This is a genomic window from Pseudonocardia alaniniphila, assembly GCF_022524485.1.
In the GTDB taxonomy this organism is placed as follows: Bacteria; Actinomycetota; Actinomycetes; order Mycobacteriales; family Pseudonocardiaceae; genus Pseudonocardia; species Pseudonocardia alaniniphila.
Genome location: NZ_JAKXMK010000002.1, coordinates 56315 through 388626 on the forward strand (window position 1 = coordinate 56315; position 332312 = coordinate 388626).

The 332312-nt window shown below is 70.9% G+C and carries 308 protein-coding genes and 2 pseudogenes (1 of these 310 cut by a window edge); 181 read left to right on the top strand and 129 right to left on the bottom strand.

What is annotated here, in order from left to right:
* A protein-coding gene (locus tag MMF94_RS01335) for a class I SAM-dependent methyltransferase (protein WP_241034512.1) crosses the window boundary here: on the top strand, positions 1 to 886 show its 3' portion. 191 nt of this gene lie to the left of the window's left edge; 886 of the gene's 1077 nt are visible here — the last part of the coding sequence; its start codon lies off the left edge, out of view; the stop codon is at positions 884 to 886.
* 21 nt (positions 887 to 907) lie between these two features.
* On the opposite strand, the gene MMF94_RS01340 is transcribed toward MMF94_RS01335, so the two are convergent.
* The gene (locus MMF94_RS01340) at positions 908 to 1492 is read right to left on the bottom strand and encodes a TetR/AcrR family transcriptional regulator (protein ID WP_241034513.1); all 585 of its coding nucleotides are present in this window, start codon (positions 1490 to 1492) and stop codon (positions 908 to 910) included.
* Positions 1493 to 1563: 71 nt separating this feature from the next.
* Here MMF94_RS01340 and MMF94_RS01345 point away from each other — a divergent pair, with 71 nt between their 5' ends.
* A complete protein-coding gene (locus MMF94_RS01345) occupies positions 1564 to 3075 on the top strand; it encodes an MFS transporter (RefSeq protein WP_241034514.1) in 1512 nt (503 codons plus the stop codon).
* Between the two features lie 61 nt (positions 3076 to 3136).
* Here MMF94_RS01345 and MMF94_RS01350 read toward each other — a convergent pair whose 3' ends face one another.
* Positions 3137 to 4324 carry a cytochrome d ubiquinol oxidase subunit II gene (locus MMF94_RS01350; RefSeq protein WP_241034515.1) on the bottom strand — a complete coding sequence of 396 codons (1188 nt, stop codon included), beginning with the start codon at positions 4322 to 4324 and terminating at the stop codon, positions 3137 to 3139.
* Positions 4321 to 5727 carry a cytochrome ubiquinol oxidase subunit I gene (locus MMF94_RS01355; protein ID WP_241034516.1) on the bottom strand — a complete coding sequence of 469 codons (1407 nt, stop codon included), beginning with the start codon at positions 5725 to 5727 and terminating at the stop codon, positions 4321 to 4323. The genes MMF94_RS01350 and MMF94_RS01355 overlap by 4 nt, the downstream gene beginning before the upstream one ends.
* Before the next feature lie 81 nt (positions 5728 to 5808).
* Between MMF94_RS01355 and MMF94_RS01360 the strand changes: the two genes are divergently transcribed.
* The gene (locus MMF94_RS01360) at positions 5809 to 5991 is read left to right on the top strand and encodes a hypothetical protein (protein ID WP_241034517.1); all 183 of its coding nucleotides are present in this window, start codon (positions 5809 to 5811) and stop codon (positions 5989 to 5991) included.
* A 323-nt stretch (positions 5992 to 6314) separates the two neighbouring features.
* A complete protein-coding gene (locus MMF94_RS01365) occupies positions 6315 to 7373 on the top strand; it encodes a glycoside hydrolase family 172 protein (protein WP_241034518.1) in 1059 nt (352 codons plus the stop codon).
* A gap of 19 nt (positions 7374 to 7392) precedes the next feature.
* Here the strand turns inward: MMF94_RS01365 and MMF94_RS01370 are convergent, their stop codons facing one another.
* Entirely contained in the window at positions 7393 to 7977 is a 585-nt protein-coding gene (locus MMF94_RS01370) for a TetR/AcrR family transcriptional regulator (RefSeq protein WP_241034519.1), read from the bottom strand.
* A 250-nt stretch (positions 7978 to 8227) separates the two neighbouring features.
* Between MMF94_RS01370 and MMF94_RS01375 the strand changes: the two genes are divergently transcribed.
* Entirely contained in the window at positions 8228 to 8734 is a 507-nt protein-coding gene (locus tag MMF94_RS01375; protein WP_241034520.1) for a sigma-70 family RNA polymerase sigma factor, read from the top strand.
* Between the two features lie 23 nt (positions 8735 to 8757).
* Here MMF94_RS01375 and MMF94_RS01380 read toward each other — a convergent pair whose 3' ends face one another.
* On the bottom strand, positions 8758 to 9303 hold the full coding sequence (locus tag MMF94_RS01380; protein WP_241034521.1) for a TetR/AcrR family transcriptional regulator: 546 nt from the start codon (positions 9301 to 9303) through the stop codon (positions 8758 to 8760).
* A 132-nt stretch (positions 9304 to 9435) separates the two neighbouring features.
* On the opposite strand from MMF94_RS01380, the gene MMF94_RS01385 reads away from it, so the two are divergent.
* The 4 genes from MMF94_RS01385 to MMF94_RS01400 all read left to right on the top strand — a co-directional run bounded on the left by MMF94_RS01385 (position 9436) and on the right by MMF94_RS01400 (position 14605).
* A complete protein-coding gene (locus MMF94_RS01385) occupies positions 9436 to 10275 on the top strand; it encodes an oxidoreductase (protein ID WP_241034522.1) in 840 nt (279 codons plus the stop codon).
* Positions 10276 to 10604: 329 nt separating this feature from the next.
* Positions 10605 to 12122 (top strand): amidase, encoded by a 1518-nt coding sequence (locus MMF94_RS01390; RefSeq protein ID WP_241034523.1) that lies wholly within the window; start codon positions 10605 to 10607, stop codon positions 12120 to 12122.
* Positions 12123 to 12192: 70 nt separating this feature from the next.
* Positions 12193 to 13530, top strand: a complete 1338-nt coding sequence (locus MMF94_RS01395; RefSeq protein ID WP_241034524.1) for a cytosine permease — start codon at positions 12193 to 12195, stop codon at positions 13528 to 13530.
* A gap of 49 nt (positions 13531 to 13579) precedes the next feature.
* On the top strand, positions 13580 to 14605 hold the full coding sequence (locus tag MMF94_RS01400; protein WP_241034525.1) for a formamidase: 1026 nt from the start codon (positions 13580 to 13582) through the stop codon (positions 14603 to 14605).
* A 9-nt stretch (positions 14606 to 14614) separates the two neighbouring features.
* On the opposite strand, the gene MMF94_RS01405 is transcribed toward MMF94_RS01400, so the two are convergent.
* The 6 genes from MMF94_RS01405 to MMF94_RS01430 all read right to left on the bottom strand — a co-directional run bounded on the left by MMF94_RS01405 (position 14615) and on the right by MMF94_RS01430 (position 20648).
* The gene (locus MMF94_RS01405) at positions 14615 to 15442 is read right to left on the bottom strand and encodes an LLM class F420-dependent oxidoreductase (RefSeq protein ID WP_241034526.1); all 828 of its coding nucleotides are present in this window, start codon (positions 15440 to 15442) and stop codon (positions 14615 to 14617) included.
* Between the two features lie 1160 nt (positions 15443 to 16602).
* Positions 16603 to 17082 carry a Fur family transcriptional regulator gene (locus tag MMF94_RS01410; RefSeq protein WP_241034527.1) on the bottom strand — a complete coding sequence of 160 codons (480 nt, stop codon included), beginning with the start codon at positions 17080 to 17082 and terminating at the stop codon, positions 16603 to 16605.
* Complete coding sequence (locus MMF94_RS01415) at positions 17079 to 17945, bottom strand: metal ABC transporter permease (RefSeq protein WP_338104150.1); 867 nt, start codon at positions 17943 to 17945, stop codon at positions 17079 to 17081. Before MMF94_RS01415 ends, MMF94_RS01410 begins: the two co-directional genes overlap by 4 nt.
* A 5-nt stretch (positions 17946 to 17950) precedes the next feature.
* Complete coding sequence (locus tag MMF94_RS01420; protein WP_241034528.1) at positions 17951 to 18859, bottom strand: metal ABC transporter permease; 909 nt, start codon at positions 18857 to 18859, stop codon at positions 17951 to 17953.
* On the bottom strand, positions 18856 to 19728 hold the full coding sequence (locus tag MMF94_RS01425) for a metal ABC transporter ATP-binding protein (protein ID WP_241034529.1): 873 nt from the start codon (positions 19726 to 19728) through the stop codon (positions 18856 to 18858). Before MMF94_RS01425 ends, MMF94_RS01420 begins: the two co-directional genes overlap by 4 nt.
* Positions 19725 to 20648 carry a metal ABC transporter solute-binding protein, Zn/Mn family gene (locus MMF94_RS01430; protein ID WP_241034530.1) on the bottom strand — a complete coding sequence of 308 codons (924 nt, stop codon included), beginning with the start codon at positions 20646 to 20648 and terminating at the stop codon, positions 19725 to 19727. Before MMF94_RS01430 ends, MMF94_RS01425 begins: the two co-directional genes overlap by 4 nt.
* 375 nt (positions 20649 to 21023) lie before the next feature.
* On the opposite strand from MMF94_RS01430, the gene MMF94_RS01435 reads away from it, so the two are divergent.
* Together MMF94_RS01435 and MMF94_RS01440 are read left to right on the top strand one after the other, a co-directional pair.
* A complete protein-coding gene (locus MMF94_RS01435) occupies positions 21024 to 22574 on the top strand; it encodes an ABC transporter substrate-binding protein (protein WP_241034531.1) in 1551 nt (516 codons plus the stop codon).
* A 34-nt stretch (positions 22575 to 22608) separates the two neighbouring features.
* On the top strand, positions 22609 to 23532 hold the full coding sequence (locus tag MMF94_RS01440) for an SMP-30/gluconolactonase/LRE family protein (RefSeq protein WP_241034532.1): 924 nt from the start codon (positions 22609 to 22611) through the stop codon (positions 23530 to 23532).
* A 12-nt stretch (positions 23533 to 23544) separates the two neighbouring features.
* Here the strand turns inward: MMF94_RS01440 and MMF94_RS01445 are convergent.
* Positions 23545 to 23981: pseudogene (locus tag MMF94_RS01445) on the bottom strand (DUF7737 domain-containing protein); the annotation flags it as partial.
* Positions 23982 to 24025: 44 nt separating this feature from the next.
* Positions 24026 to 25132, bottom strand: a complete 1107-nt coding sequence (locus MMF94_RS01450) for a cobalamin-independent methionine synthase II family protein (RefSeq protein WP_241034533.1) — start codon at positions 25130 to 25132, stop codon at positions 24026 to 24028.
* 200 nt (positions 25133 to 25332) lie between these two features.
* On the opposite strand from MMF94_RS01450, the gene MMF94_RS01455 reads away from it, so the two are divergent.
* Both MMF94_RS01455 and MMF94_RS01460 read left to right on the top strand, forming a co-directional pair.
* Entirely contained in the window at positions 25333 to 25938 is a 606-nt protein-coding gene (locus MMF94_RS01455; protein WP_241034534.1) for a hypothetical protein, read from the top strand.
* 89 nt (positions 25939 to 26027) lie between these two features.
* On the top strand, positions 26028 to 27002 hold the full coding sequence (locus MMF94_RS01460; protein WP_241034535.1) for an amidohydrolase family protein: 975 nt from the start codon (positions 26028 to 26030) through the stop codon (positions 27000 to 27002).
* A 27-nt stretch (positions 27003 to 27029) separates the two neighbouring features.
* Here the strand turns inward: MMF94_RS01460 and MMF94_RS01465 are convergent, their stop codons facing one another.
* From MMF94_RS01465 to MMF94_RS01475, 3 genes are all read right to left on the bottom strand, one after another.
* Complete coding sequence (locus tag MMF94_RS01465) at positions 27030 to 28649, bottom strand: ABC transporter substrate-binding protein (RefSeq protein WP_241034536.1); 1620 nt, start codon at positions 28647 to 28649, stop codon at positions 27030 to 27032.
* A gap of 125 nt (positions 28650 to 28774) precedes the next feature.
* A complete protein-coding gene (locus MMF94_RS01470) occupies positions 28775 to 29299 on the bottom strand; it encodes a VOC family protein (protein WP_241034537.1) in 525 nt (174 codons plus the stop codon).
* Positions 29300 to 29303: 4 nt separating this feature from the next.
* Positions 29304 to 30671, bottom strand: a complete 1368-nt coding sequence (locus tag MMF94_RS01475; protein ID WP_241034538.1) for a Rieske 2Fe-2S domain-containing protein — start codon at positions 30669 to 30671, stop codon at positions 29304 to 29306.
* A gap of 221 nt (positions 30672 to 30892) precedes the next feature.
* Here MMF94_RS01475 and MMF94_RS01480 point away from each other — a divergent pair, with 221 nt between their 5' ends.
* The 7 genes from MMF94_RS01480 (at position 30893) to MMF94_RS01510 (ending at position 38107) form a co-directional block, all read left to right on the top strand.
* Positions 30893 to 31939, top strand: a complete 1047-nt coding sequence (locus MMF94_RS01480; RefSeq protein WP_241034539.1) for a LysR family transcriptional regulator — start codon at positions 30893 to 30895, stop codon at positions 31937 to 31939.
* Between the two features lie 61 nt (positions 31940 to 32000).
* Positions 32001 to 32495: a Rieske (2Fe-2S) protein gene (locus MMF94_RS01485; protein ID WP_241034540.1), complete on the top strand. Its 495-nt coding sequence runs from the start codon at positions 32001 to 32003 to the stop codon at positions 32493 to 32495.
* Positions 32492 to 33607, top strand: coding sequence for an amidohydrolase family protein (locus MMF94_RS01490; RefSeq protein ID WP_241034541.1), 1116 nt, complete (start codon positions 32492 to 32494; stop codon positions 33605 to 33607). Before MMF94_RS01485 ends, MMF94_RS01490 begins: the two co-directional genes overlap by 4 nt.
* Entirely contained in the window at positions 33604 to 34677 is a 1074-nt protein-coding gene (locus MMF94_RS01495) for an amidohydrolase family protein (RefSeq protein ID WP_241034542.1), read from the top strand. The genes MMF94_RS01490 and MMF94_RS01495 overlap by 4 nt, the downstream gene beginning before the upstream one ends.
* Positions 34677 to 35546 (top strand): alpha/beta fold hydrolase, encoded by an 870-nt coding sequence (locus MMF94_RS01500; RefSeq protein ID WP_241034632.1) that lies wholly within the window; start codon positions 34677 to 34679, stop codon positions 35544 to 35546. The genes MMF94_RS01495 and MMF94_RS01500 overlap by 1 nt, the downstream gene beginning before the upstream one ends.
* Positions 35547 to 35618: 72 nt before the next feature.
* Positions 35619 to 36644, top strand: coding sequence for a LysR family transcriptional regulator (locus tag MMF94_RS01505; protein WP_241034543.1), 1026 nt, complete (start codon positions 35619 to 35621; stop codon positions 36642 to 36644).
* On the top strand, positions 36641 to 38107 hold the full coding sequence (locus MMF94_RS01510) for an aldehyde dehydrogenase family protein (RefSeq protein ID WP_241034544.1): 1467 nt from the start codon (positions 36641 to 36643) through the stop codon (positions 38105 to 38107). Before MMF94_RS01505 ends, MMF94_RS01510 begins: the two co-directional genes overlap by 4 nt.
* 46 nt (positions 38108 to 38153) lie before the next feature.
* Here the strand turns inward: MMF94_RS01510 and MMF94_RS01515 are convergent, their stop codons facing one another.
* Positions 38154 to 39458 carry an MFS transporter gene (locus tag MMF94_RS01515; RefSeq protein ID WP_241034545.1) on the bottom strand — a complete coding sequence of 435 codons (1305 nt, stop codon included), beginning with the start codon at positions 39456 to 39458 and terminating at the stop codon, positions 38154 to 38156.
* 330 nt (positions 39459 to 39788) lie between these two features.
* On the opposite strand from MMF94_RS01515, the gene MMF94_RS01520 reads away from it, so the two are divergent.
* Genes MMF94_RS01520 through MMF94_RS01555 form a run of 8 tightly spaced genes read left to right on the top strand, consistent with a single transcriptional unit; the run spans position 39789 to position 48081 of the window.
* Complete coding sequence (locus MMF94_RS01520; RefSeq protein ID WP_241034546.1) at positions 39789 to 40898, top strand: NDMA-dependent alcohol dehydrogenase; 1110 nt, start codon at positions 39789 to 39791, stop codon at positions 40896 to 40898.
* A 5-nt stretch (positions 40899 to 40903) separates the two neighbouring features.
* Positions 40904 to 41893 carry a TIGR03560 family F420-dependent LLM class oxidoreductase gene (locus MMF94_RS01525; protein WP_241034547.1) on the top strand — a complete coding sequence of 330 codons (990 nt, stop codon included), beginning with the start codon at positions 40904 to 40906 and terminating at the stop codon, positions 41891 to 41893.
* Positions 41890 to 43026, top strand: a complete 1137-nt coding sequence (locus MMF94_RS01530) for an NDMA-dependent alcohol dehydrogenase (protein ID WP_241034548.1) — start codon at positions 41890 to 41892, stop codon at positions 43024 to 43026. The genes MMF94_RS01525 and MMF94_RS01530 overlap by 4 nt, the downstream gene beginning before the upstream one ends.
* Before the next feature lie 8 nt (positions 43027 to 43034).
* Positions 43035 to 44324, top strand: a complete 1290-nt coding sequence (locus MMF94_RS01535; protein ID WP_241034549.1) for a phenylacetate--CoA ligase family protein — start codon at positions 43035 to 43037, stop codon at positions 44322 to 44324.
* Positions 44325 to 44338: 14 nt separating this feature from the next.
* Entirely contained in the window at positions 44339 to 44890 is a 552-nt protein-coding gene (locus MMF94_RS01540; protein WP_241034550.1) for a UGSC family (seleno)protein, read from the top strand.
* Complete coding sequence (locus tag MMF94_RS01545) at positions 44887 to 45963, top strand: hypothetical protein (protein ID WP_241034551.1); 1077 nt, start codon at positions 44887 to 44889, stop codon at positions 45961 to 45963. The genes MMF94_RS01540 and MMF94_RS01545 overlap by 4 nt, the downstream gene beginning before the upstream one ends.
* Positions 45963 to 47069 (top strand): zinc-dependent alcohol dehydrogenase, encoded by a 1107-nt coding sequence (locus tag MMF94_RS01550; protein ID WP_241034552.1) that lies wholly within the window; start codon positions 45963 to 45965, stop codon positions 47067 to 47069. Before MMF94_RS01545 ends, MMF94_RS01550 begins: the two co-directional genes overlap by 1 nt.
* Before the next feature lie 10 nt (positions 47070 to 47079).
* Positions 47080 to 48081: an amidohydrolase family protein gene (locus MMF94_RS01555; protein ID WP_241034553.1), complete on the top strand. Its 1002-nt coding sequence runs from the start codon at positions 47080 to 47082 to the stop codon at positions 48079 to 48081.
* Positions 48082 to 48088: 7 nt separating this feature from the next.
* Here the strand turns inward: MMF94_RS01555 and MMF94_RS01560 are convergent, their stop codons facing one another.
* From MMF94_RS01560 to MMF94_RS01570, 3 genes are read right to left on the bottom strand one after another with little or no spacing between them, the layout of a single operon-like run.
* Complete coding sequence (locus MMF94_RS01560; RefSeq protein ID WP_241034554.1) at positions 48089 to 48877, bottom strand: IclR family transcriptional regulator; 789 nt, start codon at positions 48875 to 48877, stop codon at positions 48089 to 48091.
* 54 nt (positions 48878 to 48931) lie between these two features.
* A complete protein-coding gene (locus tag MMF94_RS01565) occupies positions 48932 to 49600 on the bottom strand; it encodes a response regulator (protein WP_379660248.1) in 669 nt (222 codons plus the stop codon).
* Positions 49601 to 49608: 8 nt separating this feature from the next.
* Positions 49609 to 50892, bottom strand: coding sequence for a GAF domain-containing sensor histidine kinase (locus tag MMF94_RS01570; RefSeq protein ID WP_241034633.1), 1284 nt, complete (start codon positions 50890 to 50892; stop codon positions 49609 to 49611).
* Positions 50893 to 51355: 463 nt separating this feature from the next.
* Between MMF94_RS01570 and MMF94_RS01575 the strand changes: the two genes are divergently transcribed.
* From MMF94_RS01575 to MMF94_RS01620, 10 genes are all read left to right on the top strand, one after another.
* Complete coding sequence (locus MMF94_RS01575; protein ID WP_241034556.1) at positions 51356 to 52966, top strand: ABC transporter substrate-binding protein; 1611 nt, start codon at positions 51356 to 51358, stop codon at positions 52964 to 52966.
* Positions 52963 to 53976 carry an ABC transporter permease gene (locus tag MMF94_RS01580; protein ID WP_241034557.1) on the top strand — a complete coding sequence of 338 codons (1014 nt, stop codon included), beginning with the start codon at positions 52963 to 52965 and terminating at the stop codon, positions 53974 to 53976. Before MMF94_RS01575 ends, MMF94_RS01580 begins: the two co-directional genes overlap by 4 nt.
* Positions 53963 to 54838 carry an ABC transporter permease gene (locus tag MMF94_RS01585; RefSeq protein WP_241034558.1) on the top strand — a complete coding sequence of 292 codons (876 nt, stop codon included), beginning with the start codon at positions 53963 to 53965 and terminating at the stop codon, positions 54836 to 54838. The genes MMF94_RS01580 and MMF94_RS01585 overlap by 14 nt, the downstream gene beginning before the upstream one ends.
* Complete coding sequence (locus tag MMF94_RS01590; RefSeq protein WP_241034559.1) at positions 54835 to 55899, top strand: ABC transporter ATP-binding protein; 1065 nt, start codon at positions 54835 to 54837, stop codon at positions 55897 to 55899. Before MMF94_RS01585 ends, MMF94_RS01590 begins: the two co-directional genes overlap by 4 nt.
* Positions 55896 to 56918: an ABC transporter ATP-binding protein gene (locus MMF94_RS01595; RefSeq protein WP_241034560.1), complete on the top strand. Its 1023-nt coding sequence runs from the start codon at positions 55896 to 55898 to the stop codon at positions 56916 to 56918. The genes MMF94_RS01590 and MMF94_RS01595 overlap by 4 nt, the downstream gene beginning before the upstream one ends.
* A 15-nt stretch (positions 56919 to 56933) precedes the next feature.
* Positions 56934 to 58172, top strand: a complete 1239-nt coding sequence (locus MMF94_RS01600) for an acyl-CoA dehydrogenase family protein (protein WP_241034561.1) — start codon at positions 56934 to 56936, stop codon at positions 58170 to 58172.
* Positions 58173 to 58274: 102 nt separating this feature from the next.
* Complete coding sequence (locus tag MMF94_RS01605) at positions 58275 to 59297, top strand: alpha/beta hydrolase (protein WP_241034562.1); 1023 nt, start codon at positions 58275 to 58277, stop codon at positions 59295 to 59297.
* A 216-nt stretch (positions 59298 to 59513) separates the two neighbouring features.
* Entirely contained in the window at positions 59514 to 59789 is a 276-nt protein-coding gene (locus MMF94_RS01610; protein WP_241034563.1) for a muconolactone Delta-isomerase family protein, read from the top strand.
* Between the two features lie 79 nt (positions 59790 to 59868).
* Positions 59869 to 61503 carry an ABC transporter substrate-binding protein gene (locus MMF94_RS01615; RefSeq protein WP_241034564.1) on the top strand — a complete coding sequence of 545 codons (1635 nt, stop codon included), beginning with the start codon at positions 59869 to 59871 and terminating at the stop codon, positions 61501 to 61503.
* A 102-nt stretch (positions 61504 to 61605) separates the two neighbouring features.
* Positions 61606 to 63306, top strand: coding sequence for a GMC family oxidoreductase (locus MMF94_RS01620; RefSeq protein ID WP_241034565.1), 1701 nt, complete (start codon positions 61606 to 61608; stop codon positions 63304 to 63306).
* 6 nt (positions 63307 to 63312) lie between these two features.
* Here MMF94_RS01620 and MMF94_RS01625 read toward each other — a convergent pair whose 3' ends face one another.
* Positions 63313 to 66999 (bottom strand): SpoIIE family protein phosphatase, encoded by a 3687-nt coding sequence (locus tag MMF94_RS01625; RefSeq protein ID WP_241034566.1) that lies wholly within the window; start codon positions 66997 to 66999, stop codon positions 63313 to 63315.
* Positions 67000 to 67178: 179 nt separating this feature from the next.
* Between MMF94_RS01625 and MMF94_RS01630 the strand changes: the two genes are divergently transcribed.
* On the top strand, positions 67179 to 67748 hold the full coding sequence (locus MMF94_RS01630) for a hypothetical protein (RefSeq protein ID WP_241034567.1): 570 nt from the start codon (positions 67179 to 67181) through the stop codon (positions 67746 to 67748).
* A 150-nt stretch (positions 67749 to 67898) separates the two neighbouring features.
* On the top strand, positions 67899 to 69785 hold the full coding sequence (locus tag MMF94_RS01635; protein WP_241034568.1) for a chloride channel protein: 1887 nt from the start codon (positions 67899 to 67901) through the stop codon (positions 69783 to 69785).
* Between the two features lie 54 nt (positions 69786 to 69839).
* On the opposite strand, the gene MMF94_RS01640 is transcribed toward MMF94_RS01635, so the two are convergent.
* The 9 genes from MMF94_RS01640 to MMF94_RS01680 form a co-directional block, all read right to left on the bottom strand.
* A complete protein-coding gene (locus MMF94_RS01640; RefSeq protein ID WP_241034569.1) occupies positions 69840 to 70343 on the bottom strand; it encodes a MarR family winged helix-turn-helix transcriptional regulator in 504 nt (167 codons plus the stop codon).
* A 37-nt stretch (positions 70344 to 70380) separates the two neighbouring features.
* Positions 70381 to 71856, bottom strand: a complete 1476-nt coding sequence (locus MMF94_RS01645) for a xylulokinase (protein WP_241034570.1) — start codon at positions 71854 to 71856, stop codon at positions 70381 to 70383.
* Between the two features lie 43 nt (positions 71857 to 71899).
* Positions 71900 to 72685 carry an indole-3-glycerol phosphate synthase TrpC gene (gene trpC / locus MMF94_RS01650; protein WP_241034571.1) on the bottom strand — a complete coding sequence of 262 codons (786 nt, stop codon included), beginning with the start codon at positions 72683 to 72685 and terminating at the stop codon, positions 71900 to 71902.
* 128 nt (positions 72686 to 72813) lie between these two features.
* On the bottom strand, positions 72814 to 73425 hold the full coding sequence (locus MMF94_RS01655) for a TetR/AcrR family transcriptional regulator (protein ID WP_241034572.1): 612 nt from the start codon (positions 73423 to 73425) through the stop codon (positions 72814 to 72816).
* 24 nt (positions 73426 to 73449) lie between these two features.
* Positions 73450 to 73671, bottom strand: a complete 222-nt coding sequence (locus MMF94_RS01660) for a hypothetical protein (protein WP_241034573.1) — start codon at positions 73669 to 73671, stop codon at positions 73450 to 73452.
* 313 nt (positions 73672 to 73984) lie between these two features.
* Positions 73985 to 75532: an acyl-CoA synthetase gene (locus MMF94_RS01665; protein WP_241034574.1), complete on the bottom strand. Its 1548-nt coding sequence runs from the start codon at positions 75530 to 75532 to the stop codon at positions 73985 to 73987.
* A 175-nt stretch (positions 75533 to 75707) separates the two neighbouring features.
* Positions 75708 to 76904 (bottom strand): FAD-dependent monooxygenase, encoded by a 1197-nt coding sequence (locus tag MMF94_RS01670; protein ID WP_241034575.1) that lies wholly within the window; start codon positions 76902 to 76904, stop codon positions 75708 to 75710.
* A 100-nt stretch (positions 76905 to 77004) separates the two neighbouring features.
* Entirely contained in the window at positions 77005 to 77490 is a 486-nt protein-coding gene (locus MMF94_RS01675) for an SRPBCC family protein (RefSeq protein WP_343962067.1), read from the bottom strand.
* A complete protein-coding gene (locus tag MMF94_RS01680) occupies positions 77465 to 77839 on the bottom strand; it encodes an ArsR/SmtB family transcription factor (RefSeq protein WP_241034577.1) in 375 nt (124 codons plus the stop codon). Before MMF94_RS01680 ends, MMF94_RS01675 begins: the two co-directional genes overlap by 26 nt.
* A 64-nt stretch (positions 77840 to 77903) precedes the next feature.
* Between MMF94_RS01680 and MMF94_RS01685 the strand changes: the two genes are divergently transcribed.
* From MMF94_RS01685 to MMF94_RS01700, 4 genes are all read left to right on the top strand, one after another.
* Positions 77904 to 78839, top strand: a complete 936-nt coding sequence (locus MMF94_RS01685) for a LysR substrate-binding domain-containing protein (RefSeq protein ID WP_241034578.1) — start codon at positions 77904 to 77906, stop codon at positions 78837 to 78839.
* A 91-nt stretch (positions 78840 to 78930) separates the two neighbouring features.
* Positions 78931 to 80316: an MmgE/PrpD family protein gene (locus MMF94_RS01690; RefSeq protein WP_241034579.1), complete on the top strand. Its 1386-nt coding sequence runs from the start codon at positions 78931 to 78933 to the stop codon at positions 80314 to 80316.
* Positions 80317 to 80331: 15 nt separating this feature from the next.
* Entirely contained in the window at positions 80332 to 81042 is a 711-nt protein-coding gene (locus MMF94_RS01695) for an MmgE/PrpD family protein (RefSeq protein ID WP_241034580.1), read from the top strand.
* Positions 81043 to 81092: 50 nt separating this feature from the next.
* The gene (locus MMF94_RS01700; RefSeq protein WP_241034581.1) at positions 81093 to 83813 is read left to right on the top strand and encodes an MFS transporter; all 2721 of its coding nucleotides are present in this window, start codon (positions 81093 to 81095) and stop codon (positions 83811 to 83813) included.
* 15 nt (positions 83814 to 83828) lie between these two features.
* Here MMF94_RS01700 and MMF94_RS01705 read toward each other — a convergent pair whose 3' ends face one another.
* The 6 genes from MMF94_RS01705 to MMF94_RS01730 all read right to left on the bottom strand — a co-directional run bounded on the left by MMF94_RS01705 (position 83829) and on the right by MMF94_RS01730 (position 89239).
* On the bottom strand, positions 83829 to 84185 hold the full coding sequence (locus MMF94_RS01705; protein WP_241034582.1) for a hypothetical protein: 357 nt from the start codon (positions 84183 to 84185) through the stop codon (positions 83829 to 83831).
* A gap of 131 nt (positions 84186 to 84316) precedes the next feature.
* Positions 84317 to 85330, bottom strand: coding sequence for an LLM class flavin-dependent oxidoreductase (locus MMF94_RS01710; RefSeq protein WP_241034583.1), 1014 nt, complete (start codon positions 85328 to 85330; stop codon positions 84317 to 84319).
* A 50-nt stretch (positions 85331 to 85380) separates the two neighbouring features.
* Positions 85381 to 86631 (bottom strand): MFS transporter, encoded by a 1251-nt coding sequence (locus MMF94_RS01715; protein WP_241034584.1) that lies wholly within the window; start codon positions 86629 to 86631, stop codon positions 85381 to 85383.
* A 1-nt stretch (position 86632) separates the two neighbouring features.
* Positions 86633 to 87616, bottom strand: coding sequence for a substrate-binding domain-containing protein (locus tag MMF94_RS01720; protein ID WP_241034585.1), 984 nt, complete (start codon positions 87614 to 87616; stop codon positions 86633 to 86635).
* An 11-nt stretch (positions 87617 to 87627) separates the two neighbouring features.
* The gene (locus tag MMF94_RS01725; RefSeq protein WP_241034586.1) at positions 87628 to 88410 is read right to left on the bottom strand and encodes a GntR family transcriptional regulator; all 783 of its coding nucleotides are present in this window, start codon (positions 88408 to 88410) and stop codon (positions 87628 to 87630) included.
* 4 nt (positions 88411 to 88414) lie between these two features.
* Positions 88415 to 89239 carry a creatininase family protein gene (locus tag MMF94_RS01730; RefSeq protein ID WP_241034587.1) on the bottom strand — a complete coding sequence of 275 codons (825 nt, stop codon included), beginning with the start codon at positions 89237 to 89239 and terminating at the stop codon, positions 88415 to 88417.
* Between the two features lie 74 nt (positions 89240 to 89313).
* Between MMF94_RS01730 and MMF94_RS01735 the strand changes: the two genes are divergently transcribed.
* Both MMF94_RS01735 and MMF94_RS01740 read left to right on the top strand, forming a co-directional pair.
* A complete protein-coding gene (locus MMF94_RS01735) occupies positions 89314 to 90555 on the top strand; it encodes an NRAMP family divalent metal transporter (RefSeq protein WP_241034588.1) in 1242 nt (413 codons plus the stop codon).
* Between the two features lie 9 nt (positions 90556 to 90564).
* Positions 90565 to 91395, top strand: coding sequence for a putative hydro-lyase (locus MMF94_RS01740; protein ID WP_241034589.1), 831 nt, complete (start codon positions 90565 to 90567; stop codon positions 91393 to 91395).
* A 22-nt stretch (positions 91396 to 91417) separates the two neighbouring features.
* Here MMF94_RS01740 and MMF94_RS01745 read toward each other — a convergent pair whose 3' ends face one another.
* From MMF94_RS01745 to MMF94_RS01755, 3 genes are all read right to left on the bottom strand, one after another.
* Positions 91418 to 91798, bottom strand: coding sequence for a hypothetical protein (locus MMF94_RS01745; protein WP_241034590.1), 381 nt, complete (start codon positions 91796 to 91798; stop codon positions 91418 to 91420).
* On the bottom strand, positions 91795 to 92025 hold the full coding sequence (locus MMF94_RS01750; RefSeq protein ID WP_241034591.1) for a hypothetical protein: 231 nt from the start codon (positions 92023 to 92025) through the stop codon (positions 91795 to 91797). The genes MMF94_RS01745 and MMF94_RS01750 overlap by 4 nt, the downstream gene beginning before the upstream one ends.
* A gap of 72 nt (positions 92026 to 92097) precedes the next feature.
* Positions 92098 to 92445, bottom strand: a complete 348-nt coding sequence (locus MMF94_RS01755; protein ID WP_241034592.1) for an ArsR/SmtB family transcription factor — start codon at positions 92443 to 92445, stop codon at positions 92098 to 92100.
* Positions 92446 to 92467: 22 nt separating this feature from the next.
* Here MMF94_RS01755 and MMF94_RS01760 point away from each other — a divergent pair, with 22 nt between their 5' ends.
* Positions 92468 to 93235: an SDR family NAD(P)-dependent oxidoreductase gene (locus MMF94_RS01760; protein WP_241034593.1), complete on the top strand. Its 768-nt coding sequence runs from the start codon at positions 92468 to 92470 to the stop codon at positions 93233 to 93235.
* A gap of 1223 nt (positions 93236 to 94458) precedes the next feature.
* Here MMF94_RS01760 and MMF94_RS01765 read toward each other — a convergent pair.
* The 4 genes from MMF94_RS01765 to MMF94_RS01780 all read right to left on the bottom strand — a co-directional run bounded on the left by MMF94_RS01765 (position 94459) and on the right by MMF94_RS01780 (position 99940).
* Positions 94459 to 95721, bottom strand: coding sequence for an alpha/beta hydrolase family protein (locus tag MMF94_RS01765; RefSeq protein WP_241034594.1), 1263 nt, complete (start codon positions 95719 to 95721; stop codon positions 94459 to 94461).
* A gap of 159 nt (positions 95722 to 95880) precedes the next feature.
* Entirely contained in the window at positions 95881 to 96519 is a 639-nt protein-coding gene (locus MMF94_RS01770) for a hypothetical protein (RefSeq protein ID WP_241034595.1), read from the bottom strand.
* Between the two features lie 602 nt (positions 96520 to 97121).
* Positions 97122 to 97862 carry a beta-ketoacyl-ACP reductase gene (locus tag MMF94_RS01775; protein WP_241034634.1) on the bottom strand — a complete coding sequence of 247 codons (741 nt, stop codon included), beginning with the start codon at positions 97860 to 97862 and terminating at the stop codon, positions 97122 to 97124.
* A 110-nt stretch (positions 97863 to 97972) separates the two neighbouring features.
* The gene (locus MMF94_RS01780; protein WP_241034596.1) at positions 97973 to 99940 is read right to left on the bottom strand and encodes a 3-oxoacyl-[acyl-carrier-protein] synthase III C-terminal domain-containing protein; all 1968 of its coding nucleotides are present in this window, start codon (positions 99938 to 99940) and stop codon (positions 97973 to 97975) included.
* 420 nt (positions 99941 to 100360) lie between these two features.
* Here MMF94_RS01780 and rfbC point away from each other — a divergent pair, with 420 nt between their 5' ends.
* Entirely contained in the window at positions 100361 to 100918 is a 558-nt protein-coding gene (gene rfbC / locus MMF94_RS01785) for a dTDP-4-dehydrorhamnose 3,5-epimerase (RefSeq protein WP_241034597.1), read from the top strand.
* 28 nt (positions 100919 to 100946) lie between these two features.
* Entirely contained in the window at positions 100947 to 102620 is a 1674-nt protein-coding gene (locus MMF94_RS01790) for a choline dehydrogenase (protein WP_241034598.1), read from the top strand.
* A gap of 10 nt (positions 102621 to 102630) precedes the next feature.
* On the opposite strand, the gene MMF94_RS01795 is transcribed toward MMF94_RS01790, so the two are convergent.
* Positions 102631 to 103869, bottom strand: a complete 1239-nt coding sequence (locus MMF94_RS01795) for an FAD-dependent monooxygenase (protein ID WP_241034599.1) — start codon at positions 103867 to 103869, stop codon at positions 102631 to 102633.
* Positions 103870 to 103948: 79 nt separating this feature from the next.
* Positions 103949 to 104710, bottom strand: coding sequence for a class I SAM-dependent methyltransferase (locus MMF94_RS01800; protein WP_241034600.1), 762 nt, complete (start codon positions 104708 to 104710; stop codon positions 103949 to 103951).
* Between the two features lie 153 nt (positions 104711 to 104863).
* Here MMF94_RS01800 and MMF94_RS01805 point away from each other — a divergent pair, with 153 nt between their 5' ends.
* Positions 104864 to 105457 carry a superoxide dismutase family protein gene (locus MMF94_RS01805; RefSeq protein WP_241034601.1) on the top strand — a complete coding sequence of 198 codons (594 nt, stop codon included), beginning with the start codon at positions 104864 to 104866 and terminating at the stop codon, positions 105455 to 105457.
* A gap of 4 nt (positions 105458 to 105461) precedes the next feature.
* Here MMF94_RS01805 and MMF94_RS01810 read toward each other — a convergent pair whose 3' ends face one another.
* Positions 105462 to 106256, bottom strand: a complete 795-nt coding sequence (locus MMF94_RS01810) for an SDR family NAD(P)-dependent oxidoreductase (RefSeq protein ID WP_241034602.1) — start codon at positions 106254 to 106256, stop codon at positions 105462 to 105464.
* A 184-nt stretch (positions 106257 to 106440) separates the two neighbouring features.
* Here MMF94_RS01810 and MMF94_RS01815 point away from each other — a divergent pair, with 184 nt between their 5' ends.
* Entirely contained in the window at positions 106441 to 106620 is a 180-nt protein-coding gene (locus tag MMF94_RS01815) for a hypothetical protein (protein WP_241034603.1), read from the top strand.
* A 203-nt stretch (positions 106621 to 106823) separates the two neighbouring features.
* Positions 106824 to 107993: an acyl-CoA dehydrogenase family protein gene (locus MMF94_RS01820; protein WP_241034604.1), complete on the top strand. Its 1170-nt coding sequence runs from the start codon at positions 106824 to 106826 to the stop codon at positions 107991 to 107993.
* Positions 107994 to 108001: 8 nt separating this feature from the next.
* Here MMF94_RS01820 and MMF94_RS01825 read toward each other — a convergent pair whose 3' ends face one another.
* The 6 genes from MMF94_RS01825 to MMF94_RS01850 all read right to left on the bottom strand — a co-directional run bounded on the left by MMF94_RS01825 (position 108002) and on the right by MMF94_RS01850 (position 114851).
* Positions 108002 to 109174: a hypothetical protein gene (locus tag MMF94_RS01825; protein WP_241034605.1), complete on the bottom strand. Its 1173-nt coding sequence runs from the start codon at positions 109172 to 109174 to the stop codon at positions 108002 to 108004.
* Entirely contained in the window at positions 109171 to 111423 is a 2253-nt protein-coding gene (locus tag MMF94_RS01830) for a xanthine dehydrogenase family protein molybdopterin-binding subunit (RefSeq protein WP_241034606.1), read from the bottom strand. Before MMF94_RS01830 ends, MMF94_RS01825 begins: the two co-directional genes overlap by 4 nt.
* Positions 111420 to 112424, bottom strand: a complete 1005-nt coding sequence (locus MMF94_RS01835; RefSeq protein ID WP_241034607.1) for an FAD binding domain-containing protein — start codon at positions 112422 to 112424, stop codon at positions 111420 to 111422. The genes MMF94_RS01830 and MMF94_RS01835 overlap by 4 nt, the downstream gene beginning before the upstream one ends.
* A gap of 5 nt (positions 112425 to 112429) precedes the next feature.
* Positions 112430 to 112981 carry a (2Fe-2S)-binding protein gene (locus MMF94_RS01840; protein WP_420852411.1) on the bottom strand — a complete coding sequence of 184 codons (552 nt, stop codon included), beginning with the start codon at positions 112979 to 112981 and terminating at the stop codon, positions 112430 to 112432.
* Positions 112982 to 113285: 304 nt separating this feature from the next.
* Positions 113286 to 113939, bottom strand: coding sequence for a DUF998 domain-containing protein (locus MMF94_RS01845; RefSeq protein ID WP_241034609.1), 654 nt, complete (start codon positions 113937 to 113939; stop codon positions 113286 to 113288).
* A gap of 234 nt (positions 113940 to 114173) precedes the next feature.
* Positions 114174 to 114851, bottom strand: a complete 678-nt coding sequence (locus MMF94_RS01850; protein ID WP_241034610.1) for a hemerythrin domain-containing protein — start codon at positions 114849 to 114851, stop codon at positions 114174 to 114176.
* 284 nt (positions 114852 to 115135) lie between these two features.
* On the opposite strand from MMF94_RS01850, the gene MMF94_RS01855 reads away from it, so the two are divergent.
* The 8 genes and pseudogenes from MMF94_RS01855 to MMF94_RS01890 all read left to right on the top strand — a co-directional run bounded on the left by MMF94_RS01855 (position 115136) and on the right by MMF94_RS01890 (position 125981).
* Positions 115136 to 115828 carry a bifunctional 4-hydroxy-2-oxoglutarate aldolase/2-dehydro-3-deoxy-phosphogluconate aldolase gene (locus MMF94_RS01855; RefSeq protein WP_241034611.1) on the top strand — a complete coding sequence of 231 codons (693 nt, stop codon included), beginning with the start codon at positions 115136 to 115138 and terminating at the stop codon, positions 115826 to 115828.
* A gap of 14 nt (positions 115829 to 115842) precedes the next feature.
* Positions 115843 to 116802 (top strand): sugar kinase, encoded by a 960-nt coding sequence (locus tag MMF94_RS01860; RefSeq protein ID WP_241034635.1) that lies wholly within the window; start codon positions 115843 to 115845, stop codon positions 116800 to 116802.
* 951 nt (positions 116803 to 117753) lie between these two features.
* Positions 117754 to 120534: an AAA family ATPase gene (locus MMF94_RS01865; RefSeq protein ID WP_420852412.1), complete on the top strand. Its 2781-nt coding sequence runs from the start codon at positions 117754 to 117756 to the stop codon at positions 120532 to 120534.
* 86 nt (positions 120535 to 120620) lie between these two features.
* A complete protein-coding gene (locus MMF94_RS01870; RefSeq protein ID WP_241034613.1) occupies positions 120621 to 121454 on the top strand; it encodes a GNAT family N-acetyltransferase in 834 nt (277 codons plus the stop codon).
* A gap of 85 nt (positions 121455 to 121539) precedes the next feature.
* Positions 121540 to 121746, top strand: a pseudogene (locus tag MMF94_RS43670) (winged helix-turn-helix transcriptional regulator); the annotation flags it as partial.
* A gap of 312 nt (positions 121747 to 122058) precedes the next feature.
* Entirely contained in the window at positions 122059 to 122565 is a 507-nt protein-coding gene (locus MMF94_RS01880) for an SRPBCC family protein (protein ID WP_241034615.1), read from the top strand.
* A 5-nt stretch (positions 122566 to 122570) separates the two neighbouring features.
* Positions 122571 to 123632, top strand: a complete 1062-nt coding sequence (locus MMF94_RS01885; protein WP_241034616.1) for an LLM class flavin-dependent oxidoreductase — start codon at positions 122571 to 122573, stop codon at positions 123630 to 123632.
* Between the two features lie 18 nt (positions 123633 to 123650).
* Positions 123651 to 125981 carry a molybdopterin-dependent oxidoreductase gene (locus MMF94_RS01890; RefSeq protein ID WP_241034617.1) on the top strand — a complete coding sequence of 777 codons (2331 nt, stop codon included), beginning with the start codon at positions 123651 to 123653 and terminating at the stop codon, positions 125979 to 125981.
* A gap of 18 nt (positions 125982 to 125999) precedes the next feature.
* On the opposite strand, the gene MMF94_RS01895 is transcribed toward MMF94_RS01890, so the two are convergent.
* Positions 126000 to 127211, bottom strand: coding sequence for a GDSL-type esterase/lipase family protein (locus MMF94_RS01895; RefSeq protein ID WP_241034618.1), 1212 nt, complete (start codon positions 127209 to 127211; stop codon positions 126000 to 126002).
* A 52-nt stretch (positions 127212 to 127263) separates the two neighbouring features.
* Positions 127264 to 127701 (bottom strand): STAS domain-containing protein, encoded by a 438-nt coding sequence (locus MMF94_RS01900; RefSeq protein ID WP_241034619.1) that lies wholly within the window; start codon positions 127699 to 127701, stop codon positions 127264 to 127266.
* 138 nt (positions 127702 to 127839) lie between these two features.
* Here MMF94_RS01900 and MMF94_RS01905 point away from each other — a divergent pair, with 138 nt between their 5' ends.
* Positions 127840 to 129003, top strand: coding sequence for an SIS domain-containing protein (locus tag MMF94_RS01905; RefSeq protein WP_241034636.1), 1164 nt, complete (start codon positions 127840 to 127842; stop codon positions 129001 to 129003).
* A gap of 171 nt (positions 129004 to 129174) precedes the next feature.
* On the opposite strand, the gene MMF94_RS01910 is transcribed toward MMF94_RS01905, so the two are convergent.
* Positions 129175 to 129882 (bottom strand): GntR family transcriptional regulator, encoded by a 708-nt coding sequence (locus tag MMF94_RS01910; protein WP_241034620.1) that lies wholly within the window; start codon positions 129880 to 129882, stop codon positions 129175 to 129177.
* Between the two features lie 102 nt (positions 129883 to 129984).
* On the opposite strand from MMF94_RS01910, the gene MMF94_RS01915 reads away from it, so the two are divergent.
* From MMF94_RS01915 to MMF94_RS01970, 12 genes are all read left to right on the top strand, one after another.
* Complete coding sequence (locus MMF94_RS01915; RefSeq protein ID WP_241034621.1) at positions 129985 to 130488, top strand: MarR family winged helix-turn-helix transcriptional regulator; 504 nt, start codon at positions 129985 to 129987, stop codon at positions 130486 to 130488.
* Between the two features lie 27 nt (positions 130489 to 130515).
* Entirely contained in the window at positions 130516 to 131562 is a 1047-nt protein-coding gene (locus tag MMF94_RS01920) for an ABC transporter substrate-binding protein (RefSeq protein WP_241034622.1), read from the top strand.
* Positions 131559 to 132413 (top strand): ABC transporter permease, encoded by an 855-nt coding sequence (locus MMF94_RS01925; protein WP_241034623.1) that lies wholly within the window; start codon positions 131559 to 131561, stop codon positions 132411 to 132413. Before MMF94_RS01920 ends, MMF94_RS01925 begins: the two co-directional genes overlap by 4 nt.
* 13 nt (positions 132414 to 132426) lie before the next feature.
* Positions 132427 to 133236, top strand: coding sequence for an ABC transporter ATP-binding protein (locus MMF94_RS01930; protein ID WP_241034624.1), 810 nt, complete (start codon positions 132427 to 132429; stop codon positions 133234 to 133236).
* A 28-nt stretch (positions 133237 to 133264) separates the two neighbouring features.
* Positions 133265 to 134404 (top strand): M24 family metallopeptidase, encoded by a 1140-nt coding sequence (locus tag MMF94_RS01935; RefSeq protein ID WP_241034625.1) that lies wholly within the window; start codon positions 133265 to 133267, stop codon positions 134402 to 134404.
* Positions 134401 to 135474, top strand: a complete 1074-nt coding sequence (locus tag MMF94_RS01940; RefSeq protein WP_241034626.1) for a hypothetical protein — start codon at positions 134401 to 134403, stop codon at positions 135472 to 135474. Before MMF94_RS01935 ends, MMF94_RS01940 begins: the two co-directional genes overlap by 4 nt.
* Positions 135471 to 136550, top strand: coding sequence for an ornithine cyclodeaminase family protein (locus tag MMF94_RS01945; RefSeq protein ID WP_241034627.1), 1080 nt, complete (start codon positions 135471 to 135473; stop codon positions 136548 to 136550). The genes MMF94_RS01940 and MMF94_RS01945 overlap by 4 nt, the downstream gene beginning before the upstream one ends.
* On the top strand, positions 136547 to 137134 hold the full coding sequence (locus MMF94_RS01950) for a LeuD/DmdB family oxidoreductase small subunit (protein ID WP_338104151.1): 588 nt from the start codon (positions 136547 to 136549) through the stop codon (positions 137132 to 137134). The genes MMF94_RS01945 and MMF94_RS01950 overlap by 4 nt, the downstream gene beginning before the upstream one ends.
* A complete protein-coding gene (locus MMF94_RS01955; RefSeq protein ID WP_241034628.1) occupies positions 137115 to 138389 on the top strand; it encodes an aconitase/3-isopropylmalate dehydratase large subunit family protein in 1275 nt (424 codons plus the stop codon). The genes MMF94_RS01950 and MMF94_RS01955 overlap by 20 nt, the downstream gene beginning before the upstream one ends.
* The gene (locus MMF94_RS01960) at positions 138386 to 139642 is read left to right on the top strand and encodes a 3-isopropylmalate dehydratase large subunit (protein ID WP_241034293.1); all 1257 of its coding nucleotides are present in this window, start codon (positions 138386 to 138388) and stop codon (positions 139640 to 139642) included. The genes MMF94_RS01955 and MMF94_RS01960 overlap by 4 nt, the downstream gene beginning before the upstream one ends.
* Positions 139639 to 140157 (top strand): LeuD/DmdB family oxidoreductase small subunit, encoded by a 519-nt coding sequence (locus MMF94_RS01965; protein ID WP_241034294.1) that lies wholly within the window; start codon positions 139639 to 139641, stop codon positions 140155 to 140157. Before MMF94_RS01960 ends, MMF94_RS01965 begins: the two co-directional genes overlap by 4 nt.
* A gap of 392 nt (positions 140158 to 140549) precedes the next feature.
* Positions 140550 to 142172: an ABC transporter substrate-binding protein gene (locus MMF94_RS01970; RefSeq protein ID WP_241034295.1), complete on the top strand. Its 1623-nt coding sequence runs from the start codon at positions 140550 to 140552 to the stop codon at positions 142170 to 142172.
* 115 nt (positions 142173 to 142287) lie between these two features.
* Here MMF94_RS01970 and MMF94_RS01975 read toward each other — a convergent pair whose 3' ends face one another.
* Positions 142288 to 142701, bottom strand: coding sequence for a nitroreductase family deazaflavin-dependent oxidoreductase (locus MMF94_RS01975; protein WP_241034296.1), 414 nt, complete (start codon positions 142699 to 142701; stop codon positions 142288 to 142290).
* 126 nt (positions 142702 to 142827) lie between these two features.
* On the opposite strand from MMF94_RS01975, the gene MMF94_RS01980 reads away from it, so the two are divergent.
* From MMF94_RS01980 to MMF94_RS02015, 8 genes are all read left to right on the top strand, one after another.
* Positions 142828 to 143214 (top strand): DUF6394 family protein, encoded by a 387-nt coding sequence (locus MMF94_RS01980; protein ID WP_241034297.1) that lies wholly within the window; start codon positions 142828 to 142830, stop codon positions 143212 to 143214.
* Positions 143215 to 143465: 251 nt separating this feature from the next.
* The gene (locus MMF94_RS01985; protein WP_241034298.1) at positions 143466 to 145280 is read left to right on the top strand and encodes a potassium channel family protein; all 1815 of its coding nucleotides are present in this window, start codon (positions 143466 to 143468) and stop codon (positions 145278 to 145280) included.
* A 28-nt stretch (positions 145281 to 145308) separates the two neighbouring features.
* Complete coding sequence (locus tag MMF94_RS01990) at positions 145309 to 146094, top strand: DUF427 domain-containing protein (protein ID WP_241034299.1); 786 nt, start codon at positions 145309 to 145311, stop codon at positions 146092 to 146094.
* A 259-nt stretch (positions 146095 to 146353) separates the two neighbouring features.
* Positions 146354 to 147064: a YoaK family protein gene (locus tag MMF94_RS01995; RefSeq protein WP_241034300.1), complete on the top strand. Its 711-nt coding sequence runs from the start codon at positions 146354 to 146356 to the stop codon at positions 147062 to 147064.
* Between the two features lie 150 nt (positions 147065 to 147214).
* Positions 147215 to 147784 carry a hypothetical protein gene (locus MMF94_RS02000; protein ID WP_241034301.1) on the top strand — a complete coding sequence of 190 codons (570 nt, stop codon included), beginning with the start codon at positions 147215 to 147217 and terminating at the stop codon, positions 147782 to 147784.
* A gap of 193 nt (positions 147785 to 147977) precedes the next feature.
* Complete coding sequence (locus MMF94_RS02005) at positions 147978 to 148118, top strand: hypothetical protein (RefSeq protein WP_241034302.1); 141 nt, start codon at positions 147978 to 147980, stop codon at positions 148116 to 148118.
* 187 nt (positions 148119 to 148305) lie between these two features.
* Positions 148306 to 149586, top strand: coding sequence for an aspartate kinase (locus MMF94_RS02010; RefSeq protein WP_241034303.1), 1281 nt, complete (start codon positions 148306 to 148308; stop codon positions 149584 to 149586).
* Between the two features lie 167 nt (positions 149587 to 149753).
* Positions 149754 to 150587: an alpha/beta fold hydrolase gene (locus MMF94_RS02015; protein ID WP_241034304.1), complete on the top strand. Its 834-nt coding sequence runs from the start codon at positions 149754 to 149756 to the stop codon at positions 150585 to 150587.
* A gap of 300 nt (positions 150588 to 150887) precedes the next feature.
* On the opposite strand, the gene MMF94_RS02020 is transcribed toward MMF94_RS02015, so the two are convergent.
* From MMF94_RS02020 to MMF94_RS02040, 5 genes are all read right to left on the bottom strand, one after another.
* Positions 150888 to 152363, bottom strand: coding sequence for a P-loop NTPase family protein (locus tag MMF94_RS02020; protein ID WP_241034305.1), 1476 nt, complete (start codon positions 152361 to 152363; stop codon positions 150888 to 150890).
* Positions 152364 to 152397: 34 nt separating this feature from the next.
* Complete coding sequence (locus MMF94_RS02025; RefSeq protein ID WP_241034306.1) at positions 152398 to 152550, bottom strand: hypothetical protein; 153 nt, start codon at positions 152548 to 152550, stop codon at positions 152398 to 152400.
* 239 nt (positions 152551 to 152789) lie between these two features.
* Positions 152790 to 152969 (bottom strand): DUF7455 domain-containing protein, encoded by a 180-nt coding sequence (locus MMF94_RS02030; RefSeq protein WP_241034307.1) that lies wholly within the window; start codon positions 152967 to 152969, stop codon positions 152790 to 152792.
* Between the two features lie 5 nt (positions 152970 to 152974).
* Positions 152975 to 153208 carry a hypothetical protein gene (locus tag MMF94_RS02035; protein WP_241034308.1) on the bottom strand — a complete coding sequence of 78 codons (234 nt, stop codon included), beginning with the start codon at positions 153206 to 153208 and terminating at the stop codon, positions 152975 to 152977.
* A 332-nt stretch (positions 153209 to 153540) separates the two neighbouring features.
* A complete protein-coding gene (locus MMF94_RS02040; protein ID WP_241034309.1) occupies positions 153541 to 156012 on the bottom strand; it encodes an Hsp70 family protein in 2472 nt (823 codons plus the stop codon).
* A 213-nt stretch (positions 156013 to 156225) separates the two neighbouring features.
* On the opposite strand from MMF94_RS02040, the gene MMF94_RS02045 reads away from it, so the two are divergent.
* From MMF94_RS02045 to MMF94_RS02080, 8 genes are all read left to right on the top strand, one after another.
* Positions 156226 to 156996, top strand: a complete 771-nt coding sequence (locus tag MMF94_RS02045) for a sensor histidine kinase (RefSeq protein ID WP_241034310.1) — start codon at positions 156226 to 156228, stop codon at positions 156994 to 156996.
* A complete protein-coding gene (locus MMF94_RS02050; RefSeq protein ID WP_241034311.1) occupies positions 156987 to 157652 on the top strand; it encodes a response regulator transcription factor in 666 nt (221 codons plus the stop codon). The genes MMF94_RS02045 and MMF94_RS02050 overlap by 10 nt, the downstream gene beginning before the upstream one ends.
* 76 nt (positions 157653 to 157728) lie before the next feature.
* Positions 157729 to 159078, top strand: a complete 1350-nt coding sequence (locus MMF94_RS02055) for a sensor histidine kinase (RefSeq protein WP_241034312.1) — start codon at positions 157729 to 157731, stop codon at positions 159076 to 159078.
* Positions 159075 to 162692: a sensor histidine kinase gene (locus MMF94_RS02060; protein ID WP_241034313.1), complete on the top strand. Its 3618-nt coding sequence runs from the start codon at positions 159075 to 159077 to the stop codon at positions 162690 to 162692. The genes MMF94_RS02055 and MMF94_RS02060 overlap by 4 nt, the downstream gene beginning before the upstream one ends.
* Positions 162689 to 163624, top strand: coding sequence for a slipin family protein (locus MMF94_RS02065; RefSeq protein ID WP_241034314.1), 936 nt, complete (start codon positions 162689 to 162691; stop codon positions 163622 to 163624). The genes MMF94_RS02060 and MMF94_RS02065 overlap by 4 nt, the downstream gene beginning before the upstream one ends.
* A gap of 49 nt (positions 163625 to 163673) precedes the next feature.
* On the top strand, positions 163674 to 164039 hold the full coding sequence (locus MMF94_RS02070) for a hypothetical protein (RefSeq protein ID WP_241034315.1): 366 nt from the start codon (positions 163674 to 163676) through the stop codon (positions 164037 to 164039).
* Between the two features lie 78 nt (positions 164040 to 164117).
* Entirely contained in the window at positions 164118 to 164537 is a 420-nt protein-coding gene (locus tag MMF94_RS02075; protein ID WP_241034316.1) for a hypothetical protein, read from the top strand.
* The gene (locus MMF94_RS02080; RefSeq protein ID WP_241034317.1) at positions 164534 to 165295 is read left to right on the top strand and encodes an SDR family oxidoreductase; all 762 of its coding nucleotides are present in this window, start codon (positions 164534 to 164536) and stop codon (positions 165293 to 165295) included. Before MMF94_RS02075 ends, MMF94_RS02080 begins: the two co-directional genes overlap by 4 nt.
* Positions 165296 to 165388: 93 nt before the next feature.
* Here the strand turns inward: MMF94_RS02080 and MMF94_RS02085 are convergent, their stop codons facing one another.
* Positions 165389 to 165937, bottom strand: a complete 549-nt coding sequence (locus tag MMF94_RS02085) for a PadR family transcriptional regulator (protein WP_241034318.1) — start codon at positions 165935 to 165937, stop codon at positions 165389 to 165391.
* Between the two features lie 95 nt (positions 165938 to 166032).
* Here MMF94_RS02085 and MMF94_RS02090 point away from each other — a divergent pair, with 95 nt between their 5' ends.
* Positions 166033 to 167391, top strand: coding sequence for a carotenoid oxygenase family protein (locus MMF94_RS02090; protein ID WP_241034319.1), 1359 nt, complete (start codon positions 166033 to 166035; stop codon positions 167389 to 167391).
* Between the two features lie 3 nt (positions 167392 to 167394).
* Here MMF94_RS02090 and MMF94_RS02095 read toward each other — a convergent pair whose 3' ends face one another.
* Positions 167395 to 168399, bottom strand: a complete 1005-nt coding sequence (locus MMF94_RS02095) for a zinc-dependent alcohol dehydrogenase (protein WP_241034320.1) — start codon at positions 168397 to 168399, stop codon at positions 167395 to 167397.
* Between the two features lie 147 nt (positions 168400 to 168546).
* Positions 168547 to 168918, bottom strand: coding sequence for a nuclear transport factor 2 family protein (locus tag MMF94_RS02100; protein WP_241034321.1), 372 nt, complete (start codon positions 168916 to 168918; stop codon positions 168547 to 168549).
* 245 nt (positions 168919 to 169163) lie between these two features.
* On the opposite strand from MMF94_RS02100, the gene MMF94_RS02105 reads away from it, so the two are divergent.
* The 8 genes from MMF94_RS02105 (at position 169164) to MMF94_RS02140 (ending at position 178208) form a co-directional block, all read left to right on the top strand.
* Complete coding sequence (locus MMF94_RS02105; RefSeq protein WP_241034322.1) at positions 169164 to 170210, top strand: helix-turn-helix domain-containing protein; 1047 nt, start codon at positions 169164 to 169166, stop codon at positions 170208 to 170210.
* Positions 170211 to 170312: 102 nt separating this feature from the next.
* Positions 170313 to 171929: an ABC transporter substrate-binding protein gene (locus MMF94_RS02110; RefSeq protein WP_241034323.1), complete on the top strand. Its 1617-nt coding sequence runs from the start codon at positions 170313 to 170315 to the stop codon at positions 171927 to 171929.
* Positions 171930 to 172022: 93 nt separating this feature from the next.
* Positions 172023 to 173354 (top strand): dihydrolipoamide acetyltransferase family protein, encoded by a 1332-nt coding sequence (locus tag MMF94_RS02115; protein WP_241034324.1) that lies wholly within the window; start codon positions 172023 to 172025, stop codon positions 173352 to 173354.
* Positions 173351 to 174220: a sugar phosphate isomerase/epimerase family protein gene (locus tag MMF94_RS02120; protein WP_241034325.1), complete on the top strand. Its 870-nt coding sequence runs from the start codon at positions 173351 to 173353 to the stop codon at positions 174218 to 174220. Before MMF94_RS02115 ends, MMF94_RS02120 begins: the two co-directional genes overlap by 4 nt.
* Positions 174217 to 175239 (top strand): thiamine pyrophosphate-dependent dehydrogenase E1 component subunit alpha, encoded by a 1023-nt coding sequence (locus tag MMF94_RS02125; RefSeq protein ID WP_241034326.1) that lies wholly within the window; start codon positions 174217 to 174219, stop codon positions 175237 to 175239. Before MMF94_RS02120 ends, MMF94_RS02125 begins: the two co-directional genes overlap by 4 nt.
* 14 nt (positions 175240 to 175253) lie before the next feature.
* On the top strand, positions 175254 to 176243 hold the full coding sequence (locus MMF94_RS02130; RefSeq protein ID WP_241034327.1) for an alpha-ketoacid dehydrogenase subunit beta: 990 nt from the start codon (positions 175254 to 175256) through the stop codon (positions 176241 to 176243).
* Between the two features lies 1 nt (position 176244).
* On the top strand, positions 176245 to 177222 hold the full coding sequence (locus tag MMF94_RS02135; RefSeq protein WP_241034328.1) for a thiamine pyrophosphate-dependent dehydrogenase E1 component subunit alpha: 978 nt from the start codon (positions 176245 to 176247) through the stop codon (positions 177220 to 177222).
* Positions 177219 to 178208, top strand: a complete 990-nt coding sequence (locus tag MMF94_RS02140) for an alpha-ketoacid dehydrogenase subunit beta (protein WP_241034329.1) — start codon at positions 177219 to 177221, stop codon at positions 178206 to 178208. Before MMF94_RS02135 ends, MMF94_RS02140 begins: the two co-directional genes overlap by 4 nt.
* Before the next feature lie 3 nt (positions 178209 to 178211).
* Here the strand turns inward: MMF94_RS02140 and MMF94_RS02145 are convergent, their stop codons facing one another.
* Positions 178212 to 179036 carry a transporter substrate-binding domain-containing protein gene (locus MMF94_RS02145; RefSeq protein ID WP_420852414.1) on the bottom strand — a complete coding sequence of 275 codons (825 nt, stop codon included), beginning with the start codon at positions 179034 to 179036 and terminating at the stop codon, positions 178212 to 178214.
* Between the two features lie 317 nt (positions 179037 to 179353).
* On the opposite strand from MMF94_RS02145, the gene MMF94_RS02150 reads away from it, so the two are divergent.
* Entirely contained in the window at positions 179354 to 180949 is a 1596-nt protein-coding gene (locus MMF94_RS02150) for an MDR family MFS transporter (RefSeq protein WP_343961999.1), read from the top strand.
* Here the strand turns inward: MMF94_RS02150 and MMF94_RS02155 are convergent.
* Positions 180880 to 181509 carry a TetR/AcrR family transcriptional regulator gene (locus tag MMF94_RS02155; protein WP_241034331.1) on the bottom strand — a complete coding sequence of 210 codons (630 nt, stop codon included), beginning with the start codon at positions 181507 to 181509 and terminating at the stop codon, positions 180880 to 180882. The genes MMF94_RS02150 and MMF94_RS02155 overlap by 70 nt on opposite strands.
* Positions 181510 to 181595: 86 nt before the next feature.
* On the opposite strand from MMF94_RS02155, the gene MMF94_RS02160 reads away from it, so the two are divergent.
* The 11 genes from MMF94_RS02160 (at position 181596) to MMF94_RS02210 (ending at position 190891) form a co-directional block, all read left to right on the top strand.
* Positions 181596 to 182291: a hemerythrin domain-containing protein gene (locus tag MMF94_RS02160; RefSeq protein WP_241034332.1), complete on the top strand. Its 696-nt coding sequence runs from the start codon at positions 181596 to 181598 to the stop codon at positions 182289 to 182291.
* A 130-nt stretch (positions 182292 to 182421) separates the two neighbouring features.
* The gene (locus tag MMF94_RS02165) at positions 182422 to 183150 is read left to right on the top strand and encodes a GntR family transcriptional regulator (protein WP_241034333.1); all 729 of its coding nucleotides are present in this window, start codon (positions 182422 to 182424) and stop codon (positions 183148 to 183150) included.
* A gap of 46 nt (positions 183151 to 183196) precedes the next feature.
* Complete coding sequence (locus MMF94_RS02170; protein ID WP_241034334.1) at positions 183197 to 184159, top strand: VOC family protein; 963 nt, start codon at positions 183197 to 183199, stop codon at positions 184157 to 184159.
* 120 nt (positions 184160 to 184279) lie between these two features.
* Positions 184280 to 185116: an SDR family NAD(P)-dependent oxidoreductase gene (locus tag MMF94_RS02175; RefSeq protein WP_241034335.1), complete on the top strand. Its 837-nt coding sequence runs from the start codon at positions 184280 to 184282 to the stop codon at positions 185114 to 185116.
* 85 nt (positions 185117 to 185201) lie between these two features.
* On the top strand, positions 185202 to 186536 hold the full coding sequence (locus MMF94_RS02180; RefSeq protein ID WP_241034336.1) for an MFS transporter: 1335 nt from the start codon (positions 185202 to 185204) through the stop codon (positions 186534 to 186536).
* Positions 186533 to 187369: an N-acyl homoserine lactonase family protein gene (locus tag MMF94_RS02185; protein ID WP_241034337.1), complete on the top strand. Its 837-nt coding sequence runs from the start codon at positions 186533 to 186535 to the stop codon at positions 187367 to 187369. Before MMF94_RS02180 ends, MMF94_RS02185 begins: the two co-directional genes overlap by 4 nt.
* 91 nt (positions 187370 to 187460) lie before the next feature.
* Positions 187461 to 188363 carry an NAD(P)-dependent oxidoreductase gene (locus tag MMF94_RS02190; protein WP_241034338.1) on the top strand — a complete coding sequence of 301 codons (903 nt, stop codon included), beginning with the start codon at positions 187461 to 187463 and terminating at the stop codon, positions 188361 to 188363.
* 3 nt (positions 188364 to 188366) lie between these two features.
* On the top strand, positions 188367 to 188777 hold the full coding sequence (locus MMF94_RS02195) for a cupin domain-containing protein (RefSeq protein ID WP_241034339.1): 411 nt from the start codon (positions 188367 to 188369) through the stop codon (positions 188775 to 188777).
* Positions 188774 to 189223 (top strand): 4-carboxymuconolactone decarboxylase, encoded by a 450-nt coding sequence (pcaC, locus tag MMF94_RS02200; RefSeq protein ID WP_241034340.1) that lies wholly within the window; start codon positions 188774 to 188776, stop codon positions 189221 to 189223. Before MMF94_RS02195 ends, pcaC begins: the two co-directional genes overlap by 4 nt.
* Positions 189216 to 190133: an NAD(P)-dependent oxidoreductase gene (locus MMF94_RS02205; RefSeq protein WP_241034341.1), complete on the top strand. Its 918-nt coding sequence runs from the start codon at positions 189216 to 189218 to the stop codon at positions 190131 to 190133. Before pcaC ends, MMF94_RS02205 begins: the two co-directional genes overlap by 8 nt.
* Positions 190130 to 190891 (top strand): carboxymuconolactone decarboxylase family protein, encoded by a 762-nt coding sequence (locus MMF94_RS02210; protein ID WP_241034342.1) that lies wholly within the window; start codon positions 190130 to 190132, stop codon positions 190889 to 190891. Before MMF94_RS02205 ends, MMF94_RS02210 begins: the two co-directional genes overlap by 4 nt.
* A 128-nt stretch (positions 190892 to 191019) precedes the next feature.
* On the opposite strand, the gene MMF94_RS02215 is transcribed toward MMF94_RS02210, so the two are convergent.
* Entirely contained in the window at positions 191020 to 191667 is a 648-nt protein-coding gene (locus MMF94_RS02215) for a DUF1707 SHOCT-like domain-containing protein (RefSeq protein ID WP_241034343.1), read from the bottom strand.
* Between the two features lie 110 nt (positions 191668 to 191777).
* Here MMF94_RS02215 and MMF94_RS02220 point away from each other — a divergent pair, with 110 nt between their 5' ends.
* On the top strand, positions 191778 to 192767 hold the full coding sequence (locus MMF94_RS02220; protein ID WP_241034344.1) for a DMT family transporter: 990 nt from the start codon (positions 191778 to 191780) through the stop codon (positions 192765 to 192767).
* A gap of 683 nt (positions 192768 to 193450) precedes the next feature.
* On the opposite strand, the gene MMF94_RS02225 is transcribed toward MMF94_RS02220, so the two are convergent.
* Positions 193451 to 194374, bottom strand: coding sequence for an LLM class F420-dependent oxidoreductase (locus tag MMF94_RS02225; protein ID WP_241034345.1), 924 nt, complete (start codon positions 194372 to 194374; stop codon positions 193451 to 193453).
* Between the two features lie 288 nt (positions 194375 to 194662).
* On the opposite strand from MMF94_RS02225, the gene MMF94_RS02230 reads away from it, so the two are divergent.
* On the top strand, positions 194663 to 196171 hold the full coding sequence (locus MMF94_RS02230) for a GMC family oxidoreductase (RefSeq protein WP_241034346.1): 1509 nt from the start codon (positions 194663 to 194665) through the stop codon (positions 196169 to 196171).
* Between the two features lie 57 nt (positions 196172 to 196228).
* Here MMF94_RS02230 and tcuA read toward each other — a convergent pair whose 3' ends face one another.
* Complete coding sequence (gene tcuA / locus MMF94_RS02235) at positions 196229 to 197704, bottom strand: FAD-dependent tricarballylate dehydrogenase TcuA (protein WP_241034347.1); 1476 nt, start codon at positions 197702 to 197704, stop codon at positions 196229 to 196231.
* Between the two features lie 126 nt (positions 197705 to 197830).
* Here tcuA and MMF94_RS02240 point away from each other — a divergent pair, with 126 nt between their 5' ends.
* The 8 genes from MMF94_RS02240 to MMF94_RS02275 all read left to right on the top strand — a co-directional run bounded on the left by MMF94_RS02240 (position 197831) and on the right by MMF94_RS02275 (position 205872).
* Complete coding sequence (locus MMF94_RS02240; protein ID WP_241034348.1) at positions 197831 to 198892, top strand: Bug family tripartite tricarboxylate transporter substrate binding protein; 1062 nt, start codon at positions 197831 to 197833, stop codon at positions 198890 to 198892.
* A gap of 144 nt (positions 198893 to 199036) precedes the next feature.
* A complete protein-coding gene (locus MMF94_RS02245) occupies positions 199037 to 199588 on the top strand; it encodes a tripartite tricarboxylate transporter TctB family protein (RefSeq protein WP_241034349.1) in 552 nt (183 codons plus the stop codon).
* Between the two features lies 1 nt (position 199589).
* Positions 199590 to 201110, top strand: coding sequence for a tripartite tricarboxylate transporter permease (locus MMF94_RS02250; RefSeq protein WP_343961985.1), 1521 nt, complete (start codon positions 199590 to 199592; stop codon positions 201108 to 201110).
* Between the two features lie 902 nt (positions 201111 to 202012).
* A complete protein-coding gene (locus MMF94_RS02255) occupies positions 202013 to 202183 on the top strand; it encodes a hypothetical protein (protein ID WP_241034350.1) in 171 nt (56 codons plus the stop codon).
* Positions 202184 to 202369: 186 nt separating this feature from the next.
* On the top strand, positions 202370 to 203242 hold the full coding sequence (locus MMF94_RS02260; RefSeq protein ID WP_241034351.1) for an ABC transporter permease: 873 nt from the start codon (positions 202370 to 202372) through the stop codon (positions 203240 to 203242).
* Positions 203239 to 204081 carry an ABC transporter permease gene (locus MMF94_RS02265; protein WP_241034352.1) on the top strand — a complete coding sequence of 281 codons (843 nt, stop codon included), beginning with the start codon at positions 203239 to 203241 and terminating at the stop codon, positions 204079 to 204081. The genes MMF94_RS02260 and MMF94_RS02265 overlap by 4 nt, the downstream gene beginning before the upstream one ends.
* Positions 204065 to 204847 (top strand): ABC transporter ATP-binding protein, encoded by a 783-nt coding sequence (locus tag MMF94_RS02270; protein ID WP_379660246.1) that lies wholly within the window; start codon positions 204065 to 204067, stop codon positions 204845 to 204847. The genes MMF94_RS02265 and MMF94_RS02270 overlap by 17 nt, the downstream gene beginning before the upstream one ends.
* Positions 204848 to 204903: 56 nt before the next feature.
* Positions 204904 to 205872, top strand: a complete 969-nt coding sequence (locus MMF94_RS02275; RefSeq protein WP_241034353.1) for an ABC transporter substrate-binding protein — start codon at positions 204904 to 204906, stop codon at positions 205870 to 205872.
* A 74-nt stretch (positions 205873 to 205946) separates the two neighbouring features.
* On the opposite strand, the gene MMF94_RS02280 is transcribed toward MMF94_RS02275, so the two are convergent.
* Complete coding sequence (locus MMF94_RS02280) at positions 205947 to 206759, bottom strand: IclR family transcriptional regulator (protein ID WP_241034354.1); 813 nt, start codon at positions 206757 to 206759, stop codon at positions 205947 to 205949.
* A gap of 59 nt (positions 206760 to 206818) precedes the next feature.
* Between MMF94_RS02280 and MMF94_RS02285 the strand changes: the two genes are divergently transcribed.
* Genes MMF94_RS02285 through MMF94_RS02295 form a run of 3 tightly spaced genes read left to right on the top strand, consistent with a single transcriptional unit; the run spans position 206819 to position 210093 of the window.
* Positions 206819 to 208096 carry an FAD-dependent oxidoreductase gene (locus MMF94_RS02285; RefSeq protein ID WP_241034355.1) on the top strand — a complete coding sequence of 426 codons (1278 nt, stop codon included), beginning with the start codon at positions 206819 to 206821 and terminating at the stop codon, positions 208094 to 208096.
* Positions 208093 to 209187: a cupin domain-containing protein gene (locus tag MMF94_RS02290; RefSeq protein ID WP_241034356.1), complete on the top strand. Its 1095-nt coding sequence runs from the start codon at positions 208093 to 208095 to the stop codon at positions 209185 to 209187. The genes MMF94_RS02285 and MMF94_RS02290 overlap by 4 nt, the downstream gene beginning before the upstream one ends.
* A 15-nt stretch (positions 209188 to 209202) precedes the next feature.
* Entirely contained in the window at positions 209203 to 210093 is an 891-nt protein-coding gene (locus tag MMF94_RS02295; RefSeq protein ID WP_241034357.1) for a fumarylacetoacetate hydrolase family protein, read from the top strand.
* Between the two features lie 10 nt (positions 210094 to 210103).
* Here MMF94_RS02295 and MMF94_RS02300 read toward each other — a convergent pair whose 3' ends face one another.
* Genes MMF94_RS02300 through MMF94_RS02320 form a run of 5 tightly spaced genes read right to left on the bottom strand, consistent with a single transcriptional unit; the run spans position 210104 to position 215674 of the window.
* Positions 210104 to 211744, bottom strand: a complete 1641-nt coding sequence (locus tag MMF94_RS02300) for an ABC transporter substrate-binding protein (protein ID WP_241034358.1) — start codon at positions 211742 to 211744, stop codon at positions 210104 to 210106.
* 26 nt (positions 211745 to 211770) lie between these two features.
* Positions 211771 to 212655 carry an ABC transporter permease gene (locus MMF94_RS02305; RefSeq protein ID WP_241034359.1) on the bottom strand — a complete coding sequence of 295 codons (885 nt, stop codon included), beginning with the start codon at positions 212653 to 212655 and terminating at the stop codon, positions 211771 to 211773.
* Positions 212656 to 212674: 19 nt separating this feature from the next.
* Entirely contained in the window at positions 212675 to 213622 is a 948-nt protein-coding gene (locus tag MMF94_RS02310; RefSeq protein WP_241034360.1) for an ABC transporter permease, read from the bottom strand.
* Positions 213615 to 214649: an ABC transporter ATP-binding protein gene (locus MMF94_RS02315; protein WP_241034641.1), complete on the bottom strand. Its 1035-nt coding sequence runs from the start codon at positions 214647 to 214649 to the stop codon at positions 213615 to 213617. The genes MMF94_RS02310 and MMF94_RS02315 overlap by 8 nt, the downstream gene beginning before the upstream one ends.
* Positions 214649 to 215674, bottom strand: coding sequence for an ABC transporter ATP-binding protein (locus MMF94_RS02320; RefSeq protein ID WP_241034361.1), 1026 nt, complete (start codon positions 215672 to 215674; stop codon positions 214649 to 214651). Before MMF94_RS02320 ends, MMF94_RS02315 begins: the two co-directional genes overlap by 1 nt.
* 231 nt (positions 215675 to 215905) lie before the next feature.
* Here MMF94_RS02320 and MMF94_RS02325 point away from each other — a divergent pair, with 231 nt between their 5' ends.
* A complete protein-coding gene (locus tag MMF94_RS02325; protein WP_241034362.1) occupies positions 215906 to 216349 on the top strand; it encodes a pyridoxamine 5'-phosphate oxidase family protein in 444 nt (147 codons plus the stop codon).
* 26 nt (positions 216350 to 216375) lie between these two features.
* On the opposite strand, the gene MMF94_RS02330 is transcribed toward MMF94_RS02325, so the two are convergent.
* The 4 genes from MMF94_RS02330 to MMF94_RS02345 form a co-directional block, all read right to left on the bottom strand.
* Entirely contained in the window at positions 216376 to 217026 is a 651-nt protein-coding gene (locus MMF94_RS02330) for a TetR/AcrR family transcriptional regulator (RefSeq protein ID WP_241034363.1), read from the bottom strand.
* Between the two features lie 90 nt (positions 217027 to 217116).
* Complete coding sequence (locus tag MMF94_RS02335; protein WP_241034364.1) at positions 217117 to 217527, bottom strand: Zn-ribbon domain-containing OB-fold protein; 411 nt, start codon at positions 217525 to 217527, stop codon at positions 217117 to 217119.
* 5 nt (positions 217528 to 217532) lie between these two features.
* A complete protein-coding gene (locus tag MMF94_RS02340) occupies positions 217533 to 218717 on the bottom strand; it encodes a thiolase C-terminal domain-containing protein (protein ID WP_241034365.1) in 1185 nt (394 codons plus the stop codon).
* A gap of 61 nt (positions 218718 to 218778) precedes the next feature.
* Complete coding sequence (locus tag MMF94_RS02345) at positions 218779 to 219627, bottom strand: MaoC/PaaZ C-terminal domain-containing protein (RefSeq protein WP_241034366.1); 849 nt, start codon at positions 219625 to 219627, stop codon at positions 218779 to 218781.
* A gap of 174 nt (positions 219628 to 219801) precedes the next feature.
* Between MMF94_RS02345 and MMF94_RS02350 the strand changes: the two genes are divergently transcribed.
* The 7 genes from MMF94_RS02350 to MMF94_RS02380 are packed head-to-tail and all read left to right on the top strand — an operon-like array spanning position 219802 to position 228301.
* Positions 219802 to 222012, top strand: a complete 2211-nt coding sequence (locus MMF94_RS02350; RefSeq protein ID WP_241034367.1) for an acetate--CoA ligase family protein — start codon at positions 219802 to 219804, stop codon at positions 222010 to 222012.
* Positions 222013 to 222062: 50 nt separating this feature from the next.
* The gene (locus MMF94_RS02355) at positions 222063 to 223301 is read left to right on the top strand and encodes an acyl-CoA dehydrogenase family protein (protein ID WP_241034368.1); all 1239 of its coding nucleotides are present in this window, start codon (positions 222063 to 222065) and stop codon (positions 223299 to 223301) included.
* Positions 223298 to 224197: an SDR family NAD(P)-dependent oxidoreductase gene (locus MMF94_RS02360; protein ID WP_241034369.1), complete on the top strand. Its 900-nt coding sequence runs from the start codon at positions 223298 to 223300 to the stop codon at positions 224195 to 224197. Before MMF94_RS02355 ends, MMF94_RS02360 begins: the two co-directional genes overlap by 4 nt.
* A 5-nt stretch (positions 224198 to 224202) precedes the next feature.
* Positions 224203 to 225318: an acyl-CoA dehydrogenase family protein gene (locus tag MMF94_RS02365; protein ID WP_241034370.1), complete on the top strand. Its 1116-nt coding sequence runs from the start codon at positions 224203 to 224205 to the stop codon at positions 225316 to 225318.
* Complete coding sequence (locus MMF94_RS02370) at positions 225315 to 226835, top strand: MFS transporter (RefSeq protein WP_241034371.1); 1521 nt, start codon at positions 225315 to 225317, stop codon at positions 226833 to 226835. Before MMF94_RS02365 ends, MMF94_RS02370 begins: the two co-directional genes overlap by 4 nt.
* A gap of 12 nt (positions 226836 to 226847) precedes the next feature.
* Positions 226848 to 227654, top strand: coding sequence for an SDR family NAD(P)-dependent oxidoreductase (locus MMF94_RS02375; protein ID WP_241034372.1), 807 nt, complete (start codon positions 226848 to 226850; stop codon positions 227652 to 227654).
* 32 nt (positions 227655 to 227686) lie between these two features.
* Positions 227687 to 228301 (top strand): PHP domain-containing protein, encoded by a 615-nt coding sequence (locus MMF94_RS02380; protein ID WP_241034373.1) that lies wholly within the window; start codon positions 227687 to 227689, stop codon positions 228299 to 228301.
* Between the two features lie 306 nt (positions 228302 to 228607).
* Here MMF94_RS02380 and abc-f read toward each other — a convergent pair whose 3' ends face one another.
* Complete coding sequence (gene abc-f, locus MMF94_RS02385; RefSeq protein ID WP_241034374.1) at positions 228608 to 230242, bottom strand: ribosomal protection-like ABC-F family protein; 1635 nt, start codon at positions 230240 to 230242, stop codon at positions 228608 to 228610.
* Positions 230243 to 230421: 179 nt separating this feature from the next.
* On the opposite strand from abc-f, the gene MMF94_RS02390 reads away from it, so the two are divergent.
* Positions 230422 to 231213, top strand: coding sequence for a TetR/AcrR family transcriptional regulator (locus MMF94_RS02390; protein WP_241034375.1), 792 nt, complete (start codon positions 230422 to 230424; stop codon positions 231211 to 231213).
* A gap of 86 nt (positions 231214 to 231299) precedes the next feature.
* Here the strand turns inward: MMF94_RS02390 and MMF94_RS02395 are convergent, their stop codons facing one another.
* A complete protein-coding gene (locus tag MMF94_RS02395) occupies positions 231300 to 232466 on the bottom strand; it encodes a uroporphyrinogen decarboxylase/cobalamine-independent methonine synthase family protein (protein ID WP_241034376.1) in 1167 nt (388 codons plus the stop codon).
* Between the two features lie 423 nt (positions 232467 to 232889).
* On the opposite strand from MMF94_RS02395, the gene MMF94_RS02400 reads away from it, so the two are divergent.
* From MMF94_RS02400 to hypF, 5 genes are all read left to right on the top strand, one after another.
* A complete protein-coding gene (locus MMF94_RS02400; protein WP_241034377.1) occupies positions 232890 to 233333 on the top strand; it encodes a helix-turn-helix transcriptional regulator in 444 nt (147 codons plus the stop codon).
* A 31-nt stretch (positions 233334 to 233364) separates the two neighbouring features.
* Positions 233365 to 233814 carry a phosphoheptose isomerase gene (locus MMF94_RS02405; RefSeq protein ID WP_241034378.1) on the top strand — a complete coding sequence of 150 codons (450 nt, stop codon included), beginning with the start codon at positions 233365 to 233367 and terminating at the stop codon, positions 233812 to 233814.
* Entirely contained in the window at positions 233811 to 234053 is a 243-nt protein-coding gene (locus MMF94_RS02410; RefSeq protein ID WP_241034379.1) for a HypC/HybG/HupF family hydrogenase formation chaperone, read from the top strand. The genes MMF94_RS02405 and MMF94_RS02410 overlap by 4 nt, the downstream gene beginning before the upstream one ends.
* An 85-nt stretch (positions 234054 to 234138) precedes the next feature.
* Positions 234139 to 234792 carry a D-sedoheptulose-7-phosphate isomerase gene (locus tag MMF94_RS02415; protein ID WP_241034380.1) on the top strand — a complete coding sequence of 218 codons (654 nt, stop codon included), beginning with the start codon at positions 234139 to 234141 and terminating at the stop codon, positions 234790 to 234792.
* Positions 234789 to 237065, top strand: coding sequence for a carbamoyltransferase HypF (gene hypF / locus MMF94_RS02420; RefSeq protein ID WP_241034381.1), 2277 nt, complete (start codon positions 234789 to 234791; stop codon positions 237063 to 237065). Before MMF94_RS02415 ends, hypF begins: the two co-directional genes overlap by 4 nt.
* Before the next feature lie 41 nt (positions 237066 to 237106).
* Here hypF and MMF94_RS02425 read toward each other — a convergent pair whose 3' ends face one another.
* Together MMF94_RS02425 and MMF94_RS02430 are read right to left on the bottom strand one after the other, a co-directional pair.
* Positions 237107 to 237493, bottom strand: coding sequence for a PIN domain-containing protein (locus tag MMF94_RS02425; protein WP_241034382.1), 387 nt, complete (start codon positions 237491 to 237493; stop codon positions 237107 to 237109).
* A 23-nt stretch (positions 237494 to 237516) separates the two neighbouring features.
* The gene (locus tag MMF94_RS02430; RefSeq protein ID WP_241034383.1) at positions 237517 to 237816 is read right to left on the bottom strand and encodes a type II toxin-antitoxin system Phd/YefM family antitoxin; all 300 of its coding nucleotides are present in this window, start codon (positions 237814 to 237816) and stop codon (positions 237517 to 237519) included.
* Between the two features lie 177 nt (positions 237817 to 237993).
* On the opposite strand from MMF94_RS02430, the gene MMF94_RS02435 reads away from it, so the two are divergent.
* From MMF94_RS02435 to MMF94_RS02450, 4 genes are all read left to right on the top strand, one after another.
* Positions 237994 to 238155, top strand: a complete 162-nt coding sequence (locus tag MMF94_RS02435) for a hypothetical protein (protein ID WP_241034384.1) — start codon at positions 237994 to 237996, stop codon at positions 238153 to 238155.
* Between the two features lie 340 nt (positions 238156 to 238495).
* Positions 238496 to 238972 (top strand): hypothetical protein, encoded by a 477-nt coding sequence (locus MMF94_RS02440; protein WP_241034385.1) that lies wholly within the window; start codon positions 238496 to 238498, stop codon positions 238970 to 238972.
* A gap of 532 nt (positions 238973 to 239504) precedes the next feature.
* Positions 239505 to 239948 (top strand): peptidase inhibitor family I36 protein, encoded by a 444-nt coding sequence (locus MMF94_RS02445; RefSeq protein WP_241034642.1) that lies wholly within the window; start codon positions 239505 to 239507, stop codon positions 239946 to 239948.
* A 138-nt stretch (positions 239949 to 240086) separates the two neighbouring features.
* Positions 240087 to 240665, top strand: coding sequence for a dihydrofolate reductase family protein (locus tag MMF94_RS02450; RefSeq protein ID WP_241034386.1), 579 nt, complete (start codon positions 240087 to 240089; stop codon positions 240663 to 240665).
* A 25-nt stretch (positions 240666 to 240690) separates the two neighbouring features.
* Here MMF94_RS02450 and MMF94_RS02455 read toward each other — a convergent pair whose 3' ends face one another.
* The 13 genes from MMF94_RS02455 to MMF94_RS02515 all read right to left on the bottom strand — a co-directional run bounded on the left by MMF94_RS02455 (position 240691) and on the right by MMF94_RS02515 (position 251934).
* Positions 240691 to 241164, bottom strand: coding sequence for a pyridoxamine 5'-phosphate oxidase family protein (locus MMF94_RS02455; RefSeq protein ID WP_241034387.1), 474 nt, complete (start codon positions 241162 to 241164; stop codon positions 240691 to 240693).
* A gap of 98 nt (positions 241165 to 241262) precedes the next feature.
* A complete protein-coding gene (gene hypB / locus MMF94_RS02460) occupies positions 241263 to 242051 on the bottom strand; it encodes a hydrogenase nickel incorporation protein HypB (RefSeq protein ID WP_241034388.1) in 789 nt (262 codons plus the stop codon).
* A gap of 1 nt (position 242052) precedes the next feature.
* Positions 242053 to 242382, bottom strand: a complete 330-nt coding sequence (locus tag MMF94_RS02465; protein ID WP_241034389.1) for a hydrogenase maturation nickel metallochaperone HypA/HybF — start codon at positions 242380 to 242382, stop codon at positions 242053 to 242055.
* A 13-nt stretch (positions 242383 to 242395) separates the two neighbouring features.
* Positions 242396 to 243625, bottom strand: a complete 1230-nt coding sequence (hypE, locus tag MMF94_RS02470; protein ID WP_241034390.1) for a hydrogenase expression/formation protein HypE — start codon at positions 243623 to 243625, stop codon at positions 242396 to 242398.
* Positions 243622 to 244749 carry a hydrogenase formation protein HypD gene (gene hypD / locus MMF94_RS02475; protein WP_241034391.1) on the bottom strand — a complete coding sequence of 376 codons (1128 nt, stop codon included), beginning with the start codon at positions 244747 to 244749 and terminating at the stop codon, positions 243622 to 243624. The genes hypE and hypD overlap by 4 nt, the downstream gene beginning before the upstream one ends.
* 28 nt (positions 244750 to 244777) lie before the next feature.
* Positions 244778 to 245050 carry a HypC/HybG/HupF family hydrogenase formation chaperone gene (locus tag MMF94_RS02480; RefSeq protein WP_241034392.1) on the bottom strand — a complete coding sequence of 91 codons (273 nt, stop codon included), beginning with the start codon at positions 245048 to 245050 and terminating at the stop codon, positions 244778 to 244780.
* Positions 245051 to 245172: 122 nt separating this feature from the next.
* A complete protein-coding gene (locus MMF94_RS02485; protein ID WP_241034393.1) occupies positions 245173 to 245712 on the bottom strand; it encodes a hydrogenase maturation protease in 540 nt (179 codons plus the stop codon).
* The gene (locus tag MMF94_RS02490; protein WP_241034394.1) at positions 245709 to 247169 is read right to left on the bottom strand and encodes a hypothetical protein; all 1461 of its coding nucleotides are present in this window, start codon (positions 247167 to 247169) and stop codon (positions 245709 to 245711) included. Before MMF94_RS02490 ends, MMF94_RS02485 begins: the two co-directional genes overlap by 4 nt.
* Positions 247166 to 247840 (bottom strand): DUF6084 family protein, encoded by a 675-nt coding sequence (locus MMF94_RS02495; protein WP_241034395.1) that lies wholly within the window; start codon positions 247838 to 247840, stop codon positions 247166 to 247168. The genes MMF94_RS02490 and MMF94_RS02495 overlap by 4 nt, the downstream gene beginning before the upstream one ends.
* Position 247841: 1 nt before the next feature.
* Positions 247842 to 248501 carry a DUF5947 family protein gene (locus MMF94_RS02500; protein WP_241034396.1) on the bottom strand — a complete coding sequence of 220 codons (660 nt, stop codon included), beginning with the start codon at positions 248499 to 248501 and terminating at the stop codon, positions 247842 to 247844.
* A complete protein-coding gene (locus tag MMF94_RS02505) occupies positions 248502 to 249041 on the bottom strand; it encodes a NifU family protein (protein ID WP_241034397.1) in 540 nt (179 codons plus the stop codon).
* 9 nt (positions 249042 to 249050) lie between these two features.
* On the bottom strand, positions 249051 to 250859 hold the full coding sequence (locus tag MMF94_RS02510; protein WP_241034398.1) for a nickel-dependent hydrogenase large subunit: 1809 nt from the start codon (positions 250857 to 250859) through the stop codon (positions 249051 to 249053).
* Between the two features lie 13 nt (positions 250860 to 250872).
* Complete coding sequence (locus MMF94_RS02515; RefSeq protein ID WP_241034399.1) at positions 250873 to 251934, bottom strand: NADH-quinone oxidoreductase subunit B family protein; 1062 nt, start codon at positions 251932 to 251934, stop codon at positions 250873 to 250875.
* Between the two features lie 328 nt (positions 251935 to 252262).
* On the opposite strand from MMF94_RS02515, the gene MMF94_RS02520 reads away from it, so the two are divergent.
* Entirely contained in the window at positions 252263 to 253813 is a 1551-nt protein-coding gene (locus MMF94_RS02520; RefSeq protein WP_241034400.1) for a flavin monoamine oxidase family protein, read from the top strand.
* 23 nt (positions 253814 to 253836) lie between these two features.
* Here MMF94_RS02520 and MMF94_RS02525 read toward each other — a convergent pair whose 3' ends face one another.
* Positions 253837 to 254601: an IclR family transcriptional regulator gene (locus MMF94_RS02525; RefSeq protein ID WP_241034401.1), complete on the bottom strand. Its 765-nt coding sequence runs from the start codon at positions 254599 to 254601 to the stop codon at positions 253837 to 253839.
* A complete protein-coding gene (locus tag MMF94_RS02530; RefSeq protein ID WP_241034643.1) occupies positions 254601 to 256136 on the bottom strand; it encodes an APC family permease in 1536 nt (511 codons plus the stop codon). Before MMF94_RS02530 ends, MMF94_RS02525 begins: the two co-directional genes overlap by 1 nt.
* A gap of 254 nt (positions 256137 to 256390) precedes the next feature.
* Here MMF94_RS02530 and MMF94_RS02535 point away from each other — a divergent pair, with 254 nt between their 5' ends.
* The 3 genes from MMF94_RS02535 (at position 256391) to MMF94_RS02545 (ending at position 259945) form a co-directional block, all read left to right on the top strand.
* Positions 256391 to 257941, top strand: a complete 1551-nt coding sequence (locus MMF94_RS02535) for a flavin monoamine oxidase family protein (protein ID WP_241034402.1) — start codon at positions 256391 to 256393, stop codon at positions 257939 to 257941.
* A gap of 110 nt (positions 257942 to 258051) precedes the next feature.
* Positions 258052 to 258738 carry a Rid family hydrolase gene (locus tag MMF94_RS02540; RefSeq protein ID WP_343961943.1) on the top strand — a complete coding sequence of 229 codons (687 nt, stop codon included), beginning with the start codon at positions 258052 to 258054 and terminating at the stop codon, positions 258736 to 258738.
* A 376-nt stretch (positions 258739 to 259114) separates the two neighbouring features.
* Positions 259115 to 259945 (top strand): HD domain-containing protein, encoded by an 831-nt coding sequence (locus tag MMF94_RS02545; protein ID WP_241034403.1) that lies wholly within the window; start codon positions 259115 to 259117, stop codon positions 259943 to 259945.
* 33 nt (positions 259946 to 259978) lie between these two features.
* Here MMF94_RS02545 and MMF94_RS02550 read toward each other — a convergent pair whose 3' ends face one another.
* Positions 259979 to 260431 carry a winged helix-turn-helix transcriptional regulator gene (locus MMF94_RS02550; RefSeq protein WP_241034404.1) on the bottom strand — a complete coding sequence of 151 codons (453 nt, stop codon included), beginning with the start codon at positions 260429 to 260431 and terminating at the stop codon, positions 259979 to 259981.
* A gap of 107 nt (positions 260432 to 260538) precedes the next feature.
* Between MMF94_RS02550 and MMF94_RS02555 the strand changes: the two genes are divergently transcribed.
* Positions 260539 to 261168, top strand: a complete 630-nt coding sequence (locus tag MMF94_RS02555) for a cysteine hydrolase family protein (protein WP_241034405.1) — start codon at positions 260539 to 260541, stop codon at positions 261166 to 261168.
* 117 nt (positions 261169 to 261285) lie between these two features.
* Here MMF94_RS02555 and MMF94_RS02560 read toward each other — a convergent pair whose 3' ends face one another.
* Positions 261286 to 261507 (bottom strand): hypothetical protein, encoded by a 222-nt coding sequence (locus tag MMF94_RS02560; RefSeq protein ID WP_241034406.1) that lies wholly within the window; start codon positions 261505 to 261507, stop codon positions 261286 to 261288.
* A gap of 7 nt (positions 261508 to 261514) precedes the next feature.
* A complete protein-coding gene (locus tag MMF94_RS02565; protein ID WP_241034407.1) occupies positions 261515 to 262570 on the bottom strand; it encodes an aromatic ring-hydroxylating oxygenase subunit alpha in 1056 nt (351 codons plus the stop codon).
* Positions 262571 to 262746: 176 nt separating this feature from the next.
* Here MMF94_RS02565 and MMF94_RS02570 point away from each other — a divergent pair, with 176 nt between their 5' ends.
* Positions 262747 to 263400 carry a TetR/AcrR family transcriptional regulator gene (locus MMF94_RS02570; RefSeq protein WP_241034408.1) on the top strand — a complete coding sequence of 218 codons (654 nt, stop codon included), beginning with the start codon at positions 262747 to 262749 and terminating at the stop codon, positions 263398 to 263400.
* On the opposite strand, the gene MMF94_RS02575 is transcribed toward MMF94_RS02570, so the two are convergent.
* The 7 genes from MMF94_RS02575 to MMF94_RS02605 form a co-directional block, all read right to left on the bottom strand.
* The gene (locus MMF94_RS02575; RefSeq protein WP_241034409.1) at positions 263393 to 264310 is read right to left on the bottom strand and encodes a diacylglycerol/lipid kinase family protein; all 918 of its coding nucleotides are present in this window, start codon (positions 264308 to 264310) and stop codon (positions 263393 to 263395) included. The genes MMF94_RS02570 and MMF94_RS02575 overlap by 8 nt on opposite strands.
* A gap of 48 nt (positions 264311 to 264358) precedes the next feature.
* A complete protein-coding gene (locus MMF94_RS02580; RefSeq protein ID WP_241034410.1) occupies positions 264359 to 264781 on the bottom strand; it encodes a VOC family protein in 423 nt (140 codons plus the stop codon).
* A 10-nt stretch (positions 264782 to 264791) separates the two neighbouring features.
* The gene (locus tag MMF94_RS02585) at positions 264792 to 265211 is read right to left on the bottom strand and encodes a helix-turn-helix domain-containing protein (protein WP_241034645.1); all 420 of its coding nucleotides are present in this window, start codon (positions 265209 to 265211) and stop codon (positions 264792 to 264794) included.
* Between the two features lie 142 nt (positions 265212 to 265353).
* The gene (locus MMF94_RS02590; protein ID WP_241034411.1) at positions 265354 to 268587 is read right to left on the bottom strand and encodes an HAD-IA family hydrolase; all 3234 of its coding nucleotides are present in this window, start codon (positions 268585 to 268587) and stop codon (positions 265354 to 265356) included.
* Positions 268584 to 269627, bottom strand: coding sequence for a carbohydrate kinase family protein (locus MMF94_RS02595; RefSeq protein WP_241034412.1), 1044 nt, complete (start codon positions 269625 to 269627; stop codon positions 268584 to 268586). The genes MMF94_RS02590 and MMF94_RS02595 overlap by 4 nt, the downstream gene beginning before the upstream one ends.
* A 44-nt stretch (positions 269628 to 269671) precedes the next feature.
* Positions 269672 to 271015, bottom strand: coding sequence for an L-fucose:H+ symporter permease (fucP, locus tag MMF94_RS02600; protein ID WP_241034413.1), 1344 nt, complete (start codon positions 271013 to 271015; stop codon positions 269672 to 269674).
* 192 nt (positions 271016 to 271207) lie between these two features.
* Entirely contained in the window at positions 271208 to 271510 is a 303-nt protein-coding gene (locus tag MMF94_RS02605; protein WP_241034414.1) for a putative quinol monooxygenase, read from the bottom strand.
* Positions 271511 to 271649: 139 nt separating this feature from the next.
* Between MMF94_RS02605 and MMF94_RS02610 the strand changes: the two genes are divergently transcribed.
* Positions 271650 to 272111, top strand: coding sequence for a hypothetical protein (locus MMF94_RS02610; RefSeq protein ID WP_241034415.1), 462 nt, complete (start codon positions 271650 to 271652; stop codon positions 272109 to 272111).
* A 103-nt stretch (positions 272112 to 272214) separates the two neighbouring features.
* Here the strand turns inward: MMF94_RS02610 and MMF94_RS02615 are convergent, their stop codons facing one another.
* Positions 272215 to 272685 carry a carboxymuconolactone decarboxylase family protein gene (locus tag MMF94_RS02615; protein ID WP_241034416.1) on the bottom strand — a complete coding sequence of 157 codons (471 nt, stop codon included), beginning with the start codon at positions 272683 to 272685 and terminating at the stop codon, positions 272215 to 272217.
* Positions 272686 to 272908: 223 nt separating this feature from the next.
* On the opposite strand from MMF94_RS02615, the gene MMF94_RS02620 reads away from it, so the two are divergent.
* The 3 genes from MMF94_RS02620 (at position 272909) to MMF94_RS02630 (ending at position 276302) form a co-directional block, all read left to right on the top strand.
* Positions 272909 to 273307, top strand: coding sequence for a MerR family transcriptional regulator (locus tag MMF94_RS02620; protein ID WP_241034646.1), 399 nt, complete (start codon positions 272909 to 272911; stop codon positions 273305 to 273307).
* Positions 273308 to 273538: 231 nt separating this feature from the next.
* Entirely contained in the window at positions 273539 to 274540 is a 1002-nt protein-coding gene (locus tag MMF94_RS02625) for a TIGR03560 family F420-dependent LLM class oxidoreductase (RefSeq protein WP_241034647.1), read from the top strand.
* Positions 274541 to 274661: 121 nt separating this feature from the next.
* The gene (locus MMF94_RS02630) at positions 274662 to 276302 is read left to right on the top strand and encodes a peptide chain release factor 3 (protein WP_241034417.1); all 1641 of its coding nucleotides are present in this window, start codon (positions 274662 to 274664) and stop codon (positions 276300 to 276302) included.
* A 1-nt stretch (position 276303) separates the two neighbouring features.
* Here the strand turns inward: MMF94_RS02630 and MMF94_RS02635 are convergent, their stop codons facing one another.
* A complete protein-coding gene (locus MMF94_RS02635) occupies positions 276304 to 277269 on the bottom strand; it encodes a hypothetical protein (RefSeq protein WP_241034418.1) in 966 nt (321 codons plus the stop codon).
* A 208-nt stretch (positions 277270 to 277477) separates the two neighbouring features.
* Between MMF94_RS02635 and uraD the strand changes: the two genes are divergently transcribed.
* Genes uraD through pucL form a run of 3 tightly spaced genes read left to right on the top strand, consistent with a single transcriptional unit; the run spans position 277478 to position 279143 of the window.
* A complete protein-coding gene (uraD, locus tag MMF94_RS02640) occupies positions 277478 to 277963 on the top strand; it encodes a 2-oxo-4-hydroxy-4-carboxy-5-ureidoimidazoline decarboxylase (RefSeq protein WP_241034419.1) in 486 nt (161 codons plus the stop codon).
* On the top strand, positions 277960 to 278283 hold the full coding sequence (uraH, locus tag MMF94_RS02645; protein WP_241034420.1) for a hydroxyisourate hydrolase: 324 nt from the start codon (positions 277960 to 277962) through the stop codon (positions 278281 to 278283). Before uraD ends, uraH begins: the two co-directional genes overlap by 4 nt.
* Before the next feature lie 5 nt (positions 278284 to 278288).
* Positions 278289 to 279143 (top strand): factor-independent urate hydroxylase, encoded by an 855-nt coding sequence (gene pucL / locus MMF94_RS02650; protein WP_241034421.1) that lies wholly within the window; start codon positions 278289 to 278291, stop codon positions 279141 to 279143.
* A 6-nt stretch (positions 279144 to 279149) separates the two neighbouring features.
* On the opposite strand, the gene MMF94_RS02655 is transcribed toward pucL, so the two are convergent.
* From MMF94_RS02655 to MMF94_RS02665, 3 genes are all read right to left on the bottom strand, one after another.
* The gene (locus MMF94_RS02655) at positions 279150 to 279668 is read right to left on the bottom strand and encodes a GNAT family N-acetyltransferase (RefSeq protein ID WP_241034422.1); all 519 of its coding nucleotides are present in this window, start codon (positions 279666 to 279668) and stop codon (positions 279150 to 279152) included.
* A 121-nt stretch (positions 279669 to 279789) separates the two neighbouring features.
* Positions 279790 to 280374, bottom strand: a complete 585-nt coding sequence (locus MMF94_RS02660; protein ID WP_241034423.1) for a TetR/AcrR family transcriptional regulator — start codon at positions 280372 to 280374, stop codon at positions 279790 to 279792.
* Positions 280375 to 280413: 39 nt separating this feature from the next.
* The gene (locus MMF94_RS02665) at positions 280414 to 281958 is read right to left on the bottom strand and encodes a PucR family transcriptional regulator (RefSeq protein ID WP_241034424.1); all 1545 of its coding nucleotides are present in this window, start codon (positions 281956 to 281958) and stop codon (positions 280414 to 280416) included.
* 92 nt (positions 281959 to 282050) lie between these two features.
* On the opposite strand from MMF94_RS02665, the gene MMF94_RS02670 reads away from it, so the two are divergent.
* The 10 genes from MMF94_RS02670 to MMF94_RS02715 all read left to right on the top strand — a co-directional run bounded on the left by MMF94_RS02670 (position 282051) and on the right by MMF94_RS02715 (position 293140).
* The gene (locus MMF94_RS02670) at positions 282051 to 282926 is read left to right on the top strand and encodes an FAD binding domain-containing protein (RefSeq protein WP_241034425.1); all 876 of its coding nucleotides are present in this window, start codon (positions 282051 to 282053) and stop codon (positions 282924 to 282926) included.
* Position 282927: 1 nt separating this feature from the next.
* Positions 282928 to 283401 carry a (2Fe-2S)-binding protein gene (locus MMF94_RS02675; RefSeq protein ID WP_241034426.1) on the top strand — a complete coding sequence of 158 codons (474 nt, stop codon included), beginning with the start codon at positions 282928 to 282930 and terminating at the stop codon, positions 283399 to 283401.
* Complete coding sequence (locus MMF94_RS02680) at positions 283398 to 284786, top strand: 8-oxoguanine deaminase (RefSeq protein WP_241034427.1); 1389 nt, start codon at positions 283398 to 283400, stop codon at positions 284784 to 284786. The genes MMF94_RS02675 and MMF94_RS02680 overlap by 4 nt, the downstream gene beginning before the upstream one ends.
* A complete protein-coding gene (gene pucD, locus MMF94_RS02685) occupies positions 284783 to 287101 on the top strand; it encodes a xanthine dehydrogenase subunit D (RefSeq protein ID WP_241034428.1) in 2319 nt (772 codons plus the stop codon). The genes MMF94_RS02680 and pucD overlap by 4 nt, the downstream gene beginning before the upstream one ends.
* Before the next feature lie 23 nt (positions 287102 to 287124).
* Positions 287125 to 287502 (top strand): allophanate hydrolase-related protein, encoded by a 378-nt coding sequence (locus MMF94_RS02690; protein WP_241034429.1) that lies wholly within the window; start codon positions 287125 to 287127, stop codon positions 287500 to 287502.
* Positions 287499 to 288821 carry an allantoinase AllB gene (allB, locus tag MMF94_RS02695; protein WP_241034430.1) on the top strand — a complete coding sequence of 441 codons (1323 nt, stop codon included), beginning with the start codon at positions 287499 to 287501 and terminating at the stop codon, positions 288819 to 288821. The genes MMF94_RS02690 and allB overlap by 4 nt, the downstream gene beginning before the upstream one ends.
* 53 nt (positions 288822 to 288874) lie before the next feature.
* Positions 288875 to 289903 (top strand): allantoicase, encoded by a 1029-nt coding sequence (gene alc / locus MMF94_RS02700; protein WP_241034431.1) that lies wholly within the window; start codon positions 288875 to 288877, stop codon positions 289901 to 289903.
* Between the two features lie 159 nt (positions 289904 to 290062).
* Complete coding sequence (locus MMF94_RS02705) at positions 290063 to 290869, top strand: hydroxypyruvate isomerase family protein (protein ID WP_241034432.1); 807 nt, start codon at positions 290063 to 290065, stop codon at positions 290867 to 290869.
* Positions 290870 to 290969: 100 nt separating this feature from the next.
* Positions 290970 to 291872 carry a 2-hydroxy-3-oxopropionate reductase gene (locus MMF94_RS02710; protein WP_241034433.1) on the top strand — a complete coding sequence of 301 codons (903 nt, stop codon included), beginning with the start codon at positions 290970 to 290972 and terminating at the stop codon, positions 291870 to 291872.
* Between the two features lie 125 nt (positions 291873 to 291997).
* Positions 291998 to 293140: a serine hydrolase domain-containing protein gene (locus MMF94_RS02715; RefSeq protein ID WP_241034434.1), complete on the top strand. Its 1143-nt coding sequence runs from the start codon at positions 291998 to 292000 to the stop codon at positions 293138 to 293140.
* A 9-nt stretch (positions 293141 to 293149) separates the two neighbouring features.
* Here the strand turns inward: MMF94_RS02715 and MMF94_RS02720 are convergent, their stop codons facing one another.
* Positions 293150 to 294388 carry an ROK family protein gene (locus MMF94_RS02720; RefSeq protein ID WP_241034648.1) on the bottom strand — a complete coding sequence of 413 codons (1239 nt, stop codon included), beginning with the start codon at positions 294386 to 294388 and terminating at the stop codon, positions 293150 to 293152.
* 112 nt (positions 294389 to 294500) lie between these two features.
* Between MMF94_RS02720 and MMF94_RS02725 the strand changes: the two genes are divergently transcribed.
* The 10 genes from MMF94_RS02725 to MMF94_RS02770 all read left to right on the top strand — a co-directional run bounded on the left by MMF94_RS02725 (position 294501) and on the right by MMF94_RS02770 (position 304903).
* On the top strand, positions 294501 to 296045 hold the full coding sequence (locus tag MMF94_RS02725) for a sugar ABC transporter ATP-binding protein (RefSeq protein WP_241034435.1): 1545 nt from the start codon (positions 294501 to 294503) through the stop codon (positions 296043 to 296045).
* Positions 296038 to 297120 carry an ABC transporter permease gene (locus MMF94_RS02730; RefSeq protein ID WP_241034436.1) on the top strand — a complete coding sequence of 361 codons (1083 nt, stop codon included), beginning with the start codon at positions 296038 to 296040 and terminating at the stop codon, positions 297118 to 297120. The genes MMF94_RS02725 and MMF94_RS02730 overlap by 8 nt, the downstream gene beginning before the upstream one ends.
* 35 nt (positions 297121 to 297155) lie before the next feature.
* Positions 297156 to 298229, top strand: coding sequence for a substrate-binding domain-containing protein (locus tag MMF94_RS02735; protein WP_241034437.1), 1074 nt, complete (start codon positions 297156 to 297158; stop codon positions 298227 to 298229).
* Positions 298230 to 298264: 35 nt separating this feature from the next.
* Positions 298265 to 299407, top strand: coding sequence for a Gfo/Idh/MocA family protein (locus tag MMF94_RS02740; RefSeq protein ID WP_241034649.1), 1143 nt, complete (start codon positions 298265 to 298267; stop codon positions 299405 to 299407).
* 27 nt (positions 299408 to 299434) lie between these two features.
* Complete coding sequence (locus MMF94_RS02745) at positions 299435 to 300442, top strand: sugar phosphate isomerase/epimerase family protein (RefSeq protein ID WP_241034438.1); 1008 nt, start codon at positions 299435 to 299437, stop codon at positions 300440 to 300442.
* A gap of 65 nt (positions 300443 to 300507) precedes the next feature.
* The gene (locus tag MMF94_RS02750) at positions 300508 to 301596 is read left to right on the top strand and encodes a sensor histidine kinase (RefSeq protein WP_379660244.1); all 1089 of its coding nucleotides are present in this window, start codon (positions 300508 to 300510) and stop codon (positions 301594 to 301596) included.
* Positions 301593 to 302390, top strand: coding sequence for a LytR/AlgR family response regulator transcription factor (locus MMF94_RS02755; protein WP_241034439.1), 798 nt, complete (start codon positions 301593 to 301595; stop codon positions 302388 to 302390). The genes MMF94_RS02750 and MMF94_RS02755 overlap by 4 nt, the downstream gene beginning before the upstream one ends.
* Before the next feature lie 13 nt (positions 302391 to 302403).
* Complete coding sequence (locus tag MMF94_RS02760) at positions 302404 to 302784, top strand: hypothetical protein (protein WP_241034440.1); 381 nt, start codon at positions 302404 to 302406, stop codon at positions 302782 to 302784.
* Entirely contained in the window at positions 302781 to 304481 is a 1701-nt protein-coding gene (locus MMF94_RS02765; RefSeq protein WP_241034441.1) for a sodium/solute symporter, read from the top strand. The genes MMF94_RS02760 and MMF94_RS02765 overlap by 4 nt, the downstream gene beginning before the upstream one ends.
* Positions 304482 to 304597: 116 nt before the next feature.
* Positions 304598 to 304903, top strand: coding sequence for a hypothetical protein (locus tag MMF94_RS02770; protein WP_241034442.1), 306 nt, complete (start codon positions 304598 to 304600; stop codon positions 304901 to 304903).
* A gap of 140 nt (positions 304904 to 305043) precedes the next feature.
* Here the strand turns inward: MMF94_RS02770 and MMF94_RS02775 are convergent, their stop codons facing one another.
* From MMF94_RS02775 to MMF94_RS02805, 7 genes are all read right to left on the bottom strand, one after another.
* Positions 305044 to 307218, bottom strand: a complete 2175-nt coding sequence (locus MMF94_RS02775) for a hypothetical protein (protein WP_241034443.1) — start codon at positions 307216 to 307218, stop codon at positions 305044 to 305046.
* Positions 307219 to 307318: 100 nt separating this feature from the next.
* Positions 307319 to 308758 (bottom strand): GH1 family beta-glucosidase, encoded by a 1440-nt coding sequence (locus MMF94_RS02780; protein WP_241034444.1) that lies wholly within the window; start codon positions 308756 to 308758, stop codon positions 307319 to 307321.
* A gap of 46 nt (positions 308759 to 308804) precedes the next feature.
* Positions 308805 to 309692, bottom strand: coding sequence for a carbohydrate ABC transporter permease (locus MMF94_RS02785; protein WP_343961913.1), 888 nt, complete (start codon positions 309690 to 309692; stop codon positions 308805 to 308807).
* Positions 309689 to 310678, bottom strand: a complete 990-nt coding sequence (locus MMF94_RS02790) for a carbohydrate ABC transporter permease (protein ID WP_241034445.1) — start codon at positions 310676 to 310678, stop codon at positions 309689 to 309691. The genes MMF94_RS02785 and MMF94_RS02790 overlap by 4 nt, the downstream gene beginning before the upstream one ends.
* A 4-nt stretch (positions 310679 to 310682) precedes the next feature.
* Positions 310683 to 311984 carry an ABC transporter substrate-binding protein gene (locus MMF94_RS02795; RefSeq protein WP_241034446.1) on the bottom strand — a complete coding sequence of 434 codons (1302 nt, stop codon included), beginning with the start codon at positions 311982 to 311984 and terminating at the stop codon, positions 310683 to 310685.
* A gap of 132 nt (positions 311985 to 312116) precedes the next feature.
* Positions 312117 to 313418, bottom strand: coding sequence for an ABC transporter substrate-binding protein (locus MMF94_RS02800; RefSeq protein ID WP_241034447.1), 1302 nt, complete (start codon positions 313416 to 313418; stop codon positions 312117 to 312119).
* A gap of 131 nt (positions 313419 to 313549) precedes the next feature.
* A complete protein-coding gene (locus MMF94_RS02805) occupies positions 313550 to 314572 on the bottom strand; it encodes a LacI family DNA-binding transcriptional regulator (protein ID WP_241034448.1) in 1023 nt (340 codons plus the stop codon).
* A gap of 281 nt (positions 314573 to 314853) precedes the next feature.
* Between MMF94_RS02805 and MMF94_RS02810 the strand changes: the two genes are divergently transcribed.
* Positions 314854 to 317634, top strand: coding sequence for an ATP-binding protein (locus MMF94_RS02810; protein WP_241034449.1), 2781 nt, complete (start codon positions 314854 to 314856; stop codon positions 317632 to 317634).
* A 13-nt stretch (positions 317635 to 317647) separates the two neighbouring features.
* On the opposite strand, the gene MMF94_RS02815 is transcribed toward MMF94_RS02810, so the two are convergent.
* The 3 genes from MMF94_RS02815 to MMF94_RS02825 all read right to left on the bottom strand — a co-directional run bounded on the left by MMF94_RS02815 (position 317648) and on the right by MMF94_RS02825 (position 320073).
* Complete coding sequence (locus MMF94_RS02815; protein WP_241034450.1) at positions 317648 to 318613, bottom strand: pseudouridine synthase; 966 nt, start codon at positions 318611 to 318613, stop codon at positions 317648 to 317650.
* Positions 318614 to 318653: 40 nt separating this feature from the next.
* A complete protein-coding gene (locus MMF94_RS02820) occupies positions 318654 to 319550 on the bottom strand; it encodes a helix-turn-helix domain-containing protein (RefSeq protein ID WP_241034652.1) in 897 nt (298 codons plus the stop codon).
* Between the two features lie 310 nt (positions 319551 to 319860).
* Positions 319861 to 320073 carry a DUF397 domain-containing protein gene (locus MMF94_RS02825; protein WP_420852409.1) on the bottom strand — a complete coding sequence of 71 codons (213 nt, stop codon included), beginning with the start codon at positions 320071 to 320073 and terminating at the stop codon, positions 319861 to 319863.
* Positions 320074 to 320267: 194 nt separating this feature from the next.
* Between MMF94_RS02825 and MMF94_RS02830 the strand changes: the two genes are divergently transcribed.
* On the top strand, positions 320268 to 320567 hold the full coding sequence (locus MMF94_RS02830) for a hypothetical protein (protein WP_241034451.1): 300 nt from the start codon (positions 320268 to 320270) through the stop codon (positions 320565 to 320567).
* Between the two features lie 52 nt (positions 320568 to 320619).
* Here MMF94_RS02830 and MMF94_RS02835 read toward each other — a convergent pair whose 3' ends face one another.
* Together MMF94_RS02835 and MMF94_RS02840 are read right to left on the bottom strand one after the other, a co-directional pair.
* The gene (locus tag MMF94_RS02835; RefSeq protein ID WP_241034452.1) at positions 320620 to 322968 is read right to left on the bottom strand and encodes a bifunctional salicylyl-CoA 5-hydroxylase/oxidoreductase; all 2349 of its coding nucleotides are present in this window, start codon (positions 322966 to 322968) and stop codon (positions 320620 to 320622) included.
* Between the two features lie 4 nt (positions 322969 to 322972).
* On the bottom strand, positions 322973 to 324628 hold the full coding sequence (locus MMF94_RS02840) for an AMP-binding protein (protein ID WP_241034453.1): 1656 nt from the start codon (positions 324626 to 324628) through the stop codon (positions 322973 to 322975).
* Positions 324629 to 324722: 94 nt separating this feature from the next.
* Here MMF94_RS02840 and MMF94_RS02845 point away from each other — a divergent pair, with 94 nt between their 5' ends.
* Complete coding sequence (locus tag MMF94_RS02845; protein ID WP_241034454.1) at positions 324723 to 325568, top strand: PaaX family transcriptional regulator; 846 nt, start codon at positions 324723 to 324725, stop codon at positions 325566 to 325568.
* Positions 325569 to 325572: 4 nt separating this feature from the next.
* Here MMF94_RS02845 and MMF94_RS02850 read toward each other — a convergent pair whose 3' ends face one another.
* Positions 325573 to 326085 (bottom strand): hypothetical protein, encoded by a 513-nt coding sequence (locus MMF94_RS02850; protein WP_241034455.1) that lies wholly within the window; start codon positions 326083 to 326085, stop codon positions 325573 to 325575.
* Between the two features lie 66 nt (positions 326086 to 326151).
* Between MMF94_RS02850 and MMF94_RS02855 the strand changes: the two genes are divergently transcribed.
* Complete coding sequence (locus MMF94_RS02855; protein WP_241034456.1) at positions 326152 to 326607, top strand: MarR family winged helix-turn-helix transcriptional regulator; 456 nt, start codon at positions 326152 to 326154, stop codon at positions 326605 to 326607.
* A gap of 15 nt (positions 326608 to 326622) precedes the next feature.
* On the opposite strand, the gene MMF94_RS02860 is transcribed toward MMF94_RS02855, so the two are convergent.
* Together MMF94_RS02860 and MMF94_RS02865 are read right to left on the bottom strand one after the other, a co-directional pair.
* Positions 326623 to 327021, bottom strand: a complete 399-nt coding sequence (locus MMF94_RS02860) for a RidA family protein (protein WP_241034654.1) — start codon at positions 327019 to 327021, stop codon at positions 326623 to 326625.
* Between the two features lie 115 nt (positions 327022 to 327136).
* Complete coding sequence (locus tag MMF94_RS02865; RefSeq protein WP_241034457.1) at positions 327137 to 327895, bottom strand: SDR family NAD(P)-dependent oxidoreductase; 759 nt, start codon at positions 327893 to 327895, stop codon at positions 327137 to 327139.
* Between the two features lie 45 nt (positions 327896 to 327940).
* Between MMF94_RS02865 and MMF94_RS02870 the strand changes: the two genes are divergently transcribed.
* The 3 genes from MMF94_RS02870 to MMF94_RS02880 all read left to right on the top strand — a co-directional run bounded on the left by MMF94_RS02870 (position 327941) and on the right by MMF94_RS02880 (position 332127).
* Positions 327941 to 328738, top strand: coding sequence for an enoyl-CoA hydratase-related protein (locus tag MMF94_RS02870; protein ID WP_241034458.1), 798 nt, complete (start codon positions 327941 to 327943; stop codon positions 328736 to 328738).
* 77 nt (positions 328739 to 328815) lie between these two features.
* Positions 328816 to 330354: a GMC family oxidoreductase gene (locus MMF94_RS02875; protein ID WP_241034459.1), complete on the top strand. Its 1539-nt coding sequence runs from the start codon at positions 328816 to 328818 to the stop codon at positions 330352 to 330354.
* A gap of 90 nt (positions 330355 to 330444) precedes the next feature.
* Positions 330445 to 332127, top strand: a complete 1683-nt coding sequence (locus MMF94_RS02880) for a glycoside hydrolase family 13 protein (RefSeq protein WP_241034460.1) — start codon at positions 330445 to 330447, stop codon at positions 332125 to 332127.
* Positions 332128 to 332312 lie beyond the last annotated feature (185 nt).

Below are 332312 nucleotides of genomic sequence, written 5' to 3' on the forward strand. Positions count from 1 at the left end.
TGTGCGTGAATGGCTCGGGTCGATCGTGGCCAACGGGATCATGACCTACGACGCGGCGACGCGCGAATACACCATTCCGGCCGAACACGCAGCAGGCCTCACCGGCAACGGCTCCGCGAACATGGCGCCACTCGCCGGAATGGTCACGAGCCTGGGCAAGCACCTCGGCGAGCTCGAGCACGCGTTCCGGGTGGGCGGCGGCGTCCCGTACTCGGTGTTCCGCCCGGAGTTCACCGACAAGATGGACCAGCTCAGCCGCCGGCCCGTCGACGAGATGCTGCTCGACAGGTGGCTGCCGGCGGCGCCCGGGTTGAGGGAGCGGCTCGCCGCGGGCGTCCGGGTCGCCGACATCGGCACCGGCACCGGGCATGCGCTGGTGGTGCTGGGGAAGGCGTTCCCCGCCTCGACGTTCATCGGCTACGACATCGCCGAGGACGCCCTCGACCGGGGCAGGGCCGAAGCCGCGGAAGCGAAGCTCTCCAACGTCACGTTCGAGGTGGCCGACGTCGCCGAGCTGAAACCGGCGCAGCCGTTCGACGTGATCTTCGCCTTCGACTCGGTGCACGACCAGGCCGCGCCGGCGGCGGTGTTGCGCGCCGTTCACGACGCGCTCGTCCCGGGCGGCACCTTCTTCATGCTGGACCTGGCCCTGTCGAGCAACCTGGAGGACAACGTCGGCAATCCCCACGCGCGGTGGATCTACTCGACCAGCACCCTGCACTGCATGACCGTCTCGCTCGCGGTGGGGGGAGCCGGGCTCGGTGGTGCGTGGGGCGAGCAGACGGCCCGGCGGATGCTCGGCGAGGCCGGGTTCGGCGAGGTCGTCACCCACCCGGCGCCGGGGAACGAGCGGAACATGATCTACGTGACGGGCCGGCCTGCCTGAGGCTCGTCAGGCCGGGGAGCGTCAGTCCTTCTCGGCCGATCCGAGCGGGGCGAGGGCGCGCAGCGCGGCGGCGAGGTCGCGGCCGGACGGCGCGCGCTCCGGGTCGAGCAGTATCTGCAGCACCAGCCCGTTGACCAGCGAGAGGGCCAGGGAGCCGAGCTGTAGCGCCGTCCGTTCGTCGATCTCGTCCTCGGCGACGTCGAGGATCAGCGCGGCGACCGAGCGGCGGCCGCGCTCGTAGGCGTCGGCGATCTGGTCCCGTAGCTCCGGTGTGTGCTCAGCGCGCGCATAGGCCTGCACGCTCGCGACCGCCGTGGACCGGTCCCTGGTCAGCGCGGCCACGACTCCGTCGAGGAACCCCTCCAGCCGGTCGACGGGGTTGTTGCGCGTGCCGGACCGGAGAGCGTGCGCGATCTCGTCGTCCCAGTCGTCGAACGAGTCGATGATCGCGGCGTTGAGCAGGGCGTCCTTCGACCCGAAGTGGTAGCCGATCGACGCCAGGTTGGTGCCGGAGGCCGCGACGATGTCGCGTGCCGTGGTGGCGGCGAAGCCCTTCTCGGCGAGGCAGCGCTTCGCACCGGTGAGCAGGTCCTCGCGGTGTCCCATGGCGCGATCCTAGGGTCCTGGACGGACGTGCGTTCTATACATATGTCTTATACGTACGTATGATCGCCCTCGTGAACGACTCCCGCCGGGCCTGGCTCGGGCTCGCCGTCCTGGTGCTGCCTGCCCTGCTCGCCTCGATGGACCTGTCCGTGCTGTTCATGGCTGCGCCCTGGCTCAGTGCCGACCTCGCCCCCAGCGGCACGCAGCTGTTGTGGATCATGGATGTGTACGGGTTCCTCATCGCCGGACTCCTGATCACGATGGGTTCGCTGGGCGACCGGATCGGGCGGCGCCTGCTGTTGCTGCTCGGCGCGGGGGCGTTCGGTGGGGCGTCCGTCCTCGCCGCGTACGCGTCCACGCCCGAGATGCTGATCGCGGCGCGTGCGCTGCTCGGTGTCGGTGGCGCGGTGCTCGCCCCGTCCACTCTGGCGTTGATCCGCTCGATGTTCCCCGATGACCGCAGCCGTCGCGCCGCGATCGGCATCTGGACCGGAGCGTTCACCGGCGGGGTCGCCATCGGCCCCATCGTGGGCGGGCTGCTGCTCGAGCAGTTCTGGTGGGGTTCGGTGTTCCTGATCAACGTGCCCGTGATGCTGCTGCTGCTCGTGGTGGGGCCGGTGCTGTTGCCGGAGTCGCGTGACCCGCGTCCGGGCGGGTTCGACGTGCTCTCCGCGCTGCTCTCGCTGGCCGCCGTGCTCCCGGTGGTCTACGGGGTGAAGGAGATGGCGGCGCACGCCGTCGGGGTGGCCCCGGCGCTGGCCGTGCTCGGCGGCTGCCTCGTCGCGGTGCTCTTCGTCCGCAGGCAACTCCGGCTGGCTGATCCGATGATCGACATCCGGCTCCTGCGCAGCCGCGGATTCGGCGCCGCTCTCGGTGCCCAGACGATGATCGTCCTCGCCAGTGCCGGGATGGGTTACCTCGCGGTGCAGTTCCTGCAACTCGTGGTGGGGCTGCGTCCGTTCGTCGCCGCGCTGTGGATGCTGCCGACCATCGCGGGCACCGTGATCGGCATCGGGCTGGCCACCGCCCTCGTGCGCACGGTGCGTCCCGCGCTCGTCGTCGGCGCGGGAACCGCGGTGGCGGCCGCGGGGTTCGCGCTGGTCGGCATGGTCGGCACCGAGTCCTCGGTGCTCGCGGTGATGTCCGCGTACACGGTGCTCACCTTCGGCACCGGGATGGTCGCACCACTGGCCATCGACCTGATCGTGACGACCGCTCCGCCGGAGCGCGCCGGTGCGGCCGCAGCCGTCGGCGAGACGGGAGCGGAGTTCGGCGGAGCGGTCGGCATCGCCGTGCTCGGCACGGTCGCCACCGCGGTCTACCGCGACGAGATCACGGGTGCCCTCCCCGCTGCGCTCCCGCCGGACGTGGCGGAGGCGGCGACCGGAACCCTCGGCGGCGCTGTGGCTGTGGCGGGGCAGTTGCCGGACCCAGCGCCTGTGCTGGCGATCGCGGGCGACGCGTTCGTCTCGGGTTTCACCACCGCGGCGATGCTGGCCGCAACACTGCTGACCGTCGTGGCCATCGTGGTCACGGTCCGGCTCTGGGGTGTCCGTCAGGGCGAGACGCCGGTGCCCGTCTGACGGGCTCCGCGCCGGTGGCTCGTCCGATCACGACCGGACGATCGCGGACAAGCCCCGCATCTCATCCGCGGCGGTTCCGCCGGCGCTGCAGTAACTGCCGGACGAGCTCTGTGGCCACCGTCGCGATGAGCACCGTTGCCACGACCTTGTGCTCACGCTGCGCGGGAGCGGGGCTCGCCGGAGCGGTCAGCGGCTCGCCGGCGACGGCCGTGGCCAGGTGGAGGCCCTCGTGCGGCTTGGTCTCATGGAGCCGTCCGTGCTGTTGCAGCCAGTAGAGCCAGCCGAAGGCGGGGAACACGAGCACCACGGCCAGGCCCGTGATGGCGAGTTCGGTCCACAGCGTGGCTGATGGCGCGGCGCCCTGCAGCAGTGTCATCGACCCGGGCAGCAGCCAGGGGTACTGCGCCCATCCCCACCCGGCGACGACCGCGGCGACCGCCAGGCCGGCGCAGATGCGCAGGATGTGGGGGCTGCGACGCAGGACGACCAGGACGAGCGCGGCGACTCCTGCCACCACCGACACGACCAGGAGCGGGAGCGCCGGTCCGACGAGCCGGTCGTAGACGTACGGCGCGCTGGCCTGCATGAGAAGCAGGTTGACCGCGGCGAGCACGCCGGTGACCACGCCGGCGGCGAGTGCGCGGTGGGAGAAGTAACGGGCCATCTCGGGATCGCCGCGGTGTTCGGAGTCGACCACGAGGTAGATCGCTCCGATGTAGGCGCAGGTGGCGACGAACAGCCCGCCGGTCACCAACGCTGTGGTGCTGGTCCAGGCTCCGGGGATCTCCCCGGCCGGTCTCGGGGGGACCGCACCGGTGGTGACCGCGCCGATGACGGCGCCGAGGAAGAACGGTGCCATGAGCGAGGAGATCGCGAAGATGGCGCCGTTGAGTCGTTGCATGTGCAGGCGTTGGGCTTCGTGGCGGAAGGCGAACCCGATGCCGCGGAAGAAGATGCCGAGCAGGGCCAGCGCGATCGGGACGAACAGTGCGGTCATGATCGCGGCGAAGGCGGGTGGGAAGGCGGTCCAGAGGATGACGAGGACGAAGATGCTCCAGACGTGGTTGCCTTCCCAGACCGGTGTCACGGAGATGTCGATGGCCTCACGCGGGCGTGCGCCGCGGGTGTCGCCGCCGGCGAGCAGGTCCCAGATGCCGCCGCCGAAGTCGGCGCCGGCGAACAGGGCGTAGGCCGCGATCGCGACGAAGAGCAGGACCGCGACGGCGAACAGTTCCGGTGACGGGGTCACGACCGGACCTCCCGCTCCTGCTCCTGCTCGTGTTCGGCGGGTGGGCCGTAGGGGGTGGCCTGGTCCTCGATGAGCCGTGGGTCCCCCGCAGAACGCCAGCGGCGTCCCATCTCCCAGGGCACCACGATGCACACGGCCGTGAGCACCAGGTAGATCACGATCGCCAGGGCCAGCGTGATCGGCACGCCGCTGGCCGGGGTGACCGCGTCACGGGTCAGCAGCACCCCGTAGACCGTCCAGGGTTGGCGGCCGACCTCGGTGACGATCCACCCGAGCTCCATCGCGAGCACCGCCCCGACCCCCGCGAGTGCGGCGGGAACGAGGAACCAGCGGGTGCGCGGAATCCGGCGGTGGAACCACCAGACCCAGCCCTGCCACGCCGCCAGCACGACCAGCAGCGTGCCGATCGCGACCATGCCGGTGAAGGACAGGTGGATCAGGTTGGGCAGCGGGGCGCGCAGCTCGGGGGGAAAGTCCTCCCAGCCGATCACCCGCGTGTCCGGGGAGAACCCGACCAGGATCGAATCCAGCGACGGGATCCCGACGCCGAAGTAGACCTGCCCGTTCCAGTAGATCCCGCCCAGCCACTCGGTGACGTGCGTGCCGGTGCGGTCCACCAGTTCCATCGCCGCGAACTTCGCCGGCTGATGCTGGGCCACCATCCGGGCGGCGATGTCACCGACCACGACCTGGATCGGTGCCGCGATCGCGGCGACCGAGAACGGGATCAGGAACCCCAGCCGGTGGTAGCGGTCCCACCGCCCGCGCAGCATCCCCACCGCATACACCCCGGCCACGAGGAACCCGGTGACCATGTACGCGGCCAGGATCATGTGCGGCACCTCGTACGGGGTGGCCCGGTTGAAGATCACCGCCCACGGATCCACCGAGGTGATCTGACCGTTGGTGAGGACGAACCCGCTGGGCTGGTTCATCCACGAGTTCGCTGCCACCACCGACAACGCCCCGAACAACCCCGCCACCACCATCGGCATCCCGCTCCACCAATGCACCCATGGCGAGAGCCCACGCCAGCCGTAGAGGTAGATCGCGGTGAAGATGGCCTCGACGAAGAAGAACACCCCCTCCAGGCTGAACGGGATCCCGAACGCCGCACCGAAACGCCCCATCAGCCCCGGCCACAGCAACCCCAACTCATACGACAGCACGGTGCCCGACACCGCACCGACCGCGAAGATCACCGCCATCACCTTCGACCACCGCCGTGCCAGCACCAGCGCCACCGCATCGCCTCGCCGCAGCCCGAGCCAATGCGCGATCAGGACGACGGCGGGGAAGGCGACCCCGAAGCAGGCGAAGATGATGTGGAACCCCAGCGACGCCCCCATCTGGCTGCGCGCCGGGATGTCGCCATCGGCCAGCACGAGCGCGTAGGAAGTCATGACGGCCCTCCTGCCCGGGGCGATTCGGCGCGCATACTGCGAGAGGGAGAGGGCAACGCAGGAACCGGAGGTGCGGACCTGATGGTCGCAGCGGGGTTGGTGATCTTGTTCGGTGTCGGCATCGGGGCCCTCGGTCTCGTCGAAGACGACCTGTACGTGATCGGTCTCGTGATCATGTTGATCGGCGCGATCGGCGTGCTGGTGCGCATCACCGACTGGCTCAGCAGCGGTGCGTCCGGCCTCGGCAGACGCGCCCCGAGATAGGACGTCCGGCGCGTTCCGCCGCGTCGGCGATCAGCCGGCATGGCGGGACGGGAGGTCGCCTGCGCGCCGCGCCGCCACGCTGCCACTGATCACCGTCCGGCTCTCGTCAGCACCGTTGCTCTGGGCCCGAGTCATCGCATTCACCCTCCTGTCCCGTCTGTTGTGCCGGCGCCCGTGCCGGCTTGCCTCCACCATCAGCCACTGTGCGGGCGTATGGCTCCCTCCAACGGTGGGACGTTCGGCACATTCGGAACAATCCGCGCAAATCGCCGCGTTCTGCGTGGTGATGGCGTCTCTCGTAGCCGATCGGGGAGTGTGTCGTCATGCCTGATCACGACGTCGCCCGTCTCCGCGCGGTCTCCACCCGCTCGATCAGCCCGGAGAACCCCACGGGAGCACCCGGACAGGGTGGTCGAGCCACCGAGGGCACCGGGGCGGTGCCGGGCCGCGAGCTCGGTCAGGGCTGGAAGATCTCGCCGAGCATCGAGATCGGAGCCCACTCCACGATCGACCTCGCCGACATCGAGGGGCCGGGCCGCATCACCCACATCTGGATGACGACCCACCCGGACAACTGGAGAAGCCTGCTCCTGCGCGCCTACTGGGACGGCGCGGCGAGGCCGGCCGTCGAGGTGCCGGTGGGTGACTTCTTCGGCCAGGGCTGGGGACGGTTCGCGCAGCTCAGCTCGTCGATGATCGCGGTGAACCCGCACGGCGGGCTCAACAGCTACTGGCCCATGCCCTTCCGCTCGGCGGCTCGGCTGACCATCGAGAACCTGGCCGCCGCGCCCGCCGTCGTGTACTACCAGGTCACCTTCGACGTCGGGACCGACGAGGACCACAGCGGATACCTGCACGCACAGTGGCGCCGTTCCAACCCGCTGTCGTCAGGTTCGGTCCACCCGCTGCTGAGCGGCGTCCGTGGCTCCGGTCAGTACGTCGGCACCTATCTCGCCTGGGGTGTCAACTCGCGGGGATGGTGGGGGGAGGGGGAGATCAAGTACTACCTCGACGACGACCGTGACTTCCCGACCATCTGCGGTACCGGAACCGAGGACTACTTCGGCGGCGCGTGGAACTTCGACGTCCCCGGTCAGGGGTACACGAGCTACACCACCCCGTACCTGGGCCTGCACCAGATCATCCGGCCCGACGGGCTGTACGAGAGCCAGCAGCGATTCGGGATGTACCGCTGGCATGTGCCCGACCCCATTCGCTTCGCGTCCGCGATACGGGTGGACATCCAGGCGCTGGGATGGCGAGCAGGCCACCGTTACCTGCCCCTGCACGACGACATCGCGTCGACGGCGCTGTTCTATCTCGACGCGCCAGGCGGAACACGGCGGCCGACCCCCACGCTCGACGAACTCGAGACGCTCTGACCGAACGATCCGCACGCAGTCATCCCGTGCTGGGGGCGGGCGAGGCGCCCAGGATCCGCAAACTGAAGGCCGTGTATCGGTCGATGATCTGGTCGAGGGAGAGCGGGCCGCTTCTCCGGAACCATTCGCGCACACCGTTGAGCATGTCGAGCAGGGCCATGGTGGTGAGTGGGATATCGACGATGTGGAATTCCTTGGCGTCATTTCCCTGGCTGATCACGTCCAGAACGGCGTCGTGGTATTCGGTCTGCAGTCTGATCGCGTCGCGCCGCTGCTCCTGGTCGAGGCCGTAGCGGATGGGATTGCCGACGACCAGCTCGGGTCGCCGGTCGTCGCTGATCGTGAGATGTAGCCGCACCGTCTCGCGGATTCGCTCGGTCGGCGTGCGGGATGTGTCCCGGAGCACCACTGTGGTCTCGGCCACGAAGTCTCTCATGAAGTTCACAGCTATCGCGTGCAGCACTTCTTGTTTGTTGGTGAAGTGGTGGTAGAGCGTTGAGGAAGAGATACCGACCGCGTCGGCGATGTCACGGATCGAGGTCGCGGCGAAGCCACGTTCGTAGAACAGCACGCTTGCCCGCTCCATGATCTTGCCGCGCAGCACCGGACCCTCGTCGAGGCTGCGCTTCCTGGCCATGTCCAACTCCTCTTGGTCGTGATCTCTGCGTGTAACGCCCGATTTGCCCTGGTTGACGCTTCAACGAGGCAGGGCCTAGCGTACGTGTCGATCGGCCGATCGACACGAGAGGCCGGGCAGGGGGAAACGGGGGTGGCCCCCTGCGGATCGAGGCCCCAGCGTCGGGCTCCCTCGGTTGTTCTCACTGACGTGGAGAAATCTCGGGAAGGGTGTGGCTATGGCAGGCCGGGGGGCTCGTCGCCGCGCAGACGTTGCGGGCGAGGTGTTGGTCCGCAGGCTGTACGAGCAGCACGGGAAGTCGATTTTGGCCTATGCCATACGACTCACCGGTGACCGTTCCGTTGCAGAAGATGTCGTGCAGGAAACACTGATCCGCGCATGGCGTCACGGTGCCGATACAAGCGGGCAGAGCGTCGGTCGTGCCTGGTTGTTCACGGTCGTGCGGGATGTGGTGGCCGAACGGACCCGGGAAACCGGGCAGGTCCCCGCCGACCGCGCGATGGATTCGATGCAGGTGTTGCAGGCGATGGACTCGCTCTCGCCGGAACGGCGTGCGGTTCTCGCCGATGTGTACATTCACGGCAGCAGCGTCGGAGAAGCGGCGGAGAAGCTCGGCATCCCGCCGGACACGGTGAAGTCGCGCACGTACAACGCGCTGCAGTCCTTGCGCAAGCTGCTCGGAGAGCGTGAACGTGCGGACGGCCTCGTGGTGCACACGCCCTGACGTCCGGACCGCACGTCGCCGGCTCAGTGCCGACCGACCCCGTCGAGGAACGTGGCGACGACGAGGTCGGCGGCCTGCGGCGGATCGAGCCGGGGGAGATCGTGGGCGACCGAGTCGACGAGTTGATCCAGCACCCTGCGGGTCCAGCCCTCCGCTAGGTCGGCGCGGAGCAGCCCCTCCGCGGTCGCCCGCTCCAGGAACACGTCGAGCCGCCGGCTCTGTGTCTCCCGGCGTTCGTTCGCGACGGGATCCGCGCGCATCATCCGCCGCACGTCGAGCGGCCACTCCCGGCTGACCGGCACGATTCCCTCCACGTAGCGGTGCAGCGCCACCGCCACCGGCGCCTCCTCGAGCCGGGCCGCGTCGAGCACCTGCTCCGCGGAGTCGAGCTTGGCCTGGAAGACGGCGGCGAGCAGGGCCTCCCGCGTGGCGAAGCGCCGGTAGACCGTGCGCCGGTCCACCCCCGCCGTCGTGGCGATCGTGGCCATGCTCACCGTCGGATCCTCGGCGAGCAGCCGTGCTCCCGTGCGCAGCACGGCGTTCAGGTTGCGTGTGGCGTCCGCTCTCATGGTCATTCCACCGTACTTGGTGTGCGGCACCTCACCTCTCACTTTCGGCGTCATGGCGGCGGATACCCGTCATAGTGCTACGAGCGTGTGACACTTGCCCGAGATGGTTTCACCCGACGTGAGGAAGAGGACATGACCAGGACCTGGCTGATCACCGGTAGCTCGCGTGGCTTCGGCCGTGAGCTGGCGACGGCGGCGCTGGAGCACGGGGACCAGGTGGTCGCCACCGCCCGCCGGCCCGAGCAGGTCGCCGACCTGGCAGAGAGCTACGGCGACCGCGTGCGCACGTACGCGCTGGACGTCACCGACGCGGAAGCGGCGCGAGCGGCCGTCCGGTTCGCCGTCGACGAGTTCGGCGGTCTGGACGTCGTCGCCAACAACGCGGGCTATGCGAACTCCTCGCCGATCGAGGAGACCTCGGACGAGGACTTCCGTGCGCAGGTCGAAGCCAACTTCTTCGGCGTCGTGAACGTCACGAAGGCCGCTCTCCCGGTGCTGCGCGCGCAGCGCTGCGGCCACTTCGTGCAGTTCTCCTCCGTGGGTGGCCGCGTGGGCGGGTCGCCGGGCGCCGCCGCGTACCAGGCGGCGAAGTTCGCCGTCGAGGGCTTCTCGGAGGTGCTGAACAGCGAGGTCGCGCCGCTCGGCATCAAGGTCACCATCGTCGAGCCCGGAGCGTTCCGCACCGACTGGGCCGGTTCGTCCATGCGGGTCGCGCCGGTCGGGCCGGACTACGAGCAGACCGTCGGTGCGATGAACCGCCGTCGCGCCGGCTTCGACCGGACCGCTCCGGGCGACCCGGCCAGGGCGGCGCGGATCATCGTCGACGTCGTGGACCTGGAGGAGCCGCCGTTGCGCCTGCTGCTCGGTGCCGGTGCGGTGGAGGCGGCCGAGACGTCCTCACGTGCCCGTGCCGCGGAGGCGGAGCGGTGGGCCGACGTGAGCCGCTCGGCCGACTTCCCGCCCGGCGAGTAGCTGCCGGGTTTGCGCACGTAGCGGTGGTACGTCTCGTGGTGGGCGGGTATGTGCCCTCCGCGTCGACCGGTCATCGAGCCGAAACCGAGGGGTACAGGACGGACATCTGCGCTCCGTAGCGTCGTGGACTGCGGAGACCCCGCCGCACCGAGTGCGGAACTTCGCGCGCTCGACCTCGCACCGGCCGACCCGGGCCGACAGGGGCGACGCCCGCCCGGCACCGGTGCCCGGCATCCACCCCAACCACCCCTGCGCGGTCGACGGCCGCCTGCGGTCGGGCGCCGGAGGCTCGGCCTTCCCGACGCCCGCCTGACGAGAGGGAGCCGACCTTGCCCTTCGAGGAACTCACCACCACCGCATTCCACGAGCAGGTGCTCACCGGAACCACGACGAGCGCCGACCTCGTGAGCTGGTACCTGCAACGGATCGCCGACATCGACTCCGCAGGGCCGCGCATCGGCTCCGTCGTCACGGTCAACCCGCTGGCACTCGCGGAGGCCGAGGCGCTCGACGCGGCGTTCGCGGCCACGGGGAAGCTGCAGGGTCCGCTGCACGGCGTTCCCGTGCTCATCAAGGACCAGGCGGAGACGGCCGGGATACCGACGTCGTTCGGGTCGGCGCTGTTCGCCGACTACGTCCCCGAGCGCGATGCCACGGTCGTGACCAGGCTGCGCGAGGCCGGGGCGATCGTGCTCGCCAAGACGACCATGTGCGACTTCGCCGCAGGCTGGTTCTCGTTCTCCTCGCGCAGCGATCACACGAAGAACCCGTACGCCCTCGACCGCGAGGCGGGCGGGTCGAGCGCCGGCACGGGCGCGGCGCTGACCGCGAACCTGGGGCTCGTCGGCGTCGGGGAGGACACGGGCGGCTCCGTCCGCGTGCCCGGCTCCTTCGCCAACCTCTTCGGGCTGCGCCCGACCACCGGGCTCGTGAGCCGCACCGGGTTCTCGCCGCTCGTGCACTTCCAGGACACGCCCGGGCCGATGGGCCGGACGGTGGGCGACGTCGCCGTTCTCCTCGACGCCATGGTCGGGTTCGACCCGGCCGACCCCTTCACCGCCGTGGCGGCTCGGATCCCCGGCAGGCAGGGCAGCTACGTCGCCTCGCTGGAGGGGGCCACGCTCGCCGGAGCACGCGTGGGCGTACTGACGGACGCGTTCGGCTCCTTGCCGGAGTCGGAGGCGGTCTCCGCGCTCGTGCTCGCCGCGACCGACGAACTGCGCGCCGCCGGGGCTGACGTGCACGACCTGGAACTGCCCCATCTGCAGGACTGGATCGAACAGACGGCGTTCTACGCGACGCAGTCCAAAGAGGACATCACCGCGTTCCTCGCGGCCCGTCCCGCGGCTCCGGTGCGCAGCCTCGACGAGATCTTCACCAGCGGGGTGTTCCACCCGCTGACCGATCTGTTGTCCACCGCCGCGGCGGGACCGCGGGTGGCGGCGGACGCCCCGGACTACCACCGGATGCGCGTGCGCCAGGAGGAGTTCCGGCGCGCCCTGCTCCACGCGATGGCCACCGCCGACGTCGACGTCCTCGTCTTCCCGACGGTGCAGGTGCCACCCCCGACGCGACAGGAGCTCGCGGACCGTCGCTGGAGCGCGGAGACGTTCCCCACGAACACCGTGATCGCCTCCCAGAGCGGCCTGCCGGCGATGACCGTGCCGGTGGGGATGACCGACGACGGCCTGCCGGTGGGCATGGACGTGGTCGGGCGCCCGCTCGCCGAGCCCCAGCTGCTGAGGTTCGCCCTGGCCTGGGAGCAGCACGCCCGACCCCGGCGGCCACCGGTGCTGCCCCACGCCGTTTCCGAAGCCCCCGCCGCGGCGACGGCCGGCGCCCGCTGAGTCCCGGCGCCCCCGCACCCGTCCTGACAGTCCACGGCCGAACCGGCCGCATCGATCGGAGGACCGCTCCGTGAGTACCACCAGCCAGCGGGACCAGGAGGTCCCCGAGCACCACGCGCTCGAGTCCGAGTTCGAGCACGAGTCCGTGCCGCTGTCGCACCGGCGGTCGCTCGGTTCCGTCTCGGCCGTGTGGTTCGGCTTCCCGATGATCATCACCAACGCGGTGTTCGGTGGCGCGACGGTCTACGGCCTCGGGTTCTGGCGCGGGATCGGCGCGATCATCGTCGGCAACATCATCCTGATGCTCTACGTCGGCACGCTGAGCTACGTCGCGGGCAAGACCGGCAAGAACTTCGCGCTGACGGCCGCCCAGACGTTCGGCCGCCACGGCGCGACCATCGCCGCGGGCTTCCTGTCCACCGTGGTCATCGGGTGGTTCGCATTCCAGACCGGGCTCACCGGGTCGACCCTGCACACGTCTCTCGGCTGGAACGAGACGTGGATGATCCTGCTCGCCGGTGTGCTCTACATCGCCATCACCTTCATCGGCATCCGGGCGCTGACGGTCATCGGCCTCATCGCCGCGCCGATGTTCGTGGTGCTCGCCGTGGTCGCCCTCGTGCTCGCCGCTCGAGAGGGTGGCCTGTCGGGGATCACCAGCTACCAGGGCGGGGGCCCGGGTGCCACGGTGTTCAGCTTCGGTGCCGCGGTCACGATCACCATCGCAGGCTTCGCCGACTCCGGGACGATGACCGCGGACTTCACCCGCTGGTCGCGCAACGGGCGCGAGGCGGTGATGGCGGCTTTCACCGCCTTCCCGGTGGCCAACTTCATCTCCCTGCTCGTCGGCGGGATCGTCGTCGCCGCGGGCAAGGCCGTGGATCCGGCAACCAACGGCGGTGACTTCCTGCCGGTCCTGACCAGCCACGGCCCCGTGCTCTCCGCGATCGCGGTGGTGTTCGTCTTCGCCAACCTGGGCTCGGTCTGCTGCCACTGCCTCTACAACGGTGCGGTGGGCTGGAGCCAGCTCGTCGGCGGCCGGATGCGGGTGCTCACGGTCGTACTCGGGATCGTGGGGCTCGTGGCCGCACTCGCCGGCGTGTGGAGCTACTTCTCCGACTGGCTGAACCTGCTCGGCATCTTCGTCCCGCCGATCGGAGCGATCCTCATCGTCGATCAGGTACTGCGGCGAGGCTCCAGCCTGCGTGCCGCGCGGCTGTGGCGCCCCGCCCCGTTCGCGGCCTGGGCGATCGCCTCGATCGGCTCGTACGCGGTGCACGTCATGGCCCCTCAGCTCAGCGAGGCCGTCGCCGGGATCGTGCTCGGCGGCGTGGCCTACACGCTGATCGACGCGCTGAGCCCCACGCCGGCCCAGGAGCCGGAGCCCGCGTCCGTCCCGGCCGGCTGATGGACGCGGGCGCAGCTGGGTGGGCTGCCGGGACGGGGAGAGTGATGTCGTGAGTGGGCTCGGTGGCTTGAACCCGTCGCCGGGCGGGATGGTGCTGGGCCTTGTGCAGGCCCCCGTGCCGATCGTCGCGGAGCCGCCGGACGTCGCCGCGGCGGTGGACCGGATCGCCGGCACCGTCATCGGCACGTGCCGCGCGCTTCCCGTCCCCGATCTGCTGGTCTTCCCCGAGTACAGCCTGCACGGGCTGGACCCTGCGACCTGGCTCGATGACCGCCTGCTGTGCGACGTCGAGGGACCGGAGGTTGCGAAGCTGCGCGGGGCATGCGCGGAGGCGAGGATCTGGGGCTGCTTCTCGATCATGGAGCGCAACCCGGGCCGCGCCCCGTTCAACACCGGCATCATCGTGGACGACACCGGCGAGCTGCGGCTGCACTACCGCAAGCTGCACCCGTGGGTACCGGCCGAGCCCTGGCATCCCGGCGACCTCGGGATCCCGGTGTGCGACGGACCCGCAGGCTCCCGGCTCGGCCTGATCATCTGCCACGACGGGATGCTGCCGGAGGTCGCGCGCGAGGCTGCCTACCGTGGTGCGAACGTCATTCTGCGTACCGCCGGCTACACCTACCCGATCCAGCAGGCCTGGCGATTCACCAACCAGGCCAATGCCTTCTGCAACCTCGCCTACACGGCGTCGGTCTGCCTCGCGGGCCCGGACGGGGCGGGGATCCACTCGCAGGGCGAGGCCATGGTCTGCGACGTCGACGGCACAGTGCTCGAGCGAGGCGACGGAACTCCCGGACGGATCGTCACGGCCGAGGTGGTGCCGTCCCGCGCGGACGAGGTCCGGCGTGGCTGGGGCGTGGAGAACAACATCTACCAGCTGGGTCACCGGGGCTACAGCGCCGTCGAAGGAGGCGCCACCGACTGCCCGTACACCTACATGCGGGATCTCGCGGCCGGGAGCTACCGTCTGCCATGGGAGGACGAGGTGCGCCACACCGACGGCACCGGTGCCGGCCTCGGGACCCCCGCCGACGTGCGCGCCGCCGCCCGACCGGCGGGCGGCGACGGCTGAGGCGCTCGCCTAGCCGAGCTTCGCGATGAGCTGGGCGATCTGGTCCAGGTGCCCGAGGGTCTCCCCCTCGGGTGCCGTCGGCAGTTGCAGCGTGACACGTTCGACGCCCAGCTCCTCGTAGCCCGCGAGCTTCTCCGGCTCGTGGGGTCCGATGTGCGTGGCCGAGACCACGACGTCGGCGCCGGCGAGGTCGCGGAGCTTCGCGAGCTGTGGTGCGAGAGCCTCCGGCGAGGGCGAGTTGGGGAGCCACCGGGCGCCGAACCGGGCGATGCGACGGAAGTTGGCCTCACCGCCGCCGACGTAGATCGGCGGATGGGGCTTCTGGACGGGCTTGGGCCAGGAGAAGATCGGGTCGAAGTTCACGAACTCGCCGTGGAACTCGGCCTGCTCCTCGGTCCAGATGCGCTGCATGGCCTCGATGTTCTCGTCCATGCGCCGGCCACGGGTGGTGGGGTCGGTGCCGTGGTTCTCCATCTCCTCGCGGTTCCAGCCCACGCCGACACCGAAGGCGAAGCGGCCGCCGGAGACCAGGTCGAGGGAGGCGACCTCCTTCGCCGTGCTGATCGGGTCGCGCTGGGTCAGCAGGGCGATCCCCGTGCCCAGGACGAGCCGCGAGGTGGCCGCCGCGGCCGCCGTCAACGCGACGAAGGGGTCCAGGGCCCGGTAGTAGACCCTCGGCAGCTCACCTCCGGACGGGTACGGGCTGCGCCGCGAGGCGGGGATGTGGCTGTGCTCGGCCACGAACAGCGCGTCGAGACCGCGCTCTTCGACCGCTCGGCCCAGAGCGCCCGGCGCGATGCCTTCGTCCGTGACGAAGCAGCCGATCCCGAACTTCATGGTGATCCTTCCGGTCGAGGCGTCGGCGGGTTCGTCGCCCGCCGACGGATACGTCCACCTCTACACCCGTCGGCCCGTCCGGTGCGGGCGGCGTGATCAACGTTGCGCACAATGCCGGTGATCTGCATGAACAGGATTTTTTGGGTGAGGTGGGCGGGATCGGGCTCAGGTAGTGGGCCGTGCATCCCTCCCACCGCTCGGTCCTACGATGATCACCGTTTGGGGCCGCGCAGCCGCGTATTGCGCCTTTTTCGACCCCGGTTTGCTGATCATGGTCGGAGCGCTCCGCGGACCCCGAGGATGATCAGCGTTTGGGGCCGCACAGCGGTGTCCAGCACGGTTGCCGCTCCCGATCTGCCGATCATGCACGGCTCGTCGCCAGCGGCCATCGTCGGTGGGGGCCACACCGGCCGCATGCCGCCCGGATGGGCGCGGGCCGCCGCCCGGATGAGACAGGGGCCAGCCGGCTCGCCTGTCCAGTGATGATCGTCATTTGGGGCCTCGTGACCGTGTGTTGCCCGGTTTTCGACCCCGGTTTGCTGATCATGGTCGGGATGGTGGGCCAGCCGCCCGGTACGGCGGGGCCGGCCTCCCCGATGATCAACGTTGGGGGCCGCGCGGCCGCGTCCAGCGGTTGCCGGTCCCAAACTGCTGATCATGCACGGCAAGGGAGTTGTGGCCCGGCGCGGCGCTCGTGCAGTGCTGTTCGGGGCCGCGCTGGTGTGTCGCCGGGTTGGTCTGTGTGGACCTGCAGTCATGGTCGGGTGCGGTTGTCCCGGCTGCTTGGCGGGGCTCCGCCGGCTCTGCGGCATGATCGTCGTTCGGGGACGCGCAGCTGTGTATCGCCCGGTTTTCGACCCCGATTTGCTGATCATGGTCGGGGTGCCGGGTCAGCCGCCCGGTACCGCGGGGCCGGCCTCCCCGATGATCAATGTTTGGGGACGCGCAGCTGTGTGTTGCCCGGTTTTCGACCCCGATTTGCTGATCATGGTCGGGGTGGTGGGCCAGCCGCCCGGTACGGCGGGGCCGGCCCGCCCGGTGATCAACGTTTGGGGGCGCGCGGCCGCGTCCGGCACGGTCGGTGCTCCCAACCTGACGATCATGCGTGGCGAGGGAGTTGTGGCCCGGTGCGGCGCATCCGCCGCCCTCGATCGCGTCGGTCACGGGGCCGGATCACCGTCCTGGGATCGGCACGACCAGCAGATGCCGAGGACCTCGATGGCCGGGTCCACGTCGGTGAACTCGTGCCGTGCCGCGAGCCGCGCCACCCACGCCTCAACGGGGTCGGAGTCGACGGGGACGCTGTAGCCGCAGTCGCGGCAGCGCAGGTAGTGGCGATGATCGGAGTCGGGGCCGTATCGGAAGAGCACCGTCCCGTCCGCAGCGCGTGTCCGGTTGATGTCGCCGAGGTCGGCATAGATCCGGAGGGCGCGGTACACCGTGGTCAGCGCCACCTGGTGGCCGGAGGCGACGAGCCGGTCGTGCAGGGCCTGGGCCGTCAGGAAGGCAGGGCTCTCGGCGAGGGCGGCGAGGATGGCGCGCCGTTGTGCCGTGGCGACCGGCGCGGTCGCAACCCGTCGGTGCCGAGTGCCGGAGAGCCGCTCGGCCCGCGACGGGCCGTCTCGCGCGATGTCTGTCATCGGCGTGAGGCGGTGGCCCGGCCGACCGCTCGACCGGGATCGGGCTTTCGCGGGGCCGTGCGGCACTGGCCGAGCGCCACGGCGAGGAGGTACTCGGCGGCCGCGACCGCCATGATCGTGAAGCTCGGCGGGAACGTGGGCACGGCGTAGGCCAGCGTGATCCCGGCCCATACCGCCGCCACGGCCAGCAGCGCCGAGAGCGCGATGCCCGGCCACGGCCGATCGGTGAGCCGGACGGCCGCTGCCGCCGGCGCGGCCAGCAGGCCGAGCCCGAGGAGTGCGCCCACGATCTGGCTGGTCTCGGCGGTGGTTGCCCCGACGAGGGCCAGGAAGAGCGGGCCGAGCAGGCGCACCGGCACTCCACCGGCCGCGGCGACGGCGGGGTCGATGCTGGTGAACAGCAACGGCCGGGCGATCACGAGGACCGCGACGATCAACCCGGCGGCCAGCAACGCGGCGGTGACGGCAGCGGTCGGGTTGATCCCGAAGATCGATCCGAACAGGACGGCGACGTTGGCGTTGCCGTGAGCGGTGGCGGCACGTTTCGTGAACAGGGTGAGGAAGAGCACGCCGAGACCCAGGACCCATGCCAGACCCGTGCCGATCACCACGTCGTCGGCGCTCGCCCGCCCACCCAGCAGCCCGAGGGCGACGCCGGCGCCGGCGGTCGCCACGAACAGTCCGAGACGCAGGTCGACCCCGGAGGCCAGCGCGGCGAGCGCACCGGTGTAGGCGACGTGCGAGAGCGCGTCACCGGCGAACACCTGCCCACGCAGGACGACGAACCAGCCGATGATCCCGGAGAGGGCGGCGACTGAGGTGCCTGCGACCAGGGCGGTCCGGATGAACGGGTGTGACAGCATGGCGATCACGGCGCGACGCCGGGAAGGGTGCGGCACCGCTCCGGCAGCCCGTGGTGGCCGCGGTGCTCCAGCCCGGCGCGGCAGGCGGTCGCGACCACGTACACCCCGAACGCCAGGGTCGTCACCCAGAACCCGATGGGGTACGGCGAGAAGAACGCGATCGTCTCGCCGCACCAGGTCACCAGGAGCGCGAGGACGATCGAGAGAGCGGCGCCGGCCGCCGGACGGGCGGTCAGCCGGGTCGCCGCCGCGGCGGGAGCCACCAGCAACGCGAAGACGAGCAGGCTGCCCGTGACCTGGCTGGCGCCGGCCGTGGCGATGCCCAGCAGCACGAGGAACGCGACTCCCGCCGCGCGGACCGGGACGCCGTGGACGCGGGCGACGTCGGGGTCGATGGTGGCGAAGAGGAGGGGACGGCCGAGCGCCACGAGCACGACCAGACACACGACACCCGCGACGAGCAGGAGGAGAACCTGTGAGTCGGAGACCGCGGTGATGGTGCCGAACAGCAGGTTGTTCAGGCCGGAGAGGTAACCCCCGTAGAGGCCGACGAACAGGAACCCACATGCCGACGCGAAGGCCTGCACCGTTCCGACGGCGGCGGACTCGTCGCCGTATCCGCCGAGGCCAGAGCCTGGTCGGCTGGTGCTCGGAAGCAGGGCGATGACCAGCGCGCCGGCGACGCAGAACCCGAAGTAGCCGATCGCCGCGCCGGCTCCCAGCCAGACGGCACCTGCCGCACCGGGAAACCCGAGAGTGGCCAGGGTGTGCCCGGCGAAGCTCTGGCGGCGCAGCACCATGAAGTAGCCGACGGCGCCTGCGACCACCGCGACGATCGTGCCGGCACGCAGCGCGTTGAGCATGAAATGGAAGCCGAGCATCTGCTGGACGTCGGCGACGAGGTTCAAGCTCACGGCTCGCCCTCGTGGTGCCCGCGTACCGGCCGGCTGACGAGCAACTGCCCCTCCCGGTCGCGCAGGACGTCGATCCGCGTGCCGTACAGCATCGAGAGGGTGTCGGCGGTGATCACCCGCTCGGGTGGACCCGCCACCGCGCCACCACGGGCGAGATAGACGACCTGGTCGAGGTAGCGCAGCACGGGGTTGACGTCGTGGGTGACCATGAGCGCTGCCACTCCCTCGCGGCGGCAGACCGTGTGGATCAACGTGCTGACGGCTGCCTGATTCGTGACGTCGAGGGAGTCGAGCGGCTCGTCGAGCAGGAGCAGCTCGGGGCGCCGGATCAGGGCCTGGGCGATGAGGAGCCGCTGCTGCTCGCCGCCCGAGCACTGCCCGATCGGCCGTCCCGCGTACGCGCCGGCACCGACGAGCTCGATCACCTCGTCCACGCGCTCCCGCGCCGCGCGGGCGCGTCGTCCGGACAGGAACCGGGGGAGTGGGATCCCCCAGCGGTTGCCGTCCCAGCCCAGGCGGACCACGTCTGAGCCCCTGATCCGGACGCCCGTGTCGAAGGCGCGGCGCTGGGGCAGGTAGCCGATCGCGGCACCTCGGCGCCCCGGCCGGGAACCCAGCACCGTGACCTCCCCCGAGCTGATCGGCGCCATGCCGAGAAGTGCCCTGATCAGCGTGGACTTGCCCGCCCCGTTCGGGCCGAGGACTCCCGCGAACTCACCCGCCCGCACCTGCAGGTCCACGTCGGACCAGATCGTGCGTCCGCCGATGGAGGCGCACGCGCGGCGCAGCGACACCACGACCGGTGCCGCTTCCGGCCTCCCGGTGCGCGCCGCCGGTTCCCGGTCGATCTCGCTCGCCGGGCGGCTCATGCGGCCTTGGCCTGGCGGAGTGCGTTCTCCAGGGCCTGCAGCTGTGCCGACTGCCAGTCCTGGAAGCTCGCGTTCGCCGGGGTGAGCGTCTCGGTCACCTGGACGATCGGGATGCCTGCCCGCCTGGCTTCCTCGACCTGTGCGGCCACGTCGGGCGTGGAGTTCTGGGTGTTGTCGATGTAGACGTCGATCTGCTTCCCGGTGATCTGGTCGTCGATGAGGGACTTGTCCGCGGCCGACGGATCGACTCCTTCGCTGATGTCGTCGAGGAACGCGGTGGGGGTGACCAGGTCGAGGCCGAGGGCCTGAGCGAGCGGGGTGAAGATGCTCTCGCTGGCGCCGACCCGGGTGCCGGAGTACGTGGTCCTGATGTCGTTGACCAGCTGGTGGTACCGGGCCAGGCCGGTGTTCTCGAACATCTGCCGCTGCGCGTCGAAGTAGGCGCTGTCGGACTTGTCGAGCTGCTTCAGGTCCGCGGTGATGGCGTCCGCGACCTTCTCCACGTCGGACGGGGAGTACCAGCGGTGGGGGTTGCCGCCCGGCGGTATCCCGACGAGCTGTCCGACGTCGAGCACGACCCGGCCCGGGTCCGGATCGGCCTCCACGGACCGCTGTGCCCAGGCGTCGTAGCCGATGCCGTTCTCGACGAAGAGCTTCGAGCCGGCGATGACCCGTCCGTCGGCGGGGGTGGGCTCGTAGTCGTGCGGATCGGTGTTCGGGTTGGTGATCAGCGACGTCGCGCTCACATGGGTGCCGCCGAGCTGCGTGAGGATCGAGCCCCACGCGTCGATGCTCGCCGCCACCGGTATCACCGTCCCGTTTCCGGCGGGGGGTGTCGCCGTGGAGGAGGTGGCACAGCCGGCGACACCCGTGGCGAGCGTCGCCGCGACGAGGGGGACAACCAGGGACAGGCGAGACATGCAAGCTCCAGTCGAGATCCGGACTCGGGATCTGCGCCCGGGCACCCGGCGGCCGGGCGCCGTCGACTCAGCGAACATGGAATGAAAACCATTGTCAAATGAGAGCCTGGGCGACTTCGCACGGATCGGCACGTCATCGTGCGCGGAGACGGTGGTTCCGAGCCGCCGGCCGGTCGGAGCATGTGTGATGCGGGCTACACCGCATGTCCTCGGGTCGGCGGCGTACGCCCCGGCGCCGACCCGAGGACGCCGGTCGCGCGTCGGCCTGTCGCCGCCGACTCAACGAGGAGTGAACGATGCGGTTGTCCCTTCGCCGTGCACGGTCGAGCGTCATCGTCACCGCCGTGCTGCTGTGCGCTGCGCTGCTGGCCGCCTGTGGTCAGGCGCCGGGCGCCGGGCGCCGGTCCCGGCGCGCCGCTGACGGTCCGAACGCTCGACCCCTACGGCGGGGACCGGGCCACGGAGGGCTCGCCGCAGACCGGTGGCACCCTCGTCATCGGCAACGACCGGGAGATCATCAGCTTCGACCCGACGCGGCAGAACTCCAACCTCGCCGCCACGATGGTCTACGACTCGCTGTTCAAGCTGATGCCTGACGGCACGGCGCAGCCCTACCTCGCCGCGTCGATGACCAGCCCCGACGGCGGCGTGACATGGCGGATGGGCCTGCGCGACGGGGTGCGGTTCTCCGACGGCACACCGCTCGACGCGAACGCGGTGATCGTCAACACCCAGCGCCACATCGACAAGGCGGCCTCGCCCGCGCACGCGTTCGCGCTGCGGATCATGGCCATGCGCGCGATCGACCCGCTCACGGTGGAGTTCGTCCTCGACGGCCCGATGGGCGACTTTCCCGTGGTGTTCGCCCAGCCGATGTCGCAGGGCACCCTCGGCATGATCGTCTCGCCCGCCGCACTCGCGCAGTACGGCGACGACATCGCGAGCCACCCCGTCGGCGCCGGTCCGTTCATGCTGTCCAACTGGGTGCGCGACAACAAGATGGAGCTCGTCCGCAACCCGGACTACTGGCAGAAAGGCATGCCCTACCTGGACGGCGTCGAGATCCGGCCCTTGCCCGACACCGAGAGCCGCTACGCCACCATGGCCAACGGCGACGTCGACGCGATCAACGGCGGATTCAACACCGAGCTCGTGCGGGCGTTCGCCAACCCGGACCTGCGTGTCTACTTCGGACCGGGCAACGGCGGCGTCCTCAACTACTTCAACTTCGCCAGGGCGCCCTTCGACGACAAGCGGATGCGCGAGGCCGCCGTGGCCGCGATGGATCCCAACGCGCTCGGTGCCGCCTTCTTCAGCAACCAGCTGATCAGGGCCGAGAGCCTGTTCGACGAGACCAGCCCGTACCACACGCAGCAGGCCACCGACGCCTGGCCGAAGTACGACGTCGCACGCGCGAAGCAGCTGGTCGACGAGTACCGGGCGTCAGGCGGAAACCCCGACTTCGTCTACACCACCGACCGCAGCTCGGTGCCGCTCGGTGAGTTCGTGCAGGCGTCGATGGCCGCGGTGGGCGTCAAGGTCGAGGTGCGCTACTTCGACCTCGCGGAGTACGCGGGCCGCGTCCTGCAGGGCGGCGACTTCGACATGGCGAGCCAGATCGCGGCGTTCGACTACCCGTTCCCCGGCATCAGCCGCGTCTACACCACCGGTGGCTCGTCGAACTTCGGGAAGTACCAGAACCCGCAGGTGGACCAGTTGGTGCTGGACGCGAGCGCCACGCAGGACGCCGCGCGGCGTACGTCGGACTACCAGCAGCTCGAGCTGCTGCTCAACCAGGACGTCGCCGTGCAGTGGCTGAGCCGCAGCTACCTCTCGACGATCACGAAGCCGCAGGTGAAGGGGATCGACCGGTACATCACCCGCGACCTCTTCGTGGCCGGCACGTGGATCGACCGTACGCAGTGACAGCCACGACGATGGGACAGGCAAGGAGACAGGAATGACGCTCACCACGGTGGCCGAGGGACTGGAGTTCCCGGAGGGGCCGATCGCGCTCGACGACGGTTCGGTGCTGCTCGTCGAGATCAAGCGCGGCACGCTCACCCGGGTGGCCCCGGACGGCAAGACCTCGGTGGTGGCCGAGACCGGCGGCGGGCCCAACGGTGCCGCGATCGGTCCCGACGGAGCGGTCTACGTGGCCAACAACGGAGGGTTCTCCTGGACCACCCGGCGCGGCCTGACGGCGCCGGGGCCGCAGCCCGCGGAGTACATCGGCGGCCGCATCCAGCGCGTCACCCTGGACGGGGAGGTCAGCGACCTCTACACCCACGTCGACGGCCACGGCCTGCGCGGGCCCAACGACCTCGTGTTCGACGCCCACGGCGGATTCTGGTTCACCGACATGGGCAAGACCCGCACGCGCGAGACCGACCTCGGCGGGCTCTACTACGCCACCGCCGACGGGTCGCGGATCGTCGAGGTGGTCCACCCGCTCAACGCGCCCAACGGCGTGGGCCTGTCCCCGGACGGCTCGCGGGTCTACGTCGCTGAGACCATCACGGGCCGGCTCTGGTGGTGGGACATCGCCGCACCCGGGCAGGTGCGGCCGAACCCGGACTCCTGGGCGCCGCACGGCGGCACGCTGCTGCACGGGTTCCCGGGTCTGCAGTGGCTGGACTCGCTGGCGGTGGACGCCGAGGGCAACGTCTGCGTCGCCACCCTCTACTCCGGCCGCGTGAGCGTGGTCTCGCCGGAGGGTGATCTCCTGGAGACCGTGCCGGTACCGGACGACGACATCTTCGTCACCAACGTCTGCTTCGGCGGCCCGGACCTGCGCACGGCCTACATCACGTCATCGGGGCACGGGATCCTCTACTCGACCCCGTGGCCGCGGCCCGGCCTGCGCCTGAACCACACGGCGTGACCGTCCGGGGCGTCAGGGAACGAGCTGGCCGGTGATCGTCGGATCGGTGATGGCCGTGTCATCGGCCAGCAGGAACGCCTTCGACAGGTTGAGCGACAGCATGCCGCCCCCCTCCTCGAAGGGCAGGAACACCTGCTCGGCCGAGCGGTCGGGCCCGGGCACGATGCAGAGGTAAGCGTCGTTCGGCTCCATGAGGATGTTCCCCGAACCCAGATGGATCTTGTACGTACGCAGTCCGCCCCGCACCCGCAGGAACCGGTCGGCCAGCTCCACCCGGTCGGCGATCGTGAGCCGGGGCAGCAGCCGGGCCAGCGCGTCGCGCCGCGTGCGCGCGGTCTCGGTGAGTAATCCTCGTGCCCGCCGACCGCCACCTCGTCGAGCCCGATCGACGCGACGCCCACGGCGAGGTCGGCGTCGCGCAGCACCTCCGACAGAACTAGCGGCGGCAGTCCGTGCGGATCAATGCATACCAGCCGTCACGCACCGTGGTGCGTCAGTTCTTCCACACCTGATCGGCGGCCTGCACCACGAGCCCGATCTTCGCGGCCTGGACGTCCTCGGTGAGCTCGGGGTGCGCCTCGACCATCGAGGCGAATCCGCACTGGGTGGACACGGCGAGCTGTTCGAGGGGGACGAAGGCGGCCGCCTCCTGGATCCGTTCGACGATCTCGCCCACCGGCTCCACCACGGCCGTCTTCGTGGAGACGAGGCCGAGCACCACGGTCTTGCCGGCGGGCGTGGCCGCGAGCGGTTCGAACGTGCCCGACCGCTCGTCGTCGTACTCGAGCAGGAACCGGTCGAAGCCCGAGCAGCGGCGGAACAGCGCTTCGGCGACGGCGTCGTAGCCGCCTGCCGCCATCCAGCGGCCGTTGCGGTTGCCCCGGCACAGGTGGATCGCGAACGTGACCCCGGGGGCGCCGGCGACGGAGTTGATCAGGTCGAGGCCCTCGGTCAGGATGCGCTCCACCGAGATGCCCTGCTGCTCGTACCACTCCCGGGTCTCCTGCTGCACCAGGGTGGCGATCTCCGGGGCGTCGATCTGCACGTAGGTGCAGCCCAGCCGCACGAGCTCCTGCACCTCGGTGCGGATGATGTCGGCGGCCGCGGCCGCCATCGCGAACACATCGCTGTACGCGGCGGTGGAGTGCCGCGGCGACCAGCGCAGGAGCATCATCAACGGGCTGGGGAGCGTCACCTTCAGGCGGCGCCGTGCGCGGGCGCGGGCATAGCCGAACTCCTCGGTGACCGACGAGCGGCGCAGGCGCAGCGCACCGGTGACGACGAGCGGGAGGTCCTCCTCGATCGGGCCGTCGTCGGTGTACCAGACGCGCTTGACGCCCGGGACGTGCTCGAGGCCCTCGACGGACTCCGTGAGCGGGCCGGTGAAGATCCCCCGCCGCATCTCGCCGTCGGTCAGCACCCCCAGCCCACTGCCCTCCTGCAGCGCGATGGCCTGGTCGACCGCGCGGTCCTCGATCTCCTTGAACTCGGCCGCGCTGATCGTCCCGTCAGCGACGGCCCGCCGGGCGGCGACCAGGTGACGGGGGCGCAGCAGGGACCCGACGACCTCAGCACGGATGTGTTCGGTTCCGTTCGGCACGACATCAACTCCTCGGGGGATTTTCGCCGGCACCTTCGTGGTGCCGCCGCGATCGACGTTAGTCACCACGCATGGGCCGGACATCGGTCGACGCATTGAACGCGAGGCCATCCTGCGGACGTCAGCGGCCGAGCGACACCACGAGGCGCGGCGTCGACGGTTCGAGGTCACAAACCGCACGAGCATTCCGTCGTCATCGCATGCGCATCGAGAAGCTGCTCCGGCCGGCCGGCCTGATCGTGGTGGCGGCCGGCCTGGTCTTTCAGGTCGCCGAGCCCGTGCGTCCCCGGACGATCACCCTGGTCGTCGTGGTCGGGGCCGTCGCACTCGGCCTGGTGTCGCTCGCGCCGGGGCGAGGCCGCCAGCTGGTGATCGCCCGGTGGGTGATGGCGGTGCTGCTCGCGCTCGACTTCGGCGGGGCGGTCGCCGACCGGCTCGGCGTGCTCGGCGGGCCGGGGGTCGTCGGAGTGACCTGGGGCGATTGGGACCACTTCGTGGCGTCCACCGGGCAACTGCTGCCCTGGGCGCCGCGCCCACTGGTCGTCGCCGCCGCGCTGGGCGCCACCGTGGTGGAGTCCGTCCTCACCGTCTGGCTGCTCTCCGGGTGGAGGCGGCGCACGGCCGGAGTGGTCGCCGCCGGGCTGCTCGCCGTCTTCCTCGTGTCGATGCTGTCGACCGTGGGGACGGCGAGGGTGGCGATGAATGCGGTGCCGCTGCTTGTCGGAGGAGCTCTGCTGCTGGCCGCGCAGCAGCCGCTCCACCGGACTTCGCGATCGTCGCGATCGATCTCCTTGAACGCGGGCTGACGCGGTCAATGCGCGGCATCATTCATATGAAGACCATGTCTGGGAGGAGAGATCGCCGTCCACGGCGAACAGGTGAGAAGGAGGAGTCGATGCGACGCGTCGCGCTTGAAGAGGCCTGCTGGTTCAACCAGCTGACCACGCCGTGGCGCTTCACGACCCGGCCATTGTCGCGGCCGAAGATCCTGGACCGATACGTGTCCAGATTGGCGGATTTCACCGAGTTTCGGCTGCCGGAGATGGATCTGAACGGCATCGATGTGCAGGTGCTGTCACTGGGCGCGCCCGGGTTGCAGACCCAGCCCGATACGGACGTCGCCGTCCGGGACGCGCGCCTGGCCAACGATCTGCTGGCCGAGACCGTCGGGAGGCATCCCACCAGATTCGCCGGTCTGGCCGCGGTGGCGTTGCAAGACCCCGACGTCGCCGCCGCGGAACTCCGCCGGGCAGTGCACGAGCTCGGGCTGTGCGGAGTGCTGGTCAACGACCACACGCTGGGGCACTACCTGGACGAGGAACGGTACGGGGGATTCTGGGCCGCGCTGGAGGAGCTCGATGTGCCGCTCTACCTCCATCCGGGGGTCGAACCGGAGTGGTCGATGCTCGACGGGTACCCGGAGCTGAACGGCGCCACCTTCAGCTGGGCGGCCTCGACCGGCGGCCACGCGCTGCGGTTGGTCTACGGTGGCGTTTTCGACCGATTTCCCCGGGCCACGGTGATTCTCGGGCATATGGGCGAGTTTTTGCCGTACCAGCTGACGCGGTTCGACTCGCGCTACCGCTTCTTCGGCGAGAATCGCAGGCTGGAGCGCCGACCGTCGGAATACTTCGGCGAGAACATCAAGATCACCACCTCTGGGGTGTTCTCCCACGCCGCACTCATCGCGGCGATTCAGGCGATCGGTGTGGACAACGTGATGTTCTCCATCGACTACCCCTTCGAGTCGACCGAGGAGGCCGTGCGTTTCCTGGACAGCGCGCCACTGTCACCGACCGACCTGCGGCGCCTCGCCCACGGCAACGCCGACCGTCTGCTCCGGCTGCCGTGCCCGACCTCGAACGCGTAGGACCGCCGGTACCAGCGGCCGTGCCCGTCACTGCGACGGGCGGTCCAGCCACACCCTGGCGTAGAACATGTCTCGCGACGTGTACCGGTCGATGCCCTTCACCTGCGGTTTCGCGATCGTCGCCAGATAGCTGCGGCTGAGCCAGCAGGCCACGAGATCGCGGTTGACCTGCAGCTCCACCTGCTGGTACGCCTTGGTCCGCTCTGCCTCGTCGCTGGTGCTCGCGGCGGTGGCCAGCAGCTTGTCCACCTCGGGGTTGGAGTACTTCCCATAGTTGGTGTTGCCGCCGGTCTGCACCAGCCGGGAGGCGCCGGGGAAGGGCGCGTCGAACGCGCTCACCGTGGTGGTGAGGTCGAAGTCCCCGCTCTGCACCACCTGAGACGAGTACTGGGCCAGGTCGTAGAACTGCAGCTTCACCGTGATGCCGACGGCCGCCATCTGCGCCTGCAGGAACTCGCCGAACTGGGTACGCGCGGTCGTCGTCTTGAGCGTGAAGTCGGGGTTCCCGCCGCTCGCGCGGTACTCCGCGATGAGCTGCTTCGCGCGTTCCGGATCGTAGGTCGGCCACTCCTGCGACGCCGCCTCCGTGTGGTCGGGGCTGTCGGTGTCGAACAGGCTGGTGGCCGTCACGAGCTGGTTGTTGTAAAGGCTCGCGCTCAGCGCCTTCATGTCGAGCGCGCGGACCACCGCCTCACGCATGCGCCGGTCGTCGAACGGTGCGCGGGCGAAGTTGAAGTAGAGGTACTCGCCTGCGCTCCCCGGTCCGTAGTAGACGGAGAGGGCGGGATCCTCGAACGCGCGCACCAACTCCTGGTTGTAGGCCGCGAAGATCAGGTCGACGTCACCGTTCTGGATCGACGCGTAGCGCGACTCGGTGTCGGGGAGCGGGCGGAACTCGAGCTGGTCGAGGTAGGGCTGGTCGGGCTGCCAGTAGTTCGGGTTGCGCTCCAGCACGAGCCGCGAGTCCGGGATCCACTCGACGAATCGGAACGGCCCCGCACCGACGGGGTGGCGGCCGATGTCGTCGCCGTACTGCTGCAGCGCGGCGGGCGAGATGATCACGCCCAGCGTGCCGTAGGTGATCGACTGGGCGAACACCACCGGGAACGAGCCGAGCGGGCTCTTCAGCGTGAACTCGACCGTCAGCGGGTCGAGCGCCCGCATCGAGGCGATCTGCTCCGCGTACGGGTGGGCGGGGGAGGCGGTCTTGTCGATGTGGCGCTGCACGTTGACCAGCACTGCGTCGGCGTCGAGCGGTGTGCCGTCGCTGAACTTCACATCGGGACGCAGCTCCAGCCGCCAGGTCAGCCCGCCGTCCGGGCTGTCCATCGACTTCGCGAGGTAGGGCTGCGCCGTGCCGTCCGGGGTCAGCTTCATGAGGGAGTCGTAGACGGCGAACGTGGCCATGTTCGCGTTCTGGACCGTCGGGTCGAAGCTGACGATCTCCCGGTCCATGCCGAGCCGCAGGGTGCCCCCGTGCTTGGGTGCGCCCTCGCTCGCGATGTCACCGCCCCAGGCGTTGACCGACCGGATGTCGGCCCGCGTGGCCGCCGGATCGGCGGCCCCGCAGCCGGAGGCGACCACGACGATCCCGAGGATCGCCGCGATCGCGCCCACCAGACGTGCGCGACGGCGTTGCCACCGCATGATGTCCCACTCCTCGTCGAGTCGGTGTCGCTCATGGCCCGCGACCGGCGGGTACGGCAGGCGGGTGGCGGCCTGTGGTGAGGGCTTGCGCTGATCAGGGCAGTACCCGATCAGGGCAGTACCGATCAGGGCAGGACAGCAGCGGGCGAGGAGACGCCGACACCCCCTCGCGTGCCGGCCCCGTACCTCGCCTTCTCCTTCTGCAGGTCGAGTGGCACGCCGCGGCGCGTGCGCTGTTCGAACGCCGCGTCGTCGAGCAGGTCGGCCGGCACCAGCCACGCGACCTCGAACTCCAGCCCGTCGGGGTCGCGGGCGTAGATGCTCTTGGTGGTGCCGTGGTCGGTGGCACCGACGTAGGCGCCGATGCTCATCAGGCGCTGGGCGAGCTCCTCGAGCTCGGCCAGCGTGCTGATCTCCCATCCGAGGTGGTACAGGCCCACGGCGCCGCGTCCCGCCGGGTTGTCGGCCGCCTCGCCGATGGCGAACAGACCGATGTCGTGGTCGTTCGTCGAGTCCGGCGCCTGCATGAAGGCGGCCTGCCCCGGTCGCTCCATCTGCACGCTGAAGCCGAGCACGTCCCGGTAGAACGCGACACTGCGGTTGACGTCGCGCACGAACACGACGGCGTGGTTGAGCCTGTTGATCGCCATACGGTCAGTCTCCGGCAGCCGGCTGCGGGCTGCGCTCCTCGCTCGCGCGCAGCGCCTCCTCGGCCTCCTGCACCGCGGGGTCGTCGTCGGTGCCGAGGTAGCGCCAGTCCTCCCCCTCTTCGAGGATCTTGTCGGCGCCCCGGATCTTCCGGAAGTCGGCGTCCGGGCCGGAGAGCGCGAGCAGCGGCGCGTCACTGTTCTCTTCGAGCGACTTCGCGGAGCGGATGAGCTGGTTGCGCATCCGGATGATCGCCTTGTCGATCGTGCCGAGACGCTCCTGCGAGCGGTCGTAGATCGGGCCCATCGACTCGGTGACCATGAGGTCCTGGCTCACGAAGTCCTTCACCCCGCTGAAGGTGGTGGTGCGCTGCACCTCGCGGTCGATGTTGTAGTCGGCCTCGGCGAGGTAGTTGCGCGGGGTGATGCCGCCCACCCGGCGGGTGAAGGGCGTCTCGAAGGGGCCGAAGCTGAACAGCGGCGCTCCGCCGTGCCCCTGGGGGTTGGACGGGACCGTGGCCTCGAAGTTGTAGCGCCAGCAGTTGTTGTCGTCGATCGGCACGACCATCAGGTGGCGGGTGTTGTAGGGGACCGCCGCGATGATCGTGCTGTAGGGGAAGACGTACTCGGTGATCCGGACGTTGGTGTGGCCGTTAGGCGTCTCGCGCAGACCGGCGTAGCGGAAGCCGTACCAGGTCTCCTCGATCTCGAGCTGCGGCGCCCGGTCGTGCATCCAGAACTTCCAGGTCATCTTGTTCGACGGGTAGCCCGGCTTGTCGCTGCCGTCGTCCTCGATGTCGGCGGCGCCGTCCCACGAGTGCAGCCAGGAGATGTGGGCGGTGTCGACGTTGCCCTCCATCGTCTGGATCCAGTTGCAGTACGACTGCAGCTTGGTGGCGAGGTGGTTCTTCTCGGGCAGGGACTCCGTGCCGAAGTCGCGGAAGGGCGTGATGGTCTCCGCCGGGCCCATGTAGGTCCACGCGATGCCGCCGGACTCGTGCACCGGGTAGGCCCTGGCGCGCACGCGGTCCTTGAAGCTGCTGCTCGGCGGCTCGCTCGGCATGTCGACGCACGCGCCGTCGGCGTCGAACTTCCACCCGTGGTACGGGCAGCGCAGCCCGCACTCCTCGTTGCGTCCGAAGTAGAGAGACGCACCGCGGTGCGGGCAGTTCTCCTGGATCAGGCCGATCCGGCCGTTGGTGTCGCGGAACGCGACGAGGTTCTCGCCGAGCAGCCGCACCCGTACCGGGTCGCAGTCGGGCCCGGGCAGCTCGCTCGACAGCAGCGCCGGTGTCCAGTAGCGCCGCAGCACCTCGCCCATCGGGGTGCCCGGGCCGACCCGGGTGAGGATCTCGTTGTCCTGCTGGGACAGCATTGTCCGACCTCCCTGTCCGCGCCGCCGGCCTGCTCCGATTCGCAGTGCCGAGGTGTGCGGGTGCCTTGTTCCGGACCGACTTGTCACGTGGACCGACGTGAGTGCGCTGCTCGTGGGAGCACGCGCACCGAGCCACCGTGGATCGCGTCGCAGCGAGATTAACCACGGTGCTCGACGGGGCGGAAACAACGATTGTTTCTGTCCTCGCATCACCACTGCTGATGGCTGACTCGCTGCGGGGGCTGGTGATCGGCGGGCGCGTGCCCTTCGATGGGGTCGTGAAGTCCGCGACGTCGCGCCTTGCCGGTCTGGACCTCAACCTCCTCATCGTGCTGCGCGAGCTGCTGCGGGAGCGCAACGTCACGCGGGCGGCGGAGCGGGTGGGGGTGACCCAGCCGGCGGCGAGTGCCGCCCTCGCCCGGCTGCGCCGGTATTTCGACGACGACCTGCTGGTCCGCCGGGGCGGCCGCTACGAGCTCTCGGCGCTCGCCGTCCAGCTCGACGCGCAGGTCGAGTCGGTGTACGAGGGTGTCGAGCGGCTGCTCGCCACGGGTTCGCGCTTCGACGCCACCACCTCTCGGCGCGAGTTCACGATCGTGATCTCGGACTACGCGGTGGCGGTGCTCGGCAGGCCGCTCACGGCGGCGATGAGCGCGGAGTCGGAGCACGCGCGGCTGAACGTCGTGCTCGTCCGGGAGTCCCTCGCCGCGAACATCGGGCACACCATCCGTGCTGTTGATTGTGTCGTCTCGCAGCCGACCAGCCGGTTCCGGATCCCCGAGATGCGCTCGGCGCCGCTGTTCACCGACCGTTGGGTGTGCGTCGTGGCCGCGGACAACGGGCGGTTCGGGACGGAGATCGCCGACCTCGACGAGGTGAGGGACGCGACATGGGTGGTGCCCTACCACCACGACTCCGACTTCCCGTCGGTCGTGCCGGTGAGCAGGCAGCTCGCGAGGCTCGGGGTGCGGCCGCAGGTCGCCGTGCGGGTGGACAGCTTCCAGGCGGTGCCCCACCTGGTGGCATCGACCGACCACGTCGCCCTCGTGCAGGAGCGGCTCGCCCGGGACTGCGCGCGGTACCTGCCGCTGCGGATCCTGGCGTGCCCGAAGCCGCTCGAGCCGCTGGAGGTGCGCCTGTGGTGGCACGAGCGGTACGACGAGGACCTCGGGCACCGCTGGTTCCGGCGCCTCGTCATCGAGGCGGCCCGGGGCGGTAGTCCGTCCCCCGGCGCACCGATCGTCGACACAGGGCATCAACACGGTTGATGGCCTGCATGCCGTTTTTCTGTTTCCGCCCGCACGGTGCCGATGCCTAGCGTCAGGAGCCGTGAGGATCGTGGTGTCGCGCGTTGACGAGTTCCCGCCGGGCGAACGCCGGATCGTGCAGGCCGGACGGCGCTCGATCGGTGTGTTCCGGGTCGGTGACCGCTTCTATGCGATCAACAACTACTGCCCCCACCAGGGCGGCCCGCTGTGCCTGGGCCGCACGAAGCCGTGGGTCAGCTCGACCGGCCCCGGCGACTACGCGATGGCCGAGCAGGAGGCACTGGTCGCCTGCCCGTGGCACGGCTGGGAGTACGACCTCGCCACCGGCCAGTCCTTCCTCGGACCGGGGGAACCCCCCGCCCGGACGTACGAGGTGTCGGTCGAGGCGGGCGCCGACGCTGCGCCCGTAGCCGGCGGGACCGGGCCGCCGACCGGGGGGCGGCAGCCCGGTCCCTTCGTCGCCGAGACGTTCCCGGTGCACGTCGAGGACGCCTATGTCGTGGTCGACACGAGCCCGCGCGCGCCGGCGGCGGGCACACCCGGAGGTGCGCGATGACCAGCACGGCACTGCCCGCCCAGGTCGGCCGAACGGCGACCCGGGCCGGGCACACGATCGTCGACAGTGACATCCACCCGCACGCGCCCGCCCCGCAGATCCGCGCGCGGCTCGCGCAGCGGCACCAGGAGCGCTGGGACATGTTCGCCAGCCGCGTGCCCGGACCGCCCGAGATCTATCCGCGCGTCCGCAACTCCGGCTTCCGGCTCGACTCGTGGCCCGAGGGCGGCTTCCCGGGCAGCGACCTGCAGATGGTGCGCGACCAGCTGCTCGACGAGTACGAGGTGGACCACGGGATCCTGATCCCGCTCCAGGGACACAGCTGGGGTGTGGAGGAGCCCGAGTACGCGGCGGCGCTGTGCCACGCGCTGAACGACTGGCAGGCCGACGAGTGGCTCTCTCCCGAGCCGCGCCTGCGCAGCTCGATCGCGATCTCGCACGAGGCCCCCGACCTCGCCGCGGAGGAGATCCGGCTGCGCGCGAGCGACCCGCGGTTCGTCCAGGTGCTGCTGTCGACCGGCGGTGAGCACGGGTTCGGGCGCAGGCACTACTGGCCGATCTACGAAGCGGCAGCTGAGGCCGGGCTGCCGATCGCCGCGCACACCGGCGGCCTGGAGCAGCACCGCGGCGCGGGCTGGCCGTCGTTCTACCTCGAGGAACACGTGTGGAACGGCAACACGATGGCCTCGCTGATCATGAGCATGCTCTGTGAAGGGGCCTTCGAGCGGTTCCCGTCCCTGCAGGTGGCCTGCATCGAAGGCGGGATCGCCTGGGCCGGGCCGCTGATGTGGTCTCTCGACGACGCCTGGACGCAGCTGCGCGCCGACGTGCCGCACCTGCGCAGGCCGCCGTCGGAGTACATCCGCGAGCACTTCTGGTTCACCACCCAGCCCATCGAGGAACCGGACGACCCCACCCACCTGGAGATCGCGCTGGCGCACATCGGGATGAACGACCGGATCATGTTCGCGTCCGACTACCCGCACTGGGACTTCGACTCGCCGCGCCACGCCCCGCGGCTGTTCCCGCCCGCGTTGCGCCGCTCGATCATGGGCTCCAACGCCTGCCGGCTCTACGGCCTGCCCGAGCGGGAGCAGGAGGAGTCGCGATGACCGCCGCACCCGTCACGACGAGCACCGTCGACACCGATGTGCACTGCGCACCCGCCACGCTCGGCGATCTCCTGCCCTACCTCGAGCCGTACTGGCGCACGTACATCCAGGACGGTGGGGTGTTCCTCTCGCCCACCCAAGGTGGTGCGTACCCACCGAAGGCGCCCACCAGCGCCACGCCTGCCGCCCGTGCAGCCGGTGCGTTCCCGGCCACCACGGTGGACGAGCTGCGCACCGGACTGCTCGACCCCGCAGGCGTGCACACCGCGCTGCTGAACTGCACCACCTCGTTCCACTGCAACCGCAACCCGTACTACGAGGCCGCGCTCACACGGGCGATCAACGACTGGCTGGTAGCGGAGTGGCTCGACCGGGACGACCGGCTGCGGGCGAGCATGGTCGTGCCGACGCTCGACACCGAGGCCGCTGTGGCGGAGATCGAGCGGATCGGCAGCCATCCCGGAATCGTGCAGGTCCTGCTGCCCGTCCGCACGGACGTCCCGTGGGGCAACAAGCGCAACCACCCGATGCTGCAGGCGGCCGCCGCCCACGACCTGGTGGTCGGCCTGCACGCGTGGGGCCGGATCGGCAACGCGCCGACCTCGACCGGGATCACGCACACCTACCTCGAGGACTACCTCGGCAACTCCCAGATCATCGTGCAGGCGCAGGTGACGAGCCTGGTCACCGAGGGCGTCTTCGCGCGGGTGCCGCAGCTGCGCGTGGTGCTGGCCGAGTGCGGGTTCTCGTGGCTTCCGACGCTGCTGTGGCGCTTCGACAAGGACTGGAAGGGCGTCTGGCGCGAGGTGCCGTGGCTCGACGAGCGGCCCTCGGAGGTGGTGCGCCGGCACATGCGGCTGACGACGTCCCCCGCGCATCTGCCGCGCGACCCCGGCCAGGTCCGTCAGGCGCTGGACCTGCTCGACGCGGGCACGATGCTCGTGTACGCCAGTGACCACCCGCACGACCACGGCGACGGCGGCGAGCGCCTGCTCGCCGCGCTGACCGACGACGAGCGGGAGCGCGTGCTCGGGGGCAACGCGAGCGACTGGTACCGGCTCGACCGGTGATCTTCGACGGCTGGGCGAGCACCGACGTCACCACCCCGGCGGGCGCGCGCATCCGGGTGCGCACGGCCGGGAGCGGACCGCCGGTGCTGCTGCTGCACGGCTACCCGCAGACCTCGGCCATGTGGCATCGCGTCGCGCCAGGGCTCGCCGAGGACCACACGGTGGTCGCTGCTGATCTGCGCGGCTACGGCGACAGCATCGCGCCGCCCGGCGCGGCGCACGACCCCGCGGCCTTCGGCAAGCGCGCCATGGCCGCCGATCAGCTCGCGGTGATGGCCGCGCTGGGGTTCGCGCGGTTCGCCGTGGTGGGGCACGACCGTGGCGCGCGCTGCGCGTACCGCCTCGCCCTCGACCACCCGGAGGCGGTGACGGCGCTCGCCGTCCTCGACATCCTCCCGACCGCCGACGTGTTCGCGAGCGTCGATGCCGCGTTTGCTCGCTCGGCGTGGCACTGGTTCTTCCTCGCGCAGCCCGGGGACCTGCCCGAGCGTCTCATCGCGGCCGATCCGGACGCCTTCTTCCTCCGCGGCACCGACGGCGTCTTCACCGACGAGGCACGGGCCGCCTACCGCGCGGCGTACCGGCGGCCCGAGGTCGTCCATGCGATGTGCCAGGACTATCGCGCGGGCGCGACCGTCGACGTCGCGGACGACGAGGCCGATCGGGGCAGGCGGCAGGTGGCGTGCCCGACTCTCGTGCTCTGGGGGCGCCGTGGCCCGCTCGGCCGCGTGCCCGACGTGCTCGACGTGTGGCGGCGCTGGGCCCCGCAGGCGGCGGGGGAGCAGCTGGACTGCGGGCACTACCTCCCCGAGGAGCGCCCGGCCGAGACGCTCGCCGCGGTGCGCGACCTGCTGCGGTCGCCGGCCTGATAGGTCATCCGTCGCGTTGACCCGGCGCGGTTCGCCGTCGTTAATGGTGGACGTGGGCAGAGGAGCCGGGCGATGACGCGTGCACCGGTGTCCTTGGCCAACCTCGACCTCAACCTGCTGGTGTTCCTGCGTGAGCTGCTGCGCGAGCGGAACGTGACGCGGGCGGCGCAGCGGATCGGGGTCACCCAGTCCGCGGCGAGCGCCGCACTCTCCCGCCTGCGCCGCCACTTCGGTGACGAGCTGCTCGTGCGCAACCGCGGCGGTTATCTCCTCTCCCCGCTCGCGGTGCAGCTGGCCGACCAGGTCGAGCCGGTGTGCACGAGCATGGAACGGCTGTTCTCCACGAGCCCGGAGTTCCGCCCCGAGGAGTCCGACCGGGAGTTCACGCTGCTCGTGCCCGACTACGTGCTCGCTGCGTTCGGGGAGCGGCTCTCGCGCGAGCTGTATGCGGCGGCGCCGCGGGCCCGCCTGCACGTCCAGGTCGTGAAGCAGGCTCTGCCTGCCGACATCGTGGACACGTTGCGGGTGTTGGACGGGATCGTCTCGGCTCCCGGCATCGCACTGCGCGCCCCCGGCATCCGCAGCATGGAGCTCTTCCGGGACCGCTGGGTGTGTGTGGTCGCGGCCGACAACCCGGTGGCCGACGGATCCGGCGGGAGCCTCGCGCTGGCCGACCTCCAGCGCCTCCCGTGGGTCGTCCCACATCACCCCGACGGCGGTTACCCGGCGACGTTCCCGCTCGCCCCGCTGATCGCCCGGCTGAACGACCCCCCGCGCGTAGCCGTCCGCGTGGACAGCTACCAGGCCACCCCGTACTTCGTCGCGGGCACCGACCGCGTGGCCGTGATGCAACGGCGGCTCGCCGCGCTGTTCGCCGACCGGCCCGACCTGCGTGTGCTGGAGTGCCCGGGCGAACCGCCGGCGATCGTCGAGACGCTGTGGTGGCACGAGAAGCACGACGAGGACGACGCACACCGCTGGTTCCGCGAGGTCACGGCGCGCGCGGCGCGGGAGCCCGAGTCCGCCGTCCGCGCCTCCCGGCCCGACCACTTCACCCTCGAGTCGCCCAGCGCGGCGCCGGAACGGAGGAGCTCGTGACCCAGGTGATCGATCCGACCGCCCACGTGCAGACGGACCTGTACGTGGACGGCGCGACGGTGCCCGCCGAGCAGACGCTGCGCGTGGCAGACCCGGCCCAGCCCTCGACGACGGTCGGGTACGCCGCGGCCGCCACCCGCAGGCAGGCACTCGACGCCGTGGCCGCCGCGGACCGGGCCTTCCCGGCGTGGGCGGCGCGGAGCGCCGGGGAGCGCGCTGAGCTGATCCGCGGCGCGATCCGGGGCCTCGCCGAGCACCGCGGCGCCGACGCGGAGATCCTGACCAGGGAGAACGGGAAGATCCTGCAGGAGTCCACGATCGACCTGATCGTGTTCGACCACCGCGTCGAGCTGGCCGTCGCGGCCGTCGACCAGGTGGGCACGACCTCCAGGCTGTCCGGGCCGCCGTACGACACGGAGGTCGGCTACGTCCCGCTCGGTGTCGTCACGATCATCGTGCCGTTCAACTGGCCGCTGGCGATCCTCGCCGCGTCGCTCCCGCAGGCCCTGCTGGCCGGCAACACGGTCGTCGTCAAGCCGCCGCCGTCCGCGCCGCTCGCGACCACGCGGGTCGTGCAGCGGGTCGCCGCGGCGCTGCCGCCCGGCGTGCTCAACGTGGTGACGGGCGACGACGCGGAGATCGGGGCGGCGCTCGTGAGCGACGAGCGCGTCGCCAAGGTCTGCTTCACGGGCAGCCCTGCCGGTGGCAGGCGGATCATGGCGATGGCGGCGGAGACACTCACGCGGGTGGCGTTGGAGCTGGGCGGCAACGATCCGGCACTGGTGCTCGACGACGCCGTCCTGGACGACGCGGCGCTCGACCGGCTCGTCTCCGGCACGTTCGACTCGACCGGCCAGATCTGCATGGCGATCAAGCGGCTGTACGTGCACAGGTCGCGCTACGCCGAGGTCGTGGAGGGCATGTCGGCCCGGCTCGCGAACCAGGTGCTCGGCCACGGCCTCGACCCGGCCACCACGATGGGCCCGCTGCACACGGCGCGACAGCGCGACTTCGTGGCCGAACTGGTGGCGCAGGCCCGCGTGGCGGGTGCCGAGGTACGAGAGTTCGGCAGCGCCCCGGATGACCGCTTCTCCTACGGGCACTTCCTGCGCCCGAGCCTGGTGCTCGACCCGCCATCGGACGCCCGGGTGGTGACGGAGGAGCAGTTCGGTCCGACCCTGCCGATCATCCCGTTCGACACCGACGACGAGGCGATCGCCGCCGCCAACGAAACGTGGGCGGGGCTCTGCTCGTCGGTGTGGACGTCCGACCGGGACCGTGCCGCCCGGGTGGCCGCCCGCCTGCGCAGCGGCTACACGTTCGTCGACGCGCACGGGGCGCCGTGGCTCGACGAGCGGGCGCCGTTCGGCGGGCTCAAGGGCAGCGGCATGGGACGGGAGATGGGTGTGGAGGGCCTGCGCGAGTTCATGGACACCCACTCGGTGGCGTTCCCCAGCGGGTGAGGGATCCGTGGGGGCCGGCGGCGTCCGGCCCCACGGATCCTTCATCTCAGTCCTGGACCACGCCCGCCGCCGGCTCCGCACCGGCTGCGTCCTGCACCGGAACCCGGATGACCAGCGCCGCCACCAGGCTCGCCGCGCACAGCAGCGCGAGGTAGAGCGCGATCGGCACCCAGGACCCGGTGGCCGCGAGGAGCCCCACGGCCGCGAGCGGGGTGACCGCGCCACCGACCATGCCGCCGAGCTGGTAGGCGATTGACGCCCCGCTGTAGCGCACGCGGGCGTCGAAGAGCTCGGTGAACAGGCCGCCCTGCGCGCCCGCCATGATCGCCTGCACCACGCCCGCCACCATGAACGCCAGGAGCGCCGCGACCGCGCTGCCCGTGTTGACCAGCAGGAAGAGCGGGAAGGCCCATGCCACGGCCGTCGCGGCGCCGATGACGTACACGCGCTTGGCGCCCCACCGGTCGGCGCAGAGCGCCGCGACGTAGATCCCCGCGATCCACAGCACGGTGGAGAGCAGGATCAGCGTGAGGAGGGTGGTGCGGTCGAAGCCGACCACGCTCGTGCCGTAGTTCAGCATGTAGACCATCACCGTGTAGCCGACCGCGGGCGGCGCGATGGCAGCCACGCTCGCCAGCAGCACCGTGCCCGGGCGCTCCCGGAACAGCGTGGCCACGGGCAGCCTGGTGACCTGCTGCTTCTCCTGCACGTTCCGGAACTCCGGGCTCTCGGAGAGCTTGCGGCGCACCACCATCCCGACGATCAGCAGCGCGATGCTGAGCAGGAACGGGATCCGCCAGCCCCATGCGGCGAAGTCCTCGTCAGGCAGACCGGCGATGGCGAGGAAGGCCAGGTTCGACGTCAGCAGACCGATGGGGACGCCGAACTGGGCGAAGCTGCCGAACAGCGCGCGCTGTCTCGGCGAGGCGTGCTCGGTGGCGACGAGGACCGCGCCGCCCCACTCACCGCCGACGCCGAAGCCCTGCACCAGCCGCAGGAGGATCAGCAGGAGCGGGGCCGCCACACCGATCGCCGCGTAGGTGGGGAGCACGCCGATCAGGAACGTGGAGAGTCCGGTCATCATCAGGGTGAGCACCAGCATGGCCTTGCGGCCGATGCGGTCACCGAAATGGCCGATCACGGCACCGCCGAGCGGGCGGGCGATGAACCCGACGGCGAACGTGCCGAACGCCGCGAGCGTGCCGGCGAGGGGGGAGAACGACGGGAAGAAGAGCGCTCCGAACACGAGCGCCGAGGCCGTCCCGAAGATGTAGTAGTCGTACCACTCGATCGAGGTACCGACACAGCTGGCGAGCAGCAGTGATCTCCTGCTGGGGGTCGGGTTGGCCACAATGCACCTTCCGCGCGGGGGTCGAGGATGTCGGTGAGGAGTAAATAGCCCACCGGCGCAGTCGTCGTCGGACCGTTGCCTCCGTACGAATGGGACGGATGTCGCACATCCGGACTGAAGCGGGCAACGGCGGTTTCGTGAGCCGGAAGGGCAGATTACGGACGCGAGATCCCTTCCGGGACGCGAAAGCCGTATGGCCGCTGTCACATCGCGCGGCGCATCGTGAGTGTTCGCAGCGGACGCACGGTCGCGGTGCCTGCGACCACGGCGTCCACTGCGGACACCCGGCTTGCCGCATCGTGCGGCCCCGCGCAGACCCCTGGAGCCGAAATGAGCATGACGACGCGCGCCGCGATCTGCCGCGAGGCGGGCAGACCGTGGGAGATCGCGGAGCTGGAGCTGGACGAGCCACGCGCGAACGAGGTGCGGATCCGCATCGAGGTCGCCGGGCTGTGCCACTCCGACGACCACGTCCAGAAGGGCGCTGCGCGGATGCGCTTCCCGGTGGTCGGCGGCCACGAGGGAGCCGGCGTCGTCGAGGCGGTGGGTGACGGCGTCACGCGGGTCGCCGTGGGGGACCACGTGGTGTGCGCCTTCATCCCGGCGTGTGGCACCTGCCGTTACTGCTCCACCGGCCGCCAGAACCTCTGCGACGCCGGGAAGAACGCGTCCACGGGCGAGTTCGCCGACGGGACCTTCCGGTTCCACCTCGACGGCGAGGACATCGGTGGGATGTGCGTGCTCGGCACGTTCTCCCAGCACCTGGTCGTCTCCGAGTTCTCCTGCATCCCGATCCCGGACGACATCCCGTTCGACGTCGCCGCGCTGGTGGGGTGCGGCGTCCCGACCGGATGGGGATCGGCGGTGCACGCCGCGGGCGTACGGCCGGGGCAGACCGTGGTGATCTACGGCGCGGGCGGCGTCGGCAGCAACGCGGTGCAGGGCGCCCGCTATGCCGGGGCGAAGAACGTGGTGGCCGTGGACCCTGTGGCGTTCAAGCGGGACATGGCCAAGGTGTTCGGGGCCACCCACACCTTCGCCGACGCCGCCGCGGCACGCGAGTTCGTCGTCGAGACCACGTGGGGCGAGCTCGCCGACCACGCGATCATCACGGTCGGCGTGCTGCACGACGAGGTCATCGACCAGGCGATTCAGGTGGTCGGCAAGAGCGGCCAGGTGACGATCACCGCGGTCGGCAACGGATCGATCGACCACAACCCCGGCCCGTTCATCGGCTTCCAGCGGCGGGTGCAGGGCGCGATCTTCGGCGGCTGCAACCCGCTCTTCGACGTCCCCCGGCTGCTGGGGCTCTACCGGTCCGGTGACCTGAAGCTCGACGAGCTGATCACCCGCCGGTACCGGCTCGAGGAGATCAACGAGGGCTACCAGGACATGCTGGACGGCAAGAACGTCCGCGGCGTGATCCTCCTCGAGCACTGAGCACCATGGCCGACCACGACGGGGTGCGGCTGCGCGTGCTGATGGAGCCGCGTCACGGCTCGCGCTACGAGGAGATCCTGGCGCTGGCCCTGGCCACCGAGCACGCGGGGTTCGACGCGTTCTTCCGCTCCGACCACCTGCTCGGCGTCGACCCGAACGACCCCACCTACCGCCCGACCGACTGCTGGACCACGCTCGGCGGCCTGGCCCGCGAGACGTCGCGCGTGCGGCTCGGGGCGCTGGTCGGCGCCGCGACGTTCCGCGCGCCCGGCCTGCTTGCCACGATCGTCGCCTCGGTCGACGAGATGAGCGGCGGCCGGGTGGAGCTGGGCCTGGGCACCGGGTGGTTCGCCCGGGAGCACGCGGCCTTCGGCATCCCGTTCCCGCCGACCGGCGAGCGGTTCGACCGGCTGGAGGAGCAGCTGGCGATCATCACAGGCCTGTGGGGCACGCCGACCGGCGACGACGAGGGGTTCTCCTTCGAGGGCTCGCACTACCGCGTCGAGGCCAACCGCACCCCGCCGCGTCCGCCCCAGGACCCGCATCCGCCGATCATCATCGGCGGCACCGGGCCGCGGCGGACCCCCGCCATCGCCGCGCGCTACGCCGACGAGTTCAACGGGGCGCTGACGATCGGGGACGCCACCGGCGAGCAACTGCGGGAGCGCTTCGCCGTGTTCGCGCGGGCGTGCGAGGCGATCGGCCGTGATCCGGACGAGGCGCGCCGCTCCGCGGTGCTCCCTGTCGCCTGTGGCGAGACGCAGGAGCAGGCGCAGCGGCGGGCTGCCGTGATGGGTTCGGAGCTGATGCGCTCGACCGCCGCCACCGGCTCACCGGCCGAGGTCACCGAGCGGATCGCCGCGCTGGCCGACGCCGGAGCGGACACCGTCTACCTGCACATCTACGACATCCACGACCTGGACCACATCGCACTGATCGGCGCTGAGGTCCTCCCGCACGTCACGAGCACACCGGAGAGGACGGGCGCCCGATGACACCGAGCAACCAGGGCAGCATCACCACCCGCGCCGCCATCGCGCGGCAGCCGCACAGCGGCTGGGAGCTCACCGAGCTGACGCTCGACGCCCCGAAGTCGCACGAGGTCCGCGTCCGCTTCCATGCCGCGGGCCTCTGCCACTCCGACGACCACATCACCCAGGGCGACGCGCCGGTGCGGTTCCCGATCGTCGGCGGCCACGAGGGCGCAGGCGTGGTCGAGTCGGTGGGCCCGGACGTGCGCCGGGTCAAGCCCGGCGACCGGATCGTCTGCTCCTACATCCCGGCGTGCGGCGCGTGCCGACCCTGCTCGACGGGCCACCAGAACATGTGCGTCAAGGGTCTGAACGCCGGCACCGGCATGTTCCTCGACGGCACCTTCCGGTTCCACCGCGGCGAGGAGGACCTGGGCGGGTTCTGCACGGTCGGCTCGTTCTCGCAGTACGCGGTGGTGTCGGAGTTTGCCTGCATCCCGCTGCCGGACGACATCCCGTTCGAGATCGGTGCGCTGGTGGGCTGCGGGGTGCCCACGGGCTGGGGGTCCGCGGTGTACGCGGCGGGTGTGCGGGCGGGGGAGACCGTGGTGATCTACGGCGCGGGCGGCGTCGGGAGCAACGCGGTGCAGGGCGCCCGCTATGCCGGTGCGAAGAACGTGGTGGTCGTGGACCCTGTCGCGTTCAAGCGGGACATGGCGAAGGTCTTCGGCGCCACCCACACGTTCGCCGACGCCCGCGAGGCGCACGACTTCGTGGTGGACACGACGTGGGGGCAGCTCGCCGACCACGCGATCTGCACGCCGGGCGTGCTCACCGCCGAGATCGTGGACGCCGCGATGCAGGTGGTGGGCAAGGCGGGGAAGGTGACGATCACCGCGGCGGGCAAGCTCGGCGAGCGCGCGGTCAAGGTGCACGCCGGCCTCATGATCATGTACCAGCGGCAGGTGCGCGGAGCCCTGTTCGGTGACTGCAACCCGCTCTACGACGTGCCGAGGCTGCTGCGGCTCTACCGGTCCGGTGATCTCAAGCTCGACGAGCTGATCACCCGCCGCTACACGCTGGAGGAGCTGAACGCGGGCTACCAGGACATGAACGACGGCAAGAACATCCGCGGCGTCCTCGTCCACGAGCGCTGAGGAGCACCGTGGTGCCACCGAGCTTCACCACGCCCGAGGACCGCGAGGCCGTCACCGAGGTGCTGCGCGCGCAGCTGGAGGGGCTGGCCGCCCGGTCGCCGTTCTACGCGGACCTGTTCGCTGAGCACGGCGTCACGGCTGCCGCGTTCGCGTCCCTCGACGACCTGCGCAAGCTGCCGTTCACGACCAAGCAGATGCTGCGTGACTCCCAGGCCGCGGCGCCCCCGCTGGGCCGCCACGCGGGCGTGAACATGACCGAGGTCATCCGCGTGCACGCCTCCACCGGCACCACCGGGCGCCCCAGCTGGGTGGGCGTGACCCGGCGGGACGCGGCCGCGTGGACGGACATGGTGGCCCGCGCCTTCCGCACGATGGGCGCAGCGCGTGAGGACGTGGTGCTGCACGCGGCCGGTCTCACGCTCTTCGTCGGCGGCCTCCCGATCCGCGACGCGCTGGAGCGGATCGGGGCCACACTGATCCCGATCGGGACGGGCGCCTCGGAGAAGGCGGTGCTCGCGCTGGAGACCCTCGGGGTCACGGCGCTGCACTCCACGCCGTCCTACGCGCGCTACCTCGCCGACCACCTGCGGGCACAGGGCCGCGACCCGAAGGAGTTCGGGCTGCGCAAGGTCTTCGTCGGCGGCGAGCCGGGCGGGGGAGAGCCCGCGTTCCGGGCGCACGTCGAGCAGGAGTGGGGCGCACCGGTCACCGAGGGCCTGGGCAACGCGGACATGGCTCCGGTGCTCTTCGGCGAGGCACCGGACAGCGGGGGAATGCGGTTCACCGGCGGCCGGCACGTGGTCGTCGAGCTGGTCGATCCCGAGACCGGCGAACCCGTCGACCCGGAACCGGGTGCGACCGGCGAGCTCGTCTACACGTCGGTCGACCGCGAGTGCTGTCCGCTGGTGCGCTTCCGCACCCGCGACCGCGTGGTCGTGACCGGGCTCTCCGGCAGCGGGGAGCCGCTGATCCGCTGCGTCGGGCGCACCGACGACATGCTCATCGTGCTCGGGGTGAACGTGTTCCCCTCCGCCGTGCGCGACCTCGTGCAGACCCTGCACCCGCGCACCACCGGGGCCGTGCAGATCGTGCTCCCGCAGCAGGGCCCGCGTGTCGAGCCCCCGCTGCAGGTGGAGGCCGAGTGGGGCGAGCACGGCTCCGACCACGAGCAGCTCGGCCGGGAGATCGAGTCGCTGATCCGCTCCCGGCTCTCGGTGCGGGCCGCGGTGACGCTCGTCCCGCCCGGGTCGATCGAACGCTCCCAGATGAAGTCCCGCCTGACCCGCCTGGCGAACTGACGACGGAGGCGCACGTGCCGAACGCGATCCTCGACCCCACCGGGCGCGCACCTGCACCCGCGGCCACCTCCGCGGCAGCCCCGCGGGCGGCCCGTCGTCCCGACCTCGCGGGTGCGCGGGTGGGCCTGCTCGAGAACACCAAGCAGAACGCCGCGCTGCTGCTGCAGGAGGTGGCGAACCTGCTCATCGCCGAGCACGGGGCGGCGGGCGTGGTACTGATGCGCACCAAACAGGCCTTCGCCCTGCCCGCGTCCGACGAGCTCGTGGCCGAGTACGCGGCGGCCTGCGACGTGGTGGTCACCGGGGTCGGTGACTGCGGCTCGTGCAGCGCGTCCGCCGTGGCCGACGGGGTGCTCTTCGAGGCCGCAGGCCTGCCCGCGGCCGTGATCTGCAGCGACGCGTTCGTCGCCACCGCGGACGCGATGGCGGCGCTGCGCGGTGCGCCCGGCTACCGGTACGTCACCACCGAGCACCCGGTGGCCGTGCTGACGCCCCAGCAGGTACAGGAGCGCGCGAAGCACGTCGTCTCCGGGGTGGTAGTGATCTTGACGGAGGCGCGCTCGTGAGCAGCGCGAACACTCTTGGGCTGGATCCCGACGCCGCGCAGGCGGCGATCGAGCACTGCTACGAGCAGGGCTGGTCCGACGGGCTGCCACTGGTCCCGGCGTCGCGCCCGCTGGTGGACCGCTTCCTCGCCACCGTCTCGCGGCAGGCGGACGAGGTGATCGGCGTGCTCCCGCAGCTCGACCGCGCGGTAACGGTCGAGCTGGCGGCGATCAACGCGGCGATGGCGGGCTGTCGCCCTGAGTACTTCCCCGTGGTGCTCGCCGCGTGGGACGCCCTGGTGCGCGAGCGCTCCACGGGCGGCGGCGGCTGGCAGTCCACGAGCGGCCCCGCCCCGCTGATCGTCGTGAACGGTCCGGTGCGCGACGAGCTCGGCTTCAACCGCACGGGCGGCGTGTTCGGCCCCGGGTTCCGGGCGAACGCGACGGTCGCGCGGGCGATCGGGCTGATCGTCCGCAACGTCTACGGGATCCACCCGCACGTCCTGGAGCAGGCCACCCAGGGGTTGCCGGGGCGGTGGTCGATCTGCGTGGCCGAGAACGAGGAGGAGAGCCCCTGGGAGCCGCTCTCGGCCGAGGGCGGGATCCCCGCGGGCACCTCGGCCGTGTCGGCCACCCTGCTGCGCACCTGCGAGTTCGTCGACAACCGGCACACGGGCAGCGCGGAGCAACTGCTCGCCGACTTCGCCGACACGATCTCCCGCAGCGGCGCGTGGATCTTCCGCCACGCCTCGGCCGGCATCGTCTTCTGCCCGGAACATGCGCAGCTGCTCGCCGGCGCAGGCTTCGACCGCGCGCAGGTGCGGGCATGGCTCGCCGAGCACTGCGGTCGCACCGTGCGCGACCTCGCCCGCGTCGGAAAGGACGGGCTCGGCGACAACGGCGTACGGCACGCGAGCGGGGAGCGCCCGGAAGGGTTCGACCGCCTGCTGCCCTCCGCCGATCGCGAGCACCTGCTCATCGCGGTGGCCGGCGCCCGCAACGCCGGGATCTCCATGGTCGTGCGGCTCTTCTCGGGCTGGTCAGGGGCTGCGGTGCCGGTGGCGGCGCGCACCCTCGTAGGAAGGAGCAGTTGATGGCTGACACCGTCCGCGCCGCCGTGCAGGTCGGCCCCCGCAACATCGAGATCCGCGAGTTCCCACGCCCCGTGATCGGCCCCGACGACGGGCTCCTGCGCGTGGAGGCCAACGGCATCTGCGGCAGCGACGTCGAGGCCTACCGGGGCCACCTGAGGATGGGCCGCGGTGGTGCGGTGGTGCCGGGGCACGAGCCGCTCGGGATCATCGAGGAGATCGGCGAGCGCGCCGCGGAGCGCTGGGGTGTGCAGCCCGGCGACCGGGTGGCGCTGGAGGTGATCGTGCCGTGCCGGTCCTGCCACGACTGCCTCACCGGGCGCTACCAGGCCTGCCGCAACCGCCGCTTCGGCCACGGGGTCACCGGCGTCGACGTGGCGCCGAGCCTGTGGGGCGGGCTCGCCGAGCACCTCTACCTCACACCGGGTGCGGTGCTGCACAAGGTCGACAAGACGCTGCCCGCCGAGCTCGCGGTGATGTTCAACCCGCTCGGCGCAGGCGTGCGCTGGGCGCTGCACCTCGGCGGCGTCGGCATCGGCGACACCGTGCTCGTGCTCGGCGCAGGCCAGCGGGGGATCGCCGCGGTGGTCGCCGCGCGCGCCGCGGGCGCCGGCACCGTCATCGTCACCGGTCTGGAGGCCGACGCCCACAAGCTCGCCCTCGCCCGCGAGTTCGGGGCCGACCACACGCTCGTCGTCGACGGCGACGGGGCGCAGGACGTCGTCGAACGCGTCCGGGAGATCACCGACGGCGCGATGGCCGACGTCGTGCTGGAGCTGACCCCGATGGCCACCGAGCCCGTGACTCACGCGTTGCAGGCGGTCAAGCACGCCGGGCGGGTCGTGCTCGCCGGGCTCAAGGGCGGGCGTGAGGTGCCGTTGCGGACCGACCTGATCATCAACAAGGCGATCAACGTGGTCGGGGCCTACGGCGTCGACGCCCGCGGCTACGCGGAGGCGATCGCGATCATCGAGTCCCGCCGCTTCCCGCTGGAGAAGCTGCACACCCACACCTTCGGGCTCGACGACACCGCGCTCGCCATGGAGACCCTCGCGGGCGAGGTGCCGGGCGAAGCAGCGGTGCACGTCTCGGTCCACCCCAACTCGTAGGAGAGCTCGCGTGCTCGTCGACGCCCACGCCCACCTGCTGCCCCGCGACTACCCGGCCGATGCCCCGGAGTGCTTCCCGCGGATGGAGCCGATCGACGGCGACACCGTGCGCACACTGCTGTTCGGGGCGGTGCGCTTCCGGGCCCGTGACGTGTTCTTCGACGCCGAGCGGCGCATCGCTGCACAGGACGCGTCGGGCGTCGACGTCGAGGTGGTCACGCCGATGCCGCCGTTGCTGCGCTACGACCTTCCCGCCGCCGAGGGGCTCTCGCTCGCCCGGTACGTCAACGAGTTCGCGGGCACGTTGTGCAGTGCGGACCGCACGCGGCTCGTCGGGTTCGGCATGGTGCCGATGCAGGACCCGGACGCCGCCACGGCGGAGCTGGCGGCGATCCAGGAGCAGGGCCTGCACGGTGTGGAGATCGCCTCGAACGTGCTCGGCGTCTCCATCGGTGACGAGCGGTTCCTGCCGTTCTTCGCCGAGGCGGAGCGCCTCGACCTGCCCGTGTTCGTGCACGCCATGCCCGCCATGACCGACCGGCTGCCGGCCTCGGCGATGGGGACCTACGTCGTGGGCCTCGAAGGGGCGCTGGCCGCCGCGTCGATGATCGCCGGGGGAACCGCAGGCAAGTGCCCGGACCTGCGGATCTCCTTCAGCCACGCGGCGGGTGGGTTCCCGCTGATGCTGCCGCGGGCGCAGTACTTCTGGGGCGGTGCGTGGAACGAGGAGCCCGTCGTGCCCGAACGCGCGATCGCGCACGACGACGGCCCCTCGCCGATCGAGTACGCCCGCCGGTTCTACTACGACTCACTCGTCTTCGACCGCCGCGCGATCCGGTACCTGATCGACCTGCTCGGCCACGACCGGCTGCTGGTCGGCTCCGACTTCCCGGCCATGCCGCGCGAGGACCCCGCGGGCCGGACGCTGCTCGGGATGGACCTGCCGGCAGCGGTCCTGGACGCGATCACCGCCGGAAACGCCCTGCGCTGGCTGGGCCTGCCCCCACCATGAGCACGGGTCAGGCCGTCAGGGACGCCGAGATCGAGCGGGAGGCCTCCGTCAGGACGGCCGCCAGCTCCCTCGGGCGGGCGTCGTCGGCCTCGACCACCACGGAGATCGCGGCGGCGACCTCTCCGCGCCTGCCCAGCACCGGCACCGCGACCACGATGTCGGGAACGGTGATCTGGCCCCTGGCCACCGCCACCCCGGTCTTGCGCACCAGCGCGAGGCGGCGGCGCAGCTCGTCGGGGTCGACGACGGTCAGCGGGCTGAACCGGGTGAGCGGCGAGCTCAGCACCTGCTCCTGCAGCTCGCGGTCGGCGTGGGCGAGCAGCACGAGTCCGGTGCCCGTGGCGTGCATCGGCCAGCGGTCACCGACATGACTGTCGACGGGTTTACGCACGCGCGCCCGGATCGCCTCGATGTAGACGACCTCCAGCCCGTCGCGCACGCCGAGGTGGACGTTGCCCAGGGTGGTCTGGTGCAGGTCCTCGAGGTAGGGGAACGCGGCGTCACGCAGCCCGAGCCCGCGTGGCGCGAGCGCAGAGAGCTCGAGCAGCCGCAGCCCCACGGAGTAGCGACCGGCGTCGTCACGCTCCAGCGCGCCCCAGGTGAGCAGCTCGCGGACCAGCCGGTGCGCGGTCGGCAGTGTCAGCCCGGCGCGGCGGGAGATCTCGCTGAGTGTGAGTGTCCGATGGGCAGGCCCGAACGCGTCCAGGACGGCGAGCACGCGTCCAGCGGCCGTCCTCCGCGCCCCACCGTCGTCGACGGGGGAACGGATGGGCCGATGTTCCCCGGTCACGGTCATGTCGCACCTTCCCCCAGCACACACCACTGTGGACAGACGGGTCGCGAGCTCGCGCTACGAGCTCGGCGGCGGGATAAGCCCCTCCCTGATGGCCACCAGCGCCGCCTGCGTGCGCGAGGAGAGCTGCAGCTTCGTGAGCACGTGGCTCACGTGCGTGCGAGCCGTGCGGTCGCTGATGTAGAGCTCGGCGGCGATCTGCCGGTTGGACAGGCCGCGCGCGACGAGTGCGAGGACCGTGCGTTCGCGGGCGGTGAGGGAGGCCAGCCCGGTGGGCGGGGACACCAGCTGGCGGGTCAGCCGACCGGCCACGGCAGGGTCGAGATGCACCTCGCCCCGGGCGGCCGCGCGGATCGCGGCGGCCACCTCGTCGGGGTCGGCGTCCTTGAGCAGGTAGCCCGCCGCACCGGCCTGCAGCGCCGCGTACACCCGCTCGACCTCGCCGAAGCTCGTCAGCATCACGACCCGGACGTCCGGATAGGACGCGAGGATCTCCCCGATCGCGCTGATCCCGTCCATCTCCGGCATCAGCACGTCCATGAGCACGACCTTCGGCAGCCGGTTCTCCGTCGCCAGCCGCCGGAGCTGGACGAGCGCATCCCGGCCGTTGACCGCCTCCGCGACGGCCTCGATCCCGTCGGCACTCTCCAGATAGGCCGCGAGCCCGCGGCGCACGACGGCGTGGTCGTCGACGACGAGCACGCCGATCACCTCCTGGCCGGCCATGGACGGCATCACAGGGCACCGTCCGGCAGCGCCACGGGAATCATGACCTCGACCCGGCAGCCCGGTGCGGTGTCGCGGATCTCCATGCGTCCTCCCCATCCGCGGGCCCTCGTCTGCATGGAGACCAGCCCGATCGCCCCGGCCCGCGGTGCCCTGCCGTCCAGCCCGATGCCGTCGTCGGCCACCTCCACGAGGAGCCGGTCGCTCCCGGGGTCGCCGGTGGTGCGGACCCGGATCCGCACCCGTGTTGCTCGCGCGTGCTTCACCACGTTGTGCAGTGCCTCCTGAACGATCCGGTACAGGTCCTCCTGCAGCTCGACCGGCAGCATCTCGAGCTTCTCCGCCGTCTCGACGTCGATGTGGAGCCCCGAGAGCGACTGCACCGACGCGGCGTGGTCCCGGACGGCCCCGGCGAGGCCACGCTCGACCAGCTCCACCGGATGCAGCTGGCTGACGAGGCTCCGCAAATCGGCGAGGGCGTTCTGGGCGAGTCCGAGCAGCTCGTCGGCCACCGACTGCACCCGCTCGGGGCTGCTCATCCGGCCGGACGTGACATGGGACCGCAGGGCCTTGGCATGCATCCGCATCGAGAAGACCTGCTGCACCACCGAGTCGTGCAGCTCACGCGCGAGGCGGGCGCGCTCGGCGAGCTGGGCGTCGTGACGGGAGCGGGCGAGCAGCTCGGCGGAGTCGACGGCCATGGCCGCCTGGTCCGCCATCGCGTCGAGGAACTCCAGATCGGCGCAGCCCGGCACCTCGCCGGGCTCGTAGTACGCGTTGAGCACACCGAGGGCCCGCCCGCGGACGACGAGCGGGACCGCGACGAAGCAGTCCCACCGCGGAGCGCCCATGATCGCGTGCAGGGGGGCCCAGGTCGGATCCGCGAGCACCGCCGCCTTGCGGTGGGGGATCATGATGCGCCGGCGCGCCCGGAACGCCTCGACGAACATCATCCGGGCGCCGAGCCTGCGGCATTCCTCCAGCCGGTCGGCGAAGTCCTCGGCGTCGGTGAATCCGGCCTTGCCCACTACTCGCATGGTGCCGCCCTCCACCCGGAGGATCTGCACGGCGGCGATGTGCTCGGCCTGCACGACCTCGCGGGCCACGACGTCGAGGGTGACGCGCAGCGATGCGGTGTCGGCCACGCTCGACGCGGCACGGGCGATCGCCGCCAGCCGCCGTTGCCCCCGGCGGTCGTCCTCCGACGGCCGGTCCTGCAGAGGGTCGCCACAGACGGGACAGCCCGCGGGCCGGACCTCGCGGCCTGTTCCGCACGCGACTGCCTGCTGCATCACGCCGACTCCTTCGTCGAGGCGCTCGTCACCCATTCGGAACCAGTCTCACCAGCGGAGTGAAACGTCACAAGACTCCCGCTCCTGTTCGCAGACGTCGGCCGGGATCGGCACCGTGGACCGAGACAAAAGACGTAGCCTGCCTCACCAGCGGTGGCGCGTTCCGTCGGCCCGCGAGCCCGACGGCGTCGACCGGTCGAACTTTGTCTTTCGCCGAGTGAAAGCCGCCTGCACGAGATCCTGGTCCTCACCGGACGCTGTGTCGGATGTAGTGAGCCCGATCACCCCGACGTCGAAGCCCCATCCCCCGACGCACCGACTCCGACTCATTCACCTCGATCCTGTCGGCCCCGACCAGCCATCCCCGCAGCGATGCCGACGCATCCCGGCGGTGGTTCCCGACCCGTGCCTCGTGAAGCGGCGCCGGGCGGCGCCGAAGCACGCAACGAAGCGGGAGGTCCTTGTGAGACCGAAGTTGCACCACTTGTCCCTCCTTCTCGCCGCGCTCCTGGTCATCGCGGCATGCGGGGGCGGAGGCGGGGCAGCGGGCGGCACAGCCGCGCCGGCCGGGCCACCGCAGCGCGGCGGCGAGCTCACCGTGCTCGAGAGCTCGTCCTTCGCCGGTGGTTGGCCATCCGGGCTCGACCCCGCGACGAACACGACGGGCGGCGCGAACATCTCGCAGATGAGCGCCATCTACGGCGGTCTGTTCCTCCTCACGGCGAACGAGGACGGGTCCGATCCGCGCGTCGTGCCGAACCAGGCCGAGGGCTACGAGCTGCTCGACGAGGGACGCACGGTCCGGATCACACTCCGCGAAGGCATCCGCTTCAGTGACGGCACACCGTTGGACGCTCAGGCCGTGGTCTTCAACCTGCAGCGGGCCATGGCCTCGCCGTGCTCGTGCAAACCGACATGGCCGCTCGCCGACGGCGGGATCACCGCGGAGGACGCACGCACCGTCGTGCTGAGGTTCACCCGCCCCTATGCCGCCGTGATCAACTCGTTCCCGGTGGCGAACACCAACTGGATCGCCTCTCCCACCGCGCTGCAGCAGATGGGCGAGGAGCAGTTCCGGATCACCCCGGTGGGCGCCGGGCCGTTCACGGTGGTGTCCAACCAGCTCAGCTCACTCCTGGTGCTGCAGCGCAACCCCACCTACTTCAAGCCAGACCGGCCCTACCTGGACAAGCTGACCTTCCAGTCCATCGGCGGGGACCAGCCCGCCTACCAGGCGCTTCTCGCCGGGCAGGCGCAGGCCTACGAGGGCCTCGGGACCACTCCACTGCTGGAGCAAGCGCAGTCCGGCGGGCGGCTGACCGTCACGGTCCAGCCCCCGACCTCGCCCTACGTGATCCAGCTCAACACGAAGACTGCCCCGTTCAACGACCAGCGGGCCCGCGAGGCCATCTACCGCGCCACCGACTTCGCGGCCATAGCCAAGGGTCTCTTCCAGGGGCTCTACCCCGTGAGCCAGTCGTTCACCGGGCCCGGCGGCCTCTTCCACACCGAGACCGTGGACGGTTACCCGACATACGACCCCGAGCAGGCCAAGCAGCTCGTGAGCCAGCTCGGCGGCCTGACCGTGGAACTCGGGACGCTGAACGGCTACGTGGCCCAGCAGGTGATGACGGCGCTGCAGACCCAGTGGCAGGCCGCGGGCATCACCGTCAACACCAAGACCTACGAGCTGTCCACGCTGGTCCAGCAGTTCAACTCGGGTCAGTGGCAGTCGATGCTGCAGACCGCGGGAGCGTGGGACCCGGCGTCCGGCGTCGGAGTGGGCTTCCGGTTCGCCTCGACCTCACCCTTCAGCGGCGTGGCCGACCCGCAGCTCGACCAGCTGCTCGACGGGGCCGCGGCCACGGTCGACCCCGCCGAGCGGCAGCGGCTCTACAGCGAGGCCGGGAAGTACATCAGCGACAACGCGTACGCCCCGTTCGGGCTGGCGTTCGCGGCCGCGAACCTCGCCACCCCCGGCGTGTACGGGCCCGGTCTGACCACGAAGATCCCGCCGATCGTCGTCAACGCCGGGATCATCTGGGACGAGGTCTGGCGGGTGCAGCAGCAGTGACGGCATCCGTGGGCGCCGGCCCGCACCGCGCCGGCGCCGGCTTCCTCACCTCGCCGGGGATGCGGCTGGTGGGCAAGCGGCTGCTGCTGGCCGTGCCGATCGTGCTCGGGGTCAGCATCCTGACGTTCTGGGTGCTCAACCTGATCCCGGGCAGCGCGGCGCAGCAGCTGCTCGGGCCGGAGGCCACCCCGGAGCAGGTGCGGGCGCTGGAGCTGGAGCTGGGCCTGGACCGGCCCGCGGTGCTGCGGTACCTGGACTGGCTCGGCGGGGCGGTCACGGGGGACCTCGGGCAGTCCCTCGTGAGCCGGCAGCCGGTGACCGGCCTGCTGGGCGAGCGGCTGGCCGTCAGCGGTGAGCTCGCAGCGCTGGCGTTCCTCATCTCGCTGGGGCTCGCGGTGCCCACCGCCCTGCTGGCCGCGTACCGGCCCAACCGGCTGTTCGACCGGCTCAGCATGGTCGTGAGCATCACGGGGCTCTCGGTGGCCAACTACGTGCTGGCGCTGCTGCTCGTGCTGATCTTCGCGGTGCAGATGGCGGTGTTCCCGGCGATCGGGTTCGTGCCGCTGTCGCAGGGACTGGGGGCGAACCTGCAGTCCATGGCGCTGCCCGCGGCGGCCATCGCGTTCCCCCTGTACTGCTTCTACACGCGGTTCCTGCGCGGCGATCTCGTCGACCAGCTCCAGGGCGAGGACTACGTCACCACGGCACGGGCGAAGGGCATCGGGCCGTGGCAGGTGCTCGTGCGCCATGCGTTCCGCAACTCGGCGTTCGGGCTGATCACCGTGGTCGGCCTGAACCTGGGGACCCTCATCGGCGGGACGGTGATCGTCGAGCAGATCTTCGCCCTCCCGGGGATGGGGCAGCTGATGCTGCAGGCGATCAACACCCGCGACTTCGTCGTCGTGCAGGCGTGCGTGGTGGTGTTCGCGGTGGCGGCCGTGCTGGCCAACCTGCTGGCCGACCTGCTCTACGCCGTACTCGACCCGAGGATCCGCTATGGCAGTCGTTGACGCCGGGCCCGCGCTCGTCGAACACGCGGAGACCCCGGCCGCCCGGACCCGGGGCTGGGTGGGCTCGCTCGGGTTGGTGCTGCCGGCCGCGGTCGTCGCGCTGACCGCGCTGGCCTGCTTCGTGGGCCCACTCGTGCTGCCCATGCCGCCGCCGATAGGGGGCAGCGTGCTGGAGTCCTACCTCCCGGCGTTCTCGCCGGGGCACCTGCTCGGCACCGACCCGAACGGCAACGACATCCTCTCCCGGATCCTGTCCGGGGGGCGCTCGTCGCTGATCGTGGCGGTGGCGGTGAACCTGCTCGGGCTGCTGGTCGGCGGCACGCTCGGCGCCCTGTCCGGCTTCGTGGGCGGCGTGGTGGACACGGTGATCATGCGTGTCCTGGACGTGCTGATCGCGTTCCCGTCGCTGGTGCTCACCCTCGCGGTGGCGCAGAGCCTGGGCCCGAGCCAGACCAACACGATCCTGGCGCTGGCGTTCTTCAGCATCCCGGCGTTCGCGCGGATCTCCCGGGCGGCGACGCTGCGGCTGCGGGAGCTTCCGTTCATGGCGTCCGCAGTGCTCTGCGGCACGCCGGGATGGCGGATCCTGCTGCGGCACGTCGCCCCGAACATCGCCCCGCAGCTGATCACGTTCGGGATGCTCGGGATGGGCATCGTGATCGTGATCGAGGGGGCGCTGAGCTTCCTCGGGCTGGGCATTCCGCCGCCCGCCCCGAGCTGGGGGAACATGATCTCGCAGGGCCAGCAGAGCATCTCCGCCACGCCGATGCTGGTCGTCTGGCCCTCGGCGGTCCTGTTCGTCACGGTGCTGGCGTTCAACCTGCTCGGTGAGAACCTCCGCGCGCGATGGAGCGGCCGATGAGCCTCACGGATGACGACGTCCTCGCCGCGGGGCCCGGAGCGGGGCCGTCCCGTACCGGTCCCGTGCCCGACGGTGAGCCGCTGCTGGAGGTGCAGGACCTGCGGGTGCGCTTCTCCCGCGCCGGGCGCCACGTGCACGCCGTCAACGGCCTGTCCTACCGGCTCGCGCCCGGCCGGATGCTCGCGATCATCGGGGAGTCCGGGTCCGGCAAGAGCGTCAGCTCGCGCGCACTCATGGGGCTGCTGCCCTCCACCGCGGCCGTCACGGGCTCTGCGCGGTTCGCCGGCACCGAGCTCGTCGGGATGCCGGAGGCGCAGATGCGTCGCCGGCGGGGCGCCGACATCGCGATGGTGTTCCAGGACCCTGCCCGCTCGCTCAACCCGACGATGCGGATCGGCACGCAGGTCGTCGAGGCGGTGCGGGCGCATTCCGACATGGACCGCCACGCCGCCCGGCGGCGGGCCGTCGAGCTGCTGTCGCTGGTGCGACTGCCGGTGCCGGAACAGCGGTTCGCCGAGTACCCGCACCAGCTCTCGGGTGGCATGCGGCAGCGGGTGATGATCGCGATCGCGCTCGCGGGCGAACCCCGGCTGCTCATCGCCGACGAGGCGACCACGGCGCTCGACGTGACCACGCAGGCGCAGATCATGGAGCTGCTCGTCGAGCTGCAGCACCGGCTCGGCATGGCAGTGATCATGATCAGCCACGACCTCGGTCTGGCCGCGAGCTATGCCCAGGACGTCCTCGTGATGTACGCGGGGCGGGGCGTCGAGCACGCCTCGGCGGAGACGCTCTTCTCGCACGTCCGGATGCCCTACACCCGCGCGCTGCTGGGAGCGATCCCGCTGCTGGAGCGGGAGTCGCACGCACTGCTGCCGGTGGTGCCCGGCCAGCCGCCCGACCTGTCGGCGCTCCCGGCCGGCTGCCCGTTCGCGCCGCGCTGCGAGTACTCGGACGAGCAGTGCGGCGAGAACCCGCCGTTCGCCGAGCAGGAGCCGGGCCATCGGTGGGCGTGCTGGCACCCGGTGCCCGACCCCGCACCGAGAGGAGAACGGTCGTGACCGCACTCGACGAGCGCCCGGCCCAGGGCGAGCCCCTGCTGCGGGCCCGCGGAATCGTGCAGCAGTTCCCGGTGCGCGGCGCCGGGGGGATCAAGGGCGGCGTCGTGCACGCCGTGTCGGACGTGTCGTTCGAGGTGCGGGCAGGCGAGACGCTCGGCGTCGTGGGGGAGACCGGCTCCGGCAAGTCCACGCTCGCCCGGTCGGTCATCCAGGCGCCGCGCCCCCAGTCCGGGGAGGTGCATTTCCGCGGGACCGACCTGATGCGGCTGCGCCGCCGTGACCTGGTGGAGGCCCGCCGGCACATGCAGATGGTCTTCCAGGACCCGTTCGGCTCGCTGAACCCGCGGTGGCGGGTGACGGATCTGGTCGAGGAGCCCCTCGTCGGCTACGGCGTGCGAGGGTCCGCGCAGCGGGAGGCCCGGGTCCGGGAGCTGCTCGACATGGTCGGGCTCGACCCGTCGGTGTACGGGAAGCGGCGCCCGCACGAGCTGTCGGGCGGGCAATGCCAGCGCGTGGCGATCGCCCGGGCCATCGCGTTGCACCCGGCCCTGGTGATCTGCGACGAAGCTGTGTCGTCGCTCGACGTGCTGATCCAGGCTCAGGTGCTCAACCTGTTCGAGCGGCTGCGCACCGAGCTGGGACTCTCCTACCTGTTCATCTCCCACGACCTGGCGCTGGTCAAGCAGGTGAGCGACCGGGTGGCGGTGATGCACCTCGGGCAGCTCGCCGAGGTCGGGCCGGCGGACGAGCTGTACCGACGACCGCTGCACCCCTACACGGCGGCGCTCCTCGACTCGATCCCCGGCCTCGACCCCGAGACCGGCCGCGCCCGCCGTCCCCGTCCGCTGGAGGGGGAGGCGCCCTCACCGCTCAACCCGCCCAGCGGGTGCCGGTTCCGCACGCGCTGCCCGCTGGCCCAGGCGCGGTGCGCCGAGGAGGAGCCGGCGTTGCGCGAGCACACCTCCGACCACCAGGTCGCCTGCCACTTCCCGCTCGACGCCGCCACGCGGGCCTCCTGATCGCAGAGGAGCACCATGTCCAGCACCACCGCTCTCACCCCGCCCACCGGTGTCGACCCGACGCCGGCGGCGCTGATCCAACGCGTCGTCGAGCTGCGTCCCGCGCTGGTCGCCGCGCAGGCCGAGGTCGAGGAACGCACGTACTACTCGCAGGAGATGCACGAGGCCTTCCTGGAGGCCGGGCTCTACCGCGTGATGCAGCCACGGCGCTACGGCGGCCTGGAATGCGACTACATCACCTTCACCCGGCTGCAGATCGAGATGGCCCGCGGGTGCGTCTCCACGGCGTGGTGCTGGGCGCTGGCCTCCAGCCACGCCGTGCAGATCGCCTCGTACTTCCCGCAGGCGGCGCAGGAGGCCGTCTTCGGTGACGGTGACTTCCGGTGCGCGTCGGTGGCGGCGCCCGACGCCACGGCCGTGCGGCTGGAGTCGGGGTGGCGCCTCGACGGAACCGTCCGCTACTGCTCGGGGATCCCGTACTCCACGCACTTCATGGGGCAGGCACTCATCGCGGGACTGCCGCCTGCGGAGGCGGCCGAGCGGATGCTGCTCTACGTCGCGCCGCGCAGCGAGTGGACCATGCTCGACGACTGGGGCTCCAGCATGGGGCTGCGCGGCAGCGGGTCACACAGCATCCGGCTGGAGGACGCCCGGATCCCGGCGGAGTTCGTGCTCGAGAACACGAACATGATCAGCGTCGACGTCTCCGGCGGAACGCCCGGCCTCGCCCTGCACGGCAACCCGATGTACACCGGGCGGGCGCTCGCGCCGTTCACGATGTCGGTGGCCGCCCAGATGATCGGGGCGGGCTACAACGCGCTCGACGAGTTCGAGCACCAGATGCGCACGCGCAAGACCAGCATGCCCCCGATGGTGCCCCGGCTGACCGACCCCGACCACCAGCGCTGGTACGGCGGAGCGCTCGGAAAGCTCGCGACGGCCGAGGCCGCGGTGCTGCGCTGCGCGGAGGAGCACATGGAGCTGTGCGAGCGCACCGCTGCGGGCGGCAAGCCCTACGGCGAGGAGGAGGAGCAGCGGCTCGGGGTCATCGCGCGCGAGGCGATCGTGCAGGTATGGGAGGCGGTCGACCAGCAGCTGTTCCGCAACGTCGGATCGAGCGCGATGAACGCGGGCCAGCGCTTCGAGCGGCTCTACCGTGACATGGCGATGATCGCGAGCCACCGCAACACCGGCTTCCGCGACCTGATGTTCCGCAGGCTCGCCCAGCTGCACCTCGGGGTCGAGGCGACCTGAGAAGGAGCGAGCGGTGAGCGAGCTTGTGAGCGAATCGATGTCACAGCGCCTGCGCACGGTGACGTCTTCTGATGGGCCGGCCGAGCCCAGCGAGGCCCAGCGATGAGCACCACGTCGGCGGGCTCGGGCCGGGTGGCGGCGGCGCCGGACGGCGAGCTCGTCACGTCCCGGCGCGGGTTCTTCTGGGTGGGAACGGAGCGGGTGCGACACCCGGCGGGCCTCGTGCCGCGCGGGCCGATGTTCGTCGCCTGGGAGGCGCCGGAGCACGTGACCAGGCCGTACCCGCTGGTGCTGGTGCACGGCGGTGGCGGCCAGGGCACCGACTGGATGGGCACCCCCGACGGGCGCAGCGGCTGGTCGACCATGCTGGTTCGCAGCGGCCACGTCGTTTACGTCGTGGACCGGCCCGGCCACGGCCGCTCGCCCTATCACCCCGACGTGCTCGGGGCGATGGGCCCGCCGTTCTCCTACGAGCGGGCGAAGGAGATCTTCGCTCCGGACTCCCACGCGAGCCCGCACACGCAGTGGCCGGGCAGCCGGGATCTCGACGACCCGCTGTTCGACCAGGTACTCGCCCCGACCGGACCGATGCCCGCCGACATGGCGGCCGCCCATCGGCTCGACGCCGACCGTCTCGTGCAGCTGCTCGAACGCGTCGGGCCCGCGGTGCTCGTCACGCACTCCGCGGGTGCGCCCGGCGGGTGGCTGGCCGCCGACGCGCGTCCCGACCTGGTGGTCGCGCTGCTCGCGCTGGAACCGATCGGGCCGCCGTTCCTGAGGCTCCCGGACGGTGGGTCGCTGCTGCCCTGGGGCCTCACGGCGGCGCCGCCGGCCTTCGACCCGCCCGCCGCCGATCCGTCCGAACTCGCCGTGGGGTCCCACCGGCTTCCTGGCCTCGCCCGCGTCCCGATCGGCGTGTTCTCGGCAGGCGCCTCGCCGTTCGACGCCTTCGCAGGCGACGTCGCGGAGTTCCTCCGCGCCGCGGGCTGCCGAGCGGAGTGGGTGCGCCTCGCCGACCACGGCGTACCCGGAAACGGGCACGCCGTGATGTTCGAGCGCAACTCCGCGGAGGCGCTCGCGGTGCTCGTGCGGTGGCTGGACGAGCTGATCGCGCAGCAGCGATGATCGTTCTCGTCGTGCCTGGACCGGGACATCCGACGTACGCCGCCCGGGACCGCCGGCCGGACGGATGAGGTCATCGGCACGGTTCGGCGCGGCTGCCACCCGCCCTAGCGTGAGTTCCGCGGTCCCTGTGGCCGCCGTTCCCCGAGGAGTTCTTGTGACGCGCGTACAGATCGGCCGGTACCCGGCAGTGTGGTCGGCTCCTGCGGGAGGAGCGTGATGGAGTTCCTCGTACACGCCCGCAACAACCTGCCGCGCGACTTCCCCGCCGAGCGCCGCGCCGAGATGCGAACGCTCGAGCGTGCCGTCGCGGGCCGGTGGCGCACCGAGGGGATGCTGCAGCGGCTGTGGCGGGTGCCCGGACGGACCGACTGGGTCGGGCTCTTCACCGCCGACGACGCCACCGTGTTGCACGACGCGCTCACGACGCTCCCGATGTGGCCGTGGCTCGAGATCACCGTGCAACCGCTGGCGACCCACCCCCAGGAACGGTGATCACACCGCCCGAGCCTGACGCGGCGACGGTCTCGGGCAACGACATCGATCCGGCCGACGAGCTCGACGAGGAGATCGTGTGACCACCACCGAGACCCGCCGACCCCGCACCCGTCTGCTGGCGGCGCTCGCGGCGGCGCTGTCCGCACTGGTACTCGCTGCGTGCGGTGCCGCGCCGGGAGCCGACACGGCGGCCGCCTCAGGCGGGATCCGCACCGTCAACCCGTACGGGGGTGACCCCGCCATGGAGGGGACCCCGAAGCGTGGCGGGGTGCTGATCATGGGCACCGACCGCGAGGTCGTCGGGTTCGACCCGACGGTGCAGAACACCAACCAGGCGGCTCTCGCGGTCTACGACTCGCTGATGAAGCTCAAGCCCGACGGCTCGGCCGAGCCGTACATGGCGAAGTCGATGGACAGCACCGACGGCGGGCAGACCTGGCGGATGGGCCTGCGGGAGGGCGTGACCTTCTCCGACGGCACGCCGCTGGACGCGCAGGCCGTGATCGTCAACGTGCAGCGGCACATCGACAAGGCGTCGTCCCCGGGACACCGGTTCACGCAGCCGATCGAGTCGATGACCGCCGTCGACCCGCTCACCGTGGAGTTCCGGCTGAAGTCGCCGTTCGGACTGTTCCCGACGGCGTTCGCGGGCAGCTTCACGACCGGGAGCCTCGGCCAGATCATCTCGCCTGCCGCGCTGCAGAAGTACGGCGATCAGATCGCGAACAACCCTGTCGGCGCCGGTCCGTTCGTCCTCGGGAACTGGACGCGCGACTCCCGGATGGAGCTGACGCGCAACCCGAACTACTGGCAGGAGGGCATGCCCTACCTGGACGGGCTGCAGTTCCGGCCGCTGCCCGACACCGAGAGCCGGTACGCGTCACTGGAGAACGGGGACGTCGACCTGATCTTCGGCGGCTACCACACCGAGCTGCTGCGCGGGTCGGAGAACCCGAACCTGACCGTCTACTACGGATCCGGGCACGGCGCGGAGTGGCTCTACTTCAACCACGAGAAGCCGCCGTTCAACGACCACCGCATGCGTGAGGCCCTGGTGCGCGGGATCGACACCCAGGCGCTCGCGGCCACCCAGTACCGCGGGCGGATGGAACCGGCGCACGGATACTTCGGCGACAACAGCGAGTACCAGACGCCGGAGGCGGCCGCCGCGTACCCGTCCTACGACCCCGAACGCGCGAAGCAGCTCGTGGCCGAGTACGTGGCCGAGGGCGGGAGCACGACGGTGGTCTACAAGACGACCAACGCCCCCAACCGCATGGCGTTCGCCGAGTTCCTGCAGGCGCAGATGGCCGCCATCGGCATCACCGTGCAGCCGCAGTTCTTCGACCTGGCCCAGTACTCCTCGAGCGTTGTGCAGAGCCGTGACTTCCAGCTGGCCGGCACCGTCGGCGGGCCGGTGGACTCGCCGTACCCGGCGGCGCAGAACGTCCTGCGGACCGGTGGCAACCAGAACTACGGCGGCTACACGAACCCCGAGGTGGACGCACTGCTCGACAGGGCCGCCGCCACCACCGACGACGCCGAGCGCACGCGCCTCTACCAGCAGGTGCAGCTGGTGACCAACCAGGACATCTCGATGGCCTACACCAGCCGCGGCTATCTCTCGACGATCGCGAAGCCCGAGGTGAAGGGAGTCGTGCGGTACCTGACCCGTGACATGTTCTTCGCCACCACCTGGCTGGACCGCTGATCGGGACGGTCGCCCGAGGGGCGCAATTCCGGCAGGAATCCCGAATAGCGCGAATCGGAGCACGAGAACACCAAAAATCGAGACAGTCCTCGACCGAGGGTCGTGCGTTATCCTGCTGCCCCGGGCTTAGGCTCGGGGCAGCGCTCTCGTGCGAAGGACATGATGCCCAGTACGGTTCGGACAAGCCTCCGCGATACCCGCGATTTCATTCCCCGGCTGAATGCAGGACCGATGACCCGGCGCAATCTGCTCAAGCTGTTCGGTGTCTCGGCAGGGGCGTTCGGTATCGGTTCTCACATTCCCGCTGGTTCGAACCGCCCGCTCGCGTACGACTACGTCATCGTCGGTGCGGGCTCGGCGGGCTGCACACTGGCCGCGCGGCTTCTCGCGGACTCGCGGGCCAGCGTCCTGCTGATCGAGGCGGGCGGCTCCAACAACCGGCCCGACGTGCGGGACTTCACGAGGTCGGAGAGCCTGACGGCGCCGGGCGCCACGACCGACTGGCCGTTCGAGTCGGAGCCGCAGCGTGCGCTGCTGGGCAGGCGGCAGTCGTTCGCGTGCGGCAGGCTGGAGGGCGGCAGCAGCTCGGTCAACGGGATGGTCTGGGTGCGCGGCAACCCCGCCGACTACGACGGCTGGGCCGCAGGCGGCTGCCCGGGCTGGGATTACCGCAGTGTGCTCCCGTCGCTCGCGGCATTGACCGGGCCGATCCGGCCGTCGAGTGAGCTGACGCGGCGGAACGCCCTGTCCCACGTCGTCGTGGAAGCGGCCGTCGACGCCGGTTATCCGTTCAATGCGGACTACAACGGCAAGAGCCAGTTCGGGGTCGCCTTCACGCAGCTCAACGTGGTGAACGGGATCCGGCAGGACGCGTTCAGCACGTTCCTGACGCCGTATCTGACCGATCCGCGTCTGACGGTGATGACGGACGCGCTCGTCACGCGCCTCGCGTTCGACCGCGGGAAGGCGATCGACCGTGTGCTCATCGACGCGGGCGGCCACGAGATCGCCGTCACCGCGAACCGGGAAGTGATCGTCAGTGCGGGGTCGATCAACACGGCGCGCCTGCTGCAGCTCTCCGGCATCGGCGCGGCGGCCGATCTGGAGCCGCTCGGCATCGCGGTCGTCGAGGATCTGCCGGGTGTCGGGCAGAACCTGCACGACCACCTGATCTCCGTGGTCTCGAAGAGGCTCCGCACCCCCGAGCCACCCAGCCACGTCACGGCGATGGACGTCAACGTGTTCACCGGCAGAGGCAGAGTGCCGGGCGCACCCCGGTTCCAGTTCCAGGTCTACTACACGCGCACGGCGCACGTCCCGTATCCGGCCGAGTCACTGCCGATCGGCGTGATGAACCTGCACCCCACGAGCCGCGGCTACGTCCGGCTCCGATCGGCTGATCCACGGATGCCGCCGATCATCCAGCCCAACTTCCTGCAGACGTCCGAGGACTTCGATACGGCGCTGGAGGGCTACGAGCTGGCGCGTGAGCTGATGAACGCGAAGGCACTGCGCGATCGGGTGGTCGACGACGGTGCCGTGCCGCCGGCGGACCTCAGGACGAAGCAGCAGGTGGTCGCCGCGATGCGGACGTACTCCGAGTCCAACTACCACGCTGTCGGCACCTGCCGCATGGGCACGGACGCCCTCGCGGTGGTCGATCCGCAGCTGCGCGTGCGCGGTGTCACGGGCCTGCGCCTGGCGAGCGCAGCGATCATGCCGGCCATCACCTCGGGCAACACGAACGCGCCGTCGATGATGATCGGCGACCGCTGCGGCCGCCTGATCCTGGGCACCGGCTGACGCGGCTCACGGAGCGGTCGGCGCCGCCGTGACCACGGGCAGTGCGTCAGCGAGGCCGGTGAGTTCCAGCACCCGGGCGGGCGCCGATCCGGAAGCCACGACGATCGAGAGCCCGTCACCGGCGATCGCGCTCGCCTCGGCGAGCACGGCGACACCCGCGCTGCTGAGGTACCCGACGCCGGTGAGGTCGAGGACGAGCGGGCCCGCGAGCCTGGCGGCCTCGAACAGGGCCTCCCCGACCGTTCCCCGGCCGGCCAGGTCGACATCGCCGAGAACGGCGAGCACGCGCTCCCCGTCCGGGCCGTGCCGCTCCTCGACGCTCGCCGGCTCGGGAGCCCGGGCAGTGGAGTACGCCGGGTGCCGGAGCGGACCGGGTGCGGCCGACGGCGGCGGGGCGGGCAACCGGAAGCTCACGCGGGTGCCGCTGTTTCCGCGGTCGATCACGAACTCCTCGACGAGTCCGTCGATGACCCGCAGGCCGTGCCCGCGGTGGCCGTTGTCGGCCGGGACCGGCCGCCAGCGGCCCTGGTCGTCCACGTGCACCTCGACAGCGCCGTCGTCGGCGCGGGCCACGGTGTACTCGAAGTGGCCGCCGCCCTCCGGGTAGGCGTGCTCCGCGGCGTTGGCGCCCGCCTCGCCGACCGCGAGCTCGAGATCCTCGGTGGTCTCCTCGGGGAGCCCGGCCGTGGCCGCCCACTCGCTCACCGAGCGGCGGAGCGGGCTCATGCTGGCGGCCGTGGCCGTCAGCCGCCTGTGCAGCGGTGCCGGAACGGCTCGCACCACGAGCAGTGCGACGTCGTCGGCCGGGCCCTCCTCACCCAGCACGGCCTCGACCAGCCCCCGTGCCAGCTCGTCCGGTCCGTGGTCGGCGAGGCGTTCGGCGGCCTGCTGCAGCCGATCGAGCCCGGCGTCGACCACCTCGTCACGGCGTTCGACGAGCCCGTCGGTGTAGAGGATCACCGACGCGCCGGGCGCCACCATGGCGCTCCGCTCCCGGTAGGGCGGGCGCCCGCGGACGCCGAGCACCGCGCTGGCGCCGGTGTCGAGGAACCGCGCGCCCGCGTCGTCGACGAGCAGGACGGGTGGATGCCCGGCCAGTGCCCAGCGCAGCTCTCCGGTGGCCCAGTCGAACGTGAGGCAGGCGCAGGTGCTGCCGGCCGAGCCCGGGACCCGGTCGGCGAACCGGTCGAGCCGTTCGAGCGCGGCAGCGGGGGAGTGCCCGTCGAGCAGTTGCGTGGCGAGCGCGCTGCGCAGCTGACCCATGACGGCCGCCGCGGCCGGGCCGTGGCCCACGACGTCGCCGACGACCAGCGCGACACGGGTGCCGTCGATCGGAAGCATGTCGTACCAGTCGCCGCCGGAGAGGGAGTGCTCGGCGGCGGGCATGTACTGCGCCGCGGCGGCCAGCCGGGCCAGCGCGGGCAGCTCACGGGGGAGCAGGCTGCGCTGCAGCACGTCGGCGACCTCGTGCTCCGCCTGGTGCAGGCGGGCCCGGTCGAGCGCCTGTGCGCACTGTCCGGCGACGGTGAGCACGGCGCCGCGCTGCTCGGCGGGCAGTTCGGGGACGGCGCCGTCCTTCGAGGGGAGCCACAGCCCGACGGCCCCGATCGTCCGGTCCGACAACACCAAGGGAACGGCGATCGGGCTGCCGCTCCACTCCGCCACGCCCGTGCGGACGACCGTGGCGAGTGCGTCAGGGGCGTCCAGTGCCACCGCGGCCGATGCGATCGCCTCAGGCCCGCGCCCGGCGATCGGCACCAGATGCGCCCCCTCGTGCAGGACGAGGACCGCCGACTCGGCGCCGAGCCCGACCGCGTGGTCGAGCACCACGTCGGCCACCTCGGCGGGCCTGGTGGCCCCCGAGAGCGCAGCCACGATGGAGCTCAGCTCCTCGGCGGCCCGCCGGGCCACCCGTTCGGCGTGCAGCAGGCCTGCGCGGTACAGGGCTTGGGCGCATTGTTCGGCCAGGGACTCGGCGGTGGCCCGCTCGATGGCGCCCAGCACGCGTCCGGGCGGGAGGGCGAGGGTCACGAGACCGAGACAGTGCCCCGCGGTGGACAGCGGCAGACAGGCCAGTGCGTCGAAGCCGAACCGTCCCAGCTCCTGCCGCAGGCCGGGGTCGTGGCCCGCCCATGCGGCGTCCCCGTCCAGCCAGAGCGGCCTGCCGCCGGTGGCGGCGTCGATCACCGGACCGGCGGCGTCGGTGCCCGGCTCGCTCCACCTCCGGACGAGCTCCGGCGGCCAGCCCGCCACGGCGAGCGCTTCGAGGTCGCCGGCTCCGCGCACCTTCCATGCGGCCACCGAACGCCCGCCCACCAGCTGGCTGAGCTGCTCGACGACAGCGGCCCCGACCTGCGCAGGCGTGGCCGCGGCGGAGAGGGCGGCGGTGGCTCGCTGCAGCAACTGCAACTGGCGGTTGGTCTCCTGCTCGCGCCGCAGCAGCCGCTCGCGCTCCGCCTCGGCGCTGCGCCGCTCCGTGATGTCGCGCCCGATCGCCTGCAGCCGCCCGTCCGTCGCCGAGCGCATGCTCAGCTCCACGGGCACCGTGCAGCCGTCCTTGCGGCGCATCTCCCACACCTCGGTGACGGAGGCGCCGGCGTGCAGCTTGGCGACGAGGGCGTCGAGCCGCGGGACGTCCTCGGGACGGACGACGTCCGCCGCGCCGAGGGTGAGCAGCTCCTCCCGGGAGTGGCCGAGCAGCGCGCAGGCGGCTTCGTTGACGTCGATGAAGTGCAGGGTGTCGTCGGTGAGCCAGATCGCGTCGCCCGCCCGCTCGACGATCAGCCGGAAGTGCTCCTCGCTCTCGCGCACCGCGCCGAGGGCGTGCGCGCGCTGCAGCGACTCCCAGCACCGGCCGACGACCGTGGTGAGCAGGTCGATCTCGGAGTCCGACCACAACCGCGGCGTCCGATGCTGCACGGCCATCGCGGCGACGAAACGGCCGGCTTTCTGCAACGGCACCCAGATCACCGCGGTGAAACCGCCGCGGTGGTAGGTCTGGCGCTGCTCGGGCAGCACCCGCGGATCGGTCTCCGCGTCGGCCAGCACGTACGGGACGCCCGCCCGCATGCACCGCAGCGCGTCGGCGCTGAAGTCCGACATGGCCATCCGGCCCGTCAGCTCGGGCAGCCCCCTGGCGTAGCTACCGGTGATCGTGAAGTGGTTCTCGTCGGGCTCGGCCTCGGCGTAGACGCTGCGGTCGACCTCCATGTGCTCGCCGAGGAGCCGCGCGACCGTCGCCATGATCTCGTCGGGATCCTCCAGCGGCTGGAGCGCGCGTTCGAGGCAGGCGAGGAAACGGTCGCGGGACCCGTCGCCGCGCGGTACCGCGGACTCGGCGACGGGATCGATCGCGACGACCGAACCGGTGATCATCCCGTCCTCGACCAAGGGCTCGATCCGGCAGCGGACGTCGACGGTGGTGCCGTCCGGACGGAGGATCTGCTCGTCCGCCGAGTCGAGGGCGGTGCTGGCGGGCCGGAAGGGACAGCTGGGGACCTCGTGGCCTCCGGCCTCGTGCATGACGGCGTGGAGGTCGGCCCCGAGTAGCTCGGGCACGGACCTTCCGAGCAGCGCCGCCGCCGCCGGGTTGACCTCGCGGACGAGCCCCGACTCGTCGAGCGCGACGACCCCGATCGGCACGGCGTGCAGCACTGGGTCCGTGTGATGGCGCCGCCCGCTCAGCTGATCCACCGGGCGGATGGTACCGGCCGGGCAAGGTCGTTCTGGCTCGTGAGGCGCCAGGCGGCAGGTGTCGAGACGTGATTCGCCCGTCCGTGCAGGGCGGGCGCGGGCGCGGGGGCTCATCCGCCGCGGGCGATGCGGCGCCGCGCGCCGGCCGGTCACGGTGGGCCGCGGACGAAGGAGGGTTGATGGGCGAGGCATCGGGAGGTCGTGACGACCTGCGGGCACGCTCGCCCATCGCGGCCTGGATCGTGCGGGCCGCGGCGCTGCACCGGAACCGGTGGTCCGACGAGCACGAGCTCGCCTACGCCATCCACGGCACCGTCGTCGGTGCGGCCGTGATGATGGCGGCGAGCCTGCACGGCACGCTCGGCGACATCCTGGTGGCGGTCCTGGTCACCCTGTTCGTCTACTGGGTGGCCGAGCGGTACGCGCACCTGCTCGCCGCCGGTGTGCGCGGGCGGCAGGAGGGGTGGCGGGCCACCCGTGCGGCCATCGGGCGTGAGCTGCGTGCGGGCTGGCCGATGGTCGAGGCTGCCTACCTGCCCCTGGTGGTCCTGATCGTGGTCGAACTGTTCACCGACTCGCTCGAACTCGCGGTGTACGCCTCACTCGCGACATCGACGGTGCTGCTCGTCGCACTCGGGCATCTCGCGGCCCGGCGGGCAGGAGCGAGCAGCGTCGGTGCGCTCGGGTGGGCCGCGGCCAGCGGCGTTCTCGGCGTCGTCACCATGTGCTTGAAGCTGCTGCTGCACTGAAATCCGTAATGGATAAATCGCCCTGTTCATCCATTTTCTGCCGATCACGACGGTATGCGCGATGCCGTGCTCATCCGGTCGGCCCGGACGAAGTGATTGGCCTAACGCAATCGTTGCGGTACTGCGACGAAATCGCAGACCATGGCCGGTATGGAGCACGAAGCCGGAGCCCGGCGTGACCTACCGACGGTCGTCCGGGGGAGAGCGACCCATCTCGGTGACTTCACGCTGAACCGCCGGGTGCTGGTGACCGCTGCGCTGGCCCTTCCCATCGGCGCGATCGGCGCGGTGGCGGCGTGGGTGCTCCAGATGCTGATCGGGCTGATCACGAACGTGGTCTTCTACCAGCGGGTGGAGACCACCCTTGTAGCTCCGGGAGCCGCGGCGCACCCGGCGATCCTGATCCTCGCCGCGCCCGTCGTCGGCGGTCTCGTGGTCGGTCTCATGGCGCGCTACGGCTCCGAGAAGATCCGTGGGCACGGCATGCCGGAGGCGATCGAGGCCATCGTCATGCGGCGCAGCCGGGTGGAGCCGCGGGTCGCGGTGCTCAAGCCCGTGTCGGCCGCGGTGAGCATCGGCACCGGCGGCCCGTTCGGCGCCGAGGGTCCGATCATCATGACCGGAGGGGCGCTCGGCTCGATCCTCGCCCAGCACCTGCACCTCACCGCCGACGAGCGCAAGGCGTTGATGGTCGGGGGCGCGGCCGCCGGCATGGCGGCCACGTTCAACGCCCCGATGGCCTCGGTCCTCCTGGCGGTGGAGCTGCTGCTGTTCGAATGGCGGCCTCGCAGCTTCGTTCCTGTCGTGGCGGCCGTGGCGGTGGCGACCGTCGTGCGCGCGCCTTTGCTCGGAGGCGGTCCGATCTTCCCGGTCGACGCCCTGACGACGGCCCCGACCCCGCTGACCGACCTGCTCTGCGTCGGCGCCGGGGTGATCGGCGGGCTGCTGGCCGTGGCGCTGACCGCGCTGGTGTACCTGTCCGAGGACGGGTTCATGCGGCTGCCGATCCACTGGATGTGGTGGCCCGCGATCGGTGGCCTCGTGATCGGGATCGGCGGGCTGATCGAGCCCCGGGCGCTCGGCGTCGGCTACGACGTGATCGACGAGCTGTTGACCGGCCGGGCGACGCTGTCGCTCATCGTCGGGATCCTCATTGTGAAGGCGCTGATCTGGGGGCTGTCGCTCGGCTCGGGCACGTCCGGTGGCGTGCTCGCGCCGATCTTCATGATCGGCGGGGCGATCGGTGCACTGGAGGGTCACCTCTTCCCGGCCGTCGGGCCGGGGTTCTGGTCGGTGGTCGGGCTGGCCGCGGTCGTCGGCGGGGTGATGCGCTGCCCGCTGACCGGGGTGGTGTTCGCGCTCGAACTCACCCGGGACTGGCCCGCGCTGCTGCCACTGCTGATCGCCTCGGTGTCGGCCTATGCGGTGTCGGCGCTGATCCTGCGCCGCTCGGTGCTGACGGAGCGGATCGCCCGCCGTGGCTTCCACCTGTCCCGCGAGTACGACGTGGATCCGCTGGCGGTGCTGTTCATCGACGAGGTGATGCACGCGTCCCCGGCGACGTTGCGCCGCGAGGATTCGCTGCCGCTCGCCACTGCGGCGCTCGCTGCCGTGGTGCCCCGCCGCGCGTCGGGCGACCAGCCGGTGGCAGCGCGGGCTCCGCTGCAGCGGCTGTTCCCGATACTCGACGACGGGGGGCGGCTCGTGGGGGTGGCGCCGCGGCAGTCACTGGTCACCCCGGTCGCCGGCGTGCACACGACCGGAGACGTGATGATCGGCACGCCGGTGGTCGTGCACGCCGACGACACGTTGCGCGAGGTCGCCTCGCTGTTCGCGCAGAAGGCCGTCAGTGCGGCGCCCGTGGTCGCTCGGGACGACCCCGGCCGCCTCCTCGGCCTGGTCACCGTCGAACAGCTCCTGGACGGCCGGCTGCGCGACTTCGCCGAGGAACACCACCGGGAACGCTCACTCGGCCTGCGGAGCCGCCGCTCCCGTGAGGTGGTTGCAGGTGGCGCCGGTCGGGACGCCTCGCGATAGGGGCGCGCGGAACAACTCGGCCTCACTGCGGGCGGGGCTGTCGAGCACCCCGCCCTAAGCAGTGGAGGTCGTCCACCCGAGCGCCCAGACGTCGGTCGCCGGTACCTCGCCGCCTGCCGCGGCGAACGACTCCAGCACGGGGGCGAGTGTCCGGCGCTGCTCATCCGGCATACGAGCGAGGATCTCGGCGATCGCGGCCCGCCGGTCGTCCATGACCCGCCGCACGAGGGCGCGGCCGGCCGAGGTGAGATCGAGCGTGAGGTTGCGACGGTCCCCCGGGTCGTCGCGTCGATCCAGCAGCCCGGCGGCGACCAGCCGGTCGCAGGCGCGCGTGGCGTTCGAGGGATGCACGCCGAGCGCACGAGCCACGGCACCGAGGTTCACCGGCCCGGTGCTGGCCACCATCACGAGCACCCGGAACTGGGGGAGCGTGATCTGCCCGTCGAGGCCGGCGACCGATCGCGCGCTGAGCGCGACCAGGACACGGGTGGCCGCCATCACGGCATCGACCTCGTCGGGATGGACGTCCTCCTGCTCCTCTGCCACCCCTTGCGCCATGTGTTCCAGTGTGCCTCAACGTGCGGTTGGGGCTGCGTCAGCCGACCGCCGTGCGCCAGACGTCGAGCGCGGAGTGGATCTCGGCGAGCGCCCGGTGGGAGGCCGTGTAGACCTCGTACAGCGAGTCGAGGCGCCGGGCGTTCGCGGGCATCGGCGTGAAGACCCGATCGGCCTCCACGACCCTGTCCGCCGCCGTCTCGACGTCCGGGTGGATACCGGCCCCCACGGCGCCGAGGAGTGCGGCGCCCAGCACCGCGCTGTCGTGCACGCGCAGCCGCTGGACGGGACGGCCGAGTACGTCCGCGTGGATCTGGGCCCACAGGTCGCTGCGTGCTCCGCCGCCCGAGAGCACGACCCGGGACAAGGGCAGGCCACACGCCTCCTCGACGCCGCCGAACACGTGGCGGGCCGACATCGCGACGCCTTCGAGGACCGCGCGTGACATCTCGTCCCTCGTGGTGGCAGAGCTGAGCCCGAGGAAGCTCCCGCGGACGCTGGCGTCCCACAGCGGTGCCCGTTCGCCCATCAGATGCGGCGTGAAGACCACGCCGGCGGAGCCCGCGGCCGCGCCGGCCGCCTGTGCCAGCACCGTGTCGATGTCCAGGCCGCAGGCCTGGCTCCACCAGCGCAGCGAGTCACCGGCTGCCTGCGTGGGGCCTGCGTGTATGTACAGCCCGGCGCGTGGCGGGAACGTGGCGATGCCGCGCGTGGGGACGGCCCGTGCCGAGGCGCCGGCGGCCACCAGCGAGGTACCGATCGTGATCATGGCCCGGCCGGCCTGTGTGGTCGCGGTGCCGACGATGTCGCCGAAGGTGTCCATAGTGCCGACCACGACGACCGCGGACCCGATCCCCAGCTGCGGATCCGTCACGGGCCCGAGCGGGGCGGTCGACTCGGCGATCGGCGGCAGCCGCTCGGCCAGCCCGTCGACGAGGTCGACCGCCTGCGGCAGGTAACGCGTGCCGCTGCGGTCGGCCAGGCGGACGGCTGCCCGGCCGTCGGTCCGGATCGCACCGGTGAGCTTCGCCGCGACGAAGTCCTTCGGGCTCAGGATCCACCGCGTGCGGGCCCACTCCCGCGGTGCGTTGCGGGAGTACCAGAGCGCCCGGGACGCGGTGAAGGAGGCGTCGAGGGTGATCGGCGCGCCCCAGAGCCGGACCTTCACCGGCGGTGCGAACCGTGCGTCGATCTCCGCGGCGATCTCACTGCCGCGCTGGTCCTGCCAGATGATGGCGGGGGAGAGCGGCTGCAGGTGCTCGTCGACGAAGACGTGGGTGTTGACCTGGCCGACCAATCCGATTGACCGCACCGTCGACCCGGCCGGGAGCGCGGACACCACCGCGCCGATGCCGTCGACGCAGCCGCGCCACCAGCCGAGCGGATCCTGCTCGGCCCACCCCGGCCGGGGCCGTGCGGTGACGCAGCCGGTCCGGTGCCGGCGCAGCAGCGTGCCGTCCGGTCCGAACGCGGCGACCTTGACCGAGGTGGTGCCGATGTCGACGCCGAGGATCACGTCCTCAGCCGCGTGCGACGATTCCGCGTTCGGTGACGTCGGGTCAGCCGGCGGCACTGATGAATTCGCCGACAGCGGAACGCGGGTCACCGGAGCGCACCAGCGCCTCCCCGACCAGCACGACGTCGGCACCCCAGCGGCGGTACTCCGCGACGTCGGCCGCCTCCGCGACGCCCGACTCGGCCACGCGGACGGCCCCGTCGGGCACCTGGGGCACCAGCTTGGCGAACACACCGCGGTCCACGGAAAGCGTGGTGAGGTCGCGGGCGTTGATCCCGATGAGGTCGGCGCCGACCTGCGCAGCCCGCTCGAGCTCCTCCTCGGTGTGCACCTCGACCAGCGGCGTCAGCCGAAGCTCGCGCGCCAGGCCCAGCAGGTCCTCCAGGAGACCGCCCGGCAGCGAGACGACCATGAGCAACGCCAGGTCGGCGCCCCAGGCCCGGGCCTCCCAGAGCTGGTACGGGGTGACGATGAAGTCCTTGCGCAGCACCGGGACGTCCACGGCGGCGCGCACCGCCGCCAGGTCCTCGAGCGAGCCACCGAACCGCCGTCGTTCGGTCAGCACGCTGATCGCCGACGCACCACCTGCGGCGTACTCACCCGCCAGCGACGCCGGGTCCGGGATGTCGGCGAGCGCACCCTTGCTCGGGCTGCTGCGCTTCACCTCGGCGATGATGGAGACCTTCGAGGAACGGAATGCGGGCATCGGGTCCAGCGGGTCGGGCGCGCTGTCCAGTACGCGAGCCTTCAGCTCGTCGAGCGACACCTCCTGCTGCCGCCCGGCAAGGTCCTCCCGAACGCCTTCCAAAATGCCGTCAAGGACGCTCAAAACTACCCCTCTCGCGTTACGCGACGTCAGTTCATTCGAGAGTAGCCATATGATGAGCAGGGAGTGAGCGCGATTTCGTCACACGCGATGATTCTTTGAATCGGTCGATCATCGCCGTACCGCGCGATTCATCGGTTCGGCCGGATCTCGCCCGTCAGGAGACGGAACAGCTCCTTGATCTCCGCGGTGAGCGCGCCCGGTTCGGCCGCGGCGAGCGCGGGGGTCCCGATGACCTTGCGCATCAGCCAGATGCCCGCGATCAGCGAGAGCAGCAGTTCGGAGCGCTCGCCTGCCGCGGCGCCGGTGAGCTGTGCCTCGACCCGGCTGCCGACGTGCCGCTCGATGCCGGCGCGGATGATCTCCGCCGCCCGCGGATTGGGCGCCGACCGCAGCATCAGGAGGAACGGGTCGAGATGCTCGGCCTCGGGAGCGGTCCTGGCGACGAGTTCGGTGGCGGCTCCGTGTGCCAGGCCGGGCCCGTCCTCGACGAGGATCGTCCGCGGCGCGAAAGCGATATCCACCGCTTCGGCGAAGAGTTGCTCCTTGGTGCCGAAGTAGCGGTTGACCATCATCGCCGTCACGCCGGCGGACCCCGCGATCTCCCGGAGGCCGGCCCCGTCGTAACCGGAGCGCGTGAAGGCGCTCACCGCGGACCGCAGGATGGCCTCGCGGGTGGCGGCGCCGTCGCGCCGGTGTGCGCGCGGTCGGTCCTGATCGTCGTCGATCGCGTCGAGAGTCACCTATACGACTGTAGACTTTGCTGGTCACTGCGGTCTACGGCGGGCAACATAGACCGCTCCCGTCAGGCACGTGCCTCGTCGAAGGCAATGGAGACCGCGACGGTGCGCCAGGCGTCGAGCTCGGATGTGGGAGAGCTGCTCCTCGACGCGCGCGACGCAGTCGGCGCCGATCTGCAGGCGCATGGGCTGCTCGGCCGCCTCGGCGACGTCGGCGATCACCTTCGCGGCCTTGACCGGGTCGCCCATCTGCTGGTGGTTGGTTGGTGGTCGCCCCGTCGCGGACCGATCCGACGGTCGGGACGTTGCCCGTTGCCCGTCGCCCGCGGACGCGAGCGCCCGCGTTCCGAGATCTGTGTTTCCGCCTTCCCGAGGGCGCGTGGCCACTTCTCGCGGCGATCTTGAGGCGTTGATCGTTCCGAGATCCGCTTGTACGCCCTGGCGGGGGCAGATCGACGGATCTCGCGGCGATCTTGCGGCTTGCGTAAGTGTGTCCATGTGCTCCGCGACGCACGTTCGCGTCGCGACCCTGGTGCGAGGTTCGCGAAGCTGTCGGGGACCGTCAGGAGACGTGCCGCTTCTGGTGGTTCCAGTGCCGGTCCCGCAGCTGACGCTTGAGGATCTTGCCGGCGCCCGACATCGGCATGGAGTCGACGAACTCGAAACTGCGCGGAACCTTGTAGCCGGCGATGCGTTCCCGCACGTGCCTGCGCAGCTCCTCCTCGGTGGCCCGGACGCCGCCTGCCGGCAGCACCACGGCGTGCACGCGTTCCCCCCACCGCGGATCCGGGACGCCGATGACCGCGCACATCCCGACGCCGGAGTGGGTGGCCAGCGTGTTCTCCACCTCGGTCGAGTACACGTTCTCGCCGCCGGAGATGATCATGTCCTTGACCCGGTCGACCACGAAGAGGTAGCCGTCGTCGTCGAGGTATCCGGCATCGCCGGTGTGCATCCAGCCGTTCGCCAGCGCCTCGGCGGTCTCCTTCGGCCGGTTCCAGTAGCCGAGCATCCGGCCGCCACCACGGGCGACGATCTGGCCTGCGGTGCCGGGCGGCACGTCGTTGTCGTCCTCGTCGACGATCCGCATCTCGACGTGCGGGGCTGCACGCCCTCCCGAGCGCCGCAGGAGCGGATCGTGATGCTCCTCGGGCCCGAGCAGTGTGATCACCGGGGACATCTCGGTCATCGCGTACGCCTGCGTGAGACGGGTGCCGGGCAGCCGGGCGATGGTCCGTTCGATCAGCGCCTCCGACATCGGGGAGCCCCCGTACAGCAGGCGCTGCAGGCTCGACATGTCGGCGTGGGCGGCCTCGGGTGAGTCGACCAGCATCTGGATCATCGTGGGCACGAGGATCGTGTCGGTGATGCGGTGCTCTTCGATCATCCGCGCCACCGCCCCGGCATCGAAGCGGGGTGTGAACACATGGGTGCCGCCGGCGAGGTTCACGGCGACCCATCCGGAGATGTCCGCGGCGTGGAACATCGGAGCGGTGTGCAGGTAAATGGCCCCGGGACGGGTCCAGTGGCCGGAGGCCATCGATCCGAGCGCCGAGACGATCAGGTTGTCATGGCTGAGCATCACGCCCTTGGGCACGCCGGTGGTGCCGCCCGTGTAGAAGATGGCGGCCAGGGCGTCACCACCGCGATGGACCTCCGCCACGGGCTCGCTGCCGGCGATGAGCTCCTCCACGGAGGATGCGTCGTCCGGGCCCGAATCGTCGCCGTCGAACAGGACGTGCTTCAGAACCGGAGCCTGCGTGCGGAGATCGAAAATCGACGAGGCGAAGTTCTCGTCGACGAGCAACACCGCGGTGCCGGAATCCTCCAGCGAGAACGCGATCTCCGCAACGGACCACCGGGTGTTCACGGGAACGAATGCCGCGCCGATCCAGCACGCCGCGAGCATGAACTCGTGGTAGATGTCCGAATTGGCCGAGAGAATCGCCACGCGGTCGCCGGGCTGCACGCCGAGCCCGCGCAGGGCACCGGCCAACCGGGCGATCCGTTCGGCGGACTCGGCCCAGGTCCGCGTCCGTCCCATGAAGACGGTGGCGGGTGCGTCGGGGCCCTGTTGCACTGCGCGCAGCAGCCCTTGGGTGATTTCCATGAGGATCCCCTGTTCGACCGCGGATTTCCTGTGATCCTGCGCGACATCCGCTGCGCCAACCGTACCAGGGCGGCAGGAAAGCTAAACGTTCGACAAATCACCACCGGAGGATCGCTGGAATACCGGAGGAAAGCGTTCAGGTCGGTCGATCGGGCTTTTCCGGCCGGGCGGGATATCAGGTGTGATACAGCCAGTCCACGTGCCGGTAGTCGGTGGGGTCGCGATCGCTCAGGTAGGCGTTGCGCACGGATCGGAAGAGCCCGTCGCAGTGCCACAGCTCGCCCCAGGTGCGAGCGACCCGCTGGACCTGGGCTGTGCGGGCGGTGCGCAGGTCTGCGTAGTCGGTGAGCGCGGCGTCCCAGGCGTTCCGGTCGGAGGTGCCGGCACCGGCGTGCTTGGTGATCCGCCCGGCGAGGCAGTCGGCGTCCTCGAGGGCCTGGCAGGCGCCCTGGGCGAGGTACTGCAGCATCGGGTGGGCGGCGTCGCCGGTGAGGGCGAAGCGGCGGTCGACCCAGCCGCTGATCGGCTCGCGGTCATACATCCGCCACCAGCGATCGCGCCACAGGTCGGGCAGGGCGGCGCGGATGGCCTCGCAGGAGCCGGCGAACGCCGCGTCCAGCTCGTCGGGGGTGCCCCAGTCGGGCTCGCCGGCGAGTGCGCGTGGTGAGCGGAACACCGCCACCTGGTTGAGGATCTCGCCACGACGCAGGGGGTACTGCACGAAGTGGCGTGTCGGCCCGATGTAGACGACGACGTCGTCGAGGGTGTGTGCGCTCGTGTCGGGCAGCGCGTCCACCGGCAGCGTTCCCCGGTAGGCGACGTAGGCGGAGCTCACCGGCTCGTCGTCGCTGAGCAGCCGGCGCAGCCGGGAGTTCAGCCCGTCGGCGGCCAGCACGAGCCGGCCGGTGTCCCGTCGCTCGCCCGACACGGTCGTGGCCTGCTCGTCGTCGATCTCGATGTCGGTGACCGCGGCCTCGGTCACCAGGTCCACCCCCGCGACGCGGCACGCCTCCAGCAGGATCGAATGCAGGTCGCTGCGGTGAATCACCACGTACGGGGCCCCGTAGCGGCGCTCCAGGTCGGCAACGTCCAGGTGGGTCAGCTCCTGTCCGTCGAGGGCATCGCGCAGGACGAGCCGCCGGGGGAGCACGCCGTGGGCGACGACCTGGTCGAGCAGTTCCCACGAGCGCAGGATCCTGGTGGCGTTGGGTGCCATCTGCAGCCCCGCGCCGACCTCCCCGAACTCGGACGCCTGCTCCAGCACCCGCACCTGCAGCCCGGCGCGGGCGAGCGCGAGGGCGCTGCCCAGCCCGCCGATCCCGCCGCCGACGACGACCACGTCGACGTCCGTGCCACCCGAGGACACCGCCATCCGCCCACCTCCGCGTCGAGCATGCCGCTAGCCGCCATGCGAGCGGCACCCCGGTGCCCACGATCTGGACCGAGGTGCCGATCGCACGGTCGAGTGCGGCTCAGCGGAGCGAGACGGCCACCTGCTCCAGGTGGTCCAACGCCTCCTGCATCCCGTCCTCCATGCCGGAGTTGATGTGGCCGTCGCGGTTCTCCTGGTTCTGGTGCTGCACGAGGACCGTGAGGGTGGAGCGCCCGTCCTGCTCGGTGAGCGTGACCGTGTTCACGGCCTCTGCGTCGGGCATGCCCTCGTAGACCTCGGTGGCGACGATGCGCTCGTTCGGGACGATCTCGCGGTACTCGCCGTGGAAGCCGAACTCGGCTCCGTGTGCTCCGAGGACGAAGCGCCAGGCGCCGCCGACCCGCAGGTCGACCTCGGCGACCGTGACCTCGCCTCGGTCCCCACCCCACCAGCGCTTGATCAGTTCGGGCGTGGTGTACGCCCGGAACACCAGATGCCGGGGTGCATCGAATTGCCGGGTGATCAGGATCTGTGTGTCCGTCGGAAGCGTCACCACGGCGCTACGGCTGCTCGTTCCGCTGTTCATCGTCGCCATTGTCCTCATTCTCCAGTCTCTTGAGATCGTCGAGTACGACATCGAGCCGATCGAAACGCTGCGACCACCACTGCTCGTAGTTCTGCACCCAGTCGTGAATGGTTTTGAGGGGGCGGCCGTCGAGCCGGTACATCCGCTGCCGTCCCTCGTCGCGGACGCTGACGAGTCCCACCTCACGCAGTACGCGCAGGTGCTTGGACACGAGCGGTTGTGCCAGGCCGAGCAGCGCGACGAGTTCGTTCACGGAACGCTCGCCGCCGGCGAGGACGTCGAGGATCTGCCGTCGCCGAGGTTCGGCCACTGCGTTGAACGCGTCCGATGTCGTCGGTGCTCGTGCCATGAGGGAATCATATACCCATATGGGAATGCGTCAAGACGCTGCTGCGGCCCGGATACTTCGGTTCATGGACGAGCCGGCCTCCAGCGAGATCACTTTTGCGGATCTCGAGATGTTCGTGAGCTTCGCCGAGCGCGAACACTTCGGGCGCACTGCCGCTGACCTGGGCGTCAGTGTGGCGACCGTCCAACGTGGAGTTCGCGCCCTGGAGCGCAAGCTCGGCATCGCGCTCGTCGAGCAGGCGGGCCGCCAGGTCCGGATGCTCGACGCGGGGCGCGTGCTCGTGCGCGAGGCGCAGGCCGTGCTGCGGGCCCGCCTGGACGCCGTGGACACCACCCGGGCCGAGGCCGGACGCCCGCAACGGCTCCTCCGGATCGCGCACACCTACTCACTGGGGCTCGGCTTCGTACCCGCTGTACTCGCCGAGCTGCTGCAACAGCAGGCAGGGCTGCGGTTCCACTGCCGGCAGAGCTCTGCCAACGAGGTGGTGTCCACGTTGCTGCGGGGCGAGTGCGACGTCGCGTTCACCTCGGTCTCGCCGACCGAGGCCGACCTCGTGGTGGAGCCGCTCTTCACCGAGTACGTGCTCCTCGCGGTCCCGGTCGGCGACCCACTGGCGGAGCGTGACCAGGTGTCGTTGCGCGAGGTGGCGGGTCGGCCGTTCATCTCGATGGAGCTCGGAGCCAGCAGCCGGACCCACATGATCAACGCGTGTGCGCGCGCCGGGTTCGTGCCCCGGTTCGCGATCGAGGTCAGCGATCTGTTCGTCGTGGAGGCGATGGTGGGCGCCGGGATCGGTGTGTCGGTGGTGCCCGAGGGGATGAACGACCATCGGCATCCGCGGGTCGCCCGGATCCGGATCCACGATCCGGACTGGGCCGGGCGCACGATCTTCCTCGCCTACCAGCGGGCGATCGGGCAGCACCCCACCGTCCAGGCCCTCGCCCGCATCGCACGGAGACGGGGCCGGGAGCGCGTCTCGGCTCGTGGCTGCGCAGGGTGAGCGCCGGCCGAGTCGATCATTGCGTCGAGTGCAACGGTTCCGGCCGGGGATGGCGTTGTTCCCTCGCCTTCGCGTTTCTAGCGTCGCTCCCATGCTCCCCGCCGTGTCCGTCGGCTCCACGACGTCCGAGTTCTGCACGCGGCTGGTGGCCGCAGGTGCCACGCCGCTGCCGCCGCAGGTCGCCCGGGCCGCGCGACGCAGCCTGTTCAACGTGCTCGGCACCGCCATCGGCGCAGCCAGGACGGCCGCTGTGGACGTGCTGCTGGCGACGGCGCGGGAGCAGGACAGCGGTGCCGAGAACAACGTCATCGTCGCCGGGCGCGACGACACCGTGGACGCGTACTGGGGCGCCCTGCTCGCGGGCACAGCGGCTCACCTCGACGACTTCGACGACACCCACCTCGCCACGGTGATCCACCCCGGTGCCGCCGTACTCGGGACGCTGCTCGCGCTGGCTCCCGAGCTCGACGTGGACGGGGAGCGCTACCTCAGCGCGTTCGCGCTGGGCTGCGAGTCGCAGCTGCGCATCGGGAACGCCGTGTCCCCGAACCACTACGACCGGGGCTGGCACATCACCGGCACGTGCGGGGTGTTCGGCGCGGCCGTGTCCGCGTCGCTGCTGCTGGGGCTCTCGGCAGAGCAGCTGGAACAGGCGCTCGCCATCGTCTCGACGATGGTGCTCGGGCACCGCGAGGGCTTCGGCTCGATGACCAAGCCGTTCCACCCGGGCAAGGCGGCTGTCAACGGTGTGCTGGCCGCGCGGCTGGCCGCCGCCGGGATGACCGGCGTCGCCGACCCGCTGGGTGACGGGGGAGTGCTCACGGTGTTCGCGGACGTCGTCGACAACGCGGCGCTCGGCGGCAGCTGGGAGCGGGACTGGGAGCTCGAGTACAACGCCTTCAAGCCCTATCCGTGCGGCATCGTGGCGCACCCGGCGATCGATGCCGCCCGGGCCGCGTCCGCCCAGCTCGACGACCCGGCGGCGATCACCGCGGTGGAGCTGATGTGCCACCCGCTGGTGCCGGAGTTGATGGGCAGACGACAGCCACGTGACGGGTTGCAGGCGCGCTTCAGCGCGTACCACGCCGGGGCGGTCGGCCTGCTGGACGGGGAGGTCGGGCTGGTGCAGTTCGGCGACGACCGTGCGGTTGCGCCCGACGTGGAGCGGCTGCGGGAGCTGATCACGCTGCGACCCAGCGAGGACTGCGCGCGAGACGAGGCGACGATCCGGGTGAACCGGGCCGGCCGTGACCCGATCTGCGTCCACGTTCCGCACGCCCGCGGGAGCCTCGATCGGCCGCTGACCGACGAGGAGCTCTTCGAGAAGGTCGACCGGCTGGTAGAGCCGGTTCTCGGCACGGGGGCGGCGCGACGTGTCGCTTCTGCCGTCGATGCCCTCGCCGGGGCGGTGGGGTTCGACGCGGTGATCGCCGCGATCCGCCCGGGCGGGATCTGCGAGGGGGAGAAGAACCAATGAGGGGGAGACACACCAATGATCACCACCACCGAGGTCGTGGACTTCGTCCGGGAGACCGCGCCGCCGCCCGCGGCCCTCGACCGCGCCGTTGCTGAGCTCGGCCGCTTCCGGCAGGCAGCTCGCCGCGGATCCGACACGGCCTCTGTGCGCGCGCTGAAGCAGGTCGCGGTGCGCCCGAGCAGTCTGCTCTGGGCCGCGTGGATCGACGGTGCGGCCGCGGCGGCGGTCCCCGACAGACCGGCATGGGTCGCGGTGTGCGCCGCCGCGAACGCGCTGGCCGCCGACGATGCCGCCGCCGCGGAGGCGATCGCCATCGGTGAGGTGGTGGCCGACCGCATCCGTGCCGATCTCGGTGACGCGCACAACGAGTCGGGCTGGAGTGTGCAGGCCACGGCCGGAGCCATCGGCGCGGCCGCAGCAGCCGGTCGGGCACTCGGCCTGGAGGTCGGCCACCTGCACCACCTGGTCGGCATCTGTGCGACGCAGGCGACGGGCCTCGCCGCCGCCGCCGAGACGGACACCGGACCCGTGCAGATCGGCAAGGCCGCGGCCAACGCGGTGGAGGCCGCGCTGCTGAGCCGCAACGGGTTCACCTCCGCGGCCCAGCCTCTCGAAGGCCGACGGGGCCTGTTCGCGTTGATGTCCACCTTCTCCGGAGCGGAGGAGCAGGACACGGAGAAGGCGCGGCCCGCGCGCCTGGGCGAGGGTTGGCTCGCCATGGGCTGAGCGAGCCCTGCAGGACGACGAGGTCCGCTACCTGATGAAGGGACGACGGCGTGACCCGCAGCGTCGGTGAGGTCGCCGAGCGGCGCCGTAACGCGCTCGGCCTCAGTACCAAGGAGCTGTGTTCCGCACTGTTCGTGTCCGGACGTCGCGGGCCCGACGTCGTCGAGCACGACCTGGGAATGCTGTGCACCAGATTGGCCGGCGGCGTCCTCGATCCCGATGAGATCGCGTTCGCCGTCGGCCCGGGCATCGTGGTCGGCGCGTTGTCCGACGGGAGCAGGCAGCGTGCGGTCGCGTCCGGTGACAGGGGCGCGGCGTTGGTCGCGTCCGGCCGGCCGGATGTCTCCGGACGCCCGCTTCGAGCCCGCGAGCTCGACGCGAGGGAGTGGCCCCGGGGGGACGGCTTCCGAGCCGTTGCGGGGTACGCACCGCTGCACGATGCGGTGCGTACCCACCTCGCGACCTCCGGCGGTCGCGGTGTCGCCGTGGTCCACCGTGGCGTGCTCGTCGCCCAGGACTTCGCGCCGGGATTCGGCCCCGCGGTCCCCACCCGGGGCTGGGAGACGGCCACGACCTTGACAGCTCTGATCGTCGGGCGGCTGGTCCAGTTGGGACTGCTCGACCCCGAGGCCGCCCCCGTCCCGATCCCCGCCTGGCACGGCGACGGCGACGTGCGGGCGGACATCAGCGTCCTCGACCTGATCGGCCTGAAGAGCGGCCTGTCGGTCACGTGCTCCGAGGACGGTTCGGACGACATGCTGACCGACGCCGACGAGTACTTCGCCCCGTACTTCCGGCCGGTCTCTGTTGCCCAGATGGTGGGAGCGGCGCGCAGCGTGACCTCCCCGGGCAAGACGTTCTCCTACAAGAACATCGACCATCTCGCGGTGTCGCTCACGTTGCGCGAGATCCTCGGCCCGGACGTCCACGGCTTCCTCAGCGCCACGGTTCTTCCCGCGCTGGGGCTGTGGCACTCGGTGCTGGAGACCGACGCCGAGGGTGTGCCGCTGCTCTGCGGTGCCTGGTACACCACGCCGGGCGACCTGGCCCGGATGGGCGCGCTGCTGCTGGCACGGGGGCGGCCGGCCGGGGAGCAGGTGCTGCCCGGCGCCTGGGTCGACACGATGCTCACCGAGTCGGAGGCCTCCGGCGCCGGCCGCACGGAGGGGCCTGCTGCCATGTGCCACCCCTACGGCGCCTCGGTGTGGCTCAACCGCGACGCGCATCTCGCCGCCACCGCGCCGCACGTTCTACGCGCTCGGCAGCTTCGGCCAGGCGGTCTTCGTCCTGCCGGAGCAGGACCTGGTGATCGCCCGGACCGGGCTCGATCACACACCGGACCACAACCGACTGATCGGCGCGGTGCTGACCGCGCTGTCCCTCTGCGAGGTGTCACGATGACCGTCACCGCGAGGCTCGACCGCATTCCCTGGTCCTCTTATCAGCGCCGGGTGGCCGGCGTCCTGGCTCTGTGTTTCGCCTTCGAGCTGGCCGACATCAACACGTTCGCCTTCGCCGCTCCCGCTCTGCGCACCTCGCTCGGCATCAGCGTCAGAGAAGTCTCGGTGATCACGTCGGCCGGGTTCCTCGGGATGTTCCTCGGTGCCGCCATCGGGGGCCGCGTGGCCGAGCGGTTCGGCCGCCGCCGGTCGCTCCAGGCCTCGGTGGCGTGGTTCTCCGTCTTCTCGCTGCTGAACGCCGGGGCGTTCGACGCCGCCAGCCTGTTCGTGGCCAGGATCGCGACCGGCATCGGGCTGGGCGCGATGACGATCACCGCCATCACCTACCTGGTCGAGCTCGCACCGGCCACCCAGCGCGGACGACTGCAGTCGATCACACTGGCCATGGGACTGCTGGGCATCCCCGCGATGTCGTTTTTCGCGCGCGCAGTGATCGGAACCAGCCCCGAGGCGTGGCGACTGGTCTTCATCTTCGGAGGGCTCGGGCTGCTGCCGCTCCTGCTGATCCGCACGCTTCCGGAGTCGCCGCTGTGGTTGCTCGCGCGTGGCCGCACCGGAGATGCCGAGCGGGTGGTCGACGGCATCGAGGTCGAGGTGGCGCGCAAGCACACGCTGCCCCCGGTCATCGTGGAGCCTGCGCCGCCAGAGGCGACCGGCCGGACGAGCGTGCGGATTCTGTTCCAGGGCGCGCTGGCACGGCGAACGATCATGCTGATGCTGGTGTGGACGTTCCTCACCACCAGCTATTACGGGTTCGCCTCCTTCGCCCCGACCCTGCTGCACGAACACGGGTTCACCGTCACCGCCAGCGTCGGCTACTCGGCCCTCACCACGCTCGGAGCGGTGCCCGGCGCGCTTCTGGCCTGGCCGGTTGCCGACCGGTTCGGCCTGCGCGGGCCGGTTGCCGTGTTCGGCCTGGCGTTCGCCGCCTGCGGGCTCGCCTACGGGCTGACGTTCGAGCCCGTGGCGATCGTCGTCTTCGGCCTTCTCGTCTCGGCGCTGAACCAGACGCTGGTCGCGCTCATGTACTCCTACACCCCGCGGTTGTTCCCGAGCGGCGTCCGCGCCACCGGCACCGGCTTCTGCTACGGCGTCGGCCGCGTGCTCAACGCAGTGGGTCCCCTGGTGGTGGGGCAGATCTACCTGTCGCTCGGGTACGTGCCGGTCTTCGTGTTCATCGGAGCTTGTGGCGCGATGATCACTCTCTCCGTCGTGCTGCTGGCCCCCGCCCGGCAACGCATCGACATCGACAGAGACACGGACACCGGTACACGCATGCAAGCCGGCCCCGCTCGGCCCGCAACGGCCTGAGCGGGGCGCGCAGTCCTACTCGGCGAACTCGGGGAGTTTCAGCTCGTGAGCGCGCGACCATGTGAAACCGCAGCTCGGGCACCGGTAGTGGGCGTCGAGCCTGCCGCCCGAGACCACGGCCGCGTACGGCGCGGGAATCGGGACGGGGCCTGAGCACTCGACGCACGCGTCGGCGAAGGGGAGGGCGGCGCTCATCTCGCAGACGACCTCGAGCCACCGCGACTGCTCGAGTTCGTCGCCCGCGCGGCGGGACGCCTGGCTCAGCGCGTCGAGCGCCTTGCTCGCCTCCGCGTACTCCGGGAGATGGACGACGGCCGTGTGGTCGAACGTGTCGATTCCCGTGGGGTTCTCGGTGGTGACGCGCGGGGTCATGAGGGGTGGCCTCCAGGCGGGGAGCGTTGGGGGTGCACCTGATCTTTCCGACGCCGCAGCCGGATCGTTACTCGATGTGGGTTACCCGATCGAGGGATATTGCCGATGAACACGAGTCCGGTAGATGCGCATCACGCCCCGGTCGCCACGCGCTCCGCCGCCGCCAGACGCGGGCCGATGATCGTCCCGAAGGCCGTGACGTCGGCCGCCGGCAGGTCGTATCCGGTCTCCGCGGTGTGGGACGGGAAGAAGAACACCCGCTGCACCCCGGACTCCTCGTGGGCGCGCAGGAGTCGGTCGGCGCAGTACTCCGGCGGCCCGAACAGCCCGAAGGCGTCGCACACCCGCGCCGCGAGCTCCGGGGAGAGGTCCTCGGGCCGGTGGTCGGCGGGGATGTCGATCCCGGCGGCGTGCAGCCACCTCAGGTTGGCGACGCTCGGGTAGTCGAGGAACGGCTGGCCGGGGCGGAACCAGCGCCGCGGCCACTCCCGCGCCGTCTCGAAATCCTCGACCGCCGTGGGAACGATGAAGATCTCCTCCACCTCACCGGCCGAGCGACCGGCGCGCGCCGCCCCCGCGCGGACGTGCTGCCGAGCCGCCTCGATCCCGTCGGGGTGCAGCCCGACCAGCATCACGACGCCGTCGGCCACCTCGCCCGCGAGCTCCAGCATCTTCGGGCCAGCGGCCAGGATGAAGATCTTCGGGGCGGGTGCCGCCACGTTGTTCATCCGCAGCTCCTGGCCCTCCACCAGCGCAGGGTGCCCCGAGAGCAACAGCCGCAGAGCGGTCACCACCTCGCCCAGCTGCCGGCGCCGGGCCTGCGGTTTGCCCGCCTTCTCGACCGACAGGAAGCCGGGCGCGAGGGTGAGCATGATCCGTCCGGGCGCGATCTCCACCAGCGAGTTGGCGATCGCGGCGAGCACGAGCGGGTGCCGCGTGACCGTGTTGGTGGTGGCCGGGTAGAGCGTGAGGCGCTCGGTGGCCGCGGCGGCCAGGGTGAGCGCGGCGTACACGTCGCGGCCCGAATGGTGGTGGTCGTGGATGCCGACACCATGGAAGCCCGCGTCCTCGCAGGAGCGGATGAAGTCCATCAGCTCGGGTAGCGGGCGGCCAACGGGTACGCGGATGTCCACCTCTACGGCCATCGTTCTCCTCGTCATTCGTCGTGCCGGTTCGTCGTGATGGGCGAGCGGGGTCACTCGGGGAGCGGCTCGCCCTTGGTCTCGGGCAGGAACAGCACCGCGAGGATGCCGACCAGGTAGATCGGGGCGAAGATGGCCGCGGCCCGGCCGAACCCGCCCAGTGCGGTGGCGAGGCTGCCGGTGAGCACCGCGCCCGCCATCGCGATGTAGCGCGAGCCGCTGAACACCACGCTGATCGCCGTGGCGCGATGCCGTGTGGAGAAGAGCTCGGGTGTGTGCACCGTGTACCAGCTGTAGACGCCGCCGGTGAGGAAGCCCGCCGCCAGCTGGAGCCAGGTCGCGGCCACCGCGTCGTGGACGGCGAGGAACACGACCGGCACGATCACCAGGCATCCGACGAAGTACAGCTGGATGGAGGCCTTGCGTCCCCAGGACTCCGCGAGGAAGCCGAACGCGATGCAACCGACGATCTCGCCTGCGTTGTAGAGCGCGGCTGCCCAGCCGGTGAAGAACGCGATGCGGCTCGGGTCGTGGACGAGTCCGCCCACGAAGCTGGGTAGGTATGAGCTCACCGCCCACCACCCGCCGGTGATCGCGATGGACACCACCAGCGCACCGAGGAAGTTGCGGCGCACGCCGCGCTGGAGCAGATCGGCGATCGATGTCCTCGACCGGCGCCTGGCCCACATCGCGGATTCCGGGATGCGCCGCCGCACCAGCAGCACGAGCACCAGCGGCAGGATGCCGAACAGGTACATCCAGCGCCAGGACAGCTGCAAGGTGGAGCCCATCAGCACCCAGAGCGCCGAGACCAGGAGCCCGCCGACCGAGAAGCCCGCCTGCAGCAGGCCCGCGCCCTTGGCACGCCATCGTTGCGGCCACACCTCCTGAAGCAGGGAGGTGCCGACCCCCCACTCGGCGCCGATGCCCACGCCGGTGAGGAACCGCGCGATCCCGAAGATCCACCAGTTGCCCGCCAGGCCGGACAGCGCGGTGAACACGCTGTACACGACCACCGCGATGATCATCGTGCGCCGCCGGCCCAGCCGGTCGCCGACGATGCCGCCGATGATCCCGCCGGTCGCCCACCCGGCGAGCGTGATGGCCACCAGGTAGCCCTGGTAGGTGGGAAGGTTGTGCAGCTGCTCGACCGGCAGCAGCTCGGTGAGCGTGGGCCGGGCCGTGATCAGCAGGACGAACGTGTCGTAGCCGTCGGCCACCCAGAACACCATGGTCAGCGCGAGCACGCCCCATGCGCGGCGGTCGAGCCCGGCCTTGGGCTCGGCGAGGAGCTGTTCGGTCACGTCAGATCCGGGAGTCGGCGAGTGCGGAGGGTGCGAACAGCTCGGCCATGGCCGGCGGCTCGGACACCAGGCCCTGCTCGGCCAGGTAGCCGGCGAAGGTGTCGAGCGTCTCCCGGTTCGCGGCGTAGCCGTAGGACCACGGGTCATGGCCCAGGATCTCGGCCTGGCGTTCCAGCGCGTCGAGGAGGAAGGGAATCGTGTAGCGCAGGGCCGGGCGGTCCGCCGCCTGCTCGACCGCGATGCGTTTGGCCTCGCTGAACGCCTTGTACACACTGCGCACCACCCACGGATGGGCGCGGTGCACGTCGGCCCGCACCACCATCATGTGCATGATCGGAAAGATCCCGGTGCGGGTGAAGTACTCCGCCTCGCGCGCGGCGTAGTCGGGCCACAGCCGGCGCATCCGGGAACCGACGCGGAACTCCGCTGGCACACGGGCCGTCATCAGCGCGTCGATCGAGCCGTCGACCAGCGCCTGCGAGAGCGGCTGCTCGACGCGCTCGATGCGCACCCACTCGGGCAGTTGCGGCGTCCGGGGCTCCACGCGTCCCGGCTGCTCCAGCCCGCCCGTACACCAGACGATGCCGGAGGTGTCCACGTCGAAGTCGTGGCGCAGCAACGCCCTGGCCCACACCGCGGCGGTCAGCTGGTACTCGGGCACCCCGATGCGTTTCCCCGCGAGGTCACGGGCGTCGGTGATGTCGGAGTCCTTGCGCACGTACAGCGTGGAATGCCGGAAGCTGCGCGAGAGGAACACCGGCACCCCGACGAAGCGGTCGTCCCCGTTCGCGTGGGCGATGGCGTAGCTGGACAGCGACATCTCGGAGGCGTCGAACTCGGCGTTCGTGAGCATCCGCGAGAAACACTCCTCGGGTTCGAGCCTCACGAGGTTGAGGTCGATGCCCTCCGGCCGGACGCGGCCGTCGGCCAGCGGCCACACCCGGTCGTAGTCGCCGCAGGCGAGCGTCAGGGGAACGCGCGTCATGGGGTAGTTCCTCAATCGTCGAGATAGGTACGGATCACCGAGAACCGGAGGTACTCGTCGTTGACGTGCGCCACGGTGACGGCGACGGGCTGCTCGTCGGCACGGATGTGGATGTGCCGCAGCCGCAGCAGCGGATGGGTCGCGGGGACCCGCAAGGTCTCCGCCAGCGCGGGGGAGGGGAGCACGGGTCGTACCTCGGCCACCGAGTAGCAGACCGGCGGCCCGGCGTGGGCCTCGACGAACTCGAAGGTCGACCGGCGGGCGTCCAGGTGATCCGGCTCGTCGCCCAGCAGGTGGGCAGGCACGAGGTCGACGCTGTGCACCGCGGGCTCGCCGTTCGCGTCGAACACCCGCTCGATCCGCACCGCCTGCGCCCCGGCGTCGAGGCACAGCGCCGTCGCGTCGTCCTGATCCAGCTCGACGACCCGCTGGCCCACGACCCGCATCGACGGCTCGTACCCGGCGCGGCCGAGCAGGTCGACGAACGGGCCGGCCTCGGCGAGGTTGGCGCCGACGCCGAGCGCGTACCGGTTGATGAACGTGCCGCGCCCGTGCAGCCGGCGGATGCGTCCTTCCTGCTGCAACGCCTGCAGGGCCGAGCGCAGGGTGGCCCGGCTCACGCCGAGCGCGGCCGAGAGCTCCGCCTCGGACGGCAGCCGGAGCGTGCCGTTCGCGCCCAGCCTGATGACCACCTCGCGCAGCTGGTCGCGCACCTGCCGATAGCAGTCGGTGGTGATGGCCTCGACCTGCAGCAGCTCGGCGAGCGCCGCGTCACCGGTCTTCCTGATGGCCATGGGATCAGCCGTCCGACGGCTTCCCGATCGGTCCGTGGTAGCTCCGCAGCCACTCCACCAGCTCGGCGAGCCTGGTCACGATGTGGTCGTGGTAGCGCTTGCCCTTCTCCTCGGAGAGTCCGAGGGACGAGCTGAAGCTCCCGGTCGGGGTGAAGGCGCGCTGCTCCTCGCCCGACCAGATGATCTCCACGCCGTCCGGGGCGGGACCGAACAGATCGTTGCCCACGAACCCGCCGAACACCTCGTCGAAGTCCACGGAGGCATCGGTGAGGCGATCGGTGCGGATCTTGCCGGGGAAGCGGTAGTGCACGTGGGAGAGCTCGAGCTCACCGGCGTGGTGCTCGTTGGTCTCCTTGATCGTGGGCGCGCTGGAGCGGGCCAGATGCAGGGGATCGGCCACGGCGAAGAGCACCTGCGGCAGCTCCTCGTCGTGCAGCACACGCACCGCGCTGTTCAGAGCGGGAAGGTTCGAGCCCTTGTGCCCGTTGAGCAGGATGATCCGATCGAACCCGTGGCGCGCCAGGCTGCGGGCCACGTCCCGGATGAGCAGGGTGAGTGTGTCCGGGCGGATGGTGATCGTGCCGGGGAAGCCACCGTGGTGCGACGAGTCGCCGTACCAGATCGGGGGCGCCACGAGCACGCCCGTGCGCTCGGCCACGTCCTCTGCCAGCGTGATCGCGACATAGGTGTCGACGCCGAGCACACCGGCAGGCCCGTGTTGCTCGGTGCTGCCCACCGGCACGATCGCGATTCGATCGTGCTGGAGGTAGGAATCCACTTCTTCCCACGTCAGGTCCTGGATCCAGACCGACGGTCGGCTTCCCGTCATGGCACCTCTCACTCTTTAGGCTAGACGTCTGACGTCTAACCTAGACTCGCTCGCAGTCGCGAGCGAGGAGTGTGATGGACGGCTCTACCAGCACGGATGAATCCACCGGGGACGTGCCGCGCCGGGTGCGACTTCGGGTGCCCCCGTTGCTCGGTGCCGCCGTACTGATGGCGATGAGTGCCGCAGGCCCGGGCTTCATCACCCAGACCGCCTCGTTCACGGTGCTCTACGGCGCCTCGTTCGCCTGCGCGGTGGTGGTCTCGATGCTCATCGACATCGCCGTGCAGCTGAACGTGTGGCGGATCCTCGGGATCTCCGGGCAGCGGGCCCAGGATCTCGCCAGCAAGGTCTTCCCCGGCGCGGGCCAGATCCTCAGCGCGTTCGTCGTGCTGGGCGCGATCGTCTTCAACATCGGCAACGTCGCGGGCGCGGGCCTCGGGCTGCACGACCTGCTCGGCATCGATCCCCGGATCGGCACCGCGATCAGCGGCTGCCTCGCCATCGCGATCTTCCTCGGCAAGTCCGTCTTCACCGCGGTCGACCGGGTCATGGTGGTGCTCGGCCTGGTCAAGATCGGGCTGATCATCGCCCTCGTCGCCGTCACGGCTCCGCCCGTGGGTGAGGCGGTCATCGGCACCGTGGACCCGCAGGGCCTGCCGTTCCTGCCGATCCTCACGCTGATCGGCGGCACCGTAGGCGGCTTCATCACCTACTCCGGCGCCCACCGCCTCATCGACAGCGGGATCACCGGGGCCCGGAACGTCTCCCGTATCAACAGCGGGGCTCTCACCGGCATCCTGGTGGCGTGCATCCTGCGGATCGTGCTGTTCCTCGGGTTCTTCGGTGTGGTGGCCACCGGGGTGCATCTCGCCAACCCGAACGACGCGGCAGGCTCGAGCTTCCTGGCCGCGTTCGGCCCCGTCGGACTGCACCTGTTCGGACTGGTGTTCTGGGCGGCCGGGATGACGAGCACGATCGGCAACTCCTACACCACCGCCACCTTCCTGCGGTCCTACGCGGCCCCGATCCGCCGGCACATGAACCGCACGGTGATCGTGCTGATCGCGCTGGCCACCGTCGTGTTCGTCGCCGCGGGGCAGACACCGCAGTCGATGCTGGTGTTCGCCGGTGCGATCAACGGCCTCGTCCTGCCGATCGGGCTCGCCATCATCCTGTGGGTCGCGCTGCGCCGCCGCGACCTGATCGAGCGCTACCGGTATCCCACCGTGCTGCTCACCGCCGGCATCGCCGCCTGGCTGTTCACCGCCTTCGCGGCGGTCGTCTCACTGACTTCCATCGGATCGATCTTTCACTGAGGAAGCGCCATGACCATCCCAGCTCAATCCACTCCGGCACCGGCCCTCCCGGTCCCAGGCCCTGCCGCTTCCACGATCGGCCCCGCCGAGGCTCGTAGCCGCTTCCGCGCCGGCGTGCGGGTGCCGACCGCGGGCTGGGCGCCCGGCTACGCGCAGGCCAACATGATCGTCGTCCCGCGCGAGTACGCCTACGAGACGCTCCTGTTCGGACAGCGCAACCCCAAGCCGTGCCCGATCATCGACGTGACCGAGCCGGGCAGCCCCTACACCGCGCTGGCAGAAGGCGCCGACCTGCGCACCGACCTGCCCGCCTACCGCGTGTGGCGCGACGGCGAGCTGGTGGACGAGCCCGACGAGATCACCCGCTACTGGTCCGACGACCTCGTCGCGTTCCTGATCGGTTGCAGCTTCACCTTCGAGACGCCGATGCTGGCGGCGGGCATCGAGGTGCGCCACATCAGCCGGGGAAGCAACGTCTCGATGTACCGCACCAACCGGCAGTGCCGGCCCGCCGGGCGCCTGAGCGGCCCGCTGGTGGTGTCGATGCGGCCGATTGCCGCCGACCGTGTGGCCGACGCGGTGCGCATCAGCGGCCAGTTCCCCTCCGTGCACGGGGCCCCGGTGCACATCGGCGACCCGGAGGCGCTGGGCATCACGGACCTGTCCGCTCCCGACTTCGGCGACCCGGTCGAGATCCGCGACGGCGAGGTGCCCGTCTTCTGGGCCTGCGGGGTGACCCCCCAGGCCGCGATCATGACGTCCCGGCCGCCGTTCGCGATCACCCACGCGCCCGGGTACATGTTCATCAGCGACGTGCCGGACCACACCTACGCGGTCTGACGCGCCCGGTCGTTCGCTGCTGTCAGGGCAGCTGTTCGAGATCGACGCCGGCCAGGTCGGTGTCGATGTAGCGGCTGGCGTCCCTCGTGACCAGTGGCCACCCGCGATCCCGCGCGCAGAGCAGCGCGTGGGCCTCGAGCAGTTCGCCCCCCGCCCAGCCGACCGTGCGCGCACGCGCGGCGGTGAGGTCGTCGATGACGGCCACCGGTAACTGCAGCAGAACCTCCAGCACCGGACGGTCCTTCTCGTCCAGCAGCGCCCATGCTGCTGCCACCCCCGTGGAGGGGATCGAGAGCACAAGCCCTTCCTCGACGGCGGTCCACACCAGGGCGGCGGAGTACACCGACCTCCCGGAAGCGAACGCGACCACGGCTGAGGCGTCGAGCACACGGCCGCCGATCACGCGGACGCGAGTCCCAGGTCGCGGCGCACGGTGTCGAGCACCTCACGCGGTGGGCGTCCGCCGAGCACGCGCTCGAGCTCGGCCAGTGCGTGGGCCCGCGTCAGCTGGTTGCGCAGGGCGTCGGCGACGAACGCCGACAGGCTCTCTGCTGCGCCTGCGGCCACTGCTTCGCGGGCGCTGCTCAGTACGTCCGGCGGGAGACTTACCGTCACACGCTCAGCAGTCATACTCGGAGCTTACTTCAGTCATACCGCACGGCTTGCAGCGTTCCTCCGTCCGATACCGCGGCGGCGGTCCGCCTACGGCCGCCCGGCGGCGTGGCGGGCCCGCTGCACGCTCACGTCCGCCCCCACCCCGTCCGCCTCGGCCGCGGCCAGCACGCTCGCCAGCAGGCCGGGAAAACGTTCCTCGATCTCATCGCGGCGCAGGCGCACGAAGCAGCGCGTGCCTTCCTTCCGGGTGCAGGTGACTCCGGCGTCACGCAGGAGCTTCAGGTGGTAGCTCAAGGTCGACTTGGCGACCGGGGTGCGCAGGTCGCCCCATCCCTGCTCGGAGCCGTCGGCCAGCGCGCGGACCAACCCGATGCGCGTCGGGTCGCTCAGCGCGGTGAGCACGCGGGGCAACGTCATCTCGCCGGTCTCTTCCATGCGGCGATGCTACCTTCGTTCTATGGTCGACGAACATCGAACGAATTCCTTCGCCGGGCTGGCCGTGATCGTGACGGGGGCGGGTTCGGGTATCGGGCGGGCGGCAGCGCGCGCGCTCGGCGCGGCGGGGGCCGACGTCCTCGTCGTGGGCCGACGCCCCGACGCGCTGGACGCCACGGCGGACGGGCTCCCGTCGGTCGTCCCGTTCGCGGCCGACGTGCGGGCCCCGGACGCGGCCGGAGCGATCGTGGCAGCGGCCGCGGAGCGGTGGGGCCGGATCGACGTCCTGGTCAACAACGCCGGAGTGTTCGCGGCGATGCCGCTGGCCGACGTCACAGCGGAGGGCATCGCCGACCTCGTCGACACCAACATCACCGCACCGAGCCTGCTGGCCGCGGCTGCGCTGCCGTGGTTGCGCGAGAGCCGCGGCGCGATCGTCAACGTGTCGAGCACGTTCGGCCACCTGCCCGCCCCGGGCTTCGCCCACTACGGCGCGTCCAAGGCGGCGCTCGAACACCTCACGCGAAGCTGGGCGCTGGAACTGGCGCCGCACCGCGTGCGGGTGAACGCCGTCGCGCCCGGACCGACCGAGACCGGCGCCCTCACAGCGGCCGGGCTGTCCGAGGCGGTCATCGCCCAGGTCAAGGACGAGGAGGCCGCCCGCATCCCGCTCGGCAGGCGCGGTGAGGCCCACGAGGTGGCCATGTGGATCGTGCAGTTCGCCGACCCGTCGGCTGCGTGGGTCACGGGCCAGGTCCTGTCTGTCGACGGTGGGCTCGGGCTGACGTGACCGGGCCGGCACCGCTGCTGACATGTGGGTCGAGCGGGGTGCCTGGGAGGACGCGCTCGGCTGGCCGGCGCGGGGTGGACGAGCGGCGCGTTGGTTCGGTGGGGCGGGGCGGGGCGCTCGTTCGGCTTGCCGCTTGGTCGGGCGGTGTCATGATCACCGGTTTGGTTCCGGCAACTGTTGATGACACGGTTGCCGCTCCCCGATCGTTGATCATGGGGCCGGGTGGGCTGCTGGGCCGACCGGCCGGCTCGGGAGGTGGATGACGGGTCGGCGGGCCGCTCGTTCGGCTGGCCGCTTGGTCCGGTGGCGTCATGATCACTGGTTCGGGGTCGGTAACCGGTGCTGGCGCGGTTGCTCGTCCCGATCGTTGATCATGAGGCCGGGATGGGGTGCCTGGGAGGACGGCCGCCCGGCTGGCCGGCGCGGGGTGGACGAGTGGCGCGTTGGTGCGGTGGGTCGGGGGCAGGCCCCTCGTTCGGCTTGCCGCTTGGTCGGGCGGTGTCATGATCATCGGTTTGGTCCTGGCAACTGCTGATGACGCGGTTGCCGCTCCCCGATCGTTGATCATGGCGCCGGGGTGGGTGCCTGAGAGGCCGGCCGCGCGGCTGGCCGGCGCGGGGTGGACGAGTGGCGCGTTGGTGCGGTGGGTCGGGGGCGGTCCGCTCGTTCGTCTGGCCGCTCGGTCCGGTGGCGTCATGATCACTGGTTCGGGGTCGGTAACCGGTGCTGGCGCGGTTGCTCGTCCCCGATCATTGATCATGAGGCCGAGGTGGGGTGCCTGAGAGGCTGGCTGCCCGGCTGGCCGGCGCGGGGGTGGACGAGCGGCACGGTCGTGCGGTGGGTCGGGGGCGGGCGGCCGCTTGTCGTCTTCCCGCTCGATCCGGGTCTCATGATCACCGGCTCGGGCGCGGTAACCGCTGTCGACACGGCTGCCCGTTTCCGATCGGTGATCATGAAGCCGGGTACGAGTGCTCGGCCGCTCGTTCGGCTGGCCGCTCGGTCCGGTGGCGTCATGATCACTGGTTCGGGGTCGGTAACCGGTGCTGGCGCGGTTGCTCGTCCCCAATCGTTGATCATGAGGCCGGGATGGGGTGCCTGGGAGGACGGCCGCCCGGCTCGGGAGGTGGGCGAGCGGCCTTTCGTGCGACAGGTGGGGGCGGCGGGCCGGTCGTTCGTCTACCCGGTCGGTCCGGGCGGTCTCATGATCACCGGTCCGGGCTCGGCTACCGGGTTCTCGTGGCGTCCAGGTGCATGGACAGCCAGCTGAAGATCCGTTGGGCGGTCCGGCGGGGTGCGAGGGGCTGGCAGTGGAAGTTCGCCCCGTCGGCCACGCTGAACGGCGCGAGCTCGTGCGGTGCCTTCAGCAGGCCCGCGAGCTGCTTGGACTGGCCTGGCCAGAACTGCTCGTCCTCCGGGTCGGTGATCAGCAGGGGAGTGCGGATCCGGGCGGCGACGTCGCGAAGCTGGTAGGTGCGCACCGCGGTGAACAGGTCGAAGGAGTCGTCGATGCCGTAAGGGCGGGCGCGGAAGGCGAAGGTGCGCTCCAGCGCGGGATCCTGGCCGGCGGCCTCGGCCATGTACGCGTTGAAGGTGTCCTTCTGGCCGTTGTCGAGCAGCGCGATCATCTCCGGTGGCATGTAGCTCATCCAGGAGGCCGACACGTCGACGACGCCCGGATCGGCCACGGCCGCCACGAAGCGATGCTCGAACGCCAGCGCCCGAGGGAGCCAGTACCCGGCCTGGCTGATCCCGTACGCCGTGAGTGCCTGCGCGTCCACGTCAGCACGGTCGACGAGCACGTCCACCACGGGCGTCAGCACGGCCTCCCAGTCGGGCCGGAACGTCACACCGCGTTCGAACAGCAGGGACTGCTGGCCCGGGCCGTCGTACACGAAGGCGTTCCACCCACGCGCGAGTGCTTCGGCCGCGCCGCTCGACCAGAGGCCGGTGAGGGCGCCGTCGCTGCCGTTGGTCATGACGAAGGTCGGACGCGGCGCACCGGAGGAGTCGGGCCGCAGCAGGTAACCCGGCAGCGTCGCTCCCTCGTAGGGGATCTCCACGCGGACGAATCGGCCGCCCGACGAGTCGATCATCGCGTTCCAGCTGCGGCGCGAGCTCCGGAACGTCGGAAGCATGAGGTCCGCGGCCTCCCCAGCGGGCAGTCCGTCCACCGCGGCGAGGGCCCGGGAGTAGGCGGCCGACGCGGACAGGTGCGCCCACATGGCCCCGGGTGGATCGGCGGCGCTCGCGACACCGAGCGCGGCGAACTGGTCGCCCCTGTGCGTCCACGCGGAGAACCAGCCCCGCCAGTCGCCGTCCGCGATGCCGTTGACGGTGGCGAGCACGCTGCCCGGGTCGCCGACGCCGTAGGCGGTGGCACCGAGGGCGAGGCGCGTCTCGAAGTCGAAGTCGGTGTCGGCGAAGAACCCGCCGGTCAGGGCGCGGGAGCCGGTGGCGGCGGGACGGACGGACTGGGAGGTCGTCATTGTCGGTCCTTCCGGGCTGGTTCGGGTCGGCCGTGACGGCCTCCGCGGCTTTCGCCGGACGTGCCGTCACGCGCGCGGAATGCCCCGTGCGCCGCGGCACGAGTCCTCATCGCGGCCGAGCAACTCCATCGGCTGACATGTACGGCGACGTTTCGCTGGTCAGGCGGTCCGCCGGCGGTCCGCCGGGGAAGTGGCGTGCGTCTGAGCCGCCTCGTGCGGGCCCTTGCTGTATCGGATGGTGTAGCTGACCGCCCACCAGATCACCGCGATCGGCAGGATCCAGTTGAAGAACAGGTCGATCGGCCTGCTCGGCACGCCGACGTCGGTCCCCACGGAGATGAACAGGGCCGCCAGGAGGTGACTCGCCGCCATCACGGCGATCGCGACGCCCCAGGCTGCGCTGATGCGGCGGTTGATCGACCGGAACCGGGCGGTGTGCCAGTACTCGCGGGGCACGCTCTCCCGCGCGTACTGCTCGGTGAACGGCATGAACGGCAGCATCGCGAAGATCACGATCGCCAGCGTCCAGGTGGCGAGTGAACGCCCATAGGTGGCGAGGAAGGCGTCCGCCCTCGGATCCACGAGCGCGGCGATCGCGATCGCCGCGAACGCAATTGCTCCGCTCACCTCGAGCACCTTGGGCGACTCGCCGCGGCGAGCGTCCCGAATGATGAACAGCACGGCGACGACGCACGCCAGGAACCCGGCCGTGGCCACGGTGCCCGTGCCCGTTCTGGTGGCGAACAGGCTGAAGACGATCCACGGGATGAACCCGGCAAACACCTTGAGCTTCGACATGTGACGACTGTTACGCCGCTTCGCTGCGGAAAACAGCCCCCGATCTGCTCGTTTTTGCCGGCGATCTCCCGGTTCGGGGGAAATCGATCGCCTCGAACGCGCACAGCTCCGCGGCCGATCGCGGAGCGGGTCGCAACGGTCTCACTCCGGGCGATCACAATGCCGGGTCGGGTGTGTCCGGAGAGTGGTCATCCTCCCGCCATGAACGCGTGGTTCTTGCGTCACCGGATGATCACTATTATTGTTTCGAACACATCATCTGTGTGTTGAGTGTCAATCACAGGTAAAAGATGGGAGTCGATCCGGGAATGGGGGACCGCGTGGCCGACGGCATTTCCGGCGGCGTGCCGACATCGCCTCCCCATTTCCGGCGAGCCGCGAAGGGCCTGGGCCCGGGACGAGGAAACGGTCCGTCCTGCGGTTGTCCGCCCAGCCGGTGGGCGCCGGTCCACCGTGTCCCGCAGGCGGACGGCTGCGCCGGGCGCCCGGTGCGGTTGCGCAAGCCAAGGGTGTGCCGGCAGTCCGCGACGGATGGTCCGGCCGGCGGTGGGGATCGGCGGCGGACGCAGGGCCGGTCGGTCGGCGCTGACCGACCGGATGGTCTACATGTCCATGCCGCCGTTGACCGACACGACGGACCCGGTGATGTACCCGGCCTCGTCGTCGACGAGGAACTGCACCGCGCGGGCGACCTCGTGCGCCTGCGCCAGCCGTCCCACGGGGATGCCGGAGACGATCTTCTCGAGCACCTTCTCCGGCACCGCGGCCACCATCTCGGTCTCGACGTAGCCGGGAGCCACGCAGTTCACGGTGATCCCCTTGCGGGCCACCTCCAGGGCCAGGCTCTGCGTCATGCCGAACAGGCCGGACTTCGACGCCGCGTAGTTGACCTGCCCGATGTTGCCCTTCTGCCCGATCACCGAGCTGATGTTGACGATGCGCCCGGAGCCACGCTCCAGCATGTGGTTCAGCACGGCCTTCGACATGTAGAACGCGCCGGAGAGGTTGATCCGCAGCACCGCGTGCCAGTCGTCCATCGACATCTTCCGCATGGTCTTGTCGACGGTGATGCCGGCGTTGTTGACCAGGTGGTCGACCCGGCCCCGCTCGGTGAGCACCTCGTCGACCACCCGGTGGCAGTCATCGGGTTCGCCCACGTTGCCCTGGTGCACCGACACCGAGCAGCCGTCGGCCTTGAGCTTCTCGGACAGTTCCTCGGCGGCCTGCCGGTTGGTGCTGTACCCCGCAGCCACGTGCACGCCCGAGCGGGCCAGCACGCTGGTGATCGCAGCGCCGATCCCGCGCGCGCCCCCGGTCACGATGGCCACCTTCTGGTCGGTCATGTCGAGCCCCTTTTCGTCGACGTCCACCCGCCCGCGGCCTCCTGGCTCGGGCCACGTATTTCTGGTCTTTCCCGGGGGTGTACCCGGCACATGACTCCGCTCACGTCGCGCTACTGTCCGAACGCGACCCGGACGTCCTCGCTGGTGGGGTTGGGAGGTGTCCGCGGCGCGGGCAGGTCGGCCAGAGCCTCGTCCGGCTCCGGGGCCGCGATCGCAGGGTCCATCGTGAGCACCGCGTACCCGCCGACGGCGCCGGCGCCGAAGCCGGGCGCGAACACCCTGGTCGGACCGGTGATCACGCCGTCGCGCACGGCGTCATACAGCGCGATGGGGATGCTTGCGGCCGAGACGTTGCCGATCTCGGCGATGTTGAAGTAGAGCTGCTCCTCCTTGAGCCCTGCCTTGCGCGCGAGGTCGACGACCATCGTCTTGTTCGCCTGATGGGGGACGATCAGCTCGATGCTCTCCAGCAGGCTCCGGCCGGCGGAGTCAGGGTCGCTCTGCTCCTCGAGCTCGGAGATCATCTGTGCCAGGTAGCGTCGCACCAGCGACTTCACCTCGGGCCCGTACACCGTGATGTCGTTGTCGAACTCCGGGTTCGGCCAGACGATCGAGTTCACCTCGCTGGCCGGGCCGCTGGCGTAGGTCTGCAGTACCTGCACGTCACCGGCCTCGTCCGCCGTGGCAGGCGCGACGACGATCGCGGCGGCGCCATCGCCGAAGATCATCCGGGAGGTCCGGATGCTGCCGATCTTGTCGGAGAACTTCTCCACGCAGACCAGCAGGACCGGGCGTCGCACCTCCTGCAGCTGCCGCACCGCTTCGGCGAGGCCGTAGGGCAGACCCGCGCAGGCCGCGACCAGGTCGACCGACGCGTGCGTCTGCAGGATTCCGAGCTCGCCGGAGAGCCAGCACGCCGTCGACGGGATCAGGCGGTCGCTCGTGCAGGTCGCGACGAGCACGGCGCCGATCTCCTCCGGCGCACGTCCGGCGTGCGCCAGCGCGGCCCGCGCCGCGTCGAGCGCGAGCTGCTCGAGCGGACGTGCCGAGTAACGACGCTGCTCGATGCCGGTCTTCGCGCTGATCTCCGCGGCACTCATCGGCGACCACGAGAAGCACGAGTTCCGGATGACGTCGTCGTTGCTGCAGACGTGCTCGCCTCGGACGACCGACAGCGCCTCCAGCTTCGGCAGCACCGCGAACGCCTCGCCCACGCGGACGGGCGGGTAGGGCCGGATCGGGGGCCGCGCCTCGGTCACCGTCCTTCCCGTCGACCAGAAGGCGACCGGTGCGTCCTCCGCGCCCTGGGCCCGGGCCCGGTCGATGAACGCCGCGACCTCGCGGCTGCGCGGGTGCAGGGCGATCACGAAGTCGTCGTCGCCGATGGTGCTCACCGGACGCAGGGCGGTGTGCTCACGTGCCCAGGGGTACTGGTTGTGCAGCACCATCGCCCACCGCAGGAGCGCCTCCAGTTCGGGCACGTCCTCGTCGGCGTCGATGATCTGGCCGGAGCGGAACACCGGGTAGTCCGGGTCGTGCTGGTGCAGCACGTAGGTCAGCGAGTCCGGCCGCGCCGTCATCTCGGCCACGGTCGGCGGGATCACCGGAAGCTCGGTGGCCTGGTGGCGCTTGTTCCGGAACACGTCGAAGAGCAGGTCGAAGATCCGGCCCTCGGCGTCGGCGTCCCACGCCGCGGGCAGCTCCTTGTAGGCCTGCTCGACGGCGGCCACCTTCCGGTCGGCGTCCTCCCAGGGGTGGAGCAGGGGGAGAAAGACATCGGAGCGGTTCCGTGGCATGTCGCGCCAGCGGGTCGGCCGCTTGTCGAACATCGGCAACGCGTACCGGTTGACCCAATACAGGTTCTGACCGAGGTCGCGCAGCAACGCGAAGCGGTTCGGGTACTCGCCGGAGTTGACCCGGGCGAGGATGTCGGTGCCGGTCGGGGCCTTCGCTTCGAAGTCGCGTCCGATCACGGCTCTGAACTGATCGATTGTGTCGAGTACTGAGAAGTCGAGTGCTCCGAGGACGTTCGCAGGGAAAACGATCCGTCCGTGCCGGTTCACGACAAAGGGCTTCATATCGGGTTACCCCCTCCTGCGGCGGGGCCAACTGAACTCGCCGGAGCCACACGCGCACAACCGACGAGTGGGGGAACCGGATCCGCCGATTGCGCCGATCAAGAAGCGGTACCGTTGGCGAGTCGTTGCCTGCCATTGGTCTTGGTGGGGGATACCCGGCTCGAGCGGAGGTCTCTGTGGTGAACGACACTGCCTACTCTGCGATATGTCAGGACATCCAGCTGGGACGTGTGTTGCTGTGGATCCGCTGAGGGAATAGGTGATCTCGGTGTTTTCTCAGGGTCGCTTCAGGTGGCCTTCCTTACAATCTCGCGTCATGCGCGTAACGAGCTCGCTTTGCCATGGCGTATGCCCGCTTACGGGCGGATTTATCGGGACCGTCGCGATCGCGTCGGGCATTCCGTTTCAGGGGGATCAGACATGATGGTGCGCCGCACCGAACTGGAGGGCGTTCTGCTCTTCGAGCCCACGCCGCACCGTGACACGCGGGGCTTCTTCAGCCGCACCTTCGACGCGGCCGTCGCGGAGTCGGTAGGGCTGCAACCTGCGACGTTCCGGCAGGACTCCCAGTCGCGCTCGCATCGCGGCGTCGTGCGCGGTCTCCACGGCCGGCAGGGATGCGGTGAGGGAAAGTTGGTGCGTTGCTCGTTCGGCGCAGTCCACGACATCGTCGTGGACGCGCGGCCGCAGTCGCCGACCTTCGGACGGTGGATTGCGTTGCGGCTCGATGACCGGGACATGGTTCACGTGTACATCCCGCCCGGGTTCCTGCACGGCTTCCAGGCGCTCTCCGAGGTGGCCGACGTCTGCTACCGGATCGATCGGGAGCACGACCCCGCCGCCGACGTCGCCGTCCGCTACGACGACGCCGTGCTCGGTATCCGCTGGCCCCTCGAGGTCATGGACGTCAGCGCACGGGACCGGAAAGCGGGCAGCTGGTCGGATTTCTGCGAGCTGCTGAGCACCCCCGCCGCATGACCGTTCACGACGAGAGGAGCGGGGTTCGATGACCGCGTCGGGCGGGAGTGACCGCGTGGTCGACTTCGTGATCGTCGGGTCCGGGTCCGCGGGTTCGGTGCTGGCCAACCGGCTCAGCGCCGACCCGGCCAACCGCGTGCTGCTGCTGGAGGCCGGCCGACCCGACCACCTGTGGGACGTCATGGTCCACATGCCCGGCGCGTTGGGCTTCCCGGTCGGTAGCCCGTTCCACGACTGGCGCTATGAGTCCGAGCCCGAGCCGCACATGCACGGCAGGCGTATGCAGCATCCGCGCGGCAAGCTGATCGGCGGCTCCAGCAGCATCAACGCGATGGTCTTCCAGCGCGGGCACCCCCTGGACTACGAGCGGTGGGGCGCCGATCCCGGCATGAGGGACTGGGACTACGCCCACTGCCTGCCCTACTTCAAGCGGCTGGAGACCAGCGCGATCGGGTCGGCCGGGGCCGTCCGCGGCTACGGCGGCCCGCAGCGGCTCGAACGCGGCCCTGTCACCAACCCGCTGTTCGCGGCGCTGTTCAGCGCCGCGCAGCAGGCCGGTCATCGGTTGGCCGAGGACCTCAACGGGACCGACCCGGAGGGGTTCGGCGCGTGGGAGCGCACGATCCACCGCGGCCGTCGGCTCTCGGCGGCCCGGGCGTTCCTGCACCCCGTGGCCGACCGGCCCAACCTGAAGGTTCGCTCGAACGTCCTGGTCACGCAGGTCCGTCTCGAGGGCGACCGCGCAGTCGGCGTGCGCTACGAGGAACGGTCGGGCCGGATGGTCGAGGTCACAGCGGGCGAGGTCGTGCTGGCCGCGGGCGCGTTCAACTCCCCGCAGTTGCTGCAGCTGTCCGGCATCGGCAACGCGAGCGCGCTCGCGGCCGCCGGTGTCCGGGTGGTGCACGACCTGCCGGGCGTCGGGGACAACCTGATGGACCACCTGGTGGCCAAGGTCCAGCACGCGTGCGCGCAGCCGATCTCGATGGGCGAGATGCGGCGCAAGCGCAACTGGCCCGGTATCGGGCTGCAGTGGCTGGCCGGGCGCGGACCTGCGGCGACCAACATCTTCGAGGCCGGCGGGTTCCTGCGCAGCAACCCCGGGGCCACCTACCCGGACCTCATGCTCGGCTTCGCACCCGTCGCGATGCGGTTCCACGACGACGCCCCGGAGCACGGCTACCAGCTGATCATGGCCGGCATGCTGGCCGAGGCCACCGGCACCGTGGCGATCACCTCGCCCGATCCGCACATCCCGCCCGCGATCCGGATGAACTACCTGTCCACCGAGGCCGACCGGCGGTTCTGGGTGGATGCGCTGCGGATCACCCGGGAGATCTTCGCGCAGGACGCGTTCCGTGACCTCGACGCGGGCGAGACCTGGCCCGGCCCGGACGTGGTGAGCGACGAGGACGTCGTGGACTGGGTTCGGCGCACCGGCGAGACCGACATGCATCCGACGTCCACCTGCCGGATGGGCACCGGTCCCGGCTCCGTGCTGGACCCCTCGACGATGCGGGTGCATGGTCTCGACGGCCTGCGCGTGGTGGACGCGTCGGCGATGCCGTACTGCCCGAACAGCGCCACGCACGCGCCGACGATGATGCTCGCGGAGAAGGCGGCCGACCTGATCCTCGGCAACACCCCGCTGCAGGTGGAGCGACCTGCGAGAGTCGGCGGGGCGAGCGGGCGCGGGTCGGGCTGAAGCCCGGCTGTCACGTCGTGGGAGCAGGCCCGCTCCGGGCCAGGCGTTCGGTTCGACGGCGCAGGGTCGCCTGGACGTCGTGCTCGTGGATCCAGGCGATCTCCTGCGGGAGGCGCGCCAGCGCCCGGTTGCGTTCGTCGGCCGCGGCGCCGTCCGGCAGGTGCAGCAGGGCGTTGGTGAGCCACGACAGGCGTTGGATCCGGCGGGTCCGGCCGCGCCGCAGCGCCTGGTAGGTCGCGAACGCGCTGGGCAGCTCGATCGTGTCCGGCACCTGCGCGAGGAGCGCGGCCAGCGTGAAGGCGTCCTCCACGGTCGTGTTCGCGCCCTGGCCCTGGTGGGGCAGCATGGCGTGGGCCGCATCGCCGAGCAGGACGGCACGGCCCCGGTGCCAGCGCGGGAGGGGGCGCACGGCGAACAGGCCCCAGCGCACGGCGTGCGTCACTGCGCCGATCATCGCGGTGGCCGCCGGATGCCACCCGTGGAACGCGCGCAGCGGTTCGTCAGCGGCGACGTCGTCGACCCAGCCGTCGGTGCGGGCCCACGTCCGCGGGCCCTCGACGACCGCGAGGAAGTTGACGCTGTCGCCCGTCGGGCCGATCGGATAGTGCAGCAGGTGCGCGCCGGGACCCGTCCAGAACTGGATGGACTGCGGATCGGGCAGGCCCGGTAGTCGGTCGACGGGCACGATCCCGCGGAAGCCACTGGTGCCCGAGTAGATCTCGTGGTCGTCGCCTGCCACCCAGCGCCGGACGGTGGAGCGGATCCCGTCGGCGCCGACCACGACGTCGGCGTGCGCGGTGTCCCCGGCGGAGAACCCGAGCACGAGCCCATCGGGTCGCTCGGTGAGGCCGACGAGCCGGTACCCCAGGTGCAGTGTGCCGGCGGCGAGCGCGCTGCTGAGGATCACCTGCAACTGCGCCCGACGGATGCCGTGGACGGGCGCCTGGAACCGGTTCCGGTACCACGATCCACTGTGGACCGGGTGTGCGGCGATCCTGGCGCCGTCCCGCCAGTGCCGGTGGATCAGTTCCTCGGGGGTCGTCGACGCCGCCGCGAGCCGGTCGCCCAGGCCGATGCGTTCGAGCTCGCGCGTGGCGTTGGCGGTGAGCGCCACCGCGGCCCCGATCTCGGTCAGTTGTGGTGTCTGCTCGTACACATCCGCCGTGAGTCCGCGCTCGCGCAGCGCGAGAGCAAGGGTCAAGCCGCCGATTCCGCCGCCGATGATCGCCACTCTCAGTGTCGAAGCCATGACGGAACGGTAGATCGGGTTTTTGTCGTTCATCTTCGGTTTCGGGGCACAAACCCGGTGCGCAGGCGCTACCAGTGGCTCAGCCGACCACCCCGACCGCCGACCATGCGACCGCCGTGATCTCGAACGGCGCCGGTGGCTGTAGCTCGGCGCAGTGGGTCCGCAGCGCCTCCCGCCGTTCGTCGTCGAGCCCGGCGATGTAGGTCCCGGCCGGTCCGACGCCGAGCATCATCGGATCCCACCAGTCGTCGAAGGTCGGGTAGGCGACCGTGACGTGGAGCTCCGACGAGCGGATGTCCCGCAGTCCGGCGGCGGCGAACAGCTCGGCCAGCTCGCCCGCGCGTGAGCCGGGACGGTCGGATTCGCCGGGCGCGTCCGGGTCGAGGTCGTACACCGCCCGCCAGAGCGGCGACAGCGGTCCGCGGCCGCCGGGGTGGTCCCAGACGCAGGCGGCGACGACGCCGCCGGAACGCGTGACGCGGGCCATCTCGGCGAGGCCGGCACCGGCGTTCGCCATGAAGTGCACGACGAGATGCGCCGTTGCGACGTCGAACCCGTCGTCCTCGAACGGCAGGTGCTCCGCGACGCCGTGACGGACGTCGACGCCCGGCAGGCGCGACCGCGCGGCGGCCACGAACGGTTCGGACGGGTCGACCGCCGCGACGGCACCGGCTCCCAGGCGCGCGACGAGCACCGCGGTCAGGGCGCCGGGTCCGCAGCCGACATCGAGTGCCCGCTGCCCGGCGCGGAGCCGGAGCTGGTCGGCGAACCCGCCGGCGAGCGGTTCGGAGTAGCGGCCCATGTATCGCTCATAGGCGTCAGGGGGGACGACGAAGCTCATGCAGGCGATCGTGCTCCGTGCGGGCCGCGACGTCACCACGCTGTGTGACGCACCGGCTGCCTACCAGATCGGGCGATCGATCCATACCCCCGATCCGGCTCAATAGCTCGCTGTAGCCTGCCGGAACTCCCCGAGTCCGCCATCCTGCTCGGCATGCGCTCGAGACGACTGCTGATCCTCGGCCTGCTCTGTGTCCCGCTTGCCGCCTGCGGAGGTGGCGGCACGGCTCCGGCGGCGCCCCCGTCTCCCGCTGCGCCGCCGGCCGCCGGCGAGACCATCCGGGCGAGCGGCACGTTTGCGGCGCCGCCTCCGGGAGTGGCGGTGACCTACGACCAGACGCTGGTCCCGGTCGGTTCCACGGCCGTCGTCGACGCCACCGAGGGCGATGGCCGCACCACCGTCACGATGGACGTCACCGGGCTCGAGCCGAACCGGCGCTACGGTGCCCACGCGCACGCGAACCCGTGCGGCGCCACGGGTGCCGATGCCGGACCCCACTTCCAGTTCACACCCGACCCCGTTCAGCCCAGCGTCGACCCGGCCTACGCCAACCCGCAGAACGAGATCTGGCTCGACTTCACCACCGACGCGCAGGGCGCCGCCACGGCGACCTCCACCGTGAACTGGGAGTTCCCGGAGGATCGGCGTGCCCAGTCCGTGGTCATCCACACCATGCCGACCTCCATGGAGCCGGGCAAAGCCGGTACCGCGGGGGATCGCGCGGGCTGCATCACAGTGGGGTTCTAGCCCGTCAGTAGTGGATGGTGCCTCGGCTGCCGCCGCCCACGGGGATGGCGTCGCCGCTGATCGCGACGCTGCGCGGTGAGGCGAGGAAGGTCACGACATCGGCCACCTCCTCGGCGGTGATCAGCCGCCCGATGCTCGTGGAGGCGGCGAAGCGGGCGGTGATCTCCTCCGCTGTCACACCGGCACGCTCGGCCATGCCGGCGTGGAACTCGGAGACGCGCTCGGTGACCGTCATCCCGGGGTGGACGGCCGTGACCGTGATGCCGCTTCGCCCGAGCTCGTCGGCGAGGTTCTTCGTCATCGCGACCACAGCCACGTTGCGGATGGAACCCACGATCGAGCCGGTGAGGCGGGCCGCGAGCCCACTGACGTTGACGATGCGGCCCCAGCCCGCGGCGGTCATGTGCGGAGCGACGGCGCGGGCACAGCGCAGGTAGCCGAGCACCTTCGTCTCGATCTCCACGCGGAGCGCGTCGTCGGTGAGCTCCGCGAGCGGCGGCACGGCTCCGGCCGCGGGTTCTGCCGCAGCGTTGACCAGGATGTCGACTCCGCCCAGTGCGGCGACGACGTCCTCGACCATGGCGCGCACATCGCCGTCGTCGCGTGTGTCCGTGGGGCGGACGAACACGGCGGTGCCGTGCCGCGCGACCTGCTCGGCGGCCTTGTCGAGTGCGACGCGGTCGCGAGCGACCAGCGCGACGGACGATCCTTCTGCGGCGAGCCGGTCGGCGACAGCCAGTCCGATGCCGCGGCTGCCGCCCGTGACCACGGCGCGCTTGCCCTTGAGTTCGAGATCCACTCGGTCCTCTCTACCAGGTGCCGGAAGAGAGGGTTCACATACCACATGGGGGATTGAAGACGTACGCCGGGTACATCACCCTTGCCTGAGGGCTCCGATCGGGTGATGATCTTCTGGCACCGACAGGAGCGCTCCGATCACGGAGAGTGACAAGCGGTGGGTACGGCGGTCAAAGGGGACGTGGATGTCGAGCGATCACGAGTACACCGGTGATTACGGCTACGACCTGCTGCACGAGGTGCGGCGGATGAAGGTCTTCGTCCCGGCCGCCCGGACGCCCCTGCCGGTTCGTGGTGTTCGCGCCTGCGGCAGTGATCTCGACCCGGACGGCGACCTCGGGTACGACCAGGCACACGAGAAGTAATTCGCATCTTTCGAGCGCGAGCGCATTCTCGATTCTCCGCGCTGACTCGAACTGTTAGTGTGAGTGATGCCGTTCCTCGAGGCATCGCGCGGCGCAGCTGTCCTTTTTCGGGTCGTGGAATTTCGGTGTCCGGTTGGTGCTCGTCCCGATCGAGGGCGGAATTCCTGCGGCGATGTCGCCCGCGCCCCGATCGAGGAGTGAGTATGACCACTGCCGCCCGTCCTTCCCCGAAGGACGTGGACCCCCTCGCGCTCCCGGACGTCCTGCGGCCGGCCATCGAAGCTCGGCGCACGGAGATCGAGAGTCAGCGGCGACTGCCATCGGAGCTGGTGGCGACGTTGCGCGCGTCGGGGGCCTTCCGCATTTTCACCCCACGTGAGTACGGCGGTTTCGAGTCCAGCCTGACCGACATGGTGACGGTGCTGGAAGCCATCGGCCGTATCGACGCCTCTGTCGTATGGACGATGTGGAACGGCAACCTGGGTTTCTTCGCCGTATGGCTTCGCGATGCCGGGGTTGCGACGATCTGGGACGCGCATCCCGACCCGATCATCGTCAACTCGACCCGCCTGACGGGCAGTGCCACTCCCGCGGAGAACGGCTACACCTTGTCCGGGCGGTGGGACATCGTCACCGGCGTGGACGCTGCCGACTGGATCGCGCTCTTCGCACTGGTGCCCCCGCCGGGCGGAAGCGACGATTCCGAGCACCCGGAGGTCAGGGTGTTCTGTGTGCCTCGGGACGCCGTCACGGTCCTCGACACCTGGCATGTCGGGGGCATGCGCGGCACGGGGAGCAACAGCGTGGTCGTCGACCAGCTGTTCGTTCCCGCCGAGATGACGAACGACGTGTTCGCCCCGTTCCGGATCGACCGGCCGCTCTATCGCATCCCCGCCTTCACGCTGGCCTCGACCGGTGGTGCGGGCGCGGTGCTGGGCATCGCCAGGGCCGCGGTGGACGAGATCGTGGAGCTGGCCGGCACCAAGGTCACCGAGATCGGGACGCCCCTCGGGCACGGCGAGCACGTCCAGGATGCGATCGGACGGGCGGAGGCCGCTCTGCGGTCAGCGCGGCTGCTGCTGTTCGCCGCGACCGGAACGATCGACGATGCCGCGGCGGCCGGTGCCCCGATCACCGAGGCGATGCGCGCCGAGCTGCGGGCGGCGATGAGCAACGCGGGCGAGATCAGCCGCATCGTGCTGACCAGCATGTACGAGCTGGGCGGATCGTCGTCGCTCTACACGGGGAACCGGGTCGAGCAGCTCTTCCGCGACGGTCTCGCGGGTACGCAGCACGGCATCCTGGGCCGGGCGCAGTTCGCGCTCGCCGGCCGGGTGCGCCTCGGCCTCGATCCGCAGAGCCCGATCTTCTGACGAAGCGATCACGCCGGGGACGGGGCCTCGTCGGGCATGCTGAACGGCCAGCGCCGCCCGATCCCGACGTAGAGGACCACGGAGGTGCCGATGCTGTTGAGTGCGACGTGGCCCACCCAGTCCTGAGGAGTCGCCTTCGTCCAGGACAGGTTGTCGGCGCAGACCGTGAGGACCACATAGAGGGCTGCGGCCAGGAGCACGACGATCAGGAACGAGCCGACCCGGGAGCGGATCCAGCCCTCGAACAGCATCCCGATGACGAGCCCGGCAGCGATGAACGAGCCCGCCCCGGCGGTGATCGCGGCCGAGGGCACACCGGCGAGATCGTGGACGAGGGCGTAGGTCAGCAGACCGCCGCCGATCACGACGATGTTGCCGGCAGCGATGCGCTGCCAGCGCTGCCGCCACTCCGCGAAGGGCCATCCGCGCCAGACGACGAAGAACAGCACCTGCCATGCCCCGATGACGGCGAGGATGGCACCGACCTCGGCTCCCGGCAGCGGTCCGCTGTGGGCGGTGAGGCCGGAGCCCGGGGCCGCGTCGACGTCCACGACGGCGGCGTAGAGGGCGAGGGCGACGACCCACGACACCGCCAGCGCGGCGACTCCCGCTGCGAACCGGCCGAGCCGCCGCAGCGGCCAGCCCTCGCAGACGAGCGTCAGCTGGAGGATCGCGACGAAGGCGGTGCCGGCCAGCGGGAGCGTGGCGGGGTACGTCGTGAAATGCCCCGGCCCCGGCGCCGGATCGAAGATCCCGCGCACGTCCAGGTGGCCCACGACGATCTGGCCGAGCATCGCCAGCAGGATCGCCGCGACGATGACGAGACCGGTGTCGAGCAGCCCGGACCAGCCGGGACGCAGGCTCGACCCCGGCCAGTCCTCCCACCAGAAGGCGATCATGGCCACGGCCGGGAGCGCGAACGTCACCAGCGGGCCGAGCACCAGCGCCGAGGGTTCGGGGCCGCCCGCACCGACCGCGATCAGGACGGCCACGGGGACGACGAGCAACAGACCGGCCAGGCCGAGCGCAGGCTGCCGGGCGAAGCGTCCGCGTCCGGGGTCGGCGGGCGTGCGCCCGCGCGCGGCCGGGTTGCTGATCGTCGGGCGATGGGGCAGAGCGCGTGAGAACCTGCCGACGTCTGCGGGCTGCGCGAGCGGGACCTCGGGCGGGGGAGTGGTCATGCGGGGACGGGTGCCGTGTCCATGACCAGCTCGGCTGCCATGGGTAGCTCCCTGATCCGGTGTCCCGTGGCGTGGAACACGGCGTTGGCGATCGCCGCCGCGACACCGACCTGCCCGATTTCGCCCACGCCCTTCACGCCGAGCGGGTTCACGATGCTGTCGCCGACCTCGACGAAGTCGACGGTCACCTCCGGTGCATCGGCGTTGACGGGCACCAGGTACTCGCCGAGGCTGCTCGCGCCCCAGCGCCCGTACCGTGCATCCATCCTGTTGCCCTCCAGCAGTGCCTGTCCCAGGCCCCAGAGCATTCCGCCCATGAGCTGGCTGCGGGCCAGCTTCGGGTTGAGCACGCGCCCCGGCGCGAACACCCCGACCATCCGCCGGACCCGCACGAGTCCGCTGTCCGGATCGACGGCGACCTCGGCGAACTGGGCACCGAAGGTCAGCAGGCCGTGCGGTGTGTCGAGCGGTGGCGGCGTCCAGCTGCCCGTCGCCTCGATGGTCGCCTGCCGGTTGCGCGCCATGAGCTCGGCGCAGGTCTCGCTGCTTCCGAGGCCGTCCCGGCGCGCGATGCGCCCGTCGCGCACCTCGATCGACGCGGGGTCGGCCCCGTGCAGCGGCGCCCCCGGATCGACGACCTCCAGCGCGAGGACCTGGTCGGACAGCGCCGTCGCCGCGGCGTGCACGGCTGCGCTCACCATGCCCGCTCCCGCCGACCCGACTGCCGCCGTGGTGTTCGGCAGGTCCGTGTCGCCCGCTTCGAACCGCACCGAGCCCAGCGGCAGGCCGAGGCCGTCGGCGGCGACCTGCGTCATGGCCGTCAGGACCCCGGTCCCGAACTCCTGGGTCCCGGTCTGGACAACGGCGCTGCCGTCGGCGTAGAGGCGTGCCCTGGCGTGCTGGGTCGGCATGAACAACGCCACCGGGTACGCGGCGGCCGCCATACCGGTGCCGATCAGCTGGTCGCCCTCACGGCGTGACCGCGGTGTCGGGTGGCGATCGCTCCAGCCGAAGAGCTCCGCGCCGCGGCGCATGCACTCCTGCAGCCCGTCGCTCGACCACGGGTTGCCGCGATCGTCCGTGTCGCCGTGGTTGCGGACCCGCAGCTCGATCGGATCGACCCCGATGTCGTGGGCGAGCTCGTCCATCGCCGTCTCGAGCACGAACACGCCGAGCGACTCACCCGGCCCGCGGGTGAACGTGGGCGTCATCGTGTTGCCGTGGATCAGCCGGTGCTCGCCGAGGTAGTTCGGGCAGGCGTAGAGCTGCGACGAGACACCAGTGGCCGGTTCGGCCCAGTCGTCGAACGGCGAGGTGATCGACAGCTTCTCGTGGCGGATCGCGGTCAGGAGCCCGTCCCGGGTCGCGCCGACGGCCATCCGTTGCTCCTGCTCTTCCCGGTGGCCTGCGGAGGTGTACATCTGCGCGCGGGTGAGGCTGAGCTTCACCGGGCGGCCGACGTGCCGGGCGGCCATCGCGGCCAGCGTGGAGTGTGGCCAGACCATCGCCTTGCACCCGAACCCGCCGCCCACGAAGTGGGTGACGACCCGCACGTCGGACAGTGGCATGCCGAGCAGCTGCGCCACCGTGAGCTGGCTGGCCCGGATGCCTTGGGTCGACTCGTAGATCGTGAGTCGCCCGTCTTGCCACACCGCTGTGGTGGCGGAGGGCTCGATCGGGTTGTGGTGGTTGGCCGCGAACCGGTAGGCGACGTCGACCCGCACGTCGGCCGCGGCCAGCGCCGTCTCGACGTCGCCGCGCTCGTTCCGTCCGGGGAGGAGCCCTCCGAACAGCCGCTCGGCGTCGTAGGCGGCTGTGCGTCCCTCGTCGATCGTCGTCGTCGAGGGGGTGCGCTCGTACCGGACGTCGACCAGCGATGCCGCGTACTGAGCGCTCTCGTGGCTCTCGGCGACGACCAGTGCGACCGGCTGCCCGGCGTAGTGCACGACGTCGTCCTGCATCGGGAAGAAGCTCTCGCCGGGGGCTGCGGCGCCGACGAGGGAAGGCAGCAGGTGCGGCTGCGCCGCCACCTTCGGCAGGTTCGCGTGGGTGAGGATCGCCAGGATCCCGCCTGCCGCGCTCGCCCGCGTGGTGTCGATCGCGGTCACCGTGCCGCTCGGGATCGCAGCCCCGACGATCGCGGCGTGCGCCAGGTGCGGCAGCGGGATCTCGGCGGAGTAGCGGGCGGCACCGGTGACCTTCTGGTGGCCGTCGACCCGGTCGAGCGGGGTGCCGATCGCGGGGCTCATCGCGGGCCTCCCGGTGCCGCCACGGCCATGGCCTCGCTCAGGCCGCGCACGATCGCCCGCTGTGCGAGCGGGACCTTGAACGCGTTGTGCTCGCGCACCACCGCGAGGCGCAGCTCAGCGGCCGCCGCGTCGACGAACGACGTCGTGGTGGCGGGAGCGCCGATCAGCTGTGCCTCGGCTCGCCGCGCCCGCCACGGGACGGTGCCGACCCCGCCGAGAGCGAGTCGCACGTCGGCCACCAGCCCGTCCTGCACCTGCAGCGCGGCGAGCACCGACACGAGTGCGAACTCGTAGGACTGACGATCGCGGAACTTCAGGTACAGCGACTGTGCGGCCAGGGGGAGCGCCGGAACCTCCATGGCGACGATCAGCTCACCGTGTTCCAGCGGATGTTCGATGTGGGGGGTGTCGCCGGGCTGCAGATAGAAGTCCTCGATCGCCACCATCCGGGCCCCGCTCGGGCCGATCGAGTGCACCTGCGCGTCGAAGGCCACGAGAGCCACCGCGACGTCGGACGGGTGGGTGGCGATGCAGTGCTCGCTCGTGCCGAGGATCGCGTGGCCGCGGTTCTGCCCGTCGAGCGCCGAGCACCCCGTCCCGGGGTCCCGCTTGTTGCACGGCGAGACACCGTCCCGGAAGTAGGCGCAGCGCACCCGCTGGCAGAGGTTGCCGCCCATCGACGCCATGTTGCGCAGCTGCTCGGACGCTCCCAGCAGCAGCGCCTGCGAGATCCCCGGATACCGCGCGACGATCCGGGGATCTCTCGCCACGTCGTTCATCCGGGCCAGCGCGCCGATCCGCAGGCCACCACCGGGCAGGTCCTCGACGTCGTCCAGTGGCAGGTCGTTGATGTCCACGAGCAGGTCGTGGGGGGCCACGCCGAGGCGGACGAGATCGACCTCGGTGGTGCCGCCTGCGAGGAACGCGCCGGCAGGATCCGCGCTGACCGTCGCGACGGCCTGTTCGACCTCGGTGGCCCGCGTGTAGCGCAGCGGTCGCATCGGCCTCAGCCTTTCGCGCCCACGTCGCGGATCGCCGCGCGGATGTTGGGATACGCCGCGCAGCGGCAGATGTTGCCGCTCATGGATTCGGCGATCTCCTCGTCGGTCGTCGCATTGCCCTCCTCGAGCAGGGCGACGGCGGACATGATCTGGCCGGCGGTGCAGTAGCCGCACTGGAAGGCGTCGCGTTCGATGAACGCCTGCTGCATCGGATGCAGCGTCCCGTCGTCGGCGGCGAGCCCCTCGATCGTGGTGACCTCCCGGCCCTCGCACGTGATCGCGAGCGTCAGGCACGCCAGCACGCGCCTGCCGTCGACCCAGACCGTGCATGCGCCGCAGGTGCCCTGGTCGCAGCCCTTCTTGGAGCCGGTCAGCTCCAGGTGTTCGCGCAGCGCGTCGAGCAGGCTCACCCGAGGTTCGAGGCCCACCACGTGAGACGCGCCGTTGATCCGCAACGTGACCGGGACCGTGGCCGGGCCGCATATCCCGGGTGGCGCCGGTGCGGCTGCGACGGCCGCGGTCGCGCCGGAGGCGGTTGTGGCTGTGGGCGGGGCCATCACGGTTCCTCGGGTGCTCGGTATCCGCAGGTCATCGGCGGGATGTCACGACCGAAACCACGACGGTCCGAAATTCTCCGCAGGTAAGTCGATGGTGGCGACGGCCACTCGGACCAACCCGGTCGCCGTCAGGACTGCCCTGGATGGCGCCCTTCGGCATCCCCGCGGCGCCCGTGGGGACGTGCCGGACGTGAGACTCCCGGCCACCGCGCCCTCCAGTCCCCTGCCGGAGACGAGAGCGACGGTGACCGGGAGTCGGCTCCTCCTGAGGCCGCGATCAGGAGGTCGATCCACGGGCGGGCGGTCACACCCGCAGCGGGTTGCGCAGGCCTCGCACCGCGATGACCACCCCGATCACGATCAGCCAGACGAGGATCGGGTAGCTGGCGACGCGCTGCATCCCGCCACTGCCGAGGCCCAGGTAGAGGGACGTTCCGGCGTACTCACCGATGGTGCCCATCACGGTGCCGAAGAGTCCGATGGCAGCCAGCACCATGCCGATGCGGCTGAGCACCGGATCGCTGCGGAAGAGCACCATGCTGAGCAGGAGGATCCCGAGGGCGCCGAGTTGGACGTTAAGACAGCCGATCAGGTGAAGGCCGATGTTGGTGTTCTCCGGAGCCAGGCCCACGAGGATCTTGCCGAAGCCGAGCATGACCCACAGCACGGTGGCCGTGTCGGCGAGCCACCCGGTGGGCCAGTGCTTCCAGAGCAGCAACGCCCCGACGATCACCAGCACGCCGTTGAGCACGAACGACGCGTTCATGACCGCATGCAGGGGGGAGCACACGTAGATGGGCTCCCCGTTGGGGACCGAGAACAACCCGCACTGTGTGTTGGCGAGATCCCCGATGTGGTTGCGCGACCAGTTGTAGGCCGGGTTCCACGCGGCCGCCACTGCTACGTGGGCGACGGCGAACTGCACCGCCGCGAGCGCCCACGCCGCGCCTCCGACCACGACGGCGCTCTGAGGAACCTCCCACGTATCGCCGCCGGTTCTCGATCGGAAGAAGGTCGCGTTTCCTGCCGTTGTCACTGGGGTGGTCGCCTGTCTCTCGTCGTTGCGCCTGAACCGCCCTCACGGTCGATGCGGGCGGTGTCTACTGCATGGAGTATTCCGTCCGACGATGTGAGTCGACATCAGTCATGTGACTGCATGACGAGGCCCGGCCACAGAACGACGGCGGCAGGCTCAGGCGACGAGCCCGAGGCGGCGCTTGCGGCTGTGGTAGCGGGCGATCAGGAGCGGTCGCAGCGCCCGGGTGGAGAGCGGGATGCTGTTCAGCATCGAGGCGTAGCCGGCCGTCGGCGTGGGATCGGACATGAGGCCGAGCACCAGGTCGGGCCGCGCCGAGGGAGCGCTCCTCGCCATCGCCGCGCGCAGGGTCCGCACAACCGGGTCGTCGAGCAGCGCGAGCAGCGCCTTGAGGAGTGCCTCCTCCTCGTCGAGGTGGTCGGAGATGTTCACCGCCGCGGACTCCAGGGCCGCCAATGCGGCCTCGGCCATCGCGCGTGTCTCCGGCGAGGCGGCGACGGCGCTGAGCTCCTCGAGACGGTCGAGGCGCCGTGCGAGCCCGTCGAGCTCCCGGTCGATCGCGACGTGCTGAACGCTGAGGTCGTGGAGCTCGACCACGTCGGGCGGGGAGGCCTGCGCGAGCGGCCTCCACAACACCTCTTCCTCGCGGCGCTGGTGAGAGTGGACGAACTCGATGAGCCATCGCCCCACCCCGACACAGCTGTCGACCTCGCCGGCGGTGGCCGGTGCGTGCTTCAGCGCCGCCCGCATGAGGTCCACGCCCCGGCGCATGATCGTGTGCGCGGCGATGAGCTCGTCGTAGATCTTGTCGCTCTCGGACTCCGCGCTCCGCATCCGATCCTCCTCGGTATACACACTGTTCGTTTAGCCGAGTGTGGATCCGCCTCACCGTTGCGGGCATCGGTCAAATGACTCCGGGCGTTCCGCCCGATGTGACCTGCGTCAACAGAAGTGTCGGCGATCACGCGGGAGCGCCCGGCTGAACGGGTTCGATCCGGCTTGTGGGGTGACAACCCGTCGCGCATGATTCAGTTCCGGAGCGTGACGATCACTGGCGATCAGGGTCGTCGGCCCGGCTGCCGTGCGGCGTGCCGGAGGAGGAACGGAGGCCACCACCCATGACCGCCGACCCGGCGCCGCCCCTGTGCCCGCGTGTCCCGATGGGCGAGGGACTCTCCGCCACGCGAGTCGTCGCCATCCTCCGGGCCGGCGATGCCTCCCGCGCGGAGGCCGTGGTCGACACGTTGGTCGAGGGCGGTATCCGCTGCCTCGAGCTGACGATGACCACCCCCGGTGCCCTCGACGTCGTCGAACGTCTTGCGGCCCGGCTGCCCGCCGAGGTCGAGGTGGGGATGGGCACGGTGCTCACCGCACGGGAGGTCGACCGCGCCGTCGCGGCCGGCGCGCGCTTCGTCGTCTCGCCGTCGGTCGTGCCCGCGGTCATCGACGCGGCGTTGCGCCACGGGATCGCGAGCTACCCCGGGGCCCTCACACCAACCGAGATCCACAGCGCGTGGACGGCGGGTGCGACCGCGGTGAAGCTGTTCCCCGCAGGTTCGCTCGGTCCCGGGTACCTGACGGCGGTCCGTGCGCCGCTGCCGGACATCCCCGTCGTGCCCACGGGCGGGATCGACATCACGGCGGTGCGGGCGTGGCTGGTTGCGGGAGCCTGCGCCGTCGGCATGGGTGGACCGTTGATCGGCGACGCCCTCGGCCCTGCTGGTGACCTTGCCGCGCTCGCCGGCCGGGTGGCTGCCGTCCGTGCCGCCGTCCGTGCCGCGGTGGCCGAGGTCTCCGGAGCACAGCGGTGACCGCACCCGGGGACATGCCCGCCGCCGGCCTGGTCACCCTCGGCGAGACGCTCGGGCTGCTCGTCGCCGAGGACACCGGGCCGCTCGCGCTGGCCCACGGGATGCGCCTGAGCATGGGGGGCGCGGAGTCGAACGTCGCCATCGGGGTGTCGCGGCTGGGGGTGCCCGCCACCTGGATCGGACGTCTCGGCCGCGACCCGGTCGGCGACCTCGTGGAGCGCCACCTGCTCGCCGAGCGGGTCCGGCCGGTGGTGCACCGCGACGATGCGCCCACCGCACTGATGCTGAGGGAACGGCGCACGGGCACCTCGTCGCACGTGTCGTACTACCGGCACGGCAGCGCGGGTTCGCACCTGTGCCCCGCCGACCTGCCCGAGCGCGTGATCGAGGAGGCCGGCATCCTGCACGTCACCGGGATCACCCCGGCGCTCGGGGCGGAGCCCGCCGCGGCCGTCCGCGAGGCCGTGCGGCGGGCGCGGGCGGCGGGAGTCCCGGTCTCGGTCGACCTGAACTTCCGGTCACGGCTCTGGGGCGCGGCCGAGGCGGGCGCGGTGTTCCGGGAGTTGGCGGCCGCCGCCGACATGCTGTTCGCGGGCGACGACGAGGCGCGGATCGCCCTCGGCATCGACGACCCGGCGGCGGCCACGCCCGCGGAGCTCGCGACGGCGCTCGCCGATCTCGGACCGGGCGAGGTGGTGGTGAAGAGAGGCCGCCACGGCGCCACCGCCAGGATCGACGGCGCCGTGATCGACGTTTCTGCTGTGCCCGTCACGGCCGTCGACACCGTGGGCGCGGGTGATGCCTTCGTCGCCGGCTACCTCGCCTGCCGGCTCAGCGGGTGTGACGCCGACGAGCGGCTCTCCACCGCCGCGATCACCGGGGCCTTCGCCGTGACCGTCCCCGGCGACTGGGAGGCGTTCCCCCGTCGCCACGAACTGACTCTCCTCACCGCGGAGGAGACGGTGCATCGCTGAGTCACGCGTCCGATCTCGGGGGAGATACAACGGACCGCAACGAAGCGAGTACGACACATACCTGTCGCGACCCGAGGTTTCTGATCGAGCGGAACCTCGCGCAGTGGCGCGAATGGTGGCGTTCGCGAACAAGCGGCGGCTCTGCACCTTTGTGCCGCGATGATGATGTTCAGTCACGCCGCGCTGCTGATCGCGATCAATCGCACGATGCTCCCGAAGCAGATCCGCATCAGCGGTCCGCGGGGGACCGGTGCAGCAGCAGATCGGCGCCTTCGCCCGCCTTCGGGGATGCGGGTTCCGCTTGTCCTGATGCATCGGCGGCACCCCGGAGATCGCTTCCGGTTCACTGGTAGCTCACAGGCCCAACGGAAGTGCGCACGAATCGACGCGGTGGTCCGGTCACTCGCTCGGAGGTGTTCTTCGTCACTCTGCGCGCCCAGACCCCCGTTCGTCCTATGCCCGATCCACCCAGATGGGGGAGACAAGATCCCTTCGGTGACATGTGTGTCGATGTAATGCCGGGTAAGGAGTGCTGTCCGTATGCAGTATGTACGTCGGGTTCATGTCGAAGAGTCGGGCGGTGATACGGCCGTACCGGTGATGGGCGTCACAAGATCTGTCTCCGTGCCCCATGGCACAACGGGAGCCGCTGCGCAAATCGCGATTATGTGAGCCTTCGTTAACAAGTGCCCGCCACCCGGTCGGCGTCCTTGCTGAGGGGGATTCCCGCCGGTTAGGTTGTCCTTCCCGCCGAGGAGATCGTGCTGACCCGGTGTTTCGCAGCATCGGGCCCTGGGTGCTGCAACACCTGGGTTCCAGTGTCGTATCAGTCACGCCCTCGGCCTCGCGGCGAGCGCCGTCCCTCATGGGAGCGTCGGCGTCGTGATCGGATGCGGTCGATCACTGGGGGCCCAGCGCTCCCGGCGTGACCACTGACATCTCTGGAGGCATGTGTTGAGCGATCCTGACCCTGGTCGGGCGGGCATCGCCGCCGGCCTGGTCGGACGTGACGAGGACCTCGAGCGGGTCTGCTCGTTCCTGAAGTCGGCGGCGGCCGGCGGTGCGGCCCTGCTCCTGGTCGGGGAACCGGGCGTGGGCAAGTCGGTGCTGGTGGACGTCGCGGTGGCAGAGGCGTCGGAGCAGGGAATGCTCGTACTGCGCGCAGGTGGCGCGGAGTTCGAGGCGGATGTCAGCTTCTCGGGCCTGAACCAGGTGCTGATCCCGTTGCTGGGTGAGTTCGGAAGGCTGCCCGAAGCGCACCGGGCGGCCCTGTCGGTGGCTCTGGGTATGGAGGAGGGGTGTACCCCGGACCGCTTGGTGGTGTCCAGCGCGACGCTCGGGTTGTTGCGCGCGGTGGCTGCACAGCGAGCGGTCCTGGTGGTGGTGGACGACGTCCACTGGATGGATCGGGCCAGTGCTGCCGTACTGGCTTTCGTCGCCCGCCGGCTGGCCGGTAGCCGCGTGGGTTTCCTGGCCGCCTCACGGCCGGGCATGGAGAGCTTCTTCGAGGGTGCCGGCCTGCCCGAGCACGAGCTACAGCCGCTGGACGACGACGCGGCACTGGCGCTGATGGGCTACCGGTTCCCGTCCCTCGGCACGAAGGTGCGTCGCCGCGTGCTGGCCGAGGCACGGGGCAACCCGCTCGCGCTGCTCGAGCTTCCTGCCGCGCTGACGGGACCGCAGCGTCCGGCCCTACGGGCGCTGCCCGCCGTGCTGCCGCTGAGCCGACGGTTGCAGGCCCTGTTCGTGTCGCGGATCTCGGAGCTTCCCGCGGCCTCCCGCCAGTTGCTGCTGCTCGGGGCGCTGGACAGCACGGCCGACCTGCGCGTGCTGAAGGCGGCCACCAGCGAGCCCGACGACGAGGACCCACTCGCGCCGGCGGAACACGCACAGCTGCTGCACGTGGAGGAGAGCACCGGGCGGCTGACCTTCCGCCATCCGCTCACCCGCTCGGCCGTCGTGGAGCTCTCGACGGCCGACCAGCGCAGGCGGGCCCACATGACGCTGGCCGACATGTCACAGCGGCCCGAGCATCGGGCATGGCACCTCGGCGAGGCGACCATCGAGCCCGACGAGAGGGTGGCGGGCCTGCTCGAAGAGGCCGCCGACCGGATCCTCGGCCGAGGGGACCCTGCCGGTGCCGTCGCCGCGCTGAGCCGGGCGGCCCAGCTCAGCCCCCTACGTTCCGACCGCAGCAGGCGGCTGGCCGAGGCCGCCTACGTCGGCCTCGAGACCGGTGACATGGAGGTCGCATCCCAGCTGCTCGGGGACGCCCGGCGGGCCGACCCGGCGCACGGCGGCGGGTCGCTCTACGCCGCCGCGACCGCCGCGTACCTGCTCAGCGTCGGGGACAACGACGTCGAGACCGCACATCGCCTGCTGGCGCGGGCGATCGAGACCCGCACCGATCCCGACGACGGCGCGCTGGTCGAGGCGGTGTGGACCCTGTTGCTGCTGTGCTGGTTCGGCGGCGAGGCCGAGATGTGGAGGCCCTTCCACACGGCGGTTGCCGAACTCGGGTCGCGGCTGCCCCCGGACCTGGCGCTGATGAGCGCGACCTTCCCCGATCCGGTCCGCACCGCAGGCCCGGTGCTCGACCAGCTGAACAGCGCGATCAACGGGCTGCGCAACGAGGTCGATCCGGTCCGGATCGCCCGCATCTGCCACGCCGCCGTCAACGTCGACCGGCTCGCCGGCTGCCGCGACGCGCTGTGGCGGGTCGTGGGCCGGGCCCGCGAGGTCGGGCCGTTCCCGCTGGCCGTGGTCGCGTTGATCCACCTGTGTCTCGACGACTACATCAGCGGCCGGTGGGACCAGATCTCCGAGCTCGCCGACGAGGGTCTCGAGACGGGTGATGCGCAGGGCTATCGCCACTTCGCGTGGCCGTTCCACTACTTCCTGGCGCTCGTCGCCGCGGCCCGTGGCGACCAGGACACCTCACGGGCCCAGATCGACAAGGCGTTGCAGTGGGCCACGCCGCGAGGGGCGCGTGGTGTGCAGCACTACGTGCACCATGCGCAGGCCGTGGCCGCTCTCGCGCGGAGCGACTTCGAGGACGCCTACCGGCACGCCGTGGCGATCAGTCCCGCGGGGGAGTTCGCCTCGCACGTGCCCGCCGCCCTCTGGGCGATGATGGATCTGGTCGAGGCCGCGGTACGCACGGACCGGCGGGCCGAGGCGGCGGCGCACGTGAAGGCGATGGAACAGGCGAAGGTCGCGGACCTGTCCCCGCGCATGGCCCTGCTGGCGACGGGATCGGCGGCCATGGCCGCCGACGACGACAGCGCAGGCGAGTTGTTCGAGAAGGCTCTTGCTCTTCCCGGTGCGGACCGCTGGCCGTTCGAGGCGGCGAGGGTTCGTCTCGCCTATGGGGAGCAGCTGCGCCGGGCGCGCGCCACCAGCGAGGCGCGGGTGCAGCTCACCGGCGCGTTGGAGACGTTCGAGCGACTGGGTGCCCGGCCGTGGATGGATCGGGCGGGCCACGAGCTCCGCGCCGCCGGGCTCGGCACGGCCCATGCCTCGGGTGCCGGGCTGCTCACGCCTCAGGAGCGCGAGATCGCCGTGCTCGCTGCCGCAGGTCTTTCCAACAAGGAGATCGGGCAACAGCTGTTCCTGTCGCATCGCACGGTGGGTGCGCATCTGTACCGCGCATTCCCGAAGCTCGGAATCACGTCGCGCGCTGCACTGCGGGACGCGCTCGCTACCCTGCCGACCGGTCCGAGTGAGAGTTGAAGCGCTGTAAAAACAATTCGTTCCCGGTGTCTGATATGAAGACATTCGATTTCTTGGTCACCTGTGGATCGGGCTAGGCTGAGCCCATGTCGGGGGGATACGCAACTGCGGCCGTGCTGGAGAAAGTCGAAGCCGCATTCATGTACCAGCTCGAGTCCGGTACGCCCGCGCCCGCCGTGACCGACATGGGAATGGCCTCGGAGTGGATCGGCGGCGGTGCCGTTCTCGCGGTGCGCCGGGACGTCACGGAGTACTGGAACAAGGCGGTAGGTTTCGGCTTCGACGAACCGGTCACCGACGAGCTGATCGGCCGGGTGTGTGAGTTCTACCGGAAGCATGACGCTCCGATGGCCGTCCTGCAGATCGCGCCGGCCGCGCTGCCCGACGACTGGGACGACATCCGCGCTCACTACGGCCTCGAGCCTGGTGGGGCCGTGGTGAAGTCGACGCACGACCTCCTGTTCATCGACGCGCAGAAGACGGACCTGGGGGTCGGGGAGGTCGACGTCCACGGCGCACGACAGTGGGCGTCCACGCTCCTGCGCGCTTTCGGCATGCCCGAGGAGGGCCTGGCGGAGATGATCGCCGCCGCTGTCGGGAGCCCGGGCTTCCGGTGCTACGCGGCCTGGGACGGTGACGAGATCGTCGCCGTCGGCGGCGCGTTCGTCCACGGCGACGTCACCGAGCTGTGGGGAGGCGCCACGCTGCCCTCCCACCAGCGGCGCGGCGCGCAGTCCTCCTTGCTGGCCATCCGCCTCCTCGACGCGAAGGCCGCCGGGTGCCGGATGGCGGTGGTGGAGACGGCGGCCGAGGGTCCCGGCGAGCGCAACCAGTCGTTCCACAACGTCCTGCGGCTGGGCTTCTCGCCGCAGTACGAGCGGCGGAACTGGGTGTGGCGCCCGGCCCGTCAAGCGCGCTGAGCTGCTGGGTCTCTTCTGGGGACCGTATGATTCGCCCATGAGGCGCACATCATTCGCACAGTGGCCGTGCTCGGTCGCGCGCACCATGGACCTGCTGGGCGACTGGTGGACCCCTCTGGTGCTGCGTGACGCGTTCTACGGCATCCGGCGGTTCGACGAGTTCCAGCAGGGGCTCGGGATCGCCCGCAACACGCTGGCCGATCGCCTGCGCCGGCTGGTGGACGAGGGGTTGCTGGAGAAGCAGCCGTACCAGACCGACCCCGTGCGCTACGACTACGTGCTCACCGAGAAGGGCCGCGACTTCTGGGGAGTGCTCGTCGCGATGGCGCGCTGGGGCGACCGCTGGCTCGCCGGGGAGGGCGGACCGCCGGTCACGCTCCACCACGATCGCTGCGACCACGACGCACACGCGGAGGTGGTCTGCTCGCACTGTGGAGAGCGGCTGACCGCGGAGGACACGACCATGCGGATGGGGCCGGGCTACCCCCCGAAGCTTGCCCGCCACCCGGAGGCGCTGAAGCGGTTCGGCGACGGTTTGACAGGTGAGTCCATCTAGGCAACTCTACTGGTGAGGCGCTCAAGCAACCCGAGGAGTGCGCACGCCATGGAGTGGACCGGTGCCCGTTATGCGGACAGGCCGACGGTCGAGGCGAGGACCTGGATCGACGCTGCGCCGGAACGGGTGTGGTCGATCGTCGCCGACGTCGAGCTGATGCCGACGATGAGCAACGAGCTGGAGTCGGTACAGTGGTGCGACGGCGCCACCGGGCCTGCCGTGGGCCACCGGTTCGTCGGCCGCAGCAGGCACGACGCTCTGGGGGAGTGGGCCACCACGTCGCACGTCATCGAGTGCGAGGAGCCGCGGGTGCTCGCGTGGGCGGTGCAGGACCCGGAGAACCCCACGGCGCTCTGGCGGTTCACCCTCGAGCCCGCCGAGGGCGGCACCCGGCTGTGCGAGTGGATGCAGATGGGACCCGCCCGCTCGGGGCTGAGCCACGCGATCGATCGGATGCCCGACAAGGAGCAGAAGATCGTGTTCGTCCGGATGCGTGAGTTCGAGAACTCGATCATCCACACGCTCGCTGCCATCAAGAAGCGGGCCGAAGGCTGATCCGGATGCGCACCGCCACCACGATCGAAGCATCAGAGGCGGACGGCTGGCCGGAGACGGTCGAGTTCGTCATGGAGGCAGAGCGTCTCGGTCTCGATGTCTGCTGGGTGGCCGAGGCGTGGGGTGCGGACGCGCCGTCGGTGCTCGGCTACCTCGCGGCGCGCACCGAGCGCATGCTGCTGGGTTCGGGTGTGATCCAGCTCGGCACCCGCACACCCGTCGCGATCGCGCAGGCGGCGCTCACGCTGGCCCAGATGTCACAGGGACGGTTCCTGCTCGGCCTCGGCCCCTCGGGCCCGCAGGTGATCGAGGGCCTGCACGGGGTGCCCTTCGCCGCTGCCCGCACCCGGGCGCGGGAGACCGTGGAGATCATCCGCCAGGCGTTCGCCGGGGAGAAGATCTCCTTCTCGGGCACCCGGTTCCAGATCCCGCTGCCGGGCGGGGAGGGCAAGCCGATGCGGCTCTCGATCGCCCCCAACCCGGACATCCCCATCTACCTGGCCGCGATGTCGCCCCGGCTGCTGGAGCTGACCGGCGAGATCGCCGACGGGTGGCTCGGCACGAGCTTCGTTCCCGAAGGCTCGGCCGCCTACTTCACCCACCTCGACGACGGCCTTGCCTCCTCGGGGCGGACCCGCGCCGACATCGACGTCTGTGAGGGCGCCGAGGTCGCCTTCGCCGAGGACGAGGACGAGCTGCGCGAGATGGTGGTCCCCCGGAAGAAGAAGCTGGCGTTCAGCCTCGGAGGCACGGGCTCGGCCGCCACGAACTTCTACAACGACGCCTACAGCCGGCAGGGCTGGGCCGACGCGGCCGCTGCGATCCACGAACGCTGGCAGGCCGGGGACCGGGACGGGGCAGCCGAGCTCGTGACCGACGAGATGGTGCTGGGCACCACGTTGATCGGCACCGAGGAGATGGTCGCCGCGCGCCTGCGGGTCTGGCGCGACGCGGGCGTCGACACCGTCCGGCTCTACCCGGCAGGCGACACCCTCGACGCCCGGCTCACCACCCTCGGCCGTGCGATTGACATGGTCCGGGCCCTCGACGCCCCCGACTCCGCCTGAGCGACAACAGGAGAAGACATGCCTGCCGACTGGCACAAGACCGCGTGCAGCCTCTGCTACCTCAACTGCGGGCTGGAGGTGCAGATCGAGGACCGGTCGATCACGCGCGTGCGAGGGGACAAGCAGCACCCGCGCTCGCAGGGGTACCTGTGTCAGAAGGCGCAGCGGCTGACGTTCCTCGGGGACCACGACGACCGGTTGACCACCCCGCTGCGGCGCCGGCCCGACGGCACCCACGAGCCGATCGACTGGGACACCGCGTTGAGCGAGATCGCCGGCCGCCTCACCGCGCTGCGTGACGCCGACCGCGCCGCGGGACGCCCGGGATCGCTGGCCTATGTCGGCGGTGGTGGGCAGGGCAACCACTCCGGTGGCGGCTACGGAAAGGCGCTGCTGAGCTGGATGGGCGGCACCCGGTACTTCAACGCGCTGTCGCAGGAGAAGACCGGGGACTTCTGGGTCAACGGCAGGATGTTCGGGGACCAGACCTGCCACACCGCCGAGGGCGTCGAGGAGTGCGACCTGCTCGTCGTCCTTGGCTGCAACCCCTGGCTCGCCCACGGCTTCAGCAACGCCCGCAGCGCGCTCAACACGATCAAGAACGACCCGGCGCGGAAGATGATCGTGGTCGATCCGCGCCGCACCGAGACGGCTCAGGCGGCGGAGCTGCACCTCGCGCTGCGGCCGGGCACCGACGCCTACCTCCTCGCCGCGATGATCGCGATGATCATCGAGCGGAACGGGCAGGACGCCGAGTTCCTCGCTGCCCGCACCGAGGGCTTCGCCGAGGTCGCCGAGGTGCTCGCACGGGTGCCCGTGGACGCGTGGATCGCCCATGCGGAGGTGGAGCGCGCCGACGTCGAGCGCGCGGTCGACATGATCCTCGACGCGCGGGCGATGACAGTGCGGGTCGAGCTCGGCATCCAGCAGGGACGCCACTCCACGCTCAACAGCTACCTCGAGAAGCTGCTCTACCTGGTCACCGGCAACTTCGGCCGCGCCGGCACAAACAACCTGCACACCTGGCTGCTCCCGCTGTGGGGCAACTCCCGCGGCCAGCGCTCGGAGATCACGGGCTTCGAGTACATCGGAGGACTCCTGCCGACGAACACGATGGCCGAGGAGGTCCTCACCGACCACCCGCACCGGATCCGGGCGCTGTGGGTGGAGTCGTCGAACCCGGCCAACACCTACGCCGACACCGCGCGCGTCGAGGAGGCCATCCGCGCGTGCGAGCTGTCGGTGGTGGTCGACGTCGCCTACACCGAGACCGCGGCGCTGGCCGACTACGTGCTGCCGGCAGCGGCCCAGCACGAGAAGTGGGAGTTCACGCTCTTCGACTTCGAGTGGCCCACCAACTACTTCCAGGTCCGCCGCCCGCTGTTCGAGCCGCTCGCCGGCACCCTCGTCGAGGCGGAGATCTACGCCCGGCTGTTCGAGATGCTGGGTGTGCTGCCCGACGCCGCCACGCTCGCCGAGCTCACCGAGACCGCCCGCAGCGACCGGACGAACCTGCTGCGGCGCGCGGGCGAGGTGATGTCGGACCACCCAGGTCTGGCGGAGATCGTGCCCGTTCTGCTCTATAGCACGCTCGGCGCGACGCTGCCCGACGGCGCCGCGTCCATCGCGCCCCTCTGGGCGGGATGCCAGCGGCTGGCGGGGCGGATGACCACCCCGCTGCAGCGGGCGCTCGGCTCCGACTCGACCGGGCCCGAGCTCGGGAACGAGCTGTTCGACCGCATCCTCGCCTCACCCAGCGGCACCCCGTTCAGCCGCCACACCCATGACGAGGTCTGGGAGCTGGTGAAGCGCGAGCGGGTGCAGCTTGCGGTGCCGGAGCTGCTCGAGTGGCTCGACCGCCTCGATCCCGACGCCGAGCGCCCCGACCCGCAGTACCCGTTCTCGCTGGTCAGCGGCCAGCGCCGGTCGCACAACGCCAACCAGATCCTGCGGCCGCCCGCGTGGCGCAAGACGGATCTCGACGGCGCGCTGCGAGCGCGTTCTGCCGACCTGGCGTCGATCGGTGCCGACAACGGCGACTGGGTGGCGGTCGCCACCCGGACCGGGCGGATCGTGGTGCGCGCCGAGGTCGACGAGAGCATGCGCGCGATGCAGCTGGCGCTGCCGCACGGCTTCGGCATGTCCGTGCCCGACGGCCAGGGCGGCCGGGTGGTCAACGGGCCGCGGATCAACCTGATCACCGACGCCGCCGATCGCGATCCCATCGCGGGCACGCCGCACCACAAGGACGTCCCGGTGCTGCTGGAGCCTGCCACCGCCGCGGAGCGGGAGCTGGCGGAGCGGGACAGCCTGCGCGTGCGTGAGGTCGTCGCCGCGACCAAGGGCTGAGCGCGCCTTCCGGGTGCCTCAGGCACGCCTGGCGGCGAACGGCCCTCCGGCGGCGAAGGCCACGGCGGCGAAGCGCTCGCCGATGCGGCGGTGGGTGGCAGCGTCCGGGTGGAGCTGGTCGGGCAGCGGGAGCTCGGCGAAGTCGGCCTCGCCGTAGAGGTCGCGGCCGTCGAGGTAGTGCAGGTTCGCGTCGTCGGCCGCCCGCTGCTTCACGATGCGGGCCAGCTCGTCCCGGATGACGGTCAGCGTCAGCTTCCCGCCTGCCCGTTCCGCCGGGTCACCCATGGCGCGGAACTGCAGTCTCCCTTCCACGAGGTTGCTGAAGTCCGGGGCGCTGGGGCCGGGGGTGTCCTCGTGGATGGGGCACAGGATGGGCGAGACGACCAGCAGTGGAGTGGCGGGATGTCCGTCGCGGATGGTGTCGAGGAAACCGTGCACCGCCGCAGTGAAGGCACGCAGGCGCATCACGTCGGTGTTGACCAGGTTGATGCCGATCTTGACGCTGATCAGGTCCGCCGGGGTGTCCCGCAGAGCTCGGGCGGTGAACGCGTCGAGCAGGGCGCTTCCGCCCAGACCGAGGTTGATCAGCTCCACGCCGCCGAGAGACGCAGCCAGCGCCGGCCACGTCGTGGTGGGGCTCGCCGCGTCGGAGCCGTGGCTGATCGAGCTGCCGTGGTGCAGCCACACGCTGCGGCCCGCCTCCGGCACGGGCTCGACGGGGGCGTCGGTGCGCAATGCGACCAGCTGCGTGATCTCGTTGTAGGGCAGCCAGATCTCGACGTCCTTCAGCCCGTCGGGCAGACCGGGGAATCGGACGGTGCCGACCGGGCCGGGCCTGGTCTCCGCCGATCCGGTGGCCATGTCCACCATCAGGACGTTGCCGCCGGTCACGCCGGCCCGCCCGGTCAGGCGGCCGTCGACGAGCAGGTCGTACACGCCATCCGGTCGGGGCGGGGCGCCTTCGTAGGCCACCTTGGTGCGGAGTGCGTCCAACTCGATGGCCGTGGCCCGGGTGCGGAACACCACCCGCACGCCGGAGGGCTGGGCTTCGGCCATGGTCAGTTGCCCGTCGGCGCATTGTGCGCGAGCCCTGGCGGGCAGCCGGTGCGGCAGCACCCCGCGTTCGGTGCGCTCCACGTCGAGAGCGCCGCGCAGGAGGTCGGCGGTGACGGGCGTCGTGGTCCAGTCCGTCGACCCGGACGGGGTCGAGGAGTCGTGCGGGGAGCTCATGCACTCAGCCTGTCAGGCAATCCGTGATCCGCACCTGAATTCGGGGAGGGACTCAGAGATCCGCGAGGGCGGTGGTCACGTCGGGATGCAGCGGCAGGATCTGTTGCAGGTTCATCGTCTCCCACGGGCGGATCACCGCCTGGTTGTCGGGCGGCGCCACGAGGCGCAGCGCGGGCCGGGGAGTCTGGTTCGGGGCGGGATAGGGGCCGGGGCCCCGGCTCGCGGTCGTGCGGGTGGCGAGCTCGGCGAGCGTGCCCAGCCCGGAGGAGCCGAGGAAGCTCACTGCTGTGAGATCGATCACCAGCGCGGTGAGGTCAGGCCATGCCAGCGTCTCGTCGACCACGGACATGAGCTTGCGCGCGGTCTGCAGGTCCAGCTCGCCCCTCACCGTCACCACGGCCGCGGATCCGATGCGGGTCACGTCCAGTGTCAGCAGGTCAGCGGGCGCGGACGACGCGTGGTCGGGAGCAGCGTTGTCGCGGTCGGTCACAGCATCACCGTAGTGGCTCAGGGTCGCCACGCCGGACTGCCGCGACGGCGCGCGCCGTGTCAAGCCAGTGGCGGCGTCACCCTCTGTTCATCGGATGTCATCCGCGAGAAACCCCAAACTGTATACCGTTTGATCGTGATGGCTTCCCGGATCAGATCGACGGCGGGGGTAGACGCGTTGGACGACCGGCAGCGTGCGGTCCTCGTGCGCGTCGCCGACGCCGAGCGGGCCGCGATGCTCGCCCTGCCGACCGACGATCCGTGCGACGCCGAGCAGCGCCGCAGGGTCGAGGCGACCCGCGATGAGCTGCTCGCGCAGCCCGCGGTCGTGGACCGCAACTGGGCGGGCAACCGTGACGTCCTCGACGAGGTCGCGTCGATGATCGCCGTTCGCGATCTCGACCGCGCCTTCCTCGTGGGAGCGGGCGACTCGCTGGCCGTGATGGCGGCAGCCCGGATCGCGCTGGAGTCGATGCTCGGCGTGCCGTGCGAGCCGGTGCAGAGCCTCGATCTGGCCTCGTACCTCGCGCCCGCGGTCACCGAGCGGTCGCTCGTGATCGCGCTCTCGCATTCGGGCGAGGCCACGCGCACGGTGGAGGCCCTGCTCGTCGCGCAGTACGCCGGAGCCCTCACCCTCGCCCTCACCGACACGGCGGGCTCGACCCTCGACGAGGAGAGCAACCACGCGCTGCACGTCGACGCCACGCGGCTGGGCTGGCCCACCCAGTCGTCCACCGCGGCGCTGGCCCTGCTGTTCCGGCTGGCCGGGCTCGTGGGCCGCGGCCGCGGTGCGGCCGGAGCCGATGCCCTCCTTGCGGAGCTCGCCATCGTGCCCGGGCTGATGTCGGCGGCACTCGCGATGAGCGACCCGATCGTGGCCGAGGTGGCGGCGCGGGAGGCCGGGCGGCACATGTACCTGTTCTCCGGCGCCGGGCCGAACTGGGCCTCTGCGGTGCTGGGCGCGGCGACGGTCGAGGAGTGCTCGCGGGACCACGCCATGGCCGTCCAGCTGGGGGAGTGCCGCCGCTGCAACTCCCGGAAGGCAGACGATCCGCTGTGGCTGCTGGTACCGAGCGGTCCGTCCATCGAGAGCGCGGTCGACACGGCCAGGAGGGCGCGCAAGCTCGGTGGGCAGGTCTACGTGGCCACCACCGCGGGTGAGCACGCGTTCGACGGTCTCGCCGACGCGGTGGTGCGGTTACCCGACGTCGCCGAGGTGCTGAGCCCATTGCTGTACCTGCTGCCCGCCCAGCTCATGGGCTACCACGTGGCGATGGCGAAGTTCGCGGCCGCCGGCGCCTGATCGGCCGTGTCGCAGCGTGCTCGGCTGAATACGGAGCTTGTCGATTGACCCGCCGGAAGCCCGATTTTGCCGACGTTGAATACAAACTGTATACAGTTGCGTAGGTGCAAGCGAGACGCCGCGCCGCGTGGTGTCACCGGCCGGCGCGGCGGCGATGTGAGTCGCGCCTGGTCAGGCCGGCTCGTCGCGGATGTCGCTCGACGCGCGCAGCGCCCGCAACGAGTCGAGCCGGTAGTGCTCGATGTGGGTGTACGCGACGGCCTCCGCCACGCGCTCGTCGCCCGACTCGATGGCGGCGAGCAGCTCCTCGTGGCCGTTGTGTGCGTGGAGCGGGCCGGGCTCGTGTGTCATGAAGAACAGCCACATCATCCGGCCCGCGAGTGAGCGCATCACGGCTCGCATCAGCGCGTTGTCGGTGAGATCGACGATCCCCTCGTGGAACCGGGTGCTGTCGTCCGCGATCCGGTAGGCGTCGCCGCTTCCCAGGCTGCCGCGCGCGGTCTCCAGCGCGGCCCGTAGCGGGGCGATCGAGGCGCCTGCGGCGATCCTGCGCGCGGCGTACCGGGCTGCGCCGACCTCGAGGCACAGCCGCAGGTCGAACAGGTCGTGCACCGATCTGATCGTCCACGTGGTGACGATCGCGCTGCGGCGGGGCAGTGTGGAGACGAACCCCTCGATCTCCAGTACGGGCACGGCCTCGCGCAGCGGGACGCGCGATACCTGAAGTTCCTCGGCCAGCCGCTGTTCCGCGAGCCGGGATCCCTGTGGGTAGCGGCCGCGGATGATGCCCTCGCGCAGGGTGGCGTAGATCTGGCGCGAGAGCGAATCGGGCCTGGTAGTGGGATCGATCGGCGCCGCCATGACGGGATTGTCCAGCACCGGCGGGGCTCCCTCCAAGCCGCAGGATCCGCTCTTGACCACAGACGCGATCGACTTCACTATGGGAACCTAACTGTTAGGGGCCCTTAGTTAGGAGAACGCGTGAGCTCAGGACCGAGCGGTGAACGCAGGGACGAAGACCTCGGCGTGCTTCTCGTGTCGGTCTCGGCTCGTCTCACCCGGCTCTACGGCCGGGTGCTCGGGCAGCTCGACACCCCGTTGACGTTCCGCCAGCACCGGATGCTCCGAAGGGTCTCCGAAGGGCACACGTCGATGGCGGCGCTCGCCGCCTTCGGAAACCTCACCGTCCCGACGGTGTCCGAGAGCGTCGAGGTGCTCGTGCGGCGAGGCCTGATGAACCGGCAGGAGAACCCGCAGAACAGGCGGTCGCTCCTGCTGAGCCTCACTCCGGAGGGGCAGGCCGCCAAGGAGGCGGCCGACGTGGCGCTGGCCGATGCCGGCGAGCAGTTGCTGCAGGCCGTGCCGGAGGAGCGGCGGCAGATCCTGCAGGAGTCGCTCGCGTCGATCTTCGACGCGGCCACGGAGATCTTCCAGCAGCCGAGCGCGGCCGGCCCGGCGACGGCGGCCGCGCGGGGGTCGAAGTAGCAGCTACAGGTGCGAGAGGAGATCACAATGAAGTGTTCGAAACGGTGGCGCTGGCAGGTGGCGCTGCTGGGGGTTGCGAGCCTCGCCCTGGCCGCATGCGGCGGCGGGGGTGGTGATGCGGGCTCACCCGAGGCGGCGAGCTGCGCGCCGCTCACGTCGAAGCAGCCGCTGAAGCTCGGTGTCAACCCGGGTGCGCAGGATCTCGTCACGTTCGTCATGCAGGAGCAGGGCTTCGCGGCCAAGCACAACCTCGAGGTGACGGTCAGCTCGTTCCAGAACCCCTCCGCGCTGCACGCCGCGATCGGGCAGCACACCGTCGACGTCGGGTTCGGGGGGCTCACCGCGATGGCGGTGGCCCGTCAGCAGGGGCGCGGCGCGATGATCTTCGACGTCCTGACCAGCCCGTCGAACGTCGTGGTGACGCGCAACGATTCCGACATCCGCACCTTCTCCGACCTGCGAGGACGCAAGCTAGGGGCGTTCGGGGGCCGGTCCAGTGCCACGTTCGCGATCACGTCGATCGTGGCGAAGGAGAAGTACGGGATCGACGATCTCGGCGGCCAGGTCGACATCATCGAGGCCCCCGACGCCGCGATGCTGGGCCTGCTCGACGCCGGCAACATCGACGCTGCCCTGATCGGCACGACGGCGACGGTGCAGGCCCTGCTCTCGGGCAAGTACCGCACCCTGAGCGACATCTCCGAGGACTACCAGGCCGCGTTCGGCAAGCTGCCTGGTCACGTCCTCGGGGCCACCACGGACGAGTACGCGGAATCGCACTGCGGCGTGCTCAACGCGTTCAGCGGGGCCCTCGACGACACGGTGGCGTTCATCCAGACCGACCCGAACGTCTGGGCCGACTACGCGAAGAAGATCGAGCTGACCGACCCGCGGGCGCCGCAGATGCTCAAGGAGCGCGTCGGATCGCGCTACATCGCCGACTGGAACCAGGAGCAGGCCGACGCCGAGTCCAAGCTCATCGAGCAGCTCATCCCGGTGCTCGGCGCGGACAACTTCGTGCCTGCCGTTCCTGAGGGTCTCTTCCGCACCGACCTGCGGACGGCCACGTCATGAGCACGCTGCACAGCGACCGCGAACCGGACGTCTCGCTCCCCACGGCCGTGGTGCCGGTCGCGGGTGAGGCCGACCTCGTGCCGGTGGTCCGCCGCTCCTGGCGGGGCGTCTGGCTGCGGGCCATGTCGCTGGCCGCGCTCGTGGTGGTCTGGTTCATCGCGTCGCTGTTCTTCGACGAGAGCGTGCTGCCCGGGCCGATCCGCGTGTTCGGCACCCTGGTGCAGAACCTGGGCGACTCCGAGACCTACTTCCACCTCTGGACCACCGTCTACCGGGTCGTCGCAGGCATGATCATCGCCGTCGCGTTCGGCCTGATCATCGGTCTGGCGATGGGTCTGTCGAAGTTCGGCGAGGAGTTCCTCGACTCCTGGGTGCTCGTCGCGTTCACCGTGCCGTCGGTGGTGTACGGCATCCTCGCGATCCTCTGGTTCGGGCTGAACGACCTCGCGGCGATCGTCGCGATCGGCGTCACGGCCGTCCCGGCGGTCGCGATCAACATGTGGCAGGGCGTCAAGGCGATCGACCTGTCGCTCGTGCGCATGGGGCAGGCGTTCCACTTCTCGCGCGGCGCGATCCTGCGCAAGCTGGTGGTCCCGCAGGTGATCCCGTACCTGCTCGCGGCACTGCGCTACGCGCTCGGGTTGTCCTGGAAGATCGCCACGGTCGTCGAGCTGATCGGCTTGTCCAGCGGCGTCGGCTACCAGCTGAGCTACTGGTTCGGGCTGTTCAACATGACCCAGGTGCTCGCCTGGACGATCTTGTTCACGATCGTCCTGCTGCTCATCGAGTTCCTGATCCTCAAGCCGACGGAGCACTGGCTCACGCGTTGGCGTCCGTCGATGCAGAACTGACCAGGGAGCCATCGTGTCCGAAGAGGTGTCCCGTAGCGACGGTGACCAGCCCTACCTCGTGATCGACAACGTCCGCAAGCAGTTCCCGCGCCGCGGGGAGCCGCCCCTCACCGTCATCGACGGGCTGAACGTGGCGGTGGAGCACGGCTCGCTGCTGTCCATCCTCGGCCCGTCGGGCTGCGGGAAGTCGACCCTGCTGAACATGATCAACGGGCTGGACGACGTGACGTCGGGCCGGATCATGATCAACGGCCACGTCGTCACCGCCCGCTCGCGCTCGGCGGTCCGGATCGGCGTCGTGTTCCAGGAGCCGCGCCTGCTGCCGTGGCGCACGGTCCGCGACAACGTGCGGCTGCCGCTCGACGAGCTGGACGTGCCGCGCGAGGAGGCCGACCGGCGGGTGCAGCGTTACCTCGACCTCGTCGGCCTCGGCGAGTTCGGCGACTACTTCCCGCTGCGGCTGTCGGGCGGCATGCAGCAGCGGGTGGCGCTGGCGCGGGGTCTGGCGATCGAGCCCGACCTGCTGCTGGCGGACGAGCCGTTCTCCGCGCTCGACGAGATCACGGCCCGCAAGCTGCGCCAGGAGTTCACCGACATCTGGCGCGCCACCGGCCGCACCGTCCTGTTCGTCACCCACAACATCCGAGAGGCGGTGTTCCTGTCCACGCGGATGCTCGTCGTCACCGCGCGGCCGTGCACCACGCACATGGACATCGCGATCGACGTCCCGTACCCGCGGGTGCCGGAGGACGACCGCCTCTTCGAGATCGAGAAGCAGGTCACCAAGGACTTCATCCAGATGGAGGAGGCGGCGGCCGTATGACCCCAGTGGTCGAGCGAAAGGAAACGAAGTGAACGGAGCAGACGACGTCGAGCAGGAACTGCGCTATACGAGAGTGCGCGCAGCGATGGCCGAGCAGGGCCTCGACCTACTCCTTGCCTACGGTCCGGGCTGGCGCCGGGAGAACATCCGCTACCTGACCGACGCACGTGTCACGGGCAGCGCCGCGCTCGTGCTGGTGCCGGTGACGGGGGACCCCGCGGCGTTCTCGGTGCGGCCGGCCGACCTCGCCGTGATCGCGGAGCGCGGCTGGGTCACCGACGTGTCGCGGCTGGACTTCCCGGCCGCCACGGTGCTGACCGAGCGGCTGCGTGACCTCGCCCCGACACGGATCGGGGTGGCCCACCTCGAGCTGCTGCCGCAGGCGTTCGCCGACGCGATCGCTGCGGGCGCGCCGAATGCGGAGGTCGTGTCGGCCACCGGCCTGCTCGACAACGCCCGCATGGTCAAGAGCGACTGGGAGCTCGCGCAGATGCGCCGCTCGGCCGCCGTCTGCGCGGCGGGCTGGCAGAAGTTCGTCGACGTGCTGGAGCCGGGCCTGCCCGAGTACCGCATCGTCGCCGAGGTCGAGGCCGAGCTGAAGCGCCTCGGCGCCGAGGACAACTTCATGCTCATCGCCTCCGGCGGCGACGAGGTCATGGGGATGACGCCGCCCGGCCCGCGGCTGCTCGAAGAGGGCGACATGGTGCGCACCGAGCTCACCCCGCAGATGAACGGGTACTGGCTGCAGATCTGCCGCTCGGCGGTCGTCGGGAAGGCGAGCGACGCCCAGCGCCGCTCGTTCGACCTGTTCAACGAGGCCGTGGAGGCCGGGCTCTCGGTCGTGCGGCCGGGGATCACGGCACACGAGGTGGCGGTGGCCGAGAACGACGTGTTCCGCAAGTACGGCTACGGCGAGTACTGCACGGCCAAGTACACGCGCGTGCGGGGTCACGGCCACGGGCTGCACCTGGACGAGTCCCCGATCATCGAGGGCAACCACACGGTGCTGCCGGAGCGGGCCGTGTTCATCGTCCACCCGAACACCTACACGCCGATCGCCGGCTACCACGTGCTCGGCGACCCGGTGGTGGTCACCGCCACCGGCTACGAGGTGCTGATCGAGACGGAACGGGTGCTCTTCGAGACCCCGCAGGGAGTGGCGGCATGAAACGTGGACTCGTCGTACTGGACACGGCGGAGGTGCCGGAGCAGGAGCGCCCCGACCGGGTCGCGCGGCTGCAGCGGCGGCTCAAGGACGAAGGTGTGACGATCGGGCTGGTCTACGCCGACGTCCACCGCTCCGACGACGTCGGATACCTCACCAACCTCTGCATCTACTGGAACGAGGGCATCCTCGCGGTCCCCGCTGAGGGTGACCCCGCGTTCCTGATGAAGCTGTCGCCGCGGGTGCACCCGTGGATGCGCCGCTCGTCGACGCTCACCGATCTGCGCAGCGGCAAGGGCTTCACCGCGCTCGTGCAGGGTTTCATCGAGAACGCCGCAGGTGTCGATAACACCGAGCCCGGCGTGATCGGACTCGTCGACGGCTCGCTGTGGCCGACCACCACCGTGGACGAGGTGCGGGCCGCGGCACCCGGCTGGGACGTGCGCCCGCTCGGCGGGCTCGTCCGCGAGCAGCGGCTCGTCCCGTCGGCCGCCGAGCTGGGGCTGCTGGGCGCGGCCGCCGGTCACCTGCGCACCGCGCTCGACGCCGTGGTCGGCCCGGACCTGCCGGACGGCGAGCGCATCGCGCTGCTCGAGCAGGCGCTGCGCGGCGCCGGCTACACCGACCTGATGGTCGAGGTGGTGCACGGTCCGGACGAGGTGTCGGCCGTGGAGGTGACCGGGCAGTTCCGGTTCAGCTGGCTGCGTGCCTCGCGGCTGGTCACCCAGGCTGCCGGTGCGCCGCAGTGGGCCGCCTCGCTGCAGGACGCACTGGCCGCCGCCCGTGCTGCCGTCGCACCGGGTGAGGCGGCCGCCGTGCCCGCCGCGGCTGCGGAGAAGACGCTCACCGGGCTCCCGGCAGGCGCCACGGCGCACGCCACCGTCGTGCACCAGGCCGACCTCTCGACGGGTGGGGACTACGCGAGCCCCGACGAGCAGCTTCCCGTCGGCGCCGTCGTGGTCGTCTCGGTCGAGGTGCTCTTCCCCGACGGCGGCCGGGTGGCCGTCGCCGACACCGTTCGCGTCGGAGAGACCGGCGCCGAACAGCTCGATGACAAGGAGCTGCACGCATGAGGGTGCTGTCGAACGCCGACATCGAGCAGGTGCTCACCCCGGCGGAGTGTCTCTCCGCCCTGGAGACCGCCTACGTCGAGCTGGCGCAGGGCAAGGGCGCGAACCGCCCGCGCAACCACACCTACTTCCCGGTGGAGGACGCCCGGCACCCCGGGTTCCGCTTCCGGTTCAAGTCTCAGGAGGGCGGCACGGTCAGCAGCGGCGTGTGGGCCCTGCGGATCACCTCCGACATCGCGGGTGTCGAGACGCTGGCCAACGGTGTGCAGCGGCGGCGCCTGATCCCCGCGGCGCCGGGCGGGCGCTACGTCGGGCTCGTGACGCTCTACAGCATGACCACCCTGGAGCCGCTCGCGATCCTGCACGACAGCGTGGTGCAGAAGATGCGGGTCGGCGCCACGTCGGCCCTGGGGATCCGGGAGCTGGCGGCCACCGACGTCACCGTCGCGGGGATGTTCGGTTCGGGCTGGCAGGCCGAGTCGCACCTGGAGTGCCTGCTGATGGTGCGCCCGGAGATCGAGGAGGTGCGGGTCTACAGCCCCACCCCAGGCAACCGGGAGAAGTTCGCGGCCATCTGGAGCGAGCGCACCGGCAAGCGGATCGTGGCGGTGGACTCCCCGCGTGGAGCGGTGGAGGGCTGCCGGATCGTCACGTGCGCGACCGCGGCCATGGACCCCTGCTTCGAGGGCGCCTGGCTGGAGCCGGGCAGCCACGTCACGGCGATCACCTCGCCGGACGGCACTGCCACCCGTCGTGAGCTCGACGACGCCACGTTCGACCGCGCCGACCGCATCGTCGTGCTCTCCCGCGAGCAGGTGCACCACGACAAGCAGTACGACATCCTCGGCCCGGTCGACCGGGGCCGGATGAGCTGGGACGACATCCACGAGCTGGGCGACCTGCTGGCCGGCACCGCACCGGGGCGCACCCGTCCCGACGAGACCACGATCTTCGCCAACAACACCGGCATGGGCCTGCAGTTCGCGGCGGTCTGCGCCCGCGCCCTCGCCCTGGCGGAGGAGCGCGGCCTCGGGCACGAGGTCCCGACGGACTGGTTCCTGGAGGAGACGTCGCCGTGAGTGAGCTTGCGAACGAACCATCGGCACGGAGCGAGCTTGCCGATGGACAGGGCGTGGTCGGTGGGAAGGCGATCGTCTTCGGCGACGACGTCAACACCGATGTGATCATCCCGGGCCGCTACCTGGTCAGCATCGACCCGGCCGAGCTGGCCGAGCACGCGTTCGAGCCGCTCGGGGCCGAGGTCCAGCAGCGGCTGCGGGCCAGCGACGTGGTGGTGGCCGGGCGCAACTTCGGCTGCGGCAGCGCCCGCGAGCAGGCCTCGACGTGCCTCATCGGGGCCGGGATCAGCGCGGTCGTCGCGCGGTCGTTCTCCCGGGTTTTCTTCCGCAACGCGATCAACACCGGGCTGGTGGCCGTCGAGTGCTCGGAGGCTGCGGACGCCGTCATGAACGGCACAGTGGACGGTGCCGAGGTGCTGGTCGACTACGCCGCGGGGACGGTCACGGTGGGCGAGCGCAGCTTCGGCTTCGCCCCGTACCCGCCGGGGCTGCGCGTGATCCTCGAGGCCGGCGGGCTCATCCCGCACCTGATGCAGCAGGCTGCGGCGGCGAAGGACAAGGCGGGTGCAGGTCAACGTGGGTAGGACGTTCGCGCAGAAGGCATTGGAGCGCGCGTCGGGGGAGAAGGACCTTCAGCCGGGTCAGATCGTCGACGCCTTCCCCGACCTCTACATGAGCCACACCGCCAGCTGGCGGTGCATCCGGACGCTGGAGCGGATGGGCGTCGACGAGCTCTACGACGTCGACCGGATCGCCATGGTGATGGACCACATCGCCCCGGCGGACAACGCCAAGACGGCGGGCTACCACGCGCTGTGCCGGGAGTTCGCCGACCGGATGGGCGTGCGCAACTTCTTCGACGTCAACGCGGGAATCGCGCACGTCGTGCTCATGGAGCGCGGGCTGATCAAGCCCGGCGAGCTGATCATCGGCACCGACTCGCACTCCACGATCTACGGCGCGCTCGGTGCGCTCGGCACCGGCGTCGGGTTCAGCGAGATCACCGCCACCTGGGTCACCGGCAAGCTCTGGATGAAGGTGCCGGAGTCGATCAAGGTGGAGGTGGACGGCCCGCTCCCGCGTGGCACGTACCCCAAGGACGTCATGCTGAAGCTGATCGGCAACGTCGGGGCCGACGGCGCCACGTACTGCTCCGTGGAGTTCCACGGCAGCTACGTGGAGCAGATGTCGGTGTCGGAGCGGATGACGCTCTGCAACCTCGCGATGGAGATGGGCGCGAAGAACGCCTTCGTGCCCCCGGACGAGATCACGCTCTCCTACCTCGACGAAGCGGGCGCCGACCGCGGCTCGTACGACGTGCTGCTGCCCGACCCGGACGCGCAGTACCGGCAGGTCGAGCGCGTGGCAGGCGACACGCTGCTGCCGCAGGTGGCGGTGCCGCACACCGTCGACAACGTCGTGGGGGTGGACCAGGTCGCCGGCACGAAGGTGGACCAGGTCTTCATCGGCTCGTGCGCCAACGCGAAGTACGACGACCTCGCGATCGCGGCCGAGGTGCTCGCGGGCAAGAAGGTGGCACCGGGCGTGCGGCTCATCGTCACGCCGGCATCGGCCAAGATCATGGCGAAGGCGGCGTCGGACGGCATCGTGACGACGCTGCTGGAGGCCGGAGCCACGATCACGAACCCCGGTTGCGGGGCGTGTGCGGGCAGCGGCGGCGCGATGGCCGACGGGGAGGTCACCTTCTCCACCGCCAACCGCAACTTCCAGGGCCGGATGGGCAGCTACCAGAGCAGCATCTACCTGGGCAGCCCCGCGACGGCAGCGGCGTCGGCGATCCGTGGTGTCATCAGCAACCCGCAGGAGCTGCTCGCATGAACATGGTGGAGAAGATCCTCGCCCGGGCCAGCGGGCGCCGCTCGGTGGAGCCGGGTGACGTCGTGGTGGCCGAGGTCGACCTGCTGATCATGCACGACCTCTCCGGGTACCTGACCAGCCGCGTGTTCGACAAACAGGTGGGTGGGCCGGTGCGCCACCCGGAGCGGGTGGCGATGGTGTTCGACCACCACTACTCGCCGCCCACCGAGGACGCCGCGGAGATGCTCAAGGAGAACCGCGAGTGGGCGCGGCGCAACGGCATCCACCTCTTCGACTGCGGCAACGGCAACATCCACCACACCGTCGTGCGGCGCGGGCTGGTCCGGCCCGGCGCGATCGTCGTCGGCTCGGACAGCCACACGCCGGTGCACGGTGCGCTGGGCGCCTTCGCCGCGGCGCTGGGCAACGACTCGCACGCCGGCACCGTGCTGCCCTACGGCAAGGCGTGGTTCCGGGTGCCCGAGACGGTGCGCGTCGAGCTCGAAGGCACGCCGCAGCCGGGCACCACCGCCCGTGACATCGCGCTGTGGCTCGTCGGGCAGATCGGCGAGGGCGGGCTCATCTATGCGGCGGTCGAGTTCGCCGGCCCGTACGTCAAGGAACTGTCGTTCTGGGACCGGTGGCTCTTCCCGCTGCTGTGCGTCGACCTCGGCGCGAAGTGCAGCTTCGTCGAGCCCGACGAGGTGACCGAGGCGTTCGTCCGCTCGCTGCCGTCCGGCTCCGCGCAGGACCGGCTGGAGCAGAGCGACGGCGGCGAGGCAGCCCGGGTGCTGCGCTTCGACGTGGGAGCGGTGGCGCCGCAGGTGGCGTGCCCGCCGACCGTCGGCAACCTCGCCGACGTCACGGCCGTGGCCGGCACGCCGGTGCAGTACGCCGAGCTGGGTGGGCACGCAGGCGGGCGGCTGGAGGACTTCCGCGCCGCCGCGGAGGTGCTGCGCGGACGGCGGGTGCACCCGGACGTCCGGTTCAACGTGGTGCCGTCGAGCCGGGAGGTCTTCACCCAGGCTGCACAGGAAGGGCTGGTGCTCGCGCTGCACGAGGCGGGGGCCACGTGGTTCCCGCCGAGCACGGGCTCCAACCAGGCCTACAACATGGGTGCCATGGCCGCGGGCGAGGCGATGATCTCCACCCACGCCCGCAACTTCCCCGGCCGCAACGGCAGCGCCGAGGCCAGCATGTACCTGGCCGCGGCTCCGACCGTGGCGGCGTCGGCCGTCGCGGGAACGATCACCGACGCACGGGAGCTCGCATGACCACCGATGTCCCCGCGCTGCAGGCCAGCGGCCGGTGCTGGACGTTCGGGGACAACATCCCCACCGACCGGCTGGTGAAGACGAAGTACGTGGTCGAGCCGATGTCGGTGATTGTGCAGCACGTACTGGAGGACCTGAACCCCCGCTTCCCGCTGGAGGTCCAGCCAGGCGACATCGTGGTGGCCGGCAAGCACTTCGGGCAGTCGTCCGGGCGGGCCATCGCGGTGAAGGCGCTCAAGGCCACGGGCATCGGCTGCGTCGTCGCCGACACGTTCGCGCGCACCTTCTACCGCAACGCGTTCGAGGTCGGGCTGCCGGTGCTGGAGCTGCCGGGCGTCACGGGGCTGGTCTCCGACGGCGACGTCCTCTCGGTCGACGTCGTGGCGGGCACGTTCCGTAACGAGACGACGGGACAGGAGCGCACGGTGGCACCGCCGGACGCGTTCCTGCTCGAGATGATCAGGGCGGGCGGCCTGATCCCACTGGCCAAGGCGCGCACGGATCTGTTCGCCTGATCCCCAACGAGATCCGGGTTTCAGGCCTCACGAGGGCCGAAACCCGGATCTCGTCGTTTCACCGGGAGACCCGGGCGCCATGACCGCTGTCACGGATTCGTGCACGGGTCCGCAAGCGCGCACGGCCCCCGTCGCGACATGGTCACGTGACGCGGAATCTGTCCTCTCCGAACAGCGACATGTGTCCCTGTCGCCCTGTGCGCCGGACACGTCCTGTTTGTCACCAAAATTGTTGACAATTTGGTTGCCACTTCGATCTGGACGGTCATATGCTCTCGGCGGCCCCGGTGACCGGCCTGCAGAGCCGCGCCCCCCTCCCGGAGAGCGCGCTGCCGCGGTGTGTCCTCCGGCGACCGGTGGCGGCGGAACTCGATGAGGAGTCGACGAGGCAGATGCGGTTGCGAGCACGTTCTTCGCGGGTGGTCGCGGCGATGGCCGTGGCACTCTCCGTTGCCCTGCTGGGGGCAGCATGCGGCGAGGTCAAGCAGGGCGCCCCAGGCGCCACGATCCAGCCGATCAACCCATATGGTGGAAACTTCGCCGCGGAGGGCACGCCGAAGAGGGGCGGCACGCTGCTGGTCGGCGAGGACCGGGAGATCATCGGGTTCGACCCCACGGTCCAGAACCAGAACGCGGCCGCCGCGGCGGTCTACGACTCGCTGCTGAAGGCCAAGCCCGACGGCACCGTGGAGCCGTACCTGGCCAAGTCGATGGACACCTCGGACAACGGCCTGACCTGGACGATGGGCCTGCGCCCTGACGTGAAGTTCTCCGACGGCACGCCCTTCGACGCGCAGGCGGTGATCATCAACACCCAGCGGCACATCGACAAGGTGAGCTCACCCGCCCACGCGGCTGCGTCGCTGATCGAGTCGATGACCGCTCCCGATCCGCTGACCGTGGTCTTCAAGCTCAAGCAGCCGATGGGCGACTTCGCGCTCAACTTCGGGGGTGCGTTCTTCGGCGGCACGCTCGGCATGATCATCTCGCCCGCCGCCCTGAAGAAGTACGGCGACCAGATCGCGAGCCATCCGGTGGGCGCCGGTCCGTTCACCTTCGTCAGCTGGACGCGCGACTCCAAGCTGGAGCTGGCCCGCAACCCCGACTACTGGCAGCCGGGCATGCCCTATCTGGACGGCATCGAGTTCCGGCCGCTCCCCGACACCGAGACCAGGTACTCCTCGATGCAGAACGGGGACGTCGACATGATCTTCGGGGGGTACAACCAGGAGCTCGTGCGCGGCCTGGCCAACCCGAACCTCAACGTCTACTACGGGCCGGGCAGCGCGGGTGAGTACATGTACTTCAACCTGACCAAGGCGCCGTTCAACGATCGGAACATGCGCGAGGCGATCATCCGGGCGATCGACCTGAGGGCGCTCTCGGCCAGCCAGTACAACAACCAGATGGTCCCGGCGAAGAGCCTGTTCATCGAGGACAGCCCCTTCCACACGCAGGCCGCCTCCGACGAGTGGCCGACGTTCGACCAGGCGAAGGCCAAGCAGCTCGTCGACGCCTACCGCGCCTCCGGTGGCAACCCGGACTTCACGTTCAAGACCACGACCGCCCGGCAGGCCTTCGCCGAGTTCATCCAGGCCCAGATGGCGGCGATCGGCATCAAGGTCGACGTCAAGACCTACGACCTGGCGCAGTTCTCCTCGTCGGTGCTGCAGAGCAACGACTTCCAGCTCACGAGCTGGGTCGGGCCGTTCGACTACCCCGACCCCGCCGTGGCGCGGATCCTGTCCACCACCGGCAACGGCAACTACGGCAAGTACTCCAACCCGCAGGTCGACCAGTGGCTGACCGATGCCGCGGAGACCACGGACCCTGCCCAGCGGACGAAGGACTACCAGCAGGTCGAGCTGCAGGTCGGCAAGGATCTTCCGCTTGCCTTCTTCACCCGCAGCTACCTGTCCACGATCACGAAGAAGGACGTCAAGGGCATCGACCGGTTCATCTCCCGGGACATGTGGTGGGCCACCACCTGGCTGGACCGGCCGTCCGGGCAGTGACCCCGCGCGCCGACCCCGTGGGCTGAGGGACGGGCCGCGCCGGAAAGAGGTACGAGGAGCGCGCCGCGCCCGGCCGGATTGTGGCCGGCGCGGCGCGCTCATGCACTGCCGACGCTCAGGTCCGCGTCACCACGACGACCGGGATGACTCGCTCGGTCTTGGCCTCGTGGTCGGTGAAGAAGGGATAGGCCGCCGTGAGGATGCTCCAGAGCCGCTCGCGCTCCTCGCCGGTGGCCGCCACGGCGGTGGCGTCGTAGGTCTCGTCGCCGACCTCCACGGTGACGTGGGCGTCGGCCTCGAGGTTCAGGTACCAGTCGGGGTGGCGGGGCGCGCCCATGTTGGACGCGATGAGGAGCACCCGGTCGCCGTCGGGGTGGAACATCATCGGCGTGGTGCGCCGCTCCCCGGTGCGGCGACCCGTCGTGGTGAGCAGCAGGAGACGGTCCCGCTGCATACCGGTGATCTCGCCACCCGCCCGGAACTGCTCGATCGTGCGACGGTTGATCTCCGCGATGTCGGTGACGTCCATTCATCCTCCATATCCGAATGCGCCCGATCGGGCACATGATGCTCGCACCGCGCGTCGTGCCCGGATCGGCCGCGTTAGCGTGACCGCGGCGCGGCCGCGACCGCGATGACCGGGGGAGGGCTGCGGATGAACCTCGAGAAGGTGGTCTTCGGCTTCTTCGTGCTGCTGGCCGCCACCCTGAACTTCGGTTTCTTCATCGGTGACATCTCGAATCCCGACCTGCACAACGTCTACGAGCTGTTCGCGGCCGTCGTCGTCAGTCTCATCGCGACGGTGCTGAAGTTCGGTGACCGCACGCAGATCGGTGCCGTCCACCTGGCCACCAGCCTCGTCGCGGATCTCCAGCTCATCGCCGCGGCGATCGCGTGGACCTACGCCACGAACATCTCGACCGAAGGGCTGACTCCTGCGGCGACGGCGAGCGTCGTGTCGCTGTCGGGCGGCGCGCTGTTCGCCAACGTCGTATCGGTGGTGCTGCTCGTCGTCGAGACCGTCTCGTACCACCGCCGGTAGGGCCACGCCTCGGAGCGGGTGCCGCGGATGCCCGTGCGGATGGTCGTTCAGCGCCTGCGTGGTGAGCGGGAAGCGTTCCACGGCCCGACGGGTACGTGTCTGGTTCGGCCCCGGCCAGTTTCCGCGGCGCCCCACCGGGGGAACGGCTGGCAGGCGTCTTCCACGGTCCGTACCGTTCGTGCAGGTCGCACCGGGTAGAGCCGGAGAGCTACCGGTGATCCCGCCGTCGCCCGGGATGTAAGGGGGTCGAGATGGGCAACCCGCTGCTCTCGTTCTGGTGGCGCCTCTTCGGGCAGGAGGAGCGGGCGACGGGCCGGTTGCGCAGGCCCGTCCCGCAGGCGTCGGCGGTGCAGGCCGAGGCCACGATCTTCCTGATCCTGCGCCGGATGCGCGCGCCGCTGATCGTCCTGATCACGATCTTCGCGGTGAGCGTGCTCGGCCTGACCCTGATTCCAGGACAGACGCCGCAGGGGCTGCCCTACCGGATGGGGTTCTTCGACGCGTTCTACTTCATGAGCTTCACGGCCTCTACGATCGGCTTCGGGGAGCTGCCCTACACGTTCACCGCCACACAGCGGCTGTGGGTGACCGTCACGATCTACCTGACCGTCATCGGCTGGGCGTACGCGATCGGTTCCCTGCTCGCGCTGCTGCAGGACCGCGGGTTCCGCCAGGCGCTCGCCCTGCAGCACTTCACCCGCAAGGTGTCGCGGCTGCGCGAGCCGTTCCTGCTGATCGTCGGCTACGGACGCACCGGTGAGCTGCTCGCGCGTGCCTTCGACGACATCGGGAGGCGATTCGTGGTGCTCGACGTCCAGAACGAGCGCATCGACGCGCTCGACCTCGCCTCATACCACACCGACGTGCCTGGGCTCGTGGCCGACGCCCGTGACCCGAGCCATCTCGGGGTGGCCGGCATCGGCAACGCGCACTGCGAGGCGGTACTCGCACTGACGAGCGACGACGAGGCGAACCTGGCCGTCACCATGACGGCGGCGCTGCTTCGGCCCGAGCTGCCGGTGATCGCGCGCACGGTCTCACCCGCGATCGCCGAGCGCATGCACGCCTTCGGCACCCCGACGGTTGTCAATCCCTTCGACCGCTTCGGAGACCACCTGCGGATCGCGCTGCGCGCGCCCGCCAGCTTCCAGCTGATGATGTGGCTCGAGAGCGGCCCGGGCGCCGAGCTTCCGCCACGGAGCTCCCCGCCTCGCCGCGGGCGGTGGGTGGTGTGCGGCTATGGCCGGCTCGGGCGCGAGCTCATCGAGGACCTGCACGCCGAGGGACTGGAGTGCACGGTGGTCGACCCGGCCGCCGAGCCGTCACCGGTCGAGGAGGTCACCACCGTCGTGGCGGGCCGCGGGTACGAGCCCACCGTGCTGGAGCAGGCCGGTGTGGCGGATGCGGTCGGGTTCGTCGCGGCCACGGACAACGACACGACCAACCTGTCGCTCATCGCCGCTGCCCGGCGGGCCAACCCGTCGCTGTTCGTGACAGCGCGGCAGAACCGCCCGTCCAGCGGCCCGCTGTTCGCGGTGATGGACGTCGACTCGCTCCTCGTCCCGGCCGAGGTGGTGGCCCATGAGGTGTACGCGCAGCTGAGCACGCCGTTGCTGTGGCGCTTCCTGCAGGAGGTGCCCGGGCGCGGGAACAGCTGGGCAGCCGATGTCGTCGACCGCTTGACCGAGGCCTGCGGCCGGCACCTGGGAACCCTGTGGAAGTTCCGGCTCAACCGGACCGACGCGCCGGCGCTGACCGGCTGGCTGGCGGGGGGCGACGCCCGGCTCGGCGAACTCCTGCGCGATCCCGACGCGCGGGAGGAACGACTGGAGGCGGTGGTCCTGATGATCCTTCGCCCCGGTGAGTGCCTGCTGACCCCGGACGACGACGTGGTGCTCGCGCCGGACGACGAGCTGCTGCTGGCCGGGCGCCCCTCCGCCCGCCGCGCGCTCGACACGACGCTGTGGGTCGACGCCGTCCGGGAGTACGTGGTCACCGGGCAGCACGTGCCCGAGAGCTGGATCTGGCGGCAGATGTCGCGCGCCACGCGCGACGGGGGAGAGTGATGGTGCCGCCGTCCTCTAGGAGGAGAACGTGACCGAGCACAACACCGATCGTGACTACCCCGCGTCGACCATCCCGCCCGGCGGTGTCGAGCCCGTGCCTCGGAGGGTGCGCGCCGTGCTGGGCGGGCGGGTCGTGTTCGACACGGTGCGGGCGCTGTACGTGTGGGAGTGGCCGTACTACCCGCAGTACTACATCCCCCGCTCCGACGTGGACCCCGACGTACTGGTCGACGAGCAGCACGTCCAGCACCTGAAACACGGGACGGCGCAGCGCCACGGGCTGCGTGTCGGCGACGTCGAGCGGCCGCGCTCGGCGCGGGTGTTCACCGCGGAGGCCGAGAAGGGGCTGGAGGGCATGGTGCGCTTCGACTGGGCCGCCCTCGACGCCTGGTTCGAGGAGGACGAGGAGGTCTTCGTCCACCCCCGCAACCCCTACACGAGGGTGGACGCGCTGCGCTCCAGCCGTCCGGTCCGGATCGAGCTCGACGCTGTGGTGCTGGCGGAGTCGGCCTCGCCGGTGATGGTGTTCGAGACCGGCCTGCCCACCCGCTACTACCTCGACCGCACCGCGGTGAACTTCGAGCATCTCGAGCCGACCGACACGGTCACCGCCTGCCCGTACAAGGGCCGCACCAGCGCATACTGGTCGGTGCGGGTGGGTGGCGAGCTGCATCCGGACCTGGCATGGGCCTACGACTTCCCGACACGTCAGCTCCTGCCGATCGCCGGCATGGTCGCGTTCTACAACGAGAAGCTCGACGTGATCGTCGACGGCGAGCGCCTGCCGCGGCCGGACACGCATTTCTCCCGGTGAACCTGCGACGGCCGGCTCTGTGACCACCGGCTCTCCGGTCACGGGTCACATCCGGCAGCGCCCGGCGCTCTCACCTCGGTAAGGTCTCGATCGGCCGAAACGGCCTCACCGTCGCAGAGGACGGGCTGGTCCGGGCTGGGAAACAGTTCCCCCGCGACCAGCCGAACGTCAGTCTCCAACACCGCGCATCCGACCTCGCTCGGCACCGCCGCCTTGTCGCGGAGCGGAAGCCTGCACGAGAACGGATGCCCCACGCACGATGAGCACGACGTTGGACTGCACGGCTCCCTCCGAGCCCGGCATCGCCCGCACGCCGGACCATCAGCGCGTTCACCTGGTGCTGATGCTGGCGCTCACGTTCTCCACCGGTGTGATCGACGCGGTCGGCTACCTCGGCCTGGATCGGGTGTTCAGCGCCAACATGACGGGCAACATCGTGATGCTCGGGATGGCGCTGTTGGGCGGCGAGCACCTGCCGGTCGCCCGGCTTGCACTGGCTCTGGTCGGGTTCGTCGTCGGAGCGCTGGTGGCCGGGCGGGTACTGCGCAGGGCGGCGCCGGGATGGTCGACGCGCACGACCGTGCTGCTCGGGATCGACTCCGCCGTCGTGCTGGTGCTGTCGCTGGTGCTGCTCCGGTTCGGGGTGCACCCCGCCGACCCCGCCGGATCGTCCATCACGTCGGGGCTGGCCGTCGCCATGGGGATTCAGGCGGCCACGGCCCGGTTCATCGCGGTGCAGGACGTCACCACGGTGGTGCTGACCTCCACGCTCACGGCGCTGGCCGCGGACAGCTGGCCGGGCGGCAACGCCGGGCTCTGGTACCGCAGGGCGGCCGCGATCGGGCTGCTCCTCCTGGGTGCTGCCGCCGGTGCGGGGCTGCTGAGATGGCACATCACACCGGCGCTGCTGCTGGCGGCAGTGATCATCGGAGCCGTTGCGGTCGTCGGCCACCGCGTGGCGAGGAGCTGAGCCCCACCGTCGCCGCCGGCGGTTGTCAGGAGTGAATCGCCGCCCCGATCGGGTCTCCTCCCCGCGAACGGTTCGCATCGTCGATATCTGTCGGGTATGTCCGAATCGGCGGCACCGACTGCCGGTGCCGCACGGAAGGGGCAACCCGACATGTCCGAACGCGACATCGCACTCCGCAGCCTGCACGACATCGGGCTCGCGTCCTGGTTCGGCGGGTCGCTGGCCGGTGCGGTCGCGGTCAACGGGGCGGCCGGTGACCTGCCCGACGAGCGGCAGCGCCTACCCGCCGCCTGCGCGGGGTGGGCGCGCTGGACCCCGGTCAACGTCGCGGCGATCCTCGCCTACCTCGCCGGCGCCACCGGGCTCCTGCTGGCGGACAAGGACCGCGTGCTCGGCAAGGAGGGCGTGGGCGCCACCGCCGTGGCCAAGGTGGCTCTCACCGGTGTCGCGCTCGGGGTGACCGCCTACAGCGGAGTGCTGGGCAGGAAGCTCGGCCAGGCGGAGGGCGTGCCGGTCGACGGCGCCACCGATCCCAACCCGGACACCCCACCCGACGTCGCGTCGACGCAGCGGCAGATGGCGGTCTGCCAGTGGATGGTCCCGGCGCTGACCGGCGGCCTGGTCGTGCTCGATGCCGTGCACGACGAGAAGCGGCGACTGAACCGTGGACTGCCCGCGATCCTCGCAAAACTCGCACGACCCCTTCACCGTGGTAACTGATTTACATTTCAGTGAACCGTTGTGCCCCGGGCGTCGTGTCGTCTGCAAAGGGGAGCTGTAACCCGCAGTTCGCGGGACGGCCCCGAGGTGACGAAAGCGCCTTCCGGACGACCGCTGTCGGATTCGGGTGAGCGCCTGCCCGGAGACGAGGTGAACGGTGATCGCTGAGTGTGCTCGGTCGTGGAACGTGGACATGGACGGCTACGACAGGCGTCGTACCTGGGAGAACATCTACGACGACGGGTCACGTGCCGAGCTGCTGCCCTACCGCAGCGAGCTTCTGCGGCTCGACGAGTGCGGCCCGTCCACCGTGCAAGATCCTCATGTGCTCTGAGTCATCACGATTTCTTCGCCGCGCAGGTGGAGGGGCATCTGCGGCGCCGTGCCGCGGATCACTCCCGGCGGACGGCGGATCACGCGATCAATCGGACGGTGTCGTCAATCGGAGGCTCGTCCGCACGCAGCACCAGGTGCTCCCGCACCAGGGCAGGAGCACAGTACGACCAGGGGAGAGGCCTGAAATGAGCACGCGCACCAGCATCGAGGTGGCCGTCGACGGGGGCCGGCGGGCGACCGCCGCGCCGGCGGCACCGTTGATCTGGAAGTTCGGCGGCACATCCGTCGCCGATCACGACCGACTACGCGCGGTCGCCGAGCGAATGGTCGCCGCGCAGCAGTCCGGACGTGGCGTCGTCGCGGTCCTGTCGGCGATGGGGAAGTCCACCGACCATCTCGTGGACGAGGCGTACGCGATGTCGTCGCGCCCACCGCTGCGTGAGCTGGACGCGCTGCTGTCCGTCGGCGAGGCGATCTCCTGTGCGCTGGCGTCGATGGCGGTTGCCGAGCTCGGCTCCCACGCGGTGTCGCTCACCGGCCTGCAGGCCGGAATCAGCACCGATGACAGGCACGGCAACGCACGGCTGGTCGGCATCAACCCGCAGCGCATCCGCGACGCGCTGGCGGATGGGTCGATCGTGCTGGTCACAGGCTTTCAGGGGATCGGCCCCGACGGAGACGTGACGACGCTGGGCCGGGGTGGTTCGGACGCGTCCGCGGTCGCTGTCGCCGCTGCACTGGGCGTCGGCGAGTGCGAGATCTTCACCGACGTCCCCGCGGTGTTCACGGCGGACCCGCGCGTGGTCCCCGACGCGCGCAGGCTGACCTCCATCCGGCACGAGGAGATGCTCGAGATGGCCGAGGCGGGCGCGGCGGTGCTGCAGCCGCGCTCGGTGGAGCTGGGTCTGGCGCACGGCGTCGACATCCACCTGCGGTCGAGCTTCAGCACCGAGCAGGGCACCTGGATCCGGCGCGAGGGGGCAGGCTTCGAGGACGGGGCCGAGGTCGCGGGCATCGCGCACCGGCGGCAGGAGAGCCTCTACGCCGTCGACGGCGCGGGTGCGGGACCGGTCGTGGCCGCGCTCGCCGAGCGAGCTGTCGCCGTGGGCGCGATCGTGCCGGCCGACTCCGGGGTCCGCTTCTCCGCACCGGGCGCGGACGCCCACGAGGTCACTGCGGCGCTCGAGGCCGTCGGCCTGGTTGCCAAGGTCGACGAGGAGCTGGGTTCGGTCTCCGTGGTGAGTCTCGGCATCGCTCGCAAGCCCGGCATCGCCGTCCGCGCGCTCGCCGCGCTGGAGGCCGACGGCATCACGCCGCGCCTGGTCACCTCGACTCCCGGCCGCATCTCGGTCTCGGTGCCCTCCGGCCAGGTCGACGACGCGGTGCGGCTGCTGCACCGGATCTTCATTCCCGCGGCCGAGCGTGTGTCCGTTTCCGACCTGAATGCGCCCGCTGACGCAGCGTGATCCGACAATCGCCGACAAACGGTCGGAACGGTTCGCTCGAGCGGGGGTGCCGGCGTGCACCCGGGCGGACGTTATTGCTCCCGCGAATGCTGTGGACCAGCGCGGATAGCCCAGGTGGCCGTATAGCGTGAGCCTGTTCGGAATCGGAGCGAAAGAGGAGGACCCTCATGCCCTACGTGACCGTCGGCCAGGAGAACTCAGGTCCGATCGACGTGTATTACGAGGATCACGGCTCCGGTCAGCCGGTCGTGCTGATCCACGGGTTTCCGCTCAACGGCGCGTCATGGGAGAAGCAGACACCGGTCCTGCTGGATGCGGGGTACCGCGTCATCACCTACGACCGGCGCGGCTTCGGCAAGTCCAGCCAGCCCACGGTGGGCTATGACTACGACACCTTCGCAGCCGACCTCAAGACGCTGATCGACACCCTGGATCTGCGCGACATCGTGCTCACCGGGTTCTCGATGGGCACCGGCGAGGTCACCCGGTACATCGGCAGGTACGGCACGGACCGCGTGGCCAAGGCCGCGCTCTTCGGCCCGATCCCGCCGTTCCTGCTGCAGACCGACGACAACCCCGAGGGCGTGCCGGGCAGCGTCTTCGAGGGGTTCAAGGACGCCATCCGCAAGGACCGTCCGGCCTACCAGAAGGCGTTCCTGGACGACTTCTACAACGTGGACAAGCTGGGCGGCACCCGGATCAGCGAGCAGGCGTGGCAGACCAGCTTCATCACCGCGGTGGGGGCCTCCGCGATCGGCACGCTGCAGTGCGTCGACTCCTGGCTCACCGACTTCCGGCACGACCTGCCGAAGTTCGATGTGCCCACGCTGATCGTGCAGGGCGTCGAGGACCGGATCCTGCCCATCGACGCCACGGGCAGGCGGCTCCCGGCACTCATCAAGGGCTCCCGCCTGGTCGAGGTCGAGAACGGGCCGCACAACATCGGCTGGACCCACCCGGAGGAGCTGAACAAGGCGTTCCTCGACTTCCTGGGTGAGTAGGCGCACCAGGCGACTCGACGCCCCCGGCGCACTGCGCCGGGGGCGTCGTCGTGAAAGGGCGGTGGTGGGGAGCGATGGAGGTTGGAACCGGAGCCCCGGCCGGCTCCAGCGGCTCGTCCGGGACCCCAGCAGACATGGGCGGCAGAGCCGCGGCGACAGCCGGATCGCGGTGGGGTCCTCCGGTCCAGCTGGTGTTGTCGCTGTTCACAAGGCTGTCAGCGGAGGCACGGTTGCTCGATGGGGCGCTCCCCACAGCTGCCGGTGAGCTCCCCCGGGCCGACGTGGGGCTGCCCCTGCAGGTCAGGCGGACCGGGTCAGCAGGGTCAGGGCGTGGTGGCGCAGTGTGGCGAGCTCGGTGGTGACGCGGGGCCGGTCCGGTTCCGGTGAGGCGACGCGCCGCAGCTCGGCCGTGCGGGCCGCTGACTCGTCGCGCAGGTGCTGCTGGGCGGTGCGCACGGCGTCGCGGGTGTACTTGGTCGCGCCCAGAAGGAAGCCGTCGGCGCAGTTGCGTGCGAGCGACTTCGCCCGGGAACGGCGGGCGTCGAGCTGTCGCTTGCGCTCGCCGCTCATGGCCGCCCCACCCATCAGCAGAGCCGCGAGCAGCGCGGCGCCCACGACGATCCCGATCGGGAGGTGGATCCCGGCGAAGCGCGGCAGGACCAGTGCCATCATGAGGCCGCCGTATCCGGACATCACGAGGCTGCGTCCTCGCGCGGCCAGGGGCCGGCCCTTACCGGCAGGCGGTTCACGGGGCGGCAGCTTGCCGAAGAGGTCGGGCACCGCAGGGGGATCGACGGGCTGCAGCGCAGGGCCGCCGACCTCGGCGCCGACAGCCGCGGCGACCTCGGCCGTGCGCGACGCCAGCAGCGCGCGTGTCTGCCTGCCCTCGTAGTCGAGCCGCTCGCGCAGCCAGGTGTGCATGGCGTCCCAGTCCCGCGCCGGATCGCTCTCGTCGATGGCGCGCTCGGCCTCGGCCACCACGGTGCGCACGCGGGAGCGCAGGTCGAAGTCGACGTCGGATGAGACGGCCCCGAAACCGTCACCGAGCACCTGTGCCCAGCGGCCCCGGCCGGCCGGGCCGGGAGCGGTCTCGGCGGGAGCGGGGCGGCGGGGACGGGGCGCGGAGGTCGCCTCCATCTCGGCGACCGCGTCCAGCACGTGCTCGGCCACGGCGCGCGCCGCGCCGAGCTCGGCGTGCTCGGCGAGGTCGAGCAGCCACTCGGCCAGGGCGGGAATCCCGGACGTCGTCGCGAGTGCGGGGTCGTCCTCGGAGAGGGCGCGGGCATGCTGGTCGACCGACACCGCGAAGTGGGTGTCGGAGACGTCTGCCGAGCGCAGTAGCTCCAGGTCGGCCTGGAGGACATCCGGCCAGTCAGGGTGCCGGTCGGTCTCGGTCAGGGCGAACACGACGGTGGGAGAGCGGTGGCGAAGCGCGCTGAGCTGGTCGACCTCGGATGCGGAGAGCACCTGCTCGGCTGTGGCGATGAAGACGACGACGTCGACGGCCTCGGCAAGGCCTGCGTCGCCCGTCTCGGCGATGGTGATGCGGGGAGGGCCGGAGCCGGCGCGCAGCAGAGCGGCGGCCATCGAGGCCCTGCCCTGCTGCGCGCCGCCGGCGACCTGCACCGTGACCGACGGTCCGCATAGCAGGCCGCGGGCCTCGGAGAGCCGGTCGACGATGTCGAGCCGGCCTCCGGCCTTGGCCGTGCCGATCGCCGTGTCCAGGACGTCATGCGGCCTCGAGGTCGCGTGGTCCTTCGACGGCGGGGCGGTCATCGGTACTCCTCGGTTGCTGTGCGGTGAGGGGACGTCAGGCGTCGTAGTCGTCGTCCGAGTCGTCGTCCTCGTCCTCGTAGTCCTCGTCCGAGTCGCTGTCCTCGAAGTCCGAGTCCTCCTCGTCCTTCCAGGCGGTCGCCTCGTAGTAGATCTCGTAGTACTCGGTGCCCTCGAAGTCCTCGTCCATTTTCGGATCCTTCCGTCAGATGGGTCGCGGATTCTTCTTCCGCTGTTTTCGAACCCACGACAACGATGACGGCGAAGAACCGGCACAAACAGCGAGAAAGCCCCACCGTTGCCGGAGTGAACCCCCGTTGTGTCGAGTGGGGTGAACCCTTCGTGTGCAAGGCATCGCACCGGCCCCGGACATGCCACGAGCCCGGTCGCGGGAGGCGACCGGGCTCGGGAGGAGAAGCTGACGTCGGGTCAGGAGCTGAGTGCGGCGCCGATCTGGAGCAGCCGGGGCGCGTACTCGCGGGCGTGGTGGGCGCAGAACAGCAGCTCACCGCCGGTGCGCAGCATGGCCCTCACGTGGGCCGCTGCCCTGCACCGGTCGCAACGGTCGCGCCGGGTGAGCACGGGGGAGGGGACGGTGGACGTGGTCATGGCGATCACGCTGCTTCCAGGATGGCGTGGCCCGAGGGGGTGAGCCGGGCAGGCCCCGCGCCCGTGACCGCTGCGATGAGACCGGCCTTGGTGAGCCGGGGACCGGCGAACTGGTCACTGAACGGGAGACCGTCGACAACGAGCGCATTGCTCGTGGTGGAGATCTCGCAACGCCCCGCTGCGACGGCCCGGAGAACGGCACGGTCGCGGTGGGTGAGGGCGGCGGTCGTGGTGTTCATCGTCGTTCTCCTTTCGTCTCGGGAACGTCTTTTCGACAAGAGAAGGGTGCGCCGCAGCAGCTCCGGGATACAGTCCGTTTCCCCTACATACGGCTGGGTGGCCCCGCCGGTTCACGTAGGGCAGGCCCCCGTGGGGCAACCCGGCCGGCGAGGGGTACGTCGCTCGTCCGGAGCGGTCCTTCTCGAAGGCTGCGGCATCGACGCCGCGCGGTACCGAGTGTCCGAGAGGGGGTGGCATGCGGCATCAGTCGATTGACTGCCACGGCGTGACCTGGCTCCCAATCCGGTGCCGGCCGCTTCTCGTGCGGCGAAGATCCTGTTCGCTGCGCGGCTCAGCCCGTGTGCAGGGTGGTCAGGGTGCCGTCCGCGAGGTTCGAGACGTAGGCGATGGTGCCGTTCGGCAGCAGGGCCACCGACGTCGGAGACTTGCCCGTCGGGATGGTCGCCGTCACAGACATCGTGTCGGGGTTGATCACCGAGACCGTGTTGTCGGTGACGTTGACCGCGTAGGCGAAGCGGCCGTCAGGTGCCCAGGCGATGTCCTGCGGGTTCCTCCCCACCGCGATGGCGGAGATGACCTTGTTCGTGTTGGTGTCGATCATCGTGACGGACGCCGAGTCGTAGTTGACGTTCGCCACCAGCGGTCGGGTGGGGTGCACCGCAAGGCTGTGCGGGCTCTTCTGCACGGGTATCTCCGCGAGTATCGCGAAGTTCGACGTGTCGATCACGGACACCAGGTTCGACTCGTGGTTGGCGGTGTAGGCGCGCTTGCCGTCCGGGGAGAACTCGACCCAGTGCGGGTTGGGCGCCACCTTGATCTCGTTGGTGACGGCGTTGGTGGCGGTGTCGATCACCGAGATGGTGCCGGAGTCGTGGTTGGGCACGTAGAGCTGCTTCCCGTCGGGCGTGACGGCGGCGAGGAAGGGCCGGGTACGCACCGGGATGGTGGTCGTGATCGAGTTCGTGGTGGTGTCGAGCACACCGACGGCGGCAATGGTCCTGGCGTCGTTCCAGATGCTGACGTAGATCGTGCGCCCGTCGGGGGAGAAGGCCAGGTACTGCGGGGGTCCGGTGGCGACGGGGATGGTGGCCGTCACCGTGTTCACCGCCGTGTCCACGACGGTGACGACGCCTGCGTTGCGGTTCGCGATGTAGGCCTGACGCCCGTTCGGCGAGACGACGACGAACCCCGGGGTGGGCCCGGCTGCGATCGTGGGCCCGATGGACGGGATGGGCAGGCTGGCCGCGACGGCAGGCCGGCCCGCGGGCGGCGCGGCGGCCGGAGGCGCCTGCGCGGCGGGGGGCGAGGGGGACGCAGTGGTCGGAGCCGCGCCGAACTGGTTGGTGAGGAAATAGACGAGGCCGGCGATCAACACGGCCACGATGACCGCCGCACCCGCCAGGGCGAGGGGCCGGCGACCGATGACCGGGGCAGGCCGGGACGACGGTGGAGGCGGCGGCCCGGTCGGTTCCTCCGGGCCCCCGCCGCCCGGCCCGCCAGGACCGGGCGGGCCGGAGCCTCCGGACGGCGGTCCGCCCGGGCCTGCGGGCGTCTGCCGCTGGGCCGGGATCTGTGGTGGGGGCCCTGTGCGCTGGGCCGGGACGTCCGCGGCGGTCGCTGCGCCCGCGGGTCCGCGCTCGGCGTCCACGGCGACGGCAGCGCCCGCGGACGTGTCGTCGCTGCGGCCGCCGCGCGGGACGGGAATCGTCGCCGCCGGTGGGGCGCCGCCTGCGGCCGGGATCGCTCCCGCCCTGGCCAGGGTGGCGGCGCCGAGCGCGACGGCGTACTTGGGGTGGGCGTCCACCACGGTGGGGCGGCCCAGCTCCTCGGAGATCATCCGGGACACCAGCGGGATCCGGGACGAGCCGCCGACCAGCAGCACCGCGGACAACGCGCTCGCGTCGACCTGCGCGGAGCGCACCGTCCGGATCAGCGTGCCGATCGTCGACTCGATGGGGGCGCGGATCATGTCCTCGAAGTCGGCCCGGGTGACCCGCACGTCGAAGTGGCGGTGGGGCAGGAACACGGGGATGGTCGTCTCGGTGTCGATCGAGAGAGCCTCCTTGGCGAGCACGCAGTCCTGGCGCAGCCGGGCCAGCGCCACGGAGGTCTGCGGGTCGCCCATGTCCAGCTCGGACAGCGCTCCGCTCGACGAGTAGTTGACGTAGGAGAGGATCGCCTCGTCGAAGTCGACGCCACCCAGGCGTTCGATCCCTTCGGGAATGCCGAGGATCTCGATGCCGGCAGAGCGCTTCTGCAACACGGTGGCGTCGAACGTGCCCCCACCGAGGTCGTAGACGGCGATGATCTCGCCGTCGTTGAGGTGGCGCGACGCCGCGTAGTGGGCAGCGGCGGCCTCGGGCTCGGTGACCGTGCGTGGTGCTGTGAGCCCCGCGACCTGCGGCACCTCGTCGAAGAGCTCGCGGCGGAACGGTCCCCAGTTGGCCGGGTGGGTGAGGACGATGCTCTCGGGCTTCGTGCCCTCGGTCTCGGTCACCTTGGTCACCACGTCGTGCAGCAACGTGCCGAGCAGGGTGGTGACGGGATAGGGAGAGCCCCCGAGCACCACGGGTGTGGGGTCACCGAGACGGCGCTTGAACTCGCGGCCGATCCGGTCCGGGCTGCTGACGGCGCGGCGGGCCGCGGCGTCACCGGAGACGAGGGCGCCGTCCTCGCGCAGGTACACCACGGCCGGGGTCACCACGGTGCGGTCGCCCAGGGTGAACATCTCGACGTTGGACCCGTTCGCGATCGCGGCAGCGACGAATGTCGTGCCGAGGTCCACTCCGAGGTGATATCCCACGCGGCCTCCCGGGAGCCGGCACCGTACCTCGTCTCGGATACCCGCGATAGCGCTGGTCAGGGTCGCTCTGGGGTTCGCTCGCCCGCCGGTCGGGAAGCGTTACACCCCCGGCAGTAATCGGGCCCGTCGGGAGACACCAAGAGTGGGGAGAGCCCTACCCGGGGTGGGGTGCACCCCATTCCCGCGCGACCTCGCACGCCGGACCATACGAGGATGATGCTCGAGCCAGCGCAGTGCGCCGGCGACGCTCCCCGCACGCCTTCCGAGCAGGGCACGCCCGACGCGCCGTCATCAGCCGCACCTCCCCCGACCGACCCGCAGGCCCCCGACCCCGCCACCAGGCTCCCCACTCCTGACCCGGACGCCCGCCGCCGCGCCGAGCGCGAGCAGTGGATGCGTCGCCGGCGCCTCGAACGGCAACTGCACGACGGTGCCGCGTTGCGGATCTCCGCGCTCGCGCTCCAGCTCGGCCTCTTCCGGCACCGCGTGCCCGACGCGGAACCCGACCTGCACGCGTCCATCGACAGCCTCCAGGACGAGCTGCACGCCGCGCTCCAGGAGCTGCGTGATGTGGCCGGCAAGATCTATCCGTCCCTGCTCGACGACGCCGGGCTCGGCCCGGCCCTGCGCGAGGCGGCCGACCGTGTGGACATCCCGGTGCGGGTCGACGCCTCCGCCGACCGGTTCGATCCGGCGGCAGAGGGCGCCGCCTACTTCTCCGTGGTCGAGTGCTTGGCCGCGATGGATGCCGCAGCCGCTGCCGAGAAGGCTGCCGGCGGCGAACCCGGCGAGGAGCCCGTCGAGGTCGCGGTGCGGCGTGTGGGTGACGAATCGGACGGTTGGGTGCTGTCCGTGCAGCTCAGAGGAGTGAACGTGGCGCACGCCGGGGCGATGCTGGACCAGGTGCGGCGGCTCGGCGGCACCATCGATGTCGCCGGAGGGCCTGGCCCCGGCACGATCACAGCGAGGATTCCATGCGAGTAGCGCTGGCCGAGGACGGTGCCCTGTTCCGCGAGGGGCTGCTGATGCTCCTCCAGGCGGCGGGGCACGAGGTCGTCGGCAGCACGGCCGACGGTGACTCGTTGGTCGAGCTGCTCTCGACCGAGCGCGCCGACGTCGCGATCCTGGACATCAGGATGCCCCCCGAGCCGGACGGCGGGCTGGTGACGGCGGAGCGGCTGCGCGCCCTGCATCCCGACATGGGTCTGCTGTTCCTGTCCCACTACGCCGAGTCGCACTACCTGATGCGCATCCTGCAGATCGGCACCGACTCCATCGGCTACCGGCTCAAGGAGAAGGTGGGCAGCGTCGACGTCCTCACCGACACGCTCAGCCGCATCGAGGCCGGCGAGATCGTCATCGAGCCGGTGTTGGCCAAGCGGCTGGTGGAGCGGCCCCGCGGCGACAAGAAGGGGGCCATCGCCTCCCTGTCCGAGCGCGAGCTCGACGTGCTGCGCCTCATGGCGGAGGGGCGGTCCAACACCGGAATCGCCGCGCAGCTGTTCGTCACGCCCAAGGCCGTCGAGAAGCACATCGCCAACATCTTCGGGAAGCTCAACCTGCATGCCGACACGGCCGAGCACCACCGGCGGGTACTCGCCGTACTGACCTACCTCCGATCGCAGCGCGACGGCGACTGAGGCTTGGCCGCGCACGTCAGGACGCTTAGCGTGACTCCGAACCCGGATCCGATCCGGGTGGAACCGGTGGTGCGTGATGAACCGGACGAGCGTGGCGAGGGTGCTGCGGGCAGCGGTGGTGGCCTGCGGCGTCGCCGCGCTGCTCCTGCTGCTGGTCGACGGCGGCCCCTGGCTCTTCGGGTTCTCCGCGGCCGGGTCCGGCACCGCGGTGCTCCTGCCGTTCGTCGCCGTCGGTGTGTGTGCGGTGGGGCTCGGGTTCGTGCTGCCCCGCGTGGACGCGGCGGTCGGGCGGCTCACCCACCACCGTGAGGTCACGCCGTACTCGGCGCTCGCGGCGGCCGCCGCACGGATCCGGGCCGGGTCGCTGGAACAGGCGCTGCCCGGTCTCGCCCAGGTGCTCGCCGACGGCACCGGTGCCACCCGTGCCGTGGTGTGGCTCGCGGTCGGCGACCGCCTCGTCGCCACGGCGGAGCACCCACCGCGGGCCTCCGGCGGTTCGGACGAGGAACACGTGCCGAACCTGGCCGTGCTGCTCGCCCGGCCCGACACCGACCACGTCGTGCCGGTGCTCGACGGCGCGGAACTGCGCGCGGCGTTGGCGATCGGAAAGCCGGACGCTCCGATCACCCCGGCCGACCAGCGGCTCGTCCAGGACGTGGCGAACGGTGCCGCCCTGCTGCTGCGGGGCGTGGCGCAGAACGCCGAGCTGGCCGAACGGGTACGCCGGGCGGACGACCTCGCGACGCAGCTGGACGACTCCCGGCAGCGGCTCTCCCAGGCCCGTGAGGTCGAGCGCAGGCGACTGGTCATGGAGCTCTCCCACGCCACCGGCGACCGGCTGGCAGCACTGCGCGCCGAGGTCGATCGCGCTCAGGCCGCGCTGAAGTGCCGGCCGGAGGTGGCCGCTGCGGCGCACGAGGCGCTTCTGCTTGCCCGGGGTGGGCTGGACGAGCTGCTGGACCGCTTCCGGGTGATCGCCCGCGGCGTGTACCCGGCTGTGCTGCGCGACCAGGGCCCGGCCGCAGCGCTCGACGAGGTGGCCACCGACCTCCCGCGGCCGGTGCGGCTGACCGGAAGCCTCGGTGGGCGCCTGGACTGGGAGATCGAGTCGGGGCTCTACTACGTGGCTGCCGCCGCCCTGCACGCGCTCGCCGGCGGACCGGCGGAGAGCGAGCTCGTGGTGGCCTTCGGGAGGACCGACGGCCGGGCGACGGTGCGCATCGACGACGCAGCTCCGGACGTCACCCCTGACCGGCTGCGCACCGCGCTCGCCGACGACGTCGAGCGGCTCGCGGCGCTGGGCGGTGATCTCGAACTGATCCTCCCGAACGGGCCGGAGCGGCCCCTCGGTATGCGTGCCTGGGTGCCCGACCACCTCGAACCGGTGGTCGAGAGCGGCACAGGCGCCGATCTGGGGGTCCGGTGAACAGCCCGGTGATCGGCACTGCCGTCCTCGATGAGCCCGTCGACCAGGACCGGGACGGCGGAACGCGTGGGCTGCTCGCCGGGGCGACGTACGCGGTGCTCCTCGTGGTGGTCACGCTGCTGTCGTTCGGGTGGCTCGTGATGGGGGCCGTGGTCGGCGCCGCGGCGTACGTCCCGGCCGTCACCGCGGGCTTCTCCTCCGCCGCGGCGCAGGGGAGCCGATGGGCCCAGGGCGTGCTCGGCGCGATCCCGCGCAGCGAGCCGCTGGGCCAGGCCGTGCTGGACTACGTGCTCAGCCTGATCAGCATCGGCGTGGCGGCCGCGCTGCTCGTGTACCGGGGCAGCAGCTGGTCGGTCCGCTTGCTGGTGCTCGCCATGGTCGGCTCGGCGGGAGCGTTCAACCTCCAGGCGCACGCCGCCGACACCGCGGTCTACACAGCCACCGGCCTCTCCGTCGGCAGCCTCCACCAGATCTTGCTGCACGGCGTGGCCTGCGCGGCTTACATCGTCGCTCTGCTGGTGTTCCCCCCGGACCGGCGCACGGTCGCGGCTGCCGGGTTCGGCCGAGCCGTACAGGTGGCGGCCGGGGTGGGGACGCTGCTGGTGGTGGGGTTCGGCACCGCGCTGCTCCCGCACACGATCAGCTGCGTGCTGTTCTTCGGGTTCCTCGTGCCGCTCGCCGGGCTGGTGGTGCTCCCGCGTCGCATCAGTGCAGGCACCACCGCCACGGCGCGCGCCCAGGCCCGGCTGCTGTTCAGCGTGCTTGCGGTGGCCTTCACGATCACGATCCTGCTCGCGATCATCACGCTGTTGCTGTGGTTGATGGACTTCTCCGGCCTGACCATCGTCGACCCGACCGCGCACGGTCGTGCGGAAGAGCCGACGGGGCTGCTGTTCTGGTTCTCCCGGCTGGCCTGCATCGCGATCGCCGCGGCCGTGTTCCTCGCGATGCGGCCGGAGGGACTGTGGGCGGCGGAACGCCTGTTCAGCCGCGGGCTCGCCGTTGCGCTCGTCACGGCTGTGATCGGCGGCGGCTACGTCGTGGTGCGCACACTCATCGAAGAGGCGATCGGCGACCCGGTCGCGGCGTTCACCGGGTCGACCCTCGCCGTCCTACCGGCGGCGCTGGCGTTCCTCCCGGTCTACGTACGGGTCGAGCGGGTGGTCGACCGGATGCTGTTCGGCGCTCGGCCCACCCCGTACAGCGTGCTCGCCGGGATCGCCGCGCTCTCGCGGGCGGGCGCCACCGACGCGCCCGACCTGGAGCGCGTCGCCGAGGCCGTCGGGCGGGGCGTGGGCGCCATCACCTGCAGGCTGACGGTGGTACGGCCCGGGCTGCACGACCGGGCGTACACGTGGGTCGCTCCGGGTGCCCAGGCTTCGGACGAGCTCGCCGAGGTCGCCGTCCGGCACGGGACCGAACCCATCGGCACGATCGCGGTCGACCACACCACGGTCGCCGGGCTGCAGGGCCCGCGCCGCCACCTCCTGCAGGACATCGCCGACAGTCTCGGAGCCGTCTTCCAGGCGAGCCGGTCCGGGATCGAGCTCGAACGCCAGCTGCGCGCGGCCCTCGCCCACGCGGCGGAGATCGCTGCGTCGCGCCGCGCGGTGGTCGCCGAGATGGACACGGAGCGCCGGCGGATCGAGCGCGACCTGCACGACGGAGCGCAACACCACCTGGTGTCGCTGCGGCTGACTCTCGGCCTCGTCGAGCACCAGGTCTCGACCGGCCAGTTCGGCCCGGCCCGCGGCCGCCTGGAACAGGTCGCCGAGCAGATCGACACCGCCGAGTCGATCCTGGCCGAGACGGCGACGGGCGTGTCGTCCCCGCTGCTGGCCGAACGCGGGCTGGTGGGAGCACTGCGCGTCGAGCTCGCCGGCGGCCACCCGCCCGTCACGTTCGACTCCGAAGGCGTGCCCGCCGATCTCCCGATCCCGGCCGACGTCGCCGCCGCTGTCTTCTTCTGCTGCCTGGAGTCGGTGAACAACGCGCGCAAGCACGCGGGGGGCGCGGCGATCGGGGTCCGGCTCGCTCCGGGGGACGGGCGGCTGAGGTTCACGGTGTACGACGAGGGTCCCGGCTGGGATCCTGCCGCGCGTACCGGTTCGCCCGGCCGCGGGATGCGCAACCTGATGGCGCGCATCGGGTCGGTCGGCGGGCGGATCGAGATCCGGTCGCAGCCGGGCGTTGGGACGGTCGTCGAAGGTTCGGCGCCCCTTCCGCAACCCGCGACCGAGCTGTCCACCGAGGCCCCGGCCGCCGCTCCCACCCCCGCTGTGGCGGTGGCCGGCCTCCCGCTGATCGACCAGGTTCGCGACGCACTGCGCACCGCGCGCGAGCTGTACCACGGCACGCCGCAGGCCGAACCGTTGCGCGCCCTGGCGCAGCGCCTCGACGAGCCGCTGCGGGTCGCGGTCTCCGGGCCGTCAGGAGCGGGCACGTCCACGCTGGTGGAGGCACTGCGCGCGGCTGCCGACTGCGAGTCGGGCGCCGAGCTCTGCGTGACGCTGATCGACGTCCCGGGCCGGGAGCCGAGTTCGGGGGCGGCACCGCAACCCGGCTCGGACGACGAGCTCGCCCCGCTCGCCGACGCGTTCGTCCTGCTCCTGCGCCGCCCTCCCGGCAAGGACGGGGCGCTCCCCGTGCTGCCGGAGGGTCCGGACCCACCTCGTCCTGCGCTCGCGATCGGGGTGCTGGCGCGAGCCGACGAGATCGCCGGGGCGGACCGGATCGCCGCGGACTGGTGCACCCGCCTCGAGGTGCGGAGCCTCTGCCACGTGGTGGTGCCCGTCGCGGGGCTGGTTGCCCGCGCGGCCACGACCCTGAGCGACGCGGAGTACCGCACGCTTCAGGAGATCTCCGAGCCCGCAGGGGATGCCGGCGAGGTCGCGGCCGCGACCGGTGGGCCTGCCGCCGCGTCGTCGGGCTCCACCTCCGTGTCGGCCTCCTCGACCGCGTCGGTGCCGGGAACGGCGACCGGGTCGGTGGTGCACGTCGTCGAAGGCCACGAGCAGCTGCTGCAACGTTTCGGCCCGAACGGCGTACGGACGGCCGTCGATCTGATCCGGTGCGGGCGAGCACCCACATCGGCCGCGCTCGCGTCGGAGCTCCTGGACTCCAGTGGTGTGCCGCGGTTGCTCGAGCTGATCGACTCGCGGTTCGCCCGGCGCGCCGAGGCCGTCAAAGCCCGGACCGCGCTGCTCGCGCTGGAGACCCTGGTCCGCGACCAGGCACCGCCGTCGGGCGGCAGCGCACTCGTCTACCGGCTCGACCGCATCCGGTCCGGGGCACACGAACTCACCGAGAACGACCTGGTCGACGCCCTGCGCTGCGGCGCGCTCGACCTGCCCGACGGGGAACGCGACGTCGCCGAGCGGCTGCTGGGCGCCACCGGAGCGGCGCCGCGTGCCCGGCTGGGCCTACCCGCCGACGCCGTCCCCCAGGAGGTCGCCCGGGTCGCGGGGGAGCAGCTGGCCCGGTGGCAGGGGCTCGCGGCGCACCCGATGTCGGTCAAGGACGCCCGTGACGTGGCGGCCGTGCTCGTGCAGACCTGTGAACAGCTGCTCGCGCGGGCCGCGCGCAACGACGGTCGGATGGGAGGAACGACATGACCGTCTACATTCTGGTCACGATTCTGCTGGTTCTGGCGCTGGTGCTGGCCTGCTCCAGTCTTCGTGTCGTCCGGCAGTTCGAGCGAGGTGTGGTGTTCCGGCTCGGGAAGGTCCGTGACGCCGTACAGGGGCCGGGTCTCGCGGTGATCACGCCCATCGTCGACCATCTGCACAAGGTCAACATGCAGATCGTCACGATGCCGATCCCCGCCCAGGAGGGCATCACGCGCGACAACGTCACGGTCAAGGTCGACGCCGTCGTCTACTTCCGGGTGACCGACCCGGTGCGGGCGCTCGTCGACGTACAGAACTACGAGTACGCCATCGGGCAGGTCGCGCAGGCCTCGCTGCGGTCGATCATCGGCAAGAGCGAGCTGGACGACCTGCTGTCCAACCGGGAACGGCTCAACCAGGGCCTGGAGCTGATGATCGACAGCCCGGCGCTCGGGTGGGGCGTGCACATCGACCGCGTCGAGATCAAGGATGTGGCGCTGCCCGAGTCGATGAAGCGGTCGATGTCGCGGCAGGCGGAGGCGGAACGGGAGCGTCGCTCTCGCGTGATCACCGCCGAGGGCGAGCTGCAGGCGTCGGAGAAGCTGGCGCAGGCGGCCGGGATGATGACCGCCCAGCCCGCGGCACTGCAGCTGCGTCTGCTGCAGACCGTGGTCGAGGTGGCAGCCGAGAAGAACTCCACCGTTGTGCTGCCCTTCCCGGTCGAGCTGCTCCGCTTCCTCGAACGCTCGACGCCGCCCGAACCCTCCACCGCCGCCTCGCCCGAGGCGAGCTCCACGCCGACCACCGCCCTGACGTCGGAGGTGATCACCGAGAGGATCTCTCCGGGCGCGGTCGCCCCGGAGGACGTGCCTGCGGTCGCCCAGCCCCCGTCAGCCGAGGCCAACGGCGAGACACGCACGGCCGCGGGCCACGGATGACGTCGGAGGTAATTGATCGGTGGCACGGAGACCGTGAAGGTCTCCGGGTGTGGAGATCGCCGTCGTCGTCATCCTGCTGGTTGCGGGTCTGATCAACGGGCTGCCGGTCATCGGCGTCGCGGGGGCCGGGCGGCTCGCCCGGCTCTACGGCCTCACGATGGCCGATCCGGACCTGCTGGTGCTGATGCGCCACCGGGCGTTGCTGCTCGGGCTGCTCGGTGCCGCACTGGTCGGGGCGGCGTTCGTGCCGGGCTGGCGGGCGCCGGCCATGGTCGCAGGCCTGGTCAGCATGCTCGCGTTCGTAGTCCTCGCTCGGGCCGCTCCCGGACCGAAGATCAGAACCACGGCGATCGTCGACGTCGCGCTCTCCGCAGCGCTGGCCGTCGCGCTGGTTCTGCACCTGCTGCCGCACTGAGCCTGGTTTGTCACGTTTCTGCGTCTTCTCCCGTCCACTGGGGTGGGCCGCGTCCGTGAGGTACGGGGAGGAGAAGTGATGACCGAGGTGCAAGAGCGACGGGGGACGCCGGCGGCGGACCGTCTCGTGGTTGGTGTCGTCATGTTCGTCGCGCTGGGGATGCTGGTGGCCGGGATCTGGTGCTGGGTGGCGCCCGCCTCGTTCGCCGCGTTCACCAACTGGCCGGAGCACGAGCACTTCCTGCACGACGCCGGCGTGTTCCAGATGGGGATCGGGGTGATGCTGCTCGGCGCGCTCTGGTGGCGGGACGTGCTCACCGTGGTGCTGGTGGGTGCGGTGTTCACCAACGCGCTGCACGCGCTGAACCACGCCATCGACCTCGACCTGGGCGGCCGCAGCTCCGACCCCTGGCTCCTCGGGATCGTGGCGCTGCTCGCCCTGGCGGCCCTCGTCGTCCGGATACGCAGCCTGCGCCCGCGGGAGCGGACGGCGCGGTGAGCCTGGTCGTCGTGACGGGTGGGACCGGCACGCTCGGCCGGCGGGTGGTCGAGCGACTCGTGGCGGCGGGCCGCCCGGTGCGGGTGGTGAGCCGCAGGCAGAACCCGGACGGCTTGCCTGCGGGCGCGGAGTTCGTGCGGGCCGACCTGCGCCGCCGCGACGCCGCCGACGTCGCGGTCGCCGGGGCGGCGGTCGTCGTCCAGTGCGCCACGACCTACGGTCCGCGAGATGTCGAGCTGACGCGCAACGTGGTCGCCGCAGCGCAATCGGCCGGGTGGCCACACATCGTGTACGTGTCGATCGTCGGGGTCGACCGGATCCCGATCTTCTACTACCGGGCCAAGCTGGAGGCGGAACGGCTGCTGGCGAGCTCAGGACTGCCGTGGACGGTGCAGCGCGCCACGCAGTTCCACGACCTCGTCGCATGGTTGCTCGACCTGCAGCGCCGCTCGCCGGTGATCGTGGTGCCGTTGGGCGTCCGGGTGCAGCCGGTGGACGTCCGCGACGTGGCCACTCGGCTCGCCTGTCTCGCCGACGGCGCCCCGGCCGGTCGCGTGGCCGACATCGGCGGCCCCGAGGTCCACGAGCTGCGCGTGCTGGCGGCGCACTACCAGCGGGTGCGGGGCGGCCGCCGGCCCGTCCTCCCGGTCAGGTTCCCCGGGGCGGCGATACGTGCCTACCGCGCGGGCGCCAACCTGGCGCCCGGAAACGCGGTGGCGGGCACAACCTTCACGGCCTACCTGACGCAACGCCCGTAAGCCCCCGACGGCACACACCTCGTGGCCACCGTGCACACGGTCGGACATGTGTGCGGTGGCCACGAGGTATGCGCGGCGGCCTCAAGCTGCGGGTTAGGCCGGTGAGTTCGTCGTTTGGTCTCCTTCCAGCTGGGCCATCGCCCAGACGGCCCACTCGTGCACGGCCTCGTACTGGCGCAGGCCGAACTCGGCGGCCAGCTGTCCGAAGCCCTCGGGTCCGCGGAAGGACGAGCCTTCGTGTGCTGCCCGGATCTCGCGCAGCCCGGCAGCGGCGGCAGCGGTGCTCTCCGCGACGTGGCCGAGCACGATCTTGGCGTCGGCGGGGTCGAGCGCCGACAGCAGGAACATCCGCAGCACCTCCTCGTTGCGCACCTTCCCGCTCTGCTTGGGCGGCTGCAGCAGCCAGGAGCGCAGCTCCTCGCGTCCGGCGGGGGTGACCGCGTAGGTACGGCTGCCGCGCGCTCCCTCGGACGTCACCTCCACCAGGCCGCGCTCCGCGAGGCGGCCCAGTTCCGGATAGATGCTCGTGTGACCGGCGTGCCATGCGTAGCGGCCGAGGGAGAGCTCGAAGGACTTCGTGAGCGCATAGCCGCTGGCCGGCTCGACGGCAAGCAGCCCGAGCAGGGCGTGCGACAGGGACATGCCGCAACCCTACATTCCAGATTCGACATGTCATCATTGACATGTCGCTGCCGGGATGTCAGAGTCGGTCCCGTTCACGACGAAAGGGGCACACGATGACCACGGGCACCGTCCCGCTCTACCTGACCGGCCACATGGCTCCGGTTGCCGACGAGATCGAGGCATACGAGCTGCCGGTCTCGGGCGCACTGCCGCCCGAGCTCACCGGTCGCTACCTACGCAACGGCCCGAACCCGCTCCCGGGGGAGGATCCCGGGCACTGGTTCGGCGGCCACGGCATGCTCCACGGCATCCGGCTGCGGGACGGGCGGGCCGAGTGGTACCGCAACCGGTGGGTGCGCACGGGCGCTCTCGCAGGCAAGCGCTACATCCACGAGGACGGCACGATCGACCGCACGGCGGTGCACGCCAACACGCACGTGATCGAGCACTCCGGCCGGATCCTGGCCCTGGTAGAGAGCGGCTTCCCGTACGAGGTCACCGGCGAGCTGGACACCGTGGGCCCCGTCGACTTCGGCGGCAAGCTCACCACGGCGATGACCGCCCACCCCAAGGTCGACCCGGTCACCGGCGAGCTGCACTTCTTCGGCTACGGCGTGATGCCGCCCTACGTCACCTACCACCGGCTCTCCGCCGATGGGCAGCTCGTGCAGAGCGCGCCGATCGAGGTGCCAGGGCCGACGATGATGCACGACTTCGCCATCACCGAGAACCATGCGATCTTCCTCGATCTCCCCATGACGTTCCGGCCGCGGCCGGGGATGCCCTTCGCGTGGGACGACGAGTACGGCGCCCGGCTGGGTGTCATGCCGCTCGCGCGGCCCGGTGAGGTGCGCTGGTTCGAGATCGACCCGTGCTACGTCTTCCACGTCGGCAACGCCCACGAGGACCCGACCGGCCGGATCGTGCTCGACCTGGCCCGCTACAGCCGCGACGCCATCGCGAACCTGTGGGAAGGCATCAGTGCCGAGCACCAACCCGCGGGCCCGGCAGCGGCGGCCGCCGTCACCGGCATCTCCCGGATGAGCCGGTTCACCCTCGATCCCGCCACGGGCACGGCGACCGTCGCCGAGCTCGACGAGCGCGGCGTCGAGTTCCCCACCGTGGACGACGATCGCGTCGGGCGTCCCTCGCGCTACCTCTACGCCGTGGCCGACTCGGGCGCCGGCACCGCCATCGTGCGGTTCGACGGGCAGCTCGGCACGACGACCGCCCACGAGCTGGGGCCGGACGTGGTCCCTGGCGAGGCCGTGTTCGTGCCTGCGAGCGGCGCCGACCGGGCGGAGGACGACGGGTGGCTGGTCTCGATCACCACCCGCCGTGACGGCAGCGCGTCGCAGTTGCTCGTGCTCGACGCCACGGACGTCGCGGGTGAGCCCGTCGCCGCGGTCACCCTGCCGCGCGGGGTTCCCGCAGGCTTCCACGGGTCGTGGATCCCCGACCCTGCCGCCTAGGGCTCAGTCCTGGGTGACCATCACCTTGACCGAGCCCACGGCGTCGGCCTGGGTGCGGAACGCCTCCTCGACGTGTTCGAGGGGCAGCCGGTGGGTGATCAGCGGCTGCATCCGCACCCGGCCCTGGCCGAGCAGCGTGAGGGCCTCGCGGAAGTCCTCCGAGGTGACGTTCGCACTGCCGCGCAGCGTGATCTCGCGCTGCACGGCGAGCATCGCGTCGAGCTCGGCCCGGTGGTGGTAGAGCGCGACGAGCACGATGGTGCCGCGCGGGCGGACGAGGTCGACCGCGTGTGCCACCAGGGGCGCCGCACCGCTTGCCTCGACGACGAGCGCCACCTCACGCTCGCCGAGGTGCTCACGAAGCCCGTCGCGGACGGCGTCGAGCCCGCCTGCGCCGTCGAGGGTGACCATGCCGAGGCGGGCGCCCACCTCGCGCCGCAGCGGGGAGAGATCCACCCCGATGACGGGCCCGGCGCCCGCGGCCAGCAGGATCTGGCCGACCTGGAGCCCGATCGTGCCGAGTCCGAGCACCACCGCGGGCTCACCGACCTGCGGCTGCGCCTGCCGGACGGCGTGGGCGGCCACCGCGGTCGGTTCGATCAGGGCGCCGTCGGTGAACTCGGCGTTGTCGGGGAGCCGGTGCACGTTGCCGCCGAGTACGGCGTCGGGGATGCGCAGCCGCTGTGCGAACGCGCCGGGCAGGCCGAAGGCGATGCTGCGGGTGGTCCAGACCTCGCACAGGTGCCGGGCGCCTGCGAGGCAGCGGCGGCAGCGTCCGCACGGCTGGATGGGCAGGCCGGTGAGCCGATCGCCGACCGCGATGCCGTCGACCTCGGGCCCGACGTCGAGCACGGCACCCGCGAACTCGTGGCCCATGATCTGCCCGTCGCGGGTGTGCTGGCCCGACCGGAACGCGTGCAGGTCGGATCCGCAGACGCCGCACGCGCGCACATCGAGCACGACGTCCCGAGGCCCGGCGACCGGGTCGGGCACCTCCTCGAGCGGCATCCGCCCTGCACCCCTGAACACCCCGGCGAGCATGTCGGCCCCCTTTGGTCGATTCCCGGTCGGGGATGCTAGGCCCCGGCCCGGGCTTCGGGCGCCGACGCGCGCGAATCGGCAGGAAGCGGTGCGCGCAGAACCAGGCCGGCGAGATCAGCCGGGCCGGCGGGTGTACTCGTTTCGCAGCTCGACGATCCGACCGTCATCGTCGAGCCGTGCGTGCTCCACGCCGGCCGCCGTCATCAGGGAGCCGTCGGCCATCCGGGCGGCGACCACCCAGGTCGCGCGCTCCGTCCCGTCGGGGAGCACCGTGGTGTTCCAGAAGTGCCGGCTCTCGGCGTGCGCCGCCACGAACTCGCAGTACATCTCGCGGATGGCGGGGCCCGTGACAGGCGTGTCGTCGAGCTGCACCACGGCGTCGGGCGCGAAGAGGGCGACCAGCTCGTCCACGGCGCTCGGATCCGCGATCACCTTGTCGGCGAGGCCGATGTAGCGGTCCAGCACCCTCGTGGGGGACTGCGTCATTCGTTGAATGCTAAGGATCTCCCCGCTCGGCCGCTGTGATGGTCACGACAGGGGTGTGGGCGCGCCGCACAAGGGTATGCGCTGAGCGACATGTTGGCCTGCACGTATCGCCAAGTCGATCCGCCCGGTAGAGATGAGCGACCCCCGGGTGGTTGAACACGTTCGGGCGGTGGGTCAGTCTGGCGGGGAGCCGGCAGATCGGGCGTAGCGCCGGCACGCGATGGTGCAGAGAGAGGGGCGGGGCAATGACTGCCTTGTCATCGGACGAGTCGATGCCGGCTGGCTACGGGCCAGCCGCGGGCGAGCGCTGGCAGGTCGGCGGCGGGCCACAGGGCGGCGCTGATCGACAGGCCGATCGACAGGCCGAGTGGGAGGACGTCCTCGCGGCCACGCACGTGGCGTTCGACGTGCGGTTGCCCGAGTCCGATGCTCGGGGGTTCGCCGGCACGGTGCAGCGGCACCGGCTGGGGGCGCTGCACCTGGTCGACTGCGTCTGCACGCCGTTCGCGGGGCAGCGCAGCACGTCCGTGATGGGCGGCACGGGCGAGGACTCGATCGGGTTGCAGATGGTGATCCGCGGCGCCGAGCGTGTGGTCCGCTCGCGCACGCAGCAGCACGTGCTGGAGGCAGGCGCCGTCGGCATGTGGGACGGGTCGCGCGCCGTGGGCGTGGAGGTCGTCGAGCCGTTCACGAAGCGCACGCTCATCTTCCCCAAGGAGATGGTGCACGCCGTCAGCCCACGCTTCGCCGAAGTCGAGTCGCTGCCGTGGCTCGCCGAGCGCCCCGGCACCCGCTTACTCGTGCGCTATGTCAACGCGCTCGCCGCGGAGCTGCCCGGCCTGGACGAGCGCACGGCCACCGCCGCGGCGGACGTCGTGCTGGAACTGTTGCGGGCGGTGGTGGAACCCGAGCTTCCGCAGGCCCGCACGGCCCGCCGCGAGGCCCTGCGCGCCCGCGCCCGCCGCTACGTGCGTGCCAACCTCACCGATCAGGCACTCGGGCCGGAGTCGATCGCCAGGGCGCTCTCGGTGTCGCTGCGCACCCTGCACGCCGTGTTCGAGGACACCGACGAGTCGGTGGCCGCGCTGGTGCGGCGCGCCCGGCTGGCGCGCTGCCGCGAGGACCTCGCGGAACCGACGGCGGGCTCGATCACCGAGATCGCCTTCCGCTGGGGATTCTCCGACGCCACCCATTTCTCGCACGCGTTCAAGCGCGAGTACGGGATGGCCCCGCGTGATGTCCGGCGTGCGGCGACCGGAGGCGTGCGCACCACTGCGCGGATCGGCAAGTAATCCGGCGCGCAGCCGATGGCCTGACCCGATAGCCGGGATCCAGGCTTCCTCCTCGTACCGCGGAGCCGGGGGGCCGCCGAAATGTGACGAGGAGAGTGGACGATGCGGTTGCGATCGACCCGGGTCGTAGCGGCTGTCTCCGCGGTGTTGTGCGCGACGCTGATCGCCGCGTGCGGCGCGGTGGGCGCGAACACGCGGGGCGCCGCGGACGACGCCACGAGAGTGCGCCAGCTGGACCCCTACGGTGCTGATCTCGCGGCGGAGGGGACGCCCAAGTCCGGCGGAAACCTGATCATCGGCAACGACCGGGAGATCGTCAGCTTCGACCCGGCCCGGCAGAACGGCAACGTCGCCGCCCAGGCGATCTACGACCTGCTGTTCCGGATCGGGCCGGACGGCACCGTGCAGCCGTGGATGGCGTCCTCGATCGACACGGCCGACAACGGCCTGACCTGGCGGCTCGGTCTCCGGGAGGGCGTCAAGTTCTCCGACGGCACCGCGCTCGACGCCGACGCGGTGATCATCAACACCCAGCGCCACATCGACAAGCCGACCTCGCCCGCCCACGCGTACGCCGACCAGATCGCGTCGATGCGCGCGGTCGACCCGCTGACCGTCGAGTTCACGCTCAAGGCGCCACTCGGCGACTTCCCCGTCTTCTTCGCGCAGGCGTTCAACGCCGGGTCGCTCGGAATGATCGTCTCGCCCGCCGCGATCGCTCAGTACGGCGACGACATCGCGAACCACCCGGTCGGTGCCGGCCCGTTCGTGATGGACAGCTGGATCCGCGACAACAAGATGATCCTGAAGAAGAACCCGAACTACTGGCGCACGGGGCAGCCCTATCTCGACTCGATCGAGTTCCGGCCGCTGCCCGACACCGAGACCCGCTACTCGACGATGCAGAACGGCGACGTCGACATGATCTACGGCGGGTACAACAACGAGCTGGTGCGCGCGTTCGCCAACCCGAACATGAAGGTCTACTACGGGCCGGGTAACGGCGGTTTCTTCTTCTACTTCAACTTCCAGCAGAAGCCGTTCGACGACCGGCGCATGCGTGAGGCCGTGGTTCGGGCGGTCGATCTGAACGCACTCGGTGCGAGCCAGTACATGGGCCAGCTGATCGGCGCCGACGGCCTCTTCCAGGACGACAGCCCGTACCACAGCCCGGAGGCCTCCGCGGCCTGGCCGGCCTACGACCCGGAGAAGGCCAAGCAGCTCGTCCAGGACTATGTCGCCTCCGGCGGCAAGGCGTCCTTCGCCTTCAGCACCAGCCGCAGTGAGGTCTCGCTCGGCGAGTTCGTGCAGGCGCAGATGGCCGCTGTCGGCATCACCGTCGAACTGCGGTTCTACGACCTCGCCGAGTTCACCTCGCGGGTGATCCAGAGCGGCGACTTCAACCTGATCAGCTGGGTCAACACCTTCGACTACCCCTACCCGGGGGCCGCGCGGTTGCTGCGCTCCGACGGCAACGTCAACTACGGGAAGTACTCCAACCCCGCGGTCGACCGGCTGCTCGACGAAGCGGGCGCCACCACCGACGCCGCGAAGCGCGCGAAGGACTACCAGCAGGTGGAGCTGCTGTCCAACCAGGACATCGCGGTGGCGTGGATGAGCCGCAGCTACCTCTCGACGATCACCAAGCCCGACGTCAAGGGCGTGGACCGGTACCTCTCGCGCGACCTGTTCTACGGGTCGCTCTGGCTGGACCGGTGACGGACGGGCGCGACCGCGCAAGGGGAGAGCGGATGAGGGACGGGCAGTGAGCGAGCTTGCGAGCAAGTCGTCGGCCATGAGCGAGGGCACGCGATGAGTGCCGACAGTGGGCTCGAGGTGCGGATGCCCCGCCTGTCGGAGTCGATGTCGGAGGGCACGATCGTCCGGTGGCTCCACGCCTCGGGCGCCGAGGTCGAACGCGGCGACGAGCTGGCGGAGATCGAGACCGACAAGGCGATGGTGAGCTTCGAGGCCGACGCGGGCGGGATCCTCGAGATCCTGGCCGAGGAGGGCGCGACGCTCCCGGTCGGCGCGGTGATCGCGCGGGTGGGCGGCACAGTGGGCGGCACAGCCGCCGCGACCGGCGCGGTGCAGCAGGCTGCCGCCCCCGCGGCGCCCGCCGCAGCGGTGACCGCGGACCCTGCGCCTGCCACACCACCGTCGGTGCGGCGGATCCCGACATCCCCGCTGGCCCGGCGCCGGGCGAAGGAGCTCGGCGTCGACCTCGCCGACGTGCAGGGGACCGGGCCCGGCGGACGGATCGTGCGCGCGGACATCGAGGCCGTGGCGTCGGCCCGGAAACCGGAAGGCGCGGCGGCGAACGGAGCCGCCCCACCGACTCTAGCCCCGGCGGGCGCCCCGCTGTCGACGGTGGACACTCGGCCGGCCCCTGCGGCAGTGGCGCGCGAGAACGGTGCCGACCTGCGCGGGCCGGTCACGGTCGTCCCGCTCTCGCGGGCCCGGCAGCTGACGGCCGACCGCATGAGCGAGTCGGCCCGCACCGTTCCGTCCTTCCCGCTCACCGCCGAGGCCGACATGACCCGGGCTCTGGAGCTGCGTGCCGGCATCGCCGAGCTGGGGGAGGGCACGGTCGTCCCGACGGTCACCGACCTCGTCGTGGCGGCCTGCGGCCGGGCGCTGCGCGAGCATCCGCGGGTCAACGCCTCCTACCGCGAGGGCACGGTCGCGATGTTCGGGCGCGTCAACATCGGTGTCGCCGTAAACGCGACCGACGCGCTGCTGGTGCCGACGATCACCGACGTCGACGCCCGCTCGCTCACCTCCATCGCCGTGCGCACCCGTGAGCTGGCCGACCTGGCCCGCGGAGGCCAGATCGGCCCGGCCGACCTGGAGGGCGCCACGTTCACGGTGTCCAACCTGGGCATGTTCGGCGTCACCGTCTTCGAAGCGGTGATCAACCCGCCACAGGCGGCGATCCTCGCGGTCGGCGCACTGCGGCGGCTGCCGCGCGAGGTCGGCGGCGAGCTCCACGCCCGCCCGATCCTCACGCTCACCCTCACCAGCGACCACCGCGTGCTCGACGGGGCGGAGTCGGCGCGGTTCCTGCGCCGCCTCGTCGAGCTGCTGGAACGGCCGCTCGCATTGCTGCTCGACCACCCGACGACGAGTGAGGAGAGTGCATGAGCGTCGACATCCTGGGTGCCTACTGGACCACTGCCGGTCCCGTCCAGATCCGGACCGGCCGCGAATGGAGCCTTTTCGACTGGCCCGACCGCTGCGCCGAGGCCAAGCGCGTGGGCATGAGCGGCCTGGGGATCTGGCACACCGACCTGGAGCACCTGCTCGAGCGCTACAGCCTGGCGGAGATCAAGCAGATCTTCGACGACAGCGGGCTGCGGGACCTCGAGCTGGAGTTCCTCAACGACTGGTTCGTCCCGCCGGGCGACGAGAAGCGCGTCGCGTCCGACGGCCAGCGCGACCTGCTGTTCGAGGCCGCAGCGGCGCTCGACGCCCACCACATCAAGATCGGGAACCTGGCACGCTCGCCGGCGACCGTCGAGCGGCTCACCGAGGCGTTCGGCGAGCTGTGCGCCGATGCCGCGAACCGGCACGGCGCGCCGCTGACCTACGAGCTGATGCCCTTCGACATCAACGCCGCGTCGCTGGAGGCAGTGCTGCGGATCGTGGGCGGAGCGGCTGCCCCCAACGGCGGCATCGCGATCGACACCTGGCACCTCGGCAAGATGCACATCGCGCCCGACGAGCTGCGTGCCATCCCGCCGGAGTACATGACCTACGTCGAGCTGTCGGACGGCATGCAGGAGAACATGCCCGACCACAGCCAGGAGACCACCCGGTTCCGGCGCCTGCCGGGCGAGGGTGAGTTCGACATCCCCGGCTACGTCCGGGTGCTCGCCGACATCGGCTACACGGGCCCGTGGGGCGTCGAGGTGCTGTCCGACGCGCTCCGGGAGCTGCCCATGCCGGAGATGTTCCAGCGGACCGTCGACACGGCCGTCGACCAGATCGAGAAGGGGTTGAAGCCGTGAGCGGCCTCCCATCAGAACGGCTCGTCGAGCTCTACACGCAGATGGTGCGCATCCGCGAGTTCGAGGAGCGGGTCAAGCGCACCTTCGCCGAGCACCCCGGCGTGATCCGGGGGCACACCCACCTCGCCGACGGCGCGGAGGCGTCGATCGTCGGGTCGATCGCCGCGATCGGCGACGGTGACCAGCTGATGGCCACCTACCGCTGCCACGGCTACCCGATCGCCCTGGGCAGCGACACCGCCGCGATGATGGCGGAGATCTACGGCCGGTCCACCGGCACGTGCAAGGGCTACGGCGGCTCGATGCACCTCGCCGACCCGGACCGCGGCTTCCTGGGAACCTCCGGGATCGTCGGCCAGAACATCCCGCAGGGAACAGGCGCGGCCTACGCGGCCCAGCTGCGCGGGCGCGGCGAAGTGGTGCTCACGTTCTTCGGCGACGGCGCGTCCAAGCAGGGCGCCTTCCACGAGTCGCTGAACATCGCAGCGGTCTGGAAGCTGCCGGTCATCTTCATCATGGAGAACAACAGCTTCTCCGCGACGGTGCGCACCGAGCAGGAGGACGCCAACGCGGCGGCGGGCGAGCCGCTGTCGATGAAGGCGAAGGCCTACTCGATCCCCGGTGTCACCATCGACGGCTCGGACGTGCTCGCCGTGCACGAGGCCGTGTCGGCCGCGGTGGCGCGGGCGCGTGCAGGCGACGGGCCGACGCTGATCGAGTCGCGCGTCTACCGGCTGTCGGCGCACGGCAACTCGATCGCCCCGCCCGGGGTGCCGCTGCACTACCCGGAGCACGAGGCCATCTCGAAGTACGGCGCCGTGGAGGAGTACGAGGCCGCCAAGCGCGGCGACCCGATCCCGCGGCTGCGTGCCCACCTCGTCGAGACCGGGGCACTCACCGCCGAGCGCGCCACCGAGATCATCGAGGCGGCCCAGGCCGAGATGCAGCGCGCCGTCGAGTTCGGACTCGAGAGCCCCTACCCCGAGCCCCACGAGGCGCTCGCCTACGTCCACGCCTGAGGAGGAGTCCACCCATGACGAGTGAGACGACCCGCGAGATCACCTACATCGCCGCGATCATGGAGGCGATTCATCAGGAGATGGCACGCGACGAGGACGTCGTGCTGTTCGGGCAGAGCGTCGGCAACAACCCCGAGGACCCGTTCATCCAGGCGTTCGGCGACGGCCGCGTGCGTGTGACACCGATCTCCGAGACGGCCGAGATCGGCATGGCCGCCGGTGCGGCGCTCGCCGGCAAGCGGCCGGTGGTCGACTGCACGATGGCCGAGTTCCTGCTGGTCGCGATGGACCAGGTGGTCAACGAGGCCAACCGGTTCCACTACATGAGCGGCGGCCGGGTCACCGCGCCCCTCGTGCTCAAGGCCGGCTACGGCTTCACGGCGGGATGGGCGGGCCAGCACACCGGCTCGATCTATGGGATGTTCATGGGCGTGCCGGGGCTCAAGGTCGCGCTCCCGGCCACCCCCGCCGACGCCAAGGGCCTGATGGCCACGGCGATCCGCGACGACAACCCGGTGCTGTTCCTGCACCACTACCTGCTCACCCTCGAGAGCGGCCCCGTGCCCGAGGGCGAGCACCTCGTGCCCTTCGGCCAGGCGGTCGTCCGCCGCGAGGGCGCCGACGTCACGCTCGTGGCCACCGGCTGGACCGTCGGCCACGCCCTGCGTGCGGCCGAGCAGCTCGCCGCCGAGGGGGTGAGCGCCGAGGTGATCGACCCGCGCACGATCGCCCCGCTGGACACCGCCACGGTGCTGGAGTCGGTGGCCAAGACCGGCCGGCTCGTACTCGTCGACCAGGCGACCCGGCACTCGTCGGTGTCGTCCGTGATCGCCGCGGAGGTGGCCGAGCACGGGTTCTCGTCGCTGCGGGCGCCGATCGTGCAGGTCACGGCCCTGGACGCGTCGATCCCGTACTCGAAGCCGATGGAGGACTACATCCTCCCGGACGAGAACAAGATCGTCACCGCGGTCCGGAAGGTGCTCGGAGCGGGAGTCGTGGCCTGACGTGAACGGAACGCCGAGCCCGGAGCAGCTCCGGGACGCCCTGCGCCTCATGTGGCGGATCCGGGCCATGGAGGAGCGCGTCGGGCAGCTCAAGCGGGCGGGGGAGGTACACGGCCTCATCCACCTGTCCGTCGGGCAGGAGGGCGTGGCCGCCGCCGTCTGCGGTCAGCTGCGCGACGACGACGCCGTCTACAGCGGGCACCGCGCGCACGGGCACGCCCTGGCCAAGGGCGCGCCGCTCCCTGCGGTGCTGGCCGAGCTGATGGGCCGGGTCGACGGGCTGTGCAAGGGGCTCGGCGGGTCGATGCACCTGGTGGACGTCGAGCACGGGCTGCTCGGCGCCACCGGTGTGGTCGGCGGCAACATCCCGATGGCGCTGGGCAGCGCGCTCGCTGCCCGGATGCGTGGCAGCGACGCCGTCGCCGTGGTGTTCTTCGGCGACGGCGCGGTGCAGGCCGGGCAGTTCAACGAGTCGATCAACATCGCGACGCTGTGGAAGCTGCCCGTGGTCTTCGTGTGCGAGAACAACGGCTTCGCCGAGTTCAGCCCACGTTCGTCGCACACCAACGTGGAGCGCGTGAGCGACGTCGTCGCCCCGTACGAGCTGCCACGTGAGACGGTGGACGGCAACGAGCTCGCCTCGGTCTGGACGGTCTTCGGGCGCATGCTCGCGGCCGTCCGGGCGGGGGAGGGGCCCGCGCTGCTGGAATGCCTCACGCACCGGCTGCGCGGGCACTACGAGGGTGACCCGGACCGCTACCGCGAGGCCGTCTCGAAGGCCGAGTGGCAGGAGAAGGACCCGATCCTGCGGCTGCAGCGTCAGGGCGCCGCGGACGGCTGGCTCGCCGAGGGCGACCCGGCGGAGCTGGAGGCGGCCGCGCGGGCCGAGGTGGACGAGGCCGTCGAGGCGGCCCGGCGCAGTCCGTTCCCCGATGAGGCGCTGGCGGCGTCGCTGGTGCGGCCCGGAGGTATGTCATGAGTGACACGCACGAGACGACCTACGCCGCGGCGGTCGCCGGCGCGATCGGTGACGCCATGCGCGTCGACCCGAGCGTGTTCGTGATCGGCGAGGACGTCACGGCGGGCGGGCCGTTCACGACGACGGCCGGGCTCGCCGACGAGTTCGGCATCGAGCGCGTGCTCGACACCCCCATCAGCGAGGCCACGATCTGCGGGATCGCCGTCGGGGCGGCGCAGTCGGGCCTGCGGCCGGTGCTCGAGATCATGTACATCGACTTCATCACCCTCGCGCTGGACCAGCTGGTCAACCAGGCCGCGAAGGCGCACTTCATGTCCGGCGGCCAGCTGACCGTCCCGATGGTGCTGCGTACGCAGGGCGGCGCGGGTCACCGCTCGGGGGCGCAGCACTCCCAGAGCATGGAGAGCTGGCTGACCCACGTCCCGGGCCTGACGGTGGTGATGCCCAGCCGGGCCGTCGACGCGGCAGGGCTACTGGCCAGCGCGATCGCCGACCCCGGGCCTGTGGTGGTGGTCGAGAACAAGACGCTGTACTTCCGCAAGGAGACCGTGCCGGTGCACATCGAGCCGGTGCCGATCGGGAAGGCGGCGATCCTGCGCCCCGGCCGTGACGTCACCGTGGTTGCGCTGTCGCGGCTCGTCCACGAGGCCCTCGCCGCTGCCGAGGAACTCGCTGCCGAGGGCATCGAGGTCGAGGTGATCGACCCGCGCACGCTCGTGCCGCTCGACCTGGAGACCATCCTGGAGTCGGTCGGGCGCACCAACCGGCTGGTCGTGGCCCACGAGGCCGTGCAGCACGGCGGGTTCGGAGCCGAGATCGCCGCCGCAGTGCAGCACGCCGGGTTCGACGATCTCGACGCCCCGATCGAACGGGTCGGCGCGCCGTTCCAGCCGATCCCGGTCAGCCCGCCGCTGGAGGACGCGTACCTGCCGGGTGCGGCGGAGGTACGCGCGGCCGTGCTCGCGACGCTCGGCCGCAGCGGTTAGGCCTCACGTGGCGCTGATCACCTGACCCGTCCACTTCTGGCTGATCGCGGCGTACGTGCCGTCGTTCTGCGCAATGTTCAGCCACTGGTCGACCCATTGCTGCAGGGCCGGGTCGCTCTGCGGGATCAGATAGGCCTTCTGCTCGAAAGTGAAGGGATGGTCGATGCTTTCCCCGCAGAGTTGTGGGTTCGCCTTCGTCTCCCACCTGATCTCGCTGGCATCGGTGAACATGGCATCTGCCTTGTTCGCGATGACCTGACCGAAGATGGTGTTGTTGTCCGGGTAGTTCTCGATGGTGGCGTGGTGGATGTTCGCTTTGTCGAAATCGGCGTTCGTGCCGTCCGGGTTCACGACGACCCGCACCCCCGGCCGGTCGATGTCGGCGAGCGTCCGATACTTCGAGCTGTCGGCGCAGCGAACGATGGCCGCCTTGCCGTCACGCAGGTAGGGGGCGCTGTAGAGCGCGTGCTGCGCCCGGTCGAGGGTGACGGTGATTCCGCCCATCGCCATGTCGCAGCGGGTGCCCAGATCCTTCATCATCGTGCCCCACGTCGTCTGGACGACGTCCAATGTGACGCCCAGTCGTTTCGCCATGTCCTGGGCCATGTCGATGTCGATTCCGCTCCATTGCCCCTGCGGATCGCGGTAGGTGAACGGGCGGTAGTCCCCGGTGCTGCACACCCGCACCGTGCCGTGCTGGACGATCGCGTTCAGATTCGGAGCCTGTGCAGGTGGTGCTGCGGCCGGCGCAGCCGAGCAGGCTGCGCCGAGCAACGCGATGATCACTGCCGCCGCGCCGAGCGCGCCGATACGCCACGGGCTTCTCATGGACCGACACCTACCAGCAGATCGGCGGCCCGGCCGTATTGGCTGACGATGCAATGACGGCCGCGTTGTATCCGCGGGGTCCGCACCTGGGAATCCGCTGGCTGTGACATCGGCCACTTGTCCGTGCAACGGACCAATCGGGCGGCGCCGGAAATGGCTGGGACGAGTGCGATCGTCGCAATGATCCGAGCGGGGGTGTGTCCCGCCACTAGCGCTGGGGACAACGGTACTGCGGCGTAAAATAGGTAGCATTGCCAACTACGGGCGAGCGCTTACGAGCTTGCTGTTCTCCGACTCTCCTCCGAGGAGCTCCAGCAGTGACCAATGTGGTCCCTTCCGGTTCGAAGACGGTCGGCTTCCGCTCGGAGCGCGGACCGGTCCTCATCGCGGTGATGCTGAGCACGGCTCTCGTGGCGCTCGACAGCACGATCATCGCCACGGCGGTCCCCTCGATCGTCAACGACCTCGGCGGCTTCGAGCAGTTCCCCTGGCTGTTCTCGATCTACCTGCTCACCCAGGCCGTGACCGTCCCGCTGTACGGCAAGTTCGCCGACGTGCTGGGCCGCAAGCCGGTGATGCTCTTCGGCATCGCGGTGTTCCTGCTCGGCTCGGTGCTCTGTGGCGCGGCGTGGAGCATGCCGGTGCTGATCATCTCGCGCGCCATCCAAGGGATCGGAGCCGGTGCGGTCCTGCCGATCAGCATGACCATGGTCGGTGACCAGTACACGGTGGAGGAACGGGCGAAGGTGCAGGGTTACCTCGCCAGCGTGTGGGCCGTCGCGTCCGTGATCGGCCCGACTCTCGGCGGGATCTTCGCCGAGTACTTGACGTGGCGGTGGATCTTCTTCGTCAACGTCCCGGTCGGTGCGGTCGCCATGGTGATGCTGGTCCTGAAGTTCACCGAGAGCGTCCAGCGACGCAAGCACCGCATCGACTACCTGGGCGCCACGCTGCTCACCCTCGGCTGCTCGCTGCTGATCCTCGGGCTCCTGGAAGGCGGCGTGGCCTGGCGATGGGGCTCGGTCGCGAGCGTGCTGATCTTCGTCGCCAGCGCGGCGATGCTGATCGGTTTCGTGTTCGTGGAGCGGCGGGCCGCCGAGCCCGTGGTGCCGCTGTGGGTGTTCAGCCGGCGCACGCTGGTGGGCGGCAACCTCGTCTCCCTGATCATCGGGGCCCTGCTGATCGGCATGAGCTCCTACCTGCCCACCTTCGCCGAGGGCGTCATGGGCACCGGTGCGCTCGTCGCCGGCCTGACGCTGGGGGCGCTCACCGTCGGGTGGCCCCTCTCGGCCTCGCAGGCCGGGCGCATCTACATGCGGCTCGGCTTCCGTGACACCGGTCTGATCGGGAGCGTCGTCGTCGTCGCCGGAGCACTGCTGGTCGCCCTGCTGCCGATCGGGGCCACGGTGTGGCAGGCCGCCGCCGCGGCCTTCGTGCTCGGCATCGGCCTGGGCCTCTCCTCGGTCCCCACCCTGGTGGCCGTGCAGTCGACCGTCGGGTGGAGCCGGCGCGGAGTGGTGACCGGCACGAACATGTTCAACCGCTCGATGGGCAGCGCCGTCGGGGTGGCGGTGTTCGGAGCGATCGCCAACACCACTCTCGCCAACCGTTTCGCGCATCCGCCCGCGGCCGTGGCCGGGCAGTTGCCGCCGAGCGCCGACGCCACCAGCCTCGTGCTGAACGGGCACCCCGATCCCGCCTCACCGGTCGACGCTTTCGTCCGCGAGGTTCTCTACGCCGCCACGCACCAGGTCTTCGTGGTGATGTTCGCGGTCAGCATCCTGACCGTGGCGGCCACTGCGCTGATGCCCCGCCGGACGGAGCAGCTGTTCGTCGAGGAGGCTCAGCCGCGCGCGGAGTCGCCCAGCATCCCGACCGCCTGCTCGCCGAGCCAGCGTTCGGCCTCGTCATAGGACCACCCGCAGTCCTTGACGAGCGTGCGCCACGCGGTGAGCCCGAAGCAGAACCACAGCCTGTCCGCCGCCGCGGCGACGTCAAGGCCGGGGGCCAGCAGGCCGCGCCCGTGGAGGTGCTCGGCGACCCGCCGTAGCGTCTCCCGGTAGTACTCCGTGGCCTGCCGCCAGACGTCCTCGGCCGTCTCGTGGCTCGCCATCGAGGAGAACAGGATGTCGAGCGTCTCCCGGTGCGTCTCCTGGCCCCGCCGGGTGCCGCGGGCGAGGTGCCGCATCGCCGACTCGAGGTCGTCGGTCTCCAGGATCGCGGCGAGCGTCTCCTCGGCCCCCGACGTGTGCACGGCCGCGGCCAGCAGCTCGCTGAGGATGTCCGCCTTGGTGCCCGCGCTCGCGTAGACCGTCTTCACCGCGGTGTGGGCCCGGCCGGCGATGTCGGCCACGGTGACGCGGGCGTATCCGTGAGCGGCGAACAGTTCACGGGCCGCGATGAGGATGTCGCGACGGGTCGCGGCTGCCTCGGTCTCCCTTCGGACGGAGCGGTAGGGGCGGGTCGGCGGCATGTGCCCATTTTACGGTGAGGCGTACGGTATTCGTTGCAGAGGTGCTCACCTCAATGTGGATGCCATGCCGAACCGGGGAGGGTTCCTTGATCAACGCGTCGCCCGAGCGTGCCGAAGGCCTGCGGTTGTATGACGAGCTGCTGGCCGTGCACACGATCCTGCGGCGGGGCTCGGCGCTGCTCGTGGAGTCCTGGGGAGCGCTGGCGGCCGGCCGGCCCGTCCACCTGGGCACCCTCGTCGCCGTGGCGCGCTGGCACACCGCCTTCCTGCATCATCACCACCACGGCGAGGACGAGCAGTTCTGGCCGCTGCTCCGGGAGCTGTTCCCCGCGTCCGCCGAGGACCTGAGCCGCCTCACCGCCGAGCACGAGGAGCTCGACGCCGAGCTGAAGATCCTCGGCGAGGCCGTCGACGCGATCGGTGCCCTCGCGGGAAACGCTGCCGCCCGCCAGGTCGCCGCACGTCATGTCGCCGAGCTCACGGGCCACTCGTCCGCGGTGGTCTGTCACGACGCGCTCGTCGCGCATCTCGACGACGAGGAGCCCGTGTTGCGCACGCTCTTCCCGCAGGTCTCCCCGGACCGGATTCGACGGCTGCGCGCCGCGATCGTGGCGGCCGCGCCCAAGTCTGGTCCTGACCTGGTCCTCGGGCTGCTCGCCGACCCGGAGCCCGCTCCCGGCTACGAGCACATGACCCACAACTTCCCGGCACCCGTGCGCTGGCTGCGTCCGGTGCTGGTGGCGCGGTACCGCTCACGGCGACGGGCGCTCGGCGTGGGATAGTCCGAAACCGGGGCGGCGCGATCCGATCACTCGGCGTTACAGTGGGCATGTGCCCGATCCGCGAGGTTTGACCGATCCTTCAGCGCCTGAATCCTCTTCCCGTATGACGATCATGCCGTACGCTGAGCGGGTGACTGAAGCGGGAACCGGGCAGGTGGCAAGTCTCGCCGCGCAGATCGGCCGCGTGGCCGCACCCCTGCGCAGCCAGGTGCTCGACGTCCTCCGTGAGGCCATCCTGACCTTCCGCTTCGCGCCCGGACAGCGTCTGATCGAGCGCGAGCTGATCGACCTCACCGGGGTCTCCCGCACCACCATCCGGGAGGTGCTGCGCGAGCTGGCGGCCGAGGGACTGGTCAAGACCATCCCGCAGAAGGGCGCCATCGTGGTCTCCCTCTCCCCGGAGGAGGCCGAGGAGCTCTACGAGCTCCGCGAGGTCCTCGAAGGCCACCTCGCCAAGAAGTTCGTCGAACGTGCCACGGACGCCCAGGTGGTGGCCCTGCGCCGGGCATTCACCCAGCTCGAGAACGTGGTCGACCGGCAGGAGGGCACGCTGGCCGTGCTCAAGGCCAAGGACGTGCTCTACGAGCTGCTGCTCGCCGGGGCCGGCAACTCGGCGTTGCGGGCGAGCCTCTCGCAGCTGCACGCGCGGGTGAGCCTGCTGCGGGCCAGCTCGCTCTCGTCGGGTCCCGGCCGGCCGCCGGAGGCGGTGGTCGAGCTGCGCGCGCTGGTCGAGGCTGTCGAGGACAGGGACGCACAGGCCGCCGCCGACGCCATGGTGTCGCACGTCCGTGCCGCCGCCCGGGCCGGGATCGAGGCCGTGCGCACGTCGTCGCACTCCCTGCTGGCCACCAGTCGCTGACGTCTTCCGTTCCCCCGTCGCTGTTCGGCTCGAAGGAGAGTAGGCAATGGCACACGTCCACGGGAGCCACCACATCACCCTGTCGGTCGGATCGGCGCAGGAGGACGTCGACTTCCACGTCGGCACGCTGGGGATGCGGTTCATCAAACGCACCGTCCTGTTCGACGGCTCCCTGCCGATCTACCACCTCTACTACAGCAACGCGGCCGGCGACCCGAGCTCCGTGGTCACCACCTTCCCGTTCCGCCAGGCCGGGCTCATGGGCAGGCGGGGCACCAACCAGGCCCGGGAGGTGCACCTGGCGGTGCCGTCGGGTTCGCTCGACTACTGGCAGGAGCGGCTCTCCGGCCGTGGTGTCGAGGTGGCGAACGCCGAGGTGCTCGACCAGCGCAGGCTGCTCTTCCGTCACCCCACGGGCATCGAGTACGCCCTGGTGGGCGTCGAGGGCGACAGCCGCGTCGGGTGGACCGAGGGCGGTGTTCCGCAGGAGCACGCGATCCACGGCATCTACGGCGTCGGCGTCCATGTGGCGAACCCGGAGAACATGGTGGAGTTCCTCTCCGACTCGTTCTACGGCAAGTCTCTGGTGGAGGAGGGCGACCGGGTCGTGCACCAGGTCGGGCAGCCGAGCCAGGGTGGCTCCGTCGAGTTGGTGGTCAACCGCACGGACGAGCCGGGCACCTGGCGCTACGGCGAGGGCACCATCCACCACTTCGCGTGGAACGCCCAGACCCTGGAGAACCAGGACGCGCTGAAGTTCGAGATCGAGGGCGTCGGCTACACCGACATCTCCGAGCTCAAGGACCGCAAGTACTTCAAGTCGGTCTACGTTCGCACGCCCGGGGGAGCGCTCTTCGAGCTCGCGGTCACCCACGCCGAGGGCGGCTGGACGTGTGACGAGTCGCCGCAGGAGCTGGGGTCGAAGTTCCAGCTTCCCGATCAGTTCGAGGCTCGCCGCACCGAGCTCCTCGACCAGCTCGAGCCGATCCAGGTGGCGGCGAGCGACTGAGCCGGTCGGGCGCTCGGCTGCGGCGTCCGGTCCATTCCCTCGCGTGTCGAGGGACCCCGCATTGTTGGTGCTCGTCTGATTGTCATACAGTCGGGTGAGCATTCGCGGTTGGGGGTGGGTATGCCGGAGCAGTCCCTGAGTGGTCGGGTCGCCGTCGTCACAGGCGCTGCCGGCGGGATCGGCAGTGCCACTGCGGCACGGCTGTCCCGTGCGGGCGCGTCCGTCGTCCTGGTCGATCTCGACGGCGAGGCCGCGGCGACGTTCGCCGCCGGGCTCGACGGCGACGCGATCGGCGTGCAGGCGGACGTGTCGCGCGAGGAGGACGTCGAGCGCTACATGGACGCCGCGGTGGAGCGGTTCGGGCGGGTCGACCTCCATCACCTCAACGCCGGGATCCCCGGCTCGCCCACGGCGCTGCCGGACCTTGCCGTCGAGGAGTTCGACCGTGTGATCGCGGTGAACATGCGGGGGACGTTCCTCGGGCTGCGGGCAGCTTTCCGCCAGTACGTCCTGCAGGGTGGCGGTGGGGCGATCGCCGTCACGGGCTCCATCGCCAGCCTGCGGGGCAGCTCGGACCTGCTGCCCTACCACGCCTCGAAGCACGGGGTGCTCGGCCTGATGCGCAACGCCGCGGTATACGGCGGTCCGCTGGGCGTGCGGGTCAACGCCGTGGCGCCCGGCATCGTGCCCACCGCTCTCTTCGGCTCCGGCAGCGGTCCCGGTGGAAGCGCCGACATGGTGCAGCGCGCCTCGACCACCCCGTTGCGCAGGGCGGGCACGCCTGACGAGATCGCGTCCGTGGTCGCTTTCCTGCTGAGCGACGACGCCGCCTACATCACCGGTGAGGTGGTCTCGATCGACGGGGGCGCCTCGATCGTCAACAGTGTGCGTCCGTCCGGCGGCGCAGGGGCGTGGGACACCGCCGAGCTGGACGCGCGAACCGCCCCGCGCGCGTAGTCGGGCACAGATCTTGCTCGGTCCGAGATTGTATGACAGTCTGGCGATCGAACAAGCTGACGGAGTGCTGACGAGGGAGTGTGCGATGGCGCACGGCGTGGGGGACACCGCCTCTGAGATGGACGTCGGCGCTCGCCGCGTCGTCGCCTTGGCCACAGCGGTCGGCAACTTCACGGAGTGGTTCGACTTCGCGATCTACGGATTCCTGGCCGCCATCCTCGGGCGCCTGTTCTTCCCCGGCGCGAGCCCGGCCGCGGCCCTGCTGGCCTCGCTGGCCGTCTTCGGCGTCGCGTTCTTCATGCGGCCGCTCGGCGGGCTGGTGGTCGGGGCCATCGGTGACCGCCACGGTCGCCGCGCGCTGCTCACGCTCTCGATCGGCATGATGGGGCTGTCCACCACGCTGATCGGGGTGCTGCCCACGTACGCGGCGGCCGGTGTCGCCGCGCCGATCCTGCTGGTGCTGCTGCGCTGCGTCCAGGGCTTCTCCGCCGGCGCCGAGTGGACCGGGTCGGCGGCGTTCCTCGTGGAGCACACTCCGGTGGACCGGCGGGGCAGGTACGCGAGCGTCGTCTCGGCCACCGCCGCGCTCGCCACCGCGTTCGGCGGCATGCTGGTGCTCGCGCTGGAGCTGACGCTCACCTCCGACCAGATGCTCTCGTGGGGCTGGCGCATCCCGTTCCTGGTCGCGGTGCCGCTCACGCTGATCGGCACGTGGATCCGGCTGCGGATCGACGAGACGCCGGTGTTCCAGCGGCTGGTGAAGGCGGGCGCGGTGACCGACGCCCCCGTCCGGCGCGCCGGCCGTGACGTCAAGGCGATCGCGATCACCTTCGCGTTCTCCAGCGTTCAGGGCCTCGGGTTCTACTACCTCGCCACCTACGTCATCAGCTACCTCACCGCCACGGTCAAGCTGCCGGAGGCGCGAGCCCTCCCGCTCGTCGCGATCGGGCTGCTGGTCTACGCGGTGCTCTGCCCGTTCGCCGGGGCGCTGAGCGATCGGGTCGGCAGGCGCCGGGTGAACCTCATCGGTGGCACCGGGCTCGCGATCGTCAGCGTTCCCGCGTTCGCGCTGATGGGCACGGGCACTCCCGCGGGGGTCGTCGGCGGGATGGTGCTCTTCGCGGTGTTCCAGTCGATGGTCAGCGTGACCACCGTGTGCATGCTCGTCGAGCTGTTCCCGGCCCAGACGCGCTCGACGTCCAGCGCCATCGGCTTCAACCTCGGGCTCGCGCTCATCGGCGGTCCCGGCCCCCTGATCGCGGCCGCCATCGCCGCGGCGACGGGGAGCAGCATCCTGCCCGCCCTGTACATGGTGGTCGTCGCCGCACTGGGCACGCTCGCTCTGGTGCGCTGGCTCCCCGAGACCGCGGGCCGGGCGCTGGACGCCACCGCCGCCGTCCCCGCAGGATCGGCCCGATGAAGACGGGATACGAGGTGCTCGCGGTGCGCTATGGCGCACGGACCGCGAGCAAATCCGACAGCTATCTGAACTTCCACGTATACGGCGAACCCGACACCGAGTTCCCGATGGACTACTACTTCTGGGTCGTCCGCGACGGGGAGCGCACGATCCTCTTCGACTGCGGGTTCGGGGCCGAGGCGGGCCGGCGGCGTGGGCGCACCCTGCTCGTCGATCCGGTCACCGCACTCACGGCACTCGGCATCGACCCGGCCACGGTCACCCAGCTCGTCGTCACGCACGCGCACTACGACCACATCGGGAACCTGCAGAGCTTCCCGGCCGCGGAGATCGTGATCGCCCGCCGCGAGTTCGAGTTCTGGACCGGCCCCTACGCCGGGCGCATACAGTTCGCGCACTCGACCGAGCCCGACGAGCTCGACCGGCTGGCTGCGGCGGCCGCGCAGGGCAGGGTGCGGATGGTCGACGAGACGCTCGACCTCGCACCGGGGATCGAGCTGGTGGTGGTCGGCGGCCACACTCCGGGGCAGCTCGTGGCGCAGGTCGCCGTCCAGGACGAGGCCGGCGGGCCGGGTGCGGTGATCCTGGCCGCTGACGCGCTGCACTTCTACGAGGAGCTCGAGCGCGATCGCCCGTTCTTCGTGGTGGCCGACCTGCTGGACATGTACCGCGGCTTCGACACGCTGCGCGAGATGAGCGAGGACCCGGGGCGGCTGCTCGTCGCGGGTCACGACGCCGAGGTGCCCGACCGGTTCCCGGACCGGGTGCCCGGCATGTCCGGCGAGCTCGCCGACCTGATCGTGCGGGTCGCCGGACGAACGGAGAAGTCGTGAGTGGAGGAGGTGGTGTGGTGAGCGAGCTTGCGAGCGAACCAGTGTCACAGCGCCTTCGCGAAGCGTCGACCGAGCGCAGCGAGGGAGAGCGATGAGCAAGCCTGCAGTTGGGATGGTCGGACTGGGCAACATGGGCGGCCGCATGGCGCGACGCCTGGTCGATGCCGGGGTACCGGTCGTCGGGTTCGACGCGCAGCGCGCGCGGGTGGAGGCGGCCGGCGCGGAGCCGGTCGGTGACCCTGCCGAGGTGGCGCGGGTGGCCGAGGTGATCCTGATGTCGCTGCCCGACAGCCACGTCGTCGAGCCGGTCGTGCGCGGCCCGAACGGGCTGCTCGCCGGAGCAGCGGTGGGCGCCACGATCGTCGACCTGTCGACGGCGGCGCCGTCCTCCACCGTGGCCCTGCACGCCGAGGCGAAGAAGGTGGGCGTCCGGTACCTCGACGCGGGTATCTCGGGGGGAGCGGCCGCCGCCGAGAAGGGCACGCTCACGATCATGGCGGGCGGCGACGCCGCGGCGCTCGACGAGATCCGGTGGGTGTTCGAGCCGCTCGCAGCGAACGTGCACCACATGGGGGCGTCCGGTGCGGGCCACACGGCCAAGCTGCTGAACAACTTCCTCAACGCGGTGAGCCTCGCGGCCTCGGCCGAGGTGATGGTCGCGGGGCGACGGGCCGGGCTGGACCTGGCCCAGCTGCTCGAGGTGATCAACAGCAGCAGCGGCGTGAACTTCGCGACGCTCAACCGGTTCCCGCACATCGTGCAGGGGGACTACCTCGAGGGCGGGCTCACGGGGCGGCTCATGACGAAGGACGTCGCGCTCTACGTCGACCTCATCGGGAAGCTGGGTGTGCCCAGCCTCAACGCTGCGGGGCCGTTGGCGAGCTTCGGGCTCGCCGAGAGCCTCGGCTACGGAGATCAGATCAGCAACCGCGTCGTGGATGCGATCGGTGATGTCGCGGGGGGCACCCGCGTCCACGACACCAAGGAAGGATGAGAGATGCAGATCGTCCGGGGACGGGCCCCCGACTCGACCCCCACGCAGGCCCGGAGCGACACGTTCACCGGCACCGTGTGGGGCGACCCTGTGCTGCCCACCACCGCGGAGGGCAACACGATCAACTCGGTGACCTTCACGCCCGGTGCGCGCACCTACTGGCACCACCACACGGGCGGCCAGATCCTGGTGGTCACCGCGGGCCGCGGCTGGGTGTGCTCACACGGCGGGCCGCCCGAGGTGATCCGGGCCGGGGACGTCGTGTGGGTTCCGCCGGGAGAGCGCCACTGGCACGGCGGCACGCTCGACACGGTGATGACCCACCTGGCCGTCTCGCTCGGCCCGACGGTCTGGTCGGACGAGGTCGACGAGGACGAGTACCGCGCCCTGCTGGCGCCGGAAGGGCAGCGATGACGAACTCCGATGCGAGCAGCAACGACGGCGCCGCCGGCACCGATACGGCGGACGCTCGCTACGAGCGGGGCCTGGCAATCCGGCGCGAGGTGCTCGGGGAGGCTCACGTCAACCGGTCGCTGGCCGGAGTCAGCGACTTCTCCCGGCCCGTGCAGGAGTACGTCACGCGCACGGCCTGGGGCGACATCTGGAGCAGGCCCGGCCTGGACCGCCGTACCCGCAGCCTGCTCAACCTCGCGATGCTGACGGCGCTGAACCGCAACCACGAGTTGGGTGTGCACGTCCGGGGCGCGGTCACCAACGGCTGCACCGAGGAGGAGATCCAGGAGGTGCTGCTGCAGGCCGCGGTCTACTGCGGCGCGCCGGGGGCGCTGGAGTCGTTCCGGGTGGCCGAGCGCGTGCTGGGGGAGCTCGCGGCGGAGAGGAACGGAGTCGGTCATGGCTGATCTACCCGTGCGGGCAGTCGGGTTCGTCGGGCTGGGCCGCATGGGAGACCCGATGGTCCGCCGGCTCGCCGCGGCAGGCGTGGACGTGCGCGGCCACGACGCCGCGCCCGACCCGAGGGCTGCATTCGCCGACCTCGTGACGATCGTCGACAAGCCGGCCGAGGTCGTCCCCGTGGGCGGGGACGGGCCCCCGGTCGTGATTCTGATGCTCCCCGACTCGAACGTGGTCGAGGCCGTGCTGGGCGAGGGGCTGCTCGACGCCCTGACCCCGGGCACACTCCTGATCGACATGGGTTCCTCGGAACCGATGCGCACCAAGGCGCTCGCCGAACGGGTGGCCGCCCGCGGTGCCGTCATGATCGACGCCCCCGTCTCCGGCGGTGTCTCCGGAGCCACCGCCGGCACGCTCACGATCATGGTCGGCGGACCGGACACCGAGGTTGGCGTGATCACGCCGCTGCTTGCCGTCCTCGGTCGCGTGCGCCACGTCGGGCCGGTCGGCGCGGGGCACGCCCTCAAGGCGCTGAACAACCTGATGTCGGCCTCGCACCTGCTCGCGAGCTCGGAGGCGCTGCTGGCCGGGGAGCGCTTCGGGCTCGACCCGGCGGTGATGCTCGACGCGGTGAACGGGTCGAGCGGGCGCAGCGGCTCCACCGAGAACAAGTGGCCGAACTTCGTGCTGCCGGAGACCTACAACTCCGGCTTCGCCCTCGCGCTGATGGTGAAGGACATCCGCATCGCGCTGGGCCTGGCCGAGGCGACGGGCGCGCCGTCCGCACTCGCCGCCCGCACCGTCGAGCTCTGGAGCGAGGCCGCCGCGGCCCTGGCTCCCGATGCCGACCACACCGAGATCGTGCGCTGGCTGCGCGCCGGCGAGTCGACGGACCCCGATCCGAGGAGCGACCGATGACGCTGACCGCAGAGCAGCAGGAGATCAAGGACGAGTTCGTCAAGGTGCGGGGCACCTGGGGCGACCCGTGGGAGCGGATGCTGGAGCTCGACCCCGCGTTCGTCCGGGCCTACCTGCACTTCTCCGCCGTCCCCTGGACCGGTGAGTCGCACCTCGAGCCCAAGATCAAGGAGTTCGTCTACATCGCCGCCGACGCCGCGGCGACGCATCTCTACGTGCCCGGGATCCGCCAGCACGTGGCCGCCGCACTGGAGTTCGGGGCCACCGAGCAGGAGATCATGGAGGTCATCGAGCTCACCAGCACGCTCGGCATCCACGCCAGCAACATCGGCGTCCCGCTGCTGCTGGAGGTGCTCGAGGAGGAGGGCCTGCGCTCCGGGCCGGCCCCGCTCGACGAGCGTCGCGAGCGGCTCAAGGCCGAGTTCACGGCGAACCGCGGCTACTGGCACCAGTTCTGGGACGGGCTGCTCGAGCTAGACCCCGACCTGTTCGAGGCTTACATCGAGTTCTCCTCGGTGCCGTGGAAGACAGGGACGCTGCCGCCGAAGGTCAAGGAGCTCATCTACATCGCCTTCGACGCCTCGGCGACCCACCTGTACGTGCCCGGGCTCAAGCTGCACATGCAGAACGCGGTGCGGCTCGGAGCCACCGCGGGCGAGATCATGGAGGTGCTCGCGATCGTCAGCGTGATCGGTATCCACGCCGCCACGACCGCAGCCCCGATCCTCGCCGAGCTCACCCGAAACGTTCCCCGGTGACAGCCGGTCGGCTCGGCGCGGGGGACCGATTGCGCCGGCCGGCACTCCTGTTGCTGCGGGTGCGGCGCGAGCGGGATACGCGCCGCACCCGCAGCACGGGCGTCTTCTCGGTGTAGCTGTGCAGGGGCCTACTGGTCGCCGCGCCACCAGCGCCGCTTCGGCGAGCGGATCTCCACGGAGCCCGCTCGCACGGAGCCGGTGAGGCGGAACGTCGGGCCGGGGGTGCCGTCGGGCGCGGCGCGCCTCTTGTCCTCGAAGCTGCTGAGCACGGACTGCACCTCGTGGTGCTCGACGTGCGAGCCGTGCGGCATCCGCATCTCGACCGAACCCGCCACCACGTCCAGCTCGATCTCGACGACGTCGTGGGGGATACGCGCGGCGGTGAAGTCGAGGTCGGTCGATCCCACCTTCGCCCGGATCACCAGCCGGGCCGGTACGTCCCACTCGCCGCGGCGGGTGATGGAGCCGAGCACGCTGCGCAGCTCGGTGGTGCCCTCGGAGTCCACTGTGGTCGTGGTCGACTGCGGGGTGCGTACCGGACTCCGTCGCGTCGCCGTGCCCGTGGGCTGCTCGGGGTGGGTCATTCCCGGCAGGTCGAGCACCACGACGTTCAGCTCTCCGCGGGTGCGGGCGGCGAGCGCCACGTCGACCCGCCGCGTGAACTCGTCGAGGTCGAGCATCCCCGCGCCCGTGGCGCGCTGCAGCAATCCGATGATGTGCTCGCGCTCGGCGTCGGAGACGCGCAGGGACTGGGCATCGGGTGCGTGATCGGACACGGGCTGACCGTAGCGAGCGACCAGGGCATGGTCATCCACCGATCAGCGGGCTCGGGGTGGACGGTCCCTGCGTTTGTGATGTCGGTTCGAGAAGGTCAGAATCTTCGTAAGTGAGTGATCGCGATGACGAGATCGAGTTTTCGCCGCGCACTGCCCGCGGTCGCAGGCGTGCCATAGCGATCGGTGCGGCGGTGCTCGCCGGCGTCGGGTTGGCTGCTCAGGCGCGGTTGAACGGAGAGCTCGGCGCACGGCTGGGCGATGGGGTCGCAGCCTCGTTGGCCTCGACGACCGCAGGCATGGTGCTGTTGCTGGCGCTCGTGCCCGCCTTTCCGGCCGGGCGGCGTGGCCTTCGGTTCGTCGGCGCCGCCTTGCGATCCGGCGGGTTGCGGTGGTGGCACTGCTGCGGCGGGGTCGGCGGCGCGGTGTTCGTGGCAGGCCAGGGGGTCAGCGTCGGTGCGTTGGGGGTTGCCGCGTTCACCGTGGCGATCGTCGGAGGCACGGCGACCGGCAGCCTGCTCGCGGACCGGTGGGGGCTCGGACCGGGCGGACGTCACGCGGTCACTCTCGCCCGGGTCGGCGGCGTGCTGGTCTGCGTCGCGGCGGTCGCCGTCGCCGTCCACGACCGGTCGGGCAGTGAGGGCGCGTTGCTGCTGGTGGTGCTTCCGCTGCTCGCCGGCATCGCGGTCGCCGTCCAGTCCGCCCTCAACGGCCGGGTCGGAGCGGCCGCCGGATCGCCATGGCCTGCCACGTTGGTCAGCTTCGTCGTCGCCGAGCTCAGCCTCACCATCGCGGTGCTGATCGAGCCGGTTGTCCGCACTGCCCCGGCCGGGCGGCTCCCCACCGAGCCCTGGCTCTATGCCGCCGGCCTGATCGGTATCGGCGTGATCGCGACAGCGACGCTCGTCGTCGGTCAGGTCGGCGTGCTGGTCTTCAGCCTGGCCAGCGTTGCCGGCCAACTGTCGGGCGCGCTCGCCCTCGACACGATGACCCCGGGCCCCCGGCCCTCGGTTGCGACCTGGATCGCGACCGTCGTGACGTTCGGCGCGGTGGTGCTGGCGGCGCGACCGCCGCGTCGGCGTCGCTCGGTGGAGCCTGGGTGAGCTACGACGGGCCGATCTTGCTGGTGCACGTGAACGGCTCGTCGATCCAGTAGGTGTCGTGCTGCTCGTCGTGGACGATCGGGTACGTGGTGGCCGGATCGCAGAGCTTGTCGATCTGGGCCTGGTCCGCCGAACTGATGGTGAACCAGTACTTGTTGGTGTCCGGCGGCCACCTGGCATTCGTAGAAGAACCCTTTCATGCCAGGACCGAATACGTCACTGCGGAAGTCGGCGGCGAGCTTCTTGTTGAGGTTGATGTTGTCGCAGTCGGCCTTCATGCCTTCGACGCTGGTCGTCTCGGCCGCCTCGGTCGTGTACCCCTTGGCCGTGTGGGTGCCCGACGCCGTCCAGGTGCGTGCCGGCAGGGCGATCTGCTCGGCGACGTCGGCGAGCAACGGGCCGGTGGGGACGGCTTCCTGGGCCGGTGTCGGCGTGGCGGAATCCGCAACACGGCCCGGGTTCGAGCATCCGGCGACGCCGATGGCGAGAGTCGCCAGCACGAGAGGTGCGATCCGGACTCTGTTGCGGGCCAGGGGCGAGGACGTCACGGTGGGCTCCCTTCCGGGCAGACCCGGCGTGCCGGCAGCCGCCCGGGTGCGGACGCTAGCCGCCCCGGCGAATGGTCGGTGGGAACAGCGCCCGTTCGGGTTCCTCTCCCGAGCTCCCAGGGGGATCGCCTCTCGTCACGAACGGAGGCGCTCCACCACCGGCTCGAACGCCTCCCGGAACGGCTCGTGCACGGTGACGTAGGAGAACCCGTAGCGCTCCCGGTTCGCCAGCAGCTGCTCGGCCATCTGCTCCGGGCTGCCGATGAGGAGGTAGGGCGACTCCAGGACCTCGTCCACGCTCATCTCGCTGCCGAACCTGCTGATCATGTCCGCCGCGGCGGCGCGCCTGTCGAGGGCGGGCACCACCGCCTGTACGAGCAGGTGCCACTCGATCCGGTCGCTGCGCTCCCCGGCCCGCTCGCGCACGAACCGCATTCGCTCGTCCGTCTCCGCCGCCGTGGCCAGCCGGAACGTCCCCGGCGGCTTGCCCGCCACCTGGTAGGCGCCCGCGACGCCGATGATGTCGGCGTGCCGCGCGGCGACCGTCAGCACCCGGTCGCCGGTGCCGCCGACGATCAGCGGTGGTCCGGATCCCTCGAACCCGATGCGTTGCACGGGTTGCGGCGCCTTTCCGCCCGGCAGTTCGGCGAGATCGGTGGTGAAGAACCGGCCCAGCTCGGTGATCGTCGTCTCGAGGGTGTGAACACGTGAGCCGAAGGACGCCCAGGGGATGCCCGCGGCGTCGAACTCCCACTTCATGTGCCCCGCGCCGAGGCCGACCTCGAGCCGGCCGCCGGTGAGGATGTCGGTGCTGGCCACCTCGCGGGCCAGCAGAGCCGGGTTCCAGAACGGGGCGTTGAGCACCAGGGTGCCCACCCGCATCTGATCGGTCGCGTCGGCGGCCGCGACCAGCACCGGGAACGGTGCAGGTGCGCCGAGGTGGTCGGCGGCGAAGACGGTGTCGAACCCGGCGCTCTCCGCGCGCCGGCAGACCTCCTGCAGGGCCTCGCGGGACGGGATCCCGAAGATGTTGAAGGAGAACCGGAAGTCGCGAACCATTCCGACACCCTGGCGGTGCCGCCGGTGACGCACAACGGGGTTCGCCCCGCGCGGACACGCCCGTCCATCCCCGGCGCGAGACGGTTCCCGTGACCATTCGGCCTTTCCGGACCGGGGGAATGGCGGAATGCGGCTTTCCCGTCATCGCGTGGAAGACCCGGGAGTGATCGGCGACACCGGGCGGCATGGCGGCGACCGGCGCAATGGCACTGTGAATCCTGCCGCCGGATTCCGTCACCGGATCCCGTCGCATTGCCGAGGGAGCGGATCGGCGCTGGGGAGGGTCGCGTGGCATTCGACTACGTCGTCGTCGGTGGTGGCACGGCAGGATGCGTGCTCGCGTCGCGGTTGTCCCAGGACCCTGACGTGCAGGTGCTGCTCCTCGAGGCGGGCGGAGCCACCAGACCCGCAGCGATGGCCGATCCCATGCGGTGGACGTTCCTCGTCGGCACCGAGGTCGACTGGGCGTACGAGACCGTTCCGCAGCCAGGAGCTGGGGGCGCGATCTGTTCCTGGCCGCGCGGGAAGGTCCTCGGCGGGTCGAGCTCGATCAACGCCGTCATGCACACGCGGGGTCACCGTGACAGCTACGACGCATGGGCGGATGCCGGTGCCACCGGCTGGGACTACCCGACGATGCTGCCGTTCCTCAAGCGCATCGAACGCGCGGTGGACGCCCCCGACTCCCGCTACCGGGGGATGAACGGCCCGATGATCGTGGCGCAGGGCGAGGTGGCGCACCCCTTGTGGGAGGGCGCGGTCGAAGCCGCGGTCGAAGTGGGGCACCCCGGCGCCACCGACCTCAACAACGGGCTGGAGGAAGGGGTCGGGTGGAGCGAGTACAACGTCGTCGACGGCGTGCGGCAGAGCGCGGCCGACGCCTATCTGGTCCCGGGGCTCGAGCGGCCCAACCTCGCGGTGGTCACCGGGGCACAGGCGCGGCGGCTGCTCCTCGACGGGGGCCGCTGCAGCGGTGTGGAGTACACGAAGGACGGTGAGCTGCGCACTGCCTCCGCTGAGCGGCAGGTCGTACTGGCGGCCGGCGCGATCGGCTCGCCGCAGCTGCTCCTGCTCTCCGGGATCGGACCGGCTGCGCAGCTGCGCGAGGCCGGTGTCGACGTGGCCGCCGACCTGGCAGGCGTGGGGGAGGGCCTACACGACCATCCGATGACGACCGTGGGCTACCGAACGACCCGGCCCGTCCGTGCCGCGGCCTTCGTCCGCAAGCCGCACGTCCGGCTCCGCAGCGATCCCGCCGACCCGATCGACCTGCACCTGATCTTCAGCGACTCGCCGGCCCCGTCGACGGGAACGCCCGGAGCGGGAGACGGGTACGCGATGAGGGTCGCGCTCATGACACCGTTCAGCCGGGGGTCGGTGCGGTTGAACCCAGCGGATCCCGAGGGCGCCCCGCTCATCGACCCGAACTATCTGGCCGAGGAGCGCGACGTCGAGCGCATGGTCGTCGGGGTGCGCCGGGCGCGGGAGGTGGGGGAGGCGAAGGCCTTCTCCCCGTGGCGGGACCGCGAGCTGCTCCCCGGTCCGGACGTTCGCGACGCTGCGGCCTGCCGTGAATACGTCCGCCGGAGCGTGACGACCTACTTCCATCCGGTGGGGACCTGCCGGATCGGCGTCGACGACGGCGCTGTCGTCGACCCGGAACTGCGAGTTCGTGGCGTCGAGGGTCTGCGGGTCGCCGACGCCTCGGTGATGCCGATGATCGTCTCGGCCAACACGAACGCCACGACCCTCGCGATCGCCGAACGAGCGGCGGTGCTGATGACCGGGAACCCCTGACCACCGGTCCCGAACCCCGCGAGTCGCACGGGGCCCGGGTACTGGTGGTCCTGCGGCTCAGGCCTGCATCCCGGCCCGCCGCCCGAACACGGCGCCCGCGGTGAGTCCGGTGCCGCCGGGGTAGTTGCCGCTGAACAGCCCGCCCAGCATCTCCCCACAGACGAAGAGGCCGGGAACGGGTGCTCCGGCGTTGTCGAGCACCCGGCCACAGGTGTCTGCGCGCAGGCCGCCGAACGTGAAGGTGATCCCGCAGGTCACGGGGAACGCGTAGTAGGGCGGTGTCTCCAGCGGGATCGCCCAGTTGGACTTGGGCGGCTGGACGCGCGCCGCCCGGCCGTCCTTGATCGCGAGGTCGAGGGGGATGGTGCGGTCGATCCCGGCGTTGAACGCGTCGACGGTGCGGCGCAGCGCTGCCGGGTCGACGTGGATGCGCGCGGCCAGATCCTCGATGCTCTCGCCCACGACGACCGAGACGCCGGGCATGTCGTACTCCTCGGTCCGCAGCTGCGGCCGGGTGGTGGCGTCGAAGAGCTGGAACGCGAGCCCGTCGGGCTGGGCGAGGATGCGCGCGCCGTACTCGGCGTAGGTGTAGTTGCGGAAGTCGGCGCCCTCGTCGACGAAGCGTTCGCCGTTGGTGTTCACCACGATGCCGAGCGGGTAGCCGCCGCGGGTGAGCTGGTTGGTCAGCTCGCGGTTGCCTTCGTTGCCGGGGAACCAGGCGTCCCAGGCCACGCTGTGGCACGTCGTCCAGTCGCCGTGGGTGGCAGCGCCCGCGGTGATCGCCGCGGTGATCATGTCGCCGGTGTTGAGCGGGGTGCCCCGCACCTTGGCCCGCTGCCAGCCCTCGCCGAGGTGTTCACGGCGCAGTTCGGGGTCGGCCTCGAAGCCGCCGGCGGCGAGCACGACCGACCGGGCGTGGACAGTGCCCGTGGCGCCCGCGGTGTCGGTCCAGCTCACGCCGGTGATCCGGGCGCCGTCGCGCACCAGCTCGCGGGCCCGCACGCCGTAGCGGATCTCGACGCCGCTCTCCTGCGCGGCGCGGGTGTGCTGCTGGATCAGGCCCTTGCCGCCCCCGGTGGCGCCGATCGCGAGCCCGCCCCAGAACACCTGGCGACCCTGTGCGTCCGGATAGGCCTGTCGCTCGTACATCAGCCGGTAACGCAGGCCCTTGTCGTGCAGCCAGCGCAGCGTCGCCTGGCTCTCGGCGATCAGCACCTCGGTGAGCGCCGGGTCGTTGCGGCCACCGGTCACCTTCTTCATGTCCGCGGCGAACGTCGCGGCGGGGTAGGGCGGGAGCACGGTCACGGCGTGCCGGTAGTCCTCGTCGAGGAGGTCGGCGACGTCCGCGAGCCCGTCGTGCGCCACCCGGATGGCGCCTGCCGTGTAGTAGCTGTTGCCGCCGGCCTGCGCGGACTCGCCCTTCTCCACCAACAGCACCCGCCTGCCCCCCTCGGCGGCGGCGTGCGCCGCGCTGAACCCGGCGTTGCCTCCACCCACGATGACGACGTCGACAGCGTCTTCTGCTTCTCGCATTTCTGCCCCCCAGCACTTGTCCCCCGACGCCTGTCACTGTAAGCAACTGTCGACCATGCGTGACGACACCGGCGTGTCACGGCGCCGGTGCCGCCATGCCGGTGCGTGCACGACGGGGGACGGCGGATGGAGCAACGACGCTCGACGGCGGTGGCCGATGACCCGGGTGACCCGGCTGCCCGCCCCCGCCGTCGCTGGCACCGCTTCGTCCCTCTCGTGGCGGCCGTCGTCGCCACGATTGCGGTCGTGGCGACGGCACCGGTGGACACCACGGGTGTCGGCGGATCCGCTTTGCGGGACGTGATCGGCGACCGGCAGTTGCGGATCATGGCCCCGGCTGCGCCCGGCGGGGGTTGGGACCAGACCTCCCGTGAGATGCAGGGCGCGTTGCGCGAACTCGCCGGGCGTACCGAGGTCTACAACGTCGCGGGGGCAGGCGGCACGATCGGGCTGAGCCAGTTCGTCCGCCGCGCCGGCGACCCGACCGAGCTGATGACCACCGGTCTGATCATGATCGGCGCGGTGGAGGCCAACGACTCCCCGCACTCGCTGGCCGAGACCACGCCACTGGTCCGGCTGACCACCGACTACCAGGTGGTGGCGGTCGCGGCCGACTCCCCGATCTCCGACATGGCCGGTGTGGTCGCCGCGATGCGCAGCGACATCGCCGCCGTGTCGATCTCCGGCGGCTCCGCGGGCGGTGCGGAACAGATCCTGGCGGGCCTGATCGCCAAGGCCGTGGGTGCGGACCCCGCGCGGATGAGCTACGTCGCGCACTCCGGCGGCGGCGAGGCGCTCACCACCCTGCTGTCGGGCCGCTCGACGATCGGGATCTCCGGGATCTCCGAGCTGATGCCGCAGATCGAGGCCGGCACGGTGCGCGCGCTCGCGGTGTCGAGCCCGGAACGGCTGCCCGCGCTGCCCGACGTGCCGACGTTGCGTGAGACCGGCGTCGACGCCGAGCTGCAGAACTGGCGCGGCGTCGTCGCGACCGCCGACATCAGCCCCGAGCAGGAGCAGGCGCTGGAGGACCTCCTGGTGAACATGACCCGCACGGACGCGTGGCGAGAGGCGCTCGCCCGCCGCGGCTGGGGGGACGCGACGCTCGCCGGCCCGGAGTTCGAGGAGTTCGTCCGGTCCGAGCAGGACCGGGTGTCGCAGGTGCTCGACGAGATCGGACTGGGATGAGCGAGCGTGCGAGCGAATCGGTGGCACAGCGCCTGCGCGCAGCGCTGACCGAGCGCAGCGAGGGAATGCGATGAGCGAGCGTGCGAGCGAATCGGTGTTTCAGCGCCTGCGCGAAGCGCTGACCGAGCGCAGCGAGGGAGTGCGATGAGTGGGCCGGGGATGAGCGAGTCGGGGATGAGCGAGGGCATGACCAACCGGCAGACCGATACGACGCCCCCCGCACCCGGGGCCGTCCCCCGCACCACCGTGCTGGCATCCGGGGCGTTCGGCGCGCTGATGATGCTGACCTCCGTGCTCGTGATCGTGGACGCCGTGCAGTTGCCGGACACCACGGCGGTGGTGGGGCCCGCGGTCGTCCCGCTACCGGTCGGGGTGCTCCTCGGCGGTGTCGGAGCGGGTCTGCTCGTCGACTCCTTCACCAAGCTCCGCGAGGCGGTTCCCGGACCGCCGTGGCAGTCACGGGCCGGGCTGCGGGTGCTGGCGCTCGTCATCGCGCTGATCCTGTTCGCCGTCCTGCTGCCCCTGCTCGGCTACGTGGTGTCGGCGACGGCGCTGTTCGTCGCGGCGGCGCTGCTGCTGGGCGCCCCGCGGGGATGGCGGGTGGTGGCGTACGGGTGGGCGCTGGCCGCCACCGTCTTCCTGGTCTTCGACCGGATGATCGGGCTCACCCTGCCCGCCGGTCCCTGGGGGTTCTGAGGTGGACCAGCTCGGGCTCCTCCTCGACGGTTTCGCGGGTGCGCTGACCCCGGCGAACCTGATGTGGGCGCTGATCGGCGTGACGATCGGCACGGCGGTCGGCGTGCTGCCCGGCATCGGCCCGGCGCTGACGGTCGCATTGCTGCTGCCCATCACGTTCCGGCTCGAGCCGTCCGCCGCGCTGATCCTCTTCGCCGGCATCTACTACGGCGGCATGTACGGCGGCTCGACCACGTCGATCCTGCTCAACACGCCCGGCGAGAGCGCCTCCATGATCTCCGCGCTGGAGGGCAACAAGATGGCGCGGGCCGGGCGGGCGGCCGCGGCACTGGCCACCGCCGCGCTCGGCAGCTTCGTCGCCGGCACCATCGGCACGGTGGCGCTGACGTTCCTGGCGCCGGTCGTCGCCGACTTCGCGCTGGGCTTCGGACCTCCCGAGTACGTGGCGCTGATGGCCGTCGCGTTCGTGACGGTGAGCGCGCTGCTCGGGCCGAACCTGCTCAAGGGCGTGGCGAGCCTGCTGGTCGGGATCACGATCGGCCTGATCGGCATCGACTCGCAGACCGGCCAGCCCCGTCTCACCTACGGTGTCGACGCGCTGCTCGACGGCATCGACGTCGTGATCGTGGTGGTGGCGCTCTTCGCGCTGAGCGAGGCGTTCGGACACCTGCTCACCGGCACGGGGCACTCGACCGTGCAGCCGCTGCGGGAGCGCGTGGTGCTGTCGCGCTCGGACTTCCGTCGCTCCTGGCCCGCCTGGCTGCGCGGCACTGCGCTGGGATTCCCGATCGGGAGCCTGCCCGCGGGCGGGGCGGAGGTGCCCACGTTCCTCAGCTACAGCGTCGAGAAGAAGCTGACCAAGCACCCCGAGGAGTTCGGTCACGGCGCCATCGAGGGCGTCGCGGGGCCGGAGTCGGCGAACAACGCTGCCGCGGCCGGGGTGCTGGTGCCGCTGCTGACGATCGGGCTGCCCACGTCGGCCACGGCCGCGGTGATCCTTACCGCGTTCCAGTCCTACGGGCTGCAGCCGGGTCCGCAGCTGTTCACCGAGTCCGGACCGCTGGTCTGGACGCTGATCGCGAGCCTGTACGTCGGCAACGTCATGCTGCTGGTCCTCAACCTGCCGCTCGTGCGGGTGTGGGCGAAGCTGCTGCAGATCCCGGCTTACGGGATCTACGCCGGGGTGCTGGTGTTCGCCACCCTCGGGGCGTTCGCGGCAGGTGGCACGACCGTCGACCTGGTGGTGCTGTGCGGGCTGGGCCTGCTCGGGTTGCTGATGCGGGAGGCGGGCATCCCCGTGGCGCCCGCGGTGGTGGGACTGATCCTCGGGCCGATCGCGGAGCAGCAACTCCGGCGGGCGCTCACACTCTCGGAGGGCGACCCGGCGATCCTCGTGTCGTCGCCGATCACGGTGTTCCTGTGGGTGGTGGTGGTGCTATCGCTCCTCATACCCGTGGTACTGCCAGTGGTCAGGAGGCGCAGGCGGTCACTCGTCGCCGCCGGTCGTCCGGGCGAGGAGTGACATTCCGGCCGAACGGTAGGAGATGTCGAACGCGGAACGCCACTGGTTCTCTCGCAGATGTGCGTGATGCGGACATTCCGCGACGTGCTCGACGGACTGCGCCGGGCGTTGTCGTCGGTGGCCGCGACGTTGTCGCGCTGTTGTGGTGCTGAGTTTTGCTGGTGTGGTCCATGTCGATGTCCGTGAATGTGGGCAACTCCGAGTAGGGGCTCGACGTTGCCCGGCATAAAGATCGGGGTGTTGTCGACGACAGCGTCGATGCCGTAGGAAGTAAGTCGACCAGGTTGATGTGAGCCCGCGATGTATCGCCGCCACGGCTCGTCCGGAGACCGCTGACGATGGGCTGCGAATCTTGACCGCCGTGACACCCGGGAACGGATCCTCGCCGACGCGATCGGCACGGCGCCACCGCCGAGCGCGTACTCGACAGTTGTTACCGGAGCGGCCGGTCGATATACAAGCTGCTCCGCGCCGGTACGGATGAGCCGGCCTTGACGTGGCGACGTAACACGGCTGCGTGAGGATGTCGGATGGGCTCCACGCGAGGGATCCCGTGACCGGACGTACAGCCGGACATCCGTGACAATTATCTGTACCGGAGTCGCACCGCTCGGGATCCCGTTCCGTTGCGAGGTATGGCGGACGGGGTATAGGAGTTCGTACTGCTTCTCGTTCGGCCTGGCGATGTGCCCGTGATCGTCGTTCTCCGGTTACCTCGACGATGAGGAACTCCGCACCGATCGCCGTCCGGTATTCAGGAACTGTTCCAGAGGTGTGAGGGATTCAACCCGGCACCACTCGCTGAACGGAAACATACCTGGCCGGCCGCTGAACAATGCACCCCGCGCGTGCCCGCCACGAAGCGGACCCGTGGGCACGTCGGAGCTGCGTGAAGGAGCTCGGTGAGCCACAGAGATCCCCTCGGGCCCGATGGTGCCGACGCCGTGGTGGGCCGCCGCGGGGATCTCGACCGTATTCGTGTGTTGCCGGAAGCGCCCGACCGCGAGCGGCCCGTGCTGCCGGCGGGCGAGGCGGGAGCCGGGCACGACCGCGCTCGCCACGCCGGGCCGTGACCCCGTAGAAAGGAGCCGTAGTGCTGTCGAGAGGCCGTCCCGAACAGCACTACGGCTCCGCAACTCCGAGTGGATTCGCTATAGCGGAACTTGGGCTTCGCGTTATAGCCCTGTGCGCGTCACCGATATACCTTTCGTGCCCAGATCGGTGGCTCCCCGTATGTCCACCGCGCAAGGAGGACATCAGTGCAGCCCACCACCGGCACCGCGCCCCCACCGGGTGGGGTGGCCGGGCACGCTGCGGCCCCGGCGACCGCCGCGCGGGGTTCGTCCACAGGGGACGGCTCGCGGCTGCGCACCGTCGGCCTCGGGCTCAGCGGAATCGTCGGCGTGGTCGTCGTGCTCGAACTGGTGGTGCGCACCGGCCTGCTCCCGCACGCCTGGTTCCCGCCGCCGTCGGAGATCGTCCCGGCGTTCGTCGGGCTGGTCACCTCGGGCGAGCTGTTCGTCCCGCTCGGCCAGACGCTGCAGGGCTGGGTGCTCGGCATCGCCGCCGCTGTCGTCGTCGCCGTCCCGCTCGGTGTGCTGATCGGCTCGTTGGAGCTCGCACATCGCCTGACGCGCTTCATGCTCGAGTTCCTCCGGCCGATCCCCCCGGTCGCTCTGATCCCGGCAGCCGTCCTCATCTTCGGGTCAGATCTGGACATGAAGGTCTTCCTGATCGCGTTCGGTACCTTCTGGCCGGTGCTGTTGCAGACGGTCTACGGCGTTCACGACGTCGACCCGACGGCGCGGGACACGGCCCGGTCCTACGGGCTCACCCCGCGGGCCGTGCTGGTGCGGGTCACGCTGCCCAGCGCGCTGCCCTACATCGCCACCGGCCTGCGCATCGCGTCGGCGATCGGCCTGATCCTCGCCGTCACGAGCGAGATCGTGGTCGGCGTGCCGGGGATCGGGGGCCGGATCACCGACGCCCAGTCCGCGGGCGGTGCCGAAGCACTGATGTACGCGTGGATCCTCGCCGCGGGTCTGCTCGGGTGGATGCTCAACAGCGCGCTGCAGACAACGGAACGCCGGGTCCTGCACTGGCACCCGTCCTTCCGTGGAGGCAACCGGTGATCCGCGGTCGTGTCACGGACTGGGCGCTGGCGCTCCTCCTTCCCGTCCTGCTGCTCGTGGCCTACGACGCCTGGGCACGCACCGCGGGCGACTTCTTCTTCCCGCCGCTGTCGGAGATCGGCGCGACCTTCGCCGACGAGTGGCTCTTCACCCGCATCCCCACCGACCTGCTCCCCAGCCTCGGGCGGATGCTGGCGGGCTTCGCGCTCGCCGTCGGCGGCGGCGTCGCGCTGGGCGCGCTGCTCGGGTTCTCGCGCATGCTCTCGACAGCGCTGGACCCCGTGCTGCAGTTCCTGCGCGCGTTGCCGCCACCCGCGCTGATCCCCGTCTCCCTGCTGGTCTTCGGAGCCGGGGACAGCGCGAAGGTCTTCCTCATCGCGCTCGGAGCCGTGTGGCCCGTGCTGCTCAACACCGTCGACGGGGTGCGCGGGGTGGACCGCACGGCCCTGGACATGGCCCGCTCCTACCGCGTGCCGGCCCATGCACGGCTCACACGGCTGGTGTTGCCGGCCGCGCTGCCGCGGATCTTCGCCGGTGCCCGCACGGCACTGGGAATCGCGATCATCCTCATGGTGGTCAGCGAGCTGATCGGGGCCGACAACGGCGTCGGCTACGTCGTACAGCTCGCGCAGCGAGGGTTCGACATCCCCGAGATGTGGGCAGGCACCCTGCTGCTCGGCCTGCTCGGCTTCGGGGCCAACGCGCTCTTCGTCGCGTTCGAGAAGCACGTTCTGCACTGGCACATCGCGACCACCGGCCGAGCGAGCAGCGCACCGCGCCGTCGCTCCCGCCGCCCCACCCCGAAGCCGACGGAGGCTGCCGGTGCTCGACGTTCGTGACCTGACCAAGACCTACGACCCCGCCGGCGCGCCTGCCATGGCCGACCTGACGTTCACGGTGGGCGAGCGCGAGTTCGTCTGCATCGTCGGCTCGTCGGGCTGTGGCAAGACGACGATGCTGCGCTGCCTGTCCGGCCTGGTCGCCCCGACGTCCGGCACGGTGACGCTGGACGGGACCCCGGTGGACGGCCCGCCGAAGGACATGGCCTTCGTGTTCCAGGACTACAGCCGCTCGCTGCTGCCGTGGATGACGGTCGCCGGCAACGTGAGCTTCCCCCTGTCCTACAAGGGCCTCTCGAAGGCCCAGGCGGCCGCGGCCACCGCGGAGGCGCTGGCCGCGGTCGGCCTCGGCGACCGCGGTGACAGCTACCCGTGGCAGCTGTCCGGCGGCATGCAGCAGCGCGTCGCGATCGCGAGGGCGCTGGCCTACCAGCCCCGGATCCTGCTGATGGACGAGCCGTTCGCCTCCGTCGACGCGCAGACCCGCGCCGACCTCGAGGATCTGCTGCTCGACATCTGGCGCCGCTACGACATCACAGTCCTGTTCGTCACCCACGACATCGACGAGGCCGTGTACCTGTCCCAGCGGGTGCTGGTGCTGCGCCGGCCCGCCCACGTGCACGAGATCGTCGAGGTGGACCTGCCGGCCGAGCGCGACCAGCTGGCCACCAAGCAGCTTCCCCGGTTCGGTGAGCTGCGCTCGCACGTGCTGTCGAGCTTGCGTTCGCCCCAGGCCGCCGACACCCCGTCCGTCCTCCCCGGCTGACACCGCCCCCCACGCAGTCCGCTCCCCAGCAGCACGCCCCGAAGAAGAGGACACAGATGAGGACCTGGTTACGCCTCGGCGCCGCCGTCGCCGCCGCGGCTCTGCTCACCACCGCCTGCGGCGGCGGTTCCGGATCGGTACCGCAGGCCGGTGAGGACGGCCTCACGCCGTTGCGCATCGCCGAGACCGCCGGCGCCCCGCTGAACTTCCTCACCTACGGCGACGAGCAGGGCCACTTCGCCAACGCCGGGATCGACCTCGACATCTCCTCGTCCACGGGCGGCGCCACCGTGATCCCGCAGCTGATGAGCGGTGACCTGGACGTCGCGGGGTCGAACATCGTCTCCGGGATCATCGCGATCAGCCAGGGGCTGCCGATCCAGATGGTCTCGGCCGGCTCCAGCACCTCGGAGGACCCGGCGCAGGACTTCTCGGCCCTCATGGTCGCGCCGACCAGCACCGTGACGGGGATCGGCCAGCTCGCGGGGCAGAAGGTCGCGGTCAACAGCCTGCGCAACATCAACGACATCGTGCTCGGCAACCAGCTGCAGCAGGCCGGGCTGAACTACGACAGCGTGCAGTTCGTGGAGATCCCGTTCCCGGACATGGCCCCGGCGATCCAGCGCGGGGACGTGGCCGCAGGCATGCTCATCGAGCCGTTCGTCACCGTGGCGGAGGGGCAGGGCCTGAAGATCATCGGCCGTCCGTACTCGGATCTGCGCCCCGGCCTGCAGATCGGGACGTACCTGATGCGGCAGGACCTCGTGCGCTCCGACCCGGACCTGGTGCAGCGGTTCCAGCAGGCTGTGAAGGCCACTGCTGACTCCATCGCCTCCGACCCGCAGTCGTTCCGCACCGCGCTGCCCCGGATCAGCCAGACCGACCCGGCGCTGGCCGAGAAGGTGCGGATCAACCTGTGGCGCGGCGCCAGCGACCGCGAGTCGTTGCAGCTCGTGATGGATCTGATGGTCCAGTACAAGCTGATCGACGCGCCCGTCGACCTCGACCAGGCGGTGGCCGGCTGAGGGATGATCGCCGCGAGATCCGCCGGATCGCCCTTGCGGGGGCGCAGATCGCGATCTCGCGGCGATCTTCGGGGTCAGTGCGGGGAGCGGAGGCGCTCGTGCACCATCTCCGCTCCCCGCAGGACGTGCGTGGCGAAGTCCCGGATCGCCTCGATGTCGCCCATCCGGCTGCTCGGGGCGGCCACGCCGAGCCCGGCCAGCGGCTGCCCGACCGTGTCGCGCAGCGCCGCGGCCACGGCGCACACCCCGTCCGCGCTCTCCTCCCAGTTGAGCGCGTAGCCCTGGTTGCGGATCTCCGCGAGCTCCGCCTTGAGGGCCGTGCGGGAGGTGAGCGCCGCGCCCGTCGTCGCGGCGGGAAGCTCCTCGTGGGGGTAGCGCCGGTCGATCTCGGCGACCGACAGCCCGGCGAGGATCGCCTTGCCCACGGCGGAGGCGTGCGCGGCCCGGACGACGCCCGTGCGGTTGCCCACCCGGACCGACCGCGGGCTCTCGGCGCAGTCGACGAACCGGATCGTGGTGCCCTCGAGCACGGCGAGGCTCGCCGTCTCCTGGGTCTGCTCCCGTAGCTCCTCGAGGACCGGACGGGCGACGCGGCGGATGTCGATCCGGCTCACCGCGGCGAGGCCGATCTCCACCAGCGCGGGGCCGGGACGGTAGGCGCCGTTGGGCCGGTCCTGCATGACGAAGCCGCGCCGGCGCAAGGCGGTGAGCAGCCGGTGTGCGGTTGACCGGGCCACGCCGAGGAGATCGGCGGCCTCGGCCACGCGCAACGCCTGACGCTCGCCGATCAGCTCTAGCAACCACAGGGCGTTGTCCACCGACGTGGTCGGTGCGGCTTGCCCGAGCGAGCGGTGCTGCGGCGAGGCCGTCGGCCTGCTGTTCGACATGAAGGAACAATAGCCAACTTACTTCTTTCTGGGCGGAATGGATGTCTAGCCTCAGCGCCATGATCTGGGACCCCGCCACCGCCGCGCCGGTGAGCTTCGAGCGGCCGGTCGTCGTCGTCGGTGGTGGCCCGGTGGGTATGACCGCCGCCGCCGCGCTCGCCGTCGAGGGCCTGCCGGTCGTGCTGGTGGAACTCTCACCCGAGCCGCGTCCCGACTGGCGGGCCAGCACGTTCCACGCCGCCACCCTCGAGCTGCTCCAGACGATCGACATCACCGATCGGATGCACGCCGAGGGCCTGGTCGTGCCCAAGTACCAGTTCCGCGACCGCCAGGACGGGCTGGTCGCCGAGTTCGACTTCCGCCTGCTGGCCGACGAGACCCCGTTCCCCTACCGGCTGCAGCTGAACCAGCAGCACCTCGTGCGGATGCTGGCCGAGCGACTACGGGGCGACGAGCGGGTGCGGCTGCGCTTCGGCACCCGGCTCACGGGCCTCGACATCACCGCCGACGGCGCGCGGCTGCACCTGTTCGGACCGGAGGGCGAGACCGAGCTCCTGGCGTCTTACGTGATCGGCGCGGACGGGCCGCGCAGCGCGGTGCGGGGCGCGATGGGTGTCGACTTCGAGGGCTTCACCTACCCCGAGCGCTTCGCGATCACGAGCACGTCGGTGGACCTGCAGGAGCTGCTGCCCGACCTCGGGCACGTCAACTACGTCGCCGACCCGCAGGAATGGCTCTTCATCCTGCGCACGCCGGAGTCGTGGCGTGTGGTGTGGCCCGTGCCGGAACGACTATCCACCGAGGAGGCGAGCGACCCCGCACGCCTGGAGAGCCAGCTGCAACGCGTAGCCCCGTACGACGCCGGTTATCCGGTGATCGACCACCAGCTCTACAACGTCCACCAGCGCGTGGCCTCGGCGTTCCGGATCGGCCCGGTGCTGCTGGCCGGGGACGCCGCCCACATCAACTCCCCACTCGGCGGGGTCGGGCTCAACTCCGGGATCCACGACGCGATGGACGCCGCACGGCGGCTCGGCCGGATCGGGCGGGCCGGCAGCGGCGGTAGCGTCGACATCGACGCCGAGCTCAGCGCGTACGACCACGTTCGCCGCACGGTGGCCGTCGAGTACGTCCAGGCCGACACCCAGCGCAACACCGATCGACTGCGCGAGACCGATGACACGGTTCGCCGGCAGAACCAGGACGATATGCGGGCAATTGCTGCTGATCCGCAGCGAGCACGCGCCTACATTCGTCGGGTGTCCCTCCTGGAGAGCGTGCAGCGCTTCGGGATCGGCACGCCGCCTGCCGAGCTGGAACTGGAGGAAGCCAGATGACACTGGACCACGTCGGGACGGACGCGGACCTCGCCGAGCTCTACCGGGACCTTGCCGCAGTGGATCTCAGCCCGCTCTGGACGATTACCGAGCAGTTGCTCACCCCGACCCCGCGCCCCAGGTCGGTGCCCTGGCTGTGGTCGGCAGCCACGATGAAGCCGCTGGCCCGCCGGGCCATCCAGCTCGTGCCCGTGGAGCGCGGGGGCGAGCGGCGGGTGCTCAGCCTGCAGAACCCCGGGCTCGGCGGGTCGCCCTACGCCGCCGGCACGCTCTGGGGGGCACTGCAGTGCCTCGGCCCGCGCGAGGTGGCCCCCGCCCATCGCCACTCGCCGGGCGCGATCCGGTTCGTGCTGGAGGGCGACGGCGTCTTCACCACCGTCGACGGCGACGCCTGCGACATGCACCCCGGCGACCTCGTGCTCACCCCGTCGATGAACTGGCACGACCACGTCAACAGCGGCGACGGGGAGATGTTCTGGTTCGACGGGCTGGACCTGCCGATGGTGCAGGCCCTCGACAGCATCTTCTTCGAGCCCTACCCGGGGCCGGGGGAGAGCCAGCCGGAACCGGCCGAGCACAACGTGTCGGAGCGGCTCTACGCCGGCGGCACCCGCTACACCGACGGCGCTGTGGCCGACGTGCTCAGCCCGCAGCACTCGAAGCTCATGATCTACCGCTGGGCCGACACCCTTGCCGAGCTCGACCGCCTGACCGCAGCCTCCGAGGACGCGGTCGTCTCGGTCGAGTACACCGACCCGGAGTCCGGGGCGAGCGTGATGCCCACCATGGCCTGCGCGGCCTACCGGGTGCGGGCCGGCAGCCACAGCCTCCCGGTGCGCCGCACCGGCAACTCGGTGCACGTCGTCTTCAGTGGCCACGGTTCCAGCGTGATCGGTGGTCGCCGGTTCGACTGGGGGCCGGGCGACATGTTCGTGGTGCCGTCGTGGGCGGCTTCCGAGCACTTCGTCGATACCGAGCACGCCGAGGTGTTCGTCGTCTCTGACGCACCGGTGCTGCGGGCGCTGGGCCTCTACCGCGAGGAGACCCTCGCGGCCCCGCAACAGATCACCGACATCTTCTCCCCTCGCTGAAATTCTGGAGACTTCGTGAAGCTCGCGTTGTTCGACGACTACCGCCTCGGTGTCGTCCGCACCGCCCCCGAGGGTGACGTGATCGTCGACGTCACCGCCGCGCTGCCGGTCCCGCACGACCCGGACCCCGTCACGGCGGGCTGGTGGCGCGGCCTCGCCCGCGACTTCGACGAGCTCTCCGGTGCCCTGCGTGCGGCGGCGGCCGACGGCCGGGCCCGGCCGGTCTCCGACGTGGTGCTGCACGCACCCGTGCTGAACCCGTCCAAGGTGATCGCGGCGGCCAGCAACTACGGAGATCACGTCGCCGAGATGCACGAGGTGCAGCAGCGCACCCTCGGCCGCGTCGAGGCCTGGATGATGAACTTCGACGTCTTCCTCAAGTCGCCGTCGTCCATCGTCGGGCCGGGTGGGCGGATCGTGCTGCCGCGCGACGTCGTGGCGGCGGGACACGAGGTGCACCACGAGTCCGAGCTGGTCGTGGTGATCGGCCGCGGCGGCAAGGACATCCCGGTGGAGAAGGCGATGGACGCCGTCCTCGGCTTCACCGCCGGACTGGACATCACCGTGCGCAGCGCTGCCGACCGTTCCCGCCGCAAGAGCTACGACGGGTTCAGCCCGCTCGGCCCGTACCTCGTCACCACCGACGAGCTCGGCGACGGGTCGGACCTCGACATCCTGCTCACCTCGGGCGAGGCCGTGCGGCAGCAGGTGAACACCCGCGACATGATCACCCCGGTGCCGGCGATCGTCGCCTACGCCTCGTCGGTGATGACGCTGCAGCCCGGCGACGTGCTCTTCACCGGTGCACCTCCTGGCGTGGGGCCGATCGCCGCGGGCGAGCAGCTGGACATGTCGATCAGCGGGATCGGCTCGATGACGGTGACCGTCACGTCCGCAGCGGCCTGAGCAGCCCTCCTCAGCTGCGTCCTGGAGCGTCCGGGCCGAGCCACATGTCGATCTGGTGCCTCGTCCCGTAGTCCGGGTGCGGGTACGCGTCGTGGACGTACGGGGCGAGGATCGACGGGCTGTTGTACACGTAGAGCGGCACGGGATTCGAGACGTTCTCCAGGATGTAGCGCTGGATGTCGACCAGCGCCTGCAGGCGGGCGGACTGGTCGAGCATCCCGCGCTGCGCGGTGATCATCCGGTCGAGCTCGGGATCGTTGATCCCGTACCAGTTGCGCGCGCCGTCGGAGACCCACTCGGTGCTGAGGTACTCGTCGGCCGCGAGCATGGGTGTCTGCAGGCCGAATCCCATGTCGTAGTTCTTCCCGGCGAAGCTCTCGGTGAAGTACGTGGCGTAGTCCTGCAGGTCCAGCTCGACCTGGATGCCTACCTCCGCGAGGTCCTGCTGGGCCCACTGTGCCTCGCGGACCACGGTCTCGCCGTAGCCGTCGGTGAGGATCATCCGCACGCTGAACCCGTTGGGGTAGCCGGCTTCGGCGAGCAGCCGCCGCGCTTGCTCGGGGTCGTGCGGCTGCAGGCGGGCGCTCTCCTCAGGGGCGAGGCCGCCGAACAGCGTGGGGGTCACTGGCCCGCTCAGGCTGCCACCGGCGCGGATTGTCGAGAGCATCCCCTCCCGGTCGATCGCCATCGCGACGGCCCGCCGCACCCGCACGTCGTCGAACGGTTTGCGCTCCTGGTTCATGTAGAGCCGCACCTGGGTCAACCCCTGCTCCTCGTTGAGCTGCAGCGAGGAGTCCTGCGACATGATCCGTTCCACCTGCGCCTTGTCCAGCGTCAGGGGGCTGAGGTAGTCGACCTGGCCGGTGCGGAGCGCGGCGATGGCGGAGGCCTGGTCCGGGACGATCGAGACGTGCACGCCCGCCATGTGCGGTGTGCCCTCCCGGTAGTAGTTCGGGTTGGCCGACAGCACGCGCTCCCGGTCGCGCTCCCACTTGTCCAGAACGAACGGCCCGGTGCCGATGGCGGTGGTGTTGAGGTCGAACTCCCCGCGAGTCCCCTCGCACGGCAGGATCCACATGAAGTGGTTGGCCATGTTCTGGTCGAACTCCGCGTACGGCTCGGCGAGCCGGAAGACCACGGTGTAGGGGTCGGGCGCCGAGATGTCCTGCACCATGCTGATCAGGTTGAGCTGGTGGCCGGGCAGCTCGCGGATCCGCTGCATCGTGCACAGCACGTCGTCGGCGGTGAACTCGCGGCCGTTCACCGGGGGCTTGTCGTGGAAGCGCACGCCGTGGCGCAGGGTGAAGGTCCACGTCCGGCCCCCGTCGGACGGGCCCCACTTCTCGGCGAGGTCGCCCTCCAGTTGCGGGGAGCCGTACGGGACGTCCGGCCCGGTGTCGAAGTCGACGAGCTTGCTGTAGGTGGAGCCGATGGCGACGTGGGTGTTGAAGGACGACTGGGCCTGCGGGTCGAGCGAGCGCGCGTCCGACGGCAGGGAGTAGCGGAAGATGCCGCCGTCCTGCGGTGGCCCGGCGGGCTGCGCGACGCCTCCTGCCGGGCTCCTGCCGCCCGGGGCGGAGAAGCAGCCGGTGCCGAGCAGGGCCACGGCGACGAGCGTGACGATGATCTGCAGCCGGGTGCGTGGTCGCACGGCGGCCTCCCTCGGGGTCGGCGGGATCAACGGGTCTGCTGCTTCGGGTCGAAGAAGTCGCGCAGCGCATCGCCGAGAAGGTTGAAGGCGAGGACGGCGACGGTGAGGATCCCGCCGGGGAAGACGACCATCCACGGGGCGATCTCCATGTACCGCGAGCCCTCGCTGAGCATCGCGCCCCAGGACGGCGTCGGTGGCGGTGTGCCGATGCCCAGGAAGCTCAGCGCCGACTCGGCGATGATCACGATGGCGAACAGCAGGCTCGTCACCACCAGCAGTGGGGCGAGCAGGTTGGGCAGCCCGTGCCGGCGCAGGATCCGCCAGGTGCTGCACCCGCTGGCCCGTGCCGACTCGATGTAGAGCTCCTCGCGGATGCGCAGCATCTCCCCGCGGGCCACGCGGTTGAACGAGGGGATGACGAGCAGGCTCAGTGCGATCACCGTGTTGCGCACGCTCGGGCCGAGCAGGGCCGCGACGAACAGCAGCAGCACGATCCCGGGGATCGCCATCAGGGTGTCCATCACCCGCTGCAGCGTCGTGTCGAGCGCGCTGCCGCCGAAGTAGCCCGATGCCACCCCGATCGCGATCCCGATGATGCCGCCCGCGACCAGCGTTGCCACCGAGACCAGCAGGGAGGTGCGCGCGCCGTAGAGCACCCGGCTGAAGATGTCGCGGCCGAGGTCGTCGGTGCCCATCAGGAACTGCGCGCTCGGCGGCTGCTGGAAGGCCTCCCGGTGCTGTGTCACCGGGTCGAAGGGCGCGAGCACCGGGGCCAGCACCGCGGCGAGCACGAACAGCGCGATGAGCGCCAGTGCCACGACACCGAGGGGCTGCGTGCGGACCAGGTGACGCAGACCCCGCCGTGCGGTGCGGCGTGCGACCGGTACCCGGTCCGCCACGATCTCGGTCATCCGACTCGTCTCCCGTTCGTCACGCGTAGCGGATGCGCGGGTCGATCACTCCGTACAGCAGGTCGACCACGAGGTTGACCAGCACGAACACGGCGCCGTAGACGACGACGCAGCCCAGCACGACGGGGTAGTCACGCAGCTGGACGGACTCGAAGATCAGCATGCCCATGCCGGGGATACCGAAGATCGACTCCAGGATCACGGTGCCGCCGAGGATCGATCCGACCTGCAGGCCGACCAGCGTGAACACGGGCACGAGCGAGTTGCGCACGGCGTGGACGAACACCCGGGTCTCGGACGCACCCTTCGCCCGGACCGTGCGGACGAAGGGGGAGCGCAGCACCTCCAGCAGCGACGAGCGCAGCATCCGCGCGATCGCCGCCATGCCCGCCACGCCGAGCGCGAGTGCGGGCAACGCCATGTGGACGAGGTTGCTCCCGAGATCTTCGCCCGGCGTCCGGTACACCAGCGGCGGTGACCAGCCGAACCACAGCGCGAGGTAGGTCACGAGCAGCAGGCCCAGCCAGAAGTTCGGCACGGAGATCCCCGCGACCGAGACGACCCGAAGGCCCTGGTCCAGCCAGCTGTTCTGCCGCGCGGCCGCGAGCAGCCCGAGCGGAAGGCCGAGCAGGACGCTCACCAGCATCGCCATCACGCCCAGTTGCAGGGTGGTGGGCAGCCGGTCGGCGATCAGCGCGGTGACGGGCTCCTGGCTCTGGAACGACGTGCCGAAGTCGCCGCGGGCCGCGTCGGTGACGAAGGTGCTTAGCTGTGTCAGCAGTGGCTGGTCGAGGCCGAGCTGAGCGGCAAGGGCCGCGACCTGTTCCTCGCTCACGCCCGGGGCGTCGGCCAGTTGCAGCCGGACGGCATCGCCGGGGATCAGCCGCAACGTCAGGAACACGAAGACGGTGACGAGCGCGACCACGAGCAGGCCGTAGAGCGCGCGCCGGAGCACGTACTCAGCCACGGGCCGCCGCCTCTCCGCTCAGCAGGTGGCACGCCGCGATCCGGCCGGGACCGGCCGCGACCGGCTCCGGCGGCGTGGTGCGGCACGGATCGAACGCCGACGGGCAACGGGTGTGGAACCGGCAGCCGGGCGGGGGAGCGCTCGGGCTGGGTATCTCGCCGCGCACCACCCGGCGCCCGCGCAGGCGGGCGACGGCCGGGTCGGCCGTGGCGACCGCATCGGCGAGCGTGCGCGTGTAGGGATGGCGTGGGTCGGACAACAGCTCGTCGGCCGGGCCCTGCTCGACGATCTCGCCGAGGTACATCACGCAGATCCGGTCGGAGACGTACCGGACGACGTTGAGGTCGTGGGCGATGAACAGGTAGGACAGGCCGAGCTCGCGCTGGAGCGAACGCAGCAGGTTGAGCACCTGGGCCTGCACCGACACGTCGAGCGCGCTCACGGCCTCGTCGCACACCAGCAGCCGGGGATCGGTGGCCAGTGCCCGCGCGATCCCGATGCGCTGCGCCTGGCCGCCGGAGAACTGGTGGGGGTACTTGTCCAGGTCGCTCGCGGAGAGTCCGACGAGTTCGAGCAGCTCGCCCGCCCGTCGGCGGTTCGCTCGCGCGTCGGTGCCGCCCTGCGCCTCGAGGGGCTCGCTGATCACCGAGAACACGGTCATCCGCGGGTCGAAAGAGCTCACCGGGTCCTGGAAGACGATCTGCATGCGCCGGCGCAGCGGCCGCAGCTCGCGAGCGCGCATCCCGGTGAGCTCACGGCCCTCGAACCGGATGCTGCCGCTCGTCGGGTCGAGCAGGCGCAGCACCAGCCGGGCCACCGTCGACTTCCCCGACCCGGACTCCCCGACGAGGCCGACCGTCTCCCCCTGCCCGACCGAGAACGACACCCCGTCGACGGCCCGGACGTGCCCGACGGTGCGCCGCAGGAGCCCGCGCGTGATCGGGAAGTGCTTCACGAGGTCGCGGACGGCGAGCACGTCCTCGGTGGCGGGCACGGGAGCCGCGGCGGGTTCGGCGACCGACGACATCACGCGCTCTCCCGTCCGACGGCCGCGACGGTGCCGTGCGGGGCGGCTCGGTGCAGCAGGCACCGGCTCGTCCGGCCGCCGCCCAGTGCGTACAGGTCGGGCGTTGTGGTTGCGCACTCGTCCCAGGCCTGCGGGCAGCGCGGGTGGAACCGGCAGCCGTCCGGGGTGTCGTGCAGGCTCGGGACGGCGCCGGGGATGGCGGCGAGGGGGAGTGCCTTGTCGGTGGTGGGTGTGGGCACCGCGGCGAGCAGCGCGGTGCTGTAGGGGTGGCGCGGATCGCCGAGCACCTCCGCGGTGGGGCCCTGCTCCACCACCTGACCTGCGTAGAAGACCACCACCCAGTCGGCCGTCTCGGCGACGACGCCCATGTCGTGGGTGACCAGCAGCAGCGCGGTGCGGTACTCGCGCTGGACGGTGCGCAGCACCTCGAGCACCTGGGCCTCGATGGTGACGTCAAGCGCGGTGGTGGGCTCGTCGGCGATGAGCAGCCGAGGGGAGCAGGCGAGTGCGATCGCGATCATCACGCGCTGGCGCTGACCGCCGGAGAGCTGGTGCGGGTAGGCGTCGATGCGGCTGCGTGGATCGGGGATGCCGACCTGGTCGAGCAGTTCGATCGCGCGCTCCCGGGCGGCCCGCTTCGATATCCGCCGGTGCAGCCGGATGGCCTCGACGACCTGGTGGCCCACCGAGTACAGCGGGTCGAGCGAGGACATCGGGTCCTGGAAGATCATGGCGATCTCGTCGCCGCGGACCCTGCGCATCCCGCGGGTGTCCAGTTCGGCGAGATCGCGCCCGTCCCAGAGCACCCGCCCCCCGCTGATCCGGCCGCCGTCGAGCAGGCGCAGCACGGCCAGCGCGGTGACGCTCTTGCCCGACCCGGACTCGCCGACCACGGCGACCGTCTGGTTCTCGGCCACGCTGAAGCTCACGCCGCTGACCGCCTCGACGGTGCCTGCTGCCGTGGTGAACTCGACCCGTAGATCCTCGATCTGCAGGAGCGGTTCGGAGTCCAGGTCGGAGTTCACACAGCCTCCTCGTTGGGGCGCGGTGCTCTCGTCGGCCACGGCTAGAACCGGGCTCTAGAACTGCATCTGAGGGTGATGCGTGCCACTCTGTGTGTCAAGGTCCGTTTCATCCGGTCTGTGCGCAGCGCACAAACACCGCCGCCGGTCGAGGTCACGTGGCAGTTCGCGCAGCCCTTGTCATGAAAAGTCCAGTTCACTCTTTTTGTCGGACCTGCTCCGTAGGCTGCGCGAATGCTTCCCAACCTTGTGGACGAGGCGGCTGACCGCGCCGAGCATCGCCTCCGCGACCAGACGGTCATCTGGCTCACGACGGTCAGCCCCGATGGGCAGCCGCAGACATCGCTCGTGGGCTACGCGTGGCACGACACGACCTTCGTGATCCTCAGCCGGCCCGGCGCCCCGAAGGTCCGCAACCTGCGGGCCAATCCGAAGGTCGCGTTGCACCTCGACCTCGATGGCGACGCGGAGAACCACAGCGTCCTCACCATCGAGGGCATCGCCGCGCTGAGCTTCGCGCCACCGGGAGAGTCGGCTCCGCTGAGCGCGAGTGAGACCTCCGCCTACGTGGAGAAGCATCTGGAGTCGATGCGGTGGGCGGGTGTGACACCCGAGGAGACCTTTGCCGACTTCTCGGCGGTGATCCGGGTGACGCCCGTGCGCGCCCGCTCCTACTGAGCCGGTAGGAGCAGCGCGCCCGCCGGTCAGACGGGCGTGGTCTCCGCCAGGAGGTCGGGTTCGATCACCGTGCGCATGCGGGTGAGGACGTCCATCATCGCCTCGACCATCTGGCGGGCCTCCTTCGCCGACCGAGCGGAGGCGATCTCGCGGCGCGCCTCGCCCGTGAAGCTCGTGAGGAGGGCGACCAGCACCCTGTTGACCGGCTGGTTGTCGGCCCGCAGCAGCCGGAAGTTGCTCTTCACCCACTCCTTGCCGCTCTGGCGGAGCAGCCGTTGGAAGCCGGGAGGAGTGTCGCCGTCGTGGATGAGCTTGACGATGTCGCGGTTCGGCCAGGTGGCGTTGAGATAGGCGCGCGCACCGGCCTCGAACAACTCGAAGGGGTCGGTGACGCCGCTGTCCTTCGCGGCGGCGACAGCGGTGGCGGCTACGGCGTGCTGCTCGTCGCGGTACCGCTCCCACAGCGCGGTGAACAGCTCGCTCTTGCCCCCGAAATGGTGGTACAGGCTGCCGACGCTCGACCCCGCCCGCTCGACGACGTCCGAGACGCTGGCCTCGGCGAAGCCGCGCTGGGCGAAGACGACCCGCGCGGCGTCCAGCAGTTGGGTGCGGGTCTGCTCGGTGCTGCCCCACTGGCGACCGGCGCTGCGACCACGGCCCACGCTCCGCGTTGTCACGGCGCCTCCTCAGCCTTTCCCGGCCGTTCCGTTGCGGCCGCGGGGGACCGATAGTGCCAGCACACGCCGTGCACGGCGGTTCGACCCGCCCTACCCGGCCGGCCGGAAGACCGGGACCGCGGTGCCGTCGTGGTCTTCCCAGTCGAGCTCCACACGCTGCCCGATGCGGACGGTACCGGGTTCGGCGACCACCTCGGTGAGGATGCGGAAGCCCTCGTCGAGGTCGATGTAGGCCACCGTGTAGGGCGCGTGCGCGCGGAAGAATGACTGGCCGTGCTGCCGCACCACCGTGAACGTGTAGACGGTGCCGCGGCCCGCGGAGTCGAGCGTCTCGAGGTCGGCGTCGTCGTGGCCGCGGGGATAGAACACCACCTCGCCCGTGCTGCGACGGCGCTGGTAGGTGAGCCGGTGCTCGCCGCAGGCCCGCCAGAACGGGCCGGTGTCGGCCTCGTCCAGCACCGGCAGGGGGCGCGCGGGTGCCGCGTCGGCGGTGGCGCTCACGGTGATCAGTCCTTTCCGAGGACGATGGTGGCGGCGGAGTGGCGGGTGCCCAGCTGCCCGCCGTTGCCGTGGGCCACGGCCAGGCGGGCGCCCTGAACCTGCGAGGTCGACTCGCCGCGCAGCTGCCGGGCGGCCTCGATCAACAGGAAGATCCCGCGCATGCCGGGGTGGTTGGACGACAGGCCGCCGCCGTCGGTGTTCAACGCGGGTGCCCCGGGGCGGTCCCAGCGCAACCGGCCGCCCTCGACGTAGGAGCCGCCCTCGCCCTTCTTGGCGAAGCCGAGGTCCTCCAGCAGCGTCAGCACGGTGATGGTGAACGAGTCGTAGATCATCGCGATGTCGATGTCCTCGGGCCGCACTCCCGCCTCGCCGAACGCGAGCGGCGCCGACCGTGCCCCGGCGCTGGTGGTGAGGTCGCGGGTGTTGCCCGGGTAGCCCACCGCCTCACCGCTGCCGAGGATCCAGACCGGATCCTTGCGGATCCCCGCCGCGACATCGTCGCCGACGATCACCACCGCGCCGCCGCCGTCGGAGACGAGGCAGCACTCCAGCAGGTGCAACGGGTCGGCGACCATCCGGGAGCCGAGCACGTCGTCCACGGTGAGCTCGCCGACGTTCTTGATCCCGATGTCACGCAGCCCGGCGACGGCCTCCGGGTTGCGCACCGCATGCGCACGCGTGGTCACCGCGATCTCGGCGAGTTGCTCGGGTGTGGTGCCGTACTCGTGCATGTGCCGCTGGGCCACCAGGGCGTAATTGCCGATCAGCGGCAGCCCGTAGGGGGTCTCCATGTTCATCCCGGGTGCCGGGTCGGGGGTGCTGCGGGCTCCGGTGCCGATGGCTCTGGCCTCGCTCTTGGCGGTGGAGCCGTAGGTCAGCAGCGCGACGTTCGCCCGGCCGGCGGCGATGTCGCGGGCGGCGTGGGCGGCGTGGAACTCGTACGAGCTGCCACCCAGCGACGTCGTGTCGATCACCCGCGGTGCGATACCGAGGTGCTCGGCCACGGTGATGCCCGACATCGAGCCGGTCTCGCCCGCGTCGTACAGCGCGTCGACGTCGGCGAAGGTCAGCCCGGCGTCCTCCAGCGCCCGAGCAGCGGACTCGGCCTTGATCTGCATCTTGCTGCGGCCGGGTGCCCGGCGCAGGGGGTACTCGTGGATCCCGGCGATCGCCGCCCGTCGCGGTGCCATGTGCGTCTCCCCGTCTGGTGAATGCGGCCGGTAGGTCAGCGCGGTAGGTGGGCGCGGTGGGTCAGCGCAGCCGGAAACGGCCGCGGTCGATGACCACGCTGCCGTCCGCTGTGCTCGTCCGGAACAAAGCGTCGTCGGGGCCGCCGGCTCCCGTCCACACCGAGACGACGAGCTCCTGGCCGGGCAGGACCGGCCTGCTGAAGCGGCCCGACATCCCGCCGAACCGCTTCGGGTCGGAACCGCACACGGCGTGCAGAAGGGCGCGGCCGGTGAAGCCGTACGTGCAGAGCCCGTGCAGGATCGGGCGGTCGAAGCCGCCGCGTGCGGCGAACGCGGGGTCGGAGTGCAGCGGGTTGCGGTCGCCCGAGAGCCGGTACAGCAGCGCCTGGTCCGGGCGGATGCGGTAGCGCACCTGCTCGTCGGGCTCGCGATCGGGGAGCGTCCAGGTGTCGCTCTGGCCCGGCTCGCGGCCGAAACCGCCTTCGCCGCGGATGAACACGCCGCTGCGCGTGGTGACGAGCGGCCGTCCGTCCAGCGTCGCGGTGTTCTCGGTGGTGACGAGCGCGCCGCTGCCCTTGTCCTGGATGGCGGTGACCCCCGAGGTGACCTGCACCGCCCCGGCGACGGGCAGTGTGGCGTGCAGCTCGAACGCCTGCTCGGCGTGCACGAGCTTCGCGGGGTCGAAGTCGCCGAGCCGGCGGCCCGTACGAGCCGCCGCGGCGAGCACGCCGAAGGTCGGGAGCACCTGCTGCTCCACACCGGCGGTGTTCTCGGTGGTGAACTGCAGCTCGGTGGTGGGGTCGTCGGCCCCGGCCCCGACGCCCAGTGCGTAGAGGATGGCATCGGTGGCGTTCCAGGACCGGTCGACCGGCTCCGACCGGATCCCGACGAGGCTGTGGTCGAGCGCCATGGCGCGCCTCCAGCGGAGTCGAGTGGAACTACATTCTAGGACAACCCTCAGCGTGGCTCGATGCCCTTGTCAAGCCGTTGACAGCCTCGTCACGGTGCGGTCTCATGGAAGAATCTGATTCTAAAACACGGATTTACCTCTGGCGTGCAGTGCGGAGCAGGTGGGGGACCGGGTATGACTCAGGCCGATCACGTCGCAGTGGTCGATGACGAGCACGGAGTCGGGCAGCGGGACCGGGGCCGCCGGTCGCTGGCCTCACCACAGCGCCTCCGGTCGTTCTTCGCCCCACGGAGCATCGCCCTCGTCGGGGCGTCGGAAGGTTCCGGCTGGGCCCGGTTCATCCTCGACAGCCTCTCCACCTCGGGGTTCAGCGGCGAGCTGCGGCTCGTTCATCCCGTGCGTCCCCAGGCGTTCGGCCGCCCCACGGTGCCGAGCCTGCGAGCCCTGGACGAGCCCGTCGACCTGGCCTTCGTGCTGGCCCCCACCCGCGCCGTCGAGGGCGTGCTGGAGGACGCCGCCGCGGCCGGGATCCACAACGTCGTGGTGCTGGCGTCGGGTTACGGCGACGGCGGGGGCGAGGAGGGCCGGGAACGCGAGCGCCGGCTGGTCGAGCGCGCGGTGGAACTCGACCTCACCCTGCTCGGTCCCAACTGCCTCGGCTTCGTGAACGCGGCGGCCGGTGTGGCGCCGTTCGGCCTGCACATCGTGCCGCCGCTGCGCAGGGGAGGGCTGGGCGTCGTGCTGCAGAGCGGCGCGCTCACCAGCAACGTCCTCGCGTTCGCGCGGGCCCACGGCATCGGGATCAGCCTGCTCACGTCGATGGGCAACGAGGCGGTGATCACGGCGGCCGACGTGATCGAGCACCTCATCGACGACGACGACACACGTGTGATCGGTCTGTTCCTCGAGTCGGTCCGGGACCCTCAGCGGTTCACGGCCCTCGCAGAGCGGGCGCTTCAGGTCGGCAAGCCGATCGTGGCGCTCAAGGTGGGGCGCAGCCCGGCGGGCCAGTTGGCCGCGCTGGCCCACACCGGCGCCGTGGCGGGCGACGACGCTGTCGTGGCCGCGGCGTTCCGCCAGTTCGGGGTGACGAGGGTGGACAGCCTGGAGGAACTGCTGATCACGGCGGGGCTGCTCGGCTCGGGAACGGTGCCGACGGGCCGCCGGATGGGAGTGGTCACGGCGTCCGGCGGGGCGTGCGACATCATCGCGGACCGCAGCGCCGACGAGGGCGTGGAGATCCCGGAGTTCAGCGAGTCCACCGGTGACCGGCTGCGCGAACTGCTCCCGTCGTTCGCCGCGGCGCGCAACCCGCTCGACGTCACCGGGGTCATCCTGGCCGACACCGCCACGGCGAGCGCCAACCTCGGCGGCACCGCGCTGAACGCCGTGTCCGCCGACCCGAAGCTCGACTTCGTGCTCAACCTGATCTCCGTGCCCGTCGCCGCGCCTCCCGACCCGGCGGTGCCCGAACGCCGCATGGCCGACATCGCGGCCACCGTGGCACGGTCGCCGATCCCGATCGTCAACTTCTCCGCCACCTGCAGCGACCTCTCCGAGTACGGCGCCGACCTGCTCGACCGGCATGGCCTGCACGTCGTCGGGGGCATCGAGTTCGGGCTGACCGCGGTGGGGCACGCGATCCGGTGGAACGAGATGCGCCAGGACCGCGCCGCGCGTCCGGCGGCCGCACCGGCGCCCGCGCCGCGCGTCGCACTCGACGACCTGCCCAACGGTCCGTGGTCCGAGGCGCGGGCCCGTGACCTCCTGGTCGCGGCCGGAGTGCCGGTGGTGCCGGCCGAGCTCGTGCAGGACCCCGATGACGCGGTGGCCGCGGCCGAACGGCTCGGCCTCCCGGTGGCGGTGAAGGTCTGCTCGGCCGCCATCACGCACAAGTCGGACATCGGGGGCGTCGCCCTCGGCCTCGGCGAGCCCGACGCGGTGCACGCCGCGACGGAGAGCGTGCTCGCCGCAGGACGGGCGGTCACCGACGACGTCGAGGGCGCCCTGGTGAGCCCGATGCGCACCGGTGGCACCGAACTGTTCGTCGGCGTCTCGGTGGACCCCTCCTTCGGGCCGGTGCTCGCCGTCGGGCTGGGCGGGGTGTTCATCGAGGTGCTGCGCGACGTCAGCCTGCGGGTTCTGCCCGTCGATCCCACAGAGGTGGCGCGCATGCTCGGTGAGCTGCGCGGTGCGCCGGTGCTGGCAGGCGCGCGCGGGACGGTTCCCGTGGATCTGCAGGCCGTGGCCGAGGTGGTGACCACGGTCGCCGAGTGTGCCCGGTCGCTGGGCCCGGCCCTGCAGGTGCTGGAGATCAACCCGCTCTGGGTGGACGGGTCGCACGTCGAAGCCCTCGACGTGCTCGTGGTGACCGGGCCCAGCTGATCGACCCCGTAGACCGACCCGCCTGATCGACCGCCTGAGGAGGCGACGACGTGGAACTCGACCTGGGACCGGAGGCGTCCAAGTTCCGGCAGGAGACCCGGGACTGGATCGCCGACAATGCGCCCGCCGGCCTGGCCGACCTGGTCGACTGGACCGTCCCACCGATGACGGCGGGCGACCATTCCGCCCATGCGGCAGCAGCGAAGAGCCCACTGCACGAGGAGTGGGAGCGCAGGCTGCTGGCCGAGCGGATGATCTGCCCGCAGTGGCCGGAGCGGTTCGGCGGCCGCGGCTGGACCGCGGTGCAGAACGCCATCTACAGCGAGGAGTGCGCCCGGGCGGGCCTGCCGCGGATCCGGCGCGGGTTCGGTGAGGGGATGGTGGGCCCCTCGGTGATGGTGCACGGCACGCCTGAGCAGCAGGAACACTTCCTGCCGCGGATCATCAGCGCGGAGGACGTGTACTGCCAGGGCTTCTCCGAACCGGACCACGGCTCCGACCTGGGCGCCGTCTCCACGCGGGGCGTCGTCGACGGCGACGAGATCGTGATCAGTGGGCAGAAGGTGTGGACCTCGGGCTTCGCGCGGGCGAACATGATCTTCGTCCTGTGCCGCACCGACACCGCGGCCCCCAAGCACCGGGGCATCTCCTACGTGCTGCTCCCGATGCGCGACAACAACATCGACGCGCGCCCGTTGCGCCAGCTCACCGGCAACGCCGAGTTCGGTGAGGAGTTCTTCGACGGCGCGCGGGCACCGCTGTTCAACGTGATCGGCGGGCTGAACAACGGCTGGCGCGTCGCGATGACGACGCTGGGCCACGAGCGGGGCGGCAGCGCAACGATCGGCCACCTGAAGTACCAGCGGCAGCTCGCCGCGCTGGTCGAGCTGGCCCGCGAGGTGGGCCGGGACAAGGACCCGATGGTGCGCCAGCAGCTCGCGTGGGCGCACACGCACGTCGAGATCATGCGCTACCAGGGCCTGCGGCTGCTCGCCCAGCTGGCCGAGGGCCGCGAGCCGGGCCCGGAGGCGTCGATCTCGAAGCTCTTCTGGAGCGAGTACGAGCGCCGCGTCGGGGAGATCGCGATGGAGCTGATGGGACCCGAGGCGCTCGTGCGCCCCGACGGCGAGGGCTACCGGCTCTCGCACTGGCAGCAGGTCTTCCTCGCGAGCCGGGCCGGGACGATCTACTCCGGCACCAGCGAGATCCAGCGCAACATCATCGCCGAACGCGCGCTCGGGCTCCCGAGGGAGCCGCGCCCGGCCGAGTTGAAGGGAGCGGGGGCATGACGGCTGCCACGACGGGACTATCAGGGCGGGTCGCGGTTGTCACCGGGGCCGGGCGCGGGATCGGCGCCGGGATCGCCCGGCTGCTCGCCGCGCAGGGCGCGTCGGTGGTGGTGAACGACCTCGGGGTGGAGCTGGACGGCTCGGGGGCGGACAAGGGCCCCGCCGCCGAGGTCGTCCGGGAGATCACGGAGGCCGGTGGCACCGCGATCGCCGACGGCGGCGACGTCTCCGACCCGGACCAGGCCGAAGGGCTCGTCCGTACGGCGATCGAGGAGTTCGGGAAGCTCGACGTGCTGGTGAACGTGGCCGGCATCCTGCGCGACCGGATGATCTTCAACCTCAGTGAGAAGGAGTGGGACGACGTCATCCGCGTCCACCTCAAGGGCCACTACAACACCACAAAGCCCGCGGCCGCGTACTGGCGCGACCAGCGCAACCCCGACGGCCACTACCGGCTGATCAACTTCACGTCGGTCTCCGGGCTGCACGGCGCCCCGGGACAGCCGAACTACGCCGCGGCGAAGATGGGCATCGTCGGCCTCACCTACTCCTGCGCCAACGCGCTGGGCCGCTACGGCGTCACGGCCAACGCGATCTCGCCCGGTGCCGCCACCAGGATGACAGCGTCGATCCCCAGCGAGCGGCAGTCCGGGGCCCTGCGCGACAGCGACGAGCGCTCGCCCGACAACATCGCGCCGATCGTCGCGTACATCGCGAGCGAGGCGTCCGACTGGCTCACCGGCCAGGTCGTCGGCGCGCGCGGGTACGAGGTGCACCTCTACAACAAGCCTGCGCCCGTCCGGCACATCGTCTCGGACGGCCCGTGGGAGTCCGACCGGTTGGCCGAGCTCGTCGAACGCACGTTCAAGCCCGCCGTCACCGGGAACGGGCGGTAACGGCCATGGACCTGGTGTTCACTCCCGAGCAGGAGCAGCTGCGGGCCTCGGTGCGGCGCTTCCTCGCCGAGAAGTCGCCGATCACGGCGGTACGTGCGTTGATGGACGGGCCGGTCGGCTACGACCCGGCCGTCTGGCGGCAGATGGCCGAGCAACTCGGCCTGCAGGGCCTCGCCCTCCCGGAGAAGTTCGGGGGGAGCGGCTACGGGTTCGTCGAGCTGGCCGTCGTGCAGGAGGAGCTGGGACGCGCGCTGCTGCCCGGGCCGTTCTCCAGCACGGTGGTGCTGGCAGCGCACGCCGTCCTGGACGCCGCCGACCCGGCCGCGGCCGAGGAGCTGCTGCCGGGGATCGCTGACGGATCGACGCTCGCCACGCTCGCCGCCGCGGGCGAGGGCGGCCGGTGGGACCCCGAGGCGCCCACGTTGTCGGCCGAGCAGGCGGGAGACGGTTGGGTGCTGCGCGGCAGCGTCGATCAGGTGCCGGACGGGCACCTGCCCGGTCTGGTTCTCGCGGCGGCCCGCACTGCCGCGGGACCGTCGCTGTTCGCCGTCGACGCCGAGGCGCCGGGCCTCACCCGCACGGCGCTGCCCACCCTCGACCAGACGTCCCGGCTGGCTCGGCTGGACTTCACGGAGGTGCCGGCGCGGCTGGTCGGTACCGACGGCGCCGCCGGTTCCACGCTGCGGCGCACGCTGGACCGGGCCGCGGTCGCGCTCGCCCTCGAGCAGGTCGGCGGGGCGCAGCGCGCGCTCGAGATGGCCGTGGAGTACGCGAAGGTCCGCAAGCAGTTCGACCGCCCGATCGGCAGCTTCCAGGCGCTCAAGCACAAGGCGGCCGACGTGCTCCTGCAGGTGGAGTCGGCGCGGGCGGCCGCCTACTACGCCACGTGGGCCGTGGCGCGGGACTCCGACGAGGTCCCGGCGGTGTCGAGCCTCGCCAAGGCCTACTGCTCCGACGCGTTCTTCGCCGCGGCGGCCGAGAACATCCAGATCCACGGCGGCATCGGGTTCACGTGGGAGCACGACGCCCACCTGTACTTCAAGCGCGCGGCGGCCACGAAGCTCTTCCTCGGCGACCCGGCGTTCCACCGTGAGCGGCTGGCGGTGTCGATCGGCCTGTGAACGGTTCCAGGGGGACCAGCGTCGACACCCCCGGCGAAACGGAGGAGACCACCGACGACCGCGCTCGCTCGCGCTATGCGTGGCGCGTGTTGTCGGTGGTCTGCCTTGCGTCGCTGATGAGTGGGCTCAACAACAGCTCGCTCACGATCGCGCTTCCGGCGATCGTGAGCAGCTTCGACGCCAGCGTGTTCGAGACGACGTGGATCCTGCTGGCCTACCAGCTCACGAACGTCTCCCTGATGGTGTTCTTCGGGCGGCTGGCCGACCTCTTCGGCAGGCGTCCGATGTACATGACGGGCGTCGGGCTGTTCACCGCCGCGAGCCTGCTCGCCGGGTTCGCTCCGTCGGTCGGGCTGCTCATCGCCTGCCGGGTGGTGCAGGGCATCGGCACGGCCATGCTCATCACGAACAGCGCCGCACTGGTCACCGCGGCGTTCCCGCGCCGGCTGCTGGGGCAGGGCCTGGGCATCTACATGGCGTCGTTCTCGCTGGCTCAGCTGCTCGGACCGACGCTCGGCGGCCTGCTGGCCACCGAGGTCGGTTGGCAGTGGACGTTCTGGTCGAACGTGCCGGTCGGCGTGGTGTGCCTGCTGTGGGGGCTGCGGGTGATGGAGCGCGTCCCGCGCCGCCGTCAGCGGTTGCGGATCGACCCGCTCGGCAACCTGCTCGTCCTGGTCGGGCTCGGAACGCTGCTGCTCGCGTTGTCCCAGGTCGGGACGTCCGGTTGGGACGACCCGCTCGTCCTCGGATGCCTCACGGTCTTCGTGCTCGCCGTGCCGGCGTTCCTGCTCGTCGAGCGCAGGGCCGCCGAACCCGTCGTGGATCTGCGGACGTTCCGCGACCCGGTGGTCGGCATCGGAACGCTCGCGGGATTCCTCGCGACGGTGTCGCGGTTCGCCGTCGTGCTGCTGATGGGGCTGTACTTCCAGGCCGTCTCCGGCGACACCCCGGCGGAGGCGGGGCTCAAGGTGCTGCCGATTGCCGTCGCGTCGATCATCGCCGCACCGCTGGCGGGTGCGCTGCTGCGTCACATCGCCCCGCGCACGGTGGCTGTGGCCGCGTGCGCGATCTCGCTGGTCGGCGTCACGCTGCTGCTGTTCACGATCTCCGTCGACACCCCGTATCCCGTGCTGATCGGCGCCGTCGTGGTGCTGGGGATCGGGTCGGGCGCGTTCATCCCCGCGAACAGCACGGCGATGCTGCAGGACGTGCCGCCCGACCGGCTCGGGATCACCAACGCGGTGCGGCTCATGGCGCAGAGCTCCGGGGTGGTGATCAGCACGGCCGTGGCGCTCACGCTGGTGGCCGCGCCGCTGCCGGTCGCCCTGCGCCCGCAGCTCTTCGACGGGTCGCTGTCGCAGGTCTCGCCGGAAGCGCTGGAGGACCTCGTCACCGGGTACCGGTGGGCCTTCGGGCTGATGGCGGTGATGTCGGTGCTCTGCCTGGCCGCCTCCACCGTCGGGCGTCAGGTGCATGCGATCAGCCGGAGGGCCGCGACCACGGCCCCGACCAGATGAGGAGTGGTGGACATGGGTGTGCTCGACGGCAGGATCGCCCTCGTCACGGGGGCGAGCCGGGGGATAGGCGCGGAGATCGCCAGGCGGTTCGCGGCCGAGGGCGCCACGGTGATCGCCACGGCCCGCACGCTCGAGCCCGGCAGCTCCCAGCTGGCCGGGTCGCTCACCGACACGGTCGCTGCCATCGAGGCGGCAGGCGGCACGGCCCGGGCCGTCGCGGCCGACGTGTCCCGCGCGGCGGACCGCGTGGCGCTCGCTGAACGGGTCACCGCCGAGCACGGGCCGGTCGACATCCTGGTGAGCAACGCCGCCGTCACCTGGTTCACGCCGGTGGCCGACTTCACCGCCAAGCGCGTCGATCTCATGTTCGAGGTGCAGGTCAAGGCACCGATGCACCTCGCGCAGCTGGTGCTGCCCGGCATGCGGGAACGCGGCGCAGGCACGATCCTCAACATCTCCTCGCGCGCCGCCATCCACCCGCAGCTCCCGCCGACCGGCCGGGCGTCCCGTGGCGGCACGGTGTACGGGATGTGCAAGGCCGCCCTGGAGCGGTTCTCCACCGGGCTCGCGGCCGAGCTGTACGCCGACGGGATCGCCGTCAACGCGCTGTCCCCGAACCGGGTGGTGCCCACACCCGGCACCGTCTTCCACCACCTGACCACGGAGGACGCGCCCGACGCCGAACCGCCGGCCGTGATGGCGGAGGCCGCGCTCGCGTTGTGCCGCCCGCCCGCGAACGGGAGCCGTGCGCTCACCGGCCGGATCGCCTACTCCCAGGACCTCCTGAACGAGCTCGGCATCGCCGTCCCGAGCAGATGACGGCGGCGGGCTGGGTCCGCGTGGACTGCCACGTGCACACCGTTGCGTCCGGGGACGCGGTGCTGCGCGTCGAGCAGCTCGCATGCCGGGCGGTCGAGCTGGGTCTCGACGTGGTGTTCGTGACCGACCACAACGAGACCTCGGCCGCGCTCGCCGCGCAGGGTCGCGACCTGGGCGTCCGGATCGAGGTCGGTGAGGAGGTGCGCACCGCCGACGGGGAGGTACTCGGGCTGTTCCTCACCGAACGCATCCCGTACGTCCTCCCGATCCGCGAGGTCGTGCGCCGGATCCGGGCGCAGGGCGGCCTCGTGGGCCTTCCGCACCCCTTCGACCCGCTGCGTGCCGGCGCCGGTGCCGTGGCCGACGCCCTCTGCGCGGACGGCGCCGTCGACGTGGTGGAGGCGTTCAACGCCAAGGTCCACGACCTCACGCACAACGACGCCGCGGCCGCGCTGGCGTCGCGGCACGGCCTGCCGGTCATGGCCGGGTCGGACGCCCACGACGTGACCGGCCTGGGCGCCGCCTACGTCGAGATGCCGGACTTCGACGGCCCGCGCGAGTTCCTCGCCGCCCTCGCCCGCGCACGACTGGTGGGCGAGCTCCGCCCCCACGCCCCCCGCTTCCCACGCCGCGCGGGCACCGGCTGACCGCCGGATGCTGAACGAGCGGCACGTTCGCCCGCTAGGTCGGTGCGGCCGGGCCGCTCGTTGGGTGGGCCTGGCTGCCCCGCGGGGCCAGCTGCGCAGAACGAGCGGCACTTTCGCTCGGTGGGTTGGTGCGGGCGGGCCGCTCGCCGGGTGGCTCGCCGGCCATGGAGCCGCGCGAGCCCCGACCGCCCCGCGAACCCCTACTGGCACGTCCCCTCCCGACCCACCCCGACCGCACATATCTGGTGGCCACCGCGCACACGTTCTGCCATGTGTGCGGTGGCCACGGGGTGTGTGCGGTCGACGTCAGGGGCGGTCCGGTGGACCTGTCTCCTGCAGTCGGCCGTCGGCTAGTCGTAGCCAGCGGCTCACCTTGATCTCCGTGAGGAAGCGTTCGTCGTGGCTGACGACCACGAACGCGCCTTCGTAGGCAGCCAGCGCGCTCTCCAGCTGGCCGATGCTGATGAGGTCGAGGTTGTTGGTGGGTTCGTCGAGAAGCAGCAACTGGGGTGCCGGTTCGGCGTAGAGGACGCAGGCCAGGGTGGCGCGCAGCCGCTCGCCGCCGGACAGCACGCCGACCGGGAGGTCGATGCGGGAGCCGCGGAACAGGAAGCGGGCGAGCAGGTGCATCCGCTGTGCCTCCGGCATCGCGGGTGCGAACGCGGCGAGGTTCTGCGCCACCGTGCGGTCGAGGTTCAGCAGGTCGAGGCGCTGGGACAGGTAGGCGACCCGGCCGTCGGCCCGCCTGGTGCCCCCCTCCGGCTCCAGCTCGCCGTTGATCATGCGCAGCAGCGTGGACTTGCCTGCCCCGTTGGGGCCGGTCAGAGCGATCCGCTCGGGTCCGCGGATCACCAGGTCGGCACCGTCGCCTGCGAAGAGGGCCTGGTCGCCGTAGCGGACCTGCATCCGCTCGCCGAGGAACGCCGTGCGGCCTGCCGGGACGTTGGTGCCCGGCAGGATCAACGTGATCTTCTGCTCGTCGCGAAGCGCGCGCCCCGCCTCGTCGAGCCGGGCCTTCGCCTCGCTGACGCGCGCGGCGTGCGTCTCGTTCGATTTCCCCGCCGACTCCTGGGCGCGCCGCTGGAGCCCGCCTGCGACGATCTTCGGCAGGCCGGCGTTCTTGATGTTGCGGGCGGCATTGCCGGACCGGCGCTCGGCCCGCTCGCGGGCCTGCTGCATCTCCCGCTTCTCCCGCTTGACCTCCTGCTCGGCGTTGCGGATGTTCTTCTCCGCCACCTCGCGCGCGGCCTGCACGGCCGTCTCGTACTCGGTGAAGTTTCCGCCGTAGGTACGCAGCTCGCCCCTGTCGAGCTCGGCGATACGGTCCATGCGGTCGAGAAGCGCCCGGTCGTGGCTCACCAGCAGCAGGCAGCCGGTCCAGTCCTCGATCGCGCCGTAGAGCCGCTGCCGGGCATCGAGGTCGAGGTTGTTCGTCGGTTCGTCGAGCAGCAGGACGTCGGGCCGCTTCAGCAGCTGTGCCGCCAGGCCGAGGGTGACGATCTGGCCGCCGCTCAGGGTGCGCAGGTGCCGGGTGAGCGAGAGGTCGCCGAGGCCGAGCCGGTCCAGCTGGGCGCGGGTGCGCTCCTCGATGTCCCAGTCGCTGCCGATCGTGGTGAAGTGCTCCTCGCTCGCGTCGCCCGACTCGATCGCCGCGAGCGCCGTGATCACCGGGGCAATTCCCAGTACCTCGGCCACGGTCAGGTCGCCGACCAGCGGCAGGGTCTGCGGGAGGTAGCCGAGCACCCCCGTGACGGACGCGGAGCCTCCGCTCGGCCGGTACTCGCCGGCGATCAGCTTGAGCAGGGTGCTCTTGCCGGCCCCGTTCGGTGCGACGAGGCCCGTGCGGCCGCCGCCCACGGTGAAGGACAGGTCCCGGAAGACGGGGGTGTCGTCAGGCCAGGAGAAGGAGAGATTCGAGCAGATGACGAATGCGTCGGACATGCAGAGAGCCCTCATGTGTGATGCGGGCGTGCCAAAGCCGCCCAGCGGGGAACAGGAAGAGGTGCAACGACGGCGGCCCACACCGACGGCGCTCCTGCGCTCATGCCGGCGGCCGACCATGTCCGGTCTCACCCGGAGATGTCGTCGTCACCCACCATGTCTGGTCTCCCTCGGTCCCGATGATCGCGATCGACCATAGCAGGAGCGATCCCCTGTCTCATCGGGGTCCGCCGGTGGATCACCTCGCGTGCGTTCGGGGGCTTGTAACTGCGCCGTTCGGCGGTTCCGGATTCCACCACCTTCCCGCAGGTTTACCGCCCGATCGGCGAGGTATCGTTTCGTCGGGCGAAGACAGGATGGAGCAGGTGACGACGACGAGCGGTGACGGTCCACGGCGATCGCCGGAGAGTGGCGGCGATCGGATTCGTCGTGCCGCCTATGAGCTGTTCAGTCGCAACGGGGTGCGCGACGTCGGTGTCGACGCCGTCATCGCGCACGCAGGCGCCGCGAAGATGACGCTGTACCGCGCCTTCCCGTCGAAGGATGACCTCATTCTCGATTTCCTTCGCCGCCGCGAGCGGCTGTGGACCGAGGAATGGCTCCAGCGTGAGAGCAGGCTGCGTGGCGAGCGTCCGCAGGACCAGTTACTCGCCATCTTCGACCTGTTCTCGGAATGGTTCGCCCGTTCCGATTTCGAGGGCTGCGCCTTCCTCACCACCATGATGACGGTGAACGACCCTGCGAGCCCCGTACGCCGGGCGAGTGTGGAGCACCTCGCGAACATCCGGGGATACCTGCGTCAACTCGCCGAGGAGGCGGGGGTGGCGGACGCGGATCACTTCGCGCGTCAGTGGCACGTTCTCATGAAGGGCTCGATCATGGCGGCCCACGAGGGCGACACCGGGGCGGCGTCGGCTGCGCGTGAGCTCGGCGTGTTGTTGCTGCGGTCGCACGGCATCGCCGCCGACTGAGTCTCGCTCGACAGGCAGGGAACGGGCCGGCCCGGGGGTCGAAATCGGGCCGGCCCGAGGTAGTGGCGTCCGAAGGTGTGCAGGGGTCAGAAGCCGAGTTTCTCCGCGGCCAGGCGGCTTCCTTCCACCCGGGACGCGATCTTGCGGAAAGCAACGTCACGGGCGTAGTCGGGTGATCCGTGGTTCGGTTTCTCGTCGATGGAGAACGGCGAGAACCCGCAGTCGTCGGTGGCTCCGATCTGCTCCTTCGGAATGAAGTTCGCCGCCCGGATCAGCTGGTCGGCGATCTCCTGCGGACTCTCCACCCGCGGGTTCTGCGGATTCGTGACGCCGATGTACGCCATCTGTGTCACGCCATGGGCGTCGTCGCGCAGGTTCTGGCCGATCGTCTCGTACACCGGGTCCTTTTCCCGCTCGGATGCGAGCTGGATCAGGAAGTATCCGGCGTCGATGTCGAACATCGTGCCGAGCAGGTTGTTGTAGGGCACGTCGGCCGAGTGCACCGAGTCGCGGTCCCCACCAGGGCAGGTGTGGATACCGATGTTGCGCCGCTCGTCGGCGGAGAACCGTGCCATCACGCGGTTGTTCAGCTCGATGAAATGCGGCAACAGGCCCGCTCCCGTCCACGGGTTGCGTGGATCCTCCCGGGTGGCCAGCCGGCCCTCGGTGAAGTCCACCGACACACGCTCGGCTCCCGCGGCGAAGGCCTCGCGGATATCCCTCTCGCACTCGTCGATGAGTGCGGCCTCGAACTCCTCGCGGCTGTAGCCCTCTACCGGGTCCTTCAGTGGGTAGAGGAGCGCGAGCATCGACGGCGCGATCACCGCCTGCTTCATCGGCTTGTTCGCGTAGGGGATCGACTTGCGCAGCGTGTCGGCGGCGTGCTGGTTGTAGCGGAACGGGCCACGTTCCAGCTTCGGGAGCTGGCGGCCGTGGCCGTCGGCGAAGATCGCGAAGAACTGACCGCCCGGTCCGAGTCCCGGGGCGAGCCCGGTGCCGGCCAGGGTGTCGGCGATCGGATAGGTGGCGAACGACGACCATCGCTGCTCGCCGTCGGAGATGATCGGCGAACCCGTGGCCTCGAATCGTTCGATCGAATCCTTGACCGCCGCGTCCTGCAGCTTCTCGAGATCGTCTCGGCCGATCTCGCCTGCGTCGTACTTCGCGTAGGCGTCCTGCAGCTTGGCCGGTCGGGGGAGCGAACCCACCGGCTCGGTGGGGACTCCGGTGGCCGTGCGCGGGTCGTAGCCCATGAATGGATCTCCTCCTTGAGAATCCAGGCCAGGGATCTCCCCGATCCCGAGGCCTCGTGCTCCTGCTCGTGAAATGCTCGATCACGCACGACCGACCGGATCCTCGGCCGTGCCTCGGAATGAATGCGCCATGCGAGAGAGACAGGTCTGTCTCAGACTTCGCTCGAAAGGGTAGTCTTATTCGCATAGCTGGTCAATGAGTGTTTTGGTGCTACCTGAACGCTCCACTGATCCCTGGTTGATTGAACCGTTCCCGGAGGGTTTCCCGAGGGGTGTGATTGCGCGGACATCGCGAACTGCACCCGGCCACGGCGGGATGCCCCTCCGGGGTGAGACCGGCCTGTCTTGTGGTTCCGGTCACACAGTGGGAACATCAGCCACATCAGGCGCCCACCACCGCCGATCCGGAGGGCACCGCCTATCATGGCCGAGCTCGAACCGCGCAACTTCCTCCAGCCCTGCCTGCTGCTGCTCCTGCGTGAGCAGCCCGACCACGGCTATGAGCTCGCCGCGCGTCTGCGCCCGATGCACGACGGGGACGGCGACGCCGGCGGCGTCTATCGCGCTCTGCGCAGCCTGGAACGGCATGGGCTGGTGCGTTCGGAGTGGCAGACGTCCGATGTCGGACCGGCCCGGCGCACCTACTACGTCACACCGGAGGGTGTGAACTGCCTCGACTCGCTGGCCGACAGCCTCGGCCAGACGCACGAAGCGCTGCACATCTTCCTCGATCGCTACGCGCGGGTGGTCGCCGCGGCGAAGCGGGGCTGCCCAGAGGGGAGCCGCATTGACCGTCGAGCTGACAGCTACGGACGTACGAACGGCGTTCACGCGTCGCGAGGGGCCAATCGGCCTGCTGGCCACTGACGCCCCCGCGCTGGCCACCGCCTGCCACGCCATGGCGAGGCGGTTCCACCGGGGCGGACGGCTGATCGCGTTCGGTGCCGGCGGTGCCGCTGCCGACGCCGCGCACGTCGTGGTCGAGTTCGTGCATCCCGTGATCATCGGGAAACGGGCGCTGCCTGCGCTGTCGCTGCGGGGCGGATCCGGTGGGTTCCGTGCCGAGCTGGAGCTGTTCGCGGAGCCCGAGGACATCGCGCTGGCCATCGCGCCCGACGGTGGTGACGCCGCTCTCGCCGACGCCCTGGCGGCGGCACGCGGCCGCGGCCTGTTGACCGTCGCCCTGGCCGGGGCGGCGGACGGGCCGCTCAACCGGTCGTCTCCGGACCATGTGCTCGTGGTGCATTCGGACGACCCGCGGATCGTGCGCGAAGGCCAGGTCACCACCTACCACGTGCTCTGGGAGCTCGTGCATGTCTTCCTGGACGCCCCGGAGGTGCTGGCATGAACACCGGCACGGGCGCGCGCGGGCTGCTGCCCGATCCGCACCCCGGCGACACCTGTATCACCTGCTCCGACGTCGCCGTGGCCGTCACGGTCGTCGAACTGCTCGGCGACGACATGGCCCTCGTGGACACCGACGCCGGCACGCAGGAGGAGGTGAGTGTCGCGCTCGTGGACGTCGAGGTCGGGGACACCGTCCTTGTCCATGCAGGAGAGGCCATCGCAAGGCTGGAGCCGTCATGAGCGAGTGTGGGAGCGAATCAGTGTTACAGCGCCTTCGCGCGGTGACGTCTCCCGATGGGCCGCCCGAGTGCAGCGAGGGCGAGCGATGAGTATCGAGTCGCTCTACCCCTTCCTGCACGCGGGCGCCGCGGACCGGGACGTGCTCCTGGCCGACGTCGCCCGGTCGACGGCGGAGAAGGTCGGTGAGATCGGGCGGCTGCGCCACGACGTCCTGGCCGCCGACGCCGCCGAACTGGCGGTCTGTGCCACGGCGATGGCGCAGCGGTTCGACCGTGGCGGGAGGCTCTTGGCCTTCGGCAACGGCGGTTCGAGCACGGACGCGGCAGCCATGGCTGCGCTCTGCGTCGACCCCGGGCCGGCATGGCGGCCGCTGCCCGCCCTCGCGCTCGCGGCGGACGTCGCCACGCTCACCGCTCTGGCCAACGACGTCGGGTTCGAGAACGTCTTCGCCCGTCCGGTGGCCGCCGCGGGGCGCCCCGACGACATCGCGCTGGGCCTGTCGACGAGCGGGGGGTCGGCCAACGTGCTGCGCGGCCTGGCCGTCGCCCACGAGCGCGGCCTGCTCACCGTGGGCCTCGCCGGTTACTCGGGCGGAGCGATGGCCGAGGCTGCCGAACGCGGCGAGATCGACCACCTCTTCGTCATGCCGTCGGCGTCGGTGCACCGCATCCAGGAGGCGCAGACCACCACCTACCACGTGCTGTGGGAGCTGGTGCAGCGCGCGCTGGGTCGTCCGTGAGCGAACCGTCGGTGCGGGCCCGGATCCGCGTCAGCGGGATCGTGCAGGGCGTGGGGTTCCGGCCGTTCGTCCATGGCCTGGCCGGGGAGCTGGGCCTCGCCGGCTTCGTGAGCAACGACGAGTCCGGTGTGATCATCGAGGCCGAGGGCAGCGCCCACGCGCTGGACGCCCTGCTCACCGCACTGCGCGACCGGCCGCCCGCGCTCGCGCTGGTCACCGACGTCGCCGCCACGGGCGTGCCGGTGCGCGGCGACACCGCCTTCGCCATCGCCCCCAGCTCGGCCCACGGCCCGCGAGCCACTCTCATCTCGCCCGACACGGCGACGTGCGCCGACTGCCTCGCCGAGCTGCGTGACCCGTTCGACCGCCGCTACCGCCACCCCTTCATCACCTGCACGAACTGCGGGCCGCGGTTCACGATCGTCACCGGGGTGCCCTACGACCGGGTGGCCACCACCATGGCCGGCTTCCCGATGTGCACCGCCTGCGCCACCGAGTACCACGACCCGGGCGACCGGCGGTTCCACGCGCAGCCGGTGTGCTGCCCGGACTGCGGGCCGACGCTGCGGCTGCTGGGCGCCGACGGCCACCACCTCTCCGGCGACCCGATCGCCACCGCTGCCCGGATGCTCGCCGACGGCGGGGTGCTGGCCGTGAAGGGGCTCGGTGGCTACCACCTGGCGGCGCTCGCGGGCCACGAACAGGCGGTGGCTGAACTGCGCGCGCGCAAACACCGGGAGGACAAGCCCTTCGCCGTGCTCGCCCCCGGGCTCGACGCGGCCGCGACGCTCGGGCAGGTCGGGCCTGGTGAGGCCGCCGAGCTCACCTCCCGCCGCGCCCCGATCGTGCTGCTGCGCCGGCGCCTCGGCGCGCCACTGGCCGCGGCAGTCGCGCCGGGCAACGACCACGTCGGTGTGATGCTGCCCTACACGCCCGTGCACCACCTGCTGCTCGACGAGCTCGCCGCCACCATCGTGCTGACCAGCGGCAACCTCTCCGACGAGCCGATCGCCCACCTCGACGACGACGCCCTCGCCCGGCTCGGTGGCATCGCCGGCGCCTTCCTCACACACGACCGGCCGATCCGCACGCGCGCTGACGACTCGGTGCTGCGGGTGGTCGCCGGGCGCACCTACCCGATCCGCCGCTCCCGCGGCTACACCCCCGAACCCCTGCGGATCGGCGTGACCGCGCCGGAGCCGGTGCTCGGTTGCGGCGCCGAACTGAAGAACACCTTCTGCATCCTGCGGGGCGCGGAGGCCTTCCCGTCGCACCACGTCGGCGACCTGGAGAACGCCGAGACGTTGCGGGCCTACACCGACGGCATCGAGCACCTCGGGCGCCTGCTCGACGTCACGCCCGCGGTGCTCGCCCACGACCTGCACCCGGAGTACCTGTCCACGAAGTACGCGCTCGACCGCGCTGCCGCCGAACCCGGCCTCAGGCTGATAGGGGTGCAGCACCACCACGCCCACCTGGCCGCCTGCCTGGCGGAGAACGGCGAGACCGGGCCGGCCATCGGGATCGCGTGTGACGGCCTCGGCTACGGACCGGACGGCGTGCTGTGGGGCGGTGAGGTGCTGCAGGTGTCCCTCACCGGCTTCCGGCGGCTCGCGCACCTGGAGCCCGTGCCGTTGCCGGGTGGCGTCACGGCCATCCGGCAGCCGTGGCGGATGGCCGCGGCCTGGCTGCACGCCACCGGCACCGACCCGGCCGGCCTGGCCGTCGCGGCGCGAAACGCTCCACTGTGGACGCAGGTGGAGAAGCTGATGGTGTCCGATGTGGAGGTTCCGGTCACGACGAGCGCCGGGCGCCTGTTCGACGCCGTCGCCGCGCTCGTGGGGATCCGGGACCGGGTCAACTACGAGGGGCAGGCGGCCGTCGAACTGGAGCAGTGCGCGTCGGCGGTGGGGGAGTGCGACGGCTATCCCGTCGGGTTCGACGGCGGGCTGATCCGGGCGGGCGATCTCGTGCGCGCCGTCGTCGCCGACCTCCGCACGGGCACCGCGGCGCCACTGATCGCCGCCCGCTTCCACGCGGGCCTGCACGACGCGCTGGCCGCCGCGGCCGTACGGGCCGCCGCCGGCACCGGGCTCGACGTGGTGGCCCTGTCCGGCGGGGTGTTCCAGAACCTGCGGCTGCTCCACGGCGTGTCCCGGCGGCTCACCGCGGCCGGGCTGCGGGTGCTCGTGCACTCCCGGATGCCGTGCAACGACGGCGGGATCAGCCTCGGTCAGGTGGCCGTGGCTGCGGCGACATCCGCTCGCGCATGATCGGCAGGTCTGCCGTCCACGTGATCAAGGTGGCGAGGGTGTCAACGCACCTCGATCACGTGGACCACACGGTCCAGCGCGCGGAAGTTCTCGGCGTTACGGGTGGCGAGGCTCAGGCCGTGACGCTCGGCGGTAGCGGCGATGAGCAGGTCCAGGCGCCGTGGACGAGGGTTTCGGCCTGCGGCTCGAACCATGGTGGCGAGCAGGCCATACGACCCGGCAACAGCGATGTCCAGCGGGATCACGTCCATGGCGTCGACGATGGCCCCCAGCCGGCGCCTGCGTCGTAGCCGCTCCTCGGCATCCACGGAGGCGCCGACCCCGTGCTCCAGTTCGGCGACCGTGACCGCGCTGACCGCTACGTAGTCGGCGATGGACGCAAGGCCTGCGGTCGGCGGCGCGATCACGACGGACGTATCCAGCAGCACCTGACGTGTGACTCCTCCTGTTGTCACCTTTCCCCGTCCCGATCCCACGGGTCGGAGGAGTGGTCGTCGCCGAAGAGTTCGTCGGCTTCAGCGACATCGCGCGCCCACGCGCCGGGGTCAGGCGCGGGTCCGGAGGCGGTCAAGAGCTCGTCGAGTCCGGCGGCAGGTATCAGACGCCGCCGGGAGGTCGTCCGCTGATGCGGCACCAGATCGGCGACTGCACGTCCGTGGACCGTCACGGTGAAGGACTCGCCTTCGGCTACCCGTCGCATGATCTCGGCGTTGTTGTTGCGCAGCTCGGACTGCCTGATGGACTCGGCCACGCTCGCCAGCATGGCTATGAGATAGCGGTATCGCTATCGCGGGGTTCGAGGTCGGCGGCCGTGTCACGGCGCGACGAACACTCGATCGTGCAGTTAAGGCTCCGTTCGACGTGATTGGCTGCGGTGATCGAGCGTTACCTCCCCAGTACCGAGCGCGACGATCAAGGGGAAGTGACCATGGACCTGCTGACGCCGGAGCTGCTGGCGGAGATCAACGCCGTGTGGGACGCGAACCAGGCAGGCAAGATCACTGTTCAGGAGGCCTCGCGCCAGGCGAACGAGCTGCTCGGCATCCCGCCCGTCGACGCCAACCAGGAGCGTCGGGTTGCGGTGACCTGAGGCGATCAGGGCGATCACCGGCAGCGGACAACCGTGGTCCCGGGGTGCGCGCGGACGGCGCACGTGCCGGCAAGTGACGACAGGCCTGGGCCGTGGTGCTGGGAAAGGCGCGGTGGTGACGCGAACGGCGTGCGGCGCCCCGTCGGGTGCGCGGCAGCCGCAACGTACGGAATCTGGCGGAAGGTGCGGAATCGAAGCGCGCGCCGCTAAATGGACATCCATCGCGAAACCGCCGGGTATGAGCTACGCCATATCTCCACTCTGAACGCAAAGATCGGCCCAACCGTGTGTGGCATGTCGGCCGGTGCAAAAGGTGGCGGCTCACAACGGAAGGACTGAAATGTCTCGTAGCTGGGTTCGGCGCGTCCTGGTCGCCGCTGCTGCCGGTGCCGTGGCTGTCGCCGCACTTAGTCTCGCTGGCGTCACCGGTGTGGCCTCCGCCGCGGTGCCCGCTGCAGCCGCATCCGGAAAGCTCGTCACGGTTCCCGTCGTCCTCGAGTCAGCTGCTCGGCCCGCTGCTCCTTCCGCCCCGATGCCGGGGGATCTTGGTGAGTTCGATGTCTTCAACAATGCGGAGTTCCAAGGTGGGTTCGCCAACCTCACCAACGCCATGATCCCCGATCTGGGCGCCAACAACCTGAACCTGAACGACCTGATCTCGTCTGCCGTCAACAACTCCGAGATAAAGATGTGCCTGTTCCCCGACGAGAACTTCATGGGTCAGCCGATCCAGTTCCCCGCGCACACGCAGCTCGGTCAGTTCGGCCAGAACCAGAACGACACGATCTCGTCGGTGCGACCCTGCTACGACAACTGACGTTCCGAGTGGTGCGCGTACGGCGCGACGGCTCGAATCCGGCTCCGGCGATGGCCGGGCGAGACGGCTCCTGACCAGCTGCTGCTGGCAGGGGCGTTCTCGTTGTGCCCGGTGGTGTCCGGGTCGTGTCGCCGGGCTGCCCCGGAGATCGGGATCGGTCGCGGCCTTCTGCGGTGGACCACATGCCGATACACGGGTGGTGTGGGAGCCGTGTTCACCGGGGCACGGGTGGTAAAACCACTAGTTCTCACGCTGCGCGAACCTCTGGCAATATCCGGATGTGCACTATCGCTATTCGCGTCGCTTGGCCCTACTGCAATCCCGTCGCAATGATCGAGCCCTGCACGATGTGGATCTCATCACATCTGCCACCTGAACGGCAAGGCGCGGTAATGCGTGTCAAGCCATGTCGGTCACCGCAATGGCGGTGGCTCGGACGGGAGGACTCGGAATGTCTCGCAGTTGGATTCGGCGGAATGTGGTTGGTGCGGCCGCCGGGACCCTGGCGCTCGTAGCCCTGACGTTGGGCGGCGTGACCGTCGGTACGGCGGCTGCCGCACCAGCGGCGTCGACGGCCGGCGCCGTCGGAGTGCAGCCTGCCGCCGGTGCCGCCGCGCACGGCAACGACAACGAGTTCGACCTCTTCGAGAATGCCCAGTTCGATGGCTTTTTCGCGAACTTCGACAGCACCAAGGTGCAGAGTCTCACGGCTTTCAAGGTGCAGGGTGATCCGAACCAGGATCAGAATGACTTCTTCTCGTCCATCGCCAACAACTCGCAGACGGCGATGTGCGTGTACTCCGACATCAACTTCCGGGGCAAGAGCCTGCTCATCAACCCGGGGGTGGCTGTGTCCAACCTCGCGGCCGCCCAGCTCGGCGGCGGCCAGACCTTCGACCTGAACGACCAGATCAGCTCGCTTGCTCCTGCGATCCCGAACCCCGCAACGGGAGGGCTCGGCTGCCCCACGTCATGATCTCGGCTCGTGTGAGGGGTGCCCGCCGGTCGGCTGCGTGAGTGAGCGCGACGGCGGCGCACCCTTCCGGCGGATGCCCGGCGCGGCCCTGATCACGGCGGGTTCGGTGCTTACCGGGCCCGCTGACGATGAGATCTGGTGAGCCGGGCGGTCTACTTCCCCATGGGCACTCTGAGCTACACGATGAGCATCTCCCTCGACGGCTACATCGAGGACGTGAACGGCGGAATCGCCTTCTCCGAGCCGGACGAGGAGGTGCACCGCTTCGCCAACCAGCAGACCCGTGAGACGGCAGCGTTCCTGTTCGGCCGCGGCCTCTATGAGGTCATGGAGGAGTTCTGGACGGCGCCGGAGCGGGCCGACGGGCACGAGGTGGAGGCGGAGTTCGCCCGCGAGTACGCCGCGACGCCGCGGATCGTGTTCTCCGACTCGCTGGAGTCGGTCGCGCCCGGGTGCCGGCTGGTGCGCCGCGCCGATGCGATCGACGAGGTGGTCCGGCTCAAGAAGGAGACCGACGGTGACCTGTCCGTCGGCGGCGCCGGTCTGGCGGCATCGCTGCTGGACCTGATCGACGAGTTCCGCCCGCGCGTTGCGCCTGCTTTCAGCGGCGGCGGCAAGCCGTACTTCCCGCTCGGCGCCGACCTCCGGCTGCGGCTGGTCGAGCAGCGCACCTTCCGCTCCGGCACCGTGTACCTGCGTTACGAGAGGATCCGCTGATGGAACACGTGTGATCGGAGGACTGCTACCGGGCCACCTCGACCCGCCCGTCGTGCTCGTCGAGGACGTAGACCCGCGTCGTCCGCGCCCGGTAGATCCGGAACTGCGCCGCCCCGGAGACGTCGCGTTCGCTCCATGACCCGATGCCCTGCTTCTGCGTGCGGCCGTTGTAGACGGCGAGCGCGGCGGCGCGGTCGCCGGGGCCGACCTCCTCGGCCTCGGCCTCGACGTAGACCGCCGCCGCCTCGCCCACCGCCACCGTGGAGTCGAAGACGACGATGCCGACAGCGGCCCGGCCGGCGATGTTGGCGGAGTGGCGGGCCCCCGGGCGCGACACCCAGACGAAGTCCGCGCAGTCGAGGGCCGCGAACCACACGGGGGTGGCCCACGGTCGCCCGTCGGCGTCGGCGGTGGCCAGCGTCATGTAGGTGTTGGCGGCCACCACCCGGCGCGCCTCGTCCGCCGCCGTGCCCGCGTCCACGCTCTCCCCGACCGCCATGGTCCTGTCTCCCGACGCCGAAGGTGCTGTCGCGGGTCAGACTCCCCTGGTGGGGGGAACTCATCGGTCAGCTGCGGACCGACGCCACGTGGACAGGCTCAGTGTCCGGCGCACCGGCGCAGCCAGCCGTACCAATCGTCGAGCCCGTCGCCGCGGGTCGCGGAGATCTCCAGCACCTCGACGGCGGGGTTGGCCCGGCGCGCGTAGGCGATGCAGGCGGCCACGTCGAAGTCGACGTGGGGGAGCAGGTCGATCTTGTTCACGAGCATCAGGTCGGCCGTGCGGAACATGTGGGGGTACTTGAGCGGCTTGTCGGCGCCCTCGGTCACCGACATGATCACGACCCTGCCGGCTTCGCCGAGATCGAACAGCGCAGGGCAGACGAGGTTGCCGACGTTCTCCACGAAGAGCAGGGAGCCCGGTTCGGGCGCGAGGGTACTGAGCCCCGCGGCGACCATGTCGGCGTCGAGGTGGCAGCCCGCGCCGGTGTTGATCTGCACGACGGGCGCCCCCGTTGCGCCGATGCGTTCGGCGTCGAGCAGCGTCTCCTGGTCGCCTTCCAGCACCGCGCACGGCAACTCGTCGCCGAGGTCGCGGATGGTGCGGGTCAACAGCGTCGTCTTGCCCGAGCCCGGTGAGCTCATCAGGTTGAGCGCGACGACGTCCCGGTCGGCGAGCCACTGCCGGTTGAGTGCAGCGAGGCCGTCGTTCTTCGCCAGCAGGTCGACCTCGAGCTCCACGGTCCGCGTGTCCGGCTCGGAGTGGGCATGGCCGTGACCGTGCGGGTGGTCATGGTCGTGGGAGTGGTCGTGCGGGGTCGGGCCCGGCCGGCCCAGGTCGGTCAGCCGGACGCCTGCGTCGTCGGAGCAGCCGCAGGTCGTACACACCTCAGACCACCTCCACCTCTCGGATCCGCAGCTCTCGCCCGCCCTGCACCTCGATGTCCGCGCTGCCGCAGTCGCACAGCGGCAGCACCTCGCCGGTCTCGAACGCCGCTCCACAGGTGCGGCACACCGCCTTGCCGGGCGGCTCGTCGATCTCCAGGGTGGCGCCCTCGCACGTGGTGCCGGCCGCCACCATCTCGAAGCAGAACCGGACGGCGTCCGGCACCAGGCCGGAGAGCTGCCCGACCTCCAGCCGGATCCGGCACACGCGGGCGTCCCGCATCCGCTGGGTCACGGTGGTGACGACGGTCTGGGTGATCGACAGCTCGTGCATCGACGCCGACTGCCTAGCAGATCCGGGGCAGCGGGTCGCCCACCAGCAGATCCACGATCCGGGTGCCCCCGAACGCGGTGCGCAGCAGCACCAGTCCCGGGTCGTCCTTGATCGTCCCGATCGCGGCGGCGCCCTCGCCGAGTGGGTGGGCTCGCAGCGCGGCCAGTGCGGAATCCGCCCGGTCCGGAGCCACGACGGCGATGAGCCGCCCTTCGCAGGCGACGTAGAGCGGGTCGATGCCGAGCAGTTCCGACGCGCCGTTGACGACGGGCCGCACCGGCAGCGAGGCCTCGTCGAGGACCACCGCCACCTGGGCGGCCGTGGCCACCTCGTTGCAGATCGTGGCCACGCCGCCGCGGGTGGCGTCTCGCAGGAGCCGTACGCCGTCGCCCGCTGCGTCGAGCAGTCCGGCGCTGATCTCGTGCAGCGGTGCGGTGTCGGAGACGATGTCGGCGGAGATGTCGAGCTCACCGCGCGCCAGCATGACCGTGATGCCGTGGTCGCCGATGGGGCCCGAGACGAGCACGACGTCGCCGGGACGGGCCGCAGCGGCCGACAGGACCACGTCGCGCTCCAGCACTCCGACGCCCGCGGTGTTGATGTAGAGGCCGTCGGCCTTTCCCCGCTCGACGACCTTCGTGTCGCCGGTGACGATCTGCACGCCTGCCGCCTGCGCGGCAGCCGCCATCGACGCCACGATGCGCTGCAGGTCGGCGACAGGGAAGCCCTCCTCGAGGATGAAGCCGCAGGACAGGAAGAGCGGCCGGGCCCCGCACATCGCGAGGTCGTTGACGGTGCCGTTGACCGCGAGGTCGCCGATGTCGCCGCCGGGGAAGAACAGCGGGGACACCACGTAGGAGTCGGTGGTGAACGCGAGCCGGCCGGTCACCCCGTTCGTCCACGTCGGGGCGAGCTGGGCACCGTCCTCCAGCTTCTCCAGCACCGGGTTGCGGAACGCGTCGAGGAACACGGCCTCGATCAGCGTCTGCGTCGCCTTGCCCCCGGCGCCGTGGGCGAGCGTGATCCGTTCCTCCTTGATCCGCGCCTTGCGGGCGCGGGCCTTGGCGATCCGGGCCAGCACCTGCTCCTCACGGGTGAGGTGCTCGGATCCCGCGTGCGGGTGCTGAGTTTCCGCGTGCGCGAGCTGGGCCTCGTCGGCGGCAGCCGCAGCGACCGCCTCCTCCGCCCAGTTCGCCCGCGTGGCGCCGGCTCGGTCGATGCCTGGGCCGAGATCCTGTGTCATGTCCGGGTCGCCTCCTTCACGCGCTCCCGGCTGAACCGCCCGAAGTTGTAGTAGGCGGCGCAGGCACCCTCGGACGACACCATGCAGGTGCCGATCGGGGTCTCGGGCGTGCACGCGGTGCCGAACACCTTGCACTCCCACGGCTTGAGCACGCCCTTGAGCACCTCGCCGCACTGGCAGGCCTTGGGGTCGGCCACCCGCACGCCCGGCACGAGGAAGATCCGCTCCGCGTCGAACCGCGCGTAGCGCTTGCGCACCTGCAGCGCCGAATGCGAGATGAAGCCGAGCCCCCGCCACTCGAAGTGTGGACGCAGCTCCATCACCTCACCGATCACCTGCAGCGCCCTGGTGTTGCCGTCCCACGGCACCACGCGCGCGTACTGGTTCTCGATCTCGCAGCGGCCCTCCTTGAGCTGCAACAACAGCTGGTAGACCGACTGCAGGATGTCCAGCGGCTCGAAACCGGCGACGACCAGGGGTTTGCCTGCGTCGCGTGCGATCCATTCGTAGGGCCGGCACCCGATCACCGTGGAGACGTGGCCCGGTCCGATGAACCCGTCGAGGCGCAGGTCGGGTGAGTCCAGGATGGCCTTGATCGCCGGGATGATCGTGACGTGGTTGCAGAAGATCGAGAAGTTGTCGAGACCCTCGGCCTCCGCACGCAGCACCGTCATCGCCGTGGACGGGGCGGTGGTCTCGAAGCCGATGGCCATGAAGACCACGCGCTTGTCAGGGTTCCTGCGCGCGATCTTGAGCGCGTCGAGCGGTGAGTAGACCATCCGGATGTCGGCGCCTGCCGCCTTGGAGTCGAAGAACGACCCCCGGCCCCCGGGAACCCGCAGCATGTCGCCGAACGTCGTGAGGATGACGTCGTCGTGCTCGGCGATGGCGATGGCGTCGTCCACGCGGCCCATCGGGATCACGCAGACCGGGCAGCCCGGCCCGTGCACGAGCGACACGGTGTCGGGCAGATAGTCCTCGAGGCCGTGCTTGTAGATCGTGTGGGTGTGGCCGCCGCAGACCTCCATGAACTTGTACTGCCTGCCGGGCTCGCACAGCGCGGCGATCTGCGTCGCCAGCGTGCGGGCCATGCCCGCATCGCGGAACTCGTCGACGAACCTCATCGCCGTCCCCTTACCTCTGGTCGTGCCCCTAGGTGATGTCGCTGGCGGCGAGCGCCTGGAGCTCGTCGGTGTAGGCGTCGCCGAGACCGGTGAGGAAGTCGAGGGAGGCCTTCGCCTCGGCCTCGTCGATCTTCGACAGGGCGAAACCGACGTGGATGAGGATCCAGTCGCCCGGTTCCAGGTCCTCGTCGCGCAGCAGGCCGATGTTCACGGCGCGCTTGACGCCCTCGACGCTGACCATCGCCAGGTCTTCGTGCTCGGCCAGCAGCTCGATGACCTCGCCGGGAATGCCCAGGCACATGCGGATCTCCTCCTACATCCGGCGCATGTCGCGGTACCGGGAGATCTCCCCCCGCGACTGCACGGCGAGTACGGTGCCGGTCGCCGCGACGGCCACCAGCGCGAGAATCAGCAACTTGCGGATCATCTGCTCACTCCTTCGTCGATCATGAGTTCTGTGACGAGAGCGGTCACGGCGCGTACGCCGGGCTCGACCGCTTCGGCCACCGCCGGACTCAGGCCGATGCCCTCGTCGAGAACGGCGGGCTCGCACCCGATGACGAACACGCGCTCCACCGGCCGCTCCAGGTCCATCGACGCGGCCAGCCCGTCGAGCAGCGTGAGCACCGCGGCGGGGTCCATGCCGTGGCCGTCGAGCGCGGGGACCTCGGCGCCGGTCTCGTCCCGGGCGCCGTCGAGGTCGTGTTCGAGGGTGTAGAGGGTGCCGGGCCGATCGCCGCGCTGCGTCGCGTCCACGATCACCAGCGCGCGGTACCCGTCGAGGAGCCGGTAGGCCAGGTGAACGCCCCGGATCCCGCTGTCGACGAGCTCGACACCCGCCGGCAGCCCCCCGCGGCGCTGCAACTGCTCGACCACGGCGACGCCGAAGCCGTCGTCGGAGAGGAACACGTTGCCGATGCCGGCGACGAGCACCCGGCCCGGCGTGCCGCCGTCGCCGATCATCGGAGTGCCTCGAGCTCGTCGGGGTGGAAGTAGCGGAAGCGGCCGTGGGCGAGCTGCATCTCGGCGCCGGGGTCGCCGTCAACCGAGACCGCGACGTGCACGCGTCCGTCCACGTCGTGCACCACGGCCTGCACGGTGGCGCGCATGCCGTCGAGGAAGCGGTCCTGGATGTCGCCGCCGCGCCCGGGGTGCAGCACGACCCGGCTGCCCTTGGCCACCGGCACGTCACCGACCATGGTGGTGTCGGTGTCGGGATCGACGGCTGCATCCTGGGCGGGGTCCCACCACGGCAGCACTTCCGGGGGCCGGTCGGCAGGGCTGTCGGCGCCGAACGCCGCGCCGCCCGTGTCGATCGTCGGGATGTCGGACGCCGCTGCCGCGGGCCGCATCGAGCGGATCGCCCCGTGCAGTCGCTCCATGATCTCCGGCGGCATGGCGTCGACCGCGTCGATGATGCCGGCGGCGCGCGGGTCTGTCGAGCGCGCTTCGGCCTTCTCCTCGTCGGTGAGTACGAGCGTCCGGAGGGTGAGGATCTCGTCGTTCTCGAGGCCGTCGAAGAGGTTGATTGTGCTCTCGGGGGCCAGCTGCGGATGGTCGGCCAGGATGATCGGCGAGGACAGCACGAGGTCGCTGCGCTCGGCCGGTCCGGCGAGCACCGGCCAGGTGTGCTCGTTGACGCATTCCTCGGTGGCCGGTTCGGCCCACCGCGGCGGGTCGGTGAGCGACAGGAACGTGCCGGGCCGGGCAGCGATCAGGGTGTGTGCCGCGATCAGCGACGTGCGCAGCACCTCCTCGCGGGGGGCGCCGGGCGCGCAGTCGCCGTCGTTGACGATGTCGAGCCGCAGCCGGTGCACCAGGTAGGGCCCCGGGATGTCGGTGGCCGAGACGACCAGCCGGGCGGTCACCGGCCAGCACTTGCGCTGGAGCAGGCCCGCGACGGCGCCTGCGGCGTCCCGGATCTCCTCGGTCTCCCGCGTCCCGGGCAGCAGGATCGTGACGGTGACCTCCTCGCGCAGCACGGCGCGCAGGTCCAGCACCGCGTCGACGTGGCGGGGCACACCCTCCTCGAACCGCAGGTGGCGCTTCCCGTCGACGGCCAGTTCCGGCACGGGAGTACCGTCCGGGGTGAGTGGCGAGCGGGCCTGCAGCTGCAGGCAGCGCAGCCGGACGTGCAGCTGCGTGGCGCCGTCGCGACCGGGTTCGAGCAGGCATTCCATGCGGTTGCGGGTGGGCTCGCCGGCGTCGGTCTCGGGCGTGAGCACGCCGAACTGCCAGCGCAGCCGGTTCTTCTGCGCCGTCGCCCGGTAGGGGTAGAGCAGGTAGCCCTCGAACAGCACCGCGTCCGCGACGGCCGCGACCTCGTCGAACAGGGAATCGGGATCGGGCGACCCGCTCGCGCGGCTCGCGCCCGGGGGAGGGGCGACTCGCGGGGAGTTGGTTGCCTGAGGGTCGGTCACCGCTCGGCCTCCTTCAGGAGGTGCTCGAACGTCTCGTCCCAGTTCGGGATCGCCCGCTCGGAGCGGTAGGCCGACAGCGCGTCGAGGGTCCTCGTGCCGACCCGGATCCAGCCCGAGCCAGGGAAGTGCGCGTCCATCGCCGCGCGCCACGTCGCGACGGGGAGCCGGAAGGTCGCCTCCTCGTGCCAGGAGACCAGCCCGACCTGAACTCCGGCGAGGCCCCCGTAGTAGACGACGCCGGAGAACAGGAACACGAGCGGAACGGCCCTGGCCTCGGCCCTGTCCGCCCCGCTGTCCTCGGCACCGTCCTCGCCGTCGGCGGTGAGGCCGTGGAAGTACTTCGTGGACGCGACGTCGAGGTCGTAGGTCAGCGGCACCGAGATCGGCACGACCGTCGAGCCGCTGAAGCCGGTGACGGTCGTACTGATCTGGGCGAACTGCAGGGGGTTGAGCGTCTCTCCCCACCGTGCGGGGGCACCGAACAGATCCGCGAGCTTCCCGGTCTCCTCGGGGGTGTAGCTGCGGCCGCGCGGCTCGATCCGGATCTGGGTCCGCAGCGCCACCGAGTGCACGCGCTGCACGCCGTCGTGGCTGACCTCCACGTCGAACACCAGTGACGGTCCGGCCGCGTAGGGCTCCGGCCGGGCTCCGATGCAGGCGAAGCTCAGCACGTCAGGCCTCCGGTCCGGTGGCGGGTGGGACGGGTCGCGCCTGCTCGCGCAGGGCCTCGAAGAAGCCGTCGATCTCGTGCCACGCCTCGGCGCCACCGTCGAAGCCGCGCCAGTGCAGCTTCACCAGCCCGACGAGCCGGTAGCAGGCGTCGATCGGCACGAGAAGGCCCTCGGCCGATCCGGCAGCTCCCGACCCCGCCTTGTCCCGGCGGACGAGCAGAGCCTCGACGTCGGGCTCGAGCGCCGCGGCGAGGCGCCCGGCGCCCAGCCCGGTGGCCCAGGACTCGAGCCCCAGCTCGCTCTCCGTGGCACCGGCAGGGCTCGGGTAACAGGCGATGACCTTTCCCTGCGCGGAGTTGTGCAGGAAGAAGGCCATGCTGACGGGGATCTGCAGCTCGTCCCACTGGGCGTCGGTCAGACGGAACTCAGGGTCGGACAGGTACCGGTCCGGCACACGGCGGTAGCCGCCCCCGCCCGCTCCCGGGTTGTCGAACAGGAAGCCGCACGGCCCGCACGCGCAGAGCATCCGGCGCTCGGCGACCTGCACGAGGTGCGGGTGCTGCGGAGGCACCGGCGTGGCGCACAGCTCGCAGACCTCCTGCACCGGTTCCTGCTCCACGGAGTCGACCAGGAACCGGCGCAGCGAGGAGATCCCGGGCATTCAGCCCACCCTCTTCGGGGACGCCGACGGGCGTACCCCGATCTGCAGGAGAGCCGGGCCCGCCGGCACGGTGTCGAAGACCACGCCCGCCACCTCCGGGGCCAGCTCCGTGATCGATGTGGCGACCACGTCCTTCACGGTGTCGGTCCCGCAGCCGCCGCCTTCGATCTGCACGTGCACGCGGCCCTCGTCGTCGAGCCCGGCGAGGGTGAGGCCGGAGCCGTGCGAACCGAGCCTGCGGGCCGCCGTGCCCATCGCGTGCGTGAGCCGCTGCTCGAGCGGCACGGGGTGCAGGTCGTGCAGCGCGAGCAGGCCTGCGACCAGCGGATCTGCCGCCATCCGGTGCACGATCGTGTCCCCGGCCCCTGCCCGGACGATGGAGACCATCTGCTCCAGGCCTGCGCCGTAGAAGCGCATCAGCACCCGCACCAGCTCTTCCGCCGCGTGCCCCACCGCGGGGCCGCCGTCCGCCGTGATGCTCTCGAGGAGTTCCTCGATGCGTCCGGCGAGCCCCTGCGGATCCAGGTCGGTCGAAGCCACTGCTGCCGCTCAGATCGTGTTCAGCATCGACGGCGACGTGATGCGGTGCAGCGGTTTCCCGTCGCCCTTGTACATGTGCACGCCGCACGGCAGGCAGGGGTCGAAGCTGCGGACCGTCCGCATGATGTCGATGCCCTTGAAGTCCTCGCCCCGGCTCTCCTCGAAGATCGGCGTGTTCTGCACGGCGTCCTCGTACGGGCCGGGCGTGCCGAACGTGTCGCGCACGCTGCCGTTCCAGGGCGTCGGCGGGTACGGGTGGTAGTTCGCGATCTTGCCGCCCCGGATCACCATGTGGTGCGACAGCACACCGCGAACCGCCTCGGTGAACCCGACGCTGATGGCCTCGTCCGGCACCACGAACTTCTCCCAGGTCTTGGTGTGCCCGCCGCGCACCTCGTCGAGTGCCTTCTCGATGAAGTGCAGGGCGCAAGCGGCCGCGTAGGCCTGGAAGTAGGTGCGGGCGCGGTTGCGCTCGATCGCGTTGGACAGCGGCCTGCCCTGCTTGTCGTGCGGGATCCGCCACTCGAAGCTGACCTCCGGCTTGAGCGCGGTGCGCGGCAGGTTGATCAGCACGCTGTTGCCCGTGGCCTTGACGAACCCGATGTCGACCAGGCCGCCCAGCGCCGTGGTCCACAGCCGGGCGAGCGGGCCGCCGCCGGTGTCGAGGGCGAGGTGGTCCGTGCCGTCGAACCAGCGTGGCGACATCGTCCAGCTGTACTTGTCGTCGAAGTCGCGCTTCTGCGGCGCGGGGATCGTGTGCTGGTTCCACGGGTGCCTGCGATCGACCGGGTTGCCCAGCGGGTCCTGCGTCGCGAACATCTCCTGGTCCTCCCAGTCCCGGTAGAACGAGCTACCGAGCAGGATGCGGATTCCCAGGTTGATCTCGACCAGATCGTTGGTGACGAGGTTGCCGTCCACGACGATGCCCGGCGTCACGAACATCTTGCGACCCCAGCCGGTCATCGTCCGGTACTGGAAGTCGCAGTGCTCCGGGTCGTTGAACGCGCCCCAGCAGCCGAGCAGCACGCGCCGGCGCCCGACCTCCTCGTAGCCGGGCAGCGCCTCGTACATGAAGTCGAAGAGGTCGTCGTGCATCGGGACGACGCGCTTCATGAACTCCACGTACCGCATGAGCCGGGTGTAGTAGTCGGTGAACAGCTGGACCGTGGCCACGGTCCCGACGCCGCCCGGGTAGAGCGTGGAGGGGTGCACGTGGCGGCCCTCCATCAGGCAGAACATCTCGCGCGTGTACCGGCTGACCTGCAGCGCCTCGCGGTAGAAGTCGCCGGTGAACGGGTTGAGCGCCCGCATGATGTCGCCGATGGTGCGGTAGCCGTGCGCGTCGGCGTGTGGCGCCTCGGTCCGGTTGGCCTGCTCGAGCACACCTGGGTTGGTCTCCGCGACCATCCGCTCGCAGTAGTCCACCCCGACCAGGTTCTCCTGGAAGATGTTGTGGTCGAACATGTACTCGGCGGCCTCGCCGAGATTGATGATCCACTCACCCAGGTGCGGCGGGCGCACCCCGTAGGCCATGTTCTGGTTGTAGACGGAGCAGGTCGCGTGGTTGTCGCCGCAGATGCCGCAGATGCGGCTGGTGATGAAGTGGGCGTCGCGCGGGTCCTTGCCCTTCATGAAGATCGAGTAGCCGCGGAAGATCGACGAGGTCGAGTGGCACTCGGCGACTCGCTTCTGCGAGAAGTCGATCTTGGTGTAGATCCCGAGGCTGCCGACGATCCGGGTGATCGGATCCCAGGCCATCTCGGTGAGCCCGGTCTTGTCGGTACCGGTGCCCGACGGCTTTGCCTGTGTCGTGGTCATCGACGCGTTCCCCTTACCAGGACTTCGTGAAGCCGGTGGTCAGCTCGCGCCCGTTCTTGCGCCAGCTCGGTTCCTTGTCGAGCTTCCGTTCCGTGATCCCACGCAGGCGGCGGATGATCGCTCCGTACGCGCCGCTGGCGGCACCGGAGACCCTGCTTCCGGGAGGGGCGTCCATGAAGGGCATGAACTTGTCCGGGAAGCCGGGCATCGTGCAGCCGATGCAGATCCCGCCCACGTTCGGGCAGCCGCCCACACCGTTGATCCAGCCCCGCTTGGGGACGTTGCACTTGACCACGGGGCCCCAGCAGCCCAGTTTCACCAGACATTGCGGTGAGCCGTACTCGGTGGCGAACTGGCCCTGCTCGTAGTAGCCGCCGCGGTCGCAGCCCTCGTGCACCGTCTGGCCGAAGAGCCAGGTGGGGCGCCCTTCCTTGTCCAGCGGGATCATCGGCGCCGCGCCGGTGGCCTGGTAGAGCAGGTAGAGGATCGTCTCGGAGAGGTTGTCGGGCTGGATCGGGCAGCCGGGCACGTTGACGATCGGGATGCCGGCCGGCGTCGTGAAGTTCCAGCCGAGGTAGTCGCGCACCCCCATGGCGCCGGTCGGGTTGCCCGCCATCGCGTGGATACCGCCGTACGTGGCGCACGTGCCGACGGCGAGCACGACGAGCGCCTTGGGCGCGAGGCGGTCCAGCCATTCGCTCGTGGTCATCGGCTGGCCCGTCTCCGGGTTGTTGCCGAAGCCGCACCAGTAGCCCTCTGGCTTGATCTTCTCGTTGGGAATCGAACCCTCGACCACCAGCACGAACGGGTCGAGCTCGCCCCGTTCGGCCTTGAAGAACCACTCGATGAAGTCGTTGTTGCCACCGACCGGGCCGTTGTCGAAGTCGATGAGCGGCCAGTGGACGGCGATCTTCGGGAGGCCCGGCAGAGCCCCGAGGGCGATCTCCTCGATGCTGGGCTGGGTTGCCGCGGTCAGCGCGACCGAGTCACCGTCGCAGCTCAGGCCGGCGTTGATCCACAGAACGTGGACGGTCGGTGCCTCGGCCTCCGTGGTGGACGCTTCCGTCGTGGACATGGCGGTCCCCTCGATGGCGCTGCCCCGTGGGGCGGCGCCTGTCCGACGTGGTGGGAAAAGTCCGTTGTAACGGCCTGGGCCGGGCGCAGTAAGTGATCGCCGTCACTAGATGTTCCGGACACTGACCAGGTCGGGTGCCCCTCGAGCGTGGCCGCCGTCAACGACCCGATCGGCTCACCGGTCCTCGGGAACAGGTTCGGAATCGCGATGAGCAAAGAAGATCAAGTGCTTGATTTTGGCGGTCATTGGAATTCGAACTTAAGATAGGCGACTGTTGCCAGTCGGATCGGACCAGGAGTGCGTAGTGCCGTTGACGCGCAGATCGTTCATGAGGGGCCTCGGAGTCACCGGAGGCGCAGGCATGATGTATGGGGCAATGTCGGCTATCGGACTGGCCCCGGCTGCGGCACGAGAACCGTTTCGGGCACCCGAGCTGGGCGACCTCGTCGGGCAAGGCCCTGGCCACCACACGGTCACCGTCCTCGGGGCCGGGCCTGCGGGTCTCTGCACGGCATACGAGCTGGGCAAGGCAGGGTACGACGTCACGGTACTGGAGGCGCGTTTTCGCCCAGGAGGACGAGTGTGGTCCATCAGGGGCGGCACGGAGGAAACAGATCTCGACGGAGAGATACAGCGCAGTACGTTCTCCGAGGGACATTTCCTCAATATGGGCGCCACCCGGATACCGCAAGGCCACGTCACGCTCGACTATTGTCGCGAGCTCGGTGTGGCGATCCAGGCATTCCCGAATCAGAACGCGAACGCATTCGTTAACTACACCAGTGACACACCCTTGACCAAGACCTCGATCACCTACCGGGCGGCCAAGGCCGACACCTATGGCTACATCTCGGAGTTGCTGCAGAAGGCCGCCTCCCGGGGCGCCCTCGACGACGTGCTGAGCGCCGACGACAAGCAGGCTCTCGCGGAGTTCCTCAAGGACTTCGGCGACCTCAGCAGCGACGGGCGCTACCTCGGCTCCAGCAGGCGCGGATACACGTCCCAGCCGGGTGCAGGCACCGACGAGGGCACCCGGCTCCCGCCGCCGCCTGCCCTGTCCGACGTGGTCCGCAGCGGGATAGGGCGCAACTTCGGGTTCGAGCTGGAGAACGACCAGGCCATGATGATGTACACGGTCGTCGGCGGGATGGACCAGATCTACCACGCGTTCCACCGCACGCTCGGCGACCGTGTCCGCTTCGGAGCGGTCGTCACCGCGATGCGCAACGTGCCGGAGGGCGTCACCGTCGAGTACACGCACGGCGGCGTCGGCCGGTCGATCACCAGCGACTACGTGGTCTGCACGCTTCCGCCGCACCTCGTGGCGCGGTTGCGCACCAACCTCGCCCCGAACGTGCTCGCCGCCTTGCGCGCGCCCAAGGCGGTGGCGTCGGGAAAGCTCGGCATCGAGTACTCGAAGCGCTGGTGGGAGACCGAACAGCGGATCTACGGCGGCGTGAGCAACACCGACAAGGACATCCGCGAGATCATGTTCCCCTTCGACCACTTCCACGGTGACCGGGGCATCGTGGTCGCCTACTACACCACGGGGAAGCGCCAGGAGATCTTCGAGCCGCTCCGCCACCGCCAGCGGCTGGCCAAGGCACTGGCGGAGGGAGCGGAGATCCACGGCGACAGCTACACGAAGAACGTGGGTCCGTCGTTCTCGGCCGCCTGGCGGCGCATCCGCTACTCCGAGTCCGCGTGGGCCTCGTGGAGCGCCAAGAGCCCCGAGTACAACCTGCTCCTGCAACCGGCGGACAAGATCTACTTCGCCGGCGACTACCTCTCGCACGCGCTGTCGTGGCAGCACGGCGCGCTGACCTCGGCCCGTGCTGCCGTCGCCGCCGTGCACGCCCGCGCCGCCGGTCCGCGCTGACCGCGGGCGGACCGGCAACGGCACTACGCCATGATCTCCCCGACGATGCGATCGGCGTAGGTGCGCAGGAGCTCGGTCAGGTCCTCGTCGTCGCTCCGGACGCGACCGGTTCTCCCGATCGCGGCGACGCACCCGATCACCGTCATCCGGCCGTCCCGCAGCGGCACGGCCAGCGCGGAGCGACCCACCTTGATCTCGTCCACCTCGTGGGCGACTCCGCACTCCCGGATCCTGCGGAGCTCGACGGCCAGCACGTCCGGCTCCACGATCGTGCGCGCGGTGAGCGGCCGCAGGGGCGCGGGGACTCCGAGCTCCGGCCGGTGGGAGAGCAGCAGCTTCCCGATCGCCGACGCGTGCAGGTGCGTGCGGATGACGTTCTCCCCGGCCAGTTCGTGGTCGGGGTCGCGGTCCACGAGCCGGATGCGGTCGTCGGCGTAGGACGCGACGAAGATGCCGAACCGCACGCGGGCCCGCAGTTGCTCCACCACCGCGTGGGCCGCCCGGAAGTCCTCCGACGCGTCGCCGCCCACCGCACCGGCCAGCTCGCGGGTCCGCCGTCCGAGCGCGAAGCCGGAGAGGTCGGAGACCCGCACGAGGAAACCATCCGCGACGAGGAGGTTCAGCAGCCGGTACGCCGTGGCCGGGGGGATCCCGCTGAGGCTCGAGATGTCCCTGGCCGTGGCGCCCGAGCCGAGCTGGGCGACCGATTCCAACAGCACCAGCGCCTTCTGCGCCGCTCGTGTCTCGTGGCCACCGGGTTCGTGCGGCCGCTGCGTGACCGCGGCCATCAGGAGGAGTCGGTCGGGGGGCCGCCGCGATGCCGGCGCCCGGGTGGTGCCCGGCCTGCGACGAGAACGGGGTTGCCGTGGGCGTCGGGGGCGAACACGCCGGCGCCGGGCAGCACGTCGTCGGACTCCGCGTGGTCGAACGCTCCTACACGGTCGAGGTCACCAGGGCGGCGCCGAAGCAGGCGGCGGTGCCAGAGCAGGCCTGCGGACAGCAGGGCCGCGATCACGGCGGGGCCGCCGATGTCGCTGTCGAGGATCCGCGCCACGAGCAGGTAGCCCAGGAGCGCGATCCCGGCGAGGCTCGCCGCGAACGCCGCGAGCAGGACCCCCGGCGTCTGCTCCCGGATCCGGCGCAGGAACCGGATCGAGGCCACCGCCACGAGGACGTAGGCGGCTACGACCATCGCCCGCACGACGTCGCGCAGAGTGTCGAGCACTGGGGAGGGCGCGAGCAGGGCGCTCGCCGCGGCGACGAGCAGCACGATGGCCAGCAGCGCCGCGTAGGGCGTGCGGAACCGGCGGTGCACCGCCGTGAAGACCGGGGGCAGCAGCCGTTCGACGCCCATCGAGTACACGAGCCGGGACGCCGCGTGCGACGACGCCGTTGCCGAGGCGAGCCACGAGCAGGCCAGCCCGAGGTTCAGGGCGACCACGAGCAGGGTGGGTGCACCCGAGTCCGTGCCGTGCAGGTAGACGTCGACGATCGTGGTGCTGCGGCCCGTCCACGCCGCCCAGGCGGCGAAGACGAACAGGCCTCCGCAGATCATCGGGGTCAGTAGAACCGGGCGCGTGATCGTGACCAGCGGGCGCTTCGCCTCGGGACCGAAGAACGTGGCGCTCTCGAAGCCGGCCAGCGCGAAGATCGCGCCGAGGGCGACGTAGAGCACACCGTGCGGAGCGGTCACGGGTCCGGCGGCCGGCGACACGGTCCCCGCGGCAGGCAGCAGGGTGAGGGCCACGATGAAGAGCAGGGACCCGGCCTCGACTGCGAGGATCGCGAGTGCGGCGAAGCGCGCCCCACGGACCAGCACGGCCAGCGCGGCGGCCGCGACCGCGGCGTGCACGGCAAGCGTTGCCACCGGACCGTCGACGTCGAACCCGACCTCGCGGAGCACGGCGGTGAGCGCCGCGCTGCCGCTGTAGAGCGTGAGCGTGGCACTCCCCAGGTACTTGACCAGCACGGCGACGCCGGTGGTGAGAGCTGCGCGCGTGCCGAGACCCTGGAACACGAAGCTGTACAGGCCACCCGCCGCCGCTTGCCGCCGCGTGAACTGGGTGACGCACAGGGCGATCAGCGAGATCAGGATCGTCGCGCCCAGGATCGTCAGGAGTCCGACGAGCGGCGACGCGTTCCTGAGCATCGTCATCGGCAGGACCACCATGGACGCCGCGGGCGCGGTGGTGGCCACCGACTGGGCAAGCACCTCCACCCCGGAGAGCCGCCTGCGTCCGAGGGCACGCAGCGGCGACATCGCGGGTCGATCGAGCTCCTCGGCGGAGAACGACCGGGTGATGGCGTCCGACAGCGCCGACATCGTTCCCTCCGAGGTCATTTCGCCACTGATCGTGACGAAAATTAGGGCCGAGATGTTGCGCTGAGGTTGCCTGCCCGAGTCGAACGGAGCCCCCGGAGTGGGAACCACGCCGGGCGCTCCCACTCCGTGCGCGCCGGATCGTTCGCGGCCGTTTCACCGATCGACTCACACGGCTCCCAGCCTTGGTGACCGTCACTCATCGGGTCGTCGAGAAGGAGCAGGAGCGTGCGGTGCCAGTAACGCGGAGATCGTTCATGAAGGGACTCGGCGTCACGGGAGGCGCGGGGGTGATGTACGGGGCGATGTCCGCGATCGGGCTGGCTCCGGCCGCGGCGGAGGTGCCGTTCCGGGCGCCCACGATGGGGGACCTCGTCGGCCAGGCCCCGGGGCACCACTCCGTGGCCGTGCTGGGTGCGGGGCCTGCCGGCATGTGCGCGGCCTACGAGCTCGGCAAGGCCGGCTACGACGTGACGGTCCTGGAGGCGCGGACGCGTCCCGGCGGCCGGGTGTGGTCGATCCGGGCAGGCACCGAGGAGACGGACCTGAACGGGGAGACGCAGCGCTCCACGTTCTCGGACGGCCATTTCTTCAACATGGGCGCGACGCGGATCCCGCAGAGCCACGTGACGCTCGACTACTGCAGGGAACTCGGCGTCCAGATCCAGCCGTTCGGCAACCAGAACGCGAACACGCTGGTCAACTACGCGAGCGACACACCACTGTCGAAGACCTCGATGACCTACCGGGCGGCCAAGGCCGACACCTTCGGCTACGTCTCCGAACTGCTGCAGAAGGCCGCCTCGCGCGGTGCTCTCGACGACGTGCTCTCGGCTGACGACAAGCACGCCCTCGCGGAGTTCCTGACCGACTTCGGCGACCTCAGCAGCGACGGGCGCTATCTCGGCTCGACCCGGCGCGGGTACACCTCGGAGCCGGGTGCGGGCACCGACTACGGCACGCGCTTGGCGCCGCCGCACAGCATGTCGGACGTCATCCGCAGCGGGATCGGGCGCAACTTCGCGTTCGACTTCGAGTACGACCAGGCCACGATGATGTTCACCCCGATCGGCGGGATGGACCGCATCTACTACGCGTTCCAGGACCGCCTCGGCGACCGCGTCAAGTTCGGCTCCGTCGTCACGGCGATGCGCAACGTCCCCGAGGGCGTCACCGTCGAATACACCGAGGGCGGCCGGGCCCAGTCGATCACCACCGACTACGTCGTGTGCACGATCCCGCCGCACCTCATCGGCCGGCTGGGCAACAACCTCCCCGCCGACGTGCTGGCGGCGCTGAAAGCAGCCAAGGTCACCTCGTCGGGAAAGCTCGGCATCGAGTACTCGAGGCGCTGGTGGGAGACCGACGAGCGCATTTACGGCGGCGCGAGCAATACCGACAAGGACATCGCGCAGATCATGTTCCCCTACGACCACTTCCATTCCGACCGGGGCGTGGTGGTCGGCTACTACAACACCGGCAAACGCCACCAGGCCTTCGAGTCGCTCACCCATCGCCAGCGGCTGGCCAAGGCACTGGCGGAAGGCGCCGAGATCCACGGCGACAAGTACAAGAAGGACGTCACCTCGTCGTTCTCCGGGAGCTGGCGGCGCACCCGGTACTCCGAGTCGGCGTGGGCGTCGTGGGACTCCACGAGTCCCGAGTACAAGCTGCTCCTGCAGCCCGTGGACAAGATCTACTTCGCAGGCGACCACCTCTCGAACGCGATCGCGTGGCAGCACGGGGCGTTCACCTCGGCCCGGTCCGTCGTCGCCGCTCTGCACAGCCGTGTCGCGGGACCGAGCTGATGAGCCTGCCGCCGATCACCCGGACAGCGACCACCCGGACAGCGACCACCCGGACAGCGACCACCCGGACCCCCACCACCCAGCCACCTCAACACCGACGGGAGCACTCGATGCCGACAGCGCCACACCAGAGAACGCCGCACCTGCGGGCACTTGCGACGGGGGCGGCCGTGCTGGCGCTCGCCGCGGCCGGATGCTCGACCGGTACGTCCGCGGCGGCGCCCGCCCCTCCCGCCGTCGTGTCCCAGGCTGTGCTGGAGCCGGGGCAGGACAACCCCATGATCGCCCAAGGCGTGGCGCTCGGTGCGGGCGCCGCGTTCTACAAGACCAGCGGGCTCGGGCCGAAGCAGATGAACGCCGCGGCCGCCGAGGGGACCCCCGAGTCGTTCATCGACACCGACCAGTTCGCCGGCGGCGTGCTCCCCACCGGGGTCACGATCACCGAGGCCCAGGGGATGAACGTGCTGCGCAACATCCGCGAGAACCTCGAGGCGCAGGGCCTGACGCTCGAGAACGTCACGACGATGCGCGTCTTCCTCGACAACGCCCCCGGGTCCGACCGCGCCGACTACGCCGGCTGGAACCGCGCCTACCGGCAGTTCTTCGCCAACACCAACCTCGCAAGCGGCGACACCGAGCTGGTTCCGCTGGGCAGCGCGGCCCCTGCCGCGCCGCTGGTCCGCAACCCGGCGCGGCCGAGCCGCTTCGCGCTCGAGGTGCAGAGCCTGCCCGTGACCGGCTGGCTGGTGGAGGTGGAGGTCGACGCCGTGTTCCCCGTGGGCAGCGGACCCCGCTGACGACCGGGACGGACGGCCGTCCTACGTGCGGCGCCTCCGTAGGACGGCCGGGGGCATGGGGGAGAGCCGCGATGTGACGCGGTCCGATCCGGGCGATTGATCACCGCATGACGACCCTGGCTGCCCGACAGGCGATCGGTCGCAGGCCGGCCCGTTCGGGGTGAACCGCGACACGGGCGCCGCCGTCGTGCTGGCCGATCACGGCCGGGGGTGGTACGACGAAAGGTGATCTCGCCGTCGCCCGACCGTCGCGGTGACAGCCGGCCGATGGGCCGGACGTCGAGGGAAGTCGGGCACCGCGGCCGCTGGGGCAACGGAGCCGACTCGACGTGAGCACCTCGGGATGCGTGCGCGAGTCGATCGCAGAGGAGCCGTCATGTCCGTCGATGAGATGTCCGAACCCGTCCCCTCCGTCGAGGTGTCCCCGCAGGAGCTCCCGGGCGCTGTGCGGAGCCTCGGCTCGATGAGCTGGGTCCGCGAGCCGCTCGATGACGCGGTGGGCGGTCGCCGCCGGGTGATCGCCCCGCCGAGCGCCGCGACCATCGGCACTCCCGCGCACGGTGCTAAGGCGGCCCTGCGAACCGAGCTCGGCAAGCCCAACACGGTGTTCATGATGGGCGACAACCCGGAGCTGCCGCGCATGCCGCAGCGGCCGACACTGCTCGACTACTACCGGCTGCGGTTCGACGGCTTCTCCGTCTCGCACATGCTGCAGAGCGCCAAGATCGCCAAGGAGCGCGACCTCGACGAGAAGGTCGTGATGGCCTGTCTCCTGCACGACATCGCCATCGCCGGGCTGATCTCCAGCCACCACGGGCACTGGGGAGCGCAGCTGATCGCGCCGTACGTCGACGAGGAGGTGGCCTGGGCGGTCGAGAAGCACGAGGCGCTGCGCTACTTCGCGGACGAGTCCGTCGGCTACTCCTACCCCGAGGCGTACATCGCGTACTTCGGCGCCGACTACGACCCCCCGGCGTACATCCACCAGGAGCACGAGGAAGCGCGCAAGCACCGCTGGTACATGACCTCCCGGCTGATCACGATCAACGACATCTATTCGTTCGACGCCGGGGCGCAGGTGCAGTTCGAGGAGTTCGAGGACATCATCGGCCGCAACTTCCGTCAGCCCGAGGAAGGGCTCGGTTTCGACGGATCGCCGGTGGCGCACATGTGGCGCACGATGATCTGGCCGAACAACTTCCTGTGATCCCGTAGCTGCCTCTCCTCAGCCGCCCCGGGATCAGTCGCGCGCGGCAGTGGGCAGCATCGCCAGGTCCTCGAGGGGGATCTCGGTGCCGGTGTCGTCGACGACGGCGACGTGCACGGGGCGGCCGGTGCTGTGTGAACGCCGGATGGTGGACGGTCCGGCCGGGCGCGGCCGGTACTCGTCCCCCCATTGCTGCAGGGCGGCCAGGACCAGCCGCAGCTGCCTGCCGGAGTCGGTGAGGTGGTAGCCGACGCGCGTGCGGCTGCCGGGCTCCTGGTACTGCTGCTGCTCGAGGATGCCGGCGGCCACGAGGGTGCGGAGGCGGGCGCTCAGCAGGTTGGGAGCGATGCCGAGGGCGCTGCGGAAGTCGGCGAAGCGGGTGGTGCCCAAGAAGGCGCTGCGCAGAATGAGGAACGTCCACCTCTCACCGAGGATCTCGAGACTGCGCTCGATCGAGCATGACGGCTCATTCTCTTCGGCCTCCATTCAACAAGAGTAGGACGAAGGGTTCGATCGCGGGCAGCTGACTCCGGGATCGCAACGTAGCCCGTGCTCCACTGGGACAACGCCGGATCTGTCGACGGGAGAAGATCATGATCGACCATCGGTACAAGGTGTCCAGAACGGCCTTATTGCTCGTGGATCCCTACAACGACTTCCTTTCCGAGGGCGGGAAGCTGTGGGAGGCCCTGCGGCCGGTTGCCACGGAGGTGAGGCTGCTCGACAACCTCCGCGCTGTCACCGCGGCGGCGCGCGCCTCTGGTGTGGTGACGTTCGTCGTGCCGCACCGCAGGTGGGAGCCGGGTGACTACGACGACTGGGACCACCCGAACCCGACGCAGCATGCGATCCGGAAACGGCATACCTTCGCCCGTGGTGAGTGGGGTGGTGAGTGGCACCCGGACCTCGCGCCTCGGCAGGGCGACGTGGTGATCAAAGAGCACTGGGCGCAGAGCGGGTTCGCCAACACAGATCTGGACTTCCAGCTCAAACAGCACGGCATCACACACGTGGTCGCGATCGGCGTACTCGCGAACACCTGCATCGAGTCGACCGGTCGTTTCGCGATGGAGCTGGGCTATCACGTCACGCTCGTGCGCGACGCGACCGCGGCGTTCAGCCTGGAGATGATGCACGCCGCCCACGAGCTGAACGGACCGACCTTCGCACACGCCATCGTGACGACCGACGAGCTGCTCGCGGTCCTGCCGCAGATGTCGTGACGTCGGCCGCGGACCTGGTCGCCACGCCGGAGCCACCTCCCGCTCGGGGGACGGGAGGTGACCCGGCGTCGTCCCGGTTCGTGAGGCCGGGTTCGGGGAGCGGAGGGTGCGCGCCGGTCAGACTCCGGCGCCGACGAGTACCGGCTGGACGTGCGTCGCGGCGGGCGGTGGCTCGTGGCCGACGGGATGGGCGAGCAACCAGTCCCACACCTCGACCGGGCCCTCGGCGATGTGCACGGCGCCGCAGTGACAGGTGCCCTGGAGCTGGTCGCTGCCCGGCAGCCACACCACGCGCAGCACGCCGGGCCCGGTCAGCATGCGGGTGGGCTCGATCGTCATGCCGGGCTCACCTCGCCGCCGCCGTGGCCGGCTCCTGCCGCAGCATCGCCGCGAGCATCCGCCGGGCGGCGAGGCCGCCGGTGTCGATGTTGATGGACAGCTCCTGGTAGCCGGCCGGTTCGGTGGCGATCACCTGCTCCAGCACGTCGAGTGCCGCGACGTCCTGCAGCACGACGGTGCGGTTCTGCTCGGCGATGAAGTCCGAGACCGACGTGTCGTCGAGCGCGAAGTCGCGGGCGACCGCCCAGAAGTCGTGGGTGCTGTGCTCGGTCTCCGGGGTGATCGCGTAGACGACCTCGACGTGAAAGGCATCGGGGTCGGTGCCGTCCGGGTTCGGCAGGGACCCGACCGGTGCGATCCGGCTGTGCAGCTTGTAGAGGCACGGCGGGGTGTACTCGATGTCCTGCCAGCGTGCGATGCGTCCGGTCAAGCCGGTGGAGGTCGCGTAGAACGGCGGGCACTCGGCGTCGTCCATGTGCCGGCTGACGTAGACGATGCCCGCGGCCTCGTCGACCTCGGTGGTGATCGGGGTGCTGGCCACCTCGGGCGTGCCGATGTAGCCGCCGTGCAGGTAGGTCTCGTGGGAGAGGTCGAGGAGGTTGTCGACCAGCAGGCCGAAGCGGGCCGCGAGCGGCTCCATCCCCGACACCGTCGTGTAGTCGGGCGAGACCAGCCACGGCGCCCGCGGGATGCGCGTCGCATCGGCCCGCGCCGGGTCGCCGATCCACACCCAGACGAACGAGTCCTGCTCCACGACCGGATAGCTGCGCAGCCGGGCGGTGCGGGGAACCCGCGTCTGACCCGGTACCGCGACGCATGCGCCGTCGGCGCCGTAGGTGAAGCCGTGGTAGCCACACACCACCGAGTCGCCGACCAGCCGGCTCGGCGCCTGGGACAGCGGGAACCGGCGGTGGACGCACCGGTCGGACATGGCAGTGAGCTGCCCCGCCTCCGTGCGCCAGAACAGGATCGACTCGCCGCAGATCGTGCGGGAGAAAAGATCGTGCCCGATCTCGCGGCCGTAGGCCGCGACGTACCACTGGTCGCGGGGGATCGTCGTCATATCAACGAATGTTCCGGCCGGAGCACGGGTCTCCGAACCCCCGTTACCACATGCCGGAAACCCGATCCGCGGCTCAGCGGATCAGCTTTGTCCATGTCTGCAGGCCGCGAGGACGGCGGTGATCACGCCGATGTGATGTCTGGCTACTATCCGCGCGCACCGAGGACGGGAGAACAGTGACCGCAGCCGAGGCGAAGCACGACCAGTCCCCGCGTCCGGGGGGGCACAGGTTTGCGGAGCGCCGCAGGGAGCTGGCCGATGCGGCGATCCAGACGCTGTCGGAGCTCGGCTACGCCCGCACCAGCCTGCGTGAGATCGCCCAGAACTCCGCGTTCTCCCACGGCGTGCTGCACTACTACTTCGCCGACAAGGTCGACCTGATCACCTACTGCGTGCGCCAGTACAAGGCCCAGTCCGTGCTGCGCTACGACCAGATCGTGTCCAGGGCGAAGACGCCGGAACGTCTCGCGGACGGCTTCGCCGACGCCCTGGTCGCCACCGTGCGCGACGAGGGCAGGATGCACCGCCTGTGGTACGACCTGCGCTCGCAGGCGCTGTTCGACGACTCCTTCCGTGCCGATGTCCTCGAGATCGATGACAGCCTCGAGCGGATGATCTGGCGCATCGTCAGCCGGTACGCCGAGCTGCTCGGCGTGGAGCCGACCACCACGCCCTCGATGGCCTACACGATGTTCGATGGCGCCTTCCAGATGGCGCTGCTGCGTCACCTCGCGGGTCAGCCGGAGGCGCTCGCCGAGCTCCGGACCCACACCCGGATGCTCCTCGCGCACGTCACGTGCACGCCGGTGGGCACCGAACGCGTCAGCTGATCGTCGCCAGCGCCCGGGGCGCCACCTCGACGCAGACGGCAGTGCCTGCGTCCACCGCGAGCACCTCGCCGTCGAGCTGCAACGGGGTGGGCTTCAGCGTGGTGAAGCCGTAGTGGGTGGCGCTGGGCTGCGGGCCCAGTCCCGTGGTGGCCGCGCGGATGGCGACGCCCAGGATGCGCCACTTCGCGGTATGGGGCAGCGTGATCACCTCGAACCGCCCGTCGTCGGGCCTGCCCGACTCGCTGAGGACGGCGTACTTGGCCATCTGACTGATGTTGGCGAACACCAGGCTGTCGATCCTGCGGCGGCTCCCGTCCTCCAGTTCGATGCTGAAGGGGCGGAAGCGGGCGAAGGTGCGCACCACGGAGACGATCTCCCGGAAGGAGCCCTTGCCGCCCTTCTCCAGATCGACGGCGACGACCGGCGTGAGCCCGACTCCGATGTAGGAGTGGGCATAGTGGACGCGGGCGTCCGAGCCGGTGCCGACGGTGAGGCGGAGCAGGTCGATGCGGTGCACATCGCCCGCCACCACCGCCTCGATCAGCGGGCGTTGCCGGATGGTCCGCCGGTGGTCGTTGGCGTTGCCCGCCGCCATCACCGCACACACGGCGTCGTCGTTGCCGGCCTGCATGACGCCGTCGACCACCTCGTTGTATCCGCCGTCGCCACTGACCGAGACGATCAGCGGGCGGCCGCCACCCGCGGCCGCCTCCCGTGCCAGGTCACGGCCGTGCCCGGCCCGCTGCGTCGGACTCATCGCCACGGGCAGCCCGGGCATCCGCTCGCCCAGGCCGGCCCGCAGCTCGTCGGCGAGCTCGGGTGCCTTGCCGGTGCTGTTCGGGTTGAAGATCACGACAACGCGGTCGAACGCGGGGAGCAAGGACCGCTCGGCAGGCCCGTATCGATTCACACGGGCATATACCCCGGTGCGGTCCGATTCATCCGGTGCACGCGCCCGTCACTCACCGGCCGGTGCGTTGAGCTGCCCGATCCGGATCGCGTTGCCGAACGGGTCACGGATCCCGAAGTCGACGCCGTAGGGCTTCTCCGTGGGCTCGTCGGTGATCTCCACCCCGCGCGCCTTGAGCGTCTCGTACGACTTCTGCGCGTCATCGGTGCTGATGCACAGCCAGCCACCCATCGCGCCCTTCGTGACCAGCTCGCGCACCTGCGCCGCGGTCGCCTCGTCCATCGCCGGGGGACCGGGCTTCTCCAGCAGGATCTGCCGGCTGGGGTCGCCGGGGACGTTCACGGTGAGCCAGCGCATGAAACCGAGGTCCTGGTCGGTGTTCAGCTCCAGCCCGAGCTTGTTGACGTAGAAGTCGAGTGCCTCGTCCTGATCGAGCACGACGATCGAGGACTGCGTGATGTTCTTCAGCATGCGGATGACGCTAGGGCCTGGGCTCGGCGTCCTGCTTATCCGAAACTGCTCCGTCCGACGGCGCCGTGGACGCGGGGCGTAGCCACGCCCTCGCGAAGCAGGTCGGCACGGCATCGATCGGGCCGCTGCCGCGCCTGCGGTACTCCGACGGCGACTCGCCGACGATCTCGCGGAACGTCCGGCTGAACGTGCCGAGGCTCGAGAAGCCGACGTCCACGCAGATCTCGGTGACGCTGCGGTCGGAGGTGCGGAGCAGGAACATCGCGCGCTCGACGCGGCGGCGCTGCAGGTAACGGTGCGGTGTCTCGCCGAACGTCGCGCGGAACGTGCGAATGAAGTGGGCGGGGGACACCAGCGCGATGCGGGCGAGTGCGGCGACGTCGAGCGGTTCGGCGTAGGTGCGGTCCATCGCGTCCCGCGCGCGGAGCATCCGCCGGTTCGAGTCCTCCGCGGCGCTGCGCTCACCAGGCCGCGTCACGGGGTGCAGGGTAACCGGCACACACCTCGCAGCACGTGGCGTTTCCTCGCAGCGTGCCGGCGTGCTGCGAGCACGCACCACATGCTGCGAGGTCTCAACGGGCCGGTTCGAGCTGGAGCTCTCGCTCCTGGCCCGGTGCCAGCTCCACTGCCTGGCCCTGCACCAGGAGGTTCACGGGTGTGGTGCCACCTGGTCGCACGCTGAGGTGGATGCGGGTCTCGCCCAGGTCGACGTCCACCCGCTGGCCCCGGTAGTGGACGCTGAAGCGCAGCTGCTTCACCTCCGGTGGCAGCGCCGGGTCGAAGCGGAGCACCGGCCCGAGGGCTCGCATGCCGGTGAGGCAGCGCAACACGATGTCGACCGTGCCCGCCATCGCCCCCAGGTGGATGCCTTCGGCGGTGGTGCCGCCCTGGACGTCGGCCACGTCGCTCTCCAATGCGTGTTGCAGGAACCGCCAGGCCTCCTGCGGGTGGTAGCGGGCCATCACCCAGGCGCTGACCACGCCGCTGAGCGTGGAGCCGTGTGAGGTCCGCTCGAGGTGGTACTCGACGGTGCGGGCGAGCTGTTCCTGGCTCACCTCGTAGCCGAGGTTGTGCAGCAGCCCGCGCAGCTCGTCGCGGGAGAGCAGGAACAGCAACATCAGCACGTCGGCCTGCTTGGCGAGCTTGTACCGGTTGGTGCTGTCGCCCTCGGCCTCGAGCAGCCGGTCCAGCCGCTGGATGTTGCCGTAGCGCTCCCGGTAGCCCTCCCAGTCGAACTCGGGCAACGCCTCGTAGCCCTCGAACTGCGTGAGGACGCCGTCGGCGTGGAAGACGACCTTCATCTTCGTGGTGATGTCCCGCCAGCGCTCCGGCTCCTCGTCCCGGATGCCGAGCTCCTGGACGAGCTCCTCGCGGTAGTGCTGCGGCATGACATCGAGCGTCTCCAGCGCCCGCTGCAGCACCCACACGGCCATGACGTTGGTGTAGGTGTTGTTCCGCAGTCCGGGCTCGTCGGAGTCCGGGTACGCCTCGTGATATTCGTCCGGGCCCACCACGCCGTGGATCTCGTAGCGGTCCTCGGAGTCGTTGTAGGTGGCGACGCTCGCCCAGAACCGGGCGATCTCGATCAGGAGCTCGGCGCCGGTGAAACGCAGGAACCCGATGCTCCCGGTCACCATGTAGTGCTGCCACACGTTGTAGGCGATCGCGATGTTGACGTGGCGCTGGTTGTGCGAATGGTCGGGCAGCCAGCGCCCCGACTTCGGGTTGAGGTGGACCTTCTGGGTCTCCTCACGGCCCGTCGCCCCGCTCTGCCAGGGGAACATCGCGCCCTCGTACCCCTCGGCACGGGCGGCGGCGCGGGCCGTGTCGAGCCGGTCGTAGCGGTACTGGAGCAGGGCCTCGGCCAGGCTCGGGCGTTCGAAGTTGAAGAACGGGAAGATGAACATCTCGTCCCAGAAGACGTGACCGCGGTAGGCCTCCCCGGTCCAGCCCCGCGCCGGGACGCCGACGTCCAGGTGCTGCGTGTGCGGTGAGATGGTCTGCAGCAGGTGGAAGATGTGCAGGTGCAGGACCGTCTCGGTCCATTCGTTGGCGCTGTCGAGCTCGATGTCGAAGCGGTTCCACAGGCTGTTCCACGCGCCCTCGTGGCGGGCCAGCAGCGGGGAGAAGTCCTCCGCGGTCGCGGCGGCGAGCCTGGCGTCGTCGCGGCTCTCGGAGATCCCGCGGTCCCGCGACGTGAACAGCGCGACGACCTTCTCGACGCTCACGGCGCGGCCTTCTTCGAGGTCGAGGCCCAGCTCGTGGCCGATGTACCCGCGCTCCTCGACCAGCCGCCGGTAGGCGTTCTGCCGCTGCCCGTCGCGCATCACCCGCGTGCGTGCCGCGACGGCGACCCGCACGTGCGACTGCAGCGTCTCGACCTGCAGATCGACGGTCTCCGCGTCGATCTCGCCCTGGCCCAGCACCTGGAGGTGGCGGCTGTTCAGGTCGCGGTAGCGCTTGACGCCCGTGTTCTCGACCCGCCCGTCCAGCCCGGAGACGACCTCGATGCGGCCCGACCAGTTCTGCGCCGTGAACGTGGTCTCCAGACCGGCGAAGTGTTCGTCCTTCATGCTCACGAACCGGCGCTGGACCATGCTGGTGCGCCGGCCGTCAGCGTCCTGCCAGGTCAGGTGCCGGGTCAGCACCCCGCGGTGGATGTCCAGCTCGAAGCGGTGCTCGATCACGTCCGCGCGGCGGGCGTCGAACCATTGGCCGCCCTCGATGCGGAAGCGCAGCGGCAGCCAGTTCGGGACATTGACCAGGTCCTCGTTCTCGACCATGCGCCCGGCGACCTCGGTCTCGGCGCGGTCGTAGAGCCCGGCGACGTACGTGCCGGGGTAGTTCACGTCGTCGGCATCCTCCTCGGGCAGGGCGCCGCGGGTGACCATGTACCCGTTGCCGAGGGAGAGCAGTGCCTCCCGCAGCCCCTGCCGGGCGGGGTCGAAGCTCTCGTACACGAGCGTCCAGACGCTCGGCGGCTGCTGCGTGTGCCGCTGCCTCATCTCGGCCGCCGCCCGTCGCTCCTCCAGATACCCCTGGAGCACAGCACGCCGCGAGACGTCGTCCAACGTGGACACGACGAGGTCCGCGCCCGCGTCGAGCAGCAGGTCGCGGTCGTTCAGCCGGGCCACGCCGAGCCCGGCCATGCCGCCGGCCTTGGCGGCCTGGATGCCGCTGGTGGCGTCCTCGGTGACGAAACAGTCGGCCGGATCGACACCCAGCTCCTGGGCGGCGGTGAGGAAGATCGTCGGATCCGGCTTGCCCTTGGGGAAGTCACGGCCGGAGATGTCGGCGTCGAAGACCTGCGCGAGCGTCATGCCCGGGGTGATGAACTCGTAGTCGATCCGCTGCTCGGCGGCGAACAGGTCCAGACGGATCCGTTCCAGGAACAGCTTGGCGTTCTTCGACGAGGACGCCGCCGCGACCGGGATGCCCATCGCCTTGACGTCCAGCACGAACCGCAGCGCGTCCGGGAACGCCATGAAGCGGCCTTCGTCGATGAGCCGGAGCACGTGCTCCTGCTTCGCGTCCGCGTACTGCTGGATCCGCGAGTCGATGTCGGGCACCCCGAAGTGCTCCATCGCCGCCCGGGCCCCGGCCATGCGTGGCATCCCGGCCATCACCTGCTGGTAGACGGCAGGCGTGAAGCGCTCGGGGGTCCAGCTCGTCTGGTCCCGGATGTCGCTCCACTCGGCCTCCATCAACGACCGGAAGGCCTCGCGCCAGGCCAGCTCGTGGGGGGAGTCGACGAGCACCCCGTCCACGTCGAAGATGGCGCCACCGAAGCCTGAGGACCGATTCATCGCTGACTCCCTTGTTCGGGTGCGACCCCCGGTGATGCTGCGAGCTCCTGGTCCCCCAGCGGCGGTGAGATCACGCGTGAGGTGCCGGGCGGCGCCGTCCTGGTCGTGGACGTCCGTGTGGGGTGGGTGGCGTCGACCTCGGCTCGCGTCGGCGGGTCGGCGCCCGGGCGTGAGCAGGTGATCGCCGCGACGAGAGCGGCCGAGTCCAGGACGCTGATGAGCGTCGACTCGTCGATCGACGCCAGCGCGGCACGGCGTGCGCCGCCGATCAGGCCGGCCCGGCGGAGCCCGTCGAGCAGACCGGAGGTGAAGGAGTCGCCCGCGCCGACCGTGTCCACCAGGTCGATCGGCAGAGCGGGTCGGCGGAGCTCCAGGTCGGCCGTGGTCGCGTAGACGCCCTGACCGCCGCGGGTCACGACGACGACGGCGGGGCCTCGCCCGAGCCACTCCCGGGCGACCTCCTCGTCCCGGCGATCGGGGTAGAGCCAGTACAGATCCTCGTCGCTGACCTTCACGACGTCGCACAGGCCGACGATGCGCTCGATGGCGGGGCGGGCCCGCGTGGGCGACCCGAGCAGTCCGGGGCGGACGTTGGGGTCGTAGGAGATGGTGACCCGGCCCCGCCCGTGCTCCCGGCTCATGAGGTCCTCGACGTTCGTGGCGCCCGGGGCGAGTGCGGTCGCCAGCGATCCGGTGTGCAGGCAACGGGCCTCGATCGGGAGGGGGGCGAGCTCACCGACGTCCCATTCGATGCGGAAGTCGTAGGTCGCGAGCCCCGCCGCGAGGGTGGCTATCGCGAGGCTGGTGGAGGTGCCCTGGCCGGGGCCACCCTCGACCCGCACGCCGTTCGACCTCAGATGCCCCGAGACCATCTCGCCCAGGGCGTCGCCGCCCAGCCGCGTCACGAGCGTCACCTGGTTGCCGAGCCGGGCGAGCCCGAGTGCGACATTGGCCGGGCTTCCACCGGGATGTGCCACGAGCGTGCGGCTGCCACGCTGCCCGACCAGGTCCACGAGCGCTTCCCCGACGACGACGAACATCCGTCCACTCCTCTCGCGGAGAATCGACGTACCGGGTCACGCGCTCACGGTGCCGCGCCCTCGCTCACGGTTGCACCCCCGTGGCGGGTGGTTCGGAGGTCGAACAGCGCGTAGCAGGCCACCAGCCCGAGGCACACGGCCGGCACGACGAAGGCCGGTGCGGCGCCCGCGGTGTCCATGATGCGGCCCTGGACCAGCGGGAGAAGTGCCCCGCCGAGGATGGCCATGACCAGGCCTGCCGCACCGAACTTGGTGTCCTTGCCCAGACCCTGCAGGGCGACGCCGTAGATCGTCGGGAACATCAGGGACAACGAGAGCGAGATCGCGACGACGGCGATCAACCCCAGCATGTTCGGTGAGAACACGGCGACGAGGGCGAACAACACGCCGAGCGCACCCATCGCGAAGAGCAGCTTCGTCGGCCGGAAGATGCCGAGCAGATAGGTCATCACGAACCGGGAGACGAGGAACAGGATCAGGCTGGCCTGCAGATACCAGCCCGAGGTCGCCGTACTCACCCCGACGACGTCCTGTGCGTACTGGATCGTGAAAGTCCAGGTGCAGACCTGGGCGCCGACGTTGAGGAACTGCGCGGCCACGCCGTACCGGTAGTGCCGGTTGCGCCAGAGGCGCCCGAGTGCTCCGCTACGGCCCCCCGCGTCCAGTCCGAACGCGGAGTGTTCCTCGGGCACGTTGATTCTGCGGAAGGCGATGAGTACCCAGATCAACAGGAGCACGAAGGCGATGCCGGTGTAGGGCCCCAGCACCAACGACAGATCCCGCTCCTGGACGTCCCTCAGCTGATCGGGCGTCATCGATGTCTTCGCCGATTCCGGAGTGATCTGGGGAAGGATCAGCACCGCACCGAGCAGGACCCCGATGTTCGCACCGACGGGATTGAACGACTGCGCCAGGTTCAGTCGCTGGGTCGCACTCGACTCGGGACCCATGGCGATCACGAACGGGTTCGCCGACGTTTCCAGTATCGAGAGCCCGGAGGCCAGCACGAACAGGGCGAGCAGGAAGAACCCGTAGGTGAGCAGCATGCTCGCCGGAATGAACAGGAGCCCGCCGACCGTCGCGCAGGCCAGGCCGGTGAGCACGCCTGCCTTGTAGCCGAAGCGTTTGTTGATCAGCGCAGCCGGGATGGCGAGCGAGAAGTACGCGCCGTAGTAGGCGAACTGCACCAGCGCCGACTCGAAGTTCGACATCGAGAAGATGTGGCGGAACACGCCGACGAGGACGTCCGTGAGGTTGGCAGCCGACCCCCACGCGGCGAAGCAGAGCACGACCAGGATGAACGGGATGGTGAGGCCCGGGTAGACCAGGCCCGGTTTACGCGCGCCTTCCTCGTGTGGCTGTACGCGGGTGACCGAGCCGCGGTCCATGGGATCACCCCTCCCGGACACTGATCGAACACATATGTGATGTGGGCCACAGGTCGGTTCGAACGCTAGACCGCACCTCTGCGGGATTCCAGAGAAGTGGCCATAAACTACGTTCTGTGATCGGTCGGGTGGGCCGGGTGACGTGATGACCCCAATGGTTCGGTCGGGGAATCCCCCACGTGCCCTGAGCGGCTACTTCTCGTCGAGCAGGCGGAGGTCCGACGGTTCCCGGAGCAGATCCTGCAAAATGATGTTGCCCTCGACGATATAGCGCTGCTGCATGTGCTCGTCCCACGCGGCGCGGGAACGGAACATCTCCACCATCACCCAGGTGTCCGGGTCGTCCTGCGGCTGCGCGAGGTGCATGAAGACGCACCCCGGCTCGGTGAGAGAGTTGCGGCGCATCGACTGCAGCTGAGCCTCCGCCTCCTTCATCCGATCCGATCTCGGTTTGATCGTGACAACGAGGAAGAGTGGGCGGTCGGGTTCGCTCATGTGGGCATTCCTACCGTCTACCGCTGCTTCTTCGCGTTCATTCTCACCCGCTGCGATGAGCGGTACTGTTCCCCGCGTCGGCGTTGTGCCGGAAACCGCTCATCCGCGGAATGGCCACGCCCGGCACTGAGGAGGCGTCATGCACCGTTACCTCGTGGTTGCGAACCAGACGCTCGACAGCGACGACCTCATGGAACTCGCCCGGGAACGGATCGCCGCAGGCCCTGCCGAGTTCTGGCTCGTCGTGCCGGCCACCCCCGTCAAGGACCTCGTATCGAGCGCGATGGCGATCCCGATGCCGGTCATGGGCGGAGTTCCCACGATCTCGGGACCACCGGCCGAGGCGCGCAGGCTGGCGCAGGTCAAGCTCGACGCCGCGGTGAAGAAGCTCACCGCCGCCGGAGCCACGGCGGGTGGCGAGGTGTGCGACCCCGACCCCATGCGCGCGGTCGAGGCGGCCACGGCCGGCCGGGAGTTCGACGAGATCATCGTGTCGACGCTGCCGAAACGCCTCTCCCTCTGGTTGCGCCAGGACCTGCCCGACCGCCTCGTGCACAAGTTCCACCTACCGGTCACGCACGTCGCCGCGAGAGACGTCTGAATCCCGGTCCGCCCGCGCCGCCCTTTCCGTTACCTGTGGGGGATGGCCTACCTGTGGGGGATGGCCGCGAACGGTGAGAAGGGCGTCGCCGTCCCGCCGGACTTCACGCGGTTGCCTCAGAAGCAGGGGTTCGGTGGGAGCCCGGCACCAGCTGCAGGGTCACGCCGAACCGGTTCCACGCGTTGATCGTCGCGATCGCGGTGACGAGCGCGGCGAGCGTCGGCGGGTCGTAGTGCGCGGACGCCTCAGCCCACACCTCGTTGCTCACGCCGTGCTTGCCGAGCTCCGTGGCCTCCTCCGCGAGGGCGAGCGCCGCGCGCTCGGCGGGTGTGAAGAACGGCGCCTCCCGCCAGGTGACGACGGAGAAGAGGCGCTCGTCCGGTTCGCCGAGCGACTTGAGATCGTGACTGTGCATGTCGACGCAGTAGGCGCAGCCGTTCATCTGGCTGACGCGCAGCTTCACCAGGTCCAGCGTGATCTTCGGCAGCGGGCTGGCCGCCAGGTACTTCTCGAGCGCGAACATCGCCTTGTAGGCCTCGGGCGCAAGCTGGCTGACGTCCATGCGCGGTTGCATGTGTGCTCTCCTCTGTCGCTGGTTCTTCCGCATCGATTTGTGTGCAGCACGAGGACGAGATCCCGATCTCGGATGTGACGACCTGGACGCCCGGTCCTCATGTGACGTGAAACGCATTCGGGATGTGTCGGGCGATGTCGATCTCTCCGTGCGTCGATGCGGGTGTCGAGGCCGGATCGGCGGCTAAGCTCGGTCAACTCGTCGGGAAGGAACGACCAGCGTGATGCAGATCGGCGAGGTCGCCGAACGGGTGGGCCTGTCACTGCGGACGATCCGGCACTGGGACGAGGTCGGCCTGGTGGTGCCCTCGAAGCGATCGGCGGGGGGCTTTCGTCTTTATGGCGAGGCCGACATCGACCGTCTGGTCCTGGTGAAGACCCTCCGACCGCTCGACCTCAGCCTGGAGCAGATGCGCGAGCTCCTCGCCACCATCGACGGCCTGGAGGACGACGAAGGCGACGATCCTGAGCGCACAGCCGAGCTGGCAGGGCGGCTCACCGTGTTCCGGGCCGCGGTCGACAGCCGGGTGGAGGCCCTGCGTTCCCAGGTGCAGAGCCTGGAGATGCTCTCGCGGGACCTGCGCCGCCTGGCCGGGGAGCGTCGGCGCCCGGCGCCCGGCTGACCTACCCGGTCAGCATCGACGACATGTCGTTCACGGGCGGCACGCACCAAAAGGGCACGGCCGGGCCTGCGGGATGGCCGACCACATCGCGGCGTCCCGCTCGGTGCGGGAACACTCGCCGCAGGCTGGGCTCGGCCGAGCGTCACGGGGCGTGATCACCGGCACGTCGGTGGAACCCTTGTCGAGTCGTAGTGTCAGGGGCGACACGAGAAGGGTCCGTTGATCGTGGGTCTGCGGTTCGGGATGTTCGTGCCACAAGGGTGGAGCCACGACCTGGCGGGCATCGACCCGGCAGCACACTGGGACGTGATGAAGGGCCTGGCCCGGCATGCCGACGCCGGTCCGTGGGAGTCGATCTGGGTCAACGACCACCTGCACGCGGTCCCCACGCCCCCTCCTGTCGAGACGGGCACGCACGAGGCGTGGAGTCTCGTCGCGGCGCTGGGTGCGGTGACCGAACGCGTGCGGCTGGGCCCGGTGTGCACCTGCATGGGCTTCCGCAATCCTGCCTACCTCGCGAAGGTGGCCGCGACCTGCGACATCGTCTCCGGCGGGCGGGTCGAGATGTGCGTGGGCGCAGGCTGGGACGAAGGGGAGTGGACCGCCTACGGCTACGGCTTCCCGCCGGTCGGTGAGCGGCTCGGCATGCTCGAGGAGGGCACCGAGATCATGCGGCAGGCCTGGACCACGGGCGTCGCGACGCTGCACGGCAAGCACTACCAGGTCCAGGACGCGATCGTGCGTCCGCTGCCGCTGCAGGACGGCGGAATCCCGCTGTGGATCGCGGGCGGCGGCGAGAAGGTCACCCTCAGGATCGCCGCGAAGTACGCCCGATACAGCAACTTCGACGGCTCGCCCGAGGGTTTTGCGCGCAAGTCGGCGGTGCTCGCCGAGCACTGCCGGGACGTCGGCACCGACTTCGACGCGATCGTGCGCTCCTCCGTCTACTACGTGATGGTCGGCACCTCCGAGACCGAGGTCGAGGAGCGGATCGCGGCGCACGAGGCGCGGCTCGTGCCGATCCTCGGAGTCGACGGTGCGCAGGAACTGATCCGGCGGTTCCTGCGCAACGACGGGCTCACCCTGCGGGGGACGCCGGAGCAGGTCGTGGAGCGGCTCGAGGAGATGCAGGCCAGGGGCCTGGCCTACGGGGTTTTCGTGTTCCCCGGCGCGGCGCACGACCGCTCGAGCCTCGAGCTCTTCGAGCGCGAGGTCATCCCGGCGCTGCGCTGATCCCGGCGCCGGGTTGTTCGGACGACCGGCGCGAGTGCGGACCTGTCGGACGGGCGTGCCGCTCGTCCGGGTGGCTGCCCTGCGTGGGCGGTCCGTGCCGCCGCGTAAAGTCGTTGGTCTGATGTCTGGAGCTGTGGTGGAGAAGTCTGCGGGGGAATCGTCACGGGTACCGGGCGAGGCCCGGGTCGAGCTCGAAGCGGGGCGGCGGCGCACGTTCGCCGTGATCAGCCATCCGGACGCGGGCAAGTCCACGCTGACGGAGGCGCTGGCGCTCTACGCCGAGGTGATCGACGAGGCCGGTGCGGTGCACGGCAAGGCGGGCAGGCGCGGCGTCACCTCCGACTGGATGGAGATGGAGCGCAAGCGCGGCATCTCGATCACCTCGGCCGTGCTGCAGTTCGCCTACCACGACTGCGTGATCAACCTGCTCGACACTCCCGGCCACGGCGACTTCTCCGAGGACACCTATCGGGTGCTCGCCGCCGTCGACGCAGCGGTGATGCTGCTCGACGCGGCCAAGGGCCTGGAGCCGCAGACGCTCAAGCTGTTCGACGTCTGCCGCACCCGCGGCATCCCGGTGCTGACGTTCGTCAACAAGTGGGACCGGCCCGGCCGCGAGGCGCTCGAGCTGCTCGACGAGGTGGAGCAGACGATCGGGCTGCGGCCCATGCCGGTCACCTGGCCCGTGGGCGTGGCCGGGGAGCTGCGCGGGCTGGTCGAGGTGGCCACAGGGGAGTTCCGCCGCTACTCGCGCACCGCGGGCGGGGCCACGCGCGCCACCGTGGAGCTGGTGCCGTCCGAGGTGATCGCCGCCGAGGAGCCGCAGTACTGGGCCACCGCCCAGGACGAGCTCGCGCTGCTCGAGGAGATCGGCGCCGGGTTCGACGAGAAGGACTTCCTCGCCGGGCAGGCCACCCCGGTGCTCTTCGGGGCGGCGCTGAACGGCGTGGGTGTCGCCCGGCTGCTCGACGCGCTGGTGGAGCTCGCGCCCGCCCCCGAAGCCCGCGACGACGCCGACGGCAAGCCACGCCCCCTCGACGCGCCGACGTCCGGGCTGGTGTTCAAGGTGCAGGCCGGTATGGACCGCGCCCACCGCGACCGGATGGCGTTCGTGCGGATCTGCTCCGGGCGGTTCGAGCGCGGCATGGTGCTCACCCACGCCGGCACCGGGCGCCCGTTCGCCACGAAGTACGCACAGGCGGTGTTCGGTCAGCAGCGCACCACCGTGGAGGAGGCGTTCCCGGGCGACATCGTCGGGCTGGTCAACGCGGGTGCGTTGCGGCCGGGCGACACGCTCTACGCGGAGTCGCCGGTGCACTTCCCGGCCATCCCGAGCTTCGCGCCGGAGCATTTCGCCGTGGTGCGCGGTGCCGACGCCGGTTCGTTCAAGCAGTTCCGCCGGGGGATCGAGCAGCTCGACAGCGAGGGCGTGATCCAGGTCCTCACCTCCGACCTGCGTGGCGACCAGGCGCCGGTGCTCGCCGCGGTCGGCCCGCTGCAGTTCGAGGTGGTCACCGCCCGGCTCGAGTCCGAGTTCCGGGCGCCCGTCACGCTGGAGCACCTCGGGTACTCGGTCACCCGCCGCACCGACGCCGCAGGCGCCGCGCTGCTCGCCGGGCAGAGCGAGGTGGAGGTGCTCACGCGCCGGGCCGACCACGCCATGCTGGCGGTGTTCAGCAACAAGTGGCGACTCGAGACGATCCGGCGCAAGTTCGAGGGGATCATGCTCGAGGCGTTGCCCGCGGGCTCCACCGCGCACTGACCTACTGCATGAAGTGGCCCGGGCCGTTGATCCGGTAGGCCGTCGGGGCGGGCTCCTTGATCGATGCGTAGTCGACGGTGAAGGCGAAGACCTGTGACGTCGACCGCTTGATGGCCCAGAGCGTCGGCTTCCTGCTGCTGGTGCGGTCCCAGGCGATGGCCTGGCCCTCGACTCCGGGGAGATGGACCGTGGCGATCCACGTGAGGTCCGAGCCCGCGTCGGGCATCTCCATGACGTAGGCCTCGTCCAGGTCGTGGCCGATGATCCAGAGGCGGTTGTCGGGGCCCCAGGAGCCGCCGGAGTTGCTCATCGGCCTGAAGCGGTCGACGATCTCGCGCGGCACCCCCCAGGCCTGCTGGACCTGGAAGTCGTCGTTCATGGTGACGATCTCGGTGTTGTCGGTGTCGCCGTAGGGCTGGGTCTGCCCGTCCGGGACCTCGTCGTAGTTGGCGAAGCCTGCCCACCAGCGTCCGTCGTGGCGGTCCAGCCATGTCAATGAGCCGATGAAACGGCCGAAGCTGTGGGTGCCGACGTGCTTCATGGTTCTGGTGTCGAAGATCTCGATCGAGCTCTCCTCCGGCGCGTTGTCGTAGTCGGAGGTGGCGACGTACAGCCGGTGGCCGACCACGGTGCCGCTGTCCATGTGGATGATCGGACCACCCTCGGGCGATACGAACTGGAGCACGGGCATACCGCTGTTGCGGTCGTACTTCGTGATGATCCGGTTGTCCACCGCATAGAAGTACTTCGCGTCCACCGCCACACCCTGATTGGCATGAAAGGCGTTGAACGTCTTGTTCACGGTGGCGGTCGACGTCGGGGGAACGGCGACCGACGGGGCAGCAGGCGCATTCGCCGCAGGTGGCGGGACGGGTGCCTGCGCCGTCGCGAGTGCCGTATTCCAGACGAGTGCGCCCGCGACCGCTATGGCGGCGCCGGCACCGATGACCGTGTTCCTGCTCTTCATCCCCATCGCTTTCCGACCGCCGCTCGTTGATTCCCGCATCGGGACGACACTGGCGTGCGGAGGACTCCGCGGCGCGAATGCGAGCCGACGCAGCGGTGAATGCCCGTGGTAAGGAATGACATGAGCGGCACGGGAACGAGTTGCCGTGGGAGAGCATCCAGGTGGAAGGATCTGCGTACGGAGCACGCACCGGAGCCGGAGGACGCGGGTGGATCTGCAGCGGTTCAACGCCCTGCCATCGCAGGAGGCCGAGCGGGAGTTGCTCTCCTGCTGCTCGGCGCCGCGGTGGGCGCGAAAGGTGGCGGCGGGCCGCCCGTACGCGTCGCTCGCCGCGCTGCAGGCCGCCGCCCGCAGCGCACTGGACGACGCCGATCTCGACGCCGCGCTGGACGGGCACCCGCGCATCGGTGACCGCGGGGCGAGCGGGGCGTCCCGCTGTGAGCAGAGCGGTGTCGCCGCGGCCGGGGCCGGCGTGCTGTCCGAACTGGAAGAGGGCAACCGGGCCTACGAGCAGCGGTTCGGCCACGTCTACCTGGTGTGCGCCACCGGCCGCAGCGCCGAGGACCTGCTGGCCACCCTGCAGGCGCGGCTCGGCAACGACCCGGCCACGGAACGGGGCGTCGCGCTCGCGGAGCTGGCCGCGATCAACGAGATCCGGCTCGATCGGCTCGTGACGCCGGACCCGCCGGCATGACGCTGTCCACGCACGTGCTCGACGCGGCGCTCGGGCGTCCCGCCACGGGTGTCGGTGTCCGGCTGGAGGCGCTGCCCGGCGGCGAGCTGCTCGCCGACGCGACCACCGACCACGACGGCCGCGTCCGCGAGCTCGCCCTCGACCTGGCAGCGGGCTCCTACCGGATCACGTTCGACACCGGCGGCTACTTCGCCGCCACCGGTCAGCAGGGGTTCTACCCCGAGGTGGCCGTCACGTTCGTCGTCACCGACCCGGGGGAGCACCACCACGTGCCGCTGCTGCTCTCCCCGTTCGCCTACTCGACCTACCGCGGGAGCTGAGACTGATGGGGATCGTGCTCGGAGGCCACCAGTACGGGAAGGCGGAGAACCGCCTCGTCCGGATCCACCGGGAGACCGACCGCCACGAGATCCGCGACGTCACCGTCACGACGACGCTGCGGGGCGACTTCGCCGAGGCGTACCTGCACGGCGACCAGGCCTTGGTCCTGCCGACGGACTCGCAGAAGAACACCGTCTACGCGTTCGCGAAGGAGAAGGGCCTGCGGGAGATCGAGGACTTCGCGCTCGCTCTCGCCCACCACTTCGTCGACTCCGTGGAGCCGGTGCGCGGCGCCCGGATCGCGGTGGACGAGTTCGCCTGGGAGCGGGTGCCGGTGGGCGGGGAGGGCCACGCTCACACATGGGTGCGCCGCGGGCCGGAGATCCGCACGGCCGTTGTCGACGTGGAGGGCGGCCGGGCCGAGGTGGTCTCGGGGCTCCGCGACCTCGTGCTGCTCAAGTCGACCGGCTCGGAGTTCGCCGGGTTCCTCAAGGACGGCTACACCACGCTCCCCGAGACCGACGACCGGATCATGGCCACCGCGCTGGTCGCGCAGTGGCGCCACGCCGACGGCGGCCACGAGGCCATGGACTGGGCGAAGAACTGGGCCGACGTCCGGCGGATCATGCTCGAGCAGTACGCCACGGTGCACTCGCGCGCTCTGCAGCAGACGCTGTGGGAGATGGGCCGGGCCGTGCTCGAGGCCCACCCCGGGATCGCGGAGATCAGCCTGCAGGCGCCGAACAAGCACCACTTCACCGTCGACCTGTCGCCGTTCGGGCTCGAGAACCACAACGAGGTCTTCTACGCGGCCGACCGCCCCTACGGTCTGATCGAGGCGACGGTCACCCGCAGCTGACGGCGCTCACCGTGCCGTCAGCCCGGCGATCAGATCCTCGTCCGTGATCGTCCACGCCGCGGGACCGAGCCGGACGCCGAGCTGCACCACGTCGCCGTCGTAGTGTGCGCGGACCCACGGGAAGATCCTGCGGACGAGGCCGAGCATCGCGACGTTCTCCGGGAGCACGGCGCCGGAGAGGGTGGTGTAGCCGAGGCTCTCGGCCAGCTCGGCGATGGCGGTGACCAGGCGACTGCCGATCCCGCGCCGCTGCCAGGCGTCCGCCACGGCCACGGCGATCTCGACCGACTCCGGCCCGCTGCGGGCCAGGCGCGCGATACCCACCGGGCCCGGTCCGTCCGGTGCCCCGACCACGGCCACGACCGCGGCGCGGCATCGGCCGTCGAGATCGACGAGACCGGCCCGCACGGGGCCGGTGAGCCGGTGGACGGGGGAGTGGAAGCGCAGGTAGCGGCTGCGTGGCGAGAGCTGGGCGAAGACGGCGTCGACGGCGAGCCCGGCGTCCTCCGGGGCCAGCGGGTGCACGTCGAGGGCAGGACACTCCGGGCTGGCACGAACGATCGTACTTTTCGGGGCGGAGTGAGGCATCTGCGGGCTCCAGGGTCTGCTCGAAGCGGGCGAGGTCAGGCGAGGTGAGCGGGCGGAGTCATCGGGCCGCCGCGGCGGCCAGCAGCGCATCGAGGCCTCGGTGGGCTCTCGCGGCGGCGTCGGGGTCGGTCAGGAGTCGGCTGGCGACGTGGAAGGAAAGCATCAGGCCTTCGACGTCCTGGGCGAACTGGCGCGGATCGATGTCGGACCGGAAATGGCCTTCGGCAACGCAGATCGTGGCCATCGTGGCGAGCGTGTCGAACCAGGCGCGCTGGTCATGTACCAGGCGCTCCCGTACGGGTCCCGGCTGATCGTCCAGTTCGAAGGCGGCGGCGGCGAGCGGGCATCCGCCCTCGGTGGAGTCCCAGGCGAGCCAGCGATCGAACAGGGCGCGCACGCGCGGCTCGCCCCGCGGCGCCGTGAGTGCCGGGCGCACCACCTCGGCGGTGAACCGCTCGGTGGCGTGGTCGAGCACGTCAAGCTGCAACGACTCCTTCGAGCCGAAGTGGGCGAACAGGCCGCTCTTGGACATCCCGGTGCGGGTGGCGAGCGACCCGATCGTCAGTCCGGCGAGGCCGACCTGGCGCGCGAGGTGGCCCGCTTCCTCGAGGATGGCCTCTCGCGTCGCGTCGCCCTTGCCCATGGCGTCCGTTTTAGCACGATCGTTCGTGTCTGCCCAGGTTCAGAGGGACCGGAGCGCCAGAAAGACGTCCACGCGGTCCGGAAGCGCACCGAGGTCGCGGCCGGTAAGCTCCTCGACCCGGCTGATCCGGTAGCGAACGGTGTTGACGTGCAGGTGCAGCCGCTCGGCGGTGCGGGTCCAGGAGCCGGAGCAGGCGAGGAACGCCTCGAGCGTGACACGCAGACCGGCACCCGTGCGGGCGTCGTGATCGAGCACCGGGCCGAGCACACGCACGGCGAAGGCGCGGCGCACGTCGTCGGGCACGGCCGCGAGCAGCGCGATGTGCGAGGCGGTCTCCGCGTCGGTGACGATCTGCAGCGCTCCTGCGCGCAGGGCCGCGACGTCGTGGGCATGGCGGGCCACGTGCAGGGCCCCGGTGAGCGCCTCGGTCCGCGAGGACCTGCTGACGCCGACCGCCAGCCGCTCTCCCGAGAGCCCTGGGACCAGCCGCTCCAGTGCCCGCCGCAGCACCGAACCGGCCCGCTCCCCGCCCGGGCCGGGACCGTTGTCGGGCAGCAGCGCGACGGCCGTACCGGCGTGCACCCCGACCATCGGCGGACCGAGGTGCGCTGCGGCATCCACGAGCACCGCGTATGCGATCTCCGCCTGCTCCGGCCGTCCCACGAATCCGGCCACCACCACGACCAGCGGTTCCGCCGGGTCGAGGCCGGCGTGGCGTAGTCGCGCCGACGTCTCCGGCACGTTCGCCGCTCCGGCCGCGATCATCGTGACCGCTTCGTCGGCGATCGCCCGGGCCACCCGCACCCCCTCGCCCCGACGGGCGCGGTCCAGGGCGGCGATCGCGGCCAGCTCGTTCACGACCTCGACCGTGTCGGCGTCCCAGCCGGCCGGATCGCCCTCCACCACCACCAACCAGGACGACAACCGCTCCGCGGCCGGCCCCACGGGAAACACGGTGCAGCGGTCGCGGCGGAGGGTCGCGGGCAGCTGGTCCGCCCGGAGGAAGGTCGACACGAGGCGGTCGATGACGTCGGGACGCAGCGGTCGCGGCCCGGGGACGATCTCGCGCCCGGTCGTGCTGATCACCCGGCACACCGTTCCGGTGGCCTGCGACACCTGTGTGGCCAGCTCGTCGAGGCCCAGCCCCTCGGCCACGGCCGAGAGGAGCCGCCGCTGGCGACCGACGGTGTGCGCCAACCGGGCTCCCCGCGCCGTGGTGAGCTCGGTGATCACCAGCTCGGTGATCGTGGCGAACGACACGTCCTCCGGCACCTCGACGAGCGGCACGTCGTGGCGCCGGCAGGCCTCGACGACGTCGTCGGGCACACCCTGGAACACCGTGGCACCCGCGGCGAGCGCGGCGGCGCCGGAGCGGGCCAGCGTGGCGACGAAACGATCGCTGTCGGACGGCTCGCGACGCCACACCAGGCCGCTCACCACCAGCTCTCCGCCCGACAGGTAACGGCCGGGATCGATCAGGTCGGTGGTGTAGACCCAGCGCAGCGGCCGGTCCAGCGCGGCGTCGTCGCCGTGCAGCAGTCGCAGCCCGAGGCCGTGACGGGCGACGAGATCCCGCAACAGCATTGGAGGAACCTACAACGGGTAGGCAAGCCACCATCGACTATTCATCGACGCGGTGACTTTTCGCGGAAACAACGCGGCGCTGTACTGCTGTCATGGACTTCCTCGCCCCGGCGACCTGGGCCGACGCCCTCTTGGCCAAGGCGGAGCATCCGGACGCGGTGCCTCTCGCCGGTGGCACCGACGTCATGGTCGAGCTGAACTTCGACCACCGCCGACCTCCCGCCCTGCTCGATCTCACGAGGGTGCCGGATCTGCGCGAGTGGTCTCCGGATGCGGACGGGACGATCCGGCTCGGCGCCGGCGTCACCTACGCCCGCGTGATCGACGAGCTCGGCGACGTCCTCCCCGGCCTGGCGATGGCGTCCCGGACGGTCGGGTCACCCCAGATCCGCAACCGGGGCACGGTGGGTGGCAACCTCGGCGCCGCCTCCCCGGCCGGGGACAGCCACCCGCCACTGCTCGCGGCCGACGCTGTGGTCGAGGTGGCCTCGGCCGCGCGCGGCACCCGTCTCGTACCGGTGGCCGAGTTCTACACCGGGGTGAAGCGCAACGCCCTCGCCGCCGACGAGCTCATCGCGGCGGTGCTGGTCCCCTCGGCGTCCGGGCCTCAGCAGTTCTGCAAGATCGGCACCCGCAACGCCATGGTGATCGCCGTGTCCGCGTTCGGGTTCGCGCTCCACCCCGACCGCAAGGCCGTGGGCACCGGCATCGGCTCGGCGGCGCCCACCCCGCGGCGGGCAGGCGAGGCGGCGGCGTTCCTGGCGGGGGAGCTCGAGGCGGCCGGGCTGTGGGAGTCGCGCGGTGAGCTGCCCGAGAGTCTGGCCCGGGAGTTCGGCCACCGCGTGCGCGATGCGGCCGCTCCCATCGACGACGTGCGGGGCAGCGCCGCCTACCGCCTGCACTCGCTCTCGGTGATGGCGCGCCGCGCCGCCACGTGGGCGTGGGACGACTACCGGAGGGCGGCCTGAGATGCGCATCGAGCTGACCGTGAACGGCGCGACCCACGAGGTCGACGACGTGTGGGAGGGCGAGAGCCTGCTCTACGCGCTGCGCGAACGGATGGGGCTCCCCGGCTCGAAGAACGCGTGTGAGCAGGGTGAATGCGGCTCGTGCACCGTGTACCTCGACGGGCTGCCGGTGTGCTCCTGCCTCGTCGCGGCCGGCCAGGCGGTGGGGCGCGAGGTGACCACCGTCGAGGGCCTGTCCGCGCAGGGGGAGCTGCATCGCGTGCAGCAGGCCTTCGTCCAGGCCGGAGCCGTGCAGTGCGGCTTCTGCACGCCCGGGCTGATCGTCACCACCCACGACCTGCTGGAGCGCAACCCGCAGCCGTCCGACCCGGAGATCCGCGAGGCGCTCGCCGGGAACCTCTGCCGCTGCACCGGCTACGAGAAGATCATGGACGCCGTGCGGCTCGCCGCCCGTACCGAGGAGCGGTCGCGATGACGATCACGGGGACGATCACGGGGACGACCACGGGGACGACCACGGTGATCGAGGGCGCCCACGTCGTCACGGTCTCCGGCGCCGAACACGCGGGCGGCCACGTCGTCGTCGAGGGCAACCGGATCACGGCGGTCGGTGCCGGGCCCGCGCCCCGCGCCGAGGGCGCCAGGGTCGTCGACGGCCGGGGCTGCCTGCTCACGCCCGGCTTCGTCAACACCCACAACCACCTCTACCAGTGGGTCACCCGCGGCCTGGCCGTCGACGCGACACTGTTCGAGTGGCTCACCACGCTCTACCCCGTGTGGGCGGGCATCGACGAGCATGCCGTGCACGTCTCCGCGAGCGCGGCGCTGGCGCAGCTCGCGCTCACCGGCTGCACCACCAGCACCGACCACCACTACGTGTTCCCGCGCGAAGGCGGCGACGTCCTCGCCGCGGAGATCCGGGCCGCGCAGGACGTCGGGCTGCGGTTCCACCCGTGCCGCGGTTCGATGGACCTCGGCCGCAGCGACGGCGGCCTACCACCCGATGACGTCGTCGAGGACCGCGACACCGTGCTCGCCGCCTCCGAGGCCGCCATCGACCGTTGGCACGACCCGTCGCCGGGATCGATGGTGCGGGTCGCACTCGCACCGTGCTCGCCGTTCAGCGTCACGGGCGAGCTGATGCGCGAGTCGGCTGAGCTGGCGCGGCGGCGCGGCGTGCTGCTGCACACCCATCTGGCCGAGACCGTGGACGAGGTGGACTTCTGCCGCGAGCGGTTCGGCTGCTCGCCGCTGGAGTACGTCGAGCAGCTCGGGTGGATCGGTGAGGACGTGTGGTTCGCCCACACCGTGCACCTCGACGACGACGGCGTGAAGAAGATCGGTGCGACGGCCACCGGCGTGGCGCACTGCCCGTCGTCGAACGCGCGGCTCGGGGCGGGGATCGCCCCCGTCCGCAGCCTGCGCGAAGCCGGCGCCCGTGTCGCACTCGGTGTCGACGGTGCGGCCAGCAACGAGGCGGGGAGCCTGCTGGAGGAGGTGCGGCACGCGCTGCTGTTCGCCCGCGCCGTGGGTGGCCCGCAGGCGCTCGGTGTCCGCGAGGCCCTGGAGCTGGCCACCCTCGGCGGTGCGGCCGTGGTCGGGCGGAGCGAGGAGATCGGCTCTCTGGACGTCGGGAAGCTCGCCGACCTCGCACTGTGGCGCATCGACGGCCTCGCCCAGGCCGATGTCAACGACCCGGTCGCCGCGCTCGTGCTGGGGACGCCACCGCCGCTGGAACTGCTGCTCGTGAACGGGCGCCCGGTCGTCGAACGCGACCGCGTCCGCACTGTCGACGTGGACGCACTGGCGCGCGAGTGCGTGGCCGTCCATCGCACTCTCCTGGAGAGGGCCGGCCGATGACCACGACCACGACCACTACGACGACGACCGCTACGACCGTCCCGGGTCGTATCGGTGACAGCCCGCTGCGCCCGGACGCGGCACTGAAGGTCACGGGCGAGTTCGCCTACGCGAGCGACCTGTGGCACGACGACATGGTCTGGGGGGTGACGCTGCGCAGCCCGCACCCGCACGCCCGCATCGCCCGGATCGACATCGGAGAGGCGCTCGCGGTGCCCGGCGTGACCGCGGTGCTCACGGCCGACGACGTGCCGGGCAGCAACGCGGTCGGCCTCGAACATCTCGACACACCCGCCCTGGCCACCGGGGTGGTCCGCTACGAAGGCGAGCCGGTGGCGCTCGTCGCGGCCGACCATCCCGAGACCGCGCGGCGGGCGGCCAAGAAGATCGTCGTCGACTACGAGGTGCTGCCGGCGCTCACCGACGCGCGCCGCGCGCTCGACGCCGACGCTCCTCTCGTGCACGAGAGCAGGCGCGACGAGGGCGGCAACCTGGTGCGCCGGGCGCAGATGCGCCGTGGCGACCCGGCCCCGACGGCGCCGGTGGTGGTGGCGCTCGACTTCGAGGTCGGCATGCAGGACCAGGCCTTCCTCGGTCCCGAGTCCGGGCTCGCCGTCCCGGACGACGAGGGTGGTGTCGACCTCTACGTCGCCACCCAGTGGCTGCACGTCGACCAGAAGCAGGTCTGCCGTGTGCTCGGGCTGCCGCCGGAGAAGGCGCGCCTGCACCTGGCCGGGGTCGGTGGCGCCTTCGGCGGGCGCGAGGACCTCTCGATGCACGTCCACGCCTGCCTGCTCGCCCTGCACACCGGCAAGCCGGTGAAGATGAGCTACTCCCGCGAGGAGTCGTTCTTCGGGCACGTGCACCGGCACCCGGCGTGGATGCGCTACGAGTTCGGTGCCGAGCCGGACGGGAGCCTCCTCTACGCGAAGGCCGACATCCTCTTCGACGGCGGCGCCTACGCCTCCTCCACCAGCGCGGTGGTCGGCAACGGCGCCTCGATGGGGCTGGGTCCGTACCGGATCCCGAGCATCAGCGTCGACTGCACCGGGGTCTACACCAACAACCCGCCCTGCGGCGCGATGCGCGGTTTCGGGTGCGTCCAGGCGGCGTTCGCGCACGAGGCCCTGATGGACTCACTCGCCGACGCCGTGGGCGTCGACCGGGTGGAGATCCGCGCCCGCAACGGCATGCGGGAAGGCGACCGGAACATCACCGGGCAGCTGATCGACTCGGCGGCGCCCGTCGAGGAGCTCATCCGCATCGTCGCCGGCATGCCGCTGCCCGCCGAGCACCCCGACGGCGAGTTCGACATCAGGAACCTGCCCGGGGGCGTCTCGAACACCACCCACGGCGAGGGTGTGGTGCGCGGGATCGGCTACGCCGTCACCTACAAGAACGTCGGGTTCTCCGAGGGCTTCGACGACTACGCGACGGCCCGGGTGCGGCTGCAGATCACCGGCGGCGAGCCCGTGGCGACGGTGCACACCGCCGCGGCCGAGGTGGGGCAGGGCCTGATCACCATCGAGCAGCAGATCTGCCGCACGGAGCTGGGAGTCGACCGGGTGGTGCTGCACCCCGCCGACACGTCGGTGGGCTCCGCCGGGTCCACGTCGGCGTCCCGGCAGACCTACATGACCGGCGGGGCGGTCAAGGCCGCGTGCGAGGCCGTCCGCGCGGCCGTGCTGCACCGGGCCGCGGCCCTGCTCGGGCGCTCCCCGGTGGAGCTGCGGCTGGACGGCGACAAGATCGTCGACACGACCGGCGAGGTGGGTGCCGCCCTGGCTGAGGTCCTCGGTGACGACGTCGTGGAGGAGACCGTCGAGTTCCGGCACCGGCCCACGGTGCCCTTCGATCCGGAGACCGGTGCGGGCAACGCCCACGTGCAGTACGCCTTCTCGGCTCACCGCGCGGTCGTCGAAGTCGATGTGGAGCTGGGCCTGGTGAAGGTCGTCGCGCTGGACACCGCGCAGGACGTCGGCAAGGCGATCAACCCGGACGCCGTGGTCGGCCAGATCCAGGGCGGTAGCGCGCAGGGGATGGGGCTCGCTCTGATGGAGGAGGTGGTCGTCACCGACGGGAAGGTGCGCAACCCGTCGTTCACCGACTACCTCATCCCGACGATCCTCGACATGCCGCCGATGCGTATCGAGGTCCTGGAGTACGCCGACCCGCACGCGCCCTACGGTGTGCGTGGCGTCGGTGAGGCCCCGACGATCTCCAGCGGTCCGGCCGTCGCGGCCGCGATCAGAGCGGCGACGGGGAAGGCTCTGCTGCGCGTTCCCGTGCGGCCCGAGCACATCACCGGCACCTGACGAGCACGACGAAGGAGCGCAGGATGCCCTTGATGTTCCTCAACGGCACCGCCATGTCCGGCGGCGCCGACCACCATCTCGTCGGCGACGCGCCGCTGGTCACCCGCACCACCACAGCTCCGCGGTACCGCTTCCACGCCGTCGGCGGGCGCTATCCGGCGCTCGAGGACGTCGGGCACGGGGGAGCGGCGGTGCACGGCGAGGTCTACGACATGTCCTACGAGCAGCTGCGCGAGGTGCTGCTGCCCGGGGAGCCCGACGGGCTGGAGCTCGGCGTGATCGAACTGGCCGACGGCACCGGTTCGCTGGCGATGATCCTGCGCCGCGAATACGCGCAGCTGCCGCCGTTGACGGACATCTCCGCGCAGGCGAGCTGGCGGGCCTACCAGGAGCGCGTGTGATCGTTCTGCGCGCACAGCGCGCCGTCGTCGACGGTGCCGAACGTCCCGCCGCGGTGCTCGTGGACGGCGAGCGGATCGAGGCCGTGCTGCCGTACGACACGCCGATCGACGGCCGGTCCGATGTCGGCGAGGTGGTGCTCGCCGACGACGAGGTGCTCCTGCCCGGGCTCGTCGACACGCACGTGCACGTCAACGAGCCCGGCCGCACCGAGTGGGAGGGCTTCGCCTCGGCCACCCGCGCCGCGGCGGCCGGCGGCGTCACGACGATCGTGGACATGCCGCTCAACGCGCTGCCGCCCACCGTCGACGTGGCCGCCCTGGAGGTCAAGCGCAAGGCGGCCGCCGGGCAGTGCACCGTCGACGTCGGGTTCTGGGGCGGTGCCGTTCCGGGGAATGCCGGGGAGCTGCGTGCCCTGCACGACGCGGGCGTGTTCGGCGTCAAGTGTTTCCTGCTCGACAGCGGGGTCGCGGAGTTCCCGCCGCTGGTGGGGGAGGACCTCGCGGCGGCTCTGCATGCGGTCGCCGCGTTCGACGGGCTGATGATCGTGCACGCCGAGGACGGCACGCTCGTCCGGGAGGCGAGCGGACGGCGATACCTCGACTTCGTGGCGTCCCGGCCGCGCGCCGCCGAGGACAGCGCCATCGCCGCGCTGCTGGCGCTGGCCCGCGAGACCGGCGCCCGGGTGCACGTGGTGCACCTGTCCTCGGCCGATGCGCTGCCGCAGCTCGCCGCCGCCCGCGCCGACGGCGTCCGCGTCACCGTGGAGACCTGCCCGCACTACCTCGCGCTCACTGCCGAGGAGGTGCCCGACGGCGACACCCGCTTCAAGTGCTGCCCGCCGGTGCGGGAGGCCGACAACCGCGACGCGCTGTGGCGCGGCCTGGCCGATGGGGTCATCGACATGGTCGTGAGCGACCATTCGCCCTGCACCGCCGACCTGAAGCAGCTGGATCGGGGCGACTTCGGCGCTGCGTGGGGCGGGATCGCGTCGCTGCAGCTCGGGCTCCCGGTGGTGTGGGCGCAGGCGCGCGAGCGGGGGCACTGCCTCGCGGACGTCGTCCGGTGGATGGCGGAACGGCCGGCGGCGCTGGTCGGGCTCGAACGCAAGGGCCGGATCGCGGCGGGCGCCGACGCGGACCTGACGATCGTCGCGCCCGACGCGACGTTCACGGTGGGGAAGCTGCACCACCGCAACCCGATCACCCCGTACGCCGGGCGGGAGTTGCACGGCGTGGTGCGCAGCACGTGGCTACGCGGCGAGCAGGTGGACGTCGGCGGCGTGCCGCGTGGGCGCCTGCTGTCGCGGGAGGGCGAGTGAATCGATGACACAGTGCTGCGGAACTCATGGGCCGAACGCGGTGAGGACGAGCGATGACTGATTTCCGGCAGCTGCCCGACCTCGCTCTGCGGACGCTCGGCGGCGGCGTCGTCTGGGCCAACGACGAGGCCTTCGCCGCTCGCGAGAACCTGATCACACCGGGACCGGCGACATACGAGCCCGCCACGTTCGGGCACAAGGGCCAGGTCTATGACGGCTGGGAGACCCGCCGTCGCCGCGAGCCGGGCCACGACGAGGCGATCGTCCGGCTCGGCGCCCCGGGGATCGTCCGCGGTGTCGTGGTCGACACCGCGTGGTTCACCGGCAACTACCCGCCGGAGGTGGCGGTCGACGGGCTCGCCGCCACGGGGCACCCGACGGTCGACGGCCTGCTGGCCGACCCGGGCTGGGAGCCGCTGCTGCCCCGCTCGGCCGTCAAGGGCGACACCGAGAACGTGTTCGCGGTGACAAGCGATCGGCGCGTCACGCACGTGCGCCTGCGGATCTTCCCGGACGGCGGGGTGGCGCGGCTGCGGGTGCACGGCGAGGCGCTGCCCGACCCACGGCTGCTCGATGCGCTCGGCACCGTCGACCTGGCCGCGATCGAGAACGGCGGCCGGGTGGTGGGCTGCTCGAACCTCTTCTACAGCTCTCCGAACAACCTGCTCGTCCCCGGCCCGCCCCGCTCCATGGGCGAGGGCTGGGAGACCTCCCGCCGCCGCGACGACGGCAACGACTGGGTGGAGGTGGCCCTCGCGGGCGAGTCGGTGATCGCGGTGGCGGAGATCGACACGAGCTACTTCCTGCACAACGCGCCAGGCTGGGCCACGTTGCGCGGCCGGCGGGGAGACGGCGAGTGGTTCGACCTCGTGCCACGCACGGCGCTGCAGCCCGACACCCGCCACCGCTTCGTGCTCGGGCCGCCGCCGGAAGAGTCCGGGCAGCCCCGGCCCGTCACGCACGTCCGGCTCGACATCTTCCCCGACGGCGGCGCCGCCCGGCTGCGCATGCACGGGCGGCTGACCACGCAGGGCCAGGAGGCCCTCGACCACCGCTGGCAGGCCGCGACCCCCCAGGCGTGATCCACACCCGAGGCGGCCCCACCGCCGGACGCGCTGCGCGTTCGTCCGATTGGTCCGGCTGGAGGGGGCTCTCGTTCGGCGAGCGTGGCGGGGTGGCGTTTCTGACTTCCTTCGGCGCCGGCTCGCGGTGTGACCCCGTGCACCGCAAGGATCAGCCCCATGGCCCGCTATACCGTCAACTGCTCGATCCTGTTCACCGAGTTGCCGCTCCTCGAACGGCCGGCGGCTGCCCGGGCCGCCGGGTTCGACGCCGTCGAGTTCTGGTGGCCCTTCCCCACGGCCACGCCCGAGGACGCGGAGGTGGAGCGGTTCGTCCGTGCTGTCGAGGATGCCGGTGTGCGGCTGACCGGGCTCAACTTCGCGGCGGGGGACATGCCGGCGGGTGACCGGGGGCTCGTGTCGTGTCCCGGGCGGGAGGCGGAGTTCCGGGCGAGCGTCGACATCGCGGTGGGCATCGGCGGACGCCTGGGCACCGGCGTGTTCAACGCCCTCTACGGCAACCGCATCGCAGGCACCGACCCCATGAAGCAGGACGACGTGGCGGTGGAGAACCTCGCCTACGCCACCGGCCAGGTCGAGGGCGCCGTTGTGGTCGAGCCGGTCAGCGGCGTCGACCGCTATCCCCTGCGCACGGCCGCCGACGCGATCGCGGTGGCCGATCGCGTCGCATCGCCGAACCTGAAGCTGCTGGCCGACCTCTACCACCTCACCGTGAACGGCGATGACGTCGCCGCGGCGATCGAGCGGTACGCCGGCCGGATCGGTCACGTGCAGATCGCCGACGCGCCCGGCCGGCACGAGCCCGGAACCGGCGAGATCCCCTTCGACCAGCACCTCGCGGCACTCGACCGCGCCGGGTACACCGGGTGGATCGGCCTGGAGTACCAGCCGTCCACCACGAGCGACCGCGCATTCGACTGGCTGCCGTCCGCGCAGCGCGGCGCCACGACCCAGGAGAACACATGAGCGAGCGTGCGAGCGAATCATCGGCGATGAGTGAGCGTGCGAGCGCATCACCGAGACAACGCCTCCGTGCAGCGGGGGCGCAGCGCAGGGAGGGCGAGCGATGACCACACCGCAGCAGACCACGATCGCTTTCATCGGGCTGGGGATCATGGGTGCTCCCATGGCAGGCCACCTGATCGACGCCGGATACGACGTCGTGGGCTACAACCGTTCCCGTCCCGCGGTGGATCGGCTGGTCGAGCGCGGCGGGCGGGCCGCGCAGAGCGTGGCCGAGGCCGTGCGCGACGCCGACGTCGTGATCACGATGGTTCCCGACAGCCCGGACGTCGAGGACCTCGCCTTCTCCGAGGAGGGGATCTACGCCTCGGCGAAGCCCGGCACGCTGCACATCGACTGCTCCACCATCCGCCCCGACGTCGCCCGCCGCGTTGCTGCGGCCGGGGCCGCGCGCGACATCCGCGTGGTCGACGCCCCGGTCAGCGGCGGCGAGGCCGGGGCGAAGGAGGGCTCGCTGTCGATCATGGTCGGTGGTGAGGCCGACGACGTCGAGGCCGCCCGCCCGTACCTGGACGTCGTCGGCGCCACGGTGGTGCACGTCGGCCCGCCGGCCGCGGGTCAGACCGTCAAGGCCGCGAACCAGCTCATCGTCGCCGGCAACATCCAGTTGCTCGCCGAGGCGCTGGTGTTCCTCGAGGCGCACGGCGTGGACACCGAGTCCGCCATGACGGTGCTCGGCGGCGGGCTCGCCGGGAGCGCCGTGCTGAACCGGAAGGCGGCCGGGATGCGGGCTCGCGAGTTCGCCCCGGGATTCCGGATCGACCTGCACCACAAGGACCTGGGCATCGTGACGGCGGCGGCACGCGAGGCCGGCGTCGCGATCCCGCTCGGCGCGCACGTGGCTCAGCTGGTGGGCGCGCTGCGCGCACAGGGTCACGGGGGCCTCGACCACAGCGCGCTGCTGTTGCTCGTGGAGCAGCTGTCCGGGCGGGACCAGCACGGCTGACCGCCCCACGAGCGCGGGGATCGATTTCGACCTACCGGCGGTTGAGAACTGTGGCCGTGCCCTGGAACAGCGTCCGGTCAGTGTTGATCCCACTACATGCTCGACGACGAGGAGCGACTTCAGCCATGGCTGACATCAACGGTGTGTGCAGCGACCGCTTCGACGCTGTCCGGACCGCGCTGGAGAAGAACCTCGATTCCGGTGACGAGCTCGGAGCATCGATCGTGCTCGACGTGGACGGCGACGTCGTGGTCGATCTGTGGGGTGGCTTCGCCGACGAGGCGCGGACGACGCCGTGGGCGCAGGACACGATCGTCAACGTGTGGTCCTCGACGAAGACCCTCACCAGCCTGTCCGCGTTGATCCTGGTGGACCGGGGGGAGCTCGACCTGCATGCCCCGGTGGCCACGTACTGGCCGGAGTTCGCGGCGAACGGGAAGCAGGGCGTCGAGGTCCGGCATCTGCTCGCGCACACCTCCGGTGTGTCGGGCTGGGACCAGCCCTTCGCCATCGAGGACATGTACGACCGGGAGCTCTCCACCGCCCGGCTCGCCGCGCAGGCGCCCTGGTGGGCGCCGGGTAGCGCGTCGGGCTATCACGCGGTCAACCAGGGTCATCTGGTCGGTGAGGTGGTGCGGAGGGTGAGCGGGAAGCCGCTCAAGCAGTTCGTCGCCGAGGAGATCGCCGGTCCGCTGGGCGCCGATGTCCAGATCGGTGCCGTCGAGAGCGACTGGGCGCGGATCGCCGAGGTGATCCCGCCTCCTCCGCTCGCGGTCGATCTCGGCTCGCTCGATCACAACGATCCCGCCTACAGGACCTTCACGGGGCCCGGACTCGACGCCGCGACGGCCAACACGCCCGCGTGGCGCCGTGCCGACATGGGTGCGGTCAACGGCCACACGAACGCCCGTGGGATGGCTCGCGCCCTGTCGGTGGTCGCCCGCGGCGGTGAGGTCGACGGGGTCCGCCTGCTGTCGCCCGCGACGATCGACATGATCTTCGACGAACAGGCGAACGGTGTGGACCTGGTGCTCGGTGTGCCACTGCGCTGGGGCATGGGCTTCGGGCTGCCCCAACTCGACACCGTCCCGTACATCCCGGACGGGAAGATCTGCTTCTGGGGAGGCTGGGGTGGCTCGCTGATCATCATGGATCTCGGCCGCCGCATGACGATCTCCTACATGATGAACAAGATGGGTCCGGGCATCATCGGCTCCGACCGCAGCGAGTCCTACGTGCGGGCGATCTACGAGGCACTGGCGGTTTAGCCTGCGACGTCACCGCCCGCTCGTCAGCACCCCGATCTGCTCGGCCGACAGCACGCGTTCGATGCCGAGCACAGCGGCTCCGGCCAGGCCTGCGTACTCGCCCAGCACGCTGTTGGTGAGCACGAGGTTGCGGGTGGCGAGCGGCAGCGCCCGCTGGTAGACGACGCTGCGCACGCCGGCGAGAAGCTCGTCGCTCGCCGCGGTGAGGGATCCGCCGATCGTCACCCGCGCCGGGTTGTAGAAGTGCACGAGCGTGGCCACGAGCTCGCCGATCAACCCGGCGGCCTCGCGGACGGCTCCGAGTGCGGTGGCGTCGCCGCGGCCGGCGAGGGCGCGCACGTCGGCGATCGAGATCGGCTCCCCGTGCGTGCGCCCCAGCCGGCGGGCGATCGCTCCGGCGGACGCCACGGCCTCGATACAGCCCACGTTGCCGCAGACGCAGGCGTCATCGGGTGCCCCGCGCACGCGGACGTGGCCGATGTCGCCCGCCGCGCCGTCGGCGCCGTGGTGCAGCACGCCCTCACCGGTGACGAGCCCGCCGCCGATACCGGTGCCGACCTTGACGAACAGCAGCGGCACCTGGTCGGCCGGCAGTGCCCGCGCTTCGCCGAGCGCGCGAAGGTTGACGTCGTTCTCCAGGACGGCGGGGCAGCGGTAGGTCTGCTGCAGCCGCGCCGTGACGGGGTAGGCGTGCCAGCCCGGCATGATCGGCGGGCGGACCGGCACCCCGAGCTGCCCGTCCACGGGGCCCGGTAGCCCGATCACGACGGCACGCACCGGGACGTCGCCGGGTGCCTGCGCACGCAGTGCGGTGAGGTGGGACTCGACGATGTTCAGGACGACCTCCGGGCCGTCGGTGACGTCCACCTCGACGTGGGCGTGGCCCAGCATGCGCTGGCTGAGGTCGACGACGGCGAGGTGGGCGGCGCTCGCGCCGACGTCGGCCAGGAGGACGTGCCCGCCCCGGGGGGAGAGCGCGAGCCGGTCGGCGGGCCGCCCCCGCCCCGCCGTGGGTCGCGTTCCGTCGAGCCGCAGCACACCCCGGGCCAGCAGTTGGTCGACGGCGGTGCTCACGGTGGTGCGGGCGAGCCCCGCGGCGGGGACGAGATCGGCCTTGCTCACGGCCGTGCCGGAGGCGACCAGCCGGGCCACGGTGCTGAGGGTGACGGCCGACTCGAAACGGCCCGAGAGCGCGGGCGTGCTCAGGCGCAGCGGGGGCAGCAGGGGCGGCGGGGAGGGCAGGAGCATCACGGTCCGATTTCGACGGAAAAACAGCGCAAAGATGCATTATTCGGTCGTTGTACGGCACTGGTCAATGCTCCTACCGTTCCCCCGCCGGTGAACCACGTCGAGGTGGGGGATGACAGCCAGGATGGCGGAGGAACCGCTGCTCACGATGCGCGGCATCGTCAAGCAGTTCCCGGGCGTGCGCGCTCTGGACGGGGTGGACCTCGACGTCGCCGCGGGCGAGGTGCACTGCCTACTCGGGCAGAACGGCGCGGGCAAGTCGACCCTGATCAAGGTGCTGGCCGGCGCGCACCGGCCGGACTCCGGTGAGATCGTCTGGGCGGGCGAGCGTGCGTCGTTCGGCTCGCCACAGGCCGCCGACGCTGCGGGGATCGCCACGATCTATCAGGAGCTCGACCTCGTTCCCGGGCTCAGCGTGGCCGAGAACGTGGTGCTCGGCCATGAGCCCGCGCGCCTGGGCTTCACCCGGCCCCGCGACGCCGAGAACCTCGCGCGGACGCTCCTGCGCCGGCTCGGCCATCCCGAGATCCCGCCGCGGCGCGAGCTCGGGCGGCTCTCGGCCGCGGGGCAGCAGGTGGTGAGCATGGCCCGCGCCCTCGCGAGGGACGCGCGCCTGATCGTCATGGACGAGCCGTCGGCGGTGCTCGACCCCGAGGAGGTCCGCAACCTCTTCCGCGTGATCCGCGAGCTCACCGCGGACGGCGTGGCCGTCGTCTACATCTCCCACCGGCTGGAGGAGATCCGCGAGATCGGCGACCGGGTCACGGTGCTCAAGGACGGGCGCAGCGTCGCCCGCAACCTGCCGGCCCGCACCACGCCGACCGCTGACGTCATCCGGCTGATGACCGGCCGGACGATCGAGTACGTCTTCCCCGAGCGCCCGGAGACGCCGCCCGGCGACGTCGTCCTGGAGGTCGACGGCCTCGCGCGCGCCGGGGAGTTCGCCGACGTGTCCTTCACGGTCCGCGCGGGAGAGATCGTCGGGCTGGCGGGTCTCGTCGGGTCGGGCCGCTCGGAGATCCTCGAGACGGTCTACGGGGCACGCAAGGCGAGCGCCGGCACCGTGCGGGTGCGGGGCAGCGCGCTGCGGCCCGGCTCGGTGCCCGCCGCGGTGCGGGCGGGGATGGGGCTGGCGCCGGAGGAGCGCAAGAGCCAGGGCCTGCTGATGGGCGAGCCCGTGTTCCGCAACGTCTCGCTGTCGGCGCTCGCGCGGTTCGCCCGGTTCGGATTCCTGACCGCGGACGCCGAGCTTCCCGCAGCGGGAGCGATCACCGCGCAGCTCGACGTGCGTCCGGCCGACGCCACCCGCCCGGTCCGGACGCTCTCGGGCGGCAACCAGCAGAAGGTCGTGCTGGCCCGCTGGCTGCTGCAAGGGTGCTCGATCCTGCTGCTGGACGAGCCCACCCGGGGTGTGGACGTGGGGGCGCGCAGCGAGATCTACGGGCTGATCCAGCGGCTCTCCGCCGAGGGCGCGGCGATCGTGCTGGTGTCCAGCGAGGTGCCCGAGGTGCTCGGCCTCGCCGACCGGGTGCTGGTCGTGCGCGAGGGCCGTGTGGTGCACGAGGCGCCCAGCGCCGAGCTCGACGAGGGACGGGTTCTCGACCTCGTCATGGAATCGCTCGACGAGTCGTCTAAGGAGAGAGCGGGCCATGAGTGACAAGGGCGCTGTGAGCGGCACGGAGGCCGCGCCGGCCGCGCCGCCGCCGGATCGGATCCCCGCCGCCGACGAGCGGGGCCGGGTGGAGCAGGCCGCGCGGGCCGCCGAACCCGCCCGCTCCTCGTGGAGCCGGTTGCTCGACAGCGGCGCGGGCCGCAACCTCGGGCTCGTCGCGGTGCTCGCGCTGCTGTGCGTCGTGGGTGTGGTCTCCGCCGACACCTTCCTGACCACGTCGAACCTGCTGACGATCCTCACCTCGGCGTCGATCATCGGCGTGCTGACCGTCGGCGTGACGTTCGTGATCATCGGCGGCGGCATCGATCTGTCGGTCGGCAAGGTGATGGCGCTCGCCTCGGTGTGGGCCACCACCGTGGCCACGCAGTCCTACGGCGCGGCCGTGATGGTGTTCTGTGCGGTCGCCGTCGGCGTCGGTGCGGGACTGGTCAACGGGATCCTCATCGCCTACGGCCGGATCGTGCCGTTCATCGTGACGCTGGCGATGCTGATCTCGGCGCAGGGCCTGGCCGAGCAGATCTCCGACCGGCGCAGCCAGATCGTCACCGACCCGGTGATCGCGGGCATCGCCAACACCCGCCTGCTCGGAATCCCGCTGCTCGTCTACATCTTCGCGGCGGTGGTGGCCGTGGGCTGGGTGGTGCTCAACCGCACCACGTTCGGCCGCCGGACGTTCGCGATCGGTGGCAACGCCGAGGCGGCCCGTCTGGCCGGGGTCGACGTGCGCCGGCACACGATGCTGCTGTACGCCGTGTCCGGCCTGTGCGCCGGCATCGCGGCGATCATGATCGCCTCGCTCACCACCACGGGTTCGAGCACCCACGGCACGCTCTACGAGCTCGACGCGATCGCGGCGGTGATCATCGGCGGCACGCTGCTCACCGGCGGTCGCGGCACGCTGATCGGCTCGATCCTCGGCGTGCTCGTCTTCACGACGATCACCAACCTCTTCGTGCTCAACAACCTGGCGACCGAGGTCCAGAACATCGCCAAGGGCGTGATCATCGTCGTCGCCGTGCTGATCCAGGCTCGCGCACAGCGCTCGTCTGCTGCCGGTTGACACCGCAGGACCGAACCACAACAAAGGAGTTGATCATGCCCGACCCCATTGCCGTCCCTGGTGTCCTGCGGCGCCGCGGCTTTCTCGCCGGTGCCCTCGGCGTCGGAGCCGGTGCCGCGCTCACCGCGTGCACCAGCAACGAGGCCCCGTCCTCGGGCACGGCGCCGGCGCCCGCCGCAGCGGGCGGAGGTGACAACGCCGCGCCCGGCCAGCCGGTGACGATCGGCTTCTCCGCGCCCGCCGCCGACCACGGGTGGATCGCCGCGATCGCGAACAACGCGAAGGCGCAGGCGGACCGCTACACCGACGTGACCTTCGAGGCGGTCAACCCCACCAACGACATCACGCAGCAGATCGCGGCCGTCCAGACCCTCATCAACAGGGGCGTCGACGCACTCGTCCTCCTGCCCAACGACGGCAGCCAGCTCACGTCCGTCGGGCGGGCCGCGATGCAGGCCGGGATCCCCGTGATCAACCTCGACCGCATCTTCGACTCGCCGTTGGCCTACCGCACCTGGATCGGCGGGGACAACTACGGCATGGGTGTGAGCGCGGGCAACTACATCGGCGAGCGGCTGCGCAGCGCCGGGGTGGCCAACCCCGTGATCGGCGAGATCGCGGGCATCGACAACCTCCCGCTGACCGCGGCCCGCAGCCAGGGCTTCGCCGACGCACTGAGCAGCTTCGGCTTCCAGGTCGGCCCCCGCCAGGCGGCCGACTTCACCGCGCAGGGCGGCCAGCGGGTCACCGCCAACCTGCTGCAGGCGGCACCGCGGCTCGACGCCGTCTGGAACCACGACGACGACCAGGGCATCGGCGTCCTCGCCGCGATCAACCAGGCCGGACGCAACGAGTTCTTCATGGTGGGCGGTGCCGGCTCGGCCAACGCCATGCGCGACATCCAGGCCGACAACACGGTGCTGAAGGCGACCGTCACCTACAGCCCGTCGATGGCCTCTTCTGCCGTTGCGCTGGCGCGGCTCGTGGCGCAGGGTCGAGGCATGGGCGATCTCGCGGAGCAGGAGGTGCCGGCGTCGATCACGCTGGCGTCGGCAACGATCACGAAAGAGAACGTTGCGACGTACCTGCCACTGGGCTTCGAGTCCTGACCGCCGTGGGTGGAGAACGGACCCTCGCGGTCGGGATGATCGGCTACGCCTTCATGGGCGCGGCCCACTCCCAGGCATGGCGCACGGCACCGCGTTTCTTCGACCTGCCGCTCGAGCCGGACATGGCGGTGCTCTGCGGCCGCACGCCCGAGGCGACCACGGCGGCGGCGAAGCGGTTGGGGTGGCGAGCCACCGAGACGGACTGGAAGGCGTTGATCCGGCGCGACGACGTCGAGCTCGTGGACGTCTGCACGCCGGGTGACACGCACGCGGAGATCGCGATCGCCGCGCTGGATGCCGGCAAGCACGTGCTGTGCGAGAAGCCGCTGGCCAACACGGTCGACGAGGCGCGCGCGATGGTCGCCGCCGCGGAGCGCGCGCAGGCCAAGGGCGTGCGCAGCATGGTCGGGTTCAACTACCGGCGGGTGCCCGCCGTGGCGCTGGCCCGGCGACTGGTGGAGCAGGGCCGGATCGGGCAGGTGCGCCACGTCCGTGCGCAGTATCTGCAGGACTGGATCGTGGATCCGGAGTTCCCGCTGGTCTGGCGACTGCAGGCGGAGCGGGCAGGGTCCGGGGCGCTCGGTGACATCGGTGCCCACATCGTCGACATGGCGCAGTTCGTCACCAGCGACCGGCTCGCCGACGTCACGGCGCTGACCGAGACGTTCATCACGGAGCGGCCGCTGCCCGGGTCGTCGAGCGGGCTGACGGCCTCCGGGTCGAGTGAGCGCGGCCCGGTCACCGTCGACGACGCCGCGCTGTTCATCGGCCGGTTCGCCGGCGGTGCGGTAGCGAGTTTCGAGGCCACCCGGTTCGCCACCGGGCGCAAGAACTCGATCCGGCTGGAGATCAACGGCAGCACCGGCTCGCTGGCGTTCGACTTCGAGTCGATGAACGAGCTGTCCTTCTACGACGGCACGGACGACCCGGAGACCGCAGGCTTCCGCCGGATCCTCGTCACCGAGCCGACGCACCCGTACGCCGGTGCGTGGTGGCCGCCGGGCCACCTGCTGGGGTACGAGCACTCGTTCACCCACGAGATCGTCGACCTGCTGCGCGACATCGCGGCCGGTGCCGATCCCACGCCGTCGTTCGCCGACGGCCTGCAGGTGCAACTCGTGCTCGACTCCGTCGTCCGGTCCGCGCAGAGCGGCAGCTGGCACTCGATCCCATCCTGATCACGCTCGCGAAAGGGGCTCGGCGCGATGGCGCGACCGATCACGCTGTTCACCGGCCAATGGGCCGACCTGCCGTTCGAGGAGGTCGCCCGGCTGGCCGGGGAGTGGGGCTACGACGGGCTGGAGATCGCCTGCTGGGGCGATCACTTCGACCCATGGGCGGCGGTCGAGGACGACGGTTACGTGCAGGGCCGCCGCGACATCCTGGCCAAGCACGGGCTGGAGGTCTACGCGATCTCCAACCACCTCACCGGGCAGGCCGTCTGTGACGACCCGATCGACGAACGCCACCACGCGATCCTGCCCGCGCGCGTGTGGGGCGACGGAGAGCCCGAGGGGGTGCGCCGTCGCGCGGCGGAGGCGATGAAGACCACCGCCCGCGCTGCCGCCAAGCTCGGCGTCGACACGGTGATCGGGTTCACGGGTTCGAAGATCTGGAAGACCGTGGCGATGTTCCCGCCGGTGCCGCAGTCGATGGTGGACGACGGCTACCGCGACTTCGCCGACCGCTGGAACCCGATCCTCGACGTCTTCGACGAGGTGGGGGTCCGGTTCGCCCACGAGGTGCACCCGTCGGAGATCGCCTACGACTACTGGACCACCGTCGCGGCGCTCGAGGCCGTCGGGCGCCGGCCGGCGTTCGGGCTGAACTGGGACCCGAGCCACTTCGTCTGGCAGGACCTCGACCCCATCGGGTTCCTGTGGGACTTCAAGGACCGGATCTACCACGTCGACTGCAAGGACGCGAAGCGTCAGGTCGGCAACGGCCGCAACGGGCGGATGGGCTCGCACCTGGCCTGGGCCGACCCGCGCCGGGGCTGGGACTTCGTCTCCACCGGCCACGGGGACGTCCCGTGGGAGGCGTGCTTCCGCATGCTCAACACGATCGGCTACGCCGGGCCCATCTCCATCGAGTGGGAGGACGCCGGGATGGACCGCCTCGTCGGGGCGCCGGAGGCGCTGGAGTTCGTGCGCCGTCTGGCGTTCGACCCCCCGTCTGCGGCTTTCGACGCGGCTTTCAGCAGCAACGGCTGATCCTGCGGCTTGGCCCCGATGTCCGGCGTGACTTACGGTCGCGCTGATCACGGGACGGAGGCTGCATGGTGGAGCTGGATGCGGTGCGGGCTTCCGGTGGTGGTCGTGCCCGCCGGTGGCGCGGCCCCCGGAGGGGGGCGGATGCGATGCAGACGCTCGCCGCCGGGCGCACCATCGCGGCCGGCCTGCGCGGCGGCATCGACGGCTCGGGAGCCGGTGGTGCCGCGCGGGGGCTGCGGCGGCTGCTCGACGCCGACGCCGTGGGGCTCGGTGGTCTGCACGGCGAACTGGCCTGGTCGGGCCGGCCCGTCGACGTCCACGCCGCCGAGGAGCTCGCCGACACCGCGCTGCGCACCGATGCGCGCGCGGCGGGTGGCGGGGCGGTCGCGCTGCCCGTCCATGCGCGCGACGAGCTCGCCGGGGTGCTGGTCGTGGCCGGACCGGTGCCCGGCGCGGCCGTGCGCGAGGCCGCGTCGTGGGTGGGCGAGGCGCTGGAGCGGGCGTTGCTCGAGAACTCGGCCGCCGTCGCCCAGCAGGCCGAGCTCCGCGCGCTGCGAGCGGAGATCTCCCCGCACTTCGTCTACAACAGCCTCACCACGATCGCATCGTTCGTCCGGTCCGACCCGGAGCGCTCGCGCGACCTGATGCTCGACTTCGCCGAGTACACCCGGCACAGCCTGGCCCGCCACGGCGACTACACGACGATCGCGGGGGAGTTCCGCGCGATCGAGGCCTACCTCGCTCTCGCGCGCGCCGTGCTCGGTGACCGCCTGCGGGTGCAGGTGCGGATCGCCCCGGAGATCCTGCCCGTCGCACTGCCGTACCTGGTGCTGCAACCGATCGTGGAGAACGCGGTGCGCCACGGGGTGGAGCTGCCCGGTTCGAGCGGGCTCGTGCAGGTCAGCGGGGAGGCCGACGGCGGCGACTGCATGATCATCGTGGAGGACGACGGGCCCGGTATGGACCCGGAGTACGCTTCCGCCGTCCTAGCGGGGTGTGGGACACCGGGGAGCCTCGGACTGGTCAACGTCGACCGGCGGCTGCGCACCGTGTTCGGTGCCGGTTACGGCCTGGTGATCGAGACGGCGGTCGGCGCGGGCGCCCGGGTCGTGCTGCGCATCCCGCGTTTCCAGCCGGGGGTGGTTGTGTCATGACCGGGGGGCCGGGGCTGCGCGTGCTCGCAGTCGACGACGTCACTCCTGCGCTGGAGGAGCTGCGCAGGATGCTGGTGGAGTCGCCGGAGGTGACCGCGGTGGACGTCGCGGCTGATCCGATCTCGGCGTTGCGGCTGATCCAGGCCGGGCCGCTCGACGTGGTGTTCCTCGACATCTCGATGCCGCAGTTGACCGGGATGGAGTTGGCGTCGCTGCTCAACCGCATGACCGACCCACCCGCGGTCGTCTTCGTCACCGCCTACGAGGAGCACGCCGCCGCGGCGTACGGCATCGGCGCCGTCGACTACCTGCTCAAACCGGTCCGCCCGGAGCGGCTCGCCGCCGCGCTGGCCAGGGTGCGGCGCTTCACCGCCGCCGCTGCAGCCGGTCCGGACGCGCAGCCCCCCGCGGCGATCGACGCGCTCGCCGCCGTTCCCGTGGAGCTGGCGGGCTGCACCCGCTTCGTCCGGCGCGACGACGTCTGCTTCGTCGAGGCGCAGGGCGACTACGTCCGGCTGCACACGCCGACGGGCGCCCACCTCGTGCGGATCCCGATCTCCCGGCTCGAACAGCACTGGCAGGCCGCGGGGTTCATCCGCGTGCACCGCAGCTACCTGCTCGCCGTGCACGCGGTGCGGGAGCTGCGCAGCGATCTCGGTGGCGGGCTGCTCGCCCACACCGATCTCGGTGACGTCCCGGTCAGCCGCCGGCATGCGAGGGACCTGCGGGAGCACCTGCTCGACGCGGCCAGGCGCGGAGCGTTCGACCACGCGAACTGGCAGCGACTGCGGTGACGAGGACGGCCCGATGACCCGGCAGCGCCGGGTCGCTGTGACGAGCCCACAGACCAGACTCTCGCTCGCGGGGCGGCGAACGGGCGCGCCCGCCACGGTGCCGCACCTCGCCCCCGCCGACGCCGAGCGGGCACGCCGGATCCACCGCAGGCAACTGCGCTACGCGCTCACCGTGCTCGGTCTGCTCGCCGTGCTGCTGCTGGGCCTGCCGGTGCTGCTCGCCGCGGCGCCTTGGCTGGACGGCGTGCGGCTCGGCGGTATTCCGATCTCGTGGCTGGCCGTGGCCGTGCTGCCCTACCCCGTGCTCGTCATGCTCGCCCAGTGGCAGCTGCGCCGGGCTGAGCGCACCGAGCGTTCGGAGACGTCCGGGCCCCGGGCAGGGGCCGGGGAGTGATCCTCGCGATCGTCCCGGTGCTGTTGATCACCTTGCTGATCGGCGCGCGCGGGGTCGCGGCGATGCGCACCACCTCGGACTTCCTCGTGGCCTCGCGCCGCATCTCCCCGACCGTCAACGCCGCCGCCGTCTCGGGCGAGTACCTCTCGGCCGCGTCGTTCCTCGGCGTCGCCGGGCTCGTCGTCAAGGACGGCGTCGGCGCACTCTGGTACCCGGTCGGCTTCGCGGCGGGCTACATCGTGATGCTCGCGTTCGTGGCCGCTCCGATGCGGCGCACCGGTGCGCTCACCGTGCCGGACTTCGCCGAGGCCAGGCTGGGTTCGCCGGTGCTGCGCCGGCTCGCGGCGGTGATCGTGCTGGTGATCGGGTTCCTCTATCTGGTGCCGCAGTTCACCGCCGCGGGGCAGGTGCTCGCTGCCGTCGGAGGCAGCCCGTACTGGCTCGGCGTGGTGATCGCCGGCGCGGCCGTCAGCGTCACGCTCGCCCTCGGTGGCATGCGCGCCGCCACCTACGTCCAGGCGTTCCAGTTCGGCCTCAAGCTCCTGCTGTTCATCGTCCCGGCGATCTGGCTGGTGCTGCACGTCGGCCCGAGCACCCGCGCCAACGCGCTCGAGCCTGTCGAGTTCACCCGGTTCACCGCCGCGACGCCGGTGGAGTTCCGGCTCGACACCGAGCTCACGCTCACCGAGCCCACCCATGCGTCGATCGCGGGTCACCCGCAGCAGTTGCTCGCACCGGGGCGCTACATGGCGGATGCCGGGAGCACCTGGGTGTTCGCCGCCGGGGCACCCGTCCCGCGCGTCGGAACGGGGCAGCCGCCTGGCGGTGACGAGTGGGCGCGTCCGCTGCTCGATCCCGGCGGCTACCCGGTGCTCGCCACGTGGTCGGTGCTGGTGGCGACCGTGCTCGGGACGATGGGGCTGCCCCACATCCTCGTCCGGTTCCACACCAGCGCGGACGGTCGCGGCGCCCGGCGCACCGCGGCCATCACCGTCGGGATGCTCGGCGTGTTCTACCTCTTCCCCGCGGTCTACGGACTGCTCGGTGCGGTGCTGCTGCCGCAGCTCTACCTGTCCGGTGGCACCGACACCGTGGTGGTGGCTCTCCCGGCCACCGTCGACCAGGGCTGGGCCGGAACGACCTTCACGGCGCTGCTCACCGCAGGCGCCTTCGCGGCGTTCCTCGCGACGTCGCTCGGACTGCTCCTGGCCGTCTCCGGCGCGCTCGCGCACGACCTGGTGCCGGGCACGCTCCGGCGGCTGCGGTTCACCCCGCTCGTCGCGGCGCTCGTGGTGGTGCTGCTCGCGCTGCCGGCGGAGCGCATCGACGTCGGCGTGCTGGTGACCTCGGCGTTCGCGGTGGCGGCGTCCACGTTCTGTCCGCTGCTCGTGCTCGGGATCTGGTGGCCGCGGCTGACGGCGCAGGGCGCTCTCGTGGGCATGGTGGTGGGGCTGATCTGCTCGGCGGGTGTGATCGCCGTCGACCTCTTCCTCGGTGCCCCGCCCGGACTCATCGACATCGTGCTCGGGCAGCCTGCCCTCTGGTCGGTGCCGGTGGCGTTCGCGACCATGGTGCTCGTGTCGCTGCGCGGCAGGCCGCCGGCCTGGGCCGCGGCGGCGATGCTGCGGCTGCATCTGGACGAGAACCGGTCGGGATCCGCCGCGACCGATGATTTCTCCCCGCCACGGGCGTCTTAACGGGCAGTGGGCTCCCAGGGTCCACCCGAAGTTGGGAGGCCCGGTGAACCGCTTGTTGTCCGACGTGGTCCTGGTTCTGGACTGCGCCGCGCCCGGCCACGGGTGAGGCTGCACCGATGGACGTCGAGCCCCTCTCGTTCGGCCGGCCGTCGGGGCCGTCGTTTCGCACCACCGTCGTCACGATCGCCTGCGGCGACACCCGGGCCTACGACGACGCGGAGTGGCGCGACGCCCTGGTCATCGTCGAGGCGGGGGAGGTTGACCTGGAGTGTCAGGAGGGCGGCCGTCGCCGCTTCCGCACCGGGAACGTGCTGTGGCTGACGGGGCTGGGCCTGCGCGCCCTGCACAGCGTCGGTGCGGAGCCCGTCGTGCTCGTGGCCGTGTCGCGCCGCGACCCCGATTCGGATCCGGACTCGCCCTGACCCAGGACGCGCACTCGCCGCCGCGACCCTCGCGGTGCCCTGGGCACCGCCCACGATCGGGACGGCGCGCGGGACCGGCCTCTCGGTGGCGGTCGGAGGTTGCGGGCCTCGGCGCGCGGAATGATCTTGGCTGCTGGGTGTCAGAGGTCGTCGACGCCGGACGAGACCAGGTCGGTCACCGACGACAGCAGGGCGCCTCTGTGGCCGGAATCCCCGCCCCGGTCGGAACCGCCCCGGCCGGAGTCGCTCCAGTTCGAATCGCTCCGGTCGGAACTGCCCTGGCCGGAGTCGCTGCTGTCGGAATCGCTCCGGTCGGAACCGCCCCGGTTCGAATCGCTCCAGCTCGAGTCGCTGCGGTCCGAATCGCTACGATTCGAATCGGAGTGGTTCGAATCGCTGCGGTTCGATTCGGCGGTGCCGCCGCCGGTGTTCTCCTCCGAAGAGCCGGAGGAGGCGCCGGCATCCGAGTCGCCGTTGTCGACGCTGCCGCCGTCGTTGTTCCGGGAGCCATCGCTGTCGACGGCATTGTCGTTCTCGGCGGAGTCGTTCCCTGTGGAGTCGTTCCCTGTGGAGTCGTTCTCGGCATTGACGGACGAGTCGGCGCCGTCGTTGGACCCGCCGGAATCCCCACCGGAGTCGGGGCTGTCGGAGTCGGCAGCGGCGCCGGCGTTGTCCGGGCCGGAGTTGTCGTTGGTGATCTCGGCGTTCGAGCCGTCGTTGCCTGCGCTGTTGTCGTTGTCGGCGCTGCTGTCGGCGCCGGCATTCTCGGCAGGGCCGCTGTCGTCGCCGCTGCCGAGGACGTCCGAGGAGCCGGCGTCGTCGTCGGTGCCGAAGGTGTTCGACCCGTCGCCGTTGCTGCCGGAGCCCGCGTCGCCCTGCCCGCCGTCGTCGGCGGTGTCCGAAGTGGACTCTCCCGCCGAGTCGTTGGCGGCCGGGCCGGACGGCTGCTCGGGCGCGGAGGTGTCTCCCGCGACGGCCGGCTCGCCCTGACCACCCGGTGAGGTGGGGATCTCCGGCTGGGCCTCGGGGGACTGCGACCCGGACGTGGGCTGTGACTCGGGTTGATCCGACTGCGGGGTGCCGGAACCCACCTGCGGCTCCGGCTGGTCGGCACTGCCCGAATCCGTGTCCGAGGTGGGCTGGGCCGGTCCGCCGGGCTCCTGCCCGGCCGGGGTCTCGCCGGTGCCCGTCTCGGCGTCCGGATCCACTGCGGCGCTGGTGGGTGTGCCGGTGCCCGGCTCGTTGTCGGTGCTGGTGGGGGTTTGGCCTGCTTCGGAGCTGGTGGGCGTCTCGTCGCCGGGCTCGGCTTCGGTGCTGGACGGTGTGTCGATCACGACGGGTGCCTCGACGCCTGCTCCTGGCGCGCCCGGCGGCGGGCTCGTGGGGACGGACGGGGACGGGGCGGGTGTGCCGGCGTCCGCCGTGCGCCCGGGGCTGACCGAAGCCGCGGGCGGGAGCACTCCGCGGGAGGCGCCAGGCAGGGGCGGGGAGGCCAGCGCGGTGCTGTCGGAGGGAGTGGTGGGGGCGGGGATGGCCGTGCCGGCCTGGCCTGACGGTGCCGTGGAACCGGAGTTGGGGCCGCGCTGGTCGGGTGCGTCACCGAGGGCGGAGAGCAGGCGCTCCTGCTCGCGGGCGAGCTGGTCGTGGCCCTCGGCAGGCCGGACTTCGTCGAGGCGGGGCGTGACCTGCGCGATGGCGCGGGCGGCGTCGGCAGGGCGGCCCTGGCGGATCGCGGTGCGTGCGACTTCGAGGCCCGAGTTGACGTCGGCGGCGGCCTCGAGCGACCGGGCGCGATCGGCGTAGAACACCTTGGAGATGGGCCAGAGGACCTCGCCGGGCGAGGCCTCGGACGACCCGACCGCCAGCCCGGACGTGCCGATCACGACCAATGCCGCAGCGATGGCGAGCCGCCGGGCGTAGGGCGCCACGGCCCGGTGCTTCCCGTGGCCGTGTTTGGCGAGTGGGATCGGAATGACGGATGCGGGGTGGTCGGGATCGGCGTTGTCGTGGCCCGAGGCCGCCACGGGGGTGGCCACCTGCGTCTCGTCCTCGGGCCGGACCTCGGCCACCCACGCGGCGAGCATGGCCACCAGCTCGTCGTCGGTGCTGCGTGTCTCGCGGGGGAGCTGGCCCAGGGCTACGAGCCCCGCGGCCAGCTCCTCGACAAGGGCGTCGTCGGCCCGGAGCGCGGCGAGATCGATCGTATGGTCGCCGCCGCGCCCCGGTGCGTCGCGCTCGTGGTTGTTGCTGTCCATGGGGTCGCGGTCCTCGGGATCAGGTCCCTTCCGGGCATCGTCCTCGTCGCCGAGCCGCACCCCGACCTCCGTTCATGAGGCTATGCCGGCCGGTGAGCCACTGGCGGGTAAGACTACCCTGTCCATACCGTCTACCGGGCCTGTCCCACTTGGAGTCGGTTCAACGGGTCAGGGCGTTTCTCCGAATCACGTCCGCATAGAACAACGCGCTGTCCTTCGGCGTGCGGACCTGCGTGTTGTAGTCCACGTGGACGATACCGAAGCGTTTTCCGTAGCCCCACGCCCACTCGAAGTTGTCGAGCAGTGACCAGAGGTAGTAGCCGGTGACCGGGGCGCCCGCCTCGATCGCTTCGTGCACAGCGGCCAGGTGTCCACGCAAATAGTCGATACGATCCGTATCGATAACGCGGCCGTTCGCGTCGATCACATCGGGAAATGCAGCCCCGTTCTCGGTCACCATGATCTCGCATCCCGGTGCCTCGCGCGCCACGCGCAGCAGCAGCTCGGTCATCCCGCGCGGGTCGATGCTCCAGCCCATGTCGGTCTTGCGGCCGTGCTGGAACGGGAACTCGACGTCGTCGCAGGCGATCCACGGGCTGGCCTTGCCCTCGCCGTGGCCGTCGGCGTGCTCCTTCGGACGCTCGCGCGTCCAGTGCCGTACGTGGGTGGGGGAGTAGTAGTTGACGCCCAGGACGTCGATCGGCGCCGCGATCACATCGAGGTCCCCGGGCTGCACGAAGGACCAGTCCGTGACGGCCGCGGTGTCGGCCTGCACGTCGGCGGGGTAGGCGCCCTTCAGCACCGGGTCGAGGAACACGCGGTTCTGCAGCCCGTCCACGCGCCGGGCCGCCTCGGCGTCCTCCGGGGAGTCGGTCTGCGGCCGGACCCACGCCAGGTTGAGCGTGAGGGCCACGCGTGAGGTGGGTGCTGCGCGCCGGATCGACGCGGCCGCCAGCCCGTGCGCGAGGTTCAGGTGGTGCACCGCGGTGAGCGCGGCGGCGTCGTCCGTGCGGCCGGGGGCGTGCACGCCGCTCGCGTAGCCGAGGTAGGCGCTGCACCACGGCTCGTTGAGCGTGATGAACAGGGGCACCCGGTCGCCGAGCGCCGCCGCGACGACCTCGGCGTACTCGCCGAACCGCTCCGCCGTACGCCGCGACGTCCAGCCGCCGGCGTCCTCGAGGGCTTGCGGGAGGTCCCAGTGGTACAGGGTGATCGACGGCGAGATGCCGGCGGCGAGGAGCTCGTCGACGAGGTCGGAGTAGAACCCGATGCCCTCCGGGTTGACCGGCCCGAGGTCGTCTGCGGTGACCTGCGGGGTGATCCGCGGCCAGGACACGGAGAACCGGTAGGTGGTGAGCCCCAGCCGCGCCATGATCGCGACGTCCTCGCGGAACCGGTGGTAGTGGTCGTCGGCGACGTCACCGGTCTCGCCGCGCTCCACGCGGCCGGGGGTGTGGGAGAACGTGTCCCAGATGGACGGGGTGCGGCCGCCCTCGGTGACAGCGCCTTCGATCTGGTAAGAGGCGGTGGCCGAGCCCCACAGGAACCCCGCGGGGAACTGCAGGGCATCGGTCGACGGAGCAGCCTGGGTGGTGGTCAATGGATCCTCTCAGATCGGGTTACGACACAGCACGAGTTCTCGTCCATCAGCCCTTGACCGCCCCGGCCATGATGCCGCCGACGATCTGGCGTCCCAGCAGCACGAACACGACGAGCACCGGCAGCGTGCCGATGAGCGTGCCGGCCATGATCACGGCCGTGTCCGGGACGTAGCCGCTGCCGAGGTTGTTGAGCGCCACCTGGACGGTGGGGTTCGAGGAGTTGAGCGTGATGATGGGCCAGAAGAAGTCGTTCCAGGCCGTCATGAAGGTGAGCATCCCGAGCACGGCGGCGCCGGGCCGGGCGATCGGCAGGACGATGCTGAAGAACGTGCGCAGCGTCGTCGCGCCGTCGACCTTGGCCGCCTCGAGCAGCTCGTCGGGCAGCGCCTGGATCAGGTACTGCCGCATGAAGAACACGCCGAACGCCGTGACGAGCGTCGGCAGGATCACCGAGCTCAACGTTCCGGCCAGGCCGAACTCGGCCATGATCGAGTAGAGCGGGACCACGGCGAGGCTCGGCGGGATCATCATCGTGCCGAGCGTGATCGCGAAGAGCACATTGCGTCCGCGGAAGCGCAGCTTCCCGAACGCGAACCCGGCCAGGGTGCAGAACAGCACGGTGGCCGCGGTCGTGATCGTCGAGACCACGAGCGAGTTCCACAACGCCAGGCCGATGTTCTGCTGGTGGATGGCCGTGGCGATGTTGTCGAACAGGTCGGGCCCGGGCAGCACCGGCGGCGGGAAGGTGTTCATCTCCGACATCGGCCGGCTCGCGGCCACGAGCATGTAGTAGAACGGCGCCACGAACAGCAGGGTGGTGACGGTGAGGATCGTGTAGGTCAGCCATCCCGCGGCGTCCTGCGATCGCGCTCGTCGTCTGCCCGGTGCCGGTGCGAGGGGCGTCGCGATCCGGCGCACGTCGACGGTCGTCACGACAGGGTCCCCTCGGTAGCGGGCCGGCGTCTGCGCGCCAGCCAGGTGTTGAGCAGCACCAGCCCGATGATCAGCACGAACATCACCCAGGCGACGGTCGCCGCCCGGCCGAGCTGGCCGTACTGCCAGCCCTGCTGGTACATGAACAGCCCGAGCGTCTGGTACTGGTTCACCGACCCGCCGTTGGCCTGGCCGCCGCCGAACAGCAGCGGCTCGCCGAACAGCTGGCTCGCCCCGATCGTCGACACGATGATCGTGAACAGGATGGTCGGACGCAGTCCCGGAATCGTGACGTGCAGGAACTGGTGCCACCGGTTGGCGCCGTCGATCGCCGCGGCCTCGTAGAGGTCCTTGGAGATCGACTGCATGCCGGCGAGGTAGATCAGCGCGTTGTAGCCCGTCCAGTGCCAGATCACGATCACCGAGATCGCGATCTGGGCCGTCCAGTTGCCGTTGCGCCAGTCCACCGGCTCGATGCCGACCACGCCGAGCAGTCCGTTCACGATGCCGCCGTCACGGCCGAAGATCAGCGCGAACACCAGCGTGGCGGCCGCGACCGAGGTGGCGTAGGGCATGAGCATCGCGACACGCAGGAACGTGCGGCCGCGGAGCCGGTAGTTGAGCAGGTGGGCCAGGCCCAGGGCGAGCAGCAGCTGCGGGACGGTCGACAGGATGCCGATCGTGAACGTCTTCCACAGCGCGTTGTAGAAGCTCGGGTTCGTGAAGAGCCAGACGAAGTTGTCGAACCCGACCCAGCGCATCCGACCGCCGAGCCGGTAGGAGTGCAGGCTGATCCACGCCGTGTAGATCAGCGGGAACAGTCCGAAGGCGAAGAAGACGAGGAAGAACGGCGCCACGTAGACGTACGGTGCCGAGCGGCCCTCGAACGCGTAGAGACGCGAGCGCCACGGGGGACGAGCCGGTGTCCCGGCCGCCGGGGGCGTCCCGCGCTCCCCGGCGACCGGACGATCGACCTGCGTCGTCATGGCGTCAGCCGGCCTGGTTCTTCACGTTGCCCACCGCCGTCTTCCAGGCGTCGTCGGGGGAGGCGCCGGTCGTCTCCACCGAGAGCAGCGCCTGCACCATCGCGTTCTTGATGACGCCGTCCTCCGGGCCGAGGATCTGCACGGGCGCGTTCTTCGCCGACTCCGAGAAGATCTTGCCGATGGGAGCGTTGTCGAAGTACGGGTCGGTGGTGTCGGCGACCGAGGCGATGCCGTCGGTGGTGGACGGGAAGTTGCCGACCGCGCGGAAGACCTTGGCCTGCTGCTCCGGGGCGGTGAGCCACGCGATCAGCTTGGCGGCCTCGTCCTTGTGCTTGCTGGCCTGCGGGATGCCGAGGTAGGCGCCACCCCAGTTGCCGCCTGCGCCGCCGGGTAGTGACGTGACGTTCCACTTGCCGGAGCCGCCGTCGCCTGCCTTGCCCTTGATGTAGCCGATCATCCAGGACGGGCAGGCGATCGTGGCGAAGCTGCCCGAGGAGAAGCCCTGGTCCCACCCGGGGTCGACGTACTGCTCGAGCTTCGCGGTGAGCCCCGACTGGCCGGCGTGCGCCGCGGTGTCGAACGCCGAGCGGACCGCGGGGTTGCTGTCGAAGACCAGGTCGCCGCCCTGGCTGTAGTAGATCTGCTGCTGCTGCGAGACGATCGCGTTGTAGAGGCCACCCGCGGAGTCGTGCCACGCGGTGCCGGCGGGGGCCGAGGCCTTGAAGCGCTCGCCGAGGGCGAGGAAGGCGTTCCAGTCGGGCATCTCGGCGGCGATCGCGGCAGGGTCGGCGGGCAGGCCGGCCTGCTGGAGGAGGTCGCTGCGGTAGCAGAGGCCCATGGGGCCGATGTCGGTGCCGAGGCCGAGGACCGCGCCGTCGGGTGTGGTCGCGGCGGCCTCCTTCCAGCCGATGTAGCGGCCGATCGCCTCGGCGGCGGGGGTGTCGCGCAGGTCGGTCCACTGGTCCGGCTGGTTCGCCACGACATCGGAGATCCGCGCGACCTCGATGCCCTGCACGTCGGCCACGCCGGCGCCGGACGCGAGCCGGGTCTGCAGCGCGGGCCAGTACTTGTCCTCGCCCTGGGTGGACTCGTACTTGATCGTGACCCCGGGGTTCTGGGCCTCGTACTCCTTGAAGAGCCCGACCTCGTCGTAGCCGAATGTGCCGAAGAGGCTCACCCCGAGCTCGACGGGACCACCCGCGGCGGCGTCGGCATCGCCCGAGCCGCCGCCGCAGGCACTGAGCAGCAACACGCTGCTCGTGGCGACGGCTGCCAGCGCGGCCGCCGTTCTCCGTGGGGTTTGCATTGATCCTCCAGATTGTCTAGATGAGAGCGCTCTCACATGACGGGCGGGACCACCCGGACGAGCGGCGCTCTCGGCCCATGGGTGTGGACGAACGCGCCGCTCGTGCGGATGGTGAACTGCCCTGCGCCCCTGTCAGCCGGCCTGGTTCTTGACGTTGTTGACGGCCGTGTTCCACGCGTCGTCCGGGCTGACTCCGGCCGTCTCGACCGAGAGCAGCGCCTGTGACACCTCGTTCTTGATCACGCCGTCCTGCTGCCCGAGCACCTGGATCGGTGCGGCGTTCGCCGAGTCGGAGAAGATCTTGCCGATCGGCGCGCCGTTGAAGTACGGGTCGGTGGTGCCGGCCACCTGCGCGATCCCTTCCTTGGTGGACGGGAAGTTGCCGACCTTCGCGAAGAGCTGAGCCTGCTGCTCGGGCGCGGTGAGCCAGGCGATCAGCTCGGCGGCCTCGGTCTTGTGCTCGCTCGACGCGGGGATGGCGAGGTAGGAACCGCCCCAGTTGCCGCCCGCCCCGCCGGGGAGCGACGTGATGTTCCACTTGCCGGAGCCGCCGTCGCCTGCCTTGCCCTTGATGTAGCCGATCATCCAGGACGGGCAGGCGATCGTGGCGTAGCTGCCGGAGGAGAAGCCCTGGTCCCAGCCCGGGTCGGCGAACTGCTCGAGCTTGGCGGTGAGGCCCGCCTGTGCCGCCTTCGCCGCGGTGTCGAACCGCGAGCGCAGCTCCGGGTTGGAGTCGAAGATCAGGTTGCCCGACTTGTCGTAGTTCTTCACCTCCAGCTGGGAGGTCATCGCGTCGTAGATCCCGCCTGCCGCGTCCGCCCACGCGGTGGTGGCCGGCGCGGAGGCCTTGAAGCGCTCACCGAGGGCCAGGTAGGCGTCCCAGGTGGGCATCTGGGCGGCCAGTTCGGTGGGGTCGGTGGGTAGGCCGGCCTGTTGCAGCAGGTCCGTGCGGTAGCACATGCCCATCGGGCCGATGTCGGTGCCGAGGCCGAGCACGGCGCCGTCGGGCGTGGTGGCGGCCGGTTCCTTCCAGTCGATGTAGCGGCCGATGGCGTCGGCGGCCGGGGTGTCGCGCAGGTCGGTCCACTGGTCGGGCTGGTTCGCCACGACGTCGGCGATGCGCGAGACCTCGATGCCCTGCACGTCGGCCATGCCGCTTCCGGAGGCCAGGCGCGTCTGGAGGGCGGGCCAGTACTTGTCCTCGTCCTGGGTGGACTCGTAGCTGATCGTGATGCCGGGGTGCTGCGCCTCGTACGCCTCGAAGAGGCCCAGCTCCTGGTAGCCGAATGTGCCGAACAAGTTGACCTTGAGCTCGACGGGGCCACCCTGGGCGCTGGTGTCGCTCTCGCCCGAGCCACCGCAGGCGCTGAGCAGGAGCACGCTGCTCGTGGCGACGGCCGCCAGCGCTGCCGCCGTTCTCCGTGGGGTCTGCATTGATCCTCCAGATCGTGTGAGAGCGCTCTCACCGCGTGGAAGGAGAGTCCCGATCGAGTGATGACTTGTCAATGAAGTGTCCGGGTGCGTGACCGAACTGTGCTCCCGGCGCGCCTTCGGAGCCGGAACCGTCAGGCTGTGTCGCGCAGCACGAGCTCGGTGCCCATCACCATCGGCTCGAGCGGCTCTCCCCGCTCGATCAGCGCGAGCAGTCGGGTGGCCAGCGCCTCGCCCATGCCGATGATCGGCTGCCGGACGGTGGTGATGGCGGGGTGGCTCGACGACGCCGTGGGAGAGTCGTCGAAGCCGACGACCGCGACGTCACCCGGCACGCTGCGACCCGTCTCGGTGACGGCCTGCATCGCGCCGAACGCCATCAGGTCGTTGGCGGCGAACACGCCGTCGATCAGGGGCTCGGACGCGAGCATCTCCAGCATGGCGTGGCGTCCGCCCGCGATGGACCAGTCGCCGTCCCGGACGCCGTGGCTGCGCAGGCCCTGGGCCGCGAGCTCGTGCTGGAAGCCCGCACGCCGGTCGATCGCCGCCGTCATGTCGAGCGGGCCGGTGATCGTGGCCAGCCGTGTCCGTCCGCGCTCGACCAGGAGTCGCACCGCCGCCTGCGCGCCCCCGACGTTGTCGGCGTCCACATAGGACAAGCCTGGGGTCTCGGTGAACGGGCGGCCGGAGAGGATCACGGGGACGCCGGCCTCCTGGAGTCTCCTGGGCAGCGGGTCGTCGCCGTGCAGGGACACGAGGATGACGCCGTCGAGATGGCCGCCACGGGCGAAGCGCTCGAAGCGGTCGCGGTCGGCGCCGGTGCTCAGGATGCTGAACACGAGTTGGACGTCGTGCGCGGCGAGCACCGCGTGGGCGCCGCGCAGGACCAGCGCGAAGTGCGGGTCGCCGAAGAACCGCTCCTCCGACTCGGCGACGACGAACGCGATCGAGTCGCTGCGGCGCGTCATGAGCGACCGTGCGGCGCGGTTCGTCACGTAGGAGAGCTCGGCGGCGGCTCGCAGCACGGCCTCGCGCGCCTGCTCGCCCACGGTGGTGGAGCCCGCGAGCACCCGTCCCGCGGTCGCGCGCGACACGCCCGCTCGCGCCGCCACCGACTCCAGCGTCGGTGCTGCTCGTCCCGCCGGTCTTGCTGTCATGCCGAAGAGGATGTCAGGACGAGGCGGCTTGTCGCCTCCACTTCCTCACGCGCGTGCCGGATTCTCCCCGCGGCCCGGGTACCGCCCGGATGCGTGTACAACTGGAAGCGACCACAGCGGGGGGCTGCTGACCAGCGTGAGAACGCACATTTCGGCCGTAGGGGACGCTTTCGGTTGCTTGACCCGCCCCGGTCACGATGGTTCCATTCCAGGCTCGCCGATGAGGAGCGACGGGTGCTGGCGGTTCGCCCTGACCGCCTTCGGGGCTGCGGAGGTCGCCGATGAGCGATGCGGCCGGTCGACCTGAGGGGGGTTTCACCGGCCTGGTCGGCCGTGACGCGGAGCTGGACGCCATTCGCTCGTTCCTGTCCGCGGTGGCTGTCGACGGGCGCGCTCTCCTGCTGGTCGGTGACGAGGGCCTCGGCAAGACGACGTTGCTCGACGTCGCAGCGGAGATGGCGTCGGCGGCGGGCATGCGGGTACTGCGTGCCGCCGGTGTGCAGTTCGAGGCCGACGTGAGCTTCTCCGGGCTCCACCAGACGCTGCTCCCGCTCCTCGACGGGCTCGTCCTGATCGACCCCGAGCACCGCGAAGCACTGTCCGTGGCGATGGGGTCGGGGGACGGCCCGTCCCCGGAGCGGTTCGTGGTGGTCGACGCAACACTCTCGCTGCTGCGCGCGGCGGCCGCTGCACAACCGGTCGTCGTGGTGATCGACGACCTGCAGTGGCTCGACCGCGTGAGCGCGTCCGTGCTCGGGTCCGTCGCCCGGCGCCTCGCCGGCAGCCGGATCGGGATCCTGGCCGCCTCGCGACCGGACGGCGGGGGCTTCATGGAGCTCGCGGGCCTCCCCGCCCTCCGGCTCGACCCGCTCGTCGACGATGCGGCCATCGACCTCGTGGCGCGCCGGTTCCCCGTGCTGGACCAGCGTCTGCGGCGCAGGGTCCTCAGCGAGGCGCAGGGGAACCCGCTCGCGCTGCTGGAGCTGCCGACGGCACTGGCCGGCACCAGGCGCGCCTCGGTGCCAGGGCTGCCGTCGTTCCTGCCGCTCACCCGCCGCCTCCAGTCGCTGTTCGGGGCGCGGGTGTCGGATCTTCCGTCGGCCGGCCGCGAGGCGTTGCTCCTCGCGGCGCTGGACGGAACGGACGATCTCCGGACCCTGCGTGCGGCGGTCGGGCTCCGCGCGGAGGGCGACCCGCTGGTGCACGCCGTACGCGCCCGGCTGGTGTGGGTCGACGAGCACCGCGGGTATCTGTCGTTCCGGCACCCGCTGATCCGCTCCGCAGTGGTCGAGCTCTCCTCCGACGAGGAGCGCCGACGCGCCCACCGGACGCTCGCCCTCGTGCTCGCCGACCAGCCGGACCGGCGGACCTGGCATCTGGCCCAGGCGGCGATCGAGCCCGACGAGCACGTGGCGAGCCTGCTCGAAGAGGTGGCCCACCGGGTATTGCGTCGCGGTGACGGCACCGGCGCCGTGTCGGCGCTGACGCGCGCCGCGGACCTCAGCCCGGCCCGGCCCGACCGTGCGCGGCGGCTGGCCGAGGCGGCGTTCATCGGTGCCGATCTGCGAGGGGAGTCGGGCAATGCGTCGCAGTGGCTCCTCGACGCGCGCCAGGCCGACCCGGAGGTCGGCAACTCGTTGCACGCGGCCTCGGCCGCGGCGTTCCTGCTCACCATCGGCGAGAGCGACGTCGACACCGCGCACCGGGTGCTCGCCGGCGCGATCGAGACCGGGTCCCATCACTACGACGCCCGCGACCCCGCACTGATCGCAGCGTTGCACACCCTCGTGCTCATGACCTGGTTCGGCGATCGGCCCGAGCTGTGGCGTCCTGTCCACTCCGCGCTCGAACGGCTCACGCCGGAGGTGCCCGAGATCCTGGCTGTGCAGAGCGAGACCATGCCTGACCCGGCGCGGATGGACATCCGCGTCCTGGACCGGCTGGACATTCTCATCGCAGGCCTCGCCGACGAGCTCGACCCGATCGCCATTTCGCGCATCGGGATCGCCGCGATCTCCGCCGACCGTCTGTCGGACTGCCGGGAGGCGTTCTGGCGGGTGGTGCGGCTCGGCCGCGAAGGCAGCTTCTCCCGGCGCTACGCCGGGTGCCTGATGATGCTCGGCTACGACTACTTCTCCGTCGGCGAGTGGGAACGGGTCGACGAGCTCGTCGAGGAAGGCCTCATGGCGTGCACGGGCCCGGAGGCCGAGTTCTTCATGTGGTGCTTCGTCGCCAGCAAGGCGATCCTCGCCGCCGTGCGCGGAGACACCGACACCGCACGGTCCCTGGCGGATCGTGTGACCCGAGTGGCTCCGCGCGGGGTCTTCAGGGCCCGGGGCATCGCCGAGTACGCGCGTCTGCTCGCCGCGCTCGGTGACGGCGACGCCGAGGCCGCCTACCTCCACGCCACCACGATCAGCCCGGCGGGCACCCTCGCGTCCCACGCGCCCATCGCGTTGTGGGTGTGCCTCGACCTCGTGGAGTCCGCGGTCCGCACCGGGCGCCACGACGAGGCGGCCGCGCACGTGGCCGCCCTTCAGGAGGCCGGTATCGCGAGGATCTCACCCCGGCTCGCCATGCTCTCGGGCGCTGCGGCGGCAACCGTCGCCGACGGGGACGCAGCGGTCAAGCCGTTCGAGGAGGCACTCGCCGCCGGTGCCGGCCGGTGGCCGTTCGAGGAGGCGCGGGTGCAGCTCCTCTACGGCGAGAGCCGCAGGCGGGCGCGGGCGACCGTGGAGGCGCAGCCGCTTCTCGAGGCGGCGGCGTGCACCTTCGAACGCCTCGGCGCGCGTCCCTGGGCGGCGCGCGCGAGGAGGGAGCTGCGCGCGACCGGCTATCACGTGCCGCGCCACCTCGACTCCGATCCGTCGCCGCTCACGCCACAGGAGCGGGAGATCGCGGATCTCGCGGCGTCGGGGCTGAGCAACAAGCAGATCGCGGCACGGCTCTTCCTCTCCCACCGCACGGTGGGCGCCCACCTGTACCGGATCTACCCCAAGCTCGGCATCAGCTCGCGCGCCGCGCTGCGTGACGCACTCGACGCGTTGGACGTGGGCACGTGACCGGCGCGGCAGCTCACGCGCTCGCGGCCGGCTCCGACGCGGCCCATTCGCCATAGGACGTGAAGGACTGCAGCGCGAGCCGGGTGCGGAAGCTGCGCTCCCCGCCGCTCACGGGATCGGTGAAGTCCAGCGTGGCGGAGAGCAGTTGCAGCGGGCGGCTGAAGTCGTCGAGGGACTTCTCGGTGAGCACGGGGTAGAAGTCGTCGCCGAGGATCGGCAGCCCGAGACCGCTCATGTGCAGCCGCAGCTGATGGGTACGGCCGGTGTGCGGGGTGAGGCGGTAGCGGCCGAGCCGCCGGCCGTCGGGGCCCTCGCGGTGTTCCAGCAGTTCGATCAGCGTCTCGGCGTTGACCGGGCCCGGCTCCTCACGCGCGCAGATGATGCCCCGTTCCTTCACGATCCTGCTGCGCACGGTGCGGGGGAGGGTCAGCTGCGGGTCGTACGGTGCGATGGCCTCGTAGGTCTTGCGGACCAGCCGGTCCCGGAACAGCGTCTGGTAGGCGCCGCGCCGCTCCGGGCGCACCACGAACATGAGCAGTCCGGCGGTCACGCGGTCCAGCCGGTGCGCCGGGCTGAGAGTGGGCAGGCCGAGCTCACGGCGCAACCGCACGAGCGCGGTCTCCACGATGTGCTGTCCGCGCGGGATCGTGGCGAGGAAGTGCGGCTTGTCGATCACCACCAGGTCCTCGTCGTGGTGCACGGTGCGGATCTCGAACGGCACCGGCACCTCGGTGGGCAGGTCCCGGTGGAACCAGAGGAACGACTCGGGGACGAAGGGCGCGTCCGGTGCGATCGGACCGCTGAGGTCGACGATCCGCTGCTCGCGCAGCATGCTGTCGATGCGGGCGGGGTCGACGCGGGGCAGTCGTTCCACGAGGTGGTCGCGCATCGTCGTCCAGGACCCCACGGCAGGCGTCCGCAGCCGCACGGCGTCGAGACCGTGCCGTTGCGGAAGAGGGGACCGGAGCTTTCGCCGCATCGTCCGAGACTACGGGGCGGGTCGTGATCCGGATCGGGGGTCAGATCTCGGCGCGGATCCGCGTGATGATCTGCGCCGTGCGGTCCGGCGGGTCGACCTGCGCGCAGAGCCGATCCATGACGGCGGTGTAGCGCTCGACGTCGGGCCGCTTGTCGAGGTAGAGCGCACTCGAGAGCTGCTCGATGTAGACGACGTCGGGCAGGTCGGGCTCCGGGAACCGCAGGAGGGAGAACGAACCGCCCGCGGCGGCGTGCCCGCCGTAGCTGAAGGGCACGATCTGCAGGGAGACGTTCGGCAGCTCGCTCATCTCGATCAGGTGTGTGAGCTGCGCGCGGCTGAGCTCGGGTCCGCCGAGCGGGCGCCGCAGCGCCGCCTCGTCGATCACCGCCCACAGCGTCGGAGCGGCCACCGCGGTGAGCAGCTCCTGGCGCCGCATCCGCAGCTCGACGCGGCGCTCGACCTCCGCCGCGTCGGTGTGCCCGAGCCGGGTGACGGCTCGGGCGTAATCGGCGGTCTGCAGCAGCCCGGGAACGAACTGCAGCTCGTAGGTTCGGATCACCGATGCGGCCTGCTCCAGGCCGATGTAGGTCTCGAACCAGGTGGGCAGCAGGTCGGCGTAGCGGTGCCACCAGCCCGGCGCGTTGGCCTGCCGGGCCAGTGCGAGGAACTGGGCACGTTCCTCGCCCTCGCCGACGCCGTAGAGGGTGAGCAGGTCGGCGACGTCGCGCTCCTTGAACCCGACGCGCCCGAGCTCGAGCCTGCTGATCTTCGCGGGGGAGGCGCGGATGGCCTCGCCCGCGGCCTCGCGGGTGACGCCGGCGGCCTCGCGCCTGCGGCGCAGCTCACCCCCGAGGCCGATCCGCAACACGGTGGGTCCGCCGCCCGCGCCCCGGATGATGCTGGTCGGGCGCACGACGTTCCCGGTGCCTCCGGGCATGGCGCCCCCGTCGTCGGTGGTGGCGTGGTTGCCGAGCTTGTCATCGGGCGTGACGCCGTCGGCTCCGCCGTCCTCGGGCCCGATCTTGTCGGGCAGCACGTTCACAGCCGCCGCGCGATCGCCGCGGCGCGCGTCGCAACGCCTGTGGTGGGCGCGTACACGCCTGATGCTTGAGTCGTCGCCACACCGGTCATCGCCGTACGCGCTCCCCCCGGAGTACCGCTCACTCGCCCGCGCAGATTGATGAGAGCTAACACTGTGCCCAGCCCGTGTCGTTCCGACAAGCGGGTGTATGGCATCCGAGGTGCGCTCATCCTGCGAGATCGTCGAACTCTCCGCGGTGAACACCCTCGAGGAAGGCTGCGATCTCGGCCCGAGTGTAGATCAGTACCGGGCCGTGGGGCTCCCGGGAGTTTCGCACCGCCACCGTCCCATCGGAGAGTTCGGCCAGCTCAACGCAGTTGCCGCTAGGGTTGCTCACCGAACTCTTACGCCAGGTCACTCTGAGGTACTTTACCTGCACGTGCAGATGGTTGTGCAGGAGTACTTGCGGATGCAAGGCTTTGCGGAGAAGATCGTATACGGGGACACCACCCAACTGGGTGACATCCGGAGTACGGCGAGCGGGGGGAAGCCATGAGTTACTCCTGGGGTGCAGGGCGAAGCGCGACCCGGCTGAACGATCGCGGGAGGCCCCTGCTCGAGGCCGTACCCGCGATGCCGATCCGGGTGGCGGACATCCGCCCCGTCCCGCCCCGCGACGATCGTGCGGGCTCCCCGAGCGGTGAGCACCGGAGGGTCGCCGACGAGCTCGCCCCGATGGTGGAGGTCTGGCAGCGCCTGCTCGCGGAGCACGTGCCGGATGCGGCCGGGCGCTGCCGCACGTGCACCAAGGGCGGCACCGGCCTGCCGTCCATGCCGTGGCCCTGCTCGATCCACGGGATCGCGGACATGGCCCGGCGGGTGCACGACGGGGACGAGTCCGCTGCCATCGGGCCGGACCGGCTGTCGTCGTAGTGTCGCGGAACCCCGTTTCCTCGGCACCAGCTGTCCGCCAGGCCCCACCTGCTTAGGCTTCCCGCCCCGGTCGCCACCGCTGGTGGCGCGTGCCCGCCGTCGTGCTGCGGATGAGCTCCAGGCGCGGCCGAGGATCATCGGTCCGGCCGGCGCGGGGCTTGCGGCTACCCGCGGCGAACGGCTTCGGCCACGACACGGCCGGTCCCGCGTACCCCTGATCGGCTGCGGCGTGCAAGGTCCAGTGCGGGTCGTAGAGGTGGGGCCTGCCGATGGCGCACAGGTCGGCGCGCCCGGCCAGGAGGATCGAGTTGACGTCGTCCCACGAGGAGATCGCACCCACCGCGATCACCGCCACGCCGAGCTCGCGACCGACCTCGTTGCGGATCCGGTCGGCGAAGGGTGTCTGGTAGCTGCGTCCGAACGCGGGCTGCTCCTCGGACACGACCTGCCCGGTCGACACGTCGATGCCGGCGGCCCCGTGCTCGGCGAACGTCCGGGCGATCACCACGGCGTCGTCGACGTCGATCCCGCCGTCGTACCAGTCGGTGGCAGAGATCCGCACGGTCATGGGCCGCTCCGCGGGCCACGCCGCGCGCACGGCGTCGAACACCTCGAGCGGGAAGCGCAGGCGACCCTCGAGGTCCCCGCCGTAGCGGTCGGTGCGGGTGTTGGACAGCGGTGAGAGGAACGACGACAGCAGGTAGCCGTGGGCGCAGTGCAGCTCCAGCACGTCGAACCCGGCACGCGCGGCGGCTCGGGTGGCGACCACGAACTGCTCGCGGATGGCGGTCAGTTCGTCCGTGCCGAGCTCCCGCGGCACGGCGTTGGCGGGGGAGTAGGGGATCGGCGACGGCGCGACGATCTCCCAGTTGCCCTCGGGCAACGGCTCGTCGATCCCCTCCCACATGAGCTTCGTGGAGCCCTTACGTCCGGAGTGGCCGATCTGCACCCCGATCTTGGCGTCGCTCTCGGTGTGCACGAAGTCGACCACCCTGGTCCAGACGGCCTCCTGTTCGGGCGTGTAGAGCCCCGTGCATCCGGGGGAGATCCGGCCTTCGGGACTGACGCACACCATCTCGGTCATCACCAGTCCGGCACCGCCCATGGCCTTGCTGCCCAGGTGCACGAGGTGGAAGTCGCCGGGCAGCCCGTCGTCGGCGCGGTACATGTCCATGGCGGAGACGACCACCCGGTTGCGCAGCGGCAGGTTCCCGAGCCGGAACGGCTGGAACATCGGCGGCGCCGGGTTCTCCTCGCCCGCGAACCAGCGCTCGGTGGCGGCCACGAACTCGGGATCGCGCACGCGCAGGTTGTCGTGGGTGACCCGGCGGCTACGGGTGACGATGTTGAACGCGAACTGCGTGGGGTGCTGGTGCACGTAGTGGCCGATGTCCTCGAACCACTCGCGGCTCGCCTGGGCGGCTCGCTGGGTGGAGAGCACCACCGGCCGCCGCTCCTCCTCGTAGGCCGAGAGCGCGGTGTCGAGGTCGGGCTGCTCGTGCAGGCAGGCCACCAGAGCGAGGGCGTCCTCCATGGCGAGCTTGGTGCCCGAGCCGATGGAGAAGTGGGCGGTGTGCGCGGCGTCGCCGAGCAGCACGACGTTGCCCTCGCGCCAGGTGGTGGTGGTGACGGTGGGGAAGGCGAGCCAACGCGAGTTGTTGCCCGAGAGCTTCGCGTCGCCGAGCAGATCGGCGTAGAGGTCCGCGATGGCGGCGATGGAAGCGGTGTCGTTCTCGCCCGGGGCGAGGTTTCGCGCCGCGATGTCGCCGAACGCCCGCTCCCAGACGTCCTCGTGCATCTCGACGATCACGGTGCTGGCGTCGCTGCTGTAGGGGTAGCCGTGCAGCTGCACGACCCCGGCCCCGATCTCCCGGACGTCGAACGTGAAGGCCTCGAGCACGTGGTCGGTGCCCAGCCACATGTACCGGCTGCGCCCCGTGCTGACCGCGCCGCCGAAGTCTCCCGCCGCGCGGACGGCGGAGTTGGCGCCGTCGCTCGCGATCACCAGGTCGTGCGAGGTGCGCAGCGTGGCGAGTGGAGGTGCCGGCGTGCGGAAGTGCACCGCGGCGCCCACCTCGGCGCAGCGCTCCTGCAGGATCGCGAGGAGCTCCTTGCGGCTCATCGCCGAGAACCCGTGGCCGCCCGAGGTGGTGACCGTGCCGCGGAAGTGGACGTCGATGTCGTCCCACCGCGCGGCGTGCCGCTGCATCGCCGCGAACACGGCGGGGTCGGCGTGCTCGATGCCGCCCAGCGTCTCGTCGGAGAACACGACGCCGAACCCGAACGTGTCGTCCGCGGCGTTGCGCTCCCACACCGTCACGTCGTGGCTCGGGTCGAGCTGCTTCGCGAGCGCTGCGAAGTACAGCCCGCCGGGGCCGCCGCCCACCACCGCGATCCGCATGTGCCTACCGTCCCCCAGCTTCGTCGGGAGTTGTCTCTCGTGTTGCAGCGCGATCGCGGAGCACGAAGCGCTGGAGCTTGCCGGTGCTGGTGCGCGGAAGCTCGGGCAGGAACCGCACGATCCGCGGGTACTTGTAGGGAGCGATCACCTGCTTGGCGAAGTCCTGCAGCGCCAGCGGGTCGGGGGCGGCACCGGTGCGCAGCACCACGTAGGCCGTGACGACCGCGCCGCGCTGCTCGTCCGGCGTGCCGACCACCGCGCAGTCGACGACGTCGGGGTGCGCCAGCAGCGCCTGCTCCACCTCCGGGCCGGAGATGTTGTAGCCGGAGGAGACGATCATGTCGTCGCTGCGGGCGAGGTAGGTGAAGTAGCCGTCGGCGTCGCGGACGAACGTGTCGCCGGTGTGGTTCCAGCCGTGCCGGACGTAGTTCTGCTGGCGGTCGCCGTCGAGGTAACGGCAGCCGGTGGGGCCCTGCACGGCGAGGTGGCCTGGCGTGCCGTCGGGCACGGGGTTGCCGTCGTCGTCGAGGACGGCCGCCCGGTAGCCGGGTACGGCCCGGCCGGTACAGCCGGGACGGATGTCGTCGTCGGCGGCGGAGATGAAGACGTGCAGCATCTCGGTGGAGCCGATCCCGTCGATGATCCGCAGGCCGGTGGCGTTGTAAACCGCGTGCCAGACCGACGCCGGCAGCGCCTCGCCCGCGGAGATCGCGCGGCGCAGGCCCGCGAGCCGGTCGAGCCGGCCGCCCGCGAGTATCGCCCGGTACGCCGTGGGTGCGGTGAAGAGCACGGTGGCGCCCTCCGCGGCGACGGCGTCCGCGAGCTGGTCGGGCGTGACGCGGTCGAGCAGCACCGTGCTTGCCCCGGCGTGCATGGGGAACACCAGGAGCCCGCCGAGGCCGAACGTGAACGCGACGGGCGGCGTGCCGAGGACGACGTCGGTCGGCTGCATGTGCAGGACGTGGCGGGAGAACGTGTCGGCGATCGCGAGGATGTCGCGGTGGACGTGCATCGTGGCCTTCGGGCGGCCGGTGGTGCCCGAGGTGAAGGCGAGCAGGGCCACGTCGTCGGCTGCCGTGTCGACGGCGACGAAGTCGGTGGCCTTCTCTGCGCTGCGGCGCGTGAGCTCGGCGTCGCCTGCGTAGTCCATGGTGGGCAGGTCCGCGGGCAGCGCCTCGGTGTAGGCGTGGTGGCACAGCGCCAGTGACGGCCGGGCGAGCTCGCAGATCGCGGTGATCTCGCCCGCGCGCAGCATCGGCATCGTGCTCACGGCGACGCCACCGGCGAGCAGCACCCCGAGCCAGCACGCCACCAGCCACGGCTCGTTCGGTCCGCGCAGCAGCACGCGGTTGCCCGGGACGAGGCCCATGTCCTCGGTGAGTACGGCGGCGATCCGGGCGGCTCGGCCGCGCAGCTGTCCGTACGTCCACTCCTCGCCGGAGCCCCGGACGCACGGCCGGTCGTCGGGGGCCGCCGTGGCCAGGACCTGCGCGGCGTTGAGCCGGTGGGGGTACCGCAGCTCCGGCAGGTCGAAGCGCAGCTGCGGCCACTGCTCACGGGGTGGGAGGTGATCCCGGCAGAAGAGGTCGATGTGGGAACTGGGCGGGCGGGTCTCGCCGGTCTGGTCACTGCGGGCGTCGACACTGCGGGACACGGTCACGGACGCCACCTCCTCCCCGGTGGGATCGAGTATGGCGAGGACGTGACGAGAGTCAAGTAAACAGCACGTACCGGTGGGCCGATATCGTGGGCCCGTGACCGCCGTCGACCGTGCGCCTCTGGTCGGAGGCGTCCTGCAGCCCCGACAGCTGATCGTCACGCTCTACGGGCTCTACGCCCGCGACGACGACGGCCGGCTCTCGGTGGCGGCTCTCGTGCGGCTGCTGGCCGGGCTGGGGGTGGAGGAGCCCGCGGTGCGCTCGTCGATCTCGCGGCTCAAGCGCCGGGGTCTGCTCGCGCCCGACCGTCGCGACGGCGCCGCCGGGTACGTGCTCACGCCCGCGGCGCAGCAGATCCTCGTCGACGGCGACGCGCGGATCTTCGGACGGCGGCGCGCCACCGAGAGCGACGGCTGGGTGCTCGTGGTGTTCTCGGTGCCGGAGTCGGAGCGGGAGAAGCGCCACGCGCTCCGCTCGCAGCTGGCCCGGCTGGGGTTCGGCACCGCGGCCCCGGGGGTCTGGATCGCGCCCGGTCACCTGGCCGACGAGGTGATCGACGTGTTGCGCAGGCTCGGTCTCGACGGTTATGTCCAGCTGTTTCGCGGCGAGCACCTCGCGTTCGGGGACCTGCCCGCCACCGTGCGTGAGTGGTGGGATCTCGACGGCTTGTGTGATCTCTACGCCGCTTTCCTCGAGCGGCACGGTCCGGTGCGGGAGCGGTGGTCGCAGCGGCGTTCGCCCGACCCTGCGGCGGCCTTCGCCGACTACGTGCGTCTCGTCACCGACTGGCGGCGGCTGCCGTATGCCGACCCGGGGCTGCCGCTGCACCTGCTGCCGCCTGACTGGAACGGCGTGCGGGCCGCGGAGCTGTTCGCGGAGCTCGCGCGGCTCCTGGCCGAGCCGGCGCGAGCGCACGTCCGGGAGCTGATCGTGGGGCGGTGACGGCTCACGATCGCGCCGGGGTGGGGGCGAGCAGTGCCTGTCGCACCGCGCCGACCAGCCAGATCATGGTGAACGGGATGACCGTGAGGTTCTTGGCGGCGAGCAGGACCGCCCAGTAGAGCGGCCCGACCGGCGTCAGGGCGGGGACGAGGCGCTCGGGCACGACGTCGGCGAGCACGAAGAGCAGTGCGATCAGCACGGCCTGGAGCACCAGGCTCCGCGGGTGTCGCGCCGAGAACGCCCGCAGCCGCCGTCCGGCCTCGGCCGCACCGATGGGCCCGATGGCCGGCTCCTGCTGGATGGCGAACCGGAGGGCCAGGGCGATCAATGCGACGCGCGCCGCCAGGGTGGTCAGCTCGAGCGTGACGCCCAGGACGGGGTCGCGCGCGCTCATCTGCCCCGTGAACCGTTCCACGGCGGGGACCGCCGAGAGCGCCATGACCATGACCAGATGGCGACGGAAGAAGTCCAGAGCCCAGCGGGGCACGGCGGTGGCGATGCGAAGTTCGTTTAGCATGCTAAAAGGTATAGCATGCTAAAGTAATATCGGTCCAGAGTCCGAATTGCCGGAGGGCGAACGACGATGAGCGAGATCCCCGACCCCGCCGAGTGGGGCCGGCGGCTGAGCACGGCCGTGGTGATGTTCCACGAGGCGGTCGGCACCCGCCTCGGTCTCAGCGCGGCCGACCAGCGGGCGCTGGCCCTGGTGACCGGCGAGGCACCGATGACGGCGGGCCGGTTGGCGCAGCTGACCGGGCTGACTCCCGGCGCGGTCACCGGGCTCGTCGACCGGCTGGAGCGCGCCGGTCACGTGCGACGCAGCCCCGATCCCGCCGACCGCAGGCGTGTCCTCGTCGTCCCTGTGCGCGGGCGCCGGGCCGATCCCGGCGACGCCTTCGCCGAGCTCGGCCGCGACATGGCGGGCTTCATGGCGAAGTACGACGAGCACGAGCTCGCGGTGATCGCCGACTACGTGCGGAACACGATCGACGTGCTGGAGCGCCAGACGCGCCGACTCGGAGAAGGGGGCTCCGCCTGATGTGACGGGCGGAGCTCAGTTCTCGACGGGCATCACCGCGGTGCCCTGCAGCTCCACCAGCGCCTCGGCGTCCCACAGCCGGGCGACACCGATGCCCGCCATCGCGGGGTACCGCGCGCCGACGAGGCGCCGCCACACCGTGCCGATCTCGCGGGCGTGTTCGCGGTAGCCGTCCATGTCGACGATGTAGATCGTCAGCTGGGCCAGGTGCTCGGGACCGCCGCCCGCGGCACGCAATGCGATGAGCAGGTTCTCGAGGGCGCGCTCGAACTGCGCCACCAGCCCGCCGGGGACGATGTGCCCCTCGGCGTCCATCCCGGTCTGGCCTGCGAGGAACACCGTGCGTCCGGTCGCCACCACGGCGTGCGCGAACCCCGAGGGCCGGGCCAGCTCCGGCGGGTCGACGCGCTCGATCACGACGGCCCTGCTCCGGCCACGCCGACGACTGTCCTGCTCACGCTTGCTCCGCTCATGACTGTTGCGCTCACGACTGCCCTGCCTGCGGCCGCGCTGTTCACGACTGCCCTGTTCACGACTGCACGGCCCCGCCGTCGACGTTGATGCCCTGCCCGGTGATCGCCGCGCTCGCCACGCACAGCAGCACGGCGTCGGCCACCTCGTCCGGGGTGATCAGCCTGCCGATCGGCTGCCGGCCTTCGAGCCACTTGCGCGCCTGCTCCGTTGTACGGCCCGTGATCGAGCTGATCGACGCGGTGGTGACCTCGGTCATCGGCGTGTCGACGAAGCCCGGGCACACCGCGTTGACCGTGACGCCGGTGGTGGCGAGCTCCGCGGCCGCGGCTCGGACGAGTCCGAGCAGTCCGTGCTTGCTCGCCGTGTACGCGGCGATATAGGGCTCGCCGTGCCTGGCCGCCATCGACGCGATGGCCACCACGCGGCCGAACCCCTGCTCGACCATGCCGGGCACCGCCCGGCGCAGCATCCGGAACGGCGCCGTGAGGTTGAGGTCGAGCATCCGCTGCCAGTCGGCGTCGGTGGTGCGCCGCAACGGGGCGGACCCTCCGGCGCCTGCGCTGAGGACGAGCACCTCCACCGGTCCCCACGCCCGTTCCACGTCGGCGAACGCGCACTCGATGGCGTCGGGGTCGGTGACGTCGGCCGGCACGATCAGCGACGGGCCCGGCAGCTGCGCGGCCAAGACCTCCAGCTCGCCCGCGCTGCGCGAGGTGAGTGCCACCCGGTGGCCGGCGGCCGATAGTCGCTTCGCGACCGCTGCTCCGATCCCCCGACCGGCTCCGGTCACCAGGCAGCGGCGCGCGTCGTCCACCTGTCGAGCTTGTCAAGCGGCGATGACGGCCGTCAACATCGCAGCATGCGGATCGACGAGTTCACCGACATCAAATATGTGGTCGAAGACGACAACCACGCTGTGATCACGATCGACCGGCAGGAGCGGATGAACTCCTTCCGCGGCCGCACGGTCGACGAGCTGATCTCCGCGTTCAAGCATGCCTGGGCCGACCGCCGCGTCGCAGCCGTCATCCTCACGGCCGGCGGTGACCGCGCGTTCTGCACCGGCGGCGACGTCAAGGAGCGCGCGGAGACCGGCGGCTACGGCGAGACCGAGTGGGGGACCTTCGAGATCGAACGGCTGCACCGGATCATCCGCGACATCCCCAAGCCGGTGATCGCGGCCGTCAACGGGATCGCGATCGGCGGCGGTCACGTCCTGCACGTGCTCTGCGATCTCACCGTGGCCGCGGAGCACGCGACCTTCGCGCAGGCCGGACCGCGGGTCGGCTCCTTCGACGCCGGGTTCGGATCCGCCTACCTCGCCCGTGTCGTGGGGGAGAAGCGGGCGCGGCAGATCTGGTTCCTGCTCGACCGCTACGACGCCGCCACCGCGGAGCGCTGGGGCCTGGTCAACGAGGTCGTCCCGGCCGCTGACCTGCTCGACACGGCACGGGCATGGGCGCGCAAGATCGGCTCGTACTCACCCACCGCGCTCAAGTTCCTCAAGCACTCGTTCAATGCCGACACCGACCACATCAGCGGCATCTCCCACCTCGCCTTCGACGGGCTCGAGGAGTACGCCCACGGCGACGAGGGCATGGAGGGGGCGCGGGCGTTCGCCGAGAAGCGGCCGCCGGACTTCTCCCGTTTCCGCTGATCATGGTTCCTGGAATGCATGACCGGTCGAGCTAGACTTTCCCTGACGTCGCGAAACGGCTTTCCGGGGAAGGAACGATGAGCGACCAGGAACACCGGCTAGAAGCCGATTTCGTGGTGGTCGGCGCAGGCACCGCCGGATGCGTCATTGCCGCACGATTGTCGGAAAATCCCGACAATCGGGTGGTGTTGCTGGAAGCCGGACCGGTCGACGGGCCCGAGATGATGGCGATCCCGTCCGCTTTTGCCGCGTTGTCCGGCACCACGGTCGACTGGGCCTTTCGCAGTGAACCGCAGTCCGCATTGGACGGAGCTGTCCTGGCCTACCCCCGAGGTCGTGTCCTGGGCGGGTCGAGCAGCATCAACGCGATGGCCCACATTCGTGCGCACCGGTCGAGCTACGACGACTGGGTGCGGGCCGGGGCCAGTGGCTGGGGTTACGACGACCTGCTGCCCTACTTCCGCCGCAGCGAACGCACCGACGGCCCGAACAGCCGGTGGCGCGGCGTCGACGGGCCGATGCAGGTCGCGGTGTCGGCTCAGACCGGCCCGTTCACGCTCGCCCTCCGCGACGCTGTCGTGGGAGCCGGAATCCCGTTCTCGAACGACCTCAACGGCCCCGACGCGGAGGGCGCGGGATGGCTGGAGAGGAACATCGTCGACGGTGTCCGTCAGTCGGCCGCCGACGCCTATATCCGACCGGTACTGGCGGATCGCCCGAATCTCACGGTGATCGCAGGCGCCCTGGCCCGTCGGCTTCTCGTATCCGGGGAACGGTGTCGTGGAGTGGAATACTCGGCGGGCCGCCAGATGTACCGCGTGGAGGCCGGCCGTGAGGTGATCGTCTCGGCGGGAGCGATCGGATCACCGCACCTTCTGCTGCTTTCCGGTATCGGGCCGGAGGCCGATCTGCGCGGCCACCGCATACCGGTGGTCGTCGACCTTCCCGGGGTCGGGGACAACCTGCAGGACCACGCGATCGCCGACGTCGTCTACTCGGCCACGAAGCCGCTCGTGCACGACGGCGATGTGGAACGCAGCCTGACCGTGATGATGCGCAGCGATGCGGACATCGGATATCCGGACGTCCAGTTGTTGTGCTGGACCTTCCCGTCCTGTCCACCGACGGTGCGACCACCGGAACTGGGCTACACCCTGGGCGTCGTCGTGGGCCGTCCGAGGAGTCGCGGGCGGATCAGGCTCGCATCCGACCAGGCCGACACCCCACCGTTGATCGACCCCCGGTTCCTCAGCGATCCCCACGACGTCCAGGTGCTCCTCACAGGGCTCCGCAGGGCACGGGAGATCGGTAGTGCTGCCGAGCTCGACGAATGGCGCGACACGGAGTTCCGGCCGGGCCCGGACGTCCGCGAGCCCGAGCAGTGGCAGGAGTACCTCTGCGACGACACGCACAGTGCCCGGCACCCCGCAGGAACCTGCCGGATCGGTGACGACGACGGCGCCGTGGTCGACACCGTGCTGCGCGTCCGAGGTATCAGCGGTCTGCGCGTCGCCGATGCGTCGGTCATGCCGTCGATGGTGGGCGCGAACATCAACGCCACCGTGCTGGCCATCGCCGAGCGCGCAGCGGAGCTGATCGGGTCCGCGGCCGGCTGACGCGTGAGGGTGCGGTCCGGGCTGCCGAGCGCACGCGTTGCGGGCATCAGATGATGATTCCGGCACGCAGTCGATCGACGAGGAGAGCGCATGGGCACGGCCGAGGTCGCCGGGCAGCGGACCGACGTGGAGACCTGGTGGCGCGACGCCGTGGTGTACCAGCTCTACATTCGCAGCTTCGCCGACGGGAACGGAGACGGGATCGGTGACATCGCCGGTATCCGCGCCCGGCTCGGGCATCTGCGTGATCTCGGCGTCGATGCGGTGTGGATCAACCCCTGGTACCCCTCGCCCATGGCCGACGGCGGGTACGACGTGGCCGACTACCGCGCCGTGGAGCCGATGTTCGGCACCGGTGAGGAGGCGGCGGCGCTGGTGGACGAGGCGCACGCGCTCGGGCTGCGGGTGATCCTCGACATCGTTCCGAACCACAGCTCCGACCAGCACGCCTGGTTCCGGGAGGCGCTCGCGGCCGCCCCCGGTTCCCCGGAGCGCAGCCGCTACCACTTCCGGCCCGGCCGGGGCCCGGGTGGCGACGAGCCGCCCAACGACTGGCGCAGTGTCTTCGGCGGCCCGGCGTGGAGCAGGGTGACGGACGACGGCAGGCCGGGGGAGTGGTACCTGCACCTCTTCGACGCGGCCCAGCCCGACTTCAACTGGAGCGACCCGCGGGTGCAGGAGGAGTTCGAGTCGATCCTGCGGTTCTGGTTCGACCGGGGCGTGGACGGGTTCCGCATCGACGTGGCGCACGGGCTGGTCAAGTCGGACGGGCTGCCCGACCTGGGCCTCGACGAGCAGACCATGCTCGGCCCGGTCGAGCGCAGCGATCACCCGCACTGGGACCGCGACGGCGTGCACGACATCTTCCGCGCGTGGCGCCGTGTCGCCGACTCCTACGCGCAGCCGCGGGTCTTCGTCGGCGAGGCGTGGGTCGACTCGCCCGAGCGGCTCGCGCGCTACCTGCGGTCCGACGAGCTGCACACCGCGTTCAACTTCGACTTCCTGCGCGCCCCGTGGGAAGCACCTGCCCTGCGCCAGGCCATCGACCACTCGCTCGACACGGTGGCCGCGGTGGGCGCGGCCGCGACCTGGGTGCTGTCCAACCACGACGTCGTCCGGCACGTCTCCCGGTTGGGTCGCCCGGCCACCAACGGCGCGGGGCACTCCCTCACCGATCTCGCGCCTGCCCCGGCCTTCGATCGGGAGCTCGGCAGGCGCCGGGCCAGGGCCGCAGCCCTGCTGATGTTCGCGCTGCCGGGCGGTGCCTACGTCTACCAGGGCGACGAGCTGGGGTTGTGGGAGGTGGAGGACCTGCCCGACGAGGTGCTGCAGGACCCCACGTGGACGCGCTCCGGGCACACCGACCGTGGCCGTGACGGCTGCCGCGTGCCATTGCCCTGGTCCGGCACCACGCCCCCGTTCGGTTTCAGCCCGGCGGGAGCGCACGCCGCGCCCTGGCTGCCCCAGCCCGCGGACTTCGCCGCCGTCACGGTGGAGGCGCAGGTGGACGACCCGGAGTCGATGCTCAGCCTGTACCGGGCGGCGCTGGCGCTGCGGCACGAGCACCCGGCTCTGGGCGACGGGCCGTTCACGTGGCTGCCGAGCGAGCCCGGCGTGCTCGCGTTCGCCCGCGGCGCGGGCTTCGCCTGTGTGGTGAACCTGTCGGACGGTCCGGCGCAGCTCCCGGCCGGGGCGAGGGTGCTGCTCGGGAGCGGCCCCGATGCCGGGGACGGGATGGTGCCGCCGGACGCGGCGGTCTGGCTCGCCGTCTGAGGGGTTCGCCCGGCGACCCGGCTCCCGGGTCGCCGGGCCAGCAGCTATCGGGGGGTGGGGACGGTGATCGTCTCCGTTTTGCCCGTGCTCGCCTTCATCTCGGCGATGGTGGCCTGCAGAGGGTCGCGGTCGCCTGTGCTGTTCTCCCAGAGCATCCAGGGCCGGGTACCACCCTGGTAGGCCGC

Excerpts from the sequence above, each read along its gene's own strand:
- MMF94_RS01340 (WP_241034513.1), bottom strand. The coding sequence starts at position 1,492 with ATGGGACACCGCGAGGACCTGCTCACCGGTGCGAAGCGCTGCCTCGCC.
- MMF94_RS01355 (WP_241034516.1), bottom strand. The coding sequence starts at position 5,727 with ATGACTTCCTACGCGCTCGTGCTGGCCGATGGCGACATCCCGGCGCGC.
- MMF94_RS01360 (WP_241034517.1), top strand. The coding sequence starts at position 5,809 with ATGGTCGCAGCGGGGTTGGTGATCTTGTTCGGTGTCGGCATCGGGGCC.
- MMF94_RS01365 (WP_241034518.1), top strand. The coding sequence starts at position 6,315 with ATGCCTGATCACGACGTCGCCCGTCTCCGCGCGGTCTCCACCCGCTCG.
- MMF94_RS01375 (WP_241034520.1), top strand. The coding sequence starts at position 8,228 with ATGGCAGGCCGGGGGGCTCGTCGCCGCGCAGACGTTGCGGGCGAGGTG.
- MMF94_RS01380 (WP_241034521.1), bottom strand. The coding sequence starts at position 9,303 with ATGAGAGCGGACGCCACACGCAACCTGAACGCCGTGCTGCGCACGGGA.
- MMF94_RS01385 (WP_241034522.1), top strand. The coding sequence starts at position 9,436 with ATGACCAGGACCTGGCTGATCACCGGTAGCTCGCGTGGCTTCGGCCGT.
- MMF94_RS01405 (WP_241034526.1), bottom strand. The coding sequence starts at position 15,442 with ATGAAGTTCGGGATCGGCTGCTTCGTCACGGACGAAGGCATCGCGCCG.
- MMF94_RS01410 (WP_241034527.1), bottom strand. The coding sequence starts at position 17,082 with ATGACAGACATCGCGCGAGACGGCCCGTCGCGGGCCGAGCGGCTCTCC.
- MMF94_RS01415 (WP_338104150.1), bottom strand. The coding sequence starts at position 17,945 with ATGCTGTCACACCCGTTCATCCGGACCGCCCTGGTCGCAGGCACCTCA.
- MMF94_RS01425 (WP_241034529.1), bottom strand. The coding sequence starts at position 19,728 with ATGAGCCGCCCGGCGAGCGAGATCGACCGGGAACCGGCGGCGCGCACC.
- MMF94_RS01430 (WP_241034530.1), bottom strand. The coding sequence starts at position 20,648 with ATGTCTCGCCTGTCCCTGGTTGTCCCCCTCGTCGCGGCGACGCTCGCC.
- MMF94_RS01440 (WP_241034532.1), top strand. The coding sequence starts at position 22,609 with ATGACGCTCACCACGGTGGCCGAGGGACTGGAGTTCCCGGAGGGGCCG.
- MMF94_RS01455 (WP_241034534.1), top strand. The coding sequence starts at position 25,333 with ATGCGCATCGAGAAGCTGCTCCGGCCGGCCGGCCTGATCGTGGTGGCG.
- MMF94_RS01460 (WP_241034535.1), top strand. The coding sequence starts at position 26,028 with ATGCGACGCGTCGCGCTTGAAGAGGCCTGCTGGTTCAACCAGCTGACC.
- MMF94_RS01465 (WP_241034536.1), bottom strand. The coding sequence starts at position 28,649 with ATGCGGTGGCAACGCCGTCGCGCACGTCTGGTGGGCGCGATCGCGGCG.
- MMF94_RS01470 (WP_241034537.1), bottom strand. The coding sequence starts at position 29,299 with ATGGCGATCAACAGGCTCAACCACGCCGTCGTGTTCGTGCGCGACGTC.
- MMF94_RS01475 (WP_241034538.1), bottom strand. The coding sequence starts at position 30,671 with ATGCTGTCCCAGCAGGACAACGAGATCCTCACCCGGGTCGGCCCGGGC.
- MMF94_RS01480 (WP_241034539.1), top strand. The coding sequence starts at position 30,893 with ATGGCTGACTCGCTGCGGGGGCTGGTGATCGGCGGGCGCGTGCCCTTC.
- MMF94_RS01490 (WP_241034541.1), top strand. The coding sequence starts at position 32,492 with ATGACCAGCACGGCACTGCCCGCCCAGGTCGGCCGAACGGCGACCCGG.
- MMF94_RS01495 (WP_241034542.1), top strand. The coding sequence starts at position 33,604 with ATGACCGCCGCACCCGTCACGACGAGCACCGTCGACACCGATGTGCAC.
- MMF94_RS01505 (WP_241034543.1), top strand. The coding sequence starts at position 35,619 with ATGACGCGTGCACCGGTGTCCTTGGCCAACCTCGACCTCAACCTGCTG.
- MMF94_RS01520 (WP_241034546.1), top strand. The coding sequence starts at position 39,789 with ATGAGCATGACGACGCGCGCCGCGATCTGCCGCGAGGCGGGCAGACCG.
- MMF94_RS01525 (WP_241034547.1), top strand. The coding sequence starts at position 40,904 with ATGGCCGACCACGACGGGGTGCGGCTGCGCGTGCTGATGGAGCCGCGT.
- MMF94_RS01530 (WP_241034548.1), top strand. The coding sequence starts at position 41,890 with ATGACACCGAGCAACCAGGGCAGCATCACCACCCGCGCCGCCATCGCG.
- MMF94_RS01550 (WP_241034552.1), top strand. The coding sequence starts at position 45,963 with ATGGCTGACACCGTCCGCGCCGCCGTGCAGGTCGGCCCCCGCAACATC.
- MMF94_RS01560 (WP_241034554.1), bottom strand. The coding sequence starts at position 48,877 with ATGACCGTGACCGGGGAACATCGGCCCATCCGTTCCCCCGTCGACGAC.
- MMF94_RS01565 (WP_379660248.1), bottom strand. The coding sequence starts at position 49,600 with ATGGCCGGCCAGGAGGTGATCGGCGTGCTCGTCGTCGACGACCACGCC.
- MMF94_RS01570 (WP_241034633.1), bottom strand. The coding sequence starts at position 50,892 with ATGCAGCAGGCAGTCGCGTGCGGAACAGGCCGCGAGGTCCGGCCCGCG.
- MMF94_RS01585 (WP_241034558.1), top strand. The coding sequence starts at position 53,963 with ATGGCAGTCGTTGACGCCGGGCCCGCGCTCGTCGAACACGCGGAGACC.
- MMF94_RS01590 (WP_241034559.1), top strand. The coding sequence starts at position 54,835 with ATGAGCCTCACGGATGACGACGTCCTCGCCGCGGGGCCCGGAGCGGGG.
- MMF94_RS01600 (WP_241034561.1), top strand. The coding sequence starts at position 56,934 with ATGTCCAGCACCACCGCTCTCACCCCGCCCACCGGTGTCGACCCGACG.
- MMF94_RS01605 (WP_241034562.1), top strand. The coding sequence starts at position 58,275 with ATGAGCACCACGTCGGCGGGCTCGGGCCGGGTGGCGGCGGCGCCGGAC.
- MMF94_RS01610 (WP_241034563.1), top strand. The coding sequence starts at position 59,514 with ATGGAGTTCCTCGTACACGCCCGCAACAACCTGCCGCGCGACTTCCCC.
- MMF94_RS01630 (WP_241034567.1), top strand. The coding sequence starts at position 67,179 with ATGGGCGAGGCATCGGGAGGTCGTGACGACCTGCGGGCACGCTCGCCC.
- MMF94_RS01635 (WP_241034568.1), top strand. The coding sequence starts at position 67,899 with ATGGAGCACGAAGCCGGAGCCCGGCGTGACCTACCGACGGTCGTCCGG.
- MMF94_RS01640 (WP_241034569.1), bottom strand. The coding sequence starts at position 70,343 with ATGGCGCAAGGGGTGGCAGAGGAGCAGGAGGACGTCCATCCCGACGAG.
- MMF94_RS01660 (WP_241034573.1), bottom strand. The coding sequence starts at position 73,671 with ATGGGCGACCCGGTCAAGGCCGCGAAGGTGATCGCCGACGTCGCCGAG.
- MMF94_RS01665 (WP_241034574.1), bottom strand. The coding sequence starts at position 75,532 with ATGGAAATCACCCAAGGGCTGCTGCGCGCAGTGCAACAGGGCCCCGAC.
- MMF94_RS01670 (WP_241034575.1), bottom strand. The coding sequence starts at position 76,904 with ATGGCGGTGTCCTCGGGTGGCACGGACGTCGACGTGGTCGTCGTCGGC.
- MMF94_RS01675 (WP_343962067.1), bottom strand. The coding sequence starts at position 77,490 with ATGAACAGCGGAACGAGCAGCCGTAGCGCCGTGGTGACGCTTCCGACG.
- MMF94_RS01680 (WP_241034577.1), bottom strand. The coding sequence starts at position 77,839 with ATGGCACGAGCACCGACGACATCGGACGCGTTCAACGCAGTGGCCGAA.
- MMF94_RS01685 (WP_241034578.1), top strand. The coding sequence starts at position 77,904 with ATGGACGAGCCGGCCTCCAGCGAGATCACTTTTGCGGATCTCGAGATG.
- MMF94_RS01690 (WP_241034579.1), top strand. The coding sequence starts at position 78,931 with ATGCTCCCCGCCGTGTCCGTCGGCTCCACGACGTCCGAGTTCTGCACG.
- MMF94_RS01695 (WP_241034580.1), top strand. The coding sequence starts at position 80,332 with ATGATCACCACCACCGAGGTCGTGGACTTCGTCCGGGAGACCGCGCCG.
- MMF94_RS01705 (WP_241034582.1), bottom strand. The coding sequence starts at position 84,185 with ATGACCCCGCGCGTCACCACCGAGAACCCCACGGGAATCGACACGTTC.
- MMF94_RS01710 (WP_241034583.1), bottom strand. The coding sequence starts at position 85,330 with ATGGCCGTAGAGGTGGACATCCGCGTACCCGTTGGCCGCCCGCTACCC.
- MMF94_RS01720 (WP_241034585.1), bottom strand. The coding sequence starts at position 87,616 with ATGACGCGCGTTCCCCTGACGCTCGCCTGCGGCGACTACGACCGGGTG.
- MMF94_RS01725 (WP_241034586.1), bottom strand. The coding sequence starts at position 88,410 with ATGGCCATCAGGAAGACCGGTGACGCGGCGCTCGCCGAGCTGCTGCAG.
- MMF94_RS01730 (WP_241034587.1), bottom strand. The coding sequence starts at position 89,239 with ATGACGGGAAGCCGACCGTCGGTCTGGATCCAGGACCTGACGTGGGAA.
- MMF94_RS01735 (WP_241034588.1), top strand. The coding sequence starts at position 89,314 with ATGGACGGCTCTACCAGCACGGATGAATCCACCGGGGACGTGCCGCGC.
- MMF94_RS01740 (WP_241034589.1), top strand. The coding sequence starts at position 90,565 with ATGACCATCCCAGCTCAATCCACTCCGGCACCGGCCCTCCCGGTCCCA.
- MMF94_RS01750 (WP_241034591.1), bottom strand. The coding sequence starts at position 92,025 with ATGACTGCTGAGCGTGTGACGGTAAGTCTCCCGCCGGACGTACTGAGC.
- MMF94_RS01755 (WP_241034592.1), bottom strand. The coding sequence starts at position 92,445 with ATGGAAGAGACCGGCGAGATGACGTTGCCCCGCGTGCTCACCGCGCTG.
- MMF94_RS01760 (WP_241034593.1), top strand. The coding sequence starts at position 92,468 with ATGGTCGACGAACATCGAACGAATTCCTTCGCCGGGCTGGCCGTGATC.
- MMF94_RS01765 (WP_241034594.1), bottom strand. The coding sequence starts at position 95,721 with ATGACGACCTCCCAGTCCGTCCGTCCCGCCGCCACCGGCTCCCGCGCC.
- MMF94_RS01770 (WP_241034595.1), bottom strand. The coding sequence starts at position 96,519 with ATGTCGAAGCTCAAGGTGTTTGCCGGGTTCATCCCGTGGATCGTCTTC.
- MMF94_RS01775 (WP_241034634.1), bottom strand. The coding sequence starts at position 97,862 with ATGACCGACCAGAAGGTGGCCATCGTGACCGGGGGCGCGCGCGGGATC.
- MMF94_RS01780 (WP_241034596.1), bottom strand. The coding sequence starts at position 99,940 with ATGAAGCCCTTTGTCGTGAACCGGCACGGACGGATCGTTTTCCCTGCG.
- rfbC (WP_241034597.1), top strand. The coding sequence starts at position 100,361 with ATGATGGTGCGCCGCACCGAACTGGAGGGCGTTCTGCTCTTCGAGCCC.
- MMF94_RS01790 (WP_241034598.1), top strand. The coding sequence starts at position 100,947 with ATGACCGCGTCGGGCGGGAGTGACCGCGTGGTCGACTTCGTGATCGTC.
- MMF94_RS01795 (WP_241034599.1), bottom strand. The coding sequence starts at position 103,869 with ATGGCTTCGACACTGAGAGTGGCGATCATCGGCGGCGGAATCGGCGGC.
- MMF94_RS01800 (WP_241034600.1), bottom strand. The coding sequence starts at position 104,710 with ATGAGCTTCGTCGTCCCCCCTGACGCCTATGAGCGATACATGGGCCGC.
- MMF94_RS01805 (WP_241034601.1), top strand. The coding sequence starts at position 104,864 with ATGCGCTCGAGACGACTGCTGATCCTCGGCCTGCTCTGTGTCCCGCTT.
- MMF94_RS01815 (WP_241034603.1), top strand. The coding sequence starts at position 106,441 with ATGTCGAGCGATCACGAGTACACCGGTGATTACGGCTACGACCTGCTG.
- MMF94_RS01820 (WP_241034604.1), top strand. The coding sequence starts at position 106,824 with ATGACCACTGCCGCCCGTCCTTCCCCGAAGGACGTGGACCCCCTCGCG.
- MMF94_RS01825 (WP_241034605.1), bottom strand. The coding sequence starts at position 109,174 with ATGACCACTCCCCCGCCCGAGGTCCCGCTCGCGCAGCCCGCAGACGTC.
- MMF94_RS01830 (WP_241034606.1), bottom strand. The coding sequence starts at position 111,423 with ATGAGCCCCGCGATCGGCACCCCGCTCGACCGGGTCGACGGCCACCAG.
- MMF94_RS01835 (WP_241034607.1), bottom strand. The coding sequence starts at position 112,424 with ATGCGACCGCTGCGCTACACGCGGGCCACCGAGGTCGAACAGGCCGTC.
- MMF94_RS01840 (WP_420852411.1), bottom strand. The coding sequence starts at position 112,981 with ATGGCCCCGCCCACAGCCACAACCGCCTCCGGCGCGACCGCGGCCGTC.
- MMF94_RS01850 (WP_241034610.1), bottom strand. The coding sequence starts at position 114,851 with ATGCGGAGCGCGGAGTCCGAGAGCGACAAGATCTACGACGAGCTCATC.
- MMF94_RS01855 (WP_241034611.1), top strand. The coding sequence starts at position 115,136 with ATGACCGCCGACCCGGCGCCGCCCCTGTGCCCGCGTGTCCCGATGGGC.
- MMF94_RS01860 (WP_241034635.1), top strand. The coding sequence starts at position 115,843 with ATGCCCGCCGCCGGCCTGGTCACCCTCGGCGAGACGCTCGGGCTGCTC.
- MMF94_RS01870 (WP_241034613.1), top strand. The coding sequence starts at position 120,621 with ATGTCGGGGGGATACGCAACTGCGGCCGTGCTGGAGAAAGTCGAAGCC.
- MMF94_RS01880 (WP_241034615.1), top strand. The coding sequence starts at position 122,059 with ATGGAGTGGACCGGTGCCCGTTATGCGGACAGGCCGACGGTCGAGGCG.
- MMF94_RS01885 (WP_241034616.1), top strand. The coding sequence starts at position 122,571 with ATGCGCACCGCCACCACGATCGAAGCATCAGAGGCGGACGGCTGGCCG.
- MMF94_RS01890 (WP_241034617.1), top strand. The coding sequence starts at position 123,651 with ATGCCTGCCGACTGGCACAAGACCGCGTGCAGCCTCTGCTACCTCAAC.
- MMF94_RS01895 (WP_241034618.1), bottom strand. The coding sequence starts at position 127,211 with ATGAGCTCCCCGCACGACTCCTCGACCCCGTCCGGGTCGACGGACTGG.
- MMF94_RS01905 (WP_241034636.1), top strand. The coding sequence starts at position 127,840 with ATGGCTTCCCGGATCAGATCGACGGCGGGGGTAGACGCGTTGGACGAC.
- MMF94_RS01920 (WP_241034622.1), top strand. The coding sequence starts at position 130,516 with ATGAAGTGTTCGAAACGGTGGCGCTGGCAGGTGGCGCTGCTGGGGGTT.
- MMF94_RS01925 (WP_241034623.1), top strand. The coding sequence starts at position 131,559 with ATGAGCACGCTGCACAGCGACCGCGAACCGGACGTCTCGCTCCCCACG.
- MMF94_RS01940 (WP_241034626.1), top strand. The coding sequence starts at position 134,401 with ATGAAACGTGGACTCGTCGTACTGGACACGGCGGAGGTGCCGGAGCAG.
- MMF94_RS01945 (WP_241034627.1), top strand. The coding sequence starts at position 135,471 with ATGAGGGTGCTGTCGAACGCCGACATCGAGCAGGTGCTCACCCCGGCG.
- MMF94_RS01960 (WP_241034293.1), top strand. The coding sequence starts at position 138,386 with ATGAACATGGTGGAGAAGATCCTCGCCCGGGCCAGCGGGCGCCGCTCG.
- MMF94_RS01965 (WP_241034294.1), top strand. The coding sequence starts at position 139,639 with ATGACCACCGATGTCCCCGCGCTGCAGGCCAGCGGCCGGTGCTGGACG.
- MMF94_RS01970 (WP_241034295.1), top strand. The coding sequence starts at position 140,550 with ATGCGGTTGCGAGCACGTTCTTCGCGGGTGGTCGCGGCGATGGCCGTG.
- MMF94_RS01975 (WP_241034296.1), bottom strand. The coding sequence starts at position 142,701 with ATGGACGTCACCGACATCGCGGAGATCAACCGTCGCACGATCGAGCAG.
- MMF94_RS01980 (WP_241034297.1), top strand. The coding sequence starts at position 142,828 with ATGAACCTCGAGAAGGTGGTCTTCGGCTTCTTCGTGCTGCTGGCCGCC.
- MMF94_RS01985 (WP_241034298.1), top strand. The coding sequence starts at position 143,466 with ATGGGCAACCCGCTGCTCTCGTTCTGGTGGCGCCTCTTCGGGCAGGAG.
- MMF94_RS01995 (WP_241034300.1), top strand. The coding sequence starts at position 146,354 with ATGAGCACGACGTTGGACTGCACGGCTCCCTCCGAGCCCGGCATCGCC.
- MMF94_RS02000 (WP_241034301.1), top strand. The coding sequence starts at position 147,215 with ATGTCCGAACGCGACATCGCACTCCGCAGCCTGCACGACATCGGGCTC.
- MMF94_RS02005 (WP_241034302.1), top strand. The coding sequence starts at position 147,978 with ATGGACGGCTACGACAGGCGTCGTACCTGGGAGAACATCTACGACGAC.
- MMF94_RS02010 (WP_241034303.1), top strand. The coding sequence starts at position 148,306 with ATGAGCACGCGCACCAGCATCGAGGTGGCCGTCGACGGGGGCCGGCGG.
- MMF94_RS02015 (WP_241034304.1), top strand. The coding sequence starts at position 149,754 with ATGCCCTACGTGACCGTCGGCCAGGAGAACTCAGGTCCGATCGACGTG.
- MMF94_RS02020 (WP_241034305.1), bottom strand. The coding sequence starts at position 152,363 with ATGACCGCCCCGCCGTCGAAGGACCACGCGACCTCGAGGCCGCATGAC.
- MMF94_RS02025 (WP_241034306.1), bottom strand. The coding sequence starts at position 152,550 with ATGGACGAGGACTTCGAGGGCACCGAGTACTACGAGATCTACTACGAG.
- MMF94_RS02030 (WP_241034307.1), bottom strand. The coding sequence starts at position 152,969 with ATGACCACGTCCACCGTCCCCTCCCCCGTGCTCACCCGGCGCGACCGT.
- MMF94_RS02035 (WP_241034308.1), bottom strand. The coding sequence starts at position 153,208 with ATGAACACCACGACCGCCGCCCTCACCCACCGCGACCGTGCCGTTCTC.
- MMF94_RS02045 (WP_241034310.1), top strand. The coding sequence starts at position 156,226 with ATGATGCTCGAGCCAGCGCAGTGCGCCGGCGACGCTCCCCGCACGCCT.
- MMF94_RS02050 (WP_241034311.1), top strand. The coding sequence starts at position 156,987 with ATGCGAGTAGCGCTGGCCGAGGACGGTGCCCTGTTCCGCGAGGGGCTG.
- MMF94_RS02055 (WP_241034312.1), top strand. The coding sequence starts at position 157,729 with ATGAACCGGACGAGCGTGGCGAGGGTGCTGCGGGCAGCGGTGGTGGCC.
- MMF94_RS02065 (WP_241034314.1), top strand. The coding sequence starts at position 162,689 with ATGACCGTCTACATTCTGGTCACGATTCTGCTGGTTCTGGCGCTGGTG.
- MMF94_RS02075 (WP_241034316.1), top strand. The coding sequence starts at position 164,118 with ATGACCGAGGTGCAAGAGCGACGGGGGACGCCGGCGGCGGACCGTCTC.
- MMF94_RS02085 (WP_241034318.1), bottom strand. The coding sequence starts at position 165,937 with ATGTCCCTGTCGCACGCCCTGCTCGGGCTGCTTGCCGTCGAGCCGGCC.
- MMF94_RS02090 (WP_241034319.1), top strand. The coding sequence starts at position 166,033 with ATGACCACGGGCACCGTCCCGCTCTACCTGACCGGCCACATGGCTCCG.
- MMF94_RS02095 (WP_241034320.1), bottom strand. The coding sequence starts at position 168,399 with ATGCCGCTCGAGGAGGTGCCCGACCCGGTCGCCGGGCCTCGGGACGTC.
- MMF94_RS02100 (WP_241034321.1), bottom strand. The coding sequence starts at position 168,918 with ATGACGCAGTCCCCCACGAGGGTGCTGGACCGCTACATCGGCCTCGCC.
- MMF94_RS02105 (WP_241034322.1), top strand. The coding sequence starts at position 169,164 with ATGACTGCCTTGTCATCGGACGAGTCGATGCCGGCTGGCTACGGGCCA.
- MMF94_RS02110 (WP_241034323.1), top strand. The coding sequence starts at position 170,313 with ATGCGGTTGCGATCGACCCGGGTCGTAGCGGCTGTCTCCGCGGTGTTG.
- MMF94_RS02115 (WP_241034324.1), top strand. The coding sequence starts at position 172,023 with ATGAGTGCCGACAGTGGGCTCGAGGTGCGGATGCCCCGCCTGTCGGAG.
- MMF94_RS02120 (WP_241034325.1), top strand. The coding sequence starts at position 173,351 with ATGAGCGTCGACATCCTGGGTGCCTACTGGACCACTGCCGGTCCCGTC.
- MMF94_RS02130 (WP_241034327.1), top strand. The coding sequence starts at position 175,254 with ATGACGAGTGAGACGACCCGCGAGATCACCTACATCGCCGCGATCATG.
- MMF94_RS02140 (WP_241034329.1), top strand. The coding sequence starts at position 177,219 with ATGAGTGACACGCACGAGACGACCTACGCCGCGGCGGTCGCCGGCGCG.
- MMF94_RS02145 (WP_420852414.1), bottom strand. The coding sequence starts at position 179,036 with ATGAGAAGCCCGTGGCGTATCGGCGCGCTCGGCGCGGCGGCAGTGATC.
- MMF94_RS02155 (WP_241034331.1), bottom strand. The coding sequence starts at position 181,509 with ATGCCGCCGACCCGCCCCTACCGCTCCGTCCGAAGGGAGACCGAGGCA.
- MMF94_RS02170 (WP_241034334.1), top strand. The coding sequence starts at position 183,197 with ATGGCACACGTCCACGGGAGCCACCACATCACCCTGTCGGTCGGATCG.
- MMF94_RS02175 (WP_241034335.1), top strand. The coding sequence starts at position 184,280 with ATGCCGGAGCAGTCCCTGAGTGGTCGGGTCGCCGTCGTCACAGGCGCT.
- MMF94_RS02180 (WP_241034336.1), top strand. The coding sequence starts at position 185,202 with ATGGCGCACGGCGTGGGGGACACCGCCTCTGAGATGGACGTCGGCGCT.
- MMF94_RS02185 (WP_241034337.1), top strand. The coding sequence starts at position 186,533 with ATGAAGACGGGATACGAGGTGCTCGCGGTGCGCTATGGCGCACGGACC.
- MMF94_RS02190 (WP_241034338.1), top strand. The coding sequence starts at position 187,461 with ATGAGCAAGCCTGCAGTTGGGATGGTCGGACTGGGCAACATGGGCGGC.
- MMF94_RS02195 (WP_241034339.1), top strand. The coding sequence starts at position 188,367 with ATGCAGATCGTCCGGGGACGGGCCCCCGACTCGACCCCCACGCAGGCC.
- pcaC (WP_241034340.1), top strand. The coding sequence starts at position 188,774 with ATGACGAACTCCGATGCGAGCAGCAACGACGGCGCCGCCGGCACCGAT.
- MMF94_RS02205 (WP_241034341.1), top strand. The coding sequence starts at position 189,216 with ATGGCTGATCTACCCGTGCGGGCAGTCGGGTTCGTCGGGCTGGGCCGC.
- MMF94_RS02210 (WP_241034342.1), top strand. The coding sequence starts at position 190,130 with ATGACGCTGACCGCAGAGCAGCAGGAGATCAAGGACGAGTTCGTCAAG.
- MMF94_RS02225 (WP_241034345.1), bottom strand. The coding sequence starts at position 194,374 with ATGGTTCGCGACTTCCGGTTCTCCTTCAACATCTTCGGGATCCCGTCC.
- tcuA (WP_241034347.1), bottom strand. The coding sequence starts at position 197,704 with ATGCGAGAAGCAGAAGACGCTGTCGACGTCGTCATCGTGGGTGGAGGC.
- MMF94_RS02240 (WP_241034348.1), top strand. The coding sequence starts at position 197,831 with ATGGAGCAACGACGCTCGACGGCGGTGGCCGATGACCCGGGTGACCCG.
- MMF94_RS02245 (WP_241034349.1), top strand. The coding sequence starts at position 199,037 with ATGAGTGGGCCGGGGATGAGCGAGTCGGGGATGAGCGAGGGCATGACC.
- MMF94_RS02275 (WP_241034353.1), top strand. The coding sequence starts at position 204,904 with ATGAGGACCTGGTTACGCCTCGGCGCCGCCGTCGCCGCCGCGGCTCTG.
- MMF94_RS02280 (WP_241034354.1), bottom strand. The coding sequence starts at position 206,759 with ATGTCGAACAGCAGGCCGACGGCCTCGCCGCAGCACCGCTCGCTCGGG.
- MMF94_RS02285 (WP_241034355.1), top strand. The coding sequence starts at position 206,819 with ATGATCTGGGACCCCGCCACCGCCGCGCCGGTGAGCTTCGAGCGGCCG.
- MMF94_RS02290 (WP_241034356.1), top strand. The coding sequence starts at position 208,093 with ATGACACTGGACCACGTCGGGACGGACGCGGACCTCGCCGAGCTCTAC.
- MMF94_RS02305 (WP_241034359.1), bottom strand. The coding sequence starts at position 212,655 with ATGACCGAGATCGTGGCGGACCGGGTACCGGTCGCACGCCGCACCGCA.
- MMF94_RS02315 (WP_241034641.1), bottom strand. The coding sequence starts at position 214,649 with ATGTCGTCGGTCGCCGAACCCGCCGCGGCTCCCGTGCCCGCCACCGAG.
- MMF94_RS02325 (WP_241034362.1), top strand. The coding sequence starts at position 215,906 with ATGCTTCCCAACCTTGTGGACGAGGCGGCTGACCGCGCCGAGCATCGC.
- MMF94_RS02340 (WP_241034365.1), bottom strand. The coding sequence starts at position 218,717 with ATGGCACCGCGACGGGCGGCGATCGCCGGGATCCACGAGTACCCCCTG.
- MMF94_RS02345 (WP_241034366.1), bottom strand. The coding sequence starts at position 219,627 with ATGGCGCTCGACCACAGCCTCGTCGGGATCCGGTCGGAGCCGGTCGAC.
- MMF94_RS02350 (WP_241034367.1), top strand. The coding sequence starts at position 219,802 with ATGACTCAGGCCGATCACGTCGCAGTGGTCGATGACGAGCACGGAGTC.
- MMF94_RS02360 (WP_241034369.1), top strand. The coding sequence starts at position 223,298 with ATGACGGCTGCCACGACGGGACTATCAGGGCGGGTCGCGGTTGTCACC.
- MMF94_RS02365 (WP_241034370.1), top strand. The coding sequence starts at position 224,203 with ATGGACCTGGTGTTCACTCCCGAGCAGGAGCAGCTGCGGGCCTCGGTG.
- MMF94_RS02375 (WP_241034372.1), top strand. The coding sequence starts at position 226,848 with ATGGGTGTGCTCGACGGCAGGATCGCCCTCGTCACGGGGGCGAGCCGG.
- abc-f (WP_241034374.1), bottom strand. The coding sequence starts at position 230,242 with ATGTCCGACGCATTCGTCATCTGCTCGAATCTCTCCTTCTCCTGGCCT.
- MMF94_RS02390 (WP_241034375.1), top strand. The coding sequence starts at position 230,422 with ATGATCGCGATCGACCATAGCAGGAGCGATCCCCTGTCTCATCGGGGT.
- MMF94_RS02395 (WP_241034376.1), bottom strand. The coding sequence starts at position 232,466 with ATGGGCTACGACCCGCGCACGGCCACCGGAGTCCCCACCGAGCCGGTG.
- MMF94_RS02400 (WP_241034377.1), top strand. The coding sequence starts at position 232,890 with ATGGCCGAGCTCGAACCGCGCAACTTCCTCCAGCCCTGCCTGCTGCTG.
- MMF94_RS02405 (WP_241034378.1), top strand. The coding sequence starts at position 233,365 with ATGGCGAGGCGGTTCCACCGGGGCGGACGGCTGATCGCGTTCGGTGCC.
- MMF94_RS02410 (WP_241034379.1), top strand. The coding sequence starts at position 233,811 with ATGAACACCGGCACGGGCGCGCGCGGGCTGCTGCCCGATCCGCACCCC.
- MMF94_RS02415 (WP_241034380.1), top strand. The coding sequence starts at position 234,139 with ATGAGTATCGAGTCGCTCTACCCCTTCCTGCACGCGGGCGCCGCGGAC.
- MMF94_RS02435 (WP_241034384.1), top strand. The coding sequence starts at position 237,994 with ATGGACCTGCTGACGCCGGAGCTGCTGGCGGAGATCAACGCCGTGTGG.
- MMF94_RS02440 (WP_241034385.1), top strand. The coding sequence starts at position 238,496 with ATGTCTCGTAGCTGGGTTCGGCGCGTCCTGGTCGCCGCTGCTGCCGGT.
- MMF94_RS02455 (WP_241034387.1), bottom strand. The coding sequence starts at position 241,164 with ATGGCGGTCGGGGAGAGCGTGGACGCGGGCACGGCGGCGGACGAGGCG.
- MMF94_RS02465 (WP_241034389.1), bottom strand. The coding sequence starts at position 242,382 with ATGCACGAGCTGTCGATCACCCAGACCGTCGTCACCACCGTGACCCAG.
- hypE (WP_241034390.1), bottom strand. The coding sequence starts at position 243,625 with ATGACACAGGATCTCGGCCCAGGCATCGACCGAGCCGGCGCCACGCGG.
- hypD (WP_241034391.1), bottom strand. The coding sequence starts at position 244,749 with ATGAGGTTCGTCGACGAGTTCCGCGATGCGGGCATGGCCCGCACGCTG.
- MMF94_RS02480 (WP_241034392.1), bottom strand. The coding sequence starts at position 245,050 with ATGTGCCTGGGCATTCCCGGCGAGGTCATCGAGCTGCTGGCCGAGCAC.
- MMF94_RS02485 (WP_241034393.1), bottom strand. The coding sequence starts at position 245,712 with ATGATCGGCGACGGCGGCACGCCGGGCCGGGTGCTCGTCGCCGGCATC.
- MMF94_RS02500 (WP_241034396.1), bottom strand. The coding sequence starts at position 248,501 with ATGCCCGGGATCTCCTCGCTGCGCCGGTTCCTGGTCGACTCCGTGGAG.
- MMF94_RS02510 (WP_241034398.1), bottom strand. The coding sequence starts at position 250,859 with ATGACCACGACACAGGCAAAGCCGTCGGGCACCGGTACCGACAAGACC.
- MMF94_RS02515 (WP_241034399.1), bottom strand. The coding sequence starts at position 251,934 with ATGTCCACGACGGAAGCGTCCACCACGGAGGCCGAGGCACCGACCGTC.
- MMF94_RS02520 (WP_241034400.1), top strand. The coding sequence starts at position 252,263 with ATGAGGGGCCTCGGAGTCACCGGAGGCGCAGGCATGATGTATGGGGCA.
- MMF94_RS02525 (WP_241034401.1), bottom strand. The coding sequence starts at position 254,601 with ATGGCCGCGGTCACGCAGCGGCCGCACGAACCCGGTGGCCACGAGACA.
- MMF94_RS02530 (WP_241034643.1), bottom strand. The coding sequence starts at position 256,136 with ATGTCGGCGCTGTCGGACGCCATCACCCGGTCGTTCTCCGCCGAGGAG.
- MMF94_RS02535 (WP_241034402.1), top strand. The coding sequence starts at position 256,391 with ATGAAGGGACTCGGCGTCACGGGAGGCGCGGGGGTGATGTACGGGGCG.
- MMF94_RS02540 (WP_343961943.1), top strand. The coding sequence starts at position 258,052 with ATGCCGACAGCGCCACACCAGAGAACGCCGCACCTGCGGGCACTTGCG.
- MMF94_RS02545 (WP_241034403.1), top strand. The coding sequence starts at position 259,115 with ATGTCCGTCGATGAGATGTCCGAACCCGTCCCCTCCGTCGAGGTGTCC.
- MMF94_RS02550 (WP_241034404.1), bottom strand. The coding sequence starts at position 260,431 with ATGGAGGCCGAAGAGAATGAGCCGTCATGCTCGATCGAGCGCAGTCTC.
- MMF94_RS02555 (WP_241034405.1), top strand. The coding sequence starts at position 260,539 with ATGATCGACCATCGGTACAAGGTGTCCAGAACGGCCTTATTGCTCGTG.
- MMF94_RS02560 (WP_241034406.1), bottom strand. The coding sequence starts at position 261,507 with ATGACGATCGAGCCCACCCGCATGCTGACCGGGCCCGGCGTGCTGCGC.
- MMF94_RS02565 (WP_241034407.1), bottom strand. The coding sequence starts at position 262,570 with ATGACGACGATCCCCCGCGACCAGTGGTACGTCGCGGCCTACGGCCGC.
- MMF94_RS02580 (WP_241034410.1), bottom strand. The coding sequence starts at position 264,781 with ATGCTGAAGAACATCACGCAGTCCTCGATCGTCGTGCTCGATCAGGAC.
- MMF94_RS02585 (WP_241034645.1), bottom strand. The coding sequence starts at position 265,211 with ATGCTCCGCGCGCGGGACGCGATGGACCGCACCTACGCCGAACCGCTC.
- MMF94_RS02590 (WP_241034411.1), bottom strand. The coding sequence starts at position 268,587 with ATGAATCGGTCCTCAGGCTTCGGTGGCGCCATCTTCGACGTGGACGGG.
- MMF94_RS02595 (WP_241034412.1), bottom strand. The coding sequence starts at position 269,627 with ATGTTCGTCGTCGTCGGGGAAGCGCTCGTGGACCTGGTCGGGCAGCGT.
- fucP (WP_241034413.1), bottom strand. The coding sequence starts at position 271,015 with ATGGACCGCGGCTCGGTCACCCGCGTACAGCCACACGAGGAAGGCGCG.
- MMF94_RS02605 (WP_241034414.1), bottom strand. The coding sequence starts at position 271,510 with ATGAGCGAACCCGACCGCCCACTCTTCCTCGTTGTCACGATCAAACCG.
- MMF94_RS02610 (WP_241034415.1), top strand. The coding sequence starts at position 271,650 with ATGCACCGTTACCTCGTGGTTGCGAACCAGACGCTCGACAGCGACGAC.
- MMF94_RS02615 (WP_241034416.1), bottom strand. The coding sequence starts at position 272,685 with ATGCAACCGCGCATGGACGTCAGCCAGCTTGCGCCCGAGGCCTACAAG.
- MMF94_RS02620 (WP_241034646.1), top strand. The coding sequence starts at position 272,909 with ATGCAGATCGGCGAGGTCGCCGAACGGGTGGGCCTGTCACTGCGGACG.
- MMF94_RS02630 (WP_241034417.1), top strand. The coding sequence starts at position 274,662 with ATGTCTGGAGCTGTGGTGGAGAAGTCTGCGGGGGAATCGTCACGGGTA.
- MMF94_RS02635 (WP_241034418.1), bottom strand. The coding sequence starts at position 277,269 with ATGAAGAGCAGGAACACGGTCATCGGTGCCGGCGCCGCCATAGCGGTC.
- uraH (WP_241034420.1), top strand. The coding sequence starts at position 277,960 with ATGACGCTGTCCACGCACGTGCTCGACGCGGCGCTCGGGCGTCCCGCC.
- pucL (WP_241034421.1), top strand. The coding sequence starts at position 278,289 with ATGGGGATCGTGCTCGGAGGCCACCAGTACGGGAAGGCGGAGAACCGC.
- MMF94_RS02660 (WP_241034423.1), bottom strand. The coding sequence starts at position 280,374 with ATGGGCAAGGGCGACGCGACGCGAGAGGCCATCCTCGAGGAAGCGGGC.
- MMF94_RS02665 (WP_241034424.1), bottom strand. The coding sequence starts at position 281,958 with ATGCTGTTGCGGGATCTCGTCGCCCGTCACGGCCTCGGGCTGCGACTG.
- MMF94_RS02670 (WP_241034425.1), top strand. The coding sequence starts at position 282,051 with ATGGACTTCCTCGCCCCGGCGACCTGGGCCGACGCCCTCTTGGCCAAG.
- MMF94_RS02675 (WP_241034426.1), top strand. The coding sequence starts at position 282,928 with ATGCGCATCGAGCTGACCGTGAACGGCGCGACCCACGAGGTCGACGAC.
- MMF94_RS02680 (WP_241034427.1), top strand. The coding sequence starts at position 283,398 with ATGACGATCACGGGGACGATCACGGGGACGACCACGGGGACGACCACG.
- pucD (WP_241034428.1), top strand. The coding sequence starts at position 284,783 with ATGACCACGACCACGACCACTACGACGACGACCGCTACGACCGTCCCG.
- MMF94_RS02690 (WP_241034429.1), top strand. The coding sequence starts at position 287,125 with ATGCCCTTGATGTTCCTCAACGGCACCGCCATGTCCGGCGGCGCCGAC.
- alc (WP_241034431.1), top strand. The coding sequence starts at position 288,875 with ATGACTGATTTCCGGCAGCTGCCCGACCTCGCTCTGCGGACGCTCGGC.
- MMF94_RS02705 (WP_241034432.1), top strand. The coding sequence starts at position 290,063 with ATGGCCCGCTATACCGTCAACTGCTCGATCCTGTTCACCGAGTTGCCG.
- MMF94_RS02710 (WP_241034433.1), top strand. The coding sequence starts at position 290,970 with ATGACCACACCGCAGCAGACCACGATCGCTTTCATCGGGCTGGGGATC.
- MMF94_RS02715 (WP_241034434.1), top strand. The coding sequence starts at position 291,998 with ATGGCTGACATCAACGGTGTGTGCAGCGACCGCTTCGACGCTGTCCGG.
- MMF94_RS02720 (WP_241034648.1), bottom strand. The coding sequence starts at position 294,388 with ATGCTCCTGCCCTCCCCGCCGCCCCTGCTGCCCCCGCTGCGCCTGAGC.
- MMF94_RS02725 (WP_241034435.1), top strand. The coding sequence starts at position 294,501 with ATGACAGCCAGGATGGCGGAGGAACCGCTGCTCACGATGCGCGGCATC.
- MMF94_RS02730 (WP_241034436.1), top strand. The coding sequence starts at position 296,038 with ATGAGTGACAAGGGCGCTGTGAGCGGCACGGAGGCCGCGCCGGCCGCG.
- MMF94_RS02735 (WP_241034437.1), top strand. The coding sequence starts at position 297,156 with ATGCCCGACCCCATTGCCGTCCCTGGTGTCCTGCGGCGCCGCGGCTTT.
- MMF94_RS02740 (WP_241034649.1), top strand. The coding sequence starts at position 298,265 with ATGATCGGCTACGCCTTCATGGGCGCGGCCCACTCCCAGGCATGGCGC.
- MMF94_RS02745 (WP_241034438.1), top strand. The coding sequence starts at position 299,435 with ATGGCGCGACCGATCACGCTGTTCACCGGCCAATGGGCCGACCTGCCG.
- MMF94_RS02750 (WP_379660244.1), top strand. The coding sequence starts at position 300,508 with ATGGTGGAGCTGGATGCGGTGCGGGCTTCCGGTGGTGGTCGTGCCCGC.
- MMF94_RS02755 (WP_241034439.1), top strand. The coding sequence starts at position 301,593 with ATGACCGGGGGGCCGGGGCTGCGCGTGCTCGCAGTCGACGACGTCACT.
- MMF94_RS02760 (WP_241034440.1), top strand. The coding sequence starts at position 302,404 with ATGACCCGGCAGCGCCGGGTCGCTGTGACGAGCCCACAGACCAGACTC.
- MMF94_RS02770 (WP_241034442.1), top strand. The coding sequence starts at position 304,598 with ATGGACGTCGAGCCCCTCTCGTTCGGCCGGCCGTCGGGGCCGTCGTTT.
- MMF94_RS02790 (WP_241034445.1), bottom strand. The coding sequence starts at position 310,678 with ATGACGACGCAGGTCGATCGTCCGGTCGCCGGGGAGCGCGGGACGCCC.
- MMF94_RS02795 (WP_241034446.1), bottom strand. The coding sequence starts at position 311,984 with ATGCAAACCCCACGGAGAACGGCGGCCGCGCTGGCAGCCGTCGCCACG.
- MMF94_RS02800 (WP_241034447.1), bottom strand. The coding sequence starts at position 313,418 with ATGCAGACCCCACGGAGAACGGCGGCAGCGCTGGCGGCCGTCGCCACG.
- MMF94_RS02805 (WP_241034448.1), bottom strand. The coding sequence starts at position 314,572 with ATGACAGCAAGACCGGCGGGACGAGCAGCACCGACGCTGGAGTCGGTG.
- MMF94_RS02810 (WP_241034449.1), top strand. The coding sequence starts at position 314,854 with ATGAGCGATGCGGCCGGTCGACCTGAGGGGGGTTTCACCGGCCTGGTC.
- MMF94_RS02815 (WP_241034450.1), bottom strand. The coding sequence starts at position 318,613 with ATGCGGCGAAAGCTCCGGTCCCCTCTTCCGCAACGGCACGGTCTCGAC.
- MMF94_RS02820 (WP_241034652.1), bottom strand. The coding sequence starts at position 319,550 with ATGCCCGGAGGCACCGGGAACGTCGTGCGCCCGACCAGCATCATCCGG.
- MMF94_RS02830 (WP_241034451.1), top strand. The coding sequence starts at position 320,268 with ATGCCGATCCGGGTGGCGGACATCCGCCCCGTCCCGCCCCGCGACGAT.
- MMF94_RS02835 (WP_241034452.1), bottom strand. The coding sequence starts at position 322,968 with ATGCGGATCGCGGTGGTGGGCGGCGGCCCCGGCGGGCTGTACTTCGCA.
- MMF94_RS02850 (WP_241034455.1), bottom strand. The coding sequence starts at position 326,085 with ATGCTAAACGAACTTCGCATCGCCACCGCCGTGCCCCGCTGGGCTCTG.
- MMF94_RS02855 (WP_241034456.1), top strand. The coding sequence starts at position 326,152 with ATGAGCGAGATCCCCGACCCCGCCGAGTGGGGCCGGCGGCTGAGCACG.
- MMF94_RS02870 (WP_241034458.1), top strand. The coding sequence starts at position 327,941 with ATGCGGATCGACGAGTTCACCGACATCAAATATGTGGTCGAAGACGAC.
- MMF94_RS02875 (WP_241034459.1), top strand. The coding sequence starts at position 328,816 with ATGAGCGACCAGGAACACCGGCTAGAAGCCGATTTCGTGGTGGTCGGC.
- MMF94_RS02880 (WP_241034460.1), top strand. The coding sequence starts at position 330,445 with ATGGGCACGGCCGAGGTCGCCGGGCAGCGGACCGACGTGGAGACCTGG.